This window comes from Labedaea rhizosphaerae, assembly GCF_004362825.1.
GTDB classification, from domain to species: Bacteria; Actinomycetota; Actinomycetes; order Mycobacteriales; family Pseudonocardiaceae; genus Labedaea; species Labedaea rhizosphaerae.
In genome coordinates, this window is the sequence record NZ_SNXZ01000001.1 from 1,318,435 (window position 1) to 1,765,100 (window position 446,666).

The 446,666-nt window shown below is 70.3% G+C and carries 472 protein-coding genes, 9 tRNA genes and 1 pseudogene (2 of these 482 only partly in view); 312 read left to right on the top strand and 170 right to left on the bottom strand.

The window, feature by feature from the left end:
* The 3 genes in view from EV186_RS06100 to EV186_RS06110 are tightly spaced (at most 13 nt apart) and all read right to left on the bottom strand, a layout consistent with a single transcriptional unit that may run on beyond the window.
* Positions 1-239, bottom strand: the 5' portion of a protein-coding gene (locus EV186_RS06100; RefSeq protein WP_133848051.1) for a VOC family protein. The gene continues 118 nt to the left of window position 1, outside the view; 239 of the gene's 357 nt are visible here — the first part of the coding sequence; the start codon lies at positions 237-239; the stop codon falls past the left edge of the window.
* On the bottom strand, positions 239-871 hold the full coding sequence (locus EV186_RS06105; RefSeq protein WP_133848052.1) for a LysE family translocator: 633 nt from the start codon (positions 869-871) through the stop codon (positions 239-241). The genes EV186_RS06100 and EV186_RS06105 overlap by 1 nt, the downstream gene beginning before the upstream one ends.
* 13 nt (positions 872-884) lie before the next feature.
* A complete protein-coding gene (locus EV186_RS06110; protein WP_166659036.1) occupies positions 885-1,349 on the bottom strand; it encodes a DUF4304 domain-containing protein in 465 nt (154 codons plus the stop codon).
* A gap of 350 nt (positions 1,350-1,699) precedes the next feature.
* Here EV186_RS06110 and EV186_RS06115 point away from each other — a divergent pair, with 350 nt between their 5' ends.
* The 3 genes from EV186_RS06115 (at position 1,700) to EV186_RS06125 (ending at position 4,817) form a co-directional block, all read left to right on the top strand.
* Positions 1,700-2,476 carry a response regulator transcription factor gene (locus EV186_RS06115; RefSeq protein WP_133848054.1) on the top strand — a complete coding sequence of 259 codons (777 nt, stop codon included), beginning with the start codon at positions 1,700-1,702 and terminating at the stop codon, positions 2,474-2,476.
* Positions 2,477-2,590: 114 nt separating this feature from the next.
* Positions 2,591-4,441, top strand: a complete 1,851-nt coding sequence (locus tag EV186_RS06120) for an acyl-CoA dehydrogenase (protein ID WP_133848055.1) — start codon at positions 2,591-2,593, stop codon at positions 4,439-4,441.
* A 97-nt stretch (positions 4,442-4,538) separates the two neighbouring features.
* Positions 4,539-4,817 carry a GlsB/YeaQ/YmgE family stress response membrane protein gene (locus tag EV186_RS06125; protein ID WP_133848056.1) on the top strand — a complete coding sequence of 93 codons (279 nt, stop codon included), beginning with the start codon at positions 4,539-4,541 and terminating at the stop codon, positions 4,815-4,817.
* Between the two features lie 417 nt (positions 4,818-5,234).
* Here the strand turns inward: EV186_RS06125 and EV186_RS06130 are convergent, their stop codons facing one another.
* The 4 genes from EV186_RS06130 to EV186_RS06145 form a co-directional block, all read right to left on the bottom strand.
* Positions 5,235-6,041: a DUF1206 domain-containing protein gene (locus EV186_RS06130; protein WP_133848057.1), complete on the bottom strand. Its 807-nt coding sequence runs from the start codon at positions 6,039-6,041 to the stop codon at positions 5,235-5,237.
* Positions 6,042-6,125: 84 nt separating this feature from the next.
* Positions 6,126-6,419, bottom strand: coding sequence for a GroES family chaperonin (locus EV186_RS06135; protein WP_133848806.1), 294 nt, complete (start codon positions 6,417-6,419; stop codon positions 6,126-6,128).
* A 40-nt stretch (positions 6,420-6,459) separates the two neighbouring features.
* A complete protein-coding gene (locus EV186_RS06140) occupies positions 6,460-8,256 on the bottom strand; it encodes an NHL domain-containing thioredoxin family protein (RefSeq protein ID WP_279538277.1) in 1,797 nt (598 codons plus the stop codon).
* Between the two features lie 43 nt (positions 8,257-8,299).
* Positions 8,300-8,665 carry a PIN domain-containing protein gene (locus EV186_RS06145; protein ID WP_133848059.1) on the bottom strand — a complete coding sequence of 122 codons (366 nt, stop codon included), beginning with the start codon at positions 8,663-8,665 and terminating at the stop codon, positions 8,300-8,302.
* 238 nt (positions 8,666-8,903) lie between these two features.
* Between EV186_RS06145 and EV186_RS06150 the strand changes: the two genes are divergently transcribed.
* Positions 8,904-10,124, top strand: a complete 1,221-nt coding sequence (locus EV186_RS06150; RefSeq protein WP_208115485.1) for an MFS transporter — start codon at positions 8,904-8,906, stop codon at positions 10,122-10,124.
* Here EV186_RS06150 and EV186_RS06155 read toward each other — a convergent pair whose 3' ends face one another.
* The 5 genes from EV186_RS06155 to EV186_RS06175 all read right to left on the bottom strand — a co-directional run bounded on the left by EV186_RS06155 (position 10,125) and on the right by EV186_RS06175 (position 18,058).
* On the bottom strand, positions 10,125-12,440 hold the full coding sequence (locus tag EV186_RS06155; RefSeq protein WP_243753837.1) for a translocation/assembly module TamB domain-containing protein: 2,316 nt from the start codon (positions 12,438-12,440) through the stop codon (positions 10,125-10,127).
* A gap of 137 nt (positions 12,441-12,577) precedes the next feature.
* The gene (locus EV186_RS06160) at positions 12,578-13,345 is read right to left on the bottom strand and encodes an amino acid ABC transporter ATP-binding protein (RefSeq protein WP_133848061.1); all 768 of its coding nucleotides are present in this window, start codon (positions 13,343-13,345) and stop codon (positions 12,578-12,580) included.
* Positions 13,346-13,418: 73 nt separating this feature from the next.
* Complete coding sequence (locus EV186_RS06165; protein WP_133848062.1) at positions 13,419-14,336, bottom strand: amino acid ABC transporter permease; 918 nt, start codon at positions 14,334-14,336, stop codon at positions 13,419-13,421.
* Between the two features lie 3 nt (positions 14,337-14,339).
* On the bottom strand, positions 14,340-15,323 hold the full coding sequence (locus EV186_RS06170) for an ABC transporter substrate-binding protein (protein WP_166659037.1): 984 nt from the start codon (positions 15,321-15,323) through the stop codon (positions 14,340-14,342).
* A 92-nt stretch (positions 15,324-15,415) separates the two neighbouring features.
* Entirely contained in the window at positions 15,416-18,058 is a 2,643-nt protein-coding gene (locus EV186_RS06175; protein ID WP_243753838.1) for an MGH1-like glycoside hydrolase domain-containing protein, read from the bottom strand.
* Positions 18,059-18,174: 116 nt separating this feature from the next.
* On the opposite strand from EV186_RS06175, the gene EV186_RS06180 reads away from it, so the two are divergent.
* From EV186_RS06180 to EV186_RS06235, 12 genes are all read left to right on the top strand, one after another.
* A complete protein-coding gene (locus tag EV186_RS06180) occupies positions 18,175-18,576 on the top strand; it encodes a hypothetical protein (protein WP_133848064.1) in 402 nt (133 codons plus the stop codon).
* On the top strand, positions 18,576-19,226 hold the full coding sequence (locus tag EV186_RS06185) for a DUF3558 domain-containing protein (protein WP_133848065.1): 651 nt from the start codon (positions 18,576-18,578) through the stop codon (positions 19,224-19,226). The genes EV186_RS06180 and EV186_RS06185 overlap by 1 nt, the downstream gene beginning before the upstream one ends.
* Positions 19,226-20,452, top strand: a complete 1,227-nt coding sequence (locus EV186_RS06190; protein WP_133848066.1) for a PPE domain-containing protein — start codon at positions 19,226-19,228, stop codon at positions 20,450-20,452. Before EV186_RS06185 ends, EV186_RS06190 begins: the two co-directional genes overlap by 1 nt.
* A complete protein-coding gene (locus EV186_RS06195; RefSeq protein ID WP_133848067.1) occupies positions 20,452-21,183 on the top strand; it encodes an ESX secretion-associated protein EspG in 732 nt (243 codons plus the stop codon). The genes EV186_RS06190 and EV186_RS06195 overlap by 1 nt, the downstream gene beginning before the upstream one ends.
* Positions 21,183-22,229 (top strand): ADP-ribosylglycohydrolase family protein, encoded by a 1,047-nt coding sequence (locus EV186_RS06200; RefSeq protein WP_133848068.1) that lies wholly within the window; start codon positions 21,183-21,185, stop codon positions 22,227-22,229. Before EV186_RS06195 ends, EV186_RS06200 begins: the two co-directional genes overlap by 1 nt.
* A gap of 351 nt (positions 22,230-22,580) precedes the next feature.
* Positions 22,581-23,216 (top strand): VC0807 family protein, encoded by a 636-nt coding sequence (locus tag EV186_RS06205; protein ID WP_133848069.1) that lies wholly within the window; start codon positions 22,581-22,583, stop codon positions 23,214-23,216.
* A gap of 84 nt (positions 23,217-23,300) precedes the next feature.
* Positions 23,301-23,774, top strand: a complete 474-nt coding sequence (locus EV186_RS06210) for a YbaB/EbfC family nucleoid-associated protein (protein ID WP_133848070.1) — start codon at positions 23,301-23,303, stop codon at positions 23,772-23,774.
* A 2-nt stretch (positions 23,775-23,776) separates the two neighbouring features.
* Positions 23,777-24,085 carry a type VII secretion target gene (locus EV186_RS06215; protein ID WP_133848071.1) on the top strand — a complete coding sequence of 103 codons (309 nt, stop codon included), beginning with the start codon at positions 23,777-23,779 and terminating at the stop codon, positions 24,083-24,085.
* The gene (locus EV186_RS06220; RefSeq protein WP_133848072.1) at positions 24,085-25,434 is read left to right on the top strand and encodes a WXG100-like domain-containing protein; all 1,350 of its coding nucleotides are present in this window, start codon (positions 24,085-24,087) and stop codon (positions 25,432-25,434) included. The genes EV186_RS06215 and EV186_RS06220 overlap by 1 nt, the downstream gene beginning before the upstream one ends.
* A gap of 11 nt (positions 25,435-25,445) precedes the next feature.
* Positions 25,446-26,258, top strand: coding sequence for a hypothetical protein (locus tag EV186_RS06225; RefSeq protein ID WP_133848073.1), 813 nt, complete (start codon positions 25,446-25,448; stop codon positions 26,256-26,258).
* Positions 26,255-26,875: an SMI1/KNR4 family protein gene (locus EV186_RS06230; RefSeq protein WP_133848074.1), complete on the top strand. Its 621-nt coding sequence runs from the start codon at positions 26,255-26,257 to the stop codon at positions 26,873-26,875. Before EV186_RS06225 ends, EV186_RS06230 begins: the two co-directional genes overlap by 4 nt.
* Positions 26,872-27,525: an endonuclease V gene (locus EV186_RS06235; protein WP_133848075.1), complete on the top strand. Its 654-nt coding sequence runs from the start codon at positions 26,872-26,874 to the stop codon at positions 27,523-27,525. The genes EV186_RS06230 and EV186_RS06235 overlap by 4 nt, the downstream gene beginning before the upstream one ends.
* 192 nt (positions 27,526-27,717) lie before the next feature.
* Here the strand turns inward: EV186_RS06235 and EV186_RS06240 are convergent, their stop codons facing one another.
* The gene (locus tag EV186_RS06240; RefSeq protein WP_133848076.1) at positions 27,718-29,136 is read right to left on the bottom strand and encodes a M20/M25/M40 family metallo-hydrolase; all 1,419 of its coding nucleotides are present in this window, start codon (positions 29,134-29,136) and stop codon (positions 27,718-27,720) included.
* A 461-nt stretch (positions 29,137-29,597) separates the two neighbouring features.
* On the opposite strand from EV186_RS06240, the gene pdhA reads away from it, so the two are divergent.
* From pdhA to EV186_RS40430, 4 genes are all read left to right on the top strand, one after another.
* Complete coding sequence (pdhA, locus tag EV186_RS06245) at positions 29,598-30,803, top strand: pyruvate dehydrogenase (acetyl-transferring) E1 component subunit alpha (protein ID WP_133848077.1); 1,206 nt, start codon at positions 29,598-29,600, stop codon at positions 30,801-30,803.
* Positions 30,803-31,825, top strand: coding sequence for an alpha-ketoacid dehydrogenase subunit beta (locus EV186_RS06250; protein ID WP_133848078.1), 1,023 nt, complete (start codon positions 30,803-30,805; stop codon positions 31,823-31,825). Before pdhA ends, EV186_RS06250 begins: the two co-directional genes overlap by 1 nt.
* Positions 31,826-31,834: 9 nt before the next feature.
* Entirely contained in the window at positions 31,835-33,229 is a 1,395-nt protein-coding gene (locus EV186_RS06255; RefSeq protein ID WP_133848079.1) for a dihydrolipoamide acetyltransferase family protein, read from the top strand.
* Positions 33,230-33,781: 552 nt separating this feature from the next.
* Positions 33,782-33,907 (top strand): hypothetical protein, encoded by a 126-nt coding sequence (locus EV186_RS40430; RefSeq protein ID WP_279538278.1) that lies wholly within the window; start codon positions 33,782-33,784, stop codon positions 33,905-33,907.
* An 82-nt stretch (positions 33,908-33,989) separates the two neighbouring features.
* Here EV186_RS40430 and EV186_RS06265 read toward each other — a convergent pair.
* A tRNA-Gly gene (locus EV186_RS06265) sits at positions 33,990-34,063 on the bottom strand.
* A 58-nt stretch (positions 34,064-34,121) separates the two neighbouring features.
* Here EV186_RS06265 and dcd point away from each other — a divergent pair.
* A complete protein-coding gene (gene dcd / locus EV186_RS06270; protein ID WP_133848080.1) occupies positions 34,122-34,706 on the top strand; it encodes a dCTP deaminase in 585 nt (194 codons plus the stop codon).
* A 94-nt stretch (positions 34,707-34,800) separates the two neighbouring features.
* Here dcd and EV186_RS40905 read toward each other — a convergent pair.
* The 3 genes and pseudogenes from EV186_RS40905 to EV186_RS06285 form a co-directional block, all read right to left on the bottom strand.
* A pseudogene (locus tag EV186_RS40905) lies at positions 34,801-35,127 on the bottom strand (DUF3024 domain-containing protein).
* 107 nt (positions 35,128-35,234) lie between these two features.
* Entirely contained in the window at positions 35,235-36,239 is a 1,005-nt protein-coding gene (locus tag EV186_RS06280; protein WP_133848081.1) for a cation diffusion facilitator family transporter, read from the bottom strand.
* A 24-nt stretch (positions 36,240-36,263) separates the two neighbouring features.
* Positions 36,264-37,445 (bottom strand): MFS transporter, encoded by a 1,182-nt coding sequence (locus EV186_RS06285; protein ID WP_133848082.1) that lies wholly within the window; start codon positions 37,443-37,445, stop codon positions 36,264-36,266.
* Between the two features lie 232 nt (positions 37,446-37,677).
* On the opposite strand from EV186_RS06285, the gene EV186_RS06290 reads away from it, so the two are divergent.
* A complete protein-coding gene (locus EV186_RS06290; protein ID WP_133848083.1) occupies positions 37,678-38,586 on the top strand; it encodes a hypothetical protein in 909 nt (302 codons plus the stop codon).
* Here EV186_RS06290 and EV186_RS06295 read toward each other — a convergent pair.
* Positions 38,490-40,643 carry a (Fe-S)-binding protein gene (locus EV186_RS06295; protein ID WP_133848084.1) on the bottom strand — a complete coding sequence of 718 codons (2,154 nt, stop codon included), beginning with the start codon at positions 40,641-40,643 and terminating at the stop codon, positions 38,490-38,492. The genes EV186_RS06290 and EV186_RS06295 overlap by 97 nt on opposite strands.
* Before the next feature lie 136 nt (positions 40,644-40,779).
* On the opposite strand from EV186_RS06295, the gene EV186_RS06300 reads away from it, so the two are divergent.
* The 7 genes from EV186_RS06300 (at position 40,780) to EV186_RS06330 (ending at position 46,924) form a co-directional block, all read left to right on the top strand.
* Entirely contained in the window at positions 40,780-41,106 is a 327-nt protein-coding gene (locus EV186_RS06300) for a DMT family transporter (protein ID WP_133848085.1), read from the top strand.
* A complete protein-coding gene (locus EV186_RS06305) occupies positions 41,103-41,681 on the top strand; it encodes a TetR/AcrR family transcriptional regulator (RefSeq protein ID WP_133848086.1) in 579 nt (192 codons plus the stop codon). The genes EV186_RS06300 and EV186_RS06305 overlap by 4 nt, the downstream gene beginning before the upstream one ends.
* Positions 41,682-41,836: 155 nt before the next feature.
* On the top strand, positions 41,837-42,664 hold the full coding sequence (locus EV186_RS06310) for a DUF4097 family beta strand repeat-containing protein (RefSeq protein WP_133848087.1): 828 nt from the start codon (positions 41,837-41,839) through the stop codon (positions 42,662-42,664).
* A gap of 96 nt (positions 42,665-42,760) precedes the next feature.
* Positions 42,761-44,629, top strand: a complete 1,869-nt coding sequence (gene dnaK / locus EV186_RS06315) for a molecular chaperone DnaK (protein ID WP_133848088.1) — start codon at positions 42,761-42,763, stop codon at positions 44,627-44,629.
* On the top strand, positions 44,626-45,279 hold the full coding sequence (gene grpE / locus EV186_RS06320) for a nucleotide exchange factor GrpE (protein ID WP_166659038.1): 654 nt from the start codon (positions 44,626-44,628) through the stop codon (positions 45,277-45,279). Before dnaK ends, grpE begins: the two co-directional genes overlap by 4 nt.
* A gap of 20 nt (positions 45,280-45,299) precedes the next feature.
* Positions 45,300-46,493: a molecular chaperone DnaJ gene (gene dnaJ, locus EV186_RS06325; RefSeq protein ID WP_133848089.1), complete on the top strand. Its 1,194-nt coding sequence runs from the start codon at positions 45,300-45,302 to the stop codon at positions 46,491-46,493.
* Positions 46,493-46,924 (top strand): heat shock protein transcriptional repressor HspR, encoded by a 432-nt coding sequence (locus EV186_RS06330; protein ID WP_133848090.1) that lies wholly within the window; start codon positions 46,493-46,495, stop codon positions 46,922-46,924. Before dnaJ ends, EV186_RS06330 begins: the two co-directional genes overlap by 1 nt.
* A gap of 87 nt (positions 46,925-47,011) precedes the next feature.
* Here the strand turns inward: EV186_RS06330 and EV186_RS06335 are convergent, their stop codons facing one another.
* Entirely contained in the window at positions 47,012-48,190 is a 1,179-nt protein-coding gene (locus EV186_RS06335; protein WP_243753839.1) for a globin domain-containing protein, read from the bottom strand.
* A 188-nt stretch (positions 48,191-48,378) separates the two neighbouring features.
* On the opposite strand from EV186_RS06335, the gene EV186_RS06340 reads away from it, so the two are divergent.
* From EV186_RS06340 to EV186_RS06390, 11 genes are all read left to right on the top strand, one after another.
* Positions 48,379-48,849: a MarR family winged helix-turn-helix transcriptional regulator gene (locus EV186_RS06340; RefSeq protein WP_243753840.1), complete on the top strand. Its 471-nt coding sequence runs from the start codon at positions 48,379-48,381 to the stop codon at positions 48,847-48,849.
* A gap of 78 nt (positions 48,850-48,927) precedes the next feature.
* Positions 48,928-49,401, top strand: a complete 474-nt coding sequence (locus EV186_RS06345) for a MarR family winged helix-turn-helix transcriptional regulator (protein ID WP_166659039.1) — start codon at positions 48,928-48,930, stop codon at positions 49,399-49,401.
* Between the two features lie 624 nt (positions 49,402-50,025).
* Positions 50,026-52,611, top strand: coding sequence for an ATP-dependent chaperone ClpB (clpB, locus tag EV186_RS06350; protein WP_133848092.1), 2,586 nt, complete (start codon positions 50,026-50,028; stop codon positions 52,609-52,611).
* Positions 52,612-52,788: 177 nt separating this feature from the next.
* On the top strand, positions 52,789-53,469 hold the full coding sequence (locus EV186_RS06355) for a type III secretion system chaperone family protein (protein WP_133848093.1): 681 nt from the start codon (positions 52,789-52,791) through the stop codon (positions 53,467-53,469).
* Between the two features lie 43 nt (positions 53,470-53,512).
* The gene (locus EV186_RS06360) at positions 53,513-54,289 is read left to right on the top strand and encodes an SDR family NAD(P)-dependent oxidoreductase (protein ID WP_133848094.1); all 777 of its coding nucleotides are present in this window, start codon (positions 53,513-53,515) and stop codon (positions 54,287-54,289) included.
* 47 nt (positions 54,290-54,336) lie between these two features.
* Positions 54,337-54,903, top strand: a complete 567-nt coding sequence (pyrE, locus tag EV186_RS06365) for an orotate phosphoribosyltransferase (RefSeq protein ID WP_133848095.1) — start codon at positions 54,337-54,339, stop codon at positions 54,901-54,903.
* 28 nt (positions 54,904-54,931) lie between these two features.
* On the top strand, positions 54,932-55,441 hold the full coding sequence (locus EV186_RS06370) for a LemA family protein (protein WP_133848096.1): 510 nt from the start codon (positions 54,932-54,934) through the stop codon (positions 55,439-55,441).
* Between the two features lie 125 nt (positions 55,442-55,566).
* Positions 55,567-55,956, top strand: coding sequence for a DUF2784 domain-containing protein (locus EV186_RS06375; protein ID WP_133848097.1), 390 nt, complete (start codon positions 55,567-55,569; stop codon positions 55,954-55,956).
* Positions 55,953-56,612, top strand: a complete 660-nt coding sequence (locus EV186_RS06380; RefSeq protein WP_133848098.1) for a TrmH family RNA methyltransferase — start codon at positions 55,953-55,955, stop codon at positions 56,610-56,612. The genes EV186_RS06375 and EV186_RS06380 overlap by 4 nt, the downstream gene beginning before the upstream one ends.
* A 53-nt stretch (positions 56,613-56,665) precedes the next feature.
* Positions 56,666-57,790, top strand: a complete 1,125-nt coding sequence (locus EV186_RS06385) for a glycoside hydrolase family 76 protein (RefSeq protein WP_243753841.1) — start codon at positions 56,666-56,668, stop codon at positions 57,788-57,790.
* A gap of 31 nt (positions 57,791-57,821) precedes the next feature.
* The gene (locus tag EV186_RS06390) at positions 57,822-58,556 is read left to right on the top strand and encodes an SDR family oxidoreductase (protein ID WP_424982381.1); all 735 of its coding nucleotides are present in this window, start codon (positions 57,822-57,824) and stop codon (positions 58,554-58,556) included.
* Positions 58,557-58,593: 37 nt separating this feature from the next.
* Here EV186_RS06390 and EV186_RS06395 read toward each other — a convergent pair whose 3' ends face one another.
* A complete protein-coding gene (locus EV186_RS06395) occupies positions 58,594-59,586 on the bottom strand; it encodes a LacI family DNA-binding transcriptional regulator (protein WP_133848813.1) in 993 nt (330 codons plus the stop codon).
* Positions 59,587-59,653: 67 nt separating this feature from the next.
* Between EV186_RS06395 and EV186_RS06400 the strand changes: the two genes are divergently transcribed.
* Positions 59,654-60,262 carry a nucleoside/nucleotide kinase family protein gene (locus EV186_RS06400; protein ID WP_279538279.1) on the top strand — a complete coding sequence of 203 codons (609 nt, stop codon included), beginning with the start codon at positions 59,654-59,656 and terminating at the stop codon, positions 60,260-60,262.
* A 79-nt stretch (positions 60,263-60,341) separates the two neighbouring features.
* Positions 60,342-60,755, top strand: a complete 414-nt coding sequence (locus EV186_RS06405) for a VOC family protein (protein ID WP_133848101.1) — start codon at positions 60,342-60,344, stop codon at positions 60,753-60,755.
* Here EV186_RS06405 and EV186_RS06410 read toward each other — a convergent pair.
* The 3 genes from EV186_RS06410 to EV186_RS06420 all read right to left on the bottom strand — a co-directional run bounded on the left by EV186_RS06410 (position 60,752) and on the right by EV186_RS06420 (position 63,502).
* Positions 60,752-62,182, bottom strand: coding sequence for a D-glucuronyl C5-epimerase family protein (locus EV186_RS06410; RefSeq protein ID WP_133848102.1), 1,431 nt, complete (start codon positions 62,180-62,182; stop codon positions 60,752-60,754). The two genes, EV186_RS06405 and EV186_RS06410, sit on opposite strands and share 4 nt — an antisense overlap.
* 67 nt (positions 62,183-62,249) lie before the next feature.
* Entirely contained in the window at positions 62,250-63,047 is a 798-nt protein-coding gene (locus EV186_RS06415) for an SDR family NAD(P)-dependent oxidoreductase (RefSeq protein ID WP_133848103.1), read from the bottom strand.
* Positions 63,044-63,502 carry an SgcJ/EcaC family oxidoreductase gene (locus tag EV186_RS06420; protein WP_243753842.1) on the bottom strand — a complete coding sequence of 153 codons (459 nt, stop codon included), beginning with the start codon at positions 63,500-63,502 and terminating at the stop codon, positions 63,044-63,046. The genes EV186_RS06415 and EV186_RS06420 overlap by 4 nt, the downstream gene beginning before the upstream one ends.
* A 91-nt stretch (positions 63,503-63,593) precedes the next feature.
* Between EV186_RS06420 and EV186_RS06425 the strand changes: the two genes are divergently transcribed.
* Positions 63,594-64,055 carry a MarR family winged helix-turn-helix transcriptional regulator gene (locus tag EV186_RS06425; RefSeq protein ID WP_208115488.1) on the top strand — a complete coding sequence of 154 codons (462 nt, stop codon included), beginning with the start codon at positions 63,594-63,596 and terminating at the stop codon, positions 64,053-64,055.
* Here EV186_RS06425 and EV186_RS06430 read toward each other — a convergent pair.
* The gene (locus EV186_RS06430; protein WP_243753843.1) at positions 64,052-64,720 is read right to left on the bottom strand and encodes a DedA family protein; all 669 of its coding nucleotides are present in this window, start codon (positions 64,718-64,720) and stop codon (positions 64,052-64,054) included. The genes EV186_RS06425 and EV186_RS06430 overlap by 4 nt on opposite strands.
* Positions 64,721-64,781: 61 nt before the next feature.
* Here EV186_RS06430 and EV186_RS06435 point away from each other — a divergent pair, with 61 nt between their 5' ends.
* Positions 64,782-65,579: a patatin-like phospholipase family protein gene (locus EV186_RS06435; protein WP_133848105.1), complete on the top strand. Its 798-nt coding sequence runs from the start codon at positions 64,782-64,784 to the stop codon at positions 65,577-65,579.
* Here the strand turns inward: EV186_RS06435 and EV186_RS06440 are convergent.
* The 3 genes from EV186_RS06440 to EV186_RS06450 form a co-directional block, all read right to left on the bottom strand.
* Positions 65,576-66,481 (bottom strand): alpha/beta hydrolase, encoded by a 906-nt coding sequence (locus EV186_RS06440; RefSeq protein ID WP_166659040.1) that lies wholly within the window; start codon positions 66,479-66,481, stop codon positions 65,576-65,578. The genes EV186_RS06435 and EV186_RS06440 overlap by 4 nt on opposite strands.
* Before the next feature lie 86 nt (positions 66,482-66,567).
* Entirely contained in the window at positions 66,568-69,207 is a 2,640-nt protein-coding gene (locus tag EV186_RS06445) for an MFS transporter (RefSeq protein WP_133848107.1), read from the bottom strand.
* Positions 69,204-69,722, bottom strand: a complete 519-nt coding sequence (locus EV186_RS06450; protein WP_133848108.1) for a MarR family winged helix-turn-helix transcriptional regulator — start codon at positions 69,720-69,722, stop codon at positions 69,204-69,206. Before EV186_RS06450 ends, EV186_RS06445 begins: the two co-directional genes overlap by 4 nt.
* Positions 69,723-69,897: 175 nt before the next feature.
* On the opposite strand from EV186_RS06450, the gene EV186_RS06455 reads away from it, so the two are divergent.
* Complete coding sequence (locus EV186_RS06455; RefSeq protein ID WP_133848109.1) at positions 69,898-71,289, top strand: FAD-binding oxidoreductase; 1,392 nt, start codon at positions 69,898-69,900, stop codon at positions 71,287-71,289.
* A gap of 2 nt (positions 71,290-71,291) precedes the next feature.
* Here the strand turns inward: EV186_RS06455 and EV186_RS06460 are convergent, their stop codons facing one another.
* From EV186_RS06460 to EV186_RS06475, 4 genes are all read right to left on the bottom strand, one after another.
* Complete coding sequence (locus tag EV186_RS06460; protein ID WP_133848816.1) at positions 71,292-71,933, bottom strand: DedA family protein; 642 nt, start codon at positions 71,931-71,933, stop codon at positions 71,292-71,294.
* A 58-nt stretch (positions 71,934-71,991) separates the two neighbouring features.
* Positions 71,992-72,417: a hypothetical protein gene (locus EV186_RS06465; RefSeq protein ID WP_133848110.1), complete on the bottom strand. Its 426-nt coding sequence runs from the start codon at positions 72,415-72,417 to the stop codon at positions 71,992-71,994.
* A gap of 10 nt (positions 72,418-72,427) precedes the next feature.
* Positions 72,428-73,582 carry an N-acetylglucosamine-6-phosphate deacetylase gene (gene nagA / locus EV186_RS06470; RefSeq protein ID WP_133848111.1) on the bottom strand — a complete coding sequence of 385 codons (1,155 nt, stop codon included), beginning with the start codon at positions 73,580-73,582 and terminating at the stop codon, positions 72,428-72,430.
* Between the two features lie 61 nt (positions 73,583-73,643).
* Complete coding sequence (locus EV186_RS06475) at positions 73,644-74,261, bottom strand: SigE family RNA polymerase sigma factor (protein WP_133848112.1); 618 nt, start codon at positions 74,259-74,261, stop codon at positions 73,644-73,646.
* 103 nt (positions 74,262-74,364) lie between these two features.
* Here EV186_RS06475 and EV186_RS06480 point away from each other — a divergent pair, with 103 nt between their 5' ends.
* Positions 74,365-74,646 carry a YciI family protein gene (locus EV186_RS06480; protein WP_133848113.1) on the top strand — a complete coding sequence of 94 codons (282 nt, stop codon included), beginning with the start codon at positions 74,365-74,367 and terminating at the stop codon, positions 74,644-74,646.
* On the opposite strand, the gene EV186_RS06485 is transcribed toward EV186_RS06480, so the two are convergent.
* Complete coding sequence (locus EV186_RS06485) at positions 74,640-75,089, bottom strand: pyridoxamine 5'-phosphate oxidase family protein (protein ID WP_133848114.1); 450 nt, start codon at positions 75,087-75,089, stop codon at positions 74,640-74,642. The two genes, EV186_RS06480 and EV186_RS06485, sit on opposite strands and share 7 nt — an antisense overlap.
* Positions 75,089-76,009, bottom strand: coding sequence for an SDR family oxidoreductase (locus EV186_RS06490; protein ID WP_133848115.1), 921 nt, complete (start codon positions 76,007-76,009; stop codon positions 75,089-75,091). Before EV186_RS06490 ends, EV186_RS06485 begins: the two co-directional genes overlap by 1 nt.
* Positions 76,010-76,237: 228 nt before the next feature.
* Between EV186_RS06490 and EV186_RS40675 the strand changes: the two genes are divergently transcribed.
* The 3 genes from EV186_RS40675 (at position 76,238) to EV186_RS06505 (ending at position 77,844) form a co-directional block, all read left to right on the top strand.
* Entirely contained in the window at positions 76,238-76,345 is a 108-nt protein-coding gene (locus EV186_RS40675; protein ID WP_341814442.1) for a VOC family protein, read from the top strand.
* A 94-nt stretch (positions 76,346-76,439) separates the two neighbouring features.
* Complete coding sequence (locus EV186_RS06500; protein WP_133848117.1) at positions 76,440-76,886, top strand: nitroreductase family deazaflavin-dependent oxidoreductase; 447 nt, start codon at positions 76,440-76,442, stop codon at positions 76,884-76,886.
* A 70-nt stretch (positions 76,887-76,956) separates the two neighbouring features.
* The gene (locus tag EV186_RS06505; protein WP_133848118.1) at positions 76,957-77,844 is read left to right on the top strand and encodes a hypothetical protein; all 888 of its coding nucleotides are present in this window, start codon (positions 76,957-76,959) and stop codon (positions 77,842-77,844) included.
* Here the strand turns inward: EV186_RS06505 and EV186_RS06510 are convergent.
* On the bottom strand, positions 77,841-78,773 hold the full coding sequence (locus EV186_RS06510; RefSeq protein WP_133848119.1) for an aldo/keto reductase: 933 nt from the start codon (positions 78,771-78,773) through the stop codon (positions 77,841-77,843). The genes EV186_RS06505 and EV186_RS06510 overlap by 4 nt on opposite strands.
* A 128-nt stretch (positions 78,774-78,901) precedes the next feature.
* Between EV186_RS06510 and fbaA the strand changes: the two genes are divergently transcribed.
* Entirely contained in the window at positions 78,902-79,936 is a 1,035-nt protein-coding gene (gene fbaA / locus EV186_RS06515) for a class II fructose-bisphosphate aldolase (protein WP_133848120.1), read from the top strand.
* Here fbaA and EV186_RS06520 read toward each other — a convergent pair.
* Positions 79,905-80,159, bottom strand: coding sequence for a hypothetical protein (locus tag EV186_RS06520; RefSeq protein WP_133848121.1), 255 nt, complete (start codon positions 80,157-80,159; stop codon positions 79,905-79,907). The two genes, fbaA and EV186_RS06520, sit on opposite strands and share 32 nt — an antisense overlap.
* A gap of 41 nt (positions 80,160-80,200) precedes the next feature.
* Here EV186_RS06520 and EV186_RS06525 point away from each other — a divergent pair, with 41 nt between their 5' ends.
* Positions 80,201-80,602 carry a DUF3151 domain-containing protein gene (locus EV186_RS06525; protein ID WP_133848122.1) on the top strand — a complete coding sequence of 134 codons (402 nt, stop codon included), beginning with the start codon at positions 80,201-80,203 and terminating at the stop codon, positions 80,600-80,602.
* On the opposite strand, the gene EV186_RS06530 is transcribed toward EV186_RS06525, so the two are convergent.
* The 7 genes from EV186_RS06530 to EV186_RS06560 form a co-directional block, all read right to left on the bottom strand.
* Positions 80,599-81,786 carry an alpha/beta hydrolase family protein gene (locus tag EV186_RS06530; RefSeq protein ID WP_133848123.1) on the bottom strand — a complete coding sequence of 396 codons (1,188 nt, stop codon included), beginning with the start codon at positions 81,784-81,786 and terminating at the stop codon, positions 80,599-80,601. The two genes, EV186_RS06525 and EV186_RS06530, sit on opposite strands and share 4 nt — an antisense overlap.
* Positions 81,787-81,851: 65 nt before the next feature.
* Positions 81,852-83,108 (bottom strand): RNA polymerase sigma factor, encoded by a 1,257-nt coding sequence (locus EV186_RS06535; protein ID WP_133848124.1) that lies wholly within the window; start codon positions 83,106-83,108, stop codon positions 81,852-81,854.
* A complete protein-coding gene (locus EV186_RS06540; RefSeq protein WP_133848125.1) occupies positions 83,105-83,449 on the bottom strand; it encodes a YciI family protein in 345 nt (114 codons plus the stop codon). Before EV186_RS06540 ends, EV186_RS06535 begins: the two co-directional genes overlap by 4 nt.
* A 162-nt stretch (positions 83,450-83,611) precedes the next feature.
* On the bottom strand, positions 83,612-84,001 hold the full coding sequence (locus EV186_RS06545) for a YciI family protein (RefSeq protein WP_133848817.1): 390 nt from the start codon (positions 83,999-84,001) through the stop codon (positions 83,612-83,614).
* A complete protein-coding gene (locus EV186_RS06550; protein WP_133848126.1) occupies positions 84,001-84,339 on the bottom strand; it encodes a YciI family protein in 339 nt (112 codons plus the stop codon). Before EV186_RS06550 ends, EV186_RS06545 begins: the two co-directional genes overlap by 1 nt.
* Positions 84,340-84,454: 115 nt before the next feature.
* Positions 84,455-85,099: an HNH endonuclease family protein gene (locus tag EV186_RS06555; RefSeq protein WP_133848127.1), complete on the bottom strand. Its 645-nt coding sequence runs from the start codon at positions 85,097-85,099 to the stop codon at positions 84,455-84,457.
* 205 nt (positions 85,100-85,304) lie between these two features.
* Positions 85,305-85,985: an acylglycerol kinase family protein gene (locus EV186_RS06560; protein ID WP_243753844.1), complete on the bottom strand. Its 681-nt coding sequence runs from the start codon at positions 85,983-85,985 to the stop codon at positions 85,305-85,307.
* 60 nt (positions 85,986-86,045) lie between these two features.
* Between EV186_RS06560 and EV186_RS06565 the strand changes: the two genes are divergently transcribed.
* Positions 86,046-87,332 (top strand): adenylosuccinate synthase, encoded by a 1,287-nt coding sequence (locus tag EV186_RS06565; RefSeq protein ID WP_133848128.1) that lies wholly within the window; start codon positions 86,046-86,048, stop codon positions 87,330-87,332.
* Here the strand turns inward: EV186_RS06565 and EV186_RS06570 are convergent.
* Positions 87,329-89,116 (bottom strand): hypothetical protein, encoded by a 1,788-nt coding sequence (locus EV186_RS06570; RefSeq protein ID WP_133848129.1) that lies wholly within the window; start codon positions 89,114-89,116, stop codon positions 87,329-87,331. The two genes, EV186_RS06565 and EV186_RS06570, sit on opposite strands and share 4 nt — an antisense overlap.
* Before the next feature lie 60 nt (positions 89,117-89,176).
* Between EV186_RS06570 and EV186_RS06575 the strand changes: the two genes are divergently transcribed.
* The 11 genes from EV186_RS06575 to EV186_RS06625 all read left to right on the top strand — a co-directional run bounded on the left by EV186_RS06575 (position 89,177) and on the right by EV186_RS06625 (position 97,906).
* A complete protein-coding gene (locus tag EV186_RS06575; protein ID WP_133848130.1) occupies positions 89,177-89,437 on the top strand; it encodes a UBP-type zinc finger domain-containing protein in 261 nt (86 codons plus the stop codon).
* Between the two features lie 69 nt (positions 89,438-89,506).
* Positions 89,507-90,772, top strand: a complete 1,266-nt coding sequence (gene purD / locus EV186_RS06580) for a phosphoribosylamine--glycine ligase (protein ID WP_133848131.1) — start codon at positions 89,507-89,509, stop codon at positions 90,770-90,772.
* Between the two features lie 131 nt (positions 90,773-90,903).
* A complete protein-coding gene (locus EV186_RS06585) occupies positions 90,904-91,317 on the top strand; it encodes a hypothetical protein (protein WP_133848132.1) in 414 nt (137 codons plus the stop codon).
* A gap of 13 nt (positions 91,318-91,330) precedes the next feature.
* Complete coding sequence (locus EV186_RS06590; RefSeq protein WP_166659041.1) at positions 91,331-91,960, top strand: DUF3558 domain-containing protein; 630 nt, start codon at positions 91,331-91,333, stop codon at positions 91,958-91,960.
* A 7-nt stretch (positions 91,961-91,967) separates the two neighbouring features.
* Positions 91,968-93,197 (top strand): PPE domain-containing protein, encoded by a 1,230-nt coding sequence (locus EV186_RS06595; protein ID WP_133848134.1) that lies wholly within the window; start codon positions 91,968-91,970, stop codon positions 93,195-93,197.
* Between the two features lie 5 nt (positions 93,198-93,202).
* The gene (locus EV186_RS06600) at positions 93,203-93,967 is read left to right on the top strand and encodes an ESX secretion-associated protein EspG (protein WP_133848135.1); all 765 of its coding nucleotides are present in this window, start codon (positions 93,203-93,205) and stop codon (positions 93,965-93,967) included.
* Positions 93,968-94,046: 79 nt separating this feature from the next.
* The gene (locus EV186_RS06605) at positions 94,047-94,349 is read left to right on the top strand and encodes a hypothetical protein (RefSeq protein ID WP_133848136.1); all 303 of its coding nucleotides are present in this window, start codon (positions 94,047-94,049) and stop codon (positions 94,347-94,349) included.
* A 14-nt stretch (positions 94,350-94,363) separates the two neighbouring features.
* Positions 94,364-95,554, top strand: a complete 1,191-nt coding sequence (locus EV186_RS06610; protein ID WP_133848137.1) for a transglycosylase SLT domain-containing protein — start codon at positions 94,364-94,366, stop codon at positions 95,552-95,554.
* A 20-nt stretch (positions 95,555-95,574) separates the two neighbouring features.
* Positions 95,575-96,822 (top strand): pyridoxal phosphate-dependent aminotransferase, encoded by a 1,248-nt coding sequence (locus EV186_RS06615; protein WP_424982127.1) that lies wholly within the window; start codon positions 95,575-95,577, stop codon positions 96,820-96,822.
* Positions 96,823-96,885: 63 nt separating this feature from the next.
* Positions 96,886-97,059, top strand: coding sequence for a hypothetical protein (locus EV186_RS06620; protein WP_243753845.1), 174 nt, complete (start codon positions 96,886-96,888; stop codon positions 97,057-97,059).
* Positions 97,060-97,099: 40 nt separating this feature from the next.
* Entirely contained in the window at positions 97,100-97,906 is an 807-nt protein-coding gene (locus tag EV186_RS06625; protein ID WP_243753846.1) for a potassium channel family protein, read from the top strand.
* Here EV186_RS06625 and EV186_RS06630 read toward each other — a convergent pair.
* Complete coding sequence (locus EV186_RS06630; RefSeq protein WP_424982384.1) at positions 97,869-98,876, bottom strand: threonine aldolase family protein; 1,008 nt, start codon at positions 98,874-98,876, stop codon at positions 97,869-97,871. The genes EV186_RS06625 and EV186_RS06630 overlap by 38 nt on opposite strands.
* Positions 98,877-99,059: 183 nt before the next feature.
* Here EV186_RS06630 and EV186_RS06635 point away from each other — a divergent pair, with 183 nt between their 5' ends.
* From EV186_RS06635 to EV186_RS06665, 7 genes are all read left to right on the top strand, one after another.
* Positions 99,060-99,578 (top strand): SigE family RNA polymerase sigma factor, encoded by a 519-nt coding sequence (locus EV186_RS06635; protein WP_133848140.1) that lies wholly within the window; start codon positions 99,060-99,062, stop codon positions 99,576-99,578.
* 22 nt (positions 99,579-99,600) lie between these two features.
* Positions 99,601-100,368: a hypothetical protein gene (locus EV186_RS06640; RefSeq protein ID WP_133848141.1), complete on the top strand. Its 768-nt coding sequence runs from the start codon at positions 99,601-99,603 to the stop codon at positions 100,366-100,368.
* 1 nt (position 100,369) lies between these two features.
* Entirely contained in the window at positions 100,370-100,951 is a 582-nt protein-coding gene (locus tag EV186_RS06645) for a TetR/AcrR family transcriptional regulator (protein ID WP_133848142.1), read from the top strand.
* Positions 100,952-101,065: 114 nt separating this feature from the next.
* Positions 101,066-101,605 (top strand): RNA polymerase sigma factor, encoded by a 540-nt coding sequence (locus EV186_RS06650; protein ID WP_133848143.1) that lies wholly within the window; start codon positions 101,066-101,068, stop codon positions 101,603-101,605.
* The gene (locus EV186_RS06655) at positions 101,602-102,396 is read left to right on the top strand and encodes a hypothetical protein (RefSeq protein WP_133848144.1); all 795 of its coding nucleotides are present in this window, start codon (positions 101,602-101,604) and stop codon (positions 102,394-102,396) included. The genes EV186_RS06650 and EV186_RS06655 overlap by 4 nt, the downstream gene beginning before the upstream one ends.
* 24 nt (positions 102,397-102,420) lie before the next feature.
* Complete coding sequence (gene purB, locus EV186_RS06660; RefSeq protein WP_133848145.1) at positions 102,421-103,860, top strand: adenylosuccinate lyase; 1,440 nt, start codon at positions 102,421-102,423, stop codon at positions 103,858-103,860.
* A gap of 11 nt (positions 103,861-103,871) precedes the next feature.
* Positions 103,872-104,693: an MOSC domain-containing protein gene (locus EV186_RS06665; RefSeq protein WP_133848146.1), complete on the top strand. Its 822-nt coding sequence runs from the start codon at positions 103,872-103,874 to the stop codon at positions 104,691-104,693.
* Here the strand turns inward: EV186_RS06665 and EV186_RS06670 are convergent.
* Complete coding sequence (locus tag EV186_RS06670) at positions 104,671-105,498, bottom strand: SAM hydrolase/SAM-dependent halogenase family protein (RefSeq protein ID WP_133848147.1); 828 nt, start codon at positions 105,496-105,498, stop codon at positions 104,671-104,673. The genes EV186_RS06665 and EV186_RS06670 overlap by 23 nt on opposite strands.
* 97 nt (positions 105,499-105,595) lie before the next feature.
* On the opposite strand from EV186_RS06670, the gene EV186_RS06675 reads away from it, so the two are divergent.
* From EV186_RS06675 to EV186_RS06690, 4 genes are read left to right on the top strand one after another with little or no spacing between them, the layout of a single operon-like run.
* The gene (locus EV186_RS06675) at positions 105,596-106,477 is read left to right on the top strand and encodes a phosphoribosylaminoimidazolesuccinocarboxamide synthase (protein WP_133848148.1); all 882 of its coding nucleotides are present in this window, start codon (positions 105,596-105,598) and stop codon (positions 106,475-106,477) included.
* A 54-nt stretch (positions 106,478-106,531) separates the two neighbouring features.
* Positions 106,532-107,221, top strand: coding sequence for a DUF2334 domain-containing protein (locus tag EV186_RS06680; RefSeq protein WP_133848149.1), 690 nt, complete (start codon positions 106,532-106,534; stop codon positions 107,219-107,221).
* The gene (locus EV186_RS06685) at positions 107,197-107,607 is read left to right on the top strand and encodes a VOC family protein (protein WP_133848150.1); all 411 of its coding nucleotides are present in this window, start codon (positions 107,197-107,199) and stop codon (positions 107,605-107,607) included. The genes EV186_RS06680 and EV186_RS06685 overlap by 25 nt, the downstream gene beginning before the upstream one ends.
* A 12-nt stretch (positions 107,608-107,619) precedes the next feature.
* Positions 107,620-108,792 (top strand): hypothetical protein, encoded by a 1,173-nt coding sequence (locus EV186_RS06690; protein ID WP_133848151.1) that lies wholly within the window; start codon positions 107,620-107,622, stop codon positions 108,790-108,792.
* A gap of 209 nt (positions 108,793-109,001) precedes the next feature.
* On the opposite strand, the gene EV186_RS06695 is transcribed toward EV186_RS06690, so the two are convergent.
* Together EV186_RS06695 and EV186_RS06700 are read right to left on the bottom strand one after the other, a co-directional pair.
* Positions 109,002-110,369 carry a S8 family peptidase gene (locus tag EV186_RS06695; RefSeq protein ID WP_133848152.1) on the bottom strand — a complete coding sequence of 456 codons (1,368 nt, stop codon included), beginning with the start codon at positions 110,367-110,369 and terminating at the stop codon, positions 109,002-109,004.
* A 3-nt stretch (positions 110,370-110,372) separates the two neighbouring features.
* Positions 110,373-111,011, bottom strand: a complete 639-nt coding sequence (locus tag EV186_RS06700) for an MBL fold metallo-hydrolase (protein WP_133848153.1) — start codon at positions 111,009-111,011, stop codon at positions 110,373-110,375.
* Positions 111,012-111,109: 98 nt separating this feature from the next.
* On the opposite strand from EV186_RS06700, the gene EV186_RS06705 reads away from it, so the two are divergent.
* On the top strand, positions 111,110-112,588 hold the full coding sequence (locus tag EV186_RS06705; protein WP_133848154.1) for an aldehyde dehydrogenase family protein: 1,479 nt from the start codon (positions 111,110-111,112) through the stop codon (positions 112,586-112,588).
* 283 nt (positions 112,589-112,871) lie between these two features.
* On the opposite strand, the gene EV186_RS06710 is transcribed toward EV186_RS06705, so the two are convergent.
* Together EV186_RS06710 and EV186_RS06715 are read right to left on the bottom strand one after the other, a co-directional pair.
* Positions 112,872-114,452 (bottom strand): GMC family oxidoreductase, encoded by a 1,581-nt coding sequence (locus EV186_RS06710; protein WP_133848155.1) that lies wholly within the window; start codon positions 114,450-114,452, stop codon positions 112,872-112,874.
* A gap of 215 nt (positions 114,453-114,667) precedes the next feature.
* Complete coding sequence (locus EV186_RS06715) at positions 114,668-115,654, bottom strand: NAD-dependent epimerase/dehydratase family protein (RefSeq protein ID WP_133848156.1); 987 nt, start codon at positions 115,652-115,654, stop codon at positions 114,668-114,670.
* Between the two features lie 141 nt (positions 115,655-115,795).
* Here EV186_RS06715 and purS point away from each other — a divergent pair, with 141 nt between their 5' ends.
* Genes purS through purL form a run of 3 tightly spaced genes read left to right on the top strand, consistent with a single transcriptional unit; the run spans position 115,796 to position 118,976 of the window.
* Positions 115,796-116,038: a phosphoribosylformylglycinamidine synthase subunit PurS gene (gene purS, locus EV186_RS06720; protein ID WP_133848157.1), complete on the top strand. Its 243-nt coding sequence runs from the start codon at positions 115,796-115,798 to the stop codon at positions 116,036-116,038.
* Positions 116,035-116,706 (top strand): phosphoribosylformylglycinamidine synthase subunit PurQ, encoded by a 672-nt coding sequence (purQ, locus tag EV186_RS06725; RefSeq protein WP_133848158.1) that lies wholly within the window; start codon positions 116,035-116,037, stop codon positions 116,704-116,706. The genes purS and purQ overlap by 4 nt, the downstream gene beginning before the upstream one ends.
* A complete protein-coding gene (gene purL, locus EV186_RS06730) occupies positions 116,703-118,976 on the top strand; it encodes a phosphoribosylformylglycinamidine synthase subunit PurL (protein ID WP_133848159.1) in 2,274 nt (757 codons plus the stop codon). The genes purQ and purL overlap by 4 nt, the downstream gene beginning before the upstream one ends.
* 54 nt (positions 118,977-119,030) lie before the next feature.
* Here the strand turns inward: purL and EV186_RS06735 are convergent, their stop codons facing one another.
* Positions 119,031-119,747, bottom strand: a complete 717-nt coding sequence (locus tag EV186_RS06735; RefSeq protein ID WP_424982136.1) for a lysozyme — start codon at positions 119,745-119,747, stop codon at positions 119,031-119,033.
* 285 nt (positions 119,748-120,032) lie between these two features.
* Positions 120,033-120,881 (bottom strand): lysozyme, encoded by an 849-nt coding sequence (locus tag EV186_RS06740; RefSeq protein ID WP_133848161.1) that lies wholly within the window; start codon positions 120,879-120,881, stop codon positions 120,033-120,035.
* A gap of 237 nt (positions 120,882-121,118) precedes the next feature.
* Between EV186_RS06740 and EV186_RS06745 the strand changes: the two genes are divergently transcribed.
* The 6 genes from EV186_RS06745 (at position 121,119) to EV186_RS06770 (ending at position 127,268) form a co-directional block, all read left to right on the top strand.
* Complete coding sequence (locus EV186_RS06745; RefSeq protein ID WP_243753847.1) at positions 121,119-123,245, top strand: putative bifunctional diguanylate cyclase/phosphodiesterase; 2,127 nt, start codon at positions 121,119-121,121, stop codon at positions 123,243-123,245.
* Positions 123,246-123,292: 47 nt separating this feature from the next.
* Entirely contained in the window at positions 123,293-123,940 is a 648-nt protein-coding gene (locus EV186_RS06750) for a DUF3558 family protein (RefSeq protein ID WP_133848162.1), read from the top strand.
* 179 nt (positions 123,941-124,119) lie between these two features.
* Complete coding sequence (locus tag EV186_RS06755) at positions 124,120-124,419, top strand: hypothetical protein (protein WP_133848163.1); 300 nt, start codon at positions 124,120-124,122, stop codon at positions 124,417-124,419.
* Positions 124,420-124,439: 20 nt separating this feature from the next.
* Positions 124,440-126,065, top strand: coding sequence for a PPE domain-containing protein (locus EV186_RS40435; RefSeq protein WP_133848164.1), 1,626 nt, complete (start codon positions 124,440-124,442; stop codon positions 126,063-126,065).
* A gap of 7 nt (positions 126,066-126,072) precedes the next feature.
* Positions 126,073-126,885, top strand: a complete 813-nt coding sequence (locus tag EV186_RS06765) for an ESX secretion-associated protein EspG (protein WP_243753848.1) — start codon at positions 126,073-126,075, stop codon at positions 126,883-126,885.
* Between the two features lie 5 nt (positions 126,886-126,890).
* Complete coding sequence (locus EV186_RS06770) at positions 126,891-127,268, top strand: sterol carrier family protein (protein ID WP_133848165.1); 378 nt, start codon at positions 126,891-126,893, stop codon at positions 127,266-127,268.
* Positions 127,269-127,455: 187 nt separating this feature from the next.
* On the opposite strand, the gene EV186_RS06775 is transcribed toward EV186_RS06770, so the two are convergent.
* Complete coding sequence (locus tag EV186_RS06775) at positions 127,456-129,420, bottom strand: alpha/beta hydrolase (RefSeq protein WP_133848166.1); 1,965 nt, start codon at positions 129,418-129,420, stop codon at positions 127,456-127,458.
* Complete coding sequence (locus EV186_RS06780) at positions 129,420-129,740, bottom strand: hypothetical protein (RefSeq protein WP_133848167.1); 321 nt, start codon at positions 129,738-129,740, stop codon at positions 129,420-129,422. Before EV186_RS06780 ends, EV186_RS06775 begins: the two co-directional genes overlap by 1 nt.
* Before the next feature lie 106 nt (positions 129,741-129,846).
* Here EV186_RS06780 and EV186_RS06785 point away from each other — a divergent pair, with 106 nt between their 5' ends.
* The 7 genes from EV186_RS06785 (at position 129,847) to arfB (ending at position 135,061) form a co-directional block, all read left to right on the top strand.
* Positions 129,847-130,563: a maleylpyruvate isomerase N-terminal domain-containing protein gene (locus EV186_RS06785; RefSeq protein ID WP_243753849.1), complete on the top strand. Its 717-nt coding sequence runs from the start codon at positions 129,847-129,849 to the stop codon at positions 130,561-130,563.
* A 40-nt stretch (positions 130,564-130,603) separates the two neighbouring features.
* Complete coding sequence (locus EV186_RS06790) at positions 130,604-130,939, top strand: hypothetical protein (RefSeq protein ID WP_133848168.1); 336 nt, start codon at positions 130,604-130,606, stop codon at positions 130,937-130,939.
* Between the two features lie 90 nt (positions 130,940-131,029).
* Complete coding sequence (gene purF, locus EV186_RS06795) at positions 131,030-132,520, top strand: amidophosphoribosyltransferase (RefSeq protein WP_243753850.1); 1,491 nt, start codon at positions 131,030-131,032, stop codon at positions 132,518-132,520.
* Positions 132,521-132,541: 21 nt separating this feature from the next.
* Positions 132,542-133,651: a phosphoribosylformylglycinamidine cyclo-ligase gene (purM, locus tag EV186_RS06800; RefSeq protein WP_133848170.1), complete on the top strand. Its 1,110-nt coding sequence runs from the start codon at positions 132,542-132,544 to the stop codon at positions 133,649-133,651.
* A 108-nt stretch (positions 133,652-133,759) separates the two neighbouring features.
* On the top strand, positions 133,760-134,278 hold the full coding sequence (locus EV186_RS06805; RefSeq protein WP_133848171.1) for a SigE family RNA polymerase sigma factor: 519 nt from the start codon (positions 133,760-133,762) through the stop codon (positions 134,276-134,278).
* On the top strand, positions 134,275-134,568 hold the full coding sequence (locus tag EV186_RS06810; RefSeq protein ID WP_133848172.1) for a hypothetical protein: 294 nt from the start codon (positions 134,275-134,277) through the stop codon (positions 134,566-134,568). Before EV186_RS06805 ends, EV186_RS06810 begins: the two co-directional genes overlap by 4 nt.
* A 64-nt stretch (positions 134,569-134,632) precedes the next feature.
* A complete protein-coding gene (arfB, locus tag EV186_RS06815) occupies positions 134,633-135,061 on the top strand; it encodes an alternative ribosome rescue aminoacyl-tRNA hydrolase ArfB (protein WP_243753851.1) in 429 nt (142 codons plus the stop codon).
* A 146-nt stretch (positions 135,062-135,207) separates the two neighbouring features.
* Here the strand turns inward: arfB and EV186_RS06820 are convergent, their stop codons facing one another.
* On the bottom strand, positions 135,208-135,384 hold the full coding sequence (locus EV186_RS06820) for a DUF3073 domain-containing protein (RefSeq protein ID WP_133848173.1): 177 nt from the start codon (positions 135,382-135,384) through the stop codon (positions 135,208-135,210).
* A gap of 210 nt (positions 135,385-135,594) precedes the next feature.
* Between EV186_RS06820 and EV186_RS06825 the strand changes: the two genes are divergently transcribed.
* Entirely contained in the window at positions 135,595-136,494 is a 900-nt protein-coding gene (locus EV186_RS06825; RefSeq protein WP_133848174.1) for a DUF8083 family protein, read from the top strand.
* On the opposite strand, the gene EV186_RS06830 is transcribed toward EV186_RS06825, so the two are convergent.
* The 4 genes from EV186_RS06830 to EV186_RS06845 are packed head-to-tail and all read right to left on the bottom strand — an operon-like array spanning position 136,491 to position 139,421.
* Positions 136,491-137,051 (bottom strand): RsiG family protein, encoded by a 561-nt coding sequence (locus EV186_RS06830; RefSeq protein ID WP_133848175.1) that lies wholly within the window; start codon positions 137,049-137,051, stop codon positions 136,491-136,493. The two genes, EV186_RS06825 and EV186_RS06830, sit on opposite strands and share 4 nt — an antisense overlap.
* Before the next feature lie 4 nt (positions 137,052-137,055).
* Positions 137,056-137,922, bottom strand: a complete 867-nt coding sequence (locus EV186_RS06835) for a beta-keto acid cleavage family enzyme (protein ID WP_133848176.1) — start codon at positions 137,920-137,922, stop codon at positions 137,056-137,058.
* A gap of 18 nt (positions 137,923-137,940) precedes the next feature.
* Positions 137,941-139,044 (bottom strand): CAF17-like 4Fe-4S cluster assembly/insertion protein YgfZ, encoded by a 1,104-nt coding sequence (ygfZ, locus tag EV186_RS06840; protein WP_208115489.1) that lies wholly within the window; start codon positions 139,042-139,044, stop codon positions 137,941-137,943.
* Positions 139,041-139,421 (bottom strand): Fur family transcriptional regulator, encoded by a 381-nt coding sequence (locus EV186_RS06845; RefSeq protein WP_133848826.1) that lies wholly within the window; start codon positions 139,419-139,421, stop codon positions 139,041-139,043. The genes ygfZ and EV186_RS06845 overlap by 4 nt, the downstream gene beginning before the upstream one ends.
* A 214-nt stretch (positions 139,422-139,635) precedes the next feature.
* Between EV186_RS06845 and EV186_RS06850 the strand changes: the two genes are divergently transcribed.
* A complete protein-coding gene (locus EV186_RS06850; protein WP_133848177.1) occupies positions 139,636-140,481 on the top strand; it encodes an aminodeoxychorismate lyase in 846 nt (281 codons plus the stop codon).
* A 69-nt stretch (positions 140,482-140,550) separates the two neighbouring features.
* A complete protein-coding gene (locus tag EV186_RS06855) occupies positions 140,551-141,003 on the top strand; it encodes an FxsA family protein (protein WP_133848178.1) in 453 nt (150 codons plus the stop codon).
* Here the strand turns inward: EV186_RS06855 and EV186_RS06860 are convergent.
* The 4 genes from EV186_RS06860 to EV186_RS06875 all read right to left on the bottom strand — a co-directional run bounded on the left by EV186_RS06860 (position 140,975) and on the right by EV186_RS06875 (position 143,930).
* Positions 140,975-141,646 (bottom strand): hypothetical protein, encoded by a 672-nt coding sequence (locus tag EV186_RS06860; protein WP_133848179.1) that lies wholly within the window; start codon positions 141,644-141,646, stop codon positions 140,975-140,977. The two genes, EV186_RS06855 and EV186_RS06860, sit on opposite strands and share 29 nt — an antisense overlap.
* Positions 141,646-142,500, bottom strand: a complete 855-nt coding sequence (locus tag EV186_RS06865; protein WP_133848180.1) for a 5-oxoprolinase subunit C family protein — start codon at positions 142,498-142,500, stop codon at positions 141,646-141,648. Before EV186_RS06865 ends, EV186_RS06860 begins: the two co-directional genes overlap by 1 nt.
* 163 nt (positions 142,501-142,663) lie before the next feature.
* Positions 142,664-143,284, bottom strand: coding sequence for a 5-oxoprolinase subunit B family protein (locus EV186_RS06870; protein ID WP_133848181.1), 621 nt, complete (start codon positions 143,282-143,284; stop codon positions 142,664-142,666).
* Positions 143,285-143,288: 4 nt separating this feature from the next.
* Positions 143,289-143,930: a heme-binding beta-barrel domain-containing protein gene (locus EV186_RS06875; RefSeq protein ID WP_133848182.1), complete on the bottom strand. Its 642-nt coding sequence runs from the start codon at positions 143,928-143,930 to the stop codon at positions 143,289-143,291.
* 145 nt (positions 143,931-144,075) lie between these two features.
* Between EV186_RS06875 and EV186_RS06880 the strand changes: the two genes are divergently transcribed.
* On the top strand, positions 144,076-144,372 hold the full coding sequence (locus EV186_RS06880; protein ID WP_133848183.1) for a hypothetical protein: 297 nt from the start codon (positions 144,076-144,078) through the stop codon (positions 144,370-144,372).
* Positions 144,373-144,462: 90 nt separating this feature from the next.
* Here the strand turns inward: EV186_RS06880 and EV186_RS06885 are convergent, their stop codons facing one another.
* From EV186_RS06885 to EV186_RS06910, 7 genes are all read right to left on the bottom strand, one after another.
* Positions 144,463-144,771 carry a DUF1416 domain-containing protein gene (locus EV186_RS06885; RefSeq protein WP_133848184.1) on the bottom strand — a complete coding sequence of 103 codons (309 nt, stop codon included), beginning with the start codon at positions 144,769-144,771 and terminating at the stop codon, positions 144,463-144,465.
* Positions 144,772-144,784: 13 nt separating this feature from the next.
* Positions 144,785-145,618 (bottom strand): sulfurtransferase, encoded by an 834-nt coding sequence (locus tag EV186_RS06890; RefSeq protein ID WP_133848185.1) that lies wholly within the window; start codon positions 145,616-145,618, stop codon positions 144,785-144,787.
* Positions 145,619-145,646: 28 nt separating this feature from the next.
* On the bottom strand, positions 145,647-146,075 hold the full coding sequence (locus EV186_RS06895) for a DUF4395 domain-containing protein (protein WP_133848186.1): 429 nt from the start codon (positions 146,073-146,075) through the stop codon (positions 145,647-145,649).
* A 72-nt stretch (positions 146,076-146,147) separates the two neighbouring features.
* Positions 146,148-146,225, bottom strand: coding sequence for an Ms5788A family Cys-rich leader peptide (locus EV186_RS40750; RefSeq protein ID WP_424982386.1), 78 nt, complete (start codon positions 146,223-146,225; stop codon positions 146,148-146,150).
* Positions 146,226-146,300: 75 nt separating this feature from the next.
* Positions 146,301-146,711: a TlpA family protein disulfide reductase gene (locus EV186_RS06900; protein ID WP_133848187.1), complete on the bottom strand. Its 411-nt coding sequence runs from the start codon at positions 146,709-146,711 to the stop codon at positions 146,301-146,303.
* Positions 146,708-147,565: an LmeA family phospholipid-binding protein gene (locus tag EV186_RS06905; protein ID WP_133848188.1), complete on the bottom strand. Its 858-nt coding sequence runs from the start codon at positions 147,563-147,565 to the stop codon at positions 146,708-146,710. The genes EV186_RS06900 and EV186_RS06905 overlap by 4 nt, the downstream gene beginning before the upstream one ends.
* A complete protein-coding gene (locus tag EV186_RS06910; protein ID WP_243753852.1) occupies positions 147,562-148,311 on the bottom strand; it encodes an alpha/beta hydrolase family protein in 750 nt (249 codons plus the stop codon). The genes EV186_RS06905 and EV186_RS06910 overlap by 4 nt, the downstream gene beginning before the upstream one ends.
* A gap of 120 nt (positions 148,312-148,431) precedes the next feature.
* Here EV186_RS06910 and EV186_RS06915 point away from each other — a divergent pair, with 120 nt between their 5' ends.
* From EV186_RS06915 to EV186_RS06965, 10 genes are all read left to right on the top strand, one after another.
* Positions 148,432-149,178 (top strand): winged helix-turn-helix transcriptional regulator, encoded by a 747-nt coding sequence (locus EV186_RS06915; protein ID WP_133848189.1) that lies wholly within the window; start codon positions 148,432-148,434, stop codon positions 149,176-149,178.
* 27 nt (positions 149,179-149,205) lie between these two features.
* On the top strand, positions 149,206-150,072 hold the full coding sequence (gene mshD / locus EV186_RS06920) for a mycothiol synthase (RefSeq protein WP_133848190.1): 867 nt from the start codon (positions 149,206-149,208) through the stop codon (positions 150,070-150,072).
* Between the two features lie 134 nt (positions 150,073-150,206).
* Complete coding sequence (gene pstS, locus EV186_RS06925; protein ID WP_133848191.1) at positions 150,207-151,340, top strand: phosphate ABC transporter substrate-binding protein PstS; 1,134 nt, start codon at positions 150,207-150,209, stop codon at positions 151,338-151,340.
* A gap of 109 nt (positions 151,341-151,449) precedes the next feature.
* Complete coding sequence (gene pstC / locus EV186_RS06930; RefSeq protein ID WP_279538286.1) at positions 151,450-152,406, top strand: phosphate ABC transporter permease subunit PstC; 957 nt, start codon at positions 151,450-151,452, stop codon at positions 152,404-152,406.
* Entirely contained in the window at positions 152,406-153,320 is a 915-nt protein-coding gene (gene pstA, locus EV186_RS06935; protein ID WP_133848193.1) for a phosphate ABC transporter permease PstA, read from the top strand. Before pstC ends, pstA begins: the two co-directional genes overlap by 1 nt.
* Before the next feature lie 5 nt (positions 153,321-153,325).
* Positions 153,326-154,102, top strand: coding sequence for a phosphate ABC transporter ATP-binding protein PstB (gene pstB / locus EV186_RS06940; RefSeq protein ID WP_133848194.1), 777 nt, complete (start codon positions 153,326-153,328; stop codon positions 154,100-154,102).
* A gap of 85 nt (positions 154,103-154,187) precedes the next feature.
* Complete coding sequence (locus tag EV186_RS06945; RefSeq protein WP_133848195.1) at positions 154,188-154,580, top strand: hypothetical protein; 393 nt, start codon at positions 154,188-154,190, stop codon at positions 154,578-154,580.
* A 35-nt stretch (positions 154,581-154,615) separates the two neighbouring features.
* On the top strand, positions 154,616-155,185 hold the full coding sequence (locus EV186_RS06950; protein WP_133848196.1) for a DUF3558 family protein: 570 nt from the start codon (positions 154,616-154,618) through the stop codon (positions 155,183-155,185).
* Positions 155,186-155,205: 20 nt separating this feature from the next.
* Positions 155,206-156,906 (top strand): PPE domain-containing protein, encoded by a 1,701-nt coding sequence (locus tag EV186_RS38760; RefSeq protein ID WP_166659042.1) that lies wholly within the window; start codon positions 155,206-155,208, stop codon positions 156,904-156,906.
* Positions 156,906-157,682, top strand: a complete 777-nt coding sequence (locus tag EV186_RS06965) for an ESX secretion-associated protein EspG (RefSeq protein WP_133848197.1) — start codon at positions 156,906-156,908, stop codon at positions 157,680-157,682. Before EV186_RS38760 ends, EV186_RS06965 begins: the two co-directional genes overlap by 1 nt.
* Before the next feature lie 121 nt (positions 157,683-157,803).
* Here the strand turns inward: EV186_RS06965 and phoU are convergent, their stop codons facing one another.
* From phoU to dusB, 5 genes are all read right to left on the bottom strand, one after another.
* A complete protein-coding gene (phoU, locus tag EV186_RS06970) occupies positions 157,804-158,466 on the bottom strand; it encodes a phosphate signaling complex protein PhoU (RefSeq protein ID WP_133848198.1) in 663 nt (220 codons plus the stop codon).
* 63 nt (positions 158,467-158,529) lie between these two features.
* Complete coding sequence (locus EV186_RS06975) at positions 158,530-161,175, bottom strand: LCP family protein (protein ID WP_166659043.1); 2,646 nt, start codon at positions 161,173-161,175, stop codon at positions 158,530-158,532.
* Positions 161,176-161,532: 357 nt separating this feature from the next.
* Positions 161,533-162,441 carry a GGDEF domain-containing protein gene (locus tag EV186_RS06980; RefSeq protein ID WP_424982149.1) on the bottom strand — a complete coding sequence of 303 codons (909 nt, stop codon included), beginning with the start codon at positions 162,439-162,441 and terminating at the stop codon, positions 161,533-161,535.
* A gap of 198 nt (positions 162,442-162,639) precedes the next feature.
* Positions 162,640-163,092 (bottom strand): hypothetical protein, encoded by a 453-nt coding sequence (locus EV186_RS06985; RefSeq protein WP_133848200.1) that lies wholly within the window; start codon positions 163,090-163,092, stop codon positions 162,640-162,642.
* A gap of 35 nt (positions 163,093-163,127) precedes the next feature.
* The gene (dusB, locus tag EV186_RS06990) at positions 163,128-164,264 is read right to left on the bottom strand and encodes a tRNA dihydrouridine synthase DusB (protein ID WP_133848201.1); all 1,137 of its coding nucleotides are present in this window, start codon (positions 164,262-164,264) and stop codon (positions 163,128-163,130) included.
* Positions 164,265-164,396: 132 nt separating this feature from the next.
* On the opposite strand from dusB, the gene EV186_RS06995 reads away from it, so the two are divergent.
* Genes EV186_RS06995 through EV186_RS07005 form a run of 3 tightly spaced genes read left to right on the top strand, consistent with a single transcriptional unit; the run spans position 164,397 to position 166,104 of the window.
* Positions 164,397-164,840: a hypothetical protein gene (locus EV186_RS06995; RefSeq protein WP_133848202.1), complete on the top strand. Its 444-nt coding sequence runs from the start codon at positions 164,397-164,399 to the stop codon at positions 164,838-164,840.
* 28 nt (positions 164,841-164,868) lie between these two features.
* On the top strand, positions 164,869-165,228 hold the full coding sequence (locus EV186_RS07000) for a type VII secretion target (RefSeq protein ID WP_133848203.1): 360 nt from the start codon (positions 164,869-164,871) through the stop codon (positions 165,226-165,228).
* Positions 165,229-165,240: 12 nt separating this feature from the next.
* Positions 165,241-166,104 (top strand): WXG100 family type VII secretion target, encoded by an 864-nt coding sequence (locus EV186_RS07005; RefSeq protein ID WP_133848204.1) that lies wholly within the window; start codon positions 165,241-165,243, stop codon positions 166,102-166,104.
* Positions 166,105-166,123: 19 nt separating this feature from the next.
* Here the strand turns inward: EV186_RS07005 and EV186_RS07010 are convergent, their stop codons facing one another.
* Positions 166,124-166,522, bottom strand: coding sequence for a VOC family protein (locus tag EV186_RS07010; RefSeq protein WP_133848205.1), 399 nt, complete (start codon positions 166,520-166,522; stop codon positions 166,124-166,126).
* A gap of 65 nt (positions 166,523-166,587) precedes the next feature.
* On the opposite strand from EV186_RS07010, the gene EV186_RS07015 reads away from it, so the two are divergent.
* The 3 genes from EV186_RS07015 (at position 166,588) to EV186_RS07020 (ending at position 167,290) form a co-directional block, all read left to right on the top strand.
* Positions 166,588-166,660 (top strand) — tRNA-Lys (locus EV186_RS07015).
* Between the two features lie 271 nt (positions 166,661-166,931).
* The gene (locus EV186_RS38765) at positions 166,932-167,084 is read left to right on the top strand and encodes a hypothetical protein (protein ID WP_166659044.1); all 153 of its coding nucleotides are present in this window, start codon (positions 166,932-166,934) and stop codon (positions 167,082-167,084) included.
* Entirely contained in the window at positions 167,069-167,290 is a 222-nt protein-coding gene (locus EV186_RS07020; RefSeq protein WP_208115490.1) for a helix-turn-helix transcriptional regulator, read from the top strand. The genes EV186_RS38765 and EV186_RS07020 overlap by 16 nt, the downstream gene beginning before the upstream one ends.
* Before the next feature lie 98 nt (positions 167,291-167,388).
* On the opposite strand, the gene tcmP is transcribed toward EV186_RS07020, so the two are convergent.
* A complete protein-coding gene (tcmP, locus tag EV186_RS40755) occupies positions 167,389-167,622 on the bottom strand; it encodes a three-Cys-motif partner protein TcmP (protein WP_133848206.1) in 234 nt (77 codons plus the stop codon).
* A gap of 890 nt (positions 167,623-168,512) precedes the next feature.
* Between tcmP and EV186_RS07030 the strand changes: the two genes are divergently transcribed.
* From EV186_RS07030 to EV186_RS38770, 3 genes are all read left to right on the top strand, one after another.
* A complete protein-coding gene (locus EV186_RS07030) occupies positions 168,513-168,893 on the top strand; it encodes a type II toxin-antitoxin system RelE/ParE family toxin (protein WP_243753853.1) in 381 nt (126 codons plus the stop codon).
* 3 nt (positions 168,894-168,896) lie between these two features.
* Positions 168,897-169,277 carry an XRE family transcriptional regulator gene (locus EV186_RS07035; protein WP_133848208.1) on the top strand — a complete coding sequence of 127 codons (381 nt, stop codon included), beginning with the start codon at positions 168,897-168,899 and terminating at the stop codon, positions 169,275-169,277.
* 236 nt (positions 169,278-169,513) lie between these two features.
* On the top strand, positions 169,514-169,666 hold the full coding sequence (locus EV186_RS38770) for a hypothetical protein (RefSeq protein ID WP_166659045.1): 153 nt from the start codon (positions 169,514-169,516) through the stop codon (positions 169,664-169,666).
* Between the two features lie 82 nt (positions 169,667-169,748).
* Here the strand turns inward: EV186_RS38770 and EV186_RS07040 are convergent, their stop codons facing one another.
* From EV186_RS07040 to EV186_RS07050, 3 genes are all read right to left on the bottom strand, one after another.
* The gene (locus tag EV186_RS07040; protein WP_133848209.1) at positions 169,749-170,258 is read right to left on the bottom strand and encodes a hypothetical protein; all 510 of its coding nucleotides are present in this window, start codon (positions 170,256-170,258) and stop codon (positions 169,749-169,751) included.
* Between the two features lie 447 nt (positions 170,259-170,705).
* Complete coding sequence (locus EV186_RS07045) at positions 170,706-171,194, bottom strand: DUF1772 domain-containing protein (protein ID WP_133848210.1); 489 nt, start codon at positions 171,192-171,194, stop codon at positions 170,706-170,708.
* Positions 171,195-171,203: 9 nt separating this feature from the next.
* Entirely contained in the window at positions 171,204-171,572 is a 369-nt protein-coding gene (locus EV186_RS07050) for a cupin domain-containing protein (protein ID WP_208115491.1), read from the bottom strand.
* Between the two features lie 77 nt (positions 171,573-171,649).
* Between EV186_RS07050 and EV186_RS07055 the strand changes: the two genes are divergently transcribed.
* Positions 171,650-172,099, top strand: a complete 450-nt coding sequence (locus tag EV186_RS07055; RefSeq protein WP_208115492.1) for a MarR family winged helix-turn-helix transcriptional regulator — start codon at positions 171,650-171,652, stop codon at positions 172,097-172,099.
* Between the two features lie 178 nt (positions 172,100-172,277).
* Positions 172,278-173,675 carry a pyridoxal phosphate-dependent decarboxylase family protein gene (locus tag EV186_RS07060; RefSeq protein ID WP_133848212.1) on the top strand — a complete coding sequence of 466 codons (1,398 nt, stop codon included), beginning with the start codon at positions 172,278-172,280 and terminating at the stop codon, positions 173,673-173,675.
* Here the strand turns inward: EV186_RS07060 and EV186_RS07065 are convergent.
* Positions 173,659-175,227, bottom strand: a complete 1,569-nt coding sequence (locus EV186_RS07065) for an alpha/beta fold hydrolase (RefSeq protein ID WP_133848213.1) — start codon at positions 175,225-175,227, stop codon at positions 173,659-173,661. The two genes, EV186_RS07060 and EV186_RS07065, sit on opposite strands and share 17 nt — an antisense overlap.
* A 111-nt stretch (positions 175,228-175,338) precedes the next feature.
* On the opposite strand from EV186_RS07065, the gene EV186_RS07070 reads away from it, so the two are divergent.
* Complete coding sequence (locus tag EV186_RS07070; protein ID WP_133848214.1) at positions 175,339-176,508, top strand: lactate 2-monooxygenase; 1,170 nt, start codon at positions 175,339-175,341, stop codon at positions 176,506-176,508.
* Positions 176,509-177,212: 704 nt separating this feature from the next.
* On the opposite strand, the gene EV186_RS07075 is transcribed toward EV186_RS07070, so the two are convergent.
* The gene (locus EV186_RS07075; RefSeq protein ID WP_133848215.1) at positions 177,213-177,968 is read right to left on the bottom strand and encodes a hypothetical protein; all 756 of its coding nucleotides are present in this window, start codon (positions 177,966-177,968) and stop codon (positions 177,213-177,215) included.
* A gap of 132 nt (positions 177,969-178,100) precedes the next feature.
* Here EV186_RS07075 and EV186_RS07080 point away from each other — a divergent pair, with 132 nt between their 5' ends.
* Complete coding sequence (locus tag EV186_RS07080) at positions 178,101-178,898, top strand: TrmH family RNA methyltransferase (protein ID WP_243753854.1); 798 nt, start codon at positions 178,101-178,103, stop codon at positions 178,896-178,898.
* Here the strand turns inward: EV186_RS07080 and EV186_RS07085 are convergent.
* Positions 178,852-179,433, bottom strand: coding sequence for a TetR/AcrR family transcriptional regulator (locus tag EV186_RS07085; RefSeq protein ID WP_243753855.1), 582 nt, complete (start codon positions 179,431-179,433; stop codon positions 178,852-178,854). The genes EV186_RS07080 and EV186_RS07085 overlap by 47 nt on opposite strands.
* 67 nt (positions 179,434-179,500) lie before the next feature.
* Between EV186_RS07085 and EV186_RS07090 the strand changes: the two genes are divergently transcribed.
* Together EV186_RS07090 and EV186_RS07095 are read left to right on the top strand one after the other, a co-directional pair.
* Complete coding sequence (locus EV186_RS07090; RefSeq protein ID WP_208115493.1) at positions 179,501-179,935, top strand: SRPBCC family protein; 435 nt, start codon at positions 179,501-179,503, stop codon at positions 179,933-179,935.
* The gene (locus tag EV186_RS07095) at positions 179,932-181,098 is read left to right on the top strand and encodes an FAD-dependent monooxygenase (RefSeq protein ID WP_133848218.1); all 1,167 of its coding nucleotides are present in this window, start codon (positions 179,932-179,934) and stop codon (positions 181,096-181,098) included. Before EV186_RS07090 ends, EV186_RS07095 begins: the two co-directional genes overlap by 4 nt.
* Here the strand turns inward: EV186_RS07095 and EV186_RS07100 are convergent.
* Positions 181,046-181,948, bottom strand: coding sequence for a helix-turn-helix transcriptional regulator (locus tag EV186_RS07100; protein WP_133848219.1), 903 nt, complete (start codon positions 181,946-181,948; stop codon positions 181,046-181,048). The two genes, EV186_RS07095 and EV186_RS07100, sit on opposite strands and share 53 nt — an antisense overlap.
* A gap of 106 nt (positions 181,949-182,054) precedes the next feature.
* On the opposite strand from EV186_RS07100, the gene EV186_RS07105 reads away from it, so the two are divergent.
* Positions 182,055-183,482, top strand: a complete 1,428-nt coding sequence (locus EV186_RS07105) for an MFS transporter (protein ID WP_424982388.1) — start codon at positions 182,055-182,057, stop codon at positions 183,480-183,482.
* Positions 183,483-183,552: 70 nt separating this feature from the next.
* Here EV186_RS07105 and EV186_RS07110 read toward each other — a convergent pair whose 3' ends face one another.
* Positions 183,553-184,644 carry an FAD-dependent monooxygenase gene (locus EV186_RS07110; RefSeq protein WP_133848221.1) on the bottom strand — a complete coding sequence of 364 codons (1,092 nt, stop codon included), beginning with the start codon at positions 184,642-184,644 and terminating at the stop codon, positions 183,553-183,555.
* Positions 184,645-184,716: 72 nt separating this feature from the next.
* On the opposite strand from EV186_RS07110, the gene EV186_RS07115 reads away from it, so the two are divergent.
* The gene (locus EV186_RS07115; RefSeq protein ID WP_133848222.1) at positions 184,717-185,322 is read left to right on the top strand and encodes a TetR/AcrR family transcriptional regulator; all 606 of its coding nucleotides are present in this window, start codon (positions 184,717-184,719) and stop codon (positions 185,320-185,322) included.
* Here the strand turns inward: EV186_RS07115 and EV186_RS07120 are convergent.
* Genes EV186_RS07120 through EV186_RS07135 form a run of 5 tightly spaced genes read right to left on the bottom strand, consistent with a single transcriptional unit; the run spans position 185,282 to position 188,540 of the window.
* Positions 185,282-186,670 carry a sensor histidine kinase gene (locus EV186_RS07120; RefSeq protein ID WP_133848223.1) on the bottom strand — a complete coding sequence of 463 codons (1,389 nt, stop codon included), beginning with the start codon at positions 186,668-186,670 and terminating at the stop codon, positions 185,282-185,284. The genes EV186_RS07115 and EV186_RS07120 overlap by 41 nt on opposite strands.
* Positions 186,667-187,347, bottom strand: a complete 681-nt coding sequence (locus tag EV186_RS07125; protein WP_133848224.1) for a response regulator transcription factor — start codon at positions 187,345-187,347, stop codon at positions 186,667-186,669. Before EV186_RS07125 ends, EV186_RS07120 begins: the two co-directional genes overlap by 4 nt.
* 18 nt (positions 187,348-187,365) lie before the next feature.
* A complete protein-coding gene (locus EV186_RS38775; RefSeq protein ID WP_166659046.1) occupies positions 187,366-187,530 on the bottom strand; it encodes a hypothetical protein in 165 nt (54 codons plus the stop codon).
* Positions 187,527-187,925 carry a hypothetical protein gene (locus EV186_RS07130; RefSeq protein WP_133848225.1) on the bottom strand — a complete coding sequence of 133 codons (399 nt, stop codon included), beginning with the start codon at positions 187,923-187,925 and terminating at the stop codon, positions 187,527-187,529. The genes EV186_RS38775 and EV186_RS07130 overlap by 4 nt, the downstream gene beginning before the upstream one ends.
* 51 nt (positions 187,926-187,976) lie before the next feature.
* A complete protein-coding gene (locus tag EV186_RS07135) occupies positions 187,977-188,540 on the bottom strand; it encodes a DUF5134 domain-containing protein (protein WP_133848226.1) in 564 nt (187 codons plus the stop codon).
* Positions 188,541-188,752: 212 nt separating this feature from the next.
* Here EV186_RS07135 and EV186_RS07140 point away from each other — a divergent pair, with 212 nt between their 5' ends.
* Both EV186_RS07140 and EV186_RS07145 read left to right on the top strand, forming a co-directional pair.
* Positions 188,753-190,105 carry a hypothetical protein gene (locus tag EV186_RS07140; RefSeq protein ID WP_243753856.1) on the top strand — a complete coding sequence of 451 codons (1,353 nt, stop codon included), beginning with the start codon at positions 188,753-188,755 and terminating at the stop codon, positions 190,103-190,105.
* 5 nt (positions 190,106-190,110) lie between these two features.
* Entirely contained in the window at positions 190,111-191,079 is a 969-nt protein-coding gene (locus EV186_RS07145; RefSeq protein ID WP_133848832.1) for a glutamate ABC transporter substrate-binding protein, read from the top strand.
* Positions 191,080-191,265: 186 nt separating this feature from the next.
* Here EV186_RS07145 and EV186_RS07150 read toward each other — a convergent pair whose 3' ends face one another.
* Entirely contained in the window at positions 191,266-191,760 is a 495-nt protein-coding gene (locus EV186_RS07150) for a hypothetical protein (RefSeq protein ID WP_133848227.1), read from the bottom strand.
* Positions 191,761-191,961: 201 nt separating this feature from the next.
* Here EV186_RS07150 and EV186_RS07155 point away from each other — a divergent pair, with 201 nt between their 5' ends.
* A complete protein-coding gene (locus EV186_RS07155) occupies positions 191,962-194,298 on the top strand; it encodes a serine/threonine-protein kinase (RefSeq protein ID WP_243753857.1) in 2,337 nt (778 codons plus the stop codon).
* A gap of 160 nt (positions 194,299-194,458) precedes the next feature.
* On the opposite strand, the gene EV186_RS07160 is transcribed toward EV186_RS07155, so the two are convergent.
* A complete protein-coding gene (locus EV186_RS07160; protein ID WP_133848229.1) occupies positions 194,459-195,601 on the bottom strand; it encodes a metallophosphoesterase in 1,143 nt (380 codons plus the stop codon).
* 1 nt (position 195,602) lies between these two features.
* Positions 195,603-196,163, bottom strand: a complete 561-nt coding sequence (locus EV186_RS07165) for a PaaI family thioesterase (RefSeq protein ID WP_424982162.1) — start codon at positions 196,161-196,163, stop codon at positions 195,603-195,605.
* An 80-nt stretch (positions 196,164-196,243) separates the two neighbouring features.
* Between EV186_RS07165 and EV186_RS38780 the strand changes: the two genes are divergently transcribed.
* Positions 196,244-196,384, top strand: coding sequence for a hypothetical protein (locus tag EV186_RS38780; protein WP_166659047.1), 141 nt, complete (start codon positions 196,244-196,246; stop codon positions 196,382-196,384).
* Here the strand turns inward: EV186_RS38780 and EV186_RS07170 are convergent.
* Together EV186_RS07170 and EV186_RS07175 are read right to left on the bottom strand one after the other, a co-directional pair.
* The gene (locus EV186_RS07170; protein ID WP_133848230.1) at positions 196,381-197,742 is read right to left on the bottom strand and encodes an MFS transporter; all 1,362 of its coding nucleotides are present in this window, start codon (positions 197,740-197,742) and stop codon (positions 196,381-196,383) included. The genes EV186_RS38780 and EV186_RS07170 overlap by 4 nt on opposite strands.
* 97 nt (positions 197,743-197,839) lie before the next feature.
* Positions 197,840-198,838, bottom strand: coding sequence for an LLM class flavin-dependent oxidoreductase (locus EV186_RS07175; RefSeq protein ID WP_243753858.1), 999 nt, complete (start codon positions 198,836-198,838; stop codon positions 197,840-197,842).
* Positions 198,839-199,019: 181 nt separating this feature from the next.
* Here EV186_RS07175 and EV186_RS07180 point away from each other — a divergent pair, with 181 nt between their 5' ends.
* From EV186_RS07180 to EV186_RS07200, 5 genes are read left to right on the top strand one after another with little or no spacing between them, the layout of a single operon-like run.
* Positions 199,020-199,484, top strand: coding sequence for a hypothetical protein (locus tag EV186_RS07180; protein WP_133848232.1), 465 nt, complete (start codon positions 199,020-199,022; stop codon positions 199,482-199,484).
* 2 nt (positions 199,485-199,486) lie between these two features.
* A complete protein-coding gene (locus EV186_RS07185) occupies positions 199,487-200,782 on the top strand; it encodes a WXG100 family type VII secretion target (RefSeq protein ID WP_133848233.1) in 1,296 nt (431 codons plus the stop codon).
* Positions 200,782-201,063 (top strand): hypothetical protein, encoded by a 282-nt coding sequence (locus EV186_RS07190; RefSeq protein ID WP_133848234.1) that lies wholly within the window; start codon positions 200,782-200,784, stop codon positions 201,061-201,063. The genes EV186_RS07185 and EV186_RS07190 overlap by 1 nt, the downstream gene beginning before the upstream one ends.
* A 31-nt stretch (positions 201,064-201,094) precedes the next feature.
* The gene (locus EV186_RS07195; protein WP_133848235.1) at positions 201,095-201,823 is read left to right on the top strand and encodes a hypothetical protein; all 729 of its coding nucleotides are present in this window, start codon (positions 201,095-201,097) and stop codon (positions 201,821-201,823) included.
* On the top strand, positions 201,820-202,356 hold the full coding sequence (locus tag EV186_RS07200; RefSeq protein WP_133848236.1) for a hypothetical protein: 537 nt from the start codon (positions 201,820-201,822) through the stop codon (positions 202,354-202,356). The genes EV186_RS07195 and EV186_RS07200 overlap by 4 nt, the downstream gene beginning before the upstream one ends.
* Before the next feature lie 478 nt (positions 202,357-202,834).
* Here EV186_RS07200 and EV186_RS07205 read toward each other — a convergent pair whose 3' ends face one another.
* Positions 202,835-203,758 (bottom strand): helix-turn-helix transcriptional regulator, encoded by a 924-nt coding sequence (locus EV186_RS07205; RefSeq protein ID WP_133848237.1) that lies wholly within the window; start codon positions 203,756-203,758, stop codon positions 202,835-202,837.
* Positions 203,759-203,800: 42 nt separating this feature from the next.
* Positions 203,801-205,012, bottom strand: a complete 1,212-nt coding sequence (locus EV186_RS07210; protein WP_208115494.1) for a L,D-transpeptidase — start codon at positions 205,010-205,012, stop codon at positions 203,801-203,803.
* A 411-nt stretch (positions 205,013-205,423) separates the two neighbouring features.
* Here EV186_RS07210 and EV186_RS07215 point away from each other — a divergent pair, with 411 nt between their 5' ends.
* Positions 205,424-205,627, top strand: coding sequence for a cold-shock protein (locus tag EV186_RS07215; protein WP_133848238.1), 204 nt, complete (start codon positions 205,424-205,426; stop codon positions 205,625-205,627).
* A gap of 101 nt (positions 205,628-205,728) precedes the next feature.
* On the opposite strand, the gene EV186_RS07220 is transcribed toward EV186_RS07215, so the two are convergent.
* The 4 genes from EV186_RS07220 to EV186_RS38785 all read right to left on the bottom strand — a co-directional run bounded on the left by EV186_RS07220 (position 205,729) and on the right by EV186_RS38785 (position 207,359).
* Positions 205,729-206,073, bottom strand: coding sequence for a hypothetical protein (locus tag EV186_RS07220; RefSeq protein ID WP_133848239.1), 345 nt, complete (start codon positions 206,071-206,073; stop codon positions 205,729-205,731).
* A gap of 606 nt (positions 206,074-206,679) precedes the next feature.
* On the bottom strand, positions 206,680-206,883 hold the full coding sequence (locus EV186_RS07225; protein ID WP_279538281.1) for a heavy-metal-associated domain-containing protein: 204 nt from the start codon (positions 206,881-206,883) through the stop codon (positions 206,680-206,682).
* 20 nt (positions 206,884-206,903) lie between these two features.
* On the bottom strand, positions 206,904-207,203 hold the full coding sequence (locus EV186_RS07230; protein WP_133848240.1) for a metal-sensitive transcriptional regulator: 300 nt from the start codon (positions 207,201-207,203) through the stop codon (positions 206,904-206,906).
* Between the two features lie 15 nt (positions 207,204-207,218).
* Positions 207,219-207,359 (bottom strand): hypothetical protein, encoded by a 141-nt coding sequence (locus EV186_RS38785; protein WP_166659048.1) that lies wholly within the window; start codon positions 207,357-207,359, stop codon positions 207,219-207,221.
* Positions 207,360-207,577: 218 nt separating this feature from the next.
* On the opposite strand from EV186_RS38785, the gene EV186_RS07235 reads away from it, so the two are divergent.
* The 4 genes from EV186_RS07235 to EV186_RS07250 all read left to right on the top strand — a co-directional run bounded on the left by EV186_RS07235 (position 207,578) and on the right by EV186_RS07250 (position 208,545).
* On the top strand, positions 207,578-207,811 hold the full coding sequence (locus EV186_RS07235; RefSeq protein ID WP_133848241.1) for a hypothetical protein: 234 nt from the start codon (positions 207,578-207,580) through the stop codon (positions 207,809-207,811).
* A 311-nt stretch (positions 207,812-208,122) separates the two neighbouring features.
* Positions 208,123-208,195: transfer RNA gene (locus EV186_RS07240), tRNA-Glu, on the top strand.
* 30 nt (positions 208,196-208,225) lie between these two features.
* Positions 208,226-208,299: transfer RNA gene (locus EV186_RS07245), tRNA-Asp, on the top strand.
* A 172-nt stretch (positions 208,300-208,471) separates the two neighbouring features.
* Positions 208,472-208,545: transfer RNA gene (locus EV186_RS07250), tRNA-Phe, on the top strand.
* Between the two features lie 36 nt (positions 208,546-208,581).
* Here EV186_RS07250 and EV186_RS07255 read toward each other — a convergent pair.
* Positions 208,582-209,643 carry a M1 family aminopeptidase gene (locus EV186_RS07255; protein WP_133848242.1) on the bottom strand — a complete coding sequence of 354 codons (1,062 nt, stop codon included), beginning with the start codon at positions 209,641-209,643 and terminating at the stop codon, positions 208,582-208,584.
* A 14-nt stretch (positions 209,644-209,657) separates the two neighbouring features.
* The gene (locus EV186_RS07260; protein ID WP_133848243.1) at positions 209,658-210,176 is read right to left on the bottom strand and encodes a hypothetical protein; all 519 of its coding nucleotides are present in this window, start codon (positions 210,174-210,176) and stop codon (positions 209,658-209,660) included.
* A 108-nt stretch (positions 210,177-210,284) separates the two neighbouring features.
* Here EV186_RS07260 and EV186_RS07265 point away from each other — a divergent pair, with 108 nt between their 5' ends.
* The 12 genes from EV186_RS07265 (at position 210,285) to EV186_RS07320 (ending at position 227,165) form a co-directional block, all read left to right on the top strand.
* Positions 210,285-211,376: a class I SAM-dependent methyltransferase gene (locus EV186_RS07265; protein WP_133848244.1), complete on the top strand. Its 1,092-nt coding sequence runs from the start codon at positions 210,285-210,287 to the stop codon at positions 211,374-211,376.
* Positions 211,377-211,774: 398 nt separating this feature from the next.
* Positions 211,775-213,178: a sugar transferase gene (locus EV186_RS07270; protein ID WP_133848245.1), complete on the top strand. Its 1,404-nt coding sequence runs from the start codon at positions 211,775-211,777 to the stop codon at positions 213,176-213,178.
* Between the two features lie 22 nt (positions 213,179-213,200).
* Entirely contained in the window at positions 213,201-214,262 is a 1,062-nt protein-coding gene (locus EV186_RS07275) for a Gfo/Idh/MocA family protein (RefSeq protein WP_243753859.1), read from the top strand.
* Positions 214,259-215,254 (top strand): SDR family NAD(P)-dependent oxidoreductase, encoded by a 996-nt coding sequence (locus EV186_RS07280; protein ID WP_133848246.1) that lies wholly within the window; start codon positions 214,259-214,261, stop codon positions 215,252-215,254. Before EV186_RS07275 ends, EV186_RS07280 begins: the two co-directional genes overlap by 4 nt.
* A complete protein-coding gene (locus EV186_RS07285; protein ID WP_243753860.1) occupies positions 215,251-216,369 on the top strand; it encodes a DegT/DnrJ/EryC1/StrS family aminotransferase in 1,119 nt (372 codons plus the stop codon). The genes EV186_RS07280 and EV186_RS07285 overlap by 4 nt, the downstream gene beginning before the upstream one ends.
* Positions 216,366-217,025 (top strand): acetyltransferase, encoded by a 660-nt coding sequence (locus tag EV186_RS07290; protein WP_133848247.1) that lies wholly within the window; start codon positions 216,366-216,368, stop codon positions 217,023-217,025. The genes EV186_RS07285 and EV186_RS07290 overlap by 4 nt, the downstream gene beginning before the upstream one ends.
* Before the next feature lie 206 nt (positions 217,026-217,231).
* Positions 217,232-218,284 carry a DegT/DnrJ/EryC1/StrS family aminotransferase gene (locus EV186_RS07295; RefSeq protein WP_243753861.1) on the top strand — a complete coding sequence of 351 codons (1,053 nt, stop codon included), beginning with the start codon at positions 217,232-217,234 and terminating at the stop codon, positions 218,282-218,284.
* 117 nt (positions 218,285-218,401) lie between these two features.
* Complete coding sequence (locus EV186_RS07300) at positions 218,402-222,427, top strand: DUF4082 domain-containing protein (protein ID WP_133848249.1); 4,026 nt, start codon at positions 218,402-218,404, stop codon at positions 222,425-222,427.
* A 12-nt stretch (positions 222,428-222,439) separates the two neighbouring features.
* Positions 222,440-223,498, top strand: coding sequence for a glycosyltransferase family 2 protein (locus EV186_RS07305; protein WP_208115495.1), 1,059 nt, complete (start codon positions 222,440-222,442; stop codon positions 223,496-223,498).
* Positions 223,495-224,181, top strand: coding sequence for a polysaccharide deacetylase family protein (locus EV186_RS07310; RefSeq protein ID WP_243753862.1), 687 nt, complete (start codon positions 223,495-223,497; stop codon positions 224,179-224,181). The genes EV186_RS07305 and EV186_RS07310 overlap by 4 nt, the downstream gene beginning before the upstream one ends.
* Positions 224,182-224,315: 134 nt before the next feature.
* Entirely contained in the window at positions 224,316-225,209 is an 894-nt protein-coding gene (locus EV186_RS38790; RefSeq protein ID WP_166659049.1) for a hypothetical protein, read from the top strand.
* An 18-nt stretch (positions 225,210-225,227) separates the two neighbouring features.
* Complete coding sequence (locus EV186_RS07320; RefSeq protein WP_133848250.1) at positions 225,228-227,165, top strand: hypothetical protein; 1,938 nt, start codon at positions 225,228-225,230, stop codon at positions 227,163-227,165.
* 24 nt (positions 227,166-227,189) lie between these two features.
* On the opposite strand, the gene EV186_RS07325 is transcribed toward EV186_RS07320, so the two are convergent.
* The 5 genes from EV186_RS07325 to EV186_RS07345 are packed head-to-tail and all read right to left on the bottom strand — an operon-like array spanning position 227,190 to position 232,969.
* Entirely contained in the window at positions 227,190-228,005 is an 816-nt protein-coding gene (locus tag EV186_RS07325) for a glycosyltransferase family 2 protein (protein ID WP_133848251.1), read from the bottom strand.
* On the bottom strand, positions 228,002-229,462 hold the full coding sequence (locus EV186_RS07330; RefSeq protein WP_133848252.1) for an oligosaccharide flippase family protein: 1,461 nt from the start codon (positions 229,460-229,462) through the stop codon (positions 228,002-228,004). Before EV186_RS07330 ends, EV186_RS07325 begins: the two co-directional genes overlap by 4 nt.
* On the bottom strand, positions 229,459-230,733 hold the full coding sequence (locus tag EV186_RS07335; protein ID WP_133848253.1) for an ArnT family glycosyltransferase: 1,275 nt from the start codon (positions 230,731-230,733) through the stop codon (positions 229,459-229,461). Before EV186_RS07335 ends, EV186_RS07330 begins: the two co-directional genes overlap by 4 nt.
* Positions 230,730-232,088, bottom strand: a complete 1,359-nt coding sequence (locus EV186_RS07340; RefSeq protein ID WP_133848254.1) for an O-antigen ligase family protein — start codon at positions 232,086-232,088, stop codon at positions 230,730-230,732. Before EV186_RS07340 ends, EV186_RS07335 begins: the two co-directional genes overlap by 4 nt.
* A complete protein-coding gene (locus EV186_RS07345; protein ID WP_133848255.1) occupies positions 232,085-232,969 on the bottom strand; it encodes a GumC domain-containing protein in 885 nt (294 codons plus the stop codon). The genes EV186_RS07340 and EV186_RS07345 overlap by 4 nt, the downstream gene beginning before the upstream one ends.
* Positions 232,970-233,351: 382 nt before the next feature.
* On the opposite strand from EV186_RS07345, the gene EV186_RS39375 reads away from it, so the two are divergent.
* The 3 genes from EV186_RS39375 (at position 233,352) to EV186_RS07360 (ending at position 236,444) form a co-directional block, all read left to right on the top strand.
* Entirely contained in the window at positions 233,352-234,416 is a 1,065-nt protein-coding gene (locus tag EV186_RS39375; RefSeq protein WP_208115496.1) for a right-handed parallel beta-helix repeat-containing protein, read from the top strand.
* Positions 234,417-234,498: 82 nt separating this feature from the next.
* Positions 234,499-235,431: a glycosyltransferase family 2 protein gene (locus EV186_RS07355; protein WP_243753863.1), complete on the top strand. Its 933-nt coding sequence runs from the start codon at positions 234,499-234,501 to the stop codon at positions 235,429-235,431.
* Entirely contained in the window at positions 235,428-236,444 is a 1,017-nt protein-coding gene (locus tag EV186_RS07360; RefSeq protein ID WP_133848256.1) for a GNAT family N-acetyltransferase, read from the top strand. Before EV186_RS07355 ends, EV186_RS07360 begins: the two co-directional genes overlap by 4 nt.
* 48 nt (positions 236,445-236,492) lie before the next feature.
* Here EV186_RS07360 and EV186_RS07365 read toward each other — a convergent pair whose 3' ends face one another.
* On the bottom strand, positions 236,493-237,464 hold the full coding sequence (locus EV186_RS07365; RefSeq protein WP_133848257.1) for a TolB-like translocation protein: 972 nt from the start codon (positions 237,462-237,464) through the stop codon (positions 236,493-236,495).
* The gene (locus EV186_RS07370) at positions 237,461-238,699 is read right to left on the bottom strand and encodes an MFS transporter (RefSeq protein ID WP_133848842.1); all 1,239 of its coding nucleotides are present in this window, start codon (positions 238,697-238,699) and stop codon (positions 237,461-237,463) included. The genes EV186_RS07365 and EV186_RS07370 overlap by 4 nt, the downstream gene beginning before the upstream one ends.
* A gap of 95 nt (positions 238,700-238,794) precedes the next feature.
* Between EV186_RS07370 and EV186_RS07375 the strand changes: the two genes are divergently transcribed.
* Genes EV186_RS07375 through EV186_RS07385 form a run of 3 tightly spaced genes read left to right on the top strand, consistent with a single transcriptional unit; the run spans position 238,795 to position 242,211 of the window.
* Positions 238,795-239,658: a glycosyltransferase family 2 protein gene (locus EV186_RS07375; RefSeq protein WP_243753864.1), complete on the top strand. Its 864-nt coding sequence runs from the start codon at positions 238,795-238,797 to the stop codon at positions 239,656-239,658.
* Positions 239,655-240,857, top strand: coding sequence for a glycosyltransferase family 4 protein (locus EV186_RS07380; RefSeq protein WP_133848258.1), 1,203 nt, complete (start codon positions 239,655-239,657; stop codon positions 240,855-240,857). The genes EV186_RS07375 and EV186_RS07380 overlap by 4 nt, the downstream gene beginning before the upstream one ends.
* Before the next feature lie 4 nt (positions 240,858-240,861).
* Complete coding sequence (locus tag EV186_RS07385) at positions 240,862-242,211, top strand: UDP-glucose dehydrogenase family protein (RefSeq protein WP_133848259.1); 1,350 nt, start codon at positions 240,862-240,864, stop codon at positions 242,209-242,211.
* Between the two features lie 161 nt (positions 242,212-242,372).
* Here EV186_RS07385 and EV186_RS07390 read toward each other — a convergent pair whose 3' ends face one another.
* Complete coding sequence (locus tag EV186_RS07390; protein ID WP_133848260.1) at positions 242,373-243,194, bottom strand: protein phosphatase 2C domain-containing protein; 822 nt, start codon at positions 243,192-243,194, stop codon at positions 242,373-242,375.
* A gap of 65 nt (positions 243,195-243,259) precedes the next feature.
* Here EV186_RS07390 and EV186_RS07395 point away from each other — a divergent pair, with 65 nt between their 5' ends.
* Both EV186_RS07395 and EV186_RS07400 read left to right on the top strand, forming a co-directional pair.
* A complete protein-coding gene (locus EV186_RS07395; protein ID WP_133848261.1) occupies positions 243,260-243,469 on the top strand; it encodes a helix-turn-helix domain-containing protein in 210 nt (69 codons plus the stop codon).
* A gap of 1 nt (position 243,470) precedes the next feature.
* On the top strand, positions 243,471-244,019 hold the full coding sequence (locus tag EV186_RS07400) for a Clp protease N-terminal domain-containing protein (protein ID WP_133848262.1): 549 nt from the start codon (positions 243,471-243,473) through the stop codon (positions 244,017-244,019).
* On the opposite strand, the gene EV186_RS07405 is transcribed toward EV186_RS07400, so the two are convergent.
* Together EV186_RS07405 and yczE are read right to left on the bottom strand one after the other, a co-directional pair.
* On the bottom strand, positions 244,001-244,411 hold the full coding sequence (locus EV186_RS07405; protein WP_133848263.1) for a DUF5655 domain-containing protein: 411 nt from the start codon (positions 244,409-244,411) through the stop codon (positions 244,001-244,003). The genes EV186_RS07400 and EV186_RS07405 overlap by 19 nt on opposite strands.
* Entirely contained in the window at positions 244,392-245,048 is a 657-nt protein-coding gene (gene yczE / locus EV186_RS07410; protein WP_133848844.1) for a membrane protein YczE, read from the bottom strand. Before yczE ends, EV186_RS07405 begins: the two co-directional genes overlap by 20 nt.
* Before the next feature lie 68 nt (positions 245,049-245,116).
* Between yczE and yczR the strand changes: the two genes are divergently transcribed.
* The gene (gene yczR / locus EV186_RS07415) at positions 245,117-246,553 is read left to right on the top strand and encodes a MocR-like transcription factor YczR (protein WP_166659051.1); all 1,437 of its coding nucleotides are present in this window, start codon (positions 245,117-245,119) and stop codon (positions 246,551-246,553) included.
* 537 nt (positions 246,554-247,090) lie between these two features.
* On the opposite strand, the gene EV186_RS07420 is transcribed toward yczR, so the two are convergent.
* Entirely contained in the window at positions 247,091-247,885 is a 795-nt protein-coding gene (locus EV186_RS07420) for a hypothetical protein (protein ID WP_133848264.1), read from the bottom strand.
* A 378-nt stretch (positions 247,886-248,263) separates the two neighbouring features.
* On the opposite strand from EV186_RS07420, the gene EV186_RS07425 reads away from it, so the two are divergent.
* The 3 genes from EV186_RS07425 to EV186_RS07435 are packed head-to-tail and all read left to right on the top strand — an operon-like array spanning position 248,264 to position 251,681.
* Entirely contained in the window at positions 248,264-248,827 is a 564-nt protein-coding gene (locus tag EV186_RS07425; RefSeq protein ID WP_166659052.1) for an RNA polymerase sigma factor, read from the top strand.
* A complete protein-coding gene (locus tag EV186_RS07430; RefSeq protein ID WP_133848266.1) occupies positions 248,824-249,258 on the top strand; it encodes a hypothetical protein in 435 nt (144 codons plus the stop codon). Before EV186_RS07425 ends, EV186_RS07430 begins: the two co-directional genes overlap by 4 nt.
* On the top strand, positions 249,255-251,681 hold the full coding sequence (locus EV186_RS07435; protein WP_133848267.1) for a CHAT domain-containing protein: 2,427 nt from the start codon (positions 249,255-249,257) through the stop codon (positions 251,679-251,681). Before EV186_RS07430 ends, EV186_RS07435 begins: the two co-directional genes overlap by 4 nt.
* Positions 251,682-251,698: 17 nt before the next feature.
* On the opposite strand, the gene EV186_RS07440 is transcribed toward EV186_RS07435, so the two are convergent.
* The gene (locus EV186_RS07440; RefSeq protein ID WP_133848268.1) at positions 251,699-252,868 is read right to left on the bottom strand and encodes a pyridoxal phosphate-dependent aminotransferase; all 1,170 of its coding nucleotides are present in this window, start codon (positions 252,866-252,868) and stop codon (positions 251,699-251,701) included.
* A gap of 29 nt (positions 252,869-252,897) precedes the next feature.
* On the opposite strand from EV186_RS07440, the gene EV186_RS07445 reads away from it, so the two are divergent.
* Positions 252,898-254,160 (top strand): DUF445 domain-containing protein, encoded by a 1,263-nt coding sequence (locus EV186_RS07445; RefSeq protein ID WP_243753865.1) that lies wholly within the window; start codon positions 252,898-252,900, stop codon positions 254,158-254,160.
* A gap of 117 nt (positions 254,161-254,277) precedes the next feature.
* On the opposite strand, the gene EV186_RS07450 is transcribed toward EV186_RS07445, so the two are convergent.
* Positions 254,278-254,772 (bottom strand): CGNR zinc finger domain-containing protein, encoded by a 495-nt coding sequence (locus EV186_RS07450; protein WP_243753866.1) that lies wholly within the window; start codon positions 254,770-254,772, stop codon positions 254,278-254,280.
* Positions 254,773-254,903: 131 nt separating this feature from the next.
* Here EV186_RS07450 and EV186_RS07455 point away from each other — a divergent pair, with 131 nt between their 5' ends.
* Genes EV186_RS07455 through EV186_RS07465 form a run of 3 tightly spaced genes read left to right on the top strand, consistent with a single transcriptional unit; the run spans position 254,904 to position 258,412 of the window.
* Complete coding sequence (locus EV186_RS07455; protein ID WP_133848269.1) at positions 254,904-255,425, top strand: PadR family transcriptional regulator; 522 nt, start codon at positions 254,904-254,906, stop codon at positions 255,423-255,425.
* The gene (locus EV186_RS07460) at positions 255,426-256,118 is read left to right on the top strand and encodes an ABC transporter ATP-binding protein (RefSeq protein WP_424982179.1); all 693 of its coding nucleotides are present in this window, start codon (positions 255,426-255,428) and stop codon (positions 256,116-256,118) included.
* Positions 256,115-258,412: an ABC transporter permease gene (locus tag EV186_RS07465; RefSeq protein ID WP_133848270.1), complete on the top strand. Its 2,298-nt coding sequence runs from the start codon at positions 256,115-256,117 to the stop codon at positions 258,410-258,412. Before EV186_RS07460 ends, EV186_RS07465 begins: the two co-directional genes overlap by 4 nt.
* Positions 258,413-258,482: 70 nt before the next feature.
* On the opposite strand, the gene EV186_RS07470 is transcribed toward EV186_RS07465, so the two are convergent.
* Positions 258,483-259,436: an extracellular catalytic domain type 1 short-chain-length polyhydroxyalkanoate depolymerase gene (locus EV186_RS07470; RefSeq protein WP_133848271.1), complete on the bottom strand. Its 954-nt coding sequence runs from the start codon at positions 259,434-259,436 to the stop codon at positions 258,483-258,485.
* Between the two features lie 154 nt (positions 259,437-259,590).
* Between EV186_RS07470 and EV186_RS07475 the strand changes: the two genes are divergently transcribed.
* Positions 259,591-260,901, top strand: coding sequence for an alpha/beta hydrolase family protein (locus tag EV186_RS07475; RefSeq protein WP_166659053.1), 1,311 nt, complete (start codon positions 259,591-259,593; stop codon positions 260,899-260,901).
* Between the two features lie 12 nt (positions 260,902-260,913).
* Here EV186_RS07475 and EV186_RS07480 read toward each other — a convergent pair whose 3' ends face one another.
* The 3 genes from EV186_RS07480 to EV186_RS07490 are packed head-to-tail and all read right to left on the bottom strand — an operon-like array spanning position 260,914 to position 264,797.
* Positions 260,914-262,629 (bottom strand): helix-turn-helix domain-containing protein, encoded by a 1,716-nt coding sequence (locus tag EV186_RS07480; protein ID WP_424982182.1) that lies wholly within the window; start codon positions 262,627-262,629, stop codon positions 260,914-260,916.
* 26 nt (positions 262,630-262,655) lie between these two features.
* Positions 262,656-264,011 carry an MFS transporter gene (locus EV186_RS07485; protein WP_424982184.1) on the bottom strand — a complete coding sequence of 452 codons (1,356 nt, stop codon included), beginning with the start codon at positions 264,009-264,011 and terminating at the stop codon, positions 262,656-262,658.
* A 36-nt stretch (positions 264,012-264,047) separates the two neighbouring features.
* Positions 264,048-264,797, bottom strand: a complete 750-nt coding sequence (locus tag EV186_RS07490; RefSeq protein WP_133848273.1) for a 3-hydroxybutyrate dehydrogenase — start codon at positions 264,795-264,797, stop codon at positions 264,048-264,050.
* A 123-nt stretch (positions 264,798-264,920) separates the two neighbouring features.
* On the opposite strand from EV186_RS07490, the gene EV186_RS07495 reads away from it, so the two are divergent.
* Both EV186_RS07495 and EV186_RS07500 read left to right on the top strand, forming a co-directional pair.
* Complete coding sequence (locus tag EV186_RS07495; RefSeq protein WP_133848274.1) at positions 264,921-265,262, top strand: TFIIB-type zinc ribbon-containing protein; 342 nt, start codon at positions 264,921-264,923, stop codon at positions 265,260-265,262.
* A 10-nt stretch (positions 265,263-265,272) separates the two neighbouring features.
* Positions 265,273-265,854: a P-loop nucleotide/nucleoside kinase family protein gene (locus tag EV186_RS07500; RefSeq protein WP_133848851.1), complete on the top strand. Its 582-nt coding sequence runs from the start codon at positions 265,273-265,275 to the stop codon at positions 265,852-265,854.
* A gap of 6 nt (positions 265,855-265,860) precedes the next feature.
* Here EV186_RS07500 and EV186_RS07505 read toward each other — a convergent pair whose 3' ends face one another.
* The gene (locus EV186_RS07505; protein ID WP_133848275.1) at positions 265,861-266,340 is read right to left on the bottom strand and encodes a quercetin 2,3-dioxygenase; all 480 of its coding nucleotides are present in this window, start codon (positions 266,338-266,340) and stop codon (positions 265,861-265,863) included.
* Positions 266,341-266,393: 53 nt separating this feature from the next.
* On the opposite strand from EV186_RS07505, the gene EV186_RS07510 reads away from it, so the two are divergent.
* On the top strand, positions 266,394-267,041 hold the full coding sequence (locus EV186_RS07510; RefSeq protein WP_133848276.1) for a TetR/AcrR family transcriptional regulator: 648 nt from the start codon (positions 266,394-266,396) through the stop codon (positions 267,039-267,041).
* A gap of 2 nt (positions 267,042-267,043) precedes the next feature.
* Here EV186_RS07510 and EV186_RS07515 read toward each other — a convergent pair whose 3' ends face one another.
* A complete protein-coding gene (locus EV186_RS07515) occupies positions 267,044-268,150 on the bottom strand; it encodes a methyltransferase domain-containing protein (protein WP_133848277.1) in 1,107 nt (368 codons plus the stop codon).
* A 112-nt stretch (positions 268,151-268,262) separates the two neighbouring features.
* On the opposite strand from EV186_RS07515, the gene EV186_RS07520 reads away from it, so the two are divergent.
* The 5 genes from EV186_RS07520 (at position 268,263) to EV186_RS07540 (ending at position 271,156) form a co-directional block, all read left to right on the top strand.
* On the top strand, positions 268,263-268,730 hold the full coding sequence (locus EV186_RS07520; RefSeq protein WP_133848278.1) for a helix-turn-helix domain-containing protein: 468 nt from the start codon (positions 268,263-268,265) through the stop codon (positions 268,728-268,730).
* 6 nt (positions 268,731-268,736) lie between these two features.
* Positions 268,737-269,414, top strand: coding sequence for a hypothetical protein (locus EV186_RS07525; protein ID WP_133848279.1), 678 nt, complete (start codon positions 268,737-268,739; stop codon positions 269,412-269,414).
* A 67-nt stretch (positions 269,415-269,481) separates the two neighbouring features.
* Entirely contained in the window at positions 269,482-269,775 is a 294-nt protein-coding gene (locus EV186_RS07530; RefSeq protein WP_133848280.1) for a DUF2516 family protein, read from the top strand.
* Positions 269,772-270,506, top strand: coding sequence for an alpha/beta fold hydrolase (locus EV186_RS07535; RefSeq protein ID WP_133848281.1), 735 nt, complete (start codon positions 269,772-269,774; stop codon positions 270,504-270,506). Before EV186_RS07530 ends, EV186_RS07535 begins: the two co-directional genes overlap by 4 nt.
* An 86-nt stretch (positions 270,507-270,592) precedes the next feature.
* Positions 270,593-271,156, top strand: a complete 564-nt coding sequence (locus EV186_RS07540) for a YbaK/EbsC family protein (protein WP_133848282.1) — start codon at positions 270,593-270,595, stop codon at positions 271,154-271,156.
* 1,111 nt (positions 271,157-272,267) lie between these two features.
* On the opposite strand, the gene EV186_RS07545 is transcribed toward EV186_RS07540, so the two are convergent.
* Positions 272,268-272,582, bottom strand: a complete 315-nt coding sequence (locus EV186_RS07545; protein WP_133848283.1) for a DUF6204 family protein — start codon at positions 272,580-272,582, stop codon at positions 272,268-272,270.
* Between the two features lie 9 nt (positions 272,583-272,591).
* Complete coding sequence (locus EV186_RS07550; RefSeq protein ID WP_133848284.1) at positions 272,592-273,719, bottom strand: LOG family protein; 1,128 nt, start codon at positions 273,717-273,719, stop codon at positions 272,592-272,594.
* A gap of 69 nt (positions 273,720-273,788) precedes the next feature.
* Here EV186_RS07550 and EV186_RS07555 point away from each other — a divergent pair, with 69 nt between their 5' ends.
* Entirely contained in the window at positions 273,789-274,223 is a 435-nt protein-coding gene (locus tag EV186_RS07555) for an SRPBCC family protein (protein WP_133848285.1), read from the top strand.
* Here EV186_RS07555 and EV186_RS07560 read toward each other — a convergent pair.
* From EV186_RS07560 to EV186_RS07585, 6 genes are read right to left on the bottom strand one after another with little or no spacing between them, the layout of a single operon-like run.
* Positions 274,220-274,819, bottom strand: coding sequence for a hypothetical protein (locus EV186_RS07560; RefSeq protein ID WP_133848286.1), 600 nt, complete (start codon positions 274,817-274,819; stop codon positions 274,220-274,222). The genes EV186_RS07555 and EV186_RS07560 overlap by 4 nt on opposite strands.
* A 43-nt stretch (positions 274,820-274,862) precedes the next feature.
* Positions 274,863-275,729, bottom strand: coding sequence for a formyltetrahydrofolate deformylase (gene purU / locus EV186_RS07565; protein ID WP_133848287.1), 867 nt, complete (start codon positions 275,727-275,729; stop codon positions 274,863-274,865).
* A 23-nt stretch (positions 275,730-275,752) separates the two neighbouring features.
* Positions 275,753-276,481 (bottom strand): maleylpyruvate isomerase family mycothiol-dependent enzyme, encoded by a 729-nt coding sequence (locus EV186_RS07570; RefSeq protein ID WP_243753870.1) that lies wholly within the window; start codon positions 276,479-276,481, stop codon positions 275,753-275,755.
* 18 nt (positions 276,482-276,499) lie between these two features.
* Positions 276,500-277,900, bottom strand: coding sequence for an aminopeptidase P family protein (locus EV186_RS07575; RefSeq protein WP_133848288.1), 1,401 nt, complete (start codon positions 277,898-277,900; stop codon positions 276,500-276,502).
* The gene (locus EV186_RS07580) at positions 277,897-278,724 is read right to left on the bottom strand and encodes a class I SAM-dependent methyltransferase (RefSeq protein ID WP_133848289.1); all 828 of its coding nucleotides are present in this window, start codon (positions 278,722-278,724) and stop codon (positions 277,897-277,899) included. Before EV186_RS07580 ends, EV186_RS07575 begins: the two co-directional genes overlap by 4 nt.
* 11 nt (positions 278,725-278,735) lie before the next feature.
* On the bottom strand, positions 278,736-279,245 hold the full coding sequence (locus EV186_RS07585) for a DUF2505 domain-containing protein (protein WP_133848290.1): 510 nt from the start codon (positions 279,243-279,245) through the stop codon (positions 278,736-278,738).
* 26 nt (positions 279,246-279,271) lie between these two features.
* On the opposite strand from EV186_RS07585, the gene EV186_RS07590 reads away from it, so the two are divergent.
* A complete protein-coding gene (locus EV186_RS07590) occupies positions 279,272-280,345 on the top strand; it encodes a UDP-N-acetylmuramate dehydrogenase (protein WP_133848291.1) in 1,074 nt (357 codons plus the stop codon).
* Between the two features lie 86 nt (positions 280,346-280,431).
* Complete coding sequence (locus EV186_RS07595) at positions 280,432-281,007, top strand: dihydrofolate reductase family protein (protein ID WP_133848292.1); 576 nt, start codon at positions 280,432-280,434, stop codon at positions 281,005-281,007.
* Here EV186_RS07595 and EV186_RS07600 read toward each other — a convergent pair.
* Positions 280,989-281,729 (bottom strand): SDR family NAD(P)-dependent oxidoreductase, encoded by a 741-nt coding sequence (locus tag EV186_RS07600; RefSeq protein ID WP_133848293.1) that lies wholly within the window; start codon positions 281,727-281,729, stop codon positions 280,989-280,991. The two genes, EV186_RS07595 and EV186_RS07600, sit on opposite strands and share 19 nt — an antisense overlap.
* An 82-nt stretch (positions 281,730-281,811) precedes the next feature.
* On the opposite strand from EV186_RS07600, the gene EV186_RS07605 reads away from it, so the two are divergent.
* The 5 genes from EV186_RS07605 to EV186_RS07625 all read left to right on the top strand — a co-directional run bounded on the left by EV186_RS07605 (position 281,812) and on the right by EV186_RS07625 (position 286,802).
* Complete coding sequence (locus EV186_RS07605; RefSeq protein WP_133848294.1) at positions 281,812-282,963, top strand: L,D-transpeptidase; 1,152 nt, start codon at positions 281,812-281,814, stop codon at positions 282,961-282,963.
* 7 nt (positions 282,964-282,970) lie between these two features.
* Entirely contained in the window at positions 282,971-283,786 is an 816-nt protein-coding gene (locus EV186_RS07610; protein ID WP_243753871.1) for an alpha/beta fold hydrolase, read from the top strand.
* 19 nt (positions 283,787-283,805) lie between these two features.
* Positions 283,806-285,107: a D-inositol-3-phosphate glycosyltransferase gene (mshA, locus tag EV186_RS07615; RefSeq protein WP_243753872.1), complete on the top strand. Its 1,302-nt coding sequence runs from the start codon at positions 283,806-283,808 to the stop codon at positions 285,105-285,107.
* A 5-nt stretch (positions 285,108-285,112) separates the two neighbouring features.
* On the top strand, positions 285,113-285,634 hold the full coding sequence (locus EV186_RS07620; RefSeq protein WP_133848295.1) for a type III secretion system chaperone family protein: 522 nt from the start codon (positions 285,113-285,115) through the stop codon (positions 285,632-285,634).
* Positions 285,635-286,061: 427 nt separating this feature from the next.
* A complete protein-coding gene (locus EV186_RS07625; protein ID WP_133848296.1) occupies positions 286,062-286,802 on the top strand; it encodes a phosphoglyceromutase in 741 nt (246 codons plus the stop codon).
* A 65-nt stretch (positions 286,803-286,867) separates the two neighbouring features.
* On the opposite strand, the gene EV186_RS07630 is transcribed toward EV186_RS07625, so the two are convergent.
* Positions 286,868-287,527: a response regulator transcription factor gene (locus tag EV186_RS07630; protein WP_133848297.1), complete on the bottom strand. Its 660-nt coding sequence runs from the start codon at positions 287,525-287,527 to the stop codon at positions 286,868-286,870.
* An 87-nt stretch (positions 287,528-287,614) separates the two neighbouring features.
* Between EV186_RS07630 and EV186_RS07635 the strand changes: the two genes are divergently transcribed.
* The 13 genes from EV186_RS07635 (at position 287,615) to EV186_RS07700 (ending at position 299,540) form a co-directional block, all read left to right on the top strand.
* Complete coding sequence (locus tag EV186_RS07635) at positions 287,615-288,460, top strand: oxidoreductase (RefSeq protein WP_133848298.1); 846 nt, start codon at positions 287,615-287,617, stop codon at positions 288,458-288,460.
* Positions 288,461-288,590: 130 nt separating this feature from the next.
* On the top strand, positions 288,591-289,781 hold the full coding sequence (locus EV186_RS07640) for a sensor histidine kinase (RefSeq protein ID WP_243753873.1): 1,191 nt from the start codon (positions 288,591-288,593) through the stop codon (positions 289,779-289,781).
* Complete coding sequence (locus EV186_RS07645; RefSeq protein WP_133848299.1) at positions 289,778-290,461, top strand: response regulator transcription factor; 684 nt, start codon at positions 289,778-289,780, stop codon at positions 290,459-290,461. Before EV186_RS07640 ends, EV186_RS07645 begins: the two co-directional genes overlap by 4 nt.
* A gap of 55 nt (positions 290,462-290,516) precedes the next feature.
* Positions 290,517-291,473: a Ppx/GppA family phosphatase gene (locus EV186_RS07650; protein WP_133848300.1), complete on the top strand. Its 957-nt coding sequence runs from the start codon at positions 290,517-290,519 to the stop codon at positions 291,471-291,473.
* 82 nt (positions 291,474-291,555) lie between these two features.
* Positions 291,556-293,175 (top strand): hypothetical protein, encoded by a 1,620-nt coding sequence (locus tag EV186_RS38795; RefSeq protein WP_166659054.1) that lies wholly within the window; start codon positions 291,556-291,558, stop codon positions 293,173-293,175.
* A gap of 7 nt (positions 293,176-293,182) precedes the next feature.
* Positions 293,183-293,953: a sugar phosphate isomerase/epimerase family protein gene (locus tag EV186_RS07665; protein ID WP_133848303.1), complete on the top strand. Its 771-nt coding sequence runs from the start codon at positions 293,183-293,185 to the stop codon at positions 293,951-293,953.
* 88 nt (positions 293,954-294,041) lie between these two features.
* Positions 294,042-294,968 (top strand): proline dehydrogenase family protein, encoded by a 927-nt coding sequence (locus EV186_RS07670; RefSeq protein WP_133848304.1) that lies wholly within the window; start codon positions 294,042-294,044, stop codon positions 294,966-294,968.
* Positions 294,965-295,780: a thioesterase family protein gene (locus tag EV186_RS07675; protein ID WP_133848305.1), complete on the top strand. Its 816-nt coding sequence runs from the start codon at positions 294,965-294,967 to the stop codon at positions 295,778-295,780. The genes EV186_RS07670 and EV186_RS07675 overlap by 4 nt, the downstream gene beginning before the upstream one ends.
* A 92-nt stretch (positions 295,781-295,872) precedes the next feature.
* Positions 295,873-296,682 (top strand): pyrroline-5-carboxylate reductase, encoded by an 810-nt coding sequence (gene proC / locus EV186_RS07680; protein WP_133848306.1) that lies wholly within the window; start codon positions 295,873-295,875, stop codon positions 296,680-296,682.
* A gap of 135 nt (positions 296,683-296,817) precedes the next feature.
* On the top strand, positions 296,818-297,036 hold the full coding sequence (locus EV186_RS07685) for a helix-turn-helix domain-containing protein (protein WP_133848307.1): 219 nt from the start codon (positions 296,818-296,820) through the stop codon (positions 297,034-297,036).
* A 125-nt stretch (positions 297,037-297,161) separates the two neighbouring features.
* Entirely contained in the window at positions 297,162-297,263 is a 102-nt protein-coding gene (locus tag EV186_RS07690) for a 30S ribosomal protein bS22 (protein ID WP_018684825.1), read from the top strand.
* A gap of 200 nt (positions 297,264-297,463) precedes the next feature.
* The gene (locus EV186_RS07695) at positions 297,464-298,501 is read left to right on the top strand and encodes an NAD-dependent epimerase/dehydratase family protein (RefSeq protein ID WP_133848308.1); all 1,038 of its coding nucleotides are present in this window, start codon (positions 297,464-297,466) and stop codon (positions 298,499-298,501) included.
* A gap of 34 nt (positions 298,502-298,535) precedes the next feature.
* A complete protein-coding gene (locus EV186_RS07700; RefSeq protein WP_133848309.1) occupies positions 298,536-299,540 on the top strand; it encodes a lysophospholipid acyltransferase family protein in 1,005 nt (334 codons plus the stop codon).
* Between the two features lie 30 nt (positions 299,541-299,570).
* Here EV186_RS07700 and EV186_RS07705 read toward each other — a convergent pair whose 3' ends face one another.
* Positions 299,571-299,870: a hypothetical protein gene (locus EV186_RS07705; RefSeq protein ID WP_133848310.1), complete on the bottom strand. Its 300-nt coding sequence runs from the start codon at positions 299,868-299,870 to the stop codon at positions 299,571-299,573.
* Between the two features lie 350 nt (positions 299,871-300,220).
* On the opposite strand from EV186_RS07705, the gene EV186_RS07710 reads away from it, so the two are divergent.
* Both EV186_RS07710 and EV186_RS07715 read left to right on the top strand, forming a co-directional pair.
* Positions 300,221-301,276, top strand: a complete 1,056-nt coding sequence (locus EV186_RS07710; RefSeq protein WP_133848311.1) for a helix-turn-helix domain-containing protein — start codon at positions 300,221-300,223, stop codon at positions 301,274-301,276.
* Positions 301,277-301,328: 52 nt separating this feature from the next.
* Positions 301,329-301,775: a YbjQ family protein gene (locus tag EV186_RS07715; protein ID WP_133848312.1), complete on the top strand. Its 447-nt coding sequence runs from the start codon at positions 301,329-301,331 to the stop codon at positions 301,773-301,775.
* 80 nt (positions 301,776-301,855) lie between these two features.
* Here EV186_RS07715 and EV186_RS07720 read toward each other — a convergent pair whose 3' ends face one another.
* The 3 genes from EV186_RS07720 to EV186_RS07730 form a co-directional block, all read right to left on the bottom strand.
* Entirely contained in the window at positions 301,856-302,758 is a 903-nt protein-coding gene (locus EV186_RS07720) for an HAD family hydrolase (protein ID WP_133848313.1), read from the bottom strand.
* 64 nt (positions 302,759-302,822) lie between these two features.
* Complete coding sequence (locus EV186_RS07725; protein WP_133848314.1) at positions 302,823-304,085, bottom strand: DUF5667 domain-containing protein; 1,263 nt, start codon at positions 304,083-304,085, stop codon at positions 302,823-302,825.
* Between the two features lie 92 nt (positions 304,086-304,177).
* The gene (locus EV186_RS07730) at positions 304,178-304,828 is read right to left on the bottom strand and encodes a sigma-70 family RNA polymerase sigma factor (protein WP_133848315.1); all 651 of its coding nucleotides are present in this window, start codon (positions 304,826-304,828) and stop codon (positions 304,178-304,180) included.
* A gap of 321 nt (positions 304,829-305,149) precedes the next feature.
* Between EV186_RS07730 and EV186_RS07735 the strand changes: the two genes are divergently transcribed.
* Positions 305,150-306,673, top strand: a complete 1,524-nt coding sequence (locus tag EV186_RS07735; protein WP_208115497.1) for an AMP-binding protein — start codon at positions 305,150-305,152, stop codon at positions 306,671-306,673.
* Between the two features lie 20 nt (positions 306,674-306,693).
* Positions 306,694-306,909: a glutaredoxin family protein gene (locus tag EV186_RS07740; RefSeq protein ID WP_133848856.1), complete on the top strand. Its 216-nt coding sequence runs from the start codon at positions 306,694-306,696 to the stop codon at positions 306,907-306,909.
* Between the two features lie 12 nt (positions 306,910-306,921).
* On the opposite strand, the gene EV186_RS07745 is transcribed toward EV186_RS07740, so the two are convergent.
* Positions 306,922-307,473: a hypothetical protein gene (locus EV186_RS07745; protein WP_133848317.1), complete on the bottom strand. Its 552-nt coding sequence runs from the start codon at positions 307,471-307,473 to the stop codon at positions 306,922-306,924.
* A gap of 138 nt (positions 307,474-307,611) precedes the next feature.
* Between EV186_RS07745 and EV186_RS07750 the strand changes: the two genes are divergently transcribed.
* From EV186_RS07750 to EV186_RS07835, 18 genes are all read left to right on the top strand, one after another.
* Positions 307,612-309,183, top strand: a complete 1,572-nt coding sequence (locus tag EV186_RS07750) for a molybdopterin-dependent oxidoreductase (RefSeq protein WP_133848318.1) — start codon at positions 307,612-307,614, stop codon at positions 309,181-309,183.
* Positions 309,184-309,410: 227 nt separating this feature from the next.
* A complete protein-coding gene (locus EV186_RS07755) occupies positions 309,411-310,262 on the top strand; it encodes a redox-sensing transcriptional repressor Rex (RefSeq protein ID WP_133848319.1) in 852 nt (283 codons plus the stop codon).
* Complete coding sequence (locus tag EV186_RS07760) at positions 310,262-311,569, top strand: glutamyl-tRNA reductase (RefSeq protein WP_133848320.1); 1,308 nt, start codon at positions 310,262-310,264, stop codon at positions 311,567-311,569. The genes EV186_RS07755 and EV186_RS07760 overlap by 1 nt, the downstream gene beginning before the upstream one ends.
* Entirely contained in the window at positions 311,566-312,525 is a 960-nt protein-coding gene (hemC, locus tag EV186_RS07765; RefSeq protein ID WP_133848321.1) for a hydroxymethylbilane synthase, read from the top strand. Before EV186_RS07760 ends, hemC begins: the two co-directional genes overlap by 4 nt.
* A 21-nt stretch (positions 312,526-312,546) precedes the next feature.
* Complete coding sequence (locus EV186_RS07770; protein ID WP_133848322.1) at positions 312,547-314,079, top strand: bifunctional uroporphyrinogen-III C-methyltransferase/uroporphyrinogen-III synthase; 1,533 nt, start codon at positions 312,547-312,549, stop codon at positions 314,077-314,079.
* Positions 314,080-314,201: 122 nt separating this feature from the next.
* Positions 314,202-314,723, top strand: a complete 522-nt coding sequence (locus EV186_RS07775) for a hypothetical protein (protein ID WP_133848323.1) — start codon at positions 314,202-314,204, stop codon at positions 314,721-314,723.
* Positions 314,724-314,917: 194 nt separating this feature from the next.
* Complete coding sequence (hemB, locus tag EV186_RS07780) at positions 314,918-315,910, top strand: porphobilinogen synthase (protein ID WP_133848324.1); 993 nt, start codon at positions 314,918-314,920, stop codon at positions 315,908-315,910.
* A gap of 89 nt (positions 315,911-315,999) precedes the next feature.
* Complete coding sequence (locus tag EV186_RS07785; RefSeq protein WP_133848325.1) at positions 316,000-316,521, top strand: hypothetical protein; 522 nt, start codon at positions 316,000-316,002, stop codon at positions 316,519-316,521.
* A 7-nt stretch (positions 316,522-316,528) separates the two neighbouring features.
* A complete protein-coding gene (locus tag EV186_RS07790; RefSeq protein ID WP_133848326.1) occupies positions 316,529-316,984 on the top strand; it encodes a hypothetical protein in 456 nt (151 codons plus the stop codon).
* Positions 316,985-316,994: 10 nt separating this feature from the next.
* On the top strand, positions 316,995-317,567 hold the full coding sequence (locus EV186_RS07795; RefSeq protein WP_133848327.1) for a V-type ATP synthase subunit I domain-containing protein: 573 nt from the start codon (positions 316,995-316,997) through the stop codon (positions 317,565-317,567).
* A gap of 12 nt (positions 317,568-317,579) precedes the next feature.
* Positions 317,580-317,909, top strand: a complete 330-nt coding sequence (locus tag EV186_RS07800) for a hypothetical protein (protein WP_133848328.1) — start codon at positions 317,580-317,582, stop codon at positions 317,907-317,909.
* A gap of 49 nt (positions 317,910-317,958) precedes the next feature.
* The gene (hemL, locus tag EV186_RS07805; RefSeq protein ID WP_133848329.1) at positions 317,959-319,266 is read left to right on the top strand and encodes a glutamate-1-semialdehyde 2,1-aminomutase; all 1,308 of its coding nucleotides are present in this window, start codon (positions 317,959-317,961) and stop codon (positions 319,264-319,266) included.
* Complete coding sequence (locus EV186_RS07810) at positions 319,263-319,892, top strand: histidine phosphatase family protein (RefSeq protein WP_133848330.1); 630 nt, start codon at positions 319,263-319,265, stop codon at positions 319,890-319,892. The genes hemL and EV186_RS07810 overlap by 4 nt, the downstream gene beginning before the upstream one ends.
* A complete protein-coding gene (locus EV186_RS07815; RefSeq protein WP_133848331.1) occupies positions 319,889-320,464 on the top strand; it encodes a TlpA disulfide reductase family protein in 576 nt (191 codons plus the stop codon). The genes EV186_RS07810 and EV186_RS07815 overlap by 4 nt, the downstream gene beginning before the upstream one ends.
* A gap of 180 nt (positions 320,465-320,644) precedes the next feature.
* A complete protein-coding gene (locus EV186_RS07820) occupies positions 320,645-321,415 on the top strand; it encodes a cytochrome c biogenesis CcdA family protein (RefSeq protein ID WP_133848332.1) in 771 nt (256 codons plus the stop codon).
* 95 nt (positions 321,416-321,510) lie between these two features.
* A complete protein-coding gene (gene resB / locus EV186_RS07825) occupies positions 321,511-323,013 on the top strand; it encodes a cytochrome c biogenesis protein ResB (protein WP_133848857.1) in 1,503 nt (500 codons plus the stop codon).
* A complete protein-coding gene (gene ccsB, locus EV186_RS07830) occupies positions 323,013-324,008 on the top strand; it encodes a c-type cytochrome biogenesis protein CcsB (protein WP_133848333.1) in 996 nt (331 codons plus the stop codon). Before resB ends, ccsB begins: the two co-directional genes overlap by 1 nt.
* Positions 324,009-324,113: 105 nt before the next feature.
* Positions 324,114-325,436, top strand: a complete 1,323-nt coding sequence (locus tag EV186_RS07835; protein WP_424982205.1) for a MinD/ParA family ATP-binding protein — start codon at positions 324,114-324,116, stop codon at positions 325,434-325,436.
* 27 nt (positions 325,437-325,463) lie between these two features.
* Here EV186_RS07835 and EV186_RS07840 read toward each other — a convergent pair whose 3' ends face one another.
* Both EV186_RS07840 and EV186_RS07845 read right to left on the bottom strand, forming a co-directional pair.
* Positions 325,464-325,649: a hypothetical protein gene (locus tag EV186_RS07840; protein WP_133848334.1), complete on the bottom strand. Its 186-nt coding sequence runs from the start codon at positions 325,647-325,649 to the stop codon at positions 325,464-325,466.
* 95 nt (positions 325,650-325,744) lie between these two features.
* Entirely contained in the window at positions 325,745-325,945 is a 201-nt protein-coding gene (locus EV186_RS07845) for a BldC family transcriptional regulator (protein ID WP_133848335.1), read from the bottom strand.
* 157 nt (positions 325,946-326,102) lie between these two features.
* On the opposite strand from EV186_RS07845, the gene EV186_RS07850 reads away from it, so the two are divergent.
* Complete coding sequence (locus EV186_RS07850; RefSeq protein WP_133848336.1) at positions 326,103-326,585, top strand: Lrp/AsnC family transcriptional regulator; 483 nt, start codon at positions 326,103-326,105, stop codon at positions 326,583-326,585.
* A gap of 11 nt (positions 326,586-326,596) precedes the next feature.
* Entirely contained in the window at positions 326,597-326,899 is a 303-nt protein-coding gene (locus EV186_RS07855; protein ID WP_133848337.1) for a DUF4229 domain-containing protein, read from the top strand.
* On the opposite strand, the gene EV186_RS07860 is transcribed toward EV186_RS07855, so the two are convergent.
* Positions 326,896-327,990: a DUF2330 domain-containing protein gene (locus EV186_RS07860; protein ID WP_133848338.1), complete on the bottom strand. Its 1,095-nt coding sequence runs from the start codon at positions 327,988-327,990 to the stop codon at positions 326,896-326,898. The two genes, EV186_RS07855 and EV186_RS07860, sit on opposite strands and share 4 nt — an antisense overlap.
* Before the next feature lie 98 nt (positions 327,991-328,088).
* Between EV186_RS07860 and cds1 the strand changes: the two genes are divergently transcribed.
* Positions 328,089-329,195, top strand: a complete 1,107-nt coding sequence (gene cds1, locus EV186_RS07865) for an L-cysteine desulfhydrase Cds1 (protein WP_133848339.1) — start codon at positions 328,089-328,091, stop codon at positions 329,193-329,195.
* Positions 329,195-329,419, top strand: coding sequence for a hypothetical protein (locus EV186_RS07870; protein WP_133848340.1), 225 nt, complete (start codon positions 329,195-329,197; stop codon positions 329,417-329,419). Before cds1 ends, EV186_RS07870 begins: the two co-directional genes overlap by 1 nt.
* A gap of 58 nt (positions 329,420-329,477) precedes the next feature.
* Here the strand turns inward: EV186_RS07870 and EV186_RS07875 are convergent, their stop codons facing one another.
* The 5 genes from EV186_RS07875 to menE form a co-directional block, all read right to left on the bottom strand.
* Positions 329,478-330,350 (bottom strand): 1,4-dihydroxy-2-naphthoate polyprenyltransferase, encoded by an 873-nt coding sequence (locus tag EV186_RS07875; protein WP_133848341.1) that lies wholly within the window; start codon positions 330,348-330,350, stop codon positions 329,478-329,480.
* Between the two features lie 22 nt (positions 330,351-330,372).
* On the bottom strand, positions 330,373-331,599 hold the full coding sequence (locus EV186_RS07880; protein ID WP_133848342.1) for a hypothetical protein: 1,227 nt from the start codon (positions 331,597-331,599) through the stop codon (positions 330,373-330,375).
* 66 nt (positions 331,600-331,665) lie between these two features.
* Positions 331,666-332,430, bottom strand: a complete 765-nt coding sequence (locus EV186_RS07885; RefSeq protein WP_133848343.1) for an SDR family oxidoreductase — start codon at positions 332,428-332,430, stop codon at positions 331,666-331,668.
* A 13-nt stretch (positions 332,431-332,443) separates the two neighbouring features.
* Positions 332,444-333,733 carry a tetratricopeptide repeat protein gene (locus tag EV186_RS07890; RefSeq protein WP_133848344.1) on the bottom strand — a complete coding sequence of 430 codons (1,290 nt, stop codon included), beginning with the start codon at positions 333,731-333,733 and terminating at the stop codon, positions 332,444-332,446.
* Between the two features lie 135 nt (positions 333,734-333,868).
* Positions 333,869-335,002, bottom strand: coding sequence for an o-succinylbenzoate--CoA ligase (menE, locus tag EV186_RS07895; RefSeq protein ID WP_133848345.1), 1,134 nt, complete (start codon positions 335,000-335,002; stop codon positions 333,869-333,871).
* A gap of 27 nt (positions 335,003-335,029) precedes the next feature.
* On the opposite strand from menE, the gene EV186_RS07900 reads away from it, so the two are divergent.
* The gene (locus EV186_RS07900) at positions 335,030-335,881 is read left to right on the top strand and encodes an arylamine N-acetyltransferase family protein (RefSeq protein ID WP_243753874.1); all 852 of its coding nucleotides are present in this window, start codon (positions 335,030-335,032) and stop codon (positions 335,879-335,881) included.
* A 64-nt stretch (positions 335,882-335,945) separates the two neighbouring features.
* Here EV186_RS07900 and EV186_RS07905 read toward each other — a convergent pair whose 3' ends face one another.
* The gene (locus EV186_RS07905) at positions 335,946-336,857 is read right to left on the bottom strand and encodes a 1,4-dihydroxy-2-naphthoyl-CoA synthase (protein ID WP_133848346.1); all 912 of its coding nucleotides are present in this window, start codon (positions 336,855-336,857) and stop codon (positions 335,946-335,948) included.
* Between the two features lie 19 nt (positions 336,858-336,876).
* Here EV186_RS07905 and menD point away from each other — a divergent pair, with 19 nt between their 5' ends.
* The 7 genes from menD (at position 336,877) to EV186_RS07940 (ending at position 342,806) form a co-directional block, all read left to right on the top strand.
* A complete protein-coding gene (gene menD, locus EV186_RS07910) occupies positions 336,877-338,520 on the top strand; it encodes a 2-succinyl-5-enolpyruvyl-6-hydroxy-3-cyclohexene-1-carboxylic-acid synthase (RefSeq protein WP_133848347.1) in 1,644 nt (547 codons plus the stop codon).
* Between the two features lie 73 nt (positions 338,521-338,593).
* A complete protein-coding gene (locus tag EV186_RS07915; RefSeq protein ID WP_133848348.1) occupies positions 338,594-338,995 on the top strand; it encodes a hypothetical protein in 402 nt (133 codons plus the stop codon).
* A gap of 49 nt (positions 338,996-339,044) precedes the next feature.
* Positions 339,045-339,560: a SigE family RNA polymerase sigma factor gene (locus EV186_RS07920; protein WP_133848349.1), complete on the top strand. Its 516-nt coding sequence runs from the start codon at positions 339,045-339,047 to the stop codon at positions 339,558-339,560.
* Entirely contained in the window at positions 339,550-339,948 is a 399-nt protein-coding gene (locus EV186_RS07925; RefSeq protein WP_133848350.1) for a hypothetical protein, read from the top strand. The genes EV186_RS07920 and EV186_RS07925 overlap by 11 nt, the downstream gene beginning before the upstream one ends.
* A 118-nt stretch (positions 339,949-340,066) precedes the next feature.
* On the top strand, positions 340,067-341,560 hold the full coding sequence (locus EV186_RS07930) for a M1 family metallopeptidase (protein WP_424982212.1): 1,494 nt from the start codon (positions 340,067-340,069) through the stop codon (positions 341,558-341,560).
* Positions 341,561-341,662: 102 nt separating this feature from the next.
* A complete protein-coding gene (locus tag EV186_RS07935; protein WP_243753875.1) occupies positions 341,663-342,094 on the top strand; it encodes a DUF3592 domain-containing protein in 432 nt (143 codons plus the stop codon).
* Between the two features lie 19 nt (positions 342,095-342,113).
* On the top strand, positions 342,114-342,806 hold the full coding sequence (locus EV186_RS07940; protein ID WP_133848352.1) for a demethylmenaquinone methyltransferase: 693 nt from the start codon (positions 342,114-342,116) through the stop codon (positions 342,804-342,806).
* Positions 342,807-342,825: 19 nt separating this feature from the next.
* Here the strand turns inward: EV186_RS07940 and EV186_RS07945 are convergent, their stop codons facing one another.
* From EV186_RS07945 to EV186_RS07955, 3 genes are all read right to left on the bottom strand, one after another.
* A complete protein-coding gene (locus EV186_RS07945) occupies positions 342,826-343,509 on the bottom strand; it encodes a DUF4328 domain-containing protein (RefSeq protein WP_166659055.1) in 684 nt (227 codons plus the stop codon).
* Between the two features lie 118 nt (positions 343,510-343,627).
* Positions 343,628-344,146: a DUF4328 domain-containing protein gene (locus EV186_RS07950; protein WP_133848354.1), complete on the bottom strand. Its 519-nt coding sequence runs from the start codon at positions 344,144-344,146 to the stop codon at positions 343,628-343,630.
* Positions 344,147-344,210: 64 nt separating this feature from the next.
* The gene (locus EV186_RS07955) at positions 344,211-344,678 is read right to left on the bottom strand and encodes a hypothetical protein (protein WP_133848355.1); all 468 of its coding nucleotides are present in this window, start codon (positions 344,676-344,678) and stop codon (positions 344,211-344,213) included.
* Between the two features lie 104 nt (positions 344,679-344,782).
* Between EV186_RS07955 and EV186_RS07960 the strand changes: the two genes are divergently transcribed.
* From EV186_RS07960 to EV186_RS08050, 19 genes are all read left to right on the top strand, one after another.
* Positions 344,783-345,331 (top strand): dihydrofolate reductase family protein, encoded by a 549-nt coding sequence (locus EV186_RS07960; protein WP_133848356.1) that lies wholly within the window; start codon positions 344,783-344,785, stop codon positions 345,329-345,331.
* Positions 345,332-345,415: 84 nt separating this feature from the next.
* Positions 345,416-346,687 (top strand): geranylgeranyl reductase family protein, encoded by a 1,272-nt coding sequence (locus EV186_RS07965; RefSeq protein ID WP_133848861.1) that lies wholly within the window; start codon positions 345,416-345,418, stop codon positions 346,685-346,687.
* Between the two features lie 463 nt (positions 346,688-347,150).
* Complete coding sequence (locus tag EV186_RS07970; protein WP_133848357.1) at positions 347,151-347,570, top strand: NADH-quinone oxidoreductase subunit A; 420 nt, start codon at positions 347,151-347,153, stop codon at positions 347,568-347,570.
* Positions 347,571-347,572: 2 nt separating this feature from the next.
* On the top strand, positions 347,573-348,121 hold the full coding sequence (locus tag EV186_RS07975; RefSeq protein ID WP_133848358.1) for a NuoB/complex I 20 kDa subunit family protein: 549 nt from the start codon (positions 347,573-347,575) through the stop codon (positions 348,119-348,121).
* Positions 348,122-348,127: 6 nt separating this feature from the next.
* Positions 348,128-348,961, top strand: coding sequence for an NADH-quinone oxidoreductase subunit C (locus EV186_RS07980; RefSeq protein WP_133848359.1), 834 nt, complete (start codon positions 348,128-348,130; stop codon positions 348,959-348,961).
* On the top strand, positions 348,958-350,274 hold the full coding sequence (locus tag EV186_RS07985) for an NADH-quinone oxidoreductase subunit D (protein ID WP_133848360.1): 1,317 nt from the start codon (positions 348,958-348,960) through the stop codon (positions 350,272-350,274). The genes EV186_RS07980 and EV186_RS07985 overlap by 4 nt, the downstream gene beginning before the upstream one ends.
* Before the next feature lie 131 nt (positions 350,275-350,405).
* A complete protein-coding gene (nuoE, locus tag EV186_RS07990; protein ID WP_133848862.1) occupies positions 350,406-351,185 on the top strand; it encodes an NADH-quinone oxidoreductase subunit NuoE in 780 nt (259 codons plus the stop codon).
* The gene (gene nuoF / locus EV186_RS07995; RefSeq protein WP_133848361.1) at positions 351,182-352,483 is read left to right on the top strand and encodes an NADH-quinone oxidoreductase subunit NuoF; all 1,302 of its coding nucleotides are present in this window, start codon (positions 351,182-351,184) and stop codon (positions 352,481-352,483) included. The genes nuoE and nuoF overlap by 4 nt, the downstream gene beginning before the upstream one ends.
* 2 nt (positions 352,484-352,485) lie before the next feature.
* Positions 352,486-354,933: an NADH-quinone oxidoreductase subunit G gene (locus EV186_RS08000; RefSeq protein ID WP_133848362.1), complete on the top strand. Its 2,448-nt coding sequence runs from the start codon at positions 352,486-352,488 to the stop codon at positions 354,931-354,933.
* Entirely contained in the window at positions 354,930-356,273 is a 1,344-nt protein-coding gene (nuoH, locus tag EV186_RS08005) for an NADH-quinone oxidoreductase subunit NuoH (RefSeq protein WP_133848363.1), read from the top strand. The genes EV186_RS08000 and nuoH overlap by 4 nt, the downstream gene beginning before the upstream one ends.
* Entirely contained in the window at positions 356,260-356,805 is a 546-nt protein-coding gene (nuoI, locus tag EV186_RS08010) for an NADH-quinone oxidoreductase subunit NuoI (RefSeq protein WP_133848364.1), read from the top strand. The genes nuoH and nuoI overlap by 14 nt, the downstream gene beginning before the upstream one ends.
* On the top strand, positions 356,805-357,662 hold the full coding sequence (locus EV186_RS08015) for an NADH-quinone oxidoreductase subunit J (protein ID WP_133848365.1): 858 nt from the start codon (positions 356,805-356,807) through the stop codon (positions 357,660-357,662). Before nuoI ends, EV186_RS08015 begins: the two co-directional genes overlap by 1 nt.
* Positions 357,659-357,958, top strand: coding sequence for an NADH-quinone oxidoreductase subunit NuoK (nuoK, locus tag EV186_RS08020; protein ID WP_133848366.1), 300 nt, complete (start codon positions 357,659-357,661; stop codon positions 357,956-357,958). Before EV186_RS08015 ends, nuoK begins: the two co-directional genes overlap by 4 nt.
* A gap of 18 nt (positions 357,959-357,976) precedes the next feature.
* Complete coding sequence (gene nuoL / locus EV186_RS08025) at positions 357,977-359,938, top strand: NADH-quinone oxidoreductase subunit L (protein WP_133848864.1); 1,962 nt, start codon at positions 357,977-357,979, stop codon at positions 359,936-359,938.
* Positions 359,935-361,521 (top strand): NADH-quinone oxidoreductase subunit M, encoded by a 1,587-nt coding sequence (locus EV186_RS08030; RefSeq protein ID WP_243753876.1) that lies wholly within the window; start codon positions 359,935-359,937, stop codon positions 361,519-361,521. Before nuoL ends, EV186_RS08030 begins: the two co-directional genes overlap by 4 nt.
* 109 nt (positions 361,522-361,630) lie before the next feature.
* Positions 361,631-363,133, top strand: coding sequence for an NADH-quinone oxidoreductase subunit NuoN (gene nuoN, locus EV186_RS08035; RefSeq protein ID WP_243753935.1), 1,503 nt, complete (start codon positions 361,631-361,633; stop codon positions 363,131-363,133).
* Between the two features lie 106 nt (positions 363,134-363,239).
* Complete coding sequence (locus EV186_RS08040) at positions 363,240-364,265, top strand: polyprenyl synthetase family protein (RefSeq protein ID WP_243753877.1); 1,026 nt, start codon at positions 363,240-363,242, stop codon at positions 364,263-364,265.
* Positions 364,266-364,385: 120 nt separating this feature from the next.
* Positions 364,386-366,059 (top strand): sunset domain-containing protein, encoded by a 1,674-nt coding sequence (locus tag EV186_RS39840; RefSeq protein WP_243753946.1) that lies wholly within the window; start codon positions 364,386-364,388, stop codon positions 366,057-366,059.
* 61 nt (positions 366,060-366,120) lie between these two features.
* On the top strand, positions 366,121-367,314 hold the full coding sequence (locus EV186_RS08050; protein WP_133848368.1) for a sunset domain-containing protein: 1,194 nt from the start codon (positions 366,121-366,123) through the stop codon (positions 367,312-367,314).
* Positions 367,315-367,320: 6 nt separating this feature from the next.
* On the opposite strand, the gene EV186_RS08055 is transcribed toward EV186_RS08050, so the two are convergent.
* From EV186_RS08055 to EV186_RS08080, 6 genes are all read right to left on the bottom strand, one after another.
* The gene (locus EV186_RS08055; RefSeq protein WP_133848369.1) at positions 367,321-368,400 is read right to left on the bottom strand and encodes a 2-oxoacid:ferredoxin oxidoreductase subunit beta; all 1,080 of its coding nucleotides are present in this window, start codon (positions 368,398-368,400) and stop codon (positions 367,321-367,323) included.
* Positions 368,397-370,316: a 2-oxoacid:acceptor oxidoreductase subunit alpha gene (locus tag EV186_RS08060; protein WP_133848370.1), complete on the bottom strand. Its 1,920-nt coding sequence runs from the start codon at positions 370,314-370,316 to the stop codon at positions 368,397-368,399. Before EV186_RS08060 ends, EV186_RS08055 begins: the two co-directional genes overlap by 4 nt.
* 397 nt (positions 370,317-370,713) lie before the next feature.
* Entirely contained in the window at positions 370,714-371,475 is a 762-nt protein-coding gene (locus EV186_RS08065) for an enoyl-CoA hydratase (protein WP_133848371.1), read from the bottom strand.
* A gap of 99 nt (positions 371,476-371,574) precedes the next feature.
* Entirely contained in the window at positions 371,575-371,991 is a 417-nt protein-coding gene (locus EV186_RS08070; protein WP_133848372.1) for a YkvA family protein, read from the bottom strand.
* A 123-nt stretch (positions 371,992-372,114) separates the two neighbouring features.
* Positions 372,115-372,330 carry a hypothetical protein gene (locus tag EV186_RS08075; RefSeq protein ID WP_133848373.1) on the bottom strand — a complete coding sequence of 72 codons (216 nt, stop codon included), beginning with the start codon at positions 372,328-372,330 and terminating at the stop codon, positions 372,115-372,117.
* A 111-nt stretch (positions 372,331-372,441) separates the two neighbouring features.
* Entirely contained in the window at positions 372,442-372,894 is a 453-nt protein-coding gene (locus EV186_RS08080) for an Lrp/AsnC family transcriptional regulator (RefSeq protein WP_133848374.1), read from the bottom strand.
* Positions 372,895-373,005: 111 nt separating this feature from the next.
* Here EV186_RS08080 and ddaH point away from each other — a divergent pair, with 111 nt between their 5' ends.
* Positions 373,006-373,914 carry a dimethylargininase gene (gene ddaH / locus EV186_RS08085; RefSeq protein ID WP_341814449.1) on the top strand — a complete coding sequence of 303 codons (909 nt, stop codon included), beginning with the start codon at positions 373,006-373,008 and terminating at the stop codon, positions 373,912-373,914.
* A gap of 78 nt (positions 373,915-373,992) precedes the next feature.
* Here ddaH and EV186_RS08090 read toward each other — a convergent pair whose 3' ends face one another.
* Positions 373,993-374,550, bottom strand: a complete 558-nt coding sequence (locus EV186_RS08090; protein ID WP_133848375.1) for a TetR/AcrR family transcriptional regulator — start codon at positions 374,548-374,550, stop codon at positions 373,993-373,995.
* A complete protein-coding gene (locus EV186_RS08095) occupies positions 374,547-375,941 on the bottom strand; it encodes an amidase (protein ID WP_133848376.1) in 1,395 nt (464 codons plus the stop codon). Before EV186_RS08095 ends, EV186_RS08090 begins: the two co-directional genes overlap by 4 nt.
* 90 nt (positions 375,942-376,031) lie before the next feature.
* Between EV186_RS08095 and EV186_RS08100 the strand changes: the two genes are divergently transcribed.
* Both EV186_RS08100 and htpX read left to right on the top strand, forming a co-directional pair.
* Entirely contained in the window at positions 376,032-376,820 is a 789-nt protein-coding gene (locus EV186_RS08100) for a siderophore-interacting protein (protein WP_133848377.1), read from the top strand.
* Between the two features lie 68 nt (positions 376,821-376,888).
* On the top strand, positions 376,889-377,752 hold the full coding sequence (htpX, locus tag EV186_RS08105) for a zinc metalloprotease HtpX (protein ID WP_133848378.1): 864 nt from the start codon (positions 376,889-376,891) through the stop codon (positions 377,750-377,752).
* Here the strand turns inward: htpX and rfbA are convergent.
* The 3 genes from rfbA to EV186_RS08120 are packed head-to-tail and all read right to left on the bottom strand — an operon-like array spanning position 377,749 to position 380,253.
* On the bottom strand, positions 377,749-378,630 hold the full coding sequence (gene rfbA, locus EV186_RS08110) for a glucose-1-phosphate thymidylyltransferase RfbA (protein ID WP_133848379.1): 882 nt from the start codon (positions 378,628-378,630) through the stop codon (positions 377,749-377,751). The genes htpX and rfbA overlap by 4 nt on opposite strands.
* Complete coding sequence (locus tag EV186_RS08115) at positions 378,627-379,757, bottom strand: sialidase family protein (RefSeq protein ID WP_133848380.1); 1,131 nt, start codon at positions 379,755-379,757, stop codon at positions 378,627-378,629. The genes rfbA and EV186_RS08115 overlap by 4 nt, the downstream gene beginning before the upstream one ends.
* Positions 379,758-379,761: 4 nt before the next feature.
* Positions 379,762-380,253, bottom strand: coding sequence for a YajQ family cyclic di-GMP-binding protein (locus tag EV186_RS08120; protein WP_133848381.1), 492 nt, complete (start codon positions 380,251-380,253; stop codon positions 379,762-379,764).
* Between the two features lie 131 nt (positions 380,254-380,384).
* Between EV186_RS08120 and EV186_RS08125 the strand changes: the two genes are divergently transcribed.
* A tRNA-Tyr gene (locus tag EV186_RS08125) sits at positions 380,385-380,466 on the top strand.
* Positions 380,467-380,532: 66 nt separating this feature from the next.
* On the opposite strand, the gene EV186_RS40440 is transcribed toward EV186_RS08125, so the two are convergent.
* The 3 genes from EV186_RS40440 to EV186_RS08140 form a co-directional block, all read right to left on the bottom strand.
* Positions 380,533-382,407: an ABC transporter ATP-binding protein gene (locus tag EV186_RS40440; RefSeq protein WP_133848382.1), complete on the bottom strand. Its 1,875-nt coding sequence runs from the start codon at positions 382,405-382,407 to the stop codon at positions 380,533-380,535.
* 149 nt (positions 382,408-382,556) lie between these two features.
* The gene (locus EV186_RS08135) at positions 382,557-383,048 is read right to left on the bottom strand and encodes a carboxymuconolactone decarboxylase family protein (protein WP_133848383.1); all 492 of its coding nucleotides are present in this window, start codon (positions 383,046-383,048) and stop codon (positions 382,557-382,559) included.
* A gap of 94 nt (positions 383,049-383,142) precedes the next feature.
* Complete coding sequence (locus EV186_RS08140; RefSeq protein WP_133848384.1) at positions 383,143-384,114, bottom strand: winged helix-turn-helix domain-containing protein; 972 nt, start codon at positions 384,112-384,114, stop codon at positions 383,143-383,145.
* Between the two features lie 59 nt (positions 384,115-384,173).
* Between EV186_RS08140 and EV186_RS08145 the strand changes: the two genes are divergently transcribed.
* Together EV186_RS08145 and EV186_RS08150 are read left to right on the top strand one after the other, a co-directional pair.
* Complete coding sequence (locus tag EV186_RS08145; RefSeq protein WP_133848385.1) at positions 384,174-385,391, top strand: MFS transporter; 1,218 nt, start codon at positions 384,174-384,176, stop codon at positions 385,389-385,391.
* Positions 385,384-386,340: a DUF3500 domain-containing protein gene (locus EV186_RS08150; RefSeq protein WP_208115499.1), complete on the top strand. Its 957-nt coding sequence runs from the start codon at positions 385,384-385,386 to the stop codon at positions 386,338-386,340. Before EV186_RS08145 ends, EV186_RS08150 begins: the two co-directional genes overlap by 8 nt.
* Here EV186_RS08150 and EV186_RS08155 read toward each other — a convergent pair.
* On the bottom strand, positions 386,304-386,840 hold the full coding sequence (locus EV186_RS08155) for an AAA family ATPase (RefSeq protein ID WP_133848387.1): 537 nt from the start codon (positions 386,838-386,840) through the stop codon (positions 386,304-386,306). The two genes, EV186_RS08150 and EV186_RS08155, sit on opposite strands and share 37 nt — an antisense overlap.
* Positions 386,841-386,881: 41 nt before the next feature.
* On the opposite strand from EV186_RS08155, the gene EV186_RS08160 reads away from it, so the two are divergent.
* The 7 genes from EV186_RS08160 to EV186_RS08190 all read left to right on the top strand — a co-directional run bounded on the left by EV186_RS08160 (position 386,882) and on the right by EV186_RS08190 (position 391,916).
* Positions 386,882-387,664 carry a PhzF family phenazine biosynthesis protein gene (locus EV186_RS08160; protein WP_133848388.1) on the top strand — a complete coding sequence of 261 codons (783 nt, stop codon included), beginning with the start codon at positions 386,882-386,884 and terminating at the stop codon, positions 387,662-387,664.
* A gap of 141 nt (positions 387,665-387,805) precedes the next feature.
* The gene (locus EV186_RS08165; RefSeq protein WP_133848389.1) at positions 387,806-390,451 is read left to right on the top strand and encodes a putative bifunctional diguanylate cyclase/phosphodiesterase; all 2,646 of its coding nucleotides are present in this window, start codon (positions 387,806-387,808) and stop codon (positions 390,449-390,451) included.
* A 69-nt stretch (positions 390,452-390,520) separates the two neighbouring features.
* Positions 390,521-390,596 (top strand) — tRNA-Thr (locus EV186_RS08170).
* Positions 390,597-390,645: 49 nt separating this feature from the next.
* Positions 390,646-390,718: transfer RNA gene (locus EV186_RS08175), tRNA-Met, on the top strand.
* A gap of 95 nt (positions 390,719-390,813) precedes the next feature.
* Positions 390,814-390,978 (top strand): 50S ribosomal protein L33, encoded by a 165-nt coding sequence (rpmG, locus tag EV186_RS08180; protein ID WP_133848390.1) that lies wholly within the window; start codon positions 390,814-390,816, stop codon positions 390,976-390,978.
* A gap of 90 nt (positions 390,979-391,068) precedes the next feature.
* Positions 391,069-391,515 carry a MaoC family dehydratase N-terminal domain-containing protein gene (locus tag EV186_RS08185; RefSeq protein WP_133848391.1) on the top strand — a complete coding sequence of 149 codons (447 nt, stop codon included), beginning with the start codon at positions 391,069-391,071 and terminating at the stop codon, positions 391,513-391,515.
* Positions 391,512-391,916, top strand: a complete 405-nt coding sequence (locus tag EV186_RS08190; protein ID WP_133848392.1) for a MaoC family dehydratase — start codon at positions 391,512-391,514, stop codon at positions 391,914-391,916. The genes EV186_RS08185 and EV186_RS08190 overlap by 4 nt, the downstream gene beginning before the upstream one ends.
* 22 nt (positions 391,917-391,938) lie before the next feature.
* On the opposite strand, the gene EV186_RS08195 is transcribed toward EV186_RS08190, so the two are convergent.
* Together EV186_RS08195 and EV186_RS08200 are read right to left on the bottom strand one after the other, a co-directional pair.
* Positions 391,939-392,217, bottom strand: a complete 279-nt coding sequence (locus EV186_RS08195) for a hypothetical protein (RefSeq protein ID WP_243753878.1) — start codon at positions 392,215-392,217, stop codon at positions 391,939-391,941.
* Between the two features lie 100 nt (positions 392,218-392,317).
* Positions 392,318-393,556 carry a pyridoxal phosphate-dependent aminotransferase gene (locus tag EV186_RS08200; protein WP_133848393.1) on the bottom strand — a complete coding sequence of 413 codons (1,239 nt, stop codon included), beginning with the start codon at positions 393,554-393,556 and terminating at the stop codon, positions 392,318-392,320.
* Positions 393,557-393,775: 219 nt separating this feature from the next.
* Between EV186_RS08200 and EV186_RS08205 the strand changes: the two genes are divergently transcribed.
* The 10 genes from EV186_RS08205 (at position 393,776) to EV186_RS08250 (ending at position 404,152) form a co-directional block, all read left to right on the top strand.
* Positions 393,776-393,848 (top strand) — tRNA-Trp (locus EV186_RS08205).
* Positions 393,849-393,881: 33 nt separating this feature from the next.
* Complete coding sequence (gene secE / locus EV186_RS08210) at positions 393,882-394,355, top strand: preprotein translocase subunit SecE (RefSeq protein ID WP_133848394.1); 474 nt, start codon at positions 393,882-393,884, stop codon at positions 394,353-394,355.
* Positions 394,356-394,431: 76 nt separating this feature from the next.
* Positions 394,432-395,331 carry a transcription termination/antitermination protein NusG gene (gene nusG / locus EV186_RS08215; RefSeq protein ID WP_133848395.1) on the top strand — a complete coding sequence of 300 codons (900 nt, stop codon included), beginning with the start codon at positions 394,432-394,434 and terminating at the stop codon, positions 395,329-395,331.
* Between the two features lie 195 nt (positions 395,332-395,526).
* Positions 395,527-395,961 (top strand): 50S ribosomal protein L11, encoded by a 435-nt coding sequence (gene rplK, locus EV186_RS08220; protein ID WP_133848396.1) that lies wholly within the window; start codon positions 395,527-395,529, stop codon positions 395,959-395,961.
* Positions 395,962-396,052: 91 nt separating this feature from the next.
* Positions 396,053-396,775, top strand: coding sequence for a 50S ribosomal protein L1 (gene rplA / locus EV186_RS08225; RefSeq protein ID WP_133848397.1), 723 nt, complete (start codon positions 396,053-396,055; stop codon positions 396,773-396,775).
* Positions 396,776-397,110: 335 nt separating this feature from the next.
* Complete coding sequence (locus EV186_RS08230; RefSeq protein WP_243753879.1) at positions 397,111-398,058, top strand: ABC transporter permease; 948 nt, start codon at positions 397,111-397,113, stop codon at positions 398,056-398,058.
* A gap of 14 nt (positions 398,059-398,072) precedes the next feature.
* Positions 398,073-399,119 carry an ABC transporter permease gene (locus tag EV186_RS08235; protein WP_133848399.1) on the top strand — a complete coding sequence of 349 codons (1,047 nt, stop codon included), beginning with the start codon at positions 398,073-398,075 and terminating at the stop codon, positions 399,117-399,119.
* A gap of 154 nt (positions 399,120-399,273) precedes the next feature.
* Positions 399,274-401,385 carry a dipeptide ABC transporter ATP-binding protein gene (locus tag EV186_RS08240; RefSeq protein WP_341814354.1) on the top strand — a complete coding sequence of 704 codons (2,112 nt, stop codon included), beginning with the start codon at positions 399,274-399,276 and terminating at the stop codon, positions 401,383-401,385.
* A 63-nt stretch (positions 401,386-401,448) separates the two neighbouring features.
* Entirely contained in the window at positions 401,449-403,140 is a 1,692-nt protein-coding gene (locus EV186_RS08245) for an ABC transporter family substrate-binding protein (protein WP_243753880.1), read from the top strand.
* A 67-nt stretch (positions 403,141-403,207) separates the two neighbouring features.
* The gene (locus tag EV186_RS08250; protein ID WP_133848400.1) at positions 403,208-404,152 is read left to right on the top strand and encodes a hypothetical protein; all 945 of its coding nucleotides are present in this window, start codon (positions 403,208-403,210) and stop codon (positions 404,150-404,152) included.
* A 16-nt stretch (positions 404,153-404,168) separates the two neighbouring features.
* Here EV186_RS08250 and EV186_RS08255 read toward each other — a convergent pair whose 3' ends face one another.
* The gene (locus tag EV186_RS08255; protein WP_208115500.1) at positions 404,169-404,732 is read right to left on the bottom strand and encodes a DUF2087 domain-containing protein; all 564 of its coding nucleotides are present in this window, start codon (positions 404,730-404,732) and stop codon (positions 404,169-404,171) included.
* 42 nt (positions 404,733-404,774) lie between these two features.
* Complete coding sequence (locus EV186_RS08260; RefSeq protein ID WP_133848401.1) at positions 404,775-405,629, bottom strand: hypothetical protein; 855 nt, start codon at positions 405,627-405,629, stop codon at positions 404,775-404,777.
* 259 nt (positions 405,630-405,888) lie between these two features.
* Here EV186_RS08260 and rplJ point away from each other — a divergent pair, with 259 nt between their 5' ends.
* Both rplJ and rplL read left to right on the top strand, forming a co-directional pair.
* Positions 405,889-406,434 (top strand): 50S ribosomal protein L10, encoded by a 546-nt coding sequence (gene rplJ / locus EV186_RS08265; RefSeq protein WP_133848402.1) that lies wholly within the window; start codon positions 405,889-405,891, stop codon positions 406,432-406,434.
* Between the two features lie 63 nt (positions 406,435-406,497).
* Entirely contained in the window at positions 406,498-406,884 is a 387-nt protein-coding gene (gene rplL / locus EV186_RS08270) for a 50S ribosomal protein L7/L12 (protein ID WP_133848403.1), read from the top strand.
* 58 nt (positions 406,885-406,942) lie between these two features.
* On the opposite strand, the gene EV186_RS08275 is transcribed toward rplL, so the two are convergent.
* Genes EV186_RS08275 through EV186_RS08285 form a run of 3 tightly spaced genes read right to left on the bottom strand, consistent with a single transcriptional unit; the run spans position 406,943 to position 408,761 of the window.
* Complete coding sequence (locus EV186_RS08275) at positions 406,943-407,539, bottom strand: DUF3558 family protein (protein ID WP_133848404.1); 597 nt, start codon at positions 407,537-407,539, stop codon at positions 406,943-406,945.
* On the bottom strand, positions 407,536-408,465 hold the full coding sequence (locus EV186_RS08280; RefSeq protein WP_133848405.1) for a hypothetical protein: 930 nt from the start codon (positions 408,463-408,465) through the stop codon (positions 407,536-407,538). The genes EV186_RS08275 and EV186_RS08280 overlap by 4 nt, the downstream gene beginning before the upstream one ends.
* A gap of 2 nt (positions 408,466-408,467) precedes the next feature.
* The gene (locus EV186_RS08285; protein ID WP_133848406.1) at positions 408,468-408,761 is read right to left on the bottom strand and encodes a hypothetical protein; all 294 of its coding nucleotides are present in this window, start codon (positions 408,759-408,761) and stop codon (positions 408,468-408,470) included.
* A gap of 249 nt (positions 408,762-409,010) precedes the next feature.
* Here EV186_RS08285 and EV186_RS08290 point away from each other — a divergent pair, with 249 nt between their 5' ends.
* The 40 genes from EV186_RS08290 to rplF all read left to right on the top strand — a co-directional run.
* Positions 409,011-410,165, top strand: a complete 1,155-nt coding sequence (locus tag EV186_RS08290; protein ID WP_133848407.1) for an ABC transporter ATP-binding protein — start codon at positions 409,011-409,013, stop codon at positions 410,163-410,165.
* A complete protein-coding gene (locus EV186_RS08295; protein WP_133848408.1) occupies positions 410,162-410,956 on the top strand; it encodes an MlaE family ABC transporter permease in 795 nt (264 codons plus the stop codon). Before EV186_RS08290 ends, EV186_RS08295 begins: the two co-directional genes overlap by 4 nt.
* 4 nt (positions 410,957-410,960) lie before the next feature.
* Positions 410,961-411,800, top strand: coding sequence for an MlaE family ABC transporter permease (locus tag EV186_RS08300; RefSeq protein WP_133848409.1), 840 nt, complete (start codon positions 410,961-410,963; stop codon positions 411,798-411,800).
* A complete protein-coding gene (locus EV186_RS08305) occupies positions 411,797-413,146 on the top strand; it encodes an MCE family protein (protein WP_133848410.1) in 1,350 nt (449 codons plus the stop codon). Before EV186_RS08300 ends, EV186_RS08305 begins: the two co-directional genes overlap by 4 nt.
* Positions 413,147-413,228: 82 nt before the next feature.
* A complete protein-coding gene (locus tag EV186_RS08310; RefSeq protein ID WP_133848870.1) occupies positions 413,229-414,263 on the top strand; it encodes an MCE family protein in 1,035 nt (344 codons plus the stop codon).
* A complete protein-coding gene (locus tag EV186_RS08315) occupies positions 414,260-415,246 on the top strand; it encodes an MCE family protein (RefSeq protein WP_133848411.1) in 987 nt (328 codons plus the stop codon). The genes EV186_RS08310 and EV186_RS08315 overlap by 4 nt, the downstream gene beginning before the upstream one ends.
* On the top strand, positions 415,243-416,415 hold the full coding sequence (locus EV186_RS08320) for an MCE family protein (protein WP_133848412.1): 1,173 nt from the start codon (positions 415,243-415,245) through the stop codon (positions 416,413-416,415). Before EV186_RS08315 ends, EV186_RS08320 begins: the two co-directional genes overlap by 4 nt.
* A complete protein-coding gene (locus EV186_RS08325) occupies positions 416,415-417,656 on the top strand; it encodes an MCE family protein (protein ID WP_133848413.1) in 1,242 nt (413 codons plus the stop codon). The genes EV186_RS08320 and EV186_RS08325 overlap by 1 nt, the downstream gene beginning before the upstream one ends.
* Positions 417,656-418,906: an MCE family protein gene (locus EV186_RS08330; RefSeq protein ID WP_133848414.1), complete on the top strand. Its 1,251-nt coding sequence runs from the start codon at positions 417,656-417,658 to the stop codon at positions 418,904-418,906. The genes EV186_RS08325 and EV186_RS08330 overlap by 1 nt, the downstream gene beginning before the upstream one ends.
* A gap of 62 nt (positions 418,907-418,968) precedes the next feature.
* On the top strand, positions 418,969-419,619 hold the full coding sequence (locus tag EV186_RS08335; RefSeq protein WP_133848415.1) for a hypothetical protein: 651 nt from the start codon (positions 418,969-418,971) through the stop codon (positions 419,617-419,619).
* An 11-nt stretch (positions 419,620-419,630) separates the two neighbouring features.
* Positions 419,631-420,758 (top strand): hypothetical protein, encoded by a 1,128-nt coding sequence (locus EV186_RS38800; RefSeq protein ID WP_166658962.1) that lies wholly within the window; start codon positions 419,631-419,633, stop codon positions 420,756-420,758.
* A 336-nt stretch (positions 420,759-421,094) separates the two neighbouring features.
* The gene (gene rpoB / locus EV186_RS08345) at positions 421,095-424,601 is read left to right on the top strand and encodes a DNA-directed RNA polymerase subunit beta (protein WP_133848416.1); all 3,507 of its coding nucleotides are present in this window, start codon (positions 421,095-421,097) and stop codon (positions 424,599-424,601) included.
* 94 nt (positions 424,602-424,695) lie between these two features.
* Positions 424,696-428,595, top strand: coding sequence for a DNA-directed RNA polymerase subunit beta' (locus EV186_RS08350; RefSeq protein WP_133848417.1), 3,900 nt, complete (start codon positions 424,696-424,698; stop codon positions 428,593-428,595).
* A gap of 111 nt (positions 428,596-428,706) precedes the next feature.
* The gene (locus EV186_RS08355) at positions 428,707-429,306 is read left to right on the top strand and encodes a Uma2 family endonuclease (protein WP_243753881.1); all 600 of its coding nucleotides are present in this window, start codon (positions 428,707-428,709) and stop codon (positions 429,304-429,306) included.
* 21 nt (positions 429,307-429,327) lie between these two features.
* Positions 429,328-430,269 (top strand): hypothetical protein, encoded by a 942-nt coding sequence (locus tag EV186_RS08360; protein WP_133848419.1) that lies wholly within the window; start codon positions 429,328-429,330, stop codon positions 430,267-430,269.
* A 229-nt stretch (positions 430,270-430,498) separates the two neighbouring features.
* Positions 430,499-431,194, top strand: coding sequence for a M15 family metallopeptidase (locus EV186_RS08365; RefSeq protein ID WP_243753938.1), 696 nt, complete (start codon positions 430,499-430,501; stop codon positions 431,192-431,194).
* Positions 431,195-431,279: 85 nt separating this feature from the next.
* Positions 431,280-431,921: a zinc ribbon domain-containing protein gene (locus EV186_RS08370; RefSeq protein ID WP_133848421.1), complete on the top strand. Its 642-nt coding sequence runs from the start codon at positions 431,280-431,282 to the stop codon at positions 431,919-431,921.
* A gap of 94 nt (positions 431,922-432,015) precedes the next feature.
* Positions 432,016-433,557 carry a long-chain-fatty-acid--CoA ligase gene (locus EV186_RS08375; RefSeq protein ID WP_133848422.1) on the top strand — a complete coding sequence of 514 codons (1,542 nt, stop codon included), beginning with the start codon at positions 432,016-432,018 and terminating at the stop codon, positions 433,555-433,557.
* A 58-nt stretch (positions 433,558-433,615) separates the two neighbouring features.
* Positions 433,616-434,065 carry a hypothetical protein gene (locus EV186_RS08380; protein WP_133848423.1) on the top strand — a complete coding sequence of 150 codons (450 nt, stop codon included), beginning with the start codon at positions 433,616-433,618 and terminating at the stop codon, positions 434,063-434,065.
* 280 nt (positions 434,066-434,345) lie between these two features.
* Positions 434,346-434,720, top strand: a complete 375-nt coding sequence (gene rpsL, locus EV186_RS08385) for a 30S ribosomal protein S12 (protein WP_054295773.1) — start codon at positions 434,346-434,348, stop codon at positions 434,718-434,720.
* Positions 434,720-435,190, top strand: coding sequence for a 30S ribosomal protein S7 (gene rpsG / locus EV186_RS08390; protein ID WP_133848424.1), 471 nt, complete (start codon positions 434,720-434,722; stop codon positions 435,188-435,190). The genes rpsL and rpsG overlap by 1 nt, the downstream gene beginning before the upstream one ends.
* Positions 435,191-435,243: 53 nt before the next feature.
* Positions 435,244-437,343: an elongation factor G gene (fusA, locus tag EV186_RS08395; protein ID WP_133848425.1), complete on the top strand. Its 2,100-nt coding sequence runs from the start codon at positions 435,244-435,246 to the stop codon at positions 437,341-437,343.
* A 141-nt stretch (positions 437,344-437,484) separates the two neighbouring features.
* Positions 437,485-438,678 carry an elongation factor Tu gene (gene tuf, locus EV186_RS08400; protein ID WP_133848426.1) on the top strand — a complete coding sequence of 398 codons (1,194 nt, stop codon included), beginning with the start codon at positions 437,485-437,487 and terminating at the stop codon, positions 438,676-438,678.
* 287 nt (positions 438,679-438,965) lie between these two features.
* Positions 438,966-439,271 (top strand): 30S ribosomal protein S10, encoded by a 306-nt coding sequence (rpsJ, locus tag EV186_RS08405; protein WP_003938093.1) that lies wholly within the window; start codon positions 438,966-438,968, stop codon positions 439,269-439,271.
* Positions 439,272-439,327: 56 nt separating this feature from the next.
* A complete protein-coding gene (gene rplC, locus EV186_RS08410) occupies positions 439,328-440,053 on the top strand; it encodes a 50S ribosomal protein L3 (protein WP_133848427.1) in 726 nt (241 codons plus the stop codon).
* Positions 440,050-440,946: a 50S ribosomal protein L4, sunset domain variant gene (gene rplD, locus EV186_RS08415; RefSeq protein WP_133848428.1), complete on the top strand. Its 897-nt coding sequence runs from the start codon at positions 440,050-440,052 to the stop codon at positions 440,944-440,946. The genes rplC and rplD overlap by 4 nt, the downstream gene beginning before the upstream one ends.
* The gene (gene rplW / locus EV186_RS08420; RefSeq protein ID WP_133848429.1) at positions 440,943-441,242 is read left to right on the top strand and encodes a 50S ribosomal protein L23; all 300 of its coding nucleotides are present in this window, start codon (positions 440,943-440,945) and stop codon (positions 441,240-441,242) included. The genes rplD and rplW overlap by 4 nt, the downstream gene beginning before the upstream one ends.
* A 15-nt stretch (positions 441,243-441,257) precedes the next feature.
* Positions 441,258-442,091, top strand: coding sequence for a 50S ribosomal protein L2 (gene rplB, locus EV186_RS08425; RefSeq protein WP_133848430.1), 834 nt, complete (start codon positions 441,258-441,260; stop codon positions 442,089-442,091).
* 21 nt (positions 442,092-442,112) lie between these two features.
* Positions 442,113-442,394 (top strand): 30S ribosomal protein S19, encoded by a 282-nt coding sequence (gene rpsS / locus EV186_RS08430; RefSeq protein ID WP_037270078.1) that lies wholly within the window; start codon positions 442,113-442,115, stop codon positions 442,392-442,394.
* Positions 442,395-442,413: 19 nt separating this feature from the next.
* Positions 442,414-442,833, top strand: a complete 420-nt coding sequence (gene rplV, locus EV186_RS08435; protein ID WP_133848431.1) for a 50S ribosomal protein L22 — start codon at positions 442,414-442,416, stop codon at positions 442,831-442,833.
* Positions 442,833-443,660 (top strand): 30S ribosomal protein S3, encoded by an 828-nt coding sequence (gene rpsC / locus EV186_RS08440; RefSeq protein ID WP_133848432.1) that lies wholly within the window; start codon positions 442,833-442,835, stop codon positions 443,658-443,660. The genes rplV and rpsC overlap by 1 nt, the downstream gene beginning before the upstream one ends.
* 3 nt (positions 443,661-443,663) lie before the next feature.
* Complete coding sequence (gene rplP / locus EV186_RS08445; protein ID WP_133848433.1) at positions 443,664-444,083, top strand: 50S ribosomal protein L16; 420 nt, start codon at positions 443,664-443,666, stop codon at positions 444,081-444,083.
* Positions 444,083-444,322, top strand: a complete 240-nt coding sequence (gene rpmC / locus EV186_RS08450) for a 50S ribosomal protein L29 (RefSeq protein ID WP_133848434.1) — start codon at positions 444,083-444,085, stop codon at positions 444,320-444,322. Before rplP ends, rpmC begins: the two co-directional genes overlap by 1 nt.
* Entirely contained in the window at positions 444,319-444,609 is a 291-nt protein-coding gene (gene rpsQ / locus EV186_RS08455; RefSeq protein ID WP_133848435.1) for a 30S ribosomal protein S17, read from the top strand. Before rpmC ends, rpsQ begins: the two co-directional genes overlap by 4 nt.
* 68 nt (positions 444,610-444,677) lie before the next feature.
* Positions 444,678-445,046: a 50S ribosomal protein L14 gene (gene rplN / locus EV186_RS08460; RefSeq protein ID WP_133848436.1), complete on the top strand. Its 369-nt coding sequence runs from the start codon at positions 444,678-444,680 to the stop codon at positions 445,044-445,046.
* A 2-nt stretch (positions 445,047-445,048) separates the two neighbouring features.
* On the top strand, positions 445,049-445,372 hold the full coding sequence (rplX, locus tag EV186_RS08465) for a 50S ribosomal protein L24 (RefSeq protein ID WP_133848437.1): 324 nt from the start codon (positions 445,049-445,051) through the stop codon (positions 445,370-445,372).
* A gap of 2 nt (positions 445,373-445,374) precedes the next feature.
* Entirely contained in the window at positions 445,375-445,938 is a 564-nt protein-coding gene (gene rplE, locus EV186_RS08470) for a 50S ribosomal protein L5 (protein ID WP_133848438.1), read from the top strand.
* Between the two features lie 3 nt (positions 445,939-445,941).
* Positions 445,942-446,127 carry a type Z 30S ribosomal protein S14 gene (locus EV186_RS08475; RefSeq protein WP_133848439.1) on the top strand — a complete coding sequence of 62 codons (186 nt, stop codon included), beginning with the start codon at positions 445,942-445,944 and terminating at the stop codon, positions 446,125-446,127.
* 78 nt (positions 446,128-446,205) lie between these two features.
* Positions 446,206-446,604 carry a 30S ribosomal protein S8 gene (rpsH, locus tag EV186_RS08480; RefSeq protein WP_133848440.1) on the top strand — a complete coding sequence of 133 codons (399 nt, stop codon included), beginning with the start codon at positions 446,206-446,208 and terminating at the stop codon, positions 446,602-446,604.
* An 18-nt stretch (positions 446,605-446,622) separates the two neighbouring features.
* Positions 446,623-446,666, top strand: the start of a protein-coding gene (gene rplF / locus EV186_RS08485; protein WP_133848441.1) for a 50S ribosomal protein L6. It continues 496 nt past the right edge of the window; 44 of the gene's 540 nt are visible here — the first part of the coding sequence; the start codon lies at positions 446,623-446,625; the stop codon falls past the right edge of the window.

Sequence of the window (446,666 nt, forward strand, 5' to 3'; positions counted from 1 at the left end):
AGGTCGTCGACCCGCACGTCGAAGTGCATCTGCTGCGGCACTTCCCCATCCGGCCACGTCGGTGCTCGGAAGTCCGCCGCGCGTTGGAAGGCCACGCCCGGCCGGTCCGGCGCGTCGCCGATGACCACCCAGTCCGGCTCGTCCTGGACCCGGACCATGCCCAGCAACCGCTGGTAGAACTCCGCGAGCGCGGACGGGTCCGGGCAGTCGACCACGAGGCCGTGCCAGCGCCCGATCATCAGTCGGCCTTGCTGGTGAAGGCGACCTTCACGCCGAGCCCGATCATGACCAGCCCGCCGGTCCCGCCGACCACCGCCAGCCGCCGCGGCGACCTGGCGAACCAGGCCCGCGCCGTGCCGGCGATCATCGCCCAGAGGCTGTCCGACACCAACGCGATCAACGGGAACACCGCGCCCAGCACCAGCATCTGCACCGGTGGGTTGCTCACCGACGACCCCAGGTACTGCGGCAGCACGAGCGCCAGGAACACGATCGACTTCGGGTTGGCGAAGCCGACCACGAAGCCGTCGACCACCAGCCGGCTGGTGCGCTTCGGCGTGACGTCGGCGTCCAGGGTCAGCTCGCCCCGCCGCCGGATCGCGCGGACGCCCAGGTAGATCAGATATCCGGCGCCGATCAGCTTCACCACGGTGAAGACCTCGACCGACCGCTCGAGCAACGCGCCGATGCCGACGGCCACGGCCGCCACCTGCGCGTACACGCCGACGGCGTTGCCGAGCACGGTGACCAGCGCCGCACGCCGGCCGACGGTCAGCGCCCGGCTGATCGTGAACAGCACGCTCGGGCCCGGCACGATGATCAGCAAGAAAGACAGCAGACCGAACGCGAGGAACGCATCACCGGAAGGCATCCCCCGACCGTAGCTAGTGACCCCGCCGCGCTGAAGCGATTTGCTCCATCATCGCGGGCAGCCCGTACCAGCGCACCGCCGACACGACCTCGTCGGCCAGCGACTCGAACGGGCGCCCGGCGTCCAGTTCCCACCACATCTCGCCGATGGGGAAGCCGCCGACGCTGATCAGCTCACCGATGCGCGCCGACCAACCGGGCGCGGAGGGCTGGGGGCGCGAGCCGTAGTAGGGCCGGACTCGTAACTGCTCGTCCCACTCGTTGCGCCGGACCACGCTCAGGTCCGCGGTGAACCGGACGTAGCTCGTCGACGCCGCGTTGGCCTGCTGGAGCGTGACCTGCGCGTAATAACCGTCGATGCTCGCGCGGAACGTGTGGCCGGACCCGATGAAGCCGTAGCCGCGAAGGCCCGGCGCGAGCCGGCTCTGCACCATCAGCCGGAACCAACCCTGCGCACTGAGCTCTGCACCCGACGCCACGACACGCTCCCTCATCCGGCCGGGTGGCGACCCGGCAGACCGTGCATGGGCTCTTTCGCGCCCATTGTTCCGTGTCTCCGGTCCCACGTGCTCACCGGTTCCGCTTCGGCATGCGCCGAACGGTCGTACGCATACCCCGGATCGGCCTCAACAAGGCCAATTGTTACGGGTCTGTGTTTATCAGGACCGACACGGGGGAGGCGTCCGCCGACGATGGCCTGACGCGGGGTGCGGGGGAATCCGCTGTCACTCACCCGCGGGGGTGAGTTTCCTGGAGTTGCGTCTTGGCACGTCACGAGCCGGAACTTCGGTCGTCCCGATCACGGACGGGTGACACCTGAGGAGGACGGATGCCACCAGACGTCGAGAAGCGACGCACCGCCCGGATCGGCCCGGCGATCGGCAAGCTGGACCACCGGGGCCGGCCCGGCATCGGGGTGGCGCTCGTCGACGCCGTCCCCCTGTTCCGGGACGGCCTGACCGCGCTCGTCGCGCGCACGCCCGGCCTGGCCTGGGTGGGCGCCGCCGACAGCGCGAACGCGGCGTTACAGATGTGCGAGCGCCTACGGCCCGACGTCGTGCTGGTCGACTCCGAGGTCGACCCGCGCAACCAGCTGGCGCAACTGCTCGCCGGGACCGACCGGCACCAGAACGTGCTGTTGATCGTGCACGACCGGCACCGCACCACGCACTACCTGGGCAGCGCGTTCGCCGCCGGGGTGCAGGGCGCGATCCCCCGCTCGGCCGATCCGCACCGGATCGTCGAGGCGATCCGGACCGTGCACGCCGAGCGCCGTTACGTCGACCCCGGTCTCGCCGCCGCGGTCGCGGCGCCGCGGACCCGGCTGGTCGACGGCGTCGGCTCGCTGCAGCCGCTGTCCCGCCGGGAGTTCCAGGTGCTCCAGCTGATCGCCGACGGCCTGGAGAACCAGGCCATCGCCAAGATCCTCTTCGTCTCCGTCGAGACGGTGCGCACCCACGTCAAGAGCATCCTGCGCAAGCTCGCCGCACGAGACCGCACGCACGCGGTGGCCGTCGCTTTCCGGGCCGGCGTGCTGACCGTGGCCGCCGAGGTCACGCCGCTGCGCGCGCTCGATTCGGCGCGCCCTAGGGCCGCGCGAGACTGACCTGCTGCACTGAGTTCCCAGCCACAAATGGGTGAGCGCCTTGCCGGGGGTTACCGGCAAGTAATATCCTGTTGTTACCGACGAGTAGTACGCGCGGCACACGGGGAGCAGCAGATGGGCCACTACAAGAGCAATCTCCGGGACCTCGAGTTCAACCTCTTCGAGGTGCTCGGCATCCAGGAGTACCTGGGCACGGGCCCCTTCGCCGAGGCCGACCCGGACACCGCGCGGACCGTGCTGTCCGAGCTGAACAAGCTGGCCACGGGCGTGGTCGCGGATTCGCTGGTCGACGGCGACCGCAACCCGCCGGTGTTCCACCCGGACAAGCACGACGTGACGATGCCCGAGTCGGTCAAGAAGGCGTTGCACGCCATCGTGGAGAACGGCTGGGACCGCATCTCGCTGAGCTCCGAGCTCGGCGGCTTCGGCATCCCGCCGTCGGTCGCGTGGGCGGCCGCCGAGCTCATCCTCGGCGCGAACCCGGCCGTGTTCTTCTACATGGCGGGCAAGACGTTCGCCCAGATCGTGCACAACAACGGCACCGACGAGCAGAAGCGCTGGGCCGAGAACTTCATCGAGCGCGACTGGGGCTCGACCATGGTGCTCACCGAGCCCGACGCGGGCTCCGACGTGGGCGCCGGCCGGGCCAAGGCGTTCAAGCAGGACGACGGCTCCTGGCACATCGAGGGCGTCAAGCGGTTCATCACCGGTGCCGCCCAGGAGGACATGAGCGAGAACATCATCCACTTGGTGCTCGCGCGTCCCGAGGGCCCCGGCATCGAGACCAAGCCCGGCACCAAGGGCCTTGGCCTGTTCCTGGTCCCGATGCACCACTTCGACCCGAAGACCGGCGAGCTGACCGGCGAGCGCAACGGCGCCTTCGTCACAGGAGTCGAGCACAAGATGGGCATCAAGGGCTCGACCACGTGCGAGCTCACCTTCGGCCAGCACGGCGTGCCCGCGAAGGGCTGGCTGCTGGGCGAGGAGATCAACGGCATCGCGCAGATGTTCGACGTCATCGAGCACGCGCGGATGATGGTCGGCACCAAGGCCATCTCCACGCTGTCGACGGCCTACCTGAACGCGCTGGAGTACGCCAAGGAGCGCGTGCAGGGCGCCGACCTGACCCAGATGCTCGACAAGACCGCGCCGCGCGTGACCATCACGCACCACCCGGACGTGCGGCGCAGCCTGCTCAAGCAGAAGGCGTACACCGAGGGCATGCGCGGGCTGTACTTCTACACCGCGCAGTTCCAGGACAAGATCGCGCTGGGCAAGGCGTCGGGCGCGGACGTGTCGCTCGAGGTGGCGGTGAACGACCTGCTGCTGCCGATCGTCAAGGGCGTCGGCTCCGAGCGTGGCTGGGCCATGCTGAACGAGTCGCTGCAGACCCTCGGCGGCTCCGGCTTCCTGCAGGACTACCCGCTCGAGCAGTACATCCGCGACGGCAAGATCGACAGCCTGTACGAGGGCACGACGGCCATCCAGTCCATGGACTTCTTCTTCCGGAAGATCATCCGGGACAAGGGCAAGGCGCTGGGCTTCCTCGCCGGCGAGATCACCGGCTTCATCGACTCCGAGGCCGGCAACGGCCGGTTGAAGGAGGAGCGCGCGCTGCTCAAGCAGGCGCTCGAGGACGTGCAGGGCATCCTGGGCTCGCTGGTCGGCTACCTGACCGCGTCACAGGAGGACACGGCGAACCTCTACAAGGTCGGCCAGCACACGGTCCGGCTGCTGCTCGCCGCGGGCGACCTGGTGATCGGCTGGCAGCTGCAGCGCCAGGCCGAGATCGCCCTGGCCAAGCTCGGCGGCGAGGTGCCGGCCAAGGACAAGCCGTTCTACGAGGGCAAGGTCGCGGCCGCCCGGTTCTTCGCCAAGACCGTGCTCCCGACGATCACGGCCGAACGCAAGATCGTCGAAATGGCCGACAACTCCCTGATGGAGCTGGACGAGGCCGCCTTCTGATGATTCATCTCGTTTGACGATGGCGGTGATGCGGGTACCTCTCTGCCAGAGGCGCTGACTTCGCGGAGGTCAGCACAGGGCACTAGAGGGAGCACCGATGAGTGTCACCGGAATCATCACCGCCATCGTGATCGGGTTGATCCTCGGCGTGCTTGGCCGCGTGGTTGCGCCGGGCAAGCAGTCGATCCCGATCTGGCTGACCATCGTGGTCGGCATCATCGCCGCATTCATCGGCACGGCGCTCGCCCGGGCGTTCGGCGTCGACCAGACCAGCGGCATCGACTGGATCGAACTGATCCTGCAGATCATCGTCGCGGCGGTGGGCGTTTCGCTGGTCGCCGGCTTCTACGGCAGGCGGCGCGGCGTAACCCGGTAAACCTGCAGAACCGGAAAGGCCCGGCGGGTACATCCCGCCGGGCCTTTCCATGCGCCCACCCGGTCCATCAGGCGGGCATTTCGACGTGAGGCAACGACTCACCCCGAGGGCTTCCCTGCGTCGGGTTATCCACAGGAGCCCGGTTGTCCACAGATCCACTTCGCGCGCCCCACACCCCCTTTCACCTCGATAGACTGGCATTAAGGGGTGCCCCCGGGAGGGTGGGGCTGCCTTCGCGCGCGAGGCGAAAGCGCACCAAAGCCCGGCGGTTCACCCCGAACCCGCGGGCCTTTTGGTGCCTGCTCGGCCCGGCCCCCTAGAACCCACCAGAGGACTGGGCTGCTGTCGCGCGCGAGGCGGAAACACACCAAAGGCCCGGCGGTTCACCTCGAACCGCCGGGCCTTTTCGGTGCGTGCTCAGCCGCGTTGGGCTCGGGCCGCGCCGAAGCAGTAGATGCCGAACGCCGCGAACCCCAAGGCCACCACCACCAGGATGACCACGCCGAACGGCTGCGCCCCCAGCGTCTTCAACGCCGCGTCGAGGCCGCCGGCCTTGCCTGCGTTCGAGTCGAGCGCCGCGGTGCCGATCAGGATCCCCACCACGCCGATCGCCACGCCCTTCGCGATGTAGCCCGCCACCCCGGCCCGCCGCACCCACTGCTGCGTGCCGCGGGGCAGCTCGACGACGTTGAGGTCCTCCATGAACGTCTTGCGCACCCCGGTCACGATCTGCGCGATCCCCGCGCCGATCACGGCGAGCGCCACGATCCCGACCAACACCCGGCCGGCGGGCAACGACAGCAGCTTGGCCGTCATCTCCTTCTGCGAGCTGTCGCTGGACTGCCCGCCCGACCCGGCCGCGAACTTGATCGCGTACGTCCCGATCGCCAGCGCCACGATGCCGCGGACCACCGCGCCGATCTTCTTCATCACCCGCTTGCGGCCCGCTTCGATCCAGTGGAAACCGGTCGCCGCCAGCAACAGCTGCCACAACCCGAACGCGAGCAGCCCGATGGCCAGCACCCAGAGGAGGACCTTGCCGAACCCGCCCTGCGCCACGGTGGCGACCGCGCCGTGCTGGTCGGCCTCTTTGCCGGAGTCACCGAACGCCACCTGCAGGGCCAGGTAGGCGATCAGCAGGTGCACCACGCCGTAGCAGGCCTGGCCGATCCGGCCGAAGACCTCCACCGGCCTGCTGCGTCTTACCTCGTTCGCTGTGCTCACTTCGCGCCTCCCAAGGGTTCTTGGGAAGTGTTGCCCGGCCGTCGAGCACCCGCCGGAATTGCTAGGCCGTTCGGCCCAGTGACGTCAGAGGTAGAGGCCCGTCCCGTGCTCGATGCGCTCGGAGGCCACCGCGTGCACGTCGCGTTCGCGCATCACCAGGTAGGTCCGGCCCTGCACCTCGACCTCGAGCTGGTCGTCGGGGTTGAACAGCACCCGGTCGCCGACCTTCACCGTGCGCGCGTTGGTGCCGACGCCGTGCACGTCGCCCCAGGCCAGTCTGCGTGCCACCTGCGCCGTCGCCGGGATCACGATCCCGCCGCTGGAGCGGCGCTCCCCTTCCTCCGGCGTGAGCTGCACGAGCACGCGGTCGTGCAGCATCTGGATCTCGAGCTTCTGTGGGGGCACGGGCAAATCGTAGCTACTCGTCGATGCCGCCCATCATCAGCGCCAACCGCGACGGGCCGTCGTCGGTGAGCGTCACGGGCACGCCCCAGTCCTGCCGGACCAGGTGGCACGCGGGGTGCTCGACGTCGATGTCGCAGGCCGCGCCCTGCGCGACCACGTGCAGCACACCCTCGGCGATCCCGTGGGCCAGCACCAGCTTCCGGGTCAGCTCGGTGCCCTCGCCCGCGCCTTCGACGAGCAACTCCGGCGGCGACGACGTGACCTCCAGCCGGGTCGACGGGCCGTAGCGCTCGTCCAGCTTCTGGCCGGGTGGTGGCGTGAAGACCACGGTCAGCTCCACGGCCCCGGGCGCGAGTTCCGTCGGCGGCCTGCGCACCTGGTGCCGGTCGCCGCCGACCTCCTGTACCCGCAGCTCCGGTCGTTCGATCCGGTGCGCGGCGGACGCGACGACCAGCAGTTCCCCGTTGCGCACCACGAGCCCCGACGGCTCGGCGATGCCGGTGGCGAGTGTGCTCACCTCGCCGGTTTCCGGGTCGTAGCGCCGGATCGCGCCGTTGTAGGTGTCGGCGACCGCGATCGCGCCGTCGCCCAGCACGGCGACGCCCAGCGGGTGTTGCAAAAGCGCCTGGTCCGCCGGACCGTCGCGGTGACCGAAGTCGAACAGCCCCGTGCCGACGGCGGTGTGCACCTGGTCGCCCTCGATCCAGCGCAGGGCCGAGGTCTCGGCGTCGACCAGCCACAGCCGGTCCGCGGTGGCCGCGAGCCCGGACGGCTGCGCGAAGAAGGCGTCCGCGACCGGCCCGTCCTGCAGGCCCTCCACCGTGGTGCCCGCGAACCGCTCCACCGTGCCGCGCACGGGATCGAACGCGCTCAACGTGTGGTTGCCCGCCATGGCCACGACGACCCGGTCGCGCCACCACACCACGTCCCACGGGCTGGTGAGGTCGACGTCGGCCGCCGGGCCGTCGCTCGGCCCGGTGCGCCACTGCCGACCGGTCCCGGCCACAGTGGACACCTCGCCGGTGATGGTGTTCAGCCCACGCAGCAGGTGGTTGACGGTGTCCGCGACGACCACGTCGTACCCGACCCGCGCGGCGACGTCGGCGGGCAGCACGGCCAACCCCGACGGCTCGGCGAAGCTGGGCGCCTGTCCATCCGCACGCCCACGCTCGCCGGTGCCGAAGGTCCGCAGCACGGTCGTCCCGTCCGATTCGACGACCCGGTGGTGCGCGGTGTCCGCGACCAGCAACGTGCCACCCGGCAGCGCCACCGCCTTCGCCGGGAACCGCAACTCTGTGCCCGGCGCGGTCGGCGCCACGAACGGCCCCGCCCCACGGCGCAGCGTTCCCTTGGCCTCGTGCTCGGCGACGAGCTCGGTAAGGATCCGACGCAACGCCTCGCCGTGCCCCTCACCAGCGGCGACGTGCACGACGTAGCCCTCGGGATCGACGACGACCAGTGTCGGCCACGCCTTCACGGCGTAGGCGGACCACGTGGTCAGCTCGGGGTCGTCCAGCACGGGGTGCCGCACGTCGTACCGCTCCACCGCGGCGGCCAGCGCCTCCGGGTCGGCCTCGTGCACGAACTTCGGCGAATGCACCCCGACCGTCACCAGCACGTCGTCGAACTCGGCTTCGAGCGGCCGCAGCTCGTCCAGTGCGTGCAGGCAGTTCACGCAACAGAAGGTCCAGAAATCCAAAAGCACGAACCGGCCGCGGAAGTCCTGCATCGAAAGCCGTTTGCCCCCGGTGTTCAACCACCCTCGGCCGGTGAGTTCTGGGGCCCGGACCCTGGCACGCGCAACCGTCACACCAGTACCCAACAACGTCCGGAAGGGACGGTGTTCCCCGGGGTCAGCGAACCGACTTCGGACCCACGATGCTCGCGCCCAACGCCGTCACCCGGCTGATCAACTCCCGGTCCGCGGTCGCGACCACGACCGTCCGGTCGTCCGCCGCGGCCACCAGCGACACGATCTCGTCGTCCCCGCTGCCCGGCGCCGCGACCACCCGGACCCCGGGCACCGCGGTCACCCCGCGCGCCTGACCTTCGACGACGAGGACCAGCTCCGGTGTCACCCCGCCGGTCAGAACGCCCAGGTCAGGAGCGGAAAGCCGGTCCCGGAGGCGCTCCGTGGCGCCTGCCCGGTCGCGCCACCAACCGTCCGGCACCGAGCCGACCACATTGGCCGCATCGATGATCAACAATGGTGCCACCACGCCATACTCCTAGTACGTTCCGTACGGCCCGTAGAACACATACCCACGCCAGAAGAACACGCGCCGGGAGGCCTTGGTTTTTCCCAGTTTTTGGATCGGTCATCTGTGGAGACGCTGAGCGCCGCTGGTGCTACCGGGCGTAGCCGCCACCAGGCCCGCCGACTAAGCTCAGTAAAGACCTTCGGGGGGCCAAGTGGGACCGATGACCGAAAAGATCGGATTCGGAACGGTATTCGCGATGCGCGAGTTCCGTGCCATCTGGGCCGCGTACGCACTCTCCACCGCGGGCGACCAGTTGACCCGTGTCGCCCTCGCCATCCTCGTCTTCAACCGCACCGATTCCGCCTGGCTGACCGCACTCACCTACGCGCTCACCTTCATCCCGTCCATCTTCGGCGGCGCGCTGCTGTCCGGCCTGGCCGACCGGTTCCCCCGCCGCACGGTCATGGTCATCAGCGACCTCTGCCGGGCCGGGCTGGTCGCCGTGATGGCGATCCCCCGCATGCCGCTCGCGCTGATCTGCGTGCTGCTGGTGTTCGTCGTCCTGCTCGGCGCGCCGTTCCGGGCGGCGCAGGCGGCCGCGCTGCCCGACATCCTGCCCGGCGAACGGTTCGAGGTCGGCCTGGCGATCCGCAACATCACCCAGCAGGTCATGCAGCTGGTCGCGTTCGCGGGCGGTGGCCTGCTGATCACGGTCATCACGCCCAACGGCGCGCTCGCGCTGGACGCGGTCACGTTCCTGCTGTCCGCCGCGCTGGTCAAGTTCGGCATGCAGTTCCGACCGCCGCCCGCGGGGGCGGAGGCCGGCGCGCCCGAGTCCGCCGCGGGCAAGGCCGTGCACATGATGCGCGGCGGCATGCGCGCGATCTGGGAAGACCCGGCGCTGCGCTCGCTGACCGCGTTGGTGCTGCTCACCGGCCTGCTGATCGCGCCGGAGGGCCTCGCCGCGCCCTACGCGCAGGCGATCGGGCACGGCACCGTCGGCACCGGGTTGCTGATGGCCGCCGACCCGGCGGGCAGCGCGCTCGGCGCGTTCCTGTTCGCCAAGCTGGTGCCCGCCCACCTGCGGTCCCGGCTGATCGGTCCGTTGGCGCTGCTCGCCGCGGTGCCGCTGATGATCTGCGTGATCAAGCCCGGGCTGGTGCCCGCCATGCTCCTGTGGGCCGTCACCGGCGCGCTCGGCACCGCGTACGTGATCCAGTCCAACGCCTCGTTCACCCGCCGGGTGCCCGATGCCCGCCGCGGCCAGGCGTCCGGCCTGATCGCGACCGCGCTGCTGGCGGCGCAGGGCGTCGGCGTGCTGATCGCCGGCGTGATCGCCGAGTTCACCGGCGTGTTCAACGCGGTGGCCATCGCGGGCGTGCTGGCCGTTGTCCTGGGCATCGGCCCGGCGGCGACCTGGCGCCGGGTCAACCCCGACCACGCCCCCGGCACGGGCACGAAAACCGCCGAAGCCTGATCAAGTGTTGCGCCGCAACATCCGGGTCACACCGGCCGCGACCGTCGTCGCCAGTATCCAGCCGGCCGCGATCAGCAACACCGAGATCCACTGCGACGGCCCGGAGATCTGCCATCGGTTCTTGTGCCCGAAGTCGACGATGGGCACCAGCAGGTCCAGCGTGTAGAGCACCGGGTTCCAGTTGAGGTGGTCGTCGGCGTTGATCTCGTGGCTGAGCGGGTGCAGCGCGAACCAGGCCGTCCCCAACGCCAGGCACGCCAGCAGCCAGACCAGCGCGCGCGTCGGGCGGTAGCCGTAGCCGACCATCGCGCGTTGCATCCAGCTCCAGAACAACACGCCGGGCCCCATCACGCGGTAACCGTCGGCGAGCGCGCGATACCGCTTGCGCTGCTTGGCGATCAGCACCGTGGTCGCGTGTTCCTCGTTGCCGTTCGCCCGCAGCATCGCGGCGCACTGGTCGTACGGGCCGGGGCTGTAGGTGCCGATGGCGTTCTCCAGCCACCGCAACCGGTCGACGATGCGCTGGTCGTCGTTGACCTCGATGGGCGTGGCCAGCGAGTCGTAGCGGAAGTCGTCGAGCTGCATGCGCCCGCTGCCGCCGGCCCAGAACGCCGCGTTGTCGTCGAGCACCGCGCACCGCGCCTGGCGCAGGTCGACCCGCCCGCGCGGCGACTGGTCGACGGTGAGCCGCAGCTGCTGGGTGCGCAGGCCGAAGCCGTTGATCGCGACCTTGGCCGGGTCCCGGCCGAGCTGCGCGCCGTCGAAGTTCACCTCGCGGCCGACCTCGGCGTGCACCAGCCGGATCTCGCCGACGGCCGAGAACGGCAGCCGCGGGGTGGCCGAGCGGTCCGCCGCGCACACGAAGTCGCGCCGGATGGTCGCCGACCGGATGTCCACCGACGGCTTGGGGCTGTGGTCGTGGGTGTAGGTGCCGGGGGCGACGAAGCGGCTCGCGCGCAGGTCGAGGTTGGCGCCGATGCTCGCGCCCTGCAACAACATCGAGCCGAACACGGTGCTGTGCCGGCAGTCCAGGTTGCCGCCGATCTTGAACCGGCGGCCTTCCAGCACGTCGGCGCCCCGGTTGGACAACTTCGCCTCGTCGAGCAGGACGCTGCCGTGCACGCTGACCTCGACCAGCCGGGTCTGCCCGGCCAGGCTGGCCCGGCGCAGGTCGAAGTCGCCGCTGATCTCCGTGCCGTCCAGGTGCAGTGCGCGGTCGGGGTAGTTACCGGGCTGTTCCTTGGCGTGCGCGGTGTCCCTGGGCTCGGTGAAGTCCTCCGCGCCACCCGACATGTCCACTGTGGACCCGGTGAGCCGCAGGGAGCCGCCGATCCGCGCGTTGATGATCCGGATCGTGCCCGTGCTGAGGAAACCGTTGTCCAGCACGATGTTGCCGTTGATGTCGCACCGGTCGGCGATCAGCGTGGCCACCGGGTCGAAGAACGGGTCGTCCGACGACGGGTCGGTCACCGGATCGGTCGCCGGCTCCAGCACGGCCGCCCGCAACACCAGGTCGCTGGCCACCTGGGCACTGGGCAGGAAGACGCGGCCGACGGAATGGAACAGGTCGCCGGTGTACGGGTCGCGCCCGCACAGCAGGTGCCCGCCGACCCGGATCCCGTTGCCGTTCAAGGCGAAGCCGTCGGGATTGGTCAGCTGGGCGCCACTGAGGTTGATGTTGCCGCCTGAGCGCATGCCGGGGAAGCGCACCTCCCCTTCGACCCGCATCCGGGTCGCGAGCATGGCGCCGTCGAGGCTGAGCCGGTCGGCGTGCAGCGCGCGATCGCCGGGGTTGCGCAGCTCGGTGTCGTCGAGGATGAGCGAACCGGCGACGTGCGCGTCGGTGAGGTCGACGGTCCCGCCGTCCACAATGGAGCCACGCAGCATGACGTCGTTGTCGCTGCGCAGGTTCCGCGCGGCGAGCCCGGGCAACCAGCACTCGTCGAACTGGCAGCCCGCGACGTTGGCCTGCCGGATGTCCGGCACGGCCGCGAACCGGCAGCGCACGAATTCGAGCAGGTAGGGGAAGTCCAGCGCCCGCAGGTCGAACGTCCCGGTGATCAGGCTGTCCACCACCCGGATCACCGGCGGTGCCGCGTTGCGCCGCCAGAACGCCCACCGGCTGCCGCCGTCGGAGGCGTCGGCCATGCGCCGCATCAGGAAAGCCGCGCGGACCTCGTAGTCCCGCCCCGGTTCGGCGAGCTGCACGTCCAACGGCACGTCGGCGGCCACGCTGTTCCCCGCGAACATCTGATCGACGCGCCGCTCGGCCGGGGTCTCCGGGTTGCCGAACACATCCCGCGGCTTGACGGCCAACCCGCAACCCCTTCCCCGCGCGTCCCCGGAGCTTCCGAGGATATCGGCGCACGCGGGAGCACCAGGCCACTTTGCCGGAACCCGTTCGCCGCGCTCGCCGTACTTCGCGCGACGCACATCGTGCACAACCTGGGCGGCTAGAGCACCTTCGACAGGAACGACTGCGTGCGTTCGTGCTGCGGGTTGGCGATCACGTCCTTGGGCGCGCCGTGCTCGACGATCACGCCGCCGTCCATGAAGACCAATGAGTCCCCGACTTCGCGGGCGAAGCCCATCTCGTGGGTCACCACGATCATGGTCATGCCGGCCGTGGCGAGGTTGCGCATCACCTCGAGCACGTCGCCGACCAGCTCCGGGTCCAGCGCGGACGTCGGCTCGTCGAAGAGCATCAGCTTCGGGTCCATGGCCAGCGCGCGCGCTATCGCCACGCGTTGTTGCTGGCCGCCCGAGAGCTCACGCGGGTAAGCCCGCTCCTTGTCCGCGAGCCCGACCTGGTCGAGCAGCTCCCGTGCCCGCTCACGCGCCTGACCCTTCGGCACGCCCTTGACCTGCGTCGGCGCCTCGATGATGTTGTCGATCACGCACATGTGCGGGAACAGGTTGAACCGCTGGAACACCATGCCGATCTCGCGGCGCTTGCGGGCCACCTCGTCGTCGCGCAGCTCGTAGAGCTTGTCGCCCTTCTGCCGGTAGCCGACCAGCTCGCCGTCCACCCAGAGCTTGCCCGCGGTGAGCTTCTCCAGGTGGTTGATGCAGCGCAGGAACGTCGACTTGCCCGAACCGGACGGGCCGATCACGCACATGACCTCGCCCGGCGCGACCTCCAGGTCGATGCCCTTGAGCACCTCGAGCCGGCCGAAGTGCTTGTGCACGTTCTCGGCCTTGACCATCAGGTCGGCGCTCATGCCCACCCCTCGCTGGCGCTCGGGGCCGGCATTCGCCGGCTCGCAGTGTTTGATGGTTCGGTCGCAAGCTCCCTCAACGCGCCCTCCCGAAGCCGAACAGGTTGGCGAACGGGTTGCCCCGGCTCGTGCGCAGCGAGCCCCGCGAGTAGCGCTTCTCGATGTAGTACTGCCCGATCGACAACACCGACGTGAAGATCAGGTACCAGATGCTCGCCAGCACCAGCATCGGCACCTGCTGCAGGTTCGACGACGCGATCTGCCCGGTCACGGTGAACAGGTCGGACACCGCGATCACCGTGACCAGCGACGTCGTCTTCAGCATGGAGATGGTCTCGTTGCCGGTCGGCGGGATGATCACCCGCATGGCCTGCGGCAACACGATGCGGCGCAGGATCTTGCCGCGCTTCATGCCCAGGGCCTCGGCCGCCTCGGTCTGGCCCTCGTCGACCGACAGGATGCCCGCGCGCACGATCTCCGACATGTACGCGGCCTCGTTGAGCCCGAGGCCGAGCACCGCGCCGAGGAAGATCGGGATCAGCGAGTTCGTGTCGAAGTACACGAACTCCGGCCCGAACGGGATGCCCAGCGACAGGTACTGGTACAGCCGCGCCAGGTAGGACCAGAACACGATCTGCACCAGCACCGGCGTGCCGCGGAAGAACCAGGCGTAGAGCCACGCGACCCCGGCCAGGATCGGGTTCGGCGACAGCCGCATCACCGCGACGATGATGCCCAGCACCACGCCGATCACCATGGCCAGCACGGTCAGCTCGATGGTGATGAGCAGGCCGTCCAGCACTTCCTTGGAGAAGAAGTTCTTCCAGACGGCGTCCCACTGCCACGCCGGGTTGGTGACCAGGCCGTGCACGAACATCGCGGCGAGCACGAGCAGCACCGCGGCGGCCACCCACCGCCACGGGTGCCGCACGGGCACCGCGACGATGGCTTCCGGGGTCTCGCGTCGTTCCAGGTCGGTCGACTCTGTGGTCATCGGTTACTGCGCGCCGTTGACGACCGACTTCTCGATCGCGCCGGAGCCGACGCCCCAGTTGTCGAGGATCTTCTTGTACGTGCCGTCGGCGATCAGCGCGTTCATGCCGTCGGCCAGCGCGTCCTTGAAGGTGCCCGCGTCCTTCGGCACGCCGATGCCGTACGGCGCGACGCCCTCGGCGTCACCGACCTTCTCGAAGGCGTTGCCGGTGATCTTCACCGCGTAGTCGACGACCGGCGTGTCGGCCATGTACGCGTCGATCCGGTTGGCTGCCAAAGCCGCGTTGACGTCGGTCTGCTTCGGGAAGCCCTTGCCGACCGGAGCCGGCTTGCCCGCGTCCTTGCAGATCTTCACGATGGAGCCGTCGGCGTCTTCCTTGGTCAGCGCGTCCAGCTGGACCGTGCCGTTCTCCGCGCCCACGTTCTTGCCGCAGAGGTCGGTGTCGGCCTTGATGCCCTTCGGGTTGCACTTCACGACCATGGTCGAGGTGCCGGCCTGGAAGTACGTGACGAAGTCGATCGTCTTCTCACGTTCCTTGCTGTCGGTCATCGACGACATGATCAGGTCGAAGCGGTGCGACTGTGTACCGGCGATCAGGCCGTCGAAGGTCGCGTTGACGAACTCGGCCTTGAGCCCGAGCTTCTTGGCCAGCGCCTGCCCGAGGTCGACGTCCATGCCGACGATCTGGCTGGAGCCCTCGGGGATGAACTCGTTCGGCGCGTAGGAGGCGTCGGTGGCGATCTTGAGCGTGCCCTTGGACTTGACCGCCGACGGCACCTTGGCCGCGATCGCGGCGTCGACCTGCGGCTCCACCACCAGCGGCTGCGGCGGGGGCGCGTTGACCGGAGCCCCCGGCGTGCACGGAGCGGCCCCACCGGGGTTGTTCTGCGCGCCCGGCTTGTCGGTGGAAGCACCGCAAGCCACGGACAGCGCGGCGGTGACCGCGCAGAGCAGGCCGATTGCGGACAGTCGAGCGCGTCGGGACACTTCGTCACTCCTCGATAGGTGGCCGAGTGGTGCGCATCCTGCCACTCGGACGGGCGATCTCGCATCAACCGAGGGTTACGGACGGATCACCCCTACGCCGGCCAACCACGCAAAAGCACCGCGACCAGGGCTGTCCACCCGGTCTGGTGGGTGGCGCCAAGGCCTTCGCCCGTGTCGCCGTCGAAGTACTCCGAGAACGTGATGTGCCGCGACCAGAGCGGATCCGTGCTCGCCTCGATGCGCTTGCCGTCCGCGGGCCGGACGCCGTCGCTGCCCGGCAGGAAGAGCGCCGCGAGCCGTCGTGACAGCTCCTGCGCCGCGCCGGTCACCGAGACTTGCCGGCCCGAACCGGTCGGCAGGTCGACGGTGACGTCGTCGTAGAAGGTGCCGAACGTGTGCAGCGCCTCCACCAGCAGCGCGTTGGTCGGGAACCACACGGGCCCGCGCCAGTTGGAATTGCCACCGAACATGGGCGTGCGCGACTCGCCCGGTTCGTAGCCGATGCTGTGGTGCTGGCCGGCGATCTCCACGGCGAGCCCGCCGCGGTGGGCCGCGGACAGCGACCGGATGCCGTGCGGCGAGAGGAACTCACCCTCGTCGAGCATGCGGCCGAGCACGCGGCGCAGCTTGTGCTCGTTGAACAGGGCGAGCAGCGCCGAGCGGGTGCCGTCGGGCGCGGTGTGCCAGGTGATCGACTTGCCGTAGGCGGGCTGGTGGCGCAGCAGATAGTTGAGCCGGTCGGCGAAGCGTGGGAGTTCGGTGAACACCCACGGCGGCAGCACGGCGGTGGCGAGCAGCGGGATCAGCCCGACCATCGACCGCACGCGCACCGGCTGCGAGCGCACGGTGCCGTCGGGCTCGAACCGGGTGATCAGGTCGTAGCAGAAGCCGTCGGTGGAGTCCCAGATGCCGCGCCCGGCCGCGCCGAAGCTGGTGAACGCCTGGCCGATGGACAGGAAGTGCTCGACGAACTTGGTGGCGACGTCTTCGTAGGCGTCGTCGTGGCGGGCGAGCTCCAGCGCCATCTGCATCAGGTGCAGGGCGTAGGTCGCCATCCACGAGGTGGCGTCGGACTGCTCGAGCCGCCACCCGGCCTCCAGCGGCGCCGACCGGTTGACCGGGCCGATGTTGTCCATGCCGAGGAAGCCGCCCTCGAACAGGTAGTTGCCGTCGACGTCCTTGCGGTTGACCCACCAGGAGAAGTTGAGCAACAGCTTCTGGAAGACGCGGGCGAGGAACGCGCGGTCGCCTTGGCCGGTCGCGGCCTGCTCGGCGCGGTAGACCTGCAGCGCGGCCCAGGCGTGCACGGGCGGGTTGGCGTCGCCGAACTCCCACTCGTAGGCGGGGAGCTGGCCGTTGGGGTGCATCAGCCATTCCCGGCAGAGCAGCAGGAGCTGGTCCTTGGCGAACTGCGGGTCCACCACCGCCATCGGCACGGTCTGGAAGGCCAGGTCCCATGCGGCGAACCAGGGGTACTCCCACTCGTCCGGCATGGTCATGACGTCGGCGACGTCCACGTGGCGCCAGTGCCGGTTGCGTGCGCGGTTGCCGGCGACCGGCGGTTTGGCGGGGTCGCCGTCGAGCCAGTCGCGGACCCGGAAGCGGTAGTGCTGCTTGGTCCACAGCAGTCCGGCCAAGGCCTTGCGCACCACGGCGTTCTCTTCGGGCGTGGAGTCGCCGAGCGCCCGGTAGAACTCGTCGGCCTCCTGTCGTCTTTCTTCGAACGCGGAGTCGAAACTGGGCCCGAAGGGGTCGCCGTGGCCGGTGCCCGCGATCAGCCGCAACTTGACGGATTTCGTTTCCCCCGCCGCGACGTCGAACCGGTACCACCCGGCCGCCTTGGTCCCCGGTTGCGAGGCGCTACCCGGGTTGACCACCTGGCAGGCGCTGTGGATGCCACGCACGACGTGGTCGTCGATGCCTGCTTTCGTGTAGCGGCAAGGGTTGCTGTCCGCACCGAACAGCCCGACCTCGTCGGTTTCGTTGTCGGTGACCAGAAGCGTGGGTTCGCCCTCGAACTGCAGCGTGTGCCGGCCGAGCTTCCCGTGCTCGGTCAGGACGCGGGACCACCCGTTGGCCTTGGACGCGACCAGGGCCGGCTTGCGCGCGTCGCGGCCCCATGACCAGGTGTTGCGGAACCACAGTTGCGGGAGCAGGTGGAGCGGCGCGGCCTCCGGCCCGTGGTTGGTGGCGGTGATCCGGATGCACACGTCCTGCGGCCCGGCCTTGGCGTAGGTGACCTCGACGTCGAAGAACCGGTTGTCGTCGAGCACACCCGTGTCGGCGAGCTTCGGCTCGCGCGCGTCGCGCCCCTCGTTGGCGGCGAGCTCACGCAGACGCTGATAAGGAAAGGCGGCCTGCGGGTACCGGTAAACGACCTGCATCCAGGAGTGCGATGGCGTGCCATCGGTGATCCACCAGTGTTCTTTGACGTCCTCGCCGTGATTGCCCTCTTCATTAGCGAGGCCGAAGAATCGTTCCTTGAGGATGGCGTCTTTGCCGTTCCACAGGGCGACAGAGAAGTTCAGAAACCCATGCCGATCGCAGAGGCCCGCGATCCCGTCCTCACCCCACCGGTAGGCGCGGGACCGAGCCTGGTCGAACGGGAAATAGCCCCACGCGTCGCCGTTGCCGGAATAGTCCTCCCGCACCACGCCCCACTGGCGTCCAGCGAGGTAAGGACCCCAGAACCGCCAGGGCTCGGGGTCGGTCATCCGCTCGTGTTCCGCGCTCACCACCGCAGTGTGCTGGGGCCCGCTTGAGATAGCCCGGAGCGTCCGCGAACCCCGGACACGGTCGCGGAGCGTGCCGTATCATCACGCAGCGGAGCAGCATCGACACGGGGAGGGTCATGGTGTTCGTCGACCGCCAGGCTGGCGAGGAAGCCTGGAAGCAGACCGCGACGAGCCTGCAACCAAGCAGCACAAGCGGCCACTTCGTCTACGACAAGCACCACCTGACGGCGATCCGTCAGAAGTGGGCCGAGCTGATTTCGCACTACAACGCATCGATCGTCGCCTCGACCGAGATGGATTCGGTCGACGGTCCCGGTGCTGACTACGCCAGCCGTGGCCACGCTGCTGATGCCAACATCTCTGGAACCGCGTACTCGCAGTCGCTCAATGCGTCCTTGGAATATTGCACGAATCAGATAGCCAAATACGACAAGGTGCTCGGAATCGTGGTCGACACCGACGAGGAGCATCATCGGAAGATTCAGCAATCGGGTTCTCCGCTGGACGGTGGCATTTGATGGCCAGGTATCGTTTGGCCGCGACATTGTGCCTTGTCGCGGTTGTCGGTGGTGTTGCCGTCGGGTGCGATTCTTCGGAACCGGGGACGCCCACGCCTGGAACGTCCATAGCCAGCGGCACGTCTCCGCAGACTTCCGACTCACAAGCGCCTGTCACCGCGACGTCGCTGCCCGATGCGGGTGTTCCCAAGGTAGCGGATCCCCTTGATGCCACCAAGTTCTTGGAAGACCCGTGCCGCTCCGTGACGCCGGCACAGGTCGCGCAGCTGAAAGTCGGGCCAGGAAAAAGGAATGAGGATTCCTTCGGTACCGGGTGTACGTGGCTGAACCCGCAAACCACTGCATCGGTGACCGTGCACTTCATGTCAAAGTTCCGCGAAGGCCTGAGTGGCATTTACCGCAGTCACGAGGCTGGAAAATACCCTGTGTTCAAGCCGATCGCGGATGTCGGAGGCTTTCCTGCTGTGATCGTCGGCGATCAGGACGGCAGTTCGACGGGAATCTGCACGATGTTCATCGGGTTGTCGGACGATTTGGCCACCCTGCTGAGCGTGAAGCAATCAGTGGACAAGGTAGGAACCGTGGATCCTTGTGAGGTGACCGAGGCCGTGGCTCCGCTCGTGCTGCAGACCATGAAGGCCGGTGCTTGATGGCAGGGATCGCAAAGGATGGTGGTGGCGGTCTCAGCCCCCATGACATCTACGTGCAGATCACTACGGGGCCCGGGTCGGGCAAGCTGATGGCCGCGCAGAGCGCGACGCAGTCGGAGGTCGAAGCAGAGCAGCAGCGAACTGCCATGATCAGCGAGATCGCAAACATGATCAACAGTGGCTGGGAGGGCTCCGCGAGCGAGGCTGCATACGCTGTGACCAAGCCCTTGATCGACATCGGCCACAGCCGGGCCGAGTACCTCAGCCGTGCGCAGCAGGACTTGCAAAACCAGATCGGCGCGTTCGACACCGCGAGGAACGGGGTCAAACCCGTCTCGGCGACTCTGCCGCCGACGAATGTCCTGGCCGACGCCGTGCCTTGGCTCAAGGACGTCGACCAGGCGACCACGGCCTACCAGGACGACGCACAGAACAACATCACCGTGTTCAGCGCCTACGACACGGCCAGCCGGTCCAACGGGGAGCGGCTGCCCAAGGAGTACCCGGCACTCAAGGACTCCGGAGACTCACCTGAGGTGGTTCTGGCCGACCCGAAGCAGCCGGTCGGAGGTACTCAGCCCGGTACGGGGAGCGGCGCCACCCATTCATCCACCGGCTCTGGCGTGCCATCAGTTCCGAGTGGTTCGACTGCCGAGCACTCCAGTTGGCCGTCTGCTCCGGCATCAAGTGGTCACCAGGCCGTTCCGGCACCGCAGGTGCCGGCCGGGTCGACTTCGGCGAGTTCGGCGACGCAGCCGCCGGTCTACCAGCCGGGCACCAGCGGCTACCCGCAAGCTCCCGCAGCTCAGGGCCCAACCGCGAGCACGCCCTACCAGCCATTCGGTCCCTACGGCGGAACCAGCTACGGCCCAGGTGGCAGGTATGGCGGCGGTTCGGGATCGGGATACGGCGGAGGTAGCGGTTCCGGATATGGCGGCGGCTCAGGATCCGGTGGAGGCGCCCGCACCGGCGGCACCCCGGAAGGCGGTGCACGCTCCGGCGTAGGCGCTGGTGGCGTCCCCGCCGAGGAGTCCATTGCTCGTCGTCTCAACCCGGGTGGGGCCTCCGGTCGCGGCGGGATGGCCGGGATGGGGGCCATGGGCGCGGGCCACGGTGGCAACAAGGACGAGGATGCCGAGCACGAGCGTCCGTCGTTCCTCCAGGAGGACGACCCCGAGGACATCTTCGGCACCGATGAGGTGACCGCGCCTCCGGTGATCGAGTGATGGCCAGATCGATCACGCTTCCTCTGACCGCGGTCGTCCGGCTGCTGCAGACCAACAACCTCGGCGAACCGCACGTCGTCCTCGCGGGTGGGGAGCGGTACTACTCGCCGCGGTTCAAGGAGGAGAACGAGCGTGAGCTGCGCCGGCAGCTCAGCGAAAGCGACGTCGATCCCGACGACGTTTACGACGCGCTCTCGCTCATCCAGCACGCCGACACCGAGTACTACGGCTGGGTCGACGCGGGCAACGGTGACGAGGCCATCCTGCTCGCCGGCCTGCGCGGCAACGGCATCCTGCTCATCCGCAGCGGCGACCACGTCACCGTCCGGTGGACGGGTTCCGACCGCCTTGCCGAGACCCTTGTCGCCCAGTTGCCCGGCACGCCACCGGGGCGTGGTGAGTCGATCTCCATCCGGGCCGACGAGTACGGCAAGCGCCCGGCCGACAGCCGGATGCAGGCCGCCCGCTCGTCGCGCCCGCACGGCGTGCGCCGGATGGAAGCCTTGCTCGCCGCGCCTCGCTTCGGTGGTGGGAAGCTCTACGCCGCGATCCGAGACGAAGAAGGGCGGCGCGTGCGTTCCGCGGACTGGGTGACCTACCTCGACATCGAGGACTACGGCCGCTGGCTGGTGTACGCCGCCGACGGGCGCGGTGAGCGGTCCGTCACCGCGGTCCCCGGCACACCCGACCGGTTCGCCGCCAAGCTCCACGACCTGGCCCGCACCACCTGATGGACGACGACCGGTTCCTCGCGTCCTTGCTGCTCGGCGCGATCGGCGACGCGCTCGGCGCGCCGATCGAGTTCCTGATGATGGACACCGTCCGCAAGCTGCACGGCCCGGACGGTCTCACCACGTTCGCCGAGGAGTACGGCGGGCGCGGCAAGATCACCGACGACACGCAGATGACGCTGTTCACCCTCGAAGGGCTGATCCGCGGCCACCACGCGATGCGCGCTGGCGACCTCGCCAACCCGCTCCCCGCCATCGCCCAGGCTTACCTGCGCTGGCTGTACACCCAGGACAAGCGCAGCGAGGCGACCCTGGACGGCTGGCTCGTCGAGGTCCCCGGCCTGCACGCCGCACGCGCCCCGGGCAACACCTGCCTGACGGCGTTGCGCGGGCTGGGCAACGGCAAGCCCGTCGGCACGTTCACCAACCGCCTCAACAACTCCAAGGGTTGCGGTGCGGTCATGCGGTGCGCCCCGTTCGCGATCTGGTCCGAGGACGTCACCGAGGTCTTCACGCTGGCGAGCGCCGCCGGCGCCATCACGCACAGCCACCCGAGCGGCTACCTGTCCGGCGGCACGCTCGCGGTCGTCGTGCACCGCCTGGTGCGCGGCGACGCCCTCGACCGGGCGGTGGCGGTGGCCCGTGCCGAGCTGTCCACATGGGACGGACACGAGGAGCAGCTGGCCATCCTGGACAAGGCGATGGCCCTGACCCGCCCGACCCCGGAGTCCATCGCGGCTGACCTCGGCGGCGGCTGGGTCGGCGAGGAGGCGCTGGCCATCGCGCTGCTGGCCGCCCGCACCGGCGACGATCCGCGTGACGCGCTCCTGCTGGCGGCGAACCACTCGGGCGACACCGACTCGACGGCCGCGATCTGTGGCAACATCCTCGGCGCGGCCCATGGCACCGCCGCCATCCCCACCGACTGGCTGGCCGAAGTCGAACTGCGCGACGTCATCGAGCGGATCGCCGCCGACGCCCTGCTGGAGTTCGGCCCCATGCCACCGGACACCGACGACTGGCGAAAGCGCTACCCCGCGACTTGAGCGGGCTCGTCCGCCGGAGGCCTTGCCTCTCCGCGCATACCCGATTCGATGGCTGCGATTCCCCCAGACCGCCGTAATCAACGACCGGCTCCAGCAGCGGCGATTTCTTTTGCCGACAACGACTTTCACCCCCCAAGGACCCGCCCCTCCGGCGAGCCGCCTCTCGGCAAGTTTATCGGCGCGGACCGGCGGGAACCGCCATCGACGAGATCTGTGGACAACCACCAGCCTGTGGACAACTCATCCATGACATCTGTCATCCCCAACCCGTGATCGTTCGCATGGGTTGCGCCGGCGACGGCCCCATAACGTCATTGGTGTCAACGGAGCAAGACACCAAGGGGAGCCAGGATGACCACCCTCACCGCCAAGCCGAGCACCGGCAACGGCAATGGCAAGAACGCGTTCAGGGCGTTGCTGCCGACTCTGGTGCGGGACGTCGGCCTGCCGACCCTCGCCTACTACCTGCTGCACTGGAACGGCGCGAGCGACTGGACGGCTCTGCTCGCCGGCGCGGTCGTCTCCGGCGCCATCCTGGTCATCGAGGCGATCAAGGCGCGCAAGCTGGAGGTCTTCTCCGGCTTCATGCTCTGCATCTTCGCCGCCGGGTTGCTGGCCACGCTGATCAGCGGCGACGCCCGCATGATGATCGTCAAGGACTCGGTGGCGACCGCGGTGGTCGGGCTCGCGTTCGGGCTCAGTGCGCTGACCCGCAAGCCGTTGATCTACTTCGCCGCACGCAAGTCGCACCCGCAGCCGGCGGCCTTCGACACGAAGTACGACAGCACCCCTGCCATGCGCAGCAAGTTCAAGCTCATGAGCGCGATCTGGGGTGCCGGCTTCCTGATCGAGGCCGCGGTCCGCGTCGTCCTGGCCTACCAACTGCCGGTGAGCACCATGGTGTGGCTCTCCCACGTGCTGATGTTCGGCACGATCGGCCTGCTGGCGTTGATCACCGTCAAGTGGGTCGCCAAGAAAGGTCGCTGATAAGTAACGTTCCCAGCGGGAACCTCGGTGCACCCCGAATCGTCGGAAACGATGGTTCGGGGTGCACGAGCGTGAGGGGCGCGGGTGGACGGACCGGGGTTCGGCGGCGATGCCGCACACACCGAACAGCAGCTGAACAAGTGGGCGGCCGACATCGCCACCAACGCTCAGCGCTACCAGGACATCTCCCGCGAGGTCGCCGCGCTGCACGTGCACGAGACCTCGCGGGACAACGTCGTCGAAGTCACCGTCGATGCCCGCGGTGCGGTCACCGACCTGCGCATCTCCGATCGCGCCCGGGAAATGTCGGGTCAGGAGCTGACCGCGCTGGTGCTCGGCACCATGCGCCGCGCGCAACACAAGATCACCGAGCGGGTGGCCGACGTGATGGCGCCGATGGCCCGGCAGGACCCGCAGACCGTGCGCACCGTGGTCGACGGCTACCAGCAGCGGTTCCCCGAGCCGCCGCCGGAGGGGTTCGTCGAGGGCAACCGCAATGACGAGGTCCGCGAGATGGACCTCGGCGGCATGACCGACGACTACTACGACAGGGGCTAGCCATGGCTGATGGGTACGGCGTCCTCGACGACGAGTTGCGCGCGCACGCGGGCCGGCTCGACGGCCTGCAGGAGCAGTTGAGCACCGCGCTCGCCGCCGCCCGCCAGGTCAGCCTCGGCGACCAGGCGTTCGGCCAGATCTGCCAGTTCTTCGTGCCGGTCGTGCACTCGGTGAGCAACCCGGGCATCGACGCGCTCAACACCGCGGCCAACTCCGTCACCGAGACCGCGGGTCAGGTCCGTGACGCGGCGTTGACCTACGAACAGTCCGAGCAGGCCAACACGCAGGTGTTCACCCCGGGAGCCAACTGATGGTGGACAACCCGCTGGTCGCCGAGCGCCGCGACAGCAACACCGCGTACAGCGGCATCGGCATCGTCGAGACGGCGGTGACGCTCTACAACGGCGTCGAGGACAAGTCGTGGCTGGAGGCCGGGCTCGGCACGGCGGGCACCGGCTTGGAGATGCTCGCCATCACCCTCGACCCGATCGGCATGCTCGGCCAGTACGCCGTGTCCTGGCTGATCGAGAAGATCAAGCCGCTGCGTGACGCGCTGGACTGGCTCGCGGGCGACCCCGACCAGATCCACGCCTACGCGCAGACGTGGAAGAACGTCTCGCAGGCCGTCGGCCAGGTCTCCGAGCAGTTCACCGCCGAGGTCACGAACGGCACCAGCCAGTGGACCGGGCAGGCCGCGGACGCCTACCGCGCCATGGGCACCGACCACGCGCAGTACATCAAGGCCGCGTCCACCGGCGCGAACACCATCGGTTCGGTGGTCGACATCGTCGGCACGCTGGTGGCCGCGGTCCGCGGCATCGTGCGTGACCTGATCGCCGCTTGCATCTCCGCGCTGCTGGTCCGGCTGCCGCAGTGGCTGCTCGAGGAAGCGGTCACGGTCGGGCTGGCGACCCCGCACGTGGTGGCCGCGGCGGGCACGCTGATCGCCGAGTGGACCGCCAAGATCAGCGAGTTCATCACCAAGCTGACCACGTCGCTGACGAAGCTGCGCGGCATCCTCGGCAAGCTCAACGAGATCTGGGAGGCCATCAGCCAGGGCCTGGCCAAGGGCGCGAGCAAGGTCACCGACGCGAGCACGACGGCGGCGTCCGCGGTGCGCAACCGGGTCAGCTACGAGGTCGGCGGGTTGAAGGCCGGCTGGAAGAACGCGATGGAGGTCGAGCCCGCGCCCAGTGGCGCCGTGCACGTCAACGGCGACGGCACGATGGCGATGTCCGCGACGAACCCGATGGGCGGCGGCACGAGCCTGGCCGACCGGATCGCCGCGTTCAAGGAAGGCAAGACCGACTACATCCACGAGCTCAAGGCCGACGGCGCCCGCTACCCCGAGTCGGCGGCGCACATCCGGGACGCGCAGGCCGCGGGCCAGAAGCGGATCATCGAGCTCGACAAGAGTCCGAACGCCAAGGCCAACGCGGACGCCCGGCGCGTGGAGTCCCTGCGTGGCTGGAAGACCAAGGACGGCTTCGACCTCGACGAGTACCCGCCGGCCAGCAGCTACGACGGCGGCCAGGGCGCGAGCGTGCGGTACGTGACGTCGGCGGACAACCGCGGCTCCGGGTCGTCGTGGTGGCGGTGGGGCACGACGGGGCTGCCTGACCACGCCAAGGTGAAGGTGACCCCGATCAATGTGGATTAGGGTCTGCTGGCGTGGGTGACGCCGGCGACGAGCGGATCGAAGAGGTGCGCCTGGCCTGCATCGACGTGCGGGCCGGAGCCTGGCGCGACCGCGTGGGCGCGTTGGCGGCCGCCGTCGACGACGGGGTGCGCATCGCCGCCGTGCCGCTCGCCGAGCTCGCCGCGTTCCGAGGCGACTGGCCTCGGGTGGCGGAGCTGACCGAGCTCACCCTCGCCGAGTGGCCGGAGCCGTTGCATGCGGGCAACGTCATGCACTCGCAGGCGGGGCTGTTGTTGCGCGCGGGCACCCAGGTGTCCGACCCGGACGCGGTGGCGAGCACGTTCCTGCGGCTGCTCGAGTCGGCCGAGGGACCGACCGCCATGGCGTTGCGTGCCCATGCCGACGCGGCCGCAGACCTCGCCGCCGGGCGGGCGGTGCGGTTGGCGTTGCCGACGGCGTTGGCGCCGAGCGCGAAGGACTTGCCGCACCAGGAAAGCGCCGCGCTGCTCAGCGTGATCACGCCGGAGACCGCGGCCAAGGAACTGCGCAACGCGTTGGTGCGCAACCGGTTCCGGCTCGCCTTGGCGATCCGGCAGGCGTTCCCTGGCGTCGCGGTCGCGGACCTCTTCCCGGTGCTGGCGCTCGCGTCGTGGCAGGCCCGATCGGGTTCGCCGGACACGGCGTGGGCGTTGATCGCCGAGCACCTGCCGCGCTGGCTCCCGGTGGACCGGTTCACCGTGGCGCCGGTGGAACTGCTGATAGACGACGACTTGTTCTCGCTGATCACGCCGCAACGCGCGATCGACGTGCTGGACACCCCGCGCGAGCTTGGAGGTACCCCATGAGCGTTGTCGACCTGCTGCAGCGGGCCAAGGGGCCACTCGGGCCGACGGTGGATGTGGACTTCGGCGTCGAGCAGGGCCCGCTGGCCGAACTCGCCCGGCTCCTGAGCGCCATGAACGGGTTCTTCGCCTACAACGCGGGCGTGCACGTCTTCCGCGCGGGTGACGAGGGCGCGGGCTACGACGTGCTGAACTGGAACTCCACCCAGCTCTGGAAGTCGCACTACCAAGGCCTCGCCGACGACTTCTTCTGCTTCGGCCAGGACATCCTGGGCACGCAGTTCGCCGTCCACCAGGACCAGGTCGTGGCGTTCGACCCCGAGGACGCGACGTACAAGGTAATCGGCCCGACCCTCGGCGACTGGGCCGCATGGCTGGCCAAGGACCAGGATGTCAACGCCACCAACGGTTTGGCGCACGCGTGGCAGAAGACGAACGGCGCCCTGGCCCCGCACGAGCGGCTGTTGCCCAGGCAGCTGATCATCCTCGGCGGCGAGGTGGCCTTCGACAACCTGATCGTCAGCGACGCGGCCAAGGCCATGCGCGTGCGTGGCCCGATCGCCAAGCAGATCCACGACGTCCCGGACGGCACGAGGATCCGCATCGAGGTCACCGAGTGACCGATCCGTCCCGAGTGGACGAAGCGATCGCCGAGCAATTCGCGTTGCGGTCCTTGGTGATCGAGCACGCCCCCGACGGTTTCGCGCCGCGGACGGCGGCCGGGCTGGACGTGGCCTACGACGGCGACCGCCTGGTTGCGGCGGCGTGCGTGGTGGACGTCGAGACGTTGTCCACTGTGGAGAGCAAGGTCGTTGCCGGTAGCACCGACTTCCCTTACGTACCAGGGCTTTTCGCTTACCGCGAGTTGCCTTCGGTGCGCGCGGTCCTCGACGAGCTGGAGACGAAGCCGGACGTGCTGGTGTGCGACGGGCACGGCCGGGCCCACCCGCGCCGATTCGGGTTGGCTTGTCACCTCGGGGTTTTGACGGGCGCGGTGACCGTCGGCGTGGCCAAGTCGGCGTTCGGTTCGTACGAGGAGCCGGGCCCGCGGCGTGGCGACTGGTCGCCGGTCGAGCACGAGGGCGCCGTCGTCGGGCGGGCCCTGCGCACACAGGACGGCGTCAAGCCGGTGTTCGTGTCGATCGGGCACCTGATCGACCTCGAGAGCGCCTGCGAGTTGGTGTTGCGCTTGGCGGCGCACCACCGGCAGCCGGAAACCACCAGGCGCGCCGACCACCTCTGCCGCCAGGCATTGCGCGCCCTCGCCTGAGGCCAAGATCGCTCCCCGCGCCCACACAAACCTCGCGCGCGCGAAGACAGCCCCCGCCCTTCCCGGGGGCACCCCTGACACCAGTCTATCGAGGTCAGGTGGGGTGTGGGGCGCTCGGCGCGGATCTGTGGACAACCGGGTGCCTGTGGAAAAGTGGGTCCGGTCCGCGAAGACCGGACCCACTTCGGCGGCTCAGGAGCCCGAGCGGGCGTGCGCGTCGAGCACGTGCGCGACGGCCGTCGTCACGCGCGTGGCGTGTTCCACGTGAAGCCATTCGTCCGGGACGTGGGCGTTGCTGTCCGAGCCCAGCGCGCCGGTGATCACGAACTGCGCGTTCGGGTACTTCTCCGCCAGCAACCCCATGAACGGGATCGACCCGCCGAGGCCCACCGCGCGCCAAGGCGAACCGAAGATCTGCTCGCTCGCGCCGTCCAACGCCTCGCGCAGCCACGGCGCCAGCGTCGGCGCGTTCCAGCCGTCCGTGCCCTCGGCCTGGTCGATCTCGACCTGGGCGCCGTAGGGCACGTCCACGGTCAACGCCTTGCGCACGGCCTCCAGGGCCGCGTGCGAGTCGGCCGTCGGGGGCAGCCGGAAGTTGATCGACAGCGTGGTGAACGGCCGCAGCACGTTGCCCGCGTCGGCCGGTTCGGGCATGCCGGACGCGCCGATGATCGACAGCGTGGGCCGCCACGAGTTGTTCAGCGCCAGCTCGACCTCGTCGTCGCTGACCGGGCGCATTCCCTCGACCAGCGGGAACGCGTCACGCACGGCGCCCGGCGCCGCCTCGACCGCGGCCCGCACCTCGTCCAGCCGCTCCGGCGGCACCTCGACGTGCATCTCGTTTATCAGCACGCGACCGGTGCCCGAGTCTTCGAGCCGGTCGAGCAGCGCACGCAGGATCCGGAACGAACTGGGCACGATCCCGCTCGCCAGCCCGGAGTGCTGCCCGGCCCGCAACACACGCACGGTCACGTCGGCACCGACCTGGCCGCGCAGCGACGTGGTCAGCCACAGCCGCTCGTAGTCGTTGCCGCCCGAGTCGAGGCACACCACCAGCGACACGTCGCCGAGCCGCTCGGCCAAGTGCTCCAGGTACGCGGGCAGGTCGGGGCTGCCCGACTCCTCGCCGGTCTCCAGCAGCACCACGCACCGGGCGTGCGCGCCGCCGGCCGCGCGCACGGCCTCGATCGCCGCGGTGGCCGCGTATCCCGCGTAGCCGTCGTCGGCGGCGCCGCGGCCGTAGAGCCTGCCGTCACGCAGCACCGGCGTCCACGGGCCGAGGCCCTCACCCCAGCCGCCGACCGGCGGCTGCTTGTCCAGGTGCCCGTAGAGCAGCACGGTGCCCTCGGCGTCGCCCGAAGCGGGCACGTCGAGCAGCAGCACGGGCGTGCGCTCGGGCAACGTCACCACGTCGACCGACGCACCCGGCAGGTCGCGGGCCTCGAGCCAGCCACGCACGTGCGCGACGGCGGCGTCGAGGTGGCCGTGCTCGGCCCACTGCTTGTCGAAGCTGGGCGACAGGGCGGGGATGGCTACCAGGTCCGAGAGGCTGGGCAGGATCTCCGCGTCCCACACCCGCCGGACGTGCTCACTCGCTACGGTCTTGTCCACCCCGCGATCCTGCCACTGGGGACGTCGATCCCGGGAACAGCAATGGGGTGCACACCGCTGCCCGGTGGTCAGTGACACACATCACAACGACCCCGGAGTAGTCGGCCTAGCCCGTTTGCAGTGTCCGATTCACCGCTTCGTGGTGATCCACGAGTACCGTTGGTAAACGGTCGTGAACTGCCCGGATCACAGCGCGCAGCGATCCCCTCACCGGACGTCGGTCTGCCGACCGACCATCGGCCGTCCAACGGTTTTCCCAGTTCAGCGGCCGGTTGTGGGTAACGTTCCGACGTTCGGTGCTGACTTGCACGGCCCCAGTCATGTCAGGATGTGAGACGACGAACCGTCAGTGCCGACGGTCCGCGGCCGGCCTCATCCACGGGCGCGCCAGGGCCGGCGGCGCGGCCGCGATCGGTCATCACAAGTGATCAACGGCCTCGACAACGCATAGGAGAAGGCGCATGTCGTCCCCAGAACAGTGGACGCACCCCGAACCGGGCGAAGCACCACCGGCCACGGCCGCCGCCCCCACCAAGGAGCAGGTGATCGCAGGTTTGCGGGCTACCAGCGAGGGCGGGCCAGACCTCGTTCAACTGATGACCCCCGAGGGTGAACGAGTCCACGACGAGCGGTTCGACCCGTGGGTCGAGGACGTCACCGCCGACGACCTGCGCAACCTCTACCGCGACATGGTCCTGGTGCGCCGGGCCGACCGCGAGGCGAACGCGTTGCAGCGCCAGGGCCAGCTCGGGATCTGGGTGCCGCTGCTCGGCCAGGAAGCCGCGCAGATCGGCGTCGGCCGCGCGCTGCGCCAGACCGACATGGTCTTCCCCAGCTACCGCGAGCACGGCGTCGCCTGGTGCAAGGGCATCAAGCCGCAGGAGCTGCTCGGCATCTTCCGCGGCACGGACAACTCCAGCTGGGACTCCCAGGCCACGCGGTTCCACCCGTACACGATCGTGATCGGCAACCAGGTGCTCAACGCCGCCGGTTACGCCATGGGCCAGCGTTTCGAGGGCAAGGTCGGCGACGACAACGGCGAGGCAACCGTTTGCTTCTTCGGTGACGGCGCCACCAGCCAGGGCGATGTGCACGAGGGCTTCGTCTGGGCCGCGGTCTACGACGCCCCGCTCGTGTTCTTCTGCCAGAACAACCAGTGGGCCATCTCCGAGCCGACCGAGCGCCAGTCCCGGTTGCCGCTCTACCAGCGCGCCCGCGGCTACGGCTTCCCCGGCATCCGCGTGGACGGCAACGACGTGCTCGCCACGCTCGCCGTCTCCCGCTGGGCCCTGCACGAGTGCCGTTTCGGCAACGGCCCGGTGCTGATCGAGGCGTTCACCTACCGCATGGACGCGCACACCACCACCGACGACCCGACCCGCTACCGCCTCTCCGACGAGCTGGAGACGTGGAAGCTCAAGGACCCGATCGAGCGCGTCCGGGTCCACCTCGTCCGCCACGACATGGCCGACCAGGCGTTCTTCGACCAGATCCAGGCCGACTCCGACGAGCTGGCCCACGAGTTGCGCGAGTTCTGCGTCAACATGCCGGACCCGCCGCTCGAGTCGATGTTCCAGAACACCTACGCCGAGCCGAACCCGGCGCTCGACGCCCAGCGCGACGAGTTCCTGGCCTACTCGGCCGGCTTCGAGGGAGGCGAGCGCTGATGGCGACCCCGGTCATGGACACCAACACGACGCCGACCGTGCAGAAGCTGACCATCGGCAAGAGCCTGAACCTGGGCCTGCGGGCGGCCATGGAGGCCGACCCGAAGGTCATCGTCATGGGTGAGGACGTCGGCAAGCTCGGTGGCGTCTTCCGCATCACCGACGGTCTGCAGAAGGACTTCGGTGAGCACCGGGTGCTCGACACGCCGCTGTCCGAGTCGGGCATCGTCGGCACCGCGGTCGGCCTGGCCGTGCGCGGCTTCCGGCCGGTCTGCGAGATCCAGTTCGACGGGTTCATCTTCCCCGCGTTCGACCAGATCGTGTCCCAGGTGGCGAAGCTGCGGACCCGCACGCAGGGCCGCGTGAACGTGCCGATCGTCATCCGCGTGCCCTACGGCGGCGGCATCGGCGCGGTCGAGCACCACTCGGAGTCCCCGGAGTCGTACTTCGCGCACACCGCCGGTCTGCGCGTGGTCACGTGCTCCAACGCCGTGGACGCCTACTGGATGATCCAGCAGGCCATCCAGTGCGACGACCCGGTGCTGTTCTTCGAGCCCAAGCGGCTCTACCACTCCGGCAACCTCAAGGCCGACGTCGACACCACCGCGACGCCCGAGCCGCTCTTCCAGTCGCGCACGGTCCGCCAGGGCACGACGGCGACGATCGCGACCTACGGCCCTTCGGTGAAGGTATGCCTGGACGCGGCGACCGCGGCCGAGGAGGAGGGCAAGACGCTCGAGGTCATCGACCTGCGCACGCTCTCCCCTCTCGACCTCGGGCCGGTCTACGAGTCGGTGCGCCGCACCGGCCGGCTGGTCGTGGTGACCGAGGCGCCGTCGGAGTCGTCGCTGTCCTCGGAGATCGCGGCCAAGGTGCAGCAGGAGTGCTTCTACTCGCTCGAGGCCCCGGTGATCCGGGTGACCGGCTTCGACGTGCCGTACCCGCCGGCGAAGCTCGAGGAGCACTTCCTGCCCGACCTCGACCGGGTGCTCGACGCCGTCGACCGCTCGCTGGCGTGGTGAGGGAGTTCGATGCCTGAGTTCAAGAGCTTTCCCCTTCCCGACACCGCCGAAGGCCTGACCGAGGCGGAGATCCTGTCCTGGCGGGTCAAGCCGGGTGACGAGGTCGTGGTCAACCAGATCATCGTCGAGATCGAGACGGCGAAGGCCGCGGTCGAGCTGCCGTGCCCGTGGGCCGGTGTCGTGACCGAGCTGCACGTCAACGAGGGCGACGAGGTGGCGGTCGGCACGCCGATCCTGACCATCGACGTCGACCCCAGCGGAGCCGCTGCGACCCCGGCTCCGGCTCCGGCCGCCGCAGCTCCGGCTGCCCCGGCCGAGGAGGAGATGAAGCCGCTGGTCGGCTACGGCTCCAAGGCGGTCAGCCTCAAGCGGCGCCCGCGCAAGGGCCCGGCCGTGCCGGAGCAGCCCGACGGCGCGGTGGCGCAGGGCGGCGTGCAGGCGGCGTTCGCGCGGCAGGCCGGTCCGGTCGAAATGCAGACCGCGCCGATGGTGCCGGACACCCCGGCGGCGTTGCTGGAGCCGGTGGAGTACGTGCCGTTGGCCAAGCCGCCGGTGCGCAAGCTGGCCAAGGACCTCGGCGTGAACCTGCGGTCCCTGACCGGTTCCGGCGAGGGCGGCGTGATCACACGGGATGACGTGCAGCGCGCGGCTTCCGCGCCTGCGCAGGAGGCGGCGGCTCCGGCTCCGGCACGCGTCGTCGCCGGGGAGCGCGAGCGCCGGGTGCCGATCAAGGGCGTCCGCAAGGCGACCGCACAGGCGATGGTGTCGAGCGCGTTCTCGGCCCCGCACGTGACGGAGTTCCTGACCGTCGACGTGACGCCGATGATGGAGATGCGGGCGCGGTTGAAGAACCACCCGGACTTCAGCGGCGTGCGGATCACGCCGTTGGCGTTCTGCGCCAAGGCGTTGTGCCTCGCGGTGAAGCGCACCCCGGACGTCAACGCGACCTGGGACGACGCCGCGGGCGAGATCGTCTACAAGTCCTATGTGGACCTCGGGATCGCCGCGGCCACCCCGCGGGGCTTGATGGTGCCGAAGATCCGCGAAGCGCAGGATATGTCGTTGCGTGAGCTGGCCGAGGCCCTCGACCAGCTGACGACGACTGCCCGCGACGGCAAGACGCCGCCGGCGGACCTGGTCAACGGCACGATCACGATCACCAACGTGGGCGTGTTCGGCGTGGACACCGGCACCCCGATCATCAACCCGGGCGAGTCGGCGATCCTGGCGTTCGGCGCCATCCGCGACACGCCTTGGGTGGTGGACGGCGAGATCAAGGTGCGCAAGGTCTGCCAACTGGCGCTGAGCTTCGACCACCGCATCGTCGATGGCCAGCAAGGTTCGCAGTTCCTGGCCGACGTCGGCGCCCTGCTCGCCGACCCGGGGATGGCGTTCACGCTGTAAGTGTTGACGGTCGAAAGCGCCCGCGAGCCGTGGCTCGCGGGCGCTTTCTCGTTGATCTCGGCGGGCGCGCTCACAACAGTCACTACGTCGTCGGCTGGCCCCGCTCGGCGGCTTCGGCATGATCGCGGTGGACGTCACCAAGCCGATCGGCGTCGCCTGGCTACGCCTCCTCCCATCGCGGACTCCGGCGATGGCTTCGGGCTGCGCATATCCTGGAACTGACCATCGGGGTACACCGCGACCATCGAGGGTCGCGGCGTGGGCTGCTCGCAGGTCCGCCGAAGTCGCGGGCAGGCGTGCGAGAGCTGATCGTGCCTGCCGCCATCCAGCCGGAGATCGTCCAGCACCTCGACACCTACGTCAGGGAGGCACAGACCGCCTTGTTGTTCACCGGTGAGCGGGGCGGCAACGCGGTTCGGCGGCCGAACTTCAGCCAGCGCGTGAAGTGGACAGAGCTGGTGGCGAAGATGGGCCTCGCCGCTGCACTTCCACGACCTCCGGCACGCGGGCAACATCTGGGCGTCGCAGGCGGGCACCTCGACCAAGGACCTCATGGCGCGGATGGGGCACGACGACATGCGCGCGGCGTTGATCTACCAACGGGCCACGAGCGACGCGGACGAGCGGATCGCGGACCGGCTCTCGGAGCTGGTCGACCGGCACCGCAATGGCACGTGAATGGCACGTGGCGAGAGTTGATCTAGAACGACGAAGCCCCCGAGTCGGCGCCGTTAGCGCTCTGACCTGGGGGTTTGTCGTCTGGAGCGGATGACGGGAATCGAACCCGCGTATTCAGCTTGGGAAGCTGATGTTCTACCATTGAACTACATCCGCGCTGCACGATCAGTGCGCCGCACAGCCTACACAACGGCTTCGTGGCTAGGCTAGCGGCGTGCTGTTGAGCGATCGCGACCTGCGCAAGGAGCTGGAATCCGGGCGGTTGGCCCTCGACCCGTTCGACCCTGCCATGCTGCAGCCGTCGAGCATCGATGTTCGGTTGGACCGGTTCTTCCGGGTCTTCAACAACACGCGCTACACGCACATCGATCCGCGGCAGCGGCAGGACGACCTGACCTCCCTCGTCGAGACCGAGCAGGACGAGCCGTTCGTGCTGCACCCGGGCGAGTTCGTGCTCGGGTCGACGTTCGAATCGGTGTTGCTTCCCGACGACCTGGCCGGCCGGCTCGAGGGCAAGTCCAGTCTGGGGCGCCTCGGGCTGCTGACCCATTCGACCGCGGGGTTCATCGACCCCGGCTTCACCGGCCACATCACGCTGGAACTCTCCAACGTCGCCAACCTGCCCATCACCCTCTGGGCCGGCATGAAGATCGGCCAGCTCTGCCTCTTCCGGCTCACCAGCGCCGCCGAGTTCCCCTACGGCTCCGCGCAGGCCGGCTCCCGCTACCAAGGCCAGCGCGGCCCCACGCCCTCGCGCGCCTACCTCAACTTCCACCAAGTCGACACCCGCCGTGACTGAGCTGGCCGGCGTGTCCCGGACCGCCCCGGGCGAGGCATCGCCGCGCGGGCGCGGCTTCCAGCGCCTCAATGTCAAGCTTGGTTCGCGAGGTTGATCACCAGAACGCGCGGTTGGGCTCGTCGATCACCTCGAGCAGTGCGGCGGGCGAGGTGTGTGCGGGTACGTCTTGCAGCAGGTGCCAGCGGGTGTTGCGGTCGGGCCAGTACAGCCGCCAGCGGGTGCCGTCGTAGCGCAGCTGTGCCACCGGTCAGCGGGTCCACTCGGGTCCGAAGTCTTCTCGCCAGGGCGCGCGGACTTCCAGGATGGTCACGTTGGATCCGCGCACGGTGTACGCGACGCGCACCTGGTGCAGTGCGTGTGCCGGGACGCGCTGTTCGCACCAGCGGGCGATCTGACGCAGGTGGGTATCCGGGACGGCCATGACATCAATGGTCGCAGTGCACAGCAGCCAGCGGGCGAGGTGGCGCTGAGCACCCGCATGGCCTCGGTGTTGCTGTTGCCTTTCGCGGGCCGAGCGGGCGCGCCTGCTCACGGCTCGTCCAGCTCCCGCTTGATCTCCGGGCCGTAGCGCGCGAGCACCCGCGCCCGCAACGCCGGGTCGCTGCGCGGCATCGGCTCCAGGAACACCTCGTCGAGCTGGGGGAACTCGGCGTGCAGCTCGGCGTGCATCCGCACCGACGCCTGCTCGATGTCCGACGCGCCAAGCGAATCGTCGAAGTCCAGGCGCGCGCAGAGCAGCACCTTGTCGGTGCCGGTGAGCATGGTCAGGATGTCGACGACGGCGTCCACCTCGGGCTGGTCGGCCAGGCGCCGCCCGATCAAGCGGATCATCCGCGGGTCGGCCTGGCGCCCGACCAGCAGGCCCTTGTTGGTCCGGCCGAGCACGTATGCCACGAACGCGAGCAGTGTGCCGATCAGCACCGACGCGATCCCGTCGTACACCGCGTCGTCGGTCAGCTGGTGCAGCCCGAGGCCCGCGAACGCCAGCAGGATGCCGACCAGGGCGGCCGTGTCCTCGAAGAACACCGTCTTCACCGTCGGGTCGTCGATGTCGCGCAGGTAGGCGCCCATCGAGCGCCGGTCCTCGGCGGCCTCGGCCCGCACCTGCCGCACGGCCTGCGACCACGACACCGACTCCATCGCGAACGCGATGGCCAGGACGATGTAGCCGAGCAGCGGGTGGTTCTGCTCGTTGCCACCCGCGAAGATCGTGTGGAACCCCTCGTAGAACGCGAACGCGGCGCCGGACACGAAGATCGACACGGCCGCGAGCAGCGACCAGAAGTACCGCTCCTTGCCGTATCCGAACGGATGCCTGCGGTCGGCGGGCTTGCTCGACGTGCGCAACGCCGTCAGCAGCAACACCTCGGTGAACGTGTCCGCGACCGAGTGCGCCGCCTCCGACAGCATCGCCGCCGACCCGGTGACGATCCCGGCGATCAGCTTCATGATCGCGATCGCGAGGTTCACCGAACCGGCAAGCACCACGGTGAGCGTGCTCTCGCCGCCCTCGGGCTCCGTCTTCTCGGCCATGGCGTCGATTGTGCTGGACAGAACTCAAGTACGCGTCACTGCGAGCGGTTCCAGTGATTCGGAGCGCACCGGGATGAGCGCCACGCCCGCGAGCGGGAACAGCGCGCACACGAGGAGCGCGATCGGGTAGCCGTACGCCGTGATCAACGCGGCGAACATCGGCGGGGTCAGCAGCGCCACCGCGTTCTGGCCGGTGTTCTGCACGCCGAGGGCCCGCCCGGCCCAGTACGGCCCGGCCATCTCGGCGGTCGCCACGAAGCCGAGGCCGTTGTCGGTCACCGTCACGATCAGCGCCGCCACCAGGGCGACCACCGCGAGCCACCAGCCCAGCCAGTCGCCCAGCGCCCACGCCAGCACCACCAGCACGGCCGCTACGGCGATCATGCGCATGGGCCGCATCCGGCTGCCCACCCGGTCCGACCAGATCCCGGCCGCGATGCGTCCCCCGGCCGCGGCAACCGCGACCGCGGCGAGCACCTGCCCCGTCGCCACCGGGCTCCAGTGCCAGCGCGACACCAGGTACGTCAACGCGAACGTGCTCGCGAAGAACTGCGGCGCCACCAGCAACGCGCTCGCGGCGTGCACCCGCCAGAGCGTGGCGTGCCGGTAGGGCGACCGCGTGTGCTCGACGGTCTTGGCCGGCGGGCGCGGCGGGTCGATCACGATCGTCACCACGAGCACGGCCACCGCCAGCGACAGGATCGCCGGAAACGCGATGGCCGCACGGAATCCGTGGTGGGCGGCCAGTGGCGGCATGGTCAACGACGCGAGCCCGATGCCCAGCGGTGTGCACGTCTGGCGGATGCCCATGGCCAGCCCGCGTTCCTTCACGCTGAACCAGCCGAGCACCGCGCGCCCGCTCGCCGCGCTGATCGCCGCGGAGAACAACCCGCCCAGCGCGAGGCACGCGCCGAGCAGCACGAGTTGGTGGCACGCCAACGCAAGCAGCCCGAACGCGCCCGTGCCGACCATGCCCGACGTGAGCACGATGCGTTCGCCGTAGCGGTCCGCGGCCGCGCCCCACGCGATCAACCCGGCCAGCAGGCCGAGCACCGGCGTCACGGCGACGGTGCTCGCCCCGGTCAGCGAGAGGTGTTCGTCGGCCTGGAGTTGCGGCAACACGAACGGCAGCCCGTAGGTGAAGGCCGAGACGGTCGCCTGCGCCAGGACCGCGACCCCGAGGATCCACCACCGTCGCCCGCCCATGGTTGCCACGGTAGTACCAAATTCCTGCCATACGGGAAGGACTTCCCACGATGTAAACCGTGCACAACCTCCAGAACGCTCGAACGCCTCATGGGTGTCGGGGATCCAATTCGTGCGGGGAGGCACTGTGATCAGGACATTTGTGGGTAAGGCATGCGCTCTGGCGGCCGTCGGGATGGTGTTGACCACACCGGCCGCGTTTGCGGACGATCAAGCAGATCGGACGGCAACCGTGACGGGCGTGCTGTTCGACGACCAGAACCGCAACGGCGTCCGCGACGCCGGTGAACCGGGGCTCGCGGGGCTGAAGGTGCACGGCACCAAGGACGTCGTCACCGACGCCGAGGGCCGCTACACGATCACCGGTGTGCTGCACGGCTCCACGGCGGACCTGTGGTTGCCGATCGCCGCCAACGGCGGCAAGCTGACGCTGAGCAAGCCGAAGGACGCCACCGGCGTCGCCTGGATCAGCGGCTGGGTCTACGTCGAGGTCGGCGCCGATCCGGTGACGACCCACGACTTCGGGTACGGCCGGTGGGGCGCCGACCAGGACGTCTCCTTCAGCTGGTCGGACCACGGTCGTGATCCGAGCCACGTCCAGGTCGGCGACAAGATGCGAGTCGACGCGGAGACGACAACCGGGGCGGCGCCCGGTTACGGGGGTGTCCTGATCACGGCGCCGGTCGGGACGCACGTGGTGCGCCGGGAACTCGCGCCTGGCACGGCCTATGACTGGCTCGACTCGCGGCACGTCCGCATCTACGGGCTGCGCCACCAGGATCCGAAGTCGAACCGCATGTTCCCGGTGGACATCGTCGTCGACAGGCCCACCAGGGGGAACATCACGGTGGAACTGACCCACGACCAGAACACCGACACCAACAAGAGCAACAACAAGGCGAGCATGGCGATCGTGGCCAAGGCCAAGCCCGCGAAGCACGCCGACCAGGTCGTGGCGCCCAGGCACGACTCGGGCACCGGCACGCAGACGCCGCAGGCTTCTTCGTCGAAGGAACTGGCCTACACCGGGGTCGAGCCGAAGCCCTACCTGGCCGCAGGCGTGGCGTTGCTCGGCGTCGGGGCGGCGCTGGTGGGCGTCGCCCGCCGCCGCCCGCGCCGAACCGAGGTCAAGAGCAGCTGAGCCACGTCGAGCACCTCGACGTGCTCGGGCGCCGCACCCGCCGCCTGCTTCTCGGTCAGCCCGTCGGTCAGCATCACCCGGCAGAACGGGCAGCCGGTCGCGATCTTGGTGGGTGCGGTGCCCAGCGCTTCCTCGACGCGGGTCGCGTTGATGCGCTTGCCGATCCGCTCCTCCATCCACATCCGCGCGCCGCCGGCACCGCAGCACATCGCGGTGTCGGCGTGCCGCGGCATCTCACGCAGCCGGGCGCCGGTGGCGCCGACGAGCTCGCGTGGTGCGTCGTAGACCTTGTTGTGCCGCCCCAGGTAACACGGGTCGTGGTAGGTGACGTCCTGCGCGAGCGGCGCGACCGGCACCAGCCGCTTCTCCCGCACCAGCCGGTTGAGCAGCTGTGTGTGGTGCACGACCTCGTAGTGCCCACCGAGCTGCGGGTACTCGTTGGCCAGTGAGTTGAAGCAGTGCGCGCACGTCACCACGATCTTGCGTTGCGCGGCGCCTTCGAACACCGAGTTCAGGACTTCGACGTTCTGCTGCGCGAGCATCTGGAAGAGGAACTCGTTGCCGGCGCGCCGGGCCGGGTCACCCGTGCAGGTCTCCTCCGGCCCGAGCACCGTGTACTTGACGTCGGCGATGTGCAGCAGCTCCGCGACCGCTTGCGTCGTCTTGCGTGCCCGGTCCTCGAACGCTCCCGCGCAGCCGACCCAGAACAGGTACTCCGCGTCGCCCAGCTCACCGTCGAAGACGGGCACCTCGAAGTCGAGGTCCTGCGTCCACGCGAGGCGGTCCTTGGCGTTCTGGCCCCACGGGTTCCCTTTGTTCTCAAGGTTCTTGAACATCCCGCCGAGCTCGGTCGGGAAGTTCGACTCGATCAGCACCTGGTAGCGGCGCATGTCGACGATGTGGTCGACGTGCTCGATGTCGACCGGGCACTGCTCCACGCACGCGCCGCACGACGTGCACGACCACAACGCGTCGGGGTCGATCACATCGCCGACCAAGGTCTTCTCGGATTCGGCCAGGGCCAGCACATCCGTGGTGATGTGGTCCATCAGGTAGGGCGCTTTGGCGTAGGCGTGATCGCGCAACGCCGTGATGACCAGCTTGGGCGACAACGGTTTCTCGGTGTTCCAGGCCGGGCACTGCGACTGGCAGCGGCCGCACTCGGTGCACGTCGAGAAGTCCAGCCAGCCCTTCCACGAGAAGTCCTCGATCGCACCCGCGCCGAACGTGTCGGTCTCCGGGTCGGCTTCCTCGAAGTCCAGCTCGGCGCCCTTCGAGGTCATCGGCTTGACGGCGCCGAGTGCGACCCCGCCGTCGGCCTCACGCTTGAAGTAGATGTTGAAGAACGCGCTGAACCGGTGCCACGCGACGCCCATCGTCATCGTCCGGGAGACCACGATCAGCCAGACCATCGCGCTCATCAGCTTGACGAAAGCCAAGGCGCTGACCAGAACCGGGCTCGACGGCAACAGGTCACCGACCGGGTTGCTCACGAAAGCGGCCCACGTCGGCGCGTGCTCGGCCCCCAGCGCCGCCTTGGCCGCGCGCACGCCGAGGATGCCGAGCCCCTCGACGACCACCACGGCCTCGACGAAGTAGGCCTGCCTCAGGTTCGACCCGGCGAACCGCGACTGCCGGCCGAGCCGGCGCGGGTGGTTGCGTTGGCGGATCAGGACGAGCGCGAGCCCGCCGACGACCGTGCCCACGCCGAGCAACTCCATCAACAGGTGCCACGGCGCGAAGTCGTCGAGGATCGGCCAGCCCCAGGTGGGCACGAACACCTCGCCGTAGGCCTCGAACAAGGCGAGCGAGCCGAGCAGGAAGCCCCACATCACCAGCCAGTGCCACGGCGCGACGCTGCGGCGCTTGGCCATCCGGGTGTGCGCGGCGAACTCCGTGACCAGGTTGCGCATGCGCGCGACGAACGGACCGTTGCGGGTCGAGTCGGGCTGGCCGAGCCGGATCGTCCGGACCATCCGCGCGATCGTGCGTGCGAACAGGCCCCATGCGACGACCGAGATCACGACGGCGATGACGCCGAGGATGAGCGGCACCATGGTGTCCCCTTGTCGGCGTTTGGGCTGGTCCAGCTCTTCTTACTGGTCGGTAACCTGTCGAGGCGAGCTTTGGGGTGGCAAACGTGACGCACGCCTCGCCAACTATTGGGACGTTCGTTCAGGTAGTTTGGCGGCCATGCCACCGTTCGTCCTGCTCGCGCTCGCGATCGCCGCCGAGGTCACGGGCACTGTTTCGCTCAAGCTGTCCGAGGGGTTCTCGAAGCCGATCCCGTCGGTGCTCGTCGTGATCGGGTACGGCATCTCGTTCTCGGCGCTGGCCGCGTTGCTGAAGTCCGGCTTCCCGGTCGGCGTGGCCTACGCGATCTGGGCCGCGATCGGCGTCGCCGCGGTCGCGTTGATCGGCGCCTTCTTCCTGAAGGAGCCGTTCACGCTGACGATGGCCGCCGGATTGGTGCTGGTCATCGGCGGTGTCGTGCTGCTGGAGCTGGGGAGCAGGCACTGACCACCCCGCGCCGGTACACGAAGGTCGACGGCCGCAAAGCCCGCGGCGCACGCCGGCGGGCCGAGCTGATCAAGGCGACGCTGCGTGTGATCGAGCGCGACGGCGTGGCCGGGGTGACCCACCGCGTGGTCGCCGCCGAAGCCGGTGTCCCGCTCACGTCGACCACGTACCACTTCGCGAGCCTCGACGACCTGCTCGTGGCGACGCTGTTGTGGTGCACCGACGAGCTCGCGACCGAGGTGCGCGACGTCCTGGAACGCGCGCGGATCAAGAACACGAGCGCCACCGCGGAGGTCGCGGTCCTGCTCGCCGAGGCCCTCGGCCCGCGCCGCGGCCGGACCATGGCCGAGTACGAGCTGTACCTGATGGCGGCCCGTCGCCCCGCGTTGCGCCCGGCCGCGCGGCACTGGCTGGACGTGCTGGCCAGCCTGGTGGAACACGACGACGAGGTGGCGTTCCGCGCATTCCTCGCGGCCATGGACGGCCTGCTCGTCCAGGGTCTGATCGACGACGAACCCCCGACCGCCCAGCAGCTCGGTCCCGTTGTCGACTACCTGCTCCGCCCACGGAAGTAGGTCCGAACCCGACCGCCGAGATCCGCGCGAACGAAGAGAGCGCAATCGACTAGGTAGGGGAAACTCCAGGGTCGGGTGGGGGCCGACCCTGATGGTCTCGGGTGGAGCCGGCCCATAGCTTCTTCGTTGACAGCAGTTCAGCGAGGGAGTTGACGATGGGCATGGCAAGGGCGATCGCCGTGGCGGGGGTGCTCGGTGGTGGGGCGCTGCTTCTGAGCGCGTGCGGCTTGACGCTGCAGAGCCACCAGTACGAGGACGACGCGCCTGTTGCGCAGCAGTTCACCAAGGTGCAGGTGAACGGGGCCGACGACGTGCGGATCCGGGTCGGGACGTCGTCCAGCGTGCACCGCAAGGTCCACTACGCCGAGAACGACCCGGGCAAGAACACGTGGCGGGTCGAGGGCAGCACGCTGGTCCTCGAGAACTGCAACCACGCGGACTGCTCGATCGACTACGACCTGGTGGTGCCGGCGGGGACGACGGTCACGGGCGAGACCGGGTCCGGCGACATCGACGTCGACGGGGTCGCGCAGCTCAACTTCCAGACGCGCTCGGGCGACGCCGTCATCCGCAACGTCCACGGCGCGGTCAACATCGCCGCCAGCTCGGGTGAGGTGACGGTCTCCGACATCAGTGGTGCGGTGAACGTGTCGGCCAGCTCCGGCGACGTGAACGTGGCCAACGTGACCGGGCCGGTCACCGCGAAGGCGAGTTCCGGCACGGTGCAGGCGACCGGCGTCACCGGCAAGGTCCAGGTCGACGCCGACTCGGGCGACATCACCATCGGGGTGACGAGCGTGCAGGACGTGACCGCGCACTCGGGCTCGGGCGAGCTCGACATCACCGTGCCGAACGGCAAGTACCGGGTGCTCACGGACACCGGCAGCGGCTCCGTGCAGAGTGACGTGGCCAACGACGGCTCGGCGCAGAACGTGCTCGACCTGCGGTCCGGCTCGGGTGACATCACCGTCCGGCACGCATAACCGCTCTGGGGAACACGGGCGAGAAGTCGCGCGTTAGGCTTAGCAGAAAGGTTGAGCGGGTCTCGCTCAAGTCTGTCGAACACAGGAGGAACACTCATGGCGCGAGCGGTCGGCATCGACCTGGGGACGACCAACTCCGTCGTCGCCGTCCTCGAGGGCGGTGAGCCGACGGTGATCGCCAACTCGGAGGGGTCGCGTACGACACCTTCGATCGTGGCCTTCGCGAAGAACGGCGAGGTACTGGTCGGTCAGCCTGCCAAGAACCAGGCCGTCACCAACGTGGACCGCACCATCCGGTCGGTCAAGCGGCACATCGGCACGGACTGGAAGACCGAGTCCATCGACGGCAAGGCGTACACGGCGCAGGAGATCAGCGCCCGCGTGCTGCAGAAGCTCAAGCGCGACGCCGAGTCCTACCTCGGTGAGACGATCACCGACGCCGTGATCACGGTGCCCGCGTACTTCGAGGACGCGCAGCGCCAGGCCACCAAGGAGGCCGGCCAGATCGCGGGCCTCAACGTGCTGCGGATCGTGAACGAGCCGACCGCGGCTGCCCTGGCCTACGGCCTGGACAAGGGCGAGAAGGAGCAGACCATCCTGGTCTTCGACCTCGGTGGCGGCACCTTCGACGTGTCCCTGCTGGAGATCGGCGACGGCGTCGTCGAGGTCCGCGCGACCTCCGGTGACAACCACCTCGGTGGTGACGACTGGGACCAGCGGATCGTCGACTGGCTGGTCAACAAGTTCAAGTCGAGCACCGGCATCGACCTGACCAAGGACAAGATGGCGCTGCAGCGCATCCGCGAGGCGGCGGAGAAGGCGAAGATCGAGCTGTCCAGCTCGAACAGCGCGACCATCAACCTGCCCTACATCACGCAGGACGCCGACAAGAACCCGCTGTTCCTGGACGAGACGCTCTCGCGCGCCGAGTTCCAGAAGATCACCGCGGACCTGCTCGACCGCACCCGCGCGCCGTTCAACAACGTGATCAAGGACGCCGGCATCACGGTCAGCCAGATCGACCACGTGGTGCTCGTCGGCGGCTCGACCCGCATGCCCGCGGTCACCGAGCTGGTCAAGGAGCTGACCGGCGGCCAGGAGCCCAACAAGGGTGTGAACCCGGACGAGGTCGTCGCCGTCGGCGCCGCCCTGCAGGCCGGTGTGCTCAAGGGTGAGGTCAAGGACGTCCTGCTGCTCGACGTGACCCCGCTGTCGCTGGGCATCGAGACCAAGGGCGGCGTCTTCACCAAGCTGATCGAGCGCAACACCACGATCCCGACCAAGCGCTCCGAGGTGTTCTCCACCGCGGAGGACGGTCAGACCACGGTGGGCATCCAGGTCTACCAGGGTGAGCGCGAGATCGCGGCGCACAACAAGAAGCTCGGCACCTTCGACCTGACCGGCATCCCGCCGGCACCGCGCGGCATGCCGCAGATCGAGGTCACCTTCGACATCGACGCCAACGGCATCGTGCACGTGTCCGCGAAGGACCTCGGCACGGGCAAGGAGCAGTCGATGACGATCACCGGCGGTTCCGCGCTGGGCAAGGAAGAGATCGACCGCATGGTCCGCGACGCCGAGGCGCACGCGGAGGAGGACAAGAAGCGCCGCGAGGCCGCCGAGGTCCGCAACCAGGCCGAGTCGCTGGTCTACCAGACCGAGAAGTTCATCAAGGACAACGAGGACAAGGTCCCCGACGACGCCAAGGAGAAGGTCAACGCGGCCATCGCCGAGGCCAACGAGGCGCTCAAGGGGGACGACATCGCGGCCATCAAGGCGGCGGTGGAGAAGCTGAACACCGAGTCCCAGGCGATGGGTTCGGCCATCTACGCCAACGCCGGTGCCGCCGGTGCGACCGGCGGTGAGGCGGGCGCCGAGGGTGGCTCCTCGACCGGTGGCGCGTCGGCCCAGGCCGAGGAAGACGTGGTGGACGCCGAGATCGTCGACGACGAGGACAAGAAGTGACCGATCCCGTGACCGGTGGCCCGGCCGCGGGCGACGAGGAGGAGCCGCACGTCGTCGTGCGCGACCGCCGGCGCATCGACCCCGAGACCGGGGAGGTGCGCCCGGCGGCCGACCAGCCGGACGACGATCCCGTCGAGGCCGTGCCCGTCGAGGGCTCCGACTCCGACGCCATGACCGAGGAGGTCGGCGCACTGCGCAAGCAGCTCGACGAGCGCACCGCCGACCTGCAGCGGGTCACCGCCGAGTACGCGAACTACCGCAAGCGCATCGACCGCGACCGGGAGGTGGTGGTCACCAACGCCAAGGCGCAGGTGATCACCCAGCTGCTCCCGATCCTGGACGACGTCGAGCGGGCCGCCGCGCACGGCGACCTGACCGGCGCGTTCAAGTCGGTGGCGGACAAGCTCGTCAACGCGTTGGAGCAGGCGGGCCTCGAACCGTTCGGCCACGAGGGCGAGCCGTTCGACCCGTCCGTGCACGAGGCGGTGCAGCACGACACGTCCCCGGAGGTCTCCGAGCCGACGGTGACCGGCGTGCTGCGCCGCGGCTACAAGATCGGCGACAAGCTGGCGCGTGCCGCGCTGGTGGCGGTCACCGATGTGGGAGTGGCACCGGAGCCCGATGAGCCGGCGGCCGAGAACAACAGCTGAGCGAGAGGAGGAGACGTCCGGTGAGCGCTAGGGACTGGATCGACAAGGACTTCTACCGTGAACTGGGCGTCTCCTCCGACGCCAGCGACGGGGACATCAAGAAGGCGTACCGCAAGCTCGCCCGCGAGCTGCACCCGGACGCCAACCCGGGCAACACCAAGGCCGAGGCGCGGTTCAAGGCCGTGTCCGAGGCCTACGGCGTGCTCGGTGACCCGGACAAGCGCAAGGAGTACGACGAGGCGCGGTCGCTGTTCAGCTCGGGCGGGTTCCGCCCGGGTGGCGGCTTCGGCGGGTTCGGCTCCGGCGGCGGGGGCACCGGCGGGTTCGACGTCAGCGACCTGTTCGGCGGCGGCGCGGCCGGCCAGAGCGGCACGTCCGGCTTCGGCGGGATCTCCGACCTGTTCGGCAACATCTTCGGCAAGCGCGGCGGCGGCACCACCTCCACCCGTCCGCACCGGGGCACGGACGTGGAGACCGAGGTCCGCATCGACTTCGTCGAGGCGGTCCAGGGCGTGACCGTCCCGTTGCGCCTGTCGACCCCGGCGACCTGCAACACGTGCCACGGCACGGGGGCCAAGCCGGGCACCAGCCCGCGCACCTGCCCGACCTGTGACGGTGCCGGTCTGGTGAGCCGCAGCCAGGGCGCGTTCGCGTTCAGCGAGCCGTGCCGGGACTGCCGTGGCACCGGCCGGATCGTCGACGACCCGTGCCCCGAATGCGGTGGCGACGGCGTGAGCACGAAGAGCCGCACGCTCAACGTGCGCATCCCACCGGGGGTGCAGGACGACCAGAAGATCAGACTGGCGGAGCAGGGCGAACCGGGTCGCAACGGTGGCCACGCGGGTGACCTCTACGTGCGCGTGCACGTGACCCCGCACCCGATCTTCGGGCGCACCGGCGACGACCTGACCATCACCGTGCCGGTCACCTTCCCCGAACTCGCGCTCGGCACCACGCTCACGGTGCCGACCCTGAACGGTCAGGTGAAGGTCCGCGTGCCTGCCGGAACGACGACGGGCAAGGTCCTTCGCGTGCGGGGCAAGGGGATCGCCAAGCGCGACGGCAAGGTCGGCGACCTGCGCGTCACCCTCCAGGTCACCGTTCCGGCCAAACTGGACGATGCGGCGAAGACGGCCCTGGAAGCCTTCGCCGAGGCGACTTCGGACCACGATCCGCGTCCGGATCTGACGGCGATGCTGAGGAAGGACAAGTGATGAGCACCCCCTTCCCCCACGACGAAGACGCCCCGGTCTTCGTGATCTCGGTGGCCGCGCAGCTGTCGGGCCTGCACGCCCAGACGCTGCGCAGCTACGACCGCCAGGGCCTGGTGTCCCCGGGCCGGGCCACCGGCGGCGGCCGCCGGTATTCGTTGCGCGACATCGCTTTGCTGCGTGAGGTGCAGCGCCTGTCCCAGGAGGACGGCGTGAACCTGGCGGGCGTGAAGCGGATCATCGAGCTGGAGAACGAGGTCAGCGCGCTGCAGAACCGCGTGCACGAACTGACCGAGGAACTGGCCGCGGCGTACGCGGCGGCGGAACAAGCCGCCGCGGCCGTGCACGCCTCGTACCGCAAGGACCTGGTGCCCCGCCACCGCCAGCAGACCGCGCTGGTGGTCTGGAAGCCCCAGCCCCGCCGCCCGCGCTGAACCGCACAGGACAACCGCGAACTGGTTCGTCCCAATGCAACTGCGAGTCAGCAGCCCAACCTCACCACGAGACCAGACCGCCCCCGGCTAGTCGACGGTGAACGGGTCGTAGGAGATCCGGTCCAGCTGCGTCCCGGCAACAAGCATCCGCGAAACCGTGGACCGGATCATCGACGGCGAGCCGGACACGAGCACCCTGCGGTCCTCCCACGCGCCGTACCGGGTGACCACGTCGGCCAACGTCCCGTGCTCGACCCCGGCCATCTCCGGCTCGGACTCGAGCACGGGCACCACGGTCAGCCACGGGTTGGTGGACGCCAACTGGCGCAACCCGTTCAGGTCGTAGAGGTCGGTGCGGACCCGCCCGCCGTAGAAGAGGTGGACCCGCGGGTTCTCGCCCCACTGCGACAGGTGGTCGACGATCGCGCGCATCGGCGCGAGGCCGGTCCCGCCGGCCACCATCAGGATGTCCTGACCGGCTTCACGGTCCACGGTGAGCCGCCCGAACGCGGGCCCGATCCGCCACCGGTCCCCCGTCCGCGCGTGCGCGACCAACGCCGGGCTGACCCAGCCACCGGCGACGGCACGAACGTGGAACTCCATGACCCCGTCCTCGGTGGGCGCGTTGGCCGGCGAGAGGTACCGCCACAGGCGGGGCCGTTGCGGGGTTTCCACGCTCACGTACTGGCCCGGCCGGTAGGGCACCGGGTAGTCCGCCTTCACCCGCAGGATGGCCAGGTCCCGGCTCAACCGCTGGTGGTCGATGACGGTCGCCTGCCAATAGGCAGGACCGTCGTCCATGGCCGCCGCGTCGAGCATCGACCGGGCGACGATGGTGAAGGCCTCGGCCCAGGCGTGTTCGACCTCCGCCGTCCAGGCGTCGCCGGCGAAGTGCTTGATCGCCGCCAGCAGCGCCATCCCGAACGACTCGTAGTGCGAGGTGATGACGCCGAACTTGCGGTGGTCGCGCCCGAGCTGGCGCAGGAACGGCACCAGCTCGTCGGGGCGGTCGAAGCGCTGCACGATGTGCATCAGCGAGCGCAGCAGCCGGACCCGCTGGACGCTCATGGTCACCGGGAACATGTCCCGGGTCTCGGGCGCGATGCTGAAGAGCTTCTCGTAGAAGTACTTCGCCATCTCGTCGGCGTACGGCTCGACGACCGCGAAGCTGCTCCGGACCAGCCGGACCATTGTCTCGACGGCGGCCTCGGTGTCCGATCGGGGCGGAAGCTGTGGCACAGGGCCTACCACGGCGTTGGCGGTCATGGTCGGAGTACAGCCTCCCCCTATCCGCCGTACGTGGGCAAGCTCCTGATCACTGTGCACGTTAGCGGCAACATCAACTCATCGGGGACTTGATGACACGTTCGGGTGAACGCGACTCACGTTGCGTCCGCCTGGTGATCATCACCGTGCACTGAGTTACCGTTTGTGGAGAGGTTGGGAGCGAAAGGATGCGCGTGTCCGAGGTCAACGGCGGCGCCATGCCGTCGATGGGGCGCGAGACGGCCGCGCAAGCGCTCGAACGCGAACTTTCCGTGCTGTTCGGGCGGGCGCGGAGCGTGTCCTTGAGCCTGGTCGCCCGGGTCCACCCGGAGCTGGACTCGGCGTCGTACGCGCTGCTGCTGCGCCTCGACGACTGCGGCCCGGTGCGCGCGGCCGCGGTGGTCGGGCTGACCGGGCTGGACAAGTCGACGGTGAGCAGGCAGCTCGGCCGGCTCGAGGAACTCGACCTGATCGAGCGGGTCGCCGACCCGTCGGATGGTCGCGCTCGCCTGATCCAGCTGACCAAGACCGGCTCGGCCCGCCTGGCCAGCGTGCGCGAGGACCGGCGACGGCAGTTGCGGGCCCGGTTCGAGAGCTGGTCCACCGACGATCTCCAGTCGTTCGCCACCCTGTTGGGGCGGCTGAACGAGGACCTGTAACCCGCAGCTCATTTAGTTGTCTAGCGCAACGAACTCGGCCTATAGTTGTTGTCAACGCAACGGTGCGGAGGTGTCGGGGTGAATCCTTCGACTGACGACTACATCGCCTTGCTCCGGCAGATCCGGACGCTGGCAGGCTTGCAGCACGCGGGCGCCCAGCGCACCTGGCGCGACCAGCCCGAGTTGCAGCAGGGCGCGGGCAAGCTGCTCGCGGAACTGGCCTACTGCGGCCAGGCCCGCATCTCCGACCTGGCCGAACGCCGGATGGTAGACGCCTCGGTGATCAGCAGGCAGGTGGCGCAGCTGCAGAAGCTGGGCTACATCGCACGCCACAAGGCGGAATCCGACGCACGGGTGTCGCTGCTGACCGTGACCCCGAGCGGCCAGGAAGCACTGGACCGCTGGCGTGAGCACCAGGTCGAGTTGCTGCGCGCGGCCCTGCAGGGCTGGGACGCCGACCGCATGCACGCGGCGACGAAGGTGCTCGAGGAGATCAACGCCGACTTCCGTGCGGCGCTCGAGCCCGGCGGCCCCCGCGCCGCCGCCAGCTAGCCACCTCCTTATTGGGACTGTGGATCCCGCGATCCCCAGCGGCAATAACCGCCGCCTCGCCGGCCGATCGTGGCGGCTTTCGCTGACGGAAGTCGAGTCACGCCGTCCCCAACCGCAATAAAATCCGCCCGCGCGGACGCATCTCGCCGGCCCGCTGGTCGGATCTATCCCCAAGCGCGGTAACCAGGCCACACCGGCCTTCATCCACAGGGTTGTCCACAGATTCGGCCGCATCCATCCACCGATCTCGCGAACTCCATAGACTGCAGGCAGCTTGCACAACTAGTGGGTCCGAGGGCGTGTGAGGCGCAGATGTTGGGGTCGCGTCGCCACGCCACCCGGCTGGGTGCTTGCCCGCGGCCCGACCGGCGCTCCGAACGGCGAGATCATCCTCAGCCTGTGGATAGTGTCCTGGGGATTGTGGACAACCACCCCTCGGGTGTGGACAACCGACTGGTACATCCGAGTGATCCGCGCCTCATCCGGCCGTGTCAGCGGGTTAGGTCGGACTTGAGCGGAACAGACTCAACTTTTCTGACGTTGTGCAGTGTGGCGGCCGGTGCAGCAGGCTTCGAACCGGTGCATCGGCTGCCGGAGGATGTGACCCGCGGACTGAGGTGACGGATGGACGCTTTCAACCCGACCACGAAGACCCAGCAGGCGGTCTCGTCTGCCGTGCAGGCGGCGACCGTCGCAGGCAACCCGGACGTCGGTCCGGCCCACCTGCTCGGCGCCCTGCTCGCACAGGGCGACGGGCTGACCGCACCCCTGCTGTCCGCGGTCGGCGCCGACCCGGCCACGATCCGCACCGAGCTCGACCAGCTCGCCCGCGGTCTGCCCTCGGCCACCGGCGCGACGGTGTCCACCCCCAGCTTCGACGCCGCCGCCGTCCGCGTGCTCAGCCACGCCCAGCAGCTGGCCACGGAGATGGGCGACGAGTACGTCTCCACCGAGCACCTGCTGGTCGGGCTGGCCGCCCGCGGCGGTGCGGTCGCCGACCTGCTCAAGCGGCACGGCGCGACCCCCGAGGCGCTGCGCGAGGCGTTCGCCAAGGTGCGCGGCTCCGCCCGCGTCTCCAGCCCCGACCCCGAGGGCACCTACCAGGCCCTCGAGAAGTACGGCGTCGACCTCACCGAGCGCGCGCGCAAGGGCGAACTCGACCCGGTGATCGGCCGCGACGCCGAGATCCGCCGCGTCGTGCAGGTGCTCTCGCGGCGCACCAAGAACAACCCCGTGCTGATCGGCGAGCCCGGCGTCGGCAAGACCGCCATCGTCGAGGGGCTCGCGCAGCGCGTGGTCGCCGGCGACGTCCCGGAATCGTTGCGCGGCAAGCGGGTCGTCGGCCTCGACCTCGGGTCGATGGTGGCCGGCGCGAAGTTCCGCGGTGAGTTCGAGGAGCGGCTCAAGGCGGTGCTCAAGGAGATCACCGACTCCGCGGGGCAGGTCATCACGTTCATCGACGAGCTGCACACGATCGTCGGCGCGGGCGCGACCGGCGAGTCCGCCATGGACGCCGGCAACATGATCAAGCCGATGCTCGCCCGCGGCGAGCTGCGCATGGTCGGCGCGACCACGCTCGACGAGTACCGCGAGCACATCGAGAAGGACCCCGCGCTGGAGCGCCGCTTCCAGCAGGTCCTGGTCGGCGAGCCGAGCGTGGAGGACACGGTCGGCATCCTGCGCGGGCTCAAGGAGCGCTACGAGGTGCACCACGGCGTGCGCATCACCGACAGCGCCCTGGTCGCGGCCGCCACGCTCTCCGACCGCTACATCACCGCGCGCTTCCTGCCGGACAAGGCCATCGACCTGGTCGACGAGGCCGCGTCCCGGCTGCGCATGGAGATCGACTCGCGGCCGGTGGAGATCGACGAGGTCGAGCGCGCCGTGCGCCGCCTCGAGATCGAGGAGATGGCGCTGGCCAAGGAGTCGGACGCGGCATCGCGCGACCGGCTCGCCGCGCTGCGCGCCGAACTGGCCGAGAAGCGTGAGGAGCTGTCCGCGCTCACGGCCCGCTGGCAGAACGAGAAGGGCTCGATCGAGAACGTCCGCGAGCTGAAGACCCAGCTCGAGCAGTTGCGTGGCGAGTCCGAGCGGGCCGAGCGCGACGGCGACCTGGGCCGCGCGGCCGAACTGCGCTATGGCCGCATCCCCGAGCTGGAGAAGCAGCTCGACGCGGCCACTCAGTCCACAATGGACGGACAGGTGATGCTCAAGGAGGAGGTCGGCCCGGACGACGTCGCCGACGTCGTGTCGGCGTGGACCGGCATCCCCGCGGGCCGCATGCTCGAGGGCGAGACCGCGAAGCTGCTGCGCATGGAAGAGGCCATCAGCCGCCGTGTCGTGGGGCAGGCCGAGGCCGTGCGCGTGGTGTCGGACGCCGTGCGCCGCAGCCGCGCCGGGGTCTCCGACCCCGACCGGCCGACCGGCTCGTTCCTGTTCCTCGGCCCCACCGGCGTCGGCAAGACCGAGCTGGCCAAGGCGCTGGCGGAGTTCCTGTTCGACGACGAGCGGGCGATGATCCGCATCGACATGAGCGAGTACGCCGAGAAGCACTCGGTGGCCCGTCTGGTCGGCGCCCCGCCCGGTTACGTCGGCTACGACCAGGGTGGCCAGCTCACCGAGTCGGTCCGGCGCCGTCCGTACAGCGTCGTGCTGCTCGACGAGGTGGAGAAGGCGCACCCGGACGTGTTCGACGTGCTCCTGCAGGTCCTCGACGACGGTCGCCTGACCGACGGCCAGGGCCGCACGGTCGACTTCCGCAACACGATCCTCGTGCTGACGTCGAACCTGGGCTCGCAGGTCATCGCCGACGCGACCCTGGACGAGCGGCAGCGCAAGGACGCCGTGCTCTCGGTGGTGCAGCGCCACTTCAAGCCGGAGTTCCTCAACCGCCTGGACGACGTCGTGGTGTTCCACTCGCTGGCCACCGAGGAGCTGACCAGCATCGTGGACATCCAGCTCGAGCGCCTGGAGCGCAGGCTGGCCCAGCGCCGGCTGAGCCTCCAGGTCACCCCCTCGGCGCGCGATTGGCTGGCGCTCAACGGTTTCGACCCCGTCTACGGTGCCCGGCCGCTGCGCCGGCTGGTCCAGTCGGCCATCGGCGACCAACTGGCCAAGGAGCTGCTGGGCGGCGAGATCCGCGACGGCGACAAGGTCGAGGTGGACGTCACCGACGACAACGCCGGGCTGACCGTCACCCGCTCCGGCTGACGATCACCCGCGAGACCCGGCCGCCGCTCCTGGTGGCCGGGTCTTCGCACGCCTGGAACAACCCGAGGCCTGAGCGGGTCCGGTCGGCCCAGATCGGCGCGAAGCAACTCAAACCGACACCGCGCCACCCCGGCCGTGATCTTGATCGGGTGACCTGGCGGACTACAGTCACCCTTCGTGGGCATCCCGGCGTGGGTCTGGTTCGTGATCGCCGTCGTGGCGGCGGTGGCCGGTGCGGCGTTGTTGCTGCGCGACCGGTCCCGCTCGAACTCCCGTGACCGCGAACGCCGCCGGTGGGCCGCCCTTCGCGGCTGGCAGTTCGCCGAGGCCGACCCGGAGCTCGTCGCCACCTGGAACAGCGGCGCCATCGCGTACTACGGCAAGGGCAACGCCGTCGACGTGGTCGCCGGCTCCACGTTCACCGCCGACGGCCGGCGCCGGGTCTACGTCTTCGACCTCGACGTCAACGGCAAGCGGCCCGCGGTGATCGCCGCGGTCCAGCTGCGCCGCAAGCACGCCGTCGTCGTCGAGCTCTGGCTGCCGAGCATGCCGTTCCAGCGCGAGCACATGCCCGAGCTGCTGGGCCCGGTCGGCCAGCGGTACGCGTTCGTCTCCGACATGGCCGCGGCGCGCGCGCTGATCACGCCCGACCTGGTCGACGCCTCCGAGGAGATCGGCGGTGACGTCACCGTCGTCTGGCTGGAGAGCGACTGGGTGCTGGCCAGCGCGCCGACCAACGCCGGCCCGTCGCGCCTGGAGCGGCTGCTGCGCGGCATCGGCGAGGTCGCCGACGTGCTCGACCCCTTCGACGCCGAGACCGACCCGGTCGGCGACCAGGGGCAGCAACCAGCCGAGTGATCGCTGGCGGAGCGCGACCATCCAGCACCGATAGGTTGGGTGCATGCCAACCGCACTCGTCACCGGCGCGACCGCCGGCATCGGCGCCGCCTTCGCCCGCGCCCTGGCCGAGCAGGGTTTCGACCTGGTCCTGGTCGCCCGCACGCAGCAGCGGCTGACCGAGGTCGCCGAGGAGCTCACGGCCAAGCACGCGATCGAGGCCTCGACCCTCGCCGCGGACCTCTCCACCGCAAAGGGCCGCGCCGACGTCGAAGAGCGCCTGGCCGACGACAGCAAGCCGATCGAGCTGCTGGTCAACAACGCCGGCTTCGGCACGTACGGCGCGTTCACCGAGACCTCGATGCAGCGCCTGCAGGAGCAGCTCGACGTCAACGTCGTCTCCGTGCTCCGGCTGACCCGGGCCGCGTTGCCGGGCATGATCGCCCGCAAGCACGGCGCGGTGGTCAACGTGTCCAGCGTCGCCGGGTTCTTCCCCGGCACCGGCGCGACCTACGGCGCGAGCAAGGCCTACGTGACCGCATTGTCCGAAGGGCTCGGCGCCACGGTCGCGGGCACCGGCGTCCGCGTGCTCGCGCTCTGCCCCGGCTTCACCCACACCGAGTTCCACGCCCGCGCCAAGGACCCGGAGATGGCGAAGATCCCCGAGTTCATGTGGCTCGACGCCGACCGGGTGGCCCGCGACTGCCTCGACGACCTGCGCAAGGGCCGCGCCGTGTCGGTGCCCGGTCCGCAGTGGAAGGCCGTCGTCGTGCTCGGCCGGCTGATCCCGCCGGGGATCCTGCGCGCGGTGTCCAACAGGATGGGACGCGGCCGCACGTGACGCGTGTCGCCTGGTCGGCGGCCCGCGGTGTGCCAGACTGCTGGTCCGTGCGGACTACCACTGCGGTCGATCAGCAAGCCAAGTCGGAACTCGCCAGGCTGGTCAGCGAACTCGCTGTCGTGCACGGCAAGGTGACCCTCGCGTCGGGCAAGGAAGCCGACTACTACATCGACATGCGCCGCGCGACCCTGCACCACGCGGCCGCCCCGCTCATCGGCAAACTGCTGCGCCAGCTCACGGCCGACTGGTCCTACGTCGCCGTCGGCGGGCTCACCCTCGGCGCCGATCCGGTGGCCTACGCGATGATGCACGCCGCCACCGGCGAGGGTGCGGTGCTCGACACCTTCGTGGTCCGCAAGGCCACCAAGGAACACGGCATGCAGCGGCGCATCGAGGGCATCGAGGTGGCCGGGCAGCGCGTGCTCGCCGTCGAGGACACGTCCACCACGGGTGGCAGCGTCCTGACCGCGGTGGACGCGTTGCAGGAGGCCGGTGCCGAGGTCGTCGGGGTGGCCACCGTCGTCGACCGCGCGACCGGCGCCCGTGAGGCCATCGAAGCCCGCGGTCTGGCCTACCGCGCCCTGCTCGACCTCACCGACATCGGCCTCGCCTGAAAACGATCGTTCGGTAACCTGCGGCCTCATGGGCCCGACCGGACTGGTGATCATCGGTGCGGTCGTCGTCGTTCTGCTCGCCACGATCGCGTTCGCGCTGCTGCGGCGAAGCTTCGCCAAGCGGTACGAGGCCGTCGAGCAGGCCTGGCGCCAGGTGCACGCCGAACTGGTGCGGCGCCAGGACACGGCCGGCCGGCTGCTGGACGTGGCCCGCGGCCGGTTCGACCAGGAAGAGCTGCTGCGGGCCCGTGCCCACGCGGTCGCCGCGCGGGGCTCGGGGCCGGTGGCGCAAAGCGCCGCTGAAGCCCGGCTGACCCGTGCGCTCGGCGGGTTCTTCCAGGCGGCCCAAGCCCACCCCGACCTCGTGGCCGACAACGGCTTCCGGATGCTGCGCTGGCAGCTCGGCGAGAGCGAGCACCGGATTGCGGCCGGCGTCCAGGCGTACAACGCGATGGCGCACGCCTACAACGCGCGGTTCAGCGCGTTCCCGGCCAGGCTCGGGAAGGGCAAACACCCCCAGTCGCAGCTCTATCCCTGACCGGTCAGCAAGTCCTGACCTTGTGTGACATTTCTTGCCTGGATGTTTCGCATCGTTACTTTTCGGCAAGGTGTGCTGGTAGCAGCGGGGGTACCGTTGACCTTGAAACCGTGGAGGGGGCGGGGATGGCTGGCACGCTGGCGCACGCAACGGTCGCTTTGCACTTCCTCGCGCTCCTCTACATCGGCCTCGGCGGATTCCTGGCGTGGCGCTGGCCGAAGTCGATCTTCGTGCACGTCTTCTTCGCGGCTTGGGGCGTCGCGGTGAACGTGCTGCCGCTGAACTGCCCGCTCACCGAGCTGGAGAACTACTTCCGCAACCAGCAGGGTCTGTCCGACCTGCCGAGCGGCTTCAACGCCTACTACATCTACGGGCACCTGTTCCCGGCCGAGTACACGCCGGTCGTCGGCATCCTCGGGTTGATCGTGGTGATCGTGTCCTACGTCGGGGCGTACGTGCACTACCGGCACCGCCGCGACGAGGCGCCCCGCGATGGGGTACCAATCGCCGGGTGAGCTCCGAAGAAGACGAGCCGGGCCCGACCGAGTGGGTGGCGGGCGAACCGGTCGGCGTCGGCCCGTGGCCCGGTCCGTGGCCGGACGACCCGCGCTACGACCCCGAGTTGCTCGAACACGGCGACCGCCGCAACGTCGTCGACCACTACCGCTACTGGCGCCGGGACGCGATCGTCGCCGACCTCGACCTGCGCAGGCACGACTTCCACGTCGCCATCGAGAACTTCCAGCACGACCACAACATCGGCACGGTGGTCCGCACGGCCAACGCGTTCGCGGCGCAGGCGGTGCACATCGTCGGGCGCAAGCGCTGGAACCGGCGCGGCGCCATGGTCACCGACCGCTACCAGCACCTGCACCACCACCCGGACCTCGCCTCGCTTGCCGCATTCGCTCGTGAGCACGAACTGAGCGTGATCGGCGTGGACAACGTCCCCGGCTCGATCCCGGTCGAGACCGCCGACCTGCCGCGCAAGGCGTTGTTCGTGTTCGGGCAGGAAGGACCGGGCCTCGGCGCCGAGGCTCGGGACCTGGCGATCTTCTCCGTGTCGATCGCGCAGTTCGGTTCCACGCGGTCGATCAACGCGGGCGTGGCCGCAGGCATAGTCATGCACGCTTGGGTGCGACAACACGCCGACCTTCACTCGGCCTGGTGACATCACCGGGCTGGGTGCTTCACCGTGAACGATTCAGCACCCACCATTGAGAGGTGAGCAGGAGCGCGGGCCGGGCCGCGGACGCCACCGGGCATCCACCGCTGTGGGCTTCCCGCGCGGGCGTCGCCGAACTCGCCGTGCTGAGCCGGCACGTCCACCGCGCCTGGGCTCTGCCCCGCACCGCGCTCGGCCGGGCCGGCTGGCCGCCCACCCTCGGGCAACGGCTGAACCTGCGCTGGAACTACTGGTGGCAGGCGCACCTGCTGGACTGCCTGGTCGACGCGCAGCTGCGGGCGCCGACGCCGACCCGCCAGCACCTGGTCGAGCGGCTGATCCGGGGCATCAAGGTGCGCAACCTCGGCTGGTGGACCAACGACTACTACGACGACATCGCGTGGATGGGCCTGGCCCTGATGCGTGCCGAGCAGCAGCTGGGCATCCCCGTGCCGGGCGCACTGGACGCGATCGCGAAGCAGCTGCGGGAGGGCTGGACCGACCACGCGGGTGGCGGCATCTGGTGGCGCAGGCGGGACTCGTTCAAGAACGTGCCCGCGAACGGGCCGGCCGCGATCCTGCTGGCCCGGCTGGCCCGGGTGACGGGGCAGCGCACGGACCTGCAACGGGCACGCGCGACGGTCGAGTGGATGGAAGAGCGGCTGGCCGACCCGCGCAGCGGCCTGCTGTGGGACGGCTTGTACATCAACCCGGACGGTTCCGTGCGTGACGTCGTGCGGCTGGTCTACACCTACTGCCAGGGCGTCTTCCTCGGCGCGTGCGTGGAGCTGGCCGACGACGAGCGGTCCGGGCCATGGCTGGACCTGGCCGAACGCACGGTCTCCGCCGTGATCAGCGGCGTGACGACCGACGGCGTGATCAACGGCCAGGGCGGTGGCGACGGCGGCTTGTTCGCCGCGATCCTGGCGCGGTACCTGGCGTTCGCGGCGCCGCGGCTCGGCCGCACGGCGGGTGGGGCGGCGAGCCGGCTGGTCTACTCGTCGGCGGAAGCCGCATGGCGCAACCGGGCCGCGGGCCCGGGTGGGCCGTTGTTCGGCCCCGACTGGTCGAAGCCCGCGGTGGCACCGCGCTCGGCGGGCGAGCGCAAACCGGAACGCGACATGTCCGTCCAGGTCGGCGGCTGGATGGTGCTGGAAGCGGCGGCGCTGCTCGAACGGGCATGATCGCCTGGTGAACAGTGCGGTCGTGAACAGTGTGGTCGTGACTGGGGGCAGCCGGGGCATCGGCGCGGCCGTGTGCCGGTTGCTGGGTGCGCGCGGGTACGGCGTCGTGGTCAACTACGCGTCCGATGTGGACGCCGCGCGCTCGGTGGTCGCCGATGTGCGCGCCGTCGGCGGGCAGGCGGTGGCCGTCCAGGGCGACGTCTCGGCCGAGCGCGATGTGACGCGGATGTTCGATGCCGCAACGGAATTGGGCCCGTTGACGGGTCTGGTCGGCAACGCCGGGATCACCGGTGATCGGCTGGCCCGGCTGGACGAGCAGTCGGTCGAGACCGTGCGGCGCGTGCTGGACGTGAACGTGACGGGCGCGTTCCTGTGCGCGCGGGAAGCGGTGCGCCGCATGTCGACGCGGTACGGCGGCTCCGGTGGCTCGATCGTCATGGTCTCCTCGACCGCCGCCGGGCGGGGCTCACCGGGCGAGTGGGTGCACTACGCCGCGTCGAAGGCGGCGGTGGAGTCGCTGACCTGGGGACTGGCCCAGGAAGTGGCCGGTGAGGGCATCCGCGTCAACGCCGTGGCGCCCGGCACCGTCGAGACCGACCTGCACGCGGCGGCCGGCGCACCGGACCGCCCGCAACGCGTCGCCGCGACGATCCCGCTCGGTCGAGCGGGCCAACCCGAGGAGATCGCGGAAGGCATCGCGTGGCTGCTCTCGCCCGCGGCCTCCTTCGTGGTCGGCGCCGTCCTCCCCATCAGCGGCGGCCGCTGACCCCTCCGACCCTCCCCAGTCGCCTTCCGGCCCGCCGCTACGGGTGGCAGCCGCAGCTCTGGCGGTGCACCAGCACCGGCGCCAGGTGGCAGATCTCCGGCGCCCGCTCCGGGTCCTTGATCCGCGACACCAGCAGCTGCACGGCGCGCCGGCCGATGTCCTCGACCGGGTGCGCCATCGTCGTCAGCGGCGGGTCGACCAGTTCGGACCACTCGGTCTCGTCGTGGCCGACCACCGCCAGGTCTACGCCGATGCGCAGCCCGTGCGCACGCGCTTCCTTGATCACCCCGGCGGTCATCGTGCAGTTGCCCGTCACCACCGCCGTCGGGCGCGGGTCCATGGCCAGCAGCCGCCGCAACGCCAGCGTCGCCGACTCGGCCGAGGCCCCGCCGGAGGCCACCAGGGACGAGTCAAACCGCAGCCCGGCCCGGCCCAGGCCGAGCCGGTAGCCCAGCGTCCGCTCCTCGTTGGCCGTGATCCAGTCCGCGCCGCTGATGAAGCCGATGCGCTGGTGCCCGAGCCCGGCCAGGTGGCTGACCAGCGCCGACGTCGACTGGATGTTCTCCGGGCCGACCTGGTCGAGCTTCGTCTTGTGCGAGATCCGGTCGACCAGGACGGTCGGGATACCGGCGCGCGCCAACGCTTCGAGCGCATCCGAGTCGCCCGGTGACGGCGTCAGCAACACGCCGTCGACGCGCCGGGCGTGCAGCGTGCGGACGGTGACGCGAGACGTCTCCGCCTCGTCCAGCGTGTCACCGAGGACGACCGTGTACCCGGACGCCGACGCCTCGCTCTCGATGGCGTGGATCAGTTCCGCGAAGTACGGGTTGGCCATCACCGGCATCGCGACACCAAGCGACTTCGTGCCGCCGGTGACCAACGAGCGCGCGATCGCGTTGCCGGTGTAACCGGTGGCGTCGATCGCGTCGAGCACCCGCTGCCGCGTCGCCGGTGCGACCGAGCGGGTCTCGTTGATCACGTGCGACACCGTGGTGATGGACACCCCTGCCAACGCGGCTACATCGTGCATGGTGGCCACGGGTTCTCCAAGCTCAGCAGTGCCCAGGCAACCATATCGGGTGCGGCAGACTGCGTCCGTGCACACCGTCACCAAGTTGCTCGAACGCGTTGCTGGTATGGGCGGCGGTAGGCGGATCGTCGGCATCTGCGGGCCGCCGGGCGCGGGCAAGTCGACCCTGGCGGCGCGCCTGGCCGCGCGGACGCCCGCGATCACCGTGCCCATGGACGGCTTCCACCTGGCCAACGCCGAACTGGACCGGCTCGGCCGCCGCGCGCGCAAGGGCGCGCCCGACACGTTCGACGCCCACGGCTACGTGCACCTGCTGCGCCGGCTGCGCGCCCAGGACGAGCCGACGGTCTACGCGCCGGAGTTCGACCGCGACCTCGACGAGCCGGTCGCCGGGGCGATCCCGGTCCCGCGGGACGCCCGGTTGGTCATCACCGAGGGCAACTACCTGCTGCTCGACACCGCACCGTGGGCCGCGATCCGGCCGCTGCTCGACGAGGTCTGGTACCTCGACCCGGACGACGGCGAGCGGGTGGCGTGGCTGATCGCGCGGCACCGGTCGTTCGGCGAGAGCCCGGCGCAGGCCCGCGTCCACGCCTTGGGCAGCGACCAACGCAACGCCGAGCTCGTGGCCGGGACGAGGGCCAGGGCGGATCTCGTCCTGCACAAGATCCCGTAACGACGGCACCGCATTGCCGGCGCCGTGGGGCAGGATGGCCCAGCGACCGACACCCGTTCGGCGCACCCGGAGGAAGGCCATGCCCGCGTTGATCGGCGTCCACCACGTGGCGCTCACCGTGACCGACGTGGACCGCAGTGCGCCCTGGTACGAGCGCGTTCTCGGGTTCACCACCATCGGCCGCGTCGACGAGGGCGAACACGCGGTGCGCAAGGTCTTCTTACGCGGCGACGGGCTCGCCCTGGTCCTCACCCTCGTGCAGCACCCGAACGCCGAACGCGCCGAGTTCGACGAGTCCAGGCCCGGCCTGGACCACCTGACGTTCGAGGTCGCGGCGGAGTCGCTGGAGGAGTGGGCGAGCAGGCTTTCGGAGTTCGGCGTGACGTTCTCCCCGGTCACCGAGGAGCTGACCGCCCCGGGCACGCAGGTCATCGCCCTGCGCGACCCCGACGGCATCCAGCTCGTCCTGTGGGCCCAGGCGAAGAAGGACTAGAGGTGCACGCCGCGCTGCATCGGTAGCCAGTAGCCCGCGTAGGCGCCGCCCTCGAAGTACCAGGCGGCCCTGCCCTGGATGATCGCGCTCAGCTTCGTGGGCGCGCTCGTCGTCGCCGTGAACCGGACGGTCCGCGAGCCCACGACACGACCGCTCGCGTCCAGCCGGTAGGCCGAGTAGCTCCCCGGTCCCATGTAGACAGTCAGCGGCGGGGTGTAGGGGTGGGCGTCGACCGCGCCGAGCGCCCACGTGCTCCCGAAGCTCTCGGGGAACCACCAGTTCTTGAACGGCCCGCCGGAGACGTGCAACGCGATGGGCCCGCCGCTCAGCCGCTGCCTGCGGTCGATCGGGGCCTGGGTCCAGCGGGTGAACGACACCCGCTTCGACCCGACGATGGCGCCCGACGAGTCGACCTGGTAGATCGTGGTCGTCCGGGTCGTTGCCTGCACGGTCCCGGTGATGTCGGGTCGCGGGTAGTCGCCGCGGTACGCGGCCGCGGCGGCGGCGAAGCCCGGGTCGTGGGTGTAGGTCAGCAAACCGAGCAGTTGCTGGACGTGCAGCTGGTGGTAGGCGCCCGCCGGGGTGTTGTGCTGCAACGAGTACCGGCTCGAGGCGCCGATCCGGCGGAATTCCGGCATCGCCGTCAGCCGCACCGTCTCGACCGCGCCGCGGATGAGGCTCAACGCCGTGGCGTTGCCGGTCAGCTGCCAGTAGTCGAAGAGGCCGAACAACGCGGCGATGTGGCCGTTGAGCACCTTCTCGCTGTCGGCGACGGGGTAGCGCGGGTACTCCTCGAGCCACAAGCGGTGGCTCGCGTCGAGGTGCACCGCGTACGGGGCGGTGCCCTGCGGTGCCTGGCGCATGCTGGTGAAGGTCGCGTCCGCGGCAGCGCGCCACTTCTCCTCGCCCGTCGCCTGGTAGAGCCGCACGAACGCGGTGAGCGCCCGGCCCTGCGCCATGCCCGAGTACCAGGGCGCGTGCAGCGTTCCCGACGTGCTGCCGACCACGACCCGGTCGTAGTCGTAGGGGTAGTACCAGGCGCCGTCGGACACGACGTGGATGTCGATCAGGCGCTGCGCGTTGCGCACGGCGATGTCGAGGTATGCGGAGTCGCCGGTCAACCGGTAGGAGTTGAGGTTCTCCACGGCGTAGGCGCCTTGCGACACGGGCTGGTTGTGCAGCTTGCCGCCCACGGAGACCATCCGCACCCCGGTCGAGTCGACGAGGCCGTAGCCCTCGACCGGCGTGACGGTGCTGAGGTCGTACGCGCGTTCGCCGATCGGGACGTGGGCGACCATCCCTGTGTACTGCGGGTACCCGCCGATGCTCGCCCGCACGAGCGGCGCGGCGGGTGCAGCGAACGCAGGCATGGCGAAGGTGCCCGCCAGGACAACGGTGAGCAGCGTGGAGCCCACGAACCGGCGCATCGGTATCCCCCTGAACGAAATTCCGGCCACGGCCGTATCGGACGAATCGGGGCCGGGGTGGTGGGCGTTACCGATTCGGGGGCGTGATCAGCGCGGATTCGCTCGAGGCGCCCTTCCGGTGTGCCGGCTCCCGATCCGCCCCAAGCAGGGCCAGGGCGGCGGTCCTGGGCAACAGCCGCGTCACGGTCGTCAGCACCGCGTTGCGCCGGCCGGACACCACGGTCGGGCCCTTGCGGTGCGCCAGCGCGTCGATTGCGTGGGCCACCACCTCCTGCGGCGTCTGCACCAGCCAGGACGGCACGTCGTCCGCCTGCTGCGACTCGGTCGCGGTGACGCCGGGGCACAGCGCGAACACGTGGACCCCGCGCGCTTTCTGTTCGTGCCACAGCGATTCGGAGAACGACGTCACGAACGCCTTGGTGGCGCTGTAGACGCTCATCCCCGGTTTCGGCGTGTGGCCGAGGGTCGACGAGACGTTGACCAGTGCCGCGCCGGGTTCGGCGCCCGCGAGGAAGGCGTGGGCCAACGCGACGACCGCGCGGCAGTTGAGGTCGAGCACGGCGAGCGAGTCGTCCAGCGGTGTCGCCGCGAAGTCCCCGTGCACGGCGGTCCCGGCGTTGTTGACCAGAACGGTGTAGTGCTCGCGGGTCAGAAGGTCTGTCGTGGCCCGCACACCGTCCGCAGTGGACAGATCGGCGACCAGGTGGTCGTGTCCCGGCCCCATCTCCGACAGGAGCTCCGCGAGCCGGTCCGCCCGGCGGGCCACGGCGGTCACCGTGTAGCCCGCCGCGGCCAGTGCGGCCGCGAACGCGCGGCCGATCCCGGCGCTGGCCCCCGTCACCAGCGCCCGCTTCGCCGGGGTCACTGCTGCGCCTTCGGCTTGGTCTGCGGCGCGAACCGGAACGAGATGCCCTCCATCAACGCCTTGTGCTGGGTGTTGTGGAAGGCGGCGACCAGCCAGCGGCCGTCCTCGCGGACGAGGGTGTAGGTCTGGACCTTGGTCAGCTTCTTGGGCCGCTTGCCCTTGACGGTGTCGCCCCGGCTGGTCAGCACCGCGACGTCGGTGCCGAGGAAACGCACGTCGAGCACCTCGTGGGCCAGCCCGGTGCCCTTGAGGAACGTGGCGAACAGCGCCCGGTGGCTGTCGGCGATGTCCTGCCGGCCCTGGTAGCGGGTGCCGACGAAGGTGACGTAGGTGGCGTCCTCGGTGAAGTGGGCGCCGTACGCGTCGGCGTCGCCGCGGCCCCACGCCTCGGCGAGCGAGTCGATGACCGCGGTCACGGCGGCGGTGCGGTCGGTGTCGATCATTTCGGTCCCCATCCGTTAAGGTTGTCTGCATCAGAGCAGTATCTGCATATGTGCAGATATTAAGCAGAGGAGGTTTCCCTTGGCAAGTCCGCCGGAGCGACATGTGATCTTTCGCCGGTACCTGGACGCCGTCGGGCTGCACGGTCTCGCCGCCGCCGAGGCCGCGGGCCTGCACGCTTCCGAGTGGTACGCGCTCAGCCTGCTCGACCTGGAGGGCTCACTGACCTCCGGTGAGCTGTCGGTCCGCACGGGACTGACCACCGGGGCCACGACCCGCCTGATCGACCGGCTGGAACGCGCGGGCTACGTCCGCCGCGGCGCCGACCCGGCCGACCGCCGCAAGGTGGTCGTCGAACCGGTTCCGGACGCCGTGAGCGGCGTCGAGGCGATCGTCGGCCCGGCCCGGCGTCACATCGCCGAGGTCATCGCCCGGTACACGCCCGAGCAGCAAGAGGTGTTGTTCGACTACTTCGCCCACGCGGCGCCCGCCTACCGCGAGGCGTCGGAGGAGATCCGCCGCTCGGCCGGGAAAGGCCGCGGCGCGCGGCGCGGCGGTGCTGGTTAGTCGCCCGCGGGCTCGAGGCGTTCCTCGGGCTTGCGCATCTCCTGGCGGTAGCGCCACACGCCGTAAACGGTGCCCGCCACGAAGAACGCGATCGACCCGACCAGGGCCGCGGTCTTCAGCCACGGCATGCCGTTGACCAGCCCGGCGCCGAAGTAGCCGAGCAGCACCAGCGTCGGCACCCACATCACCGCGCCGACGGAGGTGGCGACGAGGTAGCGGCGCGAGTCCATCTTGGCCGCGCCGGCGATCATCGGTGCCAGCGTCCGGATCCACGGGATCCACCGGGCCAGCACGACCGCCCAGAACCCACGCCGGTCGAGGAAGTCCTGGGCCCGGCGCAGGTGGTCGACGGTGAGCACACGTCCGCCCCGCCGCGCGATGAGGGCGTGCCCGGTCTTGCGCCCGATGTAGTAGCCGACCATGTTGCCCACGATGGCGACGAGGGTCGCGGCGACGGACAACGTGATCGTGTGCCCGACGTGGTCGCCCGCGGCGAGCACGACACCCGCGGTGAACAACAGGGAATCGCCCGGCAGGAACAGCCCGACGATGAACGAGCACTCCAGGAAGACCATGCCGAGCACGATCACCCAGACCATGAGCGGCCCCGCCTGCTCGAGCCCACCCAAGGCGAGGGTGCTCGATTCAGATTGCAGGGTCGTCACGTAGGTAGCCTACGTGGTGAACGTCAGCGAGCCGTTCGGCCGGACCTGCGAGGGGGACCGCGTGACCCGTGCTCTTGTGCTCGGTGGTGGCGGGGTCGCCGGCATCGCGTGGACCACCGGCGTGGTCGCGGGGCTGTACGCCGAAGGTGTCGACGTGCGCGACGCCGATGTGCTGATCGGCACGTCGGCCGGGTCGACGGTCGGCGCGCAGCTCACCAGCGGCACGCCGGTCGAGGACCTGTACGCCCGCCAGCTCGACGAGCACCACGGCGAGATCAGCGTCGAGGTCGACACCACCGAGCTCATCGCGATGATGACCGACCTGGGTGACGACGTCGAGCCGTACTCGGCGGCGCACCGCGCCCGCGTCGGCGCCTTCGCGCTGGCCGCGAAGACGGTGCCCGAGCAGCGCAGGCGCGCCGTGATCGAGTGGCGCCTGCCGTCGCACGACTGGCCGGAGGCGCCCTTGCGCATCGTCGCCGTGGATGCCGAGTCGGGCGCGGAACGGATCTTCGACAAGGCCAGTGGAGTCGGCCTGGTGGACGCGGTCGCGGCGAGCTGCGCGGTACCCGGCATCTGGCCGCCGGTGACCATCGGCGACCGGCGCTACGTCGACGGTGGGGTCCGCTCGTTCACCAACCTCGACCTGGCCGACGGCTACGACACCGTGCTGGTCATCGCGCCCATCGTCGAGCCCGGCGTCACGGTGCCCAACGGCCTGCTGATCACCCCGGACGAGGCGTCGCAGGAAGCGATCGGCGTGAACGCCCTCGACCCGTCGACCCGGCCGGGTGCCGCCAAGGCCGGGCGCGCGCAGGCCGCCCAGCTCGTGGGTTCGGTCCGGCAACTCTGGGCCTAGCCGGCCCGGAACCAGGCTCCAGCAGACCGCAGGGCCTCGGTCGCCTCCGGGATCAAGCCGACGAACGCGGCGAACCCGTGGACCTGACCAGGCCACACCTGCAAATCACACGGCACTCCGGCCAACACCAACGACGCCGCCAACCGCTGCGCGTCACCCAGCAACAACTCGGTCCCACCCACCTGGATCAGCACCGGCGGCCACGAGGACATGTCCGCGTCCAGCACCCGTAATCGGGGGTGGTTGGCGTCGGCCAAACCCAGGTACGCCCGTCTGCACTGGCGCAGCGATGAGGGTGACAGGACCGGGTCCGGGCACTGCGCGTCGCGCGCGTCGACCTCCGTGCACTCCAGGTCGAGCCACGGGCTGTACAGCAACACCCGCCCGGGCATCGGCAACCGCACGGCCGCCAGATCCGCCAGCACGGACACCGCCAGGTGGGCCCCGGCCGCGTCGCCGACCAGGCCGATCCGGGCCGGTGCGAGGCCGCGGTCGATCAACAACCGGTACGCGGCAAGGCAATCGTCCGCCGCCGCGGGGAAGGGGTGCTCGGGCGCCCGGCGGTAGTGCGGCAGGAACACGGGCCTGCCGGTCTGCCACGACAGCAGGTACGCCCAGTTGCGGTGCGACCGGTGCGAGCCGATGACGAAGCCGCCGCCGTGCAGCTGCAGCAGCACGCCGTTGCCGGCGTTGGCGTTGCGAGCCGCGACCCACTGCCCGCGGATGCTCCCGTAGCGGGCGTTCCACACCTTCGCCCCGCGCGGGAGCCCGCGCATGGCGAACGCGTCGGTCATCTGCCGCACGACGCGCAATTCCTGGCCGCACGCCTGCCACCCGTCCGCTACCGGACGGATGTATGTGCGGAATTCTTTGGCCAGCCGCTCGCTCGCGGCGCTCGGCATGGCAGGGACACGAACCGGGCTACCCATTGGTAGCAGGCTACCCGCCCACAACCACCGGGCAAGTGGTTGTGGGCGGGCAGAATTACCTACTTCCAGGGTTGGTACCCAAGCACCACATCATGTGAAACCTGGTGTCCCCCAGTGAGTTGCAACCGCTGGGCCGTCGGGGCGTATCCGCTCGCGATCACCGTGTACTCACCGTCAGCGAGGTCCGGTACGACATACCGTCCGGTCTCGTCGGTGGCGGTCACCGTGACGACGTTCCCGTTGGCGTCCAGCACGGTGATCCGCGCATCCGCGACCGGATTGCCCGCTTCGTTGCGCGCGACCCCGGACACCTGCGCGCCCGGCAGCACCTCGACGTCGTGGCGGACCACGCCCGACTCCGGCACCGTCAGCTGCGCGGCATACGGCTTGGTGTGCGGCGCGTCCACCACCAGCGTGTGCGGCCCCGCGCCGACCCCGGTCAGCCGGAAGCTGCCGTCGCTGGCGCTGGTGCCCGACCCGACGACCTCACCGGAGGTGTCCGCCAGGGTGATCGTCGCTCGCGCGACCGGGGTGCCCGCGCGATCCCGCACGGTCCCGGCGACCTCACCGGACCCGACCAGGGTCACGTCCGCGCTGACCGCCCCGCCGCCCAGCACCAGGCTGGACGCCTGCGGCCGGTGCCCGACCGCCGACACGATCAGCACGTAGCTGCCATCGGCGGGCGCGGTCATCCGGTAGCTGCCGTCGCGACCGGCGGCGGCCCGCGCCACCTGGTGGCCGGTCCGGTCGATCAGCGTGAGCACCGCGTGCTCGACGCCGGAACCGTCGCGGTGGCGCACCGTGCCGGAGAGCTCCCGCGAGGTGCCGGTCAGCTGCGTGCCCGCCGACATCGGGACCAGCTCGGGAACGGCCGCCCCGTGCCCGTTGCGGTCGGCGCCGTCACCTTCCTGGGCGTGCTTGCCGGCCAGGACCGGCACCGGTTCGTCGAACTTCTGCGTGTCGAGCAGGTCGAAGTCGGCGAACCGGCTCAGCTCGTCCTCGGGCGTGACCGGCTCGGGTTCCGGGGCCGGTGGCGGGGCGGCGCCCTCGGCCGCCGCCGCGCCGGGCTTGCCGGTGCGCAGCGGGATCTCCTTCATGAAGATGCTGAACAGGAAGGCCAGGGCGACCACGGCGGCACCGATGATGAAGACGACGTCGATCGCATCGGTGAAGCCGTCCTTGAACGGGTGCGCCAGGGTCGCGTTGGTGTGCGACAGGAACGACGTGTCCGACAGGTCGCCGCCGCCACCCTTGAGCAGCTTGAAGTAGTCGGCGTTGGCCGGGTCCTGCTGCACGGCCGGGTTGCTGACCGTCTGCACGTAGGCCGGGTCCTTCGCCGCCTCGGCGTAGGAGTCCTGCAGCTTGCCCGGGATGCTGCTGAACAGCACCGACAGGAACACCGCGACACCCAGCGTGCCGCCGATCTGGCGGAAGAACGTCGACGACGCCGTCGCCACGCCCATGTCCCGGAATGGCACCGCGTTCTGCGCGGCGATCACCAGGGTCTGCATGCAGTTGCCCAGGCCGTAGCCGAAGATCCCCATGAAGACCAGCGGCTGCCACAGCGGCGTGTCCGCGGTGACGGTGCTGAACAGCAGCAACCCGCCGACGATCACGAACGTGCCGATCACCGGGAAGATCTTGTAGCGCCCCGTCTTCGACGTGATCTGACCGGAGCTGATCGACCCGGCCATGATGCCGAGCATCATCGGCAACATCATCAGACCGGACTCGGTCGGCGTGACGCCGTGCACCACCTGCAGGTACTGCGGGACCATGACGATGCCGCCGAACATGCCGACACCGATGATCGTGCCGACCACGATGGCGATGCTGAACGTCGAGTTCTTGAACAGGCGCAACGGGATCAGCGCCTCGTCCTTCATCCGCACCTCGGCGAGGATGAACAGGATCAACCCGACGGCGCCGATGCCGTAGCAGAGCAGGGACCGGTTCGAGGCCCAGCCCCAGTCGCGACCCTGCTCGGCGACCAGCAGCAACGGCACCAGGCCGATGGCCAGGGTGATCGCGCCCCAGTAGTCGATGCGGTGGTCGTGGCGCTCGTGCGGGACGTTGAGCACCTTGGTCACCACGAACAGCGCGACGGCGCCGATCGGGACGTTCACCAGGAACACCCAGCGCCAGCCGTCGATGCCCAGCAGGTCGGTCTGCCCGGCGAAGAAGCCGCCGAGCACCGGGCCGAGCACGCTCGACGTGCCCCACACCGCGAGGAAGTAACCCTGGTACTTGGCCCGCTCACGCGGCGGCACGATGTCGCCGACGATGGTCAGGGCCAGCGACATCAGGCCACCGGCGCCGAGGCCCTGCAGGGCGCGGAAGATCGCCAGCTGCAACATCGACTGGGAGAACGTGCAGGCCAGCGAGCCGATCAGGAAGATCGAGATCGCCGTGATGAAGAACGGCTTGCGTCCGTAGATGTCGGAGAGCTTGCCGTAGAGCGGCGTGGAGATCGTCGCGGTGATCAGGTAGGCCGTGGTCGCCCAGGCCTGCTCGTCGTAACCCTTGAGGTCGTCGGCGATCGTGCGGATCGCCGTACCGACGATGGTCTGGTCGAGCGCGGCGAGGAACATGCCCATCAGCAGCCCGGAGAGGATCACCAGGATCTGCTTGTGGGTGAGGGTGTAATGACCCTCTTCGCCGGTCTGCGGTGGTGCTGCTGCAGTGTCCGATTGACTCATCGAACATCCCCCTCGGTTGTGCTCGGCTCGGGCTGGTAGCTCTCGATGTCGGTGTTGAGGCGGCCGAACAACTCCACGAGGCGGAGCTGGTCGTCGCGGTCCCACTCCGACAGCAACGCGGCGAGGTGCTCGGTGCGCCTGCGGCGCAGTTCGTCGAACAGCTCATGACCCTGTGCGGTCGCGGCGAGCAGGCACGCCCGGCCGTCCACGGGGTCCGCCTGGCGTTCGACGAGCCCGCTCGAGACCAGCGAGCTGATCTGGCGGGACACCGTCGACGGGTCGGAGTGGACGGCCTCGGCGAGCGCGGTCATCCGCCGCGGCCCGTCGAAGACCAGACTGCCCAGCAAGGGGTACGCCGAACCTTCGACGCCCTTGGTGGTGGGCTTGTTCACGTGGGTCTTGAAGTAGTTGATCAGCCGGACGAAGCGCACGAGCTCGCGGCCGAGCTGGTCGGCCACCTCGAAGTCACCCCGGTCGGCCGCCGGCGCGGCGGCGGGCGCGGCTGGTTCCACCATGGTTCGCCACCCTGATGCACGCGTTGAATGTCTTATTTGGCAGGTACAACTAGTTGCCTATACCAAGCATGTTCTTCTGGGTCCAAGATTGCAAGTTGGATTCGTGTGTGCCGTGCTACACCGTCATCGCCCGGAGCGCGGAGCATGGCCACCAACACGGTCTACGGTGGTCTGGATGAGTGAGACTCCAGCCGTGATCGACCGCCTCGTCGCGGCGCTCGGGCCTGCCGCCGTCCTCACCGATCCGGACGTCACGTCCGCCTACCAGCGGGACATGATGCCGCTCGCGCCGCACGGTTCGCCGCTCGCCGTGGTGCTGCCCGCTTCGGTGGAGCAGGTGCAGGAGGTCGTGCGCGCGTGTGCCGACGCGGGCGTGCCGATCGTGCCGCGGGGTGCGGGCAGCGGCCTTTCCGGTGCGGCGAACGCGATCGACGACTGCGTGGTGCTGGTGACCACGAAGCTGAACGAGATCGTCGAGATCGACCAGGACAACCGGCTCGCGGTGGTGCAGCCGGGCGTGGTCAACCTCGACCTGCGCAACGCCGTGGAGAAGAACGGGCTGTTCTACCCGCCCGACCCGGCCAGCTACGACTGGTGCACGATCGGCGGCAACCTGGCCACCAACGCGGGTGGGCTGTGCTGCGTGAAGTACGGCGTGACCAGCGATTCCGTGCTGGGCCTCGAAGTGGTCCTGGCCGACGGCTCGCTGCTGCGCACCGGCCGCCGCACGGTCAAGGGCGTGGCCGGGTACGACCTCACCAAGCTGTTCGTCGGCAGCGAGGGCACGCTGGGCGTGATCACGTCGGCGACGCTCGCGCTGAAGCCGATCCCGCAGGCGCCGGGCACGATGGTCGCCGCGTTCCCCGCCGCCTCGGCCGCAGGCGTGGCGGTGACGCGGGTCGTGCGCGAGGGCCTGGTGCCGTCGCTGATGGAGATCATGGACGCGACGTCGATCGCCGTCGTCGAGACCTACCTGAAGACCGAACTCGGCGCCGGCAAGGGCGCCGGGGCGTTGCTGCTGTGCCAGTCCGACTCCGGCGGCGAGGTGGCCCGGCGCGAACTCGCCGCCCTGGAACAGATCTGCACCGACGCGGGTGCGGACCTCGTGCACACGACGTTCGACGCGGCCGAGGGCGGCATGTTGTTGAAGGCGCGCCGCGCGGTGCTGATGGCGTTGGAGGAGCACGGCGACTGGATGACCGACGACGTGTGTGTGCCACGCACGAAGATCGTGGACCTCATCGGCGGCTGCGAGCGGATCGCCGCCGAGGTCGGCCTCACGGTCGCCGTCGTCGGCCACGCGGGCGACGGCAACATGCACCCGACGATCGTCTACGACGCGTCGTCGGCGGAGCAGGTGGCGTTGGCGCACAAGGCTTTCGCCGCCATCCTGGCGCTCGGGCTGTCCCTGGGCGGCACGATCACCGGCGAACACGGCGTCGGCAAGATCAAGCAGGAGTGGCTGGCCCGCGAACTGGGCGAGGTGGGCATGCGCGTGCACCGCGAGATCAAGAAGGCCCTCGACCCGGGCAACCTGTTCAACCCGGGCTCGATGTTCAGCGTCTGAACTCAGCCGCGGGTTGCCTCGCGCTGCTTGGCCTTGCGGCTGCGCAGGTACTCGATCCCGATCGGGATCACCGAGATCAGCACGATCAGGATCGCGATCAGGTCGATGTGCTCGCGCACGAACGCGATCTGGCCGAGCAGCGCGCCCAGGATCGTCACGCCCGCCGCCCACAACACGGCGCCGATCGCCGAGTAGGTGAAGAACTTCCGCTTGTCCATCCGGCCGACGCCGGCGAACGCGGTGATGAAGGTGCGCACGATCGGCACGAAGCGGGCCATGATGATCGCGCGGGCGCCGTAGCGCTCGAAGAACTCGTGGGTCTTCTCGACGTACTCGCGCTTGAACAGCTTGGAATCCGGTTTGTCGAACAGCACCGGCCCGGACTTGTACCCGATGTAGTACCCGGACACGTTGCCCAGGAACGCACAGATGGACGTCAGCACGCAGATCAGCCAGATCGGCGTGGCGATCGCGCCGTGGGCGGCGAACAAGCCGGCGGTGAACAGCAGGGAGTCACCCGGCAGGAAGAAGCCGACCAGCAGGCCGCACTCGGCGAAGATGATGAAGCACACGCCGGGCACGACCGCGGCGCCGAGCCACCGGACGATGACCTCCGGGTCCAGCCACTGCGGCAGGATCGACATGGAGTAGACCGTCTGGGCGGCGGCAATCGCGAGCGTCACGCCCTCAAGGTACAGGTGGTCAGAGCAAGGTCACCAAGCCGACCACGGCTCCGGCGGCCAGTCCGAGCACCAGGGCGAGCAAGAGGATCACACCCACGTCGACCTGCCGGTGCGACCGCAGCGTGGCCGTCTGCCCGGCCCGCCCCCGCGCCGGATCGACCTGTTCGGTGTCGTCGGGCCGGGTGTAGCCGAGGTGCTGGCTGCCCGACAGCAACCCGTACCCGCTGACCTGCACCCGGTGTTCGTCGATGGGGTGTTCGTCGAGGGGGTCCTCGACGGCGGAGTCCTCGACGACTGGGTCCTCGGCATTCTTGACGGTCTCGGTCTCGGGCTCCTTGACCGGCAGCGGTTTGCCGGGCAGCGGCTTGTCGGGCAGCGGCGTGCTCGCCGCCTGGGCGCGCAACGCCTCGGCCAGCAGCTTCTCCGGATCGTCCGCCGAGCTCACGGGCTCGACGTTAGCCCGGCAACGCGTCCTTGACCCACTCGCCCCGGCGCAGCACGGCCTCAAGGCGCAGGTCCTCGTCGAGCAGAACCAGGTCCGCGGCCAGGCCCGGCGCGATCGCACCGGTCTTGTCGGCGAGGCCGAGCACCGCGGCCGGGCGCGTGGCGGCCGCGTGCGCGGCGGTCACGATGTCCACCCCGCACGCGCGCACGAGGTTGCGGAACGCCACGTCCATGGTCAGCGTGCTGCCGGCCAGCGACCCGCTCGCCCCGGCCAGCGTCGGCACACCGTTCTTGACGTGCACTTCGAGGTTGCCGATGTGGTAGGTCCCGTCGCCCGCGGCGGCGGCCGCGATCGCGTCGGTGATGAGCACGGTCCGGCCGGTGCCCGCGTGCCGCGTGGCCATCCGCACGACGGCCGGGTGCAGGTGGACCAGGTCGCAGATCAGCTCGACGGTGATCCGCTCGTCGTCGAGCAGCGCGCCGATCGGGCCGGGTTCGCGGTGGTGCAGCGGGCGCATGCCGTTGAACAGGTGCGTCGCGACCGTCGCCCCGGCCTCGACGGCGGGCATGACCTGGTCGAACGTCGCGTCGGTGTGGCCGACGGCGGCGATCACGCCCCGGTCGACGAGCAGCCGGACGGCGTCGATCGCGTGGTCGCGTTCCGGCGCGATGGTGACCATGCGGACCGCGCCCGCGTCGAGCAGGGTGCGCACCGAGTCCAGGTCGGGGTCCTGCAGGACCGCCGGGTCGTGCGCGCCGCAGCGGGCGGCGGACAGGAACGGGCCTTCGAGGTGGATGCCGTCGATCAGGCCCGCGCTGACGAACTCGGTGAGCGCACGCACCTGACCGGCCAGTTCGGGAATCGGCCGGGAGACGAGGCTCGCCAGCAACGTGGTGGTGCCGTGGGCGCGGTGGGCGGCAACGCCCCGCTCGACCGACTCGCGGTCGGCCGCGGTGAACGCCGCGCCGCCACCGCCGTGGCAGTGGATGTCGACGAACCCGGGCACGACCCAGCGGCCCTTGGCGTCCACCACCTCGTGTTCACCGGCGGGTGCCGCACCCGCGCCGACCTCGGCGATCGTCCCGTCGACGACCCGGATCCAGCCCGGGTCGAGCACCTCGGAACCGGTCACCACCCGGCCGCCTGCGATCAGCAGCTCCGCCATGCGCGCACACCTCGATTCGTCCAGACCATTTCATAGTATTGGTCTGAACCACGTGAGGCGATCAGCCAGGCGTGTTCATCACCCGCTGCAACGCCTCGAGCGCTCGGCTCGCCGTGGACTTCACGGTGCCCTTGGAAATCCCGGCCGCTTCGGCGATCTCCGCCTCGGTGAGGTTGCCGTAGTAGCGCAGCACCAGCACCTCGCGCTGGCGCGGCGGGAGCTGCGACAACGCCCGCACCACGGACTGGTGTTCCGCGGTGAGCATCGCCAGGCTCTCCGCCGACCGGGCGTTGACCGCGTGCGGCGGGTTGTACTCGCGTGCGGTCTTGCGCCGGCGCAGCACGCTGCGCGAACCGTTGACGACCGCGGTGCGCAGGTAACCGACGGCGGCGGCCGCGTCGCGCAGGTTGCCCCAGTTCCGGTGCAGGCCGGTGAACGCCTCCTGCACCACGTCCTCGGCCGTCGCCGGCTCGTCGACCAGCAGCAACGCCAACCGCACCAACCGCATCCGGTGGGTGCGGTAGAGGTCTTCGAGGGTGAGTGGTGTCTCCTGCGCGGGTTGCCCGGGAGCCACCGGCGTATCGATGGCGCGCAGCCGCGTCAGCGTCTGCTCGACGCTGCGTTCCGCCGTCGCCTCGCCGGACGCGGGCGGTCTGCCGTCATTGCGTTCCCCTGCCACAGGAAAAACCCTACCGGGCGGTGAAAGAGGCATATGGCTCTTGGCCGTGGGACACGGTCGGCAACAGGTCACGACTTCGACGAGCGTCGGTAGCATCGCGCCCATGGGCTGGTTCACCGTGGACGTCACCTACACCGAGGACCGCGACCTGCTGATGGCCGTGCGGCCGCGGCACCGCGACTACCTCAACGAGCTCATCGAGAAGGGCACCGTGATCGCCGCCGGTCCGTGGGCCGACGACCTCGGCGGTTTCACGATCTTCAAGGTCGACGACCGCGCCGAGCTGGACGAGCTGATCGCCCGGGACCCGTACACGGTCGAGCGCGTGGCGGCCAAGCGGCACGTGCGCGAATGGAAGCCCCTGCTCGGGGCGTTCGCTCAGTAGGTGCCGCCGAGCTTGCGGTGGTCCCAGCTGACCACCCTGGTCGGCGTGAACACGAGGCCGACCCGCTTGGCGGCCTGGGCCTTGACGAACCCGGGATCGGCCGCTCCCGCGTGCTTGGTCAACAGCTCGACGCCGATCGCGGTGATCTCGTCGACGTCTTCGATGATGGCTACGTCGCACTCCATGCTGACCCCACGCAGCTGGTCGTAGGTGTCGCCGGACTCGACGAGCACGGTCGCCTGCGCGAGCCGTTCGAGGTTGCGGACCTTCTGCGACGAGCGGTAGGTCCAGGTCGCGATGCCGTCGCCACGCGGGACGAACCAGACCGCGACCAGGTGCGGGCGCCCGTTCGGCCCGATGGTCGCGACGTTCGCGGTCCGGCTCTGCGCCAGGAACGCCCGCGCTTCCCCGGGCGTCATGACGATCTGCGCGCGACGAGACATCAGTGCCTCCGCTCCATCGAGGCGGCACCACCGGGTCCGACCGGCCGCGAGGATTCGGCGCCGCGCTTCGCGATGTCCTCCAGCGCGGCCGAGTCGGCCTTGCGCACGCGCCCGGCGATGGCCCCGCCCAGCTCCACGACCGGCGGCAGCAACGTCCGGAAGACCTTGAGGGCGCCGACCCAGCCCGGCACGTGGACGGTGCGGTCGCGGCGCAACACGCCCTTCTCCAGCGCCTCGATCGCCACCTCGGGTGGGTAGGTCTTGCCGATGGGGCCGGGCATCGCGGCGCGCAGCGGGCCGAAGACCGGGTGCTGGTCGGCGCTGGTGACCAGGTCGGTGCCGATCCACGTCGGGTGGGCGACGCCGACCTTGACGCCCAGGTGGCGCACCTCCGCGCGCAGGCTGTTGCTGAACGCCTCGACGCCCGCCTTGGACGCGGCGTAGGCAGCCATGCCGGGCGCGTGCGTGACGGCGGCGAGCGAGGAGATCACCAGCACGTAGCCCTTGCGCTCGATGACGTGCGGGAGGGTGGTGCGCACCGTGCGCCAGACGCCGAGCAGGTCGACCTCGATGGTCCGCTCGAACGCGCGCGGGTCGATCGAACGCACGAATCCGGTGGCCGCGATGCCCGCGTTGGCCACCACGACGTCGATCCCGCCGAACCGCTCGACCACGGCGTCGGTCGCGGCCTTCAACTCGTCCCAGTCCGAGACGTCGGCCTCGACGTGCATCGCGTCCGGGCCGCACTCGATGGCGACCTTGGCCAGCTCGTCGGGTTCGAGCCCGACCAGGGCGAGCTTCGCTCCCCGCACGGCGAGGCGCTTGGCGAGCCCGGCCCCGAGACCACGCGCGGCCCCGGTGATCAGGACGACCTTGCCGTCGACGTCGTGGTTGCGGGCGAACAGGTTCGTGGCTCCCATACGGCCACGGTAACCCAACCTACCGTCAGTAAGCTACTGCTAAGTAGGAATCTGATCGACCGCGCTTGGTGCGAGGGTGTCGAAAACGCGGCGCCGGCTCCGTCCCCCGGTCGGACGGCCACAGGGGCCGCGCCACACGGGAGGAAATCGTGACGATCCAGCGCATGGACAACGTGGGCATCGTGGTCGACGACCTCGCGGCCGCCACCGCGTTCTTCGTCCCCCGGCATCCGCCGGATCATGTTCGCCGTCGAGGACATCGAGGCGGTCCTCGCCCGGCTGCGCGCCCGCGGCGCCGAACTCATCGGCGCGCTTGTGTCCTATGCGGACACCTAACCGGCTCTGCTACGTCCGCGGACCGGAAGGCATCATCGTCGCGCTGGCCGAGAAGCTCGGCTGACGCACCCCACACCGGAAAGGACCGCAACCCATGGCCGTCGCCGATGACCTGGACCGCGCCATCGACTCGAAGTGGGACTGGGTCGCCGAACAAACCCGCAAGTACATCGAATCCGGTGGCACCGAGGGCCACGAGTCCGGCGACCTGCGCGTGCTCGTGCTGGCCACGACCGGGCGCAGGACCGGCTGGCCGCGCCGCAACTGCCTGATCTACGGCACCTCGGGCGATGACTTCGTGGTCGTGGCCTCCAAGGCCGGTGAAGACGACGATCCGGCGTGGTTCAAGAACCTCGTGGCGGACCCGAGCGTCGGGGTGCAGGTCGGCACGCGCCGGTTCACCGCCCGCGCCCGCGTCGCGACCCCGGCCGAGCGCGAGCAGCTCTGGCCGCAGATGGTGGGCATCTTCCCGCTGTACGCCGAGTACGCGCAGAAGACCGACCGCGTGATCCCGGTCGTCCTGCTCTCGCCCCAGGACTGACCCCAGGTCTGACCAAACGACGACCGATTCGTTCAAGGCCGGGGCCTGCGCCCGGTGCCAGGCTGTCGGCGTGACCCCGAACCTCGACGCCGCCGCGTCCTTCCTCGCCCAGCACGGCCGGCTGCTCGACCGCCGTCGGTTCGAGTTGCTGCTCGGCCGGGCCGACGCAGCCGCCGTCTTCGCCGCCGTCGACGGCTACCGCAACCCCGACGGCGGCTACGGCTGGGGCCTCGAACCCGACCTGCGCGCACCGGAGAGCCAGCCCGGCGGGGCCTTGCACGCCTTCGAGGTGTTCGAGGAGCTCGCCCCGGTCACGACTCCGCACGCGGCGCGGCTCTGCGACTGGCTCGCCTCGGCGTCCCTTCCGGACGGCGGCCTGCCGTTCGCGTTGCCGATCGCGGACCCGGCGGGTTGCGCGCCGTTCTGGGTGCAGGCCGACCCGAACCGGTCCGCGCTGCAGAGCACCGCCTTCGCGGCCGCCGCGGCGTTGCGGGTCGCTCGTCACGACGAGGCCGTGCGCACGCACCCATGGCTGACGGGCGCGACCCGGTACTGCGTGCGCGCCATCGAGGAGCTGACCGAGGCACCGCACGCCATCGTGCTGTCCTTCGCCGTGCAGTTCGTCGACGCCGCGCACGGCTTCCACCCGGACGCCGCCGCCCTGCTCGACCACCTCGCGGCGTTCGTCCCGGCCGACGGCCTGGCCGCCGTCGCGGGTGGCGCGGACGGGGAAACGTTGCGCGCCTTGGACTTCGCGCCGTCGCCGGACCGTCCGGCGCGTGCGTTGTTCAAGCCCGCGGTGATCGACGCCGAACTGCGGCGCCTCGCCGACCAGCAGCAGCCGGACGGCGGCTGGCTGGTCGACTTCGACAGCTACTCCCCGGCCGCGGCCCTCGACTGGCGCGGCTACGCCACCGTGCGCGCGGTGTCGGTGTTGCGGCGCAACGGAATGCTCTAGTTCGACGCCGTGGTCAGGTCGTCCAGCTCCTCGGCGGTCAGCTTCAGGTCGGCCATCGGCAACAGGCCGTTGAGCTGCTCCACCGTCCGCGCCGACGCGATCGGCGCCACCACGGTGGGCTGGGCGGCCAGCCACGCCAGCGCCACCGCGGGCACCGACGTCTCGTGCGCCGCGGCGACCCGGTCCAGCGCCGCCAGCACCCGCTCGCCGCGGTCGTCGAGGTAGGCCAGCGATCCCTGGGCGCGCGGCCCCTCGACCCGTGCGTTGCGGTCGCGGTACTTGCCGGTCAGGAAACCCTTGGCCAGTGCGAAGTACGGCAACGCCTGCATGCCTTCGCGCTCCAGCAACGGCACGTAGGTCGACTCGAACTCGCGCTCGACCAGGTTGTAGTGCGGCTGCAGCGCCACGTACTCCGCGAAACCCTCCCGGCGCGAGACGGCCAGCGACTCCGCCACCCGTTGCGGCGACAGGTTCGACGCCGCGAGGTAGCGGACCTTGCCCGCCGTCACCAGTTCGTTGAACGCGCCGAGGGTCTCCTCCAGCGGCACGTCCGGGTCGTCGAAGTGGGCGTAGTAGAGATCGATGTGGTCGACGCCGAGGCGGCGCAGCGAGTTCTCCGCGGCGGTCGCGATGTTCGACGCCGACAGGCCTTCGAAGCCGGGCATGCGGGCGACCTTGGTGGCCACCACGATCCGGTCGCGGTTGCCCCGCGCCGCGAGCCAGCGGCCGATGATCTCCTCCGAGCGCCCGCCGCGGCTGCCGTCCTCGCCCCGGCCGTAGGAGTCGGCCGTGTCGATGAAGTTGCCGCCGGCCTCGGCGTACGCGTCGAGCACGGTGAACGAGGTCGCTTCGTCAGCGGTCCAGCCGAACACGTTGCCGCCGAGGTTCAGCGGGAACACGTCGAGTTCGGTCTTCGCGATGATCGTCATGACACCGAACGTAATCCTGTGGTACGCCAGATGGCGAACGATTCAGACGTGACTTAATCCCCTCCGGCCGACCGCGTCGAGCGCTCGTAGGATTCCGCCGAGAGCACCCCTGCGAGGAAGGACCCCCGATGCCCATCGCCACTCCCGAGGTCTACGCGGAGATGCTGGACAAGGCCAAGGCGGACGAGTACGCCTACCCGGCCATCAACGTGACCTCCTCCGAGACGCTCAACGCCGCGCTGCGCGGCTTCGCCGAGGCGGAGAGCGACGGGATCGTCCAGGTGTCCACCGGGGGCGCCGAGTTCGCGTCCGGCACCAAGGTCAAGGACACGGTCACCGGCGCGGTCGCGCTCGCCGAGTACGCGCACGTCGTCGCCGCGAAGTACCCGGTCAACATCGCGCTGCACACCGACCACTGCCCCAAGGACAAGCTCGACGGCTACGTGCGCCCGCTGATCGCGATCAGCCAGGAGCGCGTCGACGCCGGCGGCAACCCGCTCTTCCAGTCGCACATGTGGGACGGCTCGGCCATCGACCTCGACGAGAACCTGCAGCTCGCCAGCGAACTGCTCGCCGCCGCGGCCAAGGCGAAGATCGTGCTCGAGGTGGAGATCGGCGTCGTCGGCGGCGAGGAGGACGGGGTCGCCAACGAGATCAACGAGAAGCTCTACACCGCCGAGGGCGACTACCTGAAGACGATCGACGCGATCGGCGCCGGCGAGAAGGGCCGCTACCTGCTGGCCGCGACGTTCGGCAACGTGCACGGCGTCTACAAGCCCGGTGCGGTGAAGCTGCGCCCGGAGGTGCTCAAGCGCGGCCAGGAGGTCGCCGCCGAGAAGCTCGGCCAGCCGGCCGGCTCGAAGCCGTTCGACCTGGTCTTCCACGGCGGGTCCGGCTCGGCGCTGGAGGAGATCCACGAGGCGATCTCGTACGGCGTGATCAAGATGAACATCGACACGGACACGCAGTACGCCTTCACCCGACCGATCGCGGGCCACATGTTCGCCAACTACGACGGCGTGCTCAAGATCGACGGCGAGGTCGGCAACAAGAAGGTCTACGACCCGCGCAGCTACCTCAAGGTCGCCGAGCAGGCCATGGGCACCCGCGTCACCCAGGCGTGCGAGCAGCTCAAGTCGGCTGGCCGGATGCTGGCGGGTTGATCGGCAGGCCGACGTACAGGTTCAGGAAGCCGCACGCACGGCAGCCGTGCGCCTCGACGTAGTACCTCGGCCTGTGCGTCACCTTGAGGCCGGTCCACGCGCTGCGCTGCGGGGGGCCGGAAACCCACGTCGTCATGCCGACGCCACCACCGTGGAGGAGTTCCGGGAGGAAGCCGAACTCGAGGTCGGCAGACCCGCAGGCGGCGCACTTGCGTTCGCTCATGCCCGGAAAGCTAACGGCCACTGATCCAGGAAGATGGCGATATGACGAACTTGCTGGGACCGGAACCGACGCGGTTGCCCGACCGCCCCGAGCCGCAGAAGGCGCTGGAGAGCGGCACCTCGCCGACCGAGGTGGCCACGCAGTGGCCCGACTTCAGCGAGGCGTGGGCGACGCTCGCGGAGCAGGCGCTCGAGGGCGGCGAGCCGGTCATGGCCTACGCCTACGCACGGACCGGCTACCACCGCGGCCTCGACCAGTTGCGCCGCTCCGGCTGGAAGGGGCACGGCCCGATCCCCTGGGACCACCGCCCCAACCAGGGTTTCCTGCGTGCGTTGGGCGCACTCGCCAAGGCCGCCAAGGCGATCGGGGAGACCGAGGAGTACGAGCGTTGCTCGCAGTTCCTGGTCGACTCCGACCCCGAGGCGGCCAAGGCGCTGGCCTAGATCGTCCGCAACCAGGCCAGGGTGCGCGGCAGGGCGGCCTTCGCCGAGCCGAAGTGATCAACCTGGGCACCGAAATCGGTGAGGTGCACCCCGAGGCCGGCCGCTCTGAGCTGGTTGACACAGTGCCGTGAGTTGGCGATCGTGACGTCGCGGTCGCCGCTCGCGGCCATCATCAGCACCGGCACGTGCGGGTGCCAGTCGCACGTCGTGTCGCCGCCGTCGATCAACCCGCGCAGCGCACCGCTCGGGTGCCGCAACCGGTCGATCCACTCCTCGGTGAACAGCTCCTCCGGGGTCGCCGGCAGCTGCGGCACGATGTCCTCGACGTCCTTCGTGCCGTCGAACAGCCCCGGCACGAACGCGTCGTACGGCGCCTTGAACACCTCGGACGCGGTGGCGTAGAGCGGCGTGATCCGGTTCCAGGCGATCGCCACGTACGACAGGTAGTAGTTGGCCGAGTAGCCGTCCAACCGCCCGTCGAACGCCGCCGGGATCTCGGCGCCGCGCAGGTCGTACGGGCCCGAGACCGGCGCGACGCCACGCAGCCGCCAGAACCGGTCGGCCCCGGCCTGCACCTGCTTGGCCAGCCCCATCGCGACCCGGCCGCCCTGCGAGAAGCCGGTCACCGCCACCCGCCGGTCCACCGTGAGGTGCTGGTCGCGTGCGAACTCCCCGGCGGCTCGCAGCATGTCCAGCGACGCCGACACCTCGGTCGGCAGGTGCCCGTACGGGTGCGTCCCGGGTCCCTGGCCGAGTCCGAGGTAGTCCGGTGCCACCACGAAGTTGCCCGCCGCCGCGTAGTAGAGCGACGCGATCCCCGCGAGGCTGTCCAACTCCGTGGACGGCGCGTAATCCTTGCGTGCCAACGTTCCGTGCGTGTGCACGACGGTCGGCACCACCCGGCTGTGCCGCTGCGGCACGATGACCAGACCGGTCGCCGTCGTCGGTTCCCCCTGCACGCCAACGGTTCGGTAGGTGAGGCGGTACGTCCGCACACCGGTGCGGACCTGGCTGGTGTCGGCGCCGCCGTCGGCGAGCACCGCGGTCACCCCGGCCGCGTCCAGCCGGTCGAGCGCCGTGGCGGCGACCAGGGTGCCCGGTCTGGGCGCGGCGGTCGCGGCCGGCGCGCCGACGACGGCAAGCCCGGCCCCCAGGGCGACCGCCGTGATCAGTGTCTTTCGCATGGCGAAGACGCTAGGGACGATGAACGGCGCCGCCGAGCGGGCCAGCACGCCTACCGTGGTGGGGTTTACTCCACCGAAAGGGCCGCGAGTTTGCGTTCCAGGTGCCTGCGTTCGGCGTCCGTGCTCGCCAGTTCGCGTGCCTTGCGGAACTCGACCGCGGCCTCGTCGTCGCGCCCGAGCCGGTGCAGCAACTCGCCGCGGGTGGCGGGCAGCAGCACGTACTCGGCGAGCTCGTCGCCGATCTCGTCCACAAGGGACAGTCCAGCGGCCGGTCCGTCGGCCATCGCGACCGCCACCGCCCGGTTCAGCCGGACCACCGCCGACGGGACGAGCTGGACCAGGGTGCCGTAGAGCCCGGCGATCTGCGGCCAGTCGGTCTCCTCGGCGGTGCGCGCGGTGGCGTGGCACGCCGCGATGGCGGCCTGGACCTGGTACGCCCCAGGGGATCGCCGGCGCAGCGCGCCCTCCAGCAACGCCACGCCCTCCGCGATCTCCGCCTGGTCCCAGCGCGACCGGTCCTGCTCGTCGAGCGTCACCAGCTCGCCCGCATCGTCCACTCTGGACTCGCGGCGGGCGTCGTGCAGCAGCATCAACGCGAGCAGGCCCACGGCCTCCGGCTCGTCCGGCATCAGCTCGACCAGCGCGCGGGCCAGCCGGATCGCCTCCGCCGACAGCGACCGGCGGATCAGGTCGGCCCCGGCGCTGGCCCGGTAACCCTCGTTGAACAGCAGGTACAGCACGGCGAACACCGCGCTCGTGCGCTCCGGCAGCAGGTGCGCGGGCGGCACCCGGTAGGGGATGCCCGCGTTGCGGATCTTGCGCTTGGCTCGCACGAGGCGTTGGGCCATGGTCGATTCGCTGGTCAGGAACGCCCGGGCGATCTCGCCGGTGGTCAGGCCCGCGAGCGTGCGCAGCGTGAGCGCGACCCGCGCCTCGAACGGCAGCGCCGGGTGGCAGCAGGTGAAGATCAGCCGCAGGCGGTCGTCCTGGACCTCGAAGTGCTCGGTTTCCGGGTCGGGCACGTCGAGCATGGCGACCTCCCGCAGCTTGGCCTGTTCGTTGGCGCCGCGGCGCAACCGGTCCATGGCCCGGTTGCGCGCGGTCGTGGTCAGCCAGGCGGCGGGGTTGCGCGGGACGCCGTCGAGCGGCCACCGTTCCAAGGCCTTGGCGACGGCGTCCTGCGCGCACTCCTCGGCGAGGTCCCAGTCGCCGGTGACCCGGATCAGCGTCGAGACGATCCGGCCCCACTCGGTGCGGTAGACCGCCGCGAGCGCCTGCTGTGCGGCGTCCGCTTGGTCTTCCGAGCGATCGGCGTCGGTCATGCCGGCCAGAGGGGACGGACCTCGATGGACACGAACGGCGCCGCCGGGTGCTTGGCCGCGATGGCGAGCGCGTCGTCGATGCCGGGGCACTCGATGAGGTCGAAGCCGCCGATCTGCTCGGCGGTCTCGGCGAACGGCCCGTCGCTGACGAGGACTTCGCCGTCCCGGACGCGGACGGTGGTGGCGTCGCTGGTCGGGCGCAACCGGGCACCGAGGTGCCGCGTGCCGACCTCGGCGATCTCCTTGTCCCACGCGATCAGCTCCGGATCGTTGTCCAGGTCGGCGTTGCTGCCGTCGGGCTGGCCGATTTCGTTGCCACAGATGAAGAGCAGGTACTGCATGTCGGTCTCCTGAAGCCTGGCGGGTGCGAGTTTTCCACACCCGGGTAGTTGTCCACAGATTCCGCCGAACCCTCGTTTCCCCTGCTCAACGCGATAGACTGGACCTGGGCTGCCCCCCGGGATGGGCGGGGGTTTGGTCTTGTACAGGGGTGACGGTTTCGGTCAGTCTTGTGGTTGGGGGCCGGTCGGTGTGTCCGGTGTGATCGGGCGGTCCGGCCACAGTGGACGGATCTCGATCGTCAGGTCGTCGATGCCCGGGTGGCGGGCGGCGTAGTCGAGCACGTGGTCGAGGTCCGGCGCCTCGACCAGGTCCAGGCCGCCGATCTGCTCCGCGGTCTCGGCGAACGGGCCGTCGGAGACCAGCACCTGGCCGTCACGCACGCGGACGGTCTTCGCGTCGCGGGTGGGGCGCAGCTTCGCGCCGAACTTGACCGCGCCGGTCTGCTCGACGTGCGCCACCCACTCGTGCGATGCCGGGTCGCCGGCGAGTTCCGCCGCGCTGATGTCCGGCCACGTCGACTCGTCGCCGCAGATGAACAGCAGGTAATCCATCATTCGTCCCAGAGCGGGCGGATCTCGATCGAGCCGATCGCGGCGAACGGGTGCTTCGCGGCCACCTCGATGGCCTCGTCCAGGTCCGCGCACTCCATGACGTCGAAGCCGCCGATCTGCTCGGCGGTCTCGGCGAACGGGCCGTCGGAGACCAGCACCTGGCCGTCGCGCAAGCGCTGCGTCTTCGCCTCGGCGGCCGGACGCAGGCGGCCGCCGAGCGTGCGCAGGCCGCGGCGCTGCACTTCGTCCAGCCAGGCCTGCGGGCTGCGCTCGTGCGACGGCGTGCCGACCTGGCTCGCCGCCTTGTCATCAGCGCAAATGAGGAACAGATAACGCATCGCGGACTCCTAGTTCGTCGATCTCGTGCAGTATCACGACGATCGGCCCGCCGGGAAATCGACACACGCGAAAGGGCGGCCCCGATCGGGACCGCCCTTCGCGCGAAACCGCAGGTCAGCAGGTGCCGAGCATGTCGCCCAGGGCCGCTTTCTCCGCTTCGTTCACGGTGAGGTCGTACTTCGTCTTCACCTGGATGTAGGCCTCGGCGTACTGGCACCAGTCGTCCTGCGACGGCGGCTTCCACACGTCCGGGGTCTTGTCGCCCTTGGACTGGTTCACGTTGTCGGTGACCGCCCAGAGCTGCGGCGCGTCGAGGTCGTTGGCGAAGGCCTCGCGCTGATCGATGGTCCAGTCCGCCGCTCCGGTGCGCCACGCGTCGGCCAGCGGCACCATGTGGTCGATGTCCACATCGGACGGCGAGGTCCAGGTCTCGCCGTCGTACGGGCTGGTCCAGCTGCCCGAGGTCGCGTAGCAGTCCGAGCCGACCTCGACGCCGTCACCGTCGCGCTTGAGCACCTCCTCGCGGGTGTTGCAGCTGCCCTCGACGGTGTGCCAGTGCGGGAACTCGTCGCGCGAGTAACCGTCCATCGTCCCGTCCGGGGCGACGGTCAGCATCGAGAGCTCGCTCTGCGCGGTCCCCGCGTCCGGGATCCCCGGCGGCGTCGCCTCGGCCGCGCCCGAGGTGAGCGCGATGGTGGCGCCCGTGACAAGTGTTAACGCGGCGCCGCACGCCCACGCTTTCCCCGACCTGGTTGACATCTTGCCTCCGTGTCATGCGTCACGTGAAATCGCAACGACCATGACGCATGGGGAGGAACAAGCGCAACACCGATGGGTGACACTCTGTAGACGGAAAGTGAACACCGGGCGGTAACCGGCATAACGCAGCGAAGTCAGACCCATCGGCCTGGGCGGTACGGCCCACCGGCCTTGATCCAGACGGCTTACCGCGACCCGCAGTCGATCAGAGCAACCCGCGCACGGCCCGCAGATCCTGCGTGTGCCGGTACCACGTCCAGCGCGAGACCACCCGCTCGTGCGCGACGCCGTCACGCACCACCGTCGTCGGCACGCTGCCGAGCTGGAACGCCCGCCCGTGGAACGACGTCGTGCGCTTGCCCAGCAGCCCGGTCTTGGTGACCTCGACCAGCAGCCCGGCCCCGCCGGTCGGGTCCGGCGTCACCTCGATCCGCCCGGCCTGCCCGCGCAGCGCCACTTCGTCGTCGCAGTAAGCCACGCCACGCACGCCGCGGATCAGGCCGGCGCCGACGAGCACCCCGCCCACGTCGTCGCGGATCAGCGGCAGCGGGTCGATGTCGCCGCCCAGCGCGAGTTCGACGGCCCGTCCCATGTCCTCCGGCAGGCCCCACAGCCGCGCGACCCGGGACGTCCCCGCCGGCACGAACCCGACCGGCACGTCGGCGAGGCGCTCGGCCCGCAGCAACCGCAGCACCACCGCGGCCAGGTCGGCGTCGGTGCCGACCACGACGAGCCGCTCCCCGTCGAGGCGCTTCAGCACCGGATCCAGGTCGGCCTTGCCCGGCCGGGACGTCACCCGAACGAGCTCGACGCCGTCACGTTGGGTGAGCGCGGGAGCCGTCGCTGTATCGCCTGGGTTTCCGCAGGCCAGCACGAGTGCGTTCACCACAACCTCCTGGGCTAGTGTCGCCACCGGCATTCGCGCCGCGACAACGGGGAGTTTCACATGCCTGCCATCGTGCTCATCGGGGCCCAGTGGGGTGACGAAGGCAAGGGGAAGGCCACCGACCTGCTCGGTGAGCGTGCTCAATGGGTCGTCCGCTACCAAGGCGGCAACAACGCCGGTCACACGGTGGTGCTCCCCGACGGCCAGGATTTCGCGTTGCACCTGATCCCGTCGGGCATCCTCACGCCCGGCGTCACCAACGTGATCGGCAACGGGGTCGTCGTCGACCCCGGCGTGCTGCTCGACGAGCTCGCCGGGCTCGAGGCCCGCGGCGTGGACACCTCCAGGCTGCACATCTCGGCCGACGCGCACTTGATCATGCCGTACCACGTGGCCATCGACAAAGTCACCGAGCGCTACCTCGGGAAGGCCAAGATCGGCACGACCGGCCGCGGCATCGGGCCCGCCTACCAGGACAAGGTGGCCCGCGTCGGCGTCCGCGTGCAGGACCTGCTCGACGAGAAGATCCTGCGCCAGAAGGTCGAAGCCGCGCTGGACGTGAAGAACCAGATCCTCGTCAAGGTCTACAACCGCAAGGGTCTCGACCCGGACGAGGTCGCCGAGACCGTGCTGACGGCGGGCGAGAAGTTCGCGCACCGCATCGCCGACACGCGCCTGGAGCTGAACAAGGCGCTGGACCGCGGCGAAACCGTGTTGCTGGAAGGCTCGCAGGGCACCCTGCTCGACGTCGACCACGGCACCTACCCGTTCGTCACCTCGTCGAACCCGACGTCGGGCGGCGCGAGCGCCGGTTCCGGCATCGGCCCCACGCGGATCAGCACCGTGATCGGGATCCTCAAGGCGTACACCACGCGCGTGGGTTCGGGTCCGTTCCCGACCGAGCTGAACGACGAGATGGGCGAGCGGCTGCGCAAGACCGGCGGCGAGTTCGGCGTGACCACCGGGCGGTCCCGGCGCACCGGCTGGTTCGACTCCGTGATCGCGCGCTATGCCTCGCGGGTCAACGGGATCACCGACTACTTCCTGACCAAGCTCGACGTCCTGTCCGGTTTGGACACCGTGCCGATCTGCGTGGCGTACGAGGTCGACGGCAAGCGCACCGACGAGATGCCGATGACGCAGACCGACGTGCACCACGCCGTGCCGGTGTACGAGGAGATGCCGGGCTGGTTCGAGGACATCTCGCACTGCCGCACGTTCGAGGAGCTGCCCGCCAACGCGCGTGCCTACGTCGAGCGGCTCGAGGAGTTGTCGCTCGCGCGGGTGTCGGCGATCGGCGTCGGCCCCGGCCGTGACGAGACCATCGTCCGCCACGAGCTGACCTAAAGGCTGGGCAGGGGCCGGCCGACGACCGCGTCGCTCACGCACACCGTGGCGCCGGTGTTGTTGTGCCACAACCGGACCTTGGCCACCGGGCCGTCCACGACCACGTAGAGCACGTGCAGCCCGGCCTGGAACGTCACGTCCTGGCTGGTGACGCCGGCCTGCACGCTGCCCGGTGCCTGCTGCGCGGAGTAGTAGCCCAGGCGCAGCACCAGTCGTTGACCGTCCTTTGTGGACGTCAAGGGCACTTCGGTGGGCTCGTTGCCGACCGCGTACCCGCAGTCGCGCACCGGACCCGCCGGGGCGGGCACCGCACCGACCAGCTCGATCGGCCGGGGGATGCCGAGCCCGTCGATCATCCGCAGGTCACCGCCGGGTGCGTCGAACGCGGGGACGCCGGGCAGGTGGCCCAGCACGGTCGAGGTCCGGGCGATGGGGCCGAACCACGACACCATGACGTCCTGCGGCACGCCCGTGTCGTAGAGCGTCGTCTCCGGCTGGCGGCCCAGGGCCTCCTGCGCCGTGCGCACGTAGTCTTTGGCGTGGGCGTGCGAGTACTGCGGCCACGCGGTCATCGCCGTGACCACCGTGCCCAGCACGAACGCGGCCGTGACGACGGCGAGCGTGGGACGCAGCCACCGCAACGTCCTGGGCTCGACGGGTTCGACCTGGTCCGCCGGGCGCAGGAACGCGAACGACGCGCACAGCACCGCCATCGGCACCGCGTCGGCGACGTACCTGGGGTCGTTGCCCGCGTCCGGGCCGAACTGCGGCAGCCGGGCCACCGCGAGCAGCGCGACGATCGCCAGCAGGTACCCGGCCAGCACCAGCCAGGCCAGCACCGCGCGGGAGCGCCGCAGCACGATGCTGCCCGCGATGACCAGCACGGTCAGCAGCCCGACGGCGAGCGGCACCCACGTCGCGCTGAACGCCCAGACCGTCGTGTACGGCTCGGCCGCCGTCCACGGCCCGCCGAACGACCACGGCAGGAACGTGTTGCCGATCAGCTTCCCGATGAGGAGGAAAACCCCGTCCAGCGAACCGATGCCGCCAGGGCCGTCGGTGTGGCTGAGGTAGGCGATCAAGTACGCGAGGTCGAGGATGGCGTAGACCGCCCAGAGCGGCCAGAGCGCCCGCAGCCGCTTGGCCTCGCTGAGCAGCAGGGTCAGGCCGACCACGGCCAGCGGGATCAGCAAAGCCTTGTCCCAGAAGAACAATCCCCCGATCGTCCACGCGATCGCGGCCACCGCGTGCCACTTGCGCCCCCTGGCGAGGAACCGGGTCTGCGCGAGCAACGCGCCGAGCAGGGCGACGACCAGCGGCACGGTCTCCAGCGCTTGGGCCCACCAGAGCATCGACGTGAGCAGCGCCGGGGCCAGCGCGAACGCCGTGAACGGGACGAGCACGGCCCAGCGCGTGCCGAAGATCGCGGTCAGCAGCCGCCACGCCAGGAACAACGCGAGCAGGTGCAGGACCAGGATCGGCGCGACCGCGACCGGGTAGTTCACGGGCGCGAGCTTGGTGACCAGCCAAACGAGCAGGTTGCCGCCCGGCGTGATGTTGCCGTTGTGGTTCGCGAACAGGTAGGCGCCGGTCAGCGGCTGGTTCGCGGCGCGGTCGATGAGGACGAAGTCGTCCTGCCAGAAGTAGCCGCGCAGCACGAGCACGGCCTGCCACGTGAACGCGCCGAACGCGACCAGCAGGGCCGTGAGGCGTTCGGGAACCTCGGTCTCGGGGCGCTGTTCGGTCTTCGGCCGCGCGTCATCGACCAGTGTCCCGTCCGCCATGGGTTGGCAGCATGGCGCAGATCGCGCGCCGAGGACAGCACCCGGTGGCATGCTGGACCGATGACATGCGCACACCTGCAGTCGGCCGCCGACCGGCAGCCCCCGGCCACCCTGGAATGCGAAGACTGCGTCGCGGCCGGCCGTCGTGACTGGGTGCACCTGCGGATGTGCCTGTCGTGCGGCCACGTCGGCTGCTGCGACTCGAGCCCCGCCAAGCACGCGTCCGCGCACTACGGCGAGACGCAGCACCCGGTCATCCAGTCGGTCGAACCGGGCGAGACCTGGCACTGGTGCTTCATCGACGAGGCCATCAGCGCCTAGGCACAACTTCGCTGCTCGGGGGCAGGGTGGTGCGGCGAGTCGGGTGCCGGGGAACTAGTCTTTCTGGTCGTGCGCGTACTGGTGATCGGGGCAGGCGCCCGGGAGCATGCCCTGGCGCTCGCCCTGTCCAAAGACCCCGACGTGACCGCCCTGGCCTGCGCGCCGGGCAACGCGGGCACCGCGGCCATCGCCGAGCAGTACGGCGTCGCCGCGTCGGAGCCCGCCGCGGTCACCGAACTGGCCAAGACCTGGGGCGCCGACCTCGTGGTCATCGGACCCGAGGCGCCGCTGGTCGCCGGTGTCGCCGACGCCTTGCGCGCGGCCGGGTTCGACTGCTTCGGGCCGAGTGCCGAGGCCGCGCGCATCGAGGGGTCGAAAGCGTTTGCCAAGGACGTGATGAACGCCGCCGGCGTGCCGACCGCGCACAGCGAGGTGGTCGACAACCCGGCCCGCCTCGATGCGGCGCTCGGCCGGTTCGGCCCGACCTGGGTGGTCAAGGACGACGGCCTCGCCGCGGGCAAGGGCGTCGTGGTGACCACGTCCCGCGACGCGGCCCGCGCGCACGCCATGACCTTGCTCGACGGTGGCCACCCGGTGCTGCTCGAGTCGTTCCTCGACGGTCCCGAGGTGTCGCTCTTCTGCCTCGTCGACGGCGCCACCGTGGTGCCACTGCTGCCCGCGCAGGACTTCAAGCGCGTCGGCGACGGCGACACCGGCCCCAACACCGGCGGCATGGGTGCGTACGCGCCGCTGCCGTGGGCGCCCGCGGACCTCGCCGACGACATCGTGCGCACCTGCGTCCAGCCCGTGGTCGACGAGCTCGCCAACCGCGGCACCCCGTTCGCCGGGCTGCTGTACGCCGGGCTGGCGCTGACGTCGGTCGGCCCGCAGGTGATCGAGTTCAACTGCCGCTTCGGCGACCCCGAGACCCAGTCGGTGCTCGCGTTGCTGCGCAGCCCGCTCGGCCGCGTGCTGCAGGCGGCGGCCCGGGGCGAGCTGGCCCAGCAGCCACCGTTGGAGTGGGCCGAGGGTGCCGCGGTCACCGTGGTGCTCGCGGCCGACGGCTACCCCGGCGTGCCTCGCACCGGCGACGTGATCACCGGCGCCGACACCGAGGGCGTGCTGCACGCGGGCACCCGCCGCCGCGACGACGGCGCCGTGGTGTCGGCGGGCGGTCGCGTGCTGTCCGTGGTGGGCGTGGGCGACGACCTGGCCGGTGCCCGTGACGCGGCGTATCGGCTCGTCGAGCGCATTCACCTGCCCGGCGCACACCACCGCACGGACATCGCTCTGCGTGCCGTGCTTGGTGAGATCGGCGCAACGACCGCGGGCTGACCGGGAACCGTTCGGAGTCTTTCTTCGTCCAAGTTCAGGTTCACCACGGCTGCCATTGGTAGCCTTCGAGGCGAGACCGGCCTGTCACCGTCTGTACGGGGGTACGCGACGTGGTGCACGACAACGCGAACGTGAGCGCGGCGGTGAGCGCCTTGAGCATGATGCCCGGCGGCTTGTTCGCCGGCGTGGCCGCCGCGCTCGAAGCGATCCCCTCGATGCCCCAGTCGGGCAAGATGGTCGTCAACGCGAACAACATCCTCGGCGCCGCCAAGATCATCCGCAGTCAAACGGAGACGCTCAAGAAGACGCTGCAGGACCGCAGTCGTGACCTGGTCGTGCAGGCGGCCGGTGCCGACTCCGTCAGCACCTATGCGGCCCAGAGCTGGAACGACAACCTGGTGTTCCGCGACGACAGCTATTCCATGCGTGTGAGCGACTACGTCAAGAGCCTGGAAACGGTCGTCGGTCAGTTGAAGGATGCGGCCGTGCAGTACGGCTTCACCGAGGACGAGATCACCCAGACGTTCGGGAAGCCTGGTGCGTAGTCGCTCCGCAGCCGTGGCGGTCGCTTTGGCGGCCGCCACAGTCACGATCGGCGGGTGCACCAGCACGGAGGCCGGGACGCCGCAGACCACGACACCAGGCGGCGGCGGTACCTCCGGCCCGCCACCCGGAACGATCACGACCGCGCAGCCAGGACAGCCCACGGTGGCGATTCCGCCGCGGCCCAAGACGCTTCCGCTGGACAACGTCGAGCCTTGCTCGCTATTCGACAGCAATGCGCAGAAGCAGCTCCAGATTTCCGAGGAGCCCGAGTCGCGCGTCTCAACTGATGTCTACAAGGCAAAGCAGTGCATGTTGAACGTCGTCACCGAGGACATCGACTACAGCTACTTCGTCTCGGCGATCACCACTGAAGGCATCGGGGCATGGCTGGATGGTCAGCGTGTCGTCGTGGCGAAGCTCGTGTCGGTCGAGGGCTACGCGGCGGTCGACTACTACCCGAAGGGCACGGGGCCGTCGAACGGCAACGCCGGGTGTAGCACCGCGGTCGACGTCGCCGACGGCCAGCAACTTGACGTGTCGATGAGGCCGTTCGGCAAAACGGGCTTGAGCCAGGACCAGGAATGCCAGATGACCGAGAAGGCGGCCGCACTCGCCGTCGCCACGTTGCAGAGCGCGAGGTGAGCATGCGATGACCGGCAACGACCTCCGATTCGCGGGCTACGACAATGCCCAGCTGGCCAACGAGATCAACCTCTTGCGCAGTGGCGCGGGCGCCGAGTCCTTCTACACCGCGGTCGATGCGCTGAAGACGATCGCGACCAGCCTCTCCGACACCGACAAGACGCTGCGCCAGCAGTTGCAGAGCATCGGCGTCGAGTGGGACAGCGACGCGAGCAAGGACTTCAGCGTCGTCGCCAAGGACCAGGCCGACTACGGCGCCGGCGCCGACGAGACCATGTCCGAGTCGGCCAGTGCGGTCGACGCGCAGGGCCAGGTGTTCAGCCACGCCCGCGACGTCCTGCCCAACCCGGGCGACCTGCAGGGCGACACGAAGACCAACTTCCTCGACGACACGGTCTCGACCCTGCTCGGTCACGAGACCGACCACGCCAAAGAGGTCAAGAAGACCAACGAGGCCCGCGAGCGGACGATCACCGCGCTGGACAACTACAACAACCAGACCAACGAGAACCTCGGCCAGTACCAGTCGCTCCCGGTGCCGCCCAACATGGAGCTGTCCGCCAAGCCGATCGTGAGCACCGGCGGCACGTCCGCGCAGAGCTTCACCGGCGGCCAGGGCTTCGCGCCCAGCGGCAGCGGCCCGGATTCCTTCGGCGCCAACAACAACGCGTTCCCGACCGGCGGGGGGCACACCAGCCAGACCCCTGGCTTCCCCGGCACCGGCGGCCCGAACGTCCCCGGCTCGGGCGGAAACCCGGTGCCCGGCAAGCAGATGGGCGTCGGTCCGGTGCCGACCGGTGCGGGCGGGTTCCCGAACGCCGGTGGGCAGACGCCACTGCGGACCGGGCCGGTCTTCAACAGCGAGTCGGCGCTCGGCGCGGCCATCGCGGCGGGCACCGGTGGTGGTGCGGCGGCCGGGGCCGGTGACGCCGAACGCGGTCCACGCAGCCCGCGCGGCGCCATGGCCGGCCCGGAGGCCGAGGCCCGCGCCGCCGCGTCCGGGCGCAGCAGCGTCAGCTCCCTGTCCAGCCTGCCCGAGGACGAGGCCCGCGCGGCCCGCAACGCCGAACGCCTCGCGCCCAAGGGCCGCTCGACCGGCTCGATGATGCAGCCCGCCACCGGCGGCACGCGTGACGACGAGGACGAAGAGCACGTGCGCAAGTTCGCGGTCGAGTCCGACGACGTCTTCGCCGACGACCGCATGGTCATCGGCTCGGTGCTGGGTGAGGACGAGTAACGCCCTTGTCCGACAGCCTGGTCTTGTCCGCGCTCGAGTTCGACGTGTTGTGGGAGTCCCTCGACCTGCCGCCCAAGCACGTGGCGCTCGACGTGCCGAGCCCCGGCATGACCCACACCGAACGCCGTGAGCTGGTCGCGAAGGCGTGGCGCTCGCTGGGCGAGCGCGGTCTGGCCGACGGCACCCGCCCGGACGGCGATCTGCTCGACCGGCTGATGCTGCTCGCCCACCCCGAGCTCAGCATCGACAGCTGGGTGTGGACCGACCGGCAGATCTCCGCGCTCACCGTCGCCTCCGGCGAAGGGGTCGCGATGGGCGTGGTCGACGGCGACGAGGTGTGGCTGATCCCGGTCCGCGACACCGCGCTGGCCGAGGCCGCCGTGTCGATCGCCGGCGAGCTGGGCCCCGGTCCCGGCCGGTCGGTCAGCCTGCCGTCGGAGGTCGTGCAGGACGCCGACGAGCTGGCCAAGGGCGACCCGCACCGGTTCGTCGCCGCGCTCGAGGAGGCCCGGGTCGAGCTGAGCGAGGCCCAGGTGCTCGCGGGCATGCTCTCCGGTGCCGTGCTGCGCGGGCAGGTCGGTGTCGAGCGCCGGCGCCGGGACCATCGGATGGTGCGGGCCGACCGGGTCGTCGCCTTCCACGACACGGCCGCCGGTCGCTACCTCTACCTGCGCAAACCCAGTACCGACGGCCGGCTGTGGAGCACGGTGACCCCGGCCGACAACCGCAGGCTCTCGGCGAGCGTGCAGGAACTGGTCGACGAAGTGTGACAACACCGGGTGAACAGGGAACCGCGGCCCGTGTGGACGCGTCCCACCAGGGCACCGGACTTCAAGGGGGTACGTCGAGGTGGGTAATCCCAAGTACAACCTGGACGCGATCGAGCACTGCCGCACGGCGGTGAGCACGTTGCACGGTCCGGCCGGCGCGGCCGGTGACGACCTGCCGAAGGACGTGCCCGCCTCGATGTTCGGCGAGCTGGCCCACTCGAGCGACGTCGCCGCCGCGGTGAGCGCCCTCGCCACCAAGGCCAGCGACGAGTACGACAAGGCCGACACGGTGCTGCAGGGCGTCGACCGCGCGCTGGACGCGATCCTCACCACCGTCAAGAACGTCGAGGACGGCAACGCGCAGAATCTCGCGGGGAACTGAGGGGTCGAGCGGAGATGACAAACCAGGAATCGGTTCGCGCGTTGCCCGGTTCGGCGGCGCCCGCCCTCGCGAACATCGCGGACAAGGTCTACAAGGCCGACCTCGGCGGGATCGAAGGGCTCAAAGCCAAGCTGACCGGCGCGGCCGACAACTTCACCAACAACGTCGAAACCAAGCTCAACCCGGCGGTCCAGGGGCTCGACGACGCGTGGCAGGGCCAGTCGGCCGACCAGTTCGTCGCCTACATGGGCAAGTTCAAGACCGCGGGCACCCAGGTCCACCAGGCGCTGACCGACGCCGCCGGTGACGTCGAAGCGGCGCACGGCGCGCTCGACGAGGCCCGCACCAACCTCGAAGGCACGTTCGGCCGGCTCCTGCAGGACGCGACCGAGCAGAAGCCGCCGGCCGAGCAGGTCGAGGAGGGCGGCGAGGACTGGGCCGCGGTGTGCGACCGGATCGCGGGTCAGTACGCGGCCGAGGTCACCCAGCACATCAACAACGCGAACACAGCGCTCGGCAACATCGCCACCACGCTCAAGGGCCGCGCGGGTGAGATCGCCGCCGGGTTCAGCTCCATCCCCGCGGCCAACGACCAGGTGTTCACCCCCGCGCCCGGTCACAAGGTCGAGTGGGTGCCCACGCCCGAGGACGAGGGGAAGACCGCGCCGAGCGGCACCGGCGACGGCTCGGACCCCGGCAACGGCAACGGCTCGAACGCGGGCGGCTCGAACTCCGGTGGCTCGGACAACGGCGGCGGGGGCACGTCCGCCGGACCCGGTGGGGGCGGCAACAACGGCGGTGGCGGTGGCATGGGCTCGAGTGGCCCGCCGCCCACCGAGATGCCGCCCGGCAACGTCGACGAGTGGATCAAGGAAGCGATCAAGGTCCTGCAGGCCCACGGCGTCAACGTCTCCGAGGCCGACATCCCGACCATCTGGGCGATCATCCAGCACGAGTCCGGCGGCAACCCGAACGCGATCAACAACTGGGACTCCAACGCTGCGGCGGGCCACCCGTCGAAGGGCCTGATGCAGTGCATCGACTCGACGTTCAACGCCTACAAGATGCCGGGCTACGACAACATCTACGGCCCGGTCGACAACATCTGCGCGGGCGTGAACTACGCGATCTCCCGGTACGGCTCGCTTTCCAACGTTCCCGGTATCGCCTCAATGGCAAGTGGCGGCGGCTACAAGGGGTACTGATTCCTCGTTAGGCTCGCGGGGTGACCGACGAGGCTCGCCTGCTGTCCGTGGCCGCCCGCGCTGGGGTGGCGCCATTCCACGTGATGGACGTGCTCGCCGCGGCCAGGGCCCGCCAGCAGGCGCGCGGGGATGTCGTGTCCCTCGCGCCGGGCGAGCCGTCCGCGGGCGCGCCCCGACCCGTGCGCGAGGCCGCCGCGCGGCTGCTGCGCACCGACCAGCTCGGCTACACCGAGCAGGAGGGCATCCCGCCGCTGCGCGAGGCGATCGCCGGGCACTACCGGCGCACGCTCGCGCTCGACGTCGAGCCGCACGAGGTGCTGGTGACCACCGGCTCGTCCGGCGGCTTCCTGCTGGCGTTCCTGGCGGCGTTCGACGTGGGCGACCGGGTGGCCATGGCGTGCCCCGGTTATCCGGCCTACCGCAACATCCTCACCGCGCTCGGCTGTGAGGTCGTCGAGTTGCGGTGCGGCGCGGAGACCCGGTTCCAGCCGACCGTGGCGATGCTCGACGAGCTGCCGCCGATCAAGGGCCTGGTCGTCGCGAGCCCGGCCAACCCGACCGGCACCGTGCTCGCCGCCGGCGAGCTGGCCGCCATCGCCGGTTGGTGCGCCGAGCGGGGCGTGGCCCTGATCAGCGACGAGATCTACCACGGCATCGACTACTCGGGCACGGCCACGAGCGCGTGGCAGTACAGCCGCGAGGCGATCGTGGTGAACTCGTTCTCCAAGTACTTCGCCATGACCGGCTGGCGGCTGGGCTGGCTGCTGGTGCCCGAACGCCTCCGCCGCCCGATGGCCGCGCTGACCGGCAACTTCACGATCTGCCCGCCCAACCTGTCCCAGCAGGCGGCCGTGCACGCGTTCACCGAGGAGTCCTACGCCGAGCTGGACGGTCACGTCGAGCGCTACCGGCGCAACCGCGACGTCCTGCTGAGCGGGCTGGCCGAACTCGGCCTAACCAAGGGGGGTGGGCCCGAAGGGCAGGGGGGCGGGGAAAGCAAGGGGGGTGGGCCCGAAGGGCAGGGGGGCGGGAAAGGCACGGTCGCCCCGGCTGACGGTGCCTTCTACGCCTATGCCGACATCTCGCACCTGACCCACGACGCGATGAGCTGGTGCCAGCGGCTGCTGGCCGACACCGGCCTTGCCGTGGTGCCCGGCATCGACTTCGACCCGCAGCTCGGCAACCGGTTCATCCGGATGTCCTTCGCGGGCGACGAGAAGGACATCCGCGAGGGGCTGCGGCGCCTCGGCGGCTGGCTGGGGAACTGACGACGCCCGCAAAACGTTCAGTTCATGAGATTCTTCAGGGGATCCGAAATCGGGGAGGACTTCGTGGGAACGTTCGTGAAAGTGGTACTCGCCCTCGTGGCGATCTGGATCGCCTTCATGGTGATCGGGTTCGTCCTGAAGGCGGTCGTGACCTTGGCCATCATCGGCGCCGTGATCACGGTCGGCGTCGTCGGCTACAACGCGATCAAGGGCAGCTCGCGCAAGCAGATTCGCTGAACCGGTGGTCTGAGCAGGCCTGACGGGTGAGGATGTCGGCGTGTCCGACATCCCCCGCTCCGGTGCGCGGCGCGCGGACCCCACGGAACCGGCGCTGTCGGCCTGGGAGCTGCGCACCGACCTGCCGATGACCGCGCTGGCGTTCTCGTTCCTCGGCGTCTACGCCTGGCAGGTGCTCGGCACCGAGAAGTCGCCGGGGCTGCACGACGCGCTGGACACCGTCATGTGGGTGATCTGGGGGATCTTCGCCGTCGACTACCTGATCAAGTTCGCGCTGGCCAGGCACAAGCCCCGGTTCTTCGTCCGCTACCTGTTCGACCTGGTCACCGTCGCGCTGCCGATGGTCCGCCAGATGCGGGCGCTGCGGTTGATCACGATCATCTCGGTGCTCAACCGGCAGGTCTCGGGCACCATCCGCGGCAAGATCGGCCTGTACGTCGCGGGGGCGACGCTGTTGGTCGGCGTGAGCGCCGCGCTGTCGGTGCTGGAGGCCGAGCGCGCCAGCCCCGACGCGACGATCAAGACGTTCCCGGACGCGTTGTGGTGGACGCTCACCACGATCTCCACCGTCGGCTACGGCGACCGGTACCCCGTCACCACCGAGGGCAGGCTCGTCGCCGGCGCGTTGATGATCGGCGGGATCGCGCTGCTCGGTGTGGTCACCGGCGTGATCGCGTCCTGGTTCGTCGACAAGATCTCCGGCGCCGAGGAGAACATCGAGCGCACCACCCGCGAGGAGATCGCCGAGGTCCGCGTGGAGCTCGCCGCGTTGCGGGAGCTGTTGCTGGCCCAGCAGCACAACGGCCAGGTCAGTGCACAGCGTGAATCCGGGTCAGGGCATCCCTGATCTGCTCGGCGGAGACGTCCCGGTGCGTGACGAACCGGACCTTCCCGCTCATGGGCGTGCCCAGCACGCCGACCCGGGCGAGCCCGGCCAGCGCGAACTCCACGTCCGGCACACCGGCCAGCACGATGTTGGTCTCCGGCGGGTCCACCTGCCAGCCGAACTCGGTCAGACCCTCGGCCAGCGCACGTGCGTTGGCGTGGTCCTGGGCCAGGTCGTCGATCCGGGACAACGCCACCAGCCCGGCCGCGGCGAGCACGCCACCCTGCCGGATCCCGCCGCCGAGCATCTTGCGCACCCGCCGCGCCTCGGCGACGAACTCCACCGACCCGCCCACCAGCGAGCCGACCGGTGCGCCGAGGCCCTTGCTCAGGCAGACCTGCACCGAGTCGGCGCCGACGGTCAGCGCGGCGGGTGGCAGGCCCAGCGCCACCGCGGCGTTCCACAGCCGGGCGCCGTCCAGGTGCACGGTGAGCCCGGCTTCCTTGGCCACGGCGACCAGCTTGGCGTGGTCGTCGGGCTGGGTGACCGCCCCACCCGCGCCGTTGTGGGTGTTCTCCAGCACCAGCAGCGACGTGCGCATCGTGTAGTAGGGGCCCTTGCCGCCGATGGCCGCCGACAGCTCCTGCGGGGTCGGCTTGGCCGCCAGCGGGTCCGGCATGCCACCGGCGAGCCAGGCCGCGGTGCCGAGTTCCGCGCCGAGCACGTGCGCGCCGCGCGGCGCGAGGAACCGGTCGCCGCGGCGCAGGTGGATCATCAACGCGATCAGGTTGCCCATGCTCCCGCTCGGCACCCAGAGGGCCGCGTCCACGCCGACGCGCTCGGCCACCGTCTCCTCGAGCTCGCGCATGGTGGGGTCGTGGTCGAGGACGTCATCGCCCACTTCGGCGGCCGCCATCGCGGCTCGCATCCGCTCGTCGGGCCGGGTGACGGTGTCCGATCGGAGGTCGATCGCTGCGGCGGTGGTCACGATTAGATCTCATCACATCCGCGGTTTCGCCCCGCCGGGTGCTCGCTGACCTGCACAATGCTGATTCGCGATACCCGAATGGTGACTTCACGGGGTGTGGCGTAGAACGTTGTGCACGGTTCGTGCAACCGTTGCCCTTGTGGCATCCGTCCCCTGACCGGACAACAAAGAGCGGAGAGAGTCCGCGTGGACCAGCGCGAAGAGCAGGAGTTCGCGGAGTACTTCGTCGCCCGGCGTGACGCCGTGCGCCGAACCGCCTACATGCTCTGCGGCGACTGGCACCGTGCGGACGATCTGGCCCAGACGGCGTTCGTCGCACTGCACCGGCGGTGGCGCAAGATCCGGGACCACGGGGCCCTGGACGCCTACGTGCGCAGGACGGTGGTGCGGGCGGCGATCGACGAGTCGCGCCGGCCGTGGCGCCGCGAGCGGCAGACCGAGGTGTTGCCCGAGGTCACCGACCAGAGCACGCGGGTCGACGACCAGGTGGCCACCCGCTCGGCGTTGCTGGACGGGCTGAAGGAGGTGCCGCCGCGCCAGCGGGCGGTGCTGGTGCTGAGGTTCCTCGAGGGCCTCGACGTGGCCGCGACCGCGGCCGCGTTGAAGTGCTCGGAAGGAACCGTGAAGAGCCAGACCGCGCGTGGCCTGGACGCCCTGCGAGGGGTGCTCGGCGACGCGCTCGACGACCTGAGGCCGGCGTCATGACCGGGCAGAGGAGGTGGTGGTGATGGACGAGAAGAAGATCGCGGAGATGTTCCGGGAGGCAGTGCCCGACACCCCGCCTGCCTCGTTCACCCACGACGACGTGCGACTCGTGTCGAACCGGCAGCGGCTGCGCCGCAACCGGCTCGTCGCGGGCACCGCACTCGGCGTCGTGTTGGTGGCTGGTGGCGTGACGAGCGGGCTGCTCCTTTCGAATGAAACTCCGAGCTCGGATGGAGTAGCTGCGGCCCAGTCGGGTACAACCGGTAACACAGCTGCGGCTCCGTACGACGCAGGGGTACCTGGCCAGGAGGGTCGGGAGCCCGCGCCGCGCGCGGCCGCTCCTGACAAGAGTTTCCCGTCGCAGTCGCCTGAGCAGGGAGGAACTGCGACCGGGGAGGCCGGCCCTGGTGCCGGCAGCACCCCCACGGGGTGCCCGAAGGCGGACGGGGAGCTCGCTGCTGCCCTCGCGAGCGAGCTCCCGTCCGCCGCAGGCAAGCAGGCCACGCCGACGCCGCTGAGGTGCCCGGCCGGCGTGCGCGGTGCGTCGTTCAGCCTGCGTGACGGCAACCAGCCGCCTGGTGTCGTGTCGATCCTGTACATCCCGAAGGGCATCGCGCTCCCGTCTACGCCGCCGTGGGCGAACTCGCCGTCGGGGACGTCGGTGAAGACGGCCTACGGCCCCAAGGGCGGCGAGATCGTGCTGGTCAGCCAGCCGCCGGAGGGCTCGACCAAGGCCCCGTTCGCCGACCGTCTCGCCGACGCCGCGAAGCACATCGCCGCCAAGTACTGACTTGACTACGGCGAGCACCCCCAAAGGCGAAAGACGGCGGCAGGCACTGGTGGCCGCCGCGGCCGAACTGCTGGTGGAAGGCGGCTTCGACGCGGTGCGCCACCGGGCGGTGGCCGAGCGCGCGGGGTTGCCGCTGGCCTCGACGACGTACTACTTCGACTCCCTCGACGACCTGGTGACCGCCGCCGCCGAGCAGCACGGCCTGGACGAACTGGCCCGTGGCCGCGCCCGGCTGGAGGAGTTGTCGAACGCCCAGCGCAGCGTGGACGCCATGGTCGAACTGGTGCTGGAGATGCTCCTCGGCCCGCCGACCGAGTCCGACGCCGAAGCGGTGTTGCTGCGGTACGAGCGCTTGGTGGCCACCGGCCGGCGGCCATACCTGCGGCCCTTGATGCGGAAGCTGAGCGGTGAGCTGACCGCCCTGTTGCGGGAGATCCTCCAGCGCTCCGGCGCCGACGTCGACACGAAGCGCGTCGAGCAGATCGTCGCCCTGGTGGACGGTGCCGTGGTGAACGCCTTGATCGAGATCAACCCCGATCCCCGCGAGGCCGCCCGCCTCATGCTCCGCGAAGCCCTCGCCTAGCAATTGCCGCACGAACCGGTGGCACCGGATCGCGGTTGAGACGAAGCCGACGGACGGTCGTGCAACCCCTGTGATGCCCGAGGCGTGAGGTAAGGGCGAGAGGGGGACCGGCAAATGAAGGAAGCACAGGCGCGGGCGTTCCGCGAGTTCGCCGTCGCCAACGCCGGGCCGTTGCGGCGCAGTGCCTACTTGTTCTGCGGCGACTGGCACTTCGCCGAAGACCTGATGCAGGCGAGCCTGGTCAAGGTCTACCGCGCGTGGTCGCGGGTCCAGCGCCAGGACCGCCTCGGCAACTACGCGCGCCAGGTCCTGCTGCGCACGTGGCTCGACGAGAAGCGCAAGCCGTGGCGGCGGGCCGAGTTCAGCGCGACGGTGCCGGACACGCCGGACGTGTCCGCCGACCCGGACGAGCGCGCGCAGCGGGACTGGACGCGCGACGTGGTGCGCACGGCGCTGCTCGCGATCCCGCCCAAGCAACGCGCCGTCGTGGTGCTGCGCTACTTCGACGACCTCTCGGTCGCCGAGACCGCGCAGGTCATGCGGTGTTCGGAAGGAACGGTCAAGAGCCAGACCGCCCGCGGCCTTGACGCACTGCGCGCGGCCTTGCGCGCCGGCGGGCACGCCGACCTGGTGGAGAGGAAGTTCGCCTCATGAGTGAGCAGGAACTACGGGACGGGCTGGCCGCGCTCGTGGTCGACGAGCCGCCGCTGAACTTCGACCCCGACGCGTTGATGGCCAACGCCGACGCTGCCGCGCGCCGGCGACGCACCCTGGTCGGGGTCAGTGGCGCGACGGTGGTCATCGCCGCGGCGGCCGTCGCGTTGCCGATCACGTTGCGCGGCGTCGGAAACCCGAACGCGCAGACCACCCCCGGCGCGGTCGTCACGACCACGGCCGGCGCGCCCGGCTTCGTGTGGCCGCCCGCGCACAACAAGGTGCCGGCGTTGACCGTCGAGCAGGTCGAGCAGACCGCGCACAAGCTGCAGACCGAGGCCAGGCGCGCCTTCCCGCGGGCCGTGCCCACCGCCACCGAGGTGGGGGTCGACCTGTTCGCGGGTGAGGCCGAAGGCGACTACCACGCGGGTCAGCTCAACCTCAACGGCGCGGTCCACTTCGCCACCGCGCAGGGCAGGGCCGCGGTGGACATCGAGGTCAACGCGGGCGCCAGCACCCCGTCGCCGGGCAAGACCTGCGTCCACGAGAGCGACGCGACCTGCAAGATCATGCCGCAGCAGGACGGCACCGTGCTGGTCGTCACGCGCTGGGGCCAGGACCAGCTCCAGGTCCTGACCGTGCGGCACTTCCGGCCCGACGGCGTCGTCGTCGCCGTGTCCGGCTACAACGCCGACACCTTCCTCCCCAAGCCGACCCCGTACCTCCCGAGGATCCCGGTCACCGAGAAGCAGCTCGTCGCGCTGGCGACGGACAAGGGACTCACCATGTAAGACCGGCCAGTAAGCTGGGTAAACGTGACGACCGCGCGCAAGCCCGCCATCTCCGACGTCCTCGCCGCCCGGTACGCCTCGGCCGAGCTGGCCACCCTGTGGTCCGCCGAGCACAAGGTGATCGCCGAACGCCGCCTGTGGCTCACCGTGCTGCGTGCGCAGGCCCGCCTCGGCATCGACGTGCCCGACGGCGTCGTCGAGGACTACGAGCGCGTGCTCGAGCAGGTCGACCTGGGTTCGATCGCCGCGCGCGAGCGGGTCACCAGGCACGACGTCAAGGCGCGCATCGAGGAGTTCAACGCGCTCGCCGGGCACGAGCACGTGCACAAGGGCATGACCTCGCGCGACGTCACCGAGAACGTCGAGCAGTGGCTGGTGCTGCGCTCGCTCGAACTCATGCGCAGCCGGTCGATCGCGGTGCTGGCCCGGCTGGCCCGCCTGGCCGTCGAGCACACCGACCTGGCCCTCACCGGCCGCTCGCACAACGTGGCCGCGCAGGTCACGACCCTGGGCAAGCGGTTCGCGACCGCCGCGGACGAGCTGCTCGTCGCCGTCACCCGCCTCGGCGAGCTGATCGACCGCTACCCGGCGCGGGGCATCAAGGGCCCGGTCGGCACCGCGCAGGACATGCTGGACCTGCTCGGCGGCGACTTCGACAAGCTCGCCGAGCTGGAGTCGGCCGTCGCCGAGAGCCTCGGCTTCCGGTCCACATTGGACAGCGTCGGGCAGGTCTACCCGCGTTCGCTGGACCACGACGTGCTGTCCACGCTGGTGCAGCTGGCCGCGGCGCCGTCCAGCACCGCCAAGACGATCCGGCTGATGGCCGGGCACGAGCTCGCCACCGAGGGCTTCAAACCGGGCCAGGTCGGCTCGTCGGCCATGCCGCACAAGATGAACACGCGCTCGTGCGAGCGGGTCAACGGCCTGATGGTGGTGCTGCGCGGGTTCGCGTCCATGGGCGCGGAGCTCGCCGGCGACCAGTGGAACGAGGGCGACGTGTCGTGCTCGGTGGTGCGCCGGGTCGCGTTGCCCGACGCCTTCTTCGCCCTCGACGGCCTCTTCGAGACGTTCCTGACCGTGCTCGACGACTTCGGCGCCTACCCCGCCGTGATCGGCCGCGAACTCGACCGCTACCTGCCGTTCCTGGCCACCACCCGGGTGCTGGTCGCGGCCGTGCAGGCGGGCGTCGGCCGCGAGACCGCGCACGAGGCGATCAAGGAGCACGCGGTCGCGGTGGCGCTGGCCATGCGTGAGCAGGGCACCGAGCGCAACGACCTGCTGGAGCGCCTCGCCGCCGACGAGCGCATCCCGCTCGACCTCGACGCGCTGCGCAAGCTGCTCGACGACCGGCTCGCCTTCTCCGGCGCCGCGGGCGCGCAGGTCGGCCGGGTGGTCGCCAAGGTCACCGAGCTGCTCGACGCGTTCCCGGAGGCCGCGGGCTACGCCCCTGAACCAATTCTGTGAGGACCGATCCTGTGACCGCGACCGTCCAGGCGCTCGCGCACTACCCGATCAAGGGCTGCGCGGCGACCTACCTGCAGCGAGCGGAGCTCGGCGAGACCGGGATCCGCGGCGACCGGCTGCTCATGCTCGTCGACGCGGACGGCGGCTTCCTGAGCCAGCGCAAGGTGCCCGAGATGGCCGCGATCGCGCCCAAGGTCGACGGCGACCGGCTGGTCGTGTCGGCACCCGGCGCGGACGACGCCGAGATCGACATCCAGTACGACGGCGACCGGCGCGACGTGAGCCTGTTCAAGAAGTGGTTCGGCACCGGCATCGACCAGGGTGACCAGGCCGCTAAGTGGTTCTCCGCGGTGCTCGACCGCCCGTGCCGGCTGGTCCGGGTGCCACCGGAGCACGACCGCGACGGCTGGGGTGAGCACCCCGGCAAGGCCGGGTTCGCCGACGCGCACGCGATGCTGGTCACCTCACTGTCCTCATTGGACGGACTGAACGAACGCATCCTGGAGCGCGGCGGGATTCCCGTGCCCATGAACCGGTTCCGCCCCAACCTGGTGGTCGCGGGCTGGCCGGAACCGCACACCGAGGACCGGGTGTGGAAGCTGACCACGGGCACAGTTGAGCTCGGCTACGCCGTGCGCGCCATCCGGTGCGCGGTGCCGACCGTCGAGCAGGAGACCGGCCGCAGGGACGGCCCGGAGCCGACCCGCACGCTGGCGACCTACCGCCGCGAACCCGACTTCGGCGGCGGTGTCAGCTTCGGCGCGAAGTTCGCCGTGTTGCGTGGCGGAACGGTGTCGGTCGGCGACGAGATCACCTGCGAGTGGCAGCGCTAGCCTCGAACAGCAGCACCACCTGCTCGCCCGGCTCGCCGCCGTACTCCCCGGACGCGGAGCCGCCGTTGACCGCGATGGCCAGCCGCCCGGAGGAGTCCAGGTACACGACGGCCTGGCCGTCCTCCACGTCGCCGAACGTGCCGCCCAGCGTGGCCGACACCGTGCGCCCGCCCAGGTGCACCAGCACCGCCGTGCCCCGCCGCGCGCCCGCAGTGTCCACATGCGAGCCGTCGGCGGCCAGCTGGATGTTGCCGAAGGTGTCCACGCCCAGCACCTCGGTGGTGATCCGGCCGCGCTCGGCGATCGTGGCCGGGTCCGGGAACCGCACCAGGGTCGCCGGGTCCAGCGCCGGGCCGAGCTCGTCGATCGGCACGCCACGAGCCAGGTAGGCCGCGGCGGGCGCGAACACGTCCCGGCCGTGGAACGTCGCCGACACCGTGGACAGCCGGAACTCCTCCGCCCGCAGTTCGTGGGCTGTGCGGATGCCGCCCAGCGCCTCGGCGGCCGGCACCAGCAACCCGTTGTCCGGCCCGACGAGCAGCCCCATCGCCGTCGCCAACGCGATCGGCCGCCGGGCCGTGCCGACGCCTGGGTCGACCACCGCGAGGTGCACCGACTCCGGCAGGTACGGCACCGTCTGCGCGAGCACGGCCGCGCCCCGGCGCACGTGCTGCGGGGCCACGGTGTGCGTCACATGCAGCACCCGCGCCGCCGGGCAGATCCGCCCGATGACGCCTTCGCACGCGGCGACGAAACCGTCGTCGAGCCCGTAGTCGGTGGTGAAGGAGATCCAGTCGAACGGCATGTTCCCAGCCTGGCACCAACCGGCCGGTCGACGCATGCCCAGCGCGGCGCCGGTGGTGCTGGTGTCCGGCCCGTGACCAGCACGTAGTCTCGGCGCCGTGACAGTGCTCGCTGATTACCCGCAGGTCGCGGCCGGCAAGGTGCGCGAACTCTACGCGGTCGACGACGACCTGCTGCTGTTCGTCGCGTCCGACCGGATCTCCGCGTACGACCACGTGCTGGCGACGCCGATCCCGGACAAGGGCCGCGTGCTCACCGCGATGAGCGTGTTCTGGTTCGAGCTGCTCGCCGACGAGATCGGCACCCACCTCGTCTCCGCCGACGACCCGCGGATCCCGGACGAGGTGCGTGGCCGGGCGTTGCTCGTGCGCAAGCTGCGGATGCTGCCGGTCGAGGCGGTCGCCCGCGGCTACCTCACAGGCTCGGGCTTGATCGACTACGACCGGACCGGTGAGGTCTGCGGGGTCGCCCTGCCGCCGGGGCTCTTCGAGTCCTCGAAGCTGCCCGAGCCGATCTTCACCCCGGCCACCAAGGCGGCGATCGGCGAGCACGACGAGAACGTCACCTACGACGAGGTCGCGGCGCTGCTCGGCGAGGAAGACGCATCCCGCGTGCGCGCCGCGACGTTGAAGATCTACCTGCGGGCGGCCGAGCACGCCGAGTCGCGCGGGCTGATCCTGGCCGACACCAAGTTCGAGTTCGGCGTGGACGCCGCGGGCGAGTTGGTCCTCGCCGACGAGGTGCTCACCCCGGACTCGTCACGGTTCTGGCCGCTCGAAGGTTACGAGCCGGGCCGCCCGCAGCCGTCGTTCGACAAGCAGTTCGTGCGCAACTGGCTGCTCTCACCCGAGGCGGGCTGGGACCGGCACGGCGAGCTGGCGCCCCCAGCGCTGCCCGACCACGTGGTCGAGGCGACGCGGCTGCGCTACATCGAGGCCTACGAGCGGATCACGGGCCGGGCCTTCGCCGACTGGCCGTGAGCACGCAAGCCCGTCGTCACCCGGCGCTCACCCGCGTGCGGCCCACTGGGGAGCATGACCGCCCGACTGGTCGTCTCGCTGTCCGGAGTGTCCACCCGCACCCTCTCCCGATGCGTCGAGCTGGCGGCTGAGCTCGACCGCCGCGGCGTGCCGCTGACGCTGCTCTACGCGCCCGGCCAGGACGGCACGGCCCGAGCGGTGCTCGACTGGGTCACCGCGCGCCAGGGTGGCGGCGACGCCGTGCTGCTGCGTGGCGGACCGGGCTTCACCGCGTCGCCCGCGCACGAAGCCGGCCTGCGGCTCACCGCGGCCGTCGACCTGCTCGACCGGATCGGCCTGCGCGTCGACGGGTTCGCGCCGCCGCGCTGGCTCGCCACCCGCGGCACGCTGACCGCGTTGCGCCACCAGGGTTTCCGCCTCTGCGCCGAGCTCGCCGGGGTGCGCGACCTGCGGGCCGGTGTCGTCCACAAGGGACGCGTTCTGGGTCTCGGTGACGGCCGGTTCGCCGAGCCGTGGTGGTGTTCGTGGGTGGTGCTGGGGGCCGCGCGGGCCGCCCGCCGAGGTGGGCTCGTGCGGGTCGCGCTGGACGCCCGCGACCTGTCCCGCTCCGGTCCGCGCCAGGCCGTTGTGGACGCCGTCGACCTCGCCCTGCACCACGGCGCGACACGCACGACCTACCGCGGGCTCATGACCGTGGGGGCATCCCATAAACTTGCGGCGTGGACGTCACCCAGTTTCGCCTGATCGCGGGCGACTTCGCCGCGCAGTTCAAGTTCTACCGCGACGTGGTCGGCCTCAAGCCGCAGTTCGACAACCCCGACGGGCCCTACGTCGCGTTCAAGCCCGAGCATGGCAGCGCGATCGCGTTGCACGACCGGACCGACCTCGCGGGGGTCGTCCCGGACCTCACCCCGGCGGCCGGTGACCGTGCGCTGCTCGTGCTCCGCGTCGACGACCTCGACGCGACGATCGCCGAGCTGACCGAGCGCGGCGCCGGTCACATCACCGCGCCGGTCGAGCTGGACGGGCGCATCCGGTGCGCCTACCTGCGGGACCCCGAGCGCAACCTGATCGAGCTGCAGCAGTGGCTGGTTGCCCGAAACGGTGGGCCGGTGCCGCCCGCTTCGTGAAAACCTGACGGCGTGACGACGCCGTACCCGCCGCAACACCCGCCCCAGTACCCGCCGCCGCCCCCGTTGCCGCCGCGCCGCAAGGTTTGGCCGTGGGTGGTGTTTCCGCTGGTCGCCGTGCTGGTCGCGGCCGGCGTCGTGACCGCGGTCCTCGCGTCCGACGACGAGAAGACGGCCGGTAGTCCCAGCAAGCAGGCGAACGGCTGCACCAGCGGGTACTGCGTCGGCTCGCACCCCTACGCCAACGCGTGCCAGGCGCTGGCCCCCGACGGGGCCTGGCAACTCTTCCCCGGCAGCCCGCCCCCGAAGCTCCGGATCACGGAGACCTTCGCCGACCCGCTACCGGCCTCGATGTCCACTGTGGAATCGGCGTGCGAGGTGGCACCCCTGGACGCCGGCTCCCCGATCCAGTGGATCTTGCTGCACCTGCGCGAGAACGCCACGCCCGCGACCGTCGAGCCGGGCACGGGCACCGGCGTCCCGCTGGCCGAGGCGACCGGTGTGCCGGGCGCCATGGCGTTCGACCACGACGAGCAGGTCGACGCGCATTGGGTGCACGGCAACGTCTCCGTGAAGCTCACCATGTCGACCGAGCGCGGGAAGCCGCGGGTGGACCACGCCCAGCTCGGCCAGCTGGTGCGCAAGATCGACTCGGCGCTGACCGCCCCCAAGGGGCCGGCGGAGCCGGTGCCCGGCGGCACCCGCGGCGACGCCAAGGTCTACACCGACGCCTGCGAGGTGTTCGCGGGCAACGACTTCCAGAAAGCCACGGGCTACGTCGTCAACCCCGGCTACGTCGAGCGCGAGTACTCCTACCCCGAGGGCTACGACGAGCAGCTCGGCTCGACCTGTCACCGCTACACCGCCCGCGCGGACTCGGGCTACCCCAAGCCGCCCGGCACCACCTACCTCGACGGGCTCCTCGCGCCGGAGGTCACGGTGTTCCCGACCCCGGACAAGGCGACCGCCGCGGAGCGGCTCGCCGACGACAAGGTGCAGCTCGGCGGGGCCGTCGACGTGCCCGGTGTCGGCGACGCGGCGGTGTTCGGCGGGTCCGGCACGCTCGAGTTCGTCAAGGGCTTCCACGTGGTGCGGCTCAGCAACACGCCATCGGACGGGCCGACCGACGACCTCCGGGCCACGCTCACCGCATTGGCCAAGGCGATCGCGGCGCGCATGACCTGAGCGTGGCCTGGGGGTGCTCTGAGCGTGTGGTCTGGCGTGCTCGCAGCGGCGGGCCGGGCGGGTTCGTTCTCCTCTCGCGTCGCGGGTGGTTGCTGCCTGCTGCGCGGGGGCTGGCTGGCCCACGCTGCTTTACCAGCAGACGCGCGACACGCCGAAATCCGGGCAAGTTCCCGGGCGTGTCCACCCGTTCGAGTGACGAGGAACCAACCTCAGGGCCGCACGGCCTGCGCCGCGTCGACGCGGCCCTCGCCGAAGAACGAGTTGTCCCGCCTCGACCCGGTGCACCGGGCGTCGTCGGCGGGGCACGCCAGGTCGTCGGCCTGCTCGGCCAGGTAGGCGCGCAGCTGGTCCGGTGTCGCGTCCGGGTGGACGCTGGCCAGCAGGGCCGCGACGCCGACCACGTGCGGGGTCGCCATCGACGTGCCGGACATCTGGCCGTAGCCCCCGCCCGGCACCGTCGAGTAGACGTTGTCCCCCGGCGCCGCCACGTCGATCAGGCCCGTGCCGTAGTTGGAGTACGACGACTTGCCGTTGCTGCTGTTGAGCGCGGCCACCCGCACCACCCCGGGCAGCTCCGTCGGCAGGCTCAGGCAGTCGTTGGTCACCGGCCGGTCGGCGGGCGTCGAGTCGTCCGGGCTCGACGGGTCGGTGCTCTTGTGCGCGAGGTCGTAGTTCTCGTTGCCGGCTGCGGCCACCGTCAGCACGCCGTGGTGCTCGGCGTAGTCGGCCGCGCGCCGGACGCCGGTCAGGATCGCCGCCTGGTCCGGGTCGGACGGGCAGTTGAACAGCCACGGGTCCGTGTAATAGCTGTTGTTCGTGATCCGGAAGTGGTGGTCGGCGGCGAAGACGAACGCGCAGACCGTGTTCTCCGGGAAGAACAGCCCGCTCGGGTCCTCGGCCACCCGCACGGCGGCGATGGTCACGTTCGGCGCGACGCCGATCATGCCCTTGCCGTTCTTGGCGGCGGCGATGGTGCCCGCCACGTGCGTGCCGTGGCTGGCCACCGGCCGCCACGAGCCGGCGCGGGTGTCGAGCTTGCCGTAGGCGCACGACGCCGAGCGGCTCGCGTCGAAGTTGGCCTTGAGGTCGTAGTGCTGGTCGTCGACGCCGGTGTCGAGGATGCCGACGGTCACCGACTTGCTGCCCTGGTTGACCTTCCACGCCTTGTCGGCGCCGATCTGGGTCATGTCGGGGCGGCGGGTCTCCGCGTCGGTCGGCGTGGTCTCGCTCGGCGCGGGCGGGATCGCCGGGTGGTCGGCCGCCGCGGGCACGTCCGAGGTCCGGGTGGCGCCCACCTGCTGCACGCCCTGCGCGGTCCGCACCGCGTCGGCGAAACCGCCGTCCGAGGAGTGGGCGACGATGACGCCGATCGCGTCGTAGCTGGCGAAGACCGCGCCGCCGTGGCTGGTGATCGCGTCCTTGGCCGCGGCCGTGTCGCCGGGCTCGGTGATGACGAAGTAGGCGCGGTTGCCCGCGGCGGCGGTCTGCGTCGCGCCGGGTTCGGCGGCGGCGGTCGCGGTGCCGCCGACGGCGATGGCGAACGCGGCGGTGAAGGTGGCGAGGCGTCGGGCCCGCATGGCTCAGACCTCCGTTTCCTGGGCGGACGGCAGCACCGTCGTGGTCGTCTTCTCCGGCGCCATGGCCTGCAGACGGGACAGGGCGATCTGGATGCCCGCCTCGGACAGCGTGCGTTCGTGGATGGGCACGGCGACCCGGGGCGCGACTTCGCGGGTGAAGTCGACGGCCTCGCCGAGCCGCAGCCACGGCGCGCCGACCGGCACGCCCAGCACGTCGATCGATTCCTCGGGCACGTACAACGCGTCACCGGGGTGGTAGAAGGCGCCGTCCGCCACGATGTAGCCCGCGTTGGCCGGGCGCGGGATCTCGCGGTGGATCTCCGCGTGCGTGCCACCGACCGGCTTGACCTGCACCCCGGCCACGGTCAGCGTCGTGTCGATCTCGACGACGGTCGGTTCGAGCCCGAGGTCGCGGACGACGGCCGCCGAGTCGGCGTCGACGACGAGCTGCGCGCCGGGGTTGACCTCGAGGAGCGCGGGCAGCCGGGCGGGGTCGAGGTGATCGGCGTGCAGGTGGGTGATGAGCACCGCGTCGACGCCGCGCACGTCCTCGAAGGACGAGAAGACGCCCGGGTCGAACAGCAGCCGTGCCGCACCGGTGTCGAGCAACACACAGGAGTGTCCATAATGGACGAAATGCATCGGGGTGGTCCCTCCTCGGCGGACGATCACGGTAAGGCTATGCCCGGCCACCACCGGTCGCTATGGTGAACCCTGTTAACCCGAGCGGAGGAGCGTCGATGACCGCCACGGACACCGCCACATTCGAATCACTCAACCCGGCGACCGGCGAAGTGGTCGCCGTCCACCCGGTCCACGACGCGGCCGCGGTGGCCGAGGCGGTGGCCGGCGCACGCGCCGCGGCGGACTGGTGGGCCGGGCTCGGTTTCGGTGGCCGCGCCAAGATCCTGCTCAAGTGGAAGGGCGTCGTGACCCGGCGCGCGCAGCAGCTCGCCGAGGTGGTGCACGCCGAGACCGGCAAGCCGCACGCCGACGCGATGCTCGAGATCGTGCTGGCGATCGACCACCTGTCGTGGGCGGCCAAGCACGCGGCCAAGGTGCTCGGCCCGAAGAAGCGCTCGGCCGGGCTGCTGATGGCCAACCAGACGGCGATCGTGGAGTACCAGCCACTCGGCGTGATCGGCGTGATCGGGCCGTGGAACTACCCGGTGTTCACGCCGATGGGCTCGATCGCGTACGCGCTGGCCGCGGGCAACGCCGTGGTGTTCAAGCCGAGCGAGTACACGCCGGGCGTCGGCCGGTGGCTGGCCGAGAGCTTCGCCGAGGTCGTGCCCGCGCACCCGGTGTTCCAGCTGGTCACCGGCTTCGGCGAGACCGGCGCGGCGCTCTGCCGGTCCGGCGTGGACAAGATCGCGTTCACCGGTTCGCCGGGCACCGGCCGCAAGATCATGGCGGCGTGCGCGGAGACCCTGACCCCGGTGCTGATCGAGGCCGGCGGCAAGGACGCGTTGCTGGTCGACTCCGACGCGGACCTGGAAGCGGCGGCCGATGCGGCCGTGTGGGGCGGGATGTCGAACGCCGGCCAGACGTGCACCGGCATCGAGCGCGTGTACGTGCACGAGGGCGTCTACGACGAGTTCGTGGCGAAGGTCGTCGACAAGGCGAAGGCCGTGCGCGCGGGTTCGGACGGCCAGGCGGACATCGGCCCGATCACCATGCCGGGGCAACTGGACATCATCCGCAGGCACATCGCGGACGCGCTCGGCCAGGGCGCGACGGCCCTGGTCGGTGGCGCGGACGCGGTCGGCGAGCGCTTCGTCCAGCCGACGGTGCTGGTCGACGTCCCCGAAGACGCGCCGGCGATGAAGGAGGAGACGTTCGGCCCCACCCTCGCGATCAGCAAGGTCCGCGACATGGACGAGGCCATCACCCGCTCGAACGACTCCAAGTACGGCCTGGGCGGCTCGGTGTTCGCCAAGCGCCGCGGCATGGAGCTGGCCCGCCGGCTGCGCTCCGGCATGACCTCCATCAACTCGGTGATCAGCTTCGCCGCGGTCCCGTCCCTGCCCTTCGGTGGTGTCGGTGACTCGGGCTTCGGCCGCATCCACGGCCCGGACGGGTTGAAGGAGTTCACCCGCGCCAAGGCGATCACCAAGCAGAAGTTCAAGGCGCCCTTGAACCTGACCACCTTCAGCCGCACCGAGAAGACCGACGCGACGGTGGCCAAACTGATCAACCTGTTGCACGGCAAACGCTGACGCCTTCGTGCCGCGGTCGCCGCCGCTGAAGGCCGACGCCAAGGTCAAAGACCGGCTTCAAGGCGTGGGTGTTGTCCGCCGACGCCGAAGCCGGGGTGCGCCTGGGCTGGTGCGTCGCCTGGCAAACAGCCTCACCCACCTCGTGGCCCGACTCGTTGCCGCCGGTCGCCGGGACGAGGTGCGCCTCCGTGCCGTGGAGGCCGAGGTCCTGCTCCGGCGGCTCGCGGGGCAGGCCGGGTTGTCGAGGGCCCTTTCGAGGAGGAGACCGAGATCGCGTGGCGGGTCACGCCCGAATGAGGTCGGCGGCCTTCTCGGCGATCATGATCGTGGGTGCGTTGGTGTTGCCGCGCGGGATGGTGGGCATGATCGACGCGTCGACGACTCGGATCCCTTGCACGCCACGGACTTTCAGCTCCGGGTCGACCACCGCGTGCTCGTCGGTGCCCATCGCGCACGTGCCTACGGGGTGGTACAGCGTCTGGGTCCAGGTGCGGACGTGGTCGGCCAGTTCGTCGTCGGTGAGGTCGTGGGTGATGGGCAGGAAAGGCTTGTCCAGGAAGCGGTTGAGCGCGGGCTGGGTGCCGATCTCCATCAGGGTGCGCAAGCCCGCGACCATCACCGCCATGTCGGCCGGGTCGGAGTAGTACGCGGGATCCAGCAGCGGGCGCCACATCGGGTCCGCCGACTTCAGGCGCAGGGTGCCACGCGAACGCGGGGCCACCAGCGTCGCCGCCGAGGTGAAACCCGGGGTGGTCGGCTCCCGCAAACCGTTGTCGTAGAACAAGGTCGGCGCCACGTGGAACTGCATGTCCGGGGCGGGCAATCCGTCCTCCGTGTCCATGAAGCCGCCGGCCTCACCGATGTTCGACGCCAGCGGGCCGCGGCCGGTGAGCTGCCACTGCAGCAGGCGCGCGGGCGTGGCGAAGTCGACCAGGTCGGACGTGCCGCGGGAGGTCCAGATGACCCCGGCCGCGGGGTGGTCGTGGAGGTTCTCGCCGACCCCTGGCAGGTTCACGCGGACGTCGATGCCCAGCTCACGCAGGTGCGCCGCCGGGCCGATGCCGGACAGCAGCAACAGCTGCGGTGAGTTGATCGCGCCACCGCACAACAGGACCTCGCGCGCCGCGTTGACCGTGTGGTTCTCGCTGTGGCGGACGTAGTTGACGCCGACGACGCGCTCGCCGGCCATGGCCAGGCCGGTCGCGTGGGCGTGGGTGCGGACGGTCAGGTTGTCGCGGCCCTGGGCGGGGCGCAGGTAGGCGTCGGCGGTGGACCAGCGGCGGCCGCGCCGGCACGTCACCTGGTACTGGCCGGCGCCGTACTGGGACGCGCCGTTGAAGTCGTCGGTGCGCTTCATGCCGAACGACACGGCCGCGTCGACCCAGGCCGTGCTCAGCTCATGGGTGTAGCGGCGGTCCTCGACGTGCAGTGGACCGTCGCTGCCGTGCAGCGGCCCGCCCAGCCGCGTGTTGCCCTCGGCCCGCACGAAGTAGGGCAGCACGTCGTCGTAGCCCCAGCCGGTGGCGCCGTGCGCGTCGCGCCAGCCGTCGTAGTCGGCGCTGTTGCCGCGGATGTAGATCATCGCGTTCATCGAGGAGCAGCCGCCGAGGGCCTTCATGCGTGGCCAGTACGCGGTCCGGTCGCCCATGTGCTTCTGCTCGACGGTCTCGTAGTCCCAGTCCCACTTGGTCTTGAACAGGTTCGGGAACCCTGCGGGCAGGTGGATCTCGTCCGCGTTGTCCTCGCCGCCCGCCTCGAGCAGCAGGACCCGTGTGCCGGGATCCTCGGTCAACCGGTTCGCGAGCACGCACCCCGCACTGCCCGCACCCACGATGACGTAGTCGAACTCCTCAGTAGCCCGCATTGGACGATCGTGCCCGCCGCCCGGACCAGCGGCAAGGCCAGCGCCCAAGGGATGGCCGCCGCCGCCGAAGAGCGCCACCGTGGCCGCTCACCAGCGAGACCAGGCCGCGCGCAACGAGCGCCGCTTAGCCCAGCCATCAGCGAGGCCAGGGCAACGTCACCGAACCCACCCCGCAGACCAAGCCGAACCAAAGGGCGGACCCAGACCGAGCAGGGTCAGCCGATGCGGTCGAGGGCGTCCTTCTCCTCGGCCAGTGACAACCCCGCGCGCCGCTCCCGATCCAGCCCCAGCTCCTGTTCGCGGGCCAGCGCCGACGCCACCGCCTCGTCCAACGGCCGCAGGCGCAGCCCGGCCGCGATCGACGCCGACGGGTCGTGGGCCAGGAACCCGGTGTGCGTGTCCGGCGCCCACAACGGCAGCGACCGGGGCCCGCCCCACGGGTTGACCTCGGCGGCGGTCAGCTGCTCGGGTGTCGCCGGGACGAACTCGACGTCGGCGCCGACGGCCGCGGCGATGTCGGACAGCAGGTCGTTCAGGCCGGTGTGCGGGCCGATGCCGTCGTAGGTGCCCGAGATCCGCTGCTCGCCGGCGTCCACGATCCAGCGGGCCAGGTCCTCGACGTCGATGTACTGCGCCGGCTGCTCGGGCCGGTTCGGCACCAGCACGCGACCGCCGCGGGCGAACCGGCCCGGCCAGTAGCCGAAGCGGTCCGACCAGTCGCGGGCGCCGGTGATGAGGCCCGGCCGTACCACGAAAGCCTTGTCGCCCATGGCGTCGCGGACGGCGTTCTCGCTGGCGACCTTGATCGCGCCGTACAGGTCCGGGTCGGAGCGGTTGTCGGCCGCGTCCTCGGCCCGGGGCTCCAGCAGCGGCGCGCCCGGCCCCTGGCCGAACGTGACCACGTCGGAATAGACGTTGATCGTCGACGCGAACGTCCAGTGCCCGGCGGTCTTCGCGAGCGCGGCGAGCGCGCCCTCGACCCACGGGTAGGAGATGGTGGCCATGTCGACCACGTCGTCGAACCGCTCACCTTCGAGCGCCTCGTGCGAGACGTCGCGGTCGATCTTCAGCAGGGTCGCGCCGTCCGGCACCGGGCCGGACTCGCCGCGGGCCGCGCACACCACGTCGTGGCCGCGGGCCACCGCCTCGGCCGCGACCGCGTAGCCGAGCATCTTCGTTCCGCCGAGCACCAGGATCCGCATGCGACCACCCTGGTCCCTCGCCCGCGCCGCCGCTATCGATCTCGCGCACGGCGAACGCCCCCGACGGGCTGGTCAACCGAAACATCCAGCTCACGTACTATGTGGAAGTACCGCCGACCCCTCGCTTCAGGAGCGCCCCACGTGGCCCGAGTCGTTGTCGACGTCATGCCCAAACCGGAAATCCTCGACCCCCAAGGCCAAGCGGTAGCCCGGGCACTGCCCCGGCTCGGCTTCGACGGGATCAGCGACGTCCGCCAGGGCAAGCACTTCGAGCTGGAGGTCGCCGACGACGTCGACGACGAGACCCTCGCCAAGATCGCGGTCGGGTTGCTGTCCAACCCCGTGATCGAGGACTTCGTCGTGCGCAGGGTGGGTCAGGAGTGAAGGTCGGCGTCATCACCTTCCCGGGCACGCTCGACGACGTGGACGCCCAGCGCGCGGTCCGCTACGCCGACGCCGAGGCGGTGGCGCTGTGGCACGGCGACACCGACCTGCGCGGCGTGGACGCGGTGATCGTGCCGGGCGGCTTCTCCTACGGCGACTACCTGCGCTGCGGGGCCATCGCCCGGTTCGCGCCGGTCATGCAGCCGGTGGTCGACGCGGCCCGCAAGGGCATGCCGGTGCTGGGCATCTGCAACGGCTTCCAGATCCTGTGCGAGGCGGGCCTGCTGCCCGGCGCGCTCACCCGCAACTCCTCGCTGCACTTCGTGTGCCGCGACCAGTGGCTGCGGGTGGAGAACACCGAGACGCCGTGGACCACCCGCTACGAAGAGGGCGCCGAGATCATGGTGCCGCTCAAGTCCGGCGAGGGTGGCTACCGCGCCCAGAAGTCCACTGTGGACGAGCTGGAGGGCGAGGGCCGGGTGGTGTTCCGCTACGCGGGGGGCAACCCGAACGGCTCGGTCAACGACATCGCGGGTGTGTGCAGCGCCAACGGCCGGGTTGTCGGCCTGATGCCGCACCCCGAGCACGCGATCGACGCGCTCACCGGTCCGACCGACCACGGCCTGGCCATGTTCAAGTCCCTGGTCGAATCGGTGGTGGCGGCATGACCCAGCTGGACACCGTCGCGCACGCGGCCGAGACCCCGGACACCGAGCAGCCGTTCCGCGAGCTCGGCCTCAAGGACGACGAGTACGCCCGCATCCGCGAGATCCTCGGCCGCCGGCCCACCGACGCCGAGCTCGCCATGTACTCGGTGATGTGGAGCGAGCACTGCTCCTACAAATCGTCGAAGGTGCATTGGAAGCACTGGTCGGCGAACACCACGCCGGAGATGAAGGCCAAGATGCTGGCCGGCATCGGCGAGAACGCGGGCGTGGTCGACATCGGCGACGGCTGGGCGGCCACGTTCAAGCTCGAGTCGCACAACCACCCGTCCTACGTGGAGCCCTACCAGGGCGCGGCCACCGGCGTCGGCGGCATCGTGCGCGACATCATGGCGATGGGCGCGCGCCCGCTCGCGGTGATGGACCCGCTGCGCTTCGGGGCCGCGGACCACCCCGACACCCGGCGCGTGCTGCCCGGCGTGGTCGCGGGCGTCGGCGGCTACGGCAACTGCCTGGGCCTGCCCAACATCGGTGGCGAGGTCGTGTTCGACCCGTCCTACCAAGGCAATCCGCTGGTGAACGCGTTGTGCGTGGGTGCGATGCGGGCCGAGGACCTGCACCTGGCCCACGCGTCGGGCACCGGCAACAAGGTCATCCTGTTCGGCGCGCGCACCGGCCTGGACGGCATCGGCGGCGTGTCCGTGCTCGCCTCGGACACCTTCTCCGGCGACGAGGGTGGCAGCGGCCGCAAGAAGCTGCCGTCGGTGCAGGTGGGCGACCCGTTCACCGAGAAGGTGCTGATCGAGTGCTGCCTCGAGCTCTTCGCCGAGAAGATCGTGGTCGGCATCCAGGACCTCGGCGGCGCCGGGTTGTCCTGCGCCACCTCGGAGCTGGCCTCCGCGGGCGACGGCGGCATGCGGGTCGAGCTCGACAAGGTTCCGTTGCGCGCCAAGGGGATGACGCCGGCCGAGGTGCTCTCCAGCGAGTCGCAGGAGCGCATGTGCGCGGTCGTCCGTCCGTCCGATGTGGACGCCTTCATGGCCGTGTGCCGCAAGTGGGACGTCATCGCCACCGAGATCGGTGAGGTCACCGAGGGCGACCGGCTGGTGATCACCTGGCACGGCGAGACCGTCGTCGACGTGCCGCCGCGCACCGTCGCGCACGAGGGCCCGATGTACGAGCGGCCGATCGCGCGGCCCGCCGACCAGGACGCGCTCATCGCCGACACCCCGGACGGCCTGACCCGCCCGCGCGGCGAAGAGGAACTCGCCGCCACGCTCATGCGGATGGTCGCCTCGCCGAACCTGGCATCGCGGCGCTGGGTCACCCAGCAGTACGACCGCTACGTGCGCGGCGGCACCGTGCTCGCGCAGCCGTCGGACACGGGCATGATCCGCATCGACGAGGAGACCGGGCGCGGCGTCGCGCTGGCCACCGACTGCAACGCGCGGTTCGTCAAGCTCGACCCGTACCAGGGCACGCAGCTGGCGCTGGCCGAGGCGTACCGCAACGTCGCCGTCTCCGGGGCCACCCCGCTGGCCGTGACCAACTGCCTGAACTTCGGCTCGCCGGAGGACCCAGGCGTGATGTGGCAGTTCGAGCAGGCCGTGCGCGGCCTGGCCGAGGGCTGCAAGGAACTGGGCATCCCGGTCACCGGCGGCAACGTCAGCTTCTACAACCAGACCGGCACCACGGCGATCCTGCCGACGCCGGTGGTCGGCGTGCTCGGCGTCATCGACGACGTGCGCGACCGCGTCCCGACCGGGCTCGGCGCGGGCCAGACCTTGCTGCTGCTCGGCGAGACCCACGACGAGTTCGGCGGGTCGGAGTGGGCGAACGTGGTGCACGGCCACCTCGGCGGCACGCCGCCGAAGGTCGACCTGGCCCGGGAGAAGCTGCTCGCCGAGGTGCTGGCCGAGGGCGCCCGGTCCGGGCTGCTCGCCGCCGCGCACGACCTGTCCGACGGCGGCCTCGCGCAGGCGCTGGTCGAGGCCTGCCTGCTCGGCGACGTCGGCGCTTCGGTGACCCTCGCCGACGACCAGGACGCGTTCGTGCAGTTGTTCAGCGAGTCGGCCGGACGCGTGCTCGTCGCCGTTCCGCGCCCGGAGGAGATGCGGTTCACCGAGCTGTGCGCCGCGCGTGGCCTGCCGTGGCGCAAGACGGGCACGGTCGACGACGAGTCCGACGCGCTGGAGATCGCGGGTGTGGGGGCGTTCGCGCTGGCCGACCTGCGTGCGGCCTGGGAAGGCACGCTGCCCGCGTTGTTCGACTGACACGAAGCGGCCGGGCCCCGCGGGGAATGGGGCCCGGCCGCGTCGCGAAACAACTCAGTCGTGGTTGGTGGCGAACGCCTGCAGACGGTCGTAGGCGCCGTTGAACTGGTTCTTGTCCATGCCCCCGGAAGAGCTGTACTGCCAGATCGTGTAGACCGACCAGGCGTAGGGCAGGGTGCCTGCCGAGGTGGCGTAGCGGGCCACCCACAGCGGGTTGGTCGAGCTGAAGTCGCTGTTGCCGACGCACTCGCTCCACCAGCTGGTCGCCGTGTAGATGGCCGGCCACTTGTTCGTACGGGAGTGGTAGCGGTTGCTGAACGACAGGATCCAGTTGGTCATCGACGCCTTCGAGAGCCCGTAGCAGTCGCCGCCGTACGGGTTCCACTCGATGTCCAGCGCGCCCGGCAGCGTCTTGCCGTCGGCGGACCAGCCGCCGCCGTGGCTGATGAAGTAGTCGGCCTGGGTGGCGCCGCTCGACACGTCAGGACGGGCGAAGTGGTAGGCGCCGCGGATCATGCCGACGTTGTAGGAACCGTTGTACTGCTGGGCGAAGTACGGGTTGGTGTAGCCGGTGCCCTCGGTCGCCTTGACGTAGGCGAACCGCTTGCCCGCACCCCACCAGGACGACCAGTTGACGTTGCCCTGGTAGCTGGCGACGTCGATGCCCTCGACGGTGGCCATCAGGTGCGGCACCTGGTCCTCGGAGACCTGGGTTCCTGGCTCGTGCAGGCGAACCATCGAACCCATGGTGTGGTTGCCGGTCGCGTTCATGACCGCCAGGTTGGGCCCCGCGGGGGACGGGGCGGCCGCATCGGCCTGGTTTAACGAAGCGACGACGAACACGCTTGCGGACACTGCGACTGCTGCCGCCAAGGCAGCTCGCAGGCCCTTTCGAGCAGTGAGCCTCATGGATTGAGCCCTTTCGGATTGCCCTCGCGCGCGGCCCGAGTCGGGGTGGCCGCGCGTGAGGGCATCCTGTGGCATTCACCACCCAAAAGTCACGAGTGGCGTGTTAATTACTGACGTAATTCGCCCATCCGGCCGAAGATCACCTGGTCACGGGGTCGTGGCGAGGACCTGCAGCCGGTCCATGCCCGCGCTGAAGGTGTCCTTGTCCATGTTGCCCGCGGAGCTGTACTGCCAGAACGTGTAGAAGGTCCACGCGTAGGGCAGGGTGCCGACGGTCGAGGCGTACCGCGCGACCCACAACGGGTTGGTGGACGTGAAGTCACCGCCGTTGCCGGTGCACTGCGACCACCAGCTCGTCGCCGTGTAGATGACCGGCCAGCGGTTGGTCTTCGCGTGGTACTCGTCGCTGAACGCCTTGATCCACTGCACCATCGCGCCGGTGGACAGGCCATAGCAGGCCGAGTTCGGGCCCCACTCGATGTCCAGCGTGCCCGGCAGCGTCTTGCCGTCGGCCGACCAGCCGCCGCCGTGCGCCACGAAGTAGTCGGCCTGCGCCGCGCCGCCCGAGAGGTCCGGGCGGGCGTAGTGGTACGCGCCGCGGATCATGCCGACGTTGTACGAGCCGATGTACTGCTGGCTGAAGTACGGGTTGGTGTAGCCGGTGCCCTCGGTCGCCTTGACGTAGGCGAACCGCTTTCCCTGGCCCCACCAGTAGTTCCAGTCGACGTTGCCCTGGTAGCTGGAGACGTCGATGCCCTCGACCGACGCCTGCAGGCGCGGTGCCTGCTGCTGGTCCTGCGCGGCCGGCTCGTGCTTGCGGATCGACGCGCCCATCGCGTGGTTGCCGGTCTGGTCCATCAGCGCGACGTCCGGGCCGCCCGCGGCCGGAACGGCGGCGTCGGCCTGGTTCAGCGCGACGACGCCTAACACGCTTGCGGACAGGGCGACGGCGGCCGCGAGTGCGACGCGCACGCCCCTTCGAGCGGTGAAACTCATGGGTGATCCCTCCGAAGTGCCCTCGACATGCGGCCCGGGTCGGGGTGGCCGCACCGCTACCGATTGTGTGGCATTCGCCACCTGACTGTCACTAGTAACGTGTGAAAAAATCACCAACCTGGTCCGGATGGCCCTAGGTGGGTATCCGTCGTGCAGGGTGGAAAGGCACGATTCGACGGCTTCGGGCCCGCCTCCGTATCCTGCGGATCAGCCCAGGTCAACCGGGGAGGGGGCGCGGTGGCACTGCCGGAACGTGGCGACCGCGACCAGACCGCTTGGCGGGCGCGCTTCGCCGAGCGGTGGTTGGACGCGCTCACGACGGCCAACTACGTCCCCATGCCCTTGCCCGCGCTGCAACACAAGCTCATCGAGTTCACCGACGTGCTGGCCGGGCAGCTGCTCGGCGAGGAGTTCGACGAGGCCGTCTGCGAGCAGCTGGGCACCGACCTGGTGCGGATGCGCTTCACCAGGGAACCCGTGCTCGGCCACACGCTGCGCCTGGTCGGCGACGACCTGCTGCCGCTGATGGGCGAGGCGGACAACCCGCGAGCCCGCGACCGGATGACCCGGGTGCTGGCCGGGCTGGCCGTCGGGTTCGGCACCGAGCGCACCCGTTCCCTGCTGCACCAGCAGGAGACCAGCCGCCGCGCCGCGCTCGAGGTGCGCGCGTCCATGGAACGCGAACTGCGCACCAGCGAGGCCCGGTTCCGGGCGATGTTCACCCAGGCCGGCGTCGGCATGGTGATCGTCGGCGCCGACGAACGCTTCGTCGAGGCCAACAAGGCGTTCGCCGACATGCTGGGCTACACCGTCGACGAGCTGCGAGGCTTGCCGATCAGCACGACCCGGCGCCCGGACGAGCCCGCCGAGCTGCGCAGGCCCTACCGCGAGATGATGGCGGGCACCCGCGACACCTACCGCATGGACCGCAGCATCCGCCGCAAGGACGGCTCGCTGCTCTGGTGCGCCATGAGCGCGACGGTGGTCCGCGCCGAGGATGACAGCCCGCTGTTCATCGTCGCGGTCGTCGAGGACATCACCGAGCGCCGGGAGTTCGAGCAGCGGCTGCGCCACCAGGCCACCCACGACCCGCTCACCGGCCTGCCCAACCGCGCGCTCTTCGCCGAGCGGCTGACCGCGGCGTTCGAGCAGGACGAAGACACCCGGGTCGCGCTCTGCTACCTCGACCTGGACGGCTTCAAGGTCATCAACGACAGCCTCGGCCACGAGATCGGCGACCGGCTGCTTATAGCCGTGGGCGCCCGGCTCGCCGAACTGACGACCGAGTCCATGCTGCTGGCCCGGATGGGCGGCGACGAGTTCGTCATCCTGGTGCCGCACGCCGGGCGCGCGGACGTCGTCGAACTGGCCGCGGAGATCCAGCGCCGGCTCGCCGAACCGGTGGGGATCGGCGGTCACCGGCTCTCGGTGTCGGCCAGCATCGGCATCGTCGAGCGCCGCGCGGGCGACAGCACGCCGGCCGAGCTCATGCGCGACGCCGACGTGACGCTCTACTGGGCCAAGGCCGACGGCAAGAACACGTGGGCGGTCTACGACCGGGAACGCAACGCCCGCGAGGTCGCCCGGTTCAGCCTGTCGGCCCGGATGCCCGCGGCGCTGGAGCGCGAGGAGTTCTACGTCGACTACCAGCCGCTCGTGCGCCTGGTCGACCGCGCGCTGATCGGCGTCGAGGCCCTGGTGCGCTGGGAGCACCCGGAGTACGGCCGCCTCGGCCCCGACCAGTTCATCGGCCTGGCCGAGGAGACCGGGCTGATCGTGCCGCTCGGCAAGTGGGTGCTGCGCAAGGCGTGCGGGCAGGCCAAGCGCTGGCTCGACCGCTTCGGCGACAAGGCGCCCCTGGTCAGCGTGAACCTCTCGGCGCGGCAGGCAGGCGAGCCGACCTTCGTCTCCGACGTCGCGATGATCCTCGACGCGGCCGACCTGCCCGCCGAGCGCATCCAGCTGGAGCTGACCGAGACCGCGATCATGGCGACCACCGGCGCGCCGCTGGAGGTGCTGCGCTCGCTGGCCGCGATGGGCGTGCGGATCGCCATCGACGACTTCGGCACCGGCTACTCCAACCTCACCTACCTGCGCCACCTCCCGGTGCACGGGCTCAAACTGGCGGGCTCGTTCATGCACGGCATGCAGGGCCGGGACGCGGACCCCGTGGACACCAGGCTGGTGGACACCGTCGTGGGTCTCGCGCGGGTGCTCGGCCTCGAGGTCACCGCCGAGGGCGTGGAGACCGAGGCGCAGGCGCGGCGGCTGCTGGAGATCGGCTGCGACGTCGCCCAGGGGTGGCTGTTCGCCCGTCCGGGCCCACCCGAAGAGGTCGATCGGCTGATCACGCGGCCGGAGTAGGCCGATCCGCCTGCGCGCCCCGCGCGGCCCCGGTAGGTTCACCGACCATGGGACTTCGCGACCGGCCCGTCCTGATCATGGTCGCCCTCGCGGCGCTCGCCGGCCTCGTCTCGGCGTGCACGAGCTCCGAACAGGGCACCCCGACGCCCGACACCTCCTCGTCAGCGCCGACCGCCCCGCCCACATCAGCCTCGGCGCCGACCCTTACGTCACCGCCGACCACCGGTTCGGGCGGGACGACGATCGCCAACCCGATCGACCTGTCCGGGGTCAAGCCGTGTTCGTTGTTCACGTCCGCGGTCAGCGCGGCCGCCCAGACCAGCGGCGACGGCGGCACACCTCAGAAAGTCGAGGTGACGAGCCTGCCGGACGCAACCGGGTGCTTCCAGGTCAACGGGAAGGCCAACGTCGGTCTGACCATCGCGATCGCGCTGAGCACCGACGTCAACGGCTACTCCAAGAGCCAGGCCGGGGCCGCGCAGCAGTTCGATGTCAAGGGCTACCCCGTGGTGGTCTTCCCCGCGAGCGGCGGCCTGCCTGGCTGCCTCGGCGGCATCGGCATGGCCGACCACCAGATGGTCTACCTGAGGTACGGCCTCGCCAATCCGACCGCGTCACCGCAGGTACCGCGGGACGAGCTCTGCTCGCGGCTGCGCCCGGTGGCTGAGCAAGTGGTAGCAAAGCTCACCGGTTGATGGACAAATGATGGACAAGTAACAGAAAATGTTCGCGATGGGGAACCGTTCCACAGCGGACGACATCTCAGCTAACGTCGTCGCGTTAGCACACAGGCGGGGAGGCAGTTGCCGTGTTCATAGCGGATGGTGGAGGCAGTCCGGCCCCCAAGCCGGCGATCGCGGGCGCTCAGCAGCACATGCGGATCGAGCCCGAAGCGATTGATGCGGCCTTCAAGCTCTTCGACGACGCCTACAACAAGGTCACGGCCAAGATCAACGGGATCTACGACGCGAACCCGGGTCCGTGGAGCTACGACCCGGTGAGCGTGGAGACCTCGACGAAGTTCAACGAGCGCACCACGGGTGGTGCGGACTCGGCGATGGCAGCGCTGTCGGGGTACCAGAAGCAGCTGGAGAACGCGCGGGATGCGTTGAAGGCAGCCAAAGAGACGTACAAGAACCAGGACGAGTCGGCGCGGGCCGGCCTCACGGGCTGAGCTGACAAGGGGCGATCACCATGGGGAACGTGCGCTGGCGTGGTTACGACCACCCGACGATGTACGACATGATCAACAGTGGGCCGGGGGCCGAGGCGTCGACGCCCGTCACCACCTACTGGGAGAGCCTGTCCAAAGAACTGGACACGATCAACAACGACCTCAACACCGGCCTGAGCAAGCTCAAGGTCTCGTGGGAGGGCGGCGCGGCCGACTCGGCCCAGGGTGGTCTCAACCCGCTGCAGCAGTGGACACAGGACGCGCAGACCGGCGCCGACATCATGAAGATCTCGTCGGTCGACCAGGCCCAGTACGTCTCGACCGCGCGCTCGAGCATGCCCGAGCCCGTGCAGGTCACCACCCCGGCGCCGAGCACGTGGGACAAGGTCAAGGCCGGCGGCGCCGCGGCGCTTGGCATCAACGGCCCGGCCGAGCAGGTCGCGCAGCAGTCCGCCGACCACGAGGCGCAGGAGGCCGCGCAGACCGCCGCGGCCCAGAAGGCCGTGCAGACCATGGAGACCTACCAGTCCAGCAGCGAGTGGAACAGCAGCACGCTCGGGACCTTCGTGCCCTCGCCGGACGTGGTGGTCTCGGTCAACCCGGAGAGCGGCCACGCCGTCACCCACGTGCAGTCGCGTGAGCAGAGCACCCCGACCGGCACCGGCAGCACCTCCGGCACGACGCACGCGTCCGGCTTCGTCCAGCCGACCGGCACTTCCGGCCTGCCGACCAACCCGGGGACCAACCAGCCGCACACGCCGATCCAGACGACGCCGACGCCCACCACCCCGGTGAGCACGACGCCGACGCCCCCGGTGCAGACGACCAGCCCGAACTGGGCCACCCCGCCGACCGGGAACCCGACCAGCCCCACCAACCCGGTGCCGAACGGCCCGACCGGTGGTGTTGGCCAGCCGCTGCCGACGGAGACCAACCCCGGCAACGGCAACACCAACGTCCCGGGCGGTCCCGGCGGCCGCGGGCCGATCACCGGCCCGGTCAACGGCGAGCCGGCAGAGGGTCCGGTCCGCAACGGCGGCAACCCGCAGGGCGGGCGTGGCATCCTCCCGACCGAGGAGGGCCCGAACCGCGGTGGCGTGCCCCGTGGTGGCGTGCCGAGCGGCGGCCTGAACGAGCAGGTGTCGAACCGCAACCCGCGGCTGCGCCCGGGTTCCGGCCCGAACGCCTTCGAAGAGGGCCGCGGCGGTGGGCGCGCGAACATCGGTGCCCGCAGCGCGAGCGCCTACAACTACGGCGAGGGCGTCAACGGCGGCCGCGGCGGCGTGGCCGGTGAGCCCGGCAGCGCGAACGGCCGTGGCGGTACCGGCGGTGCCGGTCGCGGTGGCGTCGGTGGCGCGGGCGGTCGCGGTGGCTCGGGTGCCGGCGACGGTTCGCGTGGTGGCAACCGCTTCATCCGCAACGCCAACGCGGCGGAGGCCGAGGAGCGCCTCGGTGGTCGCGGCGGCAACGCCGGTGCCAACGGCAGCAAGGGCTCCGGCGGCCGGATGGGCCGTGGCAAGCGCGGCGAGGACGAAGAGGACTACGAGTACCAGCACGCCGACTACCTGGTGGACACCGAGGACGTCTTCCTCGACGACCGCCTCGTCGCGCCCCCGGTGATCGGCGACCGGTCGGGCACCGCGTGATCCAGCGTTGACGCAGTCATTGTTCGGAACCGAACTCGAGGAGTCCGACGGGGAGCCGATCTCCCTGTCGGCCCTCGAGTTCGACGTTCTCTGGGAGCACCTGGGCCTCGGTGAGCAGCCGCTGATCCTGCTCGTGCCCTCGCCGGGAAAGACCGACGAGGAGCGGGCGGAGTTCGTCCGGCAGGCGTGGTCGGGCATGTACGGCCGCGGCCTGGGCGGGCCGAACAGCGTCCACCCGGAGCTGGAGCGCCTGGTCCGCCTGCTGGAGCGGCCCGACCGCGAGGTCGACGCCCGCGTGGTCGGCGGCCGGGCGATGATCGCGGTCGTCGCGGGCGAGGCCGTCCTGGCCACGTACGCGGGGAACACGATCACCTTGCGGTCGACCTCGGCGGCTTCGCTGGCCGGCACCATCACCGGATTGCTGCCACCGGCACCGGCCGGACCCGGCCGCTCGGTGAGCCTGCCCACCGCGGACTTCGAGGCGGCGGCCAAGGAAGGTGGCGCCGACAAGCCGGCCTTCGAGCGGGCCCTGCACGCCCGCGGCGTCCGCGGCGACGACGTGGCGACCCTGCTCGAGATGATCAAGGACGTCACCGCCACCGGGAACTTCGGCTTCGCCATGCGCGATCACCTCGGCCGGCGCCGGCGCGCGGAACGGGTGGTGGCCTACTTCGACACCGAGGACGGCCGCTACGCCAACGTGCGCAAGCACGGCGTGGACGGCTCGCTCTGGACGACGTTGTCCCCGGCGGACACCCGCAGGCTGACCGGTCACGTCCAGTCAATGATCGACGAGCTGGTGGCTCAGGTCGAGGGCTAGTTCCGTTGGCAGGCAAGCGAAAAGTGGATCCGCACGCCATGCGTGCGGCGGTGGCCGCCGTCCTGCCGTGGCTCGACGGCGGCGACCAGCCGGCCCGTCCGGTGCTGGCGGAGGCCGTGCGCTCGACGTTGCGCACCCTCGAGCAAACGGCACCGGGTCACACGGTCGAAGTGCGCGTCCCGCCGTTCGCCGCCATCCAGTGCATCGAAGGCCTGCGGCACACGCGGGGAACCCCGCCCAACGTGATCGAGACCGACCCGAAGACCTGGCTGGAACTGGCCACCGGCCGCCTGTCCTTCACCGACGCCGTGGCCGACGGCAGGCTCTCGGCTTCCGGCACCAGAGCGGACCTGACGACTCTCCTGCCTCTCGTACGGTTCTGAGGGCGGTGTTTTCCACAGGCGGGTAGTTGTCCACAGATTCGCTCCACGCGCTCCACACCCCGTCTGACCTCGATAGACTGGCATCAGGGGTGCCCCCCGGGAAGGGGTGGGGGCTGCCTTCGCGCGCGCGAGGCTGCGGCCGCGATCGAGGCTGCGGCGATCGAAGCTGCGGCGATCGAAGCTGCGGTCAGAAGAGGCGGCCGACGGTGTTGTCCCAGGCGCTCTTCCCCGCGTGCACCAGCTGGTGCCCGGCCTCGCCCGCGTCGCCGACCGCGCCGACGACCAGGTCACCGGCGTCGTTGAGCACCGCGGTACCGGTGTGCTGGAGGTCCTGCAGCGCGCCGTCCCAGTCGCCGTGCACGAGGTCGCCGCCGGTGTCCCACAGCCCGGTGACCGTTTCCGAGCCGATGTCGATGGTCTCCTTGCCGACGTTCCCGAGGTCGTCGATGACCGGGCCGACGATCGGCAGGTCCGAGCCCGGCAGGTGCGGCGGCAACGGGCTGTCCAGCGGGTTCTGCCCGGACACCGCGTCGTAGTGCCCGGTCGCGATGTTGCCCAGGTTGCGCAACGACTCCGAGCCGGGGTCGTAGTAGTTGGAGTGCGCGCCGAGCAGGTTGGTGTCGTCCTTGGTGCCGAACACGTTGGCGCCGAACGACGAGTCGTACGGCCCGGTCGACGACCCGTCCTTGGTGAACCAGTCCCCGCTGGTCAGCTCGACGATCGGGTCGTGCTCGGCCGCGCCCGCCCACACGTGGTCGTGGCCCATCGGGAACTGGTCGGCGTTGGACGCGCCGACCCCGGGCGAGCCGACGAAGGCGATGTCGTCGGCCTTCAGGCCGTCCAGCGCCGCGTAGCCGACCGTCGTGCTGCCGTAGGAGTGCCCGATCACGGTCAGGTGCTGGGGACCCTGCGCGGCCGCGCGGTAACCGTCCACGTCGGCGGCCAGCAGCTGCCCGCCCTCGGCGGCGTTGTGCGAGGTGGCCACCGACAGGTCCCACGTGGGCGCGTCGTACCCGAGCCAGGCGATCGTGGAGTTCCGGCTGCCGGGCGCGGCTTCGCCCATCTGCGACCACAGGTCGGCCGCCGAGCCGTTCGGGAAGCCGCTGGCCAGCGTGGTCGCGGTGCCGGGCACGACGACGGCGAGGTTGTCGGCCGTGTCCGGGTTGCCGAACGCGATGGCCAGCGTGCCTTCCTTGCGGCCCGGGCCATCCGGGTCGTAGGAGAGCACGTAGGTGTCGTCGATGCCGTGCTGTTGGGCCAGCTTCTCCGCGTCGAGGATGCGCTGGGCGGCGGCGTTGGCGTTGGCCAGCCGTCGGTCCACAGTGGACCGCTGGTCCAGCAACGAGTTCAGCGCCGGGTCGTTGGACTCCCGCAACTTCTCGGTGTCGGCCGGGTCGAGGCCGAGCTCACGCGCCCGCGCCGCGATCTGGTCGTCGAGCTGCACCCGCTGCCCGCCGTAGCGGGCCTGGTCCACCTGCACGCGGCGGGTGTTGGCCGCGTCGAGCACGTCCGCGGGCAGCCCGCGCAACCGCCCCAGCTCGTCGAACCGGGCCGCCAGCAACTGGTCCCGCTCGGTCTCCGACAGCCCGGCCCACCACTGCGCGACCTGCTTCGGGTCGGTGCTCGGCGGCGGCACCGCCAATGTCCCGGTGGTGGCGGTACTGGCCCAGTTCGGCTGGGTACCGGCCTCGGCGTTGAACGCGGGCTCGATCTCGTCGAGCTTGCTCGCGTGCGCCTGCAACGTCTGGCCCCAGCTGTCCCGCAGCCCGCTCAGCACGCCGTTGACCTGCCGGGCCAACGCGGTCTCGTCGGTCCCGGCGACGCGGGACCGCCACACCCCGATGGCCTCGTCGGCGGCCGTGCGCACCTGCCCGTACCGATCGGCGAGCGAGTCGAGGATCTGCGCCGCCCAGCCGATCCGGGTCTGCGCGGTCTGGCTGGCCCGCCCGCCGATGGCGATGCTGTTCACCGCGCTGTCGGCCGCGGTGCCGTGCCAGCCGCCCTGCGCGGTGGTCCGGCCCGAGTCGAGCGCGTCGATGGCCTCGGTGAGCGAACTCTGGGCCGACGCGAGCGGCCGGGCCGCCTCGCGGATGCGGGCGACATCACCGCTCGCGAGCTGGCGGTAGGTGACCTCGGGGTCCGGCTCGCCCATCACTCACCACCCGCCGCGCGGTCGAGGTCGTTGGCCGCCTGCTCGTCTTGGCGTTCGTAGTCGTTGGCGCCGGCCATCATCGCGTCGCCGGTGGCGTTGACCCAGACCGAGCCGTGCCGCAGGTCGGCGCCGTGCCGGTCGACGAAGGAGCTCAAGGCGCCCGCGAACCGGCCGGCCTCGGGCAACTGGCCGAAGGCATCCGCGCCGACGCCAGTCAGCCCGAACAACGCGGCGGCGTCGCCGATGGCGTCCGAGCCGGCGTAGACCTTCTTGCCCGCGCTGCGGACCGCGTCCAGATCGACCTGGTATCCGTCACCCACGGCGTCTCCCGCCTGTGATCGCCGACACACCTCGCGACGCTGAGACGTTCGGAACCGACCGTCCAGTTCCCCTTCCGGTGAAGAATTCTTCAGGCAGGATGTGTCCGTGACCACCGCCATGTGGACGATCAAGGGCTGGTCAGCGGTCCGGACCGAGCAGGCGGCCATGCTGCGCACCGCCCTTGACCAGCCAAGTCTGGCCATCGAGGTGCCCTCGTGCCCCGGTTGGCGCCTGGCCGACCTGGCCCAGCACGTCGGCCGGTTCGCCGAGACGGTCACCGGCTACCTGCGCACCGGCAGCCGCCTCCCGCTGCCGCCCGTGCCGCTGCCGAGCGGCGACCCGCTGGCGTACTTCGACGAGCGGATGGCGGCCCTCGCCGACGCCTGCGACGCGACCCCGGCCAACAACCCGGTGTGGACGCTCTCGCCCGCCGCACCCGACCTGGCCTGGGTGTGGCACCGCCGGGTCGCGCACGAGCTGAACCTGCGCCGCTGGGACGCCCAGGCCGCACTGCACTCGTTGGTGCCGACCGAGCAGGACCAGGCGGTCGACGCGCTGGACGAGCTGCTCGGCACCCTGCTCGCCGCCCGCTTCGACGCGAGCCCGCCCGAGGTCGGCGGCACCGTGCTCATCGCCTGCGAGGACGGCCCGCACTGGCGGGTGACACTCACCCCCGGCCGGCTACCCGACGTGGAGTTGGCCGCGCCCGGTGAGGCGGCCGACGCGACGCTGAGCGGCCGCCCGAGCAGCCTGCTCTACCAGCTCTGGGGCCGGTTGCCGCTGCCGGACGACCCGTTGCTGCGAACTTTGCGGATGCCATGATACGAATCCAAATACTATGATTTCGTACAATACGAAGTCGGTGGTTCTCGTCGCGTGCCTGGTCCTGACCGGGTTTCTCGGGTTCGCCGGGTGCAAGGCCGCGACGCACCAGACCTACGACGCCACGCTCACCTACAAGGTCGTCCCGGACGACTCGTCGCGCTACCGGACGACGCACTTCCTGCTGCACCGCGTACCCGGCCACGAGCCGACCCCGATCAAGCCCGCCGATGTCGAGTTCCTGCCCCGTGACCAGGCGCCACCCGGCACGGCGGAGGGAGTGCTGCTCCGCTGCCAGGTCCACCAGGAACGCGACACGATGAACGTGGCCGCGGCCGACGCGTCGGAGACCTTCGGACCGTGCGCCAAGGTGTGACGTGAGACGTGCCACGCTCGGGTGACGGCCGCGCGGCCAACCGGCACCTACACTGGGGTGAGGCCGCTACCCGACCCACAGGAGTGTCACGTGGTCACGGACGAACCCCGTGAAGAGTGTGGAGTCTTCGGGGTTTGGGCCCCGGGTGAAGACGTCGCCAAGCTGACTTATTACGGCCTCTACGCGTTGCAGCACCGCGGTCAGGAGGCCGCCGGCATGTCCGTCGGCGACGGCGGGCACGTGGTCGTGTTCAAGGACCTCGGGCTGGTCAGCCAGGTCTTCGACGAGCAGGTACTGACGTCGCTGCGCGGGCACGTGGCCGTGGGCCACTGCCGCTACTCGACGACCGGCTCCACGACCTGGGAGAACGCCCAGCCGACCTTCCGCAACACCGCCGCAGGTACCGGGATTTCCTTGGGGCACAACGGAAACCTCGTCAACACGGCCGAGCTGCTGGAGCGCGCCCGGGAGACCGGCGCCGACCTCGGCAGCGGCGCGACCACCGACTCCGACCTGATCTGCGGGTTGCTCGCGGCGGCGTCCGCCGACACCGGCATCGAGCAGGCGGCGCTGCGGCTGCTGCCCACCGTCAAGGGCGCGTTCTGCCTGGTCTTCTCCGACGAGTCGACCCTGTACGCGGCCCGTGACCCGCACGGCGTGCGGCCGCTGGTGCTCGGCCGGCTCGAGCGCGGCTGGGTGGTCGCCAGCGAGACCGCAGCGCTGGACATCATCGGTGCGTCGTTCGTGCGGGAGATCGAGCCGGGCGAGCTGCTGGCCATCGACGAGGACGGCATGCGCTCGACCCGCTTCGCCAACCCCGAGCCCAAGGGTTGCATCTTCGAGTACGTCTACCTGGCCCGCCCGGACACCACGATCGCCGGCCGGTCCGTGCACGCCACCCGCGTCGACATCGGCAAGCGGCTGGCCAAGGAGCACCCGGCCGAGGCCGACCTGGTGATCCCGGTGCCGGAGTCCGGCACGCCCGCGGCCATCGGCTACGCGCAGGAATCGGGCATCCCCTACGGCTCCGGCCTGGTCAAGAACGCCTACGTCGGGCGCACGTTCATCCAGCCGTCGCAGACCATCCGCCAGCTCGGCATCCGGCTCAAGCTGAACCCGTTGCGCGACGTGATCCGCGGCAAGCGGCTGGTCGTCGTCGACGACTCGATCGTGCGCGGCAACACCCAGCGCGCGCTGGTGCGCATGCTGCGTGAGTCCGGCGCGCTCGAGGTGCACGTGCGGATCGCCTCGCCGCCGGTGCGCTGGCCGTGCTTCTACGGCATCGACTTCGCCTCCCGCGCCGAACTGGTCGCCAACGGCCTGGACACCGACGGCATCCGCCGCTCGATCGGCGCGGACTCGCTCGGCTACGTCTCGCTGGAAGGCCTGGTCGCGGCCAGCGAGCAGCCCCGCACCCGGCTCTGCACCGCGTGCTTCGACGGTGACTACCCGATCCCGCTGCCGGACGAGGCGCGGATCGGCAAGCACTTGCTCGAGGGGATCGAGAAGGGGGTCGGCGGGCCCGCGACACCGGTTCTGCCGTCCGGGTACGGTGCCGAGGACGCGTTGCGCCGGCCGTAGCGCGCAGACCGGAACCTGATCATGACCCGCGACGATCCCGACCGGAAAGACTCTGCTGTGACCGCCGACCCGAGTGCCAAGCCCAGCTATGCCGCGGCGGGGGTGGACATCGCCGCCGGTGAACAGGCCGTCGAGCTGATCAAGCCCTACGCGGCCGAGACCACAAGGCCGGAGGTGCTCGGCGGGATCGGCGGGTTCGCCGGGTTGTTCCAGCTCAAGCTGGACCGCTGGACCGAGCCGGTGCTCGCGAGCTCCACCGACGGCGTCGGCACCAAGATCGCCGTGGCCCAGGCCCTCGACAAGCACGACACGATCGGCATCGACCTGGTCGCGATGGTCGTCGACGACCTGGTCGTGTGCGGGGCCGAGCCGCTGTTCATGCAGGACTACATCGCGGTCGGCAAGGTCGTCCCGGAGCGGATCGCGGCCATCGTCAAGGGCGTCGCCGAGGGCTGCAAGCAGGCCGGTTGCGCGCTGCTCGGCGGCGAGACGGCCGAGCACCCGGGCCTGATGGCCCGCGGCGACTACGACATCTCCGGCACCGGCATCGGCGTGGTCGAGGCGAGCAAGGTGCTTGGGCCTGAACGCGTCCGCCCCGGTGACGTGGCCATCGCCATGGGCTCGACCGGCCTGCACTCGAACGGGTTCTCCTTGGCCCGGCACGTGCTGCTGGAGGTCGGCAAGCTGCCACTCGACGGGCACGTCGAGGAGTTCGGCCGCACGCTCGGTGAAGAGCTGCTGGAGCCGACCCGCATCTACGCGAAGGACTGCCTCGCGCTGGCCGCGGAGGCCGAGGTGCGCACGTTCGCCCACGTGACCGGCGGTGGCCTCGCCGACAACCTGGCCCGGGTGATCCCGCGCGGGCTGCGCGCCGTGCTGGACCGCGGGACGTGGACGCCGGCGCCGGTGTTCGCGATGCTCGCGCAGCGCGGGCGCGTGGACCGCGAGGAGATGGAGCGCACGTTCAACATGGGCGTCGGCATGGTCGCCGTCGTCGCGCCCGAGGACGTGGACCGCGCGCTGGCCGTGCTCACCGCCCGGCACGTGCCGTCGTGGGTGCTCGGCGACATCGGCCCCGCCGAGGCGGACGCCCCCCGCGCGACCCTGCGCGGCGATCACCCTCGTTTCTGAGGGCAGCGTTGGATGGTCGCACTCCGCGCTCCGGCGTGATCGCCTCACGCGGGCAACCTATGCGCCGGTCATCCTCGTATAGGTCGGTGAGCCAGGGGAGGCGATTTCGTGCGCGACCGGGACGCGGAGTTCGGGGAGTTCCTCGACAGCCGCGCCGCCGTGCTGCGCCGGACCGCCTACCTGCTCTGCGGTGACTGGCACCGCGCCGAGGACTTCGTGCAGACCGCGCTGGCCAAGCTGTACGTGGCGTGGCCGCGGCTGCGCAAGGACGCCAACATCGACGCCTACGCCCGCAAGGTGCTGACCCGGACCGTCATCGACGAGTCCCGGCGCGCGTTCCGGAAACGGGAGTCGTCGGTGGCGCGCCTGCCGGAGGTGGCCACGCACGGCCCGGCCGTGGCCGAGGCGGTCGACGTCCGGCGCGCGCTCGCCGGCCTGCCGCCGGGCCAACGCGCCGTTGTGGTGCTGCGGTACTGGGACGACCTGTCGGTCGAGGAGACCGCGAAGGTGCTCGGCCGCAGCGTCGGCACGGTGAAGAGCCAGTCGGCCAAGGGCCTGGCCAGCCTGCGCCGGGCCCTCGGCGACGACCGGACCGACGTGGTGGAAGGGAGGCGACGCGCGGGATGACCGAGGACATCAAGCACTGGCTGGGTTCCGCCGTGGACGCGGAGCCGCCGTTGACCATCGACCGCGCTGCCGTCTTCGGCGAGGGCAAGCGCCTGGTCCGCCGCCGGCGCACCCTTGCCGCAGGCGGAGTGGCCGCGGGGGTCGTGGTGCTGGCGGCCGGAGTGGCGGCCCTGACCGGCCTGCTCCACGACGGTTCGCCGGACTCGAACCTGCCCCCGGCGCAACCGCCGTCCATCACCAGCGACGTCGCCCCACCCGGCCCCCTGCTGCCCTTGCCGCCGTCGCGCTGAGACGAGTTGTCGGCTGCGGGTGCGTGCGTGGAATCCCGGTTGCGGGTTCGGGCATCCTTGTCTGGTGCCCGATGAGCTGCAGGTGACAACCGCGTTCCGCATCCCCGAGGGGGAGCTTGCGGAGCGGTTCTCACGCTCGTCCGGGCCTGGTGGGCAAGGCGTCAACACCGCGGACAGCCGGGTCGAGCTGTCCTTCGACGTCGCCAACTCGCCCTCGGTCCCGGACCGGTTGCGTGATCGCCTGCTTGACCGGCTGGGCAACCGACTGGTCGACGGCGTGCTCACGATCGCCGCGAGCGAACACCGCGCTCAGCTGCAGAACCGCCATGCCGCGCGGCAACGCCTCATCGCCGTGCTGGCCGCGGCCGCCTCACCGCCTCCGCCGGCACGCCGTCCCACCAAACCGAGCCGGGGCGCGAAGGAGCGCAGGCTGGCGGAGAAGCGGCGCCGCGGTGAGACGAAACGCAATCGGCGCGGTTCGTTCGACGACTGATGGAACGCGCTCAAACCCCCGCGGGGCCTGGATGGGGGTCCGGGGGCTCACCCCCGGGCGGGGCCTGGAGGTTGCACCCCAGGCGGCACGGCGAAGGGATCATGGCGAGGGCTCCTTACGAGCAGACCTCGCCCGATCCCTCGCCATCAGCGCCGGTAGTCGTCGTACTCGTCATCGTGGTCGTCGACTTTGTCGACGTCCCCGTGCCCGGACTCGTGGCTGGTCAGCTCGCGCTGCAACGCCTCGAAGTCCGTGTGGTGGCTGCTGTACTTGAGCTCCCGGGCCACCTTTGTCTGCTTGGCCTTAGCTCGGCCGCGCCCCATGGCTCGACCCCCTCGCACAAGGGCGGGGCGGCCGGGGGAATCGGCGGCCCCGCTGGTGTCAACAATTGGTTCCTGGTAACTACCGTACCGCGCCGATGGGGTTTGATGCGACGCGGCACGTTGTGCTAGACGCGACACGCCGTACAACGGTTGCGATAGTTGTCCCCGCCCGGACACCCCGGACCCGCCCGGTCGTGACACCATGCGCTGGTGCCTCGACCGTTCGTGGCTTATCTCAGGGTGTACGAGCCGCTCTCCTCCTTCGACGCGGCGCTGATCCCGCAGCTCACAGCCGCGGCGTCGGCCGCGCGGCTCGATCTGGGCACCGTCAGTGAGCACGAGCGCGAGATGTGGCTCACCTCACAATTCCCCGTCCGGCGATCTCTCCTGCCGGGTGAACGCCGCGACGGCACCCCGTCGGCCTCCACGGTGCGGGACGTCCTGGTGCTCGACCCCGCCGACGTGCCCAACCCGGGCGGCGTGACGGTCGGCCCGGGCCCGCTCATCTGCCCGCTGGACGTGCGGGCCCGCTCGGCCGCCGCACTGGCCGGCTTCGTCACCAGCGCCTCGCCCGCCCTGCTGGCCGAGAGCGTGCCCGTGTCCGTCGACCGGGTCCGCGCGAAGGCCCTGGAGGTGCTCGGCGGCACCGAGAGCCACGAGCACGGCGTCCACATCGTCTCGACCACCTGGACCGTGCCGCTGCCGTGGTTCTGCCTCGTCGACCCGGCCACGCGCCGCGTCGTGGTCTCGACCAGGAACGCCGCCGAGCGGCAGGTCTCCTGGCGGGTGGCCATGGCCGACGCCCGCCGTCGCGCGGCACGGGCGCACTCGCTGGCCACGCGCACGTTCGGCGAGGAGGGACCGTCGAAGGTCCTGCACGACACCGGCCGCTGGCTCGAGCAGTTCCACCCGCACTCGGCCGTCGAGCTCGACTACGGCGGCCTCGTGCAGCTGCTGGACGACGAGCAACTGGTCAACGACAGCTCCGCCGAGGACGTCAACGCCATCGTCGAGGCCATCGAAGCGGGAGATGCCGCCGAGATGGCGGCGCGCTTCGACAAGCTGCGGGACTTCTGGGGCCAGCTCGCGGTGCGCGAGCGGTTCAACTAGTCGACCTCGCGCTCGGCGGCGAGCAGCTCGTCCACCGACGCGGCCCCTTCGCGGTAGCGGGCGCCGATCTCGTCGTTGAGCCGGTCCACGACCTGCTGCACCTCGCGCCGCCGCTGCGACACGGACGCTTCCTCGTCGGTGTACGTGCGCAGCGCCAGCTCGAGCCGCTCGTCGGGCAGCGACGCGACGTCGGTCAGGTCCGCGTCGGACACCAGCGCCTCGACGTGCCTGCGGTGCGCTTCCGCGCGCGAGGGCTCCAGGTTCTGGTAGCGCCCCGAGCCGGTGGCCGGACCGACAGCGTTGTCAGCCAGGATGTGGGCCAGCTGGTCCACCACCGACTGCGACCCGGGTGTGGCCCGGCGCTTCTGCTCCGCCTTGACGATGTCGATCCGCCCGTGCAGGAGCCGCCGCAGGTAGGAGAGGTCGGTCTCCTCCTGCGCGGCGTCGTCACGCCTGCTGCGCACCTCCGACAGCGGCAGTTCGCCCAGATCCGCCAGGTACTCCGGGGAGAGCACCCGGTCGATCCGGCGTCGGCCGCCCGGACGGACTTCGATCACGGGGTCATCCTCCGGTACTCCTCGCCGGAGCGCTAGCCGCAGTCCGGGGGGTGACATTCACACCCAGCAGCTCGCGGGCCTCGTCCGGCGTCATCGGCGGCCGTTGCCCGATCCGCGCCAGCCCGGCGGCGCGGGCCACCAGCTGCGCGTTGTCCTTGACCCGCTCACCGCGGGCGTAGCTGATCGTGTCCTCCATGCCGACGCGCAGGTGCCCGCCCGCCGCCAGCGCGGCGAACATGACCGGCAACGACGTGCGGCCGATGCCGGTGGCGGAGAAGCTCGCGCCCTCGGGCAGCAGTCGCAGCGCCGCGACCAGGGTCTCCGCGTCGCCCGGCATCCCGCCGGGCACCCCCATCACCAGGTCGACGTGCACGTGCCCGCCCGCGGGCAGGCCGTGCTGGTCGAGCAGCCGGTGCAGGGTGGCGAGCTGGCCGAGGTCGAAGATCTCGTACTCGGGGACGATCCCGCGCTCCTGCATCCGCTTGTGCAGTTCGACGATGAACTCCCAGCGGTTCATGAACACGTCGTCGCCGAAGTTGACCGTGCCCATCGTGCAGGACGCGGAGTCCGGCAGGGCGTCCAGCACGGCCAGGCGGTCGGCTTCCGGGTCGGTGACCGCGCCACCGCTGGAGAGCTGAACGATGAGCGACGTCTGCTCGCGCAGCGCGGCGACCGTGTCGCGCAGGCGTTGCTGGTCGAGCGTGGGCTTGGCGTCCGCGCCGCGGATGTGCACGTGGATCATGCTCGCGCCGACGCGTTCGCAGTCCCGCGCCGTGCTGACCAGCTCCTCCAGCGTGACCGGGAGGTTCGGCACGTCGGCCTTGGCGTGCTCGGCGCCCGTGGGCGCGACCGTGATCAACGTTGCGGGCATACCACGAATAGTGGCAGATCAGCCGTGCAGGCCGCGGGCCGCCTCTCGGCCGAGCCCGGGCGTGTCCGGCGGAACGGAGTCGGGATCGATCGACGCCTGCACCTGCCGGTCCTCGGCGCCGGCCAGCAGTTCGGTGTCCGGCGTGACCGACCGCTTGACCAGCGCGAGCGCGATCGACCCCAGCTCGTGGTGCTGCGCGACCGTGCCGACCCGGCCGACCACGCGGTCCCCCACGCGCACCGGGTCGCCGGTCTCGGGCAGCACCTCCGGCACACCGTCGAGGTGCAGCAACAGCATCCGCCGCGGCGGGCGGCCGATGTTGTGCACCTTGGCCACGGTTTCCTGCCCGCGGTAGCAGCCCTTGGCCACGTGCGCGGCGCTGTCGACCCAGTTGACCTCGTGCGGGATGGTCCGCTCGTCGGTGTCCAGCCCGACGCGCGGGCGCAGCGACTCGACCCGCAACGCCTCGAAGCCCCAGCTGCCCATCGGCCGGGCCCCCGCGCCGGTGAGGCGGGTCCACCAAGCCGTCGCCTCGTCGCGGGGAACCAGCAGGTCGACGGCGTTCTTGCCCGGCCACGGCATCCGCCGCACCAGCACCTCGTCGCCGAGCACCTGGTAGTCCTCGGTGGGCGATGGGAGGCCGGCCTTCGCGAGCACCTCCGGGACTTGCGGGCCGATGAGGCTGAGCACCGCGCGCTCGCTCGTCGCGTCCCGCGGCTCGACCTTCGACCAGAAGACCATCGACTCGAAGTACGCCAGCAGCGACTGCTTGTCCCCGCGTGCCCCGGTCGCCTGCGCGCCGGGCTCGGTGTCCAGCCAGACCGTGCCGCCCGCGTGGGCGAGCACCATGTGCGCGTCGATGCGGCCCTGGCTGTCCAGCACCAGCGCCTCGGTGCCCATGGCGTCGGGCAGCGCGCTGACGTGCTGGGAGATCATCAGGTGCAGCCAGTTCAGCCGGTCCTCGCCCGGCACGGCGATCAGCTCGCGGTGCGACCGGTCGACGACCACCGCGGCCCGTGCGGCGGCGCGCTGCTCGGCGAAGGGGTCGCCGAAGTGCCACGGCAGGGCCGCGTCGACCGTGCCTTCGGGAGCGGGGATGGCGCCGGGCGGGTTCAGGGTCACGGACGTTCCTTCAGGCAGTCGCGGCAGAGACCGGACAGGGCGAGGTGGCTGGCATCCAGTTGGAACCCGTTGCGCTCGCGCAGTGTTCCGGCGAGGTCGGCCATCAGCTCGCACGGCACCTCGTCCACCCGCCCGCACCGGTGGCACACCAGGTGCACGTGCCGATGCGACTCGATGGAGTAGGTGGGCGCGCCGTGGCCGAGGTGGGTGTGCCGGACCAGCCCGAGGTCGTCGAGGAGTTCCAGGGTCCGGTAGATCGTGGTGATGTTGACCGTCGGGGTGGTCCGCTGCACGTGGGCGCAGATCTGCTCCGGGGTGGCGTGGCCGAGGTCGAGCAGCGCGTCGAGCACCAGCTGGCGCTGCGGGGTCATCCGCATGCCCCGCTCGTGCAGGGTCTCCTTCAGCTCCGCGCGCGCCGACTTCTCCACCCAAGCAATCCTACGAGCCGCGGGATCGCGGTGGTGTCGAGCGCGGCCGCCCCGACCACGACGGCACTCAGCCACCCCGCGGCCGGGCTCGGCGCCACCTTGAGGGCGATCCCGCCGGAGCGCGGAGCGCGACCATCGAACACTGCTGAGTACCCTCATCGACATGCACGTTCTTGCTCTGCTCGACGGCACGCTGGCCGACCCCACCGTCCCGCTGCTGCGGGTGGACGACCTGGGCGTGATGCGCGGCGACGGCATCTTCGAAACGATCCTCGTGGTCGACGGCAAGCCCCGTGAGCTGGGCCCGCACCTGGACCGCCTGGCCCGCTCCGCGGCGATGATGGACCTGCCGGCGCCCGACCGCGCGGCTTGGGAGCGCGCGTGCCAGGTCGTGCTGGACAATTGGACCGGCCGCCCCGAGCACGTGCTCAAGCTCGTCATGACCCGCGGTGTCGAAGGCACCGGCACGCCGACCGAGTTCGCGCTCGGCATGGAGATCGCGCCGGCCGTGCTGCGCCAGCGCGCCGAGGGCATCGCCGCCGTGACGCTGGAGCGCGGCTTCGGCCCGGACGTGGCCGAGCGGGCGCCGTGGCTGCTGCTGGGCGCGAAGTCGTTGTCCTACGCGGTGAACATGGCCGCCGTCCGCGAGGCGGCCCGCCGTGGCGCGGACGACGTGGTGTTCCTGGCCTCGGACGGCACCGTGCTGGAGGGGCCGACGTCCACGGTCGTCGCCGTGCACGAGGGCGTCCTGCGCACGCCGCCGTCGACCCTGGGGATCCTGCCGGGCACCACGCAGCACGCGCTCTTCCGCGCGGCCGAGCGCACCGGTCGCAACGTCAAGGTCGAGCCGCTGACCGTCCCGGACCTGCACGCGGCCGATGGCGTGTTCCTGTGCTCGAGCGTCCGCACGGTCACCCGCGTGCACACCCTCGACGGCACTCGGTTGACCGACTCGTCGGACCTGCACCGCGAGATGGTCGAGCTCTACCAGTCCGAATATCAGCGCTGAATGGTCGCGCTCGGCGCTCCGGCTTGATCGTGCGGGAGCTTTTCGCCGCCGTTGTTCGTTGAGCGGGTTATGCCTGTCCTGATCCTGGTGCTCGCGGCCCTGGCCGTGGAGATCACCGTCATGGTGCTGGTCGGCAGCGCGATCGGGGTGCTGCCGACCATCCTGCTGCTGATCGCCGCCACGGTGCTCGGTGGCTGGCTGCTGCGCCGGGAGGGCGCCCGCACGCTCACCGCGTTCCGCGACGCCGTGCTCGCGCGCAGGCCACCCCACAAGGAGCTGGCCGACGGCGTGCTGATCGCCGCGGCCGCCATGCTGATCGCGCTGCCCGGCTTCGTCAGCGACGTGGTCGCGATCTTCCTGCTCTTCCCGCCGACGCGGGCGATCGTCCGCCGTCGTTGGGTCCGGCGGGCCGAAGCGCGCCAGCAGACGATGTTCGTCGACGGCGAGGTCGTCGACTCGACGCCGGACGACGCCGAACCGCGGCCCTACATCGTCATCCCCGAGGCGCGTCGAGAGCCCTGAGCAGGTACCGCGCCTCGGCCCCCGGGAAGTGCGTGCGCACTTCCCGCGCGGTCACCCGTGGCGCGTCGGTCCGCGCGATCCGCACCAGCACCGGTGGCTCGCGCAACGCCAGGTAGGCCGCCAGCTTGTGGTGCCCGTCGAGCACGAACCCGCTGAAGGGCGAGTCGTCCGCGCGCAGGGCCAGCACGACCGGCCGCTGCCCGTGCGCGATCAGTTTCCGGTACCGCGCAACGGTTCCCCAGTCGGTGACCGGCCACGCCTGCGTGGGCACCAAGTAGTCCAGTTCCCACGGGTAGTCGGACCCGAACTCGCCCGGCGCCGCCGAGGCGACGAACCAGCGCTCGGCGGTGATCGGTTCGGGCCCGCTCAGCGTGTAGGTGCCGTCGGCCAACAGGTCGAGCACCGGTCGCAGGTCGTCGGCCAGCCCGTTCGCCGTGTAGCCGACCGTGGTGAATTCCCCAAGCGCGGCAAGGGCTTCCGGGCGCGGCGGAGTGGTCTTCGCGCGGGCCCAGAGCCGGCCGATGCTGCCCGCGCAGTCGTCGCCGTCGAGCGCGGCGGGCGCGCCGCCCAGGTAGAGCACCGAGGCCGCGCCACCCCGGACGTCGACCACGCCGGCACCACCCCTGACGGTCGCGACCTCCATCACTCCACCGGGCCGAAGTGCAGTTCGGTGCCCGGCCGCGCCTGCGCCAGCACGGGCAGGGCGTCGGCGGGCACGACGCCGATCACCGGGTAGCCGCCGGTGGTGGGGTGATCGGCCAGGAAGATCACCGGCAGCCCGCCCGCGGGCACCTGGATGGCGCCGGTGAGCATGCCTTCGCTCGCGAGTTCCCCCTCCGCGCGGTCCAACGCGGTGCCCTCCAGCCGCAGTCCGACCCGGTTGCTCGACGCCGACACCGTCCACCGACCGGCCGACAGCTGTGCGGCGGCGTCGTCGAACCAGTCGTCACGCGGGCCGAGCACCACCGGTATCCGCAGCGCGGGCCGCACATGAGTGGGCGCGATCGCGTCGGCGGCTTCGGGCAGGCCGACCCGGTCGCCGACCGGAAGCACCGTGCCCTCGGTGAGCGGCGCGGGCCCGATGCCGGACAACACGTCGGTGGCCCGCGATCCCAGTTCGGCGGGCACCGTGATCCCGCCGGAGACCGCCACGTAGTTGCGCAACCCGCGGTCCGGCGCGGTCAGCGCCAGCTCGTCGCCCGCGCCGAGGTGGACCGGCCGGTGGGTGTCCGCGCAGCGTCCGCCCACGGTCACCACGACCGGCGGGCCGGTGACCGCGACCGTGCAGGAGGCCTCGGCACGCAGCCGGAGCCCGCCGAGCAACACCTCGATGCCCGCGAACGACTCGGGGTTGCCGACCAAGCGGTTGGCCAGCTTCAGCGCGGGCGGGTCCAGCGCGCCCGACGGCGGCACGCCCAGGTGCGCGTTGCCCGGCCGGCCGAGGTCCTGCACCAAGGCTTGCGGACCCGTGGCCAGCACCGTCAACGCCCGGCTCATCGCGCACCCGCGCCGGTTTCGCGCTTCGCCTCGCGTAGCCCAGCCCCCACCCGTCCCGGGGGGCGCCCCGAAACCAGTCTATCGGGTTTGAGCTGCGCAAACGGGGCGCGGCCGGATCTGTGGACAACTGGTCGCCTGTGGAAAACCGAGGTGGTGGGAAGGTTCACCGCGCACGCTCGAATCGCACGTGGTCGCCCGGCGCCAGCAGCGCGGCTGGGTCGCGCCGGGAGTCGAACAACGCCTCGCTGTCCGGCGCCAGCGTTCCGATCAGCCGCCAGCCGCCCGGCGACTCGCGTGGGTAGGCCGCGGTGAACTCGCCGGCCACGCCGACCGATCCGGCAGGCACCTTCGTGCGCGGGTCGTCGAGCCGTGGCTGGTGCAACGGCGCGGGCAGCCCGCTCAGGTACCCGAAGCCGGGCGCGAACCCGCAGAACGCCACCGTGTACTCGGCGCCGGTGTGCAGGTCGACGACCTCGTCGGTCGACAGGTCCGCTGTCGCGGCGACCAGGTCGAGGTCCGGCCCGCGGTAGTCGACGCGCAGCACCACCTGCCGCGTCTCCCGGTCGTCGAGGTCGCTGGTGTCGGCGGCTGCCAAGACGGCCCGCAACTGCGCGGGCACGCCCGTGCCGGGCGCGAACGCGGCGAGGACGCTGCGGGCGGCGGGCACGAGTTCGACCAGGCCGGGCAGCTCGGCCCGGCGCAACGCGGCCCGGACCGGGCCCACCGCGGCGAGGTCGGCGACCTCGATCAGCACCGCGTCCGGCCCGCACCGCCGCAACCGCACAGGGTCAACCCACGATGCGGTGCAGCAGCGCGGAGGTGTGCGGCTGCAGTTCCTGGCCCACCATGGCGCGCTCCTCGACGTATGCGAGGTCGCCGTTGTTCACCAGGCCGTAGAGGCGCTTGGCGGCCTGGACGTCCTTGGCGCTCTCGGTGCGCACCACGGCGTCGGTCTGGAACTCCCAGGACGTCTGGGTGCGTGGCGAGCCGTAGAAGATCTCCATGACGCCGGTGGCGTGCGTGAGCAGCACCTCGACGGTGTCGTCGGCGCGCGGGCGCCACCAGCCGACCTCGCGGGCGGCCGGACGGATCACGTTGCCGTCGTCGTCGAGCAGCCAGGCGCGTGCCTCGTAGTACAGGAACGCGCGGCCGTCGTGGGCGAACGTGACCTGCTGGCCGAACTTGCGCGGCTCGATGGTCGGGTAGACCACCTCGCCCTGGCCACGCCACACGCCGACCAGCGGCAGCAGGGCCAGGCAGGCGTCGTCGAGGTTCGGGCCTTGGCGCAGGTTCGCCGTGTCACCGGGGATCGGCATGTCGTCGAACTGCGGCAGGTTGCGGCCCCGGGTGCTCTCGGCCCGCTCGGCCGCCGCGCGCAACGCGGCGTCACCGCTGCCCGGCACGGGGTTCTGGTCGTCTTGTTCCGTCATCGCTGCCCCGGGTAGAGCCGGTGGACCGCGGCGACGGCGAACCAGACCGCGGCCACCGCGAGCACGATCAGACCGACCGTGAAGAACAGTTCCACTCGGGCAGGATAACCAGCGGGATCCAGCCGGATGAGGGGACGTCGGTGACATGGCGCAGTGGGCGGTCTTGATCGAGCAGAACACCCGGGTCGGCGACCACGACTCGTGGGTGGTGGACGAGGGGCACAAGGTGGCGGACCGGGAAACCGGGCTCGAACTGGTGGAAGAGTTGATGCTCAGCCACCACCCGGGCCGGTTCATGACCGACGAGGTCGGACGGTCGGTGTTCAAGGTGTCCGACTCGGAGTGGCTGGTCGTGGTGGAGGGGCGCTGGCGGGAGAAGGCCAGCTTCCGGCTGACCCTCGCCGAGCACGTCGGCGACTTCACCGCCCCGAGGCCCCTCTGAGCACATCCGTGCCGTCCCGGTCGCCCGGTCCCGCACCGTGATGCACGAAAGCGGGACCCCGCAAGGGGTCCCGCTTTCGTGGAAACGAACTCAGCCGACGGTGATCGGCACCTGGTGCACGCCCGGGCCGGGCGCGGTCACCGAAGCCTCGCCGTTGCCCGTGCGGTGCAGCGCGCGCACCGTCCAGTCGCCGGGCGCGGCGAAGAAGCGGAAGTCGCCGTCGGCGGACGAGACGACCTCGGCGGTGAACTCGCCGGTCGAGTCGAGCAGGCGCACGTACGCACCGCCGACCGGCGCGTCACCGGCGAGGACCCGGCCCTGGAGCACGGTCTCCTTCTCGGTGTCCACGCTCGCGGGCAGCGCGCCGCCCTGTTCGGGTGCGGCACAGGAATCGGTCATGGGAACCCCTCCTTCAGGCGCCGGTCTCGACCGGCACGCCGACCAGCGAGCCGTACTCGGTCCAGGAACCGTCGTAGTTCTTCACGTCGGAGTAGCCGAGCAGCTCGTGCAGGGCGAACCAGGTGTGCGACGAGCGCTCACCGATGCGGCAGTACGCAATGGTCGCCTTGCCCTCGTCGAGACCCGCGCCCTTGTACAGCTCGCGGAGCTCGTCGTCGCTGCGGAACGTGCCGTCCTCGTTGGCCGCCTTGCTCCACGGCACGTTGAGCGCGGTCGGGATGTGCCCGGCCCGCTGCGCCTGCTCCTGCGGCAGGTGCGCCGGCGCGAGGAGCTTGCCGGAGAACTCGTCGGGCGAGCGGACGTCCACGAGGTTCTTGGCGTTGATGGCCTCGACGACCTCGTCGCGGAACGCGCGGATGGCGAGGTCCTGCTCCTGCGCGGTGTAGGTCGTCTCCTCGCGGGTGACGGCGTCGGTCGAGAGCGGGCGGCCGTCGAGCTCCCACTTCTTGCGGCCGCCGTCGAGCAGCTTGACCGCGTCGTGGCCGTAGAGCTTGAAGTACCAGTACGCGTACGCGGCGAACCAGTTGTTGTTGCCGCCGTAGAGGATCACGGTGTCCTCGTTGGCGATTCCCTTGGCGGACAACAGCTTCTCGAAGCCGGCGCGGTCGACGAAGTCGCGGCGCACCGGGTCCTGGAGCTCGGTCTTCCAGTCGATCTTCACCGCGCCGGGGATGTGGCCGGTGTCGTAGGCGCTGGTGTCCTCGTCCACCTCGACGAAGACCACGCCCGGGGCCTCCAGGTTCTCTTCGGCCCACTGGGCCGACACGAGCACGGATTCGCGGCTCATCGAGTGATTCTCCCTTTGTCTTTGCGGGTTATCGGTTGCTTGGCGCCAGCCGCTGCAGGAGCAGGTAGCTCTCGCAGCCCAGGCAGAATCCGAACGCGGCGTTGAGCAGGGCGGCGACCAGCGCGAACGCGGTCGCGACCAGGCCGAGGGCGGGGATGGCGAGGACGAAGCCCGCGGTGCCGATCACGGCGAAGCCGAAGCCGACGGCCTGGGCGAAACGCAGTGGTGCGGCGTCCTCGCGTTCGTCGGTCGGCCCGAGGCGGGGCGCCACGAGCTTGCGGTAGAGGACCGAGTAGGGCGCCTGCTTGAGCCCGACGAACGCGCCGATGCCGAACACCACGGCCTGCGCGGCGAGCAGCGGCCACCAGCCGGTGGCCAGCACGACCGCCAGCACGGCGGTGGTCAGCCAGGCCGCGAACCGCGGTCCGCGCGGATCTACCGGTGCGCCTTCGAACATGGGGGTGCCTTCCTGCGTCGGGACCTGGGAGTCCTGCGACCGGGGGCGGCGGTGTTCGCGCTCAGACCCCGGTCATGACGAGGGCCGACACAAGCTCGAGTGCACGCGGCAGAGGTCCACCGCGCGGCGCTTGGTCAGCAAGGTGTGCACGGGCCCGAGTTTACGCAGGTTCTCTGGGCCTGAGATAAATGTCCGGACTATGAGATACCCGTGGTCAAAGCCCGTTCAGCGCAGGTGGGGACGCAGGTTCTGGAGCAGTTCGTCGCGCTCGGGCACGCCGCCGACCCGCAGGAGCTCGGTGCCGTCCGCGCCGACCGCGAGCGTGGTCGGGGTGGACAGCACGGACACCTGCTTGGCCAGCTCCGGCTGGTCGGTCAAGTCGATCTCGGCGTAGGCGATGCCGTCGGTGTGCTCGGCGAGCTCACGCAGGACCGGCCGGGTGTACTTGCAGTTCGCGCAGAACTGTGTGGTGAACATGACCAGCGTGACGTCGCCGTCCAGCACGGCGAGCACCTCGGCCGGCAGTGCGGCGGAGTCCTTCGCCACGCGCACCTTGCCATTGCGGGCGCGAAGCACCAGCCCGGCCGCGATCGCGACGACGACCGCGGCGGCCAGCACCCACAGCCCGGTACTCATCCCTTCGACAAGGTGATGTTGTCGGCCTCACCCTGCACCGCGAGCGCGCCGTCCTCGACGAACACCCCGGTCGGGCGCACCTTGAACGGCAGGACGCCGGGGTCGACGGTGACCGCGAACCGGCTGAGGATCTGCTGCTGGATGCTGCCCGCGATCGGGCCGTTGAGCACGGAGTTGCGCACGTCCACGCTCTTCGGCACGACGGTCATCTTGCCGCCGTCGCCGAGCTGGATCTGGCCGCTGACGCAGATGTCGGTGTCCTGACCGGCGAACGCGACCGTGCCGCAGAGCTTCACGCCCGCGCTCTTGCCCGGCCGGTCGGCGCTGGCGCTGGAACCTTCGACCGGCTCGATGGTCAGGTCGCTCACCGCGCCGAGGCCGGGCACGTCCTTGGCCTGCACCGCGCGGTTCAGGTCGGCGGCCTTCACCTTCACCTGGCCGGTCACGTGGTCGACGGTGATCGAGCCACCGCCCCCGCCGATCAGGTCGAACAGCTTGGGCGCGTGCACGCCGGTCAGGTCGGCGTGGATGGCGAGGTCCTGCAGGGTGTCCTGCACCGGCACGCCGTCGGCGTCGACGGTCACGTGGTCGTAGTCGCCGGAGAGCGCCTGGGTCAGGAACGGGAAGCCGTGCACGGTCACCGACGGGTCGTCGGTGAGGTCCAGCTGCTCGCGGGCCTTCTTGGACACCTGGTACTCGAAGATCGCGGCCGCGCCGAAGTCGGCGGCGATCAGCAGCGCGAGCAGGATCACCAGCGGGATCACGAGCCTGCGGATGATCTTCGATCGTGTGCTGCGCTGCGGCCTGCCGGTACGCATCGCGCCTGCCACGCCGACCCCACCTGTCACCGTCATGCCGCCCGTTCCGCTCCGTTCGCCTTCGCCGCGAGCCACTCACCCAGCTGGTCGACCAACTCCGGTGTCATGGCCGTTTCCGCGTGCCGCATACCTGGACGCAGCCACAGCTCTGCGGTTGCCCCGGCTGCCGCGTGGAGAACCATCGCGTGCTCGGCCGGGAGGTAATGATCCTCGGCGCCGTGCACCAGCAGCAGCGGGGTCGGGCCGATGCGCTCGACCACCTCGACCGGGCTGGCCGGCAAGCCCCGCTGCAAGGGCCGGGCGAGCCGAACCCTCACTGTACGCAGCAGCGCGCGACCCTGGGGACGCTCCGCCAACCAGTACAAGGTGCGCATCGCCCTGGTCTGCCGGACCCACCAGCGGCTCGGCGAACTCACCGACACCACGGCGTCGGGCCGGTCTTCGCCGGTGGCGCTCGCCGCCTGCAGCAGTGCGACCGTGCCGCCCATCGAGAACCCGAGCCCATCGAACCTGGGCGTGCCGACCGGGCCGGGCCCGACCGCGCGGGCCAGCCGCACGGCAGCGGTCAGGTCGTGCACCTCGTCGGGGCCCGCCGTACAGCGCCCGCCGGAGCGGCCGTGGCCGCGGAAATCGAAAGCGATCACCGTGTGCCGCAAGGCAAGGCGCCGTAACACACGATTCACAAATGATTTCGAGACGTGGTTGGTGAATCCGTGACCGACGACAATCGCCACCTCGGCGGGGGATTTACCTGGCTGTAACACCACCCCGTGCAGCCGCACGTCATCATCGGTACGGCAGGTCACGCGTGTGACGTGCCCGGCACGAGCAGGACATTTGCGCGGCACTTTCGTTATTCTCCTCGCAACCTCGTCGCAGTTGCAGAGAGGCGGTACCGGCGCATGAGCCTTGATCTTCTCCTCCTTACCGCGGACCCGCGGCCGGGCTCGGTGCTGCCCTCGTTGATGTTGCTGCCGCACAGCGTGCGGACGCAGGCACCCGAGGTCACCGCGCTGCTGGAGTCGGGCAACCGCGACGCCGTGCTGGTCGACGCGCGCCTCGACCTCGCCGCCGCGAAGAGCCTCTGCCGCCTGCTCAAGAGCGGCGGGGACGACGTGCCGGTGATCGCCGTGGTGAACGAGGGCGGCCTCGTCGCGGTCACCGCGGAGTGGCGTGTCGACGAGATCCTGCTGCCCACCGCGGGCCCCGCCGAGCTCGACGCGCGGCTGCGGCTGCTCACCTCGCGCAACCCCGCCGGTCCGGCCGGCGTGGACGGCGCGCTGCGCCTGGGCGAGCTGGTGATCGACGAGGCGACCTACATGGCGCGGCTGCGCGGCCGCCCGCTCGACCTGACCTACAAGGAGTTCGAGCTGCTCAAGTACCTCGCGCAGCACGCGGGCCGGGTGTTCACCCGCGCCCAGCTGCTGCAGGAGGTCTGGGGCTACGACTTCTTCGGCGGCACGCGCACCGTGGACGTACACGTCCGGCGGCTGCGCGCGAAGCTCGGCACCGAGCACGAGCAGCTGATCGGCACCGTGCGCAACGTCGGTTACAAGTTCGTTCAGCCGGCCAAGCAGCGCACGCACGGCGACAACCGCGGCGACGACAGGGCTGACCACCGCAGCCTGGCGGGATCACGACGGGACTGACCGGCCGGCGCGGGTAGCGTTTGACGCATGTCGCTGCGCTGGACCGACTCGCCTGATCCGGATCGACTGGGCGCGTTGCTCGCGGCTGTGCGCGCCGCGGACGGCCAGCCCGACGGCACCGGCACCGAGCTGCTGCGCGAGTACCAGGGCGGCGAGCACCTCGAACTCCTCGCCGGCGACACCCTCGTTGGGTACGCGCACGTCGCGCCTGACGGTGACGCGTTCGGCAACGCCGTCGTCGAACTGCTCGTGCACCCCGAGCACCGGCGGGCCGGGCACGGCGGCGAGCTGGTCTCGGCCGTGCTCGAGCACATCGACGGCCCGGCCCGGTTCTGGTCGCATGCCAACCACCCCGCCGCCGCGGCGCTCGCCACCCGCTTCGGCCTGCGCAAGGTGCGTGAGCTGCTGAAGATGCGCGCGGAGGTCCAGGACTGGCCCGAGCCCAAGTGGCCCGAAGGCGTCCACGTGCGGACGTTCCGGCCGGGCGCCGACGAGGCCGGCATGGTCGCCGTCAACGCCCGCGCGTTCGACTGGCACCCGGAGCAGGGCCGGCTCACGGTGTCCGACGTGGTGGCGACGGAGCGTGAGGCCTGGTTCGACCCCGAGGGCTTCTTCCTCGCCGTGGACGACCAGGACGAACCGGTCGGTTTCCACTGGACCAAGATCCACCCGGACGGCGTCGGCGAGGTCTACGTCGTCGGGGTCGACCCGGCCGCGCAGGGCGGCGGCCTGGGCCGGGCGCTGACCGCCGTGGGGCTGCGGCACCTGCGGGCGGCCGGGGCCCCGGCCGTCATCCTCTACGTGGAGTCGGACAACAAGGCCGCGTTGCGGTTGTATCGCGCTTTGGGGTTCGTCGAGGAGAGCGTGGGCGTCCAGTACGCCACGTCCGGGTGACCATCGAGTCGCGATCGTCACAGTCCGTGCATGTTCACCCTGCGTTCATCTGGACAGGGTCGACTGTCAACCGTGCCTGCCTACCGTCCCGGTCGAGCGGCGAATGACGCCCGCGACCCTTGGTGGAGGACTACGTGAAGATCAACCGGCACGCATCCGTGCTCGGGGCTGTGCTCGCGGCGGGCGCGTTGGTGCTCAGCGCGTGCGGCAGTGACAACAACACGGCCGGCGGCTCGACCAGCGGCGCCGGCGCACCGGCACCGACCGGCACGGCCCAGGTCGACTGCGGCGGCAAGAAGGCTCTGACGGCGGAAGGCTCCACGGCCCAGAAGGGCGCCATGGAAGCCTTCATCGCGGCCTACGGGCAGAAGTGCCAGGGCTACCAGCTCGCCTACAACCCGACCGGCTCGGGCAACGGCGTCAAGAACTTCACCGGTGGCCAGGTCGACTTCGGCGGCTCGGACTCGGCGCTGAAGAAGGACAAGGGCGAGGTCGACGCGGCCGCCAAGCGCTGCAAGGGCAACCCGGCCTGGAACCTGCCGCTGGTGTTCGGTCCCGTCGCGATCGTCTACAACAACAAGGACGCGCAGGAGCTGACCCTCACCGGTGAGCTGGCGGCCAAGATCTTCAGCGGCGCGATCACCGACTGGAGCGACCCGGCCATCGCCGCGGCCAACGGCGGCAAGGCCCTGCCGGCCAAGAAGATCACCGTGGTCTTCCGCGCCGACGAGTCCGGCACCACCGACAACTTCCAGAAGTACCTGTCCGCCGCCGGCAAGGGCGCGTGGACCAAGGACGCGGGCAAGAAGTTCAACGGTGGCGTCGGCCAGGGCGCGCAGGGCTCGGCCGGGGTCGCCGACGCCGTCGCCGCCGGTGACGGCGCGATCGCCTACGCCGAGTGGTCCTACGCCCAGGACAAGAACCTGGCGATGGCCAAGATCGACAGCGGCTCCGGCCCGGTCGAGCTGAACGCCCAGACCGCGGGCGTCGCGATCCAGAGCGCCAAGGTCAAGGGCACAGGCAACGACCTTGAGCTCGACCTCAAGTCCCTCTACTCGAGCAACACCCCGGGGGCCTACCCGCTGGTGCTGGCGACCTACGAGATCGTCTGCTCGAAGGGCTACGACGCCGACACCGCCAAGGCGGTCAAGGCCTTCCTGACCGTCGCCGCGACCGACGCCCAGGGCCAGCTGCAGGAGGCCGGTTACGTGCCGCTGCCCAACCAGTTCCAGAGCAAGCTGCTGACCGCCATCCAGGCGATCAGCTGAGACAATCGTGAGTGACCGAAGCTCACTGCGCCGCCCCGCGACCACCGCGACCAGCGGTGGTCCGCGGGGCGGTGGGGTTACCGACGACGAGCAGTTCGCGGAGGCTCCCATTCCGTCACCGCCCTCCCAGTCCGCCGCCAAGCACGGCCGGCTGGGCGACCGCGTCTTCGCCGGCTTCGCCACCGGTGCCGGCGTGTTCATGGTCGTGCTCATCGCCGCGATCGGGATCTTCCTGCTCATCCAGGCGATCCCGCCGCTCGCCGACAACAAGGCGAGCTTCCTGTTCAGCCGCACCTGGAACGCCGACCCGGCGGACCTGAACTTCGGCGTGCTGGACCTGCTGCTGGTGACGGTGTTCAGCTCGGTCTTCGCGTTGGTCATCGCGATGCCGGTCTCGCTGGGCATCGCGCTGTTCCTGACCCAGTACGCACCGCGGCGGGCCGCCCGGCCGCTGGCCTACCTCGTCGACCTGCTCGCGGCGGTGCCCTCGATCATCTACGGCCTCTGGGGTCTCGAGGTGCTCGCGCCCGCGCTCTCGGGCTTTTCCGTGTGGCTCAACGAGAACCTCGGCTGGATCCCGATCTTCGCCGACGGCAACGTGAGCGCGCAGATCGGCCAGACCATCTTCGTCGCGGGCATCGTGCTCGCGGTCATGCTGCTGCCGATCATCACGGCGGTCAGCCGCGAGGTGTTCGACCGCACGCCGACCCCGCACCTCGAAGGCGCGATCGCGCTCGGCGCGACCAAGTGGGAAGTCATCCGCACCACGGTGCTGCCGTTCGGTCGCCCGGGCTACATCAGCGCGTCGATGCTCGGCCTTGGCCGCGCGCTCGGCGAGACCATCGCGCTGCTGATCATCCTGTCCACGACCACGCAGTTCTTCGGCTGGAGCCTGTTCGACGGCGGCGACACCATCGCGTCGAAGATCGCCCGCGCGTCCGCGGAGTTCAACGACCCGAAGGCCGCAGGCGCCTACGTCGCGGCGGGCCTGGTCCTGTTCGCGCTCACCTTCGTGGTCAACGCCGCCGCGCGGGCCATCGTCGCCGGCCACAAGGAGTACGAGTGATGACCACGGCGACGACGGACCTCGACCGGCCGGCGACGCCACCGGCCTTCCAGGAGATCAGCCCGGGCCGCAAGTTCCGCAACCGGCTGGCCACCGTGCTCGTGACGGGCGCGTTCCTGGTGGCCATGGTGCCGCTGGTCTGGGTGATCTGGACGGTGCTCGCGAAGGGCCTGCACCGGGTGCTGAACGCCGACTGGTGGCAGAAGTCCTTCGGTGGCCTGACCTCCCGCAACCCCGGCGGCGGGGTCTACCACGCGATCTACGGCACGCTGCTGCAAGGCCTGCTGTGCGCGGTCATCGCGGTCCCGATCGCGATCATGGTCGCGGTCTACCTGGTGGAGTACGGCCGCCGCTCGCGGCTGGCGAAGGCGGTGACGTTCACCGTCGACATCCTCTCCGGTGTCCCGTCGATCGTGGCGGCGCTGTTCCTCTACGCGTTGTGGGTCACCACCCTGGGCCTGCCGCGCAGCGCCTTCGCGGTGTCGCTGGCGTTGGTGCTGCTGATGATCCCGGTGGTGGTCCGGACCACCGAGGAACTGCTCAAGATCGTCCCGGACGAACTGCGCGAGGCCTCCTACGCGCTGGGCATCCCGAAGTGGAAGACGATCGTCAAGATCGTCCTGCCGACCGCGATGTCCGGCATCATCACCGGCGTCATGCTGGCGCTCGCCCGCGTCATGGGCGAGACCGCGCCGGTGCTGGTCCTGGTGGGCTACAACCAGTTCATCAACTACGACCCGTTCCAGGGCAACATGGCGTCGCTGCCGCTGCTGATGAACTCCGAGCGGCTCACCACCAACGCCATCGGTGAGGCCCGCGTCTGGGGCGCGGCCGTCACGCTGGTGCTGATCATCACCGTGTTCAACCTGCTCGGTTCGCTGCTGTCGCGGCTGACCGCCATCAAGACGAAGTGAGTGGCATGGCCAAGCGCATCGACATCAAGGACCTGAACCTCTTCTACGGCAGCTTCCACGCCGTGGACGGGGTGACCCTGGCCGTGCCGCCGCGCAACGTGACGGCGTTCATCGGCCCGTCCGGTTGCGGCAAGTCGACCGTGCTGCGTTCGCTGAACCGCATGCACGAGGTGATCCCCGGGGCCCGCGCCGAGGGCCAGGTGCTGCTCGACGGCGAGGACATCTACTCCGCCGCGGTCGACCCGGTGTCGGTGCGGCGCACCATCGGCATGGTGTTCCAGCGGCCCAACCCGTTCCCCACCATGTCCATCCGGGACAACGTGGTCGCGGGCCTGCGGCTGGCCGGCGTGCGCGACCGCAAGCGCCTCGACGAGGTCGCCGAGCGCGCGCTGCGTGGCGCCAACCTGTGGGCCGAGGTCAAGGACCGCCTCGGCAAGCCCGGCGGTGGCCTCTCCGGTGGTCAGCAGCAGCGCCTGTGCATCGCCCGCGCCATCGCCGTGCAACCCGACGTGCTGCTGATGGACGAGCCGTGCTCCGCGCTCGACCCGATCTCCACCCTCGCCATCGAGGACCTGATCGGCGAGTTGAAGAAGGACTACACGATCGTCATCGTCACCCACAACATGCAGCAGGCGGCCCGGGTGAGCGACCAGACGGCGTTCTTCAACCTGGCGGGCGTCGGCCAGCCGGGCAAGCTCATCGAGGTCGACGACACCGAGAAGATCTTCTCCAACCCCAGCACCAAGGCCACCGAGGACTACATCTCGGGCCGATTCGGCTGACGAGGCCTCTTCACGGAACCGCTCGGCGACGATCCACGTCGTAGTACCGTATGGGCGGATTCTGCTCACGTAGGAGGCCGTAGCTGTGTTGGTGGACCCAGGTGGCGGCAGCGTCACGCCGGCCAACATCAAAGCCAGCATGGACCAGTTCGCCCAGTCCGCGGCGAGCGGCGGTTTCACCGTCAATGAAACCGGTGGTCAGGCGCTCATCGCGGCGATCGACAAACTGCTGGACTGGATCGACGGCTCCGGCACCGATCTGGTCTATCTGGCCCAGAGCCCGAAGCTCGGTGGCAGCCACGGCGGCAAAGCCATCTCGCCGTTCGCGCAGAAGGTCGCCACCGACCAGCAGGGCTTCCTGACTGTCTTGCAGCAACTGCAGGAGTCGCTGACGACGGCCAAGCAGGGCATCAAGACGGCCATGAAGAACTACCAGGAGACGGACGCCACCGGCAGGGGCAAGTTCATCCAGGCCTGAGGCGGCGGGGAAACCACAGGGGTGTTGGGGAGAACGTGAAGCGTTCGGTTGTGATGGCAGGGGTGCTCGCGCTGGTTGCCGCGGGTGCCCTGGCGTGCTCGGACGAGACGGCCGGTACCCCGAGCGCGGCCAGCACGAGCCAGTCACAAACGCCCCCGAGCAGTGCGACGGTGCCGCCGTTTCCGGTGACCACCACCCCGTCGACCGAGCCATCCGGCGGCCAAGGCGGCTCGCTCGCCGGCAGCGACCCTTGCACCTTGTCGGCTCAAGCCGCAGCGCAGGTTGACGCCGGTACCGGCACCCCGTCGACTCTTGGCGACGCCCGTGTGTGCGGTTACCAGGCCAATGGCGTCACCCTGAAGGTAGGGATCTTCGATGCCCTGGGTCTCGATGACATCGTGAGCGCCGAGCAGCCGACCAAGACACAGGTCGGCAGCCACCAGGCCAGGAAGTGGCTGTCGCCGCCGAGTCTATGTGTGATCAGCCTCGGCGTCGGCGATGCCTCGCGGGTCGATGTCATGGCCGGGGCCCGGGGTGACCAGACGAAGGCTTGTCAGGTGGCGACGCAGGCGGCGACGGCGCTGGAGCCGTCGCTGCCGAAGTAAGGGACCAGGGAGGGCAGCCAATGGTTCACCGGACCCACAACGGGCCGCCGAGTCAGGCGTCGGTCGACGCGTCGAACCCGGACAGCCCCGGGTACGACCCGTCGAGCCCGAACTACAACCCGAACATCGACTACTCGAGTTCGAGCTACACCCCGACCCAGGACCCGAACTCCAGCCTCTACGTCGACACCAAGAACCAGGCCGAAACCGGCAATCAGCTGCAGGACCAGGCCAACCAGCAGGCCCAGGCGCAGGCCGACCAGACCTACGGCGACGTCCCGCTGATCGGCAACCTGCTCGCCAACCTCATCGCGCACGCGAACGGCCAGGCCAACTACCGCAAGGACCTCAACAGCCAGGCCAACCGGCTGGCCGCAGGCCTCGACACCCGCACGCCGCCCGCCATCCCGAACAGCAACTACAAGGCCGTCCCTCACCCCGACCTCAAGACGATGGTCGACGAAGGCGCCGACCCCAAGATGGTCGGCGAGATGAGCGAGTACTGGGGCAACGCCGGCAACCAGCTCGTCCAGTTCCAGCAGGACATGGCCAGCGCGATCAACAACAGCCAGGCCGACTGGCAGGGCCAGGCCGCCGACTCGGCGCGCAAGTTCATCGCGGACACGGCCAACTGGGTCGGCACCGCCGGTCAGAGCTCGCAGCTCGCGGGCACACAGATGGCGACCTACTCCGCGTCGCTGAGCACGGCGCAGTCGACCATGCCCGACCCGGTGCCGTACGACGCGGCCGCGGCCGCCAACGAGCTCAACACCATCCAGGACCCCACGCAGTACTACCAGCGCAAGGCCGTCCTGGACGCCCAGCGCACCGAGAGCATGGCGGCGCACGACCAGGCCGCCGAGGTGATGACCACCTACGACAACTCGCTGTCCGGCGCGAGCACCATGCCGGCGTTCGGGCCGCCGCCGAAGATGGGTGGCGCCGACGGCACCGGGGACGGCGCGGGTGGCGACGGCAACGGCGCCAAGCAGCTGCAAGGGGTCATCAACGGCCCGTCCGGCACCGGCCAGAACGGCACCTACCAGGGCATCGACCAGCCGAACGGCGGCAAGCCCAACACGATCCCGAACGACCCGACCGACGGTGGCCGGACCAACCCGGGCGCGGGCGACGGCAACGACACCGGGGGCAACGGCACCGGTGAGCCGCCGGTCGTCACCGACCCCGGCGGCACGAGCGGCCAGGGCTACCCCGGTGGCCCGGGCGGCGGGCCGGGCACCGGTCCTGGCGGTCCTGGCGGTCCTGGCGGACCGGGAACAGGTCCGGGCACCGGGCCCGGCACGGGCACCGGACCGGGTGGGCCGGGCGGCATGGGTCCCTACGGCGGCATGCCCTTCGGTGGTGGCCCCGGCGGCAGCGGCTATGGCGACACGGCCCGCGGCGGGTCCGCCTACGGCCGGGGCGGCGCGGGTGGTCTCGGTGGCGCCGGTGGCGCGGGCGAGGGTTCGTCCGGCATGTCCGGTCGCGGCGGAGCCGGCGCGGGCGCGGGTGCGCTGGCCGCCAACGAGTCCGCCTACGGCGGTCGTGGCGGAGCCGCGGGCCGCGGTGGTGTGGGGGCCGGTGGCCTCGGTGCGGGCGGCCGGCGCGGCGAGGGCGAGGAGGACGGCGAGCACCAGACTCCCGGCTACCTGGTCGAACCGGATCCGGACGACGTGTTCGGCTCCGACGAGATGACGGCGCCCCCGGTCATCGGTGGCTGATGGACGACGGCGAGACCTTCACCCTCTCGTTCGCCGAGGTCGACCTGCTGTCGGAGGCGATGGGGCTCGACTGCCGCGCGTACCCGTTCACCATCCCCAGCGTCGGCGCGACGCTGGAGGAGCGGGTCGAGCTGGCCAAGACGATGTTCGACGGGCTGCGCGCCCGGCGCCTGGCCCAGCGTGACCGGCTCAACGTCGAGGTCGCCGACGCGCTGCGGTTGCTCGCCGGTGCGAAGGTTTCCATTGCGGTGTCAGGGATCCAGAACGGCGAGCTGTTGCTGGCGCGGGTGTGTGGGCACGGGCGGCACGCGGTGGTCGTCCTGCAGGACGGGGACGCGCTGCGGTTCGAGCAGATCCGGCCCACGTCGCTGGCCATGTCGGCGGTGCGGTTGCTGCCGCGGATGGGCCCTGGTCCGGGCCAGTCGGTCACCCTGGCGGAACGCTCGCAGGTGCGGGACGCCCTGGACTGGGAGCCCGGCGGCTTCGTCGAGCCGAACCGGGCCGCGCGCACTGGGGATGCGGCGCAACTCGTTGTGGCGCAAGGGATTCTGCAGCGGCCGCGGGATGCGACCGGGTCGTTCACGGTGACCGGGCGCGGGCGGATGAACCGGCCGATCGAGGCCGGTGAGGTCAGCTGGTTCGACACCGACGTGGGCCGGTACCTGTCGCGGCGCAAGCGTGGGCTGGATGGGGTGTACTACATCACCTGGTCGCCGGCTGATCGGAGTCGGCTGGAGCAGGTGATCGGTGAACTGGTCGACGAGGTCCTCGACTAAAGGCGTTGGTGGCCAACCGATCGCAACCTCGGGCTCGATTGTTCAGTGCGGTGTGGCTGGATGGCCGAGTCGGTCTGCCAAGCGCAAAATGCTTTGTTCCCAACGGCTTTGCCGTTGATCGTCAGAGTTCCTCGTCGCCCGAGCCGGGCATGCGGCCGGTCACGACGAACACGACGCGCTTGGCCACCGACACCGCGTGGTCGGCGAAGCGCTCGTAGAACCGGCCCAGCAGGGTCACGTCCACCGCGGACGCCACACCGTGCGGCCAGTCCTTGTCCATGATCACCGTGAACAGGTGCCGGTGCAGGTCGTCCATCTCGTCGTCGGCGTCTTCCAGGGCGCGGGCCTGGTCGATGTCCTTGGTGTGGATGACCTGCTCGGCCTGGTGCGCGAGCTTCAGCGCGACCCGGCCCATCTCGGCGAAGTACGGCTTGACCGGCTCGGGCAGCACCGGCTGCGGGTGCCGTCGGCGCGCGGCCTTGGCCACGTGCAACGCGAGGTCGCCCATCCGCTCCAGGCTCTCCGCCGCGTGGATGGCCGCGAGCACCGTGCGCAGGTCGGTGGCCACCGGCGCCTGCAACGCGAGCAGCGCGTACGCCTGCTCCTCGCACACCGACCGGGCTTCGTCGACCTTCGCGTCGTCGCTGATCACCTGTTCGGCGATGGCGAGGTCCGCATCGAGCAACGCCTTGGTCGCGAGCTCCATCGCATCGGCGACCATGCCGCACATGCCGGCCAGGTGGTCGGCGAGTTGGTTGAGCTGCTCGTGGTAGGCCTCACGCATGGAGCAAGCCTACGGGCCTCGACCAAGATCTACCGCAATCGGCGGGTGAACCGCTGGTGAACCTCAGACGCAGGAAACGTCCGCGGCGTTCACCGTGGTCAGGTTGCTCGGCACGGTGGAGGTGGGCGGCGCCTGCGTGGAGCTGCCGCTGCTCTTCCCGTTCTTCACCGTGCCGTCGTACTCGGGGCCGATGACCAGCACGACCGCGCCGGCCATCGACTCGTCGGCCTCCAGCCGCGCGCCGGGCACCGTGGCCGCGAGCGCCTTGGCGGCGTCGGCGTGGTCGGGCCCGTAGCGGACGACCGTGTGGTCCACCTTGTCCGGCGCGTTGTCCACCCGGACGATCTGGTAGCCCAGTTCGTGCAACTTGTCCGAGGTGGTGCCGGCGATCCCGCCGGTGGTGTTGCCGCCGTTGAGGACCTGGATCTTCACGGTGTGCGGGTCGACGGGCTTCGGCTTGGGCTGGTTCGGTGCCGGGGTCGCGGGCTTCTCGCCGGGCAGCGGGGTGTCGTTGATGATCGCGTCGAACAGCGCGCGGGTGTCGGCCTCACGCAACACCTCGTTGCCGCGCTCGTTCGCCTCGCCGACCGTCGGGACGGTGATGAACAGCACGCCGCCCGCGGACAGGCGCTGCAGCGACTGGCCGAGGGTCATCAGCTGGTCGGAGTCGACGTTGTCGGTGAACGTCGACCCGGCGAACGCGTTCACGAACCCGGACAGCTTGCCCGGGTCGAGCAGGACCTGACCCGACATCGCCTTGCGCAGCAACGAGGACAGGAAGCGCTGCTGGCGGATGATCCGGCCGTAGTCCGAGGTCGGGTCGCCGATCACGTGCCGGGCGCGGACGAAGTTGAGCGCCTCGTCGCCGGTGAGGTTCACGGCCTTGCCGGCCTGCGGGACGATCGTGCCGAGCACGGTGTCCTTCAGCGGGTGCTCGACGCAGACCTCGACGCCCTGCACGGCATCGACCATGCCCTTGAAGCCCTGGAAGTCGATGCCGATGAAGTGGTTGATGTTCAGGCCGGAGATCTTCTGGACGGTCTTGGTCACGCACTTCGGGCCGCCCACGGCGTAGACCGAGTTCAGCTTGACCTCGGTGGCCCCGGGCACGTCGGCGCTGTACTTGCCGGTCTTGGAGTCCCAGCGCTGGCAGACCGGCCGCGTGACCTCGAGGTCACGTGGGAAGGAGATGACCTCGACGCGGGTGCGGTCCTTCGGCACGTGCGCGATCATGATCGTGTCCGACCGGGCGCCCTGGACCTCGGCGGAGTCGCCGACGTGCTCGTCGGCGGTCGCACCGGCCCGGGTGTCCGACCCGACGAGCAGGAAGTTCTCGTCGTCGGCCTGCGCGGCGGCGTTCTTCACGTCCTGCGAGTTCTGGTCGAGCGCGCTGACCTCGTTGAACTTGTTGTCGAACCACTGCTTGGCGCCCCAGGCCAGCGCGGTGACGACGAAGATCAGGATCGCCAGGACCAGGGCGACGATCTTCAAGGTCAGCGCGATGAGGTGCCGGCGCCGGCCCTTCTTCTGTTCCAGGAGCGACTGCGGGTCGCTCTCCGGGTCCTCGTCCGCCTCGGCGGCCTGCGGCTGATCGAGGGGCCGGGCCGACAGGTGGGTCAGCTCGGCTTCCATCTCCTCGTCGGGCTGACCCCACGGGAGCAGCCGCTTGGCCTTGCGTTTTCGCTCCTCCTCGGCCATCTGGTCGTGGACGGCGGAGAACCGGGCGAGGGTGTGGTCGACCTTGCGCCGCTTCTGCACGGACTCGTCGATGGGCTCCATCTCGGTGGTGAGGCCCAAGATGTCCTGCGGGTCGGCCCCCGGCTTGGGGCCGGGCTTCGCGGGCGCCTGCTCCTGCGGGCTGCGCGGGGGCGGCAGCGGCACGAACCGCGGCAGGCTGGGGTGCTGCGGGCGCGCCGACGGCGGCGTTCCGGGTGGCGGAACGGGCAGGAGCGCCGACTCCTGGCCGGGCTGGCGGCGCGGCTCCTGGTCGAGCCGGTCGGTGCCCGGGCGGTCGGTGCCGGGGCGGTCATTGCCAGGACGGTCATTGGTGGCGCCGGGTGGCGGCACCGGCGGGAACTGCCCGCTCGGCTGGGTGCGCCGGCGTGGCGGCGGCGCGCTCGGGCCGGCCGGGGTGCGACGACCGGTGGGCCCCACGGGGCCGCCCGCGTCGGGGCGGCCGTTGACGCCGGTCGTGCCGCCGGTGCGCGGCCGGGCGCCGGTGTGCCCGTTCGCCGCGCGGCCAGCGGGCGGGGCGGGCGGTTGAACTGGCGGTTGGGCTGGCGGCTGGGCTGGCGGCTGGTTGCCGGCGTAGCCGTTTGCCCTACTGGTACCGGTGGTGTGCCCGTTCGCACCGTTGGTCGGTGCGGCGTGGCCGTTGGCGGGAGCGGCGTGGCCGTTGGCCGGTGGGCGGCCGTTCGGCGCGGGCGCCCGGCGCGACGTGGTCCCCGGACTCTGGACCGGGTTCTCCGTCGGGGGCGGTACCGGCTTCATCGACGAGTGCGAAGTCACGGCGCGACGGCGGCCGGTCGGCGGGTTCGTGGCGGCGGGCGGCTCGGGTGCGCGCCTGCGACCGCCGGACTGCGGCGGGTCGGGCAGGGCGCGGCGGCCGGTGCGCTGACCGGGTTCGCTGCCGGGCAGCGGCAGGTCGGGCCGGGACCCGGTGTGGCGTTGCACGAGGTCGGAGACGCTCACGCCGCCGGAGGTCTCCATGGACCGGCGTCGACGTCCTTGCGGGCGTTCCGGCTCGTCGGTTCGCCTCGGCTGATCGGCCTGGTGACCGCCTCGTCGACCGGACCCTTGTGGGCCGTACTCGTCGGGCACCCGGCCTCCTTTCGAGGTGTGTTCGCCTGCCGTGTCCTGCTGGTGGACGTGCGCTACCGCCACTGGGTTACCGAATGCTTCTCGGCGACTGTAGTGGCTGTCCGCAACGTCGCAGCGCCCGCGATACTACGGACGGCTGGCTCTGACGGCGATACCGATCCGAGATTTAATCACTATCAGTACGAAACTTTGGGCATTGGTCTAACCCAATTGGCGCAATGCCGGCTCTATGGTGTCCGAATCCGGTCAGTGGGTGAGCACGCGCGGCTCGGCCACCGCACGCCGACCGGCGGCGGCGCCGGCGAGCTTCGCCTGGCCGTCGGCGTGGTAGGCGACGGCGTTGCGGCCCGACTGCTTTGCCGTGTACAGCAAGCCATCGGCCCGCTTGAGCTGCCGTTCCGCGGCGCCGCTCGGCCCGCCGGGCGGCTCGTGCGAGAGGCCGATGCTCACGGTCACGCGCAGCCCGAGGACGATCTTGGACCACGGGTGACGCTCGACACGCGCGCGAGCGGACTCGGCCACGGCGACGGCGGTCGGCCCGTCGATGCCGGGCAGCACCAGGACGAACTCCTCACCGCCGTAGCGGGCGCAGAAGGCGCCTTCGGGCAGCCCGTCCTGCAGCAGTTCGACGACCCGCTGCAGCACCCGGTCGCCGACCAGGTGCCCGAAGGTGTCGTTGACCTGCTTGAACCAGTCGAGGTCGACCAGCGCGATGGCGAGGTCGGTGCGGGTGGTGTCGGCGTCGCCGAGCAGGGTGACCAGCCGCTGGTCCAGGTATCGGCGGTTGTAGCTGGCGGTGAGGCTGTCGCGGATGCTCTGTTCGTGCGCTTCGGCGTGTTCCTTGCGGAGCCGGTCGACCTCGCGGCGGAACTGCTCGGGGATCTGCGGCGGGTCGTTCTGCCCGGCCGTGGCCAGGTCGAGCGCGGAACGCAGGTGCTGGTACGCCTGGCGGTACTGGCCGCGGGAGGCGAGCAGGGCGGCGATCGACTCGTGCAGGTGGATCAGGCTGGCGTTGTCCGGCCCGGCTTCCTCGGCGTCGTCGAAGGCGGCGGTGTCGCGCAGCGACATCGGTACCGTCGCATCGCGGGTGTGCGGCCACGTGCGGCCGTCACGCGCGGGTTCGGATCCGGTCACCCCTGGCCCGACGATGGTCACCGCGTCACCTCCTTCGTATGTCTTTCGTCCGGAAGGACGGCGTGCTTGAGGCATGGGGACGCCCAGAGAGTGGATTTCCCTCGACTGGTGGACGCGCAACTGCTCCAACCCAGTGAATGCGACTCAGTGCTACCGGACAGGTGCCAACAGCGGGTCACCGACAGGTCCCGGACCGCTGTCGCTCGACCGGTAGGACCGTCAACCGGTGGGACAGGGCGCGAAGCCGTATACCTTGCCGTCGAGCAGCACGAGGCGCTCGAGGCCGATCTGCTCGCCGAGCGCGGCGCCGTTGCGCAGCACGCTCACCGACACCGCCACCACGTAGACGTCGCCACGCGGCTTGCTCCCGCCCTGCGGCCGCCACTTGGCGTCCCGCCGCAGCGTCGACATGGCCGGTTCCTCGCGCAGGGTCAGGTCGCCGAGGTCGCACAGGTCGCCGGTGAAGTCCGGGTGCTGGGTCTCCCGCAGGAACTCCCGTTGCGGGCCCGGCCCCTTGCTGCCGGCCACGTTCAGGTTGCCGAAGTACTGGCTGATCTGCCCGGACGGGCCGGTGACCGTCGGGGTGGGCGCGGCCTTCGGGGTGCCCGCGACGGTCGTCGTGCACGCCGCCGAGCACAGGGCGGCCGCCACGACCAGGAGCAGTTTGCGCATCTCAGCCACACCCAACCTCAGCCACACACCCAACCTCAACCACCGGAGTGCCACATCTCCGCGCCGGCCGGCACGGCGGCGTCCTCCGGGTCGTCGAGCCAGCCCTCGGGCAGCACGACCTTGGCCGGCGATCCCTGCCGCCCGCGCGGGCCCTCGGCCCCGGGCGGGTACGGCGCGTCGTGGTCGAGTTCCTCGGTCAGCGCCGCGACCTCGTCCAGCGTGCGCACCATGGCGAACCGCTGGCGCAGCTCGGAGCCGACCGGGAAGCCCCGCAGGTACCAGGCCATGTGCTTGCGCAGGTCACGCACGCCCTTGTCCTGGCCGAGGTGGTCGACGAGCAACGCGGCGTGGCGGCGCAGCACGTCCGCGACCACGCCGAGGTTCGGCCCCTCGGGGATGGGCTGCCCGGTGAACGCGGCGTGCAGCTCGCGGAACAGCCACGGCCGGCCGAGGCAGCCGCGGCCGACGACCACGCCGTCGCAGCCGGTCTTCTCGACCATGTCCAGCGCGTCCTGCGCGCTGAAGATGTCGCCGTTGCCCAGCACCGGAATGGTCTGGACCGCTTCCTTGAGCCGGGCGATGGCCGTCCAGTCGGCGGCGCCGGAGTAGCGCTGCGCCGCGGTCCGCGCGTGCAGGGCGACGGCCATGGCGCCTTCGGCCTCGGCGATGCGGCCCGCGTCGATGAAGGTCTGGTGGTCGTCGTCGATGCCGATGCGGAACTTGACGGTGACCGGGATGCCCGCGGGCGCGGCCGTGCGCACCGCCGTGCCGACGATGTCGGCGAAGAGCTTGCGCTTGTACGGCAACGCCGCGCCGCCGCCCTTGCGCGTGACCTTGGGGACCGGGCAGCCGAAGTTCATGTCGATGTGGTCGGCGAGGTCCTCGTCGACGATCATCTGCACGGCCTTGCCCATGGTCAGCGGGTCGACGCCGTAGAGCTGCAGGGAGCGCGGCGACTCGTCCGGGCCGAACGTGATCATGTGCATGGTCGCGGGATCGCGTTCGACCAGGGCGCGCGTCGTGATCATCTCGCAGACGTAGAGCGAGGTCGCGCTGCCGTATTCGCGGCACAACGTCCGGAAGGCGACGTTGGTGATCCCGGCCATGGGCGCGAGCACCACCGCCGGGTCGACCGTGAACGGTCCGATCCGAAGCGCGGGAGGTGTGGCCATGCCGCCAGGCTAGCCAATGATTCACGGTCGTCGATTCCCTACCGCACATTGCTGCCAACGGTGGGGAACCCACACGGCCGCCGTCGAGTCTGTGTGCCGTGCGCGTGCAAGCGAACAGGTGAGGACGAGAAGATGACCGAAGGCTTTGCGTTCACCGGTAACCCGGCGGACACCAAGCGCAAGCTGGACATGATGGTGCTGGACGCACAGCAGCGGATGGTGCAGTTCGCCGCCGTGCGCAAGCAGATCGAGTCCGCGACCGTCACCGCGGAGGTGGGCGCGGCCCGCGCCACCGTGCGCACCACCGGCGGGTTGGCCGGTCTGGTCCTCTCCGAGCAGGCACGCGGGATGAGCCCGTCGCAGATCGCGAACGAGGTGATGGCCGCGGTGCAACGCGCCCAGGCCGGCATCCAGGGCAAGGTGCGGGAGATCGTCAGCGAGAACGACGCCGTGGACGACTCCGCGGGCCGGGCCGTCGTGAACAGCTTCGCCGGCCGCTACCCCCAGCCACCGGAGCGGGACGCGGGCGAACCGGTGGAGGACATGCGCATCGGCCGGCAAGACGACTGGCACTGACTCGAGGGATCAACGCAAAGGGGACGCCATGGGCGACTTTTTCGAGGTGGACACCGGACAACTCCGGTCGCACGCCGAACACGTGAACGGGGTGGCCGGGCAGGCGGACACCGCGCTGGACGCGGGGCACCAGATCACGCCGGGCGGTTTCGACATCGCCTACGGACTGATCTGCCAGTTCTTCCCGCCGATGTTGCAGCCGGTGGAGCAGCGGGCGACCGACGCGCTGCAGACCACTTCGGACAAGCTGCACAACGCCGTCGACAACCTCGACGACACCGCGCAGTCGTACGACACGCTCGACCGCAACGTCACCGAGTTGATCGAGAACATCCTGGAAGAGCTGAACAGGATCACGATCATCGACACGCCTGCCACCCCGTGCTGAGTGAGGAATCCGATGGCTAACCCCTTGGTGGACGAGAAGGCCCTGCCGGACCCCGGTCAGTACGGCCCCGACCTCGACGAGATCCAGAACGGCGACTACAGCTCGCTGAGCCCGGTCACCTCCGGCGGCGACTGGCTCAAGGGCACCGGCCCGTGGGCCGACGCCAAGGAGCTGGGCGAGAACCTGCGCAACGGCACGGTGATCGAGAAGCTGACCAGCCTGGCCACGGTCGAGCTCGACCTGCTCGGCACGGTCATGGACCCGATCGGCACCGCGCTGAGCATGCTGGTCGGCTGGATGATCGAGCACCTGAAGCCGCTCAGGGCCGCTTTGGACGGTCTCGCGGGCAACCCGGACATGATCGAGGGCCGCTCGACGACGTGGGACAACATCAACAACGCCATGCAGGCGGCGGCGAAGGACCTCGAGTCGTCGATCAAGCCGGGCACGTCGTCCTGGAACGGCGACGCGGCCGAGAACTACCGCGGTTCGTCCACCGTGCTCGCGCACAGCATGGGCGCGGTCGGTGACCTCAGCAGCGGCATGGGGGCGCTGGTGAAGATCACCGGCGTCGCCGTGGCCGCGGTCCGGGACACGGTGCGAGAGCTGATCTCGACCCTGGTGGCCGAGCTGATCGAGGACGCCATCGAAGAGGCGGCGTCGCTTGGCCTGGCCACCCCGCTGGTCGTCGAGCAGGCGCTCGGCTCGATCTTCCGCTGCAGCACCAAGGTGGCGAAGACGATCAAGGAACTGCTCGAGGCCATCGCCGAGGCGGGCGAGATCGTCTCGAAGCTCGTTGGGCTGTTCTCGAACATCTACAAGATCCTCAAGGAGCTGCCGGAGGCCACCAAGGTCAACACCCCAGTACCTGCCTGAACAGCCTCTGCCCGCCTGATCAGCAGAGGCAGAACTCGTTGCCCTCCGGGTCGGCCATCACGATGTGGTGCCCTTGGTCGACCCGGAGGACCGACGCGCCGGCGCCGGTGAGCCGCTCGGCCTCGGCCGTGACGTGCGCCCAGCTGCCGCCGACCTTGAGGTCCACGTGCAACCGGTTCTTGGCGGTCTTCGGCTCGGGGACGTCGAGCAGGCTCAGCCGCGGCCCGACGCCGTCGGGGTCGATCAACCAGGCGCCGTCGCCGTCGTCGTCCGGCAGGTCGAACGACGCGACCCACTCCTGCCGCGTCTTGAACGGCGCGGGCGGCGGCTCGTCGACGTACCCGAGCGCGAACTTCCAGAACTCGGCGAGTTCGCTCGCGTGCGTGGTGTCCAGGGTCAACGAGATCCGTGGTGCCATGTCGTGGAAGCTAGCGGTCACCACCGACGAAAACAGCTGTGTGGCCTCGCTACACTGCGCAGTAAGGGGCGTTAGCTCAATTGGTAGAGCTGCGGACTTTTAATCCGTAGGTTCTGGGTTCGAGCCCCAGGCGCCCTACTTCCTCTGACCAGCGACAACGTCCGGTTGAAGATCACGTCGGTTGATCAATGACTGCGGCCATGACTGCGAGTGGCGTTACGCTCGCAGTCATGGCCCGGCGTGACGACATGCAGCAGATCCGGAAGCGAGGCAATTCCTACCAGGTCAGCGTCTACGCAGGTCTCGACCCGCTCACTGGCAAACGCAACTACCTCACCGGGTCCGCTACAACATCGGCAGCGGCAAGGGGTCGTCAGTTCGGGAGGTCGTGGCGGCCGTCGAGCGAGTCGTGGGCCGTTCCGTGCCGATCATCCACCGCGAGGCCGCCGCCGACCCGCAGGTCTTGCTGGCTGACCCTCGGCGGGCGCTCGCCGAGCTCGGCTGGGAGCCGCGCCGGTCCTCGCTCGACTCCATCGTGGAGCACGCGTGGAGGTCGAAGTGACAGTCAGGCCCGACACCCGCGCGGAGTGGTGGACGACCGCCGAGGTCGCCGAGTACTTGGGCGTGCGGCCAGCAACTGTCAGCGCGTACCGCAACCGCGACCAAATGCCAGAACCCGACAACAAGCTCGGCCGCGCACAGCTGTGGCGGCCCAGCACCATCATCGGTTGGGCCAAGAACCGGCCGGGCCGCGGTAACTGGGGCTGACCCGTCAGAACTCGTTTCAACCGGCTTGTCTGTCGGACTAGCACAATACAAACTTCCGCTTCTCGATAAACGCCAAGCACACCGATCCCGGGTGAGGTTCATGCGGTCCCGCGCAGCATCTGCAGGAGCAGGTTCAGCACGAACACGGGGGAGCCTTCTTCACCGCCTTCGTACCGGCCGGGCCCAGCGAACGCGTCGACATAAGTGACGCGGTCCCATCCCTGTCGGGATCCCGACTGTTGAAGCATGATCGGCCACCATGCGTTCAAGTACCGCCTGTACAAGCGGTGCTTGGCGGCCGTCGCTGGCTCTAGCGGCCACAGCACGCCCATCGCAGCCCCCTCGCGCCCAAGGTCAACACCAACAGTGCGGCGCGATGAGGCAGAGTGTCATCCCCCATACGAGTGCAAGCGCTCGCGAATTCGAGGTCTGTAACGGATTTGCTGTGTTGCCGACCTATTCGCCGTGGATCGGGTTCGCAAACTGTTCTCAGAACTAGTGCCTTGGGCAGGCATGTTGCTGTTCGGCGCCCTGTGGGTGCTGGGGGTCTTTGCGGCTCTATTCGTTGCGGTCCTGGTCTTCCGATTCTTCGGCCTACTGCTCAACGACGGGAACGTGACGCCCAGCGACAGGCCGCAGTGTTTCCGGTGCTGATCACCACCACAGGTAGCCATGATCCTGCGGATCTCTGATCCCGGCGTACTCAACACCGCGAGAGCGGCGAGGAGCCGCTCGCGAACTTAGCCTGGTACCCACCGGCCGCGTCTCCACCCGAGGGCGTCAAGGCCGCGTCCAAGGTGCACGCAACGCTCGATGGTGAGCAAGCTCGGAAGGTGCACCGTCATGGCCGGACTGTGGACCACCGGGCACAGTGAGAACTTCGTATCAGTTTGGTAACGCGCAGCGTGCCGCGGCGTGTCGCGACGCGCGACCCGTACTCCGCTCCGCTCCGCGACAGCGGCCCGAAGGGTACAGCGGAGCGTAGTACGGGTCCCAAGGGAAAACCGTTTCGCCGCAGGTCAGCGCGTTATAGCCCTGACTGCTACACCTGTCGATCAGCGCAAAAGCCGATGGTGATCAACTAAAAGATCCCCATAGGTCGGCGATGTGGGCCGGCCTGACGCCTTCCGTCGACTTCTAGGACCTGTCCGATCACTGTGTGTGAGAGCGTGGCGCAAGTCCGTGGTTGATGCGCTATAAGGCCTGCGTTATAGTCGTGGGTGTGGGGCCATGGGAGATCGAGCTGCACGACAGTGTCAACACATGGTTCTTGAAGTTGACGGAGGAGGACTCTGAGACTGCCGACTTGGTTGAGGAGGCGATCGAGATGCTTGCGGAAACCGGTCCAACGCTGGGTCGCCCTCTCGTAGACAAGATCAAGGGGTCCACCTATCACAACATGAAGGAACTCCGGCCGGCCTCAGCTGGCGGCTCTGAAGTTCGGATCTTGTTCATCTTTGACCCTCGGCGACAGGCGATCCTGTTGGCAGCGGGTGACAAGGCCGGTGATTGGAAGGGTTGGTACAAGCGGAACATTCCCCTAGCGGATGAGCGTTATGGCGAACATCTGGCGAACATCGATGGTGACGAGAGGGAGGGCTGAGCCATGACCCGTTCATGGAGGGATGTCAAGGCCGAGAAGGCACGGCGTGACGAGGCCAATGGGCGAGACATACACGCGGCTCGCGACGAGGCCCGCACTCGGACTCAGGCATACGTGCTCGGGTTTCGGCTCGCCCAGCTTCGTCAGGAGCTCAAGCTCTCTCAGGGGGAGGTCGCGAAGCGTATGGGTATTAGCCAACCTCGTGTCAGCCAACTTGAGAGCGGCGAAGTTGGGCAGATGGAAGTCGATACCCTAAGTCGATATGTATTGGCCTTAGGGGGTCGCCTCAAGTTGGTGGCTGACTTTGTCGATCACGATGTCAACGTCTCAACGAGCGAGGTGGATCGCACAGCCATCGAGCAGGCCGAGCTCGTCTCCTCGTAGTCTCTTGTAGGGCGAGGTGCGCTGACGTCAGGGTGATCTGGGCTGCCTCTCTGCCGTGGTCCGGCAGCACTGCGTCGATGGGCTGGATGGGCGCGGTATCGCGCTTCACTTCTTGGCGGTAACCCGGTAGAGGCGTAACGCGGAGCGATCACTCCGCGACTGGTGTGACGCACGCTGAAGTAGCTCTCACCCGTCAGGAGCAGCTCATGGTTGGTGTCCGGAACAAGCAGGGTCGGATGGACGAACACAAGTCGGCCACCGACTTCTACGTCCGCGATGGCCTCCTATACGTGACCAGGCCGAATGGCGACGACCAGGTGGACGTGGCCGTGTACGCCCCAGACGCCTGGCAAGCGGCCGTGATTGGTGCTGGGGACGACATTCAGTAGCTCGGGCGCGCCCAGTTTGGCATCACACTCGCCTGCGACGAAGGCCCCGGTCCGACATGGACGCCGGGCCTTCGGACACCGATCAGGGGTCGTTCTTGCGTGTGTCGCCCTTGGTTTCACGCTCAATCGCTTGTTCGAGCTCGTTGAAGGCGGCGGCGAGTTCCCGTTGCACGGCGATCTGGTTGCCGAGGCGTATCGAGGGCAAGTTCTGAGCATCCTCGTCCTCAGGGACGGCCCGGTCTAGGCCAAGGTCGTAGCCCAGGATTATGGCTCCGATCTTGTTGAACTTGCGCTGGACATCGTCAGAGGCGAACTGGGTGCAGCGCGCGCCCAGCCGAACCCGATCTGTCGGAGACATCCGGGTGTCGACCTTCGGCGTAAGCCGGTATCTATCACTTAGCTCGCCCAAGAACCACGACTTCTCGGCGTGTGCCTCGGACAGCAGATCGATGTAAAGCTGAGAGCGCTGCCCGCGCCGCCAGCGGTCCTCCTCGAGACGCCTGGTGAAGTTGAAGGTGATCTGGGGAACGGTGATCGACACGACGCCGGCGATGATCGCGGAGCTGATCGCCGGCAGGATTGCAGTCCACACGTCGGGGCTATCGCGGTCCGCTCGGGCGCTGTTGCTTGTTCACGCGAAGTAGCCCACCGAGCGGCCATTCTGGGCGTGGCCATGATCAACGCGGCATCGGATCACGGACCGAGGTCCCCAATCCGAGACTCGGCAGCGAACGATCAGGGGCCAAGCAACGGTGTTTAGCTAGCGGCTCGTGACGGCGGCGATGACTGCGAAACCTAGCGAGACAGAGCCGCAACAGGCAGACAATCCACGGTAGTAGTCATGCTGACCTGGCGAAACCATTCTAAGCACCACCTAGCTACGCACTTTTAATCCGTAGGTTCTGGGTTCGAGCCCCAGGCGCCCTACTCGGCCTTAGGCACCGCCTGTTCGGCGCGCACGCCTTCCCCCCGGCGGTCTTCGTTGTTCTTTGTGGGGCCGAGCCTCACACCCCGGCCGGGGGCGTGCCCCGGACCCCCATCAGTTCGGGCTGCGGAGGTGCGGCGCCTCTAGTTGTTTGTCGCTGTCTTTCTCTGGGGTGGTGGTCAGCAGCAGGACGAAGGCGGTCAGGAACAGCACGAAGCCCACCGTGTGGCCTAGTTCCCAGCGCACGCGCAGCGACGTCCAGTCGACGGGCACCGTGACCTGGTCGCTCGACGAGATCGGCAGCCGCTGGTTCACCGGGTAGATCACCGCGAGGAACGACGCGAGGGCGGCCACCTGCAACCCGGCCGCCCACCACGTCGGCGCCCGCCGGACCCGGAACGCCAGCACCACGCCCACGATGACCGCCAACACGTACACGACCGCGCCCAACGTGCCGAACCACGTGTACAGCGACTCCTGCAGCCGCACCCACAGCTGCCCCGAATAGCCCTGCTTCGCCGGCCATTCCAGGGCGTGCGCGAACTCCAGGCCCATCGTGAGCGCGGTCAACAGCACCGCGGCGAACCACAAACCCCGACGCATACCCAAATGTTATTGCGCCCACGGCAGGGGGCGCGACTCGCCGTTCGCGGTGACCGTCGCGTCCGCCCGCATGCAGACGACCGCCTCGACCGGGCCGGTCGGTGCGCTGATCCGGCGGGAAACCCCGGCCGGCAACACAAGTGACTGACCTTCACCGACCACAGTGGACTCTTCGCCCACGGCCACGGTCACGGTCAGCGAGCCGGACACCGGCAACCACACCTGTTCCCGGTCGATCACGTGCTCCGGGCCGCTGGCGCCCTCGGCCATCACGACCTTCCAAGCCGACAGCTCCTCGCTGCCCAGGCTCGGGGCCGCGAACGTCGTCATGGTCGCGTTCGGGGTGGTGATCACCGTGAAGTCCTTGATGACTGGCACTGCATCCTCCTGAGTCAAGTAGCTTTACTCGCAGCACTGAGTAAACCTACTTGACTCACATGTGTCAAGATGTCGGCATGCTGGACGACCTCGAGCTCGTCTTCCTGCTCGGCCACGGCTACAACGCGCTGCTCGGCGAGTTCGTGCGGCGGCTCGACGCGGCCGGGTACGGCGACCTGCGTCCCGCGCACGGCTTCGTCTTCCAGGCGCTCTGGGGTCCGGGCAAGACCGCGAGCGAACTCGCCGAGCACCTCGGCGTCACCAAGCAGGCCGCCGGGCAGCTGGTCGACGAGCTCGAACGCCGCGGCTACGTCAAGCGCGTCGCCCACCCGGCGGGTGGGCGGCGCCGGCTCGTCGTGCTGACCGAGGCCGCTGAGCGGCACCTGCGGGTCGCGGGCGAGACGCTGCACCAGTTGGAGCGCGAACTCGCGGAGGCGATCCCGCTCGGGGAACTGCGCGAAGGCCTGGTCACGCTGGTGCGGACGCTCAGCGGTGATCACTTGCCGCCACTTCGCCCGATTTGGTGAATGTTGCGTACAAGTGGCTCTCGAGTGGAATACCACCTGTGCAAGCGAACGTTGAAAACACAAGGCAGCCGTCGCCCGCCGAAGGGTAAGGGCCGGTCATGAGCGCCGCCTTCACAAGCCGCGCAGGGTTCGACTCCCTCGGTTGCCACCACGCTCAATCGTTTGATTGAGTAGGCGGATGGTCCCCGCATCAGAGGTTCTGGCCGAACTCGCCGAGCGTCACCTCGCCGACGAGCCAGGCGGTGGGAAACCGGGCGTTGCCAACACCTTCGACTCCGGGCTCGCGTCCGTCGAGCGCGTCGCGGTCGCCGCCTACGAGAGCTACCTGCACGTCAACGGGCTCTACCCCACCTCCTTCCCCAGCATCTCCGGCCTGGAGCACGACCTCGTCGCGATGGTCGGCGCGCGCCTGAACGCCCCGGCGGGCGCGGCCGGGAGCTGGACCAGCGGCGGCACCGAGAGCTGCCTGCTCGCCGCCAAGGCCGCCCGCGACGCGCACCCCGAGATCGACGCGCCACAGATCGTCTTCGCCCGCACGGCGCACGCGGCCTGGATCAAAGCGGCGAAGTACTTCGGCCTCGAGGCCGTGGTCACCGACGTCGACCACGAGAGCTTGCAGGTCGATCCGCAAGCGTTCGCCGACGCCATCACCGAGCGGACCGTGCTGGTCGTCGTCTCCGCGCCCTCCTACGGCCACGGCGTGCTCGACCCGGTGGAAGCGGTCGCGGCCATCTGCGTCGAGCGCGGCGTCCGGTTGCACGTCGACGCGTGCATCGGCGGCTGGGTGCTGCCCTACGCCGAGCAGCTCGGCTATCCCGTGCGGCCGTGGGACTTCCGCGTCCCCGGCGTCTCGTCGATCTCCGTCGACCTGCACAAGTACGGCTACGCGCCCAAGGGCTGCTCGATCCTGCTCTACCGCGACGCGCAGTTGCGTCGGCCGCAGTACTTCGTGACCTCGCGCTGGACCGGCTATCCCGTGGTCAACTCCACCATGCAGAGCTCCAAGGCCGGCGGCCTGCTCGCCGCCGCCTGGGCGGTCATGCGCCACCTCGGCGACGACGGCTACCTCGACCTCGTGCGCGCCACCATGGCCGCGACCACCGAACTGGTCGAGGGCGTGCACGCCATCGAAGGCTTACGGGTGCTCGGCACCCCGGCCGCGAGCCTGGTCGCGATCACCACCGACGGGCCCGACTTCTTCGCGTTCCTCGACGAACTCGAAGCCCGTGGCTGGCCGATCCAGCCGCAGCTCTCCCAGCCCGGCGTGCCCGCCGCGATCCACCTGACGCTCACCGCGACCCACGGCAAGTACGTGTCGGAGTTGCTGGCGGCGCTGGCCGAATCCAGTGCGGCGGCCCGCAACCGGGAGCCGCTGCCGACCCCCGAACAGCGCGCCAAGGTCAACGGACTGGCCGAGGACGCCTCGCCGGACCAGCTGTTCGGGCTGGTCGGCGAGGCGCTCGCGGAGGCAGGCGGCCGGATGGCGCCGATCCACGCCCTGCTCGACTCGCTGCCACCGACGCTTCAGGAATCGGCGTTGCTGGCGTTCTTCGAGGGTCTCAACCCGCCGCTGTAGGAACGGTCAGCACCGACGGATCACCGGCAGGCGAACCGAACGTGACCGTGCCGCCGAGCTTGCTGGTGCTGGTGTAGCGGAGGTCCATCGAATCGACGACCAACGTCAGGTGGTGGCCCTTCGGCACGGTCCACACCGTGGGCTCCAGCCGCAGATCGAGCGACTGGCTCCCGCTGGCGTGCAACGTGATCGGCTTGTGCGTGATGAGCCCGCCGTTGCCGAGCGCGTCGACGTCGTAGAGGTACGCGACCAGCGTCGTGTCCGCTTTGGACGGTGTGACGGTGGCGTGCAGCCGGGCCGCGCCGGCGAGCGTCGCGGCTTGGCCGTACGCCGACGACGACCAGACCCCGGCGGCGTTCTTGTCGACGAGGACGGTGTTCACCAGCGGCGGGACGCCGAAGTAGCCCTGGAAGAGCCCGGTCAGCAGGATCGGGCCGCTGTCGGCGATCGTCGGCACGCCGGTCAGCTCGGTGCGCTTCCAACCGGTCGACTGGCCGCCGAGCTTGCCGAAGCCGGTCAGGTCGGGCTTGGACAGGTAGAGGTTGTGGCCGGTGCCCACCGACTGCCAGTCCGGGTAGGACCGCCAGTCCCGGGTCGTCTTGTCCTGCAAGCGAACCGGCTGTTCGCCGTCGACGCCGTTGGCGGCGCCCAACAGGTAGTGGTCCATCCAGCGGGCGGTGGTGTCCCACGACTCGTTGGTGATGCCGGTGAGGCCGGGGATCTCGGCGGTGCCGTGGTCGCCGGGCTGCAGCAGCAGGCGCTTGGGCGTGGTGAGCCGCTGGAAGAAGTCGGTGATCTGGCTCGGCGGGAAGAGCGAGTCGTCCCACTGGTTGGCGATCATGACGGCCGGGTGGTTGGCGTTGATCCGGTCGACCTTCGTGGCCGCGGAGCGCGCCGGGCCGAGCGGCTTGATCGCGTCGATGTCGCCGGCCAGGAAGTCGATCTGCGCCTTGACCATCTCGGGGCTCGGCTTGCTGGTCACGTCGCCGATCAGCAACAACGCGGCCGCGGCTTGCACGGCGACGGTGTCGTTCGGGTCGAGCGAGCCGATCAGGTCGGTCCACGCGCTCATCGCCGAGACGGCCTTGATCCGCGGGTCGTCGGCCGCCGCGAGCAGCCCGACGCCCGCGCCGTAAGAGATACCGACGACACCGACCCGGTTCAGGTCGGCGTGGTGGTTGCCGGCCCAGTCGATCACCGCGCTGACGTCGCCGACCGTGGCCGGGCCCGCGATGTCGTTCTGGCCGCCGGAGTCGTAGAAGCCGCGGCTGGAGTAGCTGATCACCTCGTAGCCGTGCTCGGTGGCCAGCCTGCCCGCCGCGCCGACGTACTCGAGGTTCGGCGTGCCCCAGCTCGAGGGCATGACGAGCAGCGGGAACGGTCCGTTGCCGCGACCGGTCGGGGTCAGCACGAACGCCTTGAGGGGGTCGCCGCCGTAGCCGGGGATCGTCTGGTAGGAGATGTCGTAACCGGTGTCCGCCGTCGCGGCGGGGACGACCCCACCGACGAGCATCGTGGAAACCGCGGCCGTCACCAAGATCAGTCTGCGCATGCCCGCCCCGCCGGTGCTTGTGTGATTGTGGTTACTGAACGGTAGCTTCACCGAAACCGCACGACAATCCGGCACAAACAACCTTGTCGGCCGTCACAAGAGGGAGCAAGGATGAGCACCCCGCCGCCCTTCGGCGCCTACCAGTCGGAGATCTACCTGCAGGGCTTGGCGGACGTGGTGCCGCCGTTCAGCACCGACGGCACCAGGTTGGACGACCTCGTGCGCGAGCGGCTCGAACCGGGGCCGTACGGGTACGTGGCCGGTGGGGCCGGTTCCGGGGACACGATGCGCAACAACCGGGAAGCGTTGCGGCGGTGGCAGATCGTGCCCCGGATGCTGACCGGCGCTACCGACCGCGATCTCCGGACGTCGGTGCTCGGCACCTCGATGCCGGCGCCGATCATGCTGGCGCCGGTCGGCGTGCAGTCGATCGTGCACCCGGAGGGCGAGCTCGCGACCGCGCGAGCGGCGGCGGAGCTGGGCCTGCCGATGGTGATGTCGACCGCCTCGTCGCACACGATCGAGGAGGTCGCCGCGGCCAACGGATCCGGCCCCCGGTGGTTCCAGCTGTACTGGCCGAACGAGAACGAGGTTGCGGTGTCCATCTTGGACCGGGCCAAGGCCGCCGGGTTCACGACGCTGGTGGTCACTTTGGACACTTGGACGCTGGCGTGGCGCCCGCACGACCTCGATCAGTCCTACCTGCCGTTCATCCGGGGCGTCGGGACGGCGATCCCGTTCTCGGACCCGGCGTTCTGCGCGCCGTTGGCCGCGTCGCCTGCGGAGGACCTGAACATGGCGGTGCTGCGGTGGGTCGGGATGTTCACCGGCACCGACCGGCGCTGGGACGACCTGCCGTTCCTGCGCGAGCACTGGGACGGGCCGATTGTGCTCAAGGGCATCCAGCACGTCGCCGATGCCCGGCGGGCGGCGGAGGCGGGGATGGACGGGATCGTCGTGTCCAATCACGGCGGGCGCCAGGTCGACGGGGCCATCGGGTCACTGGACGCGTTGCCCGGAATCGTTGCGGCGGTCGGGGATCGGCTCGCGGTGCTGTTCGACTCGGGCGTGCGGACCGGGGCCGATGTGCTGAAGGCTCTGGCTTTGGGCGCGCAGGCGGTTCTGGTCGGGCGGCCGTATGTGTACGGGCTTGCGCTGGGTGGGCAGGATGGCGTGAAGCACGTGCTGCGCAGCCTGCTGGCCGAGCTGGATCTGGCGATGGCGTTGTCGGGGCACAGCTCCTTGGATCAGCTGACGCCGGACTCGTTGACCCACCTCTGACGAGTGCCAGCAGCCCGCCGGACAGGTCTGCCACGGCGGCGCTCGGTCACAGTCGCACCGCCTCGACGATCCGCTGCGGGTCGCTGCCCGCCGGGCAGGTCGCTGCGTGGACGGATGGGTCTGCTGTCGCGCCGAGCAAGTCGCTGCGTGGACGGATGGGTCTGCTGTCGCGCCGGGCAGGTCGTTGCTTGGCCGAACAGGTCTGCTGTCGCCCTGAGTCTGTTGTCGCGCTGGGTCTGTTGCCTGGCCGGGCAGGTCGCTGGCTGGTCGGGCAGGTCTGCTCCGGTGGCCTTGGCCGTCGGTTCAGGCGGGCCGTTCGACGGTCGTTTCGATCGGGGCCTCCTGGATGGGGTTGGGTCGGCGTGGGCGGGTGCTCTTGCGGCGGTGCCGGTGCTGGCTGCGGCACTGCGTCTTTACAGCAGACGCGCCGTGCACCTAAATCCGGGCACAATCCGAGGCTCGGTCACCGGATCGGGCGACGTGCAACGTGGCTGGGGACGGACCCGGACAGGGCTCCTGCCAGCGAGTTTACCGGGATTGAGCGCGCGGCAAGCACCCACGCGAGATCTGTGGACAACTTCGCGAGAAGCTGTGGAAAACCCCATCGACGGGAGGCCGCCGGCGTCGGCAACCGGCGTTGGAAATGGATCGGCTCCGGACATCGCCGATGTCCGGAGCCGTCCACCTGTAGGTAAAGCGCTGGCTCACATGCCGTCGAGCCAGCCGTCGGTGGAGTCGCCGCCGCCGGCGTGGGTGTCGGCGTAGCCGCCGTCGCTGCCGTCGTCCCCGTAGCCGTCGGTGGCGGTGTCGTCGGTGCCGGTGCTGTCGGCGGTGGGGTCTGCCGGGTCCAGGCCGCCGAAGGGGCCGCCGTCGTCGGAGCCGTCCGAGCCATCAGCGCCGCCGGTGTGGTCCGCGCCGTCGTCGGTGCCCGGGTCCGTGTCGCCGCCAGTGCCGTCCGAGCCATCCGCGCCATCCGTGCCGGTGTCGGTCGGGGCGGGCTCGGTCTGCTCCGGCGCCGGCTCCGTCTGCTCGGGGGCGGGCTCCGTCGAACCGTCGGTCGGCGCGGGCGTCGCGGTGCCGCTGCCGTCGTCGACCGGCAGGTCGTGCTGGCCGGTGTCGGTGTCGGTCGACGACGTCGAGCTGCTCGAGCTCGCCGAGTCGTCGCTCGCCTTGTCGGCGTCGTGGTCGCCGCCCTGGCCGTGGGCGTTCCACACGCCGTCACCGCTCGGGTCGTTGTACGCGTCCTCGGCGGTGCCGTCGTCGTTCTCGTCCAGCAGCGCCGTGTCGGCGACACCGTCGCCGTCGGAGTCCCACATCACGTCGTCGACCCGGCCGTCGCCATCGAAGTCGAGCGCGACACCATCCATGGTGCCGTCGCCGTCGACGTCCACGTTGGCCTGCGAGGTGTGCACATTCGGGTCGCCCTCGCCGGTGCCGAACGAGTACTCGATGTCTGCCACGGTCGTTCCCCTTCGACTGGGTGGTCTCTTTGCATTCGCGTCACCCGGATAGACGCCGGATGGGTGACGACGGTTCCGCCAGGGTGACATCCCCGCGGGATCGGCCCGCACACGGCCCCTACGGTCATCACCGTGACACTGCGCGTCAGCACCCGCAACGCCCGCTTCCAACAGTGGCAGGCGCTGTTGGCCAACCGCACCAAACGCCAGCGCGCGGGCGAGTTCATCGTCCAGGGCGTGCGGCCCATCGACCTCGCCACCCGGCACGGCTGGCCGGTGCGCGAGCTCCTGCACCCGCCCGGCCGGCTGTCCACATGGGCCAGATCGGTGCTCGACGAGTCGGACGCGACGGCCTACGAGGTCGCGGAGGAGTTGTTGCGCGAACTCGGCGACAAGGCCGAAACCCCCGAACTGCTCGCCGTCGTCGCCCTGCCCGACGACGACCTGGACCGGGTGCCGGTGCCCGGCGACTTCCTCGGCGTGGTGTTCGACCGGCCGAGCTCGCCCGGCAACATCGGCACCTTGATCCGCTCAGCCGACGCGTTCGGCGCGCACGGTGTGGTCATCGCCGGTCACGCCGCCGACCCCTACGACCCGCAAGCCGTGCGGGCGAGCACCGGCTCGCTCTTCGCTGTGCCGGTGGTGCGGGCGCCCTCGGCGTCCACTGTGACCGGTTGGCTGCCCGGCCACGTCCAGGTCGTCGGCACCGACGAGCACGGCGACACCGACCTCGCCGGGTGCGACCTCACCGTGCCGACGCTGCTGGTGATCGGCAACGAGACCACAGGCATGAGCGCGGCCTGGCGCGAGGCGTGCGACCGGACCGTGCGGATCCCGATCGGCGGCTCGGCCAGTTCGCTGAACGCGGCGACGGCGGCCGGGATCACCCTGTACGAGGCGGCTCGCCAAAGGGCGCGTACCGGTCGATGAACTCGTCCATCGCCGTGGTGCACGCCTCGAGGTCGCCGCTCGCGAGGTAGTCCATCAGCAGCCCGCGGGTCACCGCGATGCCCAGCCGTGCGTGCACGGCGGCCTCGTCCGCCGGGATGCCGAGCTTGATCAGCATGTCGGTCATCGGCTGCTGCCAACCGCCGACGACGCCGCGCAGCATCGCCGCCGTGCCCGGGTCGCCGGCCACCGCGCGGCCGTACAGCTCGAAGTACAACGGCTCGAGCTGGGCCATCGCCGGCTCCGTGACCGCACGCCAGAACTTGCGCGGCAGTTCGGTCGGCGGCTCGTCCGGCCCCAACTCGTCCGCCAGCCGTGCGTACATGGCGCGGGTGCGGTCCTCGACCACGCGCACCACCTCCAGCAGCAGGCCGTCCTTCGACCCGAAGTGGTAGATCAGCATCCGGTGGCTGGTGCCGATCGCCGCCGCCAGGCCGCGCAGGGTGAGATCCCGCACACCGTGCTCGGCGACGTGCGCGATTGCCGCGTCCAGCAACCGCTGCTTCGACTCCGTCACGCCGGTCCCCTTGTCGCGTTGTGTACCGAGTGGTACATGTACCGCACGGTACATGAGGGAGGTTGCGATGAGTATGCATCGCATCGACGTGCGGGCGCGCAGTGCGGCGGCGCCGGAGGTCGTGTTCGCGCTGATCGCCGACGGCTCGACGTGGCCGGTGTGGGGTGCATGGGACTCGTTCGAGATCGAGAAGAAGGGCGAGGACGGCGGCGGTGGTGTCGGCGCCATCCGCAAGTTCGTCCGCGGCCGCATGGTCACCCGCGAAGTGGTCGTCACGGTGAACGAACCCAAGCGGTTCACCTACGACCTGCTGTCCGGGCTGGCGGTGCGCGGCTACCGCGCGCACGTCGACCTGACCCCCGACGGCGACGGCACGGAGATCCACTGGCACTCGTCGTTCCGGTCCGGGGTGCCGGGCACCGGCTGGCTCTACCGTTGGCAGATGCGCAAGTTCATCCAGGACACGGCGAACCGCGTCGCCAAGTTCGCCGAGAAGCGGTGAGCCGCACCGCCGTCGTGGTCGGCGGCGGCATCGGCGGGCTCGCGGCCGCGGCCGGGCTGACCCGCAACGGCTGGCAGGTCACGGTGCTGGAGCGCGCGCCGCGGTTCGAGGCGATCGGCGCGGGCATCACCATCATGACGAACGCGTTGAAGGGCCTCGCCGCGTTCGGGCTCGAGGAGCAGGTGCGAGCCGGGTCGCAGGTCGACCGCGGCGGCGGTTTCCGCACGCCGAACGGCAAGTGGCTGACCCGCACCGACACGGCCAAGATGCGGGCGCTGGGCATCGAGATCGTCGCGCTGCACCGCGCCGAACTGCACCGGATCGTGCTCGAGGCGGTGCCGGCCGAGTGCCTGACCCCCGGTGCGACGGTGACCGGGGTGCACAACCGGCCGGACGGCGCGACCGTCGAGTACACAGTGGACGGTGAGGGGCGTTCGCTCGACGCCGACCTGGTGGTGGCCGCGGACGGCATCCACAGCACGGTCCGCACCCAGCTCTGGCCCGCCGGGTCGAAGCCGAAGTACTCGGGCACGACGGCGTGGCGCGCGGTGACCAAGGACCCGGTGCCCGACCAGCTGGCCCTGACCCAGACCTGGGGCGACGGCGTGGAGCTCGGCATCGTGCCGTTGACCGACGGCCGGGTGTACTGGTTCGTCGCTTCGGCAGCGCCGGAAGGCGAGCGCTTCCCGGACGAACTGCGGGTGGTGCGCGAACGCTACGGCGACTGGCACGCGCCGATTTCGCAGTTGTTCGACGCCACCGACCCCAACACCGTGATGCGCCACGACATCTACCACCTCAGCCCGCCGTTGAAGTCCTATGTGGACAAGCGGGTGGTGCTGCTCGGCGACGCGGCGCACGCCATGGTGCCCAACCTCGGGCAGGGCGCGTGCCAGGCGATCGAGGACGCCGTGACCCTCGCGGTGCTGGCTCGGGGCGACGACCTGGACGCGGCCTTGGCCCAGTACGACCGGCTGCGCGTCCCACGCAGTCAGAAGGTCGCCGCGACCTCGCTGCGCCTGGCCGATCTCGGCATGCACCGGGTGCGCGGCAAGCTGCTGGTGGGCTTGCGCAACCTGGTGATGCGGCTGGCCCCCGCGTCGAGCGAGGTCAAAATGATGCGGTGGCTGGCGGAGTGGACGCCACCGAGCGGCCCGCGCTGATCGCCAGCTGCAGCAACAGATCCAACCGGCGCTCGGTTTCGTCGTCGGCGGGTGAGTACGTCGTCATCCGCAGGCCGGAGCGCTGGCCGGTCCACATGTTCGTGTAGTCGAACCGGAGCAGCCCGGCCTGCGGGTGGCGGAAGGCCTTGGTGTGGTTGCGCGGCGGCTTCACCTCGTGCGCCTGCCAGAACCGGGCGAACTCCGGCGACTCGCATTTGAGCCGCTTGAGCAACGCCTTCCAGCTCGGTTCGGTGACGTGCTCGGCGAGCGACGCGCGGAACTGCGCCACCATCTGCGGCGCGGACTCCTCCCACGTCAGCGCGCGGTCGCGGAAGTCCTGGCTGGTGAACATGATCAGCAGCGAGTTGCGGTCCTCGAAGGGCAGGTCGCCCACCCCGCCCATCAGTTCGTCGTAGCTGCGGTTCCAGGCGAGGATGTCGTAGCGCGCGTTCTGCAGGGTTGCCGGGAACGGCTCCAGCTGACGCAGGATCGTCTGCATCCCGGCGGGCACCGCTGTGCACTCCGTCTGCGCGGGAGCGGGCACGCCCGCCAGCGTGAACAGGTGGGTGCGCTCGTAGGGGTCGAGCCGCAGGGTGCCGGCGATGGCGGCCAGGACCTGCTCCGAGGCGCGGATGTCGCGGCCCTGCTCGAGCCACGTGTACCAGGTGACGCCGACCCCGGCGAGGCTCGCGACCTCCTCGCGGCGCAGCCCGGGCGTGCGGCGGCGGCCGCTCTCGGGCAGGCCCACCTGCTCGGGCCCGAGCCGTTCGCGCCTGCTGCGCAGGAACGTGCCGAGCTCGCGTCGGCGCACTTCGTCCGGCAAGGCGTCCGGCAGGGTGGCGGTCGTCATGACACCAGGATGGCACGGTCTGGATCCTGTTACCAGGTAGTCACGGTACCTGGATAAACGACACCTGGTACCAGGCTCCGCGCAGGCGAAAGCTGGTCTTATGACCTTGACGACTGGGGATCTCACCACCACGCCGGTGCGCCACGAGCGCCCGGTGCTCTCCACCGCGGGGCTGGTCACCATCCTGCTCGGCGCGGCCCTGCCGATCGTCGACTTCTTCGTGGTCAACGTCGCGCTCCAGACCATCGACGCCGACCTCGGCGCCGGGCCGACCATGCTCGAGCTCGTCGTCGCGGGCTACGGCATCGCGTACGCGACCCTGCTGGTGCTCGGCGGGCGGCTCGGTGACCGGTATGGCCGGCGCCGGCTGTTCGGCATCGGGCTCACCGCGTTCACGCTGACGTCGCTGATCTGCGGCATCGCCCCGAACGCGGGCACCCTGGTGGCCGCGCGAGCCGCGCAAGGCGCCGCGTCCGCGTTGATGCTGCCGCAGGTGCTGTCGACGATCACCGCCACCACGTCGGGTGATCGCCGGGCCCGCGCGTTCGGCGCGTACGGCGCGGTCGGCGGCATGGGCACCGTGATCGGGCAGCTGCTCGGTGGCGTGCTGGTCGCCGCGAACGTCGCCGGCACGGGCTGGCGGCCGATCTTCCTGATCAACGTGCCGATCGGCATCGCCGGGTTGCTGCTGGCCAAGCGCACCATGCCCGACACCCGCGCCACCGACCCGGCCCGCCCGGACGCGGTGGGGACAGTGCTGCTCGGTGCGACGATGCTCGCGCTGCTGGTGCCGCTGATGACCGGCCGGACCCTGCACTGGCCACTGTGGACGATCGGGTTGCTGGTGGCTGTTCCGGTCCTTGCGGTGCTGTTCGTGCGCAACCAGCGCGCGCAGGAGCGTGCGGGGCGGTTGCCGTTGCTGCCGCCGTCGGTGGTCGGCTTGCGCAGCATGCGCACCGGCCTGATCGCCGCGGTGCCGTTCTTCGCCGGCTTCGGCGGGTTCATGTTCGTCTATGCGGTCGCCCTCCAGAGTGGGTTGCGGTTCGGTCCGGTCGCCGCCGGGCTCGCGATCACGCCGATGGCCGTGGCGTTCTTCACGATGTCGTTGGTCGCGCCCCGGCTGGTGCGCAGGTACGGCCGGCGGGTGATCCTCACCGGCATCGCCATCCAGGTCACCGGCCTGCTCGCCATGGCGGGCACGGCGGCGGTCGCCTGGCCGCACCTGGGCGTGGCGACGCTCGCGCCCGCGATGGTGGTGTTCGGCGCCGGGCAGGGCATGGTGATGACCACCTTGTTCCGGGTGATCCTGGCCGAGGTGCCCGCCGACCTGGCCGGGGTCGGCAGTGGCGCGCTGGCCACCACGCAGCAGACCGCGCTGGCGCTGGGCGTGGCGACCCTCGGCTCGCTGTTCGTGGCCCTCGCCGCCCCGGGTGCGCTCGGTGTGCGTGCCGCGTTCCTCGTCGCGCTCGGGGTGTACGCCCTGGCCGGCGCCGTGTTCGCGGTGCTCAGCAGGCACCTGCCTGATCCCCGGTGACCTGGTCGGACCGGTCGGGCCGAAGGTTCGGCTCGGCTGGTCCGGCGCACCGGGCTGGTCGACTCGAGCTTCACCCGATCGCCTCCGGCACGGCTGGCGTCAGGGGTGCGCCGGGCTCGAAGTCGTAGAGCCAGTTCGTCGCCTTCGGGTAGACGCGGGGGAAGACCAGGGGCATCACGACGTCACGCACCCGCGACGCCACGGGGCCGGCCAGTTTCGCGTCGCGGTTGCGGGCGGCCATCTTCGCCAGCTTGTCCAGACGGTCTCTGCGGAGACGGTCGTACTCGGCCAGGGCTTCGGCGACCGTGCCGTGCCGGCGCAGTTGCTGGGCCAGCACGACCGCGTCCTCGATCGCCATCGACGCGCCCTGGCCGGAACCGACCGGGTGGGCCGCGTCGCCGATGATCACGGTCCGGCGCCCGTCGTGCTGGCGGCGCACCGGATCGAGCACGTGGTGCGGTGTCCAGCCGTGTTTGTGCGTCGTTGCTCGCACGATGTCGGCCAGTCGGGGCTCGAGCAGGTCGGCGACCTCGTCGAGGGTGAGATCCGCCGCGTCACCGGGGATCTGGGCCGACCACCACACCTGACCGGTGGGCAGGGGGACGTGGATGAACGTCGCGTGCCTGCCGTAGGTCATGTGGAAGGTGCCGGGCTCCAGGTCCACATCGGACGTTCCGGCGACGCTGAACATCCCGCCATAGCGGGGTTTCGGAGCGCCCGGGTCGATTGCCGACCGGGTCGGCGACCAGATGCCGTCCGCACCGACGACCAGGTCGGGGTCCCCGCTGCCGTCCCAGGTCCGGCCGGTGTGGATGGCGACGCCCGCGTGTTCGCGTAACGCCGTCACCAGGTCGGCCCGCAACAACGTGATGCTGTGCCGGGCGCTGTCCGCCGGCCGGGCTCTCGGCACCCGGCCCAACGACTTTCCCCGGCCGGACCACATCTGCTGCCAGGGCACGGCGAACCCGGCCGCCCGTACCGCGGGCAGGCAGCCGAGCGCTTCGAGCCCGCGCAGGCCGTTGGTGGCCAGGCTCAGGAACGAACCCACTGGCCCCGCTGGATCGGGATACGACTCGTAGACCGTCGCGTCCCACCCGATCCGGGTGAGCGCCGCCGCGCACGCCGAACCCGCCACCCCGCCGCCGATGACCACCGCTCGCATGACTGAGCTCCAATCAACTGAACCTAGATTCACTGAATTGATATTCAGTGAAGTTACGTTCAGGATGGCCTCGTGTCAAGTAGCCGGAAGGTGAAGGCGGCCGAGACCGAGGCGGCGCTGAAGGAAGCGGCCCGCAGGCTCTTCGTCGAGCAGGGGTTCCTGAAGACCAAGATCACCGACATCACCAAGGCGGCCGGCCGGTCGACCGGCTCGTTCTATGAGCACTTCGCGAGTAAGGACGACCTGCTGGTGGTGCTGCTGCTCGACATGCACGGCCAGGCGCACGACTCGCTGGCCGGCGCCCACCCGCGCGAGCACGACCTCACCGACCGGGCCCAGCTGCGCACGCACGTGGCCGTGACCTGGCAGGTCATGAAGGACAACTTCCCGGTGATGGTGGCCATGCGGGACGCCGCCGCTGCGAAGGGCGCGGGTGCGGCCGAGTTGTGGGAGCAGCTGGTCGACGACACGTCCGTGCTCAAGGGCCACCTGGACTACGCGCGCGAGCAGGGGCGTGAGCTCCCGGGTGACTCGACGCTGCTCGCGGCGGCGATGGGCGGCCTGATCTCGACCCTCGCGTTCGCGCTCATGTCCACCGACGACCCGCCGTACTCCGACGACGAGGTCGTCGACACCATCACCGACCTGCTGCTGCGGGGCCTTCGCGGGGCAGGGTGATCGTGAAGCAGGCGCCGCCTTCCGGCGCCGGTCCGGCCGTGATGGTGCCGCCGAGCCGGGTGACCAGGCCGTGGACCAGGGCCAGCCCGATGCCGGTGCCACCGGGGCGGCTCGCGCGGTAGCGCTCGTGCAGGGCGCCGCGCTGGAACGCCACCGCGTAGTCCTGTTCGGACAGCCCGGGTCCGCCGTCGCGGACCTGCAGGACGGCGCCGGTCTGGGTCGGCGCGAGGGACAACACCAACGGCGCGCCCGAAGGGCTCACCCGCACGGCGTTCTCGGCCAGGCCGTCCACCACTTGGCGCAACCGCCGCGGATCCGTCGCGACCACGACCGGGAACTCCACTGTGGACAACTCGAAGCGCAGCCCGGCCGTCTCGGCACGGGCCTGCCACACCCGGGCCGAGTCCTCGACCAGCGCGGTCAGGTCCACGTTGGCGATGTCCAGGCGGAAGTCGTCCGCGCCGAGCCGGGCGAGGTCGAGCAGGTCGCTGACCAGCCGGTCCAGCCGGTTGGCCTCCTGCTCGATGGTCCGCCCGGTGGCGGGCACTTCGTCGCCGGTCACCACGCCGTCGGCCAGCGACTCGGCGAACCCGCGCACGGCGGTCAACGGCGTGCGCAGCTCGTGCGACACCGACAGCAGGAACTCGCGCTGCCGCGACTCGCTGTACTGTAACGCCGTGGCCAGCGTGTTCACCGCGGTGGCGACCTCGGCGACCTCGCGCGGGCCTTCCACGGGTGCGCGCAGGTCCCGTCGGCCGCGGCTCATCTCCCCGGCCACGCCCGCGGTTCGGCGCAGCGACCGGGACAACACCCGGGCCAGCAACAACCCCGCGACCGCGGCGATCCCCAGTCCGATCGCCAAGGAGAACAACACGTTGCGGAACAGCGTCCGCTCGGTCCCCTTCGCCGTCTCGACCTCGCGCACCAGCGCGACGCCGGTCTTCGTCCCCGTCCCGCGCAGCTCCACCAGCAGCGTGCGGCCGTTGACCTGCACCGCTTTGAACGCCGATTCGTCGCCGGTCACCGACGGGAGCCCGGCCTGGCGTGCCGCGCGCACCGCGTCCGTGCTCGCGCCGAGCAGTTCGCCGTTCCCGCGCAACAACACCGTGTCCACGCCTTGCCCGCGCAGCACCTCGGTCACCTTGCGCAGGCCCGTGCGCGACCCGGGCCCCGTGTCGGCGATCTGCCCGGCGACCACGTCGGCCTGGTCGGCCAGCGACTGCCGGGACACCTCACGGGCCGCGTTGTTCACCAGCCGGGCCGCGACGCCGGCGGCCACGAGCACCGCGATCGCCGCCACGCCAAGGCAAAGCGCCGTGATCCGCACGGCCAGCGACGCGCGCCTCATGCCGCGTCCGCCGAGTAGCCGACGCCGCGCACCGTCCGAATGGGACTGTGGGCGCCGAGCTTGGCCCGCAGCTGCGCCACGTGCACGTCCACGGTCCGCGTCCCGGCCGCCGCCGAGTAACCCCACACGGCGCTGAGCAGCTGCGCGCGCTCGAACACGCGGCCGGGCTGGCGCATCAGGTGGGCGAGGAGGTCGAACTCGGTCGAGGTGAGCGCGACCTCCTCATCCCCCGCCCACGCCCGGCGCTGGTCGAGGTCGACCCGAGTGCCGCCGACCGTCAACACGGTGCCGGACGCGGGGAGCGAGGCCCGGCGCAGCACCGACCGCAGCCGGGCGAGGAGTTCCCGTGGGCTGAAGGGTTTGGTGACGTAGTCGTCGGCCCCGATCTCCAGCCCGATGACCCGGTCGACCTCCTCGTCCCGCGCGGTCACGAACAGCACCGGCGTCCAGTCGTCCGCGGCCCGCATCGCGCGGCAGACCTCGATGCCGTCGGCGCCGGGCAGGCCGATGTCCAGCACGACGGCCACCGGTTTGGCCGCGCGCACGGCGGCGAGCGCGGCCGGGCCATCGGTGACGACCTGCGTGCCGAAGCCGTCCTTGCGCAGGTACAGGCAGATTAGGTCGGCGATGGCGCGGTCGTCCTCGACGACGAGCACGAGCCCCTTAGGTGCGGTCACGGGCGCAGATGCTGCCACTCAAGGCTGGTTCACGTCCGCCTCGATGCTCGCCAGCGTCGAGTCGATCTGGTCGAACTGCGAGGTGTCGGCCGGGCTGGTCGGTCCGGTCGCCTGGTCGGCCCGGCAGCCGCCGCACAGCACGAGTGCGAGTGCGGCGGCCGCGAGCAGGGCGGCGCGCCTCACTTGCTGCCGCCGCAGTACTTGGCCGAGAAGTCGGTGGCCCACTGGTTGATCTGGTTGAGCTTGTCCACCTGGCCCGCGCGCCGGCTCGCCCGCTCGGTGAGCAGCTGCGCGGTGGTGGTGCGCCCGGCGGCCTTCTCCTTCTGGGCGCGGGCCTGCAGCCACTTCGTCGAGCCGCGGGTGTTCTCGTCGCCGTTGATCCGGGCGACGAGCTTCTTGGTGCGCTCCTGCACCTTCGGCAGGCGCTTCGTGCAGAGGAACTGGGCTTGGTCGGCGGAGAGGGTGACGGTGATGGGCCCGGGCGTCGGTGCCGGGTCGGCGGACGCGATGGCGGGGGCGGCGACGGCGAGGCACGCGGCGAGGCAACCGGCCGCGGCGAACTTCCTGGTCAGTGACATGCCCTCACTGTGCCGGGGGTGTGTACGAGCTCCGTGGGGGCGATGTTCGGGTCACGTAAAGGTGGGCGCGAGCATCGCCACCGTGCCCAGGGCCATCACCACCTGGCACGCCCCGGTGCGGCGGGTCCCCGGCCGCGGCAACGCGACCCACGCGATCCGTCCCGCGTGGACCAGCAGGTACCCCGCGAGCAGCCAGCCGACGACCGGCACCGCGACCGACCCGATCGAGTGGTTGGAAGACCAGGCCGCGCCCATGTCCATGTGCTCGTTCCGGCTCGCGACCATCAGGTAGAACATCGCGGCCGCACCCAGCGCGTGGTGCAGCGTGCTGCCGTGCCAGTCGGGCACCGGCGTGCCGCGGGCGAGCAGCCACGCACCGGCGAACCACACGGCGAGCAGGAGGAAGACGGTCTCCCAGCCGGCGTGCGGCAGCGGCCCGCCGACCGGCGACACCATCACCGCCATGCCGACGCCCATCAGCACGTGGGCGAGGTCGACGGCGCGGGCGCAGCCGGGGTAGTCGCGCCCGGCGCGGACCAGCCGCACGACGCAGTACGCCGAAACCCCGAGGAACGGGCCGGTCAGCAGCCAGCGCAACCACTCCGGACCGCTCATCGACGAGCCTCCGATCGGACGGCTGTCACTGAACGTAGCCGACTCGATGCCCCGCGTGCCATCGGACAACCGGGCGACCACGTCCGGGGGCAACTCGCCGATTGTTCACCGGCTGTGACCTCAACTGGGCCGTTTCCCTGGCCGTAGGGGTGCCGCTCCACTAAGTTCTGCTCGACAGGCGGAAACGCCCAGGGGAGGCGGAGAGACTACCGATGGTGACGACCGCCGCGCCGGAGACCGGGGGTCGGCGGGTACGCAGCATCCCGGCCACGATGGTGCGCAACCTGACCGAGTCGGCGGCCACGTCGCCGGGCCGGCTGACCCTGATCATGGTCGGCTTGTTCCTGCTGACCGTGGTGACGTCGGTGGTCGGTGTGACCACCGTGCTCAGCCGCCAGAACACCATCGACGACCTGATCAACCACCAGGAACCGCTCTCCGCGGCCTCGCAGCAGATCTACCGGTCGCTGTCCGATGCGGACGCGACCGCGTCCTCGGCGTTCCTCGCCGGGGGCGTCGAGCCCGCCGACCTGCGCTCACGCTATGAAGCCGACATCGCGCAGGCCGGGGCCGCGCTCGCCAAGGCGGCCGGTGACGTGGGTGGCGTCGAGGGCGCCGCGCAGCAGGTCAACCAGCTCTCCCAGGCGCTGCCCGTCTACACCGGACTCGTCGAGACGGCCCGGGCCAACAACCGCCAGGGCTTCCCGACCGGCGGCGCCTACCTGCGCGAGGCGTCCACGCTGATGCGCAGCGAGCTGCTGCCCGCCGCGCAGGAGCTCTTCCGCATCGACATCGAGCGGCTGAACGAGGGCGAGGACGACGCGACCGCGATCCCGTGGTTCCTGACCGGGTTCACGGCACTGCTGTTGGCCGCGTTGATCGCCAGCCAGATCTACCTGACCAAGCGCACGAACCGGCTGCTCAACGTGGGGTTGCTGGTCGCCACGATCGCCGTCGGCGTCGGCGTGATCTGGGGCGCGCTGGCCATGGTGGTCGGCTCGGCGCACATCTCCAGCGCCAACCGGGACGGCTCGCAACAGGTCGACGTGCTGGTGCAGGCCCGGATCGTGGCGTTGCAGTGCCGCGCCAACGAGACGCTGACCCTGGTGGCGCGCGGCGACGGCCCGCAGTACGAGACCGACTACCAGAAGCTGATTCCTGGCCTGGTCGCGAAAGACGGCGGACCGGGCACGCTGCTGGCCAAGGCCAAGGACCTCGCCGCGGACAACGCGCAGACCTCGAGCAGCGTCAACGCCGCGATCGACAGCGCGTCGAAGTGGCACAACGCGCACCTGGAGATCCGCAAGACCGACGACGAGGGCGACTACCAAGCCGCGGTCAAGGCGGCCACCGGCACCGAGCCGACCAGCGCCGCGCAACTGTTCGCCAAGCTCGACAGCAGCCTCGACGACGCGATCATGAGCGGCCGCAAGGCGTTCGTCGAACGCGCCGACGAGGCGGGCAAGACCCTCACCGGGCTGGGGCCCGGGCTTGCCGTCCTCGGCCTGGTCGCCCTCGCCGGGGTGACAATGGGGATCAGACGGCGACTGCAGGAGTACCGGTGAGAAGGATGCGCAAGCTCTTCGGCGCGCTCGCGGCCGCACTGGCGCTGGCCGGCTGTTCGTCGAGCCTGCAGCCGGTCGACCCGGCGCCCGCGGGTGCGGTGCAGCAGCCGCAACCGGCCGGGGTGGGTGGCGGCGAGCCGTCGGACACGGCCTCGACCTCGAGCTGCGACCCGAACGCGATCAGCCTGCGCCCCAGCGGTTCGCTGCCCGCGCCCGGCCAGTTCCCGGCCGGGTCCCGGCTCAAGAAGATCCACGACCGCGGCTACCTGCGGGCCGGCATCGACCAGAACACCTACCTGTTCGGCTTCCGCAACCTCACCACCAACCAGATGGAGGGGTTCGACATCGACCGGGTCCGCGAGATCGCGAAGGCGATCTTCGGCGACCCGGACAAGGTGCAGTTCAAGGTGATCACGTCCAAGGAGCGCGAGGCCGCGCTGGCGGGCGACGAGGTCGACGTCGTGGCCCGCACCTACTCGGTCACCTGCGCACGCGCCAAGATCGTGGACTTCTCGGCGGTCTACTACACGGCCGGGCAGCGCGTGCTGGTCGACCGCCGGTCCAAGGCCACCAGCCTGGACGACCTGGCCGGCAAGAAGGTCTGCGCGGCCAGCGGCTCCACGTCGATCAAGAAGCTGACCGGCTACCCGTCCAAGCCGGTCCCGGTCTCGGTGCCCACCTACGCCGACTGCCTGATCATGTTGCAGCAAGGGCAGGTGGACGCCGTGTCCACGGACGACACGATCCTCGCGGGCATGGTCAAGCAGGACCCGAACCTGAAGATGGTGGGCAAGCAGATCACCGAGGAGCCCTACGGCATCGGCATCAAGAAGGGCGACGACAACTTCGTGCGGTTCGTCAACGGCGTGCTGCAGCAGTCGATCAGCTCGGGCGCCTGGCAGGCGAGCTACAACAAGTGGTTGCGTGGCACCGGTGAAGAGCAGCCGGTGCCGACGCTTCGGTACCGGGACTGACGAGGGGCGGTCATGGCATCACCTTCAGCATGTCCGAGACCGGGTTGTTCCGGCGAGCTCACCAAGGGCGTGTGCCCGAAGTGCGGGTACGTCGACACCGCGCAGGCCGCCGGCGACAGCCCGATCGACGCGGCGTTCGGCTCGGGCTGGTTCCGTGACCCGGAGGTGCTGAGCGGGTCGATGCCCTCACCGCCGCGCCCAGAAGGTGCGGAGGGCGGGCGGCACCGGTCGCCGGCCGAGTCCGAAGCGGCTTCGGTGGCGCGCGCGGCGCACACGCCGAGCCCGACCCCACGGCTGCGCCCGGCGGATCCCGGCGCCGCCGAGCAGCCGCCCCGGCCTGCGCCGGGCCAGCCGCCACGGCCCGGGCCGTGGCCACAAGGTCAAGCGCCACAAGGACAGGCGCCGCAAGGCCAGCCGTTCCCGCCGCAAGGTCGGCCGCCGCAGCCGTTCGGCCAAGGTCAAGCGCCGCAGGGCTCGCCCATGCCGAACCCCCAAGGCCAGCCCGCACCTGGGCAACCCGGGCAACCCGGGCAACCGCAAGGTCAGCCCGGCCAGCGCCCGTTCGGTCAGCCCGGCCAACCGCCGTTTGGTCAGCCGCTGCCGGGCGAGCCGCGACGGCAGCCCGTGTCGCAGGGTCAGCCATCGCAGGGCCAGCCCTTCCCCGGCCAAGGTCAGCAGCACGGCCAGCCGGTGCCGACTCCGCCTTCGGGCCAGTCGCTGCCGATGGGTCAGCCCTCCCAACCCTTCCCAGGCCAAGGCCAGCTGGGGCAGCCGTCGCAGGGGCAGCCCTTCCCGCCCTCGGCTCCGCCGCAAAGCCAAGGGCCGCAAGGGCAACCGGCTGGGCTGGCGCCGCACCCCGTCACCCCCGGGCAGTGGCAGGGCATGCAGGTCCCGCAGGTCACGCCCACACCCGCCGGCACGCCGGACGTCCTGCCCGAGGACGCGCCGCAGCCGACGAGCGTGCTCGGCACGGTCCCGCCCACCCAGAGCATCGAGCCACCCAAGCCGCAGCCACCCAAGCCGCAGCCGCGCCGGCCGGATCCGACACCGCCGACCGAGATGGTGCGCCCGGTGACCGCGCCCGGCAGCCAGCCGAGCACCGGTGGCGACCGGTTCCCGCACACGAGCTCACGCAGCACCGGTCCGCGCACCTCGTCGCGGACGAGCGCGCGTGGCCGCCTCGGCGCCGGTCTGGTCGACGTGCCGGTGGTGCCGGTGCGCGACCCGGCCTCCGCCGTGTTGTCGGATCCCGTTGTCGCGGAGGAGAAGCGCTACTGCAACAACTGCGGTGCCAAGGTCGGCCGCTCCGCCGGCGGGCGGCCCGGCGTCGCGCAGGGGCAGTGCGAGGCCTGCGGCACCCCGTTCAACTTCAAGCCGCGGCTCGGCCAGGGCGACCTGGTCGGCGGGCAGTACGAGGTGCTCGGCTGCCTCGCCTACGGCGGGCTCGGCTGGATCTACCTGGCGCGCGACCACAACGTGTCCGACCGCTGGGTGGTGCTCAAGGGCCTGATCGACACCACGGACGCGACGTCCATGGCCTCGGCGGTGGCCGAGCGGCAGTTCCTGGCCGAGGTCGAGCACCCGAACGTCATCAAGATCTACAACTTCGTGCAGCACCCGGACCCGGTGACCGGCACGTCGGTCGGCTACATCGTGATGGAGTACGTCGGCGGGCAGTCGCTGCGCGAGATCGCGCTCGAACACCACCGTGCGGTGGGCCGGGCCGAGCCGCTGCCGATCGGGCAGGTCATCGCGTACGGGCTGGAGATCCTGCCCGCCATCGGGTACCTGCACTCGATGGACGCGTTGTACTGCGACCTCAAGCCCGACAACGTGATCCAGACCGGCGAGCAGCTCAAGCTGATCGACCTCGGCGCGGTGCGGCGCACCGACGACTACACGAGCCCGCTCTTCTTCACCCTCGGCTACAGCGCGCCGGAGCTGGCCACCGAGGGCGCGTCGGTCGCGTCCGACATCTACACGGTCGGCCGCACCCTGGCCGTGCTGTCGATCGAGTTCAACGGTTACACGACCCGCTACAAGCACTCGCTGCCCGGCCCGGACGAGGCGCCGCTGTTCGCGCTCTTCGGTTCGTACTACCGGATCCTGAAGCGTGCGACCCACGAGAACCCCCGCAAGCGCTTCGCCTCGGCCGAGGAGATGGCCGAGCAGCTGACCGGCGTGCTGCGCGAGGTCATGGCGCTGGGCACCGGACGGCCGCGACCCGGTGTGTCCACTGTGTTCGGTCTGGAGCCGCGCACGTTCGGCACGGCGTTGTCGGTGGCGGACTCGGCGCCGCTGGTGGTGCCCAAGCCGCTCGAGGTGGCCGGCGCGTTGCCGTTGCCGCAGGTGGACACCGACGACCCGGCGGCCGGCGTGCTCGCCAGCATCACCGCGACCGAACCGGCGGAGCTGATGGACATCCTGTCCGGGGCACCGCAGGACTCGATCGAGGTGCGGCTGCGCATGGTGCGGGCGCACATCGAGCTGGGCGAGGTGAACCTGGCCGCCGCCGACCTGGCGGGTGCGCGCAGGCTCGCCGCCGGTGTCGAGGACTGGCGCCTGGACTGGTACGACGGGCTGATCGCGCTGGCCAAGGGCCAGCCCCTCGACGCGCACGCGTCGTTCGACCGGGTCTACGACGCGATGCCGGGCGAGATCGCGCCGAAGCTGGCCCTGGGGGTGACCGCGGAGTACGCGGGCGACTGGTTCGGCGCGGCCCGGTTCTACGAGCTGGTGTGGCGCACGGACCACGCGTACGTGAGCGCGGCGTTCGGCCTGGCGCGGGTGTACCTGCAGCAGGGTGCACGGGCCGGTGCGATCGAGGTGCTGGAGTCGGTGCCCGAGAGCTCGACCCACCACGTCGCCGCGCAGGTCGCCGCCATCAAGATCAAGACCCGGGCCCAGGAAACCCGTCAGGTCGAACAGGACCTGCACGACGCGGCCCGCAAGCTGGAACGCTTGACCCTGGATGCCGAGCGCCGGACCCGGCTGTCGATCCAGGTGCTGGAGTCGGCGTTCCACTGGGTGCGTGCGGGCGGCACCAATGGTCATGCCCCGCAAGGCAAGCAGCTGCTGGGCTGCGGGCTCTCGGAGCGGGAACTGCGGTTCGGCCTGGAGGACTGCTACCGGCGCCTGGCCCGGCTGGCGGGCTCGCCGAAGGAACGCCACGACCTGGTGGACAAGGCCAACGAGATCCGCCCCCGCACCTTGACCTGAACCCCGGCGAGCCCCTCCGCGCGAACTTCGAAACTTCGAACCGTGGGCGCGGGCCCGCCCTCCCTGGGGGCTCCCCCTTGGCCAGTCTATCGGGTTGACCAGGGGGAATGGGGGTGGTGGCGGGATCTGTGGACAACTGCCGGGGTGTGGAAAACTCGGCTCACGGGGCGGGCTTGAGGGTCACGACGGTGATGTCCGGGGGTGCGCCGATCCGCACGGGCGGGCCCCAGAAACCGGCGCCGCGCGTGACGTACAGCCACGTTTTGTCCACTTGGGACAGTCCGGCCAACGAAGGCTGACCGAGCCCGACGACGTAGTGGAACGGCCAAGCTTGACCGCCGTGCGTGTGCCCCGACAGCTGCAGGTCCACCCCGCGCTTGGCCGCCTCGTCGACCTGCACCGGTTGGTGCGCAAGCAAAACCGTCGGCACCGACGGGTCCCGGCCATCGAGCGCGCGGTCGAAGTCGGGCGCGTCGCCCATCGAGCGCCCGGTCAGGTCGTTCACCCCGGCCAGCGTGAAACCGCCGGCGCCACGGGTGATCGTCGTGCGCTCGTTGCGCAGCGGGTGCACGCCGAGCCGGTCCAGCTCGCCGATCCATTGCTGGTAGCCCGAGTAGTACTCGTGGTTCCCGGTCACGAAGAAGCTCCCGTTGCGGGAAACCAGGTCCTGCAACGGTTCCGCGGCCGGGCACAGCTCGTCGACCGTGCCGTCGGCCATGTCACCGACCACGGCCACCAGGTCCGGGGACGTCTCGTTGATCATCCGCACGAGCCGTTCGGTGTGCCCGCGTCCCAGCATCGGACCCAGGTGGATGTCGCTCACCACGGCGATCCGGAAGCCGGTCAGGTCCGGGTGCAGCGCGCGCAGCGGCACGTCCACCCGCCGCACGTCCGGTGGCCCCAGCGCCGTCACCATCCCGGTCCCGACGATCCCGGCCGAGGCGACGCCTGCGGTGACCGCGAGGCCTCGGGCAAGCAACAACCGGCGGCTCGGATCCGGCATGCCGGAAGGGCGCACCCACGGCCGGGCAGCAAGACGAGCCAGCTCCAGCACGATCAGGGCCAGCACCAGGTAGGCGGCCAACCCCAGCCACACGAACCCGGGCGCCTCGAACCACTCCCCGGCGACCGGCCCGACCACGCGGCCGAGCCCGATGGCCGCCACCACCAGCAGCGCGAGCAGCACGACCACGACCGTGCCGATCCGCCGCGCCCGGCCGGGCCCGGTCGTGTCCTTGACCAGGCGCTTCCACAGGTAGAGGTGCAGCGCCGCCACCAGCAGTCCGACGATGAGGACGAACACGTCAGGGGTTCACTTCGAGCATGCTCGGGTTCGCGGTGACGGCCGCGATGTCGGAAGCCCGGCCGTGCTTGGCGAAGTGCTCCAGCTTCACGGTCACGAACAGCCCGCGAGCCTTCACCGCGATCGGCCCCTCCGGCCCGTCCAGCCGCCCGTCGGCGCTGACGTACACCTTGCGCCCGGCGACGCCGTCGAGCGTGCTGCGGATGTGCAGCACCGAGTCCACCGGGACCGGGCGCAGGAAGTCCGTGTCCAGCTTGCCGGTGACCGCGGGCCGGCGCAGGAACGTGCCCGCGGTGGTGCCCAGCGCCTCGTCGAACGCACACACCAGCAGCCCGCCGTGGGCGAGGCCCGGCGCGCCCTGGTGTGCCTCGAGGACCTTGAACGTCGAATCCAGGTAGAGCCCGTCCCCGGCGACCATGCGCATGTGCAGGCCGTCGGGCTGCTCACCGCAGCCGAAGCACTTGGCGTAGTGCGGGCCGAGTTCGGTGCCCGGCGCCGGTGCCTCGGGGTGGCGAGGTGGCAGTTCGGTCTCCACGGGCGGCCAGGGCGCTGATCGGGTCACCAGCACACATTAGGCAACTTGGTTGTCCCGTTGAGCATCCGACCTGGCCCGGCCCGTGTCGGTCGCGTCACCCTGGTGCCGTGCCCGAAGCCACGGACGAACCAGCCGAGCCGGCCGAGCCGGCCGGTCAGCAGACGCTGGTCGACCTGCTCGGTCCCGCGCTCGACCGCAGCTCGGCCCTGGCCGACCAGCTGGCCCACCTGCTGATCGGCCCGCGTTAGACGGGGCTGGGCACGGCGGGCTTCGTGTGCCCCTTGATGTTGCGTAGCGACCGGCCCGCGGTCTCCGGCAGCAGGAAGATCGGCACGGCCGCGATGATCGCCGCACCCATCAGGTAGTACGCCGGGATCAGCTGGTTGCCGGTGCCCTCCACCAGGGCCGTCACGATGTACGGCGCGGTACCCGCGAACAGCGACGTCGACAGGTTGTAGCCGATGGCGAAAGCGCCGTAGCGGACCTCGGTCGGGAACATCGCCGGCAGCGTCGACGGGATCGTGGCGAGCATCAGCGTGAGCAGGAAACCGGTGATGGCAAGGCCGACGGTGAGCAGTCCGACGTTGCCCGTGCCCATCAGCTTGAACGCGGGGACCGGCAGGATGATGTAGCCGATGCACGCGGTGTAGAGCATGGGCTTGCGGCCGATCCGGTCCGACAGCGCGCCGATCGGCGTGATGATCACCATCATGCCGATGATCACGCCCATGATGATGAACAGCGGCGTGTTCCCGGTGAACCCGAGCGTGTCCGACAGGTAGCTCTCCATGTAGGTGAGCAGCACGTAGTCGGCGATGTTGAGCAGGATCACGTAGCCGATGAGGTGCAGGATCGCCTGCCAGTGCTCGGTGAGGACCTTCTTGAGCGGCGACTTCGCCTTCGCGTCCTTCTTCTCCAGCTCCTGGAACAGGGGCGTGTCCTCGAGCTTGAGCCGCAGGTAGAGCCCGACGAGGCCGAGCGGGCCCGCGATCAGGAACGGGATCCGCCAGCCCCACGACTGCATGGCCGCGTCGCCGAACGCGACCGTGCACAGCGTGACTGCCCCCGCGCCGAGGAAGAAGCCGGTCAGCGTGCCGAACTCGAGCCAGCTGCCGAGGAACCCGCGTTTCTTGTCCGGCGCGTACTCGGCGATGAACGTCGCCGCGCCGCCGTATTCGCCACCGGCGGAGAACCCCTGGACCAGCCGCGCCAGCACCACCAGCACCGGCGCGAGCCAGCCGACCGCCGAGTACGACGGGAACAGCCCGATGACGAACGTCGAGCCGGACATCAGGATGATCGTGGTGGCAAGGACTTTCTGCCGGCCGATCCGGTCGCCGAGCGGGCCGAAGATGAAGCCGCCGAACGGGCGCGCGACGAACGCGACCGCGAGGACGGCGAAAGTACCGAGAACGTTCTTGGTGGGGTCGTCCGCGTTGAAGAACACCGCACCGACGACGGCGGGCATGAACCCGAAGACGCCGAAGTCGTACCACTCGATGCAGTTGCCCATGGCCGAAGCGGCGACGGCTCTGCGCACCGCCCGCTGGTCCGGTTCCGGACTTGTTGTCTTCCCTGGCGTCCCCGACGTCGCCTGGTCAGTCATGATCCCACGGACCTCCCGGTCAGCTTGTTGCTGCTCAACAAACCGACCATAGACCCGTGGTCCGGTTCCAGCCCGACGTGGTCAGCGTTTGCCCAGGTCAGCGCGCCGCCATGGCCTCGGCGACCAGGCTGTGCGAGGTCAGCCGGTCGGCCGGGTCGGCGAGCATGCTGGTCACCATGAGCTCGTCGGCGCCGGTGCGTTCGACGAGTTCGGACAGTCGCTTCGCGACGGTCGCCTGGTCGCCGAGCGTGATGGTGGCCATGGCCTCGTCGATGATGGTCTGCTCGATCGAGTTGTGCTCGAGCTGCGCGGCCGTCTTGGGGCTGGCCAGCGGCTTCGGCTTGCCGCGGCGCAGGTTCAGCCGGGACAACGCGAGCGGGCCGGCGAGGTACCGGGCGTGCTCGGTGTCCCGCGCGCACACGACGCTCGTGCAGAGCATCGCGTGTGGACTGTCCAAAATGGAGGAAGAGCGGAACTCGTGGCGGTACAGGGCGATCGCGGCGGCCGCGTCCAGCGGGTTGATGTGGTGGGCGAACGCGAACGGCCAGCCCAGCCGCGCGGCCAGGCGCGCGCTGTAGCCGCTCGAGCCGAGCAGCCAGATCTCCGGGCGGTTCCCGGCCGCCGGCACCGCATTGACCAGGTTTTCCGGTTGGCCGTCGAAATAGCCGCACAGTTCGTCCAACTGCGCGGGGAAATCCTCGACCGAAAGCGGTCCGGCGCTGCGCCGCAACGCCCGCGCGGTGACCGGGTCGGTGCCGGGCGCGCGCCCGATCCCGAGGTCGACCCGGCCGGGGAACATCGCGGTCAGCATGCCGAACTGTTCGGCCACGACGAGCGGTGGGTGGTTGGGCAGCATGACGCCGCCGGAGCCGATGTGCATGGTCTCGGTGGCCGCGGCCAGCCGGGCGATCAGCACCGCGGGCGCCGAACTGGCGATGCCCGGCATGTTGTGGTGCTCGGCGACCCAGTACCTGCGGTGGCCCATCGCCTCGGCCTGTTTGGCCAGGTCAACGGATGCGGCAAGGGCGGTCGCGGCGTCCGTTTCCTCGCCGATCGGGACCAGGTCCAGCACCGACAACGGGATCCTGTTCGTCACCTGTCGAACTTTACCGCGCCCTGGTTTCGTCGAGCGTTGACCAGGTAGCGTCTTGTCCAGGTGAGCTGTGCACATGTCCAGGTGTGCACAAAGCCCACGCCAAGCTTTGTGTCGGGACTGCGGCCACGAAATGCTGTACGGGCCACAGGGGCGTCAAGGGGTTTGCGGAGGTGGGTGGGCCGTGCGTATCGACAGCAAGGCCGAGGCTGAGCGCGTGTGGCGCCAGCAACATCACGGGTCACACAAGCCGCAGTACGACAAGCCGACGATGGCCCACGCCGATCACACCGACAAGAACATCAGCGGTGTCGGCATGGACGGCATCGAGGTCACGCCGGAGGACCTGATCCAGGCGGACAAGGACCTCGCTGCCGCGCAGGCCGAACTCCTCGACCACATCGAGCGGGCGAAGCAGCTGCACGGCCCGCTCGGCGACGGCCACGGCCCGGTCGCCAAGAACATGGCCGCGACGTTCCTCGACCGCGCCGGCGCGCAGAGCGGTGGTGTGAAGGCCGCGCTCTGGAACTACCACAACGAGCTGGGCAACGTCCGCGCCGCGATCGCGCAGACGCTGTCCACCTACGAGTCCGTCGACTCCGGCGTCGCCGAGTACCTGTCGCGGCAGAGCAGCGAGGGGCAGGCGTAGTCATGGCGAACCACCACGGCAAGACCTACACCGCTGTGCACGGCGTCAGCAAGAGGCAACAGCGCGAGCAGGCCCACACTCACAGGCTGCAACAGCAGCAGTACAAGCACTTCGGCAAGGTCAACTGGGACTACTTCTCCCACCGGCAGATGTGGGACATGGTCCAGTCGGCCAAGCCGCAGCAGATGTACGACAAGGCCGACGACTGGTCGAACCTGGCCACGGCCATCGACAGCACCACGCGTGGCGTCCAGGGCACCATGCAGAAGCTGATGACCACCTGGCGCGGCTCGGCGGCGGTGAGCGCGAGCGAGTCCAACTCGCGGCTGACCCAATGGGGCGGCGAGGCGGGCAACACCGCGGTGGCGATCGGCACCGGCCTCAAGCACTACGCCGACGCGGTCACCCACGCCCAGGCCACCATGCCCGAGCCGGTCGACTACGTCGCCGAGCGCCGCCTCGCCGAGGGCTACGCGGTCAATGTGACCGACCCGGAGTTGCACAGCTACCTGCTCAAGCACCTCGCGGACGACCACATGGCCACCCAGGAGCAGGCCAAGACGGCGAAGGCCAAGGCCATCCAGGTGATGAGCGGCTACGAGGACCGCAGCTACGAGGTGCACGACAAGCTGCCCGAGTTCCAGCAGGCGCCGTCGATGGCGCCGAGGGGCGGCACGGCCACGGTTCCCGTGGCGTCGCCGCCGGGTGGCGGTTCGCAGACCCAGCCGCCGAACGTGGCGCCGCCCGGTTCCGGTGGCGGCACCACGGCGACGTCGCCGGGCGCGGGTGACGGCAGCGGCACCAACCCCGGTTACACGACGCCTTCGTTCGCGCAGCCGCCCAACGTCGGCGGCGGCACCGGCTACCCGGGTTCGGGTTACCCGGGCGGCGGCGGTTACCCGGGCGGGGTCGGCCCCGGCCTGCCCGGTGGTGGCGGCAGCGGCACGAACTACCCGGGTCAGGGCTTCGGCGGCGTCGGCGGAGCCGGTGGGCCCGGCGCCGCGGGCTTCGGTGGCCGTCCGGTCGGCATCGGCGGTGCCGGTGCGGCCGGTGAAGGTGCGGCGGGCGCTCGGTCCGGCGTGGGCGCGCTCGGTGGTGCGGCGGCGGCCGAGGAGGCGGCGGCCACGCGTGGCGCGGCCGGTGCCGCGGGTCGCGGTGGTGCGGGTGGCATGTACCCGCCCATGGGCGGCAGCGGGGCCAACCGCGAGGACGACGGCGAGCACCACAACAAGTACGACGACGGCCTCGACCTGTTCGACGACATCCCGCCGGCCTACCCCGCGGTGTTCGGCGAGTGATGACCGGCTACCACGCCGACGGTGAGGCGCTCACCACGGCGAGCCGGGAGCTGACGGCGGCCGCGGACGCGGTGCACACCGCGGCCGACGCGCTCGCCACCGAGGTCGGCGGCACCCTCGGCTCGGACCGGTTGACCGCGGCGGCGGCCGCGCTCACCCGGTCCACCGCGGCGGACCTGGCGACCGTGCGCGACCTCATGCGGGAGAGCAGCAGCCGGGTCACCGCCGCGCTCGCCGCGTACCAGGAGGCCGACGAGGCGGCCCGGGACCGTCTACGGTGATCCCCGCCGACTTGACTGGGAGGTGAGTGCGGTGCGCGGGCCCTATCGGGGTCTCGGCTTCGACCCGACCCCGGGCGACCTGGATTCGGTCACCCAGACCGCCGCCCAGTTCACCACGGCCGCCGAGCAGCTGGCCGCGGCCGAGCCCGCGGTGCGCAAGGCGCTCGCGGCCGGCGAGCAGTGGCACGGTGCGGGTTCGGAGGCGTTCCGCCGGCACCTGTCCGGCGTGCCGGAGTCGCTGGCCGCGCGGCCGGCGTCGCTGCGGGCGGCGGCAACCGTGCTCGAAGAGTGGGCGCAAACGCTTTCCACCAACAAGCGCCGCGCCGAGGACCTGGATCGCGCCGCGCTGGCCGTCCGCCGCGACCTCGACGCCGCGCGCGACGACCTGCAGGAGAAGCAGAACACCCTCGACCTGGCCGCCACCCCGACCGCGACGGCCTCGGCGAGCGTCGAGGTCACCGCCGCCGCGAAGCGGGTCGCCGACCTGGAAGGCCGCCTGGCGACGGTGCTCGGTCAGGCGCGGGACCTGGAACGCACGCACCGGCTGGCCGCCGACCAGGTCGCGGCTCAGCTGACCGGCGAGCCCGCGGAGCGGGACAACGCGGCCTTCGGTCGTTCGCTCGGCGATGCGTTGCGCCGCGGGTCCGGGTTGGCCGGCAGCCTCGCGACCGCGTTCGGCGGTCGCGCCCGGCGCCCGGAGTCGGTCCCGACCGGCGCCGCGTCGGCCTTGGCGTCGGCACTCGGTGGCGGTCGCCCGTGAAGCTGGCGTCGGTCGCGGGCATCACCCCGGTGACCATGCGATCACCGGCGGACACCGAGCGGGAACTGGCCGAACTGATCGTCAAGACCCGCGGCGGCGAGTCCGCCCACGACCCCGGTGTCGCCCTCGCCGCGCACGACGCGGCGCAACTGGCGCACGAGAACGCGGCCGGGCTCGTGGCCGTCGTCGACCACCCGCAGTCGGACCCGGGCGTGCTGGTGAGCATGGTCGTGCACGCCGACCTGCCGTTCGGCGCGGACGCGGCGGACGAGGTGCGGGCGTTCCTGGAGGCGAGCGCGGGGGCGGACATCCACGAGATCACCGAGTCGCGGACCGAACGCGGCTACCCGGTGATCATCGCCGAGCGGATCGTGATGTCGGACCCGCCGTCCGGCTGCCAGTTGCAGGCCGTGGTGATCGCCCCGGCCGGCGGCCGGCTGGCCGTGTTCACGCTGCATTCGCTGACCGGGCGGGGCTGGCTGGAGCTGGCGGCCGTGCTCGGGGAGCTGCTGTCGTCGGTCAGCTTCGACTAACGCCGACTGTTGTTCCACCGCAACCGATTCCACGCGTTTCGACCGCGGAACCGTTGTGCCACACGTTTTCGTCTCGCGCGCGCGTAGACCAAGCCCCCACCCTGCCCGGTGCGCCCCGAGTCTCATTCTCTCGGTTTGCCTGGGCGGGAACGGGCGATCGCGCGATCTGTGGACAACCCACAGGGTGTGGACAACTCGGGTGCCGCGCTGCTCGTGTACCCGTTCTGGAGACGGCTCGCGAATCGCACCGGAATGGCGCCCTTGGATCCACTTCGGTGCAACCGACGACGCTCGCGGCAACCAATTCGTTATGCGCGAGCACCGTCGAAACCGTTGCACCGCAACACTTTCGCCTCGCGCGCGCGTAACGAAAACCCCCGCCCTCCCTCGGGGGCTCCCCATGACCCAGTCTATCGGTTTGTGGGGGCGGAAACGGGCTGGAGCGCGATCTGTGGATAACCCACAGGGTGTGGATAACTCAGCGCTTGAGCACGCGGTCGCGGTACTCGCGCGGGGTTTCGCCCACCACTTTGCGGAAGGTGCGGGAGAAGTGGGCCGCGTTGGCGAAGCCGCACTGGCGCGAGATTTCCCCCACGCCGCGCACCGCGTGCGCGGGGTCGGACAACAACTCCCGTGCGCGGTCGATCCGCAGTTGCCGGATCCTCCCCGACACGCCATCGCCGTCGTCGAAGAGTTGGTACAGGCGGCGGCGGGAGATGAACAGGGCCTCCGCGATCCGTTCCGCGGTCAGCGACGGGTCCGACAAGTGCTGCTTGATGTACTCCACCGCCGCCCGGCGGCGGGTGGCGATCGCGTCGGCCCGGTCCAGTTCGGTGCGCAGGGCGCTGCGCAGCACCAACTCGGCCAGGCCGAGCAGGTACGGCTTGATCCCGTGCGGGTCCAGGGATTCCGCCACCACCAGCAGGTGCGACACCGACGCGGCGAACAGTGTCTGCAGTGGACGGTCGACCGGCACGGGCTGGAACAGCAGCGGCCGTAGTTCGGCGAAGCTGATCGACAGCTTGTGCGCGGCCACCGCCAGCAGCACGACCCCGCCCTGACCGCCGCCGCCCGGGTGCGCGCGCAACGCGCACTCCGGGAACTGCAAGGCGATCCCGTCGGCGGGCAGGTACTTGGGCAGCGACGCACGCATGGCCAGTTGCACCATGTCCGGTTCGCGCGCGCCCGGCTTGGCGCCCGCCTTCGCGGCCCGCGTGGCGTCGATCGCCTGTCGGGTGGCGCTCGCCCCGGACGCGCGCACCACCAGGTATCCCGACGCGACCTCCGCCTCGGTGCCCTGCGTGCCCTCGGCGGCCTCCGGCTCAGCCGGTTTGCCGAGGGCCCTGGACAGCGACGCGAACCGCTTCTCCAGCGCGGTCGGCACCCTTCGAGGTCCGGACATCGCCCACCCCTGTCGTCGGTGCGGACAGCGTAGGGGAGGAACTCAGAGCGCCGACATGCTCTGCCACTTGCTCCAGGAGTAGATCCAGTCGTGGTAGTCGCCGTCGGCCGGGCTGAGCTTCACCGTGCTGCCGGTCACCTCGACCGGGTCACCAGGCAGAACACTGTTGTAGTAGGCCTCGGCGTTTGCCTCCGACAGGTTCGCGCACCCGTGCGACACGTTGGAGTTGCCCTGCTGGGCCGCCGACCACGGAGCCCCGTGGACGAACTCGCCGTTGTTCGAGATGCGCACGGCCCAGTGGACCTCGATGTTCTCGTAGTCGTACTTCTCGTTGGTCATGAAGTACGTCTGGCTCTTGCTCATCACGAGGTGCGTGCCGCTGTGCGTGACGCGGCCGGGGTCAGAGTCCAGGCCGTAGCTGGCCGGGTAGTCGTGGACCTTCTTGCCGTTGCGGTAGACCATGAACCGGTGGGTCTTGGTGTTGGCCTTCACGACCTGGTTGCGGCCGATGGTGAACTTCGAGGTCACGTCGTCCAGGCCGTACGCGCCACCGCCGAACGAGACACCGTAGATGTCCAGGTGCACGTCGACCTTGGTGTTCGCCGGCCAGTACGCCTTCGGGCGGTAGTGCACGGTGCGGTCGTCGAACCAGGCCCACGAGCCGGTGACGTCCTTGGACGTCTCGACCTTGAGCGCCTTCTCCACCGACTTCTTGTCGCTGACGTCCTGGTCGAAGGTGACCACGATCGGCTGCCCGACGCCGTAGGTCGCGTTGTCCGCGGTGTTGATGTGGGCGCTGACCTTGCTCTGCGCGGTGACCGTGGTGAACGAGCCCTTGACCGGCACGCTCTTGCCGTCGGGGCTGGTCGCGCTGCCCGACCACGTGTACTTCTTGCCGTAGCCCAGGTCTTCGGTGACCTTCCAGCTCTTCTTGTCCGCGGCGAGGCTCCCCTTGACCTTCTTGCCGTCGGGGTTGGTCAGCGTGACGGAGGCCAGCGTGCCGTCGGCGACGGTGACGGTGAACGGGCCGTTCGGCGCCACGTTCTTGGCGTTGTTGGCCGGCTTCGTGGTCACCTTGGCGACCACCGGGGCCGCGGCAGGCCCGACTTGCTGGTTCTGGCCGGCAGCGCCGGTCTGGGTCTGCGTGGCGGGCGCGCCGCCGTCGTCGCTGCTGCACGCGGCAAACACCAGCGACGCGGCCGCGGCGGCTGCAACAGCGCCGAAGAACCGCCTTGTACCCCTGCCCACCGTCACGTGTGTCCCTTTCCCCCGTGTGGTCTCGCCACTAACGACGCCGCTGAGCAGCCGAACGTTGGCGATCACTGCTGTGACTCACGTCACATTTGCGTTGACGCCACGACCCAAGATCATCGCGTGCTGCCGTCCGGCGAGTTTAGCCAGGGAAAACAACGGTTCCGTTCGACGGTGGCTACAGATTGGTGACTACGGGCGTGTCACCCGTTCAGCCCAACGGGCCGCCGATTTGGCCGTACCGACCGATGTGCGCCCGGCGATACGCTCCGCAGCCAGGCCGTTTGTTTCTGTGTTCGTGCTCAACCCACGCTCGCGGAACGAAGCATCGCGGGCGCGCGTGAAGTGTCGCCCCGAAAGGCCGAGAGGTTGCACGGGGCAACCTCGTGATGACCCTGCGATGGAGGCAGGTTTATGGCACAGGGCACGGTGAAGTGGTTCAACGCCGAAAAGGGGTTCGGCTTCATCGCCGTCGACAACGGCGGCTCCGATGTGTTCGTCCACTACTCGGAGATCCAGAGCAAGGGCTTCCGAACCCTGGAGGAGAACCAGCGGGTCGAGTTCGAGATCGGTCAGGGCACCAAGGGCCCGCAGGCGACCAACGTGGTGCCGCTGTAGACCGGACCTCGTTCTTGCTGCGAAGGGCCCCGGCCGGGTGTGTGGCCGGGGCCCTTCGCGTGTCGGGGGATGGGTGTTCTGTTCGGGGTGTGTTCGGACGCTCAGCGGGAGTGCAGCTGCCGGGCTTCCCACTGGAGCCGTTGCAGGACCCATTCCTGGGCCAGTGCGTTCGGCGTGGTGTTCTGCCGCACGGCGAGCTCGCGCAGGTGCTCGTTGGCCATCAACGACACCCGCAGCTGGTAGACCTCGGCGCCGCCGAAGCGACGACCGGAACCGGTGGACTCCGGGTCCAGGTCGTTGTCGGGGCTCAGCGCCGAGAGGTATGACTCGAGCTCGTGGTCAGGCAGCACTTCCTCGACGTCACGGATCGGGGTGCGGTGACGGCCCGTCGACGTACCGACGGCCTTGAGGTTGGTCCTGCTGCGTCCAAGAGATGGAAGAGGCACGGCGGCTACGATAACGAATCGGCCACGAGAACATAGTGAGTGTGACGTGCAACACACTCACACAATTGGCTGATTGCGCAACCACCTTGGTTTCCGTGCGTCATCACTTGGTTGCGCATCCTTTACCCGAACTGACCGTACCGGTCACTCGCTCAGTTGCACAATGCCGGGGTTGACCTGCAAAGATTCGGCCCTTCTCCGGCTTGCGGAGGGTTTCCGCCACGATGGGGGCGACCTTTGCTCCGGCTCGACCGTGCTTGGGATGAGGGCCCGAAACCACTGTGAATCTGTGGATAAGTCACAGGCTGTGGACAACGCGCCACGAGCGTGTGAATTGTGCCTTGACACCCCTGGGGCCGACACCTGCGGTTTCCGGCCCATCACGCAACGGAACCGAGGCGACCTTGCCCGGAAAAGGAGATGGCCCCCGCGCCAGGGGGAGGAACGCGGGGGCCGGAGGGGATCTCCACAGGCGCTGACCGGGGGTGTGTCAGCAACACGATTGTTGCACGTGCACGCGGATGTGGGGAGAGCTTGGGCCCGAAAATTCCGTTGAATTGTTCACTTGATGTTCGCATTGTCGGTGCCAAGCTCCCGGACGGCTGGTCAGCCGACGAGCTGGTAGCCCGCCTCGGTGACCGCCGCGGCCACGTCGTCCTTGGCCAGCTCAGCGGTGCTGCTGACGGTCACCGCGCCGGTCGGCACGTCCACCGACACGTCGGTGACGCCCTCGAGCTCGGTCAGCTCCTCGGTGACCGACCGCGCGCAGTGGGCGCAGGTCATGCCGGTCACGGTGTAGGTGGTCTGCACTGCTTGTTCCTCCGGGTCGATCAGGACTTCACCAAACGGGCGATGGCGTCGGCGGCCTCGCGCACCTTGGCCGCGGCGGCGTCGTCGCTCTGGCGCGCGGCATCCACCACGCAGCCGGCCATGTGCTCCTCGAGCAGTTCCAGCGCGAACGCCTGCAGCGCCCGCGTGGCCGCGGACACCTGGGTCAGGACGTCGATGCAGTAGGCGTCCTCGTCCACCATCCGTTGCAGCCCGCGCACCTGACCTTCGATGCGGCGCAGCCGGCGCTGGTGCGCCTCGCGGTTGGCGGTGTACGAGTGCCCGTGGTGTTCGTCGGCCATGCCCTCAATATACCCCTACTGGGTAGGGCTGTCTGGCTTGAACTGCTCCTGCAACTGGTCGGTCAGGGAGTTCAGCTGAGCGATCAGCCCGTCGAGCTCACCGATGCGCTCCTGGAGCGCCTCGGTCGGGTCGGCCGGCTTGTTCTCCTCGGTCATGGCCGAAACCCTGCCTCATGCCGGTGCGTGAGCACAGTGCGGTTCCGGCTACCCGTTCGGCGCCATCGCCAGCCGGCCCTCCGGACGCGCCGTGACCGGCTCAGCCACTTGGTCTAGCGGGTTCACTTAGCGTTGCGAACGGTTCACTCTGCGGGGGGCTGCTTCGCATGGCTTCCGCCGCATAACCTCACGGCCACACCTGAGTCGGGGAGGCAGCGATGAGCAGCTCACTGGAAGTCCGACAGTTCTTGATGCAACAGGACCTCGGTGCACCGTCCGTGCCGTCACAGCGCAACGGCGACGCCGGTCAGGGGCGGGTCAACGAGGACCAGGTACGCCGGGCCCGGCTCGCGGTGGCGTCCATCGCGAACGACGCCGACGACTGCAAGCAGCTGCTGGACATGCTCGGCCTGCTGGCCGACGACGACGGGGTCCCGCCGGTCATGCGGTGAACCCCGGACACGGCGGGAGCGCCGGACCAGCCGTGCGCTCCCGTCCGCACAACCCTCGATCGCGTCCCGTGAGTGGTGTTCCTCACCGGCGCGGCCGCGCCGCGGGGCCTCGGCGCACACCCCCCGTGCCAGGTGCGCCGTCGCGGCACCTCGAACATACCTTTCGCTCGCGTCGGCGGGCAATGAATTACCCGGCCATGAGCTGCTCGCTCTGGTTACGTGCAGTGGTCTTCGACCGGCCGCGGGCCCCCGCTTTGAAACCCGGTGGCGGCGTGCCCTATGCTTCTCCTTGCTCCCAGCGGAGGGGTCGAGCTCCCATCGTCTAGCGGCCTAGGACTCCGCCCTTTCAAGGCGGCAGCGCGGGTTCGAATCCCGTTGGGAGCACGCAACACCAGTAGGATGCAGTACAAGCAAGGCCCAGTGGCGCAGTTGGTTAGCGCGTCGCCCTGTCACGGCGAAGGTCGCGGGTTCGAGTCCCGTCTGGGTCGCGCGAACTCGGGCGACGTGTGCTTGCGGAGAGCGCAAGCCACGTCGTTCGCGGTTTTACCCGGGGGCCGAGCCCCCGGACCCCCACGGTGCGGGTTCCTGCTGAACCAGCGTGGGACCGTAGCGGGGGACCAACGGAAGAACAGAAAAACAGAAGATGGTGTGAGTTCACACGGCCAGGTAGCTCAGTTGGTACGAGCGACCGCCTGAAAAGCGGTAGGTCGGCGGTTCGACCCCGCCCCTGGCCACCTCGAGACGAAGCCCCTCCGGGGGCTTTTGTCGTTTCAGGCCAAGTCGTTCTCCGGGATCCCCGGGTGCCGCAACCACTTCGCCAGCCGGTCGTCCACGCCGTGGCGCCGGGCCGCGGTGACGAAGTCGCCGGTCGACGCGATGCCGTGCTCGTGGGTCGCGACCCACTCCCGCAAGAGGGCGAAGAACGCGGCATCGCCCAGGTACTCGCGCAGGGCGTGCAAGATCTGCGCGCCGCGTTCCGCCGGGCGCTCCGCGGTCGGTTCGGCGCCGGACTTCTCGGCCCACAGCCACACGGCGTACGCGGCGAAGCCGTCGGCCAGCCAGCTGTCCTGCTCGCCCTCCGGGGTCACGCTGGCCCCGAACCACTGGTGGGCGAGCTGGCGGGCCAGCAGATCCTGTGCCGCGAGTTCCCGGGCGCCGAGGTGGTTGCGGCCGAAGACCGACACGGTCTGGGCCGCGATCGGCGTCGGCCGGTCCTGGTCGGTGACGACGACCGTGTAGCCCTCGAACGGATAGCGGCCGAAGAGGTCCTCGAAAACCCGCATCATCCGCGGCTGCTCGCCGAAGGTCGCGCGGACTTCGGCAACCAGGTCGGCCGGGCACGCGACCTTCTGGTCACGGGCCGGCTCGACGAACTCGAACTGTCCTACTTGGACGGTCACGAACCGGCTCGACGTCGGTTCGGCCTGTTCGTAGTACCAGCGGCTGGTCTTCGGACCGGGAACGTGGTCTTCCAGCAGGCCGTTCGCGACCACGGTGCACCCGGGCGGGACGCTGATCGCGAACCCGTAGCCGGCCTTCTCCGACGAGTCCTCGTGGTGCGGGAACCACGGCCGCTGCCCCGGCGACCCGGCGTAGTGGACCTCGACGGTGAACGAACCCGACGCCGCCGCGCGCACGCGGAGCTTGCCGTCCCGGTGGGTGAACCGGGCGGGACGGCGGTCCACCAGCACCTTGCTCACCCGCGACCACGCCAGGGCAAGCTCGAATCCGCCGATCTCGCCAACGCCGTGCAGTGTGGCGCGCCCGGTCAGCCGGTCCGTGGCCGGTGCGTAGTCCAGCTCCAGGTGGTACCGGCGCACCGCGAAGGCCATGCCCCGATCATGACCTACGCCGTCATCGCCTCGACGCAGGCGTTGGCGAGGTGCTCGGCGCGCACGGGCGCGGACGTGCCCAACGCGTAGGGCGCATCGACGTCCACCCGCAGGTACCCGGCACCCACCCGCGCCACGATCGTGATGCGGCTGCCGAAGTCGCGGATCGTCACGCCGCGGGCCGCCTCGTCGCCCACCTCGACCGACGAGACGTCCGATGCCGTCGACAGCTGTTTGCGTTGCTCCGCGAAAGCCCCGTCGTGGTCGGTGAGCATCACCTGGACGCTGACCCGCTCGCGGCCCGGACCGCTGTAGACGCACAACCGCTCGCCGTCCGGCAGGGCGGTGTGGGCACCCGCGTCGACGGCCGACGACATGGACAGCCCCGACTGCCTGGTCACCTCCGCCGCGGTCAACATGCAGCCCGGCACGTCGTGGACCCGGAACCCCGAGCCGTTCGCGCCGAACGAGCACGCGGACACGAACAACTCCGCGAGCAGGACAAGAGCACCAGCCGACCGAGGGCGAGGCATGACCGGTGGTCGGAGGTGTCCGCCATCCCGTTACAACCCGTTGACTGGCAACAGGTTCACGACCACAGTTGGGCGGTCACAACCATCCGATCGAGGGAACCGCGGCTCGTGAACCGGCAGCACCCGCTCGTCCCGATCTGCCGGGCGTGCCGGGCGCGCGGCGGTGAGCTCGTGCTCGACCTCGGCGAGCAGCCCGCCACCGACCACTTCCCCGCCGCCACCGACGCCGCCGAAGACCCGCGCCATCCCTTGCGGCTGTGGGTCTGTTCTTCCTGCGGGCTCGCGCAGCTGCCCGACGAGGTGCCGGTGCCGGTCGAGCCGACCCGGGTCGAGTCGCAGGCGCTGGCCAGCCAGGCCGCCGACGCGGTCGCGCGGGTCGCGGCGTCCGGCTTGCTCAGGGCCGGCATGCGGGTCACCGAGTTCGGCAGCGGGCACGCCGCATCCTGGCTGCCGCTGCTCGCCGCCCGCGAGCTCGTCCCGATCACCCGTGGTGAGGCCGAGCGTGCCCCGGTGGACGTGGTGGTCGACGCGTTCGGCCTGACCCACAGCCCCGACCAGGCGAGCGCGCTGGTCGAGCGGACCCGGCGGCTCGCCCCGGACGGGGTGCTGCTGCTGCAGTTCCAGTCCTTCCCCGGCATCATCCGCAACCGGCAGTGGAACGTCGTGCGCCACGGCCACTTCGCCTACCACTGCACCGAGGCCATGGCCGGCATGCTCCGGGTGACGGGTCTGGTGCCGGTCACCGCGTGGCGCTTCGACCTGTACGGGGAGACCGTGCTGCTCGCCGCGCGGCGGGGCGGCACGCCGGACGACTCGGTGACCACCCTGTTGGCCGAAGAACGTGACGCACCGCATCCCGGCACGCTCGCCCGCTGGGCCGAACGCAGCGCGAACGAGTTGCGGACGTGGCTCGAACGGGCGGCCGCCGAGGGGCGCGCGGTCCTGGGCTATGGTGCTGCCGCCCGCGCTGTAGTGCTGTTGAACCGCGCCGGCGTTGATCGGGATCTGTTACCCGCTGTAGTCGATGGTTCCACCCGAAAGTGGGGGAAGCGAATTCCGGGCACGCGCATCCCGGTGATCAGCCCCACCGAACTGACGGCGGCCCGGCCCGACGCCGTGCTCGTCTTCGTGCCCGAGTTGTTGCGCGAACTGCGCGCCGCGCACGTGGCGCTACCTGCGCAATGGCTGGTGCCCGGCTGAAGGATCAACCACTCGCGCGGGGGATAGAGCCCGGGCTCGAACGGGTCATTGGGCCCTACCCAGAGTCGTTCTTCGCCGGGTATTGGGTCAACAATTCACCAGAATGAGTTGATTCTGGGTCTCACCCTCCGTGTAACGGCAACGCCGAGTAGAGCGAATGAGCCGATGACAGCGACGAGGGTGAGTCGGGCGCCCGGATCGTCTGCAAGCCATCGAACCACCTCATCCGTGGGCACTGCGTCGGGGACGCCCACGCGCCGCGCACGCGGCACGGCCCGACCGAAGGGACGACCACGATGAGTGAGCATGTGGAGTCAAGACAGCCGGAAACCGCTGTCCACCCCGCATACTCCAAAACCAGGCGCCGGCTGCCGGCCGGTGAGCCTGGCCTACTGCCGATGGACACCTGGGAGACCAGGTACCGCCGGTTCGTCATCGCCGCCGACCTGCTCGGGACGGTGCTGGGTGTGCTCGGCGTCGGGCTGGTCATCGCCGACAGCGACGCCCACTACCTGCGCCACGCGGGACAGGCGGGGGCGACCGTCCTGATCGTCGTGTGCGCGCTGATCGCCAGCCGGGCGTGGCACCCGGGCACGCTCGGCCAGGGGGCCGAGGAGTTCCGCCGGCTCGGCAAGGGCCTGTTCGCGGCGCTGGTGGCGCTCGCCTTGGTCGGCATCGCCGTCGGCGCGCACGACGTCCGGCCGTGGGTGTTCGTGGTGATCCCGGCCATCGCCGTGCTGGTCTTTCCCACGCGCTACCTGCTGCGCCGCTTCCTGCACCGCAACCGCCGGGAAGGCCGCTGCATGCTGCCGGTGATGGCGGCAGGCAGCCCCGAGACCATCCGCGACCTGGTGACCCGCACCCGCACCGCCTCGCACCTGGGCTGGCGGGTCGACGCCGCCTGCACCATCGACGGCCTCGGCGACGACGAGACCGGCGACGTGGTCGACGGGGTCCCGGTGGTCGGGCACCTCGGCCAGCTCGCCGAGCACGTCCGCCGCGGCGGCTACCGGATCGTGGCGGTCACGCCCGACCCGTACTGGACGCCGCGCCGGCTGCAGCAGCTGGCCTGGAACCTGGAGGGCAGCGAGGCCGAGATGGTCGTCGCGCCGGTCCTCATGGAGGTCGCCGGTCCGCGGCTGCACGTCAGCGGGGTGCTCGGCATGCCGCTGCTGCGGGTCAGCGCGCCCGCGTTCACCGGCGCCCGCCGCGTGGTGAAGGGCGCGATGGACCGGATCGGCTCGTTCCTGCTGCTAGCCCTGCTCGCCCCGGTGTTCATCCTGGTCTCCGCGATGGTGGCGGTGGACTCGCGGGGTCCGGTGTTCTACCGGCAGAAGCGGGTCGGCAAGGACGGCCGGGTGTTCACCATCGTCAAGTTCCGCACGATGGTGACCAACGCCGACAAGCAGCTCGCGACGCTCGCGGCGAACAACGAGGGCGCCGGTCTGCTGTTCAAGATGCGCAGCGACCCGCGGATCACCCGGGTCGGCCGGGTGCTGCGCCGCTACTCCCTCGACGAGTTGCCGCAGCTGTTCAACGTCCTCGGCGGCTCGATGTCGCTGGTGGGCCCGCGCCCGCCGTTGCCCGAGGAGAGCGCGCGCTACGCACCCGACGTGCGACGCCGGCTGCTCGTCAAGCCCGGCCTCACCGGCCTCTGGCAGGTCAGCGGGCGCAGCGACCTCTCGTGGGACGAGGCGGTCCGGTTGGACCTGCGCTACGTCGAGGACTGGTCGCTGGCCATGGACGCAGTGATCTTGTGGAAGACCTTCCGCGCGGTGTTCACCGGCGCGGGTGCTTACTGAGACCCTGAAGGGGGAAGTCGACGTGACGATCGGCATCGCCGTGATCGGCGCCGGCTACTGGGGCCCGAACCTGGTACGCAACGCTCAAGCCACACCCGGACTGCGCCTGGAATACCTGTGCGACCTCGACGAGGCGCGCGCCCGCAAGGTGCTCGGCGACTACTCGACGGTGCGTACTTCGTCCTCTTTGGACGAGGTGCTGGCCGACCCCGCGGTCGACGCGGTCGCGGTGGCGACCCCGGCGGCGACCCACCTGCCGGTCGCCATGGCCGCGTTGCGGGCAGGCAAGCACGTGCTCGTGGAGAAGCCGCTCGCCGCGAACTACGCCGACGGCCGCAAGCTGGTCGACGAGGCCGAACGGCGTGGGCTCACGCTCATGCTCGACCACACCTTCGTCTACACCCCCGTGGTGCAGCACCTGCGTGAGCTGATCCGCAGCGGCGGCATCGGCACCGTGCAGTACCTGGACTCGGTGCGGATCAACCTCGGGCTCGTGCAGCCCGACGTGGATGTGCTGTGGGACCTCGCGCCGCACGACCTGTCGATCTTCACGGCGATCCTGCCCGACGACGTGGTGCCGATCGCGGTGTCCGCGCACGGCTCCGACCCGATCGGCGCGGGCCGCGCGTGCGTGGCGCACCTGACCATCGAGCTCTCCGGCGGCGCGATGGCGCACGTGCACGTGAACTGGCTCTCGCCCACCAAGATCCGCACGTTCGTGGTCGGCGGCTCGACCCGCACCGTGGTCTGGGACGACACCAACCCGGCCCAGCGACTGTCCATCTACGACAGAGGGGTGGACAAGGCCGACCCGCAGACGCTGCCCGAGGACCGGCGCGCCCAGGCGATCGTGTCCTACCGCAGCGGCGACATGGTGGCGCCCGCGCTGCCCGAGCGTGAGGCGCTGCGCGCCATGATGGCCGAGTTCGCCGACGCCATCGCCGTGGGCCGCAGGCCGCTCACCGACGGCCGGTCCGGGCTGCGCGTGCTCTCCCTGCTCGAAGCCGCGTCGGCCAGCCTCGCGCACGGCGGCGCGTTCATGCCCGTGCTCGAGGACAGCGAGCTCATGGAGGTCAGCGCGTGAGCCAGGAAACGACCTCGGCACAGCCGATCCACGGCCAGCGGGCGCTGGTCACCGGCGGCGCGGGCACCATCGGCTCGGCCGTGGTGGACCGGCTCGTCGCGGCGGGCGCGGCCGAGGTGGTCGTGCTGGACAACTTCGTGCGCGGCCGCAAGGAGAACCTCGCCGACGCGAGCGCGCGGGCGGGCGACCGGCTGAAGGTCGTCGAGGGTGACATCAACGACCGGGCGCTGGTCGGCGAGCTGACCGAGGGCGTGGACCTGGTCTTCCACCTCGCGGCCATCCGGATCACCCAGTGCGCCGAGGAACCGCGCCTGGCGCTGGAGTGCCTGGTGGACGGGACGTTCACGGTGCTCGAGGCGGCCGCCGAGAAAGGCGTCAAGAAGGTCATCGCGTCGTCGTCGGCGTCGGTGTACGGGCTGGCCGAGGAATTCCCGACCACCGAGCGGCACCACCCGTACAACAACGACACCTTCTACGGCGCCGCGAAGGCGTTCAACGAAGGCATGCTGCGCAGCTTCAAGGCCATGACCGACCTGGACTACGTGGCGCTGCGCTACTTCAACGTCTACGGCCCGCGGATGGACGCGCACGGCGTGTACACCGAGGTGCTGATCCGCTGGATGGAACGCATCCAGCGCGGCGACGCGCCGCTGGTCTTCGGCGACGGCAGCCAGACCATGGACTTCGTGCACGTGCACGACATCGCCCGCGCCAACATCCTCGCCGCGCAGGCCGGCGTCACCGACGCTGTCTACAACATCGCCAGCCAGCAGGAGACCAGCCTGGCCGGGCTCGCGCACGCGCTGCTCGCCGCCATGGACTCCGACCTGCCGCTGGAGCACGGACCGGAACGCAAGGTCAACGGCGTCACCCGGCGCCTCGCCGACATCTCGGCCGCGGCCCGCGACCTGGGCTGGCGCCCGGAGATCGGGCTGGACGAGGGCCTGCGCGGGCTCGTCGCGTGGTGGCGCGCCGAGGTCGGTGCCGCGTGATCCCGGTGATGAAGCCGCTGCTCGGCGACGAGGAGGCCGCCGCGGCCGCCGACGCCGTGCGCTCGGGCTGGGTCGCGCAGGGGCCGCGGGTGGCCGCGTTCGAGGAAGCGTTCGCCGCGCGGGTCGGCGCTCGCCACGGCGTCGCGACCTCGTCGTGCACCACGGCGCTGCACCTGGCGTTGCACCTGCTCGGTGTGGGACCCGGCGACCAGGTGGTCGTGCCGTCGCTGTCGTTCATCGCCACCGCCAACGCCGTGCGCTACTGCGGCGCGACGCCGGTCTTCGCCGACGTCGACCCGCTGACCGGCAACCTGACGGCGTCCACTGTGGACGCGGTGCGCACCCCGCGGACCCGCGCGGTGCTGCTGGTGCACCAGGGTGGCGTGCCCGCCGACGTCGAGTCGATCAAGGCGCTCGGGCTGCCGGTCGTCGAGGACGCCGCCTGCGCGGCGGGGTCCACCCTGCACGGTCGCCCCGTCGGCACCGGCGCGTTGCTCGCCGCGTGGTCGTTCCACCCGCGCAAGCTGATCACCACCGGTGAGGGCGGCATGCTCACCACCGACGACCCGAGCTGGGCGCAGCGGCTCAAGCGGCTGCGCGAGCACGGCATGAGCGTCTCCGCCGCTGACCGGCACGAGGCCCGCGGCGTGGTGCTGGAGCAGTACACCGAGACCGCGTTCAACTACCGGATGACCGACATCCAGGCCGCGGTCGGCCTGGTCCAGCTGCGCCGGCTGGACGCGATCGTCGCGCAACGCCGGGAGTTCGCCGCCCGCTACCACGAGCTGCTCGCGCCGCTCGGCGTGCGCGCGGTGACCGACCCGGCCCACGGCACCACGAACTACCAGTCGTTCTGGGTCGAACTCCCCGACGACGCACCGGACCAGGCCGACGTGCTGACCACGCTCGCGCAAGCCGGGGTCTCGGCGCGGCGCGGGATCATGGCCGCGCACACCGAACCCGCGTACGCCGGGCACCGCCACGGCCCGCTGCCGGTCACCGAGCACCTGACCAACCGCACGGTGATCCTGCCGCTGCACCACGAGCTGACCGAGGACGACCAGCACACCGTCGTCGACGCGCTGGCCAAGGCGCTGGTCGCGGTCGCGTCATGACGGCCCGCCCGCTGCTGCTGGTCGGCGCGGGCGGTCTGGCCCGCGAGACGCTGGCGGCCGCGCGCCTGCTGCCCGACGCGTACGACCCGCTCGGTTTCCTCGACGACGACCCGGTCCGGCACGGCTCCCGTATGGACGGTCTGCTGGTGCTCGGGCCGGCCGACCTCGTGCACGCGCACCCCGACGCGGCGGTGCTGGTGTGCGTGGGCAGCCCCGCGCGACCGGCGTCCCGATTGGACCTCGCCGCGCGGCTCGGCCTGCCCGCCGAGCGGTACGCCACGCTCGTGCACCCGGCCGCGTCGATCGCCCTCGGCGTGGAACTCGGGCCGGGGTGCGTGTTCCTGGCCGGTGCGGTGATCACCGCACCGCAACGGGTCGGCGCGCACGTCGTGGCGATGCCGCACGTCCTGCTCACCCACGACGACGAGGTCGGCGACGGCGTGACGCTGGCCGGGCGCGCGGCCCTGTCCGGCTCCGTCCACGTCGGACGGTGTGCCTACCTCGGGGCCGGTTCGCTGGTGCGGCAGGGCCTGAAGATCGGGGACGCGGCGGTGGTCGGCATGGGTGCCGTGGTGCTCACCGACGTGCCGCCGGGCGAGACCTGGGCGGGCAACCCCGCCAAGCCACTATGTACCTCGCGAACGGAGTCTCGATGACACCCTCTGTGTCGACCTCAGGGTCGAAATCAGACCGAGGGCCTCGCAGCCGCAGCTCAGGGGAACGTGACGCAACCCAGCCACAATCAGCTGACCAGGTTGCACCTTTCGCCTCCAACGCAGCCATTTCCGGAAACGCCGGGGAGGCGGAAGGGCAGATCCCCCTTGTCGACCTTGCGGCGCAGCACGCCGCGGTCGCCGACGAGGTGCGCGCCGGCTGGGACGCCGTGCTCGCCCGCACCGCGTTCGTCGGCGGCCCGGACGTCACCGAGTTCGAGCACGAGTACGCGTCCTACGTCGGGGCCCGGTACTGCGTCGGCGTCGGCAACGGCACCGACGCGATCGAGCTGGCGTTGCGTGCCCTGGGTGCCAGGCCGGGCGACGAGTGCATCCTGCCCGCGAACACGTTCATCGCGACCGCGGAGGCCGTGGCCCGCGCGGGCGCCACACCGGTGCTCGTGGACTGCGACCCGGACACCGCGCTGATCTCCGTGGACGCCGTCGCGGCCGCGGTGACCCCGCGCACCAAGGTCGTGCTGCCGGTGCACTTGTACGGGCAGGCCGCGCCGGTCGAGCAGTTGCGTGGCGTCGTGCCCGACGGGGTGGCCATCCTGGAGGACGCGGCGCAGGCGCAGGGCGCGCGCCGCAACGGGTTGCCCGCCGGTGCGCTCGGCGACATCGCCGCGACGAGCTTCTACCCGGGCAAGAACCTCGGGGCGTACGGCGACGCCGGTGCGGTGACGACGTCGCGTTCGGACCTCGCGGAGGCCGTGCGGTTGTTGCGGGAACACGGTTCGCCGCGCAAGTACGAGCACACGGCGCTGGGCTTCAACAGCCGCATGGACACCTTGCAGGCCGTGGTGTTGCGGGCCAAGCTGCGCCGGCTCGAGGGCTGGAACGACGCCCGCCGCGCAGCCGCCCAGCGCTACGACAAGCTCATCGGTGAACTGGAAACCGTGCACGGTCCCGTTGTGGCGGAAGGCAACGAGCCGGTGTGGCACCTCTACGTGGTGCGTGTGCCGGATCGGGACGCCGTGCTCGCCGCGCTGCACGAGGCGGGAATCGGCGCGGGCATCCACTACCCGGTGCCGGTGCACCGCACCGGAGCGTTCGCCGGGCTCGGCGGATCGTTCCCGGTCGCCGAGCGGCTGGCGGGCGAAATCCTGTCCCTGCCGCTGTTCCCGGAGATCACCGCGGCCCAGCAGGAGCGGGTCGTGGACGTCCTGTCCAACGCTGTCCGGCGTCGTCACGATACGTGAAGTGACATAAGTGCCTTGTCCCCCAATAAGAGTAACGAGCAGCTGTCTACCTGCGACTAGGGGGTAGCCCGGCTCATTTTGTGCTGCCGGACCCGATCACACAGCGTGGAGGACCCGATGAGCGGAACACTGCGGCGCATACGCGCGGGAGTGCTCGGCGTCCTGCTGACCGCGGGCCTGGCAGTCGCACTACCCCCGACCGCCAACGCAGGTCCGTGCGACGCCCCGACCAACCCGATCGTCTGCGAGAACTCGAAAGCGGGTTCGCCGCAGTCGGACTGGTGGGTCGACGGCACCTACGGCGACATCGACGGTTACACCACGCAGATGAGCGTGCAGCCCGGCGAGCGGCTCGACCTCAAGGTCAAGACGCCGAGCACGAACTACCAGGTCGACATCTACCGCCTCGGCTACTACGGCGGCAACGGCGCCCGGCTGCAGACGTCGCTGAGCCCGACGGTGTCGTTGCCGCAGACGCAACCCACGTGCCTCAAGGACTCCGCGAGCGGCATGACCGACTGCGGCAACTGGAAGGTGTCGACGAGCTGGCAGGTGCCGTCCACCGCGGTGCCGGGCTTCTACGTCGCGAACTTCATCCGCAACGACGCACCGGGTGCGTCGCAGGCCTACTTCGTGGTGCGCTCCGACGCGTCGCATTCGGACATGGTGGTGCAGACCTCCGACCAGACGTGGGAGGCGTACAACACCTACGGCAACAGCATCACGCCGGGCGACCCGAACAACCCGGAGGCCAACAGCCTCTACGTCGGCAACTTCGGCTCGTCGGACGGTCGCGCGTACAAGGCGAGCTACAACCGCCCGTACCTCAACAGCGGCACCGCCTCGCCGATGAACGCCGAGTACCCGCTCATCAGGTTCCTGGAGCGCAACGGTTACGACGTCTCCTACCTCTCCGGTGTGGACGTCACGCGCAACCCCGCGCTGTTGAAGAACCACAAGGTCTTCGTCTCCTCCGGGCACGACGAGTACGTCAACGCGACGCAGCGCGCCGGCATCGAGTCGGCGCGCGCCGCGGGCGTCAACATGATCTTCATGTCGGGCAACGAGATGTTCTGGAAGACCCGCTTCGAGAACTCCACCGACGGCACGAACACCGCGTACCGCACCTTGGTCTGCTACAAGGAAACCAAGGTCGGCACCAAGATCGACCCGAACGCCGCGTGGACGGGCACCTGGCGTGACCCGCGGTTGTCGCCGCCGTCCGACGGTGGCCGGCCCGAGAACGCCGTCACCGGCACCCTCTTCGAGGTCAACGGCTACCGCGCCGACGCCATCCAGGTGCCCGCGTCCTTCGGGCGCAACCGCATGTGGCGCAACACGTCCATCGCCAGTGCCGGCACCACGACCACGCTGACGGCGGGTTCGCTCGGCTACGAGTGGGACACCGACCCGGACAACGGCTACCGGCCGGCCGGGTCGATCCAGAACTCCAGCACCACGGTGACCATGGTCGGCGGCGACTTCGTGCTGCAGGACTACGGCAACGCCTACGGCGACGGCACCAAGACCCACAACATCACGATGTACCGCGACCAGACCAGCGGCGCGCTGGTGTGGGGCCTGGGCACCGTGCAGTGGTCGTGGGGCCTCGACTCCGTGCACCTGTACCCGCCGGGTGCGCCGGCCAGCGCGCCGGCGAACCTCGCGATGCAGCAGGCGACCGTGAACGTGCTCGCCGACATGGGCGCGCAGCCGCGCACCTTGATGGCCGGCCTCACCGCGGCCACCAAGAGCACCGACACCACCGGTCCGACCGTGACCGTGACCTCGCCCGTGGCCGGTTCGACCGTGCCCGCCGGGTCCGACCAGACCATCCGCGGCACCGCCGTGGACGTGGGCGGCGGCAAGGTCGCCGCCGTCGAGGTCTCCCTCGACAACGGCGCGAGCTGGCACAAGGCCAACGGCCTGGACAACTGGACCTACCCGTGGACGCCGAGCCAGCTCGGCGCGACCACGATCCTGGTCCGCGCCTCCGACGACGGTGCCACCCTCGGCGCGACCAGGACGGTCAACGTGACCGTCGGCGCCCAGCAGTGCCCGTGCACCCTGTTCCAGAACTCGGCACCGACCACTGTGGACTCCGCGGACGGCTCGGCGATCGAGGTCGGCACGAAGTTCACCACTTCGGTGAACGCGACCGTGACCGGCGTCCGCTTCTACAAGGCGACGACGAACACCGGCACGCACACCGGGTCCATCTGGAACAGCGCGGGCGCGCGCCTGGTCACCGGCACCTTCACCGGTGAGTCGGCCTCCGGTTGGCAGACCTTGAACTTCACCACGCCGTTGCAGATCCGCGCCGGGCAGACCTACGTGGTGTCCTACACCGCGCCCAACGGCCACTACTCGGTCGACGCGGGCTACTTCACCGGCAAGGGCGCGGGCATCGTCCCGCTCACCGCGCCGGCCACCGGCGGCGTCGCTGGCGGGAACGGCGTGTTCCGCTACGGCTCGGGCTTCCCGTCCGACAGCTTCAACGGCGGCAACTACTGGGTCGACCCGGTGGTCACCACCGCCACCGCCGACAACGTCGCCCCGACGGTCTCCTCGACCGCCCCGGCGAGCGGTGCCACCGGTGCCTACACCGACGGCACGGTCAGCGCGACCTTCTCCGAGAGCGTCGACCCGGCGAGCGTGCAGTTCACGCTCAAGGCGGGCAGCACGGGCGTCCCGGGCACGCTGACCGTGGACGACAAGGTCGCCACGTTCACCCCGACCGCCTTGCTGGCGGCCAACACCACCTACACGGCAACGGTGACCGCGGCCGACGGGTTCGGCAACGTGATGGCGTCGCCGAAGACGTGGTCGTTCACCACCGGCGCCGGTGCGGCTCCGTGCCCGTGCAGCCTGTTCGGCGTCCAGACCCCGGGCATCGCGGACGCGGGTGACGGGTCCGATGTGGAGCTGGGCGTCAAGTTCACGACCTCGGTGAACGCGACGGTGACCGGCGTGAAGTTCTACAAGTCGGCCGCGAACACCGGCAGCCACACCGGTTCGCTGTGGACGTCCTCGGGCACGCGCCTGGCGACGGGCACGTACACCGGTGAGTCCGCCTCCGGCTGGCAGACCCTGACGTTCAGCTCGCCGGTCCAGATCACGGCCGGTCAGACGTACGTCGCGTCCTACCGGACCCCGACCGGGCACTACGCGGCCGACGGCGGCTACTTCGCCACCAAGGGCGCGGGCCGGGGCGTGGTGACGGCACCGTCTTCGCCGTCCGCGGGCGGGCAGGGCGTGTTCGAGTACGGCGGCGGTTTCCCGTCGAACTCCTACAACTCGACCAACTACTGGGTCGACGTCGTGGTGGACACCGCCGGTGCGGACAACACCGCGCCGACCATCACCTCGACGACCCCGCCCTCGGGCGCCACGGGCGTCTCGACCGGCACCGGCGTGACCGCGAACTTCTCCGAAGCGGTCAACGCGAGCTCGGTCCAGATGACCGTCACCGGCCCGGGCGGCACGGCGGCCGGCACGACGACCGTCGCGCCGGACGCGAAGAGCGTCACGTTCGCGTCCACCGGCGCACTGGCCGGGAGCACGACGTACACGGTGAGCGTGCAGGCCACCGACCTGCAGGGCAACGCGATGGGCACGCCGTACACGTGGAGCTTCACCACCGGCGCGGTCGGCGCGTGCCCGTGCACCTTGTTCCGCCCGACCGACACCCCGGCCGCCAGTGCCGTGGACTCGGCGGTGGAACTCGGCACCCGGATCAAGCCGACGCAGAACGGCTTCATCACCGGCGTCCGGTTCTACAAGACGCTGGGCGACCCCGGCACGCACACCGGGACGCTGTGGTCGTCGAGCGGCACCCAGCTCGCCACCGGCACCTTCACCGGTGAGAGCGGATCGGGCTGGCAGACCCTGACGTTCGCCACGCCGGTCGCGGTCACCGCCGGGACGACCTACCTCGTCAGCTACTTCACCTCCGCGGGCCGGTACGGCTACACCACGCAGTACTTCACCGCGGACAAGGTGAACGGGCCGCTGACCGGACCGGCCTCCGTCGCGGGCGCGTCGAACGGCGTGTACCGCTACGGGACGGGCGGCGTGTTCCCGGCAGGCGAAGGCGGCCCGACCAACTACTGGGTGGACGCGGTGTTCACCACGAGTCCCTAGGGGGAGACGGTTTTGCGGCGGTCCAGGAAGTCCACAGTAGACGTGGTGATCCCCTGCTACAGGTACGGCTCGGTCCTGCCCACCGCGGTGCGCAGTGTGCTGGACCAGCCGGGGGTCGACGTCCGGGTCCTGGTCATCGACGACGCCTCCGGTGACGGCAGCGCGGAGGTGGCCAGGGACCTGGCCGAGGCCGACAGCCGGGTCGAGGTCCTGGAGCACCGCGAGAACAAGGGCCACATCGCCACCTACAACGAGGGCCTGCTGGACTGGGCCAAGGCCGACTACTCCGTCCTGCTCTCCGCCGACGACGCCCTCACCCCGGGGGCGCTGCGCCGGGCGACCGCGCTGCTGGACGCCCACCCCGAGGTGGGTTTCGCCTACGGCAGGCCGCTGCACTGGGACGGCAGCATGCCGCTGCCCTACGCCCGGACCCAAGGCAACGGCTGGACCATCTACGACGGCACCTCATGGCTGCGCCGCCGCTTCGCCGTGGCCGACGGCTGCATCACCTCGCCCGAAGTCGTCGTCCGCACGCAACTGCAGCAGTCCGTGGGTGGCTACGACCCGGAACTGCGGCACACCGGCGACATCGAGATGTGGATGCGCATGGCGCTGCACGCCGACGTCGGCTACCTGCGTGGCGTGGACCAGGCGTACTACCGGGTGCACGGCAACAACATGTCCGCCGCGTACTACGCCTCCGGCGTCGCCGACCTCCGGCAACGCCTTGCCGCCTACACGGCGCTGCTGCGCCGGGCCGACAAGCTGCTCCCGGAGCAGGGCGAGTGGGACCGCAAGGTCCGCCGGGTCCTCGCCCGCGACGCCCTGCGCCGCGCGGGCCGCGCATACGACAAGGGGCAGGTCGACGAGCACCCCGTGGACGAGCTGGTCGAGTTCGCCCGCGAGGCCACCGGCGACCTCACCAGCCTGCCCGAATGGCACACCCTCAAGTTCCGGCAGTGGCTGGGCCAGCGCCGGGCGTCGGCGTTGCGCCCGCTGGTGCTGACCGCCGCGGCCCGCCGGGTGCGCCGCGAGCTGCGGGTGAAGCGGTGGGAACGGAGCGGCGTGTGACGAGCCGGGGAGATCGGGTCCTCAACCTGACCGTCCACGGCATCGGCGACCCGGTGCGCCCGCTCGAGGACGGCGAGGACAGGACCTGGGTCACGGTCGAGCAGTTCGAGCAGGCGCTGGACGCCGCCGAGGCGGCCGTGGCCCAAGGCCACGACGTGCGCATCACCTTCGACGACGGCAACGACTCCGACGTGCGCATCGGCTTGCCCCGCCTGGTTTCCCGCGGCCTGACCGCGCAGTTCTTCCTGCTCGCGGGCCTGCTGGACGCCCCCGGGCGGGTCAGCCGGTCCGATGTGGGCACTCTGCTCGAAGCGGGCATGACGGTCGGCTCGCACGGCTGGTCGCACGTCGACTGGCGCACCCTGGACAAGGCCGCGGTCCTGCGTGAGCTGTACCAGGCGCACGAGGTGCTCGGTGAGGTCACCGGGTCCCCGATCGACCGCGTCGCCGTGCCGTTCGGCTCCTACGACCGCACCGTGCTCGCGCACCTGCGTCGGGCCGGGGTGCGCCGGGTCTACACCAGCGACGGCGGGCCCGCCCGAAGGGGAACCTGGCTGCAGGCGCGCACCAGCCTGCACGCGGCCATGACGCGTGAATGGATCAATTCCGTGGTGTTCGATCGAGCAACCGCGGCCACCCGTGCCCGCCGTTTCCTGGCGCGCGGTGTCAAACGCGTGCGCTGACTGCCCTTTCGGGTCGAATGAATTGTCGTGCCCCAAAGTGATGTGACGTCGTCCCCATCGCTTCTGCAATTGTTCCGATTTCCGCAATAGCGTGCGCCCTCGGGTCCTTCGTGACCGAGACAAGGAGCGCACCGATGGATGAAGCCGTTTACACCTGGGCCATCACGGCGGTGGATCACCAGGGCGACCGGAGCAAAGCCGAGGCGTGGTTCACCGCCATCCACGCGGCGTACAACGAGCCGGAGCAGGTGGCCGACTACGCGGAGTTCACCGCGCGCCTACTCGAACGCGGGGCCGGCGGCGTCGACGAGGCGGCCGTCCGCCTGTTCGCCGAGGACCTGGAGCGCTACGAGTCCGCGCCGCTCGACGTGGTGGCGGCGCTGGCCGAGAAGTACGACACCCTCGCCGACCGGTATGTGGAACTGCTCGCGGCCGCGGCGGCCCAACCGGCTGCCGAGGAGGACGCCGAGCAGGCGGCCGCGGCCGAGGAAGCCCTGTGGAGCTGGGAGGACACCACCGGGGAGTGGTCGCACTACGAAGACGGCAACTGGGTGCCGCAGCGGTCTTGGGACGGCACCCGGTGGCTGGTGCTCAACCAGGAGAAGACCGAGTGGGTGGTCCAGCGCACGTGGGACGGCACCCGGTGGTGGGTCATGAACGAGGACCGCAGCGAGTGGGTGCCCGAGCCGGGTCAGGAACCGGTCCAGCTGGAGCCGGAGTTGCAGGAGCCGGTCGAGCTGGAGTCGGAGCTGCAGCAGCCGGTCGAGCCGGAGCCGCAAGAACCGGTGCTGCAGGAACCGGTGCTGCGGGAACCGCCGGAGCAGGAACCGCCGGAGCAGGAACCGCCGAAGCAGGACTCGGTGCCGCCCGAGCCGGTGCCCGCGGCCGAGGCCGTCGTGGCGACCGCGGTCATGTCGACGTCGCTCGACGAGGCGATGCTCGAGATCCCCGGCCTCGACGGCCTGACCGAGGACGAAATCCGAAAGGCCATGGAGAACGCGCTCGGCAGCGAACTCAAAATCTCTTGATCGGCAGGGAGCATCGTCATGACCACACCCAACGCAGAGAAGATCAAAGAGCTCGAGACATACCTGAAGCAAAAGATCGCGAAACACGTCGGTGAATTGACCAAGGAACAGGCCGGGGAGCTCCAGGCGAGCATCCGCAACGGGACGTTCAACAAGACCAAGGCGGTCCGGTCCGGGTTCGACCACGCGGCCAAGGTGACCAAGGAGCAGAACAAGGAGGCCGAGCTGCAGGCCGAGTTCGAGAAAGCGCTGGAGAAACAACTCGGCGCCAAGAACGAGGCCATCCGGGTCGCCAAGGTCTGGCTCAACGAGGCACCCAAGACCGTCGACACGGTCAAGGGGGTCGCCGCGGAGATCAGGAAGCTGGGGTCCCTGGAGTTCGTCAAGGTCACGTCGTCGGGCACAGAAGTCCTCAAGAGCGCGAAGACGCTCGAAGCCGACGCGCAGCACGTCATCGACCACGACCTGGCCAAGGTGCTCAAGATGATCACCGGCATCGACGCCGCCATCGAGGCCCACGACACCGAGAAGCTGACCCGCCTGGTGACCGAACTGCCGGGGGAGGCCCGGGCGCTCGCCCCCAAGTACTACGAGCTCGGCGCCGACGCCAAGGTCGCGGTCGACAACGCCGTGAAGATGCTCGACGAGGAAGCCCTCAAGGCGTGGGTGCAGGAGAACCCGGACGAGGCTTCCAAGGCCCTGGCCAAAGCGCTGTCCGCCGCCGACCTGCTCATCGAGCTGGCCAACGAGTTCACGCCGCCGCAGTTCAAGCCGGTGGTCAGCGTCGCGGGGGCGCTGAAGAAGATCGTGATCGACCGCCAGGTGATGGCGGCCGACGCCCACCGGCAGGTGCGCCTGCAGCAGAAGAGCCACGTCAAGGGGTTCGGCTTCACGCTGGCGAGCGAGGACAAGACCTTGATGGCCAAGCGGGTCGCCAACAAGCAGAAGGCGAACTTCAAGGCTTTGCTCGACTTCATCGCCATCGCCTCGGACCAGATCCCGGCCTGGTCGTTCATCCGCAAGGGTTTCGAGGCCGCCGGCTACGGCTACTACGACCGTCGGGTCGAGCTGGCCCAGCAGCTGGTCGACATCGCCGCGGGCAAGACCAAGGAGGAGACCGAGGACAGCGTCTTCAGCCAGCTCGCCGAGTTCGCCAAGGAGGATCTGCCCGGGCTGCTGAAGGCCGCGGCGAGCGGGGAGGTCAAGGAGATCGCGGAGGAACTGGCCGAGGTCGTCATCGACAAGCTCGTCCGGCTGATCATCAAGTACCTGCCGATCGAGCCCGGGCAGGTGGTCTCGGGCGACGAGCTCGCGGCCGCGGCCCAGGGCCTGCTGAGCGCGACGGAGCTGCACCGGTACGGCCACTCCGAGCGGGTCCCCGGGGTGGACAAGTGGGAGATCACGCCGCCGACGGAGGACAACCAGAAGCGGCCGGTCGAACAGGTCAAGCAGAAGGCCGTCGAGTTCGACAGCAAGGGCGCCTACCTCTGGGTGGTGATCGGCGGCAAGGTCGGCAAGCTGTACCGGGCGGATCTGGCGTTCACGCCGTTGTCGGCCGGGGAGATGATCTTCCCGGAGACCACGAAGGACGGTCGCAAGATCGACCAGGTGTTGTCGAAGTCGACCCGGCCGGGGGCCTGGCTCGAGGTCCGGGTCGGCGACCTGATCGGTGAGGTGAACAGCGACAAGGTGTTCAGCCCGCGGCGGCCCGTCGTCGTGGAGGACTGGAGCGCCCGGCAGATCGACATCGACCGGTACACCGAGGGCAAGATGGTCGTCCACGGCTCGTGGCGCAAGTGCAAGGACACGAACTACTTCGTGTTCCAGCCGGTGGGTGACGCACAGCGCCAGTGGGGCGAGATGACCAGCAAGACCGGGAACCTCGGCGGCATCTCGATGTGGGAGGTGTTCGAGAAGACCAAGCTGGCGGAGGTGCGGATGGCCACCCTGCGGTGACCGGCGGACGACCGGCCTCGCCGGCTACTCGGCGGGGCCGGCCTCGTTCTTCCAGGTCGTGTAGTAGCTGTCCTCGTTGACCAGGTAGCGGACGGTCGGCGCGGTCACGTGGGTGACCACGTGGCGCTTGGCGAACCGGTGCACGAACTCCCAGTCCTCCTTGGGCAGCGTGGCCCGCACCCGGGGGATCCGGCTGAAGATCGCGTCCGGACCGCGGCGGACCACGAGCGAGTTGGCGTCCACATAGGACGAGCCGTCGCGGAAGGTGGTCCGGTCGAAGGGCGTGGACAGCACGTCGTGCACGGTGCCGTCGCCGCGGCGGCGTTCCACCGCCGTGTAGACGAGGTCGGCGCCCTCGGCGAGCCCGGCGAGCGCGCTCTCGAGGTGATCGGCGCGCCAGGTGTTGTCATCGTCGAGGAACGCGATGAAGCGGGAGCGGGTCAGCCGGATCCCCACGTTGCGCACCAGCCCGAGCACGTGCGTGTTGCGCGACAGGCTGACCGCGACCAGCCGCGGGTCCAGCGGCAGCGCGGGCAGCCCGCCGCCGTCGTCGACGACGATCACGACCTGGTCGGTGACGGTCTGGCCGAGCGCGGAGTCGACGGCTTGCTGCAGCAGTTCGGGTCGCTGGTAAGTCGGCATGACGGTCGCGACGAGGGCGGGCGGCAGGTGCCGCGTGCGCGGGTGCAGGCGCGCGACCTCCGCGTCCTCGAAGCGCTTCAGCGCCGGGACGCGGTGGCCGAGCTTGGCCCGGGTGGCCGCCTCGTGCATCGGCCAGAGGCCGAACGTGTCGCGCAGCGCGCGCCGGGCCCGGCTCGAGACCGCGGAGCGGGTGGTCATGCGGCTACCTCCGACGAAGACCGATCTGGCGAGGGGGAACGACCGGGCAGCAGCGCACGCATCGGCAGCACCACCGGGACGTAGAGGACGACGGACACGACGATGCCGATCAGCAGCTGTGGCCACGGCCCGGAGACGAGGGCGTGGACCGCGAAGGCGCCGGCCACGATCAGCAGCGCGCCGATGGCGGGGCGACGGCAGGCGACCACCGTCGGCCACAGGTCGAGCCCGCGCCTGCGGAGCACCACGACGAACGCCGGCAGCACGACGACCGCGGCGACGAGCAGTTGTGCGACCGAGGCGCCGCGGATGCCGTCCAGCGCCGTGCCCACGACGACCGCCGGGACCATCGCGACCAGCCAGATCCCCTGCAGGAGAAGCAGGACACGGTTGCCGTCCATGGCCACGAGCAGGTCGTAGCCGATGAACAGCACGATCCGCACCAGGCCGAGCACCGCGAGGACCTGCAGGGCCGCCGCCGCCGAGGTCCACTGCGGTCCGTAAACCGCGGAGAGCATCGGTGCGGCGTAGCAGGCGAGGCCGGTGCAGATGGGCACCGACGCCATCATGAGCAACGCGACGCCGCGGGCCAGCGAGCGGGACAGCCGCGGTGGATCGTCGACCAGCCGGGAGAACCCGGCCAGCGACACCCGGCGCGCGGCCTCGGAGAAGACCTGCAGCGGCAGGCTCGACTGGTTGAACGCCATCAGGTACAGGCCGAGGGCGACCGTGTCGGTCCACGCCCCGATGATGATCTTGTCGAGGTTGGTGACGGACAGGACCAGCAGGCTGGATCCCGCCAGCGGCAAGCCGAACCGGACCAGCTCGCGGGCCACGAGCCGGTCCCACTGCGGCTTCAGCCGGACCGGGCACAGCTTCAGGTACGTCACGACCGAGACGAGGTTGCCGCCGATGCGCCCGATCGCGAAGCTCATCGCCCCGAACCCGCTGACCGCGAGCACGATCGTCAGCGACGTCACCACGACGAACGACAGGGCGTCGGACAGGAACCGCTTGCCCTGCAAGAACTCCCGGTTGAGGATGGCCGCCGGCACCGACGCGATGCCGTCCATCACGACCGCGATGCACAGCACCCGCAGCACACCGACCGCGCCGGGGCTGCCCATCGCGTCGCAGAACGGCGGGGCGAGCACGTAGACCAGCGCGTAGAGCCCGGCGCTGAACCCCATGGAGATTGTCATGGCCGTGCCCGCGAACTCCTGCACCGGGCGTTCCCACCGGACCAGCGCGAGGCTGACGCCGAGCTCGTTGAACGCCTGCAGCAGGGTCATCGCGACCAGCGCCACGGCGAAGACGCCGTAGTCGGCCGGGCTCAGGATCCGGGCCAGGGCGATGCCCGCGGCGAGCGTGCCGAGCCGCAGCACGACGTTGTTGGCCAGGCTCCACAACGCGCCGCGGCCGACCCGGCGCCCGATGGACGGGGTCGGCTCGGTCATGTCGTCCGCTCCCGTCGGCGGCGCCACAGCGTGGCCAGGCACCCGGCGGCGGCCGCCGCCAGCAGGATGGTCAGGCCATCGAGCGGGATGCGCAGCCGCAGCCGGGTGAAGAACACGGCGAGCACGAGGACGTTCGCCACGATCAACACCGCCATGAGCTTTTCCGTGCCACGCAACGGGAATCGCCGGAACAGCAGCAAACGCAACACCGCGAGGGCGAGGATCGGGTAGTAGCTGAGCGCGGACACCAGGTCCTTCATCGGGTCGCCCGCGCCGGCGGTGGCCAGCTCGTTGCGGAACGAGAAGGTGTTGACGACCTTGCCCGCGTACAACTCCGCGGCCTGCCCGGGGTGCGCGGTGATCCAGTCGACGGCGGCCTGCCGGTAGTAGTCGTCCTGCTCGACCTCGTTCATGCCCTGGGCTTGTGCCACCTTTTCGTAGGCCGAGATGTCGCCGACCCGGCCGCCGCCCGCGGTCACGTTGTCGCTGTTGCCCAGCAGCAGGTTGTTGCCGTTGTTGGTCGCGACGGGGACGAACGCGTGCATCACCAGGGCGTTGCGCACGCACCAGGCGACCGGCAGCACCGCGGCGACGACCACCAGCAAGGCCAGCGCTCCGACGACCGCACGCCGCCGGTACCGCCACCCGAGCGCGACCACCACGATCGCGATCGACGGGACGAAGGTCGGCACGATCAAGGTCAGTGCCCCGGACGCGAGCCCCGCCACCACCGCCGGTCGCCACGGGTGGGCCGAGGACGGGACGCGCAGGCTGAACTCCACGGCCAGCAACAGGAAGAACAGCGCCGGGACCTGCGGGTACAGCGTGGTCGCGGTGTAGATCAGCAGCGGGTAGACGGCCATGACGACCGCCGCCAGCGCACCGACCGCCGCCGACCGCATGCGCCGCCCGAGCAGGTACGCCAACCACACCGAACCGGCCAGGGCCAGCACACCGGCCAGCCGCAGCACCGCGACGCTTCCGCCGCCGGCCAGGTAGAACGGGACCAGGAGCATCGGGTAGCCGGGCGGGCGGTAGGCCGTGGCCACGCCGTTCTCGCTGAAGCCGTGGCCCTGCGCCATCGACCGCGTGAGGTTCAGGTACTCCTGCTCGTCGTAGAACTTCAGCGCCCCGCCCTGGGCCAGCACGTACGCCGTCGCGACCAGCCCGGCCAGCACCACGGCGGCCAGGGCGATCGTGCGCGAGTTGCGCACGAACCAGTCCCGCCCTCTGTCCATAGTGGACACAGGGGCGATCTCGGCGACGGTCATGAGCCCACCCCAACCAGTTCGGTGCGGCGCTCACGCATGGTGCGCAGCAACGCACCACACGCCCCGACGAGCAGGAAGGTGAAACCGGAGGCGACGGAGAACCCGAGCAGGTCGAACGTCGCCGCCGAGATGGCGGGCACCGCGAGGCACGCGGTGAGCGACAACGCCAGGTCCCGCTCGGTCGGATCGCGCGTCATCGACCGCGCCCGCAGCGCCGCGCCCATGCCGATCAGGAACAGCATCCCGAACGCGGCCAGCCCGATCAGCCCGTTCTCCACGAGCGTGCCCAGGTACTGGTTGTCGAGCCAGCCGTACTTGGTCGGCAGGTACGTGCCGAGCCCGCGGCCGAGCCACAGGTGCTGGTCGACCTGCTGCCCGGCCAGTTCGATGGCCTTGGTGCGGTGCTGCGCGCTCGGGTCGTCGGAGATGTTGGCGAAGAGGCTGTAGAGGGTGCCGAGCAGGCCCGGCACCATCAGCCGCATCACGACAAGGAACAGCGGCGTCGCCAGCAGCATCTGCTTGCGGCGCTTGGCCGGCCAGCCGGGGAAGAGCACCAGGCCGGCGACGGCCAGGCCGAGGATCGCCGAGCGCGACAACGACAGCATCGCGCCGACCGCGATGAGCGTGGTCGCCAGCCACCACGGCCACCGCTTGCGCCCGTCGGCCTTGGCGCGGAAGCCGAAGTGCAGCGCGAGCGGCGTGATCATCGCGCACACCACGCCGTACTCGATGGGGTGCCCGGCGGTGCCCGCCGGACGCGGGAAGCTGGCCCGCTCCAGCACGTAGCTCATGTCCGTGGTCGCCGGTTTCAGGCCGGGGATGCTCACGCTCTTGGTGATGTCGAAGCCGACGAAGAACTGCAACAGCCCGAAGAACGCCATGATCGCGGCGCCGACGACCACGACCCGCAGCAGCTTGGTCAGCCGGTCGATGCCGCGCACGCCGTCGCACACGCCGATCGCGATGGCGATCAGGGCGGTGACGGTGATCAGCACGCGGTCGGTCGCGGAGAGCTCGTCGGGGGGCAGGAACCCGAACGTCGCGTACCCGTAGGTCGCCAGCTGCGTCGACGCGTAGATGAACAGCGTGGTCCGCACGACGTTGCGGCCCTTGGCGACGCCGAGGGTGGTGACCATCTGGGTGCAGAACCAGACGACGCCGGTGAGCAGGCCGACGACCGCCGCCGGGGTCAACGCCAACGGGATGCCCTTGAGGATCATCTTGGCCGGGATGGCGGTCAACGCGATCGCGTAGACGCAGCCGAGGGTGGCCCCGTCGATCCGCATCGAGCTGGTCCGCGCCCTGCTCGTCCGCGTCGAGGTGATCGGCTGCGCGCCAGGCGCGCGGACGGTCACGACTCGTCGGCCGCGCTGTCCGGCGGCCGCCGGACCGGCCGCGGGGCCGCCGACACCGGGCTGGTGTGGGGCACCGTCTTGGTCGAGACGTTCCCCTTGCGCAGCGACCCGTTCAGGGCGCGGACCCGCGGCATGATCACCGTGCGGTCCTCCGGCGGGTGGTCGATGGTGCCGGACATGCTCCTGGGCGGATCATCGTCGTCGTCCCGGTGCCGCACCGGGGGCTTCGGGTCCTTCGCCGGTTTCTTGGCCTTCGGTGACGAGCGGCGCCGAGCCAGGACGCTCTCGATGCCGAACGCCGAACCGAGGCTGGCGAACAAGCCGAGCGCGAGCGCGGCCCCCGCGGCACGCATCTTGCCGCCGAGCAGCTTCTCCGGGACGCTCGCCGGCACCACCTCGTCGGCCTTGATGAACGTCGACGGCGGCGCCTTCAGCGTCTTCTGCCGGGCGTCGAGTTGGGCGCGAACCCGGTCGATGACCTGCTGGACCATGGCCTGGGCGCGCTGCGCCGACGAGCTCTCGGTCTGCACGACGATGAACGGCCCGCCCAACTCACCGCTGGACACCTCGAAGGTGTTCTGCTTGTCCGCGCCGAGCTCGGTCGCCACCTGCGGCGTGCCCATGCTCTGGATGATGATCGACGCGGTGATGCTCAGGCTGGAGTCGAAGGCCAGCAGCGGGTTGGTCTGGCCGCGTTCCTGCGACGACTGGCCGCTGCTCGCGCCCGCGGTCGGTGCGGTGAGCACGACCGTGCCGGTCGAGGAGTATCGAACGGGCACCGACGCGTACACCAGGCTGGCCGCCCCGACGGCGATCACGAAGATGGGCAGGGCCACGTACCAGCGTTTCAGCAGGACCAGCAGGGTCTTGATGAAGTCCATCCGGGCTCCCCCGACTTTCTTGCCCGAGCATCGGGACAGGGCTTCCTGCGCTGAGAATCGCCGGGTGGGCGAAATCGTTACTCCGGGTGGCCACGCGCCTGTCATGAACTGCCGTTTCGTGCGATGCATCTGATGGCACAGCCTGCAGATCGTCACTTTCGGTAGCGATTCGGGCCATAACGGACGCGGTTAGCTGTCCGTGACCTGATTGTGATCTATGGCGGCCTGTGCATAGGGTTGCGCCGGTTCCGGGCCGTCGTGCCGCACGCGGTACGCCAGGGAACGGCCGGAACCCGGGGATGAACGCCGGCGAAACGACGCCGGCACCGACGGGAAGGTTTCCATGCGCCCTCGACGGTCGCAGAACCGAAGACGCAGCCCGATGTTCGGCGTGGTGGCGTTGGCCGCCGCAGCCGTGGCCCTGACGGCGTGCCAACCGCGCGAGTCGGGACACCCGACGCCGTTGCCGCCCGTGTCGTCCAGCACCACGACGACCACCGCCACGACGACGACCACCACGACCACCCCGAAGCCGACGACCACCACGACGACGACGACGCACCAGACGACGACGTCGAAACCGGCGCCCGGTGGTCCGGTCCCGCCGGGAACCGTGCCCGAACCCGGTCAGGTCGGCTTCACCGGCGACCCCGCCTCGCTCCGTGTCATCTCCGGACCGGGCGACCTGCCGAAGGGCACGGTGTGGAACACCGGCGCGCTGCAGGTCACCGGCGACAACGTCACGCTGGACGGCCTCTACATCAAGGCCGGGGTCGACTACTACGGGCACGGCACGCTGACCATCCGGAACTCGATCATCGAAGGCAACCACTTCGCGTACGCCGCGGTGATGGGCCGCAGTGGTCACCTCGACATCCGGGACACGACGATCACGTACAAGAAGGGCGACAAGACGCCCGGCTGGCCGTGGGGCGACGGCGCCCTCCACGGCGACTCGACGATGACCGTCATCCGCAGCGACATCTCCGGCTACCCCGACGGCGTGGACGTGGGCCCGGGCGACAGCCAGTTCGAGCAGAACTACATCCACGACCTGGCCCGGCTCGGCACGTACCCGGACAACGTGCACAACGACGGCATCCAGAACTACGGCGGCAAGGATCTGGTGATCAAGTACAACCGGATCGACATCAGCGGGCCGAACGGCCTGGCCTACGACGGCACGCACCAGAACGGCGCCGTGTTCATCCAGCCGGACAACCAGACCCCGTCGATCAACCCGCAGATCATCGGCAACTACCTGCGGGGTGGCGGCTTCACGCTGCGGCTCGAGGAGCCGATGCGCGGCGCCGTGGTCACCGGCAACCGGTTCGGGCCGACGACCGGCGGCTGGGGTGAGGCGACCCGCGAGAACGACGTGACCATCGCGAAGTGGTCGGACAACCTCAGTTCGACCGGCAAGGTGGTGCCTGCACCGACGAACTGAGCGCCGGCGAACTGACCGCCGAAGAATTGACCGAGCGGGCGGCCCCGGTAACGGGCCGATCGGACACCGCGATCCACGGTGCGTGACCGAGGCCGCCCGCAAGGACATGGTTGTCGCTGTTGTGCTCGTGACGTACAACAGCGCCGACGTGCTGGACGACTGCTTGACCTCACTGCTCGACGGCGCCAAAGGCGTGACGTTGCGTGACGTCCTCGTCGTCGACAACAACTCCCGCGACCACACCGTCGCGCTGGCCGAGACCGCCGCGGACCTGGGCTTGCCCATCCGTGTGGTGCAGCTCGGCCGCAACGCCGGGTACGCGGCCGCGATCAACGCCGGTATCGACGCGCTGCGACCGGATCCGCCGGACGCGGTGCTGATCCTCAACCCCGACGCGCGGTTGCGGGTCGGGTCGATCGCGGCGCTGGCCGCTTCGCTGAACGGGCGCCGCGGGATCACCGTGCCGCGCCTGGTGTTCCCCGACGGGTCGCTGCAACCGTCGCTGCGCCGCAAACCCACGGTGCTCAACGCCCTCGGCGAGGCCGTGCTCGGTGCGCGGGCCGGCCGGACGAAGCGGCTCGGGGAGCTCGTCGTGGCCCCGGAGGAGTACGAGCACCCGGGCCCGGCCGTCTGGGCGACGGGTGCGTCGATGCTGGTCTCGTGGCAGGTCTCCGAGGAGGTCGGCCGCTGGGACGAGAGCTTCCTGCTCTACAGCGAGGAGACCGACTTCACCCTGCGGGCCGCCGATCGTGGCTGGACCTGTTGGTACGAACCGGCTTCGGTGATGGAACACCTCAACGGCGAGTCCGGGACCAACCCGATGCTGTGGGCGTTGCAGACCGTGAACCGGGTCGTGTTGTTCCGGCGGCGCAACGGTTTCGTGCGTGGTGGGCTCTACTGGCTGGCGGTGACCGCCGGTCAGGCGGTCCGGGCGCTGGCCGGGCGCCGCCCGGCGCGGCTGGCCGTGCGGTGGCTGGTCCGCCCCTCGGCGCGGATCACGGTGCTGCCGCAGTGAAGGTCGTCGGGTTCGGCGAGTTGTCCGCGCAGGACCTGGAAACCTGGCACCGGCTGCGGCAGGCGGACCCCGCGCTGGACAGCCCGTACTTCCACCCGAACTTCAGCCGCGCCGTGCACGAAGTCGCCGGGGACGTCCAGGTCGTGGTCGCCGACGGCGGGGTCCTGGCCGTGCAGGTCGACGCAGGTGTGGCGCGTCCGGTCGGGTGGCCGGGGGCGGACTTCCAGGGGCCGATCGGCCCCGGCATCGAACCGGCTGCGGCGCTGGCCGCGCTCGGGGCGCGCTCGTTGGAGTTCGACCACCTTGTCGACGGGCACCCGGCGTTCGAGCCGTGGATCGAAGGGCGGCGCATCTCGCCGTACGTCGAGACCGATGGCGGGCTGGACGGCTACCTCAAGCGGGCGTCGAAGTCCGGGCGGGACAACATGGCGCAGGCACGACGGCGCACGGCCAAGGCCGGGCGCGAGCTCGGTGCGCTGCGGTTCGAGGCCGACCTGCCGGATCCGGCGGTGCTCGACCAGGTCATCGAGTTGAAGCGGGGGCAGTACCGGGCGACCGGGGCGCGGGACTACTTCGCGGTGCCTGGGCGCCGGGAGCTGTTGCACCGGTTGCTGGCCGAGCGCTCGCCCGAGTTCGGCGGGGTGCTGTCGGCGGTGTTCGCCGGCGACCGGTTGTTCGCGGCGCACTTCGGGATCCGGTCCGGGGGCGTCCTGCACTGGTGGTTCCCGGTTTACGAACCGTCTTTCGGCAACTACGCGCCGGGCTGGGTGTTGTTGCGGGAGCTGGTGTCGGCGGCGCCGGCTTCGGAGCTGGTCCGGATCGACCTCGGCCGCGGTGAGGACGAGTACAAGCGACGGGCGATGACCGGGCACGTCGAGGTGTGCCAGGGGATGGTGGCTTCGCGGGCTCGTCGTGGGGTGCGGCGCGCCGGGCTCGCCGTGCGGTCGGCGATCAAGGAGTCGCCTGTTGGGCCGCACGCCAAGGCGGTCCTGCGCAAGCTCCGCTCGCGCTGACTGCCCTGAATGGCCCATTCGGGGCGGTCAGCGTCCCTGATGCGACATTCAGGGCACTGGCGGGGACGGCGAGCTGGCGTTGCTGACCAGGACCTGGGGTTGGCCCGAACCGTCCGCGGCCGACGCGTAGATGGTGGGCGAGCCGCCGTTCGAGGCCGGTTTGCCGTAGGCCAGCGTGGCGTTGTCCAGCCACGCGGCCTGGTCGTCGACGCCGAGCGAACCGGGCAGCGCCGTCTCCACGCCGGTCTTCAGGTCCAGCACGACGAGCTCCCACTGGCCGAGCCGGCCGGCTCGCTTCTTGTACGCCACGCGGGTCTGGTCCGGGGACAGCGACGGGCACTCGGCGCCGGGCCGCACGGTCTCGGCCTTGCGCGTCACCAGGTCGCCGCGGATCAGCCAGGCCTTGTCCGCCGACCCCAGCGTCGCGTAGAAGGTGCGGTCGTCGGTCGCGACCGTCATGCCCCAGAAGTTGAAGTCGGCGCGCTTCTCCGCCTTGCCGTCGACCAGCACGGTGAACGGCTCCAGGGAGTCCATCTCCGCGCCGGTGCGCAGGTTCACGAAGCCGGTCCGGGTGGAGAAGCCGCCCGGCGTCGAGTACGAGTCGCCGACGACGAAGACCGTCCAGGACACGACCTGACCGGACGCGGAGACCCGCGCGCGGCTGGGCACACCGGCCAGCCCGACGGTCCGCACCACGGCACCGGAGGCGTTCACCACGGCGGCCTCGTAGCTGGGGCCCGGACCGGCAAGGCGCAGGCAGATCGTCGTGCCCGCGGCCGTGTAGACGCGCTGGCAGCGCAGGTCCTCGAAGCTGACCTCGCCGGTCGGGTCGAGCCGGGCGACCTGGTCCTTGCCGTTGGCGTGGTCGACGTACAGCAGCCCCGTCGCGGTGCTCGCGCCACGGCCGGGCGCGGCCTGGCTCTGCGACGTCCAGACCACGTACGTGACCCCGCCCAGCAGGACCAGGACCATCGCGACCACGCCGACGACGATGCGGTGGCGGGTGAACCATGCGGTCATGCGCCGGCCGCCGGCCGGATCAGCGCGCTCACGGTGATCAGTGTGGCCGCCAGCGCCACAACCGCCACCAGAACCGCCGACGCCATCGACAACTGGGTCATCAGCAAGCCGAACAGCAGCGACGAGGTGAACCGGCCGACCGCCTGCGCGGTCTGCACGATGGCCAGGCCGCTGGCCCGCAGCTCCGGGGCCACGAGGGTGGCGCCGTGGGCCATCAGGACGCCGTCGGTCGCCGCGTAGAACAGCCCGTGCAGCAGCAGCGTGCACGCGGCGAGCGGCAGCCCGCCGAACGGGCCGAGCAGCAGCAGGTAGACCCCGAGCAGCACCACGTGCCCGGCGAAGAAGACCTTCCAGCGGCCGACCTTGTCCGCCAGCTGGCCCAGCGGCGTGGCCGCGAGCAGGAACACCAGCGCCGTGCCCAGCGGCATCAACGGCAGCAGCCGCGGGTCGACGCCGGTGGTCGACTGCAGGACCAGGTAGACGAACACGTCGGCGATGCTGACCAGCCCGAGCATCAAGGCGGCCAGCGACGTCCGGGCGATGCCGGGTTCGCGCAGCAACGCCAGCGACCGCTTGACCGACACGCGGCTCGCGGACGGCACGGCCTCGGCCTTCGGCGGCTGGCGGACGAAGCACACCAGCACGATCAGCCCGAGCATCGCGAAGCAGAAGCTGATCATGAAGATCGGGCCCGGTTTCGTGCCGAGCGAGGTCAGGACCAGGTAGGTGGCCAGCGGCCCGAGCAGGGCCCCGATCGTGTCCATCATCCGGTGCACGCCGAACGACCGGCCGAGCTTCTCCTTGGTGGTGACCAGCGAGATCATCGCGTCGCGGGGGGCCGTGCGCAGGCCCTTGCCGGCCCGGTCCACGGCCAGCACCCCGGAGAGCCCCGCCGCTGAGGCACCGACCGCCGGGAATGCGAGCTTCGTCACAGCCGACAGGCCGTAGCCGGCCACGGCGACGGCCTTGTGCCTGCCGATCTTGTCAGAGAGGTAGCCGCCGACCATGCGCAACACGGACGTCGCGCCGGTGTAGACCGCGTCCAGCATGCCGACCTGCAGGTAGCTCATGTTGAGCGTGAAGACCAGGTACACCGGCAGGAACGCGGTCACCATCTCGGAAGACACGTCGGTGAGCAGGCTGACCGTGCCGAGCAGGACCACCGTGCGCGGGACGGCGGTGCGAAGGGTCGACGAAGCGCCGGGCCTGCCGCTGCGCGTCGACGCGACGTACACGCTCACCTCCGGCAGATGGTCACTCCCTCGTGGGACGACATCGCCGCTGGTTCACTGTCCGTAACAGGTGTCCGGGCGCGGTCGATGTCGCAGTCGTGTCCTGCAGCACCCCTGTGGCGAGCGTGGTCATCGCCGCGCACAACGAAGAGGCCGTCATCGGCCGGTGTCTCGACGTCCTGACCGGCACCGCCGAACCGGGTGAGCTGGACGTGGTCGTCGTGGCCAACGGGTGTGCCGACCGCACCGCGCTGGTGGCCCGCGACCGCGACGACGTCGTGGTCATCGAGACCCCCGAGCCGGGCAAGAGCAACGCGATCGCTCTCGGTGATCAAGTCTGCCGGACCTTCCCGCGGCTCTACCTGGACGCCGACGTGGACCTCGACACCGAGTCCGTGCGCGCCCTGGTCAAGGCGGCCGCCGAGGACGGCGTGCTCGCCGCGGCACCGGTCGCCCACTACGACCTCGCGGCCACCGGCCCGGTCGCGAAGCGGTTCCACACCGTCCTGGAGACGCTCATCGGCGAGCGCCGCATGCTCGCGGGGGCGGGCGTCTACCTGGTGACCGAGGCCGGCCACGAGCGGGTCTTCCCCATGCCGGAGGTGCTCTCCGACGACGGGTGGGTCGATCGGTCGTTCACCGGGGCCGAACGCGTGCGCGTCGCCGGTGCCCGCTCGGTGGTCCGGCCGGCTCGCACCGTCGGCGCCGTCGTGCGGCGCCGGGCCCGGGTCCGGCTCGGCAACCGCCAGCTCGACCGGCTCGGCCGCCCGGCCGACGAACCCCGCCTCGGCCTCGGCGAGCTGGTCCGGCACGTGCGCGCCGGGCGCGTCCCGGTGCTCGACGCGGGCTGCTTCCTCACCGTCCTGCTCGCCGACCGGGTGCTGACGCGGTGGCGCGCGCTGCGCAACCGCGGCTCGCAGTGGTCCGCCGACCGAACCAGCCGCAGCGGAGGCCCGTCTTGAGCCGCACGCCCCACGTCCTGATCATCGTGCAGAACCTCCCGGTGCCGTTGGACCGCCGCGTCTGGCTGGAGTGCCAGGCGCTGCGCAAGGCCGGTTACGAGGTCTCGGTGATCTGCCCGAAGGGCCCCGGCGACCCGGCGCGCCAGGTGATCGACGGCGTGCACATCCTCAAGTACGCGCCACCCAAGGAAGCAGCGGGCGCGCTCGGCTACGCGTGGGAGTTCGTCTACTGCTGGCTGCGCACCGCCTGGCTGTCGCTGCGGGTGTGGCGCCGGTCCCGCTTCGACGCCGTCCAGGCGTGCAACCCGCCGGACACCTACTGGGCGCTGGCCCGGTTGTGGCGCCTGCGTGGCGTGCGGTTCGTCTTCGACCACCACGACCTCAACCCCGAGGTGTTCCGTTCGCGGTTCGGCGAGCCGAAGGGGCTCGCCGCGCGCATGCAGCTGAAGTTCCTCTACTGGCTCGAACGCAGCACGTTCCGCACCGCGGACCGGGTCGTCTCGACCAACACCTCGTACCAGCAGATCGCCGTGCGGCGCGGTGGCGTGCCGATCGAACGGACGGCGGTGGTGCGCTCCGGGCCGGACACGACGGTGATGAAGCCGGGCGAGCCGAAGCCGCAGCTGCGCCGCGGCCGCAAGCACCTGGTGGTCTACCTCGGCATCATGGGCCCGCAGGACGGCGTGGACGGCCTGATCGACGTGGCCGAGCGGGTCGTGCGCAAGCACGGCCGCGACGACGTGCAGTTCGCGTTGCTGGGCTTCGGCGACTGCCTCGAGGACCTCAAGCGCCGCACGAACGAACTGGGCCTGACCGACTTCGTGCACTTCACCGGCCGGGTCGGCCCACCGGAGATCGCCGACTACCTCTCGACGGCTTCCGCGGGCGTGACGCCGGACCCGGCGAGCCCGCTCAACGACGTGTCCACGATGAACAAGCCGATGGAGTACATGGCCTACGGCGTGCCGTCGGTGGCCTACCGGCTCGGCGAGAACGCGAAGTCCACGCTGGACTGTGCGGTCGACGTCGAGCCCGGGGACGTGGACGCGTTCACCGACGCACTGCTGGACCTGCTCGACGACGAGCCGCGACGTGCGCGAATGGGTGCGCGTGGCCGGGAGCGGGCCGCTACCGTCCTGGACTGGAAACCGCAAGCTCGCAACTATGTCGCCGTCTACGACGGTCTGCTGAGGGGTTGACGCCATGTTCGCGCGACGGATCGCCGTTGTTGGTACCGGGTACGTGGGACTCACGACCGGTGCGTGCCTGGCCTCGCTCGGCCACCGCGTCGTGTGCGCGGACGTGGACGCGGCCAAGTTGGAACGGCTCTCCCGCGGCGAGGTCGACATCCTCGAACCGGGTCTGGCCGAGCTGGTCGCCGAGGGGCTTGCCGCCGGTCGCCTGCGGTTCGTGCAGGGGGCGACCGCCGCGGTGTCCGGTTCCGGTGACGACGCGGCTGAGGTCGTGTTCCTGTGCCTGCCCACACCGATGGGCGTCGGCGGGGTCGCCGATCTGTCCACGGTGGAGCGTGTGGTGGACGAGATCCGGCACCTGCTGCGGCCCGGCGCGGTGATCGTGAACAAGTCGACCGTGCCGGTTGGGACCGCGTTGCGCACGTCGGAACTGCTGGAACGCGACGACGTGGCGGTCGTGTCCAACCCGGAGTTCCTGCGCGAGGGATCCGCGGTGCAGGACTTCCTGACCCCGGACCGGATCGTGGTCGGGTGCGACCAGCAGGACGCGGCCGAGCGCGTCGCCGCCCTGTACGCCCGCCTCGGTGCGCCGACGGTGTTGACCGACGCGGCGAGCGCGGAGTTGGTCAAGTACGCGGCGAACTGCTTCCTGGCGATGAAGCTGTCCTATGTCAACGCGATGGCCGAGCTGTGCGAGCGCCTGGGCGCCGACATCTCCGACGTCACCGAGGGCATGGGTTACGACAGGCGCATCGGGCAGTCGTTCCTGCAGCCCGGCCCCGGTTGGGGCGGGTCCTGCCTGCCGAAGGACACGCACGCGATGCTGCAGGTGGCCGACGGCGCGGACTTCGAGTTCCGGTTGCTGCGCGCGACCATCGACACCAACACGCGCCAGCGCCAGCGTATCGTCGACAAGGTGCGCCTCGCGGTGACCGGCAAGCGCGCCGGCTCGTTGTCGCGCCGCCGCCTCGGCCTGCTCGGCCTGACGTTCAAGGCCGGCACCGACGACCTGCGCGACTCACCGGCGCTGGCCGTCGCCGCGCTGCTGCGCCAGGCGGGAGCCGAGCTGGTCGGCTACGACCCGGCCCTGCACGAGGACGCGGCCAGCCGGCCCGAACTCGCGGGCATCACGATCGTCGACGACCCGTACCTCGCGGCGAAGGACGCCGACGCGGTCATCGTGCTGACCGAGTGGCCCGAGTTCCGCACCCTGGAGTGGGCGAAGATCGCCGAGGCGGTCCGCAACCCGGTCGTGGTCGACACCCGGAACCTGCTGGACGCCGAGGCGCTCAACCGCGCGGGGGTGCAGTGGACGGGGCTCGGCCGCAAGCCCCGCCGCCGGGTCGCCGCGACGGCCTGAGGCCGGGGTTTTCCACAGGCTCCTGGTTGTCCACAGATTCGCTCGCACCCCGTTGTGCTGCCGGCAAACCGATAGAATGGACCTGGGGTCGCCCCCCGGAGCGGGTGGGGGCTCTCTTGAGTACAGGGTCGATGGAAAGTGTTGTGCTGCAACGGAAAGCGCTAAGCCCAGTCGACCAGGACCAGCGTCTTGTCGTCGTGCACCTTGGGGCGTGGCCAGCGGGTGCCGTCCGGATCGCCGCGTTCGGCGTCTCGAACCTGGCGCAGGACCGCTTGCGCCCCTTGCGTTCGAACACTCTCCAGCACCGCTGACCAGTCGGCGAACAGGCCGTAGTCCTCGACGCCGCACGACATCCCGTCGCTGGCCATCAGCACGGCGCGTACCTGCTCGCGGGGCCAGCGTGCGGTGATCGCGTGGTAGGCGGCGTCCGGGTCGGCCTCGGCGACCCAGAACCCGCCTTCGGCGTTGCGCAAGGCATCGAAGCGCCGGGCGGACTCCCGCAGCGCGGACGCGTGCTCGGTGCCGTAGCCGCCGCCGCTGCGCAGGCGGTCCCGGTAACTCCCGCGCCGGGGCAGCGAAGCGAGCCGTTCGTCCGCCACCAGCTGCACACCGTCGCTCGTGAACGCGACGATCGGGCTGTCGGCCAGCACGAGGGCTTCGACGACCTCAGCGGTCCACCGCAGCATCGCGACCGTGCTGGACGCCGACGCGCCGGGCCGCAAGCCGTGACGTCTCGCGAGCTCGGCGATCGCCCTGGCCAGGATGTCCTCGAGCCCGAGTTCCGGGTGCGTGGTGAGTTCGGTGCCGAGCTGGGCGGCGAGCGTGGCCGCGTACCAGCCGCCGCTCGGCAGACCAGGGCGCAGCGAGGTCGCGCCGTCCAGCAGCACCACCGACGTGCCGAGCGACACGACGACGTCCTCGGTCGGGCGGATCACGCCGTCCACGCCAGTGCCTGCCAGCTGGGCCGTCTGGATGTCCGTCACGCCTTCGAGCCTGACTCACGTCAACTTGGGTTGACAACGCGGCCACGTCAACCTAGATTGACATCATGACAGAAGCGACCGAACTCGCGTCGGCAGCGGGTGACCGCGATCCCCGGGTGGGGCTCCGCGCGGTCGCCGCCCTGCGCCGGCTGCTGGAACAACTCGAGGCAGTCCAGGTGCGCAACGCACGCAACAACGGCTGGTCCTGGCAGGACATCGCCGCCGAACTCGGCGTCAGCCGCCAGGCCGTCCACAAGAAGTACAGGGGGCACTGAGGTGTTCGCACGATTCGACAAGAGCGCGAAGCTGGTGGTCATCGGCGCGTTGAAGGCCGCGGAGAAGGCCAGGTCACCGCAGATCGCCGAGGAGCACGTGGTCATGGGTCTGCTGGACCAGGACGACAGCCGGGCCGCGGTGGTCCTCGCGCCGCACCGCGTCCCCAAGGACGAGGTGCGCCGGGCCTACCGGGACGCGGCCAAGGTCGGCGGGATGAGCCAGTCCGACGCCGCCGCGTTGAAGGAACTGGGCATCGACCTGGACGAGGTGATCGCGAGCGTGCGGCGCGACCACGGCGACGACGCGCTGGCCGCGCCCTTGTCCGGACGGCGGCGAGGTGCGCGCACCCGCGGGTTCACCGAGGACGTCCGCAAGATCATCGTCACCGCGATCCGCGAGGCGCAGGAGCTGGGCGACCGGCACCTGGGCGACGAGCACCTGTTGCTGGCCCTGCTGTCCAGCGGCACGGTGGCCGCGGACGCGTTGGCCGCGCACGGCGTCAGCTACGAAGGCGTGCGCTCACAACTGGTTCAGATGCACGACAAGTAGGACTGGGTCAGCCAGTCCCGCAGTTGGTCGTCCACTTCGGACGGTTCGCGGACGTTCACCCCGTACCACCACCGGCCCACACCGGTGCGCATCCGCCGGGACAGCCGCGGGTGGTGCAGTTCGGCGGGCAGGGTGAACCGGACGGCCTCCCAGCGCACCATCGGGCGCAGTTCGCCGAAGGTCGCCGGGCACTTCAGCAGGATTCCGATGGACACCGGTTCGACGTGCACCGGCCCGACGGAGGTCAGGTGGTCGAGCACGGCCTCGACCACCGGGCGTTCGAAGGGCGGACCAGTGCGCAGGTATTCCTCGAGCGGCATCGCGGGTGAGCACTCGTGCGACTGCCCACGGCGGGCGAAGATCCGTTCGCAGTCAGGGCACGTCCACGGCATGGGCCCCAGTCTCGGGCCTGGCCCGCCAGGCGAGCAACGGCAGGAACGCCTGCACGAGCGGACCGATCGCGACCGCGTACACCACGGTGCCGATGCCGACCGTGCCGCCGAGCAACCAGCCGGTGAGCAGGACGGTCACCTCGATCGTGGTCCGGACGAGCCGGATCGACCAGCCGGTGCGGGCGTTGATGCCGGTCATCAGCCCGTCGCGCGGGCCGGGACCGAGCCGGGCGCCGATGTAGGCCGCGGACGCGACGCCGTTGAGCACCACCCCGCCGACCAGGAACAGGATGCGTCCGACCAGGTTGTCCGGGGTGGTGAGCAGGGCGAGGCCGGCGTCGACGGTGACGGCGATGACCAGCACGTTGCACACCGTTCCGATGCCCGGGCGCTGGCGCAGCGGGAACCAGAGCAGCAACACGGCCGCGCCGGTGATCGCGGTGATGGTGCCGAAGGTCAGGCCGGTGCGCCGGCTCAGCGCGTCGTGCAGGACGTCCCAGGGGTCCAGGCCGAGGGTGGCGCGGACCTGCAGGGACATGCTGAAGCCGTACAGCGCGAGGCCGGCGAGGAGTTGCACGAGCCTGCGCGTGGGGGCGGTGCGGACGCCGACCGGGCGCACGTCAAATGTTCTGGGCAGGGACACGGCCTCATAGTGCGTCGATATTGGCCTTTACTTCGAGTACCAATCGGCAATAATTGGTAGGTATGTGGCCTCGTGAACGCCTGTCCGCCCGCCGCTTGGCGACGTTGCTCGGCGATTGGCGTGGCCCGGGGGCCCGTTCCGGGGCGGCCGACCTGGCGGCCGGGGTCCGGTTGCTCGTGCTCGACGGCCGGTTGCCCGCGGGTACCGGGCTGCCCGCGGAGCGTGAGCTGGCCGAGGCGCTCGGCGCCAGCCGGACCATGGTCGGCGCCGCGTTGCGCCGGCTGCGCGCCGACGGACTGGTCGCCAGCCGTCAGGGCTCGGGCTCGTGGATCACGATCCCCGGTGCGGCGATCCCGGTCGACCCGCCGCCGGGCGCCGACCTGATCGACCTGGCCCGGGCCGCGCCGGGCGCGATCGCCGGGACCGGCGCCGCGCTCGAGCGCGTGCGTGCGCCGATGGCCGACATGATCCGTGGCCACGGGTATTCGGAGCAGGGCCTGCCCGTGCTGCGGGAACAGATCGCCGAACGCTATGCGGCCCGCGGCCTTCCCACCGATCCCGATCAGATCGTCGTGACCAGCGGGGCGCACCACGCGTTCGTGCTGGTGCTGCGCATGCTCGCCGGTCCCGGCGACCGCGTCCTGGTCGAGCAGCCGACCTACCCGAACGCGCTCGACGCCATCCGCGCCACCGGCGCGATCCCCATGCCCGTCCCGCTGACCGACGAGGGCTGGCAACTCGACGACTTCGAGGCGGCGCTGCGCCAGACCGCGCCCCGGCTCGCGTACCTGATCGTGGACTTCCACAACCCGACCGGCCTGCGCATGCCCGCGGAAACCCGTCCGCGCCTGGCCACGGCGCTGCGCCGCTCCCGGACCACCGCCGTGATCGACGAGACCCTGATCGAGGTGGACCTCGACAGCGGCGAGCCCGCGCCGCCGTCGGTGGCCGCGTTCGCGGGCGACCGCGCGATCACCCTCGGGTCGGCCAGCAAGTCGCACTGGGGTGGCCTGCGGCTCGGGTGGATCAGGGCGTCACATGATCAAGTCCACCAACTGCTCGCGGCCCGCAATGGCCTCGACCTGGGGTCGTCGGTGCTGGACCAGCTCTTGCTCACCGACCTGCTGCGCACCTCGGACGCCGCCCTGGCCGCACGGCGCGTCGAGCTGGCCCGCGGCCGGGACGTGCTGGCCGCGGCCGTCACCGAGCACCTGCCGGGGTGGACGTTCCGGCTGCCCCGCGGCGGCCTCAGCCTCTGGTGCCGCCTGCCCGCCCCGGCCAGCACCCGGCTGGCGGTGGCCGCCCGCAACTTCGGCGTGCGCGTCGCTCCCGGGCCACGCTTCGGCGTGCACGGGCTGGAGCGGTGGATGCGCCTGCCGTACCCGTTGCCGCCGGACGACCTGCGCGAAGCCGTCCGCCGCCTGGCCGCCGCGGCGCAAACCGTGTGGAGCGGTTCGGCGGAAGTCGGCGAGAGCGCCGAAACCGTTCCCGTGGCCTGAGTTTTCCCCAGGCGGGAGGTTGTCCACAGATCCGCTCCACGCGCCCCACACCCCGTCTGACCTCGATAGACTGGTTTCAAGGGGTGCCCCCGGGAGGGCGGGGGCTTGCCTACGCGAGGCAGCGAAATTCGGGGCGAGTTCGGGCGGTCTCGGGTGTCGGCGGCGCGCTGGGATCGGCGGCGTCCGGGCCGGGCTGGACCCGCCGGCACCGCGACAGCCATCAAAGAAGAAGCTGAGCGCAAGCGCGCTCCGGTCGACCCGGCCCCTCGTCGGGACGACCGGAGCGCGCTACCGGTGGGGCGCCCCGGCGCCGCGGGGGCAGCGCGGCGCCAGGGCTGAGGTCCCGACCTGACCGGGCGCGGTCGGCAGGTCGGGTAGCTGTTGTGGGGTCGGCTCCTGGGCGCGGCTCGGTGCGAGCTGTGGCAACCGGGCCGACGGTGGGTGGAGGAAACGGCGCAAGCGGTTGCGCCGGGCGGACTAGTGCCGAGCAGAGACAACGGCGTGCGGGACAGACGTCTCCCGCATCACGGGCTCAGCTCAATCGGGCGCGGTGGCCGGGCGGTCCTGGTCCCGGTCGACCGCGGTCGCCCGGTGGTCGATCGCCGTGCCGGTCGCGGTGGGCGGCGTCAACGTCGCGTCACCGCCCGTCGTGAGGAACCAGCTCTTGCCGTGGGTCGTCGTGTCGTGGCCCGCGCTGATCGTCGTGGACGGTGCGGGCGGCGCCTGCGGCGTGGACGGCGCGGTCGGGAACGGCAGCCCGACCTGGTTGTCGGCGTCCCCTTTGGACGGCTTGGTCGCCGGCCGGGCCGGCGCCGTGGTGGTCGCGCGCTTGGGTGTAGCGCGGTGCTCGCGGACGACATGGGTCTTGTGGGTCACCTTGGGGGTGGCGACCGCGTGCGACTCCCGCTTGACGGCGGGCGGCTCGCTCACCTGGTGCCTGACCGGTTCGGCGGGCGCAGTCGACGCCGTGCCGGTGACCGAGGAGATGCCGGTCAGCAGGTCGGGGAGCGTCGTGTCGACAGAGGACTCGTCGCCGCTCGTGTCGGCCGCAGGCGGGCTGTCCGAATCGGACTCGTACGTGCTGCTCCCGCCGAGGACGTCGCCGACGGTCTGGGTGAGACCGCCGAGCAGGCCACCGAGCAACCCTTGCTGCTGTGACGACGTGGTGGCGGCCGCGTCGTCGGTTTCGGCTTGCCCCGACGACGTGCTGGCCGAGGCCGACCCGGCCATCAAGGAGCTGAGCAACCACGCGGCGACCACGAGCCCGGCGGTGACCACCAACCGGGCGAGGAGTGTCCGCAGCCGTGTGCCAGTGCGAACCGCACTGCCCACCGCGACCACCCCCGACTTCGTGGACGAGTTGTTCCGCAGACGCCGCTGCAGGTTGCCAGACTAACCGGGCGAGCACGGCAGGCAAAGCCGCATCTGGGCCATCGTCGCCGGTCAGCCCAGGCACGCGCGGTGACCGGACCGGTCAGTAGCTATGTCGCGGAGCACCGTCCATGGGACCGAGTGCGCGACATGCTGGGCCGACTCAGTGCCGGTACTCGCACACTCAGTGATCAACAGCGGGTTTGGCGCGGTTGTTCGACGCACGAGCCGGCCCATTGGTCGCACCCGCCACTCTTTCGTGCGGTAACCGGATCATGGCGGAGCGTGCCCATTCACGCCGTCGTCCCACCGCCGTTGCGTAGACCGAGCGGAGGGGTGATGGCGATGCCGGACGAGGACGACCCGACGGAACTGGTCGAACGGGCCAGAGCCGGCGACCAGGCGGCGTGGCACGAGTTGGTCGACCGTTACGCGTGGCTCATCTGGGCGGTGGCCCGCGACCACCGGCTGAGCGCGGCGGACGCGTCCGACGTGTGCCAGCTGACGTGGCTGCGACTGGCCGAACACCTGCCTGCCTTGGAGCGGCCGGAAAAGCTCCACGCCTGGCTGGTGACCACCGCGCGCAGGCAGTCGCTGTCCTTGATCCGGTCCAAGGTGTCGCGACCGGACATCGCGGTGCTGGCCGAACCCGTCGACAGCGCCGAGCACGACGTGATGCGCGGGGTCCGGGACGAGATCCTGTGGCGCGCGGTCAACTCGCTGCCGCGCAAGTGCCGGTTGCTGCTGCGGCTGGTCGCCCACAACCCGGAGCTGTCCTATGCGGACCTCGGCGGGGCGATCGGCCTCGCGCCCGGCAGCGTCGGGCCGGAGAAGCACCGCTGCCTGGCCACCCTGCGCCGGCGCGTCGTCGCCGCGGGCCTGACCCAGGAGGCGGCGGGATGACCGGCGACGACGAGCTGCTGGCGATGGTGCTGGCCACCTACACCCGGCACGATCCGGTGCCGGACAACGTGATCGAGTCGGCCAAGGCGGCTGGGGCGCTGGTGCCCGGCGCGATCGACTGGACCTGGCTGGAACGCCTCGACGACCCGGTCGGTGTGCGCGGGCCCTCGCGTGTGCTGTCCTTCGGCGATGGCATGCGGGCCGTGGACCTCGAACTGCACCGGGAACGCGAGGTCACCGGCGTGCACGGCATCCTCACCCCGGTTGCCGGCGACGCGCGCATCGACGTGTGCTGGCCGTCCGGGCGGCTCACCGCCGGGGTGGACGAGGTCGGCCGCTTCGAGGCCGTCGGCCTGCCGACCGGACCGCTGCGGCTCGTGGTTCGCTGCCCCGGCACGCCGACCGTCGCGACGCGGTGGTTCGTGGCATGACCAGCGTCCTCGACGACCCGCGGGCCACGCTGCGGACCGCGTTGACGGCGTTGTCCGGCGAGCTCTCGGTGGCGGCCCGCGTCGACGCGTTGCACGACCTCGCCCAGGCACGCATCGAACTGGGTGACTCGTCCGCGGCCAACGCGGCCCTGCGCACCGCGTTGCGGTTGGCGGTCGCGGCGCGACTGGACCTGTCCGAACTCCGGCTGACCATGGCGTGGGTGCACTTCGACACCGGCGACCTGGACGGCTGCTTCGCCCTGTTGGACCAGCTGGCGGACAACCCCCGGGTGCGGTGCCTGCGTGGCCTCGCGGCTTGCGCGGCCGGTGATTACGCGACGGCCGAGCCCTTGCTGTCGTCCGCGGTCGGTGCGCTCAGCGATCCGCGGTGGCTCGCCAACGCGTTGTGCTCGCGGGGTATCTGCCGTTCCTACGATGCTTTCCGCCTGGCCGAAGCGGATGCGGATTTCGTTGCGGCACAACGGCTCTACGCGTCGATCGGGGCAACCGAGCGGGCCGCGTCCTGTGTGCACAACCGCGGGTTCGTCGCATTCCGGGCCGGGGACCTGCCGCTGGCATTGCGCCGCTACGACGAGGCCGAGCGTGCGGGCATGCGCAGCGACCAACGCGGCGAAACCCTGGTGGACCGCGCCGGTGCCCTTCTGGCGGGCGGCTTGGTCAAGGAGGCGGCCGCGGTCCTGCAGCGGGCGGCGCGGCTGCTCGGCGACGCGGGCCGCGGCACGACGTTCGCCGAAGCGACGCTGAGCCTCGCCCGGTGCGCGCTGGTGGCTGGTTCGCCGCAGACGGCGATCGCCGCCGCGACCGATGCGGCGCAGATGTTCGATCGCCAGGGCCGAGACGCGTGGACCGCGGTGGCGCGGGCGATGGAACTACGCGCACGCTTCATCCTCGCGCCTTGCGCCGACTTGGTCTCCGAAGCGCAAACCGTTGCCGCGCAGTGCAAGCAGTCGGGCTGGCGGGTCGAAGCGGCCGAGTTGCTCCTGGCCGCGGCCGAGCACGCACCGAAACTGCTCGCTTCGGTGGCGGCGGAACGCTTCGGCCCGACCGCCGCTTTGCGTGCCGTGGGCTGGTTGGCCAAGGCACGCCTCGCCGCGGATCGCCGCGGTGTCTACGCGGCGTGCCGAGCCGGACTGCGGGTGGTCGACGAACAGATCGGCCTGATGGGGTCACTGGAACTCCAGGCCGGCGTGGCGGCGCTGGGCGGTGCCCTGGCCCGCGCCGGGCTTCGGGCCGCGCTCGCCTCGGGCCGGCCCCGGCAGGTCCTGGCGTGGACCGACCGCTACCGGGCGCTGACGTGGCGGGTCGGGCCCGTCCGTCCGCCCGACGACCCGTCGCTGGTCGCCGAGCTGGCCCACCTGCGCACGGTGCGCGACGATCTGTCGCGCACCGCGGAAGTCGAGCAAGGCATCCGTCGTCGCGCCATGGCCGCGTCCGGAACCCCCAGCGCGGCAACAACAACCAGTGCCGCAACAACAACGTTGGCCGGACTGCGGGAGCGGCTGGGACCGCGGGCCCTGATCAGCTTCGTCGAACAGGACGGAGTCGTGTGGGCGACGACGGTGGTCGACGGCACCGTCCGATTGCGACGCCTCGGCTCGGTCGGCGCGATCCACGACGAGACGGAACGTCTCCGCTTCGCCACCTCGGTCACCTTGCAGACGGGCCGAGCCGCCGAGGCGTGCGCCCGCTCCGCCAACGCGCTGGATCGCCTGCTGTTCGCCCCACTCCGCCGCCTCATTGGCGACCGTCCGCTGGTGATCGTCCCTTGTGGACTGCTGCGCAAGGTCCCTTGGCCTGCCTTGCCGAGCTGCACGGGACGTCCGCTCAGCATCGTCCCGTCGGCCACCGCGTGGCTGGGCGCAAGCACGGCGCCACCTGCCGAGGGCCCACCGGTCTGGATCGCCGGCCCGGGCCTGCGGCACGCCGAGCAGGAGGTCCAGGACCTGTCCGCCCGGTTCGGCGGCCGAGCGCTGCCCACGGCCACCGTCGACGAGACGCTGGCCGCGGTCAACGGCGCAGCCATCGCCCACGTGGCCGCCCACGGCACGTTCCGCTCGGACGCCCCGATGTTCTCCAACCTGCTGCTGGCCGACGGTCCCCTCTACGGCTACGACCTGGACCGCCTGACCCGCTCGCCCCGGGTGCTGGTCCTGTCGGCCTGCGACGTCGGCCGATCCGTGGGTGGCCCGTCGGGACCGCCGATCGGCCTGGCGTCGGTGGTCTTCCGTCGCGGCACGGCGGTCCTGATCGCCAGCACGATGCCTGTCCCCGACGCCCAGGCCGCCGACCTCATGACCGCCCTGCACGCCGAACTCCACGCCGGCCACTCCCCGGCCGAAGCCCTGGCCGCCGCCCAGTCCCGCCACGGCCACCTCGGCTTCACCTGCGTAGGCGCCGGCTGATTCCCGTTCAGGGTGGGTCAGGCGAGTTGGTGGAGGCGGCGGAGGGCTTCGTCGAGGACTTCGTCGCGTTTGCAGAAGGCGAAGCGGACGATGTGGGTCCACTGCGCCGGGTTGTCGGTGAAGACCTGGACGGGCACGGCCGCGACGCCGATGCGTGCGGGCAACGCGCGGCACAGCTCCAGGCCATCCGCGAAGCCCAGCGGCCGGACGTCGGCACACACGAAGTACGTGCCCTGGCTCGGGTGCACGCCGAAACCCGCCTCGGTCAGGCCGGCGACGAGCCGGTCCCGCTTGGTCTCCAGGGACTTCCGCAAATCCGCGACCCACTGCTGTTCGGTCCGCAACGCCGCCGCCACGGCCGGCTGGAACGGGGCGCCGCCGACGAAGGTGAGGAACTGCTTCACCGCACGCACCGCGGCCACCAGGTCGGCGGGACCGCAGACCCAGCCGATCTTCCAGCCCGTGCAGTTGAACATCTTCCCCGCCGACGAGATGGTCAGCGTCCGCTCCGCCATGCCGGGCAACGAGCCCAGCGGGATGTGTTCGGTCCCGTCGTAGGTCAGGTGCTCGTACACCTCGTCGGTGATCGCGACGAGGTCGTGCTCGATGCACAGGGACGCGATCGCGGCCACCTCGGCGCGGGTGAACACCGTGCCCGTCGGGTTGTGCGGGGAGTTGATCAACACGGCCTTGGTGCGCGGGCCGATGGCGGCACGCAGGGCGTCCACGTCCAGCCGGAACCGCCCGGTGTCCGGGTCGGCGACCAGTGAGACCACCCGCCGGGTCGCGCCGGACATGGCGACGGCCGCCGCGTACGAGTCGTAGTACGGCTCGATGAGCACCACTTCGTCGCCCTGCTCGACCAACGCGAGCAGGCAGGACGCGATGGCCTCGGTCGCGCCGACGGTCACCAGCACCTCGGTGTCCGGGTCGAACGACGTCCCGTACCTGGTCCGCTGCTCGGCGATGGCCGCACGCAGCTCCGGCACGCCGGGGCCGGGCGGGTACTGGTTGACCCCGTTCGCGATGGCCGTGCGGGCGGTCTCCAGCAGGGTCGCGGGACCGTCGAAGTCCGGGAAGCCCTGGCCGAGGTTGACCGCGCCGGTCTGCACGGCGAGCGCGGTCATCTCGGCGAAGATCGTCGAGGTGAAGGGTTGCAGTCGGGGAACGAGCACGGGTCGCGGCACGAGAAAGCATCCTCACGGACAATGGGGGCGTGGAGCAACTGACGCCCGCACCAGGGCCCGGTGAAGAAGAGAAGCGGCGCGGCCTGCGCAGGATGAAGTCGATCGCCCTCGGCTTCCTGCTCGCCGCGACGGTGATCTTCGTGGTGACGACCCTGACCGGCGGTCCCGCGTGGGTCGGCTACGTGCGCGCGGCCGCCGAGGCGGGCATGGTCGGCGCGCTCGCCGACTGGTTCGCGGTGACCGCGTTGTTCCGCCACCCCTTGGGGATCCCGATCCCGCACACCGCGATCATCCCGACCCGCAAGGACGTGCTGGGCAAGAGCCTCGGCGACTTCGTCGGCACGAACTTCCTCGCGGAGAACGTCGTGCGCGACCGGCTCAACCGGGTGGGCATCTCCAAGCGGCTCGGTGAGTGGCTGGCCGGGCCGGGCAACGCCGACCGGGTCACCGGCGAGCTCGTCACGGTCCTGCAGGGCGCGGTCACCGTGCTCAAGGACGAGGACGTGCAGGCCGTCGTCGAGCAGGCCGTGGTCAAGAAGCTCATGGACGTCCCGTGGGGCCCACCGCTGGGCAAGCTGCTCGCCCGCGTGTTCGCCGACGGGTCGCACCACAAGCTCGTCGACCTGCTCGCGGACAAGGCCTACGACTGGGTCAAGGACAACCACTCCACGATGCTGCGGGTCGTCTCGGACCGGGCGCCGAGCTGGTCGCCGAAGTTCGTGGACGAGATGGTCGCGGACAAGGTCTACGGCGAGCTCGTCTCGTTCGCGTGGCTGGTCAAGACCGACGTCAACCACCCGATGCGGCTCGCGCTGGACAAGTTCCTCGTCCAGTTCGCCGAGGACATGCAGACCGACCCGGAGATCATGGCGCGCGCCGAGCAGGTCAAGCACCAGGTGCTCGAACACCCCGAGGTGCAGAACGTCATCGGCAGCGCCTGGTCGACGGCCAAGAAGATGCTGCTCGCCGCGGCCGAGGACCCGTCGAGCGAGCTGCGCACCCGGGTGCGCGACGGCCTGCACACCCTGGGCGACCGGCTGGTCGACGACGACGGGCTGCGCACCAAGGTCGACGGTTGGGTCGAGGGCGCAGCGGGCTATGTCGTGCGCAACTACCGGTCGGAGATCACCACGTTGATCACCGACACCGTCGAGCGCTGGGACGGCGAGGAGACCGCGCGCAAGGTCGAGCTGCAGGTCGGCCGGGACCTGCAGTTCATCCGCATCAACGGCACCGTGGTCGGTGCGCTGGCCGGGCTCGTGATCTACACGGTCGGCCAGCTGCTCGGTTAGGGCAGTGCCCGATGTGCGCTGGTGCGCACGGCCACCGGCCTTCGGGGGCCGGCCGCGGCTCCGGCGCTGAGGCGCCTGCACCACGACCGGCCGGCCGGTGGCAAGCGATCGACGTTGCTAGCGCGGTGCGGTCGCCTTGGTCCGCTCGCGCCAGACGCGGGCCTTCTCGCGGTTGCCGCACACCTGCATCGAGCACCACGTCCGGGACCGGTTGCGGGAGCGGTCGAAGAACGCCCACCGGCAGTCGTCGGCCGGGCAGATCTTGATCCGTTCCCACTCGCCGAGCACGGCGACCCGGCTCGCCGCGGCGAGCACCGCGCCGACCGCGTCCTGCGCGTGCAACCGAGGCTGCCCGGTCTGGAATTCGACCTGCAGGCTGACTCTCGGCACGGCGATCTGCCCCGATCCGGGGTCTCCGACGAGTGCTCGCAACGAGTCTCGCGCCGATCTGGCGTGGGCCCGGCCGCTGCCCGCGGCCAGTCCGCGGTCGGCGAGCCACGCGTGCCAGGTGAGCTCGTCGTCCAGCACATCGGAGCGGTTTTCGATGTCGAGGGTGTTGAGGAAGTCGAGTACCAGCGTCACATCGTGGTCGCCGGCGGCCAGACCAGTCACCACACCACTGTAGGCACTACGCTGGTTGTCGCGTCGCCTGCTAACCACCTTGACCGTTTAGGTGGTCACTTTGACCACGTATTCACTAGGTGTATAGACGGCGCGTATACACACGATGTACTGTCTCGCCCATGTCGATCCCGCACGCGTTGCTCGGGCTGTTGGAAAGCGGTCCACGCCATGGCTACGACTTAAAGCGCGCCTACGACGAGCGGTTCGGGCACGACCGGCCGCTGCACTACGGGCAGGTCTACTCGACGCTGGCCCGGCTGTTGAAGAACGGCCTGGTCGAGGAGCGCGGGATCGAGCCGGGCGGCGGACCCGAGCGCAAGCGCTACGCCATCACCGACGCCGGGGTCACCGACGTCGATTCCTGGCTGATGACGCCCGAGAAGCCCGAGCTCTACCTGCAGAACACGCTGTACACGAAGGTCGTGCTCGCCCTGTTGTCCGGGCGCAGCGCCGCGGACGTGCTGGACAGCCAGCGCGCCGCGCACCTGAAGACCATGCGCGAGCTGACCACGCGCAAGCGCAACGGCGACCTGGCTGACCAGCTGATCTGCGATCACGCGTTGTTCCACCTCGAAGCGGACTTGCGCTGGCTCGAGGTCACCACGGCGCGCCTGGACGAATTGAGGAAGCAGGTTTCATAGATGGGGACGGGGATCATGGGGGACGTCGTGTTGCGCGGGCAGGGCCTGCGCAAGTCGTTCGGGCTGACGCACGCGCTCGAGGACGCGAGCCTCGACGTCGTGTCGGGTGAGGTTGTTGCCGTGATGGGGCCGTCGGGCTCCGGCAAGTCGACCCTGTTGCACTGCATGGCGGGGATCATCACGCCGGACGCGGGCAGCATCGCCTACAAGGACAAGGACCTGGCGAAGATGGCCGACGGGGAGCGCAGTGCGTTGCGCCGCACCGAGTTCGGCTTCGTGTTCCAGTTCGGTCAGCTCGTGCCCGAGCTGACCTGCCTGGAGAACGTCGCGCTGCCGCTGCGCCTCGGCCGCACGGCCCGCAAGGAGGCCGAACGGCAGGCCACGCGGTGGCTGGAGCGCCTCGAGGTCGCCGACGTCGCCGACAAGCGGCCCGGTGAAGTCTCCGGCGGCCAGGGGCAGCGGGTCGCCGTCGCCCGGGCGCTGGTGACCAGTCCGTCCGTGGTGTTCGCCGACGAACCGACCGGCGCGCTGGACTCGCTCAACGGTGAGCTGGTGATGCGGCTGCTCGTCGACGCGGCCAAGGAGACCGGCGCCGGGGTCGTGCTGGTCACGCACGAGGCGCGGGTGGCCGCGTACTCCGACCGCGAGGTCGTCGTCCGCGACGGGCGCACCCGCCAGCTGGAGCCGGCGTGAACGGGTGGCTGCGCGACCTGGCCATGGGCCTGCGGCTGTCGGTCGGCGGCAGCAGGTCCACGAAGACCGGCATCGCGCGGCTGTTGATGAGCACGGTCGGCATCGGCCTCGCGGTGTTCGTGCTGCTGGTCGCGGTGGCCGCGCCGAACATGCTGCACGCCCGCGACAGCAGGCAGACCGGCATGTACCCCTCCGGGGAGAAGGTGGCCGGGGTAGCGCCGACCAAGGTGGTGATGACCAGCACCTACCTGCGCAGCGACCGCATCCAGGAGCTGTACCTGCAGGGCACGGGTCCCAACTCGCCCAAGCCGCCGGGCGTGGACCGGCTGCCCGCGGTGGGCGAGGTGATGGTGTCGCCGGCGTTGGCCGACCTGCTCGCCGGCCCGGACGGTGCGTTGTTCGCGCCGCGGGTGCCCGGCCGAGTGGTCGGGGTGATCGACAAGTCCGGGGTCGTCGACCCCGGGGAGTTCGTCCTCTACGCCGGGGCGAACCTGCCGTCGGCGGATCCCGAGGACGGCTCGATGGCCGAGGAGGTCTACAAGTTCGGCTTCCGGACCACCGTCGAGGCGTCCGACCCGCGGTTGCTGACCATGATCACCGTCGGCGTGGTCGTGCTGCTGTTCCCGGTGCTGGTGCTCGTCGCGGTGAGCTCGCGGATCGCGGGTGCCGAACGGGACCGCAGGCTCGCGGCGCTGCGGCTGGTGGGCGCCGACCGCAGGCAGGTCAACCGGATCGCGGCCGCGGAGTCACTGGCGGGCTCCGGCACCGGGCTCGTCCTGGGGATCGGGTTGTTCCTGCTGTTCCGCGCGACGATCGAACACCTGCGCATGATCGACCTCGGCTTCTACACCGAGGACGTGTCGCCGCCGTGGCTCGCGGTGCTGCTGGTGATCCTCGCGGTACCGGCGCTCGCGGTCGGGACGTCGCTGGTGTCGTTGCGCCGCACCGTGATCGAACCGCTCGGGGTGGTGCGCCGGGCGCCCAAGATCAAGCGGCGGCTGTGGTGGCGGATCCTGCCACCCGCGGCCGGGGTCGCGCTGATCCTCATGGTCGGCGACTCGTCGCCGTGGGGGCTCGCGGCCGGCGCGGTGCTGCTGTTGCTGGGCATCCCGCTGCTGTTGCCGTGGTTGCTGGACCGGGGGCTGCGCGGCTTCCGCGGCGGGTCGCCGTCGACGCAGCTCGCGGTGCGCAGGCTCCAGCTGGACACCGGCACCGCGACGCGGGTCGTGGCGGGGCTGTCCGTGGTGCTCGCGGGGGCCATTGCCATCCAAGGGGTGCTGGCCGCGGAGGCGAAGAGCTTCGCCCTGCCCGAGGGCGCGTCGCTGGGGGCGAGCGTCCCGGACCTGCTGCGGATCAACCCCGACGAGGGTGTCGCCGAGCAGGCGGTGCAGCTGACCCGCGGCGTCTCCGGGGTCCGGGACGTGGCGATCACGCAGATGTTCGGGGTGCAGGGGCCGCAGGACAGCTACTACTCGGTGCTGCTGGTCGACTGCGCCGACATCCACCGGGTCCTCGCGGTGCACAGCTGCAAGGACGGCGACGCGTTCACGCCGACCGGCGGGGCACCCGAGTACAGCGGCCAGGTCGCCCAGCCGGTGGACGGAACCGTGACCGGCGCGGACCACGAGGACGTGCCGTGGCACGTTCCGGCGAACGTCCGGCCCGCTCCCCGGCTGCCCGTCGACCCGAACGACCCGACGAGTGATTCGTACGTGAGCCTGGTGGTCACACCGGGGGCGATGCCCGCCAAGCGGCCGATGCTCTATTCGACCGTCACGGCGCAGGTGGACCCCGCTTCGCCCGACGTGCAGGACCGGGTGCGCAACGCGCTCGCGCCGCTGCAGTGGAAGGTGTCGGTGTCCAGGGTCAGCCGGGACCGGCTCAGCGACGACCAAGCGTCGTTCCTGGTGGTGCGCAACGGTTTGCTCGGCGGTTCGCTCTTCACGCTGCTGCTGGCCGGGGTGTGCCTGCTGGTCGTGGCGCTCGAGCAGATGCGCGAACGGCGCCGGGCGATCGCCGCCCTGTCCGCGACGGGCGTGCCGATCAGGACGCTGGCCAAGTCGATCCTGATCCAGACCGCGATCCCGGTGGCCGCCGGTGTCCTGGTCGCCGTGGTCGCCGGGCTCGGGTTGTCCGCACTGGTGTTCCCGTTGGTCCGCGAGCCGTTCACGATCGACTGGGGCGCGGTGGGCTTCCTGTCGGGCGCGGCCGCCCTGCTCATCATCGCGGTCACCGGGTTGACGCTGCCGTCGTTGCGCAGCGCGGCGCGGTTGGAGGCCTTGCGCAGCGAGTGATCGCGCGCGAGCCGGGGGACGCGGGCCGGTGTGCCACTTCGGGGGTGGCGCACCGGCCCGCGCATTCGCGCTACTGGTTCAGCTGCCAGGTCAGGCCGAGCTGCCAGGCCGCGCACACGTTCACGTCCAGCACGTACGCGGTCGCGTGACCGCACTGGCCGTTGCCGGTGCCCGGGTCGACGGGCTGCCCGTGACCCATGCCCGTGATCGAGTACGTCTGCACGACCGTGCGCCCGGACGCGTCGTTGTAGACCGCGTGCGGGTAACCGCCGACCGTGTCCGTCGCGGACGGCGTACTCGCCACGCCGTGCACATTGGTCCACTGGTCGGCGAGCTCGGTCAGGTTCATCGTGGCGACCGTGTAGTCGGCGCTGCCCTGCCAGATGCTGACCGTCGGCCACGGTCCGGCGTAGCCGCCCGACGCGGCGCGCACCGCATCGCCCCACTGCGCGGGCGTCTTGTTCTTGCCCGGCATCATGCACGAGTACGCGTCGATCATCGACGTGGCGCACCCGTAGGGCAGCCCGGCGACGATCCCGCCGCCCGCGAACAGTTCCGGGTAGGTCGCGAGCATCACCGACGTCATCGCGCCGCCCGCGGACAGGCCCGTCACGTACACGCGTGAGCTGCTCGCGCCGGTGTCGCTCAGGCCGCGGGCGACCATCTGCGCGATGGACGACGCCTCGCCCTGGCCGCGGGTGATGTCCCCGGACTGGAACCAGTTGAAGCAGGACTGGACGTTGTTCGCCGACGGCTGCTGGGCGATCACGACGCCGAACTTCCACTTGTCGGCCAGTTCGATCCACCCGGCGTTGGTCGCGTAGGCCTTGTCCTGCGTGCACCCGTGCAGCACGACCACCATCGGACGGCCCGCGGTCATGCCGTCGGGTTTGTACTCGAACATCTGCAGCGCCCCGGGATTGCTGCCGAACCCGGTGACCTCGGTGACCCCGGCCGCCGACGCGGTGGGCACCGACACGAGAAGGCCGGAGAGCATCAGCACCCCGACGAGAAACGCACGCATGAGCCTTCGCCTCCTCTCGGTTTGTGACTGGCGATCACTCGAAAGTAGGTCGCAAGACAGGTTTGAACCACAGTGCCCGCCACCACACCCGGGGTGCGGATTGTGTGCTCGGGGCGCATACCGGCGCGCGAGTTCGTTGCCTACCGTCCGGACAATGAGACGGCTGACTCCCGTGGTGCTGGCCGCCACCCTCGCGCTGGCCCTGCCGGTCACCGCGAGCGCATCGGGCCAAGTCCACTGTGGACACATTGACCGGCTGACCGTGCCCGGGGCGCAACGCGCCGAGCACGCCTGCCTCGACGACCTCACCACGACCGGAACCGTGGCAGGCGGCCACACCGTGCAGGCGGACTGGACCGGGTTGACCTCGGCCGGCCTGCCGGTGCCCAGCGGCGTGCCCGGCGTCCAGGTCGACGGCTACTTCCCGGACACGTCGACCACCAACAACAACCACGGCTGGGCGCACGACGCCCAGTTCGTGATCCGCATGCCCGACCACTGGAACGGCGGCCTCGTGGTGACCGGCTCGCCGGGCAACCGGGCGCAGTACGCCAACGACCGGGCGATCGGCGACCAGGTCCTTGCCGACGGTTTCGCCTTCGCCGCCACCGACAAGGGCAACGTCGGCACCAAGTTCTACGACGACGGCAGCGCGCCGGGCGACTCGGTGGCCGAATGGAACCTGCGGGTCACCCAGCTCACCCTCGCGGCGAAAGCCGTTGTGTGGCAACGGTATGGCCGGCTGCCGTCGCGCACCATCGCGGCCGGGCTCTCCAACGGCGGTTACCTCGTGCGCTGGCAGCTGGAGAACGTGCCGTGGCTCTACGACGGCGGCGTCGACTGGGAGGGCACGCTCTTCACCGAGCAGGGCCCGAACCTGATGACGTTCCTGCCGCCGGCGATCAAGAACTACCCGGCCTACGCGGCGGGCGACGAGAACGCGCACCAGGCGTTGCTCGACGACGGGTTCGCGCCGGGCTCGGAGTTCCTGTGGCCCTTCCACAACCAGGTGTACTGGACGCTCACCCAACAGATCTACCGCGCCGAGTTCGACCCGGGTTACACGGGGAGCGAGGCGGACTACGACTACGCGTCGCGTCCGGCCGCCGTGCACCGGGCGGTCGGGAAGGTTTCGCTGACCGGGCGGATCGACAAGCCGTTGATCACCATCCACGGGACCCTGGACAGCCTGCTGCCGATCGCCCAGGACTCCGACGTCTACGACCGGATGATCACCGACGCGGGCCGGGGCGCGCTGCACCGCTACTACCGGTTCGCGGGCGGCAACCACGTGGACGGCCTCGTCGACGCCTACCCCGACCGGTTGCGACCGTTGGCGCCTTGCTTCCGCAGCGCGTTCTCGGCGCTCACCGGGTGGCTCGGCGGAACCCAGCCGCCGCCGTCGTCGACCATCACGGCAGTGGACAAGTTGACCCAATCAACCAGCTGTTCGTTGGTTGACTGAGTTAACCAAAGGTCAACCGGCGCGTAGGAGGTGCAGCCGCAACGCGAGCTGCACCTCCAGCGCCCGGTCCGGCTCCTGCCAGCCGTCGCCGAGCAGCGCGGTGACCCGCTCCAGCCGCTGGACGACGGTGTTCACGTGCACGTGCAGCGCCTGCTTGGCCCGGGTCAGGTTCGTGCCCGCGTCGAAGTAGCAGCGCAACGTGTGCACCAGTTCGGTCCCCCGGCGCGCGTCGTAGTCGAGCACCGGCCCGAGCACCGAGCGGATGTACTGCTCCGGGTCGGCGCGCTCGCCGAGCAACAGGCCCACGAAGCCAAGCGCGGCAACGGTTCCACCGTCCCCGGCGCGGCCCAGGGTGAGCAGCGAGTGCACGCACCGCACAGCCTCGGCGTGCGCGGCCGCCAGCGCCACCGGCCCGGTCGCCGGGCCCGCTCCGCCGACGGTCACCGGAACCTCGACCAACGCGGTCAGTTCGCGGGCCACCCGTGCCGCCAGCTCACCCGGGTCCCGCTCCGGCGCCAGCACCACGACCTGCTCCGCGTGCACGCCGACCAGCGACGCATAGCGCGACGCCGTCATGGCCAGCCGCCGCCGGGACACGCCCTCGGCGTGCAGGACCAGCACCGCGTGCGGCGCCGACAGGTCCACGCCGATGCGCCGGGCCCGGGCCAGCAGCGCCGACGGGTTGCGTTCGGGGTCGGCCAGCAGGTCGGTCAGCAGCTCCCCGCGCACCTCGTCCTCGGCCTGTGCGACCGACCGGTGCAGCAACAACAACAGCGCGGCCACCACCGCGGCCCGCTCGAACAACCGCCGGTCCGCCCCGGCGAGATCGGGCCGGCCGGTCAGCGACAGGCTGCCGAGCAGCTCGCGGCCGGCCTGCACGCCGCACACCCAACCGTCCGGTGTGGACACCGAGCGGCCGCCGGTGAGCGAGGCCGTCGACGGCGGCGGTGAGCCCGCGCCGAACCGCGCCAGCTCCACGCCGTCGGCGTCGTGCAGGGTGACCCCGCCCTCGAGCACCTGGCCGAGGGCGGCGACGACTTCCTGGGCGTCCTCGCCGCGCAGCACCAGGTCCATCAGCCGGTCGTGCGCGTCCTCGGCCCGGCGCAACGCGTCGGTCTGCGCGCTGATCGTCTTGTTGGCCTCGTTCAGCGCGGCGATGCGATCGGCGTTGTCGATGGCGATCGCCGCGTGGTCGGCGAGCGAGCGCAGCAGCGCGACCTCGTCCGCGGTGAACACCCGCGTCGAACGGTCCGACGCGTACAGCACGCCGATCACCCGGTCGCCCAGCGCCAGCGGCACGCCCAGGATTGCGACCAGGCCCTCGTCGAGCACCGCGTCGTCGATCGGTTTGGTGTGCTCGAACCGGTCGTCGGCGAAGTAGTCCTCGGTCGCGTACGGCCGGGCGGTCTGCGCCACCAGCCCGCCGAGCCCTTCCCCCATGCCCAGCACGACCTGCTGGAACAGCGCCGACGCGGAGCCGTCGGTGACCCGCATGGTCGTGCGGTTCACCGACGGCTCGTTGAGGCTCAGGTACGACACGTCCGCGCCGAGCAGGGTGCGCGCCCGGTGCACGATGAGCCGGAGCACCGCGTCGGGATCGCGCAGCTTCGCAAGGTCGCTCGCGATGTCGAACAAGGCGGTGAGCTCGGCTTCCCGCCTGCGGTGCTCGGCCAGCGTGTGCCGGACGCGCAACTCCATCTCGGCGGCCGGTTCGTGCATACCGGCCATCCTGACACCCATTCGCGGCAACAGCGCTACGCGATGACCGCGTCCGCCTTGGTCTCCTCCGGCGCCGTGGGGACCGGGTCGGTGAGCTGGGCGCCGCGGGTCTCACGGGCCAGGCCGACCGCGACCACCGTGAGCACGCACATCCCGACCACGTACAGCGAGACCGGCACCGTCGAGTGCAGGCCCTTGAACAGGGCGGTCGCGATCAGCGGGGCGACGCCACCGGCCGCGATGGACGCCAGCTGTGCGCCGATCGAGGCACCGGAGTACCGCACCCTGGTGTCGAAGAGTTCGGCGAAGAACGCCGCCTGCGGCCCGTACATCGCGCCGTGCAGCACCAGGCCGATCGTGGTCGCGAGGACGATCGTGCCGAACGACTTGGTGTCCAGCATCGTGAAGAACACGAAGGACCACACCGCCATCGCGACCGCGCCGAACAGGTAGACCGCGCGTCGGCCGACCCGATCCGACAACGCGCCCCACAGCGGGATGGTCACGAAGTGGATCGCCGAACCGATCAGCACCGCGTTGAGGCCCCACGACTTCGGCAGGCCCAGCCCGGAGACCAGGTAGACCAGGATGAACGCGGTGATGATGTAGTAGGAGACGTTCTCGGCCATGCGTGCGCCCATCGCGATCAGCACCTCGCGCCAGTGGTTGCGCAGCACCTGGACGATCGGCAGCTTCAGCTCGGGCTCCGCCTTCGCTTGCGCCGCAAGGAACACCGGCGACTCGGTGATCGACAGCCGCACCCACAGCCCGATCGCGACCAGCACGGCGGAGAGCAGGAACGACACGCGCCAGCCCCACGACAGGAACGCGGCGTCGCTCTGCACCGCGGCGAGGATCGCCAGCACGGCCGTGGCCAGCAGGTTGCCGCCCGGCGCGCCGCACTGCGGCCACGACGCCCAGAACCCGCGCTTGCCGGCATCACCGTGCTCGGACACGATCAGCACCGCGCCGCCCCACTCGCCGCCGAGCGCGAAGCCCTGGACGATGCGCAACACGGTGAGCAGGATCGGCGCCAGCGCGCCGACCGCCGCGTAGGTGGGCAGCAGGCCCATCAGGAACGACGAGCCACCCATCATCAGCAGGCTCACGATGAGCAGCTTCTTGCGGCCGACCTTGTCGCCGAAGTGGCCGAACACCAGCCCGCCGATCGGCCGGGCGACGAACCCGATCGCGTAGGTGAGCAGTGCCAACAACGTCCCGGTCAGCGGGTCGCTGGAGGGGAAGAACACCTTGTTGAACACGATCGCGGACGCCGAGGTGTAGAGGAAGAAGTCGTACCACTCGATGGTGGTGCCGACCAGGCTGGCGCCGACGATCTTGACGAACGACCGGGTGGGAACCACGGTTGGGTTGCCGGACAAAGGGATCACCGCACTTCGTTGGGTGGGAGGGGGTTGCGGGGGCGATCAGTTGGCGGTCCAGCCGCCGTCCAGGGTCAGGGTGGTGCCGGTGACGTTCCCGGCGTGCGGACCGGCGAGCCAGCACACGGCGTCGGCCACGTCGGCGGGATCGATCAGCCGCTTGATCGGGGTGCGCGCGAGCATGACCTGCTCGACGACCTCGTCCTCGCCGATGCCGTGCGACGCGGCCTGGTCGGCGATCTGCTTGTCCACCAAGGGAGTCCGCACATAGCCGGGGCTCACGCAGTTGCTGGTGACGCCATGCGCCGCGCCCTCGACGGCGGCCACTTTGGACAGTCCTTCCAGCGCGTGCTTCGCCGAGACGTAGCCGGCCTTGAACGCGCTCGCCCGCAGGCCGTGCACGCTGGAGAGGTTGACGATCCGGCCCCAGCCGCGCGCGTACATGTGCGGCAGCGTGCGGCGGATCAACAGGAACGGTGCGGTCACCATCACCTGGTGCAGCCGCTGGAACATCTCCGGCGGGAACTCGGCCAGCGGGGCGACGTGCTGCAGTCCCGCGTTGTTGACCAGGATGTCGACCTCGGCCGGCAGCCGGTCGATGGCGGCGGGGTCGGTGAGGTCGGCGTGGTGGGCCCAGCCGCCGATGTCGTCGGCGACCGCACGGGCCGCGTCGAGGTCGAGGTCGACCACGTGCACCTTGGCGCCCGCGTCCGCCAGCGCCCGCGCCACGGCCGTGCCGATGCCGCCCGCGCCGCCGGTGACCAGCGCTGTGCGGCCGTCGAGGGGGTTCGTCATGCCTTTCGACGGTAGGAACCGACGAACCAGGCGACCATGTCGTGAATGGCCACATCCTGAGGGTTTCCTGTGGGGTCCGCGCACACCCGGGCGTGGCGGCATGACGGCCAGTAACCTGATTACGTGATTTGTCCGAAGTGTCAGAACCAGATGCGAACCGTCGACCGGCTCGGTGTGCACGTCGAGCAGTGCGAGGGCTGCCGCGGGATCTTCCTCGACCGCGGTGAGCTCGAGCAGATCGCCGCGGCCGAGCAGCAGCACTACTCGGCCGCGCCGCCGGCGTACCAGCCCGAGCCGTACGCCGTGCACGGCAGCCGCCCGGACTCGCCGCCGCCGTTCCGCGCGGAGCACCACCGGCGCTACCCGGACTCGCCGAAGCCCTACGGCGGGCACTACCAGGACTCGCCGCGGCCGTACGGGCACAAGCGCAAGCGCCGCGGCTTCCTCGAGGACCTGTTCGACTGACGTGAACCCGATGGTGTGCGCCGCGTGCGGTGCGTGGGCGTCCCGGCCGGTGGTGCGCGACGGCAATTGGGTGTGCGTCGACTGCGGGCACCACGAGCCGTGGCGCACCCCGCCGGTGCACGTGCTGACCGGGCCGAGCGGCACCGGCAAGTCCACCGTCGGGCGACTGCTGCAGGCGAAGCTGGCCGGGCGCGCGCAAGTGCTCGAACAGGACGTCCTCTGGGTCGACGGGATGCGCGACACCTTCCGCGGCACGTGGCTGCGCATGCTGGCGATGCTGAACCAGGCCGGTGGCCCGCCGGTGTTGCTGTGCGGCACCGTGGTCCCGCCGGAGTTCGACACCCTGCCGGAGCGGGCCCTGCTCGGCGAGATCCGTTACCTGGCCCTGGTTTGCGAGCCATCGGTCCTGCGTGCACGGTTGGCGGCCCGGCCGCGGTGGCGCGGCTGGGCCGACGAGGACCGGGTCACGGAGATGCTGGAGTTCGACTCGTGGCTGCGCTCGAACGCCGCTTCGATGGGCGTCGACCTCGTCGACACCACGACGGCGACGCCACAGGAAACGTCCACTGTGGTCGCTGACTGGTTCCGCTGACCCCGGTTACCGCTGGGGTGGCGGGCCCAGGATTTCCAGCGCGTGGGTGGCCGCCGCGTGGCCGAGGGCGGCCGGATCGATCGGGGCCGGATCGGGCAGGCGGCGTTCGGTGGCGGGTGTCCCCACGGCGGCGGCGAACAACTCGAACCCGCCGGGTGTGGTGATCTGCAGGCAGCGCAGGGGCGCGTCGGGGTCGACGAGGAACGTGTGCGGCAGACCGGCGGGCAGCAGGACGAAATCCCCCGGCCCGGCAGCGAACGAACTGCCGTCGCAGCGGAATTCCGCGGCGCCGTCGAGGATGTAGAACGCCTCGTCTTCTTCCAGGTGGCGGTGCAGCGGCGGGGCGAAACCCGGCGGGTTGACGAACTCGGCGACGGTCAACCGGCCGCGGGTCTGCGCCGCACCGACCTTGACGGTCACGAGGTTGCCGAGGAACCAGACGGCTTCGCCTTCGTCCGCGGTGAGCAGGTATGGCTTGACCATCATGGCCGCCTTTGAATAGTCAGTGTCTAGTGAATAGACGTCAGTATGATGAGGTCGTGTCGGATGTCAAGGGCAAGCGGCCGTATCGATCGACCCTGCGGGAGGCCGGCGCCCGCCAGACCCGCCAAGCGATCGTCGCCGCGGCGAGCGAGCTGTTCCTGGACCAGGGCTACACGGCGACCTCGCTCAGCGGCATCGCCACCCGCGCCGGGGTCGCGCGGCCGACCCCGCATGCGGTGTTCGGGTCGAAGTCGGCGATCCTGCGCGCGGTCGTCGACCAGGCCCTCGCCGGCGACGACGAGCCGATCCCCGTCGCCGACCGGCCGTGGTTCCAGCCGGTCTGGCAGGCCACCGACCAGCTCGGCGTCTTCACCGCCTACGCCAAGGTGTGCACGCTGATCGGTGCGCGCGCCGCCCGGATCTTCGACACCGTCCGCCAGGCCGCCGACGACTCCGCGGAGACCGCCCAGCTGTGGCAGCAGGTGCAGGACAACCGGCTTGCCGGGGCGCGCATGGTCTGCCGTCGCGCGGCGGATCTCGGCCCGCTGGCCTGCGAACTCGACCGGGCGGTCGACGTCATCTGGGTGCTCAACGACCCCTGCCTCTACGGCGACCTCGTCCACCGGCGCCAGTGGTCCGAAGCGGCCTACACCGCCTGGCTGGCAACGCACATGGGCACGGTCGTGCCCGCGCCGCACGGCTGAGCTCAGAGCGGCCAGCGCGGGCCCCGCGGGGAATCCAGCCACAGGTACTGGTCGTCACCATCGACCGTGATGCCGAAGCGGTCGCGGGTCGGGCGGTCCAGATCCAGCCACTGCTCGTAGGCCTGCTCGACCAGCGACCACAGCTTGCGCGGGCCGCCCTCGAACACGGTGCTCTCGCCCGGCACCGCGAACGACCCGTCCGGGTGCAGCAACACGATGTGCCCGCGCAACGTCATCGGCCGCACCCCGGACAACGCCAGCCCGGCGAAGAACTCGAACGGGCGCCCGACCTGCAGCGCCTCGGTGGCCGAGATGGCGGTGGGCCGGCGCACGCCCGTCCGATCGGCGGGCGCCTCGTCCGCCCACTGCTGCGCCCGCAACGGCATGAACCGCCCGTCCTGCGCCAGCACCCGCCCGGTCCCGGTCGCGCCCTCGCCCGCCGTGACCCGCACCAGCCCGGCGCCGATCGGCCGGTTCAGCGTCGTCACCACCAGCCCGCCGGGCGTCGTCTGCGCCAGCCAGGGCGGCGGAATCCTTGCCACCGAACAGGTTGCGAGCACCCGGTCGAACGGAGCCCGTTCGGCCAGCCCATCCGCGCCATCGGCGGCGACGCAAGTCGGCCGGTAACCGGCGAGGTCCAGCTTCGCCCGGGCCTCCGCGACGATCGACGCATCGACGTCCACAGTGGACACGAGTGGATCGCCCAGGCGGTGACACAGCAGGGCCGCGTTGTATCCGGTGCCGGTGCCGATCTCGAGCGTGCGGTCGCCGTCGCGGACCTGCAACGCCTCCAGCATCACCGCCATGATCCCCGGCTGGCTCGACGACGACGTCGGCGCGCCGGGCACCACGCCGAGCTGGTGCGCGCGCTCCCAGCTCTCCGGGTCGTTGTCCAGCTGCGTCACCAGCACCCGGTCGGAATAGACCTCGTCCAGCCACCCGGGCTCCGTGTCGTCCACGGCCCGCCACTTGCCGCCCTCCGGCTCGAACCAGCGCGGCAGGAAGACGTGCCGCGGCACGTCGAGGAACGCCGTGATCCACCGCGGGTCGGTCAGCGCGCCGTCGCGCCGCAGGGTGCGCACCAGGTGTTCCCGCCGTCGGGCGCTCATACCTCGCACCGTAGACCCGGTGTGATGCAAGCCACCGGAGCTGCGCAAACAGTGTGCTTGCAATAGCTAGCACCAACGCGTAACGTCGGTTGTGCACGAGGAGGTGACCGCGATGGACAAGCAGACCGACGGGCACGACCGGATCCCGGACATCGCCCGCGAACAGGTCGCCAAGGTCGCCGACCTCGGGCGTGACATCGGTCAGTACATCCGCCAGCAGCGCAGCTCCGCGAAGATCTCGCTGCGCCAGTTGTCGAAGCTCGCCGGCGTCTCCAACCCGTACCTCAGCCAGATCGAGCGGGGCCTGCGCAAACCGAGCGCGGAGATCCTGCAGCAGATCGCCAAGGGTCTGCGGATCTCGGCCGAGGCGCTGTACGTGCAGGCCGGAATCCTCGACCTGCCGGCGGGCGGGCCGGTGTCCGACGCGATCCGCGCCGACACCGTGCTCTCGGAGCGTCAGAAGCAGATCCTGCTCGACGTCTACGAGTCCTTCCGCCGCGAGAACGCAGTCGGACAGTCCACAGTAGAGGGGTCTGATGTGGACGATCAGCCAATTGCCGGACCCCATACCGAGGAGTGAGTCCAGATGCCGAACACCGATGACGTCCGCAAGGCCCGCGAGCAGGCCGTGCAGACCCTCAACACCGCCGTCGACCAGGTCCGCACCCCGCTGCTGGCCGCGCTCGGCGCCGGCGACCTGGCCACCAAGGCCGTCGTCGACTTCGTGAACAACGCCCGGGAGCGCACCACCGAGCGCGCCGAGGCCGTCAAGGGCGCGGTCGACGACCTGCCCAAGGACTTCGGCTCGCTGCGCGAGAAGCTGGACCCGGCCGAGCTGCGCAAGCTGGTCGACGAGTACACCGACGCGGCGCTGAAGCTGTACCGCAAGCTGGCCGCCGACGGCGAGAGCACGTTGACCAAGCTGCGCGAGCAGCCGCAGGTCAAGACCGCCCTCGACCAGCTCGAGAAGGCCATCGCCAGCGCGCAGGAGCGTGCCGAGGGTGTCGCGGGCAACGCCCGTGAGCTCGCCGAGGACGTCCTCGCGAAGGTGACCCAGCGGACCCGCTCGACCGGCGAGAAGACCGCCCGGGCGACCCAGAAGCTGGCCGACGAGGTGGCCGAGGCCGTGCAGGAGGCCGGCGACGACGTGGCGCACGAGGTGCGCAGCGCGTCCCGCAAGGCCGCCAACCGCACGGCCCCCAAGAAGACCACCACGACGACCGCCCGCAAGACCGGCGGTGCGGCCAAGACCACCAGCAAGTAAGCACCACCGAGCGCGGCCCCGGAATCCTCGATGAGGGTTCCGGGGCCGTTTCGCGTAGTCTGGGTGCGTGCCATATGCCGCGTACCTGATCTCGTTGATCATCGACTGGGCGGCGGTCCCGGTCGGCATCTTCGCGGTCGTGCACGCGCTGCTGCAGAAGGCCGAGGCGTACACCGCGGCCGACCGGATGACCAAGCAGGCGTGGGTCGGCATCACCATCGGCGGGACACTGGCCGTCTGGTTGTTCAGCTTCTACAAGCCCACCTCGATGCTGTGGATCGCCGGCCTCGTCGCCGTGCTGGTCTACATCGTGGACGTGCGACCGCGGCTGAACGAGGTGCAGCGCGGCAAGCGCTGGTGAGCGGCGCGTCCTGGCGCACGCTCGGCGCCGGTGACCCCGTCACGCTGATCGCTCCTGGCCTCGGCGCGACCGAGGGCGAGGCGCGCATCCCCGCGTCCGGCCTGCCCGGCACCCGCGTCGTGGTCACCCTGCCCGGGCACGGCGACCAGCCGGACGCGCCGCCGGACTACTGGCACTACTCGACCATCGCGGCCGATCTCGTCCGCGTCGCCGACGAGACCGGTGCCCGCGCCGCGGCCGGCGTGTCCCTCGGCGCGGCCTCGCTGCTGCGCTCGCTCGCCGACCAGCCGTCCCGGTTCTCGCGGGTCGCCCTGCTGTTGCCCGCGGCCCTGGACCAGCCACGTCGCCTGCACGGCACGTTCGGCGCGTATGCCGACGCCGTGGCCCGGTGTTCGGCGGCTGAGCTGCGTGCGTTGGTGATGCAGGGGCTACCCGAGGACGCGCACGTCGGCACGTACGTCGACGAACGGGTCGCCGCCCTGCGCCGGCTCGGACCAGCGTTCACCCAGCTCGCCGACGACATCCCGGTACCCGATCCGGCGTTGCTGGCGCGGGTGGAGTGCCCGGTCCTGGTGATCGGCGCGACCCTGGACCCGCTGCACCCGGGCGACGTGGCGAAGGAGATCGCTGCCGCCCTGCCCACCGCCAGGCTGGAGTTGTTCGACTCGCAGGCGCCGCTGATCACCGACCGGCGCCGGGTCCGGCAGCTGCTGCGGGAGTTCTTCGCGTAGGTTCGGGGCGTGAGCGAGTTCACGAGCGAACCATGGGCACAGCGAGCCGGCGAACGCCGGCCCCGAGCCCTGGCGAGGGGGTGGGCGTGAGCGCATGGACCATCGCGGGCTCGCTCACGCCGATGCCCGCCCTCGAACGTCCCGAACTGCTGGCCGAGCCGGTTGTCGCCGCGCTGGCCGCCCTCCCCGCCGACCAGGCCGCCCGGATCGCGGTGGCCGCGATCGACCCCGGCCTGGCCGACACCGCCGCGTTCTGCGCCGAGTACGGCTCGCCGCTGGAGGCGTCGGCGAACTGCGTCGTCGTGTCCGGCAAGCGCGAGGGGCAGGTGCGCTACGCCGCGTGCCTGGTGCTGGCGACGACCCGCGCCGACGTGAACGGCGTGGTCCGCAAGCGGCTGGACGTGCGCAAGGCGTCGTTCGCGCCGATGGACACCGCGGTCGAGCTGAGCGGGATGGCCTACGGCGGGATCACGCCGATCGGGTTGCCGTCCGCGTGGCCGCTGCTGATCGATGCCGCGGTGGCCAAGGCGCCGGAACTGGTGGTCGGCAGCGGGATCCGGGGCAGCAAACTGCTGGTGCCTGGGGATGTGCTGGCCGCCCTGCCGGGCGCCGAAGTGGTCGATGACCTGGGGAAACCGGTTTTGTCGTAGGTGTGTGGGAAGGTCGCGCCATCACGAACTGGAGGTGATGGCCTAGCGATCCTGACCCACAACTGAATAGCAACCCGACGCGGATTCCTCGTGATTCCCCGTGTTTCTCTGTGCCCGTCGCAACCGACCACGCCACCGAAATGGCGCCTGGGGGCCGATGCTCTGCGGCTTGCACGGGGACGACTTGGGTGGACACGCCAGGTCGGTGTGTTGGTAGCAGCCGGAGATTGCCCGGGGTGCAAGGCGATCTTCGCTCGGCGCCCCGATCGACCAGGGGCGATGGGGGCCGCCGTGGGCAGATACCTTGCGCGGTTGGCAACCGGCTACGCCGTTGGTGTTACCGGATATTGGCCGGTGGGCAACGCGGGCTCGCCGATCCGGGCCCATGAGCTGCGCTGCAGAAGACCAGGCTGCGCCGATCCGTTGCCCGTGCAGCAATCGGCTATGCCGTAGGTGTGACTACCAGGTCGATGTTGGCCGGTGAGCAATGCAGGCTTGCCTGCTTCAGGCCTGTGATCTGCGGCGATGGCGGCCAGGTGCGCCGATTGGTTGCCCTTGGGCCAACCGGCTACGCCGTTGGTGGCGGAGCTGGATTGGCGCGGGTGCAAGGTGCGCGGCTGTGTGTTGTTCGGTGACCTGCGGCGACGGCGACACAGGTGGCCCGAGCCGTTGCCAGTGGGCCAATCGGCTAAGCCATTGGTGTGACGGCGAGGCCCGGTGTTGGCTGGTGGGCAACGGGCCCGGCCCGGTCCGGGGCTGTGAGCTGGGGCGATGGCCGCCAGGCGGCGCCGTCTCGTTGCCCGGAGGTCAAGCGGCTACCGCGGTAGGTGCGGGGCTGGATTGGCTGGGGTGCAAGGTGTTCGGCTGTGTCGTTCGGTCAGCTACGGCGGTGGCGACCAGGTTGCCGCCGACTGGTTGTCCCTGGGCCAATCGCCTGAGCCGTTGGTGGCGGGGCTGGATTGGCGGGGGTGCAAGGCGCGCCGCTGTGTGCCGTTCCGTGACCTGCGGCGACGGCGGCCCAGGCGTAGCGATCCGTTGCACGTCCGGCAATTGGCTACGCCGTTGGTGTGGGCGAGGTGTGCACCCGGGTGGCGGGCCACGGCCCCTGCGTTCAGCGGCGCTTGCGGATCTTGATGTCCTCCATGCACGTTGCCGTGGTGCGGCGGAGTTCGTGGGTGGTGCCGGCCACCAGCGTCGCGGCGATGGCCTCGCCCGCGGCGATGGCGTCCGGCTCCTCTTCGGCGTGGATCACGCAGCGGACGCTGAACGCGGTCAGGGACCGGTCGTAGGTCAGCGTGCCCTCATCGGTGAACTCGGCGAACAACGCGTCGTGCTTGTCGGCGTCGGCCAGCAACTCGGCGCGGCGGGCGGCGGGGATCGCGGTGAAGCGGCCGCGTACCAGGACGCGGAACGTTCGGTCGCTCATGCCCGGAACCTAGCGCGGCTGCGCGGCGTACGTCGCCAGCATTTCCACGGCTTCGGCGATGTCGTCGGTCACCAGGATCCAGCGCTCCGCCTCGCGCCCGCGCGACAACTGCTGCACCAGCGGCGCCGCCGGCACCTGCGCGGTCCAGAAGTCCTTGCCCAGGAAGATCATGGGCGCGGGCGGACCGACGGTGCCGTAGTGGTTCTGGGTGTAGTCCTGGAACACCTCCTGCACGGTGCCCGCACTGCCCGGCGTGTACACGATGCCACCCGTCGCGATCTGCAGCAGGCCGTCCTCGCGCACCGAGTTGGCGAAGTACTTCGCGTGCCACTGGAAGGCGTTCGGCGGCTCGTGGCCGTAGAACCACGTGGGGATGCCGATCGTGCGCGGGCAACCGTCCACAACGGACATACCCAGCTCCAGCGCCGGCGCCAGCCATGCGCCGCGCTCGGCGGCCGACCCGCCGAACTCCGGAGCCTGAGCCAGGGCGGCGAGGGCATCGGGTAGGTGATCGGCGTGGTGGACACCCAACGGCACGGCCTCCATTGCGCCGGGGCCACCGCCGGTGAGCACGGTGAAGTCCTCCGGGCACGCGCCGAGCGCCGCACCCAGCTCGGCGGCGCTCGCGTAGCCCGGCGACGTGCGGGTCAGGGCGTGCCCGCCCATGACCGCCACCGGATCGGCGCGGCCGCGCTCCGCCGCCTGCGCCAGGGTTTGCTCCAACGCCGAGGTGATCGAGTGGTCGTGCAGGCGCTGGGCCAGTGCGTCCAGCGCGTCCGGCTCGCGGCCCTTGGTCACGGCGTAGTGGTAGATCCGGGCGTCGGGAGTGTCCGCAAAGGACTCCAGGCGGGCCGGGTCGAAGCCCGCGAAGAGCTCGTCCGGGGCGTACAACGAGGTGCGGTAGGCGTCGTAGGGCAACTGCGGCACCGCGGGGAAGATCAGGCCACCGGCCGCTTCCACCTGTCTGCGGCTGCGCTCGCTCAGCTCGCAGCCGAGCATCAACGCGCCGTCCAGGGCCGTCCGCAACAGGTCCTCCGCGCCCGTGAGGTCCAGCCCGACCAGCACGGCGGAGCGAAGGTCGCCGCCGGCTTCGCGGTGTGCGGCGAGCGCGGCGAGGGTGGTGATCTCCGTTCGCACTCAGCGCACTCTAACGACACGATTAGGGTGGGCGGTGGGCAATCCCGCCGAACGAAAGGATCGCCGGCCATGGGCGAGGTGCAGGTCATCGCGGAGCGCGGCTTCACCGCGCCCGCGGAGAAGGTGCGTGCGGCGGTCGCCGACTACGCGGGCACGCGTCGTGACGTGCTCACCGAGCACTTCAGCGACTACGAGGTACGCGAAGGCGGGCAGGGCGCGGGCACCGTCGTGCACTGGCGCCTGCAAGCCACCAAGAAGCGGGTGCGCGACTGCCTGATGGACGTCTCCGCACCGCAGCCCGGCACGCTCGTCGAGTCCGACCGCAACTCCAGCATGGTCACCACCTGGACGGTCGGCGAGACCGGCGACGGCAGCACCGTGCGGGTCGCCACCACCTGGCAGGGCGCGGGCGGCATCGGCGGGTTCTTCGAGCGCCGGTTCGCGCCGCTGGGTCTGCGGCGCATCTACGACGAGATGCTCGGCAACCTGGCGACCAAGGTCTAGTAACGGACCTTGCGGAACCGGTCGCGCACCTCGGGCCGGGTCAACGCGATCAGCAGGCAGACCAGGATCACCGCCTGCACGCCCTGCTCGACGTGCATCCACAGCGGGTACCGCGTGGTCACGGCCAGGATGCCGAGGCCGACGAGCCCCGCGCCGCCGAGCCACAGCGAGCGCAGGTACGCCCACCGCTTGCCCCTGATCAACCGGTTCGCCAGCCACAGGTAGAGCACCGCGACCACGGCGATCGACACCACGCGGATGATCATCGTCTGCCGGACGATGTCTCGGGTGGTCTCGCGCTGGTACTCGGTCAGGTTCATGTGCGCGAGCTGGTAGTCCAGCAACTGGTCGCGCAGCACGTAGCTGAGCACCGCGGTCAGGATCGACAGGGCGAGGTTCACGAACAGCAGCACCAGCACCACGCGCAAGGCCTTGGGCATCGGCTCCGACGCGGGATCCGGCGGCAACGCGACCTGCGGCGCGGGCTGCCACGGCATCGGCTGCCAGCCCGGCCCCGGCTGCTGCGGCCCCTGCCCGAATTGGCCTGGTTGGCCGGATTGTCCTTGCGGCCCTTGGGATCCCTGCGGATAGCTCACGCGGAGAAGGTAGCCCGGCAGGGCGCCGAAGGGTGGTGGATTGTCAGAACACCACGGTCCGGTTGCCGTGCACGAGCACCCGGTCCTCCAGGTGCCAGCGCAACCCGCGCGACAGCACGACCTTCTCGATGTCGCGGCCCTTGCGCACCAGGTCGGGGATGGCGTCGCCGTGGTCGACCCTGATCACGTCCTGCTCGATGATCGGCCCCGCGTCCAGATCCGCGGTGACGTAGTGGCAGGTCGCGCCGATCAGCTTCACGCCCCGCTGGTGCGCCTGGTGGTAGGGCCGCGCGCCGACGAACGACGGCAGGAAGCTGTGGTGGATGTTCAGCGCCCGCCCCGACCACGCCACGCACAGCTCCGGCGGCAGGATCTGCATGAACCGCGCCAGCACCACCGCGTGCGGGTCGGCCGCGTCGACCAGCTCGCGCACCCGCGCGAACGCGGTCGCCTTGTCCCCGGACTTGAAATCCACGTGGTGGAACGGGATGCCGTGCGCCCGGGTGATGTCGCCCAGGTCCGGGTGGTTGGCGATCACCGCGGGCACGTCGATGTCCAGTTCCCCGGACGCGACCCGGCCGAGCAGGTCGTAGAGGCAGTGCCCTTCCTTCGACACCAGGATCACCACACGGCGCTTGCTGCCCGTGTCGGTGATGCGCATGTTGCTGCCGTCACCCAGGGATCCGGCGACATCGGCGAACCGGGCGCGCAGCTCGTCCACCCCGAACGGCAGCGAGTCGGCGAGCACCTCCTGGCGGGTGAAGAACCAGCCCGTGTCCCGGTCGGTGTGGTACGCGGCCTCGACGATCCAGCCGCCGTGGTCCGCGAGGAACGACGCGATCCCCGCGACGATCCCGGTGCGGTCCGGGCAGCCGAAGGTGATCACGTACCGGCGTTCAGGTGTGGGCACGGGACGATTTTCCCAGGTCAGGGTCAGGGGCCGCCGAGCAGGTCGAGCAGGTCCCGGTCGCCGCTGACCACGGCACCGCTCGGGCGTCCCCACAACGCCCGGTAGACCGCGTCGGCGGTGCCCACGACGGAGGCGTCCGCGGTGAGCACCGGCTGCTCGACCGTCGTGAACGGCTCGCCCGGCGCGATCGCGATCAGCCACGTGCGACCCGCGTCGGCCGCGTGCAGCAGCACGGTGCCGCTCAGCGACCCCTCGTACGGGCTGCGGGCGCCGAGCATCATCGTCTTGGCGAACTCGTCGATGCCGTCGGCGGCGAAGACCGGGTCGAACACCAGCGGTGCCGCCGTCTCCGCGGCCAGTTCGGCGTCGAGGCGGTGGATCGCGGTCTCGTGCGCCATCCGCCGCGCCCAGAACCAGGCGTTGCGGTCGTTGTTGATCGTCCACGCGGGAGCACCGGGGTCGAGCTCACGCAGCAACGCGATCATGGCTTGGACCGCGGTGTCCCACCAGCCGAGCGCGTCTTCCCAGCTGTTGATCTCCGGGCGTGGCTGCCGGCCGGGTGCTGGCTCATCCGGGTCCGCTTGGGCGGCCGCTCGTGCCCAGGTGTGCACGCTCGCGAGGTGGGTGACCAGTCGCTGGACAGTCCACTCAGGACAACTGGGGACCTTGGTGTCCGGCCCTGCGGCGACCACCGCGGCGCGCATGGCCGCGGCCTCCGCGGCGAAGCGGTCGATGAACTCCGAGTACTCCACCCGGAGCAGGGTAATGGGCTAACGCAACGAATGAACCCATTTTTCGACATCGGCGGCCGTGGCGGGCAACGCCTCGGAAAGATTGCGGGCGCCGTCGGCCGTGACCACGAAATCGTCCTCGATGCGCACGCCGATGCCGCGCAGTTCCTCGGGCACGGTCAGGTCGTTCGGGTGGAAGTAGAGCCCGGGTTCGACGGTCAGCGCCATGCCGGCCTCGAGCGTGCCCTCCTTGTAGGCGGGCGCGGACGACTTCGCGCAGTCGTGCACGTCGAGGCCGAGGTAGTGCCCGACCCCGCAGACGATGTAGCGGCGGTGCTGCTGCCCCTTGCGTTCCAGCGCCTCGTCGACCGACACCGGCAGCAGGCCCCAGTCGTGCAGGCCCTCGGCCAGCACGCGCATCGCCGCGTCGGTGAACGCGAGCCAGTCGGCGCCGGGCCGGACCTCCTCGATGGCCGCGAGGTGCGCGGCGTGCACGAGGTCGTAGACCTGCCGCTGCGCCGGGCTGAACGTGCCGGACACGGGGAAGGTGCGGGTCACGTCGGCGGTGTAGAACGAGTTCGCCTCGACGCCCGCGTCCAGCAGGATCGCGTCGGACTCGGCGACCCCGCCGTCGTTGCGCACCCAGTGCAGCACCGGCGCGTGCACGCCGGCCGCGATGATCGAGGCGTAGCCGACGCCGTTGCCCTCGGTGCGGGCGCGCCGGTCGAACGTGCCCTGCAGCCAGCGCTCGCCACCGCCGGCCACGGCCTCGGGCAGCGCGCGCACGACGTCGGTGAACGCGCGCGTGGTGGCGTCCACGGCGAACTGCAGCTGGCCGATCTCCCAGTCGTCCTTGATCCGGCGCAGCTCGGCGAGCTCCTGGCGCAGGTCCGCGGACTCGGGGCCGGCCAGCGCGGCGACCAGCGGGTCGCCGCTCGGCGCGGCCAGCACGGGCGGGTTCTGGTCGCGCAGCACGCTCGCGAGCCCTTCGAGCGGACGGCATTCGATGCCCAGCGCCGTGGACCACTCCGCGAGCCCGGGCACGGCGCCGATCCACAGCTCCCCGTCGCGGGCGCTGCCGAAGAAGTCCGACTCGCTCGGGCCGGCCGGGGCACGCAGGTAGAGCACGGCGTCGTGCCGGTCGCCGCTGGGCAGCAGCACCAGCACCGCGCCCTGCGCGCTGCACCCGGTCAGCCAGACGAAGTCGGAGTCCGGCCGGAAGTCGTAGTCGGTGTCGTTGGCGCGCACCGGGGCGTTGCCCGCGCCGACCACGATCCGCTTGCCGGGCAAGGCGTGCGAGAGCTTCGCCCGGTGCTCGGCGGCCGCGGCGGCCTGGCCGTCGAGCACGTGCGGGGTGCGATCGGCATCGCCCCAGCCGTGCGTGATGAAGTCGCGGAAACCATCCGCTTCGGCCAGCTTGACGGGCACACGATCGCTCACGAACCCACCGTAGCGGGGGCCACCGACAGCCAGTCAACGGTGAGCTCACCGAGCCGCCAGCGCTTGCGGCCGTCGAGCACCGGCCAGCCCTGCGCGGCCAGCAGCCGCACGGTCTCCACCCACCGCGCCCGCGGCCCGTACGGCGCGAACGGCGCGGCGGTGTCCCAGCAGGCGTCCAGCCTGGCCAGCAGGTCGTGCACCCGCTCGCCCGGCACGTTGCGGTGGATCAACGACTTGGGCAGCCGCTCGGCCAGGTCGGTCGGCCGCTCGATCGCGGATGGCTTGCACGCCAACGTAAACGTGCGTGGACCGGTCTCGTCCAGGGTCACCCAGCAGCAGCGCCGGCCGATCTCGTCGCAGGTGCCCTCGACGAGCAGGCCGCCGGGCGCCAGCCGCGCCAGCATGGTCTGCCACGCGTCGAACGCCTCGGCCTCGGGGTACTGGCGCAGCACGTTGAACGCGCGCAGCAGCACCGGCTGCCGTCCCGCCAACTCGAACCCGCCGCGGGCGAACTCCAGCGACGGCGGGTCGGCGAACGGCTTGGCCGCGGCCACGCGCTCGGGGTCGAGCTCCAATCCGACCACCCGCACGTCCGGTCGCACCGAACGCAACCGCGCCGCCAGTTCGACCGTGGTCACGGCCGTCGCGCCATAGCCGAGGTCGACCACCAGCGGGTCGCGGGCCGCCCGCAACGCGTCGGCCACCCAGGGCGTGCCGGTGACCCAGCGGTCGATCCGGCGCAGCCGGTTCGGGTTGGTGGTGCCCCGGGTCGGCACGCCCAGCGCGCGCGCTCGACCCGCCGCCAGCCGAACCTTGCGGGTCAACTCGGGGCGGGTCAACTCGGGCGGTGCTCGGCGAGCCAGGTGCCCGCGAACTGCGACTCGGCCGCGAGCAGCTTCGCCACCGGCTCGGCCACGCTGCGCTCCAGCTTGCCGCCCAGCAGCGGGATGTTGACCTTCACCTCGGCGTCGGTCACCCAGTCGGTGCCGCCGTCGGCGGTCTCCTCAAGGCGCACCCGGCCGGTGATCTCCGCCGGCATGCCCGGGATGCGTGCCCGCGTGGTCGCGACGTGCTTGCCGCCTTCGAGGCGCCAGGTCTCCTCGCGCTCGACCACCAGGTCGCCGCCGAGGAAGTTGCGCACGGTCGAAGGCAGCTGCTCGGCGGGCAGGCCCTGGCGCACCCGGAACGACGCCCGGTCACCGGACGCCTCGTGGTCGAGCAGCGCGCTGTTCTGGCCGCCGAGCGCGGCCAGCCGGTCGGACAGGTAGGCCTTGTCCACCAGGGCGGAGTACACGGTGGACACCGGCGCGGAGAAGCTTGCGCGGTGCTCGATACGGGCTCCCATGCGGCCAGAGGTTACCGTTGGCGGCCGTGACCAGCCTTCCACTCGGCACCAACGTCCGGTCAGCGGTTCCGCTCGCCGGGTACACGACGCTGCGACTCGGCGGTCCCGCGGCACGCTTCGTCGCGGCTTCCACCTCGGCGGAGGTGGTCGAAGCCGTGCGCGACGCCGACCGCGCGGGCGAGCCGTTGCTGGTGCTCGGCGGCGGTTCCAACGTCGTCGTCGGCGACGACGGCTTCGACGGCACGGTCGTGCACATCGCCAGCGAGGGCACGCACATCGACACCGCGGCCCCCGGCGAGGTGCAGCTGACCGTCGAGGCCGGCGCGAACTGGGACGTCGTCGTGGCCGGCACCGTCAGCGCGGGGCTCGGCGGGCTGGAGTGCCTGTCCGGCATCCCCGGGCTGGTCGGCGCGACGCCGGTGCAGAACGTCGGCGCGTACGGCGTCGAGGTGTCGCAGCTGCTGGTGTCGGTCGACCTGCTGGACCGGGCCAGCGGCGAGGTGCGCACGATGACCGCGCCGGAGCTGGGCCTGGGCTACCGGACGTCGGTGCTCAAGGGCACCGACCGCGCGGTCGTGCTGCGGGTGCGCTTCATGCTCACCGACGACGGCCTGTCCGCCCCGGTCCGCTACGGCGAGCTGGCCCGCGTGCTGGGCGTCGAGCCGGGCGACCGGGTGCCGGTGGCCGACGCGCGCGCGGCCGTGCTGGATCTGCGCCGCGGCAAGGGGATGGTGCTCGAGCCCGGCGACTACGACACGTGGAGCGCGGGCTCGTTCTTCACCAACCCGATCGTGCCGGAGACCATGGTCGGCGAGCTGATGGCCCGCACCGGCGACGGCGTGCCGATCTACCCGGCGCACGAGGGCCACCGCAAGGTCTCCGCCGCGTGGCTGATCGACCAGGCCGGCTTCACCAAGGGGTTCGCCGGTCCGGGCGGGCGGGTTTCGTTGTCCACCAAGCACACCCTCGCGCTGACCAACCGCGGCTCGGCGAGCACCGAGGACCTGCTGGAGCTGGCCCGCACGGTGCGCGACGGCGTGTACGACGCGTTCGGCGTCACCTTGCGCGCCGAGCCCGTCCTTATCGGCTGCGAGCTCTAGAAACTTCGAAGTTCGTGTCGAACCCGGTCGGCCCCGTTCGATGCACTGACGTAACCGCACGTCGGACCGCACCAAGGAGTTCCCCCATGCGCAAGCTCATCGTCTCCGCATTCGTCTCCCTCGACGGCGTCATCGAGGCGCCGGGCGGCGAGCCGGGCTACCGGAACTCGGGCTGGACCTTCAAGGACATCGAGTTCGAGCCGGCCGCCTACGAGCTGAAGGGGCGCGAGCAGGAAGAGGCCGGGGCGCTGCTGCTCGGCCGGGTCAGCTACCAGGCGTTCGCGCCGGTGTGGCCGACCATGACCGAGGAGTTCGCCCAGTACAACGCCATGCCGAAGTACGTCGTCTCGACCACGTTGCAAGAGCAGGACCTCGTCACCAACTGGGGCGAGACGACCATCCTGCGCTCGCTCGACGACGTCGCCGCGCTCAAGGCGACCGAGGGCGGGCCGATCATCACCGGCGGCAGCGGCCTGCTGCACCAGAACCTGTCCGACGCGGGTCTCGTGGACCGCTACCACCTGCTCGTCTACCCGGTGCTGCTCGGCGCGGGCAAGCGCCTGTTCAGCAGCACCGACAAGGACAAGCAGCAGCTGAAGGTCGTCGAGAGCGAGACCTACTCGAACGGCATCCAGAAGTTCGTCTACGACGTGGTGCGGTAAGCCCGGGTCGCCGAGGCCTGGTCGCGCGGCTTGAGCACGATCTGGTCCAGGTTCACGTGTGAGGGCCGGGTGACCGCGAACGTGATCACGTCGGCCACGTCGACGGCGGTCAGCGGCGTCATGCCCCGGTAGACGGCGTCGGCGCGCTCGGCGTCGCCGTCGAAGCGGTTCACCGAGAAGTCCGTCTCGACCATGCCGGGCAGGACCTCGGTGACCCGCACGGGCTTGCCGAGCAGCTCGCCGCGCAACGTCCGGTGCAGCGCGGACTGCGCGTGCTTGGCCGACGTGTAACCGGATCCGTTGTCGTACGCCTCGAACGCGGCGATCGACGTGACCGTGACGATGTGCCCGTCGCCGCTGTCGATCAGCTTGGGCAGCAACGCTTTCGTCATCCGCAACGTGCCGAGCACGTTGGTCTCCCACATCCAGCGGTAGTCGTCCTCGTCGGCGGTGGCCACGGGGTCGAGCCCGCGTGCGCCACCGGCGTTGTTCACCAGGACGCGGCAGTTCTCCACCGCTGTGCAGAACCGCTCGACCGAGGCCAGGTCGGTGACGTCGAGGGGCAGCGCGGTCCCGTCGACCTCGTCGGCGAGCTCGGCCAGCCGATCGGCGCGCCGGGCCCCGAGCACCACGTGGAACCCGGCGGCGGCCAGCCCGCGGGCGGTCGCCGCCCCGATGCCCGCCGAAGCCCCGGTCACAACGGCTACGCCTTTGCTGCTCATGCCGTGATGATCGCGCAGGCAACTTGGCGCGGGCCAACGGCGTCAACTAGACATAGGAGACAATCACGGCATAGGAGGAACCCTGGTGAGACGTGTCGTCGCGCTCCTGACCGGTCTCGCGCTGCTGGCCGGCTGCTCCGCCGACCCGGCGAGCCCGGCTCCCACAGCGCCCGTGCCGGACGCGAAACCAGTGGCGAAGATCACCGCCGACCCCGCGCCCGCGGCCAAGAACGTCGAGGTGACCAAGGCCGTCACCGTCCGGATCGCCGACGGCGAGCTCGACACGGTCGCGCTCACCAATCCCCAGGGCAAGCAGGTCGAGGGCGAGTTCGCCGCGGACCGCCGGAGCTGGCACACCACCGAGGACCTCGGTTTCGGCAAGAGCTACAGCTACGCGGCCAAGGGCACCGGCACCGACGGCAAGCCGGTCCAGCTCGCGGGCAAGTTCACGACGGTGAGCCCGGCGAGCACGATCCGCGCCACGGTCAACCCGGTCGACGACGCGGTGGTCGGCGTCGGCATGCCGATCAGCGTGAAGTTCGACCGCCCGCCCGCCGATCGCGCCGCCGCGGAGAAGGCGCTGGCGGTCGAGACGTCGCCGACCGAGGTCGAGGGCAGCTGGGCGTGGATCAAGCCGACCCAGGTGGACTGGCGGCCCAAGCAGTACTGGCCCGCGCACACCAAGGTGAAGGTGAGCGCGAACCTCTACGGCGTGAAGTACGGCGATGGCGCGTACGGCAAGGCCGACGTGACCAGCGAGTTCGCCATCGGCCGCAACCAGGTGGTCAAGGTGCACACCCCGGACCACGAGATGAACGTCTACCGCGACGGCGCGAAGGTGGCGAGCTACCCGTCCAGCAACGGCCGCGACGCCGACCCGAACCTGAACACGCCGAACGGCACCCTCATCGTGATGACCCGAGAGCCGGTCGGCGACTTCTCCAACCCGCGCTACGGGTACACGAACGTCAAGAAGAAGTGGTCGGTGCGGATCTCCAACCACGGCGAGTACATCCACGAGAACGAGGAGAACGCCGCCAACATCGGCAAGGCCAACACCTCGCACGGCTGCGTGAACCTGCGCGAGGACGACGCCAAGGCCTACTTCGACAGCGCGCTCATCGGCGACCCCGTGGAGATCACCGGGTCCAAGGCGAAGATGCCGCGCACGTCGGACGTGTTCGACTGGCTGATCCCGTGGAGCGAGTGGCAGGCGATGTCCGCCTTGCGATGATCTGCCGGTGAACCTGGCAACCCTCGAGGTCGACGACGTCCGGCTGGCCGTGCGGAGCTGGGGCGACCCGGCCGCGCCGCCCGTGGTGCTGGTGCACGGCTGGGGGCAGTCCGGCCGCACCTGGCAGCGGCTGGCCGCCCGGCTGCCCGGCTTCCACGTGATTGCCCCCGACCTGCGCGGGCACGGCGAGTCCGACGCGCCGGCCACCGGCTACGCCGACCCGGCGGTCTGGGCGGCCGAACTGGCCGCGGTGCTCGAGTTCGCGGGCCGGCCGGCCGTGCTGGTCGGCTGGTCCTACGGCGGGCTGGTGATCACCGACTACGTGCGCGAACGCGGCACGGCCGGCCTCGCGGGCGTCTGCTTCGCCGGTGCGCTCACCGAGATCGGGCGGGACCGCCCGGGTGGCCGGACCGGCGCGGTCATGCGGGCCGCGCTGCCCCGCGTGCTGTCCGACGACCCGGCGACCGCCATCCCGGCGCTCACCGAGTTCGTCCAGGGCATGGGCGTCACCGACGGCGCCGAGGTCCAGCGCATGGTCGGCGAGACGCTCCGGGTGCCGCCCGCTGTCCGCTATGCCCTTTTCAAGCGGGACAGCGGAAGCGCCGAGGTCCTCGCCCGGATGGACGTCCCGGTCCTGGTCGTGCATGGGACCGACGACGGCGTGGTAGACGCCACCAGTGCCGAGTACACGGCCGGGAAGATTCCGGGGGCCAAGTTGCGTTGGTTCCCAAAGGCCGGTCATGTGCCGTTCGACGAGCGGGCGGAGGAGTTCTCCGGGGTGCTGGACGAGTTCGCCCGGGAGTGCCACGCCATGACCGGCTGAGCCGGGAAAGGGTGGTTGCGTGAGCGAGTCGAGCGGGCCTGTCCAACTGCACCAGCCGCGACGCGTCGCGGTGCTCTCGGTCCACACCTCGCCACTGGAGCAACCCGGCACCGGGGACGCCGGTGGCATGAACGTCTACATCACCGAGACCGCCACCCGCATGGCCTGCCGCGGCGTCGCCGTCGAGGTGTTCACCCGCGCCACCCGCTCCCAGCTGCCGCCGGTCGCCGAGCTGGCCCCGGGTGTGCTGGTCCGCCACGTCGCCGCGGGCCCGTTCGAGGGCCTGGGCAAGGACGAGCTGCCCAGCCAGCTGTGCGCGTTCACCGCGGGCGTGCTGCGGGCCGAGGCGCGCCGCGACCCCGGGCACTACGGGTTGATCCACTCGCACTACTGGCTCTCCGGCCAGGTCGGCTGGCTCGCGCGCGAGCGCTGGGGCGTGCCGCTGGTGCACACCGCGCACACGCTGGCCAAGGTCAAGAACGCCGCGCTCGCCGAGGGCGACACCCCGGAACCACGGCTGCGGGAGATCGGCGAGCAGCAGGTCGTCGACGAGGCGGACCTGCTCGTCGCCAACACCGCCGTCGAGTCGGGTGAGCTGATCTCCCGCTACGACGCCGATCCCGGCAAGGTCCGGACCATCGCGCCCGGCGTGGACCTCGTCCGGTTCCGCCCCGGTGACCAGGTCTCGGCCCGGTTGTCGCTGGGGCTGCCCGTCGACGCGACGATCTTCGCGTTCATCGGCCGGCTCCAGCCGCTCAAGGCACCCGACGTGCTCGTCCGGGCCGCGGCCGAACTGGTGGACCGCGGCCTGATCCCGCGCGAGAAGCTGGCCGTGGTGATCGCCGGCGGCCCTTCTGGTTCGGGCATGGGCACCCCGGAAGCGTTGCGGAACCTCGCGGTCCACTTGGGAATCGACGACGTGGTGCGGTTCTTGCCGCCACAGCAAGGCGATGCGCTCGTGGCCCTGTACCGGGCGGCCGACGCGGTCGCGGTGCCGAGCCACAACGAGTCGTTCGGGCTGGTCGCGCTGGAGGCGCAGGCCTGCGGGACACCGGTGGTCGCCGCGGCCGTGGGCGGGTTGCCGGTGGCGGTGCGCGACGGCTCGTCCGGGCTGCTCGTCCCCGGTCACGACCCGGTGGCCTGGGCCGGCGCGTTGAACCAGGTCGCGGCGCCGCAGACGCGTGGACGGCTGGCGCGGGGCGCGGTCCGGCACGCCGAGGACTTCTCGTGGGAACGCACGACGGACGCGTTGCTGGCCTGCTACGCGCAGGCCGCTGTCGAATTCCGCCGGGCGAACCTCCCCGCGGAACTGGTTGGCTGAGGGGCGTGGACCCCGAATCCGTCATCAAGGCGTTGCTCGACGAGCAGGAGCTGACGTACGAGTGCCCGCAACCGGGGCGCTACTTCGTCACCTTGCGCGGCACCAAGAAGCTGCAGACCAACTGCTGGCTGATGGTGCAGCGGCACGCGCTGGTCGTCGAGGCCTTCGTGTGCAGGCACCCGGACGAGGCGCACGAGGACGTGTACCGATTCCTGTTGCGCCGCAACGCGAAGCTCTACGGCGTGCACTACACGATCGACGACGTCGGCGACATCTACCTGCTGGGCCGGGTGTCGCTGGACGCGGTCACGCCCGACGAGATCGACCGGCTGCTCGGCCAGGTGCTCGAAACAGCGGACGGTGACTTCAACACGTTGCTGGAACTCGGTTTCGCGAGTTCGATCCGGCGCGAGTGGCAGTGGCGTGAGGACCGGGGCGAGTCGCTTGCCAACCTGGCGGCGTTCGAGCACCTGATCCGCCCCAGCCGCGGGCAGGACGGCCCGCGGGTGGGTACGGACGGCGGTTGAGCTTTGGTGGCTCCGGTGGGCGGGTTCGCGGAGTGGCTCGAGCGAGGGGGGAGTCGCGAACTCGAGCCACCCCGCGTAAGCCCGCCGAAACGGAGCCCCCGAGCGGGGGGCACCCCGGGGTTCCGGAGGCGGGGTGCGGCTCGGCAGGGGAGTCGAGCCGCATCTGTGCTCGGTGGTGAACCGGGGAGTGCGTGGGAGCCGGTCCTCCTGAGCGGTGCCAACTTGTCAGAAGGTGCGCCCGGACCACAAGACCATTGGTTACGCCAACCGAGCGAAGTAGCTGTAAGTGAGTAACTATTCGGTTACGAGCTGAACTGGAAAGTCAACCAACCGTGGCTTTGGCTACGCACCGTTTAACAAAATTCATCAATTCGGGTGACGCCGTGCCCTGATGGGCCACTCGACGCGGTCGTGGCAGGCTCTGGTCATGGCGATGGGAACCCTGGTCTTGCTCCGCCACGGCGAGAGCGTGTGGAACGCGGAGAACCTGTTCACCGGGTGGGTGGACGTGGCCCTGTCGGAGAAGGGCGCCGTCGAGGCGCGCCGCGGCGGCGAACTGCTCGCCGCGGCCGGGCTGCTGCCCGACGTGCTGCACACGTCGGTGCTGCGGCGCGCGATCCAGACGGCGAACCTGGCCCTGGACGTCGCGGACCGGCACTGGATCCCGGTCCGCCGCGACTGGCGGTTGAACGAACGCCACTACGGTGCGTTGCAGGGCAAGAACAAGAAGCAGACTCTCGAGGAATTCGGCGAGGAGCAGTTCATGCTCTGGCGCCGCTCCTACGACGTCCCGCCGCCGCCGATCGAACTCGGCAGCGAGTTCAGCCAGGACGGCGACGCGCGCTACGCCGGGATCGACGCGCCGCGGACCGAGTGCCTCAAGGACGTGGTCGCCCGGCTGCTGCCGTACTGGGAGTCGGCGATCGTGCCGGACCTGCGGGCGGGCAAGACCGTGCTGGTGGCCGCGCACGGGAACTCGTTGCGCGCCTTGGTCAAGCACCTGGACAACATCTCGGGCGCGGACATCGCCGGGCTGAACATCCCGACCGGGATCCCGCTGCGCTACGACCTGGACGACGACCTGGCGCCACTGAAGGCCGGCGGCGAGTACCTGGACCCGGAAGAGGCCGCCAAGGCCGCCGCCGCGGTGGCCAACCAGGGCCGCTGACCCCGCTGGAGCCCTGAATGTCCCATTCGAGACGCTCAGCGCCCTCAATGGGACATTCAGGGCCTTTAGATCAGGCCGAGTTCGCGGGCCTTGACGCCGGCCTGGAAGCGGGAGCCGGCCCCGAGTGCGGCCATCAGTTCCGCGACCCGGCGCCGGTAGGTCCGCACCGAGAGCCCGAGCGTGCGGGCGGCTGTCTCGTCCTTGCAGCCCGACGCCAGCACCTCCAGGATCCGCGGCGCCATCTCCCGCAGCTCCGCCACCCGCCGGTCCCATGTGGACAGCGGGGTCGCCGACCGCCAGGCCGCCGCGTACAGGGAGCTCACGCCCTGGACCACCTCGGGCACCGTCACCACGCTGTAGCTGCGCACGCCGTGCGACAGGTCGCCGGCCAGGATGGCGATCCGGCCGTCGATGACGATCGTCTCGTTGAGTTCGTCGGGCGTGATCCGGACGTCGCCGCCCGCGCTCTGGACGGCGTTCGCGTACCGGGCGCACAACGGGTCCAGCAGGATTCCGGAGCGGTAGAGCTTGCGCACGACCAGGCCCTCGGCGATCCGGGGCGCCAGCGACTGCGGCCCCTGGACGGACCCGGTGCGGATGCCCCAGGTGTGCAAGTCGTTGGCAGCGCAGGAGATTTCGGTTTTCGCGGTGGTGAACAGGTGCGCGATCCGCGGGTGGATCTCGGCCTCGCCGCGGACGACCGCGATGGTCTCGGTGTTCGGCATCGGTTCCAGTCTGTTCCCGGTCGGCGCCGATTGACAACTTCTTGCCAGATCGAGCGGGCCACCGCCCGCCGGAGCAGATTGGTTCCCATGACGATCACCAAGGACGGACGGCTCGGCGACGCGGCCGTCACCAGGATGGGCTACGGCGCGATGCAGCTCGCGGGACCCGGCGTGTTCGGGCCGCCCGCGGATCCCGACGAGTGCCGCGCGGTGCTGCGCCGGGTCGTCGAGCTGGGCATCAACCACATCGACACGTCCGACTTCTACGGCCCCTACGTGGTCAACGAGCTGATCGCCGAGGCCCTGCACCCCTACCCCGAGGACCTGGTCCTGGTCACCAAGGTCGGCGCCCGGCGCGACGAGCAGGGTGGCTGGCCGCCCGCGCGCTCGCCGCAGGAGCTGCGCACCCAGGTCCACGAGAACCTGCAGCGGCTCAAGGTCGACCGCCTCGACGTCGTGAACTACCGCATCGGCGGGATCCACGGGCCCGAGGAGGAACCGCTCGACGACGGGTTCGCCGCGCTCGCCGAACTGCGTGAGCAGGGGCTGATCAAGGACCTCGGCCTCTCCAACGTGACGATCGCCCAGCTGCACGCGGCGCAGGAGATCGCGCCGGTGGTGTGCGTGCAGAACGCGTTCAACGCCGCCGACCAGAGCGACGCCCCGATGCTCGCGGAGTGCGAGCGCCAGGGCATCGCCTACGTGCCGTTCTTCCCGCTCGGCGGGTTCACGCCGCTGCAGGAGCAGGTCCTGCACGACGTCGCGGCCCGGCACGGCGCGACCGATCGCCAGGTGGCGCTCGCGTGGCTGCTGCACCGCTCGCCCGCGATCCTGCTCATCCCGGGTACCTCGTCGCGCGCGCACCTCGAGCAGAACGTCGCCGCCGGTGAACTGAAGCTGACCGAACAGGACATGGCAGACCTCGCGAAGTGACCCGAATGGACACGATCGGGTGAACGCGATCTGACCAGGCGGGGAACAACCGCGCCGTGAGTGTCGGCCCTGTCACGACGCACCCGTCTTGGCTGGTGGAAAGGGGCTACCGGCTGCTTACGATGCGGTTGTGACCGCTGCGGCCTGGATCCTGCTGCTGGCCGGCGTGTTGTTGGCGGGCGGTGTTGCCGGTTTCGTCGTCGGGCGGGCCCGGCGCGCCGCGGCCACGCGCCGGCCGGTCGGTCCCACCGTCGCCGCCCTCGTCTCCAGGGTGACCCACTCCTCGCACTCGGGCATCGTCGTGCTGAACCACTTCGGCGACGTCGTGCTGCACAACCCGCGGGCGATCGAGCTCGGCCTGGTGCGCAACCACCAGGTCGACCCGCGCGCCCGCAAGGCCGCGGAGCTCGCCCGCGAGACCGGCGACCCGGTCGAGATCGACCTGTCCCCGCTGGAGGGGCGCACCGGGCGCGGCCCGACCGCCGTGCTCGGTGAGGTCCGGCTGCTCGGCGACGGGTTCACCGTCGTCGACGCGGCCGACGAGTCCGACGCGGTGCGGCTCGAGGCGACCCGCCGCGACTTCGTGGCCAACGTCAGCCACGAGCTGAAGACCCCGGTTGGCGCGATGGCGCTGCTGGCCGAGGCCCTGCTCGACGCCGTGGACGACCCGGACGAGGTCGACCGGTTCGCCAACAAGATCCTGCGCGAGGCGACCCGGCTCGGCACGCTGGTGACCGAGCTGATCGCGTTGTCCCGGCTGCAAGGCGCCGAGCGGCTGCCGGAGTTGCACGTCGTCGAGGTCGACAAGGTCGTCGCCGACGCGCTGAGCCGCACGCAGGCCGCCGCCGAGTCCGCGGGCATCGACATCGCCACCGACGGCCCGAGCGGGCTGCTCGTGCTCGGCGACCGGACGCTGCTGGTGACGGCTCTGTCGAACCTGCTGGACAACGCGATCGCGTACTCCTCGCCCGGCAGCCCGGTCTCGGTGAGCAGGCGGCTCGCCGGTGGGTACGCCGAGATCGCGGTGACCGACCGCGGCATCGGCATCGCGCCCGAGGAGCAGCAACGGGTGTTCGAGCGCTTCTACCGGGTCGACAAGGCCCGTTCGCGCGCCACCGGCGGGACCGGGCTCGGCCTGGCCATCGTCAAGCACGTCGCCGCCAACCACGGCGGCGAGGTCAAGCTGTGGAGCAAACCGGGGACGGGCTCCACCTTCACCCTGCGCGTCCCCGCCCAGCCGGCCGAGCCGACCACCGAACCGGCCGCCACCCGATCCGACACACCGACACCGGTCGGTTCTGAGCACGGAGGAGCCTTGTGACACGGGTGCTTATCGTCGAGGACGAGGAGTCGTTCGCCGACCCGCTGGCCTTCCTGCTGCGCAAGGAGGGGTTCACGGCGGCCATCGCCGAGACCGGCCAGCAGGCGCTGGACGAGTTCGACCGCAACGGCGCCGACATCGTGCTGCTCGACCTCATGCTGCCCGGGATGAGCGGCACCGATGTGTGCAAGGCCCTGCGCCAGCGCTCCTCGGTCCCGGTGATCATGGTGACCGCACGGGACAGCGAGATCGACAAGGTGGTCGGGCTCGAGCTCGGCGCCGACGACTACGTGACCAAGCCCTACTCCGCCCGCGAGCTGATCGCCCGCGTGCGTGCGGTCCTGCGCCGGGGCGGGGACGCCGACGGCGACCTGCAGCCGCAGGTGCTCGCCGGCGGCCCGGTCCGGATGGACGTCGAGCGGCACGTGGTGACCGTCGACGGGCGCGAGACACCGTTGCCGCTCAAGGAGTTCGACCTGCTCGAGTACCTGTTGCGCAACGTCGGGCGGGTGCTCACCCGGGGGCAGTTGATCGACCGGGTGTGGGGCGCGGACTACGTCGGCGACACCAAGACGCTGGACGTCCACGTCAAGCGGCTGCGCTCGAAGATCGAGCAGGACCCGGCCTCGCCGCGACACCTGGTGACCGTCCGCGGGCTGGGCTACAAGTTCGAATCGTGAGCGCTGCCGACCGTGGGCGTGGCCGGGCCGTGATCTAGCGGTAACCTTTCCCGCCGTGCGCCTAGGGGTGCTTGACGTCGGTTCCAACACCGTCCACCTGCTCGTGGTGGACGCACATCGTGGTGCCCACCCGACGCCCATGCGGTCGGAGAAGTCGGTGCTGCGCCTGGCCGAGCGGCTCACGCCGTCCGGGCAGCTGTCCCCGGTCGGGGCGGACGAGCTGGTCCGGGCGATCGCCGAGGCCCGCAAGTCGGCCAAGCGGCTGGGTTGCGAAGAGCTGATGGCCTTCGCCACCTCGGCCGTGCGCGAGGCAAGCAACAGCGCCGAGGTGCTGGCCCGGGTCCAGGCCGAGACCGGCGTGGAGCTGCGGGTGCTGACCGGCGAGGACGAGGCACGCCTGACGTTCCTGGCCGCGCGCCGGTGGCTGGGCTGGTCGGCCGGGCGGCTGCTGGTCGTGGACATCGGCGGCGGCTCGCTGGAGATCGCCGCCGGCCGCGACGAGAGCCCCGACTTCGCGACGTCGCTGCCGCTGGGGGCCGGGCGGCTGACCCGCACGCGGTTCAGCTCGGACCCGCCGCCGCGCGACGAGATCGACGCGCTGCGGACGTGGCTCGACGAGCAGCTCGCGCCGGTTGCGAGCAAGCTGCTCGAAGCGGGGGAACCGGATCGGGTGGTCGCCACCTCGAAGACGTTCCGCTCGCTCGCCCGCCTGACCGGTGCCGCGCCGTCGTCGGCTGGACCGATGGTCCACCGGGTCCTGACCGACGTCGGGTTGCGTCAGCTGCTGGCGTTCATCAGCCGGATGAGCGCCGCCGACCTCGCCGAGCTGGAAGGTGTGAGCCCCAGCCGCTCGCACCAGCTGGTGGCGGGTGCACTCGTGGCGCAGGCGATGCTCAGCGCCCTGGGGCGCTCGGAACTGGAGATATGCCCGTGGGCACTGCGCGAGGGTGTGATCCTGGGCCGGCTGGACCGGACGAACGGCACCGACCAGACTACGGCGATGGTTCGATGACCCCGGCGGTAGTGGCAACCAAGCCGTCCGGAATACCCGTGGAGACTGGACGGGTACTCGGGCACAGGGCACGGTGGAGTTGATGAGTCGAGAACGCGGATCGGACGAGCGGGGCCAGCAGCGCACCGTCGCCGAGCTGCTCGCCCAGTACGGCGACAGCGCGAGCGGCAATGCGCCCAGGCGGCGTCGCCGTCGTGCCGACGACCCGTCGGACACCGCCCCGCAGGCGATCATCGACCGGGTCGTGTCCGAGAGCGGGCAGATGCGGGCCATCCGGGACGAACCCGAGGGCACGCACGGGCACCCCGGCACCACTGGCCCCACCGGTCACTCATCCCGCCCGGAGCAGGGCCCCGGCCAGCACAGCGGGTACCGCCCGCAGCAGCGGCCGCCCCAGTCCCCGCCACCCCAGTCCCCGCCGACTCCGCCGCCCGCCGACCGCTCCGGTCCGACGCGGACGGCGATGCCGCCGATGCCGCCGCCGACGGGCTCCTCGCCCTCGATGCCGTCGATCCCCTCGATGCCGCCTGCGTCGGCCTCTCGACCCGCCATGCCGCCGGTGCCGCCGGCCGCGCCGCCGGCGCCCCCCGGGTTCGGCGGGCGTCGTGGCGGCCCGCAATCGTCACAGTCCTCGCAGAGCTCGGGCCCGATCCCGGTCCCGCCGCCCCCGGGCCGTCCCGGTGGTCGCGGGATCGGTGGCGACAGCCGCACGGACCTCGGGCGCCAGGACTTCGGCCGCGGTGGCCCGTCCTCCGGGCCGATCCCCACCGGCTCGATGCCGCCAGGCGGCCCGCCGCCGAACGACCTGCCCTCCCGCCGGAACATGCCGCCGCAAGGCCGGCCCGGCGCGGTGGCGTCGCGCCTGGACGGCGGTCCGCCGCCCGGTCTGCCCGCCGGCCCGCCGCCGGAGCCGATGACCGAGCAGCTGCCCAAGGTGCCGGAAGGCCAGCCGGGCGCGTACGAACCCGACGAGCCGCCCCAGGCCGGGCTCGGTGGCAGCGGTCCACGTCGCCGTCCGGGGCTGCCCAGGCGTGGCGGTCGCCCCGGCTTCCCGCCCGGACCCCCCGGCGCTGTGCCCCCCGGTGCGGTGCCGCCCGGTGCCGGGCCGGCCGGCACGCAGTCGCAGGCCATGCCGGTGCCGCCGCTGGACGCGTCGCCCACGGGCAACCGCATGCCGCCCGCCGGCCCGCCGGACCGCTTCCCGTACGGCGGCCCGGACACGACCGTGTCCCATCCCGCCGGTCCTGGCCCGGTCGGCCCGCCCGGCACCGACGAGCCGGACGACTTCGACGCGTTCGGCGCCGACGACTACGACGACGACTACGACGGCTACGACGACCCCGACCCGCGCGACCGGCGCCACCTGGACGACCTCGACGAGCTGGACGACCTCGACGAGCTCGACGACATCGAGGACGAGGACTACGACAAGCCGCGGTCCCCGGCCCGCGAGTGGCTGCTCATGGGCGCGCAGCTCGCCGGCGGCGTGCTCGGTGGCGCCGCGATCTGGCTGGCGTTCAACTGGCTCTGGGGCGTGCTCCCGGCCGCCGCGCTGGTCGTGGCCATCCTGGTCACGGTCGGGCTGGTGCTCGTCGTGCGGAAGATCCGCCGCGCGGAGGACCTGCAGACCACGGTGCTCGCGGTGCTCGTCGGCCTGATCGTCACGGTCTCGCCCGCGGCGTTGCTGCTGCTCAAGCGCTGAGCCGCGGATGGCGATCCCGGTCGGGCTGTCCACGGCGTCGGTCTGGCCGCAGACCGCCGCGTCGGCGTTCGCCTCGGCCGAGAAGCTGGGCTACGACGGCGTCGAGGTGATGGTCTGGACCGACCCGATGAGCCAGGACGTCCCGGCGCTGCGCCGGGCGTCGCGCGCGCACGGCGTGCCGGTGCTCGCGGTGCACGCGCCGTGCCTGCTGATCACCCAACGGGTGTGGTCGCCCGACCCCGAGACCCGGTTGCGCCGCTCGGTCGCGGCGGCGGAGGACCTCGGCGCGCCGACCGTGGTCGTGCACCCGCCGTTTCGCTGGCAGCGCCGCTACGCCGACGCCTTCCCCGACCTGGTGGCCGAGCTGGAGGACACCAGCGGGATCGCGGTCGCCGTGGAGAACATGTTCCCGGTCCGGCGCTCGGTCTCGGCGTTCCGGCCGTCGATCGACCCGACCGACGTCGGGCACCGGCACTACACGCTCGACCTCTCGCACACGGCCGCCGCGGGGACGGACGCGCTCGCGATGGCCGAGCGGATGGGCACTGGGCTCACCCACGTCCACCTGGCCGACGGCAGCGGCGCACCCAGCGACGAGCACCTGGTGCCCGGCCGGGGCGGGCAGCCGTGCGCCGAGCTGTGCGAGACGCTGGCCCGCACGGGGTTCGACGGCCAGGTCGTGCTGGAGATCAACACCCGCAAGGCCCGTGGTTCGGCCGCGCGCGCGAAGGATCTCGCCGAGGCGTTGCTGTTCGCGCGCCTGCACCTCGGCCAATAGCCGGGGCCGGTAGGCGGCCAGTAGTGGCAACTGTGATCCATCCGATCGGCCGGGCAGCACGCGAGGTCGTGGTCGTACAGTTTCGCCCGTGAACCCGCTGCGCTCCTTGATCCTCGCCGCCGCCGGCAACGACGCCATCCGGAACCTGGTCGCCAAGGCCCCGCTCAGCCGCGATGTGGTCCGGCGGTTCGTGGCGGGCGAGACCACCGCCGAGGCCATCGAGGTGACCCGCACGCTCGTCGCGTCCGGCGTCTCGGTGACCCTGGACTACCTCGGCGAGGACACCACGGACGCCAGCCTGGCCGAGCAGACCGTGCAGTCCTACCTGACGCTGCTCGACCAGCTGCACGAGCAGGGACTGTCGGCCAGCGCCGAGGTCAGCGTGAAGCTCTCCGCCGTCGGCCAGGCCCTGGACGAGACGCTCGCGCTGGACAACGCCTCGCGGATCTGCGCGGCCGCCGAGCAGAGCGGCACCACGGTGACCCTCGACATGGAGGACCACACCACCACCGACTCGACGCTGCGGGTGCTCGCGGAGCTGCGCCGCACGTGGCCGTGGGTCGGCGCCGTGCTGCAGGCATACCTGCACCGCACGCAGGACGACTGCGCCCACCTCACAGGCCAGGGCTCGCGGGTGCGGCTGTGCAAGGGCGCCTACGCCGAGCCCGCCAGCGTGGCGTTCGACGCCGGCCACGAGGTCGACCTGAGCTACGTGCGGTGCGTCAACACGCTGCTGGCCGGCGACGGCTACCCCATGTTCGCCACGCACGACCCGAGACTCATCCGGGTCATCGCCGAGCGGGCCAAGTGGTTCGACCGCAAGCCCGGCACGTTCGAGTACCAGATGCTCTACGGAATCCGGCCCGACGAGCAGCTGCGGCTGGCCCGTGAAGGCCACACCGTGCGCGCCTACGTGCCCTACGGCGAGCAGTGGTACGGCTACCTCATGCGCAGGCTGGCCGAGCGACCCGCGAACACGGCCTTCTTCCTGCGTGCCCTGGCCAGTCGTTCGTGACCGCGCAGGACGCCGGCTTCTCCGCGGCCAGCGCCGTACGCCCGCTCGGCGATGGCACCTTCATCGCCGACCTGCCGCCCAACTGGACCGTCGGCTCGAAGCCTCACGGCGGGTTCCTGCTCGCGTTGCTGGCGCGCACGGCCATCGCGGTGACCAGCGGTGCGGGTGCGCCGCCGCTGGAGCCGCTGGCGGTGAGCGCGCAGTTCCTGCGTGCGCCGAGCGTGGGCCCGGTGCTGCTGCGCACCGACATCCGCCGGACCGGTCGCCGCGTGACCGTGGTGGCCGTGGTGCTGGAGCAACGCGGGCGCAGTTGCGTCGAGGGCACGGTGACCGTCGGGCGGCTGCCCCGCGAGCGCGCGGCGTGGTCGGACCTGCCGAGCCAGCCGGCCGAACCGCCGGGCAACGCCCTGGACCTCGCGGCGCTGCCCGCGGCGGCGGTGTTCAAGGTCACATCGGCGTGCGACGTCCGGCTGGACCCCAACGGCGCGGGATTCCTGCACGGCCACACCGGTGACCCGCTGCGGCTGCGGCTCTGGGTGCGGCCCAAGGGCGAGCAGCCCGACCCGCTGTTCGGGCTCATCGCGGGCGACGTGTCCATGCCGGTGACGTTCAACCTGGGCCGGATGGGCTGGTCGCCCACCGTGCAGCTGACCGCGCTGCTGCGCTCGCGCCCGGCGCCGGGCTGGCTGCGGGTGCAGGTCGAGTGCCGCGCGGTGCACGGCGCCTGGTTCGACGAGGACGCGATCGTGGTGGACAGCCAGGGCCGGCTGGTGTGCCAGTCCCGTCAGCTCGCCCTGTCCGCGATGCCCTGACCGCGGTGCTGACCGCGATGCTGACCGCGATGTCCTGACCGCTGCGGGCGGGCCGGAAGACGGTGCGAACACGCCGTGGCACGCTTGTGCGCATGACGACGATCGCCGTCCTCGGTGCCGGGAAGATCGGTGAGGCCCTGCTCTCGGGCCTGCTCGCCGGCGGCCGCACCCCGGACGAACTGCTGTTCACCGAGCGCTACGCCGAACGGTCCGCCGAGCTGACGAAACGCTACGGCGTGCACGCCGTCGACGTGCCGACCGCGGCCGCCAGGGCCGACGTCCTGGTGATCGCCGTGAAGCCGCAGGACATCGAGCCGGTGCTGACCGAGCTGGCCCCGGTCATCGGCGCCGACCGGCTGGTGGTGTCGCTGTGCGCCGGGCTGCCGACGTCGCTCTTCGAGCGGATGCTGCCCGAGGGCATCCCGGTCGTGCGGGTCATGCCGAACACGCCGATGGTGGTCGGCGAGGCCATGAGCGCGATCTCGGCGGGCAAGCACGCCAAGCCCGAGCACCTGTCCATCGTCGAGGACCTGCTCGGCGTGGTCGGCAAGGTCGTGCGCGTCCCGGAGTCCCAGCAGGACGCCGTGACCGCGTTGTCCGGCTCCGGCCCGGCGTACTTCTTCTACCTGGTCGAAGCCATGATCGACGCCGGCATCCTGCTCGGCCTGCCGCGCGCGGTGGCCGAGAAGCTGATCATCCAGTCGGCCGTCGGCGCGGCGCAGATGCTCGCCCAGACCGGGGAGCACCCCGTGACCCTGCGCGAAGCGGTCACCTCACCGGCCGGAACGACGATCATGGCCATCCGCGAGCTGGAGCGACACGGCGTGCGGGCGGCGCTGCTGGCCGCGATCGAGGCGGCCCGCGACCGGTCCGTCGAGCTGGGGAAAGCCCACGAGAGCTGACCCGTTCGGCGATTCATGCGTCCGGCACGTCGCACTGGTCCCACGTGTCCCGCTACCCTCGGGAGTAGCACGTGCGTGTCGATACCGTCGGTGGGGAAGCCGGCGGCGCGACACGTGTCGAAGGATGCGGTGTACATGCCTGCCAACAAGCGGGACGCCGACACCGCGGAGCTCGGCCAGGTCAAGTTCTTGACCGTGGCCGAGGTCGCGACGGTGATGAGGGTGTCCAAGATGACGGTGTACCGGCTGGTGCACAGCGGCGAACTACCCGCGGTGCGGGTCGGCAAGTCGTTCCGAGTGCCAGAGAAGGCGGTGCACGACTACCTGCAGAACGCCTATTTCGACGCCGGATGAACGGGTGGCGCGCAGCGGCCGGCACCCGACGGGTACTCTGAACCCTCGTTCCATGCTCGACGCCCATGCCGTCAGGTTGGCGTGCGCCGGGCAAACCAGCACCAACGAGTAACAGAGGACGGCCCGTGGGCTCGGTCATCAAGAAGCGCCGCAAGCGCATGTCGAAGAAGAAGCACCGCAAGCTGCTGCGCAAGACCCGGGTTCAGCGCCGCAAGCTGAAGAAGTAGTTCGGTCGTTCAGGTGGCCGATGTCGCGGATGACGTCCGGGGGGCGACCCCCGGATCCCTCCGCCGGGCCGCCAAACGGGTGACATCCACGAACAACGTGTGTGACCTGCGTTAATAGCGTGTTGCCGGCTCGCCCGGACACCCGTGAGTGCGGTTAGCATCGGCATGGCCGATCCGCTCACCGAACCGCAGGGAATCGCATGCCGAAGGTCGTCCTGGTCACCGGAGCCGGCGGGAACATCGGCGGGGGACTCGTCACCCGCCTCGCCGCGGATCCCGCGTACGACCGGGTCATCGGTGTGGACACCGCGACCCCGCCGAAGCGGGTCCTGAACGCGCTCGGTCGCGCGGAGTTCGTCCGTGCGGACATCCGCAACCCGCTGATCGCCAAGGTGATCAGCGCGGCCGAGGTCGACACGGTGGTGCACGCGGCCACCACGGCCCACCCCGCCGGTCCGTCGCGCCGCACGGTCATCAAAGAGATGAACGTGATCGGCACGATGCAGCTGCTGGCGGCCTGCCAGCGCTCGCCGACGGTGCGCAAGCTCGTGGTGAAGTCCTCGGCCGCGGTCTACGGGTCGAGTTCGCGCTCGCCCGCCGTCTTCACCGAGGACGACGCCCCCCGCGGCCTGGCCGCGGGCGGGTACGCCAAGGACGCCGTCGAGGTCGAGGGCTACGTCCGCGGTTTCGCCCGGCGCCGCCCGGACGTCCAGGTGAGCACCGCCCGGCTCGCGAACCTGATCGGGCCCGATGTGGACACCGTCATGTCGCGGTACTTCGCGCTCCCGGTCGTGCCGACCGTGTTCGGCTACGACGCGCGCATGCAGTTGCTGCACCTCGAGGACGCGCTGGCCTTGATGGAGCGGCTCGTCAAGCACGACCTGCCCGGCACGGTGAACGTGGCCGGTGACGGCGTGCTGACCTTGTGGCAGGCGATCCACCGTGCCGGTCGGATTCCCCTGCCGCTGCCGGGTTTCTCCGTGCCGACCGCCGCCAACGTGGTCGGCGCGTCCCGGCGCGTGGACTTCTCACCCGACCAGGTGAAGTTCCTCAACTTCGGCCGGGTGCTCGACACCACCCGGCTCAAATCCGAATTCGGGTTCACCCCCAGGTGGACCACCCGGCAGGCGTTCGACGACTACCTGGCCGGCAGCGGGATCCGCTCGCTCGTTCCCGTTGGCCGCATCGCCGGACTCGAACGCGTGCTCGCGCGGGCCGTCGGCTCGCGCTCGTCCTGATCGAACGTACGCAATCAGACGAAAGCGGCGTCCCATGCCCAACGAGGCACAGGTCATCCCCCTGCACACCGCCAAGCGCCCCCGTCCGGCCACGAACGGCACGAACGGCACGAACGGATCGGGCGGTTCGGGCGGCTCGGAGCGCGCACTCGCCCCCGTGCGCAAGGTCCGGCCGCGCGCCGGCGCGGCGAAGAAACCCGAGTCGCGCGGGCTGCTCGCGGATGCCGCCGGGTTCCTGCGCCGCAGGCTCGCCGGCGACTACGACGTCGACGAGTTCGGCTTCGACCCGGACCTGACCGACAACGTGCTGCTGCCGCCGCTGCGCCTGCTCTACGACAAGTGGTTCCGGGTCGAGGTGGCCGGGGTGGAGAACCTGCCGGCCGAGGGCGGCGCGCTCGTGGTCAGCAACCACTCCGGCACGCTGCCGATCGACTCGGTGATGACCGCGATCGCGGTGCACGACAACCACCCGGAGCACCGCTACCTGCGGATGCTCGGCGCCGACCTGGTGTTCCAGATCCCGGTGCTGGGTGAGCTCGCGCGCAAGACCGGCCAGACGCTCGCGTGCACGGAGGATGCGGAACGCCTGCTGTCGGCGGGCGAGCTGGTCGGCGTGTGGCCGGAGGGGTTCAAGGGGATCGGCAAGCCGTTCCGGGACCGCTACAAGCTGCAGCGCTTCGGCCGGGGTGGGTTCGTGTCGGCGGCGTTGCGCACGGGCGTGCCGATCATCCCGTGCTCCATCGTGGGCGCCGAGGAGATCTACCCGAAGATCGCGAACCTGGGCCCGGTGGCCCGGCTGCTCGGGCTGCCGTACTTCCCGGTGACGCCGACGTTCCCGCTGCTCGGGCCGCTGGGCGCGGTGCCGTTGCCGACGAAGTGGCGCATCGAGTTCGGCGAGCCGATCCGCACCGATGACTACCCGGCGGCGGCCGCCGACGACCCGATGCTGACGTTCAACATCACCGACCAGGTGCGCGAGACCATCCAGCAGACGCTCTACCGGATGCTCGCGCGCCGTCGCAGCGTGTTCTTCGGCTGAGCTTCTTCGGCTGGGCTTCTTCGGCTGGGCTCAGCCGCCCATCACGACCGCGGGCGAGACCACTTCGGCCACCTTGGGGTCGGTGGGCTTGCTCGCGCCGTGGTTGCCGAACATCGTGGCGACCAGCACCACGGCGATGATCGCCAGCACGGCCATCGCGGCGAGCAGCGGGCCGATGATCGCCTTCGCCGCACTGGCCACCGTCTTGACGACCTTGGCCGCGATCATCAGGGCACTGATGAGGACGACGATGAGGACGCCGGGCACGGCCGGCGGGATCACGGCGGCGTCGACCGTCTGATCTTGAACGAGATAAAGGGTTGCGCTCACAGCTGCCTCCTGTGGTTCACCGGGGCGGGCCCGGTGCCGGAAGACGTTCGGTGACGACCGGCTCGACGCGGGTCGTCGTCCAGGGCGCGAAGCCCAGTCCGAGGCGGTGGAGCTCTCTGGTGGGAAGGGGACCGACAACACTGTGCCTTACGTCCTTCAGCAACCTCCCGCCTGCTTCAGTGAACTTCAGCTACGTTTGCTGTAGCCGGTGTCCGCAGCCTACCTGCGACTAATCTCCTTGCCAATGGACAGAAGCGTGTCAGATTGCCTTACCAGCGACGATGTGTCACGCTCGCAGCACGGAACAGCGTCAATCAGCTTCACTGAATATCGATGAAGGACTTCGGGCCATGGTGCAGCCGTCCGGCGCCGCGTACGACAGAGCCGCCCTTGCCGCGCGCCTGCGCCAGCTCCGGGTCGGCCGCTGGCCGGAGGCGGCGCTGACCCAGCCCCAGCTGGCGGCCGCGTTGGGGGTGGGCCCGTCGAGCGTCTCGTCGTGGGAGAGCGTCACCGCGACCAAGGTCCCGCCACTGTCCAGGCTGGACGGTTACGCGACCTTCTTCGCAACCCGCCGCTCGCTCACCGCACCTGGGTTGCTGAGCCCCGACGAGCTGACCGCCGAGGAACGCGCCGAGCGCGACCGGTTGCGCAAGGAGCTGTTGGAGCTGCGTGGCAGCGGGCAGCTCGAGCCGGGCGAGACCCGCAGCCTCTGGCAGTTCCCCGACGGCAACCCGGTGCGGCTGATCTGCGGTGAGCTGTCGCGGGAGAACCGCAAGGACCTGTTCACCTCGGCGAAGCGGCGCAACTACATCCAGCTGCAGGCCTACGCCGACCTCGACGCCATGGTCGAGCTGTACGGCCACGTCCGCGCCGAGAACCCGGGCTCCGACGTGCAGTTCGACCTCGCGCCCCGGCTCGAGCACGACGACCTGCAGAGCCACCTGGTGATGCTCGGCGGCATGGCGATGAACCAGGGCGGGCGGACGCTGGCCAACCTGCTGGGCCTGCCGGTCGACCAGGTCACCATCGCCGAGATCAACAACGGCGAGGTCTTCGACATCACCCGCGACGACGGGACGACCGAGCAGCACGGCCCCGAGGTCTGGGGTGACGTCCGGGCCGGTGACCTGATCAGCGACGTCGGCCTGTTCGTGCGCGCGCCCAACCCGAACAACCAGGACACCACGCTGACGATCATCAGCGGCGTGTTCACCCGCGGCACCTACGGCGCGGTGCGGTGCCTGACCGACCCGGCGGTCCGCGACGGCAACTACCAGTACCTCGCCGAGCGCTTCGACCTGGCGAAGCCGTTCGCGGTGCTGATGAAGGTGCCGGTGCTCGACCACGCGACGGCGACGCCGGACCTGCGCGTGCCCACGAATCGCCTGTTCGAGTGGCAGAACTAGGCGTCATCCGCATTTCACCTCGACCACCCACGGGGGCCGTTAGGCTGCCGCCATGGGTCAGCCGATGCAGCAACAGCAGTTCCCGATCCTGCTGTCCACGATGAACGACGCTCCTGGGTACAAGGTCACCCACGTGCTTGGTGAGGTCTTCGGCCTCACCGTCCGCAGCCGCAACGCCTTCTCCAACATGGGCGCGGGCTTCAAGGCGCTCGCCGGCGGCGAGCTGAAGGGTCTGACGACGCTGCTCCAGCAGTCCCGTCACGAGGCCCTCACCCGGCTGGTGCAGGAGGCGATGGCCCGCGGCGCGAACGGCGTGCTGGCCATGCGCTTCGACTGCAACGAGATCGGTGGCACGGCGAGCGAGATCGCCGCGTACGGGACGGCGGTCTACATTGTCCCGGAGAACCAGGCGCAGCAGCAGCAACCGGGTCACGCCCACCAGCAGCAACCCCAGGGCCAGCCCCAACCTCAGGGTCAGGCGCAGTACCAGCAGGGCTGAAACCCAGCTGTCACACCGACGTTCGGCGATCCACACGGGTCGCCGAACGTCCTTTTTGGTGTGTCCTTTGTGGTGCGGGCTCAGCCGTCGCGGCGCCGATAAGCAATCCCCGCAGCCACCGCTCCGGCCAGCGCACCCGCCCCCAGCACCGACGGCACACCGATCTTCGCCGCCTTGCGCCCGGTCCGGAAATCCCGGATCTCCCACCCGCGCTTGCGGGCGATCTCCCGCAGCCCGCCGTCCGGGTTCACCGCCACCGCCGTCCCGACCACCGACAACATCGGGACGTCGTTCGACGAGTCCGAGTAGGCCGTGCACCGGCGCAGGTCCAGGCCCTCGCGGGCGGCCAGTGCGCGCACCGCGTGCGCCTTCGCCGAGCCGTGCAGCATGTCGCCGACCAACCGTCCGGTGTAGACACCGTCCTCGTGCTCGGCCACCGTCCCCAGCGCCCCCGTGAGCCCGAGGCGCCGCGCGATGATCGCGGCCAGTTCGATGGGCGTCGCCGTCACCAGCCAGACGCGTTGCCCGGCGTCCAGGTGCATCTGGGCCAGCGCGCGGGTGCCCGGCCAGATCTTGTCGGCCATCAGCTCGTCGTAGATCTCCTCGCCGAGGGTCACCAGTTCCTCGACGGTGTGCCCGGCGACGAACGACAGCGCCTGCTCGCGGCTGGCCCGGATCCCGTCCTGGCTCTCCCGGCCGCCGACCCGGAACCAGACCTGCTGCAGCGCGAACTTCGCGAGGTCGGAGCTGGAGAAGAACTTGCGGGCGGCCAGGCCGCGGGCGAAGTGGAAGATCGACGCGCCGACCATCATCGTGTTGTCCACGTCGAAGAAGGCGGCCGCGGTCAGGTCCGGGGTGACGTCGACCGGCTCGGTGCTCGCCGCCTGCTCGGCGGCGTACGCGACCTCGGCCGACGCCTCGCCCGCGAGCTCGGCGAGCCGCTCAACCTCGGCGTCCCCAGCGCCGCTCCGCCACTGTGCCAACGCGCCTCCCGTGCCGATCCCTTGCGAACAGCCTAGCGACGCACCGCTCGACGGGTCGTGGACCTCAGCCGCCGAGTTGGATGCCCGGCAAGCCGGGTAGCAGCGGGCCGAGGCTGATCGGCGGCAACGGCAGCGGGATCACGAGCGCGGGCGACGTCGTCGTGGTGGTCGGCGGGGTGGTGCCCCCGGACGTCTCGGTGCCCGGCGACGGCATGGTCAGGATCGGTGCGCCGGGCAGACCCGGCTGCGGCTGCGACTCGGTCGGCACCGGCCGGCCGGGCGCGGCGCCGCCGGGGCCGGGCGTCGGCGTGGTGGTCACCGAGGGGTTCACCGACGGGTTCCGGTTCGGGCCCGAACCCGGTTCGCTGGGGTTCTGACCGCCGGAGCGCACGCACGTGGTGGTCGCGGGCAGCGCGCCGATCGCGTCGGCGTTGCCGGAGGTGATCTGGTCGCACGGCAGGCGCTGCGACAACGCGTCCGCGCGGTCGGCGATCGCGGTGGCCAGGGCCAGCGACGAGGCCGCCCGGGACCGCGCCGCCGTCGGCAACCGGTCGGTGATCGCGGTCAGCCGGCTGGCCTGCTGGCGCCCCCACGAGCTCAGCGTCGACAGCAGCGACCCGTCCTGGCGGGTGGTCATGGCGATGAGCTGCCGGGACCCGGCGGACGCGTCGGTGTCGAAGTCGGTGAGCGCGGACAGGTAGCCGCCGACGGGTGCGTCGCCGGGGCCGTAGCGCTGGGCGAGCGTCTCCATCTCGCTGACCCGCGCGGTCGCGAACTCCAGGTGCTTGAACGCCTTCTGCTCGTCGCCGAAGGTGAGCCCGAGCGAGGCCGCTTCGGCCGAACGCTTGATCCCGTACAACGCGTCGCCCGGCAGCGCGTCCCGGCTGAGCAGCAACGACATCCCGCCCAGCGCGAACACCAGGCACAGCACCGCCACCGCGGCTATCGCGAACCGGCCGCGGGCGGACGTCGCCCGAGGTTTGTCGTCCTCGTTTCGTGGTCCGCGCGGCGGCCTGCGCCGGGCACCCGGCCGGCGACCGGACCGGCCGCTGGGCGGGCGCACGAGGCGCGGCGTGGTGGACGGGGAAACCTTGCCGTCCTCGGCTAATCCGGCGAGCACCCGCGAACGCATCCGGGCCCGCTCGGTGTGATCGGGCGCGGTCGCCTCGGCCAGGTCGCTGAGCATGGCGACCAGCGAGCGCTCGTCGGTGGAGAAGCCGATCAGGTCGGCATCGGTGCCGGCGCCGTCACCAGGGTGCGGGCCAGCGGCGCGAGCACTGTGCTCGTGCTGGTCACCGCGCCCACTGGGCGTCCTGCGCCTGTTCACATCCCGCTCCGGCCTGCTGGGCGATCACGAGGATCTCGAATTGAGAAACGACAACGTTCTTTACGAGTTACGCCATTCGTGGGTGCGGTTGTTCACCTCACCCCTTCGGGCAACAACTGGGCAAGCCTGCGCACGGCACGATGCTGCAACGCCTTCACCGCGCCGTCGTTGCGGTTCATGATCTTGGCCGTCTCCGCCACCGAGAGCCCCTGCAGGAAGCGCAGGACGATGCACTCGCGCTGGTCGTCGCCGAGCTGGTCGATGCAGGCGAGCAGGGTGGCGCGGGTCGCGTTGGACAGGACCTGCTGCTCGGGCCCGGCCTGCACCTGCTTGGTGTCGTCGGCGACGTCGGCGGCCACCACCTCGAGCCGGAACCGGCTGGACTTCACGTGGTCGAGCACCAGGTTGCGGGCGATCGTGACGAACCACGCGCCCACGTCGCGGCCCTGGTAGGTCACGGTGCCGATGCGGCGCAGGGCGCGCAGGAAGGTCTCGCTGGTGACGTCCTCGGCCAGCTCGCGGTCGCCGACGCGGAACAGCACGTAGCGGAACACGACGTCGACGTAGCGGTCGTAGAGGCTGGCGAACGCCGTGGTGTCGCCCTGCTGGGCGGCGTGCACGAGCTCCCAGATCTCCGCGTGCTCGGGATCGGGCTGCTTGCCCTCGGCTCCGCTAGCGGTGTCCGGAGCAGTAACCCCGGTGGTGTCCGCGGTGGTGTCCGGCCTGGTCTCCGGTGTGCTCATGGCGCCACCCGCGCCGCTGATCCGGGGCAAGGGCCAGCCGCGCGACACCCGGACGGTGTCACGCTCGGGACGAGCCGTGGCCGACCCGACGGTGAAGGCATCGCCCTCCCTCGTCCGTCCCCCGGGTGATCGCGCCACCACCCGGAGTCGTACGCAGCATACGTGTTGTTACTTCGGAGTAGGTATTAATCGGACCGTTGCAGTGGCCTCCGTGGTTGAGACTGCTCACCGGGGCGACCGTGACGGTAGTGAGTCGTGCCACACTGCGAGTCGTTCGCAACGCAAGCGTGTCCGTACCGTCTCATGGCAGGAAGGTCGTCGATGCCGGAAAAGGCCCCTGAGCAGCCCGGTAACCTGGCCGATCTCGTCGCCCGCGCGGCACGCCGGGTGCCGGAGCACCGCGCGCTCATCGACCTGGCCGCCGGCCGCACCCTCACGTGGGCCGAGACCGACCGCGCCGTCGACGCCTACGCGCGCGTGCTCGCGGAGGCCGGGCTGGCCGCCGGAGACCGGGTCATGCTGCGCCTGCCCGCCGGTGCGCCGCTCTGCGTGGCCTTGTTCGCCGTGAGCCGGGCCGGCGGCATCGCCGTTCCGGTGGCCGCGGACGGACCGGAGCGCGAGGTGCGGCGCGTGCTGGAGCACAGCGGCGCGAAGCTGGTGGTCGGCGGCGACGCCCTGGACGGTTCCACTCTGGTATCACCGCCTGACCTCGATGTCAGCGACACGGAAAGTGTCGAGTCGACCACGCAAGGCGAGGATATCGCGGTTCTCTGCTACACGTCGGGCACCGTGTCGGCGCCCCGCGGCGTGATGCTGTCCCACCGCGCCCTGCTGGCCAACGTCACGCAGTGCGCGCAACTCAAGCCCGCCCCCGTCACCGCGACCGACCGCGTGCTGCTCGCCGTCCCGCTGCACCACGTCTACGGCCTCGGGCCCGGCCTGCTTCAGATCGCCGCCGCCGGCGCGACCGCCGTGCTGATGGACCACTTCGGCACCGACGCCGCCCTGCAGGCCTGCCTTGAGCACAAGGTGACCGCGATCGTGGGCGTGCCGCCCATGTACCAGGCGTTCGCCACGGTCGCCGAGGACCGCCTGGACGCGGCGCTCGCCCACGCGCGGCTGCTCACCTCTGGGGCCGCGCCGCTGCCCCAGACCGTGCTCGCCCGGATCCGGGCGCTGACCGGGCTCTCGGTGTTCGAGGGCTACGGCCTCACCGAAACCGGGCCGGTGCTCACGTCCACGCTGGTCGGCGGGTACGCCAAGCCGGGCTCGGTCGGGCGCGCGCTGCCCGGCGTCGAGCTGCGCCTGGTCGACAGCGACGGCACGCCGGTCGGCGACCTCGACGACCCGGACGAGACGCTCGCGGACACCTCGACCGGGGAGGACACCACGGGGCTGGTGTCGGCGCGCGGGGCGAACCTGTTCAGCGGCTACTGGCCCGACGGCGCGCACGGCCCCGACGCCGAGGGCTGGTTCCGCACCGGCGACGTCGGCTACTTCGACGCCGAGGGCGACCTGCACCTGGTGGACCGCGCGACCGACCTGGTGATCGTGAACGGCTTCAACGTCTACCCGCACGAGGTCGAGGAGGTCCTGGGCGAGCTGGCCGGGGTCGCCGAGGCGGCCGTGGTCGGCGAGCCCGACGAGCGCACGGGCGAACGCGTCCGCGCGGTGCTGGTGCTGGCCGACGGCGCGGAGCTGACCGTCGAGCAGGTGCGCGCGCACTGCGGCGAGCGGCTCGCGAAGTTCAAGGTGCCCTCGGTCGTCGAGTTCGCCGACGCCCTGCCGCACTCGGTGACCGGCAAGGTCCGCCGGGCCAGCCTGCGCGGTAACTTGCCTGCGTGAAGCAGCACCAGGTGACCGTCATGACCCGGCAGGGGTGCCACGCCTGCGCGGTGGCCGAGGCCGACGTGGCCCGCATCTGCGCCGAGCTCGGCGTCGACTGGGACACCCAGGACGTCGACACCGACCCGGAATTGCGGGCCGAGTACGGCGATCGCGTGCCGGTGATCGTGGTCGACGGCGCGGAGCACGGCTACTGGAAGGTCGAGGAGCCGCGCCTGCGCGCCGCCCTCAGCTGACGCTGAGCAGGGTCAGCAGGCGTTGACCATCTCGTGGATGGCCGCCTTGGCCGCCGCGTCGTCGTCGCGCGCGACCGCCGCCAGCGACTTGCGGGCCGCCGCGGCGCACGCCTTGTCCTTGGCCGAGGCCTGCTGCGCGTTCTGAGCGGCTTCCTTGTCCTGGTTGGCCTGCGTGAGCTGGGTCTTGGTGTTCTCCAGCTCGGTCTTGGTGTTCGTCAGGTCGGTGTGGGCGGTCTGCGCGTCCTTCTGCGCGGCCGAGAGATCGGTGCGCGTCGAGTCGAGCTGCTCGGCGGTGGTCTGGTGGTCGCTCTTCTCCACGAAGTAGAGCGCGCCGAACGTGACCGCACCCGCGAGCAGCAGGACGGCGACCACGGCGAGCACGAGCACCGACTTGTTGCGCGGCTTCGGCGGGGTCGGCTGCGGACCCGTTGCCGGGTAGTTCGGTTCGAACCCGCCGGTCACCGGGTACTGCGCGGTGCCGCCGACGACCGGATACTGGGAAGTGCTCTGGCCCGGCTGCTGCTGGTACGGCCCACCCTGCTGCGGGTTGTACGGCTGAGTCATGGTTTGCCCCCTCTTGTGCGTCCCTGGACTGTCGTTTGACTTGACCGAACCGTTTCCGGCTCCCGCCAGGTACTACCGATTTCTTACGGACACCGGATCGGGCTCGAACCGCAACCGAATCGGGGGCGAAATAGAGACATGACCTCCTTGATGACCGGCCCGGCGGAACCGATCGCACCGGCGGACCGGCTGCCGGCTCGCATCGCCGCGCTGGTCGGCGTGCTCGGCGTGTTCGCCGCCGTGGCCGCCGGTCACCTGGTCGGCGGGCTGGTCGGCGGGGACGCCTCGCCGTTCCGCGCGGTCGCCAACCAGGTGCGCGACCGGTCGCCGGACGCGGTCGTCGAGTGGGCCAAGCAGACGCTCGGGACCAGCGACAAGTTCGTCGCGCAGCTCGGCGTGGCCGTCGTGCTGGTGCTGCTCGGCGTTCTGGCCGGGCTGTTGTCCCGCAAGGTCGCATGGCCCGGCCTCACGCTCGCGGTCGTCCTCGGGATCACCGGCATCGTCGCGGTGCTCCAGCAACGCGACGTCGGCCAGCTCGGCGTCCTCGCGCCGGTGGCCGGCCTGGTCGCCGGGGCCTCGGTGTTCGGCTGGCTGCACCGGCTCGCGCTGGCCCGGGTGGAGAACGACACCCCGGCCGCCGGGGTCTCGCGGCGGACCTTCCTCAAGGCCTCGGGCGGCACCGCGGCAGGCGCCGGGATCGCCGTGGCCGCCGGGCAGTGGCTGGCCGACAGCGTGGACGTCGAGGGCTCGCGTGCGTCGGTCGGCAAGCTGGTCGCGCAGGTCAAGGCGCCGCCGTTGCCCGCGGGCGCGGACTTCGCCGCCGACGGGACGCCGACGTTCCTCACGGCGAACGCCGACTTCTACCGCATCGACACCGCGTTCGTGCTGCCCCGGATCACCGCGCAGGACTGGAAGCTGCGCATCCACGGCATGGTCGACAAGGAGTTGACGCTCTCCTACGCCGATCTTCGGCGGTTCCGGCTCGTCGAGCGCGATGTCACGCTGACCTGCGTCTCCAACGAGGTCGGCGGCGACCTGATCTCCACGGCGCGGTTCGTCGGCGTGCCGATCCACGAGGTGCTGGACCTGGTCGGCGTGCGGCAGGGCGCGCAGCAACTGCTCTCCACCAGCAAGGACGGCTGGACCTGCTCGACCCCGGTGGACGTGCTGCAGGACCCCGAGCGGATGGCGCTGCTCGCCATCGGCATGAACGGCGAACCGCTGCCGCTCGAGCACGGCTTCCCGGTCCGGCAGGTCGTGCCCGGCCTCTACGGCTACGTCTCGGCCACGAAGTGGGTGGTGGACTGGGAGTTCACGACGTTCTCCGGTCACAGCGCCTACTGGACCGACCGCGGCTGGTCCGAGCAGGGCCCGATCAAGACCGAGTCACGCATCGACACACCCAAGGACGGCGCCTCGGTCGGCGCGGGCAAGGTCACGGTCGCGGGCATCGCGTGGGCGCAGAACACCGGCATCGACAAGGTCGAGGTCCGGGTGGACAAGGGCCCGTGGCAGCAGGCGGAGCTCTCGACGGAGGTCACGGACCAGGCGTGGCGGATGTGGCGGGTGAAGTTCGACGTCCCGCCCGGCACGCACACCGCCGCGGTGCGGGCCACCGACCGCGACGGCTACACCCAGACCGAACACCACGCCGACCCCGTCCCGGACGGCGCGACGGGCTGGCACTCGGTGGAGTTCGACGCCAAGTGAGTCCGGGCGCCGGTTCCTCGCAATGGTGACCCCCGCCCGCCTGGCGACACGCCCGCCCACCCCCCGCGACGGGCCGGCATTCGGTGGCTTTCCCAGCCCGGTGAGGGGGCCGTTATGGCCCCTGGCTACGGACTTTGTGCATGCGTTCACAAATGGCTACCGTGTACGGCATCGACCGCAGCCGTATCCCACCGGGATCCCGCGCGGCCAGGTGACCAGACCCCAGCATGGTGAGGAGAGCCGGCGTGGCGCGACGTGGCAGGCACGGTGCGGATGCCCCCCGCAACGGCACTGCTCCAGCACCCGGTGCCGCCGAGGTGACCGCGCCGATGCCCGCGATCGAGGACGGCCCGTCGGTCCCGGCCGCCCGCGAACGCGCCCGCGCCATCCCCGAGGCCGCCGTGGCCCGGCTCGCCGTGTACCTGCGCGTGCTGTCCGCGATGAGCGAGCAGGGCGTCAGCTCGGTGTCCAGCGAGGAGCTCTCCGCCGCCGCGGGCGTCAACTCCGCGAAGCTGCGCAAGGACCTGTCCTACATCGGCTCGTACGGCACGCGGGGCGTCGGCTACGAGGTCGGCGTGCTCGTCGACCAGATCGAACGAACCCTCGGCTTGACCCGCAAGCACAGCGTGGCTGTAGTCGGCATCGGTAACCTCGGACACGCACTCGCCAACTACGGCGGGTTCCCCGGACGAGGATTCCCCGTGACCGCGCTGTTCGACGTGGACCCAGACCTGATCGGCATCCCGGTCGGCGGCATCCCCGTGCACCACATCGACGACATCACCGCCGTGTGCGCCGAGCGCGAGATCTCCATCGGCGTGATCGCGACCCCGCCGCCCGCCGCGCAGGCCGTGTGCGACCGGCTGGTCCAGGGCGGGGTGGAGTGCATCCTGAACTTCGCCCCCGTGGTGTTGCAGGTGCCGGACACGGTCGAGGTGCGCAAGGTGGACCTCGCGGTGGAACTGCAGGTGCTCTCCTTCCACGTGGCGCGACGCGCCGACCAGGCCCAGGTGGACGCGATGGCCGATGCCCGCGAAGACGGCGACCGGACCGGTATCGACGGGATGGTGGTGCGCTGATGAGCGTCCTCGCCGTCGGGATCTCCCACCGCACCGCTGACGTGCGGGTGCTCGAACAGGCCGCGCTGCCCGCGGACGGCGTCGGCAAGGTGCTGGCCGACCTCATGCAGTGCGAGCACGTGGCCGAGGCCGTCGTGGTCGCCACGTGCAACCGGCTCGAGGTCTACACCGTGGTCGGCGCGTTCCACGGCGGTCTCGCCGACGTCGTCGCCGTGCTCGCCCGGCACACCGGCCTGACGCCCGCCGTGCTGCAGCAGCACCTCTACGTGCACTACGCCGACGCCGCCGTCGACCACCTCTTCACGGTCACGGCCGGCCTGGACTCCATGGTCGTCGGCGAGGCCCAGATCCTCGGCCAGGTGCGCACCGCGTACGGCACCGCGCGCGAGGCCGGCACCGTCGGGCGCACGCTGCACGAGCTGGTCCAGCAGGCGCTGCGGGTCGGCAAGCGCGTGCACGCCGAAACAGACCTCGACCACGCGGCCGGCTCGGTCGTCTCCGAGGCGCTCGCCGACGCGACCACCGTGCTCGGCACCCTCGCCGGGCGCAGTGCGGTGGTCGTCGGCGCGGGCGCGATGGGCGGGCTCGCCGTCGCCGCGCTGCGCCGCGCGGGCATCGGCGCCGTCGTGATCGCGAACCGGACCAAGGAACGCGGCGAGCGGCTGGCCGGCGCGCTGGCCGAGCACGGCATCGCCGCCGAGGCCGTGGGCCTGGACGACCTGGCGCCCCGGGTCGCCGCCGCGGACCTGTTGGTCGCCTGCACCGGTTCGGTCGGTGCCGTCGTGCGCACCGCGGACGTCCCGGATCGTGGGGGCCGTCCGCTGGTCGTGTGCGATCTCGGCCTGCCGCGCGACGTGGAGGCCGCGGTCGCCGAGCTGACCGACGTGACCGTCGTCGACCTGGAGAGCCTGCAGCGCAGGCTCGCCGGCAGCCCCGCGGCCCTCGACACCCACAAGGCTTTCGAGCTCGTCGTCGAAGAGGTGCGCGGCTACCTCGCCGGGCAGCGCTCGGCCGAGGTCACGCCCACCGTCACGGCCCTGCGCCGCCGGGCCGCCGAGGTGGTGGACAGCGAGCTGCTGCGGCTGGACTCGCGGCTGCCCGGCATGGACGAGCGCACCCGCGAGGAGCTGACCCGCACCGTGCACCGGGTGGTGGACAAGCTGCTGCACACCCCCACCGTGCGGGTGAAGCAGCTGGCCGCCGACCCGTCCGGCATGGGCTACGCCGACGCGCTGCGTGAACTCTTCGCGCTCGACCCACAGGCACCGGCGGTGCTGACCAGCATGCCGGAGGGTGAGGAGCGGTGAGGACCCTGCGCATCGGTACCCGGGGCAGCGCGCTCGCCCTGGCCCAGACCCAGTTGATCGCCGACGAGCTCACCAAGGCGGGCGCGTCGGTGGAGATCGTCACCGTCAGCACGCCGGGCGACCGGTCGAGCAAACCGATCGCCGAGATCGGCATCGGCGTGTTCACCTCGGCGCTGCGTGACGCGCTCGCCGACGGCACCGTCGACGTGGCGATCCACTCCATGAAGGACCTGCCCACCGCGCCGGACCCGCGGCTCTCGCTCGCCGCGGTCCCGCTCCGGGAGGACCCGAGGGACGCGCTCGTCGCCCGCGACGGGCTCACCTTGGGCGAACTGCCGGCCGGTGCCCGCATCGGCACCGGCGCGGCGCGCCGCTCCGCGCAGCTGCGGGCGCTCGGCTTCGACCTCGAGGTCGTGCCGATCCGCGGCAACGTGGACACCCGGTTGAAGATGGTGACCGACGGCAAGCTCGACGCCGTCGTGGTCGCCAAGGCCGGGCTCGCCCGCCTCGGCCGGGCCGGGGAGATCACCGAGGTGATCGACCCGATCCAGATGCTGCCCGCGCCCGCACAGGGCGCGCTGGCCGTGGAGTGCCGGGTCGACGACGTCGACACCGAGCACCTCCTCCAGTCCACTGTGGACGACAGGCCGACCAGGGCCGCGGTAGCCGCGGAGCGCGCTTTGCTGGCGGCGCTCGAAGCCGGCTGCCACGCGCCCGTCGGCGCGCTGGCCGATGTGGTGGAAGACCTCGACGACGAGGGCAAGGTCGTGATGGGCCTGCTCTTGCGCGGGGCCGCCGCCGAGCACGACTCGTTCGACCCCGCCGGCAGCGGCCGGGTCGGCATGGTGCGTGCCACGGTCACCGGTGACCTTAACGATGGTGTGCGGCTCGGCCGGGCGTTGGCCGCCGAGCTGCTGGAACTCGGGGCCGGGGCGCTGTCCGGTCCCGAGGCGTAGTTGATGGGAAGTGGCCTGACGATGACCACCCGTGCACGAAAGACCCCTGGCCGCGTCGCGTTCGTCGGCTCGGGACCCGGCGACGCCGGCTTGCTGACCGTGCGGGCGCAGCAGTTGCTGGAACGCGCCGACCTGGTGATGACCGACCCGGACGTGCCGCAGGGCGTGCTGGCCTGCGCCAGTGCCGAAGCGGAGGTGCGCCCCGCCGTGGGCGCGCCCGGCGACGTCGCCAAGGACCTCGTGTCCGAGGCGAAGGCCGGCCGGCTGGTGATCCGGCTCGTGTCCGGTGACCCGCTGACGCAGTCCGCGGTCGTCGCCGAGACCCAGGCGGTCGCCAAGTCCAGCGTCGCGTTCGACGTGGTACCCGGTGTGCCGGCCGGAACGGCGGTGCCCGCGTACGCCGGCATCGCCCTCGGCTCCGCGCACACCGACGTGGACGTGCGCTCCGACGTCGACTGGGCGGGCCTCGCGGCCTCGCCCGGCCCGATCGTCCTGCACGCGACCGCGACGCACCTCGCCGAGGCGGCGTCCTCGCTCGTCGAGCACGGCATCGCGGCGCAGACCCCGGTGGCGGTGACCTCCGACGGCACCGGCAACGGCCAGCGCACGATCGACACCACGCTCGCCTCGCTCGCGGCCGACGCCGGTGAGCTCTCCGGTCAGCTGATCGTGACCGTGGGCAGCGTCGTGGCGAACCGCCCGAAGCTCTCCTGGTGGGAGTCGCGTGCGCTCTACGGCTGGCGGGTCCTGGTGCCGCGCACCAAGGACCAGGCCATCGAGATGAGCGAGCGCCTGCGCACCCACGGGGCCATCCCGTCCGAGGTGCCGACGATCTCGGTCGAGCCGCCGCGCAGTCCCGCGCAGATGGAGCGCTCGGTCAAGGGCCTGGTCGACGGCCGCTACCAGTGGGTGGTGTTCACCTCGACCAACGCGGTGCGCGCCGTGTGGGAGAAGTTCGCCGAGTTCGGCCTGGACGCCCGTGCGTTCTCCGGCGTGAAGATCGCGTGCGTCGGCGAGTCGACCGCGGAGAAGGTGCGCTCGTTCGGCATCGTGCCCGAGCTGGTGCCCTCCGGCGAGCAGTCCAGCGAAGGCCTGCTGGCCGACTTCCCGCCCTACGACGACATCCTCGACCCGGTGGAGCGCGTGCTGCTGCCGCGGGCCGACATCGCGACGGAGACGCTGGCCGCCGGGCTCCGCGATCGTGGCTGGGAAATCGACGACGTGACCGCGTACCGCACCGTGCGCGCGGCCCCGCCGCCGGCCGAGACCCGCGAGATGATCAAGAGCGGCGGCTTCGACGCGGTGTGCTTCACCTCGTCGTCGACCGTGCGGAACCTGGTCGGCATCGCGGGGAAGCCGCACGCGCGGACCCTGGTGGCGTGCATCGGCCCGAAGACCGCGGAGACGGCGCGGGAGTTCGGGCTGCGCGTGGACGTGCAGCCGGAGAACCCGCAGGTCGTGTCCCTTGTGGACGCTCTGGCCGAGCACGCGGCCCGGCTGCGCGCCGAAGGCGCCCTGCCGCCGCCGCGCAAGACCAAGCGCGCCCGCCGCTAGGTTCGACCCTCGAAAGCCCCGCGATCCGTTGTGGTTGCGGGGCTTTCGTGCGCTTGCGAGGGAATTGGCCCGAAAGTCGGCCCGAGCACTTTGGGTAACGGACAGTCTCTTAGGGTGGTCATGTGGCCGAACACCTGTTCGTCGATGAGACGAAGGAGCGCGGGTTTCTGTTGACGGCGGTACGCGTTCGCCCGCAAGAGCTCGACATCGCTCGCAAGGCGGTGCGCGAGCTTGTACTGCCGGGGCAGCGACGGCTGCACTTCACATCGGAGCGGGACTCCCGCCGGAGGCAAGCGCTGGGCGCCCTCATGCCCCTGGCGGTCGACGCCATGATCTACGACGCCGGCTCGCGCCCCCGTAGGCAGCAGCGTGAGCTGTGCCTTCGTCGTCTTGTGGCGGACGCGATCTCGGCCGGTGTGCGAATGATCGTGCTCGAGCAGGACGACTCGGTCATGGAACTCGATCGCCGGTTGCTGTTCCAGCGGGTGCGTGAGCTCGACTGCGATTCCTTGGAGTACCGCCACTTTCGTGCGACCGAGGAGCCGTTGCTCGCAATTCCTGATGCGGTTGCGTGGTGCTGGCAGCGTGGTGGCCCATGGCGGGCGCGGGTTCGGCCGCTCGTCAGCGCGGTGCAGACCGTCTGAACCTGGCCGTGGAAAGCGCGAAGCCTGGCCCACCCACCGTCCGGAAGGCTGCCAGGCTCACTTCACGCGGCTACTGCCGTGTGCACCACACACATTACCGCAAAGCGACGCAAAGCGGCGATGCCCGAGAACCAGGCCGATCTCGCGGTTTGGGACAATGGTGGTCCACGAGAAGGCTCCCCGGAGGCGACAGCGTGTTCCCCAGTCAGCGGCCGCGACGGTTGCGCAGCACCGCGGCCATGCGTGCCATGGTCAGCGAGACGACACTGCGGCCGGACCAGCTGGTCCTGCCCATGTTCGTCAAGGAAGGCGCCGGCGAGCCGGTCGGGATCGCGAGCATGCCGGGCGTCGTCCAGCACACGCGGGACAGCCTGCGCAAAGCCGCGGTCGACGCCGTGCACGCGGGCGTCGGCGGGCTGATGCTCTTCGGCGTCCCGACCACCAGGGACGCGGTCGGCTCCGGCGGCACCGACCCCGACGGCATCCTCAACGTCGCCCTGCGCGACCTGAAAGCCGAACTCGGTGACGCGACGGTCCTGATGGCCGACCTCTGCCTCGACGAGTTCACCGACCACGGGCACTGCGGCGTCCTGGACGCCGACGGCCGGGTCGACAACGACGCCACTCTGCGGCTCTACGCCGACATGGCGCTGGCGCAGGCCGAGGCGGGCGCCCACCTGGTCGGGCCCAGCGGGATGATGGACGGCCAGGTCGGCGTGATCCGCTCCGCGCTGGACAAGGCGGGCCACCTCGACACCGGCATCCTCGCCTACACCGTCAAGTACGCCTCGGCCTTCTTCGGTCCCTTCCGCGAGGCCGTCGAGTCGCAGCTCAAGGGCGACCGCAAGACCTACCAGCAGGACCCGGGCAACGTCCGCGAAGCCCTGCGCGAGCTGCGGCTCGACCTCGACGAGGGCGCCGACCTGGTCATGGTCAAACCGGGGCTGCCCTACCTGGACGTGCTGCGCGCGGTCGCCGACGCCTCCGACGTGCCCGTTGCCGTCTACCAGGTCTCCGGCGAGTACGCGATGGTCGAGGCGGCCGCCGCCAACGGCTGGCTCGACCGGCGCCGCACGATCATGGAGACGCTCACGTCGCTGCGCCGCGCCGGTGCGGACGTGGTGCTGACGTACTGGGCGGTCGAGGCGGCCGGATGGCTGCGTGAGCGCGACGGGCTGCCCCGGTAGCCTTCGGCCGTGAGCGAGCTTGCGAGCGAACCGATCTGGCACAGCGAGCCGGCGAACGCCGGCCCCGAGCCCCTGGCGAGGGGGTGGGCGTGAGTACACCAGGCGATCGGGACGAATCGGCGGACGAGGTCAAGGCTGAGCCGGAGCGGCCCATCATGCCGACGGCGGCCGAGGCGAAGGCCGCGCAGGGGACCGATCCGACGCCGCGCCCGGTGCAGACCGCGATCGGCATGCTGTTCGCTTCCGGGGCCGTGTGCCTGATCGCCGGGATCCTGGTGCTGCTGTTCCGCCAGGCGCAGATCGACTACCAGGTCCAGCACCCGCCCGCGCCGAACCTCACGCGCGACGACATCGCCGGCAACGTGACGATCCAGGCCGTGCTGCTGATCATCGCCGCCGTGGTCAACGCCGCGTTCATCTGGCTCTTCGGCATCAAGGTCCGCATCGGCGACAAGCGCTCGCGGACTCGGCTGACCGTGATCGTGTTGCTGCTCGGGCTGTTCCAGTTCTTCTTCGGCAGCCCCATCAGCGCGTTCGGCGTGCTGATCGGCCTCATCGGCCTCATCATGCTGTTCCTCCCGAGCGTGAAGTCGTTCTTCGTCAAGCAGTGACACCGCGATGACCACGCCCGACGACTCCGCCCTCGTGCTCTACGCCGAGCCGGGTTCGAGCCTGTGGCCGGTGTTGTGGGGGCCGGGGTTCGCGCTGGCCGGTGCGTTGGTGGAGGCGATGTCGGGACCGGTCCACGTGGTCGCCTGGGTCGTGGTCGGGATCGTGCTCGCCGGGCTCGCCCTCGTCTGGGTGCAGGCGCGGCGGCGGGTGTGCGCGGTGCGGCTGACCACGTCGGCGCTGACCCAAGGCCGGGAGTCGCTGGGCGTGGACAAGCTCGCCGAGGTCGACGACGTCGGCGCGTCGATCGGCGCGCGGGTGCTCGGCGGCGGCTGGTCGGTGCCGCGCAAGTACACCGAGGTGCCGGTCCGGCTCACCGACGGCAGCACCGTGCTCGCCTGGGCACGCGACGGTGAGGCCCTGCGCGCGGCCCTCAGCCGGTTGCTCGCCAACCACGACCGGTAAGTTCGAGGACGTGAGCACGCCCAACAAGCCGAGCGGTGACGAGCTCGGCTCGATGCCGCCGCCCCCGCAAGGGAAGAGTGGCGGTGCCGAGTCCGGCCCGCCCGTGCGCCCGCGCGCGGTCGACCTGGCGTGTCTGCTGACCCTGATCGGCACGGTCTTCGCGGCCATCGTGACCGCGGTGACCTACCTCGGCGACGAGACGGCGATGCGTGAGCTGATCCGCCAGGCCCTCGACGACGCCGGAGAGTCGGCGACCGACGCGGACATCGCGGCGGCCATGACGTCGTTCAAGACGATGATCGTGCTGTCCCTGGTCATCGGCGTCGCCGTCGTGCTGTTCTTCGTGATGAAGCTGCGTGCCGGGCGCAACTGGGCGCGGGTGCTGATCGTCGCGTTCGCGGCCATGAGCGTGTTGATCTTCCTGGCCAACGCGGGCGCCATCGGGCTCGGCGTGGACTTCCTGATCAACGCGGTGTCCGTCGCCATCTCGGTCGCGACCATCGTCTACTTGTTCCGCGCCGAGTCCAACGCGTACTTCATCGCCGTGAAGCAGCGCCGCCTCGGCGGCTCGCCGAAGGCGTGAGATGCTGCCGTGGTGACCAGGGGTGAACGGCTGAACCAGCCGGTGCGTGCGGTCGTCGCCGTCGTCGAGGTGCTGGTCGCCGCCGGCCTGGTGTGGCTCGCCTTCCAGATGTGGCCGCAGGCCATCGCGATGATCTTCGACAAGGCCGACGACGGCACCGTGCTGATCTCCTCGCGGTACTTCGGCAACTGGGCCGCGGGCGCGATCGGCGTCGGCACCATCGCCGCGCTGCTGGTGGTGGACGCGATTCGCCAGCTCGTCCTGGCCATGCGCGCGCGCCCGAAGCGCAACGAGCCGAAGCCGGAGCCGCTCGCCGACGACCTGGCCCAGGTCCAGGCCTGACCAAGCCTGTGCCGCCGGTCACTCGGGTGCACCTGGAAGACTGGCGGACGTGACTGGCTCGGTGGATCGTTCGCAGGCACTGTTCGAGCGCGCGCGGGCGGTGACGCCCGGCGGGGTGAACTCGCCGGTCCGCGCCTTCCAGGCGGTCGGCGGCACACCGCGGTTCATGGTCCGCGGCGAGGGCCCCTACCTCTGGGACGCCGACGGCAACCGCTACGTCGACCTGGTCAGCTCGTGGGGCCCGATGATCCTCGGGCACGCGCACCCGGCCGTCGTCGACGCGGTGCGCACGGCGGCGACCAGCGGCCTGTCGTTCGGCACGCCGACCGAGGGCGAGGTCGAGCTGGCCGCCGAGCTCATCGACCGGGTCGCGCCGGTCGAGCAGGTGCGCCTGGTCAACTCCGGCACCGAGGCGACCATGAGCGCGATCCGGCTGGCCCGCGGGTTCACCGGGCGCAGCAAGATCGTCAAGTTCGCCGGCTGCTACCACGGCCACGTCGACGCGCTGCTCGCCGACGCGGGCTCCGGCGTCGCCACCCTCGGTCTCCCGACAACGCCCGGCGTGACCGGCGCGCAGGCGCAGGACACGCTCGTCCTGCCCTACAACGACTTGAGCGCGGTCCAGGCCGCGTTCGCCGAGCACGGCGACACGATCGCGGCGGTGATCACCGAGGCGGCCGCGGGCAACATGGGCGCGATCGCGCCGGTCGACGGTTTCAACGCCGGGCTCAAGGAGCTGTGCACGCAGCACGGGGCGTTGCTGGTGATCGACGAGGTGATGACCGGGTTCCGGGTCTCGCGATCCGGTTGGTACGGCCTGGAAGGCGTGGCCGGCGACCTCTACACGTTCGGCAAGGTCATGTCGGGCGGGCTGCCTGCCGCCGCGTTCGGCGGACGCGCCGACGTGATGGCCGCGCTGGCGCCGATCGGGCCGGTCTACCAGGCGGGGACGCTGTCGGGGAACCCCGTCGCGGTCGCCGCGGGCCTGGCGACCCTGCGCAATGCCGACGCCGGGGTCTACCAGGCCCTGGACGCCAACGCCCAGCGCCTCGGCGACCTGTTCGGCAAGGCGCTGTCCGCCGCGGGCGTGCCGCACCAGGTGCAGTACGCGGGCAACCTGGTCAGCGTGTTCTTCACCGACCAGCCCGTGCGCGACTACGCCGGTGCCAAGGCCTGCGACACCGCGCGGTTCGCGCCGTTCTTCCACGCCCTGCTGGACGGCGGGGTCTACCCGCCGCCGAGCGCGTTCGAGGCGTGGTTCGTCAACGCGGCGATGGACGACGCGGCCTTCGAAGTGATCGAACGCGCGCTGCCCGCGGCGGCGCAGGCGGCGTCATCCGTGGCGGTGCCCCAGTGACGCGCACGATCGTCCACCTGCTGCGTCACGGCGAGGTCTACAACCCCAACGGCATCCTCTACGGGCGCCTGCCCGGGTACCGGCTGTCGGACACCGGCCAGCGCCAGGCCCTGACCGTCGCGGAGTTCTTGGCGGGCAACGACATCGTGCACGTCGTCGCGTCCCCTTTGGAGCGTGCGCGGCAGACCGCGGCGCCGATCGCCGACTCGCACCGCCTGGAACTCGCCACCGACGACCGGCTGATCGAGTCGGAGAACGCCTTCGAGGGCCAGCGCGTCTCGGTCGGCGACGGTGCCCTGCGCTCGCCCCGCAACTGGCCGCTGCTGCGCAACCCGTTCCGCCCGTCGTGGGGTGAGCCGTACCTGAAGGTGGCCCACCGCATGCTGGCCGCCGTGCACCGCGCGCGAGCGGCGGCGATCGGGCACGAGGCCGTGTGCGTGTCGCACCAGCTGCCGGTGTGGACGATCCGCCGGTTCCTGGAGGGCAAGCGGCTCTGGCACGACCCGCGCAGGCGGCAGTGCTCGCTGGCGTCGCTGACCAGCCTGGAGTTCGACGACGAGCGCCTGGTCGCGATCCGGTACACGGAGCCCGCGGGGGCGTCCAACCCGAAGGTGACCGGCGCATGAGGCGGGTTCTGCTCGCGGTGCTGGCGGCCTTGACCTTGGCCGGGTGCGCGACGGACAAGGACGCGCGGCCGGACACCGGGACGTTCGAGCTCGTGTCCCCCGGTGGCAAGACCGACATCACGTACACCGGCGACGACCGCAAGCCGATCTCCAACCTCAGCGGCGAGGACTTGCTGCAGGAAGGCAAACCGCTCTCGCTCAACGACTTCCGCGGCCAGGTCGTCGTGATCAACTTCTGGGGGGCGTGGTGCCCGCCGTGCCGGGTGGAGGCGCCGCAGTTGCAGCAGCTCTACGACCAGACTCGCGCGTCGGGCGTGACCGTGCTGGGGATCGACCTGCGGGACAACGACCGGAGCTTCCCGCAGGACTTCGTGCGTGACCAGAAGATCACGTACCCGTCGATCTACGACCCGGCTGCACGTTCCTTGTTGAGCCTCAAGGGGTATCCGCGGAACACGGTGCCGTCGACGATCATCCTGGACCGGCAGCACCGGGTGGCTGCGGTGTACTTGCGCAGCGTCCTGGCCTCGGACATCCAGCCGTTGGTGGACAAGCTCGCCAAGGAGAAGTAGCCCGGCTCTCCGCGGTGTTGGGGGACTTGTGCGCGGCTTGCCGATTGGCTCGGCTCAGGCTCAGCGGCGCTCGTTGGTGCTGCCTGGCCTCGCTGGGCCGTCGTCCTCTTGGGTGTGGGCGGGGCCACCGTTCGACGGGGCGGAACCGGGCTCTCACATGGCGGTCCTTACCCTGAACGGGTGGACCCGACGCAGCTAGCCGCCTCCGGCCCGCTGCTGCTGGCCAGCGGGCTCGCGCTGGCTGCCGGGGCCGTGTCGTTCGCGTCGCCGTGCGTGGTGCCGCTCGTGCCCGGCTACCTGGCCTACCTGGCCGGGCTGGTAGGGGCCGACGCGCCGCCGGTGCGCGAGGACGAGCCGGCCAAGCAGGGTCGCTTCCGGGTGCTCGGCGCGGCGCTGCTGTTCGTGGCCGGGTTCTCCGTGATCTTCATCGCCGGCATGGGCGCGCTCGTGTGGCTCTCCGACGCCCTGCTGCTCAACGAGGACCTGCTGCAGCGCATCGGCGGCGTGCTCACGATCTTGATGGGCCTGGTCTTCCTCGGCCTCGTCCCCGGGATGCAGCGCGAGTTCCGCTCGCACAAGGTGCCGACGGCGGGACTGATCGGTGCGCCGGTGCTCGGCGCGATCTTCGGGCTCGGCTGGACGCCGTGCATCGGACCGACGCTGGCCGGGGTGTTCGCCATCGCCAGCGGCACCGACGGCGGCACCGCGCGCGGGTTCTGGCTCGCGGCCGTCTACTGCCTCGGGCTCGGCGTGCCGTTCCTGGTGATCGCGCTCGGCGCGCGGTGGGCGGTGCGTGCGTCCGGGTGGCTGCGCCGCAACGGGCGCAAGGTGCAGCTGGTCGGCGGCGGCCTGCTGCTGGTCGTCGGCGTGTTGCTGGTCAGCGGACTGTGGGGGGACATCATCTCGTGGCTTCGGGAGACGGTCGTGTCGAACTCGACGGTGCCGCTGTGACGGTCATCGAAGAGAAACCCGACGTCCAGCCGCCGCGCAGACGCGTCAACCCGATCCTCGCGTTGCTGCGCAACACCTGGCGCGGCCTGACGTCCATGCGCATCGCGCTGGTCCTGCTGTTCCTGCTCGCGCTCGCCACCCTGCCCGGCGCCCTGCTGCCGCAACGCAACCTCGACGCGACCAAGACCGCCAACTACATCGCCGCGCACGGCTGGTGGGGTGAGCTGCTGGACCGCCTGCAGTTCTTCGGCGTCTACTCCAGCGTCTGGTTCTCGGCGATCTACCTGCTGCTGTTCATCTCCCTCGTCGGCTGCCTCACGCCGCGCACCTGGGACTTCGTCAAGGCGTTGCGGGCGAAGCCGGTGCTGGTGCCGCGCAACCTGGCCCGCCTGCCGCACCACGCCACCAAGACCGTCGACGACGACCCCGACGAGGTCATCGCGGCGGCCAGGCAGCGCCTGCGCCGCTGGCGGATCGTCGAACGCGAGGAGGAGGACGGCGCTCGCACCTTGTCGGCCGAGCGCGGTTACCTGCGCGAGGCGGGCAACCTGGTCTTCCACTTCGCCATGCTCGGGCTGATCGTGAGCCTGGCCATCGGCAAGCTCTTCAGCTACGAGGGCGACGTCATCGTCATGGCCGACGGCTCGCAGTTCTGCAACTCCGGCGTGCTGAACTACGACTCGTTCCGCCCGGGCATCGAGATCGACGGCACCGACCTCGACCCGTTCTGCGTGAAGATCAACGACTTCTCCGCCGGGTACCTGCCCAGCGGCGCGGCCGAGAGCTTCCACGCCGACATCGAGTACCAGTCCGGCGCCGACCTGGACAACGGCACGTGGCGGCCCTACACGCTGCGGGTCAACGACCCGCTGCGGACCGCGGGCGACCGGATCTACCTGTCGGGTCACGGCTACGCGCCGGTCTTCACCGTGAAGTTCCCCAACGGCGAGACCCGCACCCACACCACCCAGTGGGAGCCGGTCAACATCCAGAACTTCCTGTCACAGGGCGCCACCAAGTTCGACCCGCCCGGCGTGACCGACCCGGCGCAGCGGCGCACCAAGCAGCTGGCGATCACCGGCCTGCTCGCCCCGACCGCCGCCTTCGACGGGACGCTGCTGCAGTCGGTGTTCCCGGACGCGCTCAGCCCGGCCGTCGCGATCGACGTGCTGCGCGGCGACCTCGGCATCGATTCCGGGCGTGGGCAGTCGATCTTCTCCGTGGACCAGTCCATGGTGGACAGTGGGGCGCTCAAGCGGGTGGCCCGGCAGAACCTGCGCGCGGGCGAGAGCATGAAGCTCGACGACGGCACCGAGATCACCTTCGAGGGTCTGCGTCCGTGGGTGAACCTCCAGGTGTCGCACGACCCGACGCAACTCTGGGTGCTCGCGTTCGCGTTGCTGATCGTGCTCGGCCTCGGGACGTCACTCACCGTGAAGCGCCGCCGGGTCTGGGTGCGCGCGACCCCAGCAACCGGAGACGACGCCGGGGGACGTACGGTGGTCGCAGTCGGTGGGCTCGCGCGCACCGATCAGGCGGGTTACGGCGAGGAGTTCGCGCGGATCGAACGCGCCCTCCTCGGGGACAAGGAGACCTGATGCCGGTCAACGAAACCCTGGCCACCTACAGCGACTGGGCCTATGGCACCGCGGTGGTCATCTACGTACTCGCGATGATCTTCTTCCTGGTCGAGCAGGCGATGCACCGCGCGCCCGGCAAAGCCAAGCTCGAGGTCGAGGCCAAGCAGCTCGCCACCGTCGGCGGCCCGGCCGAGCTCGACGACACCAACGACACTGAGGACACCGACGACTCCGACGAACCCGAGGCGCCCAAGGCGGACCGCGGGGACCGGATCGGACGGATGGGCTTCGCCCTGCTGGTGCTGGGCGCGTTGCTGCACCTCGGTGCCGTGCTGGCCCGCGGTTTCGCGACCGAGCGGGTGCCGTGGGGCAACATGTACGAGTACGGCTCCGCGGTGTGCCTGGTCGCCGTGATCGCCTGGATCGTGCTGATCCGCAGCTTCCCGGTCCGCCGCCTCACCGCGTTCGTGCTGCTGCCGATCGTCGTGCTGATGTTCCTCGGCGGCACGGTGCTCTACACCGCGGCCGCGCCCGTGCAGCCCGCGCTGCAGTCGTACTGGCTGGTCATCCACGTCTCCGCGGCCGCGTCCGCGAGCGGCATCCTGCTGGTGCCCGGCGTGGCGAGCGTGCTGTACCTGGTCAAGTCGGCCAACGAGAAGAACCCGGCGCGGTTCGGGCGGTTCGCCGGCCGGCTGCCCGCCCTCGACGTGCTCGACCGCATCGCCTACCGCACCACGATCATCGCCTTCCCGGTCTTCACCTTCGGCGTGGTGTGCGGGGCGATCTGGGCCGAGTCGGCGTGGGGCCGGTTCTGGAACTGGGACCCCAAGGAGACCTGCGCGCTGGTCGCCTGGGTCATCTACGCCGCGTACCTGCACGCCCGCGCGACTGCCGGGTGGCGGGGAACCAAAGCCGCGGCGATCAACGTCCTAGGGTTCGCCGCGATGGTGTTCAACCTGTTCTTCATCAACCTGGTAACGGCAGGGCTGCATTCCTACGCGGGTCTCGGCTGAACTGGCATCGTTCGACCCCTCTGTCAGGCGTCACCGGGTGCGGCGACTAACGTCGCACCCGGGGATACCGGGGTCGACACGGGATTGTGCGGGAGGACAGCAGCGGTGAACGGACGTTATGACGAGTCTGCGCCGCGGCCGGATGGCGCTTGGACGACCGGCGAGCAGGTGACCACCGAGAGCACGCATCTCGAGCACGACGACCGAACCGATTCGACCAAGCACCCGGCGACGCCTTCGGGTGGGACACCTGTTCAACTAGCAGGGGTCCAGCAACCGCAGGGCTACCCGGGCACGCCGCCCGGCGGCACGCCCGCGTTGCCGCCCTACATCGACCAGACGCCGTCCGCGCCGCAGGGCTACGAGCAGCCGCAGCACCCGTACGCGCCGCAGCCGCAGTACGCGCCGCCGCCGGGCTACCAGCAGCAGCCACAGAACCAACAGAACCCGCAGCAGCACAACCCGTACGCGGCGCAGTCGCAGTGGAGTTCGCCGCAGCAGCCGACCGGTTCCACCGAGCACGAGCTGTCGTCGGCGCGGTTGATCAAGCAGCAGAAGCGGGCGCCGTCCTCGGGCTGGCGGCGTGCGGTGTACGTGGCCAGCGGCCACATGATCAACCCCGGCGAAGCGCCGATGGACGTCAAGCGGCGCGAGCTGATCACGCGGGTCAACCGGCCGCTGCGGGGTTGCTACAAGATCGCGATGCTGAGCCTCAAGGGCGGCGTCGGCAAGACCACGACCACCACGACGCTGGGCTCGACGTTCGCGTCTTTGCGCGGCGACCGCGTGATCGCCGTGGACGCCAACCCCGACCGCGGCACGCTGAGCCAGAAGATCCCGCTGGAGACCACGGCGACCGTGCGGCACCTGCTGCGCGACGTCGACCGGATCACCCGCTACAGCGACATCCGCGCGTACACCTCACAGGGTCCGTCGCGGCTCGAGGTGCTGGCCAGCGAGCAGGACCCGGCGGTCTCGGAGGCGTTCAGCGAGGACGACTACCGGCGCACGGTCCAGCTGCTCGAGCACTTCTACAACATCGTGCTCACCGACTGCGGCACCGGCCTGATGCACTCGGCCATGAAGGGCGTGCTCGACCTGGCGGACTCGCTGGTGATCGTGTCGTCCGGTTCGGTGGACGGCGCCCGCAGCGCGTCGGCGACGCTGGACTGGCTCGACGCCCACGGCTACCGCCTGCTGGTCGCCAAGTCCGTCGCGGTGATCAACTCGGTGCGCCCGGGTTCCGGCTCGGTCGACCTGGACAAGCTGTCCCAGCACTTCAACGCCCGCTGCCGGGCGGTGTGCCGGATCCCGTTCGACGCACACCTGGAAGAAGGCGCGGAGATCGAGCTCGACCGGCTTGCCCCGGCCACCCGCCTGGCGTTGCTGGAGATGGCGGCGACGGTCGCGGAGGACTTCCCGGCCTGAGCCCGCTCGGGGTCGGCGCTGAGCTTGTTACGCGCCCCCGTCCTCGGGCTTGCGCTTGTCGAGGCTGCGCAGGAACTCAGGATCGTCGTCGGGCGCGGTCACGCGCCGGGGCCGGGTGCTGCGTGGCGTGGGCTCGTTGGCAGGCACCCCGAAAGCACGCCACAGCAGCACAGCGATGGTGACGAGACCGATCGCGGCGAGGACGAACAACATTCTGGCCACCTTCCTCAAGCATCGTCACCGAGGGTAGCCCAAGTGCCGGTCCTGCGCGTTCATCCGCACCCGTCCGTTATGTACCGAATAACGGATCAGCCGGTTGCTTCGGTCGTCAGCTCGGCGAGCAGGGTCTTGACCTCGGACTCCCGGAACCGGCGGTGCCCGCCCGGGGTGCGGATCGAACCGATGCGGCCCGCGGTGGCCCAGCGGGTGACCGTCTTCGGGTCGACACGGAACAACGCGGCGACCTCTCCCGGTGTCAGCAGGCGCTCGCCGACATGCGCGATGGTCATGGTGGCCTCCCTCGTTTCGACTTGGCGGATCAGGCGTACCGGTCTGATCGTGGCATCTCGCCCGTCAGGTACTCGAACGGTTGTCAGATGGTAAAGAGGTAGTAAGGGACAAAACGGCGGGATCGGACATGGACGCCGACGTCGTAAAGTGCCCGGCGTGGACGACGTCGACCGCCGCATCATCGCGGCCCTGCGCACCAACGGACGCGTGACCTACGCCGACCTCGGCCGGCAGGTCGGGCTCTCGGCGTCGGCGGTGCACGAACGCGTCGGCAAACTGGAGACGACCGGGGTCATCACGGGCTACCACGCCGTCGTGGACCCGCGCACGGTCGGCCTCGGCGTCACCGCGCTGGTCGGCATCCAGCTCTCCGACAACGGTGAGCAGGAAGAGGTCGCCACCTCCCTGGGCCGCCAGCCCGAGGTCGAGTCCTGCTACGCCGTCGCTGGTGACGAGGCGTTCATCGTCAAGGTCCGGGTCGGCACGGTCGACGAACTCGAGCACACGCTGGGCCGGCTGCGCCGCCTGGAGGGCGTGTCCCGCACCCGGACCACCGTCGTGCTCTCCACCCGGTTCGAGGGCCGGCCGAACCCCGTCGAGCACTACGGTGATCCCGACGTCGAACAGGCAGGGCGGTAGCGTCGGTGGTTGTGGAACAGGCGGGCGGCGGGAACCGGTTCGGGCGCGACCTCGTGCTCTACACGCTGGCGCGGGTGGTGCTCGTGGCGGCGCTCACGGTCGTGCTCGCCCTGGTCAAAGTTCCTTTGCTCGTGGCCCTGGCCATCGCGCTGGTCGCCGGTTTCCCTTTGAGTCTTTTACTGTTCCGCGGCCTGAACCAGCGGGTCACCACCGGGCTGGCCGAGCGGAACAAGGCCCGCTACGACGAGCGGCAGCGCCTGCGCGCCCAGCTCCGTGGCGACGAGACCGCCGATGACCAGGGCAAAGACGACTAGGGCCGACGCCGCCGGCTGAGCATCACCGCGCCCGTGGCCGTCGAGACCAGCGCGAGCGCCAGGACGACGATCCCCAGCGTCAACGCGGTGCCGGAGTGCCAGAAATCACTTTTCGAGTCGCTGGAATCGGCCGCCGCGGTGACGGAGTGGTGCACGACCTTGCGTTGCGTGATCACCGTCTTGTACGGCTGGTCGTCGGGCGCCTGGGTAAAGGAAATGTCATCGGTGATGTCCGAGGGCGTCGGCCAGTCGCCGTCGTAGCGGGTGACGAACGTCGGCGTGCCGGCCGTGGCGGGCACCGCCGGGTATCGGGCCTGGTCGTTGACGCCGGCGAAGTAGAGCTGGAGCTCGCCGTCGGCCGGAGCCGGTGAGGTCGCGCTCATCTTGTGGTCGGCCAGCACGTAGAGGCGCAGCGACTGCGGTGTCGAGGCGCCCGCGGACAGCCGCATCGGGTAGACGGCCCGCGGCGAGTCGAAGCTGACCCGCAGCGGCGGCAGCACGCCACCGAGCGAGTGGTCGCCGGCGCCGGACATCTTGACCGCGACCACCTGCCAGCCGTCGGACAGGTACTTCGCCAAGCCCTCGGACAGCTTCGGGGAGATCGTGAACCCGTTGTCGGTCAACCACTTGGCGACGGCCTTCGGGTCGGAGCCGGTCAGCTGGGCGACGTCGTACGGGCCGAGCGTCACGCGGTCGGTCACGCTCACCGGCGGCGCGCTCGACGGCGGGGCGGCCCCCGCGCCGCGGCCGTCGCCGTCGTCGTCCCCCTCGACCTCGACGGTGCGGACCTCGGGCGCGGTGAGCTGCTCGAGCTGGTCGAACAGCGCCTGGTCGCCGAGCTCCATCGACGCCCGCCTTGGCACCGGCATGACCCAGGCCGCCTTGGTCGCCGTGGTGTCGGCGGCGAACTGCATGCTCACCACCTCGTGCCCCGGCGTCAGCTGCACCACGGCGGTCTCCTGGTGCACGCTCACCTTCTCGTCGGCCACGAACCCACCGCACCCGCACGCCTGCGCGGCCAGCGGCGAGGCCACCCCGAGCCCGCCCGCCAGGACCGCGACGGTCAGTGTTCTGCTGATTCCCCTGCGCATGACACCCCTCCTGTCGTTGCCGAACTGACGGAGTGCGCGCCTGATCGGGTTCGCAGCGATGACGAATCGTGATGCTTGACCGGTTAGCGTCACTGTCCATGAGTGACCGTGACTGGGTGTGTGAGGCTATTCGGCTGATCGACGCCGACGCCAACCGCAGCGCCGACACCCACCTCCTCCCGTTTCCCCTGCCCGCGGAGTGGGGCGTGCGGCTCTACCTCAAGGACGAGTCCACCCACCCGACCGGCTCGCTCAAGCACCGCCTCGCTCGCTCGCTGTTCCTGTACGCGCTGTGCAACGGCTGGGTCACCGAAGGCACGCCGGTGATCGAGGCGTCCTCGGGGTCCACGGCGGTCTCGGAGGCGTACTTCGCCCGGATGCTGGGGCTGCCGTTCATCGCCGTGATGCCGCGTTCGACCAGCACCGAGAAGGTCGCGCTGATCGAGCGCCAAGGCGGGCGGTGCCACTTCGTCGACGAGCCCGGCGCCATTTACGCCGAGTCCCGCAGGCTGGCCGACGAGCTCGGCGGGCACTACCTCGACCAGTTCACCTACGCCGAGCGGGCCACCGACTGGCGCGGCAACAACAACATCGCCGAGTCGATCTTCGAGCAGATGCGCCTGGAACCCGACCCCGAGCCGGCGTGGATCGTCGTCGGCGCGGGCACCGGCGGCACCAGCGCCACCATCGGCCGGTTCATCCGGTACCGCAGGCTGCGCACCCGGCTCGCCGTCGTCGACCCGGAGAACTCCGTCTTCCACGACGCGTGGCACGACTGCGCCCGCGACCTGACCGGCTGTCGCGGCTCCCGCATCGAGGGCATCGGCCGCCCGCGGGTGGAGCCGTCGTTCGTCGGCGAGGTGATCGACCGGATGATCAAGGTGCCGGACGCCGCGTCCATCGCCGCGATCCGGGCCGTCGAGGTCATCCTGGGCCGCCGGGTCGGCGGCTCGACCGGCACCAACCTGTGGGGTGCGTTCCAGATCGTCGCCGAGATGCGGGCGGCCGGGCGCACCGGCAGCGTCGTCACGTTGCTCTGCGACGGCGGCGAGCGCTACGGCCACACCTACTACGACGACGCGTGGGTGGCCGCGCAAGGGCTCGACCTGACCGCGCACGAAGCGGTCCTGGGCGACTTCCTGGCCACCGGGGACTGGCCGGAACCAGCGCGCGCCGCGCGGCTGGTCACGGAAAGCACGACGTGATGGGGGCCGAGCCCGAGTGGAAGACCCCGGAGATCCGGGCGGCCGAGGCCCGGCTCGAGCGCTCGGCCGAGGCCGTGCGGGAACTCGTGGAGAAGATCGAGCGCGAAGGCCTGCCGTCCGCCCCGGCAAGCGATCCCGACGAGGCCGCCCAGCCGGACACCGCGCCGGACCGGACTGACGGTGACAGCGAGGGCAACATCGTCCTGCGCGACAGCTCCTGGTAGCCCGCCCTGAATGTCGCATTCGAGACGTCCAGTGCCCCGAATGGGCCATTCAAGGCAGTCAGCTGACCGCCAGCGCGACGGTGGTCAGCGCGGCCCACGCCAACATGGCCAGCGACGTGTCCCGCAGGACCGGGATCAACGCCATGCCCTTCACGCCCTGCGCCACGCTGCGAGCCGCCCGACCCACGACCAGCAACGCCAGCAACCCGGCCAAAGTCCAGGCGGTGGCGAGCGCGGCGAGGATCGACACCACGAACGGAATGGCCACCAGGGCGAAGTACAGCACCCGCGTGCGCTGCTCGCCGAGCCGCACCGCCAGCGTCCGCTTGCCCGACAGCCGATCCGTTGGCACGTCACGCAAGTTGTTCGCCACCAGCACCGCCGCCGAGAACGCGCCGACGGCGACCGACCCGAGCACGCCCAGCACCGTCAACCGTCCGATTTGGACGTACAACGTGCCCAGCACGCCGATCAACCCGAAGAACAGGAACACCGCGGCCTCGCCCCAGCCCGAATACCCGTACGGCTTCGAACCACCGGTGTAGAACCAGGCCCCGGCAATGCACACGGCGCCGACGGCCAGCAGCCACCAGTACCCGGACAGCGCCACCAACCCGAGCCCCGCGACCCCGGCCACGGCGAAGCTCACCAACGCAGCCGTCAGCACCGACCGCGCGCCGGCCGCCCCGGACCCGACCAGCCGCATCGGCCCGACGCGGTCGGCGTCGGTCCCGCGGATCCCGTCGGAGTAGTCGTTGGCGTAGTTCACCCCGACCTGCAGCGCCACCGACACGACCATGGCCAGCACCGTCCGCGCCCAGGAGAACCCGTCGACCGCGGCCGCGGCGCCGGCGCCGACCAGCACCGGCGCGATGGAGTTCGGCAGCGTGCGGGGCCGAGCCCCTTCGATCCACTCCGCGACTGTGGCCATGCGCCCATCTTGCCCTGCCGGATCAGCAGTTGCGCACGCCCGAGACGCCCGACACATACACCGACGCCACGTACATGCCGGGGTAGAGCCGGTACCAGACGTTGTTGCGCCCGAACGTGCCGCTGACCCACAGCCCTCTGAGCTTGCACTCGACGCGCACCTGGGCCTTGTTGGCGGCGACCCCGACGTTCGGGCGCTGGCTGGACGCACCCGACCGCACGTTCAACGGGATGCCGTTGGTGTGCACGGTGCCGACCGCGCCGGTGCCCGTCCACTGGTAGGTCACGGTGACGTAGGAGTTGCCCTTGAGCCGGAGCCCGTCGTGGAACGTGCCGTCGGCCAGGTCGATGCCCGACGGGTTCTTGACCTTGCGGCCGTACTGGTCCTTGCCCTTGTTGTAACCCTTGCGGTACGCGGCATCCGCCTCCGGCGTGCCCTGCGGCAGGTCCTTCCACCGCTGGCGCCGGGTGCCCGTGCTCCAGTGGTCGTCGGTGGTGTTCCACGGGCCGACGTCCCACACCGGCGCCCACGCGCACCGCTTGTTCGCGCAGACCCGCACGCTGTACTCGCCGCTGCCGTTGGCACCCAGTGCCCGTCGCGACGGCAACGCGACGAAGTGGTCCTTCTTGGCGATCTTGTGGCCGTTCGCGGTCTTGTGGCCGATCAGCCCCTCGCGGGTGGCGTAGACCCGGTAGCTCAGCCCGGCCTTGTCAGCGGAGTCCGGCTGGATCCGGGTCGAGTCGTCCGGGTGCACGGTGAGCGGGCCGACGGCGGCGTCCTGGCCGGTCAGCACGGCGCGCAGCTGGAGCTGGGTGGCGCGCAGGGGCAACGCCGCCGGCAACGGCAGCCACTGGCTCCAGGTGCCGTCGGCGCGGCGGGCCCGCACGTCGAGTTCGGCCCCGTGGCGGTCGGCGTCGGCGGTCACGCCGGTGGCCGGGGTGCTCAGCGTGTGCGGCGGGTAGACGGCGACGCCCCACGGGTCCGGGGTGCCCGCGCTCGCCGCCTTGGCCGCGTCGTCCGCGTCGTCCGCGAGCCGGACGGTCGGGCCGTCGGCCCGGACGTTGCTGCTGTCCGCGGTGAACGTCGTCGCGTCGATGGTCCAGTCGTCTGTGGCTGCGTTCCTGGCCGCGTTCGTGGCCGCGTTCGTGGCCGCGGCGGCGGCCGGTGGCACGGCCGCGCTCGCGCCGGCCGCCAGCGTCGCGACCGCGACGGTGGCGAGCACGCGCACCAGCCTGGTAGTTGATCCCATGATCCGAGGGAAGATCCGCTTTGCCGGTGCGGCAACTCGAAGTCCGGGGGGATCACCTGATGGTGGTCAGCTCCACCGCCGGAACCCACCCTCCGTGTTGATCACCTGACCCGTGATCCACTCGCCGTCGTCGGTGGCGAGCCACGCGATCAGCCGCGCCGGGTCGTCCGGCTCGCCCCAGCGACCGGCCGGGAAGCGCCGGGCCACCGCTTCGCGTGCGGCCGGCGGCGCGTACCCGGTGTCCACCGGGCCGGGGTTGACCGCGTTCACGGTGATCCCGCGGTCGGCGAGGTGGTCGGCCAGCGACCTGGTGATCGACGCGAGCGCGCCCTTGCTGGTCGCGTAGGCGATCTCGTCCGGCATCGGGCCGAGGTCCTGGCCGGAGGTCAGGAAGAGCACCCGGCCGCCGCGGCGCCCGTCGTGCTGCGCGGCGAACGCCTTGGCCAGCAGGATCGACGAGCGCGTGTTCACGGCGAAGTGCCGGTCCAGCCGCGCCGCGTCCATCGTCTCGAGTGGACCGTCGTGCCCGCTCTGCGCGTGGTTGCACACCAGCACGTCCACGTGCCCGAACCGCGCGACGGCGGCGTCCAGCAGGGCCTGCGGCGCGTCCGGCTCGGCGAGATCGGCCGCGAAGTGCGCCTCCTCGTCGGCGAACCCGGCGGGCACGTCCGGATCGGCGCCCCACGGCTGTTCCCGGTCGTGCGGTGGATAGCCGTGCAGGAACAGGCTCGCGCCCAGCTCGCCGAGCCGCCGCGCGATCGCCTGTCCGATCCCGGCTCGCCTGCTCACGCCCGTGACGACGGCGACCCGTCCCGTCAGGTCCTCGCGCATGCCGCGCAGTGTGTCAGCCGGCCTTGCCGCGAGCCACGTACATTTTCATGCCGGTGAAGTCGAGCGTGAGGTTGTAGGGCTTGTAGAACGGGTGGAACAGCGTGAACGGCACGTCGAACCCGGAGCGCGGCGGCCTGCTGTCGGGGCTCGCCACGCTGTAGAACCCCCGGGCGGCGGCGTCGCCGAGGCGGACCTCGTCCGGGAAGCAGGGGTAGACCACGGTCGGGTGGCTGTGGGCGTAGGTCTCCAGTGGACGGTCGTAGTCGATGCGGATCCGCAGCTGCTTGGCCGTTTCCACCGACATGACCGCGACGTTCTCGCTGATCCCGCCGATGGACAGGCCCGTGACCCGCGGGCCGGAGCCGTCGATGCTGCCGAGGCTGTACATCTCCTGCCCGCCGGCCAGCCACAGCGGCAGGGGCTCGGCTCCCGCAGGTGCCTTGCCGATCGCTTCGGGGGTGGGGCGGCGCAGGATCAGCGAGCGGCCCGCGTAGTCGAAGGTGGTCAGCAAGTGCCAGAAGACCCACGAGCCGATGAGGCCGTCGTGCGCACCGCCTGGATCAGCGGCGTTGGTTTCCGCTTCGGACCACCCCACGGGGATGTTGCGCAGTTCGATGTCGCCCAGCTTGAAGGATTCCAGTACCCCGAAGTACTGCCATGCGTAGCCGTCCAAGTAGTCGATCTTCTGCTTGGCGACGGCGGTCAGCCCGGCTTCCTCGGCCACCTGCATGGACAGGCCGAGCCACGGGGCGCCGGTGTAGAACATGAAGCGCTTCGGCGCGCCGCCGTTGACCGAGGCCTCGATCATCGGTGTCGGATCCATTTGCAGCCAGGGCAACCGCGCGGTGTCACCGTGGAGCTGGTACGGCTCGCCGTGGACGGCCTCGAACCAGGTGGCGTCGACGTCGTCGCCGAGCACGCGCAAATGGTGCGCGGAGAGCGACAACTTGTCCTGCCGCAGGTAGCAATCGGCCATCAACCTGTTGGCGCTCGGGTCGCCGGGCGCCAAGCCGAGGGCCATCTTGAGGTACTTCTCGGCCTCGGCGAACCGGTTGGACAGCAGGGCGACATAGCCGCGTTGGCTGGCCGCGTGCACGTTCGTGGGGTCCTTTTTCAGGATTTCCTCGTACGCGCGGCCGGCCTGCTCGAACCGCCCGGCCTTGAACAGCGCGTCCGCATCCGGGCCGGGGCCGGGCTGCGCCGTGGCCGACCTGCCCAGCAGCGGTGCGGCCGCCGCGACCCCGGCCATGACGGCCGCGGCCCGCAACGCCGACCGTCGATCCCACTTCCCACTACCCGCCACGGTGTCGGCCCTTCGTTCGCTGTCGCTGCATGCCGTGCGGGGTTCACCGTTGCGCACCGACTTCCGCGCACCGTGATCACCACGTCACAGCTCTGCTACAGCCCCCACCTGCTCCGCCCGACGGGAATCAGCCCGCTAGTTCCCGTGGGCGAGGGTGGCGCGGACGGCGGTCCGGTCGATCTTGCCGGGGCCGCGCAAGGGCATTGCGGGAGCGAAGCGGATCTCCTTGGGGGTGGCGGCGGCGCCGAGTTCCGCGCGGACGGCGGCCTGCAGATCGGCGGTGGCCGGCGGGGTGCCGTCGGGGACGACGAGGGCGACCACGCGTTCGCCCCATTCCGGGTCGGGCAGGCCGACCACGCACGCCTCGCCGACGCCCGGTCGCGCGCACAGCACCCGCTCGACCGCGGCGGCCGGGACCTTCTCGCCGCCGGTGTTGATCACGTCGTCGACCCGGCCGAGGACGGTCAGGTGGTCGCCGTCGAGCCGGCCCAGGTCGGACGTGCGGAACCACTGGCCGGCAAACGCTTGCGCGGTCAGCTCCGGCCGCAGCCGGTAGCCGTGGGACAGGGTCGGGCCGCCGAGCTCGATCACCCCGCCGTCGCCCAGCCGGACCCGCACGCCACGCAATGGCACGCCGTCGTACACGCACCCGCCCGCGGTCTCGCTCATCCCGTAGGTCGTCCACATCCGCACGCCCGCCGCCCGCGCCTGGTCGACCAGCCGCTGCGGGGTGGCCGCGCCACCGATCAGCACGCCGTCGAACGCCCGCAACGCCGCCAGCCCGGCCTCGTCGCGCACCAGCCGCGAGAGCTGGGTGGGCACCAGCGCCGTGTAGTGCGGGCCGGGCGTGGCCAGCACCGGCGCCGCCGCGGCGACGAAGGTGGACGGCCGGAAACCGCCGGTCAGGTCGAGCACCGCCGGGTCGCGCCCGGCCAGAATGGTCCGGACCAGCACCTGGATGCCCGCGACGTGGTGCGCGGGCATGGCGAGCAGCCAGCCGCCCGGGCCGCCGAGCCGCTCGTGCGTCGCGTCCGCCGAGGCCCGCAACGCGCCGGCGGAGAGCAGGACGCCCTTCGGCTCGCCGGTCGACCCGGAGGTCGCGACGATCACAGCGGTGCCCGGTTCGACGGGCTTGTCCGGAGCCATGGCCGCGCGCACGGATCCGTCGGCGACCGGCAGCACGGCCGGCCCACCGGCCAGGGCCTCGGACAACGCCTCGGCCAGGGCGTGCACCGCGCGGGTCCCACCGTCGAGCAGCACTTCACGCACGCGACCATCATGCATAAGGTTCGGTGGGTGGCGGTGTCGGCGGCGGATCTGCATGCGTACCTGCGCAGGCTCGGCTGGGCCGCGCGACCGGCGCCGACCAAGGACACGCTGATCGAACTGCACCGCGCCCACGCCGAACGCATCCCGTACGAGACGGTGTGGATCGCGTTGGGCGACAAGCGAAGCGTCGACCCGGGCGAATCCGTGCGGCACCTGCTGGCCGGGCGCGGCGGCTACTGCTACCACCTCAACGGCGCGTTCGGCGCGTTGCTGGCGTGGCTGGGTTACGAGGTGCACCGCCACCGGGCGGGCGTGCAGGGCCGCCCGACCGACCCGCGCGAGATCAGCGGCAACCACCTGGGGATCTCCGTCACGCTGCCGGACGAGGGCACGTGGATGGTCGACCTCGGGCTCGGCGACGGGCTGCACGAACCCGTGCCGCTGCGCACCGGCCGCTACCCGCAGGGCCCGATGACGTTCGGGATCCGGCCGTCGACGGTCGCGCCGGGTGGCTGGCGCTTCGACCACGACCCGTTCGGCTCGTTCGAGGGCTGCGACTTCGCCCCCGAGGGCACCGTGCTCGCCGACTTCGCCGAGAACCACCGCTGGCAGTCGACGTCGCCCGAGTCCGGTCACGTGCGGGTGGTGCTCGCCGCGCGCCGGGACGAGAAGTCGGTGTCGGAACTGCGTGGCCGGGTGCTGACGGTGATCGACTCGAGCGGCCGCGGCGACACCCAGATCGAGGGCTCGTCGGACTACTTCACCGTGCTGGCCGAGGTTTTCGGGTTGCCGCTGTCCGATGTGGACTCGCGGCGCAAGGCGGCCTTGTGGGCACGCGTGTGCACCGACCACGAGGCCTACCTCGCCACGAAGCGCTAGCTGGGGACCGGGTCTGGCTGGATGGCCGGGTTGGTCGGCCAGCTCACCGAGTGATGGGCAGGCGCTAGTAGTAGTAGGGGAACTGGGACCAGTCCGGTGGCCGCTTCTCCAGGAAGGCGTCCCGGCCCTCGACCGCCTCGTCCGTCATGTACGCCAGCCTCGTCGTCTCGCCCGCGAAGAGCTGCTGGCCGACCAGGCCGTCGTCGATCAGGTTGAAGGCGTATTTGAGCATCCGCTGCGCGGTCGGCGACTTGCCGTTGATCTCCTTGGCCCACTGCAGCGCCGTCGCCTCGAGTTCGGCGTGCGGGACGACCTCGTTAACCGCGCCCATGGCGTGCATCTGCTCGGCGCTGTACGTGCGGCCGAGGAAGAAGATCTCGCGGGCGAACTTCTGGCCGACCTGCCGGGCCAGGTAGGCCGAGCCGTAGCCGGCGTCGAAGCTGCCCACGTCGGCGTCGGTCTGCTTGAACTTGGCGTGCTCGGCGCTGGCGATGGTGAGGTCGCAGGTCACGTGCAGGCTGTGTCCGCCGCCCGCGGCCCAGCCGGGCACCACCGCGATCACGACCTTGGGCATGAACCGGATGAGCCGCTGGCACTCCAGGATGTGCAGCCGCCCGGCCCGCGCCGGGTCCACCGTGTCCGAAGTCTCACCGGAGGCGTACTGGTAGCCCGAGCGGCCGCGAATCCGCTGGTCACCGCCGGAACAGAAGGCCCAGCCACCGTCCTTGGCCGACGGCCCGTTGCCGGTGAGCAACACGCAGCCGACATCGGCGGACATGCGGGCGTGGTCCAGCGCCGTGTAGAGCTCGTCGACGGTGTGCGGGCGGAAGGCGTTGCGGACTTCCGGCCGGTCAAAGGCGATGCGGACCGCGCCCGTGCCGGTCGCCCGGTGGTAGGTGATGTCGGTGAACTCGAAGCCTTCGACCGCGCGCCACTCGGCCGGGTCGAACAGCTCCGAAACAGGGTTCTCAGCCACGCCTGGGAGAATAGGACCCGTGAACCCGTCCACCGCGCAGGCGACCGTCGTCGTCGACGAGCTGGTCCGCGGTGGCGTCCGCCATGTGGTGGTGTGCCCCGGATCACGCAACGCCCCGCTGTCCATCGCGCTGCACGCGGCCGCCGTCGCCGGGCGGCTGGCCCTGCACGTGCGCATCGACGAACGCAGTGCCGCCTTCTTCGCCCTCGGCATCGCCCGCGGCAGTGGCGCGACCGTCGCCGTCGTGTGCACCTCGGGCACCGCGGTCGCGAACCTGCACCCGGCCGCGCTCGAGGCGCACTACGCCCGCGTGCCGCTGCTGCTGGTCACCGCCGACCGGCCGGGCGAGCTGGTCGGCACCGGCGCCAACCAGACCGTGCGCCAGCACGGCATCTTCGGCCCCGACGTGTCCGTTGTGGACATGCCGCTGGCCGAGCGGATCCCCAACCGCAACCCGGTGTGGCGGGGCACCGTCTGCCGGGCGCTGGCCGTCGCGGCCGCCGGTGGTCCGGTCCAGCTCAACGTGCCGCTGCGCGAGCCGCTCGTGCCCACCGACGCACCTGCGTGGCCCGACTCGCTCGACGGCCGCCCGGACGGCGCGCCGTGGACCGTCCGGCAGCGCACGACGACCACCGTCACCGACCCCGTCCACCTGCCGGCCCGCACGGTCGTGGTGCTCGGCGACGGCCCGCACGCCACCGCGGCCGCCGAGTTCGCCGCCGGGGCCGGGTGGCCGGTGATCGCCGAGCCTGTCGCCAGCGGCGGGAAACCGCTGCGGCACGGCGCATTGCTCCTCGCGGCCGGCATCCCCGACCGGCTGCGCCCCGAGGCGGTGCTCGCCGTCGGCCGGCCGACCCTCTCACGCGGCGTGCAACGGTTGCTGGGCTCGGCACCGCGGGTGCACGTGGTCGACGACGGCGCCGAATGGACCGACCCGCAGCACGTCGCGAACACCACCGCCACCGAACTCGCCGTGATCGCCGCGCCGCCCGACACCGGCTGGTCGCGGGCCTGGGAAGACGCCGCCGAGCAGGCCGCCGACGTGGTGGAAACCGTGTTGTCCCAAGCGAAGTGGCCCACCGGCATGCACGTGGCCCGCGACCTGCTGGCCGCTGTCCCGGCCGGGTCGGTGCTCTTCGCCGGGTCGTCCAACCCGATCCGCGACCTGGACTTCGCCGCCGTGGCCCGGGCCGACGTGCGCGTCCACGCCAACCGCGGCGTCGCCGGCATCGACGGCAGCGTGTCCAGTGCGCTCGGCGTGGCCTTGGGCGCCGGCCGGCGCGGCTACGCGTTGCTGGGCGACCTCACGTTCCTGCACGACTCCGGCGGCCTGCTGATCGGTCCCGGCGAAGCCCGCCCGGACGTGACGGTCGTGGTGCTCAACGACGACGGCGGCGGCATCTTCACGCTGCTGGAGCAGGGCGCACCCGAGCACGCCGACTCGTTCGAGCGCGTCTTCGGCACGCCGCACGGCACCGACCTCGCCGCGCTGTGCGCCGCGCACGGCATCCCGCACGTGCTGGCCGACGACCCCGAGGTGTTCCGGGCAGCGCTCGCCCCCGAACCGGGCGTCCGGGTGGTCGAGGTGCGCGCGGACCGGTCGGTGCTGCGGGAGCTGCACGCCCGGCTGCGCACCGAGGTGCACGACCGGATCAACGGCTGAAACTCGTATGCAACCTTCTCGATGACCCGAGGCATGGATAACCCCAGAAGCGTTCGACGAACAGGGGAGTTCCATGCGTATCCGAGTCGTACTGCCGATCGCCGCGGCCCTGGTCGCACTCGGCGCCGCCATCGGCATCCCGGCCCTGGCCAGCGCCGGGTCGCCGAACCCGGCACCGCCCACCACCTCCGCGCCCCAGCCCACGGGCGTCCCCCAGCCCACCGGTGTTCCGCAGCCCACTCCGCAGCCGACTGGTCCGCAACCCAGTGCCACGCCGACCGTGTCGCTGCCGCCGAGCACCTCGCCGGGGAACTCGCACACGCCGACCACCTCGCCCGGGGTCCCGCAGCCGTCGACCACCGCGCCCGGCCACCGGGCGCCGACCAGCCCCGGCCCCACTGGTCCCATGTCCTCCCCGGCGCACCCGCCGACGACGTGGCAGCCGGCCCCCGGTGCCCCCGCTCCGGGCAAGTAACGCCCTGCTGGAGCAGGCAAGGGCCACAGACCCGAACGGCAGCGCCCCGGTGACCCCCACCGGCGGCGCCCCGTGGGATGCCGATTTCAGCCGGTACTTCGCGGCCCGCGCCCACACGTTGCGCGGCACCGCGTACCTGCTGTGCGGCGACTGGCACCGCGCCGAGGACCTGACCCAGACCGCGCTGACCAAGCTCTACGTGGCGTGGCCGCGGCTGGTGCAGCACGACATGCTGGACGGGTACGCCCGCAAGATCGTCGTGCGGACGTTCCTGGCCGAGAACCGCCGGTCGTGGCGCCGGCGCGAGCAGCTCACCCACGAACCACCCGAGCAGCCGGCGGGCGAGCCGGAGCCCGAGCACCGAGTGCTGGTTCGGGAGGCGCTGACGGCGGTGCCGCCAAAGCAGCGGGCCGTGCTCGTGCTGCGCTACTGGAACGACCTGAGCGTCGAGCAGACCGCGGCCGTGCTCGGCTGCAGCACCGGCAACGTCAAGAGCCAGACCGCGCGCGGGCTCGCCGCGCTGCGCAAGAAGCTCGCCGAGGGAGGTGCGCACGGTGGCCGATGAGGACGACATCCGCGACCTGTTCGCGCGGGCCCGCCCGGACGCGGGCCCCGCGCTGGGCATCGATCCCGTGGCGGTCGCGCGGGATGGCGAACGCATCCGGCGCCGGCGCCGGCAGCTGCAGTGGGTGGCCAGCTCGGCCGCGGTCGTGCTGGTGCTCGTCGCGGTCGTGGTGATCGTCGCCCTGCTGCCGCACGGGCCGGTCGGCCCGCTGACCCCGGCGCGGCCGCCGTCGCCGACCGTCGAGACGCCGATGCCCACCGGGCCGCCGGGGGTGCCAGGGATGTCCGGGATCCCGGGAACCCCGCAGCCGACCGGGGTCACCGGCCCGCCGAGCGCGACGTCGAGCCCGGGTCTGCCGACCAGCGTGACCTCGACTCCGTCGACGTGAATTCCCTTGCCTGTCAACCCACTTCCGTAGGTTCCCCACCACTCGGGAATGACCCGCTCGACGGCTGGTGCGGGGCATTCGGCGCGGCTACGTTCGTGCCATGGTGCCAACACGAAGAGTGACAAGATTACTGGTCACAGCGGCTGCGGTGGGTCTCGCGGCCGGTGTGGCGACGGCTCCGGCCGACGCGGCCCCCAAGGCTCCGTCGCCGGGCGCCGCGGGAATCGGCGACGCCTACTACCCGCTCGACGGAAATGGCGGGTACGACGTCGGGCACTACGACATCCGGTTGAGCTACCGGCCGGCCGGCGACGAACTGTCGGGCACCACCACCATCACGGCCAAGGCGACCCAGGACCTGTCGCGGTTCAACCTCGACTTCCTGCTGAAGGTGTCGACGCTGCGGGTCAACAACGTGCCCGCCAAGTTCGCCACCGACGGCGGCGAGCTGACCGTGACCCCGGCCAAGCCGATCGCCAAGGGCACGAACCTGACCATCGTCGTCACCTACGACGACAGCCCTGGCAAGTACAAGCTCTACGGCTTCAACGCCTGGAAGCGCACCGCGGACGGCGGCGCGCTGGCCACCGACGAGCCGCAGATCGCGCCGTGGTGGTTCCCGAGCAACGACCACCCGCTGGACAAGGCGACCTTCGACGTCTCGATCGCCGCGCCCAAGGACTTCGCGGTGCTCTCCAACGGCACGTTCGCGGGCAAGTCCACCCAGGGCAACGGCCTCGTGCGATGGAACTGGCGCAGCGCCAAGCCCCAGGGCACCTACGAGACCTCGCTCGTGGTCGGCAAGTACCAGGTGAACTTCCAGACCGCGCCGAACGGTCAGCCGTTCGTCACCGCTTACGGTGCCGACCTCGCCAACCCCGACCAGGCGCGGGCGAGCGTCGAGCGCACCCCGGAGATCCTCGAGTTCGAGAGCACCCAGTTCGGCCCGTACCCGTTCGAAGCGCAGGGCGGCGTCGTGTCCACCGGGCTCGGGTTCGCGCTGGAGAACCAGACCCGCCCGACGTTCTCCGACGACTTCTTCACCGACGGCAGCGACACCTACGTCGTCGCGCACGAGAACGCGCACCAGTGGTTCGGCGACTCGGTGTCGGTCGCCGGCTGGCGCAACATCTGGCTGAACGAGGGCTTCGCGAGCTACGCCGAGACGCTGTGGTCGGAGTACCTCGGTGAGGGCACGGCGGCCGAGGTGAACCAGTACGCCTACGACTCCATCCCGGCCGACGACCCGTTCTGGCAGGTCCTGCCGGGCGACCCGGGTCCGGACAACCAGTTCGACGACGCGGTCTACACCCGCGGCGCGATGGCGTTGCAGGCGTTGCGGACTGCCGTCGGGGACGCGGACTTCTTCAAGATCCTGAAGAAGTGGACCAAGACCCGCCAGTACGGCAACGGCACCATCGAGCAGTTCGTCGGGCTGGCGGAGAACGTCTCCGGCAAGCCGTTGCAGTCGCTGTTCACCACGTGGCTCTTCACCGCGGGCAAGCCCGCGGTCGGCCCGAACGGCGCCTCGGTTTCGAAGGCGCTCGTGGCGCCGAAGTCGTTTGCCAAGATCCGCGCGACCGATCGGAAGCTGGCCGCGGCCGGCGGCTGAGCTCGCACGGTGGGTGGTGAAAGGCCCTGAATGGCCCATTCGAGGCGCTGGGTGTCTTGAATGGGCCATTCAGGGCGTTGGGGGTGCGGATAGGCTGCCGCCATGGCGGTGGGGGTGATGCGCGCGATGTCCGGCAAGGGCAGGCGGATCGCCACGTGGGTGCTGCTGGCCGTGGCGTCGGTGCTCACGCTGCTCTGCCTGCTGCTGTTCATCGGCGGCATGCGCAACGACATCGCGATCGGCTCGCACATCGGCTACGCGAACGCCGAGGTCGTCTCCACGAGCTTCGGCCGGACCGTGGTGCGGTTCAACACCCCCGACGGCGCCGTGCACAGCCCGCCCGACGGCATCCTCTACCCGAAGGGCCTGGTACCGGGCCAGATCGTGCGGGTCGAGTACGACCAGCGCAATCCCGAACTCGCCCGGGTGGCGGGCCGGTCGATCACCTCGGCGTGGTTCCCGCTGACCTTGATCATCGTGGTCGCGTGGGGGGTCGTCATCGGCGTGCTGCACTGGCTGCGCACCCGCTCCTGACCGCCATTAGGCTCTGCCCATGTCGCGGGCCGGCTTGGACAAGAATCCGCATGACATCGCCGAGATGTTCGACGGTGTGGCGAAGGGCTACGACCGCACGAACTCGGTGATGACGCTGGGCTTCGACCGGCGCTGGCGCGAGCAGACGCGCCGCGTGCTGGACGCGGCGCCCGGCGAGGCGGTGCTGGACCTCGCCGCGGGCACCGCGGTGTCCACCGTGGAGTACGCACGCTCCGGTGCGTGGTGCCTGGCCGCGGACTTCTCCCTCGGCATGCTGCGTGGCGGCGCGTCGCGCGACGTGCCCAAGGTCGCCGCCGACGCGTTCCACCTGCCGTTGCGCGACAACAGCTTCGACGCGGTGACGGTCACGTTCGGGCTGCGCAACATGAGCCCCACGCCGGCCGCGCTGGCCGAGATGTTGCGGGTGACCAAGCCCGGCGGGCGGCTGGTGATCTGCGAGGTCGCCCAGCCGCCGTTCCGCCCGATCCGCTGGCTCTACCACCACGTGGTGCTGCGCATGCTCCCGTTGGTGACCAAGCCGTTCTCGTCCAACGCGCCCGCGTACCGCTACCTCGCCGAGTCCATGCGCGACTGGCACGATCAGAAGACGCTGGCCCGGATGATCTCCGACGCGGGTTGGCAGGACGTCGAATGGCTGAACCTCACCCTCGGCGTGGTCGCCCTGCACCGAGCCGTCAGGCCCGGGGGCTGACGACTCGACGGCGGCTCGGTCAGTGCTGCTTGGGCTCCAGCTGCCACTCGCTGACCCGGCGGATGATCCTCATCAACGGCACGGCGGAGGCGACCAACAGCAAGCCCCGCAGGACGAAGCCGACGACCTCGGTGTGCAACCCGTCGAGCGTGTTTGTGTCGCGGCTGGTGAAGTACGTGACGACGCCGGCGAGGATGAACGGCGCCCACCAGAACCGGATCAACGGGACGCCGGGCATGCCGATCGAGCTCACCTGGTCGTGGCGGGTGCTCGGCATGCTCGCCCGGTAGATGTCCTCGACGATCATGGGCGGGAACCACAGGTTGACGACCGGGCAGAACCAGGCGCCGATCACCCACCCCCGCGACCGGCGGTGCTGCATGGTGCAGATCAGCTCGGCGTTCTGCCGGGCCTGGTATGCCCAGACGATCAGCAGGACGGCCGTCGCGATCGTGGTCGCGACGGAGAACAGGCTCAGCCTGCTGTCCAGGTTGTCCGCCGCGACCACGTCGGCCACGGTCGCGCCGCGGCCCGCGAGGTAGTCCCGGGCGAGGGAGTAGGCGTGCCACTCGCCGAACGCGAGGATCAAGGCCGCGCCCGCCGTGACGTACGCCAGGATCCAGGCGGCCTTGCCGAGTCCCACCACCGAACGCGGTGCCTGTGCCCAGTGGCCTTGTGGTGCGTTCAGACCTGGTTGGACCACGATCCGATCCCTCCCCTTGTGTGGATATCACCCACCTATCGCGGGGGGACGGGGCGCGTTTCCGGTTGCCGGCGGCGGTCACCCGAGTGGCCGCCGCCGGCCGTCAAGTCCGGGGCCGTCAAGCCTGGCTGACGCGGCGCACGGTCCCGGCCAGCAGCCAGCCCGCGGCGGCGACGAGCACCGCGGCCACGGTCACGCCGATGTTCTCGGTGCGGATGGCGGCGGCCGAAGCATCGTCGGCGGCCGTCCCGGTGACCAGCTTGATCAGGGTCGAGGCGATCACGAGCCCCCACCAGGCGCGCACCGCGAGCGTCTTGCCCGCGATGTCCTCGACGACCAGCAGCGGCAGCACCAGGTTCGCGCCGGGCAGCAGCCAGCCGCCGATCGTCCAGCCGCGGGCCAGGCGCTGCCGGTCACCGCGGGCCTCGGCGGCCAGGCGCGCCCGCCAGAGCCAGGTCAGGAACACGACGCCGGTGAGCGCGCCGAGCACCAGGTAGACCACGGACGCGAGTTCGCTGGTGTGGTCGAGCCAGCTCGAGATGGCCACGGCGAACCCGGCCAGGGCCGTGACGCCGATCCCGGCCAGCGTGGCTGCCGTCAAGTTGGCGGTCTGCGTGCGGTCGAGCACCTGTGCCATGTCCCGCTCCTCCGTCAGTCGGTTTTGCCCGATTTTGCGGAGGTGAACTCGACGATGGCTGGAGTCAGTGGTCGCGCCACAACGCGAAGACGAACCGCCCGGCGGCGACGGCCAGGAGCACGCCGCCGACGGTGAGGCCGACGGTCTCGGTGAGCACCGGCCCGAGCGTGCCGTCCATCACGGTGTTGTGGGTGAGCACGATGACCAGCCACGCGCCGAGCAGCAGCGACCACTCGTGCCGGGCCGCGCGGGCGAGCCTGCGGTCCACCCGCACCCGCCAGGTCCAGAGGACCACCATGACCGCGGTCGCGAGGGTGCCGACGAACGTGACCGTGCCGAGCGACCCCGCGATGTCGTCCGCGCTGAGCAGGCCGCCCAGCGCCACACCGTGGCGGCCGACGTAGCCGGCCAGGGTCGCGTAGGCGCGCCACTCGGCGACGGTGAGACCGAGGGCGCACAACGCCGTGGCGCACACGACGATGGCGGTCGTCAGGTCCTGGACCTCGTGCGGGCGCCGCAGCGGTTGGGTCATGCCCGGGTATCGGCCAGGGCGTTCGTCCGTTTCGCGTTGTGCCGCTGTGTCGATTCCGCTCGCGCCCGTTCGATGCACAGGCAGGACCACCAGGAGGAGATCAGATGTCCAAGTCAGTGCTCGACATGTCGGTGTCGCTCGACGGCTACATCGCCGACCCCGACGACTTCCTCGGCGGCGAGAACGGCGAACTGCTGCACGAGTGGTTCGAGGCGGGTGGCCCGGCCACCGAGTTCGAGCAGGAGTGGCAGGCGGCCGGCGCCGTGCTCACGGGGCGGCGCACCGCCGAGCTGATGGACCACTGGGGCGGCGACCACGGCGGCCAGCCGATCATCGTGGTCAGCCACCGGCCGCCCGGCCCGGCCGCGCGATGGGGCTACCCGCTGGTGACGTACGTCAACGGCATCGAGGACGCGGTGGCGCTGGCGAAGGAGAAGGCGGGCGACCGCGACGTGCAGGTGCGGGGCGCGGGCGTGGCGCGCAGCGCACTGGCCGCCGGCGTGCTCGACGAGGTGCAGGTCCACCAGATCCCGGTCCTGCTCGGCCGCGGCCGCCGGCTCTTCGAGGAGTTGCCCGCGCTGGTGGGGCTGGAGGTCGTCCGGGTGATCGACACGCCGCAGGCCACGCACATCCGTTACCGCGTGTGCCGTTGAGTCGGTCACTGGCGGCGGTGGCGCCGCGACCGCTTCCCTAGACTCGGGCTCGTGAACGATTTCTCGAGCACCACGCGCCGCGGCCTGGACGACGACGCCGAGGTCATCGTGGTCGGCGCAGGGCCCGCCGGGTCCACCGCGGCCACTTACCTCGCGCGGGCCGGGCTGGACGTGCTGCTGCTGGAGAAGAGCACCTTCCCGCGCGAGAAGGTCTGCGGTGACGGGCTCACCCCGCGTGGCGTGAAGCAGCTGATCGACCTCGGCGTCGACACCCGCGAGGAGGCCGGCTGGCTGCACAACCGCGGCCTGCGGGTGGTCGGCGGCGGCGTCACCCTCGAGCTGGACTGGCCCGACCTCGCCACGTTCCCGCCCTACGGCGTGGTCCGCCCGCGCCAGGACTTCGACGAGCTGCTGGCCCGCACCGCGCAGCGCGCCGGCGCCCGGCTGCTGGAGCAGACCACCGTCACCGGCGCGATCACCGACGAGCGCTCCGGCCGGGTGATCGGCGTGGCCGCGAAGGTCGGGCCGGACAAGAAGCCGGTGACCTACAAGGCGCCGCTGGTCCTCGCCTGCGACGGCGTCTCCGCGCGCCTGGCCCTCTCGGTCGGGCTGGAGAAGAACGACAAGCGGCCGATGGGCGTGGCCGTGCGCCGCTACTACGCGAGCCCGCGGACCAAGGACGACTACCTCGAGTCGCACCTGGAGCTGTGGGACCGCAGCAACCCCGACGAGCCCGCCCTGCTGCCCGGGTACGGCTGGATCTTCGGCATGGGCGACGGGACGGTGAACGTCGGGCTCGGCATCCTGTCCACGTCGAAGGCCTACGGCAAGACCGACTACCGCGCGCTGATGCGGTCGTGGCTGGACGGGACGCCGGAGGAGTGGGGCTTCCGCGAGCACAACGCCGTCGGCAAGGTCGGCGGCGCGGCGTTGCCGATGGGCTTCAACCGCACCCCGCACTACCGCGACGGGCTGCTGCTGGTCGGCGACGCGGGCGGGATGGTCAACCCGTTCAACGGCGAGGGCATCGGCTACGCCATGGAGTCGGCGCGGCTCGCGGCCGAGTGCGTGATCCAGGCGCTGGCCCGCCCCGAGGGCCCGGCGCGGGAGAAGGCGCTCGCGGGCTACCCGATCGCGCTCAAGCAGTCGCTCGGGCACTACTACCGCCTGGGCAACGTGTTCTCGAAGCTGATCGGGAACCCGGTCGTGATGCGCACGGCCACCAAGTACGGGCTGCCCCGCACGACGCTGATGAAGCTCGTGCTGAAGCTGCTGGCCGGCCTCTACGACCCGCGCGACGGCGACTACATGGACAAGATGATCACGGTCGCCACCCGCTTCGCACCCTCGGCCTGAGGCTCGGCCCGCTCGGGCGCACCTTCCTGTTCCTTGCGAACGAGCGCACGCCCGCAACCGTGCCCGTGGTGCACTACAAGGTTGCAGTGGCGGGCGTCTTTCCCTGCAAACGCGCCCGGAGCCGTTCCGGCGGTGCACGAACAAAGGTTGCAGCATCAAGTGGCCCCGAGGTCTGCGCGGACCCGGTCCGCCGGGGTTCGCGCCCTCCGCCTGCGCATGGTTCCACCCCCGTTGTGTGGACCATTCGGCGCCTTGGCAGACCCCTCTCCACCTCGTGGATTTCGCGTCCTACACTGGCCGCGCGGCTTGTGAAGTCCTTCACAACGGTCTGCGTTAGCTTGTGAAGGATTTCACAAGCTCTGGACCTCGAAGGATGGGAATTTGGTTAGGGCTGCCTAACCAGTTGGGGTGTCCCTTGCACCCCATATGGTTCCGACGAGTCGCGGGAAAGGACGAGGAGTCGATGTACGAGACAGCCACGATCCTGGCGCAACCGCCGGCCCCCGGCGGCCCCGGTGATCTCAAGTCTTATCTCCCGCTGATCCTGCTGTTCGTGCTGGCAGGCGCGTTCGCGGTCTTCTCCGTGGTGGTGGCCCCGCTGGTCGGCCCGCGCCGCTACAACAAGGCCAAACTGGACGGCTACGAGTGCGGCATCGAGCCGTCGCCGCAGCCGGTGGTCGGCGGTGGCCGCGTGCCGGTCGCCTACTACCTGACCGCGATGCTGTTCATCCTGTTCGACATCGAGATGGTCTTCCTCTACCCGTTCGCGGTGACCGCCGACGCCCTCGGCGTCTTCGGGCTGGTGGAGATCTTCCTGTTCATCGCGACGGTCGGCTTCGCCTACGCCTACGTGTGGCGGCGCGGCGGCCTCGACTGGAGTTGACCATGGGTCTTGAAGAGAAGCTCCCTAACGGAATCCTGCTGGCGAGCGTCGAGAAGCTGGTCAACTGGACACGCAAGTCCTCGCTGTGGCCCGCCACGTTCGGCCTCGCCTGCTGCGCCATCGAGATGATGACCACCGGCGGCCCGCGCTACGACCTCGCGCGCTTCGGCATGGAGGTCTTCCGCGCGTCGCCGCGCCAGGCCGACCTGATGATCGTCGCGGGCCGCGTGACCAACAAGATGGCCCCGGTGCTGCGCCAGATCTACGACCAGATGCCCGAGCCCCGCTGGGTGCTCGCCATGGGCGTCTGCGCGTCGTCGGGCGGGATGTTCAACAACTACGCGGTCGTGCAGGGCGTGGACCACGTCGTCCCCGTCGACATGTACCTGCCGGGCTGCCCGCCGCGGCCGGAGATGCTGATGGACGCGATCCTCAAGATCCACCAGAAGATCATGGACGAGCCCCTCGGCCCGGCCCGCGCCAAGCAGCTGCTGGAGAGCGGCCACCGCACCGAGCTGCTGCCCTCCTCGATCAAGTACGCGAAGAAGTGACGCCGAATGCCTGACGAGACTCCCGAGAAGCCGGCCGAAGGCACGGCGCCCGCCACCGGCGAGCAGCAGTCGTCGGCCGAGCGCCCGGACACCGGCCTGGAGGCCGGCCGCGACGCGCCGAACCCGATCCAGGGCCCGGAAAGCACGAGCCCGGAAAGCCCGGACCTGACGTCGTCCGAGCCGATCGTCTCCGGCCGCGGCCGGCGCGGCATGTTCAACGTCGCGGGCACCGGTGACACCTCCGGCTTCGGCGGCCTGCGGCTGCCCGCGCACGTGGCGGCGCCGGCCGAGCGGCCCTACGGCGGCTGGTTCGACCAGTTCACCGACGAGCTGCTCGCGGCCATGGGCCAGCGCGACATCCCGGTGTCGGCCATCCAGCAGGTCTCGGTCGACCGCGGCGAGATCACCTACTACGTGCAGCGCGAGCACCTGCTGGAGCTGTGCCGCACGCTGCGCGACGACGAGGCCCTGCGCTTCGAGCTGTGCAGCTCGGTGTCCGGTGTGGACTACGGCGTGGACGTGCCGCAGCGGCTGCACTCGGTCTACCACCTGACGTCGATGACCTACCGGCGCCGGATCCGGCTCGAGGTCGCGGTCGACGTCGACGACGCGCACGTCCCGTCGGTGGTCGAGGTCTACCCGACCGCGGACTGGCAGGAGCGCGAGACCTGGGACATGTTCGGCATCGTCTACGACGGTCACCCGGGCCTGACCCGCATCCTCATGCCGGACGACTGGGACGGCCACCCCCAGCGCAAGGACTACCCGCTCGGCGGGATCCCCGTGGAGTACAAGGGCGCGGAGATCCCACCGCCCGACCAGCGGAGGTCGTACTCATGACAAGCACTGACCCGTACGCCGACGCGCGCGAGACCACCGAGGGCCGGGTCTACACCGTCTCCGGTGGCGACTGGGGCGAGGTCCTCGACGACATCGAGGACGACGAGCGAATCGTCATGAACCTCGGGCCGCAGCACCCGTCCACCCACGGCGTGCTGCGCCTTGTCCTCGAGCTCGAGGGCGAGACGGTGACCCAGGCCCGTTCGGTGGTCGGGTACCTGCACACCGGCATCGAGAAGAACACCGAGTACCGCACCTGGACCCAAGGCGTCACGTTCGTGACGCGGATGGACTACCTGGCGCCGCTGTTCAACGAGGCGGCCTACTGCATGGCGGTGGAGAAGCTCCTCGGCGTCGAGGTGCCCGCCCGTGCGCAGGTCATCCGCGTGATGCTCATGGAGATCAACCGGATCGGCTCGCACCTGGTGGCGCTGGCCACCGGCGGCATGGAGCTCGGCGCGCTGACCGCGATGACCGCGGGCTTCCGCGAGCGCGAGGAAGTGCTGCACCTGCTGGAGCACCTGACCGGTCTGCGGATGAACCACGCGTTCATCCGGCCCGGCGGCATCGCGCAGGATCTTCCGGAGGACTACCACCAGAAGATCACCGACTTCATCAAGATCATGAAGAAGCGGCTGCCGGACTACGACAAGCTGCTCACCGGCCAGCCGATCTGGCGCAACCGGCTCAAGGGCATCGGTTACCTGCCGGTCGACGCGTGCCTCGCGCTCGGCATCACCGGCCCGATCCTGCGCTCGGCCGGGCTGGCGTGGGACATGCGCAAGACCGACCCGTACCTGGGCTACGAGGACTACCGCTTCGAGGTGCCGACCTCGACCGACGCGGACTGCTTCGCCCGCTACCTGCTGCGGGTCGAGGAGATCCACCAGAGCCTGCGGATCATCGAGCAGACGCTGAAGAAGATCGAGCCGGGCCCGGTGATGGTCGAGGACCGCAAGATCGCCTGGCCGGCGCAGCTCTCCATCGGCGCCGACGGCATGGGCAACTCGCTCGAGCACGTCAAGAAGATCATGGGTCAGTCGATGGAGTCGCTGATCCACCACTTCAAGCTCGTCACCGAGGGCTTCGCCGTCCCGGCGGGCCAGGTGTACGTGCCGATCGAGTCGCCGCGCGGTGAGCTCGGCTACCACCTGGTCTCCGACGGTGGGACCCGGCCGATGCGGGTGCACGTGCGCGAACCAAGCTTCATCAACCTGCAGTCGATGCCGGCCATGTGCGAGGGCGGGATGGTCGCCGACGTGATCGCGTCCGTCGCCTCGATCGACCCCGTGATGGGAGGGTGTGACCGTTGACCAGCAGTGACGGGCAGACCGGCGGATCCGCGAGCCAGCCCGAGGTCAGCGCCGGCCAGACGTACGGCGGTTCGATCGTCGGCGGTGGCGACACCTTTGTCGCCACGGAGGCCGAGCCGAGCGTCGCGGACATGTCCACCGAGGTCGTGTCCGACGAGAAGCTCGAACGCCTCACCGTCGACACCACGCCCGACCTGTCGATCTTCGCCAACATCGTGGGCCAGTCGCAGGCGCTGATCGCGAAGTACCCGCAGTCGCGCTCGGCGTTGCTGCCGCTGCTGCACCTGGTGCAGTCGGTGGAGGGCTACGTCAGCCAGGCCGGGATCCACTTCTGCGCCGAGCAGCTGAACTTGAGCGCCGCCGAGGTCAGCGCGGTCGCGACGTTCTACACGATGTACAAGCGCAAGCCGTGCGGCGAGCACCTGGTGAGCGTCTGCACCAACACGCTGTGCGCGGTGCTGGGTGGCGACGCGATCTACAAGAAGCTGCAGGAGCACCTGGGCGAGGACGGCAAGCCGCTCGGCCACGAGCAGACCGCGGGCGAGCCGGGCACGCCGGGTTCGATCACCCTGGAGCACGCCGAGTGCCTGGCGGCGTGCGACCTCGGGCCGGTGCTGCAGGTGAACTACGAGTTCTACGACAACCAGACCGTGGATTCCGCGGTCGAGCTCGTGGATGCCCTGCGGCGCGGCGAGAAGCCCGCACCCACCCGTGGTGCGGCGCTGACCGACTTCAAGTCCGTCGAGCGCCAGCTCGCCGGCCTGTTCGACAACGACCTCGCCGAGTCCGAAGTGGACGGACCGTCGGCCGCCGTGGAAACGCTGCGTGGCGCCCAGCTGGCCGCCGACCGCGGCTGGACCGCCCCGGCCATGCCCGACGAGGTCGCGCTCCCGGAGGTCGAGAAAAAATGACCGAACCACGTGGGGTCGACCCGGTTACGCCGGTGCTGACCAAGCGCTGGCTGTCGCCGAAGTCGTGGCGCCTGTCGACCTACGAGCAGCTCGAGGGCTACACCGCGCTGCGCAAGGCGCTCGCGGGCACCCCCGAGCAGCTGGTGCAGCTGGTCAAGGACTCCGGCCTGCGCGGCCGGGGCGGCGCGGGCTTCCCGGCGGGCGTCAAGTGGTCGTTCATGCCGCCCAACGAGGACAAGCCGCACTACCTGGTGATCAACGCCGACGAGGGCGAGCCGGGTACCTGCAAGGACATCCCGCTGATGATGGCCGACCCGCACTCGCTGATCGAGGGTTGCATCATCGCCTCGTACGCGATGCGCTCGCACCACTGCTTCATCTACGTGCGCGGTGAGGCCCTGCACTGCATCCGCAGGCTGAACTCCGCGGTCCGCGAGGCGTACGCCGCCGGCTACCTGGGCGCGAACATCCTGGACTCCGGGTTCGACCTGGACATCACCGTGCACGCGGGCGCCGGCGCCTACATCTGCGGTGAGGAAACCGCGCTGCTCGACTCGCTCGAGGGTCGCCGCGGCCAGCCGCGGCTCAAGCCCCCGTTCCCCGCGGCCGCCGGCCTCTACGCCGCGCCGACCACGGTGAACAACGTCGAGACCATCGCGAGCGTGCCGTTCATCGTCAACGGCGGCTCGGACTGGTTCCGCACCATGGGTTCGGAGAAGTCGCCCGGTCCGAAGATCTTCTCGATCTCCGGCCACGTCGAGAAGCCCGGTCAGTACGAGGCGCCCCTGGGCACCACGCTGCGCGAGCTGCTCGAGCTCGCGGGCGGCATGAAGGACGGCATCCCGCTGAAGTTCTGGACGCCGGGTGGTTCCTCCACGCCGCTGTTCACCGCCGAGCACCTGGACGTCCCGCTGGACTTCGAGGGCGCGGCCGCGGCTGGTTCGATGCTCGGCACCACCGCGGTGCAGGTGTTCAACGAGACCGTTTCCGTGCCGTGGGCGGTCATGAAGTGGACCCAGTTCTACGAGCACGAGTCGTGCGGCAAGTGCACGCCGTGCCGTGAGGGCACCTACTGGCTGGCCCAGATCCTGGAGCGGATGGTCGAGGGCAAGGGCACCGAGACCGACATCGAGACGCTGCTCGACATCTGCGACAACGTGCTCGGCCGGTCGTTCTGCGCGCTCGGCGACGGCGCGGTCAGCCCGATCACCAGCGGCATCCAGTACTTCCGCGACGAGTTCCTGGCGCTGTGCGACGAAAACGCCAAGCCCGCCATGGAACTGGCAGGAGCGCACTAACTATGACAGTGGCACCCGAGAACACCGAGGTCGAGAAGCGCCCTGTGCCCGAAGGGCACGTGCGCCTGGTGATCGACGGCATCGAGGTGGACGCGCCCAAGGGCGAGTTGCTGATCCGCACCGCGGAGCGGCTGGGCATCCAGGTGCCCCGGTTCTGCGACCACCCGCTGCTCGACCCGGCTGGCGCCTGCCGCCAGTGCCTGGTCGAGGTCGAGATGGGCGGGCGGCCGATGCCCAAGCCGCAGGCCTCCTGCACGATGACCGTCGCCGACGGCATGGTCGTCAAGACGCAGGTGACCTCGCCGGTGGCGGACAAGGCGCAGCAGGGCGTGATGGAGCTGCTGCTCATCAACCACCCGCTGGACTGCCCGATCTGCGACAAGGGCGGCGAGTGCCCGCTGCAGAACCAGGCGATGCGCCACGGTCGCGCCGAGTCCCGGTTCACCGAGACCAAGCGGACCTTCCCGAAGCCGATCCCGGTGTCCACGCAGGTGCTGCTCGACCGCGAGCGCTGCGTGCTCTGCCAGCGCTGCACCCGGTTCTCCGCGCAGATCGCGGGCGACCCGTTCATCGAGTTGCTCGAACGCGGGGCCAAGCAGCAGATCGGCATCGCCGAGGACAAGCCGTTCCAGTCCTACTTCTCCGGCAACACCATCCAGATCTGCCCGGTCGGCGCGCTGACCAGCGCGGCGTACCGGTTCCGCTCCCGCCCGTTCGACCTGGTGTCCACGCCGAGCGTCTGCGAGCACTGCGCGTCGGGTTGCGCCCAGCGCACGGACTCCCGGCGCGGCAAGGTGATGCGCCGCCTCGCCGGTGACGACGCGGCGGTGAACGAGGAGTGGAACTGCGACAAGGGCCGGTTCGCCTTCCGCTACACCGGTGCCGCCGACCGGATCACCCGGCCGCTGGTCCGCGACGCGAAGACCGGTGAGCTGGTCGAGGCCTCCTGGACCGAGGCGCTGCAGGTGGCGGCCGAGGGCCTGGCCAAGGCCCGCGACGGCCACGGCGTCGGCGTGCTGACCGGTGGCCGGCTGACCGTCGAGGACGCATACGCCTACGGCAAGTTCGCCCGGATCGCGTTGCGCACCAACGACATCGACTTCCGGGCCCGGCCGCACTCGGCGGAGGAGCTGGACTTCCTTGCGTCCACTGTGGTCGGTTCGGCGCCGGGGACCGGCGTGGACTACGCGGCGATCGAGGCGGCTCCCGCGGTGCTCTGCGTGGCTTTCGAGCCCGAGGAGGAGTCGCCGATCGTGTTCCTGCGGCTGCGCAAGGCGGCCCGCAAGAACCGCACCCAGGTGTTCCACATCGGACAGTTCGCCACCCCGGCGGTCACCAAGACCAACGGCGTGCTGCTGGCCTGCCCGCCCGGTGGCGAGGCCGCCGCGGTCGCGGGCCTGGGCACGCACGCCAAGGACGTGACCGAGGCCCTGTCCGGCAACGGCGCGGTGATCCTGGTCGGCGAGCGCGCCGCCGAGATCCCCGGCCTGTACAGCGCCCTGGTCGAACTGGCCGCGAGCACGGGGGCCCGGCTGGCCTGGATCCCGCGCCGGGCCGGTGAGCGTGGCGCGCTGGACGCCGGTGCCGCGCCGACCCTGCTGCCCGGTGGCCGCCTGGTCACCGACGCCAAGGCCCGCGCCGAGGTCGCCCAGGCCTGGGGCGTGGACGCCCTGCCGGCCCAGCCCGGCCGCGACGCCGACGCCATCCTCGAAGCGGCCCGCTACGGCCGGCTCGACGCGCTGGTGGTCGGTGGCGTGGACCCCGGCGACCACGCCGACCCGCTGGCCGCCGAGCAGGCGATCGCCGAGGCCAACTTCGTGGTCAGCCTGGAACTGCGGCACAGCGCCGTGACCAAGCACGCCGACGTGGTGCTCCCGGTGGCCGCGGCCGCCGAGAAGGCCGGCAGCTACCTCAACTGGGAAGGCCGCCGGCGCGAGTTCGACACCACCCTGCACGTCTCGGGTGCGCTGCCGGACTGCCGCGTGCTGGACACGCTGGCCGTCGAGATGGACGCGGACCTGTTCACCCAGACCCCGGCCGCCGCGGCGGCGGACCTCGCCCGGCTCGGGGCGGTGGCCCGCACGGCCACGGCGCCCGCGGTCGCGGCCGGCCCGGCGCCCACCGCCAACGGCAAGCTCCTGCTGCTGGCCACCTGGCGGCAGATGCTGGACAACGGGTCGCTGCAGGACGACGAGCCGCACCTCGCGGGCACCGCCCGGCCCGCCGTGGTCCGGCTCTCGCCCGCCGACGCGGTGCAGCTCGGCGTCGAGGACGGCGCGCCGGTCTCGGTGCGCACCGAGCACGGCACGATCACGTTGCCGCTGGCCATCGCCGACCTGCCGGACGGCGTGGTGTGGCTGCCGACCAACTCCGCGGGCTCGGTCCCGCGCCGCACGCTGCGCGCCGGTCACGGCGATGTGGTCACGGTCGCCAAGGAGGCCCACTCATGACCCGGGCAGAGGTGCTTGCCGACGACCCGATCTGGTTGATCCTGATCAAGGTCGTGGTGCTGTTCGCGTTCGGCGTCGTGATGACGCTGTTCATGATCTGGCTGGAACGCCGGGTCGTCGCCCGCATGCAGCACCGGCCCGGCCCCAACCGGGTCGGCCCGTTCGGTCTGCTGCAGTCGCTGGCCGACGGGCTGAAGCTGGCGTTCAAGGAAGACATCATGCCGGCGAAGGCCGACAAGGTCGTCTACTTCATCGCGCCGGTCATCTCGACGATCCCCGCGTTCGTCGCGTTCTCCGTGATGCCCTTCGGGGGCCGGGTCTCGATCTTCGGTGAGCAGACCTACCTGCAGCTGGTCGACCTGCCGGTCGGCGTCCTGGTGGTGCTGGCCTGCTCGTCGCTGGGTGTCTACGGCATCGTGCTGGCCGGTTGGTCGTCCGGCTCGCCCTACCCGCTGCTGGGCGCGCTGCGCTCGGCCGCGCAGGTGATCTCCTACGAGATCGCGATGGGCCTGTCGATCGTCGGGGTGATCATCACCGCGCACTCGCTGTCCACGGGCGACATCGTCAACGCGCAAGCCAACTTCGAGCTGTGGGGGCTGAAGGTCAACAGCTTCTTCATCCCGCTGCTGCCGAGCTTCCTGATCTACGTCACCTCGATGGTCGGCGAGACCAACCGTGCCCCGTTCGACCTCCCCGAGGCGGAGTCCGAGCTGGTCGGCGGTTTCCACACCGAGTACAGCTCGCTGAAGTTCGCGCTGTTCTTCCTCGCCGAGTACGTGAACATGGTGACCGTCTCGGCGTTCTCGACCATGCTCTTCCTGGGTGGCGGCCTCTTCCCGTTCGTCGGCCAGGACAGCGTGCTGAACAACGGCTGGCTGCAGTTCGTCTGGTTCATCGCCAAGACGTTCGTTCTGCTGTTCCTGTTCATCTGGCTGCGCGGCACCCTGCCCCGCTACCGCTACGACCAGTTCATGCGCCTGGGCTGGAAGGTCCTCGTGCCGGTGAACCTGTCGTGGATCGTCGCGCTGGTCGCGGTGCGCCAGCTGCGCAGCGCCGGCTGGCCGCTGGGCCCGACGCTGTTCTTCGGCGCGATCGCGGTGCTCGGGCTGATCGCGCTCAGCTTCGCCCTGCCGGACCGAGAGGTGCCGGACGACGAGTACGTGCCGGTCACCGGCGGCGGCTACCCGATCCCGCCGCTGGACCTCGAGGTGCCGACCGAAACCCCCAAGCGCCGCAGGCAGACCCGTGGCAGCCGCTCGCGCCGCCGGGCCGCCGTGACCGCCGGCCAGTCCGCTTCCGCGTCGCAGTCGCAGGAGGGCAGCAACGATGGGAATGTTTGATCCCCTCAAGGGCTTCGGCGTCACCTTCGGGACGATGTTCAAGAAGGTCGTCACCGAGGAGTACCCCGAGGCAGGCGCCCCCGCCGCGCCCCGCTACCACGGCCGCCACCAGCTCAACCGGCACCCGGACGGGCTGGAGAAGTGCGTCGGCTGCGAGCTGTGCGCGTGGGCGTGCCCCGCGGACGCGATCTTCGTCGAGGGCGGCAACAACACCGAGGACGCCCGGTACTCGCCAGGTGAGCGGTACGGCGCGGACTACCAGATCAACTACCTGCGCTGCATCGGCTGCGGCCTGTGCATCGAGGCGTGCCCGACCCGCTCGCTGACGATGATCAATTTCTACGAGCTGGCCGACGACAACCGCGAAGACCTGATCTACACCAAGGAACAGCTGCTCGCGCCGCTGCTGCCCGGCATGGAGCAGCCGCCGCACCCGATGCGCCTGGGCGAGACCGAGCAGGACTACTACGTCAACGGCCCCGAACTCGCGGTCGCGGCGCCGGACGTTCAGGCTCGGAGTGAGGCCAAGTGATGCACGAGCTGCTGCTCGCCGCGGGCGGGCCGGGACCGGTGAGCACCGGTGAGGCGATCGCGTTCTGGATCCTCGGGCCGGTCGCGCTGGCCGGCGGCCTCGGCATGATCTTCTCCCGCAACGCCGTGCACTCGGCGTTGTGGCTGGTGCTGACGATGCTGAGCCTCGGCATCCTCTACATGGTCCAGCAGGCGCCGTTCCTCGGCTTCGTGCAGATCATCGTCTACACCGGCGCCGTGATGATGCTGTTCCTGTTCGTGCTGATGCTGGTCGGCCGGGACTCGTCGGACTCCGTGGTCGAAGTCCTGCGCGGACAACGGTTGTGGGCGGCGGTCCTGGGTGTCGGCATGGCCGGCCTCGTGGTCGGAGCCGTCTCCCGCGCGCTCACCGACGTGCAGACGGCCAACCTCAACGGCCCCAACGCCAACGGCGGCATCGGGAATGTGGCCAACGTCGGCAAGCTGGTCTTCACCGACTACCTGTTCCCGTTCGAGCTGACCTCGGCGCTGCTGATCACCGCCGCCGTCGGCGCGATGATCCTCGGCTACCTCGACCGGCACAGCAAGGGCACCAAGCACACCCAGCGCGAGCTGGTCGAGATGCGCTTCCGCGGCGAGTACGCGCGACCTGGCTCGCTGCCCGGCCCGGGTGTCTTCGCCACCGCGAACTCCGTGGCCACGCCGGCCCTGCTGCCCGACGGCTCGGTGTCCGGTGAGTCGCTCTCCCGCCTGATCGACACGACCGCGTCCGAGGAGCTCTCGGGCGACGTCACCTCGGTGGCGGGCAGCGGCGTGGCCCCCGACGCGCACGCGCTGGTGCCCGGTGCGGACCGCTCCGAGACGGAGGAGAACCGGTGACCCCCACCTACTACCTGCTGCTCTCCGCGCTGCTGTTCACCATCGGCGCGGTCGGCGTGCTGGTGCGGCGCAACGCGATCGTGGTGTTCATGTGCATCGAGCTGATGCTGAACGCGGTGAACCTCACCCTGGTCACCTTCGCCCGGATCAACGGGTCGCTCTCCGGTCAGGTCATGGCGTTCTTCGTGATGGTGGTCGCCGCGGCCGAGGTCGTGGTCGGCCTCGCCATCATCATGTCGATCTTCCGCACCCGGCGCTCGGCCTCGGTCGACGACTCGAACCTGCTGAAGTACTAAGAGGTAGCTGACCCGATGATGAATCTCAGTGAGGGCGCCGAGTCGGTTGTCGCCGCGTCGGGGTCGCTGGGCGGTGCATGGCTGGTCGTGCTGCTTCCCGCGATCGGCGCGCTGGTGCTGCTGGCCGGTGGCAAGCGCACCAACGCCTGGGGACACCTGCTCGGCTGCGCGACCGTGATCGCCGCGTTCGTATACGGCGTGGTCATGTTCTTCGCGTCGACCGGTCTGGACGCCGGTCAGCGGGTGCAGAACCTGCACATCTACGACTGGATCCCGGTCAACGCGCTGCAGGTGGACTTCGGCTTCCGGGTCGACCCGCTGTCGCTGACCTTCGTGCTGCTGATCACCGGGGTCGGCTCGCTGATCCACATCTACTCGATCGGCTACATGGCCGAGGATCGCGACCGCCGCCGGTTCTTCGGGTACCTGAACCTGTTCGTCGCCTCGATGCTGGTCCTGGTGCTGGGCAACAGCTTCGTGACCCTGTACCTGGGCTGGGAGGGCGTGGGTCTCGCGTCCTACCTGCTGATCGGCTGGTACCAGGACCGCCCGTCCGCGGCCACCGCGGCGAAGAAGGCGTTCCTGATGAACCGCGTCGGTGACGTCGGGCTCGCGCTGGCGATCTTCATCCTGTTCCAGCAGCTCGGCACCACCCAGTACACCGAGGTGTTCGCCGCCGTCGGCGACGGCCGCCTGTCCTCCGGGACGCTGCTGGCCGTCACGATCCTGTTGCTGCTCGGTGCTTGCGGCAAGTCGGGCCAGTTCCCGCTGCAGGCCTGGTTGCCCGACGCCATGGAGGGTCCGACCCCGGTCTCCGCGCTGATCCACGCCGCGACGATGGTGACCGCGGGCGTCTACCTGATCGCCCGCTCGAACCCGATCTACTCGGCCTCCCCGGACGGCCGGCTGATCGTGGTGATCATCGGCGCGATCACGTTGCTGATCGGGTGCGTGATCGGCTGCGCCTACGACGACATCAAGAAGGTCCTGGCGTACTCGACGGTCAGCCAGATCGGCTACATGATCCTGGCCGTTGGCCTCGGGCCGATCGGGTACGGCCTGGGCATCCTGCACCTGCTCACCCACGGCTTCTTCAAGGCCGGGCTCTTCCTCGGCGCCGGGTCGGTCATGCACGCCATGAACGACGAGGTCGACATGCGCAAGTTCGGCGGCCTGTGGAAGAAGATGCGGATCACCTTCGCCACCTTCACCTGCGGCTACCTGGCGCTGATCGGCTTCCCGCTGCTGTCGGGCTACTGGTCCAAGGACGCGATCATCGAGGCCGCGTTCAGCCAGGGCGGCTGGCGCGGCTGGGTGTTCGGCGGCGCCGCGATGCTCGGTGTGGCGCTGACCGCGTTCTACATGACCCGCCTGATGTTCATGACGTTCTTCGGCGAGAAGCGCTGGGAGAAGCTCAAGAGCACCGACGGTCGCGAGTTCCACCCGCACGAGGCCCCCGCCGTGATGACCATCCCGATGATCATCCTGGCCGTCGGTTCGCTCGGCGCCGGTGCGTACCTGGCGATCAACCACACGCTGGTCGACTGGCTGTCCCCGACGCTCGGTGAGCTGTCCGAGGCGCACGACAGCCCCTTCTCGACCCCGGTCCTGACGACGATCTCGATCGCCCTGATGGTGATCGGCGTCGGCCTGGCGTGGCTGCTCGTCGGCCGCAAGCCGGTCCCGGTGGAGAAGCCGGAACGGGTGTCCTTCCCGGTCCGCGCGGCCCGCCGTGACCTCTACGGCAACGCGTTGAACGAGGTGCTGGTGGCCCGGCCGGGCACCTGGCTGACCCGGTTCCTGGTGTTCCTGGACAACCGCGGCGTGGACGGTGCGGTCAACGGCATCGCGGCCGTCTTCGGCGGCGGCTCCGGCCGGCTGCGCAGACTGCAGACCGGCTTCGTGCGCTCCTACGCGCTGACCATGCTCGCCGGTTCCATCCTGGTGCTCGCCGCACTCCTGATGGTGAGGTTCTCGTGACTTCCTCTTCCTCGTCGGCCGTGCTGGTCGCGCTGCTGCTCGTGCCGCTGGTCGGCGCCATCGTGGTCGCGGCGTTGCGCGGCAACGACCGGCTGGCCAAGCTGGTCGCGCTCGGCATCTCGATCGTCGAGTTCGCGCTGGCGATCGTGTCGTGGGCGGCCTACGACGCCGGTGGCGCGCGGCTGCAGCAGGCGTTCTCGATGGACTGGATCCCGTCGTTCGGCGTGCACCTGTCCTTCGGCGTCGACGGCATCGCGCTGGTGATGATCGCGGTCATCGCGTTGCTCGTGCCGCTGGTGATCGGGTCGAGCTGGCTGGAGAAGCTGCCCGAGGGCCGCTCCGCGGGCGGGTTCCTCGGCCTGATCCTCGTCGAGCAGGCGCTGACCATCGGCGTGTTCGCCGCGACCGACGTGTTCGTGTTCTACGTGCTGTTCGAGATCATGCTGATCCCGATGTACTTCCTGATCGGCAGCTACGGCGGCGCGAACCGGCAGTACGCGGCGGTCAAGTTCTTCCTGTACTCGTTCCTCGGCGGCATGATCATGCTGGCCTCGGTGATCGCGCTCTACGTGCAGGCGGGCAACGCGCTGGGCAAGGGCACCTTCGACTGGGCCACGCTGGTCACGGTCGTGCACCACGCGCCGCTGTCCACCCAGATCTGGTTGTTCCTCGGCTTCTTCGCGGCGTTCGCCATCAAGGCGCCGCTGGTGCCGCTGCACACCTGGCTGCCCGACGCCGCCGCGGAGGCGCCGATCGGCGTCGCCGTGCTGATCGTCGGCGTGCTGGACAAGGTCGGCACGTTCGGTTTCCTGCGCTACTGCCTGCCGATGTTCCCCGACGCCAGCCGCAAGCTCGCGCCGCTGGTGCTGGTGCTGGCTGCGGCGGGCGTGCTGTACGGCTCACTGCTGGCCACCGGACAACGCGACATGAAGCGGTTCATCGCCTACGTGTCGATCGCCCACTTCGGCTTCATCGCGCTGGGCATCTTCTCCTTCAGCAGCCAGGCGATGACCGGCTCGGTCAGCTACATGATCAACCACTCGATCTCCACCGGGATGCTGATCATCGTGATCGGCATGGTGATCGCCCGCGGCGGCTCCACCCGCATCGCCGACTACGGCGGCATGGCGAAGCTGACCCCGTTGCTGGCGGGGCTCTTCCTGCTGGCCGGTCTGTCCTCGCTCTCGCTGCCCGGCACGAACTCGTTCATCAGCGAGTTCCTCGTGCTGATCGGGTCGTACCCGAACGCGCCGGTCTACACGATCATCGCCACGGTCGGCATGATCCTGGCCGCGCTGTACATCCTCTGGCTGTACCAGCGGGTGTTCACCGGCCCGGTGCGCGGGGACGCGCTGATGCAGTTCGACGGCCCGGGCGCCACGATCGCGCCCGAGACCGGTGCCCGGCGCGCCATCCGCGACCTCACCGGCCGTGAGATCGGGGTGCTCGTGCCCCTCGTTGTCCTCGTCATCGGCCTCGGTCTGTACCCGAAGCCGGTGCTCGACGTCGTCACCCCGACCGTGAACGCCACGATGACCTCGGTCGGCGTCGGCGACCCGGTAACTGTGCAGGAAGGCCACTGACGTGTCCGTGCTCGCCACCCTCGTCACCGCGGCCCAGCCGGTGCCCGTGCCGGCGCCGCCCGCGCCCGCGGCCACGATCACGCAGCCGCCGATCAGCTACCCGGCGATCATGCCGATCCTGATCATCCTCGGCGCGGCCTGCGTCGGCGTGCTGTTCGAGGCGTTCCTGCCCCGGCACAACCGGATCGCCGCGCAGCTCGTGCTCTCGGTGCTGGCGATCCTCGTCGCGGGCTGGCGGCTGCTCAGCTACGCCGACGAGATGCCGGAGACGGGGACCATCACCCTGGGCCGCGCGCTCGCGGTGGACAAGCCGACGCTCGTGCTGTGGGCGACGCTGCTGGTGCTCACCATCGGCGCGCTGATCCTGATGGCCGACCGCACGGTCGAGCGCGGCGGCTACTTCGTCGCCGACGCGGCGGTCCGGCCGGGCACCGTGCAGGACCGGGCGCAGGCCGGGCGCGGCGAGATGCAGACCGAGGTCTTCCCGCTCGCGCTGTTCGCCCTCGGCGGCATGATGGTCTTCTGCGCGGCCAACGACCTGCTCACCATGTTCATCGCGCTCGAGGTGCTGAGCCTGCCGCTGTACCTGATGTGCGGCCTGGCCCGCCGTCGCCGCCTGCTCTCGCAGGAAGCGGCGGTCAAGTACTTCCTGCTCGGCGCGTTCGCGTCCGCGTTCTTCCTGTACGGCCTCGCGCTGCTCTACGGCTACGCCGGTTCGGTGCAGCTCTCGGACATCGCCAACGCGGCCGCGGGCACCAACCGCTCGGAGACGCTGCTCTTCGGCGGCCTGGGCCTGCTGGTGGTCGGCCTGCTGTTCAAGGGTTCGGTCGGCCCGTTCCACACCTGGACCCCGGACGTCTACCAGGGCGCGCCGACGCCGGTCACCGCGTTCATGGGTGCCTGCACCAAGATCGCCGCGTTCGGCGGCATCCTGCGGGTGCTCTCGGTGGGCTTCGGCACCACCAGCTGGGAGTGGCGGGGCGTGCTGTGGGGCGTCGCGATCGCGTCCATGGTGATCGGCGCGGTGCTCGGCCTCACCCAGACCGACGTGAAGCGCATGGTCGCCTACTCCTCGGTCGCGCACGCCGGGTTCCTGCTGATCGGCGCCATCGTGCTCAAGCCCGCGGGCCTGTCGGCGACGCTGTTCTACCTGGTCACCTACGGCTTCACCACGCTGGCGACGTTCGGCGTGATCGGCCTGGTGCGCAACGCCGACGGTGAGGCGACCCACCTCTCGCAGTGGGCCGGGCTCGCCAAGCGGTCGCCGCTCGTCGCCGGAACCATGGCTTTCCTGCTGCTCGCGCTGGCTGGGATCCCGCTGACCAGTGGGTTCGTCGGCAAGTTCGTGGTCTTCCAGGCCGCCCTGTCCGACGGGATGGCGCCGCTGGTGGTGGTCGCCGTGCTGGCCAGCGCGGTCGCCGCGTTCTTCTACCTGCGCGTGATCGTGCTGATGTACTTCAGCCAGCCGGCCGAGGACGGCCCGACGGTGACCATCCCGAACCTGTGGACCACGGGCGTGCTGACCGTGTGCGTGCTGGTCACCCTGTTCCTCGGGATCGCGCCGTCGCTGGTGCTGGACTGGACGTCGTCCGGGGTGTTCGCGCTGCAGTAGGGGTGGCTGAGACCAAGCCCACGCTGCTTCGCCCGGGTTGGAACGGTGCGGCCATTACGCTGGTGGGAGGCGCAATGGCCAGGCGAAGCAAGGGAGCGATGCCGACGTGACCGACTCCGAGAGCACGGACAACCCGGTGCCGGGTTTGCCGGATTCGCTTGGCCTCGACCAGGCCGACCCGGAGCTGGCGGCCGCCGTCGAGGACGGCCTCGGCAAGGTCGAGGACATGCTGCGCTCCGTGGTGCGCAGCGATGTCGACTTCATCGACCAGGCCGCGCTGCACCTGCTGAAGGCGGGCGGCAAGCGGTTCCGCCCGCTGTTCACCCTGCTGGCCGCGCAGTTCGGCACGGGGAACACCGAAGAGGTGCTCACGGCCGCGACCGCGGTCGAGCTGGTGCACCAGGCGACGCTCTGCCACGACGACGTCATGGACGAGGCCACCATGCGCCGCGGCGACGTCAGCGTGAACGCCCGCTGGGACAACTCCATCGCCATCCTCACCGGCGACTTCCTGTTCGCCCACGCCTCGCGGCTGGTCGCCCGCCTGGGCAGCGAGGCGACGCTGATCATCGGCGAGACCATGGGTGAGCTGGTGACCGGTCAGATGCGCGAGACCGTCGGCCCCCGCGAGGGTGAGGACCCGGTCAGCCACTACCTCGGCGTGATCGGCCAGAAGACCGGCTCGCTGATCGCCACCTCGGGCCGCTACGGCGGCATGTTCTCCGGGGTCACGCCGGCCCAGGTGCAGGCCTTGCGCCGCTTCGGCGACGTGATCGGCGCGGCTTTCCAGATCTCCGACGACATCATCGACATCGCCTCGCCCGCGACCGAGTCGGGCAAGATCCCCGGCACGGATCTGCGCGAAGGCGTGCGCACGCTGCCCATGCTCTACGCCCTGGCCGAGGACGGCGATCCCCGGCTGCGTGAGCTCCTCTCCGGCCCGATCACCGAGGACGACGACGTCGCGGAGGCCTTGGACCGGCTGCGCACCTCGTCCGGTCTTGAGCGCGCACGCAAGACCGTGTACGGGTACGCCGAGTCCGCACGCACCGAATTGGACTCGTTGCCCGCGTGCCCGGCCCACGACGCGCTGGACATGCTCACCCGTTACGTGGTCGAACGAACCCGGTAACCCGCCATAGTGGACTGGTCACAGCCCGTCTTTTAGTGCCCCGACCTGTCGATCCGACCGTTGCAGTAGCGTTGTGCCGCCTAAGCTGTCGCAGCGGGAGCGGCGGGAGGAGCTGTTTCGATGGGGATCTTCGCCCAGGTGTGGTTCTGGAGCGCGCTGGCCTTCGTGGCAGGGGCGTTGCTGAGCTGGGCGCTGCTCGCGCTTCCGGCGCGCAGGCAGCTGGCCGAGCTGGACCTGTCCACGAGCACCGAACGCGAGAGCGTGTCGCGGGCGCGCCCGTCGGTGCCGCCGCTGCCCGAGCGTCCGACCCGCTACGGCGACGACCCGCTCGACCGTCGCCGCACCTCGCCCTTCGACGAGGATCCGGCCGACCGCCGCCGTTCCTCGCCGTTCGACGAAGACCCGGCCGATCGCCCGTCCCCGTTCGACGACGAGCCCGCCCGGGTGCCGTCGCCGTTCGCGGCCGAGCCCGCGCAGCCGGTGCTCGCCCCCGGCGACGAAGACGACTACGACCCGTTCCGGCAGGGCGACCGCGAGCCGGCCCGGACCGAACTGCTGTCCGGCGCTCCCTCGAACGACGAAGACGACGCGGCCGACCGCGGTGTGCTGCGCCTGGGCCAGTCGGCGTCGCAGCCCACCGTGCGGGTGCCGGTGTCGGGCTCGTTGGACGAGGGCAGCCTGTTCGCGCCGCCCGAGCCGCCGCTGCCGGAGCCGTCGCTGCCCAGGCGCCAGCCCGACGACGAGGCCGCGGCCACCCAGTTCCTGCCCGCGATCGCCGCGCCCGAGCCGGTCCGTGAGATCGAGGCGCCGCCGGAGGTCGAGGACACCAGCGACCGCGGCTGGTTCGAGGAAACCGGCGACCGCTCCGAAGACGAGGTCTCCTCGTCCGCGCCGTCGCCTTCGCCTGCGGGCAAGGACGACGAGAACCTCGTCGACGACCTCGCCGTGGACCCCCGTCAGGCCGATTCCGCCGAACTGGTCGACGACGTCGCGGACATCGATGAGCCCGCCGACACCGGCGGCACCATCTTCACCCAGCGCACCCAGCCCGTCTCCGGCGAGCTGATCTCCAGCCTGGACGGCAAGACCGGAGAGTCCTCTTCGGACAGCAAGCAGTCCGAAGAGGACGCCCGGGACGAGGAGCCGGAGGAGGCCGACGCGCCGTCGTCGGCCAGCGCCCCCACCTCGTCCTTGCCGGTCCGCAAGCCGGGCGCCACCCGGTTCGACACGGGTTCGCGTTCGCGCCCGTCTCCGCCGAAGCCCCAATCCGAGTCTCAGCCCCAGCCTCAGTCGAAGCGCCAGCCCCAATCGGAGCGCCAGCCCCAGTCGGAGCCCCGGCCCCAATCGGAGCCTCAGCCCCAGCCGGAGCTCGATGCGACCCAGGCAATCCCCGTGACCACCGCCGCCACGGCGAGCACGGCGTCCGCGACCGCCACGACAGCCACCGCGGAGGCGGAGCAGCCGGCCGAGCCGGAACGCGCGCGCTCCCTCTTCGAGCCGATCGTCCCGGCCGACGAGTCGGCGACCACCGCGATGCCCGCCCCCGGCGCGGCGGCGGCAACGCCGGCACGCGCGGGCGATGGCGCGTTCGTGCCGCCCGGTCCCTTCGGCCCAGGTTCGGCAATGCCGTTGCCCGGTGGGGGATCCCCGTCGCCGGAGTTCACGGTGAAGGCGAGCGTCACCGCTTTGCGCTACTGCGAACCGGATTCGCCCCTGTTCGGTCGTACCGTGGCCGAGGTGTGGTTCCGGACCACAAAGGATGCCGAGCGAGTCGGGTTCCGCCCCCTGTCCTGAGCGACGGGTGTGCTATACCTCTGCGCACCGTGCGATGGCGGTGTCCGGGAGGCATGCACAGATGAAGTCCCTGTTCGAGCAGCCGTGGCTTTACGCGTTGATCGCCTTCGTGCTGGGGGTCGTGGTCGGCTACCTGGCTCGCGGCAAGCGCTCGAGCACGACCGAGTCCGGCCCCAAGCACGCGATGCCGACACCGTCCGAAAAGGACACTTCGTCGACGCCGGTGGCAAGCCTGCTGAGCCCGGCCGCGTCCCAAGCCGCCGCCGCGGCCGCCGAGAAGTCCGACGCCGAGAAGTCCGACGCCACGGAGCACAAGGACGCTGCGGAGCCGGAAGCTGCCCCGCAGGCTGACGCGCCCAGTGACCCGGACACGGTTGCCGAACCGGCAGAGCCGAGCGACCCGGCCCTGAGCCAGCTGGACCACGAAAACATCACCAGCGTTCTGCACGAGCCCGCCGAGCCCACCGAATCCGCTGATGGCCCCAAGTCCGTCACCGCACCCGACGACACGGCCACCAGCACTGCCACTGGCACTGCCGCCAGCACAGCCACCAGCACAGCCGCCGCGGACGCTCAGGCCGCCGGTGCCGCTGAGCCGGCTGCGCCCGCCGCCGACAGCGAGGCCGACGGTGCTGCGCCTGCCGCCAATCCCGCGCCGCCCGCGGAATCCGGTGAGGCCACCACAACCGCCACCGAGTCGCCTGTGGCCGCCGCGCCTGCTGGCACCACGTCAGCGGCCGACACCGCGCAAACCGCGGACACCGCGCCCTCCGCCACCCCTGTGCCTGAGGCGGAGGTGGCGCCCGCCGAAGGGGCCGCGACTGCCGCCACAGCCGATCTTGCTGCTACCACCGACACCGGGTCCGCCGCCACTCCTGCGCCGGATGCCGCGCCTGCCGAAGAGCCCGCGCCTCTCGCCACCGCCGAGCCTGCCGACGCGGCTCCCGCAGCTTCCGAGTCCGCGGGCGAGGCAACCCAAGACGGCTCCGCCGCGGTGAGCACCGAGCGTGCTCCCAGCGCACCCGCGGAGGGGTCGTGGGCGCCGGGGCCCTATCCCGCCTCGGCCTTGCCCGTCGCGGGCGGTGCGGCTCCGGCGGAGGAGTTCACCATCAAGGCCAAGGCGGACTCGAAGCTCTTCCACACCGAGAAGTCGCCCTACTACCGCCGGGTCAAGCCCGACGTGTGGTTCCGCAACGAGGCCGACGCCGTCGCGGCCGGCTTCACCGGCTGGGCTCGGCGGGCCAAGGCCAAGTAGCGGCTGTCAGGCGACGGTCCAGGTGTCCTTGCCACGCAGCAGGGCCTGCAGGTCGGCGGTCTTCGACTCCTTGGCCTGGGCCACCTGACGGCGGGCCAGGTCGTCGTACGTCGAACGCTCGACGTTGCGGAAGACACCGGTCACCACGTGGCTCAGGTCCTGAGTGGACAGTCGGGACAACGCGAACGCGTACGACGGGTCGTGGTGCGACGAGTCGTGGACGATCACCGCGTCCTCGCCCACCTCGGACACCTTGGCGACCTCCAGCCCGGCGAAGCCGGACCGAACCACGCCGTACTCGCCCAGGCCGTCGGGGCCCGGCGAACCGAACCGGATCGGCTCCCCGTCCACCAGCGGGATCAGCCGCTCCTCGGCCTGCCCGGCCTCCTTGAGCACGTCGAACGCGCCGTCGTTGAAGATCGGGCAGTTCTGGTAGATCTCCACCAGCGCCGAGCCGCGGTGCGCGGCCGCCTGGCGCAGCACCTCGGTCAGCCCCTTGCGGTCGCTGTCCAGTGCACGGCCGACGAACGACGCCTCGGCCCCCAGCGCCAGCGACACCGGGTTGAACGGGTGGTCGAGTGACCCGAGCGGTGTCGACTTGGTGATCTTGCCTTCTTCGGACGTCGGCGAGTACTGACCCTTGGTGAGCCCGTAGATCCGGTTGTTGAACAGCAGGATCTTGAGGTTCACGTTGCGCCGCAACGCGTGGATCAGGTGGTTGCCGCCGATGGACAGCGCGTCGCCGTCACCGGTCACGACCCACACCGACAGGTCCGGACGCGACACCGCGAGACCCGTGGCGATCGCCGGCGCCCGGCCGTGGATCGAGTGCATGCCGTAGGTGTTCATGTAGTACGGGAACCGGCTCGAGCAGCCGATGCCGGACACGAACACGATGTTCTCGCGCTTGAGGCCCAGCGTGGGCAGGAACGACTGGACGGCGTTCAGCACCACGTAGTCGCCACAGCCCGGGCACCAGCGGACTTCCTGGTCCGACTTGTAGTCCTTGGCCTTCTGCGGCTCGTCGGTGGTCGGCACCAGGTCGAGCCCGCCGAGCTGGGGCAGACCGAGGTCGACGGCGGTCATGCGGCGTGCACCCCCTTCACTGCGTCCAACAGCACGTTCTGTAGTTCCTCAGCCTTGAACGGCAGGCCGGCGACCTTGGTGTACGACTGGGCGTCCACCAGGTAGCGAGCCCGGATCAGCATGGCCAGCTGGCCCAGGTTCATCTCCGGGATGATCACCTTCGAGTAGCCCGCCAGCACCTCGCCGAGGTTGGCCGGGAACGGGTTGAGGTGGCGCAAGTGCACCTGTGCCACGGAATGACCCAGCTTGCGCACCCGGCGGCAGGCCGCGCCGATCGGCCCGTACGACGAGCCCCAGCCCAGCACCAGCACCTGGGCCTTGCCCGACGGGTCGTCGACGGTCACGTCGGGTACCTGGATCCCGTCGACCTTGGCCTGGCGCAGCCGGACCATACGGTCGTGGTTGTCCGGGTCGTAGGAGATGTTGCCGGTGCGGTCGGCCTTCTCCAGCCCGCCGATGCGGTGCTGCAGACCGGGCGTGCCGGGCAGCGCCCACGGCCGCGCGAGCGTCTCCGGGTCGCGCAGGTACGGCAGGAACCCGCCGCCACCTTCGCCGCCGCCCTCCGGGGCGTTGGGTTCGGTCGCGAACTCGACCGTGAGGTCGGGCAGGTCGGCGATGTCGGGCACCAGCCACGGTTCCGAGCCGTTGGCCACCGCGCCGTCGGAGAGCAGCAGCACCGGCGTGCGGTAGGTGAGAGCGATCTTGGTCGCCTCGAGCGCGGTGCGGAAGCAGTCGGCGGGCGACTGCGGCGCCAGCACCGGCACCGGGCACTCGCCGTTGCGCCCGTACATGGCCTGCAGCAGGTCGGCCTGTTCGGTCTTGGTCGGCAGACCCGTGGACGGGCCGCCGCGCTGCACGTCGATCACGACCAGCGGCAGCTCGGTCATCACGCCGAGGCCGATGGTCTCCGCCTTGAGCGCGATGCCGGGCCCGGAGGTGCTGGTCACGCCGAGCGCGCCGCCGTAGCTGGCGCCCAGGGCCGCGCCGATGCCCGCGATCTCGTCCTCGGCCTGGAAGGTCGTGATGCCGAAGTGCTTGTACTTGGACAGCTCGTGCAGGATGTCCGACGCCGGCGTGATCGGGTATGTGCCCAGCAGCACGGGCAGCTTCGACTGCACGGCCGAGGCCACGATGCCGTACGCGAGCGCGGTGTTCCCGGTGATCTGCCGGTAGGTGCCCGGCGCGAGCTTGGCCGGTGCGACCTCGTAGGTGACCGCGAACGCCTCGGTGGTCTCGCCGTAGTTCCAGCCGGCGCGGAAGGCGAGCACGTTCGCCTCGGCGATCTCCGGCTTGCGGGCGAACTTCTCGCGCAGGAACCGTTCCGTGCCCTCGGTCGGCCGGTGGTACATCCACGAGAGCAGGCCCAGCGCGAACATGTTCTTGCACCGCTCGGCGTCCTTCTTGCCGAGCCCGGTCGACTCGACCGCCCCGATGGTCAGGGTCGCCATGGCGACCTTGAAGACCTGGTACGAGTCGAGCGAGCCGTCTTCCAGCGGGTCGGCGTCGTAACCGACCTTGGCCAGGTTGCGCTTGGCGAACTCGTCGGTGTTGACGATCAGGGTGCCGCCCGCGGGCAGGTCCTTGATGTTCGCCTTGAGCGCCGCCGGGTTCATCGCCACCAGCACGTCCGGCCGGTCACCGGGGGTGAGGATGTCGTAGTCGGCGAAGTGCACCTGGAACGACGAGACGCCGGCCATGGTGCCCTGTGGGGCGCGGATCTCGGCGGGGAAGTTCGGCTGCGTCGCGAGGTCGTTGCCGAACGCGGCGGCTTCGGAGGTGAAACGGTCGCCGGTGAGCTGCATGCCGTCGCCGGAGTCACCGGCGAACCGGATGACGACTCGGTCCAGCTTGGTGATTTCGGTCTGCCGGGTGCCGTTGGCAACGGCAGTCTTGGCAGCACCTTCGGTGGTGCTCATGCGCTCGCCGGTCCCTCTCTCACTGACAGCTCAGCCCGTTCGGCGGCATGCTGCGGCCGGCCCCGGGTCGCAGCGCCACCACACCATCGAGCCTAGTCCTCGATCCTCGTGTCCCACTGAGGCATCGTTCGTCGGCAGGCAAGCGTGAACGCCCGGTCCCACCAGCTTGTTCACGGTAGGCACCCCACGCTTGGTGACCGTGTCAACGCGGTGCACGTCACACCGGCATTCGTGCCTCATCCCGGCCATCGGAACGATTACCTGTAACCCAAGGTAACACCTTCCCCGGGGGCGGTCGGTCACGACCCCGTCGGAGCTGCTTCTGCGTTACCCCACCAGGTTGGCACAGCCGACGGGCATCGGTGGCGGCTCGACGGCGGCAGCTTGTTGCATGGCATCAAGACTTGGCGATGCGAGCGCGCATCGCCGCCAGCAGTTCGGCGAACGCCGGGCTCTCCATCGACTCGAGCTGAGCCGCCAGTTCGGTCTCGGTGGCCTCGCCGTGGTCGTGCATCGACCAGGTCGCGCGCATGGTCCGCTTGATCGACACGACGAGGTCGCGCGGCGCGACCCCGGCGGGTGCGGCCAGCTCGCGTGCCGCGGTGATCAGGGCATCGTGATCGCCGTCGACCGCACGCAGGGCAAGCCCGGTGCGGACGGCTTCCTCCGCGCCGAGCACCTGACCGAACAAGGTCATCGCGGTCGCCACCTGCGGGCCCACCGCCCGCTGCACCATCCATGTCATGCCGCCGCCGGGGTGCAGGCCCAACTGCAGGAAGCGGGCGTCGAAGCGGGCCTTCGGGCCGACGATGCGGACGTCGCAAGCCAGCGCCAGGTTCAGCCCGGCCCCGACCGCGGCGCCACCGACGGCCGCGATGGTCGGCAGGCTGGAATTGGCGATCGCCAGGAAGCCCGAGTAAATCTTGCGCAGGCCTTCCTCGCGGGCGTCGCCGAGCGCGGTGAGATCGGCCCCCGCGCAGAACGCGGGCGGCTGCCCGGTCACCACGATGGCCCTGACGTCCTCGTCCTGCTCGCACTCCGTCACCGCATCGGCCAACGCGGCGGCGATCGGCAACGTCAGCGAGTTGCGCCGCTCCGGCACGTTCAGGGTGATGACCGCGACCCCGTCGCGGCGGTCGAGCAAGACCTCGTCGCTCATGCGCAGCTCCTCACGCCCGCGGCGGCCGGGACGGCGCCGCGCCGCCGACCCTAGTGGTCTCGCTGCGAGTCCTAGGAGCCACCGATCTTCCGGTTCGGATCAGGCATCTCGAGTCGGCAGGCCGGTGAGGCGGGCCAGTGCGGCGAAACCGTCGTCGCTGCCTGGCCAGTGCGCCCGGACCTTGGCGACCCCCGTGCGCCGGACGACGCTGCGCAGCACGGCCGTGACGATGATGGCGTCATCGGCATAACCGAGCACCGGGATGAAGTCCGGGATCAGGTCGATTGGCATCGCCAGGTAGGCCAGCAGCAACCCGAGGCGGATGCGCACGCCGCGAGGCAACTCGCGGTCGGTGGCGAGCGCACGCAAGAGCCGCAGCAGGTCCGGGAGGACACGCAAGGCCTCGCGCAGCAGGCCGCCGCGTGGTCGCAACCAGACCAGCACCACGATCAGCGCCACCCAGGCCAGCAGCAGGGCGCCGACGAGCCCGACCACGAGCTCGGCCCACCACGGCACGCGCGATCCTTTCCTGGTCGTCCTCGCCGAGTGTGGGCCCTCGGATGCGGCGACGAAAGGGCTCGAGCCGCTGACGCGGTGGGTTCGGTCTCGCCGCGGAGCAAGACCGAACCCACGCCGGCGTCAGGACTCGAAGTCGGCCAGGGCGGCGATCGCGGCCGCTCGTTCGGCGTACTTCCACTTGCCGAGGTCGGCCACGGTCTTGATGCCGAGACCCGCGAGCACCTCGTCGTGTTTCGTGGTCAGGCCCTCCAGAGCGGACGGCGGTGCCGCCGCCAGCTCCTTGAGGGACTTGCCCTCGTACGCCTTGTCGACCAGCTTGTTCAGGTTGAGCGCCACCGGTGTCGCCTCCAGGTTGACGGGAACGCTGACGGCGCCAGCCTTGCCCCGGGCCTGGTCCCCCGCAACGGCGCCGACCCGACCGGGTGACCCCAGGTGCCGGAACACGGGTCAGCGGGTGGGTTCCGGCGCGGGTGGGCGTTCCAGCAGGGTCGACAGCACCACCGTGGACACGGTGCGGTCGATCATGTCCACGGCGCGCAGGCGCTCCAGTGCGTCCTCCAGGTGGTGGATGTTGCTGGCCCGCAGGTGCACGATGGCGTCGGCCGCGCCCGAGACGGTGTAGGCGGCCACCACCTCGGACAGCGGTTCCAGCCGCTTGCGGATGCGATCCGGCGACACGTTGCCCCGGCAGTGCACCTCGACGAACGCCTCGGTGCCCCAGCCCAATGCCTCCGGGTCGACCACGGCGGTGAAGCCGCGCAGCACGCCCGTGTCCAGCAGCCGGTCCACCCGGCGCTTCACCGCCGGCGCCGACAGACCGACCACCTTGCCGATCTCCGCGTAGCTGGACCGGGCGTCGGTGACTAGTTGCGAAACGATTCGCTGATCGATGGCGTCCACACGCAACATTTTGCCCGTCAAACCGCAACGGAGCGACATTGATCGATGGTCGACGGCGCCTCTACATTTCGAACCATGACGACTGTTCCGGTTTTCGGCCATGGCGAGCAGATGCCTGCGCGGCCCGACCACGCCGTTGACCAGGCCATTCCGATGCGCGTGCCGGTTCGCCGGCACTACCTGATGTGCCCGCCGCGGTACTTCACCGTCGAGTACACGATCAACCCCTGGATGGACCCGTCCCAACCGGTCAGCGCCGAGAAGGCCATGGCCGAGTGGAACACCCTGGCCGAGACCTACCGCGGGTTCGGCCACACCGTGGACGCCATCGAACCCGAGCCGGGCCTGCCCGACATGGTGTTCGCCGCGAACTCGGGCACGGTCGTGGGCGGCCGGGTGCTCGGCTCGCGGTTCCGCGCACCGCAACGCGCCGCCGAGGCCGACCACTTCCGGCGCTGGTTCGTCGACCACGGCTTCCGTGACGTGGTGATGCCCACCCACATCAACGAGGCCGAGGGCGACTTCGCCTGGACCGGCACCCTGTTGCTGGCCGGCACCGGCTTCCGCACCGACCCCGGTGCGCACGCCGAGGCCCAGGAGGTGCTGGGCGTCCCGGTCGTCTCGCTGCAGCTGGTCGACCCGCGCTACTACCACCTGGACACCGCCCTCTTCGTGCTCGCGGAGGGCAGTCAGGGCGACCGCGACCAGGACCTGCGCCCGCAGATCGCGTACTACCCGGAGGCGTTCTCGCCGGGCTCGCAGCAGGTGTTGCGCAGGCTCTTCCCCGACGCCGTGCTCGCCACCGAGGCTGATGCCGCGTGTCTCGGCCTCAATGGCGTGTCAGACGGTCGCAACGTCGTGTTGCCCCAGGAGGCGACCGGTCTGGCGGAGCGGCTGGCGGCGCGCGGTTACGAGCCCGTGCTCGTCGACATCTCCGAGCTGCGCAAGGCGGGCGGCGGCCCGAAGTGCTGCACCTTGGAGATCAGGAATCCGGCGGACAACCCTCACTCCACTCTGTAGTTGTCAATGTGCGTGCCGTGACCGGCGAGCTCCAGTTTGCCACAAATTCGAACGGGTGTTCGTACACGTTCGGGTGATTCAGGAGGCGCCGCGGACCAGCATGGTCAGGGCGTCGCCGATGCCCGTGCCGCCGGTCGCGCCGGTCGCCAGCCTGCGTAGTTGCAGGCCGGCGAGCAGCGCGACCACCGGCCCGGCGAGGCGGTCGGGATCGGCGACGCCCAGGCCGGTGAGCACGGTCCGGGCGATCTGGTCGTAGGCGGCGAAGCAGTCCGCGGCCGCGTCGCGCAGGTCCGGGTCGCGGCCCGCCTGGATGTACAGCTCGAGCGGCGCGAGCTCCTCGTCGCGGCCGAAGGTCGTGCTCTCCGCGACCTGCTCGACGATGACCGCCGCGTCGGCCAGCGAGACCGGCCCGACCTGCGCCTGGGCGAGCGCCGCCAGTCGTTCGGTCTCCTCGCGCACGAACAGCAGCAGGGCCTCGCGCTGCAGGTCACGCTGGGTTTCGAAGTGGTAGGTGATCGAGCCGAGCGACACCCCGGCCGCCTTCGCGACCCGCCGGTTGGTCACCCCGGCAACCCCTTCGGCGCCGATCACCCGCAGCACCGCGCGCAGGATGCGTTCGCGCGTGCCCTCGCTCATGCGATCACGGCCGTTGGCGGCGTCTTCTCGAACCACCGCTCGACGGCCTCGACCTGCGCGGCGAGGGAGATCAGCAGCTCCTCGCCGTCGGCAGGGCCGAGCAGTTGGGCGCCTAGCGGCAGGCCGTCCGGCGTGAAGCCGGCGGGCACGTTCATGCCCGGCCAGCCGAGCACGTTCCACGGCCACGCGAACGGGCACGCGCCGATCACCGCGCGGTCGGTCTGCCAGCCCCGCAGGCCGTCGATGGCGCCGATCGGCAGCGGCGGCAGCGCGGTCGTCGGCGTCAGCAGCACGTCCACGCGGTCGAAGACCCGGCCGATCCGGCGCTGGAAGAACCCGAGCGACCGGCGGGAGAGCGCGAGGGCGCGCCCGGCCAGGTAGCGGCCGCTGCGGCTGTTGTCGCGCGTGCGGTGGTCGAGCAGGGCCGGGTCGGGCACGCGGCCGTACCACTCGTGCAGGCCGGCGAGCGAGCGCGGCAGGAAGTTCAGGCCGATCAGGCCGTAGTCGGGCTCGACCCGGATCACCTCGTGGCCGAGGTCGGCGAGCACCCGCGCCATCCGCCGGATCGCGGCCAGCACGTGGGGGTGCAGGCGGATCCGCACGCCGGTGAACGCGGGGCGCACCGAGAGCCCGATGCGGAGGCGTTTTGGCTCCTGACCTGCGGCTTTTCGGAAATTGTCGGTGCCTGCGAGTACATCCATCAGCAACGCGGCGTCACCGACGCGGCGGGCGAGTGGACCGGAGGTGGTGATGCCGTTGAAGAGTTCTTGGTAGGGCAACGCGGACAGTCGACCGCGCTGCGGCTTGATGCCGACCAGGTGGCTCCACGCCGCCGGGATCCGGATCGAGCCCGCGCCGTCCGATCCGACCGCGGCCGGGACGATGCCCGCGGCGACCGCGGCAGCCGATCCGCCGGACGACCCGCCAGGCGTGTGACCGAGGTTCCAGGGGTTGCGGGTGGCCCCGAAAGCCGCGCCCTCGGTGACGGGCCACTGGCCGAACTCCGGCGTGTTGGTCTTGCCGATGATCACCGCGCCCGACGCCTTGAGCAGGCGGATGATCTCCGCGTCCTGCTCCTCGGCGGGGAAGTCGCCCGCGCAGCCGAATGCGGTCGGCTCGCCGGCGAGGTGGGTGTCGTCCTTGATCGCGACGGGCACGCCCAGCAGCGGTGCGCGCTTCCCGTCGGCCAGCCGGCGGTCGGCCTCGGCGGCATCGGCGAGGGCCTGCTCGCGGCGGATGCGGCGGAAGGCGTTCAGCGTGGGCTGGGTGTCCTCGGCCGCGCGCAAGGCGGTGCGCACGAGGTCGGTCGACGTGGTCTCGCCGTCGGCGAGCGCCGTGGCCAGCTGCTCGAGTCCGGGAAATCCGTGGCCGCCGTCGGATCCGTCGCCCATGCCGGGTGCCTCCCGTCGCCGACTGTTCGTTCGAACGAACAGTAACGGCCGGTGTGGTGCCGGGAAAGGGCGCGCGCGAAAATGCCGTCGATGGATACCTCGACTCGACGGCGTGGCAGGCGTCAGCAGGCACGCTTGTGGCGGGTGCCGGTGCGGCGCGTGCGATCGCTGACCCCGCGCATGGTCCGGATCACCGTCGGCGGTGACGAGCTCGCCGACTTCCCGGCGACCGGGACCGACCAGAACGTGATGCTCTACTTCTACGACGACGACGTCGAGTTGCCCGAGCCGCTGACGCTCGAGGCCGCGCGCGGCATGTGGTCACGGGTGCGCCCCACCATGCGCAGCTACACGATCAGCGGGCACGACCCGGCCGCAGGCGAGATCGACTTCGATTTCGTGCTGCACGACGCCGGTCCCGCGTCCGCGTGGGCGGCCGCGGCCGAGCCCGGTGACCAGCTGATCTTCGTCGGTCCGTCGCCCAACTACACACCGGATCCCGACGCCGACTGGTACCTGCTGGCCGGGGACGAGACCGCCATCCCGGCGATCGCGGCGACGCTGCGCGAGCTGCCGGCGGGCAAACGCGCGCTCGTGTTCGTCGAGGTGACCGACGTCACCGACGAGCAGCCGCTGCCCACCGCGGCCGACGCGGAGGTCCGCTGGCTGCACCGCGGTGCGACCGCCGCCGGGCAAAGCGACGTGCTCGTCGAGGCCGTGCGTGCGGCCGAGTTCCCGGACGGCCAGGCCGACGCGTGGATCGGCACCGAGCGGTCCGCCCTCGTGGCGGTCCGCCAATACCTGCTTGGCGAGCTGGGCATGCCACGGGCGAATGTGCGGGCCACCACGTACTGGCGGCACGGCGAAGCAGGCAACTGAGGAACCGGACCGGCCCGAAAGTCGTTGACGCAAAGGAACTACCAGCGCTTTCGAAGGAGGCGGGCACCGTGCACCGGCACTACAACGGGCTCAAGACCGCCGTCCTGCTCGGCGGGCTCAGCGCGCTGATCATCGCGATCAGTTCGCTCTTCGGCCGGGGTGCGCTGGTGATCGGCCTGCTGGTGGCGCTGGGCATGAACGCCTACGCGTACTTCAACTCCGACAAGCTGGCGTTGCGGGCGATGCGGGCGCGTCCGGTGTCGCAGGCCGAGCAGCCCGCGATGTACCGGATCGTGCGGGAGCTCGCGACCGTGGCCCGCCAGCCGATGCCGCGGCTCTACCTCAGCCCGACCCAGGCGCCGAACGCGTTCGCCACGGGCCGCAACCCGCGCAACGCGGCGGTCTGCTGCACCGCCGGCATCCTCGACCTGCTGGACGAGCGGGAGCTGCGCGCGGTGCTCGGGCACGAGCTGTCGCACGTCTACAACCGCGACATCCTGATCTCGTGCGTGGCCGGGGCACTGGCCAGCGCCGTGTCGTTCCTGGCCAACATCGCGATCTTCGCCGGCATCTTCGGCGGCGACGACGATGACCGGCCGAACATCCTGTTCATGCTGTTGATCGCGATCCTCGGCCCGGTCGCCGCGACCATCGTGCAGATGGCGGTGAGCCGGTCGCGGGAGTACCAGGCCGACGAGTCGGGTGCCCAGCTGACCGGCGACCCGCTGGCGCTCGCGTCCGCGCTGCGCAAGCTGGAGTACGGCACCCAGGCCGCGCCCCTGGCGCCCGAACCGGCGCTGGTCTCGCAGTCGCACCTGATGATCGCGAGCCCGTTCCGGCCCGGCGAGCGGGGCGTGAAGCTCTTTTCCACCCACCCGCCCATCCAGGACCGGATCCGCCGCCTCGAAGAGATGGCGCGCAGGACCAGCTAGCCGGTGGCGCCGGCCGACTGTGCGACGTTCATCACGTACTCGCCGTAGCCCGACTTCGCCAGCTTCGCGCCGAGCGCGTAGCACGTGTCCGCGTCGATGAACCCCATGCGCAGCGCCACCTCTTCCAGGCACGCGATGCGCACGCCGGTGCGGTGCTCGAGCACCTGCACGAACTGCCCGGCCTCGAGCAGCGAGTCGTGGGTGCCGGTGTCCAGCCACGCGAAGCCGCGGCCCAGGTTCACCAGCCGCGCCTTGCCCTGGCGCAGGTAGGTCATGTTGACGTCGGTGATCTCCAGTTCGCCGCGCGCCGAGGGCCGCAGCGAGCGCGCGATCTCCACGACCTGGTTGTCGTAGAAGTAGAGCCCGGTGATCGCCGTGTTCGAGCGCGGGCGTGCGGGCTTCTCCTCGATCGAGATGAGGGTGCCCTCGGCGTCGACCTCGCCGACGCCGTAGCGGTGGGCGTCCTTGACCGGGTAGCCGAACAGCACCGCGCCGTCCAAAGTGGACGCAGACTCGCGCAGTGTCCCCGAGAAGCCCGGCCCGTAGAAGATGTTGTCGCCGAGCACCAGGGCGACGTCGTCGTCGCCGACGAACGGCGCGCCGATCACGAACGCCTCGGCCAGGCCGTTGGGCTGCGGCTGCTCGGCGTAGTCGATGGACAGCCCGAACTGGTCACCGCTGCCGAGCAGGCGCCGGAAGCTCGGCAGGTCGTCGGGCGTCGAGATGATCAGGATCTCCCGGATCCCGGCCAGCATCAGCACCGAGAGCGGGTAGTAGATCATCGGCTTGTCGTAGACGGGCAGCAGCTGCTTGGACACCGCCTGCGTGATCGGGTGCAACCGGGTCCCACTGCCCCCGGCGAGCACGATTCCCTTCACTGTGCGGGTCCCTTCCCGAAGCTTGCGTGGCACACGTGGTCCGGCCCGAAGTCCGCCGCGATCTCCAGCACGTTCTTGCCACCGTCGACGGCCAGGATGGCCGAGCTGAAGTTCGGGCATGGGTCGTTCGCCGGATTCGGTACCACCACCGGAGCAGGCAGCGGGTACCACGGACCGGTCCCGTTGTGGTCATTCGCCAGGAGCGTCCCGCCGTTACCGGGTGCGGGCCTGCCGTGCGCGTCGACGTAGATCTGGCCGACGGTGAGCAGGCGGCCGTCGGGCATCAGCGTGATGGTGTGGGCGTGCTGGAAGTAGTGCCCGTCCTTCGTCATCACGCGGGTGCCGACGTCGAGCGGATCGCCCCAGCCGGCGCCGTCCGCGGAGATCCGGGTGTACGAGCCGCAGACCGTGGGCTTGAGGTTGCAGATCTCGTAGCTCATCAGGTAGCGGCCGTCCGGCAGCTGCCGCACGATCGGCATGCCGGGCCGGACCGGGTCCGGCGGCATCCGCAGGGTCTCCTGCTTCGGTCCCCAGTGGATGCCGTCCGCGCTGGCCTGGCGCGCGACGACCTGGCTGTAGACCGGCGCCTCGGTCTCGTCGGCGACGTGGCAGATCAGCTCGCCGTTCGCGTCGACGGAGAACTCCGGCTCCCACTTGCCGTCGTGGTTGGGCGAGCGGGTCACCTCGGACAGGAACGTCCAGGTGGCGCCGTGGTCGTAGCTGGCGTGCACGCGGATGGCGACGCGGCGGTTCGGGCCGCCGTCCTGCCCCATGCTCGCCGCCCACAGCAGCGTGCCCTCGGGCAGCGCGCCGACCCGGCGCGGCAGCTCGAACAGGGTCGCGCAGCACTGCCCCTTCCAGCCTTCGGCGTCACGCACGATGCCGAGCAGGTGGAAGGTCGCGCCCTCGTCGGTGCTCTCCAGGATCGGGCTGAACTTGCCGGACGCGTCCGAGCTCGTGACCGAGGCGAGGATGCGGCCGTTGGCCGGTCCGGAGTGCTCGAGTCTGATCAACCGCGGGTAGATGCCCAGGCCGTCGACCAGCCGCGCCGGCTGGGGCGCGGCCGAGGCCGGGCTGAGCCCGCAGGCGAGCAGGACCAGGCAGAGCGCCGCGGCGAGGACTCGCATCTACCTAACGGTAATTGGTGAATTGCAGAGCGATGCCGAAGTCGGAGTTCTTCAGCAGGGCGATGACGTCCTGGAGCTGGTCCTTCTTCTTGCCGGACACGCGCAGCTGGTCGCCCTGGATCTGCGCCTGGACGCCCTTCGGGCCTTCGTCGCGGATCTTCTTGGAGATCTCCTTGGCCTTGTCCGAGGCGATGCCCTGCACGAGGGTGCCGGTGACCTTGTAGATCTTGCCCGAGGCGGCCGGTTCGCCGACCTCGAAGGCCTTCAGCGAGATGTTGCGCTTGATCAACTTCTCCTTGAAGACGTCGATCGCGGCCTTGCAGCGCTCTTCGGTCTCGGCCTGGATCGTGATGGCTTCCTCGCCCGCCCAGGCGACGCTCGCCCCGGTGCCCCGGAAGTCGAACCGCGTGGAGAGCTCCTTGCCCGCCTGGTTGAGCGCGTTGTCCACCTCCTGCCGGTCGACCTTGCTCACGACGTCGAACGACGGGTCAGCCACGTTGTCACGCACCTTCACCTCGGGGTTGGATGTCGCGGATGCTACCTGCGCGGCGCCCGGGGATACCGGTTGGCGACCCCGAACCACCGTTGGGTATGGTTTCCGCCGTCCGGTCGACGCCGGACGATCACGGCGGGTTGCCCGAGTGGTCAAAGGGAGCAGACTGTAAATCTGTCGGCTTAGCCTACGAAGGTTCGAACCCTTCACCCGCCACATGCAGGACGATCAACGCCCTGACCTGGAACAACAGGTCAGGGCGTTGATCTTTGTACGCCACCGTCAGCGGTAAGCCCTGGCCTGCGTTTCGTACAGGTCGTGGTAGTGGCCCTCGGCGGCGTGCAGGTGGTCGTGGGTGCCTTGTTCGACGATGCGGCCCCGGTCCATGACCACGATCCAGTCGGCGGTGCGGACGTTGGCCAGGCGGTGGGTAACCAGGATCGTCGTCCTGTTCGTGCCTGCGGCGCGCAGCGCGGCGAAGACGCGGGCCTCGGCCTTGGCGTCCAGGGCCGCGGTCGGCTCGTCGGCCACCAGGATCGGGGCGGCGCGGTAGATGCCGCGGGCGATCGCAATGCGCTGCCACTGGCCACCGGAGAGGTCTTGGCCGTTGTGGAAGCGGCGCGACAGCACGGTGTCCGGGCCGTCCGGCAAGGCGGCCAGCACCTCGTCGGCGCCTGAGGCGGTCAATGCGTGGTGCCAATGGGCATCGGGCACGCGCTTGTCGTGGCGGCCGATGCGGATGGCGTGTTCCGCGGTCATGGGCCACTCCGCCGGGGCCTGCGCGATGACCGCGACCCGCTCGTGCACGGTGTCGGGATCGGCGGCGGCCACGTCGACGTCGTCCCAGTGGACCGTGCCGCCGCCGGCCGGGTACAGGCCGGTGATCAGCTTCGCCAGCGTCGTCTTGCCCGAGCCGTTCTCGCCGACCAAGGCGATCACCTGGCCGCGGCGGATGGTCAGGTCGACGTCGCGGACCGCGGGCCGGTGCTGGCCGGGATAGGCGAACGACACGGCGGTCAGCCGGATGACGGCGGGGTCGGCGGGTGCGGTGCTCCCGGTGCGACGCTCGGCTCGGCGGGCGGCCTCGGTCAGCAGGCGCGCGTGCAACTCCACCTCGGGCGCGCTCTCGTGGATCAGGTCCACGGTCCGCAGGCACGCGGTCAACGCCGCCGACGCCGCACGGACCGCCAGCACGGCGGTCCCGGCCACGCCCAACGGCAGCGAACCCGTCCACAGCAACAACACCAGCACCCCGTAGGCCGCCGCGGTGCCCACGCCGGACACCGCGCGCCCGGCCAGCCGGACCAGCGCGGTGCGCCGCGCCAGCCGGGTCTCCTCGCGGGCGAGGTCGGCGGTCAGCGCCCGGTGCTCGCGCAGGAGTCGTTCCCGCAACACCAAAGCGTGCCGTTCCACCGCGAACCGGCGCGCGGTCGCCGCCTCGGCCACCACCGACTTGGTCATCCGCCGGGTCACGGTGTCGAGGAAGTGCCAGCGGCCCAGCCGGGACGCGCGCACCGACGCCCAGCCGTCGGCGGCCGCGGCGAGGGCGAGCACGACCGCGAGCCGCGGGTCGATCACCGCCGCCGCCACCACCGCGGCGGTCATCGACACCACGGCCGAGATCAGCTGGGTGGCCGACCGCACGCTGGACGCGATGGCCTCCAGGCCGTCGGAACTCGCGCGCCGCACCAGTTCCTGGAACTCGGCGTCCTCGAAGCTGATCAGCGACACGCGGGCCGCCGCGGCGGTGACCGCGTCCTCCGCGGACCGGGCCACCGCCGGGCGCAGGCTCGCCTCCACGGCCGAGACCGCCGAGTCCAGGAAGGCCCGCGCCGCCACGGCCGCCACCACCACCGCGAGCACCGGCAACGATGCCGACAACCGTTGTGGTGTCGGCGAATCCTGCAGCAACGCGGTGAACACCTGGGTGGTGGCCAGCAAGCCGAACGCGGTCACGGCGCCCGAGACCACCTGGAGCACCACCGCCGTGGCGGTCAGCACCCGCGACGCGCGCCACGCCAGCGCACCGATCGTCGCGACCACCGACGGGACCGCCCGCATCGAGCGCAACAGGCCCGCGGACGCGACCTCCGCGCTCGCCTTCGCCCACTCCGGCACCGCCAGCCGATCCACCGGCAGCAATCGAACCCGATCCATTGGAAACCCCCGGAGAATGTGTCGATGGCCGCACTCTAACGGCGAATGTGCCTGATAAAAAAGTGCGGTTCCGGGCGGATCGAAATCAATTTATTAATTAACAAAAAAGAGGGCGGCCCGTCGTTGAACCGGCGGGCCGCCCTCGATCATCACAGCGTCTTCAAGAAGTCGGCGAGCATGCCGGGCTGGTACGAGCCCGCCGGGGTGCGCGTGATGATGTTCATGCGGTTGGCCGCGTTGATCATCGCCACCAGGCACACCAGGGCGGCCATCTGCTCGTCGTCGAAGTGCTTCTGGGCCACGGCCCAGGTTTCGTCCGAGACCCCGCGGTGGTGGTCGGCGATGCGGGTGCCTTCCTCGGTCAGCGCCAGGGCCGCGCGCTCCGCGTCGGTGAAAACGGTCGCGTCCCGCCAGGCGGCGATCATGTTCAGGCGCTCCTGCGTCTCACCCGCCGCGGTCGCGTCCTTGGTGTGCATGTCGGTGCAGAAGCCGCAGCCGTTGATCTGGCTGGCCCTGATCTGCACCAGCAGTTGCGTCGACTCCGGCAGCGCCGAGTGGCTGATCGTCAGGCTGGCGTTGGCGAAGCGCTTCGCGAACTTGCCGCCGACTTCGCTCTCCATCATGTTGATCCGGGCGTTCATGTCGATCCCTCTCTCGCGGTGGACGACCACGAGATGCCGGCGACCCGGATTTTGTGACAGTGATGCGCGCCACTCACGACCCGCGGAGGCGAGATCACTGCGCCGACCACAGTGCGACGAGTTGCTCGCCGCGCTCGGTGAGCCGGTAGACGACGTGCCGCCCGGCCCGCGCACGCGTGACCACCCCGGCCGCACGCAGCACCGCGAGGTGGCTGCTCACCGTGCCCAGCGAGACGGACAACGCCTGGGCGAGCTGTGAACTCGTTGCCGGGTGGGCGAGTTCGCGCACCACCCGCGCCCGGCCCGCACCCAGCAACGCGGCCATGGAGGCGGACTCCGACGCCGGCGTCGCCGTCCCGCGCGCCGGGTACACGAGCGCGAACCGCGGCGGCCGCTCACACGTCCACCAGCCGCCGCCGGTGGTGCGCGGCACGAAGATCAGCCCCTCGTCGCCGATCCACCGGTCCGGGATGTCCTTGTCGCTGAACCGGATCGCGCTCTCGCCGACCCAGATCGGCCGGTCCCGCATGCTTTCCACGGTCTGCTTCCAGCCGTAGACGGCCAGCAGCCCCGCCCGGTGCATGACGTCGCGCTCCAGCACGGCCCGCCGCCGCGGCCAGTCCGGCTCGACGAAGAGCTCCCAGCCGGACCGGAACACCTCGGCGACCCGCGGCCCGAGCCCGTCGGCCGAGAGCCAGCCGACGTCCTGGGGCTGCCAGCTCGCCGCCACCGAGTCCGCCACCGAGGCCCGAACCTGGGCATCCGGATGGGCGGCCACGTCCGCGAGCTCATCGGCGAGCCGGGTGCGCATGCCACCGCGCGGGGGCACGGTCACGAAGTCGGGCAACCACTTCGTGGCGGCCACCAACGGCAGCAGGCCCGACGCCACCGGGTCACGCGCCAGCCAGGCGCGGTACGCATCCTGGTGCGCGGCGTGCCAGGCCGCGAGCCAGGGCTGGGGCGACGGGCGGTGCAACGTGATCAAGGCGCCAAGCGTCTCGACGAACGGGGAGATGGCGAACCGGCACCGGGCGAGGGCGGTGGGGCTGAGCCGCAGCAAGGTCATGGTTGCGCCTTTCGTCGCAAGGTTAGCTTGGCGGAGGCCTGCCTGGGCAGGCTCGCGCGGTGTTCACGCCTGCGTTCCGCGGCTTCCACGCCGGTCGCCTCGTTTCGCTGCTCGGCAGCGCGATGACGCCCGTCGCCCTGGCCCTGGCCGTGCTCGACGCCTCCGGCGAACCAGGTGACCTGGGCATCGTGCTGGCCGCCCAGCTCGTGCCCAACCTCGCGTTGTTGCTGGTCGGCGGGGCCGTCGCCGACCGGTGGCCGCGCCGGGCCGTGCTGGTGGCGGCGAACCTCGGCGCCGGTCTCACCCAGGGCGTGGTGGCCGCGGTGTTGCTCACCGGGCACTACAGCCTGCCACTGCTCGCGGGGATCGAGCTGGCCAACGGTGCGCTGCAAGCGTTCACCATGCCCGCGCTGCGCGGGATCCTCCCGGAGCTGGTCGGACCGGCCGAACTGCAACGCGCGAACGCCGCACTGGCCGCCGCGGCCAACGCGGCCAAGATCTTCGGCCCGACGGCGGCCGGGCTGCTGTCGGCCACGGTCGGCGGCGGCTGGGCGATCGCGCTGGACGCCCTCAGCTTCCTCGGCGCCGCAACGCTTCTGGCCCGGTTGCGGATCGCCGCGAAGCCGGCGGTGGTCGCCCGGCAAGGCCTGCGGGCCGACCTGCGCGACGGCTGGCGCGTGTTCCGCGGCATCCGGTGGGTCTGGGTGACCACGCTGGCGTTCTTCGTGATCAACCTGGTCAACACCGGCCCGTGGCAGATCCTCGGCCCGCTGCTGACCACCCAGCGCAGCGGCCAGGCGTCGTGGGGGCTGGTGCTCAGCGCACGCGCGGTCGGCCTGCTGGTGATGAGCGTGGTGCTGAGCCGCATGGCGTTGCGGAACCCGTTGCGGGCCGGGCAATGCGCGGGTGCGCTCGGCGGCCTCGGGTTGGTCGGCCTCGGCCTCGGGCTGCCCGCTCCGTGGGTGATGGCGTGCGCGTTCCTCGCCGGGCTCGGGTTCACCACGCTGGGCGTCACGTGGGACACCGCCGTGCAGCACCACGTGCCGAACGACGCCCTTTCCCGGGTCTGCGCGTACAGCGACCTGCTGTCGTACGCGGCCATCCCGGCCGGTCAGCTCATGGTCGGGCCGGCGGCCGACCACTGGGGTGGGGCGGCGGTGGCGTTGTGCTGCGGGCTGGCGTTCGCGGTCGCCGCGCTGGCGCCGCTGGCCGTGCGAGACGTCCGGGAACTGCGCGCTCCCGAGGTCGCCGGTGTGCCACGATCGCGCAGTGCGTGAATTGGGGCGAATTCGGGCGCTGGCCGCCGAGCTGGCCGCCGCAGCCACCGAGGATCAACTGCGGTCCCTCAAAGGTCGCTGCGACGACCCGACGCTGCGCGAGTGGACGTACCTGCCCGGCGACCGGCCTGGCCTTTCCTTCGAGCACATGACGGCCGAGCAACGCGAACTGGCCCACGAGCTGATCGCCGCGACGCACAGTGAGGCCGGCGCGGAACTGGCCCGGGGTGTGATCGAGGTCGAGCGGATGCGGCGGCAGCTGGCCACCGGCACGCAGGATGTCGGGCCGGACAAGTACTGGTTCCGCGTGTACGGCGACCCGGCGTTCGACGATCCGGGCGGCGCGGCGCCCTGGGGCTGGCGGGTCAACGGTCACCACCTCGCGGTGCACGCCATCGTGGTCGGCGACCGGCTGACGGTCACGCCGCACTTCATCGGCGCCGAACCGGCCGAGGTCAATGGGCGAAGGATCCTCGGGCCGGACGAGGACGCGGCGCGTGCCCTGCTCACCGCGCTCGACGAGGACCAGCGCCGGGCGGCCGTCTTCGCCGCCGAACCGCCCGACGACATCCTGACCCGCGACGACCCGGCCGCCGACCCGAGCGTGCTGCCGGCGGGGTTGCGCCGGACCGATATGACGGCGCCACAACAGGAAATGCTCGACGCGCTCACGCGCCGCTACCTCGACCGCGCCCCGAAGCCCTACGCCGACGCGGTGTGGGCCGAGCTGGATCGCGACCTGCTGCGGTTCGCGTGGGCGGGCGGGACCGAGCGCGGCGACCGGCACTACTACTGCGTCGCCGGTGGCGACGTGCTGATCGAGTACGACAACCAGCAGGACGACGGCAACCACGCCCACTCGGTCTGGCGGCACCTGCGCGACGACTGGGGCGGCGACCTGCTGCGCGCCCACTACGCCAAGGGACACAACGCGGACACGACCGCCTGATAGGTCTCCTCGACCGACTGGCCGCGTGTCTCGATGACGGTGGCCGCCGGGCGGTCCCGCACGAACGACGTCAGATCGCCGTAGATCTTGTTCAGCAGGGAAACCCCGCCGTGCTCGGCCATGATCTCGTCGACCGGGTTCGGCGGCCGGGCGCTCCACCGCGCGTGCAGGTCGTCGTAGTCGGTGAGCAGGACGAGCTCGCGGTAGTCGGCACCCGCGGCCGCGGCGGCCGCCTCGAACCGGTCGATCTCCGACAGCTTGGCCACCAGTTGCGGCATCACGACATCGTTGCCGCCGCGCAGGTGCGTCTCGGCCATGCCGATCGCCAGGGCGCGCGCCGGGCCGAGGGTCTGCCAGAAGTTCTGCCGCCAGCCGCCGATCAGGCCGACCACCCGGTCGGTGTCGAGGTTGAGCACGCCGGGGTGGCGGTCGGCGTAGAGCTGGGCGACGGTCGACTTGCCGATGCCGGAGGGCCCGTTCAGATGGATCAAGGTCGGCACTGTTGCGACCCTAAACCCCGCCGGACACTAGCTTTGGTCCCATGCGCCTGTTCGTCGTGGATTCCTTCACCGCAGAACCGTTCCGTGGCAACCCGGCCGGTGTCGTCCTGCTCACCGAGCCGCGCGACGCGACGTGGATGCAGCGCGTCGCCGAGGAGCTGAAGCACTCGGAGACAGCGTTCGTCGACGTGACCGGCGGCGCAGGCGAGGACAGTGGTCCGCTGCCGTTGCGCTGGTTCACCCCGGCCGTCGAGGTGGACCTCTGCGGGCACGCCACCCTCGCCGCCGCGCACGTGCTCGGCGGCGAGCGGACGTTCACGACCCGCAGCGGCGAGCTGCACTGCCGTCCCGGCAAGAACGGCACGATCACGATGGACTTCCCCGCGGACCGGCCGGCGCCGGCCGACCCGAGCGCCGAGCTGGCGCACGCGCTGCCGGGGGTGACGATCGAGGGCGTGGTGCGCGGCCGCGACGACCTGCTCGTGCGGATCAAGGACCTCGACGAGCTGCGTGCCCTCCAGCCGGACCTCGCGGCCATCGCCGGGATCGAGGCCCGCGGCGTGGTGGTCACCGCGCACGGCACCGACGGGGCGGACTTCGCGAGCCGCTGCTTCTACCCGGGCGCGGGCGTCCCGGAGGACCCGGTGACGGGCTCGGCGCACTGCCTGCTGTGCTGCTACTGGTCGGCCGAGCTGGGGCGGCGCGACCTCGTCGGGCACCAGCTGTCGGCCCGCGGTGGCGTGGTCGCGGTGTCCGACGAGGGCGAGCGCGTGCGGATCGGCGGCGAAGCGGTGACCGTGCTGGAAGGCACACTCGACGTGTGATCACAAGGACCTGAACGGGCGATCCAAGACCTCGGACAGTCGCCGCGACCCCCTGGTTTCGTCGCCTGGTCGGGGTACAGTGACATGCCCGTCGGGGGGTTGCGGTGGGTCTCCAAGTTGACGCCGGCTGAGGAGGGGTGCATGTCGGAGCAGCCGGTGGACCCGGACCCCGATGCCACCCAGGAGTTCCCGATCCAGCACTGGTCGTCGCTCGACCCGGTGCCGGACGAGCCGTCCGACGCCAAGCGCCCCTTTCTGACCTACTCGGTCATCGTCTTCGTGATCGCCGCCGCGGCCGCCGTGCTGGCGGCGTGGCTGCTGCCGGACCGGACCGTCGAGCACCCCGTGCTCACCGGGCTCGCCCTCACCGCGGGTTTCCTGGTCGCGGAGCAGCTCGCGGTCAACATCGACGTGCGCACCGGTGTCTCGTGGTCGATCTCCTTCACCGAGATCCCGCTGGTCATCGGCCTGTTCGTGGCGCCGTTCGAGGTGGTGCTGATCGCCCACCTGGTGGCGGGCGTCGGCACGCTGATGATCCGTGGCGTGCGCGACCGCCTGCTCTACAACTCCGGTGCGATGGCGTTGGAGATCGTGAGCGCGTTCGTCGTCGCCTACGCCGCGGTCCAGGTCATCGGCCCGCACGGCCCGCCGTGGGCGCCGGTGCTGATCGGCGCGCTCGCCGCGCCGGTGTCCTCGACGCTGCTCGCGCTGGTCACCGTGCGCGTGCTCGGCCGGCGGATGCGCCTGGGCGCCGCGGTCCGGCTGACCCTGCGCATCCTCGTGCTCGGCCTGGTCAACGCGTCCGTCGGCGTCGTCGGTTACGGGATCGCCTCGCACGCACCGGCCGGCTGGCTGCTGGTCACCATCACCGTCGGCGGGCTGATGGCGTTGTACCTGGCCTACTCCGGGCTGCTGCGCGACCAGCGCGACCTCGAGGCGTTGTCCGAGCTGAGCCTGACCGTCGCGCGCTCCGGGCACCAGGCCGTGTTGCGCCCGGCCGCCGGGCTGGTCGAGCCGGAGCCCGTCCTCGGCGGCAGCGACGACTGGCAGGGCGTCGCCGACCGCATCCGCGACCAGCTGGGTGCGGCACGCGTCGTGCTGCGCCTCGGCATCGACCGGCCGGAGGGCGAGTCGCTCGTCGTGTCCGGCGACGACCTTCCCGAAGGTGGTGACCTGCCCAGCCGGGGTGATCCGTTCCGGCGGTTGCCTGGCGCGCACGTGCGCCACTTCCGCCGGATCGACTCCGTGCCCGACGTGCGGCACGAGCTCGTGCGCCGCGGTGCCGACGAGGCCCTCGTGGTGCCGCTGCGCAGCGCGAACCACCTGCTGGGCCTGATCGAGGCGCACGACAAGCAGTCCCGCTGGCGGGGGTTCGGCACCGCCGACATCCGGCTGATCGGCACCACGGCGAGCCACCTGGCCACCGCCCTGGACAACCGCAGGCTGCTCGCGACCCTGCGCCACGACGCCTACCACGACCCGCTGACCGGCCTGTTCAACCGGCCCGGCTTCCGGCAGGCCGCGGCCGCCGAGCTGAAGAACCTCGACAAGGCCGTCGTGTTGCGGGTCGACCTCGACGTGCTGTCCACGATCAGCGACGCGCTGGGCTACGCGTGGGCCGACCGGATGGTCGTCGCGGCGGGCCGGCGCATCCGCGACACCCTGGGCAAGGACGCCCCGCTGGCCCGGCTGGAGGGCGGCGCGTTCGCCGTGCTGCTCGCCGGCCACGACACCGAGCAGGCCCACCAGGTCGCCGAACGCCTGCGTGCCGGGCTCGCCATGCCCTACCCGGTCGACCGGCTCACCGTCGAGGCCGCCGCGGTCGTCGGCTACTGCTCGTCGGACTGCGAGGACGCCGAGAAGGACGACGTCGACGGCCTGCTGCAACGCGCCGACGTCGCCCTGCGCGCGGCCCGCAACGCGGGGGACACCGCGCGCGGCTACCTGCCGAGCATGGGCCAGATCTTCATGCGCCGCTTCCAGCTGGTCAGCCAGTTCCGGCAGGCCCTGGAGACCGACCAGGTGCAGGTGCACTACCAGCCGAAGATGTCGTTGCCCAACCGCACGGTCTTCGGCGTCGAGGCGCTGGTGCGCTGGACGCACCCGGAGTTCGGCAAGCTCGGCCCCGACGAGTTCGTGCCCGCCGTCGAGGCGGCCGGTCTGGTCGACGCGCTGACCGACTTCGTGATGGACCAGTCGCTGGGCAAGGTGCGCGACTGGATGGACCGCGGCTTCCGCATCTCCGCCGCCGTGAACCTGTCGGTGCGCAGCCTCGCCGACGCCGAGTTCCCCGACCGCGTGAGCGCCGCGCTGACCCGCTGGAAGGTGCCGCCGGAGCTGCTCACGTTCGAGCTGACCGAGTCGGGGGTCATGGCCGACCCGCAGCGCGCGCTGCCGGTGCTGCGGCGGCTCTCGGACCTCGGCGTGACGCTGGCCGTGGACGACTTCGGCACCGGCTACTCGTCGCTGGCCTACCTGCGGCAGCTGCCGGTGGACGAGGTGAAGATCGACAAGAGCTTCGTCTTCGGCATGGGCACCGACCTGGGTGACCTCGCCGTGGTGCGCTCGATCGTCGAGCTGGGCCACTCGCTGGGGCTCACGGTGGTGGCCGAGGGCGTGGAGGACGACGCCGCCCGCGACCAGCTGGCCGGGATGGGCTGCGACGTCGCGCAGGGCTACCTGATCTCGCGGCCGTTGTCCGCCAGCCGGTTGGAGGCCTGGTTGCAGGCGCGGACCACGCAGTCCAAGGGCCTGCGCGATGAGACGGTGCTCACCTTGCTGACCTAGGTGGGACCCCCGATTTCAACTCTGTGGCGAGTCCCTGTAGAGTCCTCCTCGCTCAAGCAAGCCGAGCAAGCCCCTTTAGCTCAGTCGGCAGAGCGTCTCCATGGTAAGGAGAAGGTCTACGGTTCGATTCCGTAAAGGGGCTCCATGACTACAGCCGCGGCGCAGTACCTGAGCGTCGCGGCCGTGTCATGTGAGGCGGTGTAGCTCAGTCGGTAGAGCAAGCGGCTCATAATCGCTGTGTCGCCGGTTCAAGTCCGGCCACCGCTACACACGAGAGCGCGGGGGAATCCCGAGACCGCTCGCGCCGTTGTACCAAGGGCTCCCACCCCGAGTGGGAACGCTGACGAGGAAAGGTTAGTGCTGTGGCTTCCACTGACGTGCGGCCGAAGATCACTCTGGCGTGCGAGGAGTGCAAGCACCGCAACTACATCACCAAGAAGAACCGGCGCAACGACCCGGACCGTCTTGAGATGAAGAAGTTCTGCCCGAACTGCGGAACGCACCGCCTGCACAAGGAAACTCGCTGAGACCATCTCCCTCCCGCGGAGATAACTGACGCAAGGCCGTCCCAGACGTGGGGCGGCCTTCGTCATGTCTTCTCCTAGTAACCTTCGCGGGTGCCACTTGACCAGTCGTTCGTCGGACGCGTGTACCCGCCGACGGCCACCTACGAGGTGAGCCGCGCGAAGATCAAGGAGTTCGCCGACGCCGTCGGCGACGCGAACCCGCTCTACCGCGACCCGGAAGCCGCCCGGGCCGCCGGGTTCCCTGACGTGATCGCCCCGCCCACGTTCCTCACGGTCGTCAACCTCGAGGCGATCAACGCCATCGTCAGCGACCCCGAACTCGGCCTCGACTACGGCCGGATGGTGCACGGCGACCAGAGCTTCGCCTACGAGCGGCCGGTGCACGCCGGCGACGTGCTCGCGGTGACCACGACGGTCGCCGAGATCATGAACCGGGCGGGCAACGACTTCATCACCATGCGAGGCGACGTGCGTGACGCGGACGACGCCCTCGTGGTCACCGTGCAGGCTCAGCTCGTGGTGAGGGGCGCCGAATGAACATCACCGAGGGTGCGGAGCTGCCGCCGCTGACCGTCACCGTGACCCGCGAGAACCTCGTGCGATACGCCGGTGCCTCGCTGGACTTCAACCCGATCCACTGGAACGAGCGCTTCGCCCGCGAAGTGGGCCTGCCCGACGTCATCGCGCACGGGATGCTGACCATGGCGCTGGCCGGGCGCATCGTCACCGACTGGCTCGACGACCCGGCGCGCCTGGTGTCGTACTACACCCGTTTCACGCGCCCAGTGGTGGTGCCGGACGACGGCGTCGGCGCGACCGTGGAGTTCACCGCGAAGGTGGCCAAGGTGCTCGACGACGGCACCGCCCAGGTGGCCATCACGGCCAAGTTCGACGGGAAAGCCGTGCTGGGCAAGGCAACCGCGGTCGTGCGGAGCTGAGACCCGCACCACCGCCGTCGCTTCAGTTGTTGCCGAGTGCGGCCACCCAGATGATGCAGATCACCAGGCCGATCACGGACACGACCAGCCCGGCGGTGGCCAGGCCCTTGTTGGTGGCCCGGCCCTTGCTGGCGTGGCTCATCCCGATGGCGGACAGCACGATGCCGATGATCACCAGCGGCCACGCGATCACGCCGATGACCGGGATGAAGCTGAACACCAGCCCGACGAGCCCGCAGACGAAGCCCGCGGTGCCCATGCCGTTGCTGGGTGCCTGCTGACCGCTCGGGGACGCGCTCATGGATCTCCCTCGTTCGTCGGTGTCCTCAAGGGACCTCATACCCATTCAACGAGGTGGATCAACTGCGGTGCGTGAATCCGCGCGGATTCACGCAGTCGGCCTACTTCGCTTCGGACAGGAGCGCGCCCATGCGCGTGACGCCGGTGGCCAGGTCGTCGTCGCCGAGGGCGTAGGAGAGCCGGAAGTAGCCGGGCGTGCCGAACGCCTCGCCGGGCACGACCGCGACCTCGGCGTGCTCGAGCACGAGCGCGGCCAGCTCCACGCTGGTGGTCGGCCGCAGGCCGCGGATCTCCTTGCCCAGCAACGCCTTCACCGACGGGTACGCGTAGAACGCGCCCTGCGGTGTCGGGCACTCGACGCCGGGGATGTCCGAGAGCAGCTTGACGATCGTGCGCCGCCGCCGGTCGAAGGCCGCGCGCATCGACGCGACCGCGTCCAGCGAGCCCGAGACCGCCGCCAGCGCGGCGCGCTGCGAGACGTTCGCCACGTTCGACGTCAGGTGCGACTGCAGGTTGGTGGCCGCCTTGACGACGTCGGCCGGGCCGATCAGCCAGCCGACCCGCCAGCCGGTCATCGCGTAGGTCTTGGCGACGCCGTTGAGCACGACGCAGCGGTCGGCGATCTCGGGCACCAGCACCGGCATGGACGGCGCCTCGGCCCCGTCGTAGGTCAGGTGCTCGTAGATCTCGTCGGTGACCACCCAGATGCCGTGCTCGGCGGCCCAGCGGCCGATCGCCTCGACCTGGGCCCGCGGGTAGACCGCGCCGGTCGGGTTGGACGGCGAGTTGAACAGCAGCACCTTGGTGCGGGGCGTGCGGGCCGCCTCCAGCTGCTCGACCGACGCCAGGTAGCCGCTGGACTCGTCGGTCACCACGGGCACGGTGACGCCGCCGGCGAGCGCGATCGGCTCGGGGTAGGTCGTCCAGTACGGCGCGGGCAGCAGGACCTCGTCGCCCGGGTCGAGCAGGGTGGCGAAGGTCTCGTACACGGCCTGCTTGCCGCCGTTGGTGACCAGGACCTGGCTCGGCTTCACCTCGTAGCCGGAGTCGCGCGACGTCTTGGCCGCGATGGCTTCCTTGAGCTCCGGCAGGCCGCCCGCGGGGGTGTAGCGGTGGTTGCGCGGATCGGCGCACGCCTGCACCGCCGCCTGGACGATCGGCTCGGGGGTCGGGAAGTCCGGCTCACCCGCGCCGAACCCGATCACCGGCCGGCCGGCCGCCTTGAGCGCCTTCGCCTTCGCGTCGACCGCGAGGGTGGCGGACTCGGTGATCCCGGCGATGCGCGCGGAGATCCTGGCGTGGCTGGTCGCGGAAGGCGCGGAAAGCTCGGTGGCTGCCATGGCCCTCATCGTCGCAGATCGGCCGGTTCTCGGCGCATCCCGGGGGCCGCTAAGCAGCGCGGTTGCGGAGGCTCATCGGGCGTGCCGTAGACTGCCGGACTTGGAACGTTGGCTACTCAAGTCCACCGTGGTTCGGCGCTGGTCACCTGCGGCCCGAAACACGTACGGTGGGCGGGGGTCGTCGAGTCCCACCGCCGCCGGCACCTCGTGGGCCGGCAAAGGGGTGTAGCTCAATTGGCAGAGCAGCGGTCTCCAAAACCGCAGGTTGCAGGTTCAAGTCCTGTCACCCCTGCATTGGCGAAGTAACGGGAGCGGAGGAACTGGCGTGGCCGAGGACAAGGAGCGGGAAGAGGGGCAGGAGCGCCCGTCTCGTCCCGTCACCGCCGCTGCTCGGCGTGAGCGCAGGGCCCGTCCCGCGGGCAAGGACACGGGGCTGCCCGGTCTGAAGGGTGACGCCAAGCCGGAGGGCAAGGCGAGCACCCGGACCGACGCCAAGCGCGACGCGAAGTCCGACAGCAAGTCGAAGGCCGACGTCAAGTCGTCCAAGTCGGTGTCCGAGCGCAAGGGCAAGGCGACCCCGACCCGCGACCGCAAGGCCGACCGGCCGGGCATCCTGGCGCGGCTCGTCCGCTTCCTGCGCGAGGTCGTCGCCGAACTGCGCAAGGTGATCTGGCCGACCCGCAAGCAGATGCTGACCTACAGCGTGGTCGTGCTGATCTTCCTGGCCTTCATGGTCGCCCTGGTGGCCGGCCTCGACGTGGGCCTGGCCAAGCTCGTGTTCCTGGTCTTCGGCGACTAGCCGGTCGAGACCAGCGGCAACGAGCGCCGCGTCCATCTGCGGACGCGATGTACGAGAGGAAAGCGAGACCCAACCTGTGACCTCCGAGAACGGGACAGCGGGCAGCAGCCCGGAGCTGACCGACCTGACCGACGACGAGCTGTTCGCCGCCGCGCAGGACGGGGACTCCGCGCACGTCGCGCCCGCTACGCCGCAGACGCCGGAGCCGGGCGGGGACGACGCCGAAGCTGCCGAGGCCGCTGAGGTCGACGAGGCCGACGCCGCCGCCGAAGAGACCGCTGACGACGACACCGCCGACACCGACGAGACCGACGAGACCGCTGAGGCTGACGAAGCCGCCGCCACGGCGGAGGAGCCTGTCGAGGACCCGGCCGCCGAGATGCGTGCCGCGCTGCGCAGCGCGCCCGGCGACTGGTACGTCGTGCACTCCTACGCGGGCTACGAGAACAAGGTCAAGACCAACCTCGAGACGCGCATCCAGACCCTCGACATGGAGGACTTCATCTTCCAGGTCGAGGTGCCGACCGAAGAGGTCACCGAGATCAAGAACGGCCAGCGCAAGCAGGTGCAGCGCAAGGTGCTGCCCGGCTACATCCTGGTCCGGATGGATCTCAACGACGCCTCGTGGAGCGCCGTGCGCAACACGCCGGGCGTGACCGGGTTCGTCGGCGCGACGTCCAAGCCGTCCCCGCTGACCATCGACGACGTGCTCAAGTTCCTGCTGCCGCAGGTGGAGCCGGCCAAGGCCGCGGCCGCCGGTGGCAAGGCGTCGACCGCGACCGCCACGAAGGCGCCGACGGTCGAGGTCGACTTCGAGGTCGGCGAGTCGGTCACCGTCATGGACGGCCCGTTCGCCACGCTGCCCGCGACGATCAGCGAGGTCAACGCGGACGGGCAGAAGCTGAAGGTCCTGGTGTCGATCTTCGGCCGGGAGACGCCGGTCGAGCTGTCGTTCACCCAGGTCTCCAAGATCTGAGTGAAAGGGGGTTGGGTCAACCTGCTTCGCCGGTGACCCCCTTTCCCGTGTTTTCTGGGGGCCAAGCCCCCAGGCCCCAGCCGGGGGAAGCCCCCGGACCCCCTAACTGAATACCGGGCGGGGAATGCCGCCGGACGTGCCGGGCGTTGGCCATTCGTCCCGGCGCGTACCACTTGAACAACAGGAAGCACTGACATGCCACCCAAGAAGAAGAAGCTTGCGGCGATCATCAAGCTGCAGATCAAGGCCGGCGCGGCCAACCCCGCGCCGCCGGTTGGCCCGGCGCTGGGCCAGCACGGCGTGAACATCATGGAGTTCTGCAAGGCCTACAACGCCGCGACCGAGTCGCAGCGCGGTGACGTGGTGCCGGTCGAGATCTCCGTGTACGAGGACCGGTCGTTCGACTTCAAGCTCAAGACCCCGCCGGCGGCCCGGCTGCTGCTCAAGGCCGCGGGTGTGGAGAAGGGCTCCGGCGAGCCGCACCGCAACAAGGTCGCCAAGGTGACCTGGGACCAGGTGCGCGAGATCGCCGAGACCAAGAAGGCCGACCTCAACGCCAACGACATCGACCAGGCAGCCAAGATCATCGCCGGCACCGCCCGTTCCATGGGCATCACCGTCGAAGGCTGATTCGCAGCGCCGCGAAGCAAGCTCAATTCAACACAGTGGGAGGACCTGCGCAGGTCCGCACCACAACTGATCCACGAAAGCAAGGACAGCAATGGCAAAGCGCAGCAAGGCATACCGCCAGGCCGCGGAGCTCATCGACCGGGAGCGCCTGTACTCCCCGCTCGATGCGGCGAAGCTGGCCAAGGAGACCTCCAAGGTCAAGCTGGACGCGACCGTCGAGGTCGCCATGCGCCTGGGCGTCGACCCCCGCAAGGCCGACCAGATGGTCCGCGGCACGGTCAACTTGCCGCACGGCACCGGCAAGACCGCCCGCGTGATCGTGTTCGCCACCGGTGACAAGGCCGCCGAGGCCGAGGCCGCCGGTGCGGACGCCGTGGGCTCGGAGGACCTGATCGCCCGCATCCAGGAGGGCTGGCTGGACTTCGACGCGGCGATCGCGACCCCCGACCAGATGGCGAAGGTCGGTCGCATCGCCCGCATCCTGGGCCCGCGTGGCCTGATGCCGAACCCGAAGACCGGCACCGTCACCCCGGACGTCACCAAGGCCGTCGCCGACATCAAGGGCGGCAAGATCAACTTCCGGGTGGACAAGCAGTCGAACCTGCACCTGGTGATCGGCAAGGCGTCGTTCGACACCGAGAAGCTGGTGGAGAACTACGCGGCCGCACTGGACGAGGTGCTGCGGGCGAAGCCGTCCGCCGCGAAGGGCCGCTACCTGAAGAAGGTCACCTTCTCCACGACCATGGGCCCCGGCATTCCGGTGGACCCGGCTCGCACGCGCAACCTCCTCGTGGCAGACGAAGCCACTTCCTGAGGCAACAACTGGCAAAGGTGAAGGGGCGACCCCCGAACGGGTCGCCCCTTCGCCTTTTTCGTGTCCAATTCGTGACCGCATAACCGCAGGTAAGAGGGCGTGCGGTCACATTTCGGCACCAGATAACGACACGCTGTTCCATCGCTGCCGAGCTGTTACCCGGATTGCCTACGAAAGTAGGTACCTTAACCACCCGACGGCGACGAACTATCCAACATCACGGGCCACTCGGTGAACTTCCGGTGCCCCGCCGGAGAAGACTGGTCCGCGCAGCTGCGGCGGGCATCGCGGAAAGGCTGTCCACCCACGTGATCGGTTTCCTGGCCAGGCGCCTGGTGAACTATGTGATCCTTTGTCTGGTCGCCACATTCCTCGCCTACTTGCTGGCGTCGCTGACGTTCGATCCCGTGGCGATCCTGATGCAGCGCAACCCGCCGCCGCCCGAGGCGGCGATCGCGGCCAAGCGGCTGGCGCTGCACTTCGACCAGCCGATCCCGCTGCGGTTCGTGCACTGGCTCGGCGGCGTGGTGCACGGCGACTTCGGCCGCACGGTCACCGACCACAACGTGGGCGACGAGCTGCTGCCGCGGATGGGCGTGAGCCTGCGCCTGTTCCTCGTCGGCGTCACGGTCGGCGTGATCCTGGGCGTGATCCTCGGGGTGGTCAGCGCGATCCGGCAGTACAAGATCAGCGACTACGCGGCGACGGTCTTCTCCTTCGTCATCCTGTCCACGCCGGTGTTCGTGATCGGCCCGCTGCTCAAGACCGGCGCGCTGCAGGTCAACGACTGGCTCGGCACCGAGTACCTGAAGTTCACCGGTGAGCAGACGCCCGGCTTCGACGGCAGCTGGCTCGCCTCGCTGGGCGACCGGCTGCGCTACCTGATCGTGCCGACGCTGACGATCGCGTTGCAGCAGATCGCCTACTACAGCCGCTACCAGCGCAGCGCCATGCTCGACGTGCTCGGCAGCGACTTCCTGCGCACCGCGTCGGCCAAGGGCCTGACCCGGCGGCGCGTGCTGTTCAAGCACGGCCTGCGCACCGCGCTGATCCCGATGGCCACGCTGTTCGCGTTCGGCTTCGGCCTGCTTATCGTCGGCGGCACGTTCACCGAGCACATCTTCGGCTGGTACGGCATGGGCGACTGGCTGATCGTCGGCGTGAACACCCAGGACGCCAACGTGGTGGCGACGGTGACCTTGTTCGTGGCCGTGCTGGTGCTGATCTCCGGCTGGCTTTCCGATGTCCTCTACGCGGCGCTCGATCCGCGGGTCCGGGTCTGACGGGGGCCGACGACATGACTGTGACCATCGACAGCGACGGCAGCGGCGAGCACGCCAACACCCCGGGCGGCAGCGCCTCGGTGAGCCCGGTCGACGCGGGCGCCCCCGGTGACCTGCGCACCAGCCGGGCGAAGCTCGTCGTGCGCCGGTTCGCCCGCAACCGCAACGCATTGATCGGCCTTGTGGTGATCGTGCTGCTCTACGCGGCGGCGTTCCTGTCCCCGCTGTTCGCGCCGTGGAGCTACACCGAACTGGACTACGACAACTTCCTCGTCTCGCCCAGCGGCTCGCACTGGTTCGGCACCAGCAAGGTCGGCGAGGACATGTTCGCGCTGGTGATGCGCGGGCTGCAGAAGTCGCTGACCATCGGCCTGCTGGTCGGCCTGATCTCCACGTCGCTGTCGGCGATCGTCGGCGCGACGGCCGGCTACTTCGGCGGCTGGGTCGACCGGGCCATGATGTGGCTGGTCGACCTGCTGCTGGTGCTGCCGTCGTTCCTGATCCTTGCGATCCTCAGCCCGGCGTTCAAGGGCAAGACCTGGCTGATCTTCGTGCTGCTGCTGGGCCTGTTCAGCTGGATGATCACCGCGCGGATCGTGCGCGGCATGACCTTCACGTTGCGCGAGCGCGAGTACGTCAAGGCGGCCCGGTTCATGGGTCAGGCGCCGTGGCGGATCATCGTCAAGCACATCGTGCCGAACATGGCGTCGCTGCTGATCATCGACGCGACCGTGAACGTCGGCGCCGCGGTGATCGCCGAGACCGGCCTGTCGTACTTCGGGTTCGGCGTGCAGCCGCCCGACGTCTCGCTCGGCACGCTGATCGCGTCCGGCACCGAGTCGGCGCAGACCTTCCCCTGGCTCTTCCTGTTCCCCTCGATGTTCCTCGTGGTGTTCGTGCTCGCGGTGAACGTCGTCGGTGACGGCCTGCGCGACGCGATCGACCCCAACTCCGCGGGCGGGCGGCGCAAGGACCGGCGCAAGGCGCGCAAGGAGTACCAGGACGCCAAGGACAAGGCCCGCGCCAACGCACCCGCGCTCGCCGGAAAGGAAGCGTCATGACGCTCCTTGTGCCAACGCCAGACCCGAGAGCAGCTCGCGGACCTCGCAACCGCACCTCAGGGGAACGTGACGCAACTCAGCCACGATCACAAGGTTCAACAGGACCATTCCCTCGCAACGCAACCATTTTCGGGAATGCCGGGGAGGCGGGACGTTGACCGCCGCACAGACCATGTTCGACGAGCAGGCGCCGAGCGAGAACGGGCCGGTGCTGCGGGTCAGCGACCTCACCGTCTCCTTCCCCAGCGAGAGCGGCCGGGTCCAGGCCGTGCGCGGGCTGAACTACGAGGTGTCCGCGGGCGAGGTGCTCGGCATCGTCGGTGAGTCCGGCTCGGGCAAGTCGGTGTCCTCGCTGGCCGTGATGGGCCTGCTGCCCCAGCAGGCCCGCATCTCCGGGTCGATCAAGTTCCGCGACCGCGAGCTGCTTGGCCTGTCCGACGACCAGCTGTCCAAGATCCGCGGCAAGCGGATCTCCATGGTGTTCCAGGACCCGCTGTCGGCGTTGACGCCGGTGTACACGGTGGGCGACCAGATCGCCGAGGCGCTGCGCGCGCACGGGCACTCGATGAGCAAGCAGCAGGCCCACAACCGGGCCGTCGAGCTGCTCGACCTCGTCGGCATCCCGAACGCGGCGAACCGGGCGAAGGCGTTCCCGCACGAGTTCTCCGGCGGCATGCGCCAGCGCGCGGTGATCGCCATCGCGATCGCCAACGACCCGGACCTGATCATCGCCGACGAGCCGACCACCGCCCTGGACGTGACCGTCCAGGCGCAGGTGCTCGAGGTGCTCAAGACCGCGCAGGAGGTCACCGGCGCCGGCATCGTGATCATCACCCACGACCTCGGTGTGGTCGCGGGCTTCGCCGACCGGCTGATGGTGATGTACGCGGGCAAGGCCGTGGAGACCGGCCAGGTCGACGAGATCTACGCCCACCCGCGGATGCCGTACACGTTGGGGCTCTTGGGTTCCATCCCGCGCCTGGACGCCGAGGAGCGCCAGCCGCTGGTCCCGATCGAGGGGCAGCCGCCGTCGCTGGTGGACCTGCCGCCGGGCTGCCCGTTCGCGCCGCGGTGCCCCATGGTGGTCGACGCCTGCCGGGAGGCCGAGCCGCCGCTGTCCGATGTGGACGGCAGTGAGCAGCACCGGGCCGCCTGCATCCGGGCCAACGAGCTGATCGCCGAGGACCCGGACGCCGCCGAGGTGTTCGAGGTCGAGGCCGTCGAAGAAGCGGCGATCGCCAAGGTGCCGCGCGAGCAGCGGCCGATCGTGCTGTCGGTCAACGAGCTGGTCAAGCACTTCCCGCTGACCAAGGGCGCGGTGTTCAAGCGCCGGGTCGGCACCGTGCACGCCGTCGACGGGGTCTCGTTCGACATCCGCGCGGGCGAGACGCTGGGCCTGGTCGGCGAGTCGGGCTGCGGCAAGACGACGACGTTGATGGAGATCCTCGGGCTGGACACGCTGATGGGCGGCGACATCGCCATCCTCGGCAACCTGACCACGTCGCTGACCAAGCAATCGCGCCGGGAGATCCGCCGTGACATGCAGGTGGTCTTCCAGGACCCGATGGCCTCGCTCGACCCGCGCATGCCGATCGGCGACGTGCTCGCCGAACCCATGCAGGTGCACGGCTACTCGAAGCAGAAGATCGCCAGCCGGATCCCCGAGCTGCTCGACCTGGTCGGCCTGCGGGCCGAGCACGCCGAGCGCTACCCGGCGGAGTTCTCCGGCGGTCAGCGCCAGCGCATCGGCATCGCCCGCGCGCTCGCGCTGGAGCCGAAGCTGATCGTGCTCGACGAGCCGGTGTCCGCGCTGGACGTGTCCATCCAGGCCGGCGTGATCAACCTGCTCGACGAGCTGAAGGCCAAGCTGGAGCTGGCTTACCTCTTCGTCGCCCACGACCTGTCGGTGGTGCGGCACATCGCCGACCGGGTCGCGGTGATGTACCTGGGCAAGATCGTCGAGATCGGCGAGGTGGACGGCGTCTTCGGCGACGCGAAGCACCCGTACACCCAGGCGCTGCTCTCCGCGATCCCGATTCCCGACCCGGTCGCCGAGCGGTCGCGGGAGCGGATCATCCTCACCGGCGACCTGCCGAGCCCGGCCAACCCGCCGCGGGGCTGCCGGTTCCACACCCGCTGCTTCACGTTCGCGGCGCTGCCCGAGGACAAGCGCCAGCGCTGCCTGGACGAGGAACCGGTGCTGGCGGCGCACGGCGACGACCAGCAGGCCGCCTGCCACTTCCCCAGGGCGCGCGCCGTGCTCTGAGCTCCATCCCCCGAATCTCGGCCGGGCTCCCGATCGGCCGTTCAAAAAGGAAGGTCACCAACAGTGAGTCGACGGAAGTGGGCGGCGCTCATCGCGCCGGTCGCCGCCGCAGCGATGCTGCTTTCCGCGTGTGGCGGCAGCAGCGACGGCGGCGGGGACAAGGGCGTGCAGGGTGGTGCCGGCAAGGGCGCCGGCAACCAGGACATCAACGCGATGGATGTCTCGAAGCTCAAGGACGGCGGCGAGTTCAAGTGGCCGCTGGACTCGTTGCCGGACAACTGGAACTACAACGAGCTCGACGGCACCGTCGATGACGGCGTGCGCATCCTGTACTCGATCATGCCGCACCTGTGGCTGGCCGACGCGGGCAACAACGTCCAGATGAACCCGAACTACCTCCAGTCGGCCGAGATCACCTCGCCCGACCCCGAGGTGATCACCTACAAGATCAACCCGCAGGCCAAGTGGAGCACCGGCCGGGCGATCTCGTGGGAGGACTTCGACGCCACGTTCAAGGCCCTCAACGGCACGAACGACAAGTACACGGTTTCGGCGACCACCGGCTACGAGGACATCGAGAAGGTGGAGAAGGGGGCCAACGACCAGGAGGTCAAGGTCACCTTCAAGAAGAAGTTCGCCGAGTGGAAGGCGCTGTTCGACCCGCTGTACCCCAAGGAGCTCAACAGCGACCCGGAGACCTTCAACTCCGGCTGGGTGGACGGCCCGAAGATCACCGCGGGCCCGTTCAAGATCGGCACCATCGACAAGACCGGCCAGCTGGTCACGGTCGTGCGTGACCCGGCCTGGTGGGGCCCGAAGCCCAAGCTCGACAAGATCACCTTCCGGGTGGTCGACCGCAGTGCCCTGGCCGACGCCCTGGCCAACGGCTCGATCGACTGGTACAAGATCGGCTCCAGCGTCGACAACTACCAGCGGGCGAAGACCACAAAGGGTGCGGTCATCCGGCAGGCGCCGGGCAACCAGTACAACCACATCACCTTCAACGGCGCGCCGGGCTCGATCCTCGCGGACCCGAAGCTGCGCGTCGCGCTGATGAAGGGCCTGGACCAGGTCAAGTTCGTCAAGGGCATCCTCGGCCCGATCGTGCAGAACCCGACCCCGCTGGGCAACCACTTCTTCCTGCAGGGCACCGCGGCCTACCAGGACAACGCGTCCGCGGTGAAGTACGACCAGGCCGCCGCCAAGGCCGACCTGGACGCGCTGGGCTGGAAGATGGACGGCCAGTTCCGCAAGAAGGACGGCAAGCAGCTCAACATCCGGTTCGTCAGCACGGCGGGCAACCCGATCTCCGAGCAGATCGTGAAGCTGACCCAGGCGCAGCTCAAGGAGATCGGCGTCAACGTGGTGGTCGACGCCGAGCCGGTCGACAAGTTCTTCAAGGACTTCGTCAACACGGGCAACTTCGACATGACCGGCTTCGGCTGGAGCTCGAACCCGTTCCCGATCGGTGGCTCGAAGGCGATCTACTACCTCGACCCGAAGAGCACCGGCCAGAACTACGGGCACGTCGGTTCCCCTGAGCTGAACCAGAAGCTGGACGAGGCGAGCGCCGAGCTCGACGACGCCAAGCGGACGGCCGACCTGCAGGAGATCGACAAGATGGTCTGGCAGGAGGGGCACCACCTCCCGCTGTACCAGGTCCCCGGTGCGGTCGCGATCCGTTCCACCGTGGCCAACTTCGGTGCCCGCGGCTTCGCGGACGTCGACTACACGAAGATCGGTTTCGTTGCCTGATCTGTTCGGCTGAACGGCGGGGGTCGGACTTTCCGGCCCCCGCCTTTCCTTACCCACCAAGGATTCGATGGCTGAGATGACCGAGCGGCGACGAGGTGCCCTGTCGGTGCGCGCGGTGCGCCACGTCGGCTTGACCACCGCGCTCGTGTTCGTCACGTGCGCGGTCGTCATCGTGCTGTCCGCGATCTCCTACGCCGCGGCCGACCGGCAGCTCTCCGGGCTGTCGGCTCGTGCGAGCGGCCACATCACCAAGGTGGACGGCAGCACGGTCGAGGCGGCCTGGGCGACCCCCGACGGCGCGGCGCACACCGTGCGGGTGCCGCTGTCGATCGACCCGCCGAAGGTCGGCACCGGCACGGACATCGCCTACGACCCGGCGGATCCGGCGCGCGCGATCGTGCCGGGCGCGCAGGTGCTCGTCGACGGCGACCGGGCGACCACCGGGCTGGTGCTCGGCGCGTTGATCATCGTGATCGTCCTGGGCTACGACGGCTGGCGGCTCTGGCGCAGCGCCCGGCTGACCCGGCGCAAGCCCACCAAGCTGCTCGTGCGCCGCGTGCGGATCCAGCGCGGCGTGCTCACCCGGTCGTACCTGGAACTCGACGACGAGTCGGCGTGGCTCCCGGTCTACTACGACCCCGTGCTGGTGCGCATGCCCGCGCCGACCACGGTCACCGCGTACGGCGACCCGAAGCGCGACCGCTTGGTGGCCGCCGAGTTCGACGGCGTGGTGTTGTACCCGCCGGGCCGGGTCGTGCGCCGCGAACCGCCGGGGCGCCGCGGCGACAACCCCAGCCGGCCCGACGACACGGTGGCCGAGCGCGCGCGCTCGGTCAGCGGGCTGGGCCGGCAGCTGCGGGTCGACGCGGTGGCGTGCATAGCCGCGCCGTTCATCGGCCTGCTGTGGGCCTACGCCGACCAGAGCGGCTTCGCCGGCTGGCTCGGCGCGACCGTGCTCACGGCGTCGGCCGCGTTCTGGGTGTGGGCCATCCGCGGCTCCGACCCGTCCTGACCACCCGGGGCCCGGGTCAGTCGACCGGGCCGCCGCTGCGCCAGTACTCGCCGCCCTCGCGGCTGAGCAGGCCCTCGTCGACCAGGTACCGGCGCAACGTCACGTGGTCGGTCGCCCCGGCGGCGCACCACGGTTCGAGCAGCTCGGTCACCGCGCGCTCGGGGTAGTGCACGCCGGGCTCGAACGACCGCGCGACGTGTTCGAGCACCAGCCGCCGGCGGGTCGGCTGGGCGGGCATGCCGGTCAACTGCCCGTCCCGCACGAACGCGCGCAGCGTCGCCTCGGCCTTCGGGTCGGCGTAGCCGTGGTCCTCGTACTGCTTGGGTGGCGCCGCCGCGCGGGCCGCGTCGGCGAACAAGTGCGCGTGCAGCACCAGCCCGTCGGCGTCGCTGCCCACCAGCCCGGCCTTGGCCAGCCGGGTCACCGCCTTGCTCACCCGCTTGCCGTCGATGCCGGTGCGTTCGACGATCTCCGGGTTGGTCCGGGCGCCGAGCGCCAGCGCCGACACCGCGGCCAGCCGATCCGCGTCGGCGAGCAGGCCGACCAGTTCCTCCGGGCTCATGCTCGCAAGCTCGCTCATGCCGGCCGATGCTGGCACAAGACCGGTGCGGCGCAACCGAATTCAGCCGGTGGGCGTCGTGGTGGGGGCGCCGGACGTCTTCGGCGGGCAGGTCTCGTTCTCGTGGTCGGTGATCACCCAGCCGCCGCCGTTCTCGGTGAGCAGCAGCTTGCCCAGCGGCGGGCCGCCGACGACGTTGAGCTCGCAGGAGCTGACGATCGCCGACGTGCCGTTGAGCGTCATCGCCTGCTCGGTGACCTTCGGGGCCGCGTAGGCGTTGCGGTCCACCGAGTCCTTGCTGACCTGTGCGGCCAGCGTGGTGATCGCGGCCTGGCACGTCGTCGCGCCGAAGTCCTGGGCGAACGCGAGCCCGCCCTGCTGGTCGAACACCAGCGTGCACGCCTCCTCGGCGCCGCCCTGCGCGACCATCTTGTAGAGGGCGATCACCGCCTGCTGCGGGCTCGGCGAGAGGCGGCCCGGCTCCTGCACCGACCCAGGGCCCGCGGCGCCCTGCGGGTCGTTGTCCTCCGATGCGCCGAAGTAGTGGTTGTAGGCCCACACCAGCACCAGTACGACGACGAGCGCGGAGACCAGCTTGCGGAACAGCTTGCCGCGCAGGAACCGTTGCCACGCCGGCCTTTTCGGCGGCTGCGGGTAGGGGAAGCCGACCGCGCTCCCGGCACCGAGCGCGCGCTGGCCCTCCTCGGTCTGGGCGTAGCGCTGGAACTCCTGGAACTGCTGGAACTTGCGGAACTCCTCGAACTGCCGCAGCTGCTCCGGGTCCGGCACGGCCGGCGGCGGCCCGGGGGGCGCGGTGGGCGGCACGTTCATCGGTGGCACGATCTCGCCCCCCGGCACGGGTGGGTTCGGCGGCTGCTGCGCGGGCAGCGGCCCGGTGTCCGGTTCGTCGTTGGCCACGGGTCCATCTTGCCGGGTACCCGGGGGCGATTTGGAACCGCCTGATGGGGTCACGTACTCTTGACGACGGTTCTACCGAAGACCGCTGGTCTCTCCCTCACCGGAGACGAAGGCCCCGACAACGGGCGGCCCGCGCAGGGAGGACGAGGTGAGTCCCAGGCGCTTGCGCCTGTGTACGCCCCGTGCGCCTGCGCCGGGGCGTTTGTCGTCTCCCGGGCTGGTTCGACCAGAGGTCACCAGCCAAGAGAGGAGGCGACCCATGGCGAAGCCCGACAAGGTGGCGGCCGTCGCCGAGATCGCGGACAAGTTCCGCAGCAGCTCGGCCGCGGTGATCACCGAGTACAGCGGCCTCTCCGTGTCCCAGCTGACCACGCTGCGCCGAGCTCTCGGTAATGGCGCGACCTACCGGGTCGCGAAGAACACCCTCGTCCAGCGGGCCGCGGAAGACGCGGGCGTGCAGGGTCTCGAGGCGCTCTTCGCCGGCCCGACCGCGATCGCCTTCGTCGACGGCGAGCCGGTTGACGCGGCGAAGGCACTGCGTGACTTCGCCAAGGACAACAAGGGTCTGGTCATCAAGGGCGGCTACATGGATGGCCGCCCGCTCAGCGTGGACGAGGTCACCAAGATCGCCGACCTCGACTCGCGTGAGGTGCTGCTCGCGAAGCTCGCGGGCGCGATGAAGGGCAACCTCAGCAAGGCCGCCGGGCTGTTCAACGCCCCGGCCTCGCAGGTGGCCCGCCTGGCCGCGGCGTTGCAGGAGAAGAAGGCCGCAGAGGCCCCTGCCGCCGAAGCCGCCGAGAGCTGAACAACCCCGGATAACCATTCGCACCCTGGCTACTCGGGGCGCATTACCTGAAAGGACGCCATCATGGCGAAGCTCAGCACTGACGAGCTGCTCGACGCGTTCAAGGAGATGACCCTCCTGGAGCTGTCGGAGTTCGTGAAGCAGTTCGAGGAGACCTTCGAGGTCACCGCCGCGGCGCCGGTCGCCGTGGCCGCCGCGGGCCCGGCCGGCCCCGTGGCCGCCGCCGAGGAGGAGAAGGACGAGTTCGACGTCGTCCTCGAGTCCGCCGGTGACAAGAAGATCCAGGTCATCAAGGTCGTCCGCGAGGTCGTCTCGGGCCTGGGCCTGAAGGAGGCCAAGGAGCTCGTCGAGTCCGCGCCGAAGCCCATCCTGGAGAAGGTCGCCAAGGATGCCGCCGAGGCCGCCAAGGAGAAGCTCGAGGGCGCCGGCGCCAAGGTCTCCCTCAAGTGATCTAGCGCTTCACGGTTCGCTCGGAAGGCCGGTACCCCGACGGGGTGCCGGCCTTCCGCTATCTGCTGAGGTTGTTCACGACCGCCTCGGCCACCGCTTTGGCGCTGGCGCAAGCCTTTGCGGGTCCCAGCCCGTCGACCTCGACGACGAACCCGCTGCTCTTGTCCAGTTCGACGTCGACCTCGCAGTACTTCACCTGCGGCCGATCCGCGATCCGCCGCACGATGCCCGTCTGCCCCCGCACCTTGATGGTGTCGACGGCCACGTAGTCCTGGTCGGACTGGTATCCCGCCGCGGTCACGTCGGTGGACAGGTAGAGGTAGGTGGCCACACCGAAGCCCCACGTGTCCCGGTCGTTCGGCACCGGCCGCCCGTCCCGGCGGCAGGAAATGGTTGCGGGGTAGTCGGAGCTGTCGTACTTCCGCACACCTTCCGGCTGCCAGATCCCCCAGTCGACGTAGCCCAGGCGGCCGGCGTCGGCACCGGGCAGCAGGTCGCAGATCTTGTCATTGTCGTTGTAGGCGGAAGCATCGAGCGTTCGAGCCGCGGCGGTCGTGGTGGCGGTCGCGGGGGCGCTCGGTGTTGCTTCGGGCGTGGCGCAGGCGGCCACCCCGAAGGCCACGACCAGCAACCCCGCAACGCGGGTGGCGCTCATGAGGCACCGCCGAGCCGCTTCTCGATGTCGGACTCGTGTTTGCGGTGCGCCGTCTGGGCCTTGCGGACCTTTGGGTCGAAGGCGTTCGGCGGCATCTCTTCGCACTCGAAGCACCCCTCGTAGGTGAAGTCAGGGCTGTCTATCTGGACTTTGGTGCTCAACGGGGCGAAGAGGTCCGGGCTCTGGGCGCTAAACCCGGACTCCTGGAACATCAGTTCCTTCACCAGCATTTCGAGGCCGCCCTCGAACTCGCGGCAGACGCGGTCGCCGGTGCGGATGTAGGTGTCGATGACCTTGTCGGCATCACCACCGTCGATGGCATCGGTCGCGAGGATCTGGCCCTCTTTGAGCACGAGATCCACCGCCATGCTCTTCCACCTGGCCACGTCCAGGGTGATCAAGTGGCTGGCGATCTCACCGCCCAGCGCGATCTGCACCTCGATGTCCTTCTTGTCGCGGTCCTCGATCTCGTTGGTGGCCGCGTCGAAGGTGTCGGCCCAGATGCCGAACATGCTCTCCTGGGCCTGGTAGACCAGGGTCATCAGCGTGCCGATGCCGCGCACGGCGACCCAGGCGTTGGTGGCCTGCGTGTCGAGGAAGCTCTCGACCAGCGAGACCTGGCCGACGAACGCGTCCTTCGCGTCGCCCACCCAACCTTCGAGGTGGCTGATGGTTTGGGCCAGGTACTTCTTCGCGTCATCGCTGGCCGTGATTTCCTGCGCGACCTTGACCAGCCGTTCGTATTCCTCGCCGAGCTGGTCGAGGTTCAGGCTCGTCACCGTCCCCCAGTGGCGGGTGCGCGCGTCGCTGACCTCGCCGAACCTGGCATCGGTGAGGCTTTCCTTGTCGATCATCGTGGCCACGACGTTCTGCATCTGCCAGCTGGCCGCGTCCAGCGCTTCCGGGACCCGTCCGATGTGCGCCACGGTCAGGCCTGCCCGTCGGCCTGGCGGTACACGTCGATGATCGCGGCGAGCGCGTCGGCCGTGTCGCGCACGACCTGGGCCGCATGCGCTTGCCTGCTCGCCACGTGGTCGGCGAGCCAGGTGCAGTGCTGGAACGCGGACGTGGCCGCGGCCGACCTGCCGTGACCGCTCGCGTCGACGTGGTCGGTCAAGGCCTTCACCGGGTGCTCGATGGCCGCGGCCGCAGCGGGCAGTGATGTCCTGGCTGCCTTGTCCGCTTCCTTCAGCCTGAGCCTGAAGCCGCTCTCGTTCGGCATGGTCCCCCCTCGATCATGTGCGGCGACTCGGACGTCGCCGACCGTCAGGAGGTTTCGTTGTTCACCCGTTCGGCCCGGCGACAGGAAGCAACCAGAAGCGGCGGTTACCCCGTGTGATGTACCCCACTGGGCGAGCGCAAGCCACCGACTGGGTACTTTGCTTACCAACTCGCGAGTAACCCAGACGGGTTCGGCTCGTTGCACTGGGATGACGTCGGCGGGGACGCCAAATCCGGGTCGGGAGGTTCGATGGGCGCCGAGGTGGTCGTCGAAGGGTTGACCAAATCCTTCGGGAAGCAGGCCATCTGGCGGGACGTGACGCTGACCTTGCCGCCAGGCGAAGTCTCCGCGTTGCTGGGTCCGTCGGGGACGGGCAAGTCCGTCTTCCTCAAGTCGATGATCGGGTTGCTCAAGCCCGAGCGCGGCCGCTGCATGATCAACGGCGTCGACATCGTCACCTGCTCGGAGCGCCAGCTCTACGAGACCCGCAAGCTGTTCGGGGTGCTGTTCCAGGACGGCGCGCTGTTCGGCTCGATGAACCTGTACGACAACGTCGCGTTCCCGCTGCGCGAGCACACCCGCAAGTCCGAGTCCGAGGTCCGGCGCATCGTGCTGGAGAAGCTGGACCTGACCGGGCTCAACGGCGCCGAGCGCAAGCTGCCCGGCGAGATCTCCGGCGGTATGCGCAAGCGTGCCGGGCTGGCCCGCGCTCTGGTGCTGGACCCGGAGATCATCCTGGTCGACGAGCCCGACTCGGGCCTGGACCCGGTGCGCACCACCTACATCTCGCAGCTGTTCCTGGACGTGAACTCGCAGATCGACGCGACGTTCCTGATCGTCACGCACAACATCAACCTCGCCCGCACGGTGCCGGACAACATCGGCATGCTCTTCCGCAAGGAGCTGGTCATGTTCGGCCCCCGCGAGGTGCTGCTGACCAGTGAGGAGCCCGTGGTCAAGCAGTTCCTCAACGGCCGCATGGACGGCCCGATCGGGATGAGCGAGGAGAAGGACTCCGCCACCATGGCCGCCGAGCAGGCCATGTTCGAGGCAGGTCACCACGCGGGCGGCGTCGAGGACGTGCGCGGCGTGCCCCCGCAGATGCAGCCCACGCCCGGCATGCCCGAGCGCCAGGGCGCACGCCGGCGCACCGACCGCGTGATGAGCATCCTGCACTCGCTCCCGCGGGCCGCGCAGGACAGCATCATCGAGTCGATGTCGCCCGAGGAGCAGCAGCACTACGGCGTCCACGCCGGCGGCCGCCCGGCTCCGTCGCAGCGCCCGGCCCCGTCGCCACGCCCGCGCTCCGGCAACGGCGAGCGCATCGAGGGCCGCCTCGACGACGAGAGCGTCGCGCGCCTGCCCGGGTCCGAGCCGAGCGGGTCCGAACGAGGACGCTCGTGAGCGCGCCCGCCTCGACCCGGAAGTTCCCCGGCTCCGGCGCACTGCGCGAGACCGGGCAGCTCTTCGCGCTCGGCCTCGACGTGATCGTCGGCATCTTCAAGCGGCCGTTCCAGCTGCGCGAGTTCATCGAGCAGTCCTGGTTCATCGCGAGCGTGACGATCCTGCCGACCGCGCTGGTGTCGATCCCGTTCGGCGCATTGGTCGCGCTGGAGCTCGGTTCGCTGATCACCCAGCTCGGCGCGCAGTCGTTCATCGGTGCGGCCAGCGTGCTGGCGATCATCCAGCAGGCGGCTCCGATCGTGACCGCGCTGCTGGTCGCGGGCGCGGGCGGCTCGGCGATCTGCGCGGACATCGGCGCACGCACCATCCGCGAGGAGATCGACGCGATGGAGGTGCTGGGCGTCTCGGCGATCCAGCGCCTGGTCGTGCCGCGCGTGCTCGCCTCGATGCTGGTCGCGTTGCTGCTCAACGGTTTGGTCAGCGTCATCGGTGTGCTCGGCGGCTACTTCTTCAACGTGGTCCTGCAAGGCGGCACGCCCGGCGCCTACCTCGCGAGCTTCTCCGCGCTGGCCCAGCTACCCGACCTCTGGATCTCCGAGATCAAGGCGGTCATCTTCGGCTTCATCGCCGGGGTCGTCGCCGCCTACCGCGGCCTGAACCCCAAGGGGGGTCCGAAGGGCGTGGGCGACGCGGTGAACCAGTCCGTGGTCATCACGTTCCTGCTGCTCTTCGCGGTGAACTTCACGCTGACCGCCGTGTACCTGCAGATCGTTCCGGCGAAGGGGAGCTGAGGCCATGTCGACGATCGGCACCGCCGCACGCAAGCTCGCCGCCAAGCCGGGCGCCGTGCTGGACCAGCTCGGCACGCAGATGTCGTTCTACATCCGGGCGCTGGCCTGGATGCCGCACACCATCCGCCGCTACATGCGCGAGACCATGCGCCTGCTCGCCGAGGTCAGCTTCGGCAGCGGCGCGCTCGCCGTGATCGGCGGGACGGTCGGCGTGATGGTCGGCCTGACCGTCTTCACCGGCACCGTGGTCGGTCTGCAGGGTTACGCCGCGTTGAACCAGCTCGGCACGGCCGCGCTGACCGGCTTCGCGTCGGCCTACATCAACACCCGTGAGATCGCGCCGCTGGTCGCCGGCCTCGCCCTCTCGGCCACCGTCGGCGCGGGCTTCACCGCACAACTGGGCGCCATGCGGATCTCCGAGGAGATCGACGCGCTCGAGGTGATGGCGGTGCCGAGCCTGCCGTTCCTGGTGACCACCCGCATCATCGCCGGGTTCATCGCAGTGATCCCGCTCTACATCATCGGGTTGCTGACCAGTTATCTGGCGTCCAGAACGATCGTGGTCGTCTTCAATGGACAGTCGACCGGTACCTACGACCACTACTTCAACCTCTTCCTACCGCCGCAAGACGTCTTCTACTCCTTCCTCAAGGTGCTGATCTTCGCGGTGATCATCATCTTGGTGCACTGCTACTACGGCTACAACGCCAGCGGCGGGCCCGCGGGCGTGGGTGTGGCCGTGGGCCGCGCGGTGCGCACGACCATCGTCACGGTGGCGATCGTGAACTTCTTCATCGGCTTCGCGATCTGGGGCACGACGACGACGGTGAGGATCGCCGGATGACCAAGACGTTGCGCAGGCGTGCCCTCGGCCTGCTGTTCCTGGTGGTGGTCGTGTCGCTGGTCGCGCTCTCGATCGCCTTCTACAACAAGGCTTTCACCAAGGTCGTGCTGGTCAAGCTGGACACCGACAAGGTCGGCAACCAGCTGGCGGTGCACTCCGACGTGAAGGCCCGCGGGGTGCTCGTCGGCGAGGTGAGCGACATCCGGCCCACCGCCGACGGCGCCGAGCTGTCGCTGGCGATCATGCCGGACCAGGCGAACCTGTTGCCCGACAACGTTTCCGCTCGCTTCCTGCCCAAGACCCTGTTCGGTGAGCGCTACGTCGCGCTGCAGATCCCCGAGCAGGGCAACGGGCGGCACCTGACCGCGGGCACGGTCATCGCGCAGGACAAGTCGCAGCGCGCGGTCGAGCTCGAGTCGGCGTTCCAGCACCTGCTGCCGGTGCTGCAGGCCGTGCAGCCGCAGAAACTCTCCAGCACGCTCACCGCGATCTCCACGGCGTTGCACGGCCGCGGCAAGCAACTCGGCCAGACGCTGTCCAAGCTGGGCAAGCTGGTGGGCGACACCAACCCGCACCTGCCGCAGCTGACCGAGGACCTCAAGGCGCTCGCGTCGGCGTCGGACACGTTCAACGACGCCTCGCCCGACTTCATCGAGGCGCTCAACGACTTCACCGTCACCTCGAAGACGCTCGTCGACGAGCAGCGCAACCTCGAGTCGGTGTACGGCAGCCTGACCACGTCCTCGCGTGACCTCGCGCGGTTCCTCGACGTGAACCAGAGCAACCTGATCCAGCTGGCGTCCAGCTCGCGCCCGACGGCCGAACTGCTCGCCAAGTACGCACCCGAGTACCCATGCTTCCTCAAGCTGCTGGCCGAGACGGTCCCGGTCGAGGACAAGGCGTGGGGCAAGGGCACCGACCAGCCCGGCCTGCACGTCACCGCCGAGATCACGCCGAACCGCGGCCCGTACGTGGCCGGGCGGGACGAGCCGAAGTACCTGGACAAGCGCGGACCGCGTTGCTACGACTTCAAGGACTTCCCGCAGCCGTTCCCGCAGTACCCGCCGGACGGCCCGCTCAAGGACGGCGCGGTCCCGCCGCCCGCGGCGAAGACGGCCAACGTCGGCCTCATCCCGAGCGGCACGATGTTCAACGGCACGCCCAGCCAGGGCACCGGCCCGAGCGCGGCGCCCGCCGACCTGGGCCTGCCCAACTCGGCCGCCGAGGTGCGCTACGTCAACGCGCTGATCGGCCCGACGATCGGCGTGCAGCCCGATGACATGCCTTCGTGGAGCACGTTGTTGCTCGGTCCGGTGATGCGGGGATCGGTGGTGGACGTCAAGTGAGGAAGCTTGCGACCGAACCATTGGCACTGCGGGCCCGCCGATTCGGGCACCGAGCGATAGCGAGAGGTGCCGCATGAGGGGTCTGAGGGGGCTCGCTGGCCCGCTGATCAAGCTGATCGTGTTCGTGACGGTCACCGTGCTGGCCACGGCGATCCTCGCGATCAGCATCGGCAACATCAACCTGACCTCGACCAACAGCTACAAGGCGCGCTTCGCCGACGCCACGCAGCTGCTGCCGGGCGACGACGTGCGCATCGCGGGCGTGCGGGTCGGCGAGGTCGAGGACGTCGAGGTCGTCGACCGCAAGCAGGCCGAGGTGACGTTCTCGGTGGACGCCGGGCGCAAGCTGCCGGCGTCGGTGACCGCGCAGATCAAGTTCCGCAACCTGGTCGGCCAGCGCTACCTCTCGCTGGGTCAGGGCGTCGGGGGCAACCCGAACGCGGTGCTCAACCCGGGCGACTCGATCCCGATCGAGCACACCAAGGGCGCGCTCGACCTGACCGAGCTGTTCAACGGGTTCAAGCCGCTGTTCCGCGCGTTGTCGCCGGAGGACATCAACAAGCTGTCCTACGAGATCATCCAGGTCCTGCAGGGCGAGGGCGGCACGGTGGAGAACCTGCTCGCCCACACCGCGACGCTGACCTCGGCGATCGCCGACAAGGACAAGGTGATCGGCAACCTGATCACCAACCTCAACAACGTGCTCACCACGATCAACCAGCACGGCGACCAGCTGTCCACCCTGGTCGTCCAGCTGCAGCAGCTGGTGAGCGGGCTGGCCGAGGACCGCAAGCCCATCGGCGAGGCGATCGACGCGCTGTCGGGCCTGGCGATCACCACCAGCGGGTTCCTCGCCGAAGGCCGTGAGCCGTTGAAGCAGGACATCACCCAGCTCGGCGCGCTTACCAAGAACCTCAACGACAACGAGGCCATCGTCGAGCACTTCATCCAGTTCCTTCCGGAGAAGACCGCGGCGCTGACCAGGACCGCGAGCTACGGCTCCTGGTTCAACTTCTTCATGTGCTCGGCCAGCGGGCAGGTCGGCATCCCCGGCCTGATCACCAAGCCGATCCACATCACCGTGGATCCGGCGAGCAAGGCGAGGTGCTTCCGGTGAAGGCCTTCCGCAGCCGCAACCCGACGACCATCGGGCTGATCGGGCTGGTCGTGATCGCCCTGTTCATGCTCGCGGCGTACTTCTCCGACGACCTGCCGATCATCGGCGGCGGCACGAGCTACGAGGCGGAGTTCTCCGAGGCGGCCGGGCTCGAGCCCGACGACGAGGTGCGCATCGCGGGCGTGAAGGTCGGCCACGTCAGCGACATCGAGCTCGACGGGGACAAGGTGCTCGTCACCTTCAAGATCAAGGACGCCTGGGTCGGCGACCAGACCCGCGCCGACATCAAGATCAAGACGTTGCTGGGCCAGAAGTTCCTGTCCCTCGAGCCCGACGGCACCAAGGCCCTCGACCCGGACACGCCGATCAAGAAGGACCACACCACGGCGCCGTATGACGTGCTGGAGGCCTTCCGCGGTCTGGCCAACACCGTCAACGACGTCGACACCACGCAGCTCGCGCAGAGCTTCGAGGTGATCAGCACGACCTTCGCCGACACCCCGGACGACGTGAAGGGCGCGCTCACCGGCCTCTCGCAGCTGTCCAAGACGATCTCCAGCCGCGACCAGCAGCTCTCGGAGCTGCTCGCCAACACCAACAAGATCAGCGCGACGCTGGCCGAGCGCGACCAGGAACTGGTCAAGATCATGCAGGACGGCAACCTGCTGCTGCAGGAGATCACCAATCGCAAGGCCGCCATCGACAACCTGCTGACCGGCACCCAGGCGCTGGCCACCGAGCTCAAGGGCCTGGTCACCGACAACGACAAACAGCTGGGCCCGGTGCTCACGCAGCTCGACCAGCTCACGTCGATGCTGCAGCGCAACCAGACCGACCTCGCACAGGGCCTGAAGAACTTCGCGCCGTTCGTCCGGGTGTTCAACAACACCGTCGGCAACGGCCACTGGTTCGACAACTACATCTGCGGCCTGATCCCGCCTGCCCTGCCCGCCGTCAACGATCCGGGGTGCCTGGCGAAATGACCGTCAAAACGAAGCTGGGCATGGACCTCACCAGAGCGGTCGCCGCCGCTGTGGTGCTGGCGCTGGTCGCCGCGGTCGGCCTGTACTTCCTGTTGCGTGACAGCAACGAGCGCCGCTTCACGATGATGTTCACCGGCACGGTCGGGCTCTATGAGGGCAACGACGTGCGGGTGCTCGGCGTGAAGGTCGGCACGGTGGACCGCGTGATCCCGCAGGGGCAGACGGTCCGGGTGGACGTGCTGGTCGACCGCGACGTGCACATCCCGGCCGGCGCCAACGCGATCATCGTGGCGCCGTCGCTGGTCAGCGACCGCTACGTCCAGCTGGCCCCGGCCTTCACCGGCGGCCCGGAGATGACCGACGGCACGGTGCTGCCCACCGACCGCACGGCCACCCCGCTCGAGGTCGACGACCTCTACAACAGCCTGATCCGGGTCACCGACACGCTGGGTCCCAACGGTGCCAACAAGGACGGCGCGCTGTCGGACCTGCTGAACACGCTGGCCGACAACGCCGGCGGCAACGGCCAGGCCCTGCACGACACGATCACGCAGCTCAGCCAAGCCGCGAACACGTTGTCGGGCAACAAGGACAACCTCTTCGGCACGGTCGACAAGCTCTCGCAGTTCACCACCACGCTGGCCCAGAGCGACCAGACGGTGAACCAGTTCTCCGCCCAGCTCGCCGACGCCAGCAACTTCCTCGCGGGCGAGCGGCAGAACCTGGGCAAGGCGGTGCAGCAGCTGGCCGGGGCGCTGGCCATGGTGCAGCAGTTCATCAAGGACAACCGCGGCCGCCTGAAGTCCAATGTGGACAAGCTGTCGACCATCACCCAGGTCCTGGTCGACCAGCGGGCCGCGCTCGCCGAGACCCTCGACCTGGCGCCGCTCGCGCTGGGCAACGTGCAGAACGCCTACAACGCGGCGAGCGGCACGCTGGACGCCCGCGCGGACATCAACGAGCTGACCTCGCCGCCGATCGTCGCGGTCTGCGACCTGGTCGACCAGCTCGCGAACGACAAGCTGCCCAAGCAACTGCTCAGCCTCTGCGGCACGATCTCCAAGGCCGTGCCCATCCCGACCGGCGCGCAGGTGATCAACGCACTGCAGCAGGGCACGCTGCCCACGCTGCCGTTCCCGCTGATCGTGAACAGCGTGGGGGGCAACTGATGGGACTGCGTGATCGACTGCGGCTGGGTAATGGGCTGCGGCTGGGCAAGCGACGCGGGATCTCGGCGGCCGCCATCGCCTCGGCCACCGCGTTGCTCGTCTCCGGGTGCGGCTTCTCCGGCATCTACGACCTGCCGCTGCCTGGCGGCGCCGACCTCGGCGACCGCCCCTACACGGTGAAGGTGGAGCTGCGCGACGCGCTCGACCTGGTGCCGCAGGCAGGCGTGAAGGTCAACGAGGTCCAGGTCGGCCGGGTCGACACGATCGGCGTCGGCAAGGACGGCTGGACCGCCGAGGTGACCGTGCTGGTCAACGGCGACGTGCAGCTGCCGGCCAACGCCGTGGCCAACCTGCGCCAGTCCAGCCTGCTCGGCGAGAAGTACATCGAGCTGTCGCCGCCGGCGGACGCGCGGCCACAGGGCAAGCTCGCCGACGGCGCGGTGATCGGCCTGGACCGGACCAACCGCAACACCGAGGTCGAAGAGGTCCTCGGTGCGCTCTCGATGCTGCTCAACGGCGGCGGTATCGAGCAGCTGCAGACCATCGCCAAGGAGCTCAACAACGCCCTCGACGGCAACGAGCCGCAGCTGCGGGCCACCCTCACCAACATCAACACCCTGGTGACCGGCCTGGACGCGCACCGCGACGACATCACCAAGGCGCTGGACAGCCTCTCCACCCTCTCCGGCACGCTCGACCAGCAGAAGACCAAGCTGGCGGGTGCCATCGAGCACCTCGGCCCCGGCCTGCAGGTGCTCGCCGAGCAGCGCGGCCAGCTGGTGACGATGCTGAAGAGCCTCGACGAGCTGTCCGGGGTCGCGGTGGAGACGCTGAACAAGAGCCAGGCCGACCTCGTCGCCGACCTCAAGGCGCTGCGCCCGACGCTGCAGAAGCTCGCCGAGGCCGGCAACAACCTGCCCAAGGCGCTCGAGCTGATGTTCACGTTCCCGTTCACCGACGCCGCGATCGACGGCGTCAAGGGCGACTACGTGAACCTCTACCTGGACCTCGACCTGAACCTGCAGGACGTGATCGACAACTACGGCCGTGCCCGCACGAACCCGCTCGACGGGCTGCCGCTGCTCGGCACCCCGCTGGACGGCAAGACCGGCACGAACCCGAACTACAGCCCGCTGCCCCTCCCCGGTGACAAGGGGTCGAGCGGCGGGGGCGCAACGCAGCCGAGCAGCACGAGCGGACTCGGCAGCATCTTCGGGACCCTGCTGGGAGGCGGTGCCTGATGCTCACCCGCACCGTGCGGATGCAGCTGCTCGCGTTCTTCGTGATCGCGGTGGTCTCGATCGCCTACGCCCTGATCCGCTTCACCGACGTCGAGGCGTTCTTCGGCGACAAGGGCTACACGGCCAAGCTCGAACTGCAGGACTCCGGCGGCATCTTCACCAACGCCGAGGTCACCTATCGGGGCGTGCAGGTCGGCAAGATCGGCGACCTGCGGCTGACCAAGACCGGCCTCGAGGTCGACCTCAACATCGACGCCGACGCCCCTGACATCCCGGCCGACCTCGACGCGTTCGTGGCCAACCGGTCCGCGGTCGGCGAGCAGTTCGTCGACCTGCGCCCGCGCGGCACCGACGGCCCGACCCTGCGCGACCGCCCGGTCATCCCGGTCGACCGCGGCCACGTGCCGGTCAGCACCGACAAGGTGATCTCCGCGCTCGACACGTTCGCGTCCTCGGTGCCCACCGACTCGCTGCGCACCGTCGTCGACGAGATGAACACCGCGTTCGCGGGCACCGGCCAGGACCTGCAGGTGCTGCTGGACAGCACCGCGCAGTTCACCGACGCGGCGAGCGAGCACCTGCCGCAGACGATCAAGCTGATCGACTCCAGCGGCACCGTGCTCGCCACGGTGAACCGGCAGTCGGGCAACATCAAGTCGTTCTCGACGGACCTGAAGCTGCTGGCCCAGCAGCTCAAGACCTCCGACCCGGACATCCGCAACCTGATCACGCAGGTGCCGGGTGCGGCCGACCAGCTCGACCAGTTCGTGCGCGAGACCGGACCCGGGCTCGGCGTCACGCTGGCGAACCTGCTGACCACCTCGAACATCCTCGAGACCCGCCAGGACGGCATCGAACAGGCGCTGGTCACCTACCCGGCGGTGGCGGTCGGCTCGAAGACCGTGACCCCCGGCGACGGCACCGCGCACCTCGGCTTCGCGTTGAACCTGTTCGACCCGCCGCCGTGCGTGAAGGGCTACGAGGGCACCAAGAAGAAGGCGGGCAACGACCTGTCGAACACCCAGCCCAACGAGCAGGCGTACTGCGCGGAGCCGCAGGGCAGCCCGATCGCGGTGCGCGGCTCGCAGAACGCGCCGTACGGCGGCCGGCCGGTGGACGTGACCCAGGGCGACGTGGCCGCCAACTCGGGCCGGTCGCAGGAGTCGCTGGCCCAGCAGGCCGCGCAGCGCGGCGGCGGCCAGCCGGTGACCCTCACCTCGCTCGGCTCCCTGCTCGGACTGCCGGGCTGAGGCGACCACGTGCGGGCGTACGGATACCCTGACCGCTTGGCAATCGCGGCGAAATGAGCACCATGGTGAGCAGCGACACCGATCGCGACACGGACGCCGACACGGACGCCGACGCGGTCGAGACCGAGACGACCGGGCGGTCGTCGCGCCGGACCCGGTTCGGCTTCGGCGACCCGCTGGCCCGCTCGACGACGTTCCTGGCGATCGCGGTCGTGCTCGTCGTGGCGGCCCTGGCCGCCGCCGTGATCTTCGCGGTGCAGTGGTTCGGCGCGCCGGGCGGCGAGGACGTGGAGTTCAGCCAGCAGCGCGACGAGGTGGCCCGGGTCGCCGAGAACACGATCATCACGCTGAACACGATCGACTACAAGCAGATCGACAAGTCGTTCAACGACATCGTGAACACGATGACGGCCGAGGCGCAGAAGGACTTCACCTCGCACAAGGACGACTGGAAGTCGCTGCTGGTCAAGAACAAGATCGTCTCCACGGCCAAGGTCGCGGTGGACAACGGTCGCAAGGCCATCGCGGTCGAGGACCTCAACACCCACGACGGCACCGCGTCGGTGATGGTCGTGGTGAACCTGACGGTCACGCCGGACGGGCAGAAGCCCACCAACCCGCGGGAGCGCTACATCCTGCACATGAACCGGACCCCGGACGGCTGGAAGACCAGCAGCTTCGACCCGGTGACCGTGTACCCAGCGGACCAGTGAGAGGAAGCGACGTGCCCCCGTCCCGCCGCCGCCCCACCCCGCAGCCGCAGCCGCCGCAAGGCCGCCGCCCGCGGGTGGCCGGCCTGCGCCGTCCCGCCGCTCCCGCCCCGACGGAGACGGCCGAGACGGAGACGATCGAGACGACCGAGGGCTTCAAGCCGACCCGCGGCTTCGCCCGGCACGCCGAGAAGACCCCGATCGCCGAGCCCGCCGACCCCGTCGAGCCGGACGAGGCCGTCGAAGACGTCGCGGACGAAGACGAGGTCGCGGAGGTCGACGCCGACGCCAGCACGGTCGAGGAAGCCGAGCCGGCCGTCGAGGACGAAGACGACGAAGACGACGACGAAGACGACGAAGACGACGAAGACGACGAAGACGACGAAGACGACGAAGAAGACGAGAAGCCGGCCGCGGTCGTCGCCGAGCGCAAGGCCCGTCCATCGGGCAAGCGCCGCGCCGCCGGGCTGCGCGCCCCCACGGCCAAGGCCGACCTGGCCAAGGCCGAGCGCCGCACCCGCGGCGGCAGCACGAATGGTGGCGGCGGCAAGGGCGGCAAGCGCCCGGGGCGGGCCGCGGTCAAGCTCAGCGCCGACGAGCGCACCGCACGCGGGCGCAGCAGCATGGCGCTGGTGCTGGTCGTGGTCGCGCTGGTGCTCGCGGGACTCGCCGTCTGGTTCCGGATCGAGGCCGTGAACGCCGGTGACGCCGCCGACACCGGCAACACCGCGCTCACCGACACCGGCGCGACCAGCCAGCTCATCGGGGAACTGCGCCCGCCCATCGAGGCGATCTTCTCCCTGGACTACCAGCACCTGGACAAGACCTCGCAGGCCGCTGCGGCCAACCTCACCGGGACCGCGCTCAAGCAGTACAACCAGCTCTTCGGCGTGGTCCGGGACAACGCCGCCAAGCAGAAGCTCGTGTCGACGTTCAAGATCCGCGAGATCTCCGTCATGTCGCTGCGCGGCGACAACGCCGAGGTGCTGGTCTTCGCCGACCAGACGAGCAACAAGCCGTGCGATCCGCGCGACGACAAAGTGCGCACATGCGGTGCTGCCATCGGGGTGCCCGCGCAGCGGGTCGACGGTCACTGGAAGATCGCCGGATTCGACATGTTCAACGGCAACCCGGTGGGCTGAGAGCCGGTAAATCCGCAGGTCGAGACCCAACCGCGGGGCTGTATCGTTGCTCCGCTCGGGGTCATATCCGCGTGGCATCTTGACTCTGAGCGCTGCCAGGGTCACGCTGTCTGCGAGCACCAGGACCAGGCCGGGTCCGGGCAGTTGTTCGCGGGAGGACGCTGCCTGTCGACAGAGGCCGAGTTTGGGTCTAGACTGGCTCTTTGCGCTGCCCACTTTCTGCATGCCCTTGGCCGGGAGCTAGGATGCTGGGCACCACGGCACCCTTGACAGTTGCGTCAGCTAGTTGCTAACGCGGCTGCTCAGCAAAGCACATAGTCCCTGGAAGGACGCATCTTGGCAGTCTCCCGCGCGACCCAGGCCACTGCTGCGACCAACTCCACAGAGTCATCCGGTATCCCCGGAGCCCCGCTGCGAGTCTCCTTCGCGAAGATTCGCGAGCCTCTCTCCACGCCCAACCTGCTCGACCTCCAGATCCAGTCGTTCCAGTGGTTCACCGGAGCTGAGGAGTGGTTCCAGCGTCGTGTCGACGCGGGCGACGAGAACCCGGTCGGCGGCCTGGAAGAGGTCCTCAACGAGATCTCCCCGATCGAGGACTTCTCGGGTTCGATGTCCCTGTCCTTCTCCGACCCGCGCTTCGACGAGGTCAAGGCGACCGTCGAGGAGTGCAAGGACAAGGACATGACGTACGCGGCCCCGCTGTTCGTCACGGCCGAGTTCACCAACCACACCACCGGCGAGATCAAGAGCCAGACGGTGTTCATGGGTGACTTCCCCGTGATGACCAACAAGGGCACGTTCATCATCAACGGCACCGAGCGTGTCGTCGTGTCCCAGCTGGTCCGCTCGCCCGGCGTCTACTACGACTCGGCGATCGACAAGACCACCGACAAGGACGTCTACAACGTCCGCATCATCCCCAGCCGCGGTGCGTGGCTGGAGTTCGACGTGGACAAGCGCGACACCGTCGGCGTGCGCATCGACCGCAAGCGCCGCCAGCCGGTCACCGTGCTGCTGAAGGCCCTGGGCTGGACCACCGAGGCGATCCGCGAGCGGTTCTCCTTCTCCGAGACGCTGCTCGCGACCCTGGAGAAGGACCACACGGCGGGCACCGACGAGGCGCTGCTCGACATCTACCGCAAGCTGCGCCCGGGCGAGCCGCCGACCAAGGAGTCCGCGCAGACGCTGCTCGAGAACCTGTTCTTCAAGGACAAGCGCTACGACCTGGCCAAGGTCGGCCGCTACAAGGCCAACAAGAAGCTGGGCCTGGCCATCCCGCAGGACACCGGCGTGCTCACCGAGGACGACATCGTCGCCACGATCGAGTACCTGGTCCGCCTGCACGCCGGCGAGACGACCATGCCCGCGCAGGACCCCAACCGCGTGGACGTGCCGGTCGAGGTCGACGACATCGACCACTTCGGCAACCGGCGCATCCGCACCGTGGGCGAGCTGATCCAGAACCAGATCCGGGTCGGCCTCTCCCGCATGGAGCGCGTGGTCCGCGAGCGCATGACCACCCAGGACGTCGAGGCGATCACGCCGCAGACCCTGATCAACATCCGCCCCGTGGTGGCCGCGATCAAGGAGTTCTTCGGCACCTCGCAGCTGTCCCAGTTCATGGACCAGACCAACCCCATCGCGGGCCTGACGCACAAGCGTCGCCTCAACGCGCTGGGCCCCGGTGGTCTGTCCCGTGAGCGGGCCGGCATGGAGGTCCGTGACGTCCACCCCTCGCACTACGGGCGCATGTGTCCCATCGAGACCCCGGAAGGCCCGAACATCGGTCTGATCGGGTCGCTGTCGACCTACGCCAGGGTGAACCCGTTCGGCTTCATCGAAACGCCCTACCGCAAGATCGTCGACGGCCGGGTCACCGACCAGATCGACTACCTGACCGCGGACGAAGAGGACCGCTTCGTCAAGGCGCAGGCCAACGAGCCGCTGGACGCCGAGGGCCACTTCGTCAACGACAAGGTCATGGTCCGCAAGAAGGGCGGCGAGGTCGAGCTGATCGACCCGACCGACGTCGACTACATGGACGTCTCGCCGCGCCAGATGGTGTCGGTCGCGACGGCCATGGTGCCCTTCCTCGAGCACGACGCCGCGAACCGCGCCCTGATGGGTGCGAACATGCAGCGCCAGGCCGTGCCGCTGCTGCGCAGCGACTCGCCGCTCGTGGGCACCGGCATGGAGCTGCGTGCCGCGGTCGACGCCGGTGACGTGGTCGTGGCCGAGAAGGCCGGCGTGGTCGAGGAGCTGTCCGCGGACTTCATCACGGTGATGGCCGACGACGGCAGCCGCCGCACCTACGCGCTGCACAAGTTCCGCCGCTCGAACCAGGGCACCTGCATCAACCAGAAGCCCATCGTCGGCGAAGGCGACCGGGTCGAGGTCGGCCAGGTCATCGCGGACGGGCCGTGCACCGAGAACGGTGAGATGGCGCTCGGCAAGAACCTGCTGGTCGCGATCATGCCGTGGGAGGGCCACAACTACGAGGACGCGATCATCCTGAGCCAGCGCCTGGTGCAGGACGACGTGCTCACCTCGATCCACATCGAGGAGCACGAGATCGACGCCCGCGACACCAAGCTGGGTGCCGAGGAGATCACGCGGGACATCCCGAACGTCTCCGAGGAGGTGCTCGCCGACCTCGACGAGCGCGGCATCATCCGGATCGGTGCCGAGGTCCAGGCCGGCGACATCCTGGTCGGCAAGGTCACGCCGAAGGGCGAGACCGAGCTGACCCCGGAGGAGCGGCTGCTGCGCGCGATCTTCGGTGAGAAGGCCCGCGAGGTGCGCGACACCTCGCTGAAGGTCCCGCACGGCGAGACCGGCAAGGTCATCGGCATCCGCGTGTTCTCCCGCGAGGACGAGGACGAGCTGCCCCCTGGCGTGAACGAGCTGGTCCGCGTCTACGTGGCGCAGAAGCGCAAGATCCAGGACGGCGACAAGCTGGCCGGCCGCCACGGCAACAAGGGCGTCATCGGCAAGATCCTGCCCGCCGAGGACATGCCGTTCCTGCCGGACGGCACCCCGGTCGACGTCGTGCTGAACACCCACGGTGTGCCGCGTCGTATGAACATCGGCCAGATCCTGGAGACCCACCTCGGGTGGGTGGCCAAGCAGGGCTGGAAGATCGAGGGCGACCCGGACTGGGCGAAGAACCTGCCGGAGGACCTCTACGACGTCGCGCCGGGCACCAAGACGGCGACGCCGGTGTTCGACGGCGCCAAGGAGGACGAGCTCACCGGTCTGCTCGGGGCCACGGTCCCGAACCGCGACGGCGAGCGGATGGTCGGTGAGGACGGCAAGGCGACGCTCTTCGACGGGCGCTCCGGCGAGCCGTTCCCGTACCCGGTGTCGGTCGGCTACATGTACATCCTGAAGCTGCTGCACCTGGTCGACGACAAGATCCACGCCCGTTCGACCGGCCCGTACTCGATGATCACCCAGCAGCCGCTCGGTGGTAAGGCGCAGTTCGGTGGCCAGCGCTTCGGTGAGATGGAGTGCTGGGCCATGCAGGCCTACGGCGCCGCGTACACGCTGCAGGAGCTCCTGACGATCAAGTCCGACGACGTGCTCGGCCGCGTGAAGGTCTACGAGGCCATCGTCAAGGGCGAGAACATCCCGGAGCCGGGCATCCCCGAGTCGTTCAAGGTGCTGCTCAAGGAGCTGCAGTCGCTGTGCCTCAACGTCGAGGTGCTCTCCAGCGACGGTGCGGCCATCGAGATGCGCGACGGCGACGACGAGGACCTGGAGCGCGCTGCCGCGAACCTGGGCATCAACCTCTCCAGCCGTCCCGGCTCGGACTCGTTGTCCGTGGACGACGTCGTCAACTGACACCTCGCCGGCTGGTGGGCGGTCGGAAACCGCCCACCAGCCAAAGGCCTGATCCAAACCCCGTGCAGTAACAAAGAAGGGGAGAAGAGAAGACGTGTTGGACGTCAACTTCTTCGACGAGCTCCGCATCGGCCTGGCCACCGCCGACGACATCCGCCAGTGGTCCTACGGCGAGGTGAAGAAGCCCGAAACGATCAACTACCGCACGCTCAAGCCCGAGAAGGACGGCTTGTTCTGCGAGAAGATCTTCGGTCCCACCCGGGACTGGGAGTGCTACTGCGGCAAGTACAAGCGCGTCCGCTTCAAGGGCATCATCTGTGAGCGCTGCGGCGTCGAGGTGACCCGCGCCAAGGTGCGCCGCGAGCGGATGGGCCACATCGAGCTGGCCGCCCCGGTCACCCACATCTGGTACTTCAAGGGCGTCCCGTCCCGGTTGGGCTACCTGCTCGACCTGGCCCCCAAGGACCTCGAGAAGATCATCTACTTCGCGGCCTACGTGATCACCGCCGTGAACACGGAGCTGCGGCACAACGACCTGCCCACGCTCGAGAGCGAGATGAGCGTCGAGCGGCGTGGTGTCGAGGCCAAGCGGGACGCCGACATCGAGGCGCGCGCCCAGAAGCTCGAGGCCGACCTCAAGCAGCTGGAGGAAGAGGGCGCCAAGTCCGACGTCCGGCGCAAGGTCAAGGAGGGCGGCGAGCGCGAGATGCGCCAGCTCCGCGACCGGGCCCAGCGCGAGCTGGACCGGCTCGAGGAGATCTGGAGCACCTTCACCAAGCTCGACGTCAAGCAGCTCATCGCCGACGAGCAGCTCTACCGCGAGCTGATCGACCGCTACGGCGAGTACTTCACCGGCTCGATGGGTGCCGAGGCGATCCAGTCGCTGGCGCGCGACTTCGACGTGGACGCCGAGGCCGCCAACCTGCGCGACACCATCCGCAACGGCAAGGGCCAGAAGAAGCTGCGTGCGCTCAAGCGCCTCAAGGTCGTCGCGGCGTTCCAGTCCACCCGCAACTCGCCCATGGGCATGGTGCTGGACTGCATCCCGGTCATCCCGCCGGACCTGCGCCCGATGGTGCAGCTCGACGGTGGCCGCTTCGCCACGTCCGACCTGAACGACCTGTACCGCCGCGTGATCAACCGCAACAACCGCCTCAAGCGGCTGATCGACCTCGGCGCGCCCGAGATCATCGTCAACAACGAGAAGCGGATGCTGCAGGAGGCCGTCGACGCGCTGTTCGACAACGGCCGCCGTGGCCGCCCGGTCACCGGGCCCGGCAACCGCCCGCTCAAGTCGCTGTCCGACCTGCTCAAGGGCAAGCAGGGCCGGTTCCGCCAGAACCTGCTCGGCAAGCGCGTCGACTACTCCGGCCGTTCGGTCATCGTGGTCGGCCCGCAGCTCAAGCTGCACCAGTGCGGCCTGCCCAAGGCGATGGCGCTCGAGCTGTTCAAGCCGTTCGTGATGAAGCGGCTCGTGGACCTCAACCACGCGCAGAACATCAAGTCCGCCAAGCGGATGGTCGAGCGTGCGCGCCCGGCCGTGTGGGACGTGCTGGAAGAGGTCATCACCGAGCACCCGGTGCTGCTCAACCGCGCACCGACGCTGCACCGCCTCGGCATCCAGGCCTTCGAGCCGCAGCTGGTCGAGGGCAAGGCCATCCAGCTGCACCCGCTGGTGTGCGAGGCGTTCAACGCCGACTTCGACGGTGACCAGATGGCGGTGCACGTGCCGCTGTCGGCCGAGGCCCAGGCCGAGGCCCGGATCCTGATGCTGTCGTCGAACAACATCCTCTCGCCCGCGTCGGGCCGTCCGCTGGCCATGCCGCGTCTGGACATGGTCACGGGTCTGTACTACCTGACGAAGCTGAACGAGAAGGGTGTCGGCGCCGGCCGGGCCTACTCCTCGCCCGCCGAGGCGATCATGGCCTTCGACCGCAAGGCGCTGGACCTGCAGGCGCCGGTCAAGATCCGGCTCACCGACCGCACGCCGCCGCGCGGCAAGGAGCCCGAGGGCTGGGAGCCCGGTCAGCCGTGGCTGGCCGAGACCACCCTGGGCCGGGTCATCTTCAACGACCTGCTGCCCGCGGACTACCCGTTCGTCGACGAGCCGATGCCGAAGAAGCGGCAGGCGGCCATCGTCAACGACCTCGCCGAGCGGTACCCGATGGTCACCGTGGCGCAGACCCTGGACCGGTTGAAGGACTCCGGTTTCTACTGGGCGACGCGTTCCGGCGTGACCGTGGCCATCTCCGACGTCGTCGTGCCGCCGCGCAAGGCGGAGATCCTCGACGAGTACGAGAAGAAGGCCGACGCGGTCGAGAAGCGCTACCAGCGCGGTCAGCTGTCCCACACCGAGCGCAACAACGAGCTCGTCAAGGTGTGGAGCTACGCCACCGAGGAAGTCGCCCAGGCGATGGAGGACTACTTCCCCGAGGACAACCCGATCCCCACGATCGTGAAGTCCGGCGCGGCGGGCAACATGACCCAGATCCGCCAGCTCGCGGGCATGAACGGCCTGGTGACGAACCCGAAGGGTGAGTTCATCCCGCGGCCGATCAAGTCGAACTTCCGCGAGGGCCTGTCGGTTCTCGAGTACTTCATCGCCACGCACGGTGCCCGCAAGGGTCTGGCCGACACCGCGATGCGCACCGCCGACTCGGGTTACCTGACCCGTCGTCTGGTGGACGTGTCGCAGGACGTCATCGTCCGCGAGGTCGACTGCGGCACCACGCGCGGCATCATGATGAAGGTCGGCGAGGCCGGCCCGAACGGCGTCACCCGGGCCCAGCACGTGGAGACCAGCGTCTACGCGCGCACCCTCTCCACCGAGGTCACCGACGCCGAGGGCAACCTGCTGCTCAACCGCGGCGACGACCTGGGCGACCCGGCGATCGAGAAGCTGATCGGCGGCGGTGTCACCGAGGTCAAGGTCCGCTCCGTGCTGACCTGTGAGTCCGCGGTCGGCGTGTGCGCCACCTGCTACGGCCGCTCGATGGCGACCGGTCAGCTGGTGGACGTGGGCGAGGCAGTCGGCATCGTGGCCGCGCAGTCCATCGGTGAGCCGGGTACGCAGCTGACCATGCGCACCTTCCACCAGGGTGGTGTGGCCGGTGCGGACGACATCACCAACGGTCTGCCGCGTGTGCAGGAGCTGTTCGAGGCCCGCGTGCCGAAGGGCAAGGCGCCGATCGCCGAGGTCGACGGCCGCATCCGCATCGAGGACGGCGACCGCTTCTGGAAGATCACGCTGATCCCGGACGACGGCAGCGACGAGATCGTCTTCGACAAGCTGTCGAAGCGCCAGCGTCTCGCGGTGCTGCCGACCGGCCCGCTGGCCGACGGCGACCACGTGACCGTCGGGCAGCAGCTGCTCGAGGGCACGCCGGACCCGCACGAGGTGTTGCGCGTCATGGGTCCGCGCGAGGCGCAGATGCACCTGGTGGACGAGGTCCAGAAGGTGTACCGGGCGCAGGGTGTGTCCATCCACGACAAGCACATCGAGGTGATCGTCCGGCAGATGCTGCGCCGGGTCACGATCATCGACTCGGGCGCGACGGACTTCCTGCCCGGCTCCCTGCCGGAGCGGTCGGACTTCGAGTCGCGGAACCGGACCGTCGTCGCCGAAGGCGGCGAGCCGGCTTCGGGTCGCCCGGTGCTGATGGGCATCACGAAGGCGTCGCTGGCCACCGAGTCGTGGTTGTCGGCAGCGTCGTTCCAGGAGACCACCAGGGTTCTGACCGATGCGGCGATCAACGGCCGCAGCGACAGCCTGGTCGGCCTCAAGGAGAACGTGATCATCGGCAAGCTGATCCCCGCCGGGACCGGCATCAACAAGTACCGCAACATCCAGGTCCAGCCGACCGAAGAGGCACGAGTGGCGGCCTACGCCATCCCGTCCTACGACGACGGCTACTACACGCCTGACGTGTTCGGCACGGGCACCGGCGCAGCCGTGCCCCTGGACGACTACGACTTCGGCCGCGACTACCGCTGAAGTAGCTAGGTCCAACCGGGAGCCCCCGATCCGCAAGGGTCGGGGGCTCCCGCCTTTGTCGGTGGTTTGTGCGACACTGTGTGACGACATGAGGAGTTTCCCGTGACCGCAGTGCCTGAGCCCGACGCACCGATCGAGACCAGCTACAAGTTCCCTGCGCGGTTACTGACCGTCGCTGAGTACCAGCAGCTCGGCGAGATCGAGGTCGGTTACACGGAGTTGCAGGAAGGTCACGTCCTCTTGTCGCCGAGCCCCGTTCCTGACCACAACACAGCCATGTTCGAGCTGGGCTTTCAGCTTCGTGGTCAGGTCCCTGCACAGTTCGAGGTCATTCTGGACATAGATGTGGACCTCGAGTTGGACGAGCCGGATCAGCCGGGCTTCTCCCGCCAGCCGGATCTCGTGATCGCTGATCGTGCCGGCCGGGTCCGTGTGCGAGCCGAGGGCGGGATGCTGCGGGCTTCCGAGGTGCTGATCGCGGTCGAGATCGTGTCACCAGGCTCCAAACGGACCGACTACGTGATCAAGCGTGGCGAGTATGCGGATGCCGGCATTCCGCATTACTGGATCCTGGACCTCGACGAGCCGGTGTCCCTTGTGGACTGCCACCTGGCCGAGGGCTTCGGCTACCAGGACGCCGGTGGCGTGACCGGAACCTTCGAAACGACGGTGCCGTTCCCGCTGCGCGTGGAGCTCGACAAGCTGTTCTGAGCCGCCCCGTACGATCCCCGCGTGGATCTCGTCTGGCGGCCGACTCGGCGCACGTTCGCAGCAGCCGGCCTCTGGGCCGCGGTGGCCGTCCTGTCCGCCATCGCCATGGGCACGCTCGACCTCACCGCCGCCGCCTACCCGCTGACCGTCGCCGTCCTCCTCACGGCCTACAACCTGCTCCTGGCCACGCGGGGCTGCACCGAGTTCACCGAAGACGGCGTGCACAACACGATCCTGCGCACGGCCACGACCCACTGGGACGAGATCGACCGCATTCACGTCATCCGCGGCGCGGGTGGCGCGTCGCTCCAGCTCGTCGCCGACCGCAGGCGGGTCCGCCTCGCCGCCCCGCGCACCGGGCTCATCGCCCGCGACCCGGACTTCGAAGCGCACCTCGAAGAACTCCGAGAAGTCCACGAGGTCAAGGAAACCCGCATCCCCGGCTGGCTGAGCGCGGTCGCCGCGGCCGTCGCCGTCGCCCTGCTCGTCGCCGCCGCGGCCGTGCTCGACCGCCCGTGGCTCAGCGACTGGTGGCCGGGCACCCCCGTGGCGGCCACGACGCCGGATCCGTGCACCGCGCTGGACCGGCCGACCCTCGACCGCGCGCTCACCGAGCACCACGACGCGGGGAAGCCGACCGACGCCTTCTTCGGCGACGGCTGCCAATGGCAACGCCTGGGCGACCTCGGCTGGGACCTCGTCGTCAGCTACGACCGGTTCACCCGCACCGCGAAGGGCACCGGGGCCGACGCGGCCGCCGACGCCTTCAGCCTCTTCACCGACCACGACGGCCGCCGCCCGGTCGCGGGGCTCGGCGACGAGACCTACACGTGGACCAGTGGCGCGATCACGAGCGTGCTCGTGCGCAAGGCCAACGTGATCGTCGAGGTCGAGTACAACGGCGACCCGGCGATCGCCGTGGAGCTGGCACGCATCGCCTCGGCGGCGGTCGCTGTCGAGTAAAGAGAGCAACGGCGTGCGGGCGAACGGCCGCAATCCGTGCCCAGGCGTTGACCTTCCGTCCGATCTTGGCCAATCTTCGATCCACTTTGTGAGGGTTTTTCGGAGGTTGCCCGTGAAGTCCCGTTTGCTGGCATTCGTGTTCGCGGCGACAGCCGCCTTCGCTCTCGTCACCGGGTCGGCCTCGGCCGATCCACTGACCCCGGGCGGGCCGACCCCGGTCCCCGCCCCCATCGCCGCACCGACGGCATCCCCGAACTCGACGGCGGCGACACCGGCGCTGGCCGACGGCTGTTACACCTGGGGCCGGGTCCTCTCCGAGGGCACGACCGGTGAGGACGTCCGTCAGTTGCAGATCCGGGTCAGCGGCTACCCCGGGTACGGCGCGTCGATCGCCCTCGACGGCCAGTTCGGCCCGGCCACCAAGGCCGCGGTGATCCGCTTCCAGCAGGCGTACGGGCTCACCGCCGATGGCATCGCCGGCGCGCAGACCTTCAACAAGATCTACGCGCTGCAGGACGACGACTGCACGCCGGTCAACTTCAGCTACGCCGAGCTGAACCACTGCAACACCACCTGGGCCGGCGGTCCGCTCTCCGCGGCGGCGGCCAAGGCCAACGCGCTCGTGGTGATGTGGCAGCTGCAGGCGTTGCGCCACGCGCTCGGCGACCGCCCGATCGGCGTCAACAGCGGCTTCCGCAGCTACAGCTGCAACAGCGCGGCGGGCGGGTCCTCGACCAGCCGCCACCTGTACGGCGACGCGGCCGACCTCGCCGCGGGCACGATCGGGTTCTGCAACCTGGCCAAGGAGGCCCGCTACCACGGGTTCGAGGAGATCCTCGGCCCCGGCTACCCGGACCACAGCGACCACACCCACGTCGCGAACAAGTCGTCGCGGTTCTGGTCGGCGTCGCAGTGCGGGATCTGAGCGACTGATCGTGTTCGGCCGGATTCCGTTGGTAGCCAACGGGATCCGGCCCCAAACCGTCCGGCTCGGATGGTAGCTTCCGACTGTGTCGACTCCCGTTCCCTTCACGGACAACGTGTCCGACCTGTCCAACTACGAGGGCTACCAGTTCGAGTTCCGCTGCGAGCGGTGCGGGAACGGGTACCGCTCGGCCTACCAGCGCGACAAGCTGGAGATGGGCCGCGGTGTGCTGCGGGCCGTCGGCTCCTTGTTCGGCGGCCGGGCCCAGGACCTGAGCAACGCCGCCGGCCAGTGGGCCTACAACCGCGGCACCAACTCCCCGGCCAAGGACAAGGCCCTCGCCGAGGCGGTCCAGGAGATCTCCCCGAGCTTTCGCCAGTGCCGCGGCTGCGGCGACTGGATGTGCGCCGACCAGTGCTGGAACGACGAGATCGGCCAGTGCCTGCGCTGCTCGCCCAGCGTCGCCGAGGAGATCTCGCGCGCGCAGGCCGAGGCCCAGCGCAGGCAGATCTGGGACAAGGCCGAGCAGACCGACTGGACGACCGGCCTCGACGTCGCCACCCGCGCCAAGCTGACCTGCCCGAGCTGCGGCAGCAAAGTCGACGGCGGCAAGTTCTGCTCGTCCTGCGGCTCGGCGCTGGCCCTGCCGACCAGGTGCGGCGGCTGCGGCTCGTCGGCCAACAAGACGGGCGCGGTCTTCTGCTCCGACTGCGGCACCAAGTTGTGAGCCCGCGCCGGCTGCGACTTCCTGACCAGTAGCCCTACCGGCCCCGGTGGCCGATGATGCGTCTGACGACGCTGATCGACCCACGGAGGCGGCCATGCCGGACAGTCCGAGCGACATCGCGGACATCGTCGAGTTCTGGGCCGGGCAGCGGCCCGACGGCGTCGCGGTCCGCTTCGGCGACCAGGCGTGGACCTGGGCGCAGTGGCAGGACCGCATCGCGCGCAACGTCGGTGCCCAGCTCGCGGCCGGCCTGGAGCCCGGCGACCGGGTGGCCTTCCTGGACAAGAACCACCCGGCTTGCCTGGAGACCACGCTCGCGTGCGCGCTCGTCGGCACGGCCAACGCGGTGGTCAACTTCCGGCTCGCCGCCGACGAGATCGCGTTCGTCGTGGACGACGCGCAAGCCACGGTTCTCTTCGCCGGCCCCGAATTCCTGCCCATCGTCGAGAAGATCCGGGACCGGATCCCGACCGTGCGGCAGGTGATCGAGATCGGTGAGCCGTACGAGCGCTGGCTGCAGCAAGCCCAGCCCGCGCGGGCCCGCCCGTACCTGCGGGACGACTGCTTCCTGCAGCTCTACACCTCCGGCACCACCGGCTTCCCCAAGGGCGCGATGCTCACCCACCGGGGCATGACCGCGCACAGCGAGGCCGTCGGCGCGGACTCCGAGCTCGGCCCGGACTGCGTCGGCATGGTCGCGATGCCGCTGTTCCACGTCGGCGGCACCAGCTGGGCGCTGGCCGCGCTCTTCGCCGGCGCGGAAATCGTCGTGGTGCGCGACATCGTGCCGAACCTGTTGCTCGACGAGCTGGTCTCGGCCCGCATCACGCACTCGTTCTTCGTGCCCGCGGTGTTCGCGTTCATGCTGCAGGTCCCCGACGTCGCCCAACGCGACTGGTCGGCGTTGCGGCTGCTGGTCTACGGCGCCTCCCCGATGCCGTTGCCGTTGCTGCGCAACAGCTTGAAGGTGTTCCCGTGCGGCTTCCGGCAGGTCTACGGCATGACCGAGGCAGGCGGCGTGGTCACCTCGCTCGGCCCCGAGGAGCACCGCGACCCGGCCCGCGAGCACCTGCTGACCTCGGCGGGCAAGCCCATCCCGGGGGTCGAGGCCAAGGTGGTCGACCCCGTGACCGGTGAGCCGGCCGGCGTCGGTGAGGTCGGTGAGGTGCTGGTGCACACCGAGCAGCTGATGTCGGGCTACTGGCGCCGTGACGCCGACCAGCAGTCCGTCGACGCCGACGGCTGGCTGCACAGCGGCGACGCCGGCTACCTGGACGCCGAGGGCTACCTGTTCATCTCCGACCGGATCAAGGACATGATCATCAGCGGTGGCGAGAACATCTACCCGGCCGAGATCGAGCGGGTCCTCGCCGAGCACCCGGCCATCGCGGACGTCGCCGTTATCGGCGTCCCGGACGACAAGTGGGGTGAGGTGCCCTACGCCATCGTGGTCGCCGCCCCCGGCGCCGAGGTGGACGAGGAGAAGCTGCTGGCCCACTGCCGCGAGCACCTCGCCGCGTTCAAGTGCCCGAAGTCCGTGCAGGTGCTGACCGAACTGCCCCGCAACCCGACCGGGAAGATCCTCAAGCGCAAGCTGCGCGAGCCGTTCTGGGCGGGTCGCGACCGGGCGGTCTGAGCGGGCGGTCTGAGCGGGGGAATGCAACGCGACCGGCCCGCGTTGACGTCCTTGTGACATGCGCACCAGGACTGGATTGACCGCCGCGACCTTCGCCGTGGCGGCTTTGCTCGGCGCGTGCGGCACCGGTCCACAACCGGCGCAGCAGTCCGGGCAGCAGCCGGGTCAGGGGCAGCCGACACCAGGTGGCTGCCGGTCCGGTCCAGTGCGGGTCACCGACGCCGACAACGGCAAGACCCTGTGCGTCACAACGGGTTCCGCGGTCACGCTGGTGCTGCGGGCGCCCGACGCGACGACGCGGTGGTCCGCGGTGCGGTCGGACTCCGACGGGCTCGAACCCCTCGCGGTTTCGGGTGCGGTGGATCCGGCGGGCGTCACGAGCGCGGCCTTCACGGCCGAGCACCACGGCACGGCCCACCTGTCGTCCAGCAGGCCCGCCTGCGGGGGCGACGGCCACGTCAAGTGCCACGCGGTGCTCGGCTTCACGGTCACCGTGACGGTCGAATAGGGCGTTATCCGACCCCGTTTTGACCTCCGTCTGACGGGACGGGTATCGTTGCTATTCGTGCCCGACCCATGTCGGGTCGATCCGTGTGCCTGTGCGCAGCCGGTCGCCTCACGGCGGCACGTCGCGCCGGCGCCGGAGGGAGTTCCTCTGCGAACCTCGCTGGGATGTTGCCATCCCGTGTGGGTCGAAGTCGGGCGACACGCCCGACCTCGGGTTACGGGCGGGGCGCGCAGGAGAACGCCGGGAACAGCCAAGATGCGAACGCAGAGAAAGCCGGTCTATGCCCACGATCCAGCAGCTGGTCCGCAAGGGCCGCCAGGACAAGGTCGCCAAGACCAAGACCGCGGCGCTCAAGGGGAGTCCCCAGCGTCGCGGCGTGTGCACCCGCGTGTACACGACGACCCCCAAGAAGCCGAACTCGGCGCTGCGCAAGGTTGCCCGCGTCAAGCTGACCAGCGGTATCGAGGTCACGGCGTACATCCCGGGCGAGGGCCACAACCTGCAGGAGCACTCGATGGTGCTCGTGCGCGGCGGCCGTGTGAAGGACCTGCCTGGCGTGCGCTACAAGATCATCCGCGGCTCGCTGGACACCCAGGGCGTGAAGAACCGCAAGCAGGCGCGTAGCCGCTACGGCGCGAAGAAGGAGAAGGGCTGATGCCTCGTAAGGGTCCTGCCCCCAAGCGGCCGCTGATCAGCGACCCCGTCTACAGCTCCCCGCTGGTCACCCAGCTGATCAACAAGGTGCTGAAGGACGGCAAGCGCTCCACCGCCGAGCGGATCGTCTACGGCGCCCTCGAGGGTGCCCGCGACAAGACCGGCACCGACCCGGTGGTCACGCTGAAGCGCGCGCTGGACAACGTGAAGCCCACCATCGAGGTGAAGAGCCGCCGTGTCGGTGGCGCCACCTACCAGGTGCCGATCGAGGTCAAGCCCGGCCGCTCCACCACGCTGGGCCTGCGCTGGCTGGTCACCTTCTCCCGGCAGCGCCGCGAGAAGACGATGATCGAGCGCTTGATGAACGAGCTCCTCGACGCCTCCAACGGCCTGGGTGCCAGCGTGAAGCGTCGCGAGGACACCCACAAGATGGCCGAATCGAACAAGGCCTTCGCTCACTACCGCTGGTGACCGCCGGCGTCAGCTGGGCGTGAAAGCCGCAGTCAAGACAGGGGAAGACACCCGTGGCACTCGACGTGCTCACCGACCTGGCCAAGGTCCGCAACATCGGCATCATGGCCCACATCGACGCGGGCAAGACCACGACGACCGAGCGGATCCTCTTCTACACCGGGATCAGCTACAAGATCGGCGAGGTGCACGACGGCGCCGCCGTGATGGACTGGATGGAGCAGGAGCAGGAGCGCGGCATCACCATCACGTCGGCCGCGACGACCTGCTACTGGAAAGACCACCAGATCAACCTGATCGACACGCCCGGCCACGTCGACTTCACGGTCGAGGTGGAGCGCAACCTGCGGGTGCTCGACGGCGCGGTCGCGGTCTTCGACGGCAAGGAGGGGGTCGAGCCGCAGTCCGAGCAGGTCTGGCGGCAGGCCACCAAGTACGACGTCCCGCGCATCTGCTTCGTCAACAAGATGGACAAGCTCGGCGCCGACTTCTACTACACGATCAAGACGATCTCCGAGCGTCTTGGCGCGAAGCCGTTGCCGCTGCAGCTGCCGATCGGGTCCGAGAGCGACTTCATCGGCGTCGTCGACCTGGTGAACATGCGGGCGCTGACCTGGCGCGGTGAAGTCCAGAAGGGCGAGGACTACACCATCGAGGAGATCCCCGCCGACCTCACCGAGCGCGCCGCGGAGTTCCGCGAGAAGCTCATCGAGGCCGTCGCGGAGACCGACGACGAGCTCATGGAGCTCTACCTCGGTGGCGAGGAGCTGTCCGTCGAGCAGATCAAGACGGGTGTGCGCCAGATCGTCAAGGACGGTTCGGCCTACCCGGTGCTCTGCGGCTCCGCGTTCAAGAACAAGGGTGTCCAGCCGATGCTGGACGCGGTGATCGACTACCTGCCGTCGCCGCTGGACCTGCCGCCCGTCGAGGGTGTGCTGCAGGACGGCGAGACGCCGGCGTTCCGCAAGCCGGAGACGTCGGAGCCGTTCTCGGCGCTCGCGTTCAAGATCGCCGTGCACCCGTTCTTCGGCAAGCTCACCTACGTCCGGGTGTACTCGGGCAAGGTGCAGACCGGCGCCCAGGTCATCAACTCGACCAAGGACCGCAAGGAGCGCATCGGGAAGATCTTCCAGATGCACGCCAACAAGGAGAACCCGGTCACCGAGGCCCTCGCCGGTCACATCTACGCCGTGATCGGTCTGAAGGACACCACGACCGGTGACACCTTGTGCGACCCGGCCAACCCGATCGTGCTCGAGTCCATGACGTTCCCGGACCCGGTCATCCAGGTGGCCATCGAGCCGAAGACCAAGGCGGACCAGGAGAAGCTCTCCACCGCGATCCAGAAGCTGGCCGAGGAGGACCCCACCTTCAAGGTCAACCTGGACCAGGAGACCGGCCAGACGATCATCGCCGGCATGGGTGAGCTGCACCTGGACATCCTCGTCGACCGGATGCGCCGCGAGTTCAAGGTCGAGGCGAACATCGGCAAGCCCCAGGTGGCCTACCGCGAGACGATCCGCCGCACGGTGGACAAGCTGGACTACACCCACAAGAAGCAGACGGGTGGCTCCGGCCAGTTCGCGAAGGTCATCATCAAGCTGGAGCCGCTGGCCACCACGGACGGCGCGCTCTACGAGTTCGACAACAAGGTCACCGGTGGCCGCGTGCCGCGGGAGTACATCCCGTCGGTGGACGCGGGCGCGCAGGACGCCATGCAGTACGGCGTGCTGGCCGGCTACCCGCTCGTCGGGTTGAAGCTGACCCTGTTGGACGGTGCGTACCACGAGGTCGACTCCTCCGAGATGGCGTTCAAGATCGCCGGTTCCATGGCGCTCAAGGAAGCCGCGAAGAAGGCCGGCCCGGTACTGCTGGAGCCGATGATGGCGGTCGAGGTGACCACGCCCGAGGACTACATGGGCGATGTCATCGGTGACCTCAACTCCCGCCGTGGCCAGATCCAGGCCATGGAGGAGCGCAGCGGGGCACGCGTCGTCAAGGCGCTGGTGCCGCTGTCGGAAATGTTCGGGTACGTCGGCGACCTGCGTTCCAAGACGCAGGGGCGGGCGAACTACTCGATGGTGTTCGACTCCTACGCCGAGGTTCCCGCGAACGTCGCCAAGGAGATCATCGCAAAGGCTACGGGGGAGTAACCCCGCACCGGAGCACCGCACAGTGCGTGCGGGCTCTCCGGGGGACTCCCCGGGGTCCGCACATTTGACCCTGATTGAGTTGCCGGGCCGGTCCTCACCGACCGGCTCGGCGCCAAGTACCAAGTCCAGGAGGACAATCCAGTGGCGAAGGCGAAGTTCGAGCGGACGAAGCCGCACGTCAACATCGGCACCATCGGTCACATCGACCATGGCAAGACCACGCTGACCGCGGCGATCTCCAAGGTTCTGCACGACAAGTACCCCGACCTGAACCCCTTCACGCCGTTCGACGAGATCGACAAGGCGCCGGAGGAGAAGCAGCGCGGTATCACCATCTCGATCGCGCACATCGAGTACCAGACCGAGAAGCGGCACTACGCGCACGTCGACTGCCCCGGTCACGCGGACTACATCAAGAACATGATCACCGGTGCGGCGCAGATGGACGGCGCCATCCTGGTGGTGGCCGCGACCGACGGCCCGATGCCGCAGACCAAGGAGCACGTGCTGCTCGCCCGCCAGGTCGGTGTGCCGTACATCGTGGTGGCCCTGAACAAGGCCGACATGGTGGACGACGAGGAGATCCTCGAGCTCGTCGAGCTGGAGGTCCGCGAGCTGCTGACCGAGTACGAGTTCCCGGGCGACGACCTGCCGGTGGTCCGCGTCTCGGCGCTGAAGGCGCTCGAGGGCGACGCCGAGTGGGGCGCGAAGCTCATCGAGCTCATGGACGCGGTGGACGAGAACATCCCCGAGCCGCAGCGTGAGACGGACAAGCCGTTCCTCATGCCGGTCGAGGACGTCTTCACCATCACCGGCCGCGGCACCGTGGTGACCGGTCGCGTCGAGCGTGGCGTCGTGAACGTCAACGAAGAGGTCGAGATCGTCGGGATCAAGGAGAAGTCCCAGAAGACGACGGTCACCGGCGTCGAGATGTTCCGCAAGCTGCTCGACCAGGGCCAGGCCGGTGACAACGTCGGTCTGCTCCTGCGTGGCATCAAGCGCGAGGACGTCGAGCGCGGCCAGGTCGTCGTGAAGCCCGGCACCACCACGCCGCACACCGAGTTCGAGGCCCAGGTCGTCATCCTGAGCAAGGACGAGGGTGGCCGGCACACGCCGTTCTTCAACAACTACCGGCCGCAGTTCTACTTCCGCACCACGGACGTGACCGGCGTCGTGACCCTCCCCGAGGGCACCGAGATGGTCATGCCCGGTGACAACACCGGCATGACGGTCAACCTGATCCAGCCCATCGCCATGGACGAGGGTCTGCGGTTCGCCATCCGCGAGGGTGGCCGCACCGTGGGCGCCGGCCGGGTCACGAAGATCATCAAGTAGTTCCCGTCGGGGGTGGCAGCACTGCTGCCACCCCCGATTTCGGGTGCCAACACCTCGTGTGGCATCCTTAGTGGGTTGCTCGTCGCAGGGCGGCCGGTTTCGTCCGGCCGCTCTGCCGCGAGAGCCCCCTTTGACAAGAGCAAAGTTGCTGGGGATCGGCATGTGCAGCGGTCGCGACACACCCGACCGCGTGGACCGGGAGCAGCTCCGCTGCCCCTGGTCACAGGCCCGGTGAACCCACTGCGGCACAAGCTAGCGGCACTAGAGGTAAGGAAACGGCAGCCACCATGGCGGGACAGAAGATCCGCATTCGGCTCAAGGCCTACGACCACGAGGCGATCGACGCGTCCGCGCGCAAGATCGTCGAGACGGTGACCCGGACCGGCGCCCGTGTGGTCGGGCCGGTGCCGTTGCCCACCGAGAAGAACGTGTACTGCGTCATTCGCTCGCCCCACAAGTACAAGGACTCGCGCGAGCACTTCGAGATGCGCACGCACAAGCGGCTCATCGACATCCTCGACCCGACGCCGAAGACGGTCGACGCGCTCATGCGCATCGACCTCCCGGCCAGCGTCGACGTCAACATCCAGTAAGCGTTGGACACGGACCGAGTTCATGTCCATGACGGCTGGCGGAGAAACCGAGACTCATGTCTGACAGGGAAGTAAAGGGCATTCTGGGCACCAAGCTCGGCATGACCCAGGTCTTCGACGAGAACAACCGGGTCGTCCCGGTGACCGTCGTGCAGGCCGGGCCGAATGTCGTGACCCAGATTCGCACCAAGGACAACGACGGCTACACGGCCGTCCAGTTGGCGTTCGGCGAAATCGACCCGCGCAAGGTCAACAGCCCGGCGGCACGCAAGGCGCGCAAGGAGTCCGGTCAGGACGAGCCCAAGCGCCGCTACGCGATGAGCTCGCCCGAGGCGGGCCACTTCGAGAAGGCAGGCGTCGCCCCGCGTCGCTACCTGATCGAGCTGCGCACGACCGATGCCGACAGCTACGAGCTGGGCCAGGAGATCACCGCTGAGGTGTTCGAGGCCGGCGCCGTCATCGACGTCACCGGCACCAGCAAGGGCAAGGGCACCGCGGGTGTGATGAAGCGCCACGGCTTCAAGGGCCTCGGCGCCGGTCACGGCGTGCAGCGCAAGCACCGCTCCCCGGGTTCGATCGGCGGCTGCGCCACCCCGGGTCGAGTGTTCCGCGGCCTGCGCATGGCCGGCCGCATGGGCCACGTCAAGGTGACCACGCAGAACTTGACCGTGCACCGGGTGGACTCCGAGTCCGGCCTGATCCTGATCAAGGGCGCGGTGCCCGGTCCCAAGGGTGGTCTGGTGTTCCTCCGGACCGCCGCGAAGGGCGGTGCCACCGCATGACCAGCGTTGAGATCATGACCCCGGAAGGCAAGACCGACGGCTCCGTCGACCTGCCCGCCGACGTCTTCGACGTGCAGGCCAACATCGCGCTGATGCACCAGGTGGTCGTGGCCCAGCAGGCCGCGGCCCGCCAGGGCACGCACGCCACCAAGACCCGCGGCGAGGTCCGCGGCGGTGGCAAGAAGCCGTACCGGCAGAAGGGCACCGGCCGCGCCCGTCAGGGCTCGACCCGCGCGCCGCAGTTCGCCGGCGGTGGCGTGGTGCACGGCCCCCAGCCGCGCGACTACACCCAGCGGACCCCCAAGAAGATGAAGGCCGCCGCCCTGCGCGGTGCCCTCTCCGACCGGGCCCGCGCCGGCCAGGTGCACGTGGTGTCCTCCCTGATCGACGGTGACACCCCGTCCACCAAGGCCGCCCGCAAGCTCATCGAGGGCTTCGTCAAGGGCACCCGCGTGCTGGTCGTGCTGACCCGCGACGAGGACGTCAACTGGGTGTCGGTGCGCAACCTGCCGTCCGTGCACGTGATCGCGCCCGACCAGCTCAACACCTACGACGTGCTCGTCAACGACGACGTGGTGTTCTCGAAGCTGGCGCTGGACGCGTTCCTCGCCGGCCCGGTCGCCACGGGCGCCAAGGGTCGCTCCGCGAAGGCCACGGCGAGCTCGGACGAGGTGACCCAGCCCTACGGCGCGGGCAGCCACGCCCCGATCGCCGGTGACGCGCAGCCCGAGGGCTTCCCGATCAAGGGCAACGCCAGCTCGAAGCTGTACCACGTGCCCGGCAGCGCCTTCTACGACCGCACGGTCGCCGAGGTGTGGTTCGCCGACACCGAGAGCGCCGAGGCTGCTGGGTTCCAGCTGCCCCCGTCGCAGCGGAAGGATGAGGACAAGTGATCCCCGACCCCCGCGACATCCTGCTCGCGCCGGTGATCTCCGAGAAGTCCTACGGGCTGCTCGAGGACAACAAGTACACCTTCGTGGTGCACCCCGACGCCAACAAGACCGCCATCAAGATCGCGGTGGAGAAGGTCTTCGGCGTGAAGGTGGTCAACGTCAACACGATCAACCGCCAGGGCAAGCGCAAGCGCACCCGCTACGGGTACGGCAAGCGCAAGGACACCAAGCGGGCGATCGTGACGCTGTCCTCCGACAGCAAGCCGATCGAGATCTTCGGCGGACCTGGCGCGTAAGGGACTGAAGAGACAATGGGCATTCGCAAGTACAAGCCGACCACCCCGGGCCGTCGCGGTTCGAGCGTGTCGGACTTCGCCGAGATCACCCGGACCACGCCGGAGAAGTCGCTGATCCGTCCGCTGCACGGCAAGGGCGGGCGCAACGTGCACGGCAAGATCACCACCCGGCACAAGGGTGGCGGTCACAAGCGCGCGTACCGGCTGATCGACTTCCGGCGCAACGACAAGGACGGTGTGCCGGCCAAGGTCGCGCACATCGAGTACGACCCGAACCGCACGGCTCGGATCGCGCTGCTGCACTACGCCGACGGCGAGAAGCGCTACATCATCGCGCCGAACAAGCTCAAGCAGGGCGACCGCATCGAGAACGGGCCGCGCGCGGACATCAAGCCGGGCAACAACCTGCCGATGCGCAACATCCCGGTCGGCACGGTGATCCACGCGATCGAGCTGCGCCCCGGTGGCGGGGCCAAGATCGCCCGCTCGGCCGGTGCCAGCGTGCAGCTGGTCGCCAAGGACGGTCCTTACGCGCAGCTGCGCATGCCGTCCGGCGAGATCCGCAACGTCGACGTGCGCTGCCGCGCCACCGTCGGCGAGGTGGGCAACTCCGAGCACGCCAACATCAACTGGGGCAAGGCCGGCCGCATGCGGTGGAAGGGCAAGCGCCCCACCGTCCGCGGTGTCGCCATGAACCCGGTCGACCACCCGCACGGTGGTGGTGAGGGCAAGACCTCCGGTGGTCGCCACCCGGTGAACCCGGCGGGCAAGCCCGAAGGCCGCACCCGTACCCGCAAGGCGAGCGACCGGCTCATCGTCCGCCGTCGCCGCACCGGCAAGAAGCGCTGAGCAGGAAGGGAGTGACACGACATGCCACGTAGCCTCAAAAAGGGCCCGTTCGTTGACGACCACCTGCTCAAGAAGGTGGACGCGCTCAACGAGTCCGGCAAGAAGACCGTGATCAAGACCTGGTCCCGCAGGTCCACGATCATCCCGGACATGCTGGGCCACACGATCGCGGTGCACGACGGGCGCAAGCACGTCCCCGTGTTCATCTCGGAGGCCATGGTCGGGCACAAGCTGGGCGAATTCGCCCCGACCCGCACCTTCAAGGGCCACATCAAGGACGACCGCAAGTCGCGGCGACGCTAGAAGCAAGGGAAGCAGATAGATGAGTAACGAAGCCCAGGCGCAGGACGAGTTCCCGCGCGCCGTGGCTCGGGCTCGCTTCGTGCGTACCACCCCGATGAAGGCGCGCCGTGTCGTCGACCTGATCCGGGGGCGCAACGCGAGCGAAGCCCTCTCGGTGCTGAAGTTCGCGCCCCAGGCCGCGAGCGAGCCGGTGGCGAAGGTTCTCGCCAGTGCCATGGCCAACGCCGAGAACAACCTCGACCTCGACCCGGAGACCCTCTGGATCTCCAAGGCGTACGTGGACGAGGGCCCGACGCTCAAGCGGTTCCGGCCGCGTGCGCAGGGCCGGGCGTACCGGATCAACAAGCGCACCAGCCACATCACCGTGGAGGTCGAGTCGCGGCCCAAGGCGCAACCGCAGCGTCCGGCCCGCAAGACCAACACGAAGGGAGCCCGCTGATGGGGCAGAAGATCAACCCGCACGGCTTCCGGCTCGGGATCACCACGGACTGGAAGTCCCGCTGGTACGCCGACAAGCAGTACGCCGAGTACGTCGCCGAGGACGTGAAGATCCGACGGCTGCTGTCCAAGGGCATGGAGCGCGCGGGCATCAGCAAGGTCGAGATCGAGCGCACCCGTGACCGCGTCCGCGTGGACATCCACACGGCGCGGCCCGGCATCGTCATCGGCCGCCGCGGCGCCGAGGCCGACCGCATCCGCGGTGAGCTGGAGAAGCTGACCAAGAAGCAGGTTCAGCTGAACATCCTCGAGGTGAAGAACCCCGAGGCCGACGCCCAGCTCGTCGCGCAGAGCGTCGCGGAGCAGCTGTCCAACCGCGTGTCCTTCCGGCGCGCGATGCGCAAGGCCATGCAGGCCTCCATGCGCTCGCCGCAGGTCAAGGGCATCCGCGTGCAGTGCGGTGGCCGCCTCGGCGGCGCCGAGATGTCCCGCTCCGAGCACTACCGCGAGGGTCGGGTTCCGCTGCACACGCTGCGCGCCGACATCGACTACGGCTTCTTCGAGGCCCGCACCACGTTCGGCCGTATCGGCGTGAAGGTGTGGATCTACAAGGGTGACGTGGTCGGTGGCCGACGCCAGGTCGACACCAACCAGGCCGCATCGCAGGAGCGTGCACCGCGGCGCGAGCGTCCGAACCGGGCGCGGCGTTCCGGCTCCTCCGGCACCACGGCCACCAGCACCGAGGCCGGCCGCGCGGCCGCCGAGGCCCAGCAGGCCCCGGCTGCTCCCGCCGCGGAAACCCCGGCCGCAAGCAACGGGGAGGGCTGACGCGTGCTGATCCCACGCAAGGTCAAGCACCGCAAGCAGCACCACCCGAAGCGGACCGGTGCTGCCAAGGGCGGCACGAAGGTCACCTTCGGCGAGTTCGGCATCCAGGCGCTCGAACCCGCTTACGTGACCAACCGGCAGATCGAGTCGGCTCGTATCGCCATCAACCGGCACATCCGTCGTGGCGGCAAGGTGTGGATCAACATCTTCCCCGACCGGCCGCTGACCAAGAAGCCCGCCGAGACCCGCATGGGTTCCGGTAAGGGTTCGCCGGAGTACTGGGTGGCCAACGTCAAGCCGGGCCGCGTCCTGTTCGAGATGAGCTTCCCGAACGAGACCGTCGCCCGCGAGGCGCTCACCAGGGCGATCCACAAGCTGCCCATGAAGTGCCGCATCATCACGCGTGAGGGTGGTGACTTCTGATGGCGATCGCCGCTTCCGAGCTGCGTGAGCTCAACGACGAAGAGCTGGTTCTTCGGCTTCGGGAATCGAAGGAAGAGCTGTTCAACCTTCGGTTCCAGATGGCCACGGGCCAGCTGGACAACAACCGCAGGCTGCGCACCGTCAAGCACGACATCGCGCGGATCTACACCGTGATGCGCGAGCGCGAGCTCGGCCTTTCGGTGTCCCCGGACGAGGCAACTGACGAGGGTGCCGCATGAGTGACAACACCGAAAACTCCGCGTCCACCACGCCGGCGCGCAACCGCCGCAAGGTCCGCGAGGGCCTGGTCGTGTCGGACAAGATGGCGAAGACGATCGTGGTCCAGCTCGAGGACCGCAAGAAGCACGCCCTCTACGGCAAGGTCCTGCGCTCCACCACCAAGGTGAAGGTGCACGACGAGGAGAACACCGCGGGCATCGGCGACCGGGTCCAGATCATGGAAACCCGTCCGCTGTCGGCCACCAAGCGGTGGCGCCTCGTCGAGATCCTCGAGAAGGCCAAGTAATACCAACGAATGCGACCGAGCCCGTCAGGTCGGAAATCTGGCGGGCCAGGAATGGTCAGGAGTAAGCAGTGATCCAGCAGGAGTCGCGGCTGCGAGTCGCCGACAACACGGGTGCGAAGGAAATCCTCTGCATCCGCGTGCTCGGCGGTTCCTCGCGGCGCTACGCGGGCATCGGCGACATCATCGTCGCCACCGTCAAGGACGCGATCCCCGGTGCCGGTGTGAAGAAGGGTGACGTCGTCAAGGCCGTCATCGTCCGCACCGCCAAGGAGAAGCGCCGCCCGGACGGTTCGTACATCCGGTTCGACGAGAACGCCGCGGTGCTCATCAAGAACGACAACGACCCGCGTGGTACCCGCATCTTCGGCCCGGTGGGCCGCGAGCTTCGCGACAAGAAGTTCATGCGGATCATCTCGCTGGCCCCGGAGGTGCTCTGAACATGAAGGTGAAGAAGGGCGACACGGTCGTCGTCATCGCCGGCAAGGACAAGGGCGCCAAGGGCAAGGTCATCCAGGCCTACCCGGAGAAGAACAAGGTCCTCGTCGAGGGTGTGAACCGGATCAAGAAGCACACCCGCATCCAGCAGGCGAGTGGCCGCGGCGCGCAGACCGGCGGCATCGTGACCCAGGAAGCCCCCATCCACGTGAGCAACGTGATGGTGGTCGGCCCGGGCAACAAGCCGGTGCGCGTCGGTTACGACACCGACAAGGACGGTCGCAAGGTGCGCGTTGCCCGCGGCAAGGGTGAAGGGAAGGAGATCTGATCATGACCACTGCTGAGAAGATCGCCCCCCGCCTGAAGACCCGCTACCGCGAGGAAATCGTCGCGGCGCTGCAGGAGCAGTTCAAGTTCGCCAACCCGATGCAGGTTCCGGGTGTGGTGAAGGTCGTCGTGAACATGGGTGTCGGTGACGCCGCCCGCGACGGCAAGCTGATCGAAGGCGCCATCCGCGACCTCGCCACCATCACCGGCCAGCGGCCGGAGGTGCGCAAGGCCCGCAAGTCCATCGCGCAGTTCAAGCTGCGCGAGGGCATGCCGATCGGCGCGCGGGTGACCCTGCGCGGCGACCGCATGTGGGAGTTCCTCGACCGTCTGCTGACCATCGCACTGCCCCGTATCCGCGACTTCCGCGGCCTGTCGGCCAAGCAGTTCGACGGCAACGGCAACTACACGTTCGGTCTCAACGAGCAGTCGATGTTCCACGAGATCGACCCCGACAGCATCGACCGGCAGCGCGGCATGGACATCACCGTGGTGACCACCGCGACCACCGACGACGAGGGGCGCGCGCTGCTCAAGCAGCTCGGCTTCCCGTTCAAGGAGAACTGATCCATGGCCAAGAAGGCATTGGTCCACAAGGCCGCGCAGAAGCCGAAGTTCAAGGTTCGTGGCTACACCCGCTGCCAGCGCTGTGGCCGGCCGCACTCGGTGTTCCGCAAGTTCGGCCTCTGCCGCGTGTGCCTGCGTGAGATGGCGCACCGCGGCGAGCTGCCCGGCGTGAGCAAGTCCAGCTGGTAAGAGCGTCGAGCTCTTCCATTTAGTCGTCGCAGGCCCTGCAGCGCAGGGAACCACGGCGGAAAGGTTGACAGGTCACCCATGACGATGACCGACCCGATCGCAGACTTCCTGACCCGTCTGCGCAACGCCAACTCGGCGTACCACGACACGGTGGTGCTGCCCCACTCCAAGCTCAAGGCGAACATCGCCGAGATCCTCAAGCGCGAGGGTTACATCACCGGCTACCGCGATGAGCCTGGCGAGAAGGGCAAGAACCTGGTCGTGGAGCTGAAGTTCGGCCCGAACCGCGAGCGCAGCATCGCGGGTCTGCGCCGGGTTTCCAAGCCGGGCCTGCGGGTCTACGCCAAGTCCACCGCGCTGCCCAAGGTGCTCGGTGGCCTCGGCATCGCGATCATCTCCACCTCCGGCGGGCTGCTCACCGACCGGCAGGCGACCAAGCAGGGTGTGGGCGGGGAAGTCCTCGCCTACGTCTGGTAACGGAAGGAGGGCAAACGCATGTCGCGCATCGGAAAGCTGCCGATCACCGTCCCCTCCGGGGT

Bases quoted from the DNA above. Each gene is read 5' to 3' on its own strand.
- EV186_RS08200 (WP_133848393.1), bottom strand. From the start codon at position 393,556: ATGGCAGCCACCGAGCTTTCCGCGCCTTCCGCGACCAGCCACGCCAGG.
- EV186_RS06510 (WP_133848119.1), bottom strand. From the start codon at position 78,773: ATGACGATCATCGCGAAGACCGAACTCGACGTGTTCCCGCTGAACCTC.
- EV186_RS07405 (WP_133848263.1), bottom strand. From the start codon at position 244,411: ATGCCGTGGACGTGCCCTGACTGCGAACGGATCTTCGCCCGCCGTGGG.
- EV186_RS06855 (WP_133848178.1), top strand. From the start codon at position 140,551: ATGCCTGTCCTGATCCTGGTGCTCGCGGCCCTGGCCGTGGAGATCACC.
- EV186_RS06860 (WP_133848179.1), bottom strand. From the start codon at position 141,646: ATGGAGGTCGCGACCGTCAGGGGTGGTGCCGGCGTGGTCGACGTCCGG.
- EV186_RS06905 (WP_133848188.1), bottom strand. From the start codon at position 147,565: ATGACGGTGACAGGTGGGGTCGGCGTGGCAGGCGCGATGCGTACCGGC.
- EV186_RS08160 (WP_133848388.1), top strand. From the start codon at position 386,882: ATGCGCCTGTTCGTCGTGGATTCCTTCACCGCAGAACCGTTCCGTGGC.
- EV186_RS07215 (WP_133848238.1), top strand. From the start codon at position 205,424: ATGGCACAGGGCACGGTGAAGTGGTTCAACGCCGAAAAGGGGTTCGGC.
- EV186_RS06865 (WP_133848180.1), bottom strand. From the start codon at position 142,500: ATGAGCCGGGCGTTGACGGTGCTGGCCACGGGTCCGCAAGCCTTGGTG.
- EV186_RS06330 (WP_133848090.1), top strand. From the start codon at position 46,493: ATGAGCACCCCCTTCCCCCACGACGAAGACGCCCCGGTCTTCGTGATC.
- EV186_RS07330 (WP_133848252.1), bottom strand. From the start codon at position 229,462: ATGACCGAGCCGACCCCGTCCATCGGGCGCCGGGTCGGCCGCGGCGCG.
- EV186_RS07045 (WP_133848210.1), bottom strand. From the start codon at position 171,194: ATGCGTCGGGGTTTGTGGTTCGCCGCGGTGCTGTTGACCGCGCTCACG.
- EV186_RS06340 (WP_243753840.1), top strand. From the start codon at position 48,379: ATGCGCGTGTCCGAGGTCAACGGCGGCGCCATGCCGTCGATGGGGCGC.
- EV186_RS06650 (WP_133848143.1), top strand. From the start codon at position 101,066: ATGAAGGAAGCACAGGCGCGGGCGTTCCGCGAGTTCGCCGTCGCCAAC.
- EV186_RS07170 (WP_133848230.1), bottom strand. From the start codon at position 197,742: ATGACTGACCAGGCGACGTCGGGGACGCCAGGGAAGACAACAAGTCCG.
- EV186_RS08055 (WP_133848369.1), bottom strand. From the start codon at position 368,400: ATGACCGCCGTCGACCTCGGTCTGCCCCAGCTCGGCGGGCTCGACCTG.
- EV186_RS07760 (WP_133848320.1), top strand. From the start codon at position 310,262: ATGAGCGTCCTCGCCGTCGGGATCTCCCACCGCACCGCTGACGTGCGG.
- EV186_RS06895 (WP_133848186.1), bottom strand. From the start codon at position 146,075: ATGTTCGAAGGCGCACCGGTAGATCCGCGCGGACCGCGGTTCGCGGCC.
- EV186_RS07335 (WP_133848253.1), bottom strand. From the start codon at position 230,733: ATGACCGTCGCCGAGATCGCCCCTGTGTCCACTATGGACAGAGGGCGG.
- EV186_RS06810 (WP_133848172.1), top strand. From the start codon at position 134,275: ATGACCGAGGACATCAAGCACTGGCTGGGTTCCGCCGTGGACGCGGAG.
- EV186_RS06670 (WP_133848147.1), bottom strand. From the start codon at position 105,498: ATGCCGTTCGACTGGATCTCCTTCACCACCGACTACGGGCTCGACGAC.
- nuoF (WP_133848361.1), top strand. From the start codon at position 351,182: ATGACCGAACCACGTGGGGTCGACCCGGTTACGCCGGTGCTGACCAAG.
- EV186_RS07915 (WP_133848348.1), top strand. From the start codon at position 338,594: ATGCGTATCCGAGTCGTACTGCCGATCGCCGCGGCCCTGGTCGCACTC.
- EV186_RS07955 (WP_133848355.1), bottom strand. From the start codon at position 344,678: ATGACCCAACCGCTGCGGCGCCCGCACGAGGTCCAGGACCTGACGACC.
- EV186_RS06490 (WP_133848115.1), bottom strand. From the start codon at position 76,009: ATGGGAGCCACGAACCTGTTCGCCCGCAACCACGACGTCGACGGCAAG.
- EV186_RS07840 (WP_133848334.1), bottom strand. From the start codon at position 325,649: ATGTTGTTCGTCCTCGCCGCGATCGGTCTCGTCACCATCGCTGTGCTG.
- EV186_RS07110 (WP_133848221.1), bottom strand. From the start codon at position 184,644: ATGCGAGCGGTGGTCATCGGCGGCGGGGTGGCGGGTTCGGCGTGCGCG.
- EV186_RS08335 (WP_133848415.1), top strand. From the start codon at position 418,969: ATGGTGAGCAGCGACACCGATCGCGACACGGACGCCGACACGGACGCC.
- EV186_RS07425 (WP_166659052.1), top strand. From the start codon at position 248,264: ATGGCGATGCCGGACGAGGACGACCCGACGGAACTGGTCGAACGGGCC.
- EV186_RS07435 (WP_133848267.1), top strand. From the start codon at position 249,255: ATGACCAGCGTCCTCGACGACCCGCGGGCCACGCTGCGGACCGCGTTG.
- EV186_RS08330 (WP_133848414.1), top strand. From the start codon at position 417,656: ATGCTCACCCGCACCGTGCGGATGCAGCTGCTCGCGTTCTTCGTGATC.
- EV186_RS06525 (WP_133848122.1), top strand. From the start codon at position 80,201: ATGACGAACTTGCTGGGACCGGAACCGACGCGGTTGCCCGACCGCCCC.
- EV186_RS07665 (WP_133848303.1), top strand. From the start codon at position 293,183: ATGGCGATCCCGGTCGGGCTGTCCACGGCGTCGGTCTGGCCGCAGACC.
- rpsJ (WP_003938093.1), top strand. From the start codon at position 438,966: ATGGCGGGACAGAAGATCCGCATTCGGCTCAAGGCCTACGACCACGAG.
- rplB (WP_133848430.1), top strand. From the start codon at position 441,258: ATGGGCATTCGCAAGTACAAGCCGACCACCCCGGGCCGTCGCGGTTCG.
- EV186_RS06875 (WP_133848182.1), bottom strand. From the start codon at position 143,930: ATGACGGAACAAGACGACCAGAACCCCGTGCCGGGCAGCGGTGACGCC.
- EV186_RS07505 (WP_133848275.1), bottom strand. From the start codon at position 266,340: ATGATGGTCAAGCCATACCTGCTCACCGCGGACGAAGGCGAAGCCGTC.
- EV186_RS07090 (WP_208115493.1), top strand. From the start codon at position 179,501: ATGAGTATGCATCGCATCGACGTGCGGGCGCGCAGTGCGGCGGCGCCG.
- EV186_RS06550 (WP_133848126.1), bottom strand. From the start codon at position 84,339: ATGCGTTATCTGTTCCTCATTTGCGCTGATGACAAGGCGGCGAGCCAG.
- EV186_RS06850 (WP_133848177.1), top strand. From the start codon at position 139,636: ATGCACGTTCTTGCTCTGCTCGACGGCACGCTGGCCGACCCCACCGTC.
- EV186_RS07860 (WP_133848338.1), bottom strand. From the start codon at position 327,990: ATGCGCAGGGGAATCAGCAGAACACTGACCGTCGCGGTCCTGGCGGGC.
- EV186_RS06180 (WP_133848064.1), top strand. From the start codon at position 18,175: ATGGTGTTCGTCGACCGCCAGGCTGGCGAGGAAGCCTGGAAGCAGACC.
- EV186_RS07365 (WP_133848257.1), bottom strand. From the start codon at position 237,464: ATGACCGCATGGTTCACCCGCCACCGCATCGTCGTCGGCGTGGTCGCG.
- EV186_RS06740 (WP_133848161.1), bottom strand. From the start codon at position 120,881: ATGAGTTTCACCGCTCGAAGGGGCGTGCGCGTCGCACTCGCGGCCGCC.
- EV186_RS06700 (WP_133848153.1), bottom strand. From the start codon at position 111,011: ATGCATTTCGTCCATTATGGACACTCCTGTGTGTTGCTCGACACCGGT.
- tcmP (WP_133848206.1), bottom strand. From the start codon at position 167,622: ATGGGCGTGCTGTGGCCGCTAGAGCCAGCGACGGCCGCCAAGCACCGC.
- EV186_RS06775 (WP_133848166.1), bottom strand. From the start codon at position 129,420: ATGGGCGAGCCGGACCCCGAGGTCACCTACCGCCAGCTCGCGAGCGGT.
- EV186_RS06375 (WP_133848097.1), top strand. From the start codon at position 55,567: ATGGCTGGCACGCTGGCGCACGCAACGGTCGCTTTGCACTTCCTCGCG.
- EV186_RS07515 (WP_133848277.1), bottom strand. From the start codon at position 268,150: ATGAGCGCCCGACGGCGGGAACACCTGGTGCGCACCCTGCGGCGCGAC.
- EV186_RS07970 (WP_133848357.1), top strand. From the start codon at position 347,151: ATGTACGAGACAGCCACGATCCTGGCGCAACCGCCGGCCCCCGGCGGC.
- EV186_RS08140 (WP_133848384.1), bottom strand. From the start codon at position 384,114: ATGACCTTGCTGCGGCTCAGCCCCACCGCCCTCGCCCGGTGCCGGTTC.
- EV186_RS07065 (WP_133848213.1), bottom strand. From the start codon at position 175,227: ATGCGCAGACTGATCTTGGTGACGGCCGCGGTTTCCACGATGCTCGTC.
- rplE (WP_133848438.1), top strand. From the start codon at position 445,375: ATGACCACTGCTGAGAAGATCGCCCCCCGCCTGAAGACCCGCTACCGC.
- EV186_RS07885 (WP_133848343.1), bottom strand. From the start codon at position 332,430: ATGCGCGAGGACCTGACGGGACGGGTCGCCGTCGTCACGGGCGTGAGC.
- rplC (WP_133848427.1), top strand. From the start codon at position 439,328: ATGTCTGACAGGGAAGTAAAGGGCATTCTGGGCACCAAGCTCGGCATG.
- EV186_RS06115 (WP_133848054.1), top strand. From the start codon at position 1,700: ATGCCACCAGACGTCGAGAAGCGACGCACCGCCCGGATCGGCCCGGCG.
- EV186_RS07950 (WP_133848354.1), bottom strand. From the start codon at position 344,146: ATGGCACAGGTGCTCGACCGCACGCAGACCGCCAACTTGACGGCAGCC.
- EV186_RS06965 (WP_133848197.1), top strand. From the start codon at position 156,906: ATGGACGACGGCGAGACCTTCACCCTCTCGTTCGCCGAGGTCGACCTG.
- EV186_RS06565 (WP_133848128.1), top strand. From the start codon at position 86,046: ATGCCTGCCATCGTGCTCATCGGGGCCCAGTGGGGTGACGAAGGCAAG.
- EV186_RS06200 (WP_133848068.1), top strand. From the start codon at position 21,183: ATGGACGACGACCGGTTCCTCGCGTCCTTGCTGCTCGGCGCGATCGGC.
- rpsQ (WP_133848435.1), top strand. From the start codon at position 444,319: ATGAGTGACAACACCGAAAACTCCGCGTCCACCACGCCGGCGCGCAAC.
- EV186_RS07935 (WP_243753875.1), top strand. From the start codon at position 341,663: ATGGCGGTGGGGGTGATGCGCGCGATGTCCGGCAAGGGCAGGCGGATC.
- EV186_RS06530 (WP_133848123.1), bottom strand. From the start codon at position 81,786: ATGCGAAAGACACTGATCACGGCGGTCGCCCTGGGGGCCGGGCTTGCC.
- EV186_RS07490 (WP_133848273.1), bottom strand. From the start codon at position 264,797: ATGACGAACCCCCTCGACGGCCGCACAGCGCTGGTCACCGGCGGCGCG.
- EV186_RS06885 (WP_133848184.1), bottom strand. From the start codon at position 144,771: ATGACCGATTCCTGTGCCGCACCCGAACAGGGCGGCGCGCTGCCCGCG.
- pstB (WP_133848194.1), top strand. From the start codon at position 153,326: ATGGCCAAGCGCATCGACATCAAGGACCTGAACCTCTTCTACGGCAGC.
- dusB (WP_133848201.1), bottom strand. From the start codon at position 164,264: ATGGCCACACCTCCCGCGCTTCGGATCGGACCGTTCACGGTCGACCCG.
- EV186_RS06185 (WP_133848065.1), top strand. From the start codon at position 18,576: ATGGCCAGGTATCGTTTGGCCGCGACATTGTGCCTTGTCGCGGTTGTC.
- EV186_RS08195 (WP_243753878.1), bottom strand. From the start codon at position 392,217: ATGAGCGCGTCCCCGAGCGGTCAGCAGGCACCCAGCAACGGCATGGGC.
- rpmC (WP_133848434.1), top strand. From the start codon at position 444,083: ATGGCGATCGCCGCTTCCGAGCTGCGTGAGCTCAACGACGAAGAGCTG.
- EV186_RS40440 (WP_133848382.1), bottom strand. From the start codon at position 382,407: ATGGATCGGGTTCGATTGCTGCCGGTGGATCGGCTGGCGGTGCCGGAG.
- rplX (WP_133848437.1), top strand. From the start codon at position 445,049: ATGAAGGTGAAGAAGGGCGACACGGTCGTCGTCATCGCCGGCAAGGAC.
- EV186_RS06440 (WP_166659040.1), bottom strand. From the start codon at position 66,481: ATGCCGAGCGCCGCGAGCGAGCGGCTGGCCAAAGAATTCCGCACATAC.
- rpsS (WP_037270078.1), top strand. From the start codon at position 442,113: ATGCCACGTAGCCTCAAAAAGGGCCCGTTCGTTGACGACCACCTGCTC.
- EV186_RS07100 (WP_133848219.1), bottom strand. From the start codon at position 181,948: ATGACGACCGCCACCCTGCCGGACGCCTTGCCGGACGAAGTGCGCCGA.
- EV186_RS08090 (WP_133848375.1), bottom strand. From the start codon at position 374,550: ATGAGCGAGGGCACGCGCGAACGCATCCTGCGCGCGGTGCTGCGGGTG.
- pstA (WP_133848193.1), top strand. From the start codon at position 152,406: ATGACCACGGCGACGACGGACCTCGACCGGCCGGCGACGCCACCGGCC.
- rplJ (WP_133848402.1), top strand. From the start codon at position 405,889: ATGGCGAAGCCCGACAAGGTGGCGGCCGTCGCCGAGATCGCGGACAAG.
- EV186_RS07545 (WP_133848283.1), bottom strand. From the start codon at position 272,582: ATGAGCGACCGAACGTTCCGCGTCCTGGTACGCGGCCGCTTCACCGCG.
- EV186_RS07755 (WP_133848319.1), top strand. From the start codon at position 309,411: ATGGTGAGGAGAGCCGGCGTGGCGCGACGTGGCAGGCACGGTGCGGAT.
- EV186_RS08325 (WP_133848413.1), top strand. From the start codon at position 416,415: ATGGGACTGCGTGATCGACTGCGGCTGGGTAATGGGCTGCGGCTGGGC.
- EV186_RS08250 (WP_133848400.1), top strand. From the start codon at position 403,208: ATGGCTGAGATGACCGAGCGGCGACGAGGTGCCCTGTCGGTGCGCGCG.
- EV186_RS06655 (WP_133848144.1), top strand. From the start codon at position 101,602: ATGAGTGAGCAGGAACTACGGGACGGGCTGGCCGCGCTCGTGGTCGAC.
- EV186_RS07585 (WP_133848290.1), bottom strand. From the start codon at position 279,245: ATGGGAGCCCGTATCGAGCACCGCGCAAGCTTCTCCGCGCCGGTGTCC.
- EV186_RS06370 (WP_133848096.1), top strand. From the start codon at position 54,932: ATGGGCCCGACCGGACTGGTGATCATCGGTGCGGTCGTCGTCGTTCTG.
- EV186_RS06165 (WP_133848062.1), bottom strand. From the start codon at position 14,336: ATGACCACAGAGTCGACCGACCTGGAACGACGCGAGACCCCGGAAGCC.
- EV186_RS08100 (WP_133848377.1), top strand. From the start codon at position 376,032: ATGGATACCTCGACTCGACGGCGTGGCAGGCGTCAGCAGGCACGCTTG.
- EV186_RS06755 (WP_133848163.1), top strand. From the start codon at position 124,120: ATGCGGATCGAGCCCGAAGCGATTGATGCGGCCTTCAAGCTCTTCGAC.
- EV186_RS07060 (WP_133848212.1), top strand. From the start codon at position 172,278: ATGGTCCCCGCATCAGAGGTTCTGGCCGAACTCGCCGAGCGTCACCTC.
- nuoL (WP_133848864.1), top strand. From the start codon at position 357,977: ATGAATCTCAGTGAGGGCGCCGAGTCGGTTGTCGCCGCGTCGGGGTCG.
- EV186_RS07595 (WP_133848292.1), top strand. From the start codon at position 280,432: ATGCGCAAGCTCATCGTCTCCGCATTCGTCTCCCTCGACGGCGTCATC.
- EV186_RS07185 (WP_133848233.1), top strand. From the start codon at position 199,487: ATGGCGAACCACCACGGCAAGACCTACACCGCTGTGCACGGCGTCAGC.
- EV186_RS07035 (WP_133848208.1), top strand. From the start codon at position 168,897: ATGACCCGTTCATGGAGGGATGTCAAGGCCGAGAAGGCACGGCGTGAC.
- EV186_RS06985 (WP_133848200.1), bottom strand. From the start codon at position 163,092: ATGCGCAAACTGCTCCTGGTCGTGGCGGCCGCCCTGTGCTCGGCGGCG.
- EV186_RS08380 (WP_133848423.1), top strand. From the start codon at position 433,616: ATGCGCACCAGGACTGGATTGACCGCCGCGACCTTCGCCGTGGCGGCT.
- EV186_RS07230 (WP_133848240.1), bottom strand. From the start codon at position 207,203: ATGGCCGACGAACACCACGGGCACTCGTACACCGCCAACCGCGAGGCG.
- EV186_RS08320 (WP_133848412.1), top strand. From the start codon at position 415,243: ATGACCGTCAAAACGAAGCTGGGCATGGACCTCACCAGAGCGGTCGCC.
- EV186_RS06310 (WP_133848087.1), top strand. From the start codon at position 41,837: ATGGGCATGGCAAGGGCGATCGCCGTGGCGGGGGTGCTCGGTGGTGGG.
- EV186_RS07980 (WP_133848359.1), top strand. From the start codon at position 348,128: ATGCCTGACGAGACTCCCGAGAAGCCGGCCGAAGGCACGGCGCCCGCC.
- EV186_RS06595 (WP_133848134.1), top strand. From the start codon at position 91,968: ATGACCGGCAACGACCTCCGATTCGCGGGCTACGACAATGCCCAGCTG.
- EV186_RS06230 (WP_133848074.1), top strand. From the start codon at position 26,255: ATGAGCGTTGTCGACCTGCTGCAGCGGGCCAAGGGGCCACTCGGGCCG.
- EV186_RS06520 (WP_133848121.1), bottom strand. From the start codon at position 80,159: ATGAGCGAACGCAAGTGCGCCGCCTGCGGGTCTGCCGACCTCGAGTTC.
- EV186_RS07320 (WP_133848250.1), top strand. From the start codon at position 225,228: ATGACCACACCCAACGCAGAGAAGATCAAAGAGCTCGAGACATACCTG.
- EV186_RS07845 (WP_133848335.1), bottom strand. From the start codon at position 325,945: ATGACCATCGCGCATGTCGGCGAGCGCCTGCTGACACCGGGAGAGGTC.
- EV186_RS06395 (WP_133848813.1), bottom strand. From the start codon at position 59,586: ATGCACGATGTAGCCGCGTTGGCAGGGGTGTCCATCACCACGGTGTCG.
- rpsC (WP_133848432.1), top strand. From the start codon at position 442,833: ATGGGGCAGAAGATCAACCCGCACGGCTTCCGGCTCGGGATCACCACG.
- EV186_RS06500 (WP_133848117.1), top strand. From the start codon at position 76,440: ATGGCCGTCGCCGATGACCTGGACCGCGCCATCGACTCGAAGTGGGAC.
- EV186_RS06680 (WP_133848149.1), top strand. From the start codon at position 106,532: ATGACCGCCCGACTGGTCGTCTCGCTGTCCGGAGTGTCCACCCGCACC.
- EV186_RS06405 (WP_133848101.1), top strand. From the start codon at position 60,342: ATGCCCGCGTTGATCGGCGTCCACCACGTGGCGCTCACCGTGACCGAC.
- EV186_RS07460 (WP_424982179.1), top strand. From the start codon at position 255,426: ATGGGGACGGGGATCATGGGGGACGTCGTGTTGCGCGGGCAGGGCCTG.
- EV186_RS07135 (WP_133848226.1), bottom strand. From the start codon at position 188,540: ATGAGCGGTCCGGAGTGGTTGCGCTGGCTGCTGACCGGCCCGTTCCTC.
- EV186_RS07520 (WP_133848278.1), top strand. From the start codon at position 268,263: ATGGACAAGCAGACCGACGGGCACGACCGGATCCCGGACATCGCCCGC.
- EV186_RS07745 (WP_133848317.1), bottom strand. From the start codon at position 307,473: ATGACTCAGCCGTACAACCCGCAGCAGGGTGGGCCGTACCAGCAGCAG.
- EV186_RS07300 (WP_133848249.1), top strand. From the start codon at position 218,402: ATGAGCGGAACACTGCGGCGCATACGCGCGGGAGTGCTCGGCGTCCTG.
- cds1 (WP_133848339.1), top strand. From the start codon at position 328,089: ATGAGTGACCGTGACTGGGTGTGTGAGGCTATTCGGCTGATCGACGCC.
- EV186_RS07155 (WP_243753857.1), top strand. From the start codon at position 191,962: ATGCAGGTCCCGCAGGTCACGCCCACACCCGCCGGCACGCCGGACGTC.
- EV186_RS06735 (WP_424982136.1), bottom strand. From the start codon at position 119,747: ATGAACGCGACCGGCAACCACACCATGGGTTCGATGGTTCGCCTGCAC.
- mshD (WP_133848190.1), top strand. From the start codon at position 149,206: ATGTCGCTGCGCTGGACCGACTCGCCTGATCCGGATCGACTGGGCGCG.
- EV186_RS08285 (WP_133848406.1), bottom strand. From the start codon at position 408,761: ATGCCGAACGAGAGCGGCTTCAGGCTCAGGCTGAAGGAAGCGGACAAG.
- EV186_RS06880 (WP_133848183.1), top strand. From the start codon at position 144,076: ATGGCGCAGTGGGCGGTCTTGATCGAGCAGAACACCCGGGTCGGCGAC.
- EV186_RS07430 (WP_133848266.1), top strand. From the start codon at position 248,824: ATGACCGGCGACGACGAGCTGCTGGCGATGGTGCTGGCCACCTACACC.
- pdhA (WP_133848077.1), top strand. From the start codon at position 29,598: ATGTCGTCCCCAGAACAGTGGACGCACCCCGAACCGGGCGAAGCACCA.
- EV186_RS39375 (WP_208115496.1), top strand. From the start codon at position 233,352: ATGTTCGGCGTGGTGGCGTTGGCCGCCGCAGCCGTGGCCCTGACGGCG.
- EV186_RS07235 (WP_133848241.1), top strand. From the start codon at position 207,578: ATGAGCAGCTCACTGGAAGTCCGACAGTTCTTGATGCAACAGGACCTC.
- EV186_RS38795 (WP_166659054.1), top strand. From the start codon at position 291,556: ATGAGTCGAGAACGCGGATCGGACGAGCGGGGCCAGCAGCGCACCGTC.
- EV186_RS07325 (WP_133848251.1), bottom strand. From the start codon at position 228,005: ATGACCACCCGCTCCGCGGTCTCGAGCCGGGCCCGGCGCGCGCTGCGC.
- EV186_RS06695 (WP_133848152.1), bottom strand. From the start codon at position 110,369: ATGCGGGCCCGACGCCTCGCCACCTTCACCGCCGCGTTCGCCATCGCC.
- EV186_RS06555 (WP_133848127.1), bottom strand. From the start codon at position 85,099: ATGTCAACCAGGTCGGGGAAAGCGTGGGCGTGCGGCGCCGCGTTAACA.
- EV186_RS07880 (WP_133848342.1), bottom strand. From the start codon at position 331,599: ATGGGATCAACTACCAGGCTGGTGCGCGTGCTCGCCACCGTCGCGGTC.
- EV186_RS07740 (WP_133848856.1), top strand. From the start codon at position 306,694: ATGACCCGGCAGGGGTGCCACGCCTGCGCGGTGGCCGAGGCCGACGTG.
- EV186_RS07730 (WP_133848315.1), bottom strand. From the start codon at position 304,828: ATGAGCACACCGGAGACCAGGCCGGACACCACCGCGGACACCACCGGG.
- EV186_RS06450 (WP_133848108.1), bottom strand. From the start codon at position 69,722: ATGGTGGAACCAGCCGCGCCCGCCGCCGCGCCGGCGGCCGACCGGGGT.
- EV186_RS07870 (WP_133848340.1), top strand. From the start codon at position 329,195: ATGGGGGCCGAGCCCGAGTGGAAGACCCCGGAGATCCGGGCGGCCGAG.
- EV186_RS07635 (WP_133848298.1), top strand. From the start codon at position 287,615: ATGACGATCACCAAGGACGGACGGCTCGGCGACGCGGCCGTCACCAGG.
- EV186_RS08235 (WP_133848399.1), top strand. From the start codon at position 398,073: ATGACTGTGACCATCGACAGCGACGGCAGCGGCGAGCACGCCAACACC.
- nuoH (WP_133848363.1), top strand. From the start codon at position 354,930: ATGACCCGGGCAGAGGTGCTTGCCGACGACCCGATCTGGTTGATCCTG.
- EV186_RS08255 (WP_208115500.1), bottom strand. From the start codon at position 404,732: ATGAGCGAGCTTGCGAGCATGAGCCCGGAGGAACTGGTCGGCCTGCTC.
- EV186_RS07270 (WP_133848245.1), top strand. From the start codon at position 211,775: ATGGACACCTGGGAGACCAGGTACCGCCGGTTCGTCATCGCCGCCGAC.
- EV186_RS07345 (WP_133848255.1), bottom strand. From the start codon at position 232,969: ATGGACTTCATCAAGACCCTGCTGGTCCTGCTGAAACGCTGGTACGTG.
- EV186_RS08190 (WP_133848392.1), top strand. From the start codon at position 391,512: ATGAACATCACCGAGGGTGCGGAGCTGCCGCCGCTGACCGTCACCGTG.
- EV186_RS07750 (WP_133848318.1), top strand. From the start codon at position 307,612: ATGACCTCCTTGATGACCGGCCCGGCGGAACCGATCGCACCGGCGGAC.
- EV186_RS07525 (WP_133848279.1), top strand. From the start codon at position 268,737: ATGCCGAACACCGATGACGTCCGCAAGGCCCGCGAGCAGGCCGTGCAG.
- EV186_RS07790 (WP_133848326.1), top strand. From the start codon at position 316,529: ATGACCACGCCCGACGACTCCGCCCTCGTGCTCTACGCCGAGCCGGGT.
- EV186_RS07975 (WP_133848358.1), top strand. From the start codon at position 347,573: ATGGGTCTTGAAGAGAAGCTCCCTAACGGAATCCTGCTGGCGAGCGTC.
- EV186_RS06190 (WP_133848066.1), top strand. From the start codon at position 19,226: ATGGCAGGGATCGCAAAGGATGGTGGTGGCGGTCTCAGCCCCCATGAC.
- EV186_RS06295 (WP_133848084.1), bottom strand. From the start codon at position 40,643: ATGGTGCCGCTCATCCTCGGCGTCATCGCCGTCGTGATCTCGGTCGTC.
- EV186_RS38790 (WP_166659049.1), top strand. From the start codon at position 224,316: ATGGATGAAGCCGTTTACACCTGGGCCATCACGGCGGTGGATCACCAG.
- EV186_RS06610 (WP_133848137.1), top strand. From the start codon at position 94,364: ATGACAAACCAGGAATCGGTTCGCGCGTTGCCCGGTTCGGCGGCGCCC.
- rpsL (WP_054295773.1), top strand. From the start codon at position 434,346: ATGCCCACGATCCAGCAGCTGGTCCGCAAGGGCCGCCAGGACAAGGTC.
- EV186_RS07000 (WP_133848203.1), top strand. From the start codon at position 164,869: ATGGGCGACTTTTTCGAGGTGGACACCGGACAACTCCGGTCGCACGCC.
- EV186_RS07255 (WP_133848242.1), bottom strand. From the start codon at position 209,643: ATGGCCTTCGCGGTGCGCCGGTACCACCTGGAGCTGGACTACGCACCG.
- EV186_RS07455 (WP_133848269.1), top strand. From the start codon at position 254,904: ATGTCGATCCCGCACGCGTTGCTCGGGCTGTTGGAAAGCGGTCCACGC.
- phoU (WP_133848198.1), bottom strand. From the start codon at position 158,466: ATGCGTGAGGCCTACCACGAGCAGCTCAACCAACTCGCCGACCACCTG.
- EV186_RS06150 (WP_208115485.1), top strand. From the start codon at position 8,904: ATGCGCGAGTTCCGTGCCATCTGGGCCGCGTACGCACTCTCCACCGCG.
- EV186_RS06710 (WP_133848155.1), bottom strand. From the start codon at position 114,452: ATGCGGGCTACTGAGGAGTTCGACTACGTCATCGTGGGTGCGGGCAGT.
- EV186_RS07140 (WP_243753856.1), top strand. From the start codon at position 188,753: ATGGTGACGACCGCCGCGCCGGAGACCGGGGGTCGGCGGGTACGCAGC.
- EV186_RS06220 (WP_133848072.1), top strand. From the start codon at position 24,085: ATGGTGGACAACCCGCTGGTCGCCGAGCGCCGCGACAGCAACACCGCG.
- EV186_RS38760 (WP_166659042.1), top strand. From the start codon at position 155,206: ATGGTTCACCGGACCCACAACGGGCCGCCGAGTCAGGCGTCGGTCGAC.
- EV186_RS07145 (WP_133848832.1), top strand. From the start codon at position 190,111: ATGCGCAAGCTCTTCGGCGCGCTCGCGGCCGCACTGGCGCTGGCCGGC.
- EV186_RS07070 (WP_133848214.1), top strand. From the start codon at position 175,339: ATGAGCACCCCGCCGCCCTTCGGCGCCTACCAGTCGGAGATCTACCTG.
- EV186_RS06135 (WP_133848806.1), bottom strand. From the start codon at position 6,419: ATGCTGCACGACCGCGTGCTCGTGCAGCTCACGCCGGAGGAAGGGGAG.
- resB (WP_133848857.1), top strand. From the start codon at position 321,511: ATGCGCATCGCGCTGGTCCTGCTGTTCCTGCTCGCGCTCGCCACCCTG.
- EV186_RS07630 (WP_133848297.1), bottom strand. From the start codon at position 287,527: ATGCCGAACACCGAGACCATCGCGGTCGTCCGCGGCGAGGCCGAGATC.
- EV186_RS06975 (WP_166659043.1), bottom strand. From the start codon at position 161,175: ATGGAGACCTCCGGCGGCGTGAGCGTCTCCGACCTCGTGCAACGCCAC.
- EV186_RS38770 (WP_166659045.1), top strand. From the start codon at position 169,514: ATGGACGAACACAAGTCGGCCACCGACTTCTACGTCCGCGATGGCCTC.
- EV186_RS06250 (WP_133848078.1), top strand. From the start codon at position 30,803: ATGGCGACCCCGGTCATGGACACCAACACGACGCCGACCGTGCAGAAG.
- EV186_RS06360 (WP_133848094.1), top strand. From the start codon at position 53,513: ATGCCAACCGCACTCGTCACCGGCGCGACCGCCGGCATCGGCGCCGCC.
- EV186_RS07555 (WP_133848285.1), top strand. From the start codon at position 273,789: ATGGGCGAGGTGCAGGTCATCGCGGAGCGCGGCTTCACCGCGCCCGCG.
- nuoN (WP_243753935.1), top strand. From the start codon at position 361,631: ATGCCGATCCTGATCATCCTCGGCGCGGCCTGCGTCGGCGTGCTGTTC.
- EV186_RS07205 (WP_133848237.1), bottom strand. From the start codon at position 203,758: ATGTCCGGACCTCGAAGGGTGCCGACCGCGCTGGAGAAGCGGTTCGCG.
- EV186_RS06285 (WP_133848082.1), bottom strand. From the start codon at position 37,445: ATGGGCGGGCGACGGTGGTGGATCCTCGGGGTCGCGGTCCTGGCGCAG.
- EV186_RS07010 (WP_133848205.1), bottom strand. From the start codon at position 166,522: ATGGCACCACGGATCTCGTTGACCCTGGACACCACGCACGCGAGCGAA.
- nuoI (WP_133848364.1), top strand. From the start codon at position 356,260: ATGGGAATGTTTGATCCCCTCAAGGGCTTCGGCGTCACCTTCGGGACG.
- EV186_RS08275 (WP_133848404.1), bottom strand. From the start codon at position 407,539: ATGAGCGCCACCCGCGTTGCGGGGTTGCTGGTCGTGGCCTTCGGGGTG.
- EV186_RS06640 (WP_133848141.1), top strand. From the start codon at position 99,601: ATGGACGAGAAGAAGATCGCGGAGATGTTCCGGGAGGCAGTGCCCGAC.
- EV186_RS06915 (WP_133848189.1), top strand. From the start codon at position 148,432: ATGAGCCTTGATCTTCTCCTCCTTACCGCGGACCCGCGGCCGGGCTCG.
- EV186_RS07470 (WP_133848271.1), bottom strand. From the start codon at position 259,436: ATGCGTGCGTTTCTCGTCGGGGTGCTGATGCTCTCCGGCCTTCTCGTG.
- EV186_RS07875 (WP_133848341.1), bottom strand. From the start codon at position 330,350: ATGGCCACAGTCGCGGAGTGGATCGAAGGGGCTCGGCCCCGCACGCTG.
- EV186_RS06845 (WP_133848826.1), bottom strand. From the start codon at position 139,421: ATGCGGATGACCCCGCAGCGCCAGCTGGTGCTCGACGCGCTGCTCGAC.
- EV186_RS39840 (WP_243753946.1), top strand. From the start codon at position 364,386: ATGGGGATCTTCGCCCAGGTGTGGTTCTGGAGCGCGCTGGCCTTCGTG.
- EV186_RS06900 (WP_133848187.1), bottom strand. From the start codon at position 146,711: ATGAGTACCGGGCTGTGGGTGCTGGCCGCCGCGGTCGTCGTCGCGATC.
- EV186_RS07120 (WP_133848223.1), bottom strand. From the start codon at position 186,670: ATGAGGCGCGCGTCGCTGGCCGTGCGGATCACGGCGCTTTGCCTTGGC.
- EV186_RS06750 (WP_133848162.1), top strand. From the start codon at position 123,293: ATGGGACTTCGCGACCGGCCCGTCCTGATCATGGTCGCCCTCGCGGCG.
- EV186_RS06280 (WP_133848081.1), bottom strand. From the start codon at position 36,239: ATGGCCGAGAAGACGGAGCCCGAGGGCGGCGAGAGCACGCTCACCGTG.
- EV186_RS07190 (WP_133848234.1), top strand. From the start codon at position 200,782: ATGACCGGCTACCACGCCGACGGTGAGGCGCTCACCACGGCGAGCCGG.
- EV186_RS08305 (WP_133848410.1), top strand. From the start codon at position 411,797: ATGACCAAGACGTTGCGCAGGCGTGCCCTCGGCCTGCTGTTCCTGGTG.
- EV186_RS07940 (WP_133848352.1), top strand. From the start codon at position 342,114: ATGTCGCGGGCCGGCTTGGACAAGAATCCGCATGACATCGCCGAGATG.
- EV186_RS08115 (WP_133848380.1), bottom strand. From the start codon at position 379,757: ATGCGAGTCCTCGCCGCGGCGCTCTGCCTGGTCCTGCTCGCCTGCGGG.
- rplL (WP_133848403.1), top strand. From the start codon at position 406,498: ATGGCGAAGCTCAGCACTGACGAGCTGCTCGACGCGTTCAAGGAGATG.
- EV186_RS06480 (WP_133848113.1), top strand. From the start codon at position 74,365: ATGGGCTGGTTCACCGTGGACGTCACCTACACCGAGGACCGCGACCTG.
- EV186_RS08000 (WP_133848362.1), top strand. From the start codon at position 352,486: ATGACAGTGGCACCCGAGAACACCGAGGTCGAGAAGCGCCCTGTGCCC.
- nagA (WP_133848111.1), bottom strand. From the start codon at position 73,582: ATGGCGGAGCTGCTGATCGCAGGCGGCCGGGTGGTGACCGGTTCCGAG.
- EV186_RS08050 (WP_133848368.1), top strand. From the start codon at position 366,121: ATGAAGTCCCTGTTCGAGCAGCCGTGGCTTTACGCGTTGATCGCCTTC.
- rplK (WP_133848396.1), top strand. From the start codon at position 395,527: ATGCCACCCAAGAAGAAGAAGCTTGCGGCGATCATCAAGCTGCAGATC.
- EV186_RS07770 (WP_133848322.1), top strand. From the start codon at position 312,547: ATGACCACCCGTGCACGAAAGACCCCTGGCCGCGTCGCGTTCGTCGGC.
- EV186_RS06255 (WP_133848079.1), top strand. From the start codon at position 31,835: ATGCCTGAGTTCAAGAGCTTTCCCCTTCCCGACACCGCCGAAGGCCTG.
- EV186_RS07500 (WP_133848851.1), top strand. From the start codon at position 265,273: ATGGTGTGCGCCGCGTGCGGTGCGTGGGCGTCCCGGCCGGTGGTGCGC.
- EV186_RS08375 (WP_133848422.1), top strand. From the start codon at position 432,016: ATGCCGGACAGTCCGAGCGACATCGCGGACATCGTCGAGTTCTGGGCC.
- EV186_RS06545 (WP_133848817.1), bottom strand. From the start codon at position 84,001: ATGGATTACCTGCTGTTCATCTGCGGCGACGAGTCGACGTGGCCGGAC.
- EV186_RS06410 (WP_133848102.1), bottom strand. From the start codon at position 62,182: ATGCGCCGGTTCGTGGGCTCCACGCTGCTCACCGTTGTCCTGGCGGGC.
- rplA (WP_133848397.1), top strand. From the start codon at position 396,053: ATGGCAAAGCGCAGCAAGGCATACCGCCAGGCCGCGGAGCTCATCGAC.
- EV186_RS08475 (WP_133848439.1), top strand. From the start codon at position 445,942: ATGGCCAAGAAGGCATTGGTCCACAAGGCCGCGCAGAAGCCGAAGTTC.
- EV186_RS06705 (WP_133848154.1), top strand. From the start codon at position 111,110: ATGACCGCCACGGACACCGCCACATTCGAATCACTCAACCCGGCGACC.
- rpsH (WP_133848440.1), top strand. From the start codon at position 446,206: ATGACGATGACCGACCCGATCGCAGACTTCCTGACCCGTCTGCGCAAC.
- EV186_RS06835 (WP_133848176.1), bottom strand. From the start codon at position 137,922: ATGCCCGCAACGTTGATCACGGTCGCGCCCACGGGCGCCGAGCACGCC.
- EV186_RS08065 (WP_133848371.1), bottom strand. From the start codon at position 371,475: ATGAGCGACGAGGTCTTGCTCGACCGCCGCGACGGGGTCGCGGTCATC.
- EV186_RS08095 (WP_133848376.1), bottom strand. From the start codon at position 375,941: ATGGGCGACGGATCCGACGGCGGCCACGGATTTCCCGGACTCGAGCAG.
- EV186_RS06540 (WP_133848125.1), bottom strand. From the start codon at position 83,449: ATGCAGTACCTGCTCTTCATCTGTGGCAACGAAATCGGCCAGCCCGAC.
- EV186_RS07385 (WP_133848259.1), top strand. From the start codon at position 240,862: ATGTTCGCGCGACGGATCGCCGTTGTTGGTACCGGGTACGTGGGACTC.
- EV186_RS07735 (WP_208115497.1), top strand. From the start codon at position 305,150: ATGCCGGAAAAGGCCCCTGAGCAGCCCGGTAACCTGGCCGATCTCGTC.
- EV186_RS40435 (WP_133848164.1), top strand. From the start codon at position 124,440: ATGGGGAACGTGCGCTGGCGTGGTTACGACCACCCGACGATGTACGAC.
- EV186_RS06995 (WP_133848202.1), top strand. From the start codon at position 164,397: ATGACCGAAGGCTTTGCGTTCACCGGTAACCCGGCGGACACCAAGCGC.
- EV186_RS07260 (WP_133848243.1), bottom strand. From the start codon at position 210,176: ATGCCTCGCCCTCGGTCGGCTGGTGCTCTTGTCCTGCTCGCGGAGTTG.
- EV186_RS06715 (WP_133848156.1), bottom strand. From the start codon at position 115,654: ATGCGGATCCTGGTGCTCGGCGGAACGAAGATGCTCGGCTACGCGGTC.
- EV186_RS06535 (WP_133848124.1), bottom strand. From the start codon at position 83,108: ATGACCGACGCCGATCGCTCGGAAGACCAAGCGGACGCCGCACAGCAG.
- EV186_RS07710 (WP_133848311.1), top strand. From the start codon at position 300,221: ATGGTGCAGCCGTCCGGCGCCGCGTACGACAGAGCCGCCCTTGCCGCG.
- EV186_RS06195 (WP_133848067.1), top strand. From the start codon at position 20,452: ATGGCCAGATCGATCACGCTTCCTCTGACCGCGGTCGTCCGGCTGCTG.
- EV186_RS06300 (WP_133848085.1), top strand. From the start codon at position 40,780: ATGCCACCGTTCGTCCTGCTCGCGCTCGCGATCGCCGCCGAGGTCACG.
- EV186_RS06460 (WP_133848816.1), bottom strand. From the start codon at position 71,933: ATGTCGATCCTGCCGCAGTGGCTGGACCCGGAGGTCATCGTCCGGTGG.
- EV186_RS07815 (WP_133848331.1), top strand. From the start codon at position 319,889: ATGAGGCGGGTTCTGCTCGCGGTGCTGGCGGCCTTGACCTTGGCCGGG.
- purM (WP_133848170.1), top strand. From the start codon at position 132,542: ATGACCCGCGACGATCCCGACCGGAAAGACTCTGCTGTGACCGCCGAC.
- EV186_RS07290 (WP_133848247.1), top strand. From the start codon at position 216,366: ATGACGGCCCGCCCGCTGCTGCTGGTCGGCGCGGGCGGTCTGGCCCGC.
- EV186_RS07685 (WP_133848307.1), top strand. From the start codon at position 296,818: ATGCCTGCCAACAAGCGGGACGCCGACACCGCGGAGCTCGGCCAGGTC.
- EV186_RS07475 (WP_166659053.1), top strand. From the start codon at position 259,591: ATGAGACGGCTGACTCCCGTGGTGCTGGCCGCCACCCTCGCGCTGGCC.
- EV186_RS06575 (WP_133848130.1), top strand. From the start codon at position 89,177: ATGACATGCGCACACCTGCAGTCGGCCGCCGACCGGCAGCCCCCGGCC.
- EV186_RS06105 (WP_133848052.1), bottom strand. From the start codon at position 871: ATGCCTTCCGGTGATGCGTTCCTCGCGTTCGGTCTGCTGTCTTTCTTG.
- EV186_RS06485 (WP_133848114.1), bottom strand. From the start codon at position 75,089: ATGTCTCGTCGCGCGCAGATCGTCATGACGCCCGGGGAAGCGCGGGCG.
- ccsB (WP_133848333.1), top strand. From the start codon at position 323,013: ATGCCGGTCAACGAAACCCTGGCCACCTACAGCGACTGGGCCTATGGC.
- yczR (WP_166659051.1), top strand. From the start codon at position 245,117: ATGTGGCCTCGTGAACGCCTGTCCGCCCGCCGCTTGGCGACGTTGCTC.
- EV186_RS38785 (WP_166659048.1), bottom strand. From the start codon at position 207,359: ATGACCGAGGAGAACAAGCCGGCCGACCCGACCGAGGCGCTCCAGGAG.
- EV186_RS06120 (WP_133848055.1), top strand. From the start codon at position 2,591: ATGGGCCACTACAAGAGCAATCTCCGGGACCTCGAGTTCAACCTCTTC.
- EV186_RS07695 (WP_133848308.1), top strand. From the start codon at position 297,464: ATGCCGAAGGTCGTCCTGGTCACCGGAGCCGGCGGGAACATCGGCGGG.
- dnaK (WP_133848088.1), top strand. From the start codon at position 42,761: ATGGCGCGAGCGGTCGGCATCGACCTGGGGACGACCAACTCCGTCGTC.
- purL (WP_133848159.1), top strand. From the start codon at position 116,703: ATGACCCAGCTGGACACCGTCGCGCACGCGGCCGAGACCCCGGACACC.
- EV186_RS07625 (WP_133848296.1), top strand. From the start codon at position 286,062: ATGGCGATGGGAACCCTGGTCTTGCTCCGCCACGGCGAGAGCGTGTGG.
- EV186_RS07055 (WP_208115492.1), top strand. From the start codon at position 171,650: ATGCTGGACGACCTCGAGCTCGTCTTCCTGCTCGGCCACGGCTACAAC.
- EV186_RS06205 (WP_133848069.1), top strand. From the start codon at position 22,581: ATGACCACCCTCACCGCCAAGCCGAGCACCGGCAACGGCAATGGCAAG.
- EV186_RS07985 (WP_133848360.1), top strand. From the start codon at position 348,958: ATGACAAGCACTGACCCGTACGCCGACGCGCGCGAGACCACCGAGGGC.
- EV186_RS06820 (WP_133848173.1), bottom strand. From the start codon at position 135,384: ATGGGGCGCGGCCGAGCTAAGGCCAAGCAGACAAAGGTGGCCCGGGAG.
- fbaA (WP_133848120.1), top strand. From the start codon at position 78,902: ATGCCCATCGCCACTCCCGAGGTCTACGCGGAGATGCTGGACAAGGCC.
- EV186_RS07960 (WP_133848356.1), top strand. From the start codon at position 344,783: ATGTCCAAGTCAGTGCTCGACATGTCGGTGTCGCTCGACGGCTACATC.
- rplD (WP_133848428.1), top strand. From the start codon at position 440,050: ATGACCAGCGTTGAGATCATGACCCCGGAAGGCAAGACCGACGGCTCC.
- rplV (WP_133848431.1), top strand. From the start codon at position 442,414: ATGAGTAACGAAGCCCAGGCGCAGGACGAGTTCCCGCGCGCCGTGGCT.
- EV186_RS08015 (WP_133848365.1), top strand. From the start codon at position 356,805: ATGCACGAGCTGCTGCTCGCCGCGGGCGGGCCGGGACCGGTGAGCACC.
- EV186_RS06420 (WP_243753842.1), bottom strand. From the start codon at position 63,502: ATGGGGACCGAAATGATCGACACCGACCGCACCGCCGCCGTGACCGCG.
- EV186_RS07005 (WP_133848204.1), top strand. From the start codon at position 165,241: ATGGCTAACCCCTTGGTGGACGAGAAGGCCCTGCCGGACCCCGGTCAG.
- EV186_RS08135 (WP_133848383.1), bottom strand. From the start codon at position 383,048: ATGAACGCCCGGATCAACATGATGGAGAGCGAAGTCGGCGGCAAGTTC.
- EV186_RS06160 (WP_133848061.1), bottom strand. From the start codon at position 13,345: ATGAGCGCCGACCTGATGGTCAAGGCCGAGAACGTGCACAAGCACTTC.
- nuoE (WP_133848862.1), top strand. From the start codon at position 350,406: ATGTCCACCGAGGTCGTGTCCGACGAGAAGCTCGAACGCCTCACCGTC.
- EV186_RS06445 (WP_133848107.1), bottom strand. From the start codon at position 69,207: ATGAGTCAATCGGACACTGCAGCAGCACCACCGCAGACCGGCGAAGAG.
- EV186_RS06455 (WP_133848109.1), top strand. From the start codon at position 69,898: ATGAGTGAGACTCCAGCCGTGATCGACCGCCTCGTCGCGGCGCTCGGG.
- EV186_RS06215 (WP_133848071.1), top strand. From the start codon at position 23,777: ATGGCTGATGGGTACGGCGTCCTCGACGACGAGTTGCGCGCGCACGCG.
- EV186_RS07395 (WP_133848261.1), top strand. From the start codon at position 243,260: ATGACAGAAGCGACCGAACTCGCGTCGGCAGCGGGTGACCGCGATCCC.
- EV186_RS08060 (WP_133848370.1), bottom strand. From the start codon at position 370,316: ATGAGCACCACCGAAGGTGCTGCCAAGACTGCCGTTGCCAACGGCACC.
- EV186_RS06335 (WP_243753839.1), bottom strand. From the start codon at position 48,190: ATGACCGCCAACGCCGTGGTAGGCCCTGTGCCACAGCTTCCGCCCCGA.
- EV186_RS08165 (WP_133848389.1), top strand. From the start codon at position 387,806: ATGTCGGAGCAGCCGGTGGACCCGGACCCCGATGCCACCCAGGAGTTC.
- ddaH (WP_341814449.1), top strand. From the start codon at position 373,006: ATGCCTGCGCGGCCCGACCACGCCGTTGACCAGGCCATTCCGATGCGC.
- EV186_RS07715 (WP_133848312.1), top strand. From the start codon at position 301,329: ATGGGTCAGCCGATGCAGCAACAGCAGTTCCCGATCCTGCTGTCCACG.
- EV186_RS08290 (WP_133848407.1), top strand. From the start codon at position 409,011: ATGGGCGCCGAGGTGGTCGTCGAAGGGTTGACCAAATCCTTCGGGAAG.
- EV186_RS06125 (WP_133848056.1), top strand. From the start codon at position 4,539: ATGAGTGTCACCGGAATCATCACCGCCATCGTGATCGGGTTGATCCTC.
- clpB (WP_133848092.1), top strand. From the start codon at position 50,026: ATGGACGCTTTCAACCCGACCACGAAGACCCAGCAGGCGGTCTCGTCT.
- EV186_RS07700 (WP_133848309.1), top strand. From the start codon at position 298,536: ATGCCCAACGAGGCACAGGTCATCCCCCTGCACACCGCCAAGCGCCCC.
- EV186_RS08300 (WP_133848409.1), top strand. From the start codon at position 410,961: ATGTCGACGATCGGCACCGCCGCACGCAAGCTCGCCGCCAAGCCGGGC.
- proC (WP_133848306.1), top strand. From the start codon at position 295,873: ATGACGACGATCGCCGTCCTCGGTGCCGGGAAGATCGGTGAGGCCCTG.
- EV186_RS07600 (WP_133848293.1), bottom strand. From the start codon at position 281,729: ATGAGCAGCAAAGGCGTAGCCGTTGTGACCGGGGCTTCGGCGGGCATC.
- EV186_RS40430 (WP_279538278.1), top strand. From the start codon at position 33,782: ATGGCGCGGATGGGGCACGACGACATGCGCGCGGCGTTGATCTACCAA.
- EV186_RS06890 (WP_133848185.1), bottom strand. From the start codon at position 145,618: ATGAGCCGCGAATCCGTGCTCGTGTCGGCCCAGTGGGCCGAAGAGAAC.
- EV186_RS07130 (WP_133848225.1), bottom strand. From the start codon at position 187,925: ATGTCACTGACCAGGAAGTTCGCCGCGGCCGGTTGCCTCGCCGCGTGC.
- EV186_RS06570 (WP_133848129.1), bottom strand. From the start codon at position 89,116: ATGGCGGACGGGACACTGGTCGATGACGCGCGGCCGAAGACCGAACAG.
- EV186_RS07480 (WP_424982182.1), bottom strand. From the start codon at position 262,629: ATGGCCGGTATGCACGAACCGGCCGCCGAGATGGAGTTGCGCGTCCGG.
- rpsG (WP_133848424.1), top strand. From the start codon at position 434,720: ATGCCTCGTAAGGGTCCTGCCCCCAAGCGGCCGCTGATCAGCGACCCC.